The 449177-nt window shown below is 70.7% G+C and carries 428 protein-coding genes, 1 tRNA gene, 6 pseudogenes and 3 riboswitches (1 of these 438 only partly in view); of the genes and pseudogenes, 221 read left to right on the top strand and 214 right to left on the bottom strand.

Annotated elements, in window-relative coordinates; all coding sequences use genetic code 11:
* From CT688_RS16060 to CT688_RS16045, 4 genes are all read right to left on the bottom strand, one after another.
* Positions 1-119, bottom strand: partial view of a hypothetical protein gene (locus CT688_RS16060; protein ID WP_107757708.1) — the 5' end (the start) only. 376 nt of this gene lie to the left of the window's left edge; only the first 119 of its 495 coding nucleotides appear in the window; its start codon is at positions 117-119; its stop codon lies beyond the left edge, outside the window.
* Positions 116-982 (bottom strand): cytochrome c oxidase assembly protein, encoded by an 867-nt coding sequence (locus CT688_RS16055; protein ID WP_231750401.1) that lies wholly within the window; start codon positions 980-982, stop codon positions 116-118. Before CT688_RS16055 ends, CT688_RS16060 begins: the two co-directional genes overlap by 4 nt.
* A gap of 5 nt (positions 983-987) precedes the next feature.
* Positions 988-1494, bottom strand: coding sequence for a DUF2243 domain-containing protein (locus CT688_RS16050; RefSeq protein WP_107757707.1), 507 nt, complete (start codon positions 1492-1494; stop codon positions 988-990).
* Between the two features lie 96 nt (positions 1495-1590).
* On the bottom strand, positions 1591-3060 hold the full coding sequence (locus CT688_RS16045) for a sodium/glutamate symporter (RefSeq protein WP_107757706.1): 1470 nt from the start codon (positions 3058-3060) through the stop codon (positions 1591-1593).
* A 196-nt stretch (positions 3061-3256) separates the two neighbouring features.
* Between CT688_RS16045 and CT688_RS16040 the strand changes: the two genes are divergently transcribed.
* Both CT688_RS16040 and CT688_RS16035 read left to right on the top strand, forming a co-directional pair.
* A complete protein-coding gene (locus CT688_RS16040) occupies positions 3257-4021 on the top strand; it encodes a potassium channel family protein (RefSeq protein WP_194860482.1) in 765 nt (254 codons plus the stop codon).
* Between the two features lie 4 nt (positions 4022-4025).
* Complete coding sequence (locus CT688_RS16035; RefSeq protein WP_107757705.1) at positions 4026-5495, top strand: YdiU family protein; 1470 nt, start codon at positions 4026-4028, stop codon at positions 5493-5495.
* On the opposite strand, the gene CT688_RS16030 is transcribed toward CT688_RS16035, so the two are convergent.
* On the bottom strand, positions 5471-6376 hold the full coding sequence (locus CT688_RS16030) for a DMT family transporter (protein WP_197431441.1): 906 nt from the start codon (positions 6374-6376) through the stop codon (positions 5471-5473). The two genes, CT688_RS16035 and CT688_RS16030, sit on opposite strands and share 25 nt — an antisense overlap.
* An 85-nt stretch (positions 6377-6461) precedes the next feature.
* On the opposite strand from CT688_RS16030, the gene CT688_RS16025 reads away from it, so the two are divergent.
* Positions 6462-7025 carry a TetR/AcrR family transcriptional regulator gene (locus tag CT688_RS16025; protein ID WP_197431440.1) on the top strand — a complete coding sequence of 188 codons (564 nt, stop codon included), beginning with the start codon at positions 6462-6464 and terminating at the stop codon, positions 7023-7025.
* Positions 7026-7194: 169 nt separating this feature from the next.
* Positions 7195-8004, top strand: a complete 810-nt coding sequence (locus CT688_RS16020; protein ID WP_107757703.1) for a hypothetical protein — start codon at positions 7195-7197, stop codon at positions 8002-8004.
* Here the strand turns inward: CT688_RS16020 and CT688_RS16015 are convergent.
* On the bottom strand, positions 7974-8765 hold the full coding sequence (locus tag CT688_RS16015) for a tryptophan-rich sensory protein (protein ID WP_370446363.1): 792 nt from the start codon (positions 8763-8765) through the stop codon (positions 7974-7976). The two genes, CT688_RS16020 and CT688_RS16015, sit on opposite strands and share 31 nt — an antisense overlap.
* 186 nt (positions 8766-8951) lie before the next feature.
* Between CT688_RS16015 and CT688_RS16010 the strand changes: the two genes are divergently transcribed.
* From CT688_RS16010 to CT688_RS15990, 5 genes are all read left to right on the top strand, one after another.
* Positions 8952-9416: an SRPBCC domain-containing protein gene (locus tag CT688_RS16010; RefSeq protein WP_107758274.1), complete on the top strand. Its 465-nt coding sequence runs from the start codon at positions 8952-8954 to the stop codon at positions 9414-9416.
* A gap of 301 nt (positions 9417-9717) precedes the next feature.
* Positions 9718-10059 (top strand): transglycosylase family protein, encoded by a 342-nt coding sequence (locus CT688_RS16005; RefSeq protein ID WP_197431439.1) that lies wholly within the window; start codon positions 9718-9720, stop codon positions 10057-10059.
* Between the two features lie 64 nt (positions 10060-10123).
* Positions 10124-11470, top strand: coding sequence for an MFS transporter (locus CT688_RS16000; RefSeq protein WP_107757701.1), 1347 nt, complete (start codon positions 10124-10126; stop codon positions 11468-11470).
* Between the two features lie 92 nt (positions 11471-11562).
* Positions 11563-12081 carry a glutathione peroxidase gene (locus CT688_RS15995; protein ID WP_156607295.1) on the top strand — a complete coding sequence of 173 codons (519 nt, stop codon included), beginning with the start codon at positions 11563-11565 and terminating at the stop codon, positions 12079-12081.
* 42 nt (positions 12082-12123) lie between these two features.
* The gene (locus CT688_RS15990) at positions 12124-13311 is read left to right on the top strand and encodes an alpha/beta hydrolase family protein (RefSeq protein ID WP_107757699.1); all 1188 of its coding nucleotides are present in this window, start codon (positions 12124-12126) and stop codon (positions 13309-13311) included.
* Here CT688_RS15990 and CT688_RS15985 read toward each other — a convergent pair.
* Positions 13284-14561, bottom strand: coding sequence for a pyridoxal phosphate-dependent aminotransferase (locus CT688_RS15985; RefSeq protein ID WP_231750400.1), 1278 nt, complete (start codon positions 14559-14561; stop codon positions 13284-13286). The genes CT688_RS15990 and CT688_RS15985 overlap by 28 nt on opposite strands.
* A gap of 95 nt (positions 14562-14656) precedes the next feature.
* On the opposite strand from CT688_RS15985, the gene CT688_RS15980 reads away from it, so the two are divergent.
* Positions 14657-16111, top strand: a complete 1455-nt coding sequence (locus CT688_RS15980; protein WP_107757698.1) for a PLP-dependent aminotransferase family protein — start codon at positions 14657-14659, stop codon at positions 16109-16111.
* Positions 16112-16190: 79 nt separating this feature from the next.
* Entirely contained in the window at positions 16191-17651 is a 1461-nt protein-coding gene (locus tag CT688_RS15975; protein WP_107757697.1) for an FAD-dependent oxidoreductase, read from the top strand.
* A 159-nt stretch (positions 17652-17810) separates the two neighbouring features.
* Here the strand turns inward: CT688_RS15975 and CT688_RS15970 are convergent, their stop codons facing one another.
* On the bottom strand, positions 17811-18302 hold the full coding sequence (locus tag CT688_RS15970; protein ID WP_231750399.1) for a fasciclin domain-containing protein: 492 nt from the start codon (positions 18300-18302) through the stop codon (positions 17811-17813).
* Positions 18303-18582: 280 nt separating this feature from the next.
* Here CT688_RS15970 and CT688_RS15965 point away from each other — a divergent pair, with 280 nt between their 5' ends.
* Positions 18583-19839, top strand: coding sequence for a glutaminase (locus tag CT688_RS15965; protein WP_107757695.1), 1257 nt, complete (start codon positions 18583-18585; stop codon positions 19837-19839).
* Positions 19840-19857: 18 nt separating this feature from the next.
* Here CT688_RS15965 and CT688_RS15960 read toward each other — a convergent pair whose 3' ends face one another.
* From CT688_RS15960 to CT688_RS15935, 5 genes are all read right to left on the bottom strand, one after another.
* Entirely contained in the window at positions 19858-20787 is a 930-nt protein-coding gene (locus CT688_RS15960) for a patatin-like phospholipase family protein (protein ID WP_107757694.1), read from the bottom strand.
* Between the two features lie 57 nt (positions 20788-20844).
* The gene (locus CT688_RS15955; RefSeq protein WP_107757693.1) at positions 20845-21282 is read right to left on the bottom strand and encodes a nitroreductase family deazaflavin-dependent oxidoreductase; all 438 of its coding nucleotides are present in this window, start codon (positions 21280-21282) and stop codon (positions 20845-20847) included.
* Positions 21283-21339: 57 nt separating this feature from the next.
* Positions 21340-22491, bottom strand: a complete 1152-nt coding sequence (locus tag CT688_RS15950; RefSeq protein ID WP_107757692.1) for an alpha/beta hydrolase — start codon at positions 22489-22491, stop codon at positions 21340-21342.
* A gap of 3 nt (positions 22492-22494) precedes the next feature.
* Positions 22495-22713, bottom strand: coding sequence for a pyrimidine dimer DNA glycosylase/endonuclease V (locus CT688_RS18105; RefSeq protein WP_107757691.1), 219 nt, complete (start codon positions 22711-22713; stop codon positions 22495-22497).
* A gap of 187 nt (positions 22714-22900) precedes the next feature.
* On the bottom strand, positions 22901-24100 hold the full coding sequence (locus CT688_RS15935) for a glycosyltransferase (protein WP_107758271.1): 1200 nt from the start codon (positions 24098-24100) through the stop codon (positions 22901-22903).
* A gap of 61 nt (positions 24101-24161) precedes the next feature.
* Here CT688_RS15935 and CT688_RS15930 point away from each other — a divergent pair, with 61 nt between their 5' ends.
* The 6 genes from CT688_RS15930 (at position 24162) to CT688_RS15905 (ending at position 30572) form a co-directional block, all read left to right on the top strand.
* Complete coding sequence (locus tag CT688_RS15930; protein WP_107757690.1) at positions 24162-25028, top strand: WcbI family polysaccharide biosynthesis putative acetyltransferase; 867 nt, start codon at positions 24162-24164, stop codon at positions 25026-25028.
* A gap of 5 nt (positions 25029-25033) precedes the next feature.
* Positions 25034-26056, top strand: a complete 1023-nt coding sequence (locus CT688_RS15925; protein ID WP_107757689.1) for a hypothetical protein — start codon at positions 25034-25036, stop codon at positions 26054-26056.
* Positions 26053-27375: a glycosyltransferase family 2 protein gene (locus CT688_RS15920; RefSeq protein WP_197431438.1), complete on the top strand. Its 1323-nt coding sequence runs from the start codon at positions 26053-26055 to the stop codon at positions 27373-27375. The genes CT688_RS15925 and CT688_RS15920 overlap by 4 nt, the downstream gene beginning before the upstream one ends.
* 130 nt (positions 27376-27505) lie before the next feature.
* Positions 27506-28630 carry a glycosyltransferase gene (locus CT688_RS15915; protein ID WP_107757687.1) on the top strand — a complete coding sequence of 375 codons (1125 nt, stop codon included), beginning with the start codon at positions 27506-27508 and terminating at the stop codon, positions 28628-28630.
* The gene (locus CT688_RS15910; protein WP_107757686.1) at positions 28627-29688 is read left to right on the top strand and encodes a glycosyltransferase; all 1062 of its coding nucleotides are present in this window, start codon (positions 28627-28629) and stop codon (positions 29686-29688) included. The genes CT688_RS15915 and CT688_RS15910 overlap by 4 nt, the downstream gene beginning before the upstream one ends.
* Entirely contained in the window at positions 29685-30572 is an 888-nt protein-coding gene (locus CT688_RS15905; protein WP_197431437.1) for a glycosyltransferase family 2 protein, read from the top strand. The genes CT688_RS15910 and CT688_RS15905 overlap by 4 nt, the downstream gene beginning before the upstream one ends.
* Before the next feature lie 98 nt (positions 30573-30670).
* Here the strand turns inward: CT688_RS15905 and CT688_RS15900 are convergent, their stop codons facing one another.
* From CT688_RS15900 to CT688_RS15855, 10 genes are all read right to left on the bottom strand, one after another.
* Positions 30671-31462 carry an ABC transporter ATP-binding protein gene (locus CT688_RS15900; protein WP_107757685.1) on the bottom strand — a complete coding sequence of 264 codons (792 nt, stop codon included), beginning with the start codon at positions 31460-31462 and terminating at the stop codon, positions 30671-30673.
* 2 nt (positions 31463-31464) lie between these two features.
* A complete protein-coding gene (locus tag CT688_RS15895) occupies positions 31465-32496 on the bottom strand; it encodes an ABC transporter permease (protein WP_107757684.1) in 1032 nt (343 codons plus the stop codon).
* Entirely contained in the window at positions 32493-33476 is a 984-nt protein-coding gene (locus CT688_RS15890) for an ABC transporter substrate-binding protein (RefSeq protein WP_107757683.1), read from the bottom strand. The genes CT688_RS15895 and CT688_RS15890 overlap by 4 nt, the downstream gene beginning before the upstream one ends.
* A gap of 152 nt (positions 33477-33628) precedes the next feature.
* Positions 33629-34615 carry a linear amide C-N hydrolase gene (locus tag CT688_RS15885; protein ID WP_107757682.1) on the bottom strand — a complete coding sequence of 329 codons (987 nt, stop codon included), beginning with the start codon at positions 34613-34615 and terminating at the stop codon, positions 33629-33631.
* Between the two features lie 103 nt (positions 34616-34718).
* Positions 34719-36494: a GMC oxidoreductase gene (locus tag CT688_RS15880; protein ID WP_107757681.1), complete on the bottom strand. Its 1776-nt coding sequence runs from the start codon at positions 36492-36494 to the stop codon at positions 34719-34721.
* Complete coding sequence (locus CT688_RS15875; protein WP_107757680.1) at positions 36487-37377, bottom strand: hypothetical protein; 891 nt, start codon at positions 37375-37377, stop codon at positions 36487-36489. Before CT688_RS15875 ends, CT688_RS15880 begins: the two co-directional genes overlap by 8 nt.
* A gap of 78 nt (positions 37378-37455) precedes the next feature.
* Positions 37456-38001 (bottom strand): DUF421 domain-containing protein, encoded by a 546-nt coding sequence (locus CT688_RS15870; protein ID WP_107757679.1) that lies wholly within the window; start codon positions 37999-38001, stop codon positions 37456-37458.
* A gap of 61 nt (positions 38002-38062) precedes the next feature.
* Positions 38063-38962, bottom strand: a complete 900-nt coding sequence (locus CT688_RS15865; protein WP_107757678.1) for a sulfite exporter TauE/SafE family protein — start codon at positions 38960-38962, stop codon at positions 38063-38065.
* A 42-nt stretch (positions 38963-39004) separates the two neighbouring features.
* A complete protein-coding gene (locus tag CT688_RS15860) occupies positions 39005-39601 on the bottom strand; it encodes a rhodanese-like domain-containing protein (protein ID WP_107757677.1) in 597 nt (198 codons plus the stop codon).
* A gap of 106 nt (positions 39602-39707) precedes the next feature.
* The gene (locus CT688_RS15855; protein ID WP_107758269.1) at positions 39708-41102 is read right to left on the bottom strand and encodes an MBL fold metallo-hydrolase; all 1395 of its coding nucleotides are present in this window, start codon (positions 41100-41102) and stop codon (positions 39708-39710) included.
* A 196-nt stretch (positions 41103-41298) separates the two neighbouring features.
* On the opposite strand from CT688_RS15855, the gene CT688_RS15850 reads away from it, so the two are divergent.
* The gene (locus CT688_RS15850; RefSeq protein ID WP_107757676.1) at positions 41299-43803 is read left to right on the top strand and encodes an MMPL family transporter; all 2505 of its coding nucleotides are present in this window, start codon (positions 41299-41301) and stop codon (positions 43801-43803) included.
* Positions 43796-44428 carry a TetR/AcrR family transcriptional regulator gene (locus CT688_RS15845; protein ID WP_228549637.1) on the top strand — a complete coding sequence of 211 codons (633 nt, stop codon included), beginning with the start codon at positions 43796-43798 and terminating at the stop codon, positions 44426-44428. The genes CT688_RS15850 and CT688_RS15845 overlap by 8 nt, the downstream gene beginning before the upstream one ends.
* On the opposite strand, the gene CT688_RS15840 is transcribed toward CT688_RS15845, so the two are convergent.
* The 4 genes from CT688_RS15840 to CT688_RS15825 are packed head-to-tail and all read right to left on the bottom strand — an operon-like array spanning position 44425 to position 48012.
* Positions 44425-45276 (bottom strand): MBL fold metallo-hydrolase, encoded by an 852-nt coding sequence (locus tag CT688_RS15840; protein WP_107757674.1) that lies wholly within the window; start codon positions 45274-45276, stop codon positions 44425-44427. The genes CT688_RS15845 and CT688_RS15840 overlap by 4 nt on opposite strands.
* Complete coding sequence (locus CT688_RS15835) at positions 45276-46076, bottom strand: ABC transporter ATP-binding protein (protein WP_107757673.1); 801 nt, start codon at positions 46074-46076, stop codon at positions 45276-45278. Before CT688_RS15835 ends, CT688_RS15840 begins: the two co-directional genes overlap by 1 nt.
* Positions 46073-47101: an iron ABC transporter permease gene (locus CT688_RS15830; RefSeq protein ID WP_107757672.1), complete on the bottom strand. Its 1029-nt coding sequence runs from the start codon at positions 47099-47101 to the stop codon at positions 46073-46075. Before CT688_RS15830 ends, CT688_RS15835 begins: the two co-directional genes overlap by 4 nt.
* Positions 47098-48012, bottom strand: coding sequence for an ABC transporter substrate-binding protein (locus CT688_RS15825; protein ID WP_107757671.1), 915 nt, complete (start codon positions 48010-48012; stop codon positions 47098-47100). The genes CT688_RS15830 and CT688_RS15825 overlap by 4 nt, the downstream gene beginning before the upstream one ends.
* 113 nt (positions 48013-48125) lie before the next feature.
* Positions 48126-48186, bottom strand: a riboswitch (cobalamin riboswitch).
* A 191-nt stretch (positions 48187-48377) separates the two neighbouring features.
* Between CT688_RS15825 and CT688_RS15820 the strand changes: the two genes are divergently transcribed.
* Entirely contained in the window at positions 48378-48791 is a 414-nt protein-coding gene (locus CT688_RS15820; protein WP_107757670.1) for a carboxymuconolactone decarboxylase family protein, read from the top strand.
* Between the two features lie 67 nt (positions 48792-48858).
* Positions 48859-50493 carry a long-chain fatty acid--CoA ligase gene (locus tag CT688_RS15815; RefSeq protein WP_107757669.1) on the top strand — a complete coding sequence of 545 codons (1635 nt, stop codon included), beginning with the start codon at positions 48859-48861 and terminating at the stop codon, positions 50491-50493.
* Positions 50494-50660: 167 nt separating this feature from the next.
* On the opposite strand, the gene CT688_RS15810 is transcribed toward CT688_RS15815, so the two are convergent.
* From CT688_RS15810 to CT688_RS15800, 3 genes are all read right to left on the bottom strand, one after another.
* The gene (locus CT688_RS15810; protein WP_107757668.1) at positions 50661-52031 is read right to left on the bottom strand and encodes a cytochrome P450; all 1371 of its coding nucleotides are present in this window, start codon (positions 52029-52031) and stop codon (positions 50661-50663) included.
* Between the two features lie 127 nt (positions 52032-52158).
* Positions 52159-53793 carry an acyl-CoA dehydrogenase family protein gene (locus CT688_RS15805; RefSeq protein ID WP_107757667.1) on the bottom strand — a complete coding sequence of 545 codons (1635 nt, stop codon included), beginning with the start codon at positions 53791-53793 and terminating at the stop codon, positions 52159-52161.
* A gap of 29 nt (positions 53794-53822) precedes the next feature.
* On the bottom strand, positions 53823-54647 hold the full coding sequence (locus tag CT688_RS15800; RefSeq protein WP_107757666.1) for an acyl-CoA thioesterase II: 825 nt from the start codon (positions 54645-54647) through the stop codon (positions 53823-53825).
* A gap of 140 nt (positions 54648-54787) precedes the next feature.
* On the opposite strand from CT688_RS15800, the gene CT688_RS15795 reads away from it, so the two are divergent.
* A complete protein-coding gene (locus tag CT688_RS15795) occupies positions 54788-56170 on the top strand; it encodes an alpha/beta hydrolase domain-containing protein (RefSeq protein WP_231750398.1) in 1383 nt (460 codons plus the stop codon).
* Positions 56171-56384: 214 nt separating this feature from the next.
* On the opposite strand, the gene CT688_RS15790 is transcribed toward CT688_RS15795, so the two are convergent.
* From CT688_RS15790 to CT688_RS15755, 8 genes are all read right to left on the bottom strand, one after another.
* Positions 56385-57092: a lysoplasmalogenase gene (locus CT688_RS15790; protein WP_156607293.1), complete on the bottom strand. Its 708-nt coding sequence runs from the start codon at positions 57090-57092 to the stop codon at positions 56385-56387.
* A 20-nt stretch (positions 57093-57112) separates the two neighbouring features.
* On the bottom strand, positions 57113-58534 hold the full coding sequence (locus CT688_RS15785; protein ID WP_107757664.1) for an MFS transporter: 1422 nt from the start codon (positions 58532-58534) through the stop codon (positions 57113-57115).
* Positions 58531-59007 carry a MarR family winged helix-turn-helix transcriptional regulator gene (locus CT688_RS15780; RefSeq protein ID WP_231750397.1) on the bottom strand — a complete coding sequence of 159 codons (477 nt, stop codon included), beginning with the start codon at positions 59005-59007 and terminating at the stop codon, positions 58531-58533. The genes CT688_RS15785 and CT688_RS15780 overlap by 4 nt, the downstream gene beginning before the upstream one ends.
* Positions 59008-59084: 77 nt before the next feature.
* Entirely contained in the window at positions 59085-60377 is a 1293-nt protein-coding gene (locus tag CT688_RS15775; protein WP_107757662.1) for a lipase family protein, read from the bottom strand.
* Between the two features lie 203 nt (positions 60378-60580).
* On the bottom strand, positions 60581-61114 hold the full coding sequence (locus tag CT688_RS15770; protein WP_156607291.1) for a hypothetical protein: 534 nt from the start codon (positions 61112-61114) through the stop codon (positions 60581-60583).
* Between the two features lie 68 nt (positions 61115-61182).
* Positions 61183-61524, bottom strand: coding sequence for a hypothetical protein (locus tag CT688_RS15765; protein ID WP_156607290.1), 342 nt, complete (start codon positions 61522-61524; stop codon positions 61183-61185).
* Positions 61525-61568: 44 nt separating this feature from the next.
* Positions 61569-63356 carry a TIGR03767 family metallophosphoesterase gene (locus CT688_RS15760; RefSeq protein ID WP_107757659.1) on the bottom strand — a complete coding sequence of 596 codons (1788 nt, stop codon included), beginning with the start codon at positions 63354-63356 and terminating at the stop codon, positions 61569-61571.
* Between the two features lie 130 nt (positions 63357-63486).
* On the bottom strand, positions 63487-63762 hold the full coding sequence (locus CT688_RS15755) for a WhiB family transcriptional regulator (protein WP_107757658.1): 276 nt from the start codon (positions 63760-63762) through the stop codon (positions 63487-63489).
* A gap of 149 nt (positions 63763-63911) precedes the next feature.
* Between CT688_RS15755 and CT688_RS15750 the strand changes: the two genes are divergently transcribed.
* From CT688_RS15750 to CT688_RS15715, 8 genes are all read left to right on the top strand, one after another.
* Positions 63912-64529: a response regulator transcription factor gene (locus tag CT688_RS15750; protein ID WP_182612019.1), complete on the top strand. Its 618-nt coding sequence runs from the start codon at positions 63912-63914 to the stop codon at positions 64527-64529.
* An 81-nt stretch (positions 64530-64610) separates the two neighbouring features.
* The gene (locus CT688_RS15745; RefSeq protein WP_107757657.1) at positions 64611-64898 is read left to right on the top strand and encodes a metal-sensitive transcriptional regulator; all 288 of its coding nucleotides are present in this window, start codon (positions 64611-64613) and stop codon (positions 64896-64898) included.
* A 60-nt stretch (positions 64899-64958) separates the two neighbouring features.
* Entirely contained in the window at positions 64959-65174 is a 216-nt protein-coding gene (locus CT688_RS15740; protein WP_107757656.1) for a heavy-metal-associated domain-containing protein, read from the top strand.
* Positions 65175-65185: 11 nt separating this feature from the next.
* Positions 65186-67543 carry a cation-translocating P-type ATPase gene (locus tag CT688_RS15735; RefSeq protein ID WP_107757655.1) on the top strand — a complete coding sequence of 786 codons (2358 nt, stop codon included), beginning with the start codon at positions 65186-65188 and terminating at the stop codon, positions 67541-67543.
* A gap of 115 nt (positions 67544-67658) precedes the next feature.
* Positions 67659-68399, top strand: coding sequence for a superoxide dismutase family protein (locus tag CT688_RS15730; RefSeq protein ID WP_107757654.1), 741 nt, complete (start codon positions 67659-67661; stop codon positions 68397-68399).
* Positions 68400-68534: 135 nt separating this feature from the next.
* Entirely contained in the window at positions 68535-69611 is a 1077-nt protein-coding gene (locus tag CT688_RS15725) for a diacylglycerol kinase (RefSeq protein ID WP_107757653.1), read from the top strand.
* A gap of 51 nt (positions 69612-69662) precedes the next feature.
* The gene (locus tag CT688_RS15720) at positions 69663-70403 is read left to right on the top strand and encodes a glucose 1-dehydrogenase (protein ID WP_107757652.1); all 741 of its coding nucleotides are present in this window, start codon (positions 69663-69665) and stop codon (positions 70401-70403) included.
* A gap of 89 nt (positions 70404-70492) precedes the next feature.
* Positions 70493-71548 (top strand): hypothetical protein, encoded by a 1056-nt coding sequence (locus CT688_RS15715; protein WP_197431436.1) that lies wholly within the window; start codon positions 70493-70495, stop codon positions 71546-71548.
* Between the two features lie 18 nt (positions 71549-71566).
* Here the strand turns inward: CT688_RS15715 and CT688_RS15710 are convergent, their stop codons facing one another.
* Together CT688_RS15710 and CT688_RS15705 are read right to left on the bottom strand one after the other, a co-directional pair.
* Positions 71567-72139 (bottom strand): peroxidase-related enzyme, encoded by a 573-nt coding sequence (locus CT688_RS15710; RefSeq protein WP_107757651.1) that lies wholly within the window; start codon positions 72137-72139, stop codon positions 71567-71569.
* Positions 72140-72197: 58 nt separating this feature from the next.
* Positions 72198-72620: a PPOX class F420-dependent oxidoreductase gene (locus CT688_RS15705; protein WP_107758265.1), complete on the bottom strand. Its 423-nt coding sequence runs from the start codon at positions 72618-72620 to the stop codon at positions 72198-72200.
* A gap of 94 nt (positions 72621-72714) precedes the next feature.
* Between CT688_RS15705 and CT688_RS15700 the strand changes: the two are divergent.
* Positions 72715-73365: pseudogene (locus CT688_RS15700) on the top strand (TIGR02206 family membrane protein); the annotation flags it as partial.
* Here CT688_RS15700 and CT688_RS15695 read toward each other — a convergent pair.
* Positions 73359-75248 carry an amidohydrolase family protein gene (locus tag CT688_RS15695; protein WP_370446362.1) on the bottom strand — a complete coding sequence of 630 codons (1890 nt, stop codon included), beginning with the start codon at positions 75246-75248 and terminating at the stop codon, positions 73359-73361. The pseudogene CT688_RS15700 and the gene CT688_RS15695 sit on opposite strands and share 7 nt — an antisense overlap.
* A 128-nt stretch (positions 75249-75376) precedes the next feature.
* Between CT688_RS15695 and CT688_RS15690 the strand changes: the two genes are divergently transcribed.
* Positions 75377-76711: an MFS transporter gene (locus CT688_RS15690; RefSeq protein ID WP_107757649.1), complete on the top strand. Its 1335-nt coding sequence runs from the start codon at positions 75377-75379 to the stop codon at positions 76709-76711.
* Positions 76712-76729: 18 nt separating this feature from the next.
* Here CT688_RS15690 and CT688_RS15685 read toward each other — a convergent pair whose 3' ends face one another.
* A complete protein-coding gene (locus tag CT688_RS15685) occupies positions 76730-77317 on the bottom strand; it encodes a DUF1707 domain-containing protein (protein ID WP_107757648.1) in 588 nt (195 codons plus the stop codon).
* A gap of 175 nt (positions 77318-77492) precedes the next feature.
* Here CT688_RS15685 and CT688_RS15680 point away from each other — a divergent pair, with 175 nt between their 5' ends.
* Positions 77493-77939 carry a carboxymuconolactone decarboxylase family protein gene (locus tag CT688_RS15680; RefSeq protein WP_107757647.1) on the top strand — a complete coding sequence of 149 codons (447 nt, stop codon included), beginning with the start codon at positions 77493-77495 and terminating at the stop codon, positions 77937-77939.
* Positions 77936-78838, top strand: a complete 903-nt coding sequence (locus CT688_RS15675; RefSeq protein WP_107757646.1) for a sigma-70 family RNA polymerase sigma factor — start codon at positions 77936-77938, stop codon at positions 78836-78838. The genes CT688_RS15680 and CT688_RS15675 overlap by 4 nt, the downstream gene beginning before the upstream one ends.
* Positions 78839-78890: 52 nt before the next feature.
* Here the strand turns inward: CT688_RS15675 and CT688_RS15670 are convergent, their stop codons facing one another.
* The 3 genes from CT688_RS15670 to thiM all read right to left on the bottom strand — a co-directional run bounded on the left by CT688_RS15670 (position 78891) and on the right by thiM (position 80894).
* On the bottom strand, positions 78891-79241 hold the full coding sequence (locus CT688_RS15670) for a VOC family protein (RefSeq protein ID WP_107758264.1): 351 nt from the start codon (positions 79239-79241) through the stop codon (positions 78891-78893).
* Between the two features lie 109 nt (positions 79242-79350).
* Positions 79351-80043, bottom strand: coding sequence for a thiamine phosphate synthase (gene thiE, locus CT688_RS15665; protein ID WP_107757645.1), 693 nt, complete (start codon positions 80041-80043; stop codon positions 79351-79353).
* Positions 80040-80894, bottom strand: a complete 855-nt coding sequence (thiM, locus tag CT688_RS15660; protein WP_107757644.1) for a hydroxyethylthiazole kinase — start codon at positions 80892-80894, stop codon at positions 80040-80042. The genes thiE (CT688_RS15665) and thiM overlap by 4 nt, the downstream gene beginning before the upstream one ends.
* 70 nt (positions 80895-80964) lie before the next feature.
* Here thiM and CT688_RS15655 point away from each other — a divergent pair, with 70 nt between their 5' ends.
* The 3 genes from CT688_RS15655 (at position 80965) to CT688_RS15645 (ending at position 84139) form a co-directional block, all read left to right on the top strand.
* On the top strand, positions 80965-81966 hold the full coding sequence (locus CT688_RS15655) for an LLM class flavin-dependent oxidoreductase (RefSeq protein ID WP_107757643.1): 1002 nt from the start codon (positions 80965-80967) through the stop codon (positions 81964-81966).
* Between the two features lie 93 nt (positions 81967-82059).
* A complete protein-coding gene (locus CT688_RS15650) occupies positions 82060-83268 on the top strand; it encodes an acyl-CoA desaturase (protein ID WP_107757642.1) in 1209 nt (402 codons plus the stop codon).
* A 22-nt stretch (positions 83269-83290) separates the two neighbouring features.
* Positions 83291-84139 (top strand): thioesterase family protein, encoded by an 849-nt coding sequence (locus CT688_RS15645; RefSeq protein ID WP_107757641.1) that lies wholly within the window; start codon positions 83291-83293, stop codon positions 84137-84139.
* Between the two features lie 43 nt (positions 84140-84182).
* On the opposite strand, the gene CT688_RS15640 is transcribed toward CT688_RS15645, so the two are convergent.
* Complete coding sequence (locus CT688_RS15640; protein WP_107757640.1) at positions 84183-85742, bottom strand: DEAD/DEAH box helicase; 1560 nt, start codon at positions 85740-85742, stop codon at positions 84183-84185.
* A 232-nt stretch (positions 85743-85974) separates the two neighbouring features.
* Here CT688_RS15640 and CT688_RS15635 point away from each other — a divergent pair, with 232 nt between their 5' ends.
* Complete coding sequence (locus tag CT688_RS15635; RefSeq protein WP_107757639.1) at positions 85975-87588, top strand: adenylate/guanylate cyclase domain-containing protein; 1614 nt, start codon at positions 85975-85977, stop codon at positions 87586-87588.
* On the opposite strand, the gene CT688_RS15630 is transcribed toward CT688_RS15635, so the two are convergent.
* Positions 87575-88303, bottom strand: coding sequence for a DUF2993 domain-containing protein (locus tag CT688_RS15630; RefSeq protein WP_107757638.1), 729 nt, complete (start codon positions 88301-88303; stop codon positions 87575-87577). The genes CT688_RS15635 and CT688_RS15630 overlap by 14 nt on opposite strands.
* An 84-nt stretch (positions 88304-88387) precedes the next feature.
* On the opposite strand from CT688_RS15630, the gene CT688_RS15625 reads away from it, so the two are divergent.
* The 3 genes from CT688_RS15625 to CT688_RS15615 all read left to right on the top strand — a co-directional run bounded on the left by CT688_RS15625 (position 88388) and on the right by CT688_RS15615 (position 90473).
* Positions 88388-88948, top strand: coding sequence for a type 1 glutamine amidotransferase domain-containing protein (locus CT688_RS15625; RefSeq protein ID WP_107757637.1), 561 nt, complete (start codon positions 88388-88390; stop codon positions 88946-88948).
* A 44-nt stretch (positions 88949-88992) separates the two neighbouring features.
* Positions 88993-89982, top strand: coding sequence for a glycosyltransferase (locus CT688_RS15620; RefSeq protein ID WP_107757636.1), 990 nt, complete (start codon positions 88993-88995; stop codon positions 89980-89982).
* A gap of 212 nt (positions 89983-90194) precedes the next feature.
* Positions 90195-90473, top strand: coding sequence for a WhiB family transcriptional regulator (locus CT688_RS15615; RefSeq protein WP_107757635.1), 279 nt, complete (start codon positions 90195-90197; stop codon positions 90471-90473).
* Positions 90474-90560: 87 nt separating this feature from the next.
* Here CT688_RS15615 and CT688_RS15610 read toward each other — a convergent pair whose 3' ends face one another.
* Positions 90561-91031 carry a hypothetical protein gene (locus CT688_RS15610; RefSeq protein ID WP_231750395.1) on the bottom strand — a complete coding sequence of 157 codons (471 nt, stop codon included), beginning with the start codon at positions 91029-91031 and terminating at the stop codon, positions 90561-90563.
* Positions 91032-91033: 2 nt separating this feature from the next.
* On the bottom strand, positions 91034-92272 hold the full coding sequence (locus tag CT688_RS15605) for a fatty acid desaturase (RefSeq protein WP_107757634.1): 1239 nt from the start codon (positions 92270-92272) through the stop codon (positions 91034-91036).
* 95 nt (positions 92273-92367) lie between these two features.
* Between CT688_RS15605 and CT688_RS15600 the strand changes: the two genes are divergently transcribed.
* From CT688_RS15600 to CT688_RS15580, 5 genes are all read left to right on the top strand, one after another.
* A complete protein-coding gene (locus CT688_RS15600; protein ID WP_107757633.1) occupies positions 92368-93102 on the top strand; it encodes an amino acid ABC transporter ATP-binding protein in 735 nt (244 codons plus the stop codon).
* A gap of 89 nt (positions 93103-93191) precedes the next feature.
* Entirely contained in the window at positions 93192-94007 is an 816-nt protein-coding gene (locus tag CT688_RS15595) for a glutamate ABC transporter substrate-binding protein (RefSeq protein ID WP_107757632.1), read from the top strand.
* A 78-nt stretch (positions 94008-94085) separates the two neighbouring features.
* Positions 94086-94748 carry an amino acid ABC transporter permease gene (locus CT688_RS15590; protein WP_017837355.1) on the top strand — a complete coding sequence of 221 codons (663 nt, stop codon included), beginning with the start codon at positions 94086-94088 and terminating at the stop codon, positions 94746-94748.
* On the top strand, positions 94745-95575 hold the full coding sequence (locus CT688_RS15585; protein WP_107757631.1) for an amino acid ABC transporter permease: 831 nt from the start codon (positions 94745-94747) through the stop codon (positions 95573-95575). Before CT688_RS15590 ends, CT688_RS15585 begins: the two co-directional genes overlap by 4 nt.
* Positions 95576-95883: 308 nt before the next feature.
* Positions 95884-97197, top strand: coding sequence for an ISL3 family transposase (locus tag CT688_RS15580; RefSeq protein WP_107755580.1), 1314 nt, complete (start codon positions 95884-95886; stop codon positions 97195-97197).
* 119 nt (positions 97198-97316) lie between these two features.
* Here CT688_RS15580 and CT688_RS15575 read toward each other — a convergent pair whose 3' ends face one another.
* The 3 genes from CT688_RS15575 to CT688_RS15565 form a co-directional block, all read right to left on the bottom strand.
* Positions 97317-98093 (bottom strand): SDR family NAD(P)-dependent oxidoreductase, encoded by a 777-nt coding sequence (locus CT688_RS15575; RefSeq protein ID WP_107757630.1) that lies wholly within the window; start codon positions 98091-98093, stop codon positions 97317-97319.
* Positions 98094-98154: 61 nt separating this feature from the next.
* Complete coding sequence (locus CT688_RS15570; RefSeq protein ID WP_309234122.1) at positions 98155-98577, bottom strand: VOC family protein; 423 nt, start codon at positions 98575-98577, stop codon at positions 98155-98157.
* 135 nt (positions 98578-98712) lie between these two features.
* Entirely contained in the window at positions 98713-99294 is a 582-nt protein-coding gene (locus CT688_RS15565) for a maleylpyruvate isomerase N-terminal domain-containing protein (protein ID WP_107758262.1), read from the bottom strand.
* Positions 99295-99402: 108 nt separating this feature from the next.
* Here CT688_RS15565 and htpG point away from each other — a divergent pair, with 108 nt between their 5' ends.
* Positions 99403-101412 carry a molecular chaperone HtpG gene (gene htpG / locus CT688_RS15560; RefSeq protein ID WP_107757628.1) on the top strand — a complete coding sequence of 670 codons (2010 nt, stop codon included), beginning with the start codon at positions 99403-99405 and terminating at the stop codon, positions 101410-101412.
* Positions 101413-101419: 7 nt separating this feature from the next.
* On the opposite strand, the gene CT688_RS15555 is transcribed toward htpG, so the two are convergent.
* Both CT688_RS15555 and CT688_RS15550 read right to left on the bottom strand, forming a co-directional pair.
* Positions 101420-102004: a hypothetical protein gene (locus CT688_RS15555; RefSeq protein WP_231750394.1), complete on the bottom strand. Its 585-nt coding sequence runs from the start codon at positions 102002-102004 to the stop codon at positions 101420-101422.
* 77 nt (positions 102005-102081) lie between these two features.
* Positions 102082-102867: a phosphatase PAP2 family protein gene (locus CT688_RS15550; protein ID WP_107757626.1), complete on the bottom strand. Its 786-nt coding sequence runs from the start codon at positions 102865-102867 to the stop codon at positions 102082-102084.
* Between the two features lie 117 nt (positions 102868-102984).
* On the opposite strand from CT688_RS15550, the gene aspA reads away from it, so the two are divergent.
* Positions 102985-104445, top strand: a complete 1461-nt coding sequence (aspA, locus tag CT688_RS15545; RefSeq protein WP_107757625.1) for an aspartate ammonia-lyase — start codon at positions 102985-102987, stop codon at positions 104443-104445.
* Positions 104446-104509: 64 nt separating this feature from the next.
* Here the strand turns inward: aspA and CT688_RS15540 are convergent, their stop codons facing one another.
* Positions 104510-104695, bottom strand: coding sequence for a hypothetical protein (locus CT688_RS15540; RefSeq protein ID WP_107757624.1), 186 nt, complete (start codon positions 104693-104695; stop codon positions 104510-104512).
* Between the two features lie 145 nt (positions 104696-104840).
* Here CT688_RS15540 and CT688_RS15535 point away from each other — a divergent pair, with 145 nt between their 5' ends.
* On the top strand, positions 104841-105617 hold the full coding sequence (locus CT688_RS15535) for an acetoacetate decarboxylase family protein (RefSeq protein WP_107757623.1): 777 nt from the start codon (positions 104841-104843) through the stop codon (positions 105615-105617).
* A gap of 14 nt (positions 105618-105631) precedes the next feature.
* Here the strand turns inward: CT688_RS15535 and CT688_RS15530 are convergent, their stop codons facing one another.
* A complete protein-coding gene (locus CT688_RS15530; protein ID WP_107757622.1) occupies positions 105632-107296 on the bottom strand; it encodes a glycerol-3-phosphate dehydrogenase/oxidase in 1665 nt (554 codons plus the stop codon).
* Positions 107293-107958 carry a TetR/AcrR family transcriptional regulator gene (locus tag CT688_RS15525; RefSeq protein ID WP_231750393.1) on the bottom strand — a complete coding sequence of 222 codons (666 nt, stop codon included), beginning with the start codon at positions 107956-107958 and terminating at the stop codon, positions 107293-107295. Before CT688_RS15525 ends, CT688_RS15530 begins: the two co-directional genes overlap by 4 nt.
* 167 nt (positions 107959-108125) lie before the next feature.
* On the opposite strand from CT688_RS15525, the gene CT688_RS15520 reads away from it, so the two are divergent.
* The 4 genes from CT688_RS15520 to CT688_RS15505 all read left to right on the top strand — a co-directional run bounded on the left by CT688_RS15520 (position 108126) and on the right by CT688_RS15505 (position 113105).
* Positions 108126-109727 (top strand): FAD-binding oxidoreductase, encoded by a 1602-nt coding sequence (locus CT688_RS15520; RefSeq protein WP_107758260.1) that lies wholly within the window; start codon positions 108126-108128, stop codon positions 109725-109727.
* Positions 109724-110656 (top strand): diacylglycerol kinase, encoded by a 933-nt coding sequence (locus CT688_RS15515; protein WP_107757621.1) that lies wholly within the window; start codon positions 109724-109726, stop codon positions 110654-110656. The genes CT688_RS15520 and CT688_RS15515 overlap by 4 nt, the downstream gene beginning before the upstream one ends.
* 113 nt (positions 110657-110769) lie before the next feature.
* Complete coding sequence (locus CT688_RS15510) at positions 110770-111330, top strand: CAP domain-containing protein (RefSeq protein WP_231750392.1); 561 nt, start codon at positions 110770-110772, stop codon at positions 111328-111330.
* A 56-nt stretch (positions 111331-111386) separates the two neighbouring features.
* Positions 111387-113105 (top strand): BCCT family transporter, encoded by a 1719-nt coding sequence (locus CT688_RS15505; protein WP_107757619.1) that lies wholly within the window; start codon positions 111387-111389, stop codon positions 113103-113105.
* An 8-nt stretch (positions 113106-113113) separates the two neighbouring features.
* Here the strand turns inward: CT688_RS15505 and CT688_RS15500 are convergent, their stop codons facing one another.
* Entirely contained in the window at positions 113114-113926 is an 813-nt protein-coding gene (locus CT688_RS15500) for a pirin family protein (protein WP_107757618.1), read from the bottom strand.
* 168 nt (positions 113927-114094) lie between these two features.
* On the opposite strand from CT688_RS15500, the gene CT688_RS17965 reads away from it, so the two are divergent.
* Complete coding sequence (locus tag CT688_RS17965; RefSeq protein ID WP_017837372.1) at positions 114095-114220, top strand: hypothetical protein; 126 nt, start codon at positions 114095-114097, stop codon at positions 114218-114220.
* A 12-nt stretch (positions 114221-114232) separates the two neighbouring features.
* Here CT688_RS17965 and CT688_RS15495 read toward each other — a convergent pair whose 3' ends face one another.
* Positions 114233-114523 carry a hypothetical protein gene (locus CT688_RS15495; protein ID WP_107757617.1) on the bottom strand — a complete coding sequence of 97 codons (291 nt, stop codon included), beginning with the start codon at positions 114521-114523 and terminating at the stop codon, positions 114233-114235.
* A gap of 130 nt (positions 114524-114653) precedes the next feature.
* Here CT688_RS15495 and dapA point away from each other — a divergent pair, with 130 nt between their 5' ends.
* Entirely contained in the window at positions 114654-115541 is an 888-nt protein-coding gene (dapA, locus tag CT688_RS15490) for a 4-hydroxy-tetrahydrodipicolinate synthase (RefSeq protein WP_107757616.1), read from the top strand.
* A 17-nt stretch (positions 115542-115558) separates the two neighbouring features.
* On the opposite strand, the gene CT688_RS15485 is transcribed toward dapA, so the two are convergent.
* The gene (locus tag CT688_RS15485; protein WP_107757615.1) at positions 115559-116458 is read right to left on the bottom strand and encodes an oxidoreductase; all 900 of its coding nucleotides are present in this window, start codon (positions 116456-116458) and stop codon (positions 115559-115561) included.
* Between the two features lie 160 nt (positions 116459-116618).
* Between CT688_RS15485 and CT688_RS15480 the strand changes: the two genes are divergently transcribed.
* Positions 116619-117437 carry a DUF1906 domain-containing protein gene (locus CT688_RS15480; protein ID WP_107757614.1) on the top strand — a complete coding sequence of 273 codons (819 nt, stop codon included), beginning with the start codon at positions 116619-116621 and terminating at the stop codon, positions 117435-117437.
* Between the two features lie 99 nt (positions 117438-117536).
* Here the strand turns inward: CT688_RS15480 and CT688_RS15475 are convergent, their stop codons facing one another.
* Complete coding sequence (locus CT688_RS15475) at positions 117537-117860, bottom strand: putative quinol monooxygenase (protein WP_107757613.1); 324 nt, start codon at positions 117858-117860, stop codon at positions 117537-117539.
* 118 nt (positions 117861-117978) lie between these two features.
* Here CT688_RS15475 and CT688_RS15470 point away from each other — a divergent pair, with 118 nt between their 5' ends.
* Complete coding sequence (locus CT688_RS15470) at positions 117979-118821, top strand: serine O-acetyltransferase (protein WP_107757612.1); 843 nt, start codon at positions 117979-117981, stop codon at positions 118819-118821.
* Positions 118822-118868: 47 nt separating this feature from the next.
* A complete protein-coding gene (locus tag CT688_RS15465; protein ID WP_107757611.1) occupies positions 118869-119561 on the top strand; it encodes a response regulator transcription factor in 693 nt (230 codons plus the stop codon).
* Between the two features lie 23 nt (positions 119562-119584).
* Here the strand turns inward: CT688_RS15465 and CT688_RS15460 are convergent, their stop codons facing one another.
* The 5 genes from CT688_RS15460 to CT688_RS15440 all read right to left on the bottom strand — a co-directional run bounded on the left by CT688_RS15460 (position 119585) and on the right by CT688_RS15440 (position 125505).
* Positions 119585-120832 carry an ABC transporter permease gene (locus CT688_RS15460; RefSeq protein WP_107757610.1) on the bottom strand — a complete coding sequence of 416 codons (1248 nt, stop codon included), beginning with the start codon at positions 120830-120832 and terminating at the stop codon, positions 119585-119587.
* Complete coding sequence (locus CT688_RS15455; protein ID WP_107758259.1) at positions 120829-121710, bottom strand: ABC transporter ATP-binding protein; 882 nt, start codon at positions 121708-121710, stop codon at positions 120829-120831. Before CT688_RS15455 ends, CT688_RS15460 begins: the two co-directional genes overlap by 4 nt.
* A 158-nt stretch (positions 121711-121868) precedes the next feature.
* The gene (locus CT688_RS15450) at positions 121869-122558 is read right to left on the bottom strand and encodes a response regulator transcription factor (RefSeq protein ID WP_107757609.1); all 690 of its coding nucleotides are present in this window, start codon (positions 122556-122558) and stop codon (positions 121869-121871) included.
* Positions 122555-123988, bottom strand: coding sequence for a sensor histidine kinase (locus CT688_RS15445; protein ID WP_107757608.1), 1434 nt, complete (start codon positions 123986-123988; stop codon positions 122555-122557). The genes CT688_RS15450 and CT688_RS15445 overlap by 4 nt, the downstream gene beginning before the upstream one ends.
* A gap of 68 nt (positions 123989-124056) precedes the next feature.
* Entirely contained in the window at positions 124057-125505 is a 1449-nt protein-coding gene (locus CT688_RS15440; protein WP_231750391.1) for an ATP-binding protein, read from the bottom strand.
* A 63-nt stretch (positions 125506-125568) separates the two neighbouring features.
* Between CT688_RS15440 and CT688_RS17870 the strand changes: the two genes are divergently transcribed.
* The 3 genes from CT688_RS17870 to CT688_RS15430 all read left to right on the top strand — a co-directional run bounded on the left by CT688_RS17870 (position 125569) and on the right by CT688_RS15430 (position 126843).
* Positions 125569-125721 carry a hypothetical protein gene (locus CT688_RS17870; protein WP_231750390.1) on the top strand — a complete coding sequence of 51 codons (153 nt, stop codon included), beginning with the start codon at positions 125569-125571 and terminating at the stop codon, positions 125719-125721.
* Between the two features lies 1 nt (position 125722).
* Positions 125723-126211, top strand: a complete 489-nt coding sequence (locus CT688_RS15435) for a PaaI family thioesterase (protein ID WP_231750389.1) — start codon at positions 125723-125725, stop codon at positions 126209-126211.
* A gap of 65 nt (positions 126212-126276) precedes the next feature.
* Complete coding sequence (locus CT688_RS15430) at positions 126277-126843, top strand: NADPH-dependent FMN reductase (RefSeq protein WP_107757607.1); 567 nt, start codon at positions 126277-126279, stop codon at positions 126841-126843.
* 86 nt (positions 126844-126929) lie between these two features.
* Here the strand turns inward: CT688_RS15430 and tpx are convergent, their stop codons facing one another.
* Together tpx and CT688_RS15420 are read right to left on the bottom strand one after the other, a co-directional pair.
* Positions 126930-127427 carry a thiol peroxidase gene (gene tpx, locus CT688_RS15425; protein ID WP_107757606.1) on the bottom strand — a complete coding sequence of 166 codons (498 nt, stop codon included), beginning with the start codon at positions 127425-127427 and terminating at the stop codon, positions 126930-126932.
* Between the two features lie 9 nt (positions 127428-127436).
* A complete protein-coding gene (locus CT688_RS15420) occupies positions 127437-128111 on the bottom strand; it encodes a DNA-3-methyladenine glycosylase (protein WP_197431435.1) in 675 nt (224 codons plus the stop codon).
* Between the two features lie 122 nt (positions 128112-128233).
* On the opposite strand from CT688_RS15420, the gene CT688_RS15415 reads away from it, so the two are divergent.
* Positions 128234-128872: a YdcF family protein gene (locus tag CT688_RS15415; protein ID WP_095718801.1), complete on the top strand. Its 639-nt coding sequence runs from the start codon at positions 128234-128236 to the stop codon at positions 128870-128872.
* A gap of 81 nt (positions 128873-128953) precedes the next feature.
* Positions 128954-129967: a pirin family protein gene (locus CT688_RS15410; protein ID WP_107757604.1), complete on the top strand. Its 1014-nt coding sequence runs from the start codon at positions 128954-128956 to the stop codon at positions 129965-129967.
* A gap of 18 nt (positions 129968-129985) precedes the next feature.
* Here the strand turns inward: CT688_RS15410 and CT688_RS18100 are convergent, their stop codons facing one another.
* The 3 genes and pseudogenes from CT688_RS18100 to CT688_RS15400 form a co-directional block, all read right to left on the bottom strand.
* A complete protein-coding gene (locus CT688_RS18100; protein WP_255412679.1) occupies positions 129986-130537 on the bottom strand; it encodes an isochorismatase family cysteine hydrolase in 552 nt (183 codons plus the stop codon).
* Positions 130538-130585: 48 nt separating this feature from the next.
* Positions 130586-131404, bottom strand: a pseudogene (nadE, locus tag CT688_RS18095) (ammonia-dependent NAD(+) synthetase); the annotation flags it as partial.
* 52 nt (positions 131405-131456) lie between these two features.
* Positions 131457-132260 (bottom strand): alpha/beta fold hydrolase, encoded by an 804-nt coding sequence (locus CT688_RS15400; protein ID WP_107757602.1) that lies wholly within the window; start codon positions 132258-132260, stop codon positions 131457-131459.
* Between the two features lie 45 nt (positions 132261-132305).
* Between CT688_RS15400 and CT688_RS15395 the strand changes: the two genes are divergently transcribed.
* A complete protein-coding gene (locus CT688_RS15395; RefSeq protein ID WP_107757601.1) occupies positions 132306-133712 on the top strand; it encodes a condensation domain-containing protein in 1407 nt (468 codons plus the stop codon).
* A gap of 90 nt (positions 133713-133802) precedes the next feature.
* Here the strand turns inward: CT688_RS15395 and CT688_RS15390 are convergent, their stop codons facing one another.
* Both CT688_RS15390 and CT688_RS15385 read right to left on the bottom strand, forming a co-directional pair.
* Entirely contained in the window at positions 133803-134324 is a 522-nt protein-coding gene (locus CT688_RS15390; RefSeq protein WP_197431434.1) for a DUF2599 domain-containing protein, read from the bottom strand.
* A 288-nt stretch (positions 134325-134612) separates the two neighbouring features.
* Complete coding sequence (locus CT688_RS15385) at positions 134613-135236, bottom strand: DUF1697 domain-containing protein (protein ID WP_107757600.1); 624 nt, start codon at positions 135234-135236, stop codon at positions 134613-134615.
* Between the two features lie 48 nt (positions 135237-135284).
* Between CT688_RS15385 and CT688_RS15380 the strand changes: the two genes are divergently transcribed.
* On the top strand, positions 135285-135725 hold the full coding sequence (locus tag CT688_RS15380) for an SRPBCC family protein (protein ID WP_107757599.1): 441 nt from the start codon (positions 135285-135287) through the stop codon (positions 135723-135725).
* Positions 135726-135777: 52 nt separating this feature from the next.
* On the opposite strand, the gene CT688_RS15375 is transcribed toward CT688_RS15380, so the two are convergent.
* Together CT688_RS15375 and CT688_RS15370 are read right to left on the bottom strand one after the other, a co-directional pair.
* Complete coding sequence (locus CT688_RS15375) at positions 135778-136881, bottom strand: NAD-dependent epimerase/dehydratase family protein (RefSeq protein ID WP_231750388.1); 1104 nt, start codon at positions 136879-136881, stop codon at positions 135778-135780.
* 77 nt (positions 136882-136958) lie between these two features.
* Complete coding sequence (locus tag CT688_RS15370) at positions 136959-138047, bottom strand: YeiH family protein (RefSeq protein ID WP_107757597.1); 1089 nt, start codon at positions 138045-138047, stop codon at positions 136959-136961.
* A 101-nt stretch (positions 138048-138148) separates the two neighbouring features.
* Here CT688_RS15370 and CT688_RS15365 point away from each other — a divergent pair, with 101 nt between their 5' ends.
* Positions 138149-139087 (top strand): LysR family transcriptional regulator, encoded by a 939-nt coding sequence (locus CT688_RS15365; RefSeq protein WP_107757596.1) that lies wholly within the window; start codon positions 138149-138151, stop codon positions 139085-139087.
* On the opposite strand, the gene aroD is transcribed toward CT688_RS15365, so the two are convergent.
* The gene (gene aroD / locus CT688_RS15360; RefSeq protein WP_107757595.1) at positions 139059-139934 is read right to left on the bottom strand and encodes a type I 3-dehydroquinate dehydratase; all 876 of its coding nucleotides are present in this window, start codon (positions 139932-139934) and stop codon (positions 139059-139061) included. The genes CT688_RS15365 and aroD overlap by 29 nt on opposite strands.
* A gap of 49 nt (positions 139935-139983) precedes the next feature.
* Positions 139984-140454: a DUF4262 domain-containing protein gene (locus tag CT688_RS15355; protein WP_107757594.1), complete on the bottom strand. Its 471-nt coding sequence runs from the start codon at positions 140452-140454 to the stop codon at positions 139984-139986.
* Positions 140455-140611: 157 nt separating this feature from the next.
* Here CT688_RS15355 and CT688_RS15350 point away from each other — a divergent pair, with 157 nt between their 5' ends.
* Positions 140612-141784 carry a patatin-like phospholipase family protein gene (locus CT688_RS15350; RefSeq protein WP_107757593.1) on the top strand — a complete coding sequence of 391 codons (1173 nt, stop codon included), beginning with the start codon at positions 140612-140614 and terminating at the stop codon, positions 141782-141784.
* A gap of 45 nt (positions 141785-141829) precedes the next feature.
* Here CT688_RS15350 and CT688_RS15345 read toward each other — a convergent pair whose 3' ends face one another.
* Complete coding sequence (locus CT688_RS15345; protein WP_107757592.1) at positions 141830-142360, bottom strand: DUF732 domain-containing protein; 531 nt, start codon at positions 142358-142360, stop codon at positions 141830-141832.
* A 284-nt stretch (positions 142361-142644) separates the two neighbouring features.
* Here CT688_RS15345 and CT688_RS15340 point away from each other — a divergent pair, with 284 nt between their 5' ends.
* Complete coding sequence (locus CT688_RS15340) at positions 142645-144117, top strand: FAD-binding oxidoreductase (protein WP_107758256.1); 1473 nt, start codon at positions 142645-142647, stop codon at positions 144115-144117.
* An 11-nt stretch (positions 144118-144128) separates the two neighbouring features.
* On the top strand, positions 144129-145403 hold the full coding sequence (locus tag CT688_RS15335; protein ID WP_107757591.1) for a class I SAM-dependent methyltransferase: 1275 nt from the start codon (positions 144129-144131) through the stop codon (positions 145401-145403).
* Positions 145404-145409: 6 nt separating this feature from the next.
* Here the strand turns inward: CT688_RS15335 and CT688_RS15330 are convergent, their stop codons facing one another.
* From CT688_RS15330 to CT688_RS15320, 3 genes are all read right to left on the bottom strand, one after another.
* The gene (locus tag CT688_RS15330) at positions 145410-146270 is read right to left on the bottom strand and encodes an anti-sigma factor (protein ID WP_107757590.1); all 861 of its coding nucleotides are present in this window, start codon (positions 146268-146270) and stop codon (positions 145410-145412) included.
* The gene (gene sigK / locus CT688_RS15325) at positions 146267-146848 is read right to left on the bottom strand and encodes an ECF RNA polymerase sigma factor SigK (protein ID WP_107758255.1); all 582 of its coding nucleotides are present in this window, start codon (positions 146846-146848) and stop codon (positions 146267-146269) included. Before sigK ends, CT688_RS15330 begins: the two co-directional genes overlap by 4 nt.
* Positions 146849-146922: 74 nt before the next feature.
* Positions 146923-148521 (bottom strand): molybdopterin-dependent oxidoreductase, encoded by a 1599-nt coding sequence (locus CT688_RS15320; RefSeq protein WP_107757589.1) that lies wholly within the window; start codon positions 148519-148521, stop codon positions 146923-146925.
* A 165-nt stretch (positions 148522-148686) separates the two neighbouring features.
* On the opposite strand from CT688_RS15320, the gene CT688_RS15315 reads away from it, so the two are divergent.
* From CT688_RS15315 to CT688_RS15305, 3 genes are all read left to right on the top strand, one after another.
* Positions 148687-149349: a fasciclin domain-containing protein gene (locus tag CT688_RS15315; RefSeq protein WP_107758254.1), complete on the top strand. Its 663-nt coding sequence runs from the start codon at positions 148687-148689 to the stop codon at positions 149347-149349.
* 174 nt (positions 149350-149523) lie between these two features.
* Positions 149524-149901 carry a helix-turn-helix transcriptional regulator gene (locus tag CT688_RS15310; protein ID WP_107757588.1) on the top strand — a complete coding sequence of 126 codons (378 nt, stop codon included), beginning with the start codon at positions 149524-149526 and terminating at the stop codon, positions 149899-149901.
* A gap of 7 nt (positions 149902-149908) precedes the next feature.
* Positions 149909-150364, top strand: a complete 456-nt coding sequence (locus tag CT688_RS15305; RefSeq protein ID WP_107757587.1) for an SRPBCC domain-containing protein — start codon at positions 149909-149911, stop codon at positions 150362-150364.
* A gap of 52 nt (positions 150365-150416) precedes the next feature.
* Here CT688_RS15305 and CT688_RS15300 read toward each other — a convergent pair whose 3' ends face one another.
* From CT688_RS15300 to CT688_RS15290, 3 genes are read right to left on the bottom strand one after another with little or no spacing between them, the layout of a single operon-like run.
* Complete coding sequence (locus tag CT688_RS15300) at positions 150417-152243, bottom strand: acyl-CoA dehydrogenase (protein ID WP_107757586.1); 1827 nt, start codon at positions 152241-152243, stop codon at positions 150417-150419.
* Between the two features lie 30 nt (positions 152244-152273).
* Positions 152274-153158: an SDR family NAD(P)-dependent oxidoreductase gene (locus CT688_RS15295; RefSeq protein ID WP_107757585.1), complete on the bottom strand. Its 885-nt coding sequence runs from the start codon at positions 153156-153158 to the stop codon at positions 152274-152276.
* An 18-nt stretch (positions 153159-153176) separates the two neighbouring features.
* The gene (locus CT688_RS15290) at positions 153177-155135 is read right to left on the bottom strand and encodes a penicillin-binding transpeptidase domain-containing protein (protein ID WP_231750387.1); all 1959 of its coding nucleotides are present in this window, start codon (positions 155133-155135) and stop codon (positions 153177-153179) included.
* A gap of 103 nt (positions 155136-155238) precedes the next feature.
* On the opposite strand from CT688_RS15290, the gene CT688_RS15280 reads away from it, so the two are divergent.
* Positions 155239-155781 carry a DUF4112 domain-containing protein gene (locus CT688_RS15280; protein WP_231750386.1) on the top strand — a complete coding sequence of 181 codons (543 nt, stop codon included), beginning with the start codon at positions 155239-155241 and terminating at the stop codon, positions 155779-155781.
* Positions 155782-155823: 42 nt separating this feature from the next.
* Here the strand turns inward: CT688_RS15280 and CT688_RS15275 are convergent, their stop codons facing one another.
* The 4 genes from CT688_RS15275 to CT688_RS15260 form a co-directional block, all read right to left on the bottom strand.
* Complete coding sequence (locus tag CT688_RS15275; RefSeq protein WP_107757581.1) at positions 155824-156927, bottom strand: CNNM domain-containing protein; 1104 nt, start codon at positions 156925-156927, stop codon at positions 155824-155826.
* Positions 156924-158282, bottom strand: coding sequence for a hemolysin family protein (locus CT688_RS15270; RefSeq protein WP_107757580.1), 1359 nt, complete (start codon positions 158280-158282; stop codon positions 156924-156926). The genes CT688_RS15275 and CT688_RS15270 overlap by 4 nt, the downstream gene beginning before the upstream one ends.
* 182 nt (positions 158283-158464) lie before the next feature.
* Entirely contained in the window at positions 158465-159343 is an 879-nt protein-coding gene (locus CT688_RS15265) for a P1 family peptidase (RefSeq protein ID WP_107757579.1), read from the bottom strand.
* A gap of 39 nt (positions 159344-159382) precedes the next feature.
* Entirely contained in the window at positions 159383-160642 is a 1260-nt protein-coding gene (locus CT688_RS15260) for an Ig-like domain-containing protein (protein WP_107758253.1), read from the bottom strand.
* Positions 160643-160846: 204 nt separating this feature from the next.
* On the opposite strand from CT688_RS15260, the gene CT688_RS15255 reads away from it, so the two are divergent.
* The 3 genes from CT688_RS15255 (at position 160847) to CT688_RS15245 (ending at position 163063) form a co-directional block, all read left to right on the top strand.
* Positions 160847-161509: an NAD(P)H-binding protein gene (locus CT688_RS15255; RefSeq protein WP_156607288.1), complete on the top strand. Its 663-nt coding sequence runs from the start codon at positions 160847-160849 to the stop codon at positions 161507-161509.
* Between the two features lie 81 nt (positions 161510-161590).
* On the top strand, positions 161591-162049 hold the full coding sequence (locus CT688_RS15250) for a hypothetical protein (protein WP_107757577.1): 459 nt from the start codon (positions 161591-161593) through the stop codon (positions 162047-162049).
* Between the two features lie 48 nt (positions 162050-162097).
* Positions 162098-163063, top strand: coding sequence for an NADPH:quinone oxidoreductase family protein (locus CT688_RS15245; protein ID WP_107757576.1), 966 nt, complete (start codon positions 162098-162100; stop codon positions 163061-163063).
* Here CT688_RS15245 and CT688_RS15240 read toward each other — a convergent pair.
* Positions 163047-164237 (bottom strand): pyridoxal phosphate-dependent aminotransferase, encoded by a 1191-nt coding sequence (locus tag CT688_RS15240; RefSeq protein WP_107757575.1) that lies wholly within the window; start codon positions 164235-164237, stop codon positions 163047-163049. The two genes, CT688_RS15245 and CT688_RS15240, sit on opposite strands and share 17 nt — an antisense overlap.
* A gap of 46 nt (positions 164238-164283) precedes the next feature.
* Between CT688_RS15240 and CT688_RS15235 the strand changes: the two genes are divergently transcribed.
* Both CT688_RS15235 and CT688_RS15230 read left to right on the top strand, forming a co-directional pair.
* Entirely contained in the window at positions 164284-164745 is a 462-nt protein-coding gene (locus CT688_RS15235) for a Rieske (2Fe-2S) protein (protein WP_107758252.1), read from the top strand.
* A gap of 152 nt (positions 164746-164897) precedes the next feature.
* Positions 164898-165092: riboswitch (FMN riboswitch) on the top strand.
* Between the two features lie 95 nt (positions 165093-165187).
* A complete protein-coding gene (locus CT688_RS15230) occupies positions 165188-165907 on the top strand; it encodes a nicotinamide mononucleotide transporter family protein (protein ID WP_107757574.1) in 720 nt (239 codons plus the stop codon).
* Between the two features lie 5 nt (positions 165908-165912).
* On the opposite strand, the gene CT688_RS15225 is transcribed toward CT688_RS15230, so the two are convergent.
* The 3 genes from CT688_RS15225 to CT688_RS15215 all read right to left on the bottom strand — a co-directional run bounded on the left by CT688_RS15225 (position 165913) and on the right by CT688_RS15215 (position 168648).
* Positions 165913-167256: an MFS transporter gene (locus tag CT688_RS15225; RefSeq protein WP_107757573.1), complete on the bottom strand. Its 1344-nt coding sequence runs from the start codon at positions 167254-167256 to the stop codon at positions 165913-165915.
* 13 nt (positions 167257-167269) lie between these two features.
* Positions 167270-167881 (bottom strand): trans-aconitate 2-methyltransferase, encoded by a 612-nt coding sequence (locus CT688_RS15220; RefSeq protein ID WP_107757572.1) that lies wholly within the window; start codon positions 167879-167881, stop codon positions 167270-167272.
* Positions 167882-167976: 95 nt separating this feature from the next.
* The gene (locus CT688_RS15215) at positions 167977-168648 is read right to left on the bottom strand and encodes a PIG-L family deacetylase (RefSeq protein WP_107757571.1); all 672 of its coding nucleotides are present in this window, start codon (positions 168646-168648) and stop codon (positions 167977-167979) included.
* A 72-nt stretch (positions 168649-168720) separates the two neighbouring features.
* Between CT688_RS15215 and CT688_RS15210 the strand changes: the two genes are divergently transcribed.
* A complete protein-coding gene (locus CT688_RS15210) occupies positions 168721-169353 on the top strand; it encodes a class I SAM-dependent methyltransferase (protein WP_107757570.1) in 633 nt (210 codons plus the stop codon).
* A 66-nt stretch (positions 169354-169419) separates the two neighbouring features.
* On the opposite strand, the gene CT688_RS15205 is transcribed toward CT688_RS15210, so the two are convergent.
* Positions 169420-170418 carry a glucosyl-3-phosphoglycerate synthase gene (locus CT688_RS15205; RefSeq protein WP_107757569.1) on the bottom strand — a complete coding sequence of 333 codons (999 nt, stop codon included), beginning with the start codon at positions 170416-170418 and terminating at the stop codon, positions 169420-169422.
* 81 nt (positions 170419-170499) lie between these two features.
* On the opposite strand from CT688_RS15205, the gene CT688_RS15200 reads away from it, so the two are divergent.
* The 7 genes from CT688_RS15200 to CT688_RS15170 all read left to right on the top strand — a co-directional run bounded on the left by CT688_RS15200 (position 170500) and on the right by CT688_RS15170 (position 179091).
* The gene (locus CT688_RS15200) at positions 170500-171783 is read left to right on the top strand and encodes an acyl-CoA dehydrogenase family protein (protein ID WP_107757568.1); all 1284 of its coding nucleotides are present in this window, start codon (positions 170500-170502) and stop codon (positions 171781-171783) included.
* Positions 171780-173078 (top strand): phosphotransferase family protein, encoded by a 1299-nt coding sequence (locus CT688_RS15195; RefSeq protein ID WP_107757567.1) that lies wholly within the window; start codon positions 171780-171782, stop codon positions 173076-173078. Before CT688_RS15200 ends, CT688_RS15195 begins: the two co-directional genes overlap by 4 nt.
* A 16-nt stretch (positions 173079-173094) precedes the next feature.
* Positions 173095-173817: a histidine phosphatase family protein gene (locus CT688_RS15190; RefSeq protein WP_107757566.1), complete on the top strand. Its 723-nt coding sequence runs from the start codon at positions 173095-173097 to the stop codon at positions 173815-173817.
* A gap of 132 nt (positions 173818-173949) precedes the next feature.
* Complete coding sequence (locus CT688_RS15185) at positions 173950-174759, top strand: alpha/beta fold hydrolase (protein WP_107757565.1); 810 nt, start codon at positions 173950-173952, stop codon at positions 174757-174759.
* A gap of 14 nt (positions 174760-174773) precedes the next feature.
* Positions 174774-176999 (top strand): MMPL family transporter, encoded by a 2226-nt coding sequence (locus tag CT688_RS15180; protein WP_231750385.1) that lies wholly within the window; start codon positions 174774-174776, stop codon positions 176997-176999.
* Positions 176996-177694 (top strand): lipocalin family protein, encoded by a 699-nt coding sequence (locus tag CT688_RS15175; RefSeq protein ID WP_107757563.1) that lies wholly within the window; start codon positions 176996-176998, stop codon positions 177692-177694. The genes CT688_RS15180 and CT688_RS15175 overlap by 4 nt, the downstream gene beginning before the upstream one ends.
* Before the next feature lie 11 nt (positions 177695-177705).
* Complete coding sequence (locus CT688_RS15170) at positions 177706-179091, top strand: TIGR01777 family oxidoreductase (protein ID WP_107757562.1); 1386 nt, start codon at positions 177706-177708, stop codon at positions 179089-179091.
* Positions 179092-179133: 42 nt separating this feature from the next.
* Here CT688_RS15170 and CT688_RS15165 read toward each other — a convergent pair whose 3' ends face one another.
* From CT688_RS15165 to CT688_RS15155, 3 genes are read right to left on the bottom strand one after another with little or no spacing between them, the layout of a single operon-like run.
* Positions 179134-179778, bottom strand: a complete 645-nt coding sequence (locus CT688_RS15165) for a TetR/AcrR family transcriptional regulator (protein ID WP_107757561.1) — start codon at positions 179776-179778, stop codon at positions 179134-179136.
* Between the two features lie 55 nt (positions 179779-179833).
* Positions 179834-181138 carry an SPFH domain-containing protein gene (locus CT688_RS15160; protein WP_107757560.1) on the bottom strand — a complete coding sequence of 435 codons (1305 nt, stop codon included), beginning with the start codon at positions 181136-181138 and terminating at the stop codon, positions 179834-179836.
* Positions 181139-181189: 51 nt separating this feature from the next.
* Complete coding sequence (locus CT688_RS15155; RefSeq protein WP_107757559.1) at positions 181190-181624, bottom strand: NfeD family protein; 435 nt, start codon at positions 181622-181624, stop codon at positions 181190-181192.
* A 73-nt stretch (positions 181625-181697) separates the two neighbouring features.
* Here CT688_RS15155 and CT688_RS15150 point away from each other — a divergent pair, with 73 nt between their 5' ends.
* Entirely contained in the window at positions 181698-182588 is an 891-nt protein-coding gene (locus tag CT688_RS15150) for a cation diffusion facilitator family transporter (protein ID WP_107757558.1), read from the top strand.
* Positions 182589-182590: 2 nt separating this feature from the next.
* On the top strand, positions 182591-183037 hold the full coding sequence (locus CT688_RS15145) for an MmcQ/YjbR family DNA-binding protein (protein WP_107757557.1): 447 nt from the start codon (positions 182591-182593) through the stop codon (positions 183035-183037).
* A 5-nt stretch (positions 183038-183042) separates the two neighbouring features.
* Here the strand turns inward: CT688_RS15145 and CT688_RS15140 are convergent, their stop codons facing one another.
* Positions 183043-184113 (bottom strand): aromatic acid exporter family protein, encoded by a 1071-nt coding sequence (locus CT688_RS15140; protein ID WP_107757556.1) that lies wholly within the window; start codon positions 184111-184113, stop codon positions 183043-183045.
* A 134-nt stretch (positions 184114-184247) separates the two neighbouring features.
* On the opposite strand from CT688_RS15140, the gene CT688_RS15135 reads away from it, so the two are divergent.
* On the top strand, positions 184248-184715 hold the full coding sequence (locus CT688_RS15135; protein WP_107757555.1) for a hypothetical protein: 468 nt from the start codon (positions 184248-184250) through the stop codon (positions 184713-184715).
* 36 nt (positions 184716-184751) lie between these two features.
* Positions 184752-185081 carry a hypothetical protein gene (locus CT688_RS15130; RefSeq protein WP_231750384.1) on the top strand — a complete coding sequence of 110 codons (330 nt, stop codon included), beginning with the start codon at positions 184752-184754 and terminating at the stop codon, positions 185079-185081.
* A 57-nt stretch (positions 185082-185138) separates the two neighbouring features.
* Here the strand turns inward: CT688_RS15130 and CT688_RS15125 are convergent, their stop codons facing one another.
* From CT688_RS15125 to CT688_RS15105, 5 genes are all read right to left on the bottom strand, one after another.
* Positions 185139-186011 (bottom strand): alpha/beta fold hydrolase, encoded by an 873-nt coding sequence (locus tag CT688_RS15125; RefSeq protein WP_231750383.1) that lies wholly within the window; start codon positions 186009-186011, stop codon positions 185139-185141.
* A gap of 69 nt (positions 186012-186080) precedes the next feature.
* The gene (locus tag CT688_RS15120; RefSeq protein WP_107757553.1) at positions 186081-187058 is read right to left on the bottom strand and encodes a glycine betaine ABC transporter substrate-binding protein; all 978 of its coding nucleotides are present in this window, start codon (positions 187056-187058) and stop codon (positions 186081-186083) included.
* Positions 187055-187837 carry an ABC transporter permease gene (locus CT688_RS15115; RefSeq protein ID WP_107757552.1) on the bottom strand — a complete coding sequence of 261 codons (783 nt, stop codon included), beginning with the start codon at positions 187835-187837 and terminating at the stop codon, positions 187055-187057. Before CT688_RS15115 ends, CT688_RS15120 begins: the two co-directional genes overlap by 4 nt.
* Positions 187834-189045: an ABC transporter ATP-binding protein gene (locus CT688_RS15110; protein WP_107757551.1), complete on the bottom strand. Its 1212-nt coding sequence runs from the start codon at positions 189043-189045 to the stop codon at positions 187834-187836. The genes CT688_RS15115 and CT688_RS15110 overlap by 4 nt, the downstream gene beginning before the upstream one ends.
* The gene (locus CT688_RS15105) at positions 189042-189686 is read right to left on the bottom strand and encodes an ABC transporter permease (protein WP_107757550.1); all 645 of its coding nucleotides are present in this window, start codon (positions 189684-189686) and stop codon (positions 189042-189044) included. Before CT688_RS15105 ends, CT688_RS15110 begins: the two co-directional genes overlap by 4 nt.
* 130 nt (positions 189687-189816) lie before the next feature.
* On the opposite strand from CT688_RS15105, the gene CT688_RS15100 reads away from it, so the two are divergent.
* From CT688_RS15100 to CT688_RS15090, 3 genes are read left to right on the top strand one after another with little or no spacing between them, the layout of a single operon-like run.
* Positions 189817-190656 (top strand): inositol monophosphatase family protein, encoded by an 840-nt coding sequence (locus CT688_RS15100; RefSeq protein ID WP_107758250.1) that lies wholly within the window; start codon positions 189817-189819, stop codon positions 190654-190656.
* The gene (locus CT688_RS15095) at positions 190653-191399 is read left to right on the top strand and encodes an alpha-ketoglutarate-dependent dioxygenase AlkB (RefSeq protein ID WP_107757549.1); all 747 of its coding nucleotides are present in this window, start codon (positions 190653-190655) and stop codon (positions 191397-191399) included. The genes CT688_RS15100 and CT688_RS15095 overlap by 4 nt, the downstream gene beginning before the upstream one ends.
* Positions 191396-192121 carry an APA family fibronectin-binding glycoprotein gene (locus CT688_RS15090; protein WP_194305401.1) on the top strand — a complete coding sequence of 242 codons (726 nt, stop codon included), beginning with the start codon at positions 191396-191398 and terminating at the stop codon, positions 192119-192121. Before CT688_RS15095 ends, CT688_RS15090 begins: the two co-directional genes overlap by 4 nt.
* A 7-nt stretch (positions 192122-192128) precedes the next feature.
* Here the strand turns inward: CT688_RS15090 and CT688_RS15085 are convergent, their stop codons facing one another.
* Positions 192129-192845 (bottom strand): PIG-L deacetylase family protein, encoded by a 717-nt coding sequence (locus CT688_RS15085; RefSeq protein ID WP_107757548.1) that lies wholly within the window; start codon positions 192843-192845, stop codon positions 192129-192131.
* Positions 192846-192987: 142 nt separating this feature from the next.
* Between CT688_RS15085 and CT688_RS15080 the strand changes: the two genes are divergently transcribed.
* Together CT688_RS15080 and CT688_RS15075 are read left to right on the top strand one after the other, a co-directional pair.
* The gene (locus tag CT688_RS15080; protein ID WP_107757547.1) at positions 192988-194145 is read left to right on the top strand and encodes an acyl-CoA dehydrogenase family protein; all 1158 of its coding nucleotides are present in this window, start codon (positions 192988-192990) and stop codon (positions 194143-194145) included.
* Between the two features lie 67 nt (positions 194146-194212).
* Positions 194213-194623, top strand: coding sequence for an arsenate reductase ArsC (locus CT688_RS15075; protein WP_107757546.1), 411 nt, complete (start codon positions 194213-194215; stop codon positions 194621-194623).
* On the opposite strand, the gene CT688_RS15070 is transcribed toward CT688_RS15075, so the two are convergent.
* Positions 194620-194856: a thioredoxin family protein gene (locus CT688_RS15070; RefSeq protein WP_107757545.1), complete on the bottom strand. Its 237-nt coding sequence runs from the start codon at positions 194854-194856 to the stop codon at positions 194620-194622. The two genes, CT688_RS15075 and CT688_RS15070, sit on opposite strands and share 4 nt — an antisense overlap.
* 20 nt (positions 194857-194876) lie before the next feature.
* Positions 194877-195968, bottom strand: a complete 1092-nt coding sequence (locus tag CT688_RS15065; protein WP_107757544.1) for a permease — start codon at positions 195966-195968, stop codon at positions 194877-194879.
* Positions 195969-196043: 75 nt separating this feature from the next.
* Here CT688_RS15065 and CT688_RS15060 point away from each other — a divergent pair, with 75 nt between their 5' ends.
* Positions 196044-197087 (top strand): ArsO family NAD(P)H-dependent flavin-containing monooxygenase, encoded by a 1044-nt coding sequence (locus CT688_RS15060; protein WP_194860336.1) that lies wholly within the window; start codon positions 196044-196046, stop codon positions 197085-197087.
* Here the strand turns inward: CT688_RS15060 and CT688_RS15055 are convergent, their stop codons facing one another.
* Positions 197088-197441, bottom strand: coding sequence for a MerR family transcriptional regulator (locus CT688_RS15055; protein WP_107757542.1), 354 nt, complete (start codon positions 197439-197441; stop codon positions 197088-197090).
* Positions 197442-197541: 100 nt separating this feature from the next.
* Between CT688_RS15055 and CT688_RS15050 the strand changes: the two genes are divergently transcribed.
* Positions 197542-199056, top strand: a complete 1515-nt coding sequence (locus tag CT688_RS15050; RefSeq protein WP_107757541.1) for a SulP family inorganic anion transporter — start codon at positions 197542-197544, stop codon at positions 199054-199056.
* 71 nt (positions 199057-199127) lie between these two features.
* Positions 199128-199871 carry a low molecular weight phosphatase family protein gene (locus tag CT688_RS15045; RefSeq protein WP_370446316.1) on the top strand — a complete coding sequence of 248 codons (744 nt, stop codon included), beginning with the start codon at positions 199128-199130 and terminating at the stop codon, positions 199869-199871.
* 6 nt (positions 199872-199877) lie between these two features.
* On the opposite strand, the gene CT688_RS15040 is transcribed toward CT688_RS15045, so the two are convergent.
* Positions 199878-200252, bottom strand: a complete 375-nt coding sequence (locus CT688_RS15040) for a metalloregulator ArsR/SmtB family transcription factor (RefSeq protein WP_107758247.1) — start codon at positions 200250-200252, stop codon at positions 199878-199880.
* Positions 200253-200331: 79 nt separating this feature from the next.
* Between CT688_RS15040 and arsB the strand changes: the two genes are divergently transcribed.
* Together arsB and CT688_RS15030 are read left to right on the top strand one after the other, a co-directional pair.
* Positions 200332-201480: an ACR3 family arsenite efflux transporter gene (arsB, locus tag CT688_RS15035; RefSeq protein WP_107758246.1), complete on the top strand. Its 1149-nt coding sequence runs from the start codon at positions 200332-200334 to the stop codon at positions 201478-201480.
* Positions 201477-201923, top strand: a complete 447-nt coding sequence (locus CT688_RS15030; protein WP_107757540.1) for a low molecular weight phosphatase family protein — start codon at positions 201477-201479, stop codon at positions 201921-201923. Before arsB ends, CT688_RS15030 begins: the two co-directional genes overlap by 4 nt.
* 52 nt (positions 201924-201975) lie before the next feature.
* Here the strand turns inward: CT688_RS15030 and CT688_RS15025 are convergent, their stop codons facing one another.
* Entirely contained in the window at positions 201976-202401 is a 426-nt protein-coding gene (locus tag CT688_RS15025) for a pyridoxamine 5'-phosphate oxidase family protein (RefSeq protein WP_107757539.1), read from the bottom strand.
* A 178-nt stretch (positions 202402-202579) separates the two neighbouring features.
* Here CT688_RS15025 and ectA point away from each other — a divergent pair, with 178 nt between their 5' ends.
* From ectA to CT688_RS15010, 4 genes are all read left to right on the top strand, one after another.
* A complete protein-coding gene (gene ectA, locus CT688_RS17855) occupies positions 202580-203092 on the top strand; it encodes a diaminobutyrate acetyltransferase (protein ID WP_031264540.1) in 513 nt (170 codons plus the stop codon).
* 72 nt (positions 203093-203164) lie between these two features.
* Positions 203165-204460 (top strand): diaminobutyrate--2-oxoglutarate transaminase, encoded by a 1296-nt coding sequence (gene ectB, locus CT688_RS15020; protein WP_182613228.1) that lies wholly within the window; start codon positions 203165-203167, stop codon positions 204458-204460.
* 39 nt (positions 204461-204499) lie between these two features.
* Positions 204500-204922, top strand: a complete 423-nt coding sequence (locus tag CT688_RS15015; protein ID WP_017835758.1) for an ectoine synthase — start codon at positions 204500-204502, stop codon at positions 204920-204922.
* A 130-nt stretch (positions 204923-205052) separates the two neighbouring features.
* Positions 205053-205880, top strand: a complete 828-nt coding sequence (locus CT688_RS15010) for a PIG-L deacetylase family protein (RefSeq protein WP_107757538.1) — start codon at positions 205053-205055, stop codon at positions 205878-205880.
* Between the two features lie 16 nt (positions 205881-205896).
* Here CT688_RS15010 and CT688_RS15005 read toward each other — a convergent pair whose 3' ends face one another.
* Complete coding sequence (locus CT688_RS15005) at positions 205897-206919, bottom strand: DUF2332 domain-containing protein (protein WP_107757537.1); 1023 nt, start codon at positions 206917-206919, stop codon at positions 205897-205899.
* Between the two features lie 102 nt (positions 206920-207021).
* Between CT688_RS15005 and CT688_RS15000 the strand changes: the two genes are divergently transcribed.
* The 5 genes from CT688_RS15000 to CT688_RS14980 all read left to right on the top strand — a co-directional run bounded on the left by CT688_RS15000 (position 207022) and on the right by CT688_RS14980 (position 210967).
* On the top strand, positions 207022-208092 hold the full coding sequence (locus tag CT688_RS15000) for a glutathione S-transferase family protein (protein WP_107757536.1): 1071 nt from the start codon (positions 207022-207024) through the stop codon (positions 208090-208092).
* Positions 208093-208122: 30 nt separating this feature from the next.
* Complete coding sequence (locus tag CT688_RS14995; RefSeq protein ID WP_231750381.1) at positions 208123-208689, top strand: GtrA family protein; 567 nt, start codon at positions 208123-208125, stop codon at positions 208687-208689.
* Positions 208690-208699: 10 nt separating this feature from the next.
* On the top strand, positions 208700-209461 hold the full coding sequence (locus CT688_RS14990) for a trimeric intracellular cation channel family protein (RefSeq protein ID WP_107757534.1): 762 nt from the start codon (positions 208700-208702) through the stop codon (positions 209459-209461).
* An 11-nt stretch (positions 209462-209472) separates the two neighbouring features.
* Positions 209473-210168, top strand: coding sequence for a hypothetical protein (locus CT688_RS14985; protein ID WP_107758245.1), 696 nt, complete (start codon positions 209473-209475; stop codon positions 210166-210168).
* A gap of 127 nt (positions 210169-210295) precedes the next feature.
* Entirely contained in the window at positions 210296-210967 is a 672-nt protein-coding gene (locus tag CT688_RS14980) for a DNA-3-methyladenine glycosylase I (RefSeq protein ID WP_107757533.1), read from the top strand.
* Here the strand turns inward: CT688_RS14980 and CT688_RS14975 are convergent.
* Complete coding sequence (locus CT688_RS14975) at positions 210946-212253, bottom strand: glycoside hydrolase family 3 N-terminal domain-containing protein (RefSeq protein WP_231750380.1); 1308 nt, start codon at positions 212251-212253, stop codon at positions 210946-210948. The two genes, CT688_RS14980 and CT688_RS14975, sit on opposite strands and share 22 nt — an antisense overlap.
* An 89-nt stretch (positions 212254-212342) precedes the next feature.
* Here CT688_RS14975 and CT688_RS14970 point away from each other — a divergent pair, with 89 nt between their 5' ends.
* Positions 212343-213635, top strand: a complete 1293-nt coding sequence (locus tag CT688_RS14970; RefSeq protein WP_107757532.1) for an APC family permease — start codon at positions 212343-212345, stop codon at positions 213633-213635.
* Positions 213632-214780: a nitronate monooxygenase family protein gene (locus tag CT688_RS14965; RefSeq protein WP_107757531.1), complete on the top strand. Its 1149-nt coding sequence runs from the start codon at positions 213632-213634 to the stop codon at positions 214778-214780. The genes CT688_RS14970 and CT688_RS14965 overlap by 4 nt, the downstream gene beginning before the upstream one ends.
* Positions 214781-214814: 34 nt before the next feature.
* Here the strand turns inward: CT688_RS14965 and CT688_RS14960 are convergent, their stop codons facing one another.
* On the bottom strand, positions 214815-215279 hold the full coding sequence (locus CT688_RS14960) for an SRPBCC family protein (protein ID WP_107758243.1): 465 nt from the start codon (positions 215277-215279) through the stop codon (positions 214815-214817).
* A gap of 120 nt (positions 215280-215399) precedes the next feature.
* Positions 215400-215540 (bottom strand): hypothetical protein, encoded by a 141-nt coding sequence (locus CT688_RS17565; RefSeq protein ID WP_178088265.1) that lies wholly within the window; start codon positions 215538-215540, stop codon positions 215400-215402.
* A 296-nt stretch (positions 215541-215836) separates the two neighbouring features.
* Here CT688_RS17565 and argJ point away from each other — a divergent pair, with 296 nt between their 5' ends.
* Positions 215837-217054, top strand: coding sequence for a bifunctional glutamate N-acetyltransferase/amino-acid acetyltransferase ArgJ (gene argJ, locus CT688_RS14955; RefSeq protein ID WP_231750378.1), 1218 nt, complete (start codon positions 215837-215839; stop codon positions 217052-217054).
* Positions 217055-217121: 67 nt separating this feature from the next.
* Here argJ and CT688_RS14950 read toward each other — a convergent pair whose 3' ends face one another.
* From CT688_RS14950 to CT688_RS14940, 3 genes are read right to left on the bottom strand one after another with little or no spacing between them, the layout of a single operon-like run.
* Entirely contained in the window at positions 217122-218174 is a 1053-nt protein-coding gene (locus tag CT688_RS14950) for an alpha/beta hydrolase (RefSeq protein WP_231750377.1), read from the bottom strand.
* Between the two features lie 35 nt (positions 218175-218209).
* Positions 218210-220090: a long-chain-acyl-CoA synthetase gene (locus tag CT688_RS14945; protein ID WP_107757529.1), complete on the bottom strand. Its 1881-nt coding sequence runs from the start codon at positions 220088-220090 to the stop codon at positions 218210-218212.
* The gene (locus tag CT688_RS14940) at positions 220087-220773 is read right to left on the bottom strand and encodes a TetR/AcrR family transcriptional regulator (RefSeq protein WP_231750376.1); all 687 of its coding nucleotides are present in this window, start codon (positions 220771-220773) and stop codon (positions 220087-220089) included. The genes CT688_RS14945 and CT688_RS14940 overlap by 4 nt, the downstream gene beginning before the upstream one ends.
* A 155-nt stretch (positions 220774-220928) precedes the next feature.
* Here CT688_RS14940 and CT688_RS14935 point away from each other — a divergent pair, with 155 nt between their 5' ends.
* The gene (locus CT688_RS14935) at positions 220929-221117 is read left to right on the top strand and encodes a DUF2613 domain-containing protein (RefSeq protein ID WP_231750375.1); all 189 of its coding nucleotides are present in this window, start codon (positions 220929-220931) and stop codon (positions 221115-221117) included.
* Positions 221118-221138: 21 nt separating this feature from the next.
* Positions 221139-223403, top strand: a pseudogene (locus tag CT688_RS17850) (DUF3367 domain-containing protein); the annotation flags it as partial.
* Positions 223404-225538: 2135 nt separating this feature from the next.
* Here the strand turns inward: CT688_RS17850 and CT688_RS14925 are convergent.
* Positions 225539-226780, bottom strand: a complete 1242-nt coding sequence (locus tag CT688_RS14925) for an acyltransferase (protein ID WP_197431433.1) — start codon at positions 226778-226780, stop codon at positions 225539-225541.
* Between the two features lie 101 nt (positions 226781-226881).
* On the opposite strand from CT688_RS14925, the gene CT688_RS14920 reads away from it, so the two are divergent.
* Positions 226882-228270, top strand: coding sequence for a DUF3068 domain-containing protein (locus CT688_RS14920; protein WP_231750374.1), 1389 nt, complete (start codon positions 226882-226884; stop codon positions 228268-228270).
* A gap of 213 nt (positions 228271-228483) precedes the next feature.
* Here CT688_RS14920 and CT688_RS14915 read toward each other — a convergent pair whose 3' ends face one another.
* On the bottom strand, positions 228484-229722 hold the full coding sequence (locus tag CT688_RS14915) for an oligosaccharide flippase family protein (RefSeq protein ID WP_107757525.1): 1239 nt from the start codon (positions 229720-229722) through the stop codon (positions 228484-228486).
* Between the two features lie 63 nt (positions 229723-229785).
* Here CT688_RS14915 and CT688_RS14910 point away from each other — a divergent pair, with 63 nt between their 5' ends.
* Together CT688_RS14910 and CT688_RS17845 are read left to right on the top strand one after the other, a co-directional pair.
* Entirely contained in the window at positions 229786-231330 is a 1545-nt protein-coding gene (locus tag CT688_RS14910) for a hypothetical protein (RefSeq protein ID WP_234414836.1), read from the top strand.
* Positions 231258-231602 (top strand): hypothetical protein, encoded by a 345-nt coding sequence (locus CT688_RS17845; RefSeq protein WP_234414835.1) that lies wholly within the window; start codon positions 231258-231260, stop codon positions 231600-231602. Before CT688_RS14910 ends, CT688_RS17845 begins: the two co-directional genes overlap by 73 nt.
* On the opposite strand, the gene CT688_RS14905 is transcribed toward CT688_RS17845, so the two are convergent.
* On the bottom strand, positions 231547-232794 hold the full coding sequence (locus tag CT688_RS14905) for a glycosyltransferase family 4 protein (protein WP_107757524.1): 1248 nt from the start codon (positions 232792-232794) through the stop codon (positions 231547-231549). The genes CT688_RS17845 and CT688_RS14905 overlap by 56 nt on opposite strands.
* Before the next feature lie 56 nt (positions 232795-232850).
* Here CT688_RS14905 and CT688_RS14900 point away from each other — a divergent pair, with 56 nt between their 5' ends.
* Complete coding sequence (locus CT688_RS14900; RefSeq protein ID WP_231750373.1) at positions 232851-233657, top strand: class I SAM-dependent methyltransferase; 807 nt, start codon at positions 232851-232853, stop codon at positions 233655-233657.
* A 35-nt stretch (positions 233658-233692) separates the two neighbouring features.
* Positions 233693-235201: an aldehyde dehydrogenase gene (locus CT688_RS14895; protein ID WP_231750372.1), complete on the top strand. Its 1509-nt coding sequence runs from the start codon at positions 233693-233695 to the stop codon at positions 235199-235201.
* An 86-nt stretch (positions 235202-235287) separates the two neighbouring features.
* On the opposite strand, the gene CT688_RS14890 is transcribed toward CT688_RS14895, so the two are convergent.
* The 7 genes from CT688_RS14890 to CT688_RS14860 all read right to left on the bottom strand — a co-directional run bounded on the left by CT688_RS14890 (position 235288) and on the right by CT688_RS14860 (position 242722).
* Positions 235288-235950 carry a response regulator transcription factor gene (locus CT688_RS14890; protein WP_107757523.1) on the bottom strand — a complete coding sequence of 221 codons (663 nt, stop codon included), beginning with the start codon at positions 235948-235950 and terminating at the stop codon, positions 235288-235290.
* 60 nt (positions 235951-236010) lie between these two features.
* A complete protein-coding gene (locus tag CT688_RS14885) occupies positions 236011-237546 on the bottom strand; it encodes a HAMP domain-containing sensor histidine kinase (RefSeq protein ID WP_107757522.1) in 1536 nt (511 codons plus the stop codon).
* A complete protein-coding gene (locus CT688_RS14880) occupies positions 237543-238241 on the bottom strand; it encodes a hypothetical protein (RefSeq protein ID WP_107757521.1) in 699 nt (232 codons plus the stop codon). The genes CT688_RS14885 and CT688_RS14880 overlap by 4 nt, the downstream gene beginning before the upstream one ends.
* 119 nt (positions 238242-238360) lie before the next feature.
* A complete protein-coding gene (locus CT688_RS14875; protein ID WP_107757520.1) occupies positions 238361-240187 on the bottom strand; it encodes a phosphoenolpyruvate carboxykinase (GTP) in 1827 nt (608 codons plus the stop codon).
* A 113-nt stretch (positions 240188-240300) separates the two neighbouring features.
* A complete protein-coding gene (locus CT688_RS14870) occupies positions 240301-240714 on the bottom strand; it encodes a DUF6802 family protein (RefSeq protein ID WP_107757519.1) in 414 nt (137 codons plus the stop codon).
* The gene (locus CT688_RS14865; protein ID WP_107757518.1) at positions 240711-242075 is read right to left on the bottom strand and encodes a hypothetical protein; all 1365 of its coding nucleotides are present in this window, start codon (positions 242073-242075) and stop codon (positions 240711-240713) included. Before CT688_RS14865 ends, CT688_RS14870 begins: the two co-directional genes overlap by 4 nt.
* The gene (locus CT688_RS14860) at positions 242072-242722 is read right to left on the bottom strand and encodes a hypothetical protein (protein ID WP_107757517.1); all 651 of its coding nucleotides are present in this window, start codon (positions 242720-242722) and stop codon (positions 242072-242074) included. Before CT688_RS14860 ends, CT688_RS14865 begins: the two co-directional genes overlap by 4 nt.
* Before the next feature lie 145 nt (positions 242723-242867).
* On the opposite strand from CT688_RS14860, the gene trmB reads away from it, so the two are divergent.
* From trmB to CT688_RS14835, 5 genes are all read left to right on the top strand, one after another.
* The gene (trmB, locus tag CT688_RS14855) at positions 242868-243608 is read left to right on the top strand and encodes a tRNA (guanosine(46)-N7)-methyltransferase TrmB (RefSeq protein WP_107757516.1); all 741 of its coding nucleotides are present in this window, start codon (positions 242868-242870) and stop codon (positions 243606-243608) included.
* Between the two features lie 37 nt (positions 243609-243645).
* Entirely contained in the window at positions 243646-244320 is a 675-nt protein-coding gene (locus CT688_RS14850; RefSeq protein WP_107757515.1) for an NYN domain-containing protein, read from the top strand.
* Between the two features lie 12 nt (positions 244321-244332).
* Entirely contained in the window at positions 244333-246825 is a 2493-nt protein-coding gene (locus CT688_RS14845) for an MMPL family transporter (protein ID WP_107757514.1), read from the top strand.
* A 64-nt stretch (positions 246826-246889) separates the two neighbouring features.
* On the top strand, positions 246890-248260 hold the full coding sequence (locus CT688_RS14840) for a YbhN family protein (protein ID WP_095718130.1): 1371 nt from the start codon (positions 246890-246892) through the stop codon (positions 248258-248260).
* A 5-nt stretch (positions 248261-248265) separates the two neighbouring features.
* Positions 248266-248628: a DUF3054 domain-containing protein gene (locus tag CT688_RS14835; protein ID WP_231750371.1), complete on the top strand. Its 363-nt coding sequence runs from the start codon at positions 248266-248268 to the stop codon at positions 248626-248628.
* Here the strand turns inward: CT688_RS14835 and CT688_RS14830 are convergent.
* Entirely contained in the window at positions 248625-249665 is a 1041-nt protein-coding gene (locus CT688_RS14830) for a glycoside hydrolase family 25 protein (protein WP_231750370.1), read from the bottom strand. The two genes, CT688_RS14835 and CT688_RS14830, sit on opposite strands and share 4 nt — an antisense overlap.
* 206 nt (positions 249666-249871) lie before the next feature.
* Here CT688_RS14830 and CT688_RS14825 point away from each other — a divergent pair, with 206 nt between their 5' ends.
* Complete coding sequence (locus tag CT688_RS14825; RefSeq protein ID WP_017836166.1) at positions 249872-250144, top strand: hypothetical protein; 273 nt, start codon at positions 249872-249874, stop codon at positions 250142-250144.
* Positions 250145-250203: 59 nt separating this feature from the next.
* Here CT688_RS14825 and CT688_RS14820 read toward each other — a convergent pair whose 3' ends face one another.
* Positions 250204-250893, bottom strand: a complete 690-nt coding sequence (locus CT688_RS14820) for a pentapeptide repeat-containing protein (protein ID WP_231750369.1) — start codon at positions 250891-250893, stop codon at positions 250204-250206.
* 191 nt (positions 250894-251084) lie between these two features.
* On the opposite strand from CT688_RS14820, the gene CT688_RS14815 reads away from it, so the two are divergent.
* The 6 genes from CT688_RS14815 to CT688_RS14790 are packed head-to-tail and all read left to right on the top strand — an operon-like array spanning position 251085 to position 257304.
* On the top strand, positions 251085-251597 hold the full coding sequence (locus CT688_RS14815) for a DUF4395 domain-containing protein (RefSeq protein WP_095718127.1): 513 nt from the start codon (positions 251085-251087) through the stop codon (positions 251595-251597).
* A gap of 47 nt (positions 251598-251644) precedes the next feature.
* Positions 251645-252205, top strand: a complete 561-nt coding sequence (locus CT688_RS17560; protein WP_197431432.1) for a hypothetical protein — start codon at positions 251645-251647, stop codon at positions 252203-252205.
* Positions 252206-252241: 36 nt separating this feature from the next.
* Positions 252242-254260: a M13 family metallopeptidase gene (locus CT688_RS14805; protein WP_017836170.1), complete on the top strand. Its 2019-nt coding sequence runs from the start codon at positions 252242-252244 to the stop codon at positions 254258-254260.
* A 40-nt stretch (positions 254261-254300) separates the two neighbouring features.
* Positions 254301-255392: a diacylglycerol kinase gene (locus CT688_RS14800; protein ID WP_017836171.1), complete on the top strand. Its 1092-nt coding sequence runs from the start codon at positions 254301-254303 to the stop codon at positions 255390-255392.
* The gene (locus CT688_RS14795; RefSeq protein ID WP_031264666.1) at positions 255389-256360 is read left to right on the top strand and encodes a triacylglycerol lipase; all 972 of its coding nucleotides are present in this window, start codon (positions 255389-255391) and stop codon (positions 256358-256360) included. Before CT688_RS14800 ends, CT688_RS14795 begins: the two co-directional genes overlap by 4 nt.
* On the top strand, positions 256357-257304 hold the full coding sequence (locus tag CT688_RS14790; RefSeq protein WP_017836173.1) for a triacylglycerol lipase: 948 nt from the start codon (positions 256357-256359) through the stop codon (positions 257302-257304). Before CT688_RS14795 ends, CT688_RS14790 begins: the two co-directional genes overlap by 4 nt.
* 44 nt (positions 257305-257348) lie before the next feature.
* On the opposite strand, the gene CT688_RS14785 is transcribed toward CT688_RS14790, so the two are convergent.
* The 4 genes from CT688_RS14785 to CT688_RS14770 all read right to left on the bottom strand — a co-directional run bounded on the left by CT688_RS14785 (position 257349) and on the right by CT688_RS14770 (position 261477).
* Positions 257349-258272 (bottom strand): Ig-like domain-containing protein, encoded by a 924-nt coding sequence (locus CT688_RS14785; RefSeq protein WP_107757513.1) that lies wholly within the window; start codon positions 258270-258272, stop codon positions 257349-257351.
* A gap of 137 nt (positions 258273-258409) precedes the next feature.
* Positions 258410-259309, bottom strand: a complete 900-nt coding sequence (locus tag CT688_RS14780; protein ID WP_017836175.1) for an Ig-like domain-containing protein — start codon at positions 259307-259309, stop codon at positions 258410-258412.
* Between the two features lie 589 nt (positions 259310-259898).
* Positions 259899-260783 (bottom strand): hypothetical protein, encoded by an 885-nt coding sequence (locus tag CT688_RS14775; protein ID WP_107757512.1) that lies wholly within the window; start codon positions 260781-260783, stop codon positions 259899-259901.
* A gap of 70 nt (positions 260784-260853) precedes the next feature.
* Positions 260854-261477: a TetR family transcriptional regulator gene (locus CT688_RS14770; protein WP_107757511.1), complete on the bottom strand. Its 624-nt coding sequence runs from the start codon at positions 261475-261477 to the stop codon at positions 260854-260856.
* 110 nt (positions 261478-261587) lie between these two features.
* On the opposite strand from CT688_RS14770, the gene CT688_RS14765 reads away from it, so the two are divergent.
* Positions 261588-262139, top strand: coding sequence for a DUF2020 domain-containing protein (locus CT688_RS14765; RefSeq protein ID WP_107757510.1), 552 nt, complete (start codon positions 261588-261590; stop codon positions 262137-262139).
* Between the two features lies 1 nt (position 262140).
* Here CT688_RS14765 and CT688_RS17555 read toward each other — a convergent pair whose 3' ends face one another.
* From CT688_RS17555 to CT688_RS14735, 7 genes are all read right to left on the bottom strand, one after another.
* Positions 262141-262305: a hypothetical protein gene (locus CT688_RS17555; protein ID WP_017836179.1), complete on the bottom strand. Its 165-nt coding sequence runs from the start codon at positions 262303-262305 to the stop codon at positions 262141-262143.
* Positions 262305-263084 (bottom strand): class E sortase, encoded by a 780-nt coding sequence (locus CT688_RS14760; protein ID WP_197431531.1) that lies wholly within the window; start codon positions 263082-263084, stop codon positions 262305-262307. Before CT688_RS14760 ends, CT688_RS17555 begins: the two co-directional genes overlap by 1 nt.
* Positions 263085-263101: 17 nt before the next feature.
* Positions 263102-263704: a TetR/AcrR family transcriptional regulator gene (locus CT688_RS14755; RefSeq protein ID WP_107757509.1), complete on the bottom strand. Its 603-nt coding sequence runs from the start codon at positions 263702-263704 to the stop codon at positions 263102-263104.
* Positions 263705-263784: 80 nt separating this feature from the next.
* Positions 263785-264018 (bottom strand): hypothetical protein, encoded by a 234-nt coding sequence (locus CT688_RS14750; RefSeq protein ID WP_107757508.1) that lies wholly within the window; start codon positions 264016-264018, stop codon positions 263785-263787.
* 116 nt (positions 264019-264134) lie between these two features.
* Positions 264135-264413 carry a GlsB/YeaQ/YmgE family stress response membrane protein gene (locus tag CT688_RS14745; RefSeq protein ID WP_107757507.1) on the bottom strand — a complete coding sequence of 93 codons (279 nt, stop codon included), beginning with the start codon at positions 264411-264413 and terminating at the stop codon, positions 264135-264137.
* A gap of 162 nt (positions 264414-264575) precedes the next feature.
* Positions 264576-264863 carry a GNAT family N-acetyltransferase gene (locus tag CT688_RS14740; protein WP_107757506.1) on the bottom strand — a complete coding sequence of 96 codons (288 nt, stop codon included), beginning with the start codon at positions 264861-264863 and terminating at the stop codon, positions 264576-264578.
* Complete coding sequence (locus CT688_RS14735) at positions 264860-265756, bottom strand: universal stress protein (RefSeq protein WP_107757505.1); 897 nt, start codon at positions 265754-265756, stop codon at positions 264860-264862. The genes CT688_RS14740 and CT688_RS14735 overlap by 4 nt, the downstream gene beginning before the upstream one ends.
* A 271-nt stretch (positions 265757-266027) precedes the next feature.
* On the opposite strand from CT688_RS14735, the gene CT688_RS14730 reads away from it, so the two are divergent.
* Genes CT688_RS14730 through CT688_RS14720 form a run of 3 tightly spaced genes read left to right on the top strand, consistent with a single transcriptional unit; the run spans position 266028 to position 270403 of the window.
* Positions 266028-267038 (top strand): pseudouridine synthase, encoded by a 1011-nt coding sequence (locus CT688_RS14730; RefSeq protein WP_107757504.1) that lies wholly within the window; start codon positions 266028-266030, stop codon positions 267036-267038.
* Between the two features lie 27 nt (positions 267039-267065).
* Positions 267066-267833, top strand: a complete 768-nt coding sequence (locus tag CT688_RS14725) for an ABC transporter ATP-binding protein (RefSeq protein WP_107757503.1) — start codon at positions 267066-267068, stop codon at positions 267831-267833.
* The gene (locus tag CT688_RS14720; protein ID WP_231750368.1) at positions 267833-270403 is read left to right on the top strand and encodes an ABC transporter permease; all 2571 of its coding nucleotides are present in this window, start codon (positions 267833-267835) and stop codon (positions 270401-270403) included. The genes CT688_RS14725 and CT688_RS14720 overlap by 1 nt, the downstream gene beginning before the upstream one ends.
* Here CT688_RS14720 and CT688_RS14715 read toward each other — a convergent pair.
* The 11 genes from CT688_RS14715 to CT688_RS14665 all read right to left on the bottom strand — a co-directional run bounded on the left by CT688_RS14715 (position 270400) and on the right by CT688_RS14665 (position 280663).
* Positions 270400-271065, bottom strand: a complete 666-nt coding sequence (locus tag CT688_RS14715; protein WP_107757502.1) for an A24 family peptidase — start codon at positions 271063-271065, stop codon at positions 270400-270402. The two genes, CT688_RS14720 and CT688_RS14715, sit on opposite strands and share 4 nt — an antisense overlap.
* Positions 271065-271961, bottom strand: coding sequence for a type II secretion system F family protein (locus CT688_RS14710; protein ID WP_107757501.1), 897 nt, complete (start codon positions 271959-271961; stop codon positions 271065-271067). Before CT688_RS14710 ends, CT688_RS14715 begins: the two co-directional genes overlap by 1 nt.
* A 31-nt stretch (positions 271962-271992) precedes the next feature.
* Complete coding sequence (locus tag CT688_RS14705; protein WP_107757500.1) at positions 271993-272940, bottom strand: type II secretion system F family protein; 948 nt, start codon at positions 272938-272940, stop codon at positions 271993-271995.
* Entirely contained in the window at positions 272937-274424 is a 1488-nt protein-coding gene (locus CT688_RS14700) for a CpaF family protein (protein WP_107757499.1), read from the bottom strand. The genes CT688_RS14705 and CT688_RS14700 overlap by 4 nt, the downstream gene beginning before the upstream one ends.
* Entirely contained in the window at positions 274421-275767 is a 1347-nt protein-coding gene (locus CT688_RS14695; protein WP_107757498.1) for an AAA family ATPase, read from the bottom strand. The genes CT688_RS14700 and CT688_RS14695 overlap by 4 nt, the downstream gene beginning before the upstream one ends.
* Positions 275764-276492: a Flp pilus assembly protein CpaB gene (gene cpaB / locus CT688_RS14690; RefSeq protein WP_107757497.1), complete on the bottom strand. Its 729-nt coding sequence runs from the start codon at positions 276490-276492 to the stop codon at positions 275764-275766. The genes CT688_RS14695 and cpaB overlap by 4 nt, the downstream gene beginning before the upstream one ends.
* 15 nt (positions 276493-276507) lie before the next feature.
* Positions 276508-277449 carry a pilus assembly protein TadG-related protein gene (locus CT688_RS14685; protein ID WP_107757496.1) on the bottom strand — a complete coding sequence of 314 codons (942 nt, stop codon included), beginning with the start codon at positions 277447-277449 and terminating at the stop codon, positions 276508-276510.
* Complete coding sequence (locus CT688_RS14680; RefSeq protein WP_107757495.1) at positions 277437-277829, bottom strand: TadE/TadG family type IV pilus assembly protein; 393 nt, start codon at positions 277827-277829, stop codon at positions 277437-277439. The genes CT688_RS14685 and CT688_RS14680 overlap by 13 nt, the downstream gene beginning before the upstream one ends.
* 113 nt (positions 277830-277942) lie before the next feature.
* The gene (locus tag CT688_RS14675) at positions 277943-278158 is read right to left on the bottom strand and encodes a Flp family type IVb pilin (RefSeq protein ID WP_107757494.1); all 216 of its coding nucleotides are present in this window, start codon (positions 278156-278158) and stop codon (positions 277943-277945) included.
* Positions 278159-278658: 500 nt separating this feature from the next.
* Positions 278659-279255, bottom strand: coding sequence for a TetR/AcrR family transcriptional regulator (locus CT688_RS14670; RefSeq protein WP_107757493.1), 597 nt, complete (start codon positions 279253-279255; stop codon positions 278659-278661).
* A gap of 166 nt (positions 279256-279421) precedes the next feature.
* Positions 279422-280663: an acyl-CoA desaturase gene (locus CT688_RS14665; RefSeq protein ID WP_107757492.1), complete on the bottom strand. Its 1242-nt coding sequence runs from the start codon at positions 280661-280663 to the stop codon at positions 279422-279424.
* A 379-nt stretch (positions 280664-281042) separates the two neighbouring features.
* Here CT688_RS14665 and CT688_RS17960 point away from each other — a divergent pair, with 379 nt between their 5' ends.
* A complete protein-coding gene (locus CT688_RS17960) occupies positions 281043-281174 on the top strand; it encodes a hypothetical protein (RefSeq protein ID WP_255412657.1) in 132 nt (43 codons plus the stop codon).
* A gap of 97 nt (positions 281175-281271) precedes the next feature.
* On the opposite strand, the gene CT688_RS14660 is transcribed toward CT688_RS17960, so the two are convergent.
* Complete coding sequence (locus tag CT688_RS14660; protein WP_107757491.1) at positions 281272-282132, bottom strand: mycofactocin-coupled SDR family oxidoreductase; 861 nt, start codon at positions 282130-282132, stop codon at positions 281272-281274.
* 100 nt (positions 282133-282232) lie between these two features.
* Here CT688_RS14660 and CT688_RS14655 point away from each other — a divergent pair, with 100 nt between their 5' ends.
* Complete coding sequence (locus CT688_RS14655; protein ID WP_107758237.1) at positions 282233-283495, top strand: NYN domain-containing protein; 1263 nt, start codon at positions 282233-282235, stop codon at positions 283493-283495.
* A 135-nt stretch (positions 283496-283630) separates the two neighbouring features.
* Here CT688_RS14655 and CT688_RS14650 read toward each other — a convergent pair whose 3' ends face one another.
* From CT688_RS14650 to CT688_RS14635, 4 genes are all read right to left on the bottom strand, one after another.
* Positions 283631-285073, bottom strand: coding sequence for an HNH endonuclease signature motif containing protein (locus CT688_RS14650; protein WP_107757490.1), 1443 nt, complete (start codon positions 285071-285073; stop codon positions 283631-283633).
* A 195-nt stretch (positions 285074-285268) separates the two neighbouring features.
* On the bottom strand, positions 285269-285772 hold the full coding sequence (locus CT688_RS14645; protein WP_107757489.1) for an SRPBCC domain-containing protein: 504 nt from the start codon (positions 285770-285772) through the stop codon (positions 285269-285271).
* 135 nt (positions 285773-285907) lie between these two features.
* The gene (locus tag CT688_RS14640) at positions 285908-286861 is read right to left on the bottom strand and encodes a PspA/IM30 family protein (RefSeq protein ID WP_107757488.1); all 954 of its coding nucleotides are present in this window, start codon (positions 286859-286861) and stop codon (positions 285908-285910) included.
* Positions 286862-286922: 61 nt separating this feature from the next.
* On the bottom strand, positions 286923-288374 hold the full coding sequence (locus tag CT688_RS14635; RefSeq protein ID WP_107757487.1) for a hypothetical protein: 1452 nt from the start codon (positions 288372-288374) through the stop codon (positions 286923-286925).
* A gap of 432 nt (positions 288375-288806) precedes the next feature.
* On the opposite strand from CT688_RS14635, the gene CT688_RS14630 reads away from it, so the two are divergent.
* The 5 genes from CT688_RS14630 (at position 288807) to CT688_RS14610 (ending at position 293227) form a co-directional block, all read left to right on the top strand.
* Positions 288807-289976, top strand: coding sequence for a hypothetical protein (locus CT688_RS14630; RefSeq protein WP_095718098.1), 1170 nt, complete (start codon positions 288807-288809; stop codon positions 289974-289976).
* 117 nt (positions 289977-290093) lie between these two features.
* Positions 290094-290636: an NUDIX domain-containing protein gene (locus tag CT688_RS14625; protein WP_095718097.1), complete on the top strand. Its 543-nt coding sequence runs from the start codon at positions 290094-290096 to the stop codon at positions 290634-290636.
* Positions 290637-290645: 9 nt separating this feature from the next.
* On the top strand, positions 290646-291287 hold the full coding sequence (locus CT688_RS14620) for a hypothetical protein (RefSeq protein WP_231750366.1): 642 nt from the start codon (positions 290646-290648) through the stop codon (positions 291285-291287).
* Between the two features lie 73 nt (positions 291288-291360).
* Positions 291361-291963: a copper chaperone PCu(A)C gene (locus CT688_RS14615; RefSeq protein WP_095718095.1), complete on the top strand. Its 603-nt coding sequence runs from the start codon at positions 291361-291363 to the stop codon at positions 291961-291963.
* Positions 291956-293227 carry a Dyp-type peroxidase gene (locus tag CT688_RS14610; RefSeq protein WP_095718094.1) on the top strand — a complete coding sequence of 424 codons (1272 nt, stop codon included), beginning with the start codon at positions 291956-291958 and terminating at the stop codon, positions 293225-293227. Before CT688_RS14615 ends, CT688_RS14610 begins: the two co-directional genes overlap by 8 nt.
* A 148-nt stretch (positions 293228-293375) precedes the next feature.
* Here CT688_RS14610 and CT688_RS14605 read toward each other — a convergent pair whose 3' ends face one another.
* The 3 genes from CT688_RS14605 to CT688_RS14595 all read right to left on the bottom strand — a co-directional run bounded on the left by CT688_RS14605 (position 293376) and on the right by CT688_RS14595 (position 296733).
* Entirely contained in the window at positions 293376-294464 is a 1089-nt protein-coding gene (locus CT688_RS14605; protein ID WP_095718093.1) for an SGNH/GDSL hydrolase family protein, read from the bottom strand.
* Between the two features lie 98 nt (positions 294465-294562).
* Entirely contained in the window at positions 294563-295630 is a 1068-nt protein-coding gene (locus CT688_RS14600; RefSeq protein WP_095718092.1) for a beta-ketoacyl-ACP synthase III, read from the bottom strand.
* Between the two features lie 167 nt (positions 295631-295797).
* Positions 295798-296733: an SRPBCC domain-containing protein gene (locus tag CT688_RS14595; RefSeq protein WP_095718091.1), complete on the bottom strand. Its 936-nt coding sequence runs from the start codon at positions 296731-296733 to the stop codon at positions 295798-295800.
* 77 nt (positions 296734-296810) lie between these two features.
* Between CT688_RS14595 and CT688_RS14590 the strand changes: the two genes are divergently transcribed.
* Entirely contained in the window at positions 296811-298097 is a 1287-nt protein-coding gene (locus CT688_RS14590; RefSeq protein ID WP_095718090.1) for an MFS transporter, read from the top strand.
* Complete coding sequence (locus CT688_RS14585) at positions 298094-298912, top strand: fructosamine kinase family protein (protein ID WP_095718089.1); 819 nt, start codon at positions 298094-298096, stop codon at positions 298910-298912. The genes CT688_RS14590 and CT688_RS14585 overlap by 4 nt, the downstream gene beginning before the upstream one ends.
* Before the next feature lie 19 nt (positions 298913-298931).
* Here the strand turns inward: CT688_RS14585 and CT688_RS14580 are convergent, their stop codons facing one another.
* The 3 genes from CT688_RS14580 to CT688_RS14570 form a co-directional block, all read right to left on the bottom strand.
* Positions 298932-300128, bottom strand: coding sequence for a sorbosone dehydrogenase family protein (locus CT688_RS14580; protein WP_095718146.1), 1197 nt, complete (start codon positions 300126-300128; stop codon positions 298932-298934).
* A gap of 207 nt (positions 300129-300335) precedes the next feature.
* Complete coding sequence (locus tag CT688_RS14575) at positions 300336-301244, bottom strand: MaoC/PaaZ C-terminal domain-containing protein (RefSeq protein WP_095718145.1); 909 nt, start codon at positions 301242-301244, stop codon at positions 300336-300338.
* Positions 301245-301249: 5 nt separating this feature from the next.
* Positions 301250-302599, bottom strand: coding sequence for a 3-oxoacyl-ACP reductase (locus CT688_RS14570; RefSeq protein WP_095718144.1), 1350 nt, complete (start codon positions 302597-302599; stop codon positions 301250-301252).
* A gap of 122 nt (positions 302600-302721) precedes the next feature.
* Here CT688_RS14570 and CT688_RS14565 point away from each other — a divergent pair, with 122 nt between their 5' ends.
* Both CT688_RS14565 and CT688_RS14560 read left to right on the top strand, forming a co-directional pair.
* Positions 302722-304035 (top strand): acetyl-CoA C-acetyltransferase, encoded by a 1314-nt coding sequence (locus tag CT688_RS14565; RefSeq protein ID WP_107757486.1) that lies wholly within the window; start codon positions 302722-302724, stop codon positions 304033-304035.
* A 182-nt stretch (positions 304036-304217) separates the two neighbouring features.
* On the top strand, positions 304218-306155 hold the full coding sequence (locus tag CT688_RS14560) for a VanW family protein (protein WP_107757485.1): 1938 nt from the start codon (positions 304218-304220) through the stop codon (positions 306153-306155).
* Between the two features lie 121 nt (positions 306156-306276).
* Here the strand turns inward: CT688_RS14560 and CT688_RS14555 are convergent, their stop codons facing one another.
* Both CT688_RS14555 and ppsA read right to left on the bottom strand, forming a co-directional pair.
* On the bottom strand, positions 306277-308112 hold the full coding sequence (locus CT688_RS14555) for an acyl-CoA dehydrogenase (RefSeq protein ID WP_095718086.1): 1836 nt from the start codon (positions 308110-308112) through the stop codon (positions 306277-306279).
* A 152-nt stretch (positions 308113-308264) separates the two neighbouring features.
* Entirely contained in the window at positions 308265-310583 is a 2319-nt protein-coding gene (ppsA, locus tag CT688_RS14550; protein ID WP_107757484.1) for a phosphoenolpyruvate synthase, read from the bottom strand.
* Between the two features lie 105 nt (positions 310584-310688).
* Between ppsA and CT688_RS14545 the strand changes: the two genes are divergently transcribed.
* Positions 310689-311660, top strand: coding sequence for a methyl-accepting chemotaxis protein (locus CT688_RS14545; protein WP_231750365.1), 972 nt, complete (start codon positions 310689-310691; stop codon positions 311658-311660).
* Between the two features lie 102 nt (positions 311661-311762).
* On the opposite strand, the gene CT688_RS14540 is transcribed toward CT688_RS14545, so the two are convergent.
* Positions 311763-311833, bottom strand: a tRNA-Gly gene (locus tag CT688_RS14540).
* Between the two features lie 63 nt (positions 311834-311896).
* Positions 311897-312166, bottom strand: coding sequence for a hypothetical protein (locus CT688_RS14535; RefSeq protein ID WP_095718083.1), 270 nt, complete (start codon positions 312164-312166; stop codon positions 311897-311899).
* Between the two features lie 207 nt (positions 312167-312373).
* Here CT688_RS14535 and CT688_RS14530 point away from each other — a divergent pair, with 207 nt between their 5' ends.
* The 5 genes from CT688_RS14530 (at position 312374) to CT688_RS14510 (ending at position 317497) form a co-directional block, all read left to right on the top strand.
* A complete protein-coding gene (locus CT688_RS14530; protein ID WP_107757482.1) occupies positions 312374-313165 on the top strand; it encodes a hypothetical protein in 792 nt (263 codons plus the stop codon).
* Between the two features lie 154 nt (positions 313166-313319).
* Positions 313320-314117, top strand: coding sequence for a hypothetical protein (locus CT688_RS14525; protein WP_107757481.1), 798 nt, complete (start codon positions 313320-313322; stop codon positions 314115-314117).
* The gene (gene dcd / locus CT688_RS14520; RefSeq protein WP_095718080.1) at positions 314098-314661 is read left to right on the top strand and encodes a dCTP deaminase; all 564 of its coding nucleotides are present in this window, start codon (positions 314098-314100) and stop codon (positions 314659-314661) included. Before CT688_RS14525 ends, dcd begins: the two co-directional genes overlap by 20 nt.
* A gap of 130 nt (positions 314662-314791) precedes the next feature.
* Positions 314792-316126 carry a UDP-glucose/GDP-mannose dehydrogenase family protein gene (locus CT688_RS14515; RefSeq protein WP_107757480.1) on the top strand — a complete coding sequence of 445 codons (1335 nt, stop codon included), beginning with the start codon at positions 314792-314794 and terminating at the stop codon, positions 316124-316126.
* A gap of 63 nt (positions 316127-316189) precedes the next feature.
* Positions 316190-317497 carry a YibE/F family protein gene (locus CT688_RS14510; protein ID WP_107757479.1) on the top strand — a complete coding sequence of 436 codons (1308 nt, stop codon included), beginning with the start codon at positions 316190-316192 and terminating at the stop codon, positions 317495-317497.
* An 11-nt stretch (positions 317498-317508) separates the two neighbouring features.
* Here the strand turns inward: CT688_RS14510 and CT688_RS14505 are convergent, their stop codons facing one another.
* Both CT688_RS14505 and CT688_RS14500 read right to left on the bottom strand, forming a co-directional pair.
* The gene (locus CT688_RS14505; protein ID WP_107757478.1) at positions 317509-318762 is read right to left on the bottom strand and encodes a pyridoxal phosphate-dependent aminotransferase; all 1254 of its coding nucleotides are present in this window, start codon (positions 318760-318762) and stop codon (positions 317509-317511) included.
* Positions 318763-318849: 87 nt separating this feature from the next.
* Positions 318850-319947, bottom strand: coding sequence for a GAF domain-containing protein (locus CT688_RS14500; protein ID WP_107757477.1), 1098 nt, complete (start codon positions 319945-319947; stop codon positions 318850-318852).
* Positions 319948-320015: 68 nt separating this feature from the next.
* Here CT688_RS14500 and CT688_RS14495 point away from each other — a divergent pair, with 68 nt between their 5' ends.
* On the top strand, positions 320016-321833 hold the full coding sequence (locus tag CT688_RS14495) for an NAD(P)/FAD-dependent oxidoreductase (protein ID WP_107757476.1): 1818 nt from the start codon (positions 320016-320018) through the stop codon (positions 321831-321833).
* Positions 321834-321905: 72 nt separating this feature from the next.
* Here the strand turns inward: CT688_RS14495 and CT688_RS14490 are convergent, their stop codons facing one another.
* The 3 genes from CT688_RS14490 to CT688_RS14480 form a co-directional block, all read right to left on the bottom strand.
* Positions 321906-325100 (bottom strand): heterodisulfide reductase-related iron-sulfur binding cluster, encoded by a 3195-nt coding sequence (locus CT688_RS14490; RefSeq protein WP_231750363.1) that lies wholly within the window; start codon positions 325098-325100, stop codon positions 321906-321908.
* 173 nt (positions 325101-325273) lie between these two features.
* Positions 325274-326863 carry a S1 family peptidase gene (locus CT688_RS14485; RefSeq protein ID WP_107757475.1) on the bottom strand — a complete coding sequence of 530 codons (1590 nt, stop codon included), beginning with the start codon at positions 326861-326863 and terminating at the stop codon, positions 325274-325276.
* 114 nt (positions 326864-326977) lie between these two features.
* Positions 326978-328357, bottom strand: coding sequence for a S1 family peptidase (locus CT688_RS14480; protein ID WP_231750362.1), 1380 nt, complete (start codon positions 328355-328357; stop codon positions 326978-326980).
* A gap of 303 nt (positions 328358-328660) precedes the next feature.
* Between CT688_RS14480 and gdhA the strand changes: the two genes are divergently transcribed.
* The 9 genes from gdhA to CT688_RS14435 all read left to right on the top strand — a co-directional run bounded on the left by gdhA (position 328661) and on the right by CT688_RS14435 (position 339314).
* Positions 328661-330007: an NADP-specific glutamate dehydrogenase gene (gdhA, locus tag CT688_RS14475; protein WP_107757474.1), complete on the top strand. Its 1347-nt coding sequence runs from the start codon at positions 328661-328663 to the stop codon at positions 330005-330007.
* 286 nt (positions 330008-330293) lie between these two features.
* On the top strand, positions 330294-332147 hold the full coding sequence (gene dnaK / locus CT688_RS14470; protein WP_107757473.1) for a molecular chaperone DnaK: 1854 nt from the start codon (positions 330294-330296) through the stop codon (positions 332145-332147).
* Entirely contained in the window at positions 332144-332341 is a 198-nt protein-coding gene (locus CT688_RS14465) for a hypothetical protein (RefSeq protein WP_017838418.1), read from the top strand. Before dnaK ends, CT688_RS14465 begins: the two co-directional genes overlap by 4 nt.
* Positions 332338-332964 carry a nucleotide exchange factor GrpE gene (gene grpE / locus CT688_RS14460; protein WP_107757472.1) on the top strand — a complete coding sequence of 209 codons (627 nt, stop codon included), beginning with the start codon at positions 332338-332340 and terminating at the stop codon, positions 332962-332964. Before CT688_RS14465 ends, grpE begins: the two co-directional genes overlap by 4 nt.
* A gap of 105 nt (positions 332965-333069) precedes the next feature.
* A complete protein-coding gene (gene dnaJ, locus CT688_RS14455; RefSeq protein ID WP_107757471.1) occupies positions 333070-334263 on the top strand; it encodes a molecular chaperone DnaJ in 1194 nt (397 codons plus the stop codon).
* Entirely contained in the window at positions 334260-334682 is a 423-nt protein-coding gene (locus CT688_RS14450) for a heat shock protein transcriptional repressor HspR (RefSeq protein WP_107757470.1), read from the top strand. Before dnaJ ends, CT688_RS14450 begins: the two co-directional genes overlap by 4 nt.
* A gap of 63 nt (positions 334683-334745) precedes the next feature.
* Positions 334746-337373: an AMP-binding protein gene (locus CT688_RS14445; protein WP_107757469.1), complete on the top strand. Its 2628-nt coding sequence runs from the start codon at positions 334746-334748 to the stop codon at positions 337371-337373.
* Positions 337374-337434: 61 nt separating this feature from the next.
* Positions 337435-338307, top strand: a complete 873-nt coding sequence (locus CT688_RS14440) for a carbon-nitrogen hydrolase family protein (RefSeq protein ID WP_107757468.1) — start codon at positions 337435-337437, stop codon at positions 338305-338307.
* Entirely contained in the window at positions 338304-339314 is a 1011-nt protein-coding gene (locus CT688_RS14435; RefSeq protein WP_107757467.1) for a hypothetical protein, read from the top strand. Before CT688_RS14440 ends, CT688_RS14435 begins: the two co-directional genes overlap by 4 nt.
* Positions 339315-339349: 35 nt before the next feature.
* On the opposite strand, the gene CT688_RS14430 is transcribed toward CT688_RS14435, so the two are convergent.
* The 3 genes from CT688_RS14430 to CT688_RS14420 all read right to left on the bottom strand — a co-directional run bounded on the left by CT688_RS14430 (position 339350) and on the right by CT688_RS14420 (position 342937).
* Positions 339350-340675: an FAD-binding oxidoreductase gene (locus tag CT688_RS14430; protein ID WP_107758234.1), complete on the bottom strand. Its 1326-nt coding sequence runs from the start codon at positions 340673-340675 to the stop codon at positions 339350-339352.
* Positions 340676-340745: 70 nt separating this feature from the next.
* Positions 340746-342068, bottom strand: coding sequence for a YncE family protein (locus tag CT688_RS14425; RefSeq protein WP_107757466.1), 1323 nt, complete (start codon positions 342066-342068; stop codon positions 340746-340748).
* Between the two features lie 182 nt (positions 342069-342250).
* Positions 342251-342937 (bottom strand): hypothetical protein, encoded by a 687-nt coding sequence (locus tag CT688_RS14420; protein ID WP_107757465.1) that lies wholly within the window; start codon positions 342935-342937, stop codon positions 342251-342253.
* Between the two features lie 156 nt (positions 342938-343093).
* Between CT688_RS14420 and CT688_RS14415 the strand changes: the two genes are divergently transcribed.
* The 6 genes from CT688_RS14415 to CT688_RS14390 all read left to right on the top strand — a co-directional run bounded on the left by CT688_RS14415 (position 343094) and on the right by CT688_RS14390 (position 349601).
* Entirely contained in the window at positions 343094-344170 is a 1077-nt protein-coding gene (locus tag CT688_RS14415; protein ID WP_194305786.1) for a DUF368 domain-containing protein, read from the top strand.
* Between the two features lie 79 nt (positions 344171-344249).
* Positions 344250-345143 carry a M24 family metallopeptidase gene (locus CT688_RS14410; protein ID WP_107758232.1) on the top strand — a complete coding sequence of 298 codons (894 nt, stop codon included), beginning with the start codon at positions 344250-344252 and terminating at the stop codon, positions 345141-345143.
* Complete coding sequence (locus CT688_RS14405; protein WP_231750361.1) at positions 345140-346894, top strand: SDR family oxidoreductase; 1755 nt, start codon at positions 345140-345142, stop codon at positions 346892-346894. Before CT688_RS14410 ends, CT688_RS14405 begins: the two co-directional genes overlap by 4 nt.
* Before the next feature lie 40 nt (positions 346895-346934).
* Positions 346935-347828 (top strand): metal-dependent hydrolase, encoded by an 894-nt coding sequence (locus tag CT688_RS14400; protein WP_107757464.1) that lies wholly within the window; start codon positions 346935-346937, stop codon positions 347826-347828.
* 1 nt (position 347829) lies between these two features.
* The gene (locus CT688_RS14395) at positions 347830-348882 is read left to right on the top strand and encodes a PDR/VanB family oxidoreductase (protein ID WP_107757463.1); all 1053 of its coding nucleotides are present in this window, start codon (positions 347830-347832) and stop codon (positions 348880-348882) included.
* Positions 348883-348917: 35 nt separating this feature from the next.
* Positions 348918-349601 (top strand): TetR/AcrR family transcriptional regulator, encoded by a 684-nt coding sequence (locus CT688_RS14390; RefSeq protein WP_156607282.1) that lies wholly within the window; start codon positions 348918-348920, stop codon positions 349599-349601.
* Positions 349602-349623: 22 nt separating this feature from the next.
* Here the strand turns inward: CT688_RS14390 and CT688_RS14385 are convergent, their stop codons facing one another.
* The 3 genes from CT688_RS14385 to CT688_RS14375 all read right to left on the bottom strand — a co-directional run bounded on the left by CT688_RS14385 (position 349624) and on the right by CT688_RS14375 (position 351700).
* Entirely contained in the window at positions 349624-350211 is a 588-nt protein-coding gene (locus tag CT688_RS14385; RefSeq protein WP_107757461.1) for a dihydrofolate reductase family protein, read from the bottom strand.
* 73 nt (positions 350212-350284) lie between these two features.
* Positions 350285-351268 carry an SRPBCC family protein gene (locus tag CT688_RS14380; protein WP_107757460.1) on the bottom strand — a complete coding sequence of 328 codons (984 nt, stop codon included), beginning with the start codon at positions 351266-351268 and terminating at the stop codon, positions 350285-350287.
* An 84-nt stretch (positions 351269-351352) separates the two neighbouring features.
* Positions 351353-351700, bottom strand: a complete 348-nt coding sequence (locus tag CT688_RS14375) for a helix-turn-helix transcriptional regulator (RefSeq protein ID WP_107757459.1) — start codon at positions 351698-351700, stop codon at positions 351353-351355.
* Between the two features lie 91 nt (positions 351701-351791).
* Between CT688_RS14375 and CT688_RS14370 the strand changes: the two genes are divergently transcribed.
* The gene (locus CT688_RS14370; protein ID WP_231750360.1) at positions 351792-355241 is read left to right on the top strand and encodes a DEAD/DEAH box helicase; all 3450 of its coding nucleotides are present in this window, start codon (positions 351792-351794) and stop codon (positions 355239-355241) included.
* A 3-nt stretch (positions 355242-355244) separates the two neighbouring features.
* Here the strand turns inward: CT688_RS14370 and CT688_RS14365 are convergent, their stop codons facing one another.
* Positions 355245-356036, bottom strand: coding sequence for an ROK family protein (locus tag CT688_RS14365; protein ID WP_107757457.1), 792 nt, complete (start codon positions 356034-356036; stop codon positions 355245-355247).
* Between the two features lie 75 nt (positions 356037-356111).
* Positions 356112-356411: a hypothetical protein gene (locus CT688_RS14360; protein WP_107757456.1), complete on the bottom strand. Its 300-nt coding sequence runs from the start codon at positions 356409-356411 to the stop codon at positions 356112-356114.
* A gap of 127 nt (positions 356412-356538) precedes the next feature.
* On the opposite strand from CT688_RS14360, the pseudogene CT688_RS14355 reads away from it, so the two are divergent.
* Both CT688_RS14355 and clpB read left to right on the top strand, forming a co-directional pair.
* Positions 356539-357152 (top strand): annotated as a pseudogene (locus CT688_RS14355) (malonic semialdehyde reductase).
* A 216-nt stretch (positions 357153-357368) separates the two neighbouring features.
* Positions 357369-359921 carry an ATP-dependent chaperone ClpB gene (gene clpB, locus CT688_RS14350; protein ID WP_107757455.1) on the top strand — a complete coding sequence of 851 codons (2553 nt, stop codon included), beginning with the start codon at positions 357369-357371 and terminating at the stop codon, positions 359919-359921.
* A gap of 435 nt (positions 359922-360356) precedes the next feature.
* Here clpB and CT688_RS14345 read toward each other — a convergent pair whose 3' ends face one another.
* Positions 360357-361040, bottom strand: a complete 684-nt coding sequence (locus tag CT688_RS14345) for an NPCBM/NEW2 domain-containing protein (protein WP_107757454.1) — start codon at positions 361038-361040, stop codon at positions 360357-360359.
* Between the two features lie 427 nt (positions 361041-361467).
* Here CT688_RS14345 and CT688_RS14340 point away from each other — a divergent pair, with 427 nt between their 5' ends.
* Complete coding sequence (locus CT688_RS14340; RefSeq protein ID WP_107757453.1) at positions 361468-362352, top strand: sulfurtransferase; 885 nt, start codon at positions 361468-361470, stop codon at positions 362350-362352.
* 94 nt (positions 362353-362446) lie between these two features.
* Positions 362447-364372: a hypothetical protein gene (locus tag CT688_RS14335; protein ID WP_231750359.1), complete on the top strand. Its 1926-nt coding sequence runs from the start codon at positions 362447-362449 to the stop codon at positions 364370-364372.
* Positions 364373-364440: 68 nt separating this feature from the next.
* Here the strand turns inward: CT688_RS14335 and CT688_RS14330 are convergent, their stop codons facing one another.
* A complete protein-coding gene (locus CT688_RS14330) occupies positions 364441-365703 on the bottom strand; it encodes a hypothetical protein (protein WP_107757451.1) in 1263 nt (420 codons plus the stop codon).
* A 469-nt stretch (positions 365704-366172) separates the two neighbouring features.
* Between CT688_RS14330 and CT688_RS14325 the strand changes: the two genes are divergently transcribed.
* The 9 genes from CT688_RS14325 (at position 366173) to fbaA (ending at position 374042) form a co-directional block, all read left to right on the top strand.
* Positions 366173-366898 (top strand): hypothetical protein, encoded by a 726-nt coding sequence (locus CT688_RS14325; RefSeq protein WP_107757450.1) that lies wholly within the window; start codon positions 366173-366175, stop codon positions 366896-366898.
* An 89-nt stretch (positions 366899-366987) separates the two neighbouring features.
* On the top strand, positions 366988-367725 hold the full coding sequence (locus tag CT688_RS14320) for a hypothetical protein (protein WP_107757449.1): 738 nt from the start codon (positions 366988-366990) through the stop codon (positions 367723-367725).
* 31 nt (positions 367726-367756) lie between these two features.
* Positions 367757-368623, top strand: coding sequence for a hypothetical protein (locus tag CT688_RS14315; RefSeq protein ID WP_107757448.1), 867 nt, complete (start codon positions 367757-367759; stop codon positions 368621-368623).
* A gap of 156 nt (positions 368624-368779) precedes the next feature.
* On the top strand, positions 368780-369337 hold the full coding sequence (pyrE, locus tag CT688_RS14310; RefSeq protein ID WP_107757447.1) for an orotate phosphoribosyltransferase: 558 nt from the start codon (positions 368780-368782) through the stop codon (positions 369335-369337).
* Positions 369338-369389: 52 nt separating this feature from the next.
* The gene (locus CT688_RS14305; protein WP_231750358.1) at positions 369390-370169 is read left to right on the top strand and encodes a lysoplasmalogenase family protein; all 780 of its coding nucleotides are present in this window, start codon (positions 369390-369392) and stop codon (positions 370167-370169) included.
* Entirely contained in the window at positions 370166-370999 is an 834-nt protein-coding gene (locus CT688_RS14300) for an SDR family oxidoreductase (RefSeq protein ID WP_107757446.1), read from the top strand. Before CT688_RS14305 ends, CT688_RS14300 begins: the two co-directional genes overlap by 4 nt.
* A complete protein-coding gene (locus tag CT688_RS14295; RefSeq protein ID WP_107757445.1) occupies positions 370996-371700 on the top strand; it encodes an RNA methyltransferase in 705 nt (234 codons plus the stop codon). Before CT688_RS14300 ends, CT688_RS14295 begins: the two co-directional genes overlap by 4 nt.
* A gap of 55 nt (positions 371701-371755) precedes the next feature.
* Positions 371756-372865, top strand: coding sequence for a GTP-binding protein (locus CT688_RS14290; protein ID WP_107757444.1), 1110 nt, complete (start codon positions 371756-371758; stop codon positions 372863-372865).
* Positions 372866-372998: 133 nt separating this feature from the next.
* The gene (gene fbaA, locus CT688_RS14285) at positions 372999-374042 is read left to right on the top strand and encodes a class II fructose-bisphosphate aldolase (protein WP_107757443.1); all 1044 of its coding nucleotides are present in this window, start codon (positions 372999-373001) and stop codon (positions 374040-374042) included.
* Positions 374043-374192: 150 nt separating this feature from the next.
* On the opposite strand, the gene CT688_RS14280 is transcribed toward fbaA, so the two are convergent.
* Both CT688_RS14280 and CT688_RS14275 read right to left on the bottom strand, forming a co-directional pair.
* The gene (locus CT688_RS14280; protein WP_107757442.1) at positions 374193-374744 is read right to left on the bottom strand and encodes a hypothetical protein; all 552 of its coding nucleotides are present in this window, start codon (positions 374742-374744) and stop codon (positions 374193-374195) included.
* Positions 374745-374918: 174 nt separating this feature from the next.
* Positions 374919-376598 carry an alkaline phosphatase gene (locus tag CT688_RS14275; RefSeq protein ID WP_107757441.1) on the bottom strand — a complete coding sequence of 560 codons (1680 nt, stop codon included), beginning with the start codon at positions 376596-376598 and terminating at the stop codon, positions 374919-374921.
* 203 nt (positions 376599-376801) lie between these two features.
* Between CT688_RS14275 and CT688_RS14270 the strand changes: the two genes are divergently transcribed.
* Entirely contained in the window at positions 376802-377218 is a 417-nt protein-coding gene (locus CT688_RS14270) for a DUF3151 domain-containing protein (protein WP_031265088.1), read from the top strand.
* A complete protein-coding gene (locus tag CT688_RS14265) occupies positions 377175-378464 on the top strand; it encodes an FUSC family protein (RefSeq protein WP_107757440.1) in 1290 nt (429 codons plus the stop codon). Before CT688_RS14270 ends, CT688_RS14265 begins: the two co-directional genes overlap by 44 nt.
* On the opposite strand, the gene CT688_RS14260 is transcribed toward CT688_RS14265, so the two are convergent.
* Entirely contained in the window at positions 378409-379065 is a 657-nt protein-coding gene (locus CT688_RS14260; protein ID WP_107757439.1) for a hypothetical protein, read from the bottom strand. The genes CT688_RS14265 and CT688_RS14260 overlap by 56 nt on opposite strands.
* A gap of 58 nt (positions 379066-379123) precedes the next feature.
* Between CT688_RS14260 and CT688_RS14255 the strand changes: the two genes are divergently transcribed.
* From CT688_RS14255 to CT688_RS14235, 5 genes are all read left to right on the top strand, one after another.
* Positions 379124-380041, top strand: a complete 918-nt coding sequence (locus CT688_RS14255; protein WP_197431431.1) for a LamB/YcsF family protein — start codon at positions 379124-379126, stop codon at positions 380039-380041.
* A complete protein-coding gene (locus CT688_RS14250; protein WP_107757438.1) occupies positions 380038-380817 on the top strand; it encodes an allophanate hydrolase subunit 1 in 780 nt (259 codons plus the stop codon). Before CT688_RS14255 ends, CT688_RS14250 begins: the two co-directional genes overlap by 4 nt.
* The gene (locus tag CT688_RS14245) at positions 380814-381725 is read left to right on the top strand and encodes a biotin-dependent carboxyltransferase family protein (protein WP_107757437.1); all 912 of its coding nucleotides are present in this window, start codon (positions 380814-380816) and stop codon (positions 381723-381725) included. The genes CT688_RS14250 and CT688_RS14245 overlap by 4 nt, the downstream gene beginning before the upstream one ends.
* Before the next feature lie 122 nt (positions 381726-381847).
* Positions 381848-383134 (top strand): adenylosuccinate synthase, encoded by a 1287-nt coding sequence (locus CT688_RS14240; RefSeq protein WP_107757436.1) that lies wholly within the window; start codon positions 381848-381850, stop codon positions 383132-383134.
* Between the two features lie 240 nt (positions 383135-383374).
* Positions 383375-383959 carry a hypothetical protein gene (locus CT688_RS14235; protein WP_107757435.1) on the top strand — a complete coding sequence of 195 codons (585 nt, stop codon included), beginning with the start codon at positions 383375-383377 and terminating at the stop codon, positions 383957-383959.
* A gap of 74 nt (positions 383960-384033) precedes the next feature.
* Here CT688_RS14235 and CT688_RS14230 read toward each other — a convergent pair whose 3' ends face one another.
* The 3 genes from CT688_RS14230 to CT688_RS14215 form a co-directional block, all read right to left on the bottom strand.
* The gene (locus tag CT688_RS14230; RefSeq protein WP_107757434.1) at positions 384034-384312 is read right to left on the bottom strand and encodes a hypothetical protein; all 279 of its coding nucleotides are present in this window, start codon (positions 384310-384312) and stop codon (positions 384034-384036) included.
* A 592-nt stretch (positions 384313-384904) separates the two neighbouring features.
* Positions 384905-385264 (bottom strand): GntR family transcriptional regulator, encoded by a 360-nt coding sequence (locus CT688_RS14220; protein WP_107758228.1) that lies wholly within the window; start codon positions 385262-385264, stop codon positions 384905-384907.
* A 59-nt stretch (positions 385265-385323) separates the two neighbouring features.
* The gene (locus tag CT688_RS14215) at positions 385324-386421 is read right to left on the bottom strand and encodes a CaiB/BaiF CoA-transferase family protein (protein WP_107757433.1); all 1098 of its coding nucleotides are present in this window, start codon (positions 386419-386421) and stop codon (positions 385324-385326) included.
* Positions 386422-386532: 111 nt separating this feature from the next.
* Here CT688_RS14215 and purT point away from each other — a divergent pair, with 111 nt between their 5' ends.
* The 4 genes from purT to CT688_RS14195 all read left to right on the top strand — a co-directional run bounded on the left by purT (position 386533) and on the right by CT688_RS14195 (position 390352).
* On the top strand, positions 386533-387816 hold the full coding sequence (purT, locus tag CT688_RS14210; protein WP_107757432.1) for a formate-dependent phosphoribosylglycinamide formyltransferase: 1284 nt from the start codon (positions 386533-386535) through the stop codon (positions 387814-387816).
* Positions 387817-387857: 41 nt separating this feature from the next.
* Complete coding sequence (locus tag CT688_RS14205) at positions 387858-388424, top strand: DUF1648 domain-containing protein (RefSeq protein WP_107757431.1); 567 nt, start codon at positions 387858-387860, stop codon at positions 388422-388424.
* A gap of 124 nt (positions 388425-388548) precedes the next feature.
* On the top strand, positions 388549-388911 hold the full coding sequence (locus tag CT688_RS18020; protein WP_107757430.1) for a hypothetical protein: 363 nt from the start codon (positions 388549-388551) through the stop codon (positions 388909-388911).
* Entirely contained in the window at positions 388889-390352 is a 1464-nt protein-coding gene (locus CT688_RS14195; protein WP_231750357.1) for an alpha/beta hydrolase, read from the top strand. The genes CT688_RS18020 and CT688_RS14195 overlap by 23 nt, the downstream gene beginning before the upstream one ends.
* 13 nt (positions 390353-390365) lie before the next feature.
* Here the strand turns inward: CT688_RS14195 and CT688_RS14190 are convergent, their stop codons facing one another.
* On the bottom strand, positions 390366-391874 hold the full coding sequence (locus CT688_RS14190; protein ID WP_107757428.1) for an FAD-dependent oxidoreductase: 1509 nt from the start codon (positions 391872-391874) through the stop codon (positions 390366-390368).
* Positions 391875-391953: 79 nt separating this feature from the next.
* Between CT688_RS14190 and CT688_RS14185 the strand changes: the two genes are divergently transcribed.
* The 3 genes from CT688_RS14185 (at position 391954) to CT688_RS14175 (ending at position 394791) form a co-directional block, all read left to right on the top strand.
* A complete protein-coding gene (locus CT688_RS14185; protein WP_107757427.1) occupies positions 391954-392370 on the top strand; it encodes a rhodanese-like domain-containing protein in 417 nt (138 codons plus the stop codon).
* 67 nt (positions 392371-392437) lie between these two features.
* Positions 392438-393646 carry an O-succinylhomoserine sulfhydrylase gene (locus tag CT688_RS14180; protein WP_107757426.1) on the top strand — a complete coding sequence of 403 codons (1209 nt, stop codon included), beginning with the start codon at positions 392438-392440 and terminating at the stop codon, positions 393644-393646.
* Positions 393647-393651: 5 nt separating this feature from the next.
* Positions 393652-394791, top strand: coding sequence for a hypothetical protein (locus CT688_RS14175; protein ID WP_194305770.1), 1140 nt, complete (start codon positions 393652-393654; stop codon positions 394789-394791).
* An 18-nt stretch (positions 394792-394809) separates the two neighbouring features.
* On the opposite strand, the gene CT688_RS14170 is transcribed toward CT688_RS14175, so the two are convergent.
* The 6 genes from CT688_RS14170 to CT688_RS14145 form a co-directional block, all read right to left on the bottom strand.
* Positions 394810-395439 carry a hypothetical protein gene (locus CT688_RS14170; RefSeq protein WP_107757424.1) on the bottom strand — a complete coding sequence of 210 codons (630 nt, stop codon included), beginning with the start codon at positions 395437-395439 and terminating at the stop codon, positions 394810-394812.
* A 169-nt stretch (positions 395440-395608) separates the two neighbouring features.
* Positions 395609-397324 (bottom strand): hypothetical protein, encoded by a 1716-nt coding sequence (locus tag CT688_RS17390; RefSeq protein ID WP_159078017.1) that lies wholly within the window; start codon positions 397322-397324, stop codon positions 395609-395611.
* Entirely contained in the window at positions 397321-397824 is a 504-nt protein-coding gene (locus CT688_RS14160) for a signal peptidase I (protein WP_107758227.1), read from the bottom strand. The genes CT688_RS17390 and CT688_RS14160 overlap by 4 nt, the downstream gene beginning before the upstream one ends.
* Positions 397825-397871: 47 nt before the next feature.
* Positions 397872-398432, bottom strand: coding sequence for a hypothetical protein (locus CT688_RS14155; protein ID WP_107757422.1), 561 nt, complete (start codon positions 398430-398432; stop codon positions 397872-397874).
* A gap of 150 nt (positions 398433-398582) precedes the next feature.
* Positions 398583-399284 carry a SipW-dependent-type signal peptide-containing protein gene (locus CT688_RS14150; RefSeq protein WP_159078016.1) on the bottom strand — a complete coding sequence of 234 codons (702 nt, stop codon included), beginning with the start codon at positions 399282-399284 and terminating at the stop codon, positions 398583-398585.
* Positions 399285-399361: 77 nt separating this feature from the next.
* A complete protein-coding gene (locus CT688_RS14145; protein ID WP_159078015.1) occupies positions 399362-400024 on the bottom strand; it encodes a SipW-dependent-type signal peptide-containing protein in 663 nt (220 codons plus the stop codon).
* A 390-nt stretch (positions 400025-400414) separates the two neighbouring features.
* Here CT688_RS14145 and fgd point away from each other — a divergent pair, with 390 nt between their 5' ends.
* The 8 genes and pseudogenes from fgd to CT688_RS14100 all read left to right on the top strand — a co-directional run bounded on the left by fgd (position 400415) and on the right by CT688_RS14100 (position 410549).
* Positions 400415-401434 carry a glucose-6-phosphate dehydrogenase (coenzyme-F420) gene (gene fgd, locus CT688_RS14140; protein WP_107757419.1) on the top strand — a complete coding sequence of 340 codons (1020 nt, stop codon included), beginning with the start codon at positions 400415-400417 and terminating at the stop codon, positions 401432-401434.
* Positions 401431-402069: a suppressor of fused domain protein gene (locus CT688_RS14135; RefSeq protein ID WP_107757418.1), complete on the top strand. Its 639-nt coding sequence runs from the start codon at positions 401431-401433 to the stop codon at positions 402067-402069. The genes fgd and CT688_RS14135 overlap by 4 nt, the downstream gene beginning before the upstream one ends.
* A 3-nt stretch (positions 402070-402072) precedes the next feature.
* Complete coding sequence (locus CT688_RS14130; RefSeq protein WP_231750355.1) at positions 402073-402681, top strand: methylated-DNA--[protein]-cysteine S-methyltransferase; 609 nt, start codon at positions 402073-402075, stop codon at positions 402679-402681.
* A 127-nt stretch (positions 402682-402808) separates the two neighbouring features.
* Positions 402809-404161, top strand: a complete 1353-nt coding sequence (gene egtB / locus CT688_RS14125; RefSeq protein ID WP_107757416.1) for an ergothioneine biosynthesis protein EgtB — start codon at positions 402809-402811, stop codon at positions 404159-404161.
* The gene (gene egtD / locus CT688_RS14120; protein WP_107757415.1) at positions 404158-405168 is read left to right on the top strand and encodes an L-histidine N(alpha)-methyltransferase; all 1011 of its coding nucleotides are present in this window, start codon (positions 404158-404160) and stop codon (positions 405166-405168) included. Before egtB ends, egtD begins: the two co-directional genes overlap by 4 nt.
* 250 nt (positions 405169-405418) lie before the next feature.
* A complete protein-coding gene (pta, locus tag CT688_RS14110; protein WP_231750354.1) occupies positions 405419-407704 on the top strand; it encodes a phosphate acetyltransferase in 2286 nt (761 codons plus the stop codon).
* Positions 407701-408911 (top strand): annotated as a pseudogene (locus CT688_RS14105) (acetate kinase). Before pta ends, CT688_RS14105 begins: the two are co-directional and overlap by 4 nt.
* A 96-nt stretch (positions 408912-409007) precedes the next feature.
* A complete protein-coding gene (locus CT688_RS14100) occupies positions 409008-410549 on the top strand; it encodes a thrombospondin type 3 repeat-containing protein (protein WP_156607276.1) in 1542 nt (513 codons plus the stop codon).
* Between the two features lie 51 nt (positions 410550-410600).
* Here the strand turns inward: CT688_RS14100 and CT688_RS14095 are convergent, their stop codons facing one another.
* The 3 genes from CT688_RS14095 to CT688_RS14085 are packed head-to-tail and all read right to left on the bottom strand — an operon-like array spanning position 410601 to position 415653.
* Positions 410601-413087: a serine/threonine protein kinase gene (locus CT688_RS14095; protein WP_107757413.1), complete on the bottom strand. Its 2487-nt coding sequence runs from the start codon at positions 413085-413087 to the stop codon at positions 410601-410603.
* The gene (locus tag CT688_RS14090; protein WP_370446315.1) at positions 413084-414190 is read right to left on the bottom strand and encodes a glutamate ABC transporter substrate-binding protein; all 1107 of its coding nucleotides are present in this window, start codon (positions 414188-414190) and stop codon (positions 413084-413086) included. Before CT688_RS14090 ends, CT688_RS14095 begins: the two co-directional genes overlap by 4 nt.
* The gene (locus CT688_RS14085; RefSeq protein ID WP_107757411.1) at positions 414187-415653 is read right to left on the bottom strand and encodes a hypothetical protein; all 1467 of its coding nucleotides are present in this window, start codon (positions 415651-415653) and stop codon (positions 414187-414189) included. The genes CT688_RS14090 and CT688_RS14085 overlap by 4 nt, the downstream gene beginning before the upstream one ends.
* 173 nt (positions 415654-415826) lie before the next feature.
* Between CT688_RS14085 and CT688_RS14080 the strand changes: the two genes are divergently transcribed.
* Positions 415827-416909: an NUDIX domain-containing protein gene (locus tag CT688_RS14080; protein ID WP_231750353.1), complete on the top strand. Its 1083-nt coding sequence runs from the start codon at positions 415827-415829 to the stop codon at positions 416907-416909.
* A 92-nt stretch (positions 416910-417001) separates the two neighbouring features.
* The gene (locus tag CT688_RS14075) at positions 417002-418822 is read left to right on the top strand and encodes an alkaline phosphatase D family protein (RefSeq protein ID WP_107757410.1); all 1821 of its coding nucleotides are present in this window, start codon (positions 417002-417004) and stop codon (positions 418820-418822) included.
* Positions 418823-418907: 85 nt separating this feature from the next.
* Here the strand turns inward: CT688_RS14075 and thiE (CT688_RS14070) are convergent, their stop codons facing one another.
* The gene (thiE, locus tag CT688_RS14070) at positions 418908-419633 is read right to left on the bottom strand and encodes a thiamine phosphate synthase (protein WP_107757409.1); all 726 of its coding nucleotides are present in this window, start codon (positions 419631-419633) and stop codon (positions 418908-418910) included.
* A gap of 40 nt (positions 419634-419673) precedes the next feature.
* Here thiE (CT688_RS14070) and CT688_RS14065 point away from each other — a divergent pair, with 40 nt between their 5' ends.
* The 3 genes from CT688_RS14065 (at position 419674) to CT688_RS14055 (ending at position 422001) form a co-directional block, all read left to right on the top strand.
* Positions 419674-420879 (top strand): FAD-dependent oxidoreductase, encoded by a 1206-nt coding sequence (locus tag CT688_RS14065; protein WP_107758224.1) that lies wholly within the window; start codon positions 419674-419676, stop codon positions 420877-420879.
* A 77-nt stretch (positions 420880-420956) separates the two neighbouring features.
* Positions 420957-421157, top strand: coding sequence for a sulfur carrier protein ThiS (gene thiS, locus CT688_RS14060; RefSeq protein WP_107757408.1), 201 nt, complete (start codon positions 420957-420959; stop codon positions 421155-421157).
* A 73-nt stretch (positions 421158-421230) separates the two neighbouring features.
* Positions 421231-422001, top strand: coding sequence for a thiazole synthase (locus CT688_RS14055; RefSeq protein WP_107757407.1), 771 nt, complete (start codon positions 421231-421233; stop codon positions 421999-422001).
* A gap of 60 nt (positions 422002-422061) precedes the next feature.
* On the opposite strand, the gene CT688_RS14050 is transcribed toward CT688_RS14055, so the two are convergent.
* Complete coding sequence (locus tag CT688_RS14050; protein WP_107757406.1) at positions 422062-422712, bottom strand: DUF1707 domain-containing protein; 651 nt, start codon at positions 422710-422712, stop codon at positions 422062-422064.
* 86 nt (positions 422713-422798) lie between these two features.
* Here CT688_RS14050 and CT688_RS14045 point away from each other — a divergent pair, with 86 nt between their 5' ends.
* A complete protein-coding gene (locus CT688_RS14045; RefSeq protein ID WP_107758223.1) occupies positions 422799-423713 on the top strand; it encodes an ABC transporter ATP-binding protein in 915 nt (304 codons plus the stop codon).
* On the top strand, positions 423710-424474 hold the full coding sequence (locus tag CT688_RS14040; protein ID WP_107757405.1) for an ABC transporter permease: 765 nt from the start codon (positions 423710-423712) through the stop codon (positions 424472-424474). The genes CT688_RS14045 and CT688_RS14040 overlap by 4 nt, the downstream gene beginning before the upstream one ends.
* A 64-nt stretch (positions 424475-424538) precedes the next feature.
* Here the strand turns inward: CT688_RS14040 and thiC are convergent, their stop codons facing one another.
* On the bottom strand, positions 424539-426242 hold the full coding sequence (thiC, locus tag CT688_RS14035; RefSeq protein ID WP_107758222.1) for a phosphomethylpyrimidine synthase ThiC: 1704 nt from the start codon (positions 426240-426242) through the stop codon (positions 424539-424541).
* A riboswitch (TPP riboswitch) is annotated at positions 426236-426352 on the bottom strand. It overlaps the preceding gene by 7 nt.
* Positions 426353-426425: 73 nt before the next feature.
* Between thiC and CT688_RS14030 the strand changes: the two genes are divergently transcribed.
* Positions 426426-426722: a GNAT family N-acetyltransferase gene (locus CT688_RS14030; RefSeq protein WP_107757404.1), complete on the top strand. Its 297-nt coding sequence runs from the start codon at positions 426426-426428 to the stop codon at positions 426720-426722.
* A gap of 49 nt (positions 426723-426771) precedes the next feature.
* A complete protein-coding gene (locus CT688_RS14025) occupies positions 426772-427227 on the top strand; it encodes a CD225/dispanin family protein (RefSeq protein ID WP_107757403.1) in 456 nt (151 codons plus the stop codon).
* Positions 427228-427267: 40 nt separating this feature from the next.
* Here the strand turns inward: CT688_RS14025 and CT688_RS14020 are convergent, their stop codons facing one another.
* From CT688_RS14020 to CT688_RS14000, 5 genes are all read right to left on the bottom strand, one after another.
* Entirely contained in the window at positions 427268-427684 is a 417-nt protein-coding gene (locus tag CT688_RS14020) for a CoA-binding protein (RefSeq protein ID WP_107757402.1), read from the bottom strand.
* A 75-nt stretch (positions 427685-427759) separates the two neighbouring features.
* A complete protein-coding gene (ppk2, locus tag CT688_RS14015) occupies positions 427760-428653 on the bottom strand; it encodes a polyphosphate kinase 2 (protein ID WP_107757401.1) in 894 nt (297 codons plus the stop codon).
* 36 nt (positions 428654-428689) lie between these two features.
* A complete protein-coding gene (locus CT688_RS14010; RefSeq protein WP_107757400.1) occupies positions 428690-429490 on the bottom strand; it encodes an exodeoxyribonuclease III in 801 nt (266 codons plus the stop codon).
* Between the two features lie 13 nt (positions 429491-429503).
* On the bottom strand, positions 429504-430625 hold the full coding sequence (locus CT688_RS14005) for a GNAT family N-acetyltransferase (protein WP_107757399.1): 1122 nt from the start codon (positions 430623-430625) through the stop codon (positions 429504-429506).
* Positions 430618-431292 (bottom strand): peptide deformylase, encoded by a 675-nt coding sequence (locus tag CT688_RS14000; RefSeq protein ID WP_107757398.1) that lies wholly within the window; start codon positions 431290-431292, stop codon positions 430618-430620. Before CT688_RS14000 ends, CT688_RS14005 begins: the two co-directional genes overlap by 8 nt.
* A 98-nt stretch (positions 431293-431390) precedes the next feature.
* Between CT688_RS14000 and CT688_RS13995 the strand changes: the two genes are divergently transcribed.
* The 3 genes from CT688_RS13995 to CT688_RS17385 all read left to right on the top strand — a co-directional run bounded on the left by CT688_RS13995 (position 431391) and on the right by CT688_RS17385 (position 432820).
* The gene (locus CT688_RS13995) at positions 431391-431726 is read left to right on the top strand and encodes a DUF3263 domain-containing protein (protein ID WP_107757397.1); all 336 of its coding nucleotides are present in this window, start codon (positions 431391-431393) and stop codon (positions 431724-431726) included.
* 15 nt (positions 431727-431741) lie between these two features.
* Complete coding sequence (locus tag CT688_RS13990) at positions 431742-432416, top strand: LytR C-terminal domain-containing protein (protein WP_107757396.1); 675 nt, start codon at positions 431742-431744, stop codon at positions 432414-432416.
* Between the two features lie 89 nt (positions 432417-432505).
* Positions 432506-432820 (top strand): hypothetical protein, encoded by a 315-nt coding sequence (locus CT688_RS17385; RefSeq protein ID WP_156607274.1) that lies wholly within the window; start codon positions 432506-432508, stop codon positions 432818-432820.
* A gap of 91 nt (positions 432821-432911) precedes the next feature.
* Here CT688_RS17385 and CT688_RS13980 read toward each other — a convergent pair whose 3' ends face one another.
* The 9 genes and pseudogenes from CT688_RS13980 to CT688_RS13940 all read right to left on the bottom strand — a co-directional run bounded on the left by CT688_RS13980 (position 432912) and on the right by CT688_RS13940 (position 444139).
* The gene (locus CT688_RS13980; RefSeq protein ID WP_107757395.1) at positions 432912-433280 is read right to left on the bottom strand and encodes a monovalent cation/H(+) antiporter subunit G; all 369 of its coding nucleotides are present in this window, start codon (positions 433278-433280) and stop codon (positions 432912-432914) included.
* The gene (locus CT688_RS13975; RefSeq protein WP_107757394.1) at positions 433277-433570 is read right to left on the bottom strand and encodes a monovalent cation/H+ antiporter complex subunit F; all 294 of its coding nucleotides are present in this window, start codon (positions 433568-433570) and stop codon (positions 433277-433279) included. Before CT688_RS13975 ends, CT688_RS13980 begins: the two co-directional genes overlap by 4 nt.
* The gene (locus tag CT688_RS13970; protein ID WP_107757393.1) at positions 433567-434169 is read right to left on the bottom strand and encodes a Na+/H+ antiporter subunit E; all 603 of its coding nucleotides are present in this window, start codon (positions 434167-434169) and stop codon (positions 433567-433569) included. Before CT688_RS13970 ends, CT688_RS13975 begins: the two co-directional genes overlap by 4 nt.
* A gap of 1 nt (position 434170) precedes the next feature.
* Positions 434171-435796 carry a Na+/H+ antiporter subunit D gene (locus CT688_RS13965; RefSeq protein WP_107757392.1) on the bottom strand — a complete coding sequence of 542 codons (1626 nt, stop codon included), beginning with the start codon at positions 435794-435796 and terminating at the stop codon, positions 434171-434173.
* Positions 435793-436416 carry a Na(+)/H(+) antiporter subunit C gene (locus CT688_RS13960; protein ID WP_107757391.1) on the bottom strand — a complete coding sequence of 208 codons (624 nt, stop codon included), beginning with the start codon at positions 436414-436416 and terminating at the stop codon, positions 435793-435795. Before CT688_RS13960 ends, CT688_RS13965 begins: the two co-directional genes overlap by 4 nt.
* Positions 436413-439457, bottom strand: coding sequence for a Na+/H+ antiporter subunit A (locus CT688_RS13955; protein WP_107757390.1), 3045 nt, complete (start codon positions 439455-439457; stop codon positions 436413-436415). Before CT688_RS13955 ends, CT688_RS13960 begins: the two co-directional genes overlap by 4 nt.
* A 131-nt stretch (positions 439458-439588) precedes the next feature.
* Entirely contained in the window at positions 439589-440101 is a 513-nt protein-coding gene (locus CT688_RS13950) for a hypothetical protein (RefSeq protein WP_107758221.1), read from the bottom strand.
* 286 nt (positions 440102-440387) lie between these two features.
* Positions 440388-442654: pseudogene (locus CT688_RS13945) on the bottom strand (AAA family ATPase).
* 63 nt (positions 442655-442717) lie between these two features.
* Complete coding sequence (locus CT688_RS13940) at positions 442718-444139, bottom strand: M20/M25/M40 family metallo-hydrolase (protein ID WP_231750352.1); 1422 nt, start codon at positions 444137-444139, stop codon at positions 442718-442720.
* A 121-nt stretch (positions 444140-444260) separates the two neighbouring features.
* Here CT688_RS13940 and CT688_RS13935 point away from each other — a divergent pair, with 121 nt between their 5' ends.
* The gene (locus tag CT688_RS13935; protein WP_107757389.1) at positions 444261-444956 is read left to right on the top strand and encodes a hypothetical protein; all 696 of its coding nucleotides are present in this window, start codon (positions 444261-444263) and stop codon (positions 444954-444956) included.
* A 30-nt stretch (positions 444957-444986) separates the two neighbouring features.
* On the opposite strand, the gene CT688_RS13930 is transcribed toward CT688_RS13935, so the two are convergent.
* Both CT688_RS13930 and CT688_RS13925 read right to left on the bottom strand, forming a co-directional pair.
* Positions 444987-445742: a hypothetical protein gene (locus tag CT688_RS13930; protein ID WP_107757388.1), complete on the bottom strand. Its 756-nt coding sequence runs from the start codon at positions 445740-445742 to the stop codon at positions 444987-444989.
* Between the two features lie 5 nt (positions 445743-445747).
* Positions 445748-446224: an SRPBCC family protein gene (locus CT688_RS13925; protein WP_107757387.1), complete on the bottom strand. Its 477-nt coding sequence runs from the start codon at positions 446222-446224 to the stop codon at positions 445748-445750.
* Between the two features lie 284 nt (positions 446225-446508).
* Here CT688_RS13925 and groL point away from each other — a divergent pair, with 284 nt between their 5' ends.
* The 3 genes from groL to CT688_RS17545 all read left to right on the top strand — a co-directional run bounded on the left by groL (position 446509) and on the right by CT688_RS17545 (position 448836).
* The gene (groL, locus tag CT688_RS13920) at positions 446509-448131 is read left to right on the top strand and encodes a chaperonin GroEL (RefSeq protein ID WP_107757386.1); all 1623 of its coding nucleotides are present in this window, start codon (positions 446509-446511) and stop codon (positions 448129-448131) included.
* 336 nt (positions 448132-448467) lie between these two features.
* Entirely contained in the window at positions 448468-448611 is a 144-nt protein-coding gene (locus CT688_RS17550) for a hypothetical protein (RefSeq protein WP_017837824.1), read from the top strand.
* A gap of 66 nt (positions 448612-448677) precedes the next feature.
* Positions 448678-448836, top strand: coding sequence for a hypothetical protein (locus CT688_RS17545; protein WP_017837823.1), 159 nt, complete (start codon positions 448678-448680; stop codon positions 448834-448836).
* Positions 448837-449177 lie beyond the last annotated feature (341 nt).

Here is a 449177-nt window from a genome sequence, read left to right as displayed (position 1 = left end):
CGGCCGGTGAGCAGCTGCTCACCCTTCTCCCCGAGGGTCATCACGCCCGCCCCGACTACTCCGGCGAGGGCCCCGGCTCCGGCTGCTCGCGCGAGGTGTAGTGCACGGCTGTCGCTCATCGTGTCGTCTCCTCGGATTGTGGGGAACCGCCGGACCGTCCGGCGAGATGATCTGTGGAACGGGCGAGAGCGGGATTTCCGGGGAGGAACCGGTCCCGCAGTCGTGAGCCCGGGTACCAGCCGGTGAAGAGCAGGACGATGAGCGCGAGGTCGATGACCTCACCGCCGTAGAACATGAGCTGGGCCCCGACCCTGGCGTCCGCCGGGTCGATGCCGGCCGGGGGGTGCCCGTACAACCACCTGCCGAGAATCGAATGCGCGCCGATGAACAGGACCAGGACCACCGCGCGTGTCCGGAAGCTCGCGCGGTGCGGGTTCGGGTCCGGCCCGATCATCGCCACGGTGAACAGCAGGCCGGCGAGGAACACGTGCAGGTGGACGAGGACGTGGACCGCGTGTGACTCGTGCATGAGCGCGAAGAGGTCGGTGGTGTAGAGCACCCACAGGCCCCCCGCGTTGAGCACGGCCGCGACGACGGGATGGGTGAGCACCCGCGCCGGCGGGGACCGCAGCACGCGCGAGACGACCCGGGCGTGCCGGGTGGGCAGAGTCCTCAGCGCGAGGGTCACCGGGGCCGCGAGCACCAGAAGGAGCGGTGCCAGCATGCCCATGAGAAGGTGGACTCCCATGTGGGCGGTGAACCCCGAGTGTGCTGCGGAGGCGAGGGGGCCGACCCACGCCGCCCCCAGGCAGAGCAGCCCCGCGATCCACAACGCGGTCCGATATCGGGGCCACCGGCCTCGGCGACGGTGCCGACCGGCAGCCATCAGGTAGGCGGCCGCCGCCATCGCGATCAGGGGAACGCCGAGTACCTCGGGCATCGGCCAGGAGGAGGGTTCGGGATGCGCGTGGTCGTGGGTCACCGGACTCAGTCCCGGGAAGGGCGGGACGTCGGCGTCCGCTCCGGGGGAACCGCGGTCCGCCACAGGATCAACAGTCCTGCCAGGAGGAGAGCAACAGCCGAGGAGATCCACACCAGGTCGTAGACGAACAGGTCGACGCCGTAGCGGATCTGGTGGACCCGGAGGATCTTGTGGAAGACGATCCCGTCGAACAGCTGGAACGCGCCGACTCCGGTGAGGACCGCACCGGACCACCGCCCCCACGGGACGACCATCGTGTGCCTGACCTCCCCCAGCATGAACAGGCCCCACACGGTGATGAGCCAGGTGGCGCCGTGGAACAGCCCGTCCGCCAGGAGGGCGACGTTGGGGGTGGAGAGGTCGTAGAAGTGGTGCCACTGCAGGAGCAGGTGAAAGACGAACAGATCGATCACCGACCCGGCGATCCCGCAACCGAAGAGGAACCCGGACAGGACCAGACGCCGGCTCGCCCGGGGGTCCGCGGTGCGGATCTCAGTAGAAGGTGGCGACACCGTGCGTCCTCCTCGCGAGGGGTCGGGTGCCGCTGAGCCTAGGGCCGGCGGCGAGAGGTCACCACCGCTGCACGCGGGGGCCGACAGGCCGGGAACCTACTCCCGCGCGGGCTCGCGCCCCTCGGATTTCTCCCTCTCCCACTCCGCCCGGTCCCGCATCTCCCTGGGGCGGAAGTAGAACAAGCCGGAGAGCAGCGCCACGAGGAAGGCCGCGAGCATCACGAAGAACAGGGGCCAGACGCCGGTGAGAAAGATGATCGGGACCGCCATCGCGGTGACGAGGCCACCGCCGAAGAACGGTTCGAAGACCAGCTGCTTGTAACCGAACGCCTCGAACGCGGGGCTCTCCGCCTGCGGGTCGACCACCCGCATGAGGATGAGGCCCGTGGCGGTGACGCCCATCGACTGGCCGAAGTCGCCGATACCGCGCTCGAACCAGTAGCGACCGATGATCCGCGGCGCCAGCATCAGGAAGACGGCGACGTTGAAGACGATCCCCGCGACCGCCAGGATCACGAAGACACCGATGTTCTCTCCGATCGCCTGGAGGGACAGGGTGGCGATGGCGGCGACGATGAGGAAGTCGAGCGCCCACCCCTGGATTCGCAACATGATCTGGGCGTCGATCACGTGCGCGAACCCGGCCTTGGTGGCCACGAACTGCACGATCACGCCACCGAGGAGGGCGATGGGGAAGAGGGGGACGTAGGCGAAGATCTCCAGCGGCGTGTTGTCGTCGAGCATGATCGACGCGTAGGTCGCCTGCTCGATCCAGCGCAGGCCCTCCAGGATCACGAGGCCGACGAGGATCGCCACGGTGACGATCGCGATGTGGAGCGACAACGGCTCGACCGAGGACGGGCGGGACGTCATCTTGCCGGCGGAGTAGTACTCGTCCTCGCGGAAGAGCCCCTTCTGTTCCTCGATGGACATCTTGGCGCTCCCGGTGACGATCTCCGTCCGTCCGGTGCGCACCGCCCAGTTGATCAACCCGATCCCGATGACGATCCCGCCCACGATGCCCACGGTGGCAAGACCGACGGCGAGGTCGGCGCCCTCGCCGAAGCCCAGCTCGTCGAACACCGGTCGCATCCCGGCAGCGGTACCGTGGCCGCCCTCGAACCCGATCTCGATGAGCGCGCCGGTCATCGGCGCCGCCGCCAACGTCGGGACGAGGATCAGCGCCGCGAGCAGCAGACCCACGACGTACTGCCCGGAGGCGAGTGACACGCCGAGCGAGAGCTGGGGGCCGACGAGCTTCACGGCCCGCTTCGCGGTCGGGAGCTTCTGGCCGAGGAACATGGTGGCGAAGATGACGCTGATCAGAAGCCCCGGCAGCGAGGACCACACCTCGACCATCGGTTCGGTGAACAGTCCGTTCTCCCCCCAGGGGCCGCCGATCCGGCCCAGCACCTCGGGGCCCAGGAGGAGGAGCAGCGCTCCGGCGACGATCGAACTGGGGAGGAACAGTGACTGGACGATCCCCACCTTGACGCGGATGATCTTGCCGATCAGCAGCGCCAGTCCCAGGATGAGCAGGGCGAGTCCCACCGCGTTGGCCGTCATGGGGCTACCTCGGTTCCGGTCGGTGATGCATGGCGCGTACGCCGCCCCGTCTCTCTACATCTGGCGATGTACGGGGCGACTCGTCGGTTGTGAGGAATGTACGCCGTGTCATCCCTCAAATGAACCTGAACCGCTGATCGGTAACCATGCCGTCACGTTCGCCGCCTTCGTCCCCGGAGTCGGTCATCATCGAGAGGTGACGGAGAAACGGTGGGCGGAACTGACGGAATGGCCCTTGATCGGCGCAGCCCTGGCCTTCCTCGCCGCCTACGCGGTCTCGGTGCTGGTGAACCCGGAGGGCACAGGGGGCGTGGTCACCGAGATCGTGATGGTGGGGACCTGGGTGCTCTTCGCGGTGGACTTCGCGGTGCGACTGGCGTTGGCGAGACCGCGGGGTCGGTGGCTGTTCACGCACTGGTACGAACTGGTGGTGATCGCCCTGCCGATGCTCCGGCCGTTGCGCCTCCTCCGTCTGATGATGCTGCTGAGCATCATGCACCGCTCGGCGGGGACGGCTGTGCGCGGCCAGGTGATCGCGTACGCCGCGGGGTCGACGTCGGTCCTGTTGATCGTGTCCTCCCTGGCGATTCTGGATGCGGAGCGCGGTGCTCCCGGAGCGTCGATCGAGACCTACGGTCAGGCGTTGTGGTGGGCGGTGGTCACCGTCACGACGGTCGGGTACGGGGATATCGCGCCGGTGACCCCGACGGGCCGGATGATCGCGACGGGACTGATGCTCGCCGGGATCGCCCTGCTGGGCGTCGTCACGGCCACGCTCGCCTCGTGGATCGTGGACCGGGTCAGCGAGCAGGATGAGGTCAACCAGTCCGCGACTCAGGCTCAGGTCAGCCGGTTATCGGCGGACATCGCGGCACTGCGGGAGGACCTCGCGCGGCTCGGCGCCGTCACGGAGGGCGGGAGCGGACGGGCCGACCACCCCGCGACGGAGCCGTACCGTTGACGGTATGACTTCCCAGGAGCGGTCCGGCGTGCGGCTCGGCGACGATTTCGCCCGCGGCTTTCCCGATCTCGGCGTGCCGTGGACGGCGGCCGAGGCCCCGACCCCGCGACTACTCGCCCTCAACGACCCGCTGGCCGACGAGCTGGGGATCGATCCCGACTATCTCCGGTCGGAGGAGGGACTACGACTGCTGACCGGCACGCACGTCCCCGCCGGCGCCACCCCGGTCGCGCAGGCGTACGCGGGACACCAGTTCGGGGGCTACTCGCCGCGACTGGGCGACGGGCGGGCCCTGCTGATGGGCGAGCTGGCGGACGGGCGCGACCTGCACCTCAAGGGGTCCGGGCGCACGCCGTTCGCCCGGGGAGGGGACGGCCTGGCGGCCGTCGGGCCGATGCTCCGCGAGTACCTCGTCAGCGAAGCCATGCATGCGCTGGGTGTGCCCACCACGCGGGCGCTCGCGGTGGTCGGCACCGGGGTGGCCGTGCACCGTGATCAACCCCTTCCGGGCGCCGTGCTGGCTCGCGTCGCGGGCAGTCACCTGCGGGTGGGCACCTTCCAGTTCGCGCGCTCCACCGGAGACCTCGACCTGGTGCGCAGGCTGGCCGACCACGCCATCACGCGCCACCATCCGCAGGCGGCGGAGACCGAGAACCGGTATCTCGGTCTGTTCGAGTCGGTCCTCGACGCCCAGGCCTCCCTCGTGGCGCAGTGGATGCTCCTGGGGTTCATCCACGGGGTGATGAACACGGACAACACCACGATCTCCGGCGAGACCATCGACTACGGCCCCTGTGCGTTCATGGAGGCATTCGACCCGGCCACCGTGTTCAGCTCGATAGACACCCAGGGCCGCTACGCCTACGGAAACCAGCCGCCCATCATGCAGTGGAACCTGGCGCGGTTCGCCGAGACCCTGGTCCCGTTGGTCGACGACGACGAGAACGCGGCCGTCGAGACGCTGACGGCCTCTCTGGGCACGTTCCCCGCTCGCTATCAGGCGGCCTGGACCGCGGGGATGCGTCGCAAGCTGGGGCTTCCCGCTGCGCCGGGCCGATCCGAGTCGGAGGCGGTCGAATCGGATCCGGTCGAGCCGCTGCTGGAGGAACTCTCGCGGTTGCTCACCGCGACCCGGGTCGACTTCACGTCGTTCTTCCGCGCGCTCATCCCGGCCGCGGCGGGTGACACGTCGGCAGTGCGGGAGCTGGTGGGGGAGTTGGCGGACGGATGGCTTGCGAGCTGGCGCACGCTGGATCCCTCGGTCGAGGTGATGGCGGCCGCGAATCCCGTGTACATCCCGCGCAACCACCTGGTGGAGGAGGCCCTGGACGCGGCGACGGCGGGTGATCTCGGGCCGTTCTCCGAGCTCCTCGTCGTCGTCACCGATCCCTACACCGAGCGTCCCGGACTTCAGCGGTACGCCAGCCCGGCCCCGCCCGACGCCTCTCCTCACGTCACCTTCTGCGGCACCTGAGACAGGTGAGCGGGCTCGGCCCCGTCGCCCCGGCGCGGGAACGAACCGGAGTCCGCCGCGAGCAGGACCGCCACGACCCCCAGCCCCATCGCGATGAGTTGGGGTGCCCCGACCCGGTCGCCGAGCATCGCCCACGCCCAGATCGCCGAAACCGGAGGGGTGAGGTAGAGCAGCATGCTCGTGGGCGTGGCGCCGAGGCGGCGCAGGGAGAGGATGTACGCCCCATAGCCACCGAGCCCGGCCGGGACCACCAGCCATGCGAGCGACCCCACGAGCCGCGCGGTCGGGTCGACCGCGAGTCCGGTGGTGAGCACGGCGACGGTGACAAAGACGACCGCCGCAGCACACACCTGGACCGTGAGGGCGGTGACCAGGTTGACCCGGGGCGCCCAGCGACGCTCGAGCAGCGCCGAGCAGCTCAGACCCAGCAGGCTGATCACCGGTAGGACCATCGCCGGGCCCGGATCGCCGATCCCGCCGACGCAGAGTGCGACCGCGCCGAGACCGAGGGCGACCCCGCTCCACTGCCGCGGCGCCAGCCGGTCGCCCCAGAACACGGCACCGGCGGCCGCGACGAGCAGCGGCTGGGCCGAACACACCAGCGCAGCCGTCCCCGCGTCCACCCCGGCCGCGGACGCGGCGAACAGGCCCCCGAGGAACATCCCGTGCGCGGTGAGGCCCAGAACGCACTGCCGCCCGAGATCACGACGGCCGATCCGGCTGCCGAGCACCGTGACCACCGAGAGCAGGACGCCGGCGGTGATGACGTACCGCCACGCCAGCAGCCCCGCGGGTTCGGTGTCCGCCGTACCCCACGCGGCACCCACGAAACCGCAACTCCACAACACCACGAAGGCGCCGGCCACCAGAATCCTGTCCACGGCCCGAGCAAAGCATACCGATCGGTATACTGTCAGTGCACCCGTCGGGCACCGCCGGGGAGTGCACTGTCCCGAGGAGGACCGGGTGACCCCTGAGCCGTGGCCGATCATCCCCACGACCGAGGTGGGGGAGCGCATCCTCCTGGCGGCCGACGAGCTCTTCTACTCGCGGGGCATCACCGCAGTGGGCGTCGAACTCATCGCCGAGCAGGCGCGGACGACCAAACGCACGCTCTATCAGCGCTTCGGGTCCAAGGACGGCCTCGTCGACGCGTACCTGCGGCGACGCGGCAGCCGGTGGCAGCAGTATCTCGTCGATCATCTCGACGCGACGGAGTGGACCCTGCCCCGGTTCTTCCGGCGGGCCGAGGACTGGGCCGGGCCGAACCGGCGCGGATGCGCTTTCGTCAACGCGTGGGCCGAGGTCGGGGGAGCGGGGCGTTCTGCCGCCGCCGAGACGATCAGGGAGGAGAAGCGGTGGATGCGGAGGCTGCTCGCTGAGCTCGTCGGTGGTGACCCCGCCGTGGCGGCGGCCGTCCACCAGCTCTACGAGGGGGCGCAGGTCGCCGCGACGGTGTTCGGTGAGACCACGGCGTTCCGGGTGGCCGATGATGCGGCGCAGGTGATCGTGGCGGCCGCCAAGGGGTGAGACGGGACGGGTCGCGGGACGGCCGCGGCGGGGGTGGTGGTACCGCAACGCAGGAGTTATCAATGAATACTTATTGACACGACCGCATGCCTGTCCTACTTTCGGGGGACAGGCATATCCCGCGCCAGCCCCCTGGCCGAGGCCGCGGGCCGCCGGAGAGGTGGACACCATGCGGATCATCGTCGCGGACGGCGAGGGGTCGTACCGCTCCTCCTCGGGGGTGCTGGACGGCTTCGTCGACGACCTGTCCTCCCGCCTCGGCGCCCGCGCCGCGGTCCGGGTGCAGTGGCCGGAGCCGGAACGGACGCGCCTCCACCGCCCGCGGAGCTGGGACGCCGCCTCGGCGGCGGGAGTGGCGGATCTGGCCAGACTCGTGGGTCTCCACCCGTCCGACGGGATCGTCCTCCTGGGCTGCTGCTGCGGATGCCGCGTCATCCACGACTGGCTGGACGCACACCCCGATCAGCTGGACAGGGTGCTCGCCGTGGGCCTGCTCGGGGACCCGTTCCGGCCGCGTGACCGCTGGCTGCCGGGAACAGCGGACCCGGGTGGCCAGGGGGTGGCCGGCAGGCGCGCGGGTCCCCTTCCGGAGCGGACGGTCTGGGTCTCGGTCCCCGGGGACCCGTTGAGCGGCATCGAGAGGGACAGTCTCCTGAGGGCCGCGGTCCGTGACTCCCCGTTGACACCGGATCAGGTCTTCCGTGGACTGCTCGAGGACCTGCCGGACTCCCGCACGCAGCTGGCCCTGCGTCTGCACGTGCTCCAGCGGCCGGCGGAGTGGCCGATGGCGGTCGGGCGCCGTCTGGATCAGGCGCGCGCCGCGCTGGCGAGGTACGAGGACCGCGGCTACGCCGCGCAGTACTCCGAGCCGGGTCCCGAGGGCAGGTCGCCACTGGAGATCCTCGGCGACCGGCTGGTCGGCCAGCTGGGTGCCCCGCGGACCCCGCCTCAGGACCTGCCGGAGAGACTGGCGTCCTGACGGGTCGGCGCCGCACGGCGGACCCGGAGCCAGGTGAGCAAGGCCACCGCGATGACGACGGCTGAGGCCGCCGCCGCGGTCCAGACCAGCGCCCCGGACTCGAAATCGCCTTCGGTGCGTCCCACGGCCACCCACGCGAGGCCCCAGGAGGTGGCCAGGGCTGGGGCCACCCGGCCTCGGCTCAGTAGGGCGGTGGCGACGCCGATGCCCGCGGCGGCGACGATGCCGACGACCCCGAGCGGGATGTCGGTCACCGGGGCCACGCCCTCGGCGGCGAGCCACGCGAAGGTGTTGGCGAGCGTCGCCACCGACACCCAGCCCAGGTAGAGACCGAACGTGCCGTCGGTGACGACCAGCTCCACCGCGCCGCCGGTGCGGGGTGCGCCGAGGAGGTACATGATGCGGATCAGCACCGCGAGCAGCACGAGGATCACCACCACCGAGAGCCCGACCTGGTCGAGCTGGACGGTCCAGATCCAGGCGGCGTTGAGCAGGACCGACGCCAGTGCCCACGGGCGCAGCGCCCGCTGCCGGGCCGAACGGCGGGCGGTCGGGGACAGTTGCCAGAGGGCGTAGACGATCAGCCCCAGATAGATGACGCTCCAGATGTTGAACGCTGATCCCGCCGGGGCCACCGGTGTGGCGTCCGCGGACAGCGCACCGCCCGCGGCGTCGGCCACCGGGGTGCCACCGAGGGCGCCGCTCCCGACGAACGCGGCCACGATGGCCGCCGCCACCCCCAGGAGTGTGACCACGGGCATGGCCCATCCCGTCTCCCGGGTCACACGGGTCTCCGTCGGGGTGGCGTGGGTAGTGGACGCCTCGGTCCGGTGCGGTGTCGACTGGTCCATGTCCACGACGGTAGCGGCGGTTCACGGGGCCGGCGACCCGGCCGGCGACCCGCAGACCGGATGCACGACGCCGACCGGCCGGGCAGGGTGGAGGACATGACCACATCAACGAACATCACCGTCGAGCGCGTGATCGACCACTCGGCGGCCGAGATCTTCGAGGTCCTCACCAACCCGGAGAACCATGCCAGGCTGGACGGCTCGGGCTTCGTGCGCGGCGACTACAAGTCCGACCGGATCCAGCAGGTCGGAGACGTGTTCGCCATGGACATGGAGGGCGAGCACATGGGTGGTGAGTACCGCACGGAGAACCACGTGACGGGATACGGCAAGGACAAGATCCTGGCGTGGCAGACCGCGCCCGCCGGCACCGAGCCCCCCGGCTGGGAATGGGTCTGGGAGCTCGAGAACCGCGGGCCCGAGTCGACGCTGGTCCGCCTCACCTACGACTGGGGCAAGGTCACCGACAAGGAGATCCTCAAGAAGGTCTCCTTCCCCCTGGTGTCCGAGCAGGAGCTCGAGGACTCGCTGTCCAACCTCGCCGCGGTCGTGGCGGGCTGAGGGACGGGAGCCTCCCGGGTCGCCGACGCAAGGGTGAGCCATCTCACCGAGGAGTCCGGCTTCCGCGGTGCGATCGCGAGGCGTCCCGATGACCTGCGGTGACGCCGATGGGGCCCGCCCTCCTCTCGCCCGATCCCTTCCTGGATCCAGGATGTGGCGCCGCGTCGGGTTGCGTCGTCCCCGGACCCCGCTCGTAGGGTCGTCCGCCGTCCCCGTCGATCGGGGGCCTGGTCGCCGCCAGGGGGAGCCCGTCGGCGGGCAGGCACAGTGGCACGACCCGAGACCCAGGAGGTCACGAGACATGCAGAAGACGCTCGTCCGAACGCTGACCGGTGCGATGCTCGCTGGCGGTATCGCCGCGGGTGGGGCCTCGCTGGCCGCCCCCGCCGCCACCGCCGCGCCGGCGAGCGCCTGGGATCAGGTGGCCCAGTGTGAGTCCGGTGGCGACTGGCACATCGACACCGGCAACGGCTACTACGGTGGCCTGCAGTTCGCCGCCCAGACCTGGACCGGCTTCGGTGGCGCGGAGTACGCCCCGACCGCGGACCAGGCCACCCGAGAGCAGCAGATCGACATCGGCGAGCGCGTCCTCGCCGGACAGGGGCCGGGCGCCTGGCCCACCTGTGGTGGCCCGCTGGCCTGATCCACGGCGCCCGGTCCCGGGCATCGCGGGCGTCGCGGCCGGCGGCGATTAGGCTCTCCAGACCGTGACCGCCGCCGAGACCGTCTACTCCGCCCTCGTCACCCGCGAGCACTCCGGCGGGGGCGACCTCCCGGAGCGGGTGGCACGCGACATCCCCCGCAACGGCCTGCGGCTGGTGGCGGCCAACACCCTGCAGTCCTCGGGGGATCAGGCGGTCAACGCCTCCACGGTGCTGCCGTGGCTGTTCCACGTCCTCGGGGTACCCGCGGCGCTGGTCGGTCTGCTGGTGCCCATCAGGGAGTCGGGGTCGATGCTGCCCCAGGTGCTGCTCACCCCACTCGTCCTGCGGGTCACCCACCGCAAGTGGGTCTTCATCACCGGGGCCGGGGTGCAGGCCGCCGCGGTGGCGGTGATGGCCGGGGTCGCGGCACTCGGCCACGGCACGGCCGCCGGGGTGGGGATCCTGGCCGCGCTCGTGGTGTTCTCCCTCGGGAGGTGCCTGTGCTCGATCGCCTCCAAGGATGTCCAGGGCCGCACCATCCCCTCCGGGGAACGCGGGCAGATCATCGGTCTCGCGACGTCGGCGGCCGGGATCGTCGCCGTGACCCTCGGGTTGGCGATCCGGGCGCTCGGAGGTGACGACCTGAGCGCCGGCGCACTCGCCCTGCTCCTGGCCGGCGGAGCCGCGCTGTGGGTGCTGTCAGCCCTGGTCTACGCGCGCGTCACCGAGCCGGCGGGGGAGACGGACGCCGGGACCTCCGACGACCCGGTAGACGAGGGCCGCGGATCCTGGTTCGCCGAGGCTGCCCGCCTGTTCCGCGAGGACCGGACGTTCCGGCGGTTCGTCACCGTCCGAGGTCTGGTGCTGGTGTCCTCGCTGAGCCCGCCGTTCATCGTGTCCATGTCCGTGGCGGCGGGCACCGGGGCGCTCGCCGGACTCGGCGGCTTCATCCTGGCCTCCGGTGTCGCCTCGCTCATCGGGGGGCGGGTCTTCGGCCGGGTCGCCGACCGGTCCAGTCGGCGGCTCATGGCAGGGGCCGCCGCCGCCGCGTCGGCGGTGACGCTCGGTTTCGTGGCCGCCGTCTCGCTGTTCGGTGTGGACGGGTCGTCCGGCCCGGGGACCGCGTTCTTCGTGGGCGGCTACTTCCTGCTCACCCTCCTGCACTCCGGGGTGCGGGTGGGCCGCAAGACCTACGTGGTGGACGTGGCGGAGGGGGACCTGCGCACGACCTACGTCGCGGTCTCCAACTCGGCCATGGGCGTCATCCTGCTCGTGACGGGCGGCATCACCTCGGCTCTCGCGCTGGCGGGGATCGAATGGGCGCTGGTCTTTCTCGCGGTGCTCGGAGTGATCGGGGCGGTGTCCGGGTTGCGGATGCCCGAGGTGTCCGGAGCGTCCGCGACGAGGTGACGCCAGGTGCGGAGCGGGCGAGGTGACGCCAGGTGCGCGGTGGGCGAGGGTGTGGAAGCCTCGGGACGGACGGCGGGTGCCCCCCGCCTGTCATGACGACGACGAGGAGCTGCGCCGTGCCCGATGACAATGTCACTCTCACGGATTTTCGAGCGGGCCTGCTCGACGGGAGCGAGAAGGACCTGGCGGACTACGCCGGGCAGGTGGTCCTGGTGGTCAACACCGCCAGCAAGTGCGGATTCACCCCGCAGTACAAGGGGCTCCAGAAGTTGTACGAGGACTACCGCGACCAGGGTTTCGTGGTACTCGGATTCCCGTGTGACCAGTTCGCCCACCAGGAACCGGGCTCCGATGAGGAGATCGGCTCGTTCTGCGAACGCAACTTCGGCGTGGAGTTCCCGGTGTTCTCCAAGATCGAGGTCAACGGGTCGGGAGCCCACCCGCTCTACGACTGGCTCAAATCCGAGAAATCCGGGTTGCTCGGTGGGCGGATCAAGTGGAACTTCACCAAGTTCCTCGTGGGGCGCGACGGAAAGGTGATCGACAGGTTCGGTCCCACCCGCAAGCCGGAGGACCTGCGGGACGCGGTCGAGGAGGCGCTGCGGGGATAGCGCTAAGCTCCACAGATCACATCGCACAGCACTTGGAGCGTCATGCCTCTCGGATTCCACCGTGTGGTCGCCACCGCCGGGGCATTCGCCGTTGCCCTGACCCTCGGGTCGGCCACTCCCGTTCTCGCCCAGACCGCCAGCATCGACCCCTCGACGCTGGGTTCCGAGAGCCTGGGGACCATCCTCGAGGCGGCCGGTTCGGTTCCGCTCGGGTCGGCCACCCGGTTCATCGGCTCCGTCGGCTCCGCGGATTTCCCGCTGGACGGTGAGGGCTCCGCCACCCCGCTCCCCAACGCGCCCCGCCCGGTGGACGAGACCATCACCACGTCCGAGTTCGTCGAGGTCGAGCGCACGTCCGGCGAGTACGAGTACTGGCTGGTCACGTCCGCGGCGATGAAGCGCGAGGTCATCCTGGAGGTCGTGCCCTCGCGCATCACCGACGACGGCCCGGCGCCCGTGCTCTACATGCTCGACGGCGTCGACGCTCCCGAATACAACTCCGGCTGGAACCACCAGGCGCGGATTCACGACCGCGTGCGCGAGGACAACGTCCACGTGGTCATCCCGACCGGCGCGTACGCCTCGTACTACGCCGACTGGAACCGCGCCGACCCCGTGCTCGGCTACAACAGGTGGGAGACCTTCCTCACCCGGGAGCTTCCGGGGATCGTCGAGCAGGGGCTCGCGACGAAGGGGCTGGAGACCAACGGCAAGAGCGCCATCGGTGGTGCCTCCATGGGTGGTCAGGCGGCCATGCACCTCGCGGCCACCTATCCCGAGATCTACCGGGGCGTCATGTCGTTCAGCGGGTACTACTCGACCATGGACGCGCTCGGATACCAGTCCGTCCGCGGCACGATCGAGACCCGCGGCGGTGACGTCGAGAACATGTGGGGCCCGCGCCGCAGCGAGCAGTGGAAGCGGCATGACACCGTCTCCCATGCCGGGGATCTGAGGAACACGGCCGTGTACTTCTCCTCCGGGAGCAACGTCGCCGGCCCCGCCGACCTCGAGTACTACCGCGGTGGCGCGGACGCCCTGAGCATGATCGTCGGCCAGGTGCTCGAGATGGGCGTGCTGGAGGGGTCGAAGGCGTTGGAGAAGGCGCTGGACCGCGCCGGAGTCGGATACCGGGTCGACTACTCCGACACCGGCTTCCACAACTGGCCGAACTTCCTCAAGAACTTCGGCGCCGGGTGGGATCACATCAAGCCGGCTCTCGAGAGCTGACCTCCGACCCCGGGGCCTCGCGCTCTTGACGTGTGGGCACGCCGCTCGAGGTACCCGGTGATCCTGCCGATCGCGCTCTCCAGCACCGCGGCGTCGGGCAGGCACACGATCCGGAAGTGATCGGGCTCCGGCCAGTTGAAACCGGTGCCGTGGGTCACCAGCACGTGCTCGGAGCGCAGTAGGTCCAGCACCAGGTCCTCGTCGCTCCGGATGCCGAACCTCTCGGTGTCCAGCCGGGGGAAGCAGTAGAGCGCGCCGCGGGGGGCCACGCAGCTCACGCCCGGGATGGCGTCGAGGCGCTCGGTCGCCAGTGCGAGTTGGCGCTCGATCCGGCCGTCGGGGTCGATCACGTCGGCGCCCCACGGTGAGTCCTCCGCCAGCGCGACCGGGATCGCGTATTGACCCGGGACGTTGGGGCACACCCGCATGTTGGCCAGCAGGGTGAGTCCTTCGAGCAGGTCCTGTGCCCGCTCGAGAGGCCCTGTCGCGGCCACCCAGCCGGCCCGGTACCCGCATACCCGGTACGCCTTGGACAGCCCCCCGAAGGTCAGGCAGAGGACGTCGTCCCCGGCGGCGAGCGCCGCGTGGTGGTGTCGGGCTCCGCCGAACACCAGTTTCTCGTAGATCTCATCGCTGAGCAGGACGAGTCCGTGCCGGCGGGCGATGTCGGCCATGCCCCGGACGGTCTCCGCGCTGTAGACGGCCCCGGTCGGGTTGTTGGGGTTGATCAGCACGAGCGCCGTGGTCCGCGGGGTGACCTTCGACTCGATGTCTGCGAGCGACGGGTTCCAGCCGTCGGACTCGTCGGCCAGGTAGTGCACGGGGACGCCACCGGTGAGGTTCACCGCGCCGGTCCAGGTGGGGTAGTCCGGCGCCGGGAGCAGGATCTCGTCGCCCGGGTCGATCAACGCCTGCAGGACCAGCGTGATGAGTTCGCTCACCCCGTTGCCCAGGAACACGTCCTCGGCGCGCAACCCGGCCACCCCGCATCGCCGGTAGTGGTCGGCCACCGCCGCCCTGGCCTCCGGGATGCCGCGTGAGTCCGAGTAGGCCTGGCCGCTGCCGAGGTCGCGACTCACCGCCTCCACGATCTCGGGCCGCGCCTCGAGACCGAACGGGTACATGTTCCCCAGATTGAGCCGCAGTACGTCGTGGCCCTGGGATTCGAGTCGCTCGGCTTCGGTGAGCAGGGGGCCGCGCACGTCGTAGCGCACGTCGCGGAGGCGTCGGGACTGGCGGTAGATCTGCATGGGGTCATCCCACCGGATAAGTGGACAGGCAAGAAGGTCCACTTCTCGCACACCCGCGAGACCACTTTGCGGCCTCGCGCGCCTACGATGGGAGCATGGCCCGCACCGGAAGTCCCGGATCGGTGGTCCTGGGTGAGGTCTCGGGTGCCGCGGATCTGGTGGACGCGGTCATCGACCTGGTCTCCGACGGTTCCCTGGTCGACGGCGACAGGCTGCCCTCCACGCGCGCGCTCGCCGGGCAGACCGGGCTCTCCCGCGGCACCGTGGTCCGGGCGTTCGACGAGCTCTCGGCCGCCGGCTTCGTCGACTCCGTCCAGGGCTCGGGGACGCGGGTCGCCGACGGCGCGGGCGAGGCGGCGCGAGCCGGCGCGCGGACACGTGGAAGGGGCGACACCTCGTCGTCGTCGCACTCGTCGCACGCCCCGTCGTCACGATCCTCCCCGTCACTGTCGTCTCCCGTCCCCGAGGCCCGTCAGGGCAGATCGGCCCGCGATCTGCGTCCCGGGATCCCGGACGCCGCGCTGGTGGACGAGCGGGCCTGGCGCTCTGCCGTGCGGGCGGCGGCCGCGCGGGGGTTGGCGGGCCTCAACCCGTGGGAGGAGCCGAGCCCCACGCTGCGGTCCGCGCTGGCCGGCCACCTGCGCCGGCACCGCGGCATCGCGGCGGCGGACCCGGTGCTGTTCGACAGCTCCCGCTCGGCGATCGCCGCCCTGTGCTCGGCGTTCGTCGCGGCCCACGGCCCGGTGCCGTTCCACATGGAGGACCCCGGATACCGGGGCGCCCTGCTCATGGCCCGCGAACAGGGCCTCGAGGCGCGGTTCCACCCGGTCGAGCCCGGTGGTCTGGACGCGGCGCGGTTGGGTTCGGGCCGCGGGATCGTCTTCACGACCCCCGCCCACCACTTCCCGCTGGGGCACCGGATGAGTGTGAACCGGCGGGTGGCCCTGGTCGACTGGGCGCACCGCACGGGGTCGCTGGTGATCGAGGACGACTATGACGGCGAGTTCCGCTACGGTGTGGCCCCTCTGCCCGCGCTCGCCACGCTCCCCGCCGCGGCCGGACACGTGGCGTACGTGGGCACGTCGTCCAAGTCGGTGGCCCCCGACCTGCGGGTGGCGTGGTGCCTTCCGCCGCCTGCGTTGCGTCGCGAGGTGGACCGCTGGCTCGTCGTGCACAGGCGCGGCCCCTCGACGCTGTCCGCGGAGGCGCTGGGCGCGTTCATCGCCTCCGGAGCGATGGACCGCCACCTGGCGCGAGCGGCGCGGGTGTACGGCGATCGGCGCCACCACCTCGTCTCCGCCCTGGCGAGGCACTGCCCTGAGCTCCGCGTTACAGGAGTCGAGGCAGGGCTGCATCTGTGTGTGCTGCTGCCCGGCCATGACGACGACGAGGTCGTGCGCGAGCTCGAGCGGGCCGGCTGGCGTACGCGCGCGCTGAGCGGGCAGTCCGCGCGGAACCCGACCGCCGGCCTCGTGCTGAGCTACTCGCGACTGGTCGCGCGCGACGCGGAGGAGTTCGCCGCGACCCTGCGCACTGTGATCGGGCGGTGAACCCGAGCGGGTGCGAGCCACGGTGCGCGGCCTTACAGTTGCCGCGCGAGGTTCGTACCGAGCTCAGAGGAGACGCACGATGGGCACATCATTCTGGCGACGCACGACGATCGATCCCCCGGTGGCGGAGTTCCCCGAGGACGAGCATGTGGACATCGTGGTGGTGGGGGCGGGTTTCACCGGTCTGATCACCGCGCTGATCGCGGCCGCGCGGGGCAGTTCGGTGGTGGTGCTCGAGGCCCACACCGTGGGCGCGGGGGCCAGCGGTTCGACCACGGCCAAGGTCTCGGTTCTCCAGGGGACCCGACTGTCGACCATCCGTTCGCACCACGGTCTGGAGACCGCCCGCGCATACGCGGAGGCCAACCAGTACGGCCTGGACTGGTGGGCGGAGTTCTGCGGGTCCCACGGGGTGGACGTGCAGAGGTCGCGCGCGGTCACCTTCTCGCGCGGCGTCAAGGGGACGAACACCCTGCGCGCGGAGAAGCGCACGCTCGACGCACTGGGTCTGCCCGCGCGGTGGTACGACCGGATCGACGTCCCGTTCCCCGCCCGGTCCGCCGTGGAGGTGCCCGACCAGATGCAACTCGATCCCGTCGAGGCTCTCGGGGCACTGGTCCGCGCCGCGTCGGCGCTCGGGGTCCGGATCATCGAGCACTCCCGCGTCACGGGACTGGACGTTCGCGGACACGACGGAGACGCCCACGTCCGGGTGCGCAGCGACGGGGGCACGTGCACGGCGCGCGACGTCGTGTTGGCCACCGCGTCCCCCGCTCTGGACCGCGGGCCCACCGTGGCCTCGATGGAGGCGGAACGGTCCTACCTCTGTGCGTTCGAATACCCCGGCGGTCTGGAGGAGGGGATGTACGGGTCGGTCGAGAGCCCGGTCCGCTCGCTGCGGACGGTGCCCGTGGGAGACCGTGAGGTCCTGCTCGTCGGCGGCAACGGCCACCGCACCGGCACGGCTTCGGGGACCGAGTCGAAGATCGACTCGTTGCGCGAGTACGCCGCGAAGCACTTCCCCTCCGCGGTGTTCACGCACGGATGGTCCGCGCAGGACTTCCACCCGGTCACGCTGCTGCCCAAATCCGGCCCGATGCCGTGGGGCAAGGGACGTGTGCACTTCGCGGGCGGGTACAGCAAGTGGGGCCTGACCGGGGCGCCGGCGGCGGCCGGCATCATGGTGGACCGGCTCAGCGGGCGGGAGCCGCGGGTCTCCTTCGGTCGACCCTCGGTCACCGGTGTGCTGCGCACCTCGGTCTCGCTGTACGCCGATCTGCCGCTGCAGCTCGCGGCCACCGCCGTGCAGGCGGCCGTGCGTCCTCCCCGGCCGACCGTGCGGCCGATCGGGGAGGCGACCGCGGATGACGGCGAGACCTGCAGGGTCGGCCTCCTGTGCCCGCACATGGGCGCGGCGCTGAGTTGGAACGAGGCCGAGCGGTCGTGGGACTGCCCGTGGCACGGCTCGCGGTTCTCCGCGTGTGGCGAGTTGCTCGAGGGGCCGGCGACGCGGGATCTCACGCGCTACGACACGACCTGACCGGGGAGCCCAACTGGACGTCCGTCCGGATACTGGCGGGGGTGCGGTCGCGGTCCGTGGAAGAGGGAACGCCCCGCCCGACCCGTGACGGGCCGAGCGGGGCGTGACCGTGTTCCTCTGACCACTGGGCGTCCGCGTCGGAGAGCCCTGTGACGCGGGTCAGGCCGGGGGCATCATGACCCCGTCGATGGCGTGGATGACGCCGTTGGTGGCCGGGATGTCGGTCTGGACGACGGTGATGCGGTTGCCCGCGCCGTCCACGAGGGTGACGGTCTCGCCCTCCACCTCGACCGTGAACTCGGCGCCCTGCAGGGTCTGGACCATCTCGCCGTCCATCCCCATCACGTCCTCGGCCATGACGTCGCCCTCGATCACGTGGAACTGCAGGATCTGGGCCAGGTCACCGGTGGGATCGGCGAGGAGTTCCTCGAGCTGTCCTTCGGGAAGAGCCGCGAACGCCTCATCGGTGGGCGCGAACACCGTGAAGGGGCCCGGCCCCTCGAGGGTCTCCACCAGACCCGCGGCCTCGAGCGCCTGGGTGAGGGTGGTGAAGTCGCCCGCGGCCATCGCGGTCTCGACGATGTTGCCGGTCGCCGCCGGCTCCTCCGTCATCTCCTCCGTCGTCTCCTCGGTGGTCATCTCAGTGGTCATGGTGGTCTCGTCGGTGGCGGTGGCGTCGCCGTTCGTGTCGTCCGTGCCACACGCTCCCATGAACACTGCGAGCCCGATAGCTCCCGTTACTGCGATCGTCCGCTTCATGAGCAACCTTTCGTCGTTGGTCGGGGGTGAATCCAGTGTGGGGTGACGCGAACAACGGACGAAACCGGTGAGACACAATCGTTGTATTGCCGTTAACCTCCGCGTTGCCCGTCAGTGCGCCGGGATTGCCCGCCATGGCGCGCGGGCGCGGCCGGCGTGACACCCTGAGGCCGTGAAGACGCCGGTACCTGACTACCTACAAGAGATCCGCGACCTGTGTGCGACGGGCGCGGGCGGACACCTCGCCGACTACATTCCCGAACTCGCGGCCGTGGACCCGGATCGGTTCGCCGTGGCCGCCTGCACGATGGACGGCGTGGTCTACACCGCCGGTGACGCGGACGCCGAGTTCACCATCCAGTCGATGAGCAAGCCGTTCGCCTACGCGTTGGCGCTGCGTGACCGCGGGATCGAGGCGGTCCTGGAGAAGGTGGCCGTGGAGCCGTCCGGGGACGCGTTCAATCAGATCTCGCTGGAGAGGATCAGCGGCAGACCCCGGAACCCCATGATCAACATCGGCGCCATCACCACTCACACCCTGGTCGGTCCGGTCGGCGCTGACGAGGACGAGCGCGACGAGGCGCTGTCCGCGGGATTGTCCGCGTTCGCCGGCCGACGCCTGGAGGTCGACGCGGCCGTCATGACGTCCGAGCTGCGCACGGCGTTCCGGAACCGGGCGATGGCCAATCTGGTCCGGGCGGGAGGGATCATCGACGACGACCCCGACGCGGCGGTCCGCGGGTACACCCGCCAGTGCGCCTACCGGGTGACCGTCCGCGACCTGGCGGTGATGGCGGTGACCCTGGCGACCGGCGGGGTCAACCCCGTCACCCGTGAGCGCGTCATCTCGGCGCCGGTGGCCCGACAGGTGCTGGCGGTGATGACCACGTGCGGGATGTACGACGCGGCCGGGGACTGGATGTCCACCGTCGGGATCCCCGCGAAGAGCGGGGTGTCGGGCGGCATCCTCGGTGCCCTGCCCGGACAGGTGGGCCTGGGGGTGTTCTCGCCTCGGCTCGACGAACACGGCCACAGCGTCGAGGGGGTGAGGACCTTCGAGCGGCTCTCCCGCGATCTGGAGCTGCACCTCATGAACACCACGGTCACCGAGGTGGAGGCCGTCCGCTCGGTGCGGTTCGACGAGATCACCGGCAGACGCACCTTCCGCCTCCAGGGGCCCATGACCTTCGCGAGCGCCGAACAGGTGCTGCGTCGACTCGCGGAGATCCCGCCGGGCGACGGTGAGGTGACCTTGGACCTGAGCCGGGTCTCGTCGGTCAACGCGACCGCGCGGCGCATGCTCCTCGAATCCATGCGGCGGCTGTCGTCGGACGGGCACCTCGTGGGTCTCGCGGATCCCGGCCGCCGACTCCCGGACCCGGACCTCGGTGACGGGTCCCGGCCGGTCACGCGGCGGGCGACCCGCTGACACGGGCTCGGGTCGACGTCACGCGCCCACGCCGGCCTTGGACAATGCCGTGCGGACGGTGTCCGGCGCGGTCCTCATCGAGTACTCGAACGCCGCGACACGGCGGGTACTGCTCATGAAGTGGGCACCCAGCCCCGCGAGGTCCGCGGCAGTCGGGAGGATCGGGACGACCGTGGTGCCCCGGGCGCGGACGGCGGCGATCTCGGCGGCCAGTCCCTCGGACATCGGCTTTCGGATCAGTCGGTGTTCGATCCGGCCGCCCGGTCCGGGCACGCGGACGCCGGGCGCCGAGGCCATGGGCGCGATGACGTAGACCAGGTCCGCGTCCCCGGGCTCCAGCAGATCCACCGAGGCCGTCGAGCCCATCCCCCCGTCGACGAAGATGCGGTCGCCGATGGGGACCGGGGTCATCCACCCGGGAGTCGACCAGGACGCCCGCAGCGCCTCGCCGACGGTCGCGATCGGCGAACCCGGTGCGCCGAAGACGACCCGCTCACCGGCGCGGATGTCGTAGGCGACCATCCGGGCGGCGGGGTGGGGCAACCAGGAGCCCACCTCGAATCCCTCGGCCAATCGCTGCAGCCAGCCCAGGTCACCACGACCGCTGGGGGCGATCCCGGCGTAGGCGGCCAGACCGGAGTGCGTGCGCAGCAGTCCGGGATTGAGCAGGGGTGGCCGGGGCAGAGGCGGCCTGCCGGGCGGGGTGGACGCGATGTGCTCCCGGAGCCGGGGGTCCTGCGCACGTCCGCGCTGCATGTCGACCAGTTCGTCGATCCCGACACCGCCGCCGATCATGGTCACCAGCTCGGCACCCGCGGACGTGCCCAGCAGGACGTCGGCCTCACGGGGATCGAACCCGACCTGCTCGGCGAGGGCGTGCATGGCCGCGATCGCCCAGGCGCCCCCGATGGTCCCACCGCATCCGAGGACGAGGGCGGTTCGGCTCATTCGTGGCCTCCTGGGGTGGCAGGGCACCGGGATCGGTGGGTGCGGTGGTGAGGGACGTCAGTCCCGGGGGTCGAGCACGAAGACGGGGATCGTCCGCTCGGTCTTCTCCTGGTAGTCGCGGTAGTCGGGGTACACCGCGACCGCCCGATCCCACCAGAGTTCGCGTTCCGCACCGGTCACCTCTCGGGCCACGAAGTCACCGACCCGGTCCTTGTCCCGCACCTCAACGTGCGGGTGGGCCTTGATGTTCCAGTACCAGACCGGGTGGGTGGGTGCGCCGCCCAGAGAGGCGACCGCGGCGTAGGAACCCTCGTGTTCGACCCGCATCAGGGGGGTCTTGCGCAGCTTGCCCGACTTCTTGCCCACGGTGGTCACGATGACCACCGGCATTCCCGACAGCTCGGAGCCCGACGCACCGTTGCTCTTCTCGTACCGCTCGACGTGCTCCCGCACCCAGGTACTGGGGCTGGGTTCGTAATCGCCGGTCAACGGCATGGTTGCCTCTCTCGTCAGTGCGGTCCTGCTCGGTGGGTCGTCACCGAGGGGCGGCGTTCACGCAGGCGACGTTACGCCCGACGCGGCGAGAGGCTCGGTGAACCTCCGGATCGCCGCCACCACCGCGAGGTAGCGGGCGGACTGCACCGCGTCGAACCCGTGCTGCGCGCCGGGCAGCTCGGCGTAGACCACCGGGTTCGACGACCCGCCCCGCAGGTGACGCACCAGCCTGCGTGAGCCCCTGACCGGGGTGTACATGTCGTCAGTCCCGTGGATGATCGCGACCGGGGGCGCACCCTCCGCGGGGTGGCGGACCGGATCGGAGACGTCCTTGGTCTCCGCGCCCAGGCGGCCGTAGTAGCCGTAGAGCCCGATCGCGCCGGCCAGCGTCGTGTCGAGGTCCTCGAATCCGGGCTGGAACCTCGGGTCACCGGCGGTCAGCGCGGTCATCATGGCGATGTGCGCGCCGGCCGAGCTGCCCGCCACCACGATCGGGGCGCCCGCCGGGATGCCGTACAGCGGGCCCTCCGTGCGGACCCAGCGGATCAGGCTCTTGATGTCCACAAGGTGCTGTGGGAACCCCGCCTCCGGTGTGGGGGAGAGGTGATAAGTCGTGCTGATGGCGGCCCATCCGCGGAGCGCGTGGTCGAAGAGCATGGCCCGCGACTCACGGCTCGGACCGCCCGCGCGGAAGTGCCCGCCGTGGATGTGGATCAGCACGCCCCTGACGCGACCGCCGCCCTTTCCGGTGTACAGGTCGAATCGGGTGGCGCGGGCGTCGGGCCCGTAGGCGAGGCGGGTACGGGCCTCGACGCCGCGCGGTCGGCGGGGCCACGGTTGGAGGAGCACCTTCCGCCACGGCGTGCGGCGCCGGGCTGAGGACGTGGTGGGGTCGGCGTCCTCCCGCGCGGACTCGTCGAACGCCCGCTCCAGGGCGCGGCCCGCGGCGAGCTGCCTGGTCTGGACCACCGCCAGCCCGGCGCAGGTCAGGGCCGCCAACCCCGCGCCCGCGAGGTCGGTTCCGGTGACCGGGCGGCGGGCCAGACGCGCGGCCGTCACCGCCGCGACCCCCGCTCCCACATGGAGCGGCATTTCCAGCGCAGGCAGGCCCATCGCCCACCCCGCCGCCGCGGCGGGGAAGGGGGCGCGCACCGGGCGCAGCGCCAGGGCCGTGGACAGGGCGGGTGGGGCGAGCAGCAACGGCAGCACGGATCAGGCCTCCGGGTGGGATAAGCGCCGGCCGGCCGCGAGCGGACCCGGGACGAGATCGAACGCCGAGTGAGGCACCGTGCGGAAGCGTCCCGACGGTGGGTGACCGTGATAGCTCCCGGGGTGCCCGCCGAGTCCCTTCTGGGCCAGGAGCCCCTCACGCCATCCGGCGACCAGCGCGGCGCGGTCGGGCAGGTCGGGATGGATGCTCCACAGGCGCATCCGGCGAGTATAGGACCGTGGGCGGGGGACGGCGCGGCGGCGACCACGCGGTCGACCTCACGAGGCTGCGCGCGGTGGCCAAGCGGATCACGACGAACCAGGCGTTCGCCCAGGAGCTCTGGGCCCCCGGCCCGCTCCTGCCCGCCCACCGCTTTCGGCGAGTGGTCGCAGACGTGCGGAATCCGGATCAGTCTCCTGGGGAAACGTGATCGGAACCGACCCCGCGACGAGAGGCGACGGCCGCGAGGGCCGTGCGGTAGAGCTCGGCATGGGCCGCGGCGACCGCGCCGTCCTCGGCCGCGGCCGCGCGAACGGGGACCGGCGGGGCGTTCAGGGCACCGGCGAGCGCCCGGCGCAGTTCGTCGACGGTCGGTTCTGTGGGGTCGTAGGAGGCCGCCGGGTGACCCCACTGCTCGATCAGGTAGCCGACGTCCGGGATGACCGGTGGCAGGCCCAGATCCCGGCACAACTCCAGCCATCCGGAATGCGTCCCGTGGCGGTGGGGTAGGACGAGGGCGTCGAACCCGGACAGGGCCCGGCAGAGCTCGTCGTCGGTCAGGAGGTCGTGGGGGCGGACCTCGACGTCCGGGAGGTCGGCCAGTGTATCGAGAGCGTGCGCCGCCCCAGGGCGGGTGTGGCCGGGAGCGCGGGCGCCGGCGAGGGCGTCGGAGCGCACCATCACCACCAGGTCGGTCTCGGAGGGCAGTGCGTCCGCCAGACGCGGCAGCAGGCCCTCGGCGGCGACCCCGGCCCTCAGCGAGCCCAGCGCCACACCCACGGTCCGCCGGCCGGATGGCTGTGCGAAGGGCGGCTCGGCGGGGCGCTCGTCCTGCGCGGGCGGCCCAGCGTGTCCGGCGTTCCCGAGACGGCCCAGGCGGTGCGGCTCGGTGACCCCGACCGGCATGAGCCGGGGATGGGGGATGACCCGGGAGCCCACGCCCCACCTCCGCCGTATCTCATCCGCCGCACCCGCGGTCAGGGTGATGACCGCGTCCGCCCCCCGCACCAGGATCCCGGTGCGTTCGAGATGCATGGCCGGGTCGGGCTCGTGGGGATTGGTCAGGTCGTGCACGGTCACCACCAACGGCATCCCTCGTGTCCGGACCGCGACGACGAACTCCGCGACCTGTGCCGGGCTCCGGTGCTCGTAACCGAAGTGCACGTGGACGAGGTCGGTGCCGTCCAGCACCTCGGGACGATCAGCGGCCTCGAGCGCGGGGTGCGGCCACCACCGCGACGGCTCGGCCGGATCGAGCAGGGGATCGGCGAGCACCGCGACATCCCCCCGCTCGGTGACGGGGCCGAGGGCGTGACGCACGTAGTCGTGGCCGGCGGGGATCGACCGGATCCGGAGGGGGCCTGCGGACGAGGAGCGGCTGTGGGTCACTCCGCCACCGTGCCACGTCTGCCGGTTGCCGCGACCTGGGGCCCTGCCTACGCTCGTCGCGGTGAGCACCACCGCCCAGCCCTCCGTCATGGTGATCGGCAACTGTCAGGCCGATGTCTACCGCGACCTCCTCCGCAGCGTCGACGGGGTCGCGGTGCGGGACGTGCGACCGGTGTACGAGATGACGGCACGCGACGTCCCGGAGCTGCACGCGGACCTCGCGCGCACCGACGTGCTGATCATCCAGCCCGTCCGGGACGACTACCGGGACCTCCCCCTGGGCCATCGCCAACTCGCGGCGCGGCTGCCGACCGGGGCGACCGTCGTGCTGGTCCCGGTGCTGAGGTACGCCGGACTGCACCCCTATCAGGTGCTGATCCGCCCCCCTCACGACCGTTCACTCGTCCCGCCCATCGCCCCGTACCACGACCTGCGGGCGATCATCGCCGCCGCGACCGGTGACGAGGACGTACTCCGCGCCGCCCCCGACCCCGATCAGGCGCGCGCGGCGGCGCGGGAGTCGGTGGAGGCACTGCGCATCCGTGAACAGGCCCACGGCACGCTGATCGCCTCGGATCTGCTCGAGGGCACACCGCGATGGCACACCCTCAACCACCCGGACCGCCATACCCTGCGCGAGGTCTTCCGTCGCGTCCTCGACGCACTGCCCGCGGGGCTCGTCGACGACCCACCCGACATCGGCGACCGCGAGCCGCTCGGGGCCACGAGGGCGCCGGTGGATCCGGCGGTCGAACGCGCGCTCGGCCTGCCCGAGACCGGCCCGCGCGACTGGTTGGTCGACGGCATCAGCTTCTCCGGCGACCAGGTCACCCAGGCGCACCTGGCCTGGTACGCGACCACGCCGGGGGTGGTCGAGGAGGGCCTGCGCCGCCACGCCGACCGGATCGACCTCCTGGGGTTGAGGTGAGCGAGATGCCGACCCCGCCGCTGACGATCGCCCTCGGCCCCCCGACGCACGGGGTGACGCGGTTCGCCGCCGACTGCGCCCGCGCCGCCGGCACCCCGCTGCTCGAGGTGCCCGAGTCGGCCCGGTTGAGGGAGGCTCTGGCCGCTCATCCGGGTAGCGCCGTTCACCTGCACATCACCGACTCGTTGTTCGGGGCGACTCCGGACGAGGCGGCCGACACGGTCGAGGTCATGGCCCGGGACCGGCCGGTGGCCGTCACGCTCCACGACATCCCCCAGCCGGCCGAGGGAACGGAGCGGTGCCGACGCCGGATGGGGGCCTATCAGCGCATCGCGGCGGCAGCGGGGTTGGTGGTGGTGAGCTCCGAACACGAGCGTCGCCTCTGCGACGCGGCGGGGATCGTCGTCGACGCGGTGATCCCCCTGCCCGTTCCCGACCTCGGAGTCGCCAGCTCACCGATCGAACCGGACGCCGGCCCGCATCCCGAGGCGGTCCGGCGGGACGAGCGTTCGGTGGGGGTCTTCGGGTTCCTGCACCCCGGAAAGGCGGTGGACGTGGTGGCGCAGGCGGTCGCCGAGCTCGCCGCCGCCGGTGACCACTCGGTCGGGCTTCGACTGCTCGGGTCGCCCGCCGCCGGGCACGAGGACTACGTGCGCGCGGCGGTGGAGACCGTGCGGGCGGCGGGTGGCCACGCCGACGTGACCGGGCACATCGAGGACGGCGACCTCGCCCGCGTCCTCGGCGAGGTGACCGTGCCGGTCGCACTGTTCCGCAACGTCTCGGCCTCGGGGTCGATCAACACCTGGGCCGCCGCCGGACGCCGCCCCCTCGTCACCGCGTCGGACTACACGCGGGAGATGGAGACGAGGCGCCCCGGGTCGCTGCTGTTCACCGAGGGCACCGACCTGCCCGGTGACCTGAGACGACTGCTGGACGACCCCGCCCCGACCCGGATCGACCCGCCCGGCCCCGGGCTGGAGGAACTGGGCCGGGCATACCTCCGCGCGTGGGACGGCTGGGCGGCATGAGCGGGAACCGGACGGGTGTGGCCCCGGCGGCCGGGAGCCGGATGAGGGCGGACGTGGTGATCCCGTACTACCGGGGCCAGCGCATGCTCGACAGGATTCTGGCGGCACTGGACCGCCAGACCGGCCTGGCCCTGCCCCCGCGGGTGATCGTCGCCGACGACGGTTCGCCCACCCCACCTGCCGTCCCGCCCGGGGTGACCGTGGTGCGGCAGGACGATCGAGGCTTCCGGGCGTCCGCCGCACGCCACCTGGGCGCGTCGGCCGGCGACGGCGAGGTGATCGTGTTCCTCGACGGCGACACCGTCCCCGCTCCCGGGTACGTGGCCGCCCTTCTCGCCGCGCTCGATCAGAACCCGGACCTGCTGGTGGTGGGCCGGCGCAGGTACGGGCGGTTCGCGGGCACGGACGTGTCCGAACCCGCCGAGATTCTCCCCGACCCCGCCTGGCCTTCCGCGTTCTACCGCGAGACCGACGATCTGACCCGCGAGGACGGCGGCTGGCACGCGGGCCGGTGGCGCGGTGTGCTCTCGGCGGTGTGCGGACTGCACCGACGCCTGTATGACCTGTCCGGCGGGTTCGACCCCCGGATCGTCGGTTACGGCGGCGAAGACTGGGACCTGGCCTGGCGTTGCGAGCAGGCCGGTGGCCGCCTTCGCCACGTTCCCGGTGCCGTGGCCTGGCACGACGGCCCGGACTGGAGCGGGAGGGGGGAGGACGATCCCGGTCACGTCGCCCAGAAGAACGCCGAGACCGCCCGCCTGGCCCGCCTCATCGTCTCCCCGCTCACCCGTCCGTCCGGCGGCATCTTCGAGGTCCCACTCGTCGCCGTGCACGTTCACGCGGGGCAGCGGGGGAGCGGGGCCGACGCGGCGGCCTGCGCCTCTCTCGTCCGCTGGGGCGATGTCTCGGTGACCGTGGACCCGGCCACTTCCGATGCCGCCGAGATCGCCGAGCTCTTCGGCGCCGACCCCCGGGTCCGGCTCGCCTCGCGCCACCGGTGGTGGGAACCGGCGCCGCAGGGGGCGGGACCTCGTCGTCGTCCCGAGGTCCTGATCGACCTCCTCCGTCCCTGCGCACTCGGGGCGCTCGACCCGGGGCGGTTGCGCGCCCTGTGCCCGCCCGTGGGGATGCTCACGCTGGACGACGACGAGGGCCGCGTCCTCGCGCTGATCCGCACCTCGCGCGCTCTGGCGCGGGAGCACTTCTGGGGAGACCGCCCCGGTGACCCGGTCGCGATCCGGGCCACGGACCTGGGAGTCACGTGCTTCCCGGCGGACGACGCGGGGGTCCGTCTCGAGCGGATTCTGGGCGGCTGGTGACCCCGACGAGGCCCCTCCGGTGGCGGCAGGCCCCCCGGGGGGTCACCATCTGAGTTTCGGGGCAACCGACCGAGAATCGGGCACCCGAACCAGCCGGAGCGCCCGGCATGCCAGGAGCGAGAGGGGGCCCGTGGACGCACAGAGCGACGAGCCGATGACCATCGCGGTGATAGGACCCTCACGGTTCCCCATCCGCGAGCCGTACGCCGGTGGACTCGAGGTGGTGGTGGCCAAGGAGGTCGCGGCCCTGCGCTCGCGAGGGCACCATGTGACGCTGTTCGCCGCCGCCGGTAGCGAGGGTCACGACCCCCGGTTCGAGTTCACCGCGATGTCCGGTGTGGCCGGGTTCGGGGACAGCTTCTACCCCGAGGGTGGATACGAGGCGGACGCCGCCGAGTTCCACAGGCTGATGGATCACCTCGCCGATCCCCGCTTCGACGTGATCCTCAACCACAGCCTGAGCCACGTCCCCCTCATCCGGGCCGCGGACCTGGACGCCCGCATGATCACGACGCTGCACTGCCCGGCGCTCGCCCCGATGCAGGACGCCTTCGACCAGCTCGGGGGACTGACCGGGATGGTCCACGCCGTCAGTCGGTCGGTCCTCGGGTCGTGGCGGGTGCCGCAGGGCGCCGAAGTGATCCCCAACGGGGTCGAGACCCGGATCTGGAGGCCCCACCCCTCGTCCGCGACCGCGCACACGTCCCCGTCCGGGATCCCGCCGCGGGCGGTGTGGTGCGGTCGCATCGTCCCGGAGAAGGCCCCGCACCTGGCGGTCGACGCCGCTCTGCGGGCGGGCATGGAGCTCGACCTGGCCGGCCGGATCGGCGACGACCGGTACATGAGCGCGGTCCTGGCCCCGCGTCTTCGCCACGCGGGGGACGCGGTGCGGTTTCACGGGGCGCTCGGTCGCGAGTCACTGGTCCCCCTGGTCGCGAGGGCCTCGGTGGCCCTGGTGACCCCGTGCTGGGAGGAGCCGTTCGGGTTGACCGCCGTCGAGGCGCTCGCCTGCGGGACCCCCGTGGTCGCGCTCGCCCGCGGCGGGATCCGTGAGATCCTCCGCGGCCAACCCGGCGTCGTCCTGGTCGAGCCGGGCCGCGCCCCTGCCTCCGCCCTCGCGGCAGCCGTCCCCGTGGCCCTGACCTTCGACCGCGCGGCCACCGCCCGCGCTGCCGCCGCCGCGTTCTCCCACGAGCGGCGGATCGACCGGGTCGAGGCGCGGTTGAGGGCGCTCCCGGTCGGGGTGGCCGGATGATCGGGATGTACGCCCACCATCACGGCAGTGGCCACCTCCAGCGCGCGTTCGCGGTCGCCGCCGATGTGGACGACGAGGTCACCATCCTGACCTCGGCGAACGTCGAAGCCGCGACGAACCCGGATCCCTCTCGCATCCGGGTGCTCCCCCTGCCACTGGATCACGACGGGCCGGGTGCGGTGGCGGAGCCCGACCGGCCGGTCCTCGAGCCGACCGCCGGCGGCCGGTTGCACTGGGCCCCGCTGGGGCAGCCGGGCCTGAGACGACGGACGGCGATGCTGACCGGATGGATCGACACCCACCGGCCCACCGTGATGTGGACGGACATCTCCGTCGAGGTCACGCTCGCCACGCGGCTGACGGGCACCCCCGTCGTCTCCACCGTTCTCCCCGGACGGCGCGACGACGTCCCCCACACCCTCGCGCACGGGGTGTGCTCGGCCCTGGTCGCCGGGTGGCCTCGCTCAGCCGGTGCTCCCGTCCCCGCCGGGGCGACCGAACCGCTGATCCCGGTGGGCGGGGTGTCGCGGTTCGCCGGCCGCCACCCCGAACAGGCCGACGGAGGACACGGCCGCCCTCGGGTGCTGCACCTGCGGGGAAGCGGGGGATCCGGTCGCGACCGGAGGTGGGATGCGGTCCGCGACGAGCTCGATGGTGTGGAGTGGGTGGAGCTCGGGGGACCCGGTGGTCGCTGGGTGTCTGATCCGTGGGGCGAACTGTGCCGCGCCGACGTGGTCATCAGCGCGGCCGGTCAGAGTTCGGTGGCCGACCTCGCGGCCGCCGACGCCCACGTCGTCGCGGTCCCCGAGGAGCGGCCCTTCGGCGAGCAGGACGACACCGCGGGGAAGCTCGACGGGCTCGGCCACGGCGCCGTGGTCGGTCGTGACTCCACCGTCGCGCACCTCGTCCGCGCGGTGCGGCGGACCCTCGAACGCTCCCGGTCGACGCCCGGGGCGGGTTCCGGGCTGCGCGAGGCCTGGGAGATCGACGGCGCGGCAGGGCGGTTGGCCGCGGTGCTGGAGACGGTCGCGGCGGACTCGATGGTCGGTGCCCGATGACACGCCGCGATCCCACCCCGTCATCGGTCGCCGTGGTGACCGTGTGTACCCCCACGCGGGCCGATCACCTGTGGTCGCAGCGGCGCGCGCTCGACGAGCACCTGCCCGGTGCCCGTCACGTGGTGGTTCTTCCGGAGCGCCCCGGTGGCGACGACCTGGCCGCCGAGCTCCTCGCGGACGGCGCGGACCCACTGGAGGTCCCGGCGGGGCCGGACCTGCCGGTTGCCCGCTGCCGCAACGCGGGCGGGGACCGGGCCGTCGAGACCGGCGCCGAGCTGATCATCTTCCTGGACGTCGACTGCATGCCCGGCCCGGACCTGGGCTCCCGGTACGCGGACCTCCCGCCCGGCACAGTGGGGATGGGGCCGGTCACGTATCTGCCCGAGTCGCTGGGTGCTCCGGACCCCGCCGAGCTCGCGGGCCTCACCGACCCGCACCCGGCGCGACCGTTCCCCGAGCACGGCCTGCGGAGACTCGAGGCGAGCGAGTTCGGGATGTTCTGGTCACTGTCCTTCGCCCTGCACGCGGATCTCTGGACACGGCTCCGCCGGGAGTTCGGGGGGTTCGACGAGCACTACTCGGGGTACGGCGCGGAGGACACCGACTTCGGTCGCCGACTGCTGCACCGGAGGGTCCCGGTGGTGCTCGTGGCGGGCGCGCACGCCTATCACCGGTGGCATCCGGTGTCGTCCCCGCCGGTGGAACACCTCCAGGACCTGCTACGCAATGGAGCCCACTACGCCGAACGCTGGGGTGAGTGGCCGGCCCCGGGGTGGTTCGAGGAGTTCGAGCGGAGGGGACTGGTCCGGCGCGACGGTGACGGGTGGGTCGCGGTTCCCGCATACCGGAACTCCGAGGGTCGCCGCCCGGGGACCGGGGGCTGACCCCGACGAGACGAGCGTTCCGAACGCCTCGCCCGACAGGCGGGTGTGCGGAACGCTCGTGTCGACGGGGGACGGGCGGGCTGGGAGGGGGGCGGACCTCAGCCCAGGAACGCCTTGTCGGACAGTGTCGCGCCCTTGATCGTGGCGAACTCCTTGAGCAGATCCTGCACGGTGAGTGAGGCCTTCTCCCGTGCGTCCGCCTCGTAGACGATCTGGCCCTCGTGCATCATGATCAGGCGGTTGCCCAGCCGGATGGCCTGTTCCATGTTGTGCGTGACCATGAGGGTGGTGAGCCTGCCCTCCCGGACGATCCGCTCGGTGATGGTGGTGACCAGCTCGGCCCGCTGCGGGTCCAGTGCCGCGGTGTGCTCGTCGAGCAGCATGATCCGCGGCTGGGTGAACCCGGCCATGAGTAGCGACAGTGCCTGGCGCTGTCCGCCCGAGAGCAATCCGACCTTCGCGGTGAGTCGGTCCTCGAGGCCCAGCTCGAGCATGGCGAGCTGGTCGACGAACTGCCGCCGACGCTTCTTGTTCAGGCTCGGGCCGAGCCCTCGCCGCGTGCCGCGCAGGAACGCCAGGGACAGATTCTCCTCGATGGTGAGAGTGGGGGCGGTCCCGGCGAGTGGGTCCTGGAAGACGCGGCCCACATACTTCGCGCGCCTGTGATCGCGCAGGCGGGTGACGTTCCTGCCGTCGATGTCGATTCGTCCGTCGTCGGGGATCAACCGCCCGGACACGACGTTGAGCAGGGTCGACTTGCCGGCGCCGTTGGAGCCGATCACGGTGACGAAGTCGCCCTCGGCCATCGTGAGGCTGAGCCCGTTCAGCGCCCGGCGCTCGTTGACGGTGCCCGGGAAGAAGGTCTTGGACACGTCCGTGACTGTCAGCATGCTCAGCTCTCCTCGCCGCCGGTGCCGGTGCCGGTGCCGGTGGCCTGGTCTGGGCCCGGGGCCGCGGCGCCGGGAGCGGTCGCGGCGGTCCCGGCGGGGTCGGGCCCCGCCTCGACAGTGGTCCCGCCGCCCGCCATCGCCCGCTCGTTGGCGGCGGCCGCCGTGGTGGGCTTGCGGCCGAACCGACCGCCCACGGACTTCCACCTGGGTGCGAGGAGCGCGATCACCACGAGGATCGCCGTGACCGCCCTCATGTCGTTCGGGTTGAGCCCCACCTCGAGCGCCACGGCGATGATGAACTGGTAGAGGACCGCGCCCACGATCACGGCGTACACCGCGAGCCACAACCTGCGCTGGCCGAGGATCGCCTGCCCCAGGATGACCGAGGCCAGGCCGACCAGGATCATGCCGATGCCCATCGAGATGTCGGCGAAGCCCCGGTACTGCGCCAGCAGCGCGCCGCACATGCCCACGAGGCCGTTGGACAGCGCCAGGGTGAGGGTCTTGGTGAAGTCGGTCGACACGCCGAAAGACGAGATCATCGGGCCGTTGTCGCCCGTGGCTCGGATGGACAGGCCCAGATTGGTGGTGAGGAACCAGATCACGACGAGTCCGAGAAGTCCCACGGCCACCGCGAGGACAGCCACTCCGGCCCAGGTGCCGAGGATTCCGGCCTCACGGAGCGGGGTGAACGCGGTCTCCTGGCGCAGCAACGGGGCGTTGGCGCTGCCCATGATCCGCAGGTTGACCGACCACAGGGCGATCATGGTGAGGATGCCGGCCAGCAGCCCGTCGATCTTGCCCTTGGTGTGCAACAGGCCGGTGACGATGCCGGCCAGGAACCCGGTGGCGAATCCCGCGAGGGTCGCGATCACCGGGCTCCAGCCGGCGAGGAGTGCCGTCGCCGCGGTGGCGGCACCGGTGGTGAAGCTGCCGTCGACGGTGAGGTCGGGGAAGTTCAGCACGCGGAAGGTCAGGTAGACCCCCAGCGCCATGACCCCGTAGATCAGGCCTACCTCGACGGATCCGATCACTTCTTCTCAGCCTCGGCGAGGATGTCCTCCGGGATGGTCACGCCCTGGCGCTCGGCGGCGTCCTCGTTGACGACGTAGGTGAACTCGGCAGCGGTCTCGACCGGCATGGTGGCGGGGTCCTCGCCGTCGCGCAGGATGCGCAGCGCCATCTCGCCCGTCTGGCGGCCGAGCTCGGTGTAGTCGATGCCCAGGGTGGCGACGGCCCCGCCCTCGACGGTGCCCTCCTCCGCGGCGATCACGGGGATCTGCTTGGTCTCCGCCACCTGGACGAGTGCGGCGATACCGGAGACGACCATGTTGTCGGTCGGGACGTAGATCGCGTCGACGTCGCCGAGGGCCTCGACGGCCTGCTGGATCTCGTTGACCGAGGTCACGGTCTGGGTGACGATCTCCAGGTCGAGCGGTCCGGCGGCCTCCTCGGCCTGGTCCACCTGGACCTGGGAGTTGACCTCCCCGGAGGCGTAGACGATGCCGACGCGCTCGGCGTCGGGGACGATCTGCTTGAGCAGTTCGAGCTGCTCGTCGATCGGGGCCGCGTCCGAGGTGCCGGTGACGTTGGCGCCCGGCTCCTCCATGGAGTCGACGAGCTCGGCCGAGACCGGGTCGGTGACCGCGGTGAACAGCAGTGGGATGTTGATGATGTTCTGGGCCATGGCCTGGGCGGCCGGGGTCGCCACCGCCAGGGCGAGGTCCAGGTCGTCGGCGGCGAACTGCTGCGCGATGGTCAGGGCGGTGCCCTGCTCGCCGTTGGCGTTCTGCTCCTTGAACTCCACCTCGACGCCGGCGTCGGCGAAGGCCTCTTTGAAGCCCGCGGTGGCCGCGTCGAGCGCCGGGTGCTGGACGAGCTGGTTGATGCCGATCGTGTACGACTCCCCGCCGTCACCGGCCGTGCCGTCCTCGGTGCCGCCTGTGCAGCCTGCGAGGACGAGCGCCGAGGTGGCCACCAGTCCGGTGAAGAGCTTCGCGCGTGAGAATGCCATGTGCCATGCCTTGTCTACGGTCACGGGTGAGCGTGAGGGGCCGGATGCGTTAACAGTGCTGGCACATGAGGGTACCGGGTCGTGCCGCCCGCGTGACCCCGGACTCTCCTCGCGGGGTGCGGGGCCGGTCGCCCACGGGGACCGTCCCCTGCTCAGGACGCGCGGAGGAACTCCATCGGCGCCGCCACCTCGAAGTGCGCGCTGACCTCCCCGACCAGTCCGCCCTCGAGCCCGGTGTCGGCGACCAGATCGAGTTTGCGGACCGGTGCGCCCTCGGACAGGTCGAGTGCGTCCAACCGGGTCCAGACGATGTTGGGCCGACTGGTGTCCTCGAAGACGTACACGCCGTCGACGTGGTCGGTGATGGTCCGCCACAGAGTCGTGGAGGCGTTCGGATGGCCCGGTTCCGGCGTGCGGAACGGCTGCGACGCGTTGCGCATCACGCTCAGCAACTCCGCGACCGCCCCCGTCCGGTCGGTGGGCGCCGGGAGCCGGTCCAGGTAGTAGGCCGCGCGGGCGAAACGCTCGTCGGCGTCCGTGCCGCCGGGCAGGGGGCGGTCACCGCCGAAACCTTCGATCTCCCGCAGACGGTCGAGTTGCTCGGCGAACGGGGGCGAGTTGGTCATCACCGTGTAGGACCGGTCGTGCCAGATGTGGGGTTCGCCGTCGGTGTACTCGATGATCGCCGAGTCCCCGCTGCGGTCGTCGAGCGTCAGGTGAACGGTGACGGTCGCGCCGGTGACCGGATCCCCGGACGTCCGGATCTGGACCCGGGACCGCCGCATCCAGTCCACGGCGTCGGCGACGGTGGAGAAGTTGTCCAGCATGTACTGCACCCACGCCGAGGCGCTCAGCGCCGGACGCTCCGGGTCGCGGTCGCCGTAATCGGACTCCGCCAACCACAGCAGATGTCCCGCCAGGCCCGCCTCGTTGATCCCGTCGGTGCTCGCGAGGTCATAGGCCGCGGCCACCACGCTGCCGTACGTCGAGGTCCAGGTCAGACTGTCGTCCACGCCGTTGTCGCGGGTCATGCCCCGCGGGAACGCCCAGAGGTTGGTCCGCAGATCGACCTCGTAGTCCATGGTGCGGCCGGCCAGGACAAGGTTCTCGGAGGGGGACCAGAGGGTTCTCGTGCACATGGCTTGCCTTCCCGACGCGACGACCGGAGATGAAGGAAAACTATCACTCCGTGTCCGTGTGGAGAGGCGAACGGGGCCGGGGGGGCGACCGGAGAGTGCCCGTTCAGAGTCCCATCGCGTTCATGCGCGCGGAGATCCTGGGATCCGTGCTGACCACCGGTGCCTCGGCGCGCACCCACGGGTCCCCGCCGAAGTACAGCTGGAATATCTTCTCCGCCGTGCGGGTGGCGAGCGCCTGGGTGGTCAGGGTCGGGTTGGGTCCGCCGAGTGCGTTGGCGAGGGCCGAGTTGTCCGCGATGAACAATCGCTTGACCCACCGGGCCTCGGCGTTGGCGTCGAGCACCGAATTCTGGTCGGACTCACCCATCCGCATCGACGAGTGCACGTGGAGCAGCAGCGGCGCCCAGTCGAGCCGGTACACCTTCTTCGCCCCGGCGGCCCGCATGATCTCCACGGACTTGTGCACCATGAACTCCCGGTTCTCCTGCGTTCTGGGGGAGCGGTCGCGCAGGGTCACGTCCACCTTGGCGGGCGCGCCGTTCTCGTCGGCGGGGAAGAGGGACGGGGTGATCCGGTTCCTCGACTGCACGTGGTCGTCGGTGATCACGAGGAAGTTGAGCAGGGTGTCGATCCCGCCCATCATGAGGTCCTTGAGCTCGTTGCCCACAAGTCGGCCCGACGGCCCGTCCCACGGCCCGTACAGGCCCCGGCCGTTGTCGTAGACCCCGCGCACCCCTGAGTCCGAGAGGGAGAGCGTGAAGGCCTGGATCGCCGGGCCCAGCCCGACGTTCTCCATCCCTCCGCGACCCGGCCAGTCCATCCGCGCGGCCGAGTTGGCGCCCTTGGAGTTGCCCGTGTACTCGTCGAAGCTGCCCACCACCCAGTCGAAGTGGTGGTCGGTGTGGCCGCGACCGACCCAGTCGTTCGGGTTGGGTAGCCCGCTGTTGAACCACAGTCGCGGGCTCTCCGTCACCCCTCCGGCCAGGACCACGACCCGGGCGTCCTCGGAGAAGACCTCCCCGGTGGTGTTGTTGCGCCAGGTCACGCCCCGGGCGACGCTGTGCGGGCCCTCCTGCTCGTGGTGGATCCGCTGGACGAAGCTGTCCGCGATCAGCTCGAACGCCCGCCCCCCGGGGCGGACCGCGTCCGCCGCCAGGCCGAGCGGGACGTAGCTGTTGTCCGTGGAGCGCTTGGCGTACTGGTTCCTCGGCGCCCGCCTGGGCACGTAGCACCCCTGGAAGCAATGGCCGCAGAAGGTGCAGCCGGTCGCCTGCGGGTAGGTGAGGAGGTTGGCGTCGTCCGTCCGTCCCGAGTTGCCCCCGGGTTGGAGGATCGCGTTCTGCTGCGGTCGGAACGCCGGCCGGGTGATGTTCCGGGAGGTCTGGACCGGGAGACCGATGCCCTCGCATCCCCGGAAGGTCAGCTCCTCCTTCGTCCCCATCGCCGCGGTCTCCACCGGGAGGGTGTCCTCGACCCATTCCAGGTAGGGCACCAACTCCTCGTAGCTGAACGGGAAGAGGTGGGCGGTGTCGTACTCTCCGGCGTCGGCACCGGTGTACCCGCGGAACGCGCCGGGCATGGGGCGGGGGCTGTTGCCGTAGTAGTGCTGGGTGGTCCCACCGACACCGGACAGCTGCCAGATGAACAGGTTGTCCGTCCATTCCCGGAACCACGCGGGCTTGTCGCGGTCCTCGGGTCCGAACCGGAGGAAGCCGTTGTTCGGGTTGTTGGCGTCGTTCTCGGCGTGGGACCACTGGTTCTCGGGATCGGCGTGCCGGGGGCCGCCCTCCAGGATCAGGACGTCGAGGCCCCGCCCGGCCAGTTCGGCGGCCACGACCGGGCCACCGCCCCCCGCTCCGATGACGATGACGTCACGCATCCGCAGGCACCTCCGTGCGGTTCTGGTAGTACCCGACGAACTCGGGGTGGCCGTCGACCAGGCCCGTGGGCCGGAACCCGGTGAGCTCCCAGGGGACCGGGCGCGGCTCCACCGTCCTCGTCTGCCGATTGAAGGTGTTCTGCTCGGAGTACACACCGAACGCGGCGGCCTGGAGCATGATCCCGCCGGCGAACCGGAGGAAGCCCGAGGCGGAGCCGCGCAGGGGGGCGGGCAATGATCCGTCGACGATCGCGATGAGCTCAGGGACGGGACCCTCGATGCCCTCGAGGACGCGGCACTTGTCCCCGAGCGACAACCGGGAGAACGGCGATCCGAGGGGGCCGGTGATCGAACCGGGATTGACGAGCAGCGCGCCGGTGTTGAGGACCAGGGCGACGGGCAGGGACAGCGGGAGCACGCGATCGCTGTAGACGTATCCGAGCACCTCGTCGATGCGGCGACCGTCGGGCTCGCTCAGACCCAGGAAGGGCTCAGCCGGTATGCCCATGTCCGCCAGCGCGGTTCCCATACCCAGGGCGAGAGGTCGCGCGAGTTGGTCGCCCATCGCGAGATAGTTGTCGAACAGGTCCTTCATGAACTCACCACCGCCGACCTCGATCGGCCCGGGGTCCTCGCGTGGCGTGCCCTGCTGTCTCGACCATTCGTCGGGCCCGGGCATGACCATCACGCACAGTGCGCGCATGGTGTCCAGGGAGAACTCCTCGACCGCGTCGAGGACCGCGCTGCCGGTGGCCTGGGCGTTCGCCCGTCCCACGAGTCGCATCGAGTGGTTCAGGGCTCCCGGGAACGAGACGCCCGCGCCCACGAATGCGCCGAGGAGAGACGCTCGCGCCAGGAAGGCCCTCCGGTTGAACTGATCCATGGCTCCGCCTCCGTTTAACACCGTTGGGCCACGGTAACTATGTGATATTCCTCACGCCACCGGTCCCGGGCGGACCCCTCACCCCTCGTTGTCCCGGATGTCGGGTCGGCCGGTGAACGGCAGCAGGCTCGAGGCGTCGCCCAGATCGTCCCGGCCGATCACCCCCAGGCTGCCGTCCTGCTGGAGGATCACCGCTGCGACCTCCTCGAGCGATCCCTTCCCGGATTGCCGGGCCGCGGTGTGGACATCGTCCTCGAGGAGGCGGTGGCTCCGTAGGGCCCGGCCCTGCATCCGGCCCTGGTAGTAGAGGAGGACCGGCGGGCTGTCCAGCAGCGACCTGACCCGCGGTGACCGTGCACGGACCGCGGCGAACAGCCATTGGATACCGACGAGCAGCGCCACGACCAGCACCGTCTGGACGAGCGGCACCTCGGTCGCGGTGAGGGTCCGGCCGAACGCCGACCCGATGGTGACGGCGACGATGAAGTCGAGGGGGGTCATCTTGGCCATCGTGCGGGGCCCGGACACCCGGAGGATGAGGACCAGGGCGACGAATCCGCAGGCGACCATCACGACGGAGTGGACGATCGGGTCCCAGCCGTCCCAGAGCAGAGTGGAGTCCATGCCGCGCATCGTGCGCGTACGGCGCGGTCAGGGCAACCGGGCGGGCAACCGGCCGTCGAGTTCAGGCCGGTGTCGCGGCCGGCGTGGCAGCGGGACGACGGGACCGCAGCGGGCATCGGTCCCGCGCGGCGAGGAGGCAGGCCATCGCCGCCGTGGCCAGGACCACGACGGTGCCGAGGATGATCGGCGCGGCCGGGAAGGGCAGTTCCTGGGACAGGACCACCGCGCCCATGAGCAGGACGAAGTACCCGAAGCCCTTCCGAAGGGCCTTCTCCGGCACCACCGAGGTGAGCCGGATCCCGACGAACGACCCGGCCACCGCGGCGGCGGTGACCGCGACCACGAGAGGCCAGTCCAGGCTGACCGTGGTGAGGTAGCCGCCGAGGCCGGCGAAGGACTTCATCGCGATGACCAGCAGCGAGGTGCCCACCGCGGCGGTCATCGGCAGCCCGGCCAGCAGGACGAGGGCCGGGACGACGAGGAAGCCACCGCCCGCGCCGACCAGCCCGGTCGCGGCGCCCACGACGAGTCCGTCGAGGAGGATCCGCCAGAGCGGGTGGTGGTGCGACTGGGTCGACGGGGCCTGACCGTTGCGGTCCCTGCGGCCCCGGATCATCGCGCCGGCGGTGGCGATCATCATGATCGCGAAGGCGACCATGAGGACGGTGCCGGGGATGTAGCCGCCGGCCAGGCCGCCGAGGAACGCGCCCACCATGCCGGCCGCGCCGAAGATCAGGCCCGTCCGCCACCGGACGTTGCCCTTCCGGGCGTGGCCGATGAGGCTGACCAGCGAGGTGGCGCCCACGACGAACAGTGAGGTGGCGATGGCCTCCTTGGGGTCGAGTCCGCCGATGTAGGTGAGCAGTGGGACGACGAGGATGGAGCCGCCCCCGCCGAGCAGGCCCAGGGACAGGCCGACCAGGACGGCCAGCGCCACGACGATGATCAGGGTGATCTCCATGGCAGTGCCTTTCTCCGGCGGGGGCGCCGGGGTCGCGGTGGATCAGGGGCGGGTGGGTAGGGAGTCCAGGACGGACCCGAGACCGGGCTCGTCGGCCGAGCGGTTCCACGGCATCCGGGCCAGGGCCGCGGCCATGGCGCAGGAGTTGCTCGCGGCGGAGTACGTGAGCCCGGCGCCGATCGCTCCCGCCAAGTAGGCGAACTTCGGCGAGGCGAGCGTGGATGCGGTGACGCCGGCCAGGACGAGCGAGCCGGCGACCATCCGGACCTGTCTGTCCATCGCCCAGACGCCCTTTCCGCGGACGATCTCGCCACCGGCGGACTCGAACGCGGCGATCCCGCCGTCGAGGACGGTCACCGAGTCGGGGTCGACCCCCACGGCCTCGAGTCGTTCACCGGCCTGGCGGGCGCGGTTGCCCGACTGGCAGATCAACACGACCTGCCCGGGCAGGCGGGAGGCGAACTCCTCGCCGTGCTCCGCGAGCAGGGGCAGCGGCACGTTGTAGGAGCCGCGGACGTGGAGCGCGGAGAACTCGGCGCCGGTTCGCACGTCGATCACGGTGGGCGGGGTGTCGGAGTCCAACGCGTCGCGCAGGTCGGCGGGGGCGATGGTCGGGGCGTTGGTGAGGGTGGAGAGCATCGGGTGGTGTCAGCCCTTTCCTGTGTCGAGTGGGAGTGGCGGCGGGTCGCCGCGGAGCCGGGGGCCGGACGGGTGGTCCGGCCCCCGGGGTGTGGGGTGGGTCCGCTCAGGCGGGGACGAGGTTGCGTTCGGACCAGCCCGCGAAGCTGCCCTCGAGCTCGACCACGCGGTAGCCGGCGCGGCGGAGGGCGCTGGCCGCGACCGAGTTGCGCACGCCGCTCTGGCAGTACGTGACGATCGGCCCGTCGGTCGGCAGCCGGTCGAGGTTCCACAGGACCCGGCCGCCGCTGAGCTGCTCGGAGCCCGGGATGTGGCCGTCGGCGTGCTCGGTCTTGTTGCGGATGTCCAGGACCATCGCGGCGTCGTACGAGGCCAGCTCGTCGGGTCCGATCATCTCGGGGATCGTCATCGGCAGCCCCTCGAAGGTGGTCGTGTAACCGGTGACCGTGTCGATGCCGACGCGCAGCAGGTGATCCCGCATCGTCTCGGCCGTCTCGGGTCCCTCGGCGAGGACGACGATCGGCGTGTCCTCCTTCTCGGGGTCGTAGACCCAGGCGCCGAAGGAGGCGGCCTTGTCGACGCCGGGGACGTTGAGCGCCCCGGGGACGGTGCCGGCGTGGACCTCGTCCTGGCCGCGGGTGTCGACGACGACGACGTCGTTCGCCTCCAGCGCGTCGGCCAGCTCGGAGATGCCGTACTCGCGCAGGGGGGCCAATGGCCCGAGCACCGCCGGGCCCTCTTTGTTCTGCCGCTTCATCCGACCGAAGTACGCGTGCGCGTCCGGCTGGCCGTCGAGCAGCTCGGAGACGAAGCCCTCCTCGTCGTCGTCGCTGACGTACCCCGCCCACCAGGCGTAGCGACGCTCGTAACCGACGCTGGTCGACGGAAGTGCACCGAGGGCCTTGCCGCAGGCGCTGCCGGAGCCGTGGCCCGGGAAGACCTGGACGTGGTCGGGCAGGGAGACGAACGACTCCTTCAGGCTGCGGAAGATCTGCGTGGCGCCGGCGAAGCGCGTGTCGATCCCGCCCGCGGCCTCGTCGAGCAGATCCGGTCGACCGAGATCGCCGGCGAAGACGAAGTCGCCGGTCAGCATGTAGCCGGGGGTATCAGCGAAGGCGCCGTCGGTGACGAGGAAGGACAGGTGCTCCGGGGTGTGGCCCGGGGTGTGCACGGCCTCGACCGTGATGTTGCCCAGCGTGAGCCGGTCCCCGTGGTGCAGCCGCTCGGCCTCGAAACCGTACTGCCAGTCGTCGCCGCCCTCCCCCGAGACGTAGACGGTCGCGCCGGTCGCCTCGGCGAGCTCGCGGGTGCCGGAGAGGTAGTCGGCGTGGATGTGGGTCTCGGTCACCGCGGTGATGGTCATGCCGTGACGGTCGGCCAGGTCGAGGTACTCGCGGATGTCACGACGGGCGTCCACCACCATCGCCTCGTTCCTGGCCTGGCAGCCGATGAAGTACCCGGCCTGGGCGAGGTCCTCGTCGTAGATGCGCTCGAGAAGCATCGAGATCTCCTTGTCGATCGGGGTTCGGGTGGGTGTACCCCGACCATACATACCCCGGGGGGTATCGGCAAGGCGGCGCGACAGCCTTGCTGGGGTGTCCTGCGCCACACCTTCTTGCACGGGCTGTGCAATCGTGCAGCGCTCATGCAAAACTGCGAAGGATCGCTACCAGCACCTACGCACCAGGAGCCAGCGCATGGCGTCATTCCTCTACCGCATCGGGCGGACCGCCTACCTCTTCAGATGGCGGTTCATCGCCGCCTGGGTGCTGGTGATACTCGGCGTCGGCACCGCCGCGGCCACGATGTCCCAGCAGACCAGCACCACCTTCTCGATCCCGGGCCTCGAGTCGATCGAGACCCAGGAGGAGATGCAACAGAGGTTCGCCGGGGCGGGTGACCAGCTCGACGCGCCGACGGGGACCATCGTCATCCGCGCACCGGAGGGCAGCACCCTCGTCGATCCGGCGGTCACGGACGACGTCGACGACTTCCTCGGGCAGGTGCGGGAGCTGGGCTTCCTCGCCGACACCGATGCCATCGTCAACCCGGTGATCGCCGCCGAGGGGGTGGCGCAGCAGCTCACCGAGGCCCAGGCCGCCCAGGGGGTCCCGCAGGAACAGATCGACGCCGACATCGCGGCGGTGAGTCCGCTGAGCGCCGACCAGACCACCGGCACCGTCCAGATCCAGTTCGACGCGGACACGACCATGGACATCACCGCCGAGGACCGCGAGGCCTTCGCCGACGTGGTCGCGGCGCACGAGGGTGACCTGACCATCGCCTACTCCGGCAACGCTTTCCAACTCTCGGAGATCAGCGCCATCGGCGAGCTCATCGGCATCGCCGTGGCCGCGGTGATCCTGCTCATCACCTTCGGTTCGGTGATCGCCGCGGGGATGCCGCTGCTCACCGGGGTCATCGGCGTGGGGATCGGCATCGCGGGCATCTTCGCCGCCACGGCCTTCACGGACACGATCAACACCATGACGCCGACGCTGGCGTCCATGATCGGCCTCGCGGTGGGCATCGACTACGCGCTGTTCATCGTCTCCCGCTTCCGCACCGAGCTGGTCAAACACATCGGCGGCAACGATCTCGAGCCCGCGGAACTCGCCGCGAAGCTCAGGAGCATCGACGCGCCCACGCGCGCGCACCTGGCCGGGTTGGCGGTAGGTAAGGCAGGCTCCGCGGTGGTCTTCGCCGGGCTCACCGTCCTGGTCGCCCTCTCGGCCCTGTCCATCATCAACATCCCGTTCCTCACCGCGATGGCGCTGTCCGCAGCCGCGACAGTCGCCATCGCCGTCCTGGTCGCCATCACACTGCTGCCCGCCATTCTCGGCGCCGTCGGGATCCGGCTCTTCGCGGCCCGGGTCAAGGGCGTCAGGGCGCCCGACCCGGAGGACGAGAACCCGACGATGGGACTGACCTGGGTCCGCCGTATCCGCGCCCGTCCCGTCCTCTTCGCCACCGCCGGGATCCTGCTGCTCATCCTGCTGGCGCTGCCCGCCACGCAACTGCGGCTGGCCATGCCGTCGGACGGCACGATGGCCCCTGGTACCCCGAACCGCACGGCGTACGACATGACGGACGAGGCGTTCGGTCCCGGTCGCAACGCGCCCATGATCGCCCTCGTGGACACCCTCCAGGTGCCCGAGGAGGACCGTCCGGCGGCGTGGGCCACCGCGGCGGCGGACATCCAGGCACTCGACGGCGTCCAGAACGCCCAGATCATCGAGACCAACGAGGCGGGTGACGCGGCCCAGGTCCTCATCACACCGGAGTACGGGGCCACCGACGAGCGGGCCGCGGACGTCCTCGCCGAGATCCGGGCCGGAGCCGCCGACTTCGAGCAGCAGACCGGGGGGACCTACTCCGTCACCGGCGTCAGCCCGATCTACGAGGACATCTCCGAACGACTCACCGAGGTCCTCATCCCGTACATCGCCATCGTGCTGGCCCTCGCGTTCATCCTGCTCATGCTGGTGTTCCGGTCGATCTGGGTGCCGCTGATCGCGGCGCTGGGCTTCAGCCTGTCGGTCGCGGCGACCTTCGGCATCACCGTGGCCATCTGGCAGGAGGGCTGGCTGGGGATCATCTCCGACCCGCAGCCGGTCATCAGCTTCCTGCCGATCATGCTCATCGGCATCGTGTTCGGCCTGGCGATGGACTACCAGGTCTTCCTCGTCACCCGCATGCGCGAGGGGTGGGTGCACGGTAAGACCGCGCACAACGCGGTGTCCAACGGCTTCAAGCACGGGGCCCGCGTCGTCACCGCCGCCGCGCTGATCATGATCAGCGTCTTCGCCGCATTCATGACGATCGACGAGCAGTTCATCAAGGTGATGGGCTTCGCGCTGGCGATCGCCGTCCTGTTCGACGCCTTCGTGGTGCGCATGACGATCATCCCGGCGGTGATGTTCCTCCTCGGCGAACGGGCCTGGGGCCTGCCGCGGTGGCTGGACAGGATCCTGCCCGCGGTCGACGTGGAGGGATCGGCGCTCGAGGCCGAACAGGGCTCCGCCCGTGAGACCGCCGGGGAGCCGGGGAGCGGAGACGACGACCGTGCCGGCACCGAGGCCGCGGTGGCCGCCGGACGGCACTCCGCCGAGACCGTTGTCGATCAGAGTCCGGGGCCGGGCAGGCACGAGCTGCCCGGTGACGCAGCCGGCGGTGATGCCGGGACGCGGTCCGATGGCTGACCTGCGCGCGCGGAAGAAGGCCGACACCCTCACCCGCCTCTCGGTGGCCGCGGTCGAACTCCTGGTCGCCGAGGGGCTGGACGGGGCGACGGTGTCCGCGATCGCCGAGCGCGCCGGGGTCTCCACCCGCACGTTCCACAACTACTTCGCCCACCGCGAGGACGCGTTCCTGCACTTCCTGCGCGAGCAGGTCGCCGAGTGGGTCCGTCGGGTGGACGGGGCGCCGGCGGGGATGTCGCCGCTCGATGTCCTGCGGTCGATATTCCGGGAGTCCCACGGACGATCGCAGGACGACATCGTCGCGGCGGAGAACCTTCTCGTGGTCGGAGAGCAGGTCATGCTGCTGCTGCGCACCGGGGAGCGGAGCTGCGCCGCCAACGTGCTCGATCCGTTGTACGCGGCCGTGCAGCGCCGGGCCCCGCATCTGAGTCCTTTCCGCGTCCGCGTGATCGTCGACCTGGGCCTCGCGGCGGGCGCGTCGGTCCTCCGGCACCAGCCGCCCGGGGGCGAGCCGGGCGGTGGGGAAGACGAACGGGACACGGTGATGGACGAGGCCTTCGACCTGTTCGAGAAGGGGGCCGGTCACGAGTTCCGGACGACCCCGGGTCAGGCGGTGACCGACTAGCGCGATGTCCGACCCGGACGACATCCGGCCGCGGACCGGCGGGGCGGCCCGCAGCTGACCACCTCGCCGTCCACGCCCGGCCTGGCCCCGTGTTCGCGCAGCCGCGGGACCAGCCGGCCGAGCGGCGGGTTGTGGTGACCGAGGTGTACGGCCACGACCTCGGTATGGTCCGTGACGGCCTCGACGGACCGCAGCGACCGGACCATCTCGCCGAACCTCCCCAGCCCGAGGTGGGCGTCCGAGATCTCCTCGCGATCGCCCAGGGTCTCCTCGAGGAACACCGCGTCGTATCCCGCCCCCCGGACGGCCGCGAACCACCCGGCGGGCCACGGGCCGGTGTCGGTGGCCCACAACACGCGGGCGCCGTCGGGACCGGTCACGTCGTAGAGCACCGCGTCGCCGTCGTCGAAGACCCGGTGGCCGGCGGGCAGGACGCGCACGTCGTACCCGCCCGCGACGATTCGGTCCCCGGCCACCACCGGAACGAACCGCACCGGGTCCCCGGGGCCGACCCAGGGCCTGCACACCTCGAGTGCGCCGGAGGGGCCGATCACCTCGAGCTCGCCGGTCCCGGCCACCCAGGAGCGGGAGAGCAAGGCCTGGGGACCGAGGTGGTCCGAATGGGCGTGGGTGAGGAGCAGATGAGCCACCCCCGCGAGCGTCCGGCCGTGACGAGACGCGGCGCCCGGTACCTCGGGTCCGCAGTCGATCATCATCTCGTCGTCGATCAGCGCGGCGGTCTGCCCGCGCACGTCCTCGCGGCGCAGGGCGTCGAGGCAGGAGTCGCAGCGACAGAACGGGTTGGGCCACCCATCGGCCGCGCCCGTGCCCAGCAACACGATCTCCATCAGGCCCCCGGCTCGCGGAGCGGCAGGACGGCGCGGCCGTCGGGGCGGTCGAGGACCTCGACCCGGGCGTCGTACACCTCGGCCAGTCGCTCGACGGTGAGCACCTCCTCGCCGGTGCCGTCGGCGACCAGGCGGCCATGGTCCACCATGACCACGCGTTCGCCGTAGTGTGCGGCGGAGGTGAGGTCGTGCATGGCAGCCACCACGGTGAGTCCGCTCTCGCGGCGCATCGAGTCCACCAGGTCGAGGACCTGTTGTTGGTGCCCGATGTCGAGAGCGCTCGTCGGCTCGTCCAATAGCAACACGCGGGGCTCCTGGGCCAGGGCCCGCGCCAGGACCACCCGCTGCAGCTCGCCCCCGGACAGCGTGGTGGCGACGCGCGGGGCCAGGTCGTGCAGTGCCAGTCGGTCGATCACGCTCTCCACGATGCTGTGGTCGTGGGGCGTCTCGGTCCCGAAGCGGGGGACGTGGGGAGTGCGGCCCAGCCGGATCAGCTCTCGTGCGCTCACGCCCTCCGGGACCACCGGGCGCTGCGGCATCAGCGCCACCATCCGGGCGACCGGCCGGCGACCGGCTCGTCGCGTCGCCAGACCCATGACCCGCACCTCGCCCCGGGACGGGACGAGCCCCGCCAGGGCGTAGAGCAACGTGGTCTTGCCCGACCCGTTCGGCCCGACCAGGGAGACCCACGACCCGGTCGGCACGGCGAGGTCGATCCCGTGCAGAACCGGCACACCGTCCCGGGCCACGTGGAGGCCGCGGCAGGACAGCGCCGTCGTCGAATCCGGGATGGCGGTCATATGATCCCCCGGCTGCGGCGCAACACGAACAGGAAGAACGGCGCGCCGATCGCGGCGGTGACGACCCCGATCGGCAGCTCGCCCGGGCTCATCGCGGTGCGGGCGACGAGGTCGGCGAGGACCAGGAAGGCGGCCCCCACCAGCAGCGACAGCGGTAGGAGTAAGCGATGGCCGGGGCCGATCACCATGCGGACGGCGTGGGGGATCACGATGCCGACGAATCCGATGAGGCCGCTCACCGACACGACCGCCGCCGTGCCCAGCGTGGCGACGCTGATCAGCACCAGCCTCACCCGGGCCGGGGCGATGCCGAGGGTGGAGGCCTCGACGTCGCCCACGGACATCACGTCGAGAGTGCGCCGGTGAAGGGCGATCACCACGACCGAGACGACGACGTACGGCAGCACTGTCCGCACCTCGGCCCACCCGCTGGTCGTGAGCCGGCCGAGCATCCACGAGTACACCTGCCGCAGGGTCTCGTCGTTGCGCTGCATGAAGAAGGTCTGGACGGCGCTGGCGAACGCGGCGACAGCGACGCCGGCGAGGATGATCACGACCTCGGTCCGCCCGCCGCCGACACCGCGGCCCAGGGCGTAAGTGGCCATCACCGCGATCATGCCGCCGACGAACGCCGCCGGCGGCACCATCGCCGACCCCGCGGCGCCGCCGAGGACGATCGCCAGTGTGGCGCCCAGCCCGGCGCCGCTGGACACCCCCAGGAGGTAGGGGTCGGCGAGCGGGTTGCGGAACACGCCCTGATACGTGGCGCCGGCGATCGCCAGCATCGCGCCGACGATCCCCCCGAGCGCGACCCGGGGGATCCGGATCTCCCACAGGATCACCTGTTGGCGGGGCGTCAGCCCCGAGTCGACGTGCACGAACGGCAGCTGGCCGACCAGCTCGAGCAACACCCCGCGCGGGGTCAACCCGGCCGGCCCGACGAGCGTGCCCGCCAGCAGCGCCAGGAGTAGCACCAGTGTCGCTCCGCCCAGCACCAGGGCGTGGCGGGGCGACCCGCGGGTCACGAGGCGGGTTCCCTCTCGGGGACGGTCGCCACGATGCCGGCCACCTCGCGCATGAAGTCCACCACGCGCGGCCCCCACCGGCTGGCCAGGTCCTCGTCGACCACGAAGACCCGGCCCTGCCTGACCGCGCCGAGCTCGCTCCACCCGGGCCGCCCGGCCACGACCTCCGGCGTGATCCCGCAGCACTGGCCGTCGGCGAGCATCACCAGGTCCGGGTCCGACTCCAGGATCAGCTCCTCCGACAGCTGCGGATAGGCGTCGTCACCGGTCGCGATCGAGGTCAGCCCGAGCAGGGAGTACACCTCGCCGATGTAGGTGTCGTCGGTGACGGTGTAGTAGGTGTCGTCGAGCTCGTGGAAGTAGGTCAGTGGGGTCTCACGCTCCGGGACCGACGCCACGATCTCGTCGATCTCGCCCCGCATCCGGGAGACCAGCTCGGCGGCCTCGCCGACGGTCCCGGTGGCGGCGCCCACCTGCTCGATCTGGGAGAAGGTGTCGTCCAGGGTCCGGGCGGCGGGGAGGAGCAGGACCTCGACCCCGGACCGCTCGAGCCCGGACACGATGTCGCCGGTGTCATCCGTGGCCACGACGAGGTCCGGTTGGTACCCGAGGATCGCCTCGAGGTTCGGGGTGTATCCCGACAGGTCGGTGACCGGGGCGTCGGGCGGGAAGTCCGATCGCTCGTCCACCGCGACAACCCGGTCGCCGGCACCCACGGCGTACAGCATCTCGGTGGTGGTGGGGCTGAGCGAGACGATCGCGCCGGGCCCGCCGTCGCCGGGGTCCGTGGCGGCGGTGGTGCCGTCGTCATCGGCACCGGAACACGCCGAGGCGACCAGTGCCACGACGGTGAGGACGGCGGCGAACAGGGAGCGGGATCCGGGCAGGGCCCGCGCTCGGGACTCGGTCATGGCATCCTCCGGTGGTCGCCCGGACGAGTGCAGCTCGGCTGCGGCGCGGACGCCACGGCACGCAACCGCCCTTCGTGCGAGGTCAGTTCGTACGGTTCCGCGGTCCCGGCCGACCTGGCTCGCCCGCCCGGGGCGGGATCACAGTTGCGCGGACAGCGTCGGACTCACACCGACTTCCGCCGGGTACCACGGGTGTCCGGCAGGGAGCCGGACCCTCCGAGGGTATCCGACCACCGGGTCGACGGCAGGATGGGCCGTGACCGCGCCCGGACACGCCGGGCGTCACACAGCGGCGGTTACACAGCGGCGGCTACACGGCGGCGGCTACACGGCGGCGGCCACGCACCGACGGGAAGGATCACCAGATGACGACGACAGGTTCAGGCGAGGGGCCTACGGCCGAGGATCCGCGGGCCCGGGGATTCGCGATCCGACGTGAGGTGATGGGCGACGACTTCGTGGACCGCGCGATGGGCCGGGCCGAGGGCACCGCGTCCGAGGCCATCCAGCACGTGGTCACCGAGAACGTGTGGGGCAACATCTGGTCCCGCCCGGGGCTCGGACGGCGGGACCGGAGCCTGCTGAACATCGGCATGCTCGTGGCGTTGCGGGCGAACGCCGAGTTGGCCGGCCACGTGCGCGGAGGGCTGACGAACGGCCTCACCCGCGAGGAGATCACCGAGGCCGTCATCCACGCCTCGGGATACTGCGGTGCGCCGGCGGCCCTCTCGGCCATGAAGACGGTCCAGGAGGTCTTCGACGCGGTGGACGACAGGTAGGGTCGCGTCCAGAAGTGACCCCTGACACCCCCTGATACCCGACACCCCCTGAACAGGAGCCCCTCGCATGCGCAGCACCATGCAGCCGGAACAGCTGAACATCAGCACCATCCTGACGTTCGGCGCGACCGTCCACGCGGACGCGGTCATCACCACCTGGACCGATCAGGGCCCCCGCAAGATCACGTTCGGGGAGCTGGGCCGGCGCGCCGCGCAGCTGGCCAACGCCCTGCGGACGCTGGGGATCGACGCGGATCAGCGCGTCGCGACCTTCCAGTGGAACAACTCCGAGCACATGGAGGCGTACCTGGCCATCCCGTCGATGGGCGCGGTACTCCACCCCCTGAACATCCGGCTGTTCCCCGACCAGCTCGAGTTCGTGGCCAACCACGCCGAGGACAAGGTCGTGATCGTCGACCCCAGTCTGATCCCGCTCCTGCAGCCCCTGCTGCCGCGGTTCTCGACGGTCGAGCACGTGATCGTCACCGGTGGCGGCGCGGCGAACCTCGAGGCCCCGGAGGGCGTGCAGGTGCACGACTACGAGGAGCTGCTGGCCGCACAACCTGCCGAGTTCGAGTGGCCCGAGGTCGACGAGAACTCCGGCGCCGCGATGTGTTACACCTCGGGCACCACGGGTGATCCGAAGGGCGTCGTCTACTCGCACCGGTCCATCTACCTGCACTCGATGCAGGTCTGCATGTCGGACGGGATGGACATCTCGCTCGACGACAACGTGCTGGCGATCGTCCCCATGTTCCACGCGATGTCGTGGGGCCTGCCGTACGCGGCGTTCCTGGTGGGCGCGTCGCTGCTCATGCCCGAGCGCTTCCTCCAGCCGGAGCCGCTGGCCGCGATGATCGCCTCCGAGCGTCCGACGCTGGCCGCCGCCGTCCCCACGATCTGGCAGGCCGTCGACGCCTACTCGGTCGATCACCCCATCGACATGTCGAGCTTCCGCGCCGTCGTGGTGGGCGGCAGCTCCTGCCCGCCCGCGCTGATCCGCAAGTTCAAGGAGAACTACGGGATCGACATCATCCACGCGTGGGGCATGACGGAGACCTCGCCCCTCGGCACCCTGTCGCGGCCGAAGGCGGACCTGCCGGAGGAGACGCAGTTCGAACTGCGCACCACGCAGGGCCGGTTCATCGCGGGGGTCAAGGCGCGGATCGTCGACGACGCCGGTCAGGAAATGCCCTGGGACGGCGAGTCCGTCGGTGAACTCGAGGTGCGTGGACCGTGGATCACGGGCAGCTACTACAAGGTCGACAGCTCGGACTCCTTCGATGACGGCTGGCTCCGCACCGGCGACGTCGGCTACATCCGTCCCGAGGGGTTCCTGCAGCTGACGGACCGAGCCAAGGACATCATCAAGTCCGGCGGCGAGTGGATCTCCTCTGTCGAGGTGGAGAACTACCTCCTCGAGCACCCGGCCGTGGCCGAGGCGGCCGTGATCGGCATCCCCGACCCCAAGTGGGACGAGCGTCCGCTGGCCACCATCGTGGTCAAGGAGGGGGTGGCCGATCCTGACGTCGAGGATCTGCGCTCGCACCTCGAGAGCCGGATGGCCAAGTGGCAGGTGCCGGAGAAGTTTGCGTTCGTCGACGAGATCCCCAAGACCTCCGTCGGCAAGCTCGACAAGAAGCGCATCCGCGTCTCGCACTCCGACGGCGAGCTCACCGTGGTCAACGCGCTGGAGAAGTAGCCCACTCCCGCCGCGTGGTCACACCCGCTCACGTTCTCCCAGGAGACCGTCCCGGAATCTCGATGTTTGTGACCACTCGGCGGGTCGCGAGGGTGGGCGCGGTTCGCGGGTCGCGGCGAGTGCGGCGGGCGGGTCCCGCGCGGGGCGGTCGAATCGGCCAGGTCGGCTCAGCCGGCGCGGACCGGCGTGAGCGGCCGCAGGGATACCGGGAGCCCGTCCCCGGGGAACGGCAGCGAGTCGTTCTTCATGGGCGGGACGTAGTCCAGCGGCACGGACCACTCGAAGTGCCGCAGCAGCGCGCTGAGGACGAGCTTGGACTCGAGGTTGGCGAAGATCATGCCGAGGCACTTGTGGACCCCGCCGCCGAAGGGCTCCCAGGCGTAGCGGTGTGACTTGTCCTCGCGCCTGCCCTCGGTGAACCGCTCGGGGTCGAAGATCTCCGGGTCGGTCCAGTACTCGGGCATGTGGTGCGACAGGAGCGGCATCACCGAGACGAGCCGGCCCTCGGGGATCGCCACGCCGAGCACCTCGGTGTCCTTGACCGCCCGGCGCGCCAGTACCGGCACCGGCGGGTGCAGCCGCAGCGTCTCCTTCATCACCAGGTCCAGGTCGGTGAGGCCCTCCAGCTCGGCGAGGGTCGGCGAGGGGCCCAGTTCCAGACACTGTCTCCGACAGCGCTCCTGCCACTCCCGATCGCGCCCGAGTTCGTAGACCATCGAGGTCACGGTGCTGGTCGTGGTGTCGTGCGCGGCCATCAGCAGGAAGATCATCTGGTTGATGATGTCGTCGTCGTCGATCCCGCCGGAGGCGTCGGCCACCTGACACAGGGCCGAGAACAGGTCCTCGCCGGGGTCGGCACGGCGGGCGGGCAGGTGACGCCGGAGGAACTCCTCCAGCAGACGCCGGCCGCGGGTCGCGCGACCCCACTTGGTGAACGGCAGGGGAGCGGTCGAGCGGATGTAGCCGTTGGCGGCCTGCACGCAGTCCACGAACGCGATGTTGACCCGCTCGATCTCCCCGGGTCGGGCGTATTCGGCGCCGCCCATGAACACCTCGGTGGCCAGATCGAGCGTGTGCGACTTGAGGGCGGGATAGATCTCGAACGCCCGATCGGGGGTCCAGCTCGAGATCCCGCGCTCGACCAGCGGGGCCAGGGTACGGGCGTATCCCTCGAGCCGGGGGCGGGTGAACGCCTCCTGCATGAGGTGCCGGTAGTGGTGGTGCTCGGCGAAGTCCAGCAGCATCAGCCCGCGGTCGAAGAACGGGCCGACGAGGTATCCCCAGCCGGGGCCGTTGGCGAACGCCTTGTCGGCGTTCTGCAGGGCGATCTGGCACGCGTCGGGGCCGAGCAGCGCGGTCCAGGTGGAGCCGAGGAAGCTCAGTTCGGAGACCGGCCCGTGGTCGCGGTACCGGCGGGCCATCGTGGCCAGTGGATTCTCGACGTACTCGAGGGTCCCGCCCAGGATCGGCAGGTGGGAGCGGAGGGGGGCCGGGCCCGGCCGGTAGACCGGGTCACGTGGATCGCCGTCGATTGACATAGTGCACCTCTTTGTCGGGGTCCCTCCAGTCTGTGACCTCTCTCACGCGACTGTCAGCCGAATAGCGAAACTGGCGGTTTCGTTTCTCCCCGCCGTGGCGGTAACGCGGTGGTGGCAGATGCGGTACTCAGGCGCGGGCGACCAGTGCCGCCACGTCCACCCCGTCGGGAAGCGCGCCGTACTCGGCCGAGCGATCATCACCGAGCCTGGCCAGGCAGAACGCCTCGGCGACCGCTGCCGGGGCGTGGGCGAGCAGGACCGCGCCCTGCTGGCCCAGGGCCATGGCCTCGACGAGGCGCCGGGCGATCGCGGGGGCCGCGGCGGGATCGGAGGCCGCCCGCCCGATCAGCCCGCGAACACGCTCGACGTGCCGGTCGAACACCTCGTGGCGCCCGGTCTGGGCGGCCAGCTCGGCCTCGAAGGCGGCCACCGACTCGGGCTCGCGGGCCATCGCGCGCAGGACATCGAGCGCGATGACGTTGCCCGAGCCCTCCCACACCGCCAGCACCGGCTGCTCGCGGTAGCGGCGGGCCAGCGGGAACGCCTCGGTGTAGCCGTTGCCGCCCAGGCATTCCAGCGACTCGTAGGCGTGGTTGGGTCCGCGCTTGCACGTCCAGTACTTTGCGACCGCGGTGGCGAGCCGCCGGTACGCGGCGGACTCGTCGTCGTCATAGGCCGCTGCCAGGCGGGTCGCAGTCCAGGTGGCGGCCTCCGCTTCGAGCTGGAGGTCCGCCAGGACGGCGGCCATGGCCGGCTGGTCCACCAGGGTCGCGCCGAACGCGGCTCTGTGTCGGGCGTGCCATGCGGCCTCGGCCACGCCCTGACGCATGCCCGCGGTCGACCCCAGGACGCAGTCCAGTCGAGTGCGGCCGACCATCTCGATGATCGTGCGCACCCCGCGGCCGGGCTCGCCGACCATCCAGCCCAGGGTGCCGTCGAACTCCACCTCGGACGAGGCGTTGGACTTGTTGCCCAGCTTGTCCTTGAGGCGCTGGACCAGGAAGGGGTTGCGCTCGCCGCCGGGGAGGACGCGGGGGACGAGGAAGCAGCTCAGACCCTCCGGCGCCTGCGCCAGCACCAGGAAGGCGTCCGACTGCGGGGCCGAGCAGAACCACTTGTGGCCGCGCAGCACGTGCAGGCCGTCCCCGACCGGGGTGGCAGTGGTGGTGTTGGCCCGGACATCCGAACCGCCCTGCTTCTCGGTCATCGCCATACCGAACAGGACTCCCGACTTGGTCGCCGGATCGCGCAATTCGGGGTCGTAGACGGTGGACAGGAGCGCCGGTTCCCATTCCGCGGCCAACCCGGGGTTGAGCCGGAGGGACGGCATCACTGCGTGAGTCATGGACAGGGGGCAGCCGTGGCCGGCCTCGATCTGCGAGACCAGCATGAACCCCGCCGCCCGCTCGACGTTCGCGCCCGGGCCGGGGTCGGCCCACGCCGAGGTGTGGAGGCCTCGGGACACCGAGTAGTCCATGATCCGGTGGTACGAGGGGTGGAACTCGATCTCGTCCACCCGGTTGCCCCACCGGTCGTGGGCGTGGTGCACCGGCGGCAGGGTGTTGGCCAGCTCCGCGTCGTGCTGGTACTGCCCGGTTCCCACGTGTCGGCCGATCTCGTGGAATCGGTCGGTAACCGCGTCGGGCGCGAAGACTCCCACGGCCTCCCGGAGGGCGGGATTGAGCGCGAACTCGTCCACGTCCACGCGCGGCGGCGCCTGGTTGAGGACCTCGTGGGTGGTGTGGTTGCGAGTGGTCGACATGTGCTGGGTCCTCCTCCGGCCCGCGGTACTCAGGACTTGAAATACATGAGTTGGTTGCTCGTGGCGAGCAGCCTGCCATCCCGGCTCCACAGCCGCGCCGACTCGTCGTGGTAGTTGCCGTGGAACCGGTGGGCGTGGACGCTGCCCAAGATGAAGTCCGTGCCCTGGGCCGCGATCTCGTCCGGGGTGGCCAGATAGTGGATCGTCAGCGTGACCGTGCCCGCGGGGACGGGCCGGCCGAGTCGGAGGAACGACCTCGGGAAGAACGAGTCGCACATCGCGGTGAGCGCGACGTGGTCGAGGGGGCGGGACGGCGAATCCCGGATCCACATCGTGGTGGTCGACTCCGGGGTCGCGTCCCCGTTCTCGACCGACTGCCACGGCCCCGTGACGAACCGCATGTCGTAGTTGTCCACCCACCTGACCCCGCGGTCCGCCGCGGCCGGGGTCAGGTCCTCCGGCACCGGGACCATCGGCGCCGTGGCCTCGGTCTCCGACCAGGTCTCCCGGCGCAGTGCGGTGATCGCGGTGGCGGTGGTGACCACCTGGTCGCCCTGGCGCATCTCGAGCCACCAGTGCTGGTTGGACCGGTTCGTCCGGGTGGGCCTGGCCTCGATCTCGAACTCCCCCTCGGCGACCGGGCCCGCGTAGTTCACCGTCAGGGCGAGCGGGTCGCCGTGCCGCGCCGGGTGCTGCAGGACCGCCTGCAGCATGGTCGCCGCGGTCGTCCCACCGAACGGCCCGACCATGTTGGCCCATGCGTCGACGGTGCGGCCCCGGACCAGGTCGTCGTGGACGCGTCGGAGCGCGACGGCCCGGTCCAGCGCGTGTGAGGGGGAGTCCTGATCGGTCACGGCACTCTCCTGATCGGGCGGCGTGGGAGGTCACCACCGAGTGCTCCCACCGTACCGAGCGGGCTCAGGGTCCCGTACCGAGCGGGCTCAGGGTCGACGAACCGCGGACCGTGCGTGGCGACGGGAGGCACAATCGGTCCATGGAGCGATCCCCGCGAGCCACGTTCGCAGAGTTGACCGAGGGTAAGGCCTTCCCGCCGATGTCCGGGCGCGCGGCCCCGGATCTGGCGGCGGCCGGGTTCGGCGAGTCGGAGTGGGCGTGTCGCGGCGAGGCGGTCTCCTACGCGCCGGTCTCGACGCCGCGCGACGGGCGTTTCGAGCTGACAGAGGCTGATTCCGCACCGTTCGCGACCCGCGTCCTGGTGCGTCGACCGCGGCCGGACTCGTTCAGCGGCGTGGTGCTGGTCGAGTGGCTCAACGTCAGCGGTGGCCAGGATGCCGCGCCGGACTACACGTATCTGGCGGAGGAGATCCTGCGGGCGGGGCACGCCTGGGTCGGGGTCTCTGCGCAGTTCATCGCGGTCGAGGGCGGGGACGCGGCCGTGGGTCTCGGAGGGCGGACGGCGGGCCTGCGGACCCAGCGGCCCGAGCGCTACGCGGACCTGCACCATCCCGGCGACGCGTACGCCTACGACATCGTCACGCAGGTGGGGCGCCATGCCCGCGAGCCGGACGCGGACGGGCCGCTGGCGGGCCTGCGCGCGCGGTCGGTGATCGCGGTGGGCGAGTCACAGTCGGCGTTCGCGCTGACCTCGTACGTCAACGGGGTCCATCCGCGGGCCGGGGTGTTCGACGGATTCCTCCTCCACAGCCGTGGAGCCGGATATCTGCCCTTCGACGACCGTGGCCGCGGGAGTGACATCGTCGCCGCCCTCGGCCGCGGACCGGCAACGATCCGAGAGGACGTGGACGTTCCCGTGATGGTGGTCCAGGCAGAGGGGGACCTCATGGGTCGGATCGCGTCGCTGCCCGCCCGCCAGCCCGATTCCAGGTCCGTGATGTCCTGGGAGATCGCAGGACAGGCCCACGCGGACCTCTACCAACTGGGTGACTTCGCGCAGTTCGTCGATTGCCGCGGCCCGGTCAACAGCGGCCAGCAGGTCTTCGTCCTCCGCGCCGCCCTGAGGCATCTGGTGTCGTGGGTCGCCGGTGGTGCGCGCCCGCCGGCCGCGCCGCCGGTGGAGACCGACGACGGCGAGGTCGTCCCCGACGAGTTCGGCACCGGCCGGGGCGGCGTTCGGACCCCCGTCGTGGAGGCCCCGGTGGAACACCTCACCGGCGTGCCCCATCCCGAGGCGCAGCCGCTGTGCATGCTTCTGGGGCGGACCGTCGAGCTGCCCGACGAGGTTCTGCGGGAGCGGTGGCCCGGTGGCGGGCGCGCCGGTGGGACGCAGACGGGCCGCGAGCAGTATCTGGCGGCGTACCGCGCGGCCACGGACCGCCTCATCGAGGAGGGGTTCCTGCTCCCCGAGGACCGCGAGGAGGTCCTGGCCGACGCCCGCCCCGAACGCATCACCTGGTGAGGCGTCACCCCGGCGAATCCACCCCCTCAGCGGGCTCAGCGGGCTCAATGGCTCACCGTCGCACCGGCCCACCGGGCTGCCGCTGCATCCGCTCCCGCGCCTGCCCGCTCGCTCCCGCGCCTGCCCGCTCGCTCCCGACGTTGGACGCACGCGCGCACCACTGCGCGGGCCGGGGTGCATGGTCCCGAGCGCGAGCACGGGGACCTCGCGGGCGCTAGCGCGGATGCCGGCCGCGTGATGAGCGGACACGCGTGCCGCGGCGGGGTGCGCGGCCGAAGGCGCGGTCGGGAGAGCGCGTGAGCAGGATGACGATCACGAACAGGGCCTGGGCGCCGACATAGGTGGCCATCACCATGAGATCGCGGTTCGCCCAGTCCACGAGCTCGGGCCGGAACGCGCCCAGCGCGATCAGGCCGTCGGACACCACGAACAGTGCGGCGCCGAGCGCTCCGACCCACCCGTGGCTGGACGCGAGCCACGCCACGGTGAGCAGCAGCAGTCCGTAGACCACCACGGCCGGGGCGAGGAGGCCGGCCTCGGGAACGGTCACCATCAGCAGCGCGACGGCGACCACGATGAGCAGCAGCGTCCATGCGAACGGCGAGCGGCCCCGATCCACACGGGTGAACGCGACGATCCACAGCCCCTGCGCCACGGCGAACCCGCCGACCATCGCCAGGAACCGGGCGTCTGCGGGAAGGACTCTCGGCAACGAGTCCCCGACCCAGCTGGCGGCCAGCGCGCCCAGGGCCCAGGGCCAGGCGGGGCCGCGGTCGTCGGACGGGAGTCCGAGCAGCACCACCGCCAACGCGGGCATGAGCAGCACCTGGGACCAGGCGGCGGCCGCCCCGGCCCCGAGCGCCAGCGCGATCAGGTGGACGAGCGTCACCGCGGCGACAGGGCCCCAAGTCAATGCGCGCACACCCGTGACGCTATCTCCGGTCACCGCCGAGTGCGGTGGGATGGACCACCTCGCCGTCGCGACACGACCGCGTGCCACGTCAACGCCACCATCACCGCGCCGCAACACAGCACGCCCACGCCGAACGCCATGGTGATGCCCTCGTCGGTGGGGAAGGTCGAGTCCGACGGGTGCGCGGCGAGCGCGGCGGCGGACAGTGCGGCGCCCACTGCGCCGCCGACCGTGCGTAGGACCTGGTTGAAGCTCACGGCGCTACCGAGCTGGTCCACGGCGACACTCCGGGCGATCAACGCGGGCATGGCGGCGTACCCGGAACCGATCCCCGCGCCGAAGAGGAACATCCCGACGGCGAGCGTGAGGAAGTCCCCGTGCGCAGCCCACAGCAGCACAGAGGCCGCGGTCATCACAGTGGCTCCCACGGGGAGGAAGGCCGCGATGTCGACCCGACGGGAGAGCGCGCGGACCGCCCGGTTGGCCAGGAGGCTGCCCACGGACAGCGGTGCCATCAGGAAACCCGCCCACATGAGCGGGACGGCGAGACCGAAACCGGTTCCGCTCGGAGCCTGGGCCACCAGGCTCGCGATCGACAAGCCGATGTACAGAGCGGTGCCCAGCCCGATCGCGGTGGCGTTGGCCAGCAGGACCTCGGGACGGCGCACCACGCGCAGGTTGATGAGCGGGTGCCGCGTCCGCACACTGTGCACGGCCCACCCCGTGAGGGCGGCCACCGACACCGCGAGCGTCCCCGCGGCGCGCGGCGAGACCCATCCCCAGCTCTGGGCCTCGGAGATCCACAGCAGCAGGGTGGTCAGGCCGACGCCCAACAGGATCGCTCCGGGCAGGTCGAGCGGGGTCCGGGGCGCGAGTGGATCGGGTCCGGCGGGCACGAACCGCCACACCCCGGCTGCCGCGGTGGCGACGAACACGGCGGCGAAGGCGAACGCGGACCGGTGGCCGAAGCCCGCGGCGAGCAGGCCGGTGAGCGGGTATCCCAGTCCCATCCCCACGGAGACCGTGACCGACAGCGTCGAGATGGCCGGTTGGGATCGCGAGTAGCTCAGGTGCCGGCGGGCCAGCGCGATGGTGACCGGGACCGTCCCGTAGAGCAGGCCCTGCAGCGCTCGGCCCAGGAGGAACACGGTGAAGTTCGTGGCGACGGTGGCGATGACCGACCCCGTGAAGATCACCGCCAGCGACGCCAGGAGCAACCGCCGGGTGTGAGGGCCGTCCGCCAAGCGGCCCATGATCGGGGTGGCGACGGCGCCCACCAGCAGGTTGACGGTGAGCATCCATTGCGCGGCGCTGACGGTGATGTCGAACTCGCCTGCGACCGACGGGACGAGCAGCATGCCCAGGGAGCTGACGATCGAGCTGGTGAGCCCGGCGTAGACGAGGGCCTGCAAGAACCAGCGGGGCGCGGGTGCGCGGCCTGTCGTGGTCACCCGGGGCCCTCGGTGTCCAGCCTGACGAGCAGCGGAACTGCCGCCGCGAGGGTGGCGCGATCGGATTCGCTGAGCTCGTCTGTGACGGCGCGGATCAGCCATTCCTGCCCGGCCGAGCGCTCGGCGACCAGACGGGTGCGGCCGGACCCGGTGAGGCTTACCAGGACCCGACGTCCGTCGGAGGGGTCGGGATTCCGGGAGACCAGCCCCATCGCCTCGAGTTCGCGCACCGCACCCGCCACCGCCTGGTGGCTGATCCGTTCGTGTGCGGCGAGGTCGGTGGCGGTGAGGGCGCCGAGGCGGTCGAGTCGGGCGAGGATCCCGACCTTTCCCATCGACAGCGTCCGGTGCTCGGCGAACCGTCGCCACAGCGGCCGGAGGGCCTCACGCAGGTCTGTGGCCAGTGCGGTCGGGTCGGTGGGCGCGGGGCTGCCGGGGACTGGGCTGGCCGGGGCGTGGGGCTGGTCGGTCACCCGCGTGATTCTACAAGCCGCTTGCGCAACCTACTTGCGGGACCCGGATGAGGCGGCTGGGGCGTCGGCTCGACAGCTCAGTACGTCCCGCAGTTGACCGGCGGCGGCACGCCGTCGAGCCGGTCGGCCAGGTACTGCACCGTGTCGCCGAGGCCGGAGAGCATCGGTACCGCGTGGTTGAGGGCGAATCCCGTGGCCACCGGCGGGGCGTGGTCGATGACCATCTCGACCGCGGCCCCCTGCGCACACCAGTCCCGGCCGAGCTGCTGCGACTGGTGGCCGGGCACGATGTCGTCGTTCATCGGGGACAGGATCCGGACCGGAGTGCTGGGCGTCAGGCGACCGATGCGCTCGCGCTCCAGGTAGCTCATGATGGCCGGATCCTGCCTGGCGATCTCACCGGCCGACTGGCCGGACGTCGTGTAGCGGTTGGTGCGTTGCTGGAAGAACTGGATGGCGGTCTCGCCGATGCACTGGTGCGAGGTGGCGGCGAGCATCGCCCGGCCCTCGTCGTTGAGATAGGCGTCGAGCAGCCCGCCCATCTCCGGATAGGCGTCGACCAGGCCGTTGAGCGCATAGCCGATCACCCCGGCGATCGCCGACCCGTCGGACCACTCGAGCGTGGCCAGGAGGTCGGCCGGCGGGGAGCCGGCCGCGGTACCCACCAGGTTCACTTCGGGCGCGTACTGCGGGTGCAGTTCGGCCGCTGCCGCCACCGCGCCGCCGCCCTGCGAGTAGCCGGAGAACACGGTGCGCGGCGAGGGGCCGATGTCCGCGCCCGGGATCTGCGGGGCGGTCCGGGCGAGGTCCAGCACCGCGCGGGCCGAGGCCTCGCGGTTGACGTAGGAGTGCAGGCCGGGCGTGCCCAGTCCCTCGAAGTCGGTCATCGCGACCGCGTAACCGCGGGCCAGGAACGCGTAGGCCTGGATGATCTCGTAACCGAAACCGACACCGGGCGGGTCCGTGCGGACGTTGGCCAGATTCTGGAAGGTCTTCGACGGCGCGCAGTGGTCGGCCATCCCCTGGGTCCCCGGCGCGAGCACCGCGAGCGGCCGCGGTCCCGGGCCCGCCCATGGGGCGCGGGGCTGGAGGTAGGTCCCGGTCACCGCGATCTTCTGGTTTCTCGATCCGACGGAGGTGTACATGATCCGCTGGGCGTCGGTCGAGATGGGCCCGGCAGCGTCGGAGACGAACTCCGCCCCGGGAATCGGAGGGATGGCACCGGCGAGCGGGAACGCCTCGGTCTTGACGAGCGCACCCGGGCCGGCGGGCAACTGGGCCGGCGGCTGGTAGAACGCGGGAGCAGGATCGTTGGACGAGCCCTGGGCCGAGGCGACGGGTGCGGCCACGGCGCCACCCCCGATGGTCATCGCGAGAGCGCTGGCGAGTGCGGTAGCGCACATCGCGGTTCGACGAAGTAGCACGGTCCCCCCGGACTTGGTGTGGCATGTATCACTGATGAACGGAGTGTAAAGCGACACTGCCGGGAAGGGGGAGGGCACCCCGATCACGCCGCGATCCGGGATCGGTGCCGGCCATGTGGCCGCGTGTGGTGACGTCGCCCGAATCCGGCTCAGGCGCCCGCGGCCCGGCGATGCACCGTGGCCCACCAGGCGGCGAGAAGCGTCGCGCTCACACCGAAGACCACCCACGTCAGCGCTGCGGAAACAGGCCCGGTGACGAAGAAGCCGAGGATCAGAGCCACGATCCAGTTGACGAGGAGCACCAGCACGGTCACGAGGAGGGCGAGGGCGGCCCGGCCGGGGGAGTGCGCGAGAGTGTGACGCGCGGCCCCCCTCGGCGTCACGGCCAGCGTCGACAGTAGGGGCAGCGCCGCTGACGCGATGACGATCGGCAGGATCGGTGAGAGCACTCCGGCGAGGACTCCGAGCAGGACCGCCAGCGCGGAACCGGCCAGGAGCCGCACCGGAGGCGCAGAGAACCTCTCGTCGGGGCGGACCGCGGTAGCAGTCGCGCCGACGACCATCCAGAGTGCGACGATCATCGCCACCCCCGAGACCGTCACGCGGAGAGCGAATCCCCACCCGGCCTCGGGGGCCGGATCGCCGACTGTCAGCAACGCCTGGACGAGTGCGTTGGCGATCACGACCGGGACCGTCACAGGCGCACCCCGGACGCAGCCCCGCCATGTCCCGGTCATCGTGCGCCCACCGCTCATCTCGAACCCACCGTGCCGTTGCGGTCGAGTACGGCCTGCACGGGGCCGGAGTAGATGAGGCGCCCCCCGACCTCGAGCTCGAAGGTCGTGCCGTCCTCGGAGGTCAGCGTCGCCGTGATGGTCTCCTCGTCGACGGTCTCCCCCACGCATCGCAGGCTTGCTCCGTGGCCCTCGCACACCGGTGCGACGAGGATCTCGACCCCCTGCTCGAGCAGGACCTCGTTCGCCGCGTATCGAAGGTCCGCGATTTCTGCTCCCCCGACAGGCGCGAGCGCGTCGATCTGCGAACATCCCGCCACCGCGAGCACGACGATCGCTCCCCCCGTCGCAACTTTCATCCGGCGCGTCATCTCGCGTCCGCTCCCGTCCCCCGTGCCCCGCCTCATCGCTGCGCTCGCTGCTCGTGGGCGAGGAGGCGAGCGCGTTCACGCAGGTGCTGCTCTTCCAGTGAGTCATCCGTGATCGCGTCCAGGTCGAACGGGGCGGGCAGCAGGAGCTCGGTGTTGCGGTCAAGTGCCGAGCCGCGCCTCATCAGGGGGTTCTCGGCCCAGTCGTTCGCCGCCAGTTCCCTGCTCTGCGATGCGAGGTCCAGGTAGCCGCCCGAGGAGCCCGGGGTGACCGGCGACGCGTGATCGAGAACGGTCGTGAACAGCGACAGCGTCCCGTCCCGGTTGTCGACGATCTCCACGGTCTGCTGTTGCTGGGGGAAGTCGATACAGGATGCGGTCGTGATCTCCCAGAAGCCCCCGTCGCGTCCGCGGTGGGCGAGGATCTGGTTCTGGTGGGTGTGCCCGTTGAGCCAGCCGATCACCACCGGGTAGGCCAGCAGCAGGTCCACGAACTCGTCGGCGCCGTGGAGGGTGGCCGTCGAACCCGGTCGCCGCGCCCGGTTCTCCAGGGTCATGCTGTTGTGGTGGGTCAGGATGAGGACGAGCTTCTCCTGCGACTGCGCGCGATCCAGCTGGCCCCTGAGCCACTCGAACTGATCGCCCGGCACCGCACCGTCGGCGCCGGCGACGGCGTTGCAGGTGTCGAGGCCGAACACCCGTACGTGGGGCGTCAGGTCCGCGGTCCACCAGGTCTCCCCGGAGTCGAGATTGTGCTGGGTGAATCCGTGCCCGACGGGGCCGGGCGTCTCCGTGGTGTCGAAGTGCTCGGCCATGAATTCGCGTTGCTCGAACAGGTATCGGCGCGGATCCGCGGTGACCCCACGAAATCCCGGTCTGGTACCCGACCGGACCCCCAACGCGTCACCGAGCCGCTGCAGCGGGCTCGCGGTCGCGGCGTATCCACTCAGCGTCGACGACGCGGTGGCGGCCAGCGTGTGAGACTTCTGCGAGCCGACCGCGAGGGAACGGAGCTGGGGGGACAGACCGAAGGTGCCCAGCAGGAGCGTGTCGTGATTGCCGTACACCGCATACCACGGCACCGGCAGGCCGACCGACTCGACGGGGCGTGAGATGGCCTGGGACAACAGGTCGGGCAGCCGGGGAAACCCGTAGTCGCCGAACGCGCCGCCCGAGGGATCCTCCGGCCGGTACGCCCACTGGGCGTCCCGCCAGGCCTGCACGCCCTCGAACAGGGTCGGTGACCCGCTGTTCGGGGTCACCGGTACCCCGTCGAGGACGTCGATGTACCACCGCAGTTCGAGGTGGGAATGCATGTCCGCGCTGTCGCCGGTGACGATCGCCGCACCGAGCGGAGCCCCCGTCACGGGGCTGATCGAGTTGTCGGCGAACGACTTGACCATCGCCGCGGTCACATGCACGGTGAGCGGGTCCTGCGGGTGGAACGCCGATCCCCACGTGGCGTGATCCTGGACGATCATCGGCTCGATACGGCACGGGGACTGTGCGTCAATGACGTGCATGTCGGACAGGTGTCCGAGGTAGAGGAGCGAACGGCGTGCCCCGGCTCGTGCCGCAGACGGAGACGCACGCAGGATGTCCATCCGAGGCAGATGGGCCTCGCCCGGGCCCGCGGCCAGGGTGCGATAGGACCGGGTCTCGCCCTCTCTGCGGAGAATGGTTCCGGACAACGTCGACCGCGGCACCTCGGGAGGACTCTGGGCCACAGCGAGTCGACCGCCCAGCGCGATCGGTGCCAGGCCCCACGCCGCGGCCAGTGCGCCGACGCGGCTCAGGAACTGGCGACGTGACAAACCGGGCATCGACTCTCCTCCGGCCTCGAGTAGCAGAAGAGTAGCCCCGGAGGCGGCGGGAGGGAACGGGGTGCGCGATCATCGTCTGGAACCCGTTGTGCGCCAACGTGGCCTCAGGTCGTCGCGGCCCCGGCGCAGGTCAACCGGTGCGCAGTCGGCCCGCTTTCGTGTGTCGTTCCATCTCGGTCATGCCGCCCCAGACGCCGTAGAGCTCTCGCTCCTCGATGGCGTAGGCGCGACACCGGTCGAGTACCGGGCACGTCGAGCAGAGTTGCTTGGCGAGTTCCTCGTTCTTGCGCCTCGTGCCCTTGAGGTCGTGGTCGTCGTTGTAGAACAGGTCCTGGTGTCCCACGCAGTTCCCGCGGTCGGCCCAGGCCCATCGATCTTCTAGTGCAGTCCAGGCTGCCTCAGCCACATGATCAACCCACTTTCGGTTCGGCGGCGATCCGTGGATCGCTCGCGGAGGAACACTCCATCATCCGGTGTGTGAAAGTGGTCGGGCCACACCCTCAGGGGTGTGATAGCGGTATCGGGTGAGCCGGGGTTCGTTGCTATTGTCTGTTCATGCCGGTCAGGGTGACTGTGATCAACGATTATCTCGTCGTCGTCGCCGGGGTGAACGCGATCCTCTCGGAGTACTCCGACCGCGTCGAGGTCGTGGAGAAGAACGCGGTGTCCAAAGGGGCGACGGCGGTGGACGTGGCCCTGTACGACACCTTCGCAGCACCGGTGGGCAAACACGCCCGACTCGCCTCGCTGCGTGAGGACCCGTCGATCGGCGCGGTCGCGGTGTACTCCTTCGCCTCCGGCCGGGCCGCGGTCGACGACAGCCTGGCGTTGGGGGCGAACGGCTTCCTGTCCAAGGCCCTGCCCGCGGCGGACCTGGTGCGTGGGATCGAGGAGATCGCGGCGGGGAGCGTCGTGACGATGGTGGGGCCGGGACACACGGCCACAGGTGCCAACGACTGGCCCGCCAAGGATGCCGGCCTCTCGGCCCGTGAGGCCGAGATGGTGGGGCTGATCGTGCAGGGCCTGTCGAACCGGGAGATCGGCGACAGGTGCTATCTGTCCGCGAACACGGTCAAGACCTACATCCGTGCCGCGTACCGGAAGATGGGCGTCGGCACGCGCGCGCAGGCGGTCGCCTGGGGGATCGACCACGGCCTGCAGCCTGACCGGTAGCAGCCCGTCCGGTCGCCGGTGCCTGGTGCCGGGGTGTCCCAGGCCTTGCGGCAGGTACCCTAGGGGGGTACCGTATCCGCCATGGGCGAGCACGGGTACACCGCGAACAAGGACGATCACCTCAAGCGACTGCGCCGCATCGAGGGCCAGGCCCGCGGTCTGCAGAAGATGGTCGAGGAGGACAAGTACTGCATCGACATCCTCACGCAGGTCTCCGCGATGACCCGGGCCCTGCAGTCGCTCTCGCTCAACCTGCTCGAGGAGCACCTGGGCCACTGCGTGGCCGGGGCGATCGAGCACGGCGGACCGGAGGCACAGGCCAAGCTCGCCGAGGCCAACGCGGCCATCGCTCGCCTGGTCAAGTCCTGAGGCACGACACCCGGTCCGCTCCTGCACACCGCTGACCATCCACCACCAAGGGAGAACCTCATGTCCGACACCGCCACCTTCACCGTCTCCGGGATGACCTGCGGACACTGCGTCGCCTCCGTCAGGGAAGAGGTCTCGGAGATCCCCGGCGTGACCGCGGTCGATGTCGACCTGGAGTCGGGCCGCCTCGTCGTCGTCGCCCCCGAGCCCGTCGACCCCGCGCTCGTCCGTGCGGCCGTGGACGAGGCCGGGTACACACTCCACGACGCGGAATGAGCTGACCGGACATGACTGACACCGATGTCTCCAGCGGGCCTGCGACCGCATTCGTCGACCTCCAGATCGAGGGCATGACCTGCGCCTCGTGCGCCAGCCGGATCGAGCGCAAGCTCAACAAACTCGACGGGGTGACCGCCGAGGTCAACTACGCCACGGAGAAGGCGCGGGTCGAGTACGCCCCCGGCGTGGAATCGCAGCTCCTACTGGACACCGTCGAACAGGCGGGGTATTCGGCCCGGTGGCCACGACCCCGCACCTCGGCCGCCGTTCCGGGAACGACGCACGCCGACGGGGCGGTCACCGCCACAGCGCATGCGGGCAACGCCACCGACGACTCCGCGGCGCCTGACCGCGTCGAGAGTCTGCGCCACCGTGTGATCGTCTCCGCGGTGCTGTCCGTGCCCGTGATCGCCATGGCCATGATCCCCGCCCTGCAGTTCACAAACTGGCAGTGGCTCTCCCTGACGCTCGCCGCGCCCGTCGTGGTGTGGGGCGGATGGCCGTTCCATCGCGCCGCGGCGATCAACATCCGGCACGGCTCGTTCACCATGGACACCCTGGTGTCGATCGGCACGTCCGCCGCGTTGCTGTGGTCGCTGTACGCGCTGTTCTTCGGCCACGCCGGAATGCCGGGGATGACCCACGGATTCGAGTTCTCGCTGTCTCCCAGCGACGGCGCAGGGGACATCTATCTCGAGGCCGCCGCCGGGGTCACCACCTTCGTCCTGCTGGGCCGCTACATCGAGGCCAGGTCCAAGCGCACGGCGGGAGCGGCCCTCCGGTCGTTGCTCGAACTCGGCGCCAAGGACGTGGCGGTCGTGCGCGATGGCGTCGAGACCCGGATCCCCGTGGAACACCTGCAGGTGGACGACGAGTTCATCGTGCGCCCTGGTGAGAAGATCGCCACCGACGGCCGGATAGTCGACGGAGCCTCCGCCGTCGACACCGCCATGGTCACCGGGGAGTCAGTGCCGACCGAGGTCTCCACCGGCGACGCGGTGGTGGGCGGAACCGTCAACACCAGCGGACGTCTCATCGTCCGGGCCACTCGTGTGGGCTCGGACACCCAACTCGCCCGGATGGCACAGATGGTCACCGACGCCCAGTCCGGCAAGGCCGCCGCGCAACGCCTCGCCGACCGCATCTCCGGCGTCTTCGTCCCCGCCGTCCTGGTCCTGGCCGCCGCGACGTTCGCCTTCTGGCTGCTCACCGGGTCCGGCGCCTCCATGGCGTTCACGGCCGCGGTCGCGGTGCTCATCATCGCCTGCCCCTGTGCGCTCGGTCTGGCCACGCCCATGGCCCTGATGGTCGGGACCGGCCGCGGCGCGCAACTGGGCATCCTCATCAAGGGCCCCGAGGTCCTGGAGTCCACCCGCCGCGTCGATACGATCGTGCTCGACAAGACCGGCACCGTGACCACCGGAGCGCCCGCGCTGGTCTCGGTGACCGCTGCCGATGGGCAGGACGAGTCGCAGGTGCTGCGCTGCGCCGGCGCTGTGGAGGACGCCTCCGAACACCCCATCGCCCGGGCCATCGCCGCCGGCGCCCGCGAGCGGGTCGGCGACCTCCCGCCGGTGGCGGGGTTCCGCAACACGGAGGGACTGGGGGTGTCCGGGCTCATCGCGCTCGGTGCGGGTGGCCACCGTGAGGGCGACGACGAGGTCGTCGTGGTGGGCCGTCCCGCCCTGCTCGCCGAGCAGGACATGCCGTTGCCGGCCGAGCTCGGACGGGCGTTCGATGAGGCCTCCGGTCGCGGCCACACGGCGGTCGCCGTGGGCTGGGGCGGCCGTGCCCGCGGGGTGCTCGTGGTCGCCGACCAGATCAAGGACACCTCCGCGGAGGCCGTCGAGAAGTTCCGTGGCCTGGGGCTCACTCCCATCCTCTTGACCGGCGACAACGTCAGGGTGGCCGCGTCGGTGGCGCAGCAGGTGGGCATCGAGCCCGGCCCGGACACCGTCATCGCCGAAGTGCTGCCGGCCGACAAGGTGGAGGTGATCCGCCGGCTGCAGGGCGCCGGGCGCGTGGTGGCCATGGTCGGCGACGGCGTCAACGACGCGGCCGCCCTCGCCACCGCCGATCTGGGCCTGGCGATCGGGACGGGCACGGACGCGGCTATCGAGGCCTCCGACCTCACCCTGGTCCGCGGGGATCTGCTCGCGGCGGCCGATGCGATCCGGTTGTCCCGCAGCACCCTGCGGACGATCAAGGGAAATCTGTTCTGGGCGTTCGCCTACAACGTGGCCGCGCTGCCCCTGGCGGCGGCCGGGTTGCTCAACCCGATGATCGCGGGGGCGGCGATGGCGTTCTCCTCGGTGTTCGTGGTGGCCAACAGCCTGCGGCTCCGGCGATTCCGGGCCGCCGCCTGACGCGCGCGACACCGGTCGACCCCGGTTGCGCCTGGAATGAGCCTGGGTACGGTGACGGCCACGAAGGCGACCACAGCGTCGCCCACGAGAACCCCGACGACAAGGAGGCCCTTCCGTGACCACGGTGACCCCCGCATCTCAGACCGCCGTATCTCAGACCACGACCACTCAGACCCCGCCCTCCCTCCGGCGGGCACGCCGGGGCGGTGCGTTCGTCGCGCTGGCCGCCGCCGCCGTCCTGGCCGCCTCGTGCGGGACAGGGGAGGAGTCGCCTGCCGACGAGGGGGCCGCCAGCCCGCAGGACACCGCCGCCACCACCGCCGATGCGGGAGGCGCGGATGAGCAGCAGGGCGGCCAGGCCTTCGCGACCGCCGACCTCGTGGACCCCGAGGGCGGATCGCTCGGCACGGTGGAGTTCGTCGAGGTCGACGGCGGGACCCTGGTCACCGTCGAGGCCTCCGGGCTGGAGCCCGGCTTCCACGGCCTGCACATCCACACGACCGGACTGTGCGAGCCGGACAGTGCCAATCCCAACGACCCCGAGGAGCGAGGGGCGTTCCTCTCGGCCGGCGGGCACCTGGTCGGTCCGGACGACGAGGCCAGCCATCCCGACCACGCCGGCGATCTTCCCCCGCTGTACGTCGCGGGCGACGGGACCGCGCGCATCACCACCCTGACCGACCGGTTGGACCGCGAGCTACTGCTGGACGACGACGGCACGGCCGTGATGATCCACGAGGACCCGGACAACCTCGCGCACATCCCGGAGCGCTACGCCCCGGAGGGGCCCGACGAGGACACGCTCATGGCCGGTGACGGAGGCAGCCGGATCGCCTGCGGCGTCGTCGTCGGCTGACCCGGCCCCGACACGTGACCGGACAACTGTCCGGTCACGTGTCCGAATTGACCCCGATCAGGCGTCACGCTCTGGTAGCGTCCGCCGCGAGCAGGCGCGCTCCACCGCACGCCGCCTCACGTCGGGAGGGAACACATGGCCATCCGGGTCGCGCAGATCGCCACCGGGAACGCCGGGGCGATCGCCCTGCGCCAGCTGGTCGAGGACCCGCGCTTCGACCTGGTGGGCGTCTGGGTGCACTCCGCCGAGAAGGCGGGCCGGGACGCGGGGGAGCTCGCCGGTCTCGAGGAGGTCACGGGTGTCACCGCCACCACGGACCATGCCGACATCGTGGCCGCGGCGCCCGACTGCGTGGTCTACTGCGCGATGAGCGACACCCGGCCGGTGGAGGCCGCGCGCGACATCCGCGAGTACCTCGCCGCCGGGATCAACGTGGCGGGCACAGCGCCCACTCCGCTCATCAACCCCGCCGCGGGCGTCCCCGACAGCGCGCGCGCCAAGCTCGAGGCCGCGGCCCTGGAAGGCGGTGCCACCCTCTTCGTCACCGGCGTGGACCCGGGGTTCACCAACGACCTCCTCCCGCTCGCGATCACCGGCACCTGCCGTGAGGTGCGCCAGGTCCGTTGCACCGAGTTCTCCGACTACGCGACCTACGACTCCACCGAGTCGATGGTCGATGTGATGGGATTCGGCACCCCGCTCGACCAGACCCCGCTGCTGTTCCTGCCCGGGGTGTTGACGGCGGGGTGGGGTGCGTCGATCCACCTGCTCGCCGCCGGGTTGGGCGTGGAGGTGGACGAGATCACCGAACACGTCGAGCGCGAACCCGCCCCGGAGACCTACGAGGTCGCGGCCTGCACCATCGCCGAGGGCACCCAGGCGGGGTTCCGCTTCCAGATCACCGGCATGGTGGCGGGCGAGCCCGTCATCGTGGTCGAACACGTCACCCGGACCCGGGACGACCTGCGGCCGGACTGGCCGTACGCGGTCCAGGAGGGGCACTCGTACCGCGTCGAGGTGATCGGCGAGCCCTCGTACGTCCTCGACCTGGCCGCGCAGAGCGCGGACGGCGACCACAACTACTCGGCGATCCTCGCCGGGGTCGGCAGAGTGGTCAACGCCGTACCCGCCGTCGTGGCCGCGGCGCCGGGATTGGCCACGACGCTGGATCTGCCGCTCGCCGGCGCGCCGGGCATCGTCGGTACCCGCTGAGCCGACGACCGGCCTCAGCACCACAGTTGTTCACGAGGAGAGGGAGTCATCATGGGTCGGGTCGAGGGCAAGGTCGCCATCATCACGGGGGCCGCGCGGGGGATGGGTGAGGCCGACGCGCGCCGCCTCGTCGAGGAGGGCGCGAGGGTCGTGCTCACCGACGTGCTGGACGAGCAGGGCGAGGCCGTGGCGGCCGAGCTCGGGGCGAGTGCGCGCTACCGTCACCTCGACGTATCCGACCCGGACCAGTGGAAGGCCGTCGTCGAGGAGACCGTCGCCGACTGGAGCGGGGTCGATGTGCTGGTCAACAACGCCGGGATCGTCAACGGCGCCGAACTGCACAGGTTCAGGCACGACAAGTGGCAGCAGATCCTCGACGTCAATCTCTCGGGCACCTTCTACGGGTGCCAGGCGGTCACGGAGGTGATGATCGCCGCCGGGCGTGGTTCGATCATCAACGTCTCGTCGATCGAGGGGATGCGGGGCACCCCGTGGGCGCACGGGTACGTGGCGGCGAAGTGGGCCGTCCGGGGGCTGACCAAGTCGGTCGCGCTCGAACTCGCACCGCACGGCATCCGCTGTAACTCGCTACACCCCGGTCTCGTCCGCACGCCCATCGCGGAGGGCATCCCGGACGACATGATCCCCATCCCCCTGGGCCGACTGGGCACTGTCGACGACCTGGCCAACTTCGTGCTGTTCCTCGCCTCGGACGAGTCCTCCTACGCCACCGCCACCGAGTTCGTGGTGGACGGCGGAACGATCAACGGGATTCCGCACAAGCAGTTGTAGAGCCGCGCCGGCGGGGTGGCGAGATCGTCCCCCTCGGGACAGACCCTGAGACGTACGAGGGCGTTCTCAGGGTTCGTACTATCGGCGTCATGACCCAGGGATCCGTCTCGTCGACACCTCCTTCCGTCGACGGTGTATCCACCACCGTCTCCACGACTGCTGACCCCGGCCCGCGGTGGCGGGTCACGGCGGGGTGGATCGCCCACTGGCTCCTTCGACTCTGGCTGGCCCTCGTGCTCCTGGTCTACGGGTGGCCCAAGGTGTTCCTCATGCAGATGGGGGTCGCCGATTACGGGGACGCCCTGACCGCGTTCGGCGAGATGAGCCCGATGGGGTTCCTCTGGCGGTTCATGGCGTTCTCCCCGGTGGTCCAGGTTCTGGCCGGTCTGGCCGAGGTCACCGCCGCGGCGCTTCTGCTCTTCCGTCGCACGGCCTGGCTGGGTGGCCTCCTCGCCGCCGCGGCCATGGCCGTCGTCTTTCTGCTCAACATGACCTTCGACGTCCCGGTCAAGCAACTCTCCCTGGCGATGGCCGTGGCCGGGATGGTGGTCGCGGCTCCGTGGTTCGCCCACGTCGGGCGCATCCTCGCGGGCCGGCCCGTGCCCGCCGCGACGCTCCCCACCCCGATCCCCTGGCCCCGGGGTCAGCGCGTCACAAGGTGGACGGGGCCGATCCTCGCGGTGGTGGCCCTCTGTGTTCCGGGCGCGGTTCTCGGCGTCATGGCCGCGGGTGGCGGGACGCCGACCGCGTTCTCCCAGGTCGCCGGGGTCTATCGCGTGGTCGAGGACACGGCGCCGCCCGCCGAGCAGTTGGTCGACGATGTGCGCTGGCAGCAGGTGGCCTTCGGGCAGCACGGTGCGGAACGGGCGCGCTTCGGATTGCGCCTGGCCAACGGGGACTTCCACGACGGGCGCTACTCCGTGGACGGCGAGGTGATCACGATCGAGCTGTATCCGGTCCGCGAGGGGACATACGGTCTCGTGAGGGACCCCGAGCGCACTCTGACCCTCAGGTGGTCACCGGCGCCCGTTGGGATCGCGCTGAGCGGGGACGGGGTGGACGTCACTCTCGCCGAGGACCCCGAGTTCCGCTACCTGTTCGACCGGGGATTCCACTGGAGCCCGACCACGCCGGTCAACCGCTGACGATGACCCGTGCGGCCGTCAGGACCGTGGCGCGCGCCCCATCAGGTAGAACTCCGGGTTCGGCCGCATGTCGGTGGCGTTGGCCACCCGGTTGCTCAGCCCGAAAAGGCCGGTGATCGTCGCGATGTCCCACGCGTCCTCGTCGTCCAGTCCGTGTTCGTGGAGCGCGGCGTAGTCGGCGTCGACGAGCTCGTCGGATCGCAGGTTGACCTTGGTGGCGAAGTCGCAGATCGCGCGCTCGCGCGGGGTCAGGTCGGACTTGTGATGGCTCACGGCCAGTTGATCGGACAGGTACGGGTCCTTCTTGACGATACGCAGGATCGCCCCGTGCGCCACCACGCAGAACTGGCAGTTGTTCTGCGCGGAGATGGTCACGATGATCATCTCCTTGTCCGCCTTGGACATGTTTGAACCCTCGCGGTCCATCACGGCGTCGTGGTAGGCGAAGAACGCCCGCCACTCCGCAGGGCGTCGCCCGAACATCAGGAACACCTCGGGGATGAATCCGGCCTTCTCCTGTTCCGCGAGGATGCGTTCCCTCAGGTCCTCGGGTAGATCGGCGAGTTCGGCGAGGGGGTAACGGTCGGACATGTGCGGCTCCCGGGAGTGTGGCGTGCTCTGACGGTATTCCGAGTGGGGCCGTGCCGACTCAGGATCGTGCCGCGGCCCCCCATGTGTGTACCCGCTCGACCTCCACCCAGGCATCGACGCGGGCACGATCACGGACCGGGTACGGCTGGTCCGTGTAGTGCCGGGACAGGGCGTCGATCCCCGACAGGTCCGGGTCCTCGGTGATCTCGGTGACCCGGCCCTGGATGCTCACATGCGAGTACCAGTCGTCCACCTGCAGCACGGACAGTGCCACGCGCGGGTCGCGTCGCAGGTGCTGGAGGCGGACCCGTCCGGCGTCGAGGTTGAGATGGATACGGTCCCCGACCAGCCGGTACCACGTGGGCACCGCGACCGGTGACCCGTCTCTGCGCAGCGTCGCCATGACGCACGGATTCGGCAGGGCGAGCAGGCGGCGCAGGTCGTCGGTGAGCGGGGAGTCGGATGGGCGTGAGTCGGACACGGCGCGGACCCTTTCGTCGATCGCGGTTTCTCCGGTCCAGTGTGCCCGCGTCGCGACCGCCGGCACTCCGTGGCGATCCGGTTAGGGTGGGGACATGACCACCAAGGCGACCGTTCTGGCCGCCGAGGAGGATCTCGGCTCGATGCCTCTCTTCGGTGTGGCCCACTTCTCCGCTCTGGCCGTCACGGTGGTGATGACAGCCGTTCTGCTGGGCGTGGTGCGTCGGTACCGTGGCTCCCGAGCCGTGGACCGGGCGATCACCATCGCAGGGTGGCTCATGTTGCTCGTCGGAGCGGGCTGGATCCTCTGGGACCTGATGCCCGGCCGGTTCGACCCCGCCCAGGCCATCCCGGCCGATCTCTCGGACTGGGCCCGGATCATCATCCCGGTGGCGTTGATCACCCGCGCCGGGTGGGCGGTGGCGGTGGCGTACCTCTGGGGTCTGTCCCTGAACCTGATGGCGCTGGTGACCCCGGACCTGAACTACAGCTTCTCCCCACCGGTGGAGTACGGGATGTTCTGGTTCTCCCATGCCGCCGCCTTCATCGCCCCGGTGATCCTGGTGTGGGGGTTGGGGTTGCGGCCGACCTGGCGAGGATTCGGCTTCACCTTCGTGTTCACGGTCTTCTGGGCTGCCGTGGCCTCTGTGGTCAACCTGATCGCCGGGGCGAACTACGGGTATCTCCGCCATGCTCCGCCGGAGGGGTCGCCGCTGGATCTGATGGGCCCCTGGCCGGTCTACATCGGTGTCGCGGCAGCCGTGGTCGCGGTGGTGTGGGCGTTGTTCACCTGGCCGTGGACCGCCGAGCGGCTGACCCGGGGTACGAAACCGGTGGGGGCCGGGTTCATCCGCCGCCCCGCGGGCAGGAACCGGCCCGACGCGTAGTCCGAGCCGTAACCCGGCGCGAACTCACCGTCGTGCCAGACCACCCGGCCGCCGATGATCGTCGCGGTGACCGCTCGGTCGTTGCGGTTGACCATGCGGCGGATCCCGCCGAGTTCCGGCATCTCCGTCTCGTGGTAGCCCAGCGACTCGCCGTCGAGCCCGGCCGGGTCGATCACCACCACATCGGCGCGGCGACCGGGGGTGATCCGCCCGGCATCCAGCCGGTAGAAGTCGGCGAGTTCCCCGGTGAGCTTGAACACCGCCTTCTCGACAGACAGGAACGGGGCGCCGCGACGATCCGCGTCGTGTACACGCTCGAGCAGGCGCACGCCGAAGTTGTAGAAGGCCATGTTGCGCAGGTGCGCGCCGGCGTCGGAGAACCCGATGGTGACGCCGGGGGTGTTGACGAGCCGGTTGGCCACCTTGTCGCGGGCGTTGGCGATCGTGGTGGTCCACCGCAGGTCTGCGCCGTGTTCCACCACCAGGTCGAGGAAACAGTCCGCGGGGTGTAGTGACCGGTCGCGGGCGACGTCGCCGACGGTCCTTCCGACCAGAGACTCGTCGGGGCAGGCGACGATCAGGGCGTCGTCGAAGTCGCGGTGCCATACCCGCGGGCTGAACCGCTTCTCGAAGTCCCGCCGGAACCAACGCCGGTAGCCCTCCTTCGCGAGCAGGTCCGTGCGGGCCATCTCGTCCTTGAGGTGCAGTGCCTCGCGCCCGGAGCCGAACTCCTCGAAGACCACCAGATCGATCCCGTCGGCCCACACCTTGAATGTGGTCGGCAGGTGCTGCCACACGAACCTGCCGCGTCCCAGCGAGTTGGCCACCCACGCCAGGGGCCGGAAGATGTGGTTGACCCAGGGCTCGGCGAGGGTGTCCGCCGCGGCGAGCAGTGACACCCTGAGCGGCTTGCGCAGCAGGCCCGTGCTGGTGGCCACGTAGAAGGCCACGTCGACCTTAGTGTTGAGGTTCGGAACGCCCTGCAGGACGCGATCGCGTCGCCGGAGGATCCGGCTGATCTGTCTGAATTCCTTCCACGAGGCGTGCGTGGAGGGCAGGGTGCGCGAGCGGTAGCGGTCGCCGTCCATCTTGTCCCAGGGGTTGGTCATGGTGGAGACCCCCAGGAACCCCTCGTCGAGGGCCTCCTCCACCCGCCGCGCGATCTCGCGGCGCTCCCGCCGGCTCGGGGAGTGCTCCGGGTCGGTCGAGCGGCCCAGTCCCATCACGGAGGCGCGGACATCGGAATGGCCGAGGAAGCTCGCCACGTTGGGCCCCAGCGGCAGGGACTCGACCGCCCTCCGCCACGCCGCCGCATCGGACCACGACGTGGTGCGCTCGAGTGCGTCGAGGACGGCGTCCCGGGGGAGGGCCTCCACGCGGCTGAACAGGTCGGCCACATCGACGGTGTCCGAGTACACGCCGGACAGTGAGCAGTTGCCGACGAGCACGGTGGTCACCCCGTGGCGGACCGACTCGCCCAGGCCGGGGGACACCAGTAGTTCCACGTCGTAGTGGGTGTGGGTGTCGACGAATCCGGGCATGACCCATCGGCCGTCGGCCTCGATGACGCGGGTGCCCGCCGATACCGGGAGCGGGGAGGGACTCACCGCCGCGACGACGCCGGACCGAATCCCGACGTCGGCGCGGAGGCCCGGGGCGCCGGTGCCGTCGTAGACGGTCCCGCCGCGGATCACGATGTCGAAGTCGGCGCCGCCCGGGCTGGCGTGATCGGTGGTGTCCACGAGGCACTCCCAGTGTGTGATGCTCAACACAGTCTCCACCAGGCTACCCGGACGCTGGTCCAAGTCCAGGGTTCGTGGGGAACTTCCTGCGTCGCCCGGCCTCCGTCCGGCGAGTAGCGTTGTCGCGCATGACCACCCGCACGGAGCGCCTCGACGGCCTACCGTTCACCCGCAAGCACCGCAGGCTGTTGGTCGGATCCGGCGTCGGTTGGGCACTCGACGCCATGGACGTGGGCCTGATCTCCTTCGTCATGGCCGCCCTGGCCGTGCACTGGGCGCTGACCCCCACCGAGCTGTCCTGGATCGGGTCCATCGGGTTCGTCGGCATGGCGATCGGCGCCGCGCTCGGCGGACTGCTCGCAGACAGGATCGGGCGTCGCCAGGTCTTCGCCGCGACCCTGCTGGTCTACGGTCTGGCCACGGGTGCGGCGGCGCTGTCGACCGGTATCGCCATGCTCATCGCGTTGCGCTTCATCGTGGGCCTGGGCCTGGGCGCCGAGTTGCCCGTCGCCTCGACGCTGGTCAGCGAGTTCGCGCCGCGTCGTATCCGCGGCCGGGTGGTGGTGATCCTCGAAGGGTTCTGGGCCGTCGGCTGGCTCATGGCGGCGCTTATCGGATACTTCGTGGTGCCGATCGGCGACGACGGCTGGCGCTGGGCGCTGGCCATCGGGCTGGTCCCGGCGGCGTACGCGCTCGTCGTGCGCTTCGGACTGCCCGAGTCGGTGCGGTTCCTGGAATCGAGGGGTCGGGGCGCCGAGGCCGAGAGGATCGTCCGCGAGTACGAGGCCTCGGCCGGGGTCAAACCGCCCGCCGCGGCGAACGCCCCAGCAGGGGAGCCCGGCCGCGACGCATCCGCCAGCGGGGAGTCCGCGCGCGAGTCGATCTGGTCCCCGCGCCTGAGACGACGGACCGGCGCACTGTGGGTCGTGTGGTTCGGGATCAACTTCTCCTATTACGGCGCGTTCATCTGGCTGCCCAGCCTGCTGGTCTCCCAGGGTTTCGATCTGGTGAGGTCGTTCGGCTACACACTCATCATCACGCTCGCCCAGCTACCGGGGTACGCGGTGGCGGCGTGGCTCATCGAGGTGTGGGGTCGCCGGGTCACCCTCGCGGTGTTCCTGGTCGGGTCGGCGGTGGCGGCGGGGCTGTTCGGTCTCGCGGGGACGCCGGCCACCATCGTCGCCGCGGGGATGGCGTTGTCGTTCTTCAACCTCGGCGCGTGGGGCGCGCTGTACGCGATCGGCCCCGAGCTCTACCCCACCTCGACCCGTGGCGCCGGCACCGGCGCGGCGGCGGCGTTCGGTCGGATCGCCTCCATCGTCGCGCCGCTGCTCGTCCCGGTGATGCTGGGTGCCGGAGGCACGGTCGTGGTCTTCGGGGTGTTCGCGGCGGCCTTCGTCGTCGCCGCCCTGGCGGCGTTCACGCTCCCGGAGCGCAAGGGCGTCGCGCTCGAGCAGACCTGACCTGCGCGGTCAGTATGTCTAGTGCGTCTCGCGCCCGTCCCCCAACTCGCGGATCCGCTCGGTGGCCGCGCGCAGACGCTCCTTGCGGGCCTCGTCGTCGGACTCCTTGAGCTCCTCGTAGAGTTCCTCGTCCGAGTCGGAGAACTGCAGGATCGCGCGCGGAACCCCGAGGGTCAGGACCAGCGAGGGCCACACGATCCAGGCGTAATCCCAGCCCACGACGAACTGCAGCACGAGGAACGCCACGAGCGTCGCCCCGAGGACCAGGCCGTCGAGGGTCTCCACCGTCTTGCCGCGCTTGCGGAGATCCTGGAGCTCGCGATCCGGGTCCGAGACCGCCGGTGACGACGAGGTGCGCGCCAGCTCACCACCTCCCGCCGCCGCCGTCTGCACGATCATGCCGTCCACGCTGCTCAGAGGCATCCCTCCGGGCAGATCCCGGAATGATGACCGCAACTGACCCAGGGTGCGCGCGGCCGCGATGTCACCGGACCGGGAATGGAATTCCGGGTCGTCGAGACGACCGGCGGCATAATGGTCGCCCAGCGCGGTGAGCGCGTGCAGGCGCTCGGAGTCGGAGAGCAACAGATCATCGGGATCGGTCATGTGACCAGGCTAGGAGGGGGCCCCGGAGATCGCCATAGGTGATCACACCGATCCGCTGTCACATCCGGGAGTGCTGGTGCGTCGAAGGGGTATGAGCACTCACCGGAAAGACCACGGACCGCACACACAGGGACAGCGCACACAGCACCAGCGCACTCAGGTCAGCGCGGGCGCGATGGTGCCCATGCTGGCGCTCGAGGCCTACACCAGGGCCCGGGTCTCCCGCTCCGACAGCCACCTCGTCAGACTGCGGGTCTCGGCGGTGAACGAGTGCCGGTTCTGCACCGCGATGCATCGCCGCGACGCGCGTAAGGACGGCTGGGACGACGCCCGGATCCTCGCCGCCGAGGACTGGCCCGCCCACGCCGGTGAGCTGTCCGCGGGGGACCTCGTGGTCCTGCGATTCGCTGACGCGATCACCCACGTCCGTGGCGAGGACTCGGTCCCGGACCACCTCTGGGACGAGATGGTCCGACACCGGGGCGAGGCGGGCACTGGACAGCTGCTCATGGAGGTCGTCACCATCAACGCATGGAACCGGATCGCAGTGGCGACCAGGAAGGACCCGGGGTCGCTCAAGGGCGTCCGCCCGGAGGACATCGATCCCGTTCGTCCGAGGTGACCGCGGCCGGTGGGCTCGCCGGACTCGACCGGACCGCGGTGGACCGGGTCCGGGGGCGACTGCTCGGGGTGGGATACCGCATCACGGGGACGTGGGCCGACGCAGAGGACGCCGCCGATGAGGCCCTGGCCCGCCTGGTCGGCCTCGACCCGGGTTCTCACCCCGACAACCCCGAGGCGTGGCTCACCACCGTCACCACCCGGTTGTGTCTGGACCGGCTACGGCGACGACGGCGGGAGGACTACGTGGGGGCGTGGCTGCCCGAGCCCGTCGACACCGCCCTGCTTCCGGCGGAGTTGGCCGAACAGCGGGAGGATCTGCGGATCGCCGTCCTCCTCGCCTACGAGCAGCTGGCACCCGATGAGCGGGCGGCCTTCGTCCTGCGCGAGGCCTATGCCCTGCCCTACGCCGAGATCGCCGAGACGTTGGACGCGGCCGTGCCCACGGTGCGCCAGTGGGTGAGCCGGGCACGCCGCCGGTTGGACACCGACCTGCGGCCGCCGGAACGTGCGCCGGAGCCGGTGATCACGCGCCTGGTTGAGGCCGTCCTGGCCGGTGACCTCGAGCAGACGATCGAGGTGCTCACCGCGGACGTCCGGGTGGTCTCGGACAGCGACGGGAAGGTCAACGCCGCCCGCAGGGACATCGTGGGGGCCCGCAAGTGTGCGTACTTCCTCATCAAGGCCGCGGAGTTGTCCGGCGGCATGATCGCGCCGGTCGAGGTCAACGGGGAGTTCGCGTTGGCGGTGGTGTCCCGCGGGGTCGTCCGGGTGGCCCAGCTGGGCGTGGTCGACGACCGCGTCACGCGGGTCTTTTTCCACTCCAACCCGGCCAAACTCACACGATTGGCCTTGCCGGAGGGGTTCGAACCGACTCCGCGAGCCGGCTCGGTTCCCTGAGCTGACTCAATGGAGGCGGCGCTCGGCTGTGCGCGGCGGCGTGCGGCGGTGGCTACTCCGGCACCCACATGGCCATCTCGTTCCCGCCCGGCTCGCGGAAGTGGAACCGTCGGCCACCGGGGAAGGAGAACGGGTCGAGGGTCACCACGCCGCCCGCGGCCTCGACCCGGCCGCGGGCCTCGGCCAGGTCGGACACCCGGATCACCATCAGGGGTGCCTGCGACTGCTCGTCGTCGTCACCCTGGATCCCCACCTCGATCCCGCCGCCGGTGAGGTCGGTGTACGACGTCCCGTACACGGTGGGCGTCCAGCCACACACCCTGGCCAGGAAGTCGGCTGTCGCGGGCATCGACGAACTGGGGAACTCGACCATCGTGATCTGGTCCGGGGTGCTGTCCTGCATGCTGCCGACGGTACGGGCACCATGGGCGCGGTGGCGCGGTTTCGATCCCGTGACCCGGTTCGTGCTACCCCGGTCCTCCTCCCCGTGACGGACTGCGCGGGCGGCGGGATCACCCGCGAACCCGGGCCCCATCCCAGCGTGAGAGCAGGTCCATCGCGACTGCGCGCGGATCCGGCGCGCGCATCACCGCCGACACCACGCTCACACCGTCCAGGGCGGTGCCCGCGAGCAGGCCGACGTTCGCCGGGGTGATCCCGCCGATGCCCACCGCCGCCACACCCCGCCGACGGGCCGCCCGGGCGAGCCGGTCGGCCCCTGCCGCGCCGAGAGCGGCAGCGGTGTCGGTCTTGGTCGCCGTGGACCACACCGGGCTCACCCCGATCACGTCCGGCCCGGGCCCCGGCCCGCCCAGCGCGACGTGGAGTTGCTCGTCCGACTCGATCGACAGCCCGAGCATCAGATGCTCCGGGAGGTCGGCGCGCGCCCGCTCGAACGGGACATCCCGCTGCCCCACGTGCAGATGGAGCCCCAGCTCGCGCGCCACCCCCAGACGGTCGTTGACGAACACGGGGACCTCGCGACCGACCCGGGCCCCGGCCCGACGGGCGGCATCGGCCACCGCGGACGCGCGGGTGGCGAACTCGTCGTCGTCACATTCCTTGTCCCGGATCTGGACGACCCCCACCCCGCCCAGGACGGCCTGGTGGACGATGCCGGGGACCGCGTCCCGGCCACCGCCGAGGTGGGGGTCGGTGACCAGATACAACCGCCAGTCGACGGTGCCGTGGGCCCGGCGGGTCACGGCGTGGCGTCGAGGAGCGTGACCGAGCCCGCGATCTCCTCGGCCGTGAGCGTGTACAGCGCGTCGAGCCACGCCACCGCGAACAGTCCCGGGCCCGCGGCGACCCGCCCCGCAGCCGCTCCGGCCGCTCCGACGTGGGCGTGGGCGGCCACCACGGCGTCGTGGTCGGGCAGGCCGGCGGCGCGGGCCGCACCCAGGTAGGCGGCCGTGAGCGCCCCGAGAGCGCACCCGGTGCCGATCACCTTCTGGAGCAGCGGATGCCCCGAGGTGATCCAGGTGGCGATGGTCAGCCCGCCGGAGTTGGTGACGACGACGTCCTGCGCACCCGTCACCGCGACGACGCCGCCGGCGCGCTCGGCGAGCATCAGGGCCGACGGCAACGCCGCCGCGACGTCATGGGTCGAGTCCACGCCGCGGCCACCCGCCCCGGCCCCGGCCAGCGCCACGATCTCCGAGGCGTTCGCGCGGATCGCCGCGGGACCGTGGTCGAGCCAGTCGGTGGCGAGCCCGGTGCGGAGTGTCAGCCCGCCGACCGCCACCGGATCGAGCACCCACGGCGTGCCGTGTTCCCTGGCCGAGGCGATCGCCGCGTGCATGCCCTCCACCTGTTCGGCCGTCGGGTTTCCCACGTTGATCAGCACCCCGGTGGCGACGGCCGCGAAGTCGGCGGCCTCCTCGGGGTGGTCGACCATCGCCGGCGCCGCACCGGCGGCGAGCAGGACGTCGGCCGTGACCTGACGGACCACCGAGTTGGTCAGGCAGTGCACCAACGGTTCGGTCCGGCGCATCGCCGAGACCAGGTGTGCGATGTCGACGGAGCTGGAGCTTGGACCGGAGCCGGGATCGGACATCCCCCCAGTGTGCCGCCCCCGTCCGGGCGCGGCACGGAATAGGCCCCGCGGGACGGGGGTTGGACCCGTCATGACCCCCTCCCCGCTGCCCCTGTCCGTGATCGACTTCGCCTCGGTCCGCCCGGGGCAGTCCGTCGGCGACGCGCTGCGGGACTCGGTCGCCCTGGCCCGCAAGGCGGAGGAACTCGGGTACGAGCGGGTCTGGTACTCCGAGCACCACAACATGGGGTCCATCGCCTCCTCGGCCCCGGCGGTGCTCATGGCGCACATCGCCTCGCAGACCCGGCGGATCCGGCTGGGGTCCGGCGGGGTGATGCTGCCCAACCACTCGCCGCTCGTGATCGCCGAGCAGTTCGGCACACTCGCCGAGCTGCACCCGGGCCGTATCGACCTGGGACTGGGCCGGGCCCCGGGCACCGACCCGCAGACGTTCCGCGCCCTACGTCGTGACCCGTCGGCCGCCGAGCGCTTCCCCGACGACGTCCGTGAACTCCAGGCCTTCCTGGGGGACTCGCCCTCGGACCTCGCCCGTACCCGCGGGATCACGGCGACGCCCGGACGCGGGACCAGGATCCCGCTCTACATCCTCGGGTCCTCCCTGTTCGGCGCGCAGCTGGCCGCCGCGTACGGACTGCCCTACGCGTTCGCCTCGCACTTCGCGCCCGATGCGCTCGAGCAGGCCTCGGCGGTGTACCGCGACCGCTTCGAGCCCAGCGATCAGCTGGCCGAGCCGTACATGATCGCCGCGGTCAACGTGGTGGCCGACGACGACACGGAGCGAGCGGCAGGTGAACTGCACTGGTATCGCCGTCAGCGCGTCAAGCTCATGGCCGGACGCGGACGCCACTTCTCAGACGAGGAGCTGGACATGGTGATGGAGTCGGCGGCCGGTCGCCAGATCCTGCACATGATCTCCTACACCGCGGTGGGTGACGGGCCGGAGGTCCGCGACTACCTGGCGGACTTCGCCGAACGCGCGGGCGCGGACGAGTTGATGATCGCCCCGGTGGGCTCGAGCCGTGAGCGGGTGCACGGATCGCTGGAGGTCCTGCGCCGGTCGTGGGCTGCCTGAGAGGACGGTCGCCGCGTGCCCTTGGTCACGTATCCGACCCTCATTGCTACTCGCCGGTAGCCGCGAATCGGAGAGCGCGCCTAGAGTTGATCCATGGCCATTTCTGATGTAGGCGAGTACGCGCACCTGACTACCGAGCAGATCGACGAGCTCGGACGGGAGCTCGACGCGATCAGGGCCGATGTGTTGGCATCCCGCGGGGACCGGGATTACCGGTACATCCACAGCGTGATCCGGCTGCAACGGGGAATCGAACTCGGGGCCCGGGCCGTGTTGTACCTCGGCGCGCGGAACCGGACCGCCTGGGTTCTGGGTACGGGGGCTCTGGCAGTGGCCAAGATCCTCGAGAACATGGAGATCGGGCACAACGTCCTGCACGGGCAGTGGGACTGGATGAACGACCCGGAGATCCACTCCACCACGTGGGAATGGGACCTGGTCGGCAGCTCGGCGGACTGGAAGCACACGCACAACTATCTGCATCACAAGTTCACCAACATCGTCGGGATGGACGACGACGTGGGGTTCGGGGTCCTGCGGGTCACACGTGACATTCCGTGGGAGCCCAGGTTCTCCGCGAACTTGCTCGTCAACACCGCGCTCATGGCGGGATTCGAGTGGGGGATCGGACTGCAGGGGGTTCGTGTCCAGGACGCGCTCCCGGGCTCCGATGCCAGCCCGGCCGACCAGCGCACCGCCCGTGCGTTCCTGCGCAAGGCGGGAAAGCAGGTGCTCAAGGACTACATCCTGTTCCCCGTTCTGGCCGGGCCGGCCGGACGGCAGGCGCTGACCGCGAGCTTCGCCGCGAACATCATCCGGAACATCTGGACCAACGCGGTGATCTTCTGCGGGCACTTCCCGGACGGGGCCGAGAAGTTCACGGCCAAGGACGTGAAGCACGAGTCGCAGGCCGAGTGGTACCTGCGCCAGATGCTCGGCAGTGCCAACCTCGACGGCGGCCCGGTCATGAGCCTCATGTCGGGCAACCTGTCGTTCCAGATCGAGCACCACATGTTCCCCGACCTGCCGTCCAACCGGTACGCGGAGATCTCGCTCCGGGTCCGGGAGTTGTGCGACCGGTACGACCTGCCCTACGTGAGCGGACCGCTGTGGAAGCAGTACCTGCAGTCCTGGCGCACCATCGCGAGGCTCTCACTGCCCGACAGGTTCCTCCACCGGACCGCCGACGACGCGGCGGAGACCCGCAGCGAGAAGATGTTCGACCGGATGCCGAAGATGCCGGGTCTGACGTCCGCACTGGCTGCGCTCCGGCAGAAGGGGCGCGCCCAACTGGTCCACTGACCCCTTTGGCAGACTGTCCGGCATGTCGCTGAAGAGCATGTTGGAGGCCGCCTCGGCCGGTGGGACCGTGGAGATCGCGGACGGGTGGACACAGGGCCGGGCGATCTACGGGGGACTGACCGGAGCCCTGCTGCTCGCGGCGGCCAAAGGCCGCGTGAGGGATGCGTCGCCGTCAGGGGTGGGGGCCGGGTCGGGAGATGGCGTGGCCGCCGGTTCTTTACACCCGTTGAGATCATTCACCGTCTCGTTCGTCGGCCCTGCTACGACGGGCGGCGTCGAGGTCGACGCGGAGATCCTCCGGGTCGGGAAGAACGTGACGCAGGCCCGGGCCACCCTGCGACAGGAGGGCGCGATCGTCGCCACGGCACTGGCGGCGTTCGGGCGGCACCGCGAGTCCACCATCGCCGTCGCGCCGCGACATCCCGTGCCGGAGTTGCCGGAACCCGGCACGATCGAACCGTTTCCGTACATCGAGAAGGTGACCCCCGAGTTCTACCGGTTCCTCGCGTTGAGGCAGGTGGGTGGCGCCCTGCCCTTCAGCGGAGCCGAGACCGGCGATCTGTCGGGCTGGGCGCAGTTGCGCGAGGCCCCGGAGGAGTTCCACGAGGAGCACCTGTTGGTGCTCGCGGACGCCTGGCCGCCGGCGACCATCCAGATGCTCTCCGGGTTCGCGCCCGCCAGCAGTCTGACCTGGACGCTGGAGCTCGTCTCGGAAGTCGGCCCCGACACGATCCCGCCGGAGGCGGTCTTCGCGTACGAGGCCACCACCGATGCCTCCCGCGACGGGTACGCCCACACGCACGCCATGCTGTGGGGACCCGATGGGGCACTGACGGCGATCAGCCGCCAGACCATCACCGTGTTCGGGTGACGGCCGGCGGCTGATCGATCGGGCGACTCGAGGGGGAGCGGACTCAGCCGGCGGGGCGGCTGGCCCTCCGGCGCTCGCCGCCCCGCGGCTGCCCCGCACTCTGGGCGATCGTGTGGGTGGCGGCCGAACGCTGGCCTCCGGAACCCTGCGCCGATCCCTGACGCCCCGAACCCTGACGCGCCGAACCGTGGCCACCGGAAGAACCCTGGGTTCCGGCGCTCTGGGGGCGACGGGGGCGGCGACGGGGCCCCTCCGACCCGGACGACGCCTGCCCGTGGCCACCGCGTCCGCCGCCGTCCCGCTCCCGGCCCTGGCGGCTCTGGCCCTGCCCGCTCTGGGCGCGGCCCTGACGCTGTCGGTTGTGGCTCTGGCGGCCCTGGCCCTGACTCGGGCGGCCCGCGGGCGCGTCGTCCCCGGGCACGTGGGCGGGGGGCTCGGGGGCCTCGGCCAGTGCGGTAGCGGCGTTCGCACCCACGGGGAGCACGATCTCACCCGCGGTCACCCCGGCCGACCGCAGGAGCGAGCGCACCTCGCGGACCTGGTCGGAGGTGGCCACGGTGACGACGGTGCCGACGGCACCTGCACGCGCGGTCCGACCCGAGCGGTGCACGTACGCCTTGTGCTCGGCGGGCGGATCGGCATGGACGACCAGTCCCACGTCGTCGACGTGGATACCGCGGGCCGCGATGTCGGTGGCCACGAGCACGCTCGCCCGGCCCGAGGAGAACGCGTCGAGGTTGCGCACCCGCGCGTTCTGCGACAGGTTGCCGTGCAGGTCGACGCTGGTCACGCCGCGGCCGGAGAGTTGCTTGGCCAGTCGCTTGGCGCCGTGCTTGGTGCGGGTGAACATGACGGTGCGCTCGTTCACCCCGGCCAGATCCGCCAGTGCGCGGACGCGGTCGTCCGGGTCCACGTGGACGACGTGGTGGGCGGTCGCGCCGGGGGTGGCGGAGCCGTCGTCGACCTCGTGGACGACCGGGTTGTCGAGGAACTTGCGGACGAGCTTGTCCACACCCTGGTCCAGGGTCGCGGAGAAGAGAAGCCGCTGCGCACCCGCGGGCGTGGCCGCCAGGATCCGGGTCACTCCCGGGAGGAAGCCCAGGTCGGCCATGTGGTCGGCCTCGTCGAGGACACTCACCTCGACCGAATCCATGCGGCAGTGCCTCTGCCCCATGAGGTCCTCGAGCCGACCCGGGCAGGCCACCACGATGTCGACCCCCTGGTCGAGCGCGCTGACCTGGCGCCCCTGCGATACGCCGCCGAAGATCACGGTGGTCTTGAGGCCCATCGCCTTGGCCAGTGGCGCGAGCGTCTCGTCGATCTGGCGAGCGAGCTCGCGGGTGGGGGCGAGGATCAGCCCACGCGGGGCGTTGCGCTTCCGGCGACCGCCGGCGGTCGCGGACGCGGCGAGGCGGGTGACCAGGGGGAGGCAGAACGCATAGGTCTTGCCGGAGCCGGTGCGGCCCCGGCCCAGGACGTCGCGTCCGGCCATCGCGTCGGGCAACGTGGCCGACTGGATGGGGGTGGGGGTGACGATGTCGACGCCCGCGAGGACGTCGAGCAGGGAGGAAGGAACGCCGAGATCGGCGAAGGAACGTGACAAGGGAGGAATCTCCGTAGGTAGATGGGGCGTCTTGCCCGGCGCGCTCCTGGGCTACCCCGTCGCAGGTGAGCGACGTGCCCGGTGCGCGACCACGGGAGGTCGACATCCGACGCGGCCCGAGGCAAGAGTGGTGCGGGCCGACCGCTCCACCCTACGCTCCACGGGGCGCCCCGCGACAGTTCCCCGGGCCTGATGTGACGAGGTCGTCTATTCCGGGCCCGCAGATGGCACGATGTGGACCGTGCGACTCGACCTGTCCCTGCTGCGACGCCCGGAACTGGGCTCGGTGCTGCTCGGGCGGGAGACGGAGTCCGCGCGGATGCGGACCCTACGGGTCCGGATCCTGTTGGTTCTGACCCTGCTGGCGTCCAACCTCGTGGGGGTGGCCGTCGCGGCGGTGTTGATCCTCTTCGTCCTGCCGGGCCCCACCCTGTTGTCCCGGGAGTTCCTGGTTCCCAACGTCATCGTGGTACCCGGGTACGTGTCCCTGGCGACCGTGGTCGGGACGGTCTGGGTCCGCGGGGTGGTCTACCGCCGGGTCCGGTGGTTCCTCGACGGCCGCGAGCCCACGGATCGGGAGCGCGTGCGGGCGCTCCGCCTGCCCACCCGTATGACCCTCATCCAGGCCTTCCTCTGGTTGCTCGGCGCAGCCGTGGTGACGCCGGCGTTCGGGGTGATCGACCCGGCGACCATCCCGACCGTCGGGTTCACCATCGTCTTCTCCGGACTCGTGGTCTGTGGTGTGGCGTTTCTCTTCGCCGACTTCGGTCTCCGTCCGGTGGCCGCGGTCGCGCTCGCCAGCGGTCCGGCCCCCCGCGCACGGTTCCTCGGTGCGATGACCCGCCTCCGGGTGTCCTGGGCGGTCGGTAGTGGGGTGCCGATCTCCGGACTCATCATCGTGGCGATCTACACGTTGGCGGGCCGCGCCCTGACACTGGAACGCCTCGCCGTCATCGCGATCGTTCTCGGGGCCACGTCGTTGCTCGCCGGATTCCTGCTCGTCTCCCTCGCCACCGGATCGGTGCTCGGTCCGCTTCGGAGCGTCCGCTGGGCGATGGAGGACGTCGCGGACGGGAAGCTCGACCGGAGGGTGGTGGTCTACGACGGAACGGAACTCGGTGAGCTCCAGCGTGGGTTCAACCGCATGGCCGCCGGGCTTCAGGAACGCGAACGGCTCCGGGACCTGTTCGGTCGCCACGTGGGTCGTGACGTCGCGGAGGCCGCCGAGGAACGCGATCCCGAACTGGGCGGGAGCGCCTCCGAAGTCGGCGTCGTCTTTGTCGACATCATCGGTTCCACCGAGATGGCGGTGCGGTCGGAGGCGACGGAGGTCGTCGACGTGCTCAACAGGTTCTTCCGGGTGGTCGTTGAGACGGTAGAGGAGTACAACGGCGTCGTCGACAGCTTCCTCGGCGACGCCGCACTCGTCGTGTTCGGCGCGCCCCGGTCGATGGACGACCCGGCGTCCGCCGCACTGGCCTGCGCCCGTGTGCTCGGCGAGCGGCTGCCCGACCGGGTACCGGGATGCCAGGCCGGGATCGGTGCCTCCTACGGGGGCGTGGTCGCCGGGTACGTCGGCGCCGACGACCGTTTCGAGTACACGGTCATCGGAGACGCGGTCAACGAGGCGTCGCGGCTGTGCGAACTGGCGAAGACGCAGTCCGGACTCGTCCTGGCCTCCGGTGCCGCGGTCGATTCGGCCGGGGCCGCCGAGGCCGAGCGGTGGAATCGGGTGGGATCGGAGGTGGTCCGGGGTCGGACGGAACCCACGGAACTGTGCGTCCCGGCGGTCTCCGGGACCCGGCGTCGTCCGGCGGACCACGGCGGTGCCGCTACCTCAGCGTGACGTCCGTGCCGACGAGGGCGACCTCGAGTCCGTCGGGCACCACTCGCGCCCCGTGGATCGACACCCCCTCGGGGAGTGAGGCGACCGTCGTGTCGACGGTGCCGGTGATCCCGGAGAACACCCCGTCCGGCAGGGGCAGGCCGAGCACCCCGGTCTCCTCCGGGGTCAGGGTGAGCCGTCCGCCCGAGACCCCGGGCGCCACGCCGATCTCGGCTATCCCACCGATGTCCGCGCGCAGCAGACCGGCCTGCGCGTCGGGGCGCACCGACCTGACCTCCGTCAGCCCCGCGACCGGGGAGTCGCCGGCGGGATTGCCCTCGGCCGCCGCCGCCGTGAGCTGGTCGCCGCTGAGCGTGGCGGTCCCGTCCGCCGACGCGGCGACGATGCTGCCGTCGGCCATGCTGACCGAATGCCCGGTCACGTCGATCCGGGGCGCGTCTCGGTCACCTGGAGAGGTCATCCGGACCGTGTCGACGGCCCGGCTGGTGGCAAGGTCCCAGAGGATCGGCGTGGGGCCGAAACCCACCGACACCGGGGCGCCGAGCCGAGCCGAGGCCTCGCGTTCCGCCCGGTCCGACAGGTACCAGCGGGCTCCGAACTCCGCCGCCACGGCCACCCCGAGGATCAGGAGCAGCAGGACGAGCAGGAAGCACCCGCATCCACCACGTCCGCGGTCACCTCGTCCTCGTCGGTCGATAGGGCCTCGTCGTCGCATTCACCACATCGTGCCGCACGGCCGAGCCGGGGGCCACCGGCGGTCCGGTTGCGGTCCCGGGGGGTGCGGCCCCACGATCGGAGAATGACCGAGACACAGGATGTGAACACTGACACCAGGACCGTCGTCTTCCTCGTGGCCGGCGAGGGGATCGAGCGGGTGGAGCTGACCGAACCATGGGGTGCCGTGACCGAGGCCGGCCACACGGCGCTCCTGGTGAGCACTTCCGACGGAGAGGTCGAACTCGTCGACCACCTCAGCCCGGCCGGCACCCAGGCCGTCGACCGCACGACCGCCGACGTCACCGCCGCCGATGCCGACGTGCTGGTCCTACCCGGCGGCGTCGCCAATCCCGACGCCCTCCGTCGCGACCAGCACGCCGTGACCCTCGTCCGCGAGATGGTCGAAGCGGGCAAGCCGGTTCTCGCCATCTGCCACGCACCCTGGGTGCTGATCGAGGCGGACGTCGTCCGGGGCCGCCGGGTGACCTCCTACCCCAGTCTGCGCACGGATCTGGTCAACGCCGGCGCCGAGTGGGTCGACGAGGAGCTGGTCAGTTCGGACGGCGTGTTCACGAGCCGCAACCCCGACGATCTCCCCGCTTTCTGCGACGCCCTCCTCGGGGCGATCCGCGGAGCGGACTAGGGCGACGGGGCCGGCCGGGACACGCGTCGAGTGGGGGTGAGCGGATGATCGGCATCTACGTCCACAACGAGGGGCGTGGTCACCTCCACCGCGTGCTCCCCGTGATGGGCGCACTACGGGAGCGCGGTCTCGACGTGACGATGCTGATCGCGGGGCGGTTCGACGACTCGCTCCTCCCGCCGGGGACGCGGGTCGTCCATCTCTCCGCCGAACCCGGCGACCTCCAGGCCCCGGAGGAGATCCCCCTGGAGGCGCGTCGCGAGGCCGTCGCGTGGATCGATCGCGCGCGGCCTCGCGCCTTCTGGGTCGATTCCTCGCCGGCCATGTCACTCGCGGCGCACATGACCGGCATCCCGATGGTCAGCACCCTCCCGCCCGGGGTGCGGGAGGACGAACCCCACCTGCTCAGTTTCCGGGCTGCCGAGCGCCTGATCGGGGCGTGGCCTCCGGGCGTGCACCAGGCCACTCTGCGGAGGATCGACAGCCCCGTGGAGGAGATCGGTGGGGTGTCCCGGTTCGAGCGACGGGACCCCGAACCACGTGATCACCTGAACCGGCCACGGGTGGTCCACCTGAACGGCTCCGGCACCGGAGGCGACCACCGGTTCTGGCGGGCCGTGAGAATGACCGCACGCGATCTCGGGGTCGCCGACTGGCTGGAGATCGGCGGACCGGACGGATCGTGGCTCGAGGACCCGTGGCCGGAGCTGTGCTCGGCGGACGTGGTGGTGACCGGGGCGGGGCAGGCATCGGTGGCGGACGCGGCCTGCGCCGATGTCCCGCTCGTCGTGGTCCCGGGCCGCCGACCGTACGGTGAGCAGGACGCGACGGCCGAGGCCCTCCACGGGATCCCCGGGGCCGCCGTGATGAGGTACGGCGACGGCCCGACGGCTGTCGCCCACGCCGTCACCGCCCAGGTCGATCGCTCCCGGGACGGCGCGTCGACGGGGATCAGATCGTGGTGGGGTGTCGACGGGGCGGCCGCCCGCGCCGCCGAGGTCATCAGGGCCGCCACGAGAGGGCTCGTGGGGTGACAGATCCTGGGCTCAGTTTTATTGCCTAACTTTAACCTCAGGAAGAATCGACTGATCGTCCCAGCATCACAGGCATTTCGAGGCGGTTAGGAAAGCCTTGGTTGGGCTTCGTGCGTTTGACGTGTTTCTGTCAACTGAGAATATGAGGTCATCGCATTCTGAACCTTCAGGGCTCATGGCAGGGCACTTCAGTCTCGCGAGGAGGAGACGCCATGCCCAGATACAGGAACCTGCAACCAACCGCAGAATTCTGGTCGTGGCGCGACTCCGCCGCGTGTATCGATCTGGAAGACCTGTTCTACAGCGCGGACGACGAATCCAAGGGGCAGCGCCGACGTAAGGAGGACAAGGCGAAGGCGGTATGTCAGGGATGCCCCGTGTTCGACGCGTGTCGTCAATTCGCCATGGATTCGAAGGAACTGTACGGCGTCTGGGGTGGGACGACCGAGTCCGAACGTCACGCCCTGGCCGGTCGGCACCGCACCGGCTGACGGCACTCGGTCACTGACAGTCCTCGATCCCCGTCCAGTTCTCGACCGCTGTCAAGCCCCGACCCCGTAGGCGGCGCGACGATGCGCCTACGGGGTCGGCTCGTGGCCGTCGCGCCCGGCTGACCGGTTCCGTTCCTTCATCTCGGCCTCGTGCACGTGCTGCCGGCCACCGGTCACCTCGTCGACCACCGCCCGGCTGACCCGGCGGGCCGTCGTCCAGAAGCCGTCGTCGAACTCCTCGACCATCTGGAACGTCCATCGTCCGTGGAGGACGTTCACCCCCACCATCTCAGACCGGATCGTCTCGGCGAGCTGGGTTCTGCCCACTGCTTCCAACTGGTCCGCGGCTTTCTGGTAGAGCAGGTCCGCCCGCCCGATCAGCTGGTGCATGTCGTACAGGCGCCCGCGGGCCCGCTCGATGTATTCGAGTGCCTCGCTCGCCGTGCCGGCGGCTTCCACCTCGGCGTCGGTCGCACCCGCCGGACGCCGGTGGGTCTCGTCGACGCTCGGCGTCCGGCGGGTGCTGCCGGCGCCCTCGCTCACCTGGTCGTCCGCCACCGTCAGGCCGTGCGGGTCAGACGCCGGAGCTGTTCCGGGTCGGTGTGGTGCTTCAGTGCGGTGACCAAGCCCGACCGAGCCCCTTGGGGGTCGGTGTAGGTACGCGGTTCACCCGCGAACATGCGCTCGGACCTGGTCTCCGGGGCATCGTCCGGGCCGGCCTTGAGGAACCGGTTCGGAAGCGAGAGCTTGGCGATCGTGCGCCATGACTGCCAGTACTGCTTGTACAGCGGGCCGGTGGTGTAGGGCAGGTCCCAGCGCCGACACACGTCCTGGACCTTCACCGAAAGCTCCTTGTACCGGTTGGACGGAATGGTCGGGAAGAGATGGTGCTCGATCTGGAACGACAGGTTGCCCGACATGAAGTGGGTGAGATCGCTCCCCGTGAAGTTCGCCGACCCGAGCATCTGTCGCAGATACCACTGGGCCTGCGTCTCCTCCTCGAGATCCTCGAGGGTGAACTTGTCGGCGCCGTCCGGGAAGTGCCCGCAGAAGATCACCGCGTTCGACCACAGGTTGCGGATGACGTTCGCGGTGGCGTTGGCCGCCATCGTCGATTTCCAGTTGGGCCCGGAGAGCAACGGGAACCATACGTAGTCCTTACCCACCTGGCGGCGGGCCTTGCGGAGGAACTGGCCGATGCGCCGCTTCTGCTCGGGCCACCCCGAGGAGTTGATCGTGCCGGGCGCGATCTCCAGGTGCTGCACCCCGACGCCCCACTGGAAAGTGAACGCGAGAATCGTGTTCCACACGATGTTGAGCGAGTACCCCGGATGCCAGGGCTGGTCGCGGGTCACGCGAACCACGCCATACCCCACGTCGTCGTCCATCCCCACGATGTTGGTGTACTTGTGGTGGTGGTAGTTGTGGGTGGCCTTCCAGTGCTCCGAGGTCCCCACGATGTCCCACTCCCACGTGGTGGAGTGAATCTCCGGGTCGTTCATCCAGTCCCACTGCCCGTGCATCACATTGTGGCCGAGCTCCATGTTCTCGATGATCTTGCCGGCGGCCAGCATGCCGGTGCCGAGCAGCCACGCGGGTCGATACCCGGAGAAGAGGAGCACCACACGGGCACCGGCCACGAGGCCGCGCTGGAGACGGATGGTGTCGTTCACGTACCGGCGGTCGGACTCGCCGAGCGAATCCACGACCTCCTGCCGGATCGCGTCGAGCTCTCGGCCGATTTCCTCGACGTCCTCGGCGGAGAGATGGGCGTATTCCTGCACGTCTGATATCGCCATACGCTGACGGTACGGAGGGGGGGCGGAGTTGTCGACCGCAATCCCGGATCGGCGAGTCGATACTCGATAAACCCTCAGGCGCTTATGATCTCCGCATGGCACTCGTCGAGATCTCTGGCGTCAACAAGCACTTCGGTGACTTCCAGGCGCTCAAGGACATCACCATGTCCATCGAACAGGGCGAGGTCATCGTCGTCATCGGGCCCTCGGGTTCCGGAAAGTCGACCCTCTGCCGCGCGATCAACAGGCTCGAGACCTTCGAATCGGGCTCCATCACGATCGACGGCAAGGAACTGCCCCAGGAGGGCAAGGCGCTCGCCAGGCTCCGCGCGGACGTCGGCATGGTGTTCCAGTCGTTCAACCTGTTCGCCCACAAGACGATCCTCGAGAACGTCACCCTCGGACCCATCAAGGTGCGCAAGCAGACCAAGGCCGCCGCCGAGAAGCGGGCGATGGAACTGCTCGACCGCGTCGGTGTGGGCCACCAGGCGGCCAAGTATCCGGCGCAGTTGTCCGGCGGTCAGCAGCAACGCGTGGCGATCGCCCGGTCCCTGGCGATGGACCCCAAGGTGATGCTCTTCGACGAGCCGACCTCCGCCCTGGATCCGGAGATGATCAACGAGGTCCTCGACGTGATGACGGGCCTGGCCAAGTCCGGCATGACGATGGTCGTGGTCACCCACGAGATGGGATTCGCCCGGAAGGCGGCCGACCGCGTCATCTTCATGGCCGACGGCGAGCTGGTCGAACAGGCGACCCCTGAAGAGTTCTTCACCAACCCGCAGAGCGGTCGCGCGAAGGACTTCCTGTCCAAGATCCTGACCAACTGAGTCGGTCTGCAGCGGCGTTCTCACCCCCGCCCGCCCGATCCGACACCGATTCCCACTATCCCTACCCACCCATTTCACGAGGAGAACCCATGAACTTCCGACGGATCGGATCGGCCGCCGCGGCGGTCACCCTGGCCCTCGGCCTCGCCGCGTGCGGGAACGACGACGGCGGCGAGAACCAGCTCCGGATCGGCATCAAATTCGATCAGCCGGGCCTCGGTCTCAAGGAGGGCAACGACTACACCGGGCTCGACGTCGACGTGGCCACGTACATCGCCGAGAAGCTCGGCACCCCCGCCGAGGACATCGAGTGGGTCCAGGCGCCGAGCGCGCAGCGCGAGACCCTCCTCGAGACCGGCCAGGTGGACATGATCGTCGCCACCTACTCGATCACCGACTCCAGGAAGGAGAAGGTCGACTTCGCCGGGCCGTACTTCATCGCCGGCCAGGATCTGCTGGTCCGCGCGGATGACGACAGCATCACGGGCCCGGCCTCCCTCGAGGGCAAGCGCCTGTGCTCGGTCTCCGGGTCCACCTCGGCCCAGAACGTCCAGGAAGAGGTCCCGGGGGTCAACCTCCAGGAGTTCGGCACCTACTCCGAATGTGTCTCGGCACTGGTGTCCAACGCGGTCGACGCCCTGACCACGGACGACACGATCCTCGCGGGGTACGCCGCGCAGGACCAGTACCAGGGCCAGCTCAAGGTCGTCGGCGCCCCGTTCTCCGAGGAGCTCTACGGGATCGGCATCCGGAAGGGCGACACCGAGAAGTGCGAGCAGATCAACGAGGCCATCCGCGAGATGATCGCCGACGGCAGCTGGGAGGCCGCCGTCGAGGAGAACCTCGGCCCGGCCGGGTTCGTCCCGGGCGAGGGGAACCCGCCCAACCCGGACGCCTGCGCCTGATCTGACCACCCGGGTCCTCCGCGTCACAGTGGACAGTGGCGCGGAGGACCTCACACTCCTCATGAGGGAAGGTCGACCATGGGCGACATATTCGCCAACTACGACGTCTTCGGGGCGGTGTGGGTCACCATCCAGCTCTCGCTGCTCGGGACGGCGGGCGCGCTGGTGCTGGGGACGATCGTCGCGATCCTGCGGGTCTCCCCGGTGGCCGTCCTCCGGGGGCTCGGCACCTCCTACGTCAACATCTTCCGCAACCTGCCGTTGACCCTGCTGATGGTCTTCAGCATCCTCGGCCTGTCCTTCATCCTCCAGCTGTCCGTCTCGGACAACTTCGCCCGCAACGCCTTCTGGTGGGCCGCGATCATGCTCGCGGTCTACCACGCGGCGTACGTCTGCGAGGCGCTGCGCTCCGGCGTCAACACGGTCCCGGTGGGGCAGGCCGAGGCGGCCCGGTCGATCGGGCTGGGGTTCGGGCAGTCGCTGCGCGAGGTGATCCTCCCGCAGGCCTTCCGGGGCTCCATCGCCCCCCTCGGCTCGGTCATCATCGCGCTCATCAAGAACTCGACGGTCGCCGCGGTCATCGGCGTAGGTGACTCCGCCGGGCTGCTGCAGGTGATCACCGAGAACGAGGGTGCCAGCCTGCCGACGTTCTTCTTCTTCGCCATGGTGTTCGTGGTGCTCACCCTCCCGATCGGGCTCTGGACCACCTCCCTCTCACGGAAGCTGGCGGTGAAGCGATGAGTACCCAGGCCGTTCTGTTCGACGCCCCGGGACCCAAGGCCCGACTCCGCCACAAGATCTTCACGGTGGTCGGTGCCCTGATCGCCGTCGGGATCGCCTATGTGGTCTACGTCCAGTTCGAGGCCGCCGGCCAGCTGCAGGCGTTCATGTGGGAGCCCTTCGTCACCGACCCGCAGGTGTGGACCTCCTACCTGATCCCCGGTCTCAAGGGCACGTTCACGGCGGCAGCCATTTCCGTCGTGCTCGCGGTGATCTTCGGTTTGCTCTTCGGTATGGGTCGACTCTCGCCGTTCGCGCCGCTGCGGTGGTTCTGCGGCGTGATCGTGGAGTTCTTCCGCTCGGTCCCGGTGTTGCTGATGATGGTGTTCGCCTATTTCGGATACTTCGCGACCTCGAACCTCGTGCCCAACCAGCACGCGCCGCTGGCCGCGGTGGTCACCGCCCTGACCCTCTACAACGGCGCGGTCATCGCGGAACTCGTCCGCTCCGGAGTCCACGGACTGCCCAAGGGCCAGACCGAGGCCGGGCTCGCCGTGGGCCTCACGCCGGGGCAGGTGCTCCGCTCGATCCAGCTCCCGCAGGCTCTCACGGCCATGCTCCCGGCGCTCGTCGGCCAACTCGTCGTCGTCCTCAAGGATTCCGCCCTCGGCTACGGCATCACCTACCTGGAGTTGCTCAACTGGTCCAAGACCCTCGGGTCCGCCTACGCCAACACCGTTCCCGCGTACATCGTGGCGGGCATCCTCTTCGTGGTCATCAACTACTCGCTCACCAAGTTCGCCGTCTACCTCGAAGGTCGGCTGAAGAAGCGCCGCGCCAAGACCTGACCGCCGCCGGGCGGGCATCTGCTCCCGCGCCTGTACGCCTGCGGGGCAGACGCCCGTCTGGATGAACACCGGCCTGCGCGGTTGCGCACGCGAGAGTTCAGGGACACGGGCGGCTGCGGTCGGCGGATGCGAACAGTGAGGGACGGGCGCGGCGTGGCCGTACGACGGGCCCTGGATACGGGCTCTTCCGGATCCGGAGTGCGTAGCGGGGATGCTGCGGTGATGCGGTGAGGCACAAGATGTAGGGGTCCTGGGGCGTGTGAAGATGCAAGTTCCTACACCAGCACTTCGCATCCCCAGGACCCGCTTTGAACGCTACCGCCAGCCTGCTCGCCGACACCATCTGCCGCACCGTCGAGCTCGGGGTGACCATCACCGACGCCGCTGTGGCTGACGAGCTCACGCACCTGTTCTGCGCCCCGGTCACACTCGACCCGATCTGCGCCGAGTGCGGGATGGCGGGCCGTTTGCGGGACCACGTCCAGCGGAAGGTCACGGATCTACCGATCGTCGGGCATCCCACCAGACTGCACGTGCGGGTACCGCGCTTCACCTGCGACAACACCGAGTGCGCTACGAGGATCTTCCAGCAGCGGATGCCGGCGTTGGCCGAGCCGCGGGCCAAGACCACCCGCCGCTGCAGCCGCTGGATCCTGCAGCGTCTGGCGATCGACCGCACCAGCGTGTCCGCCGTGGCCAAGGCCCTCGGGCTGGGGTGGGACCTGGTCAATGACCTGGCGGTCTCGGAGGTTCGCACGATGGTCTACGAGCAGCCCGGACACTTCGACGGAGTCCGCGTTCTCGGTGTCGATGAGCACAAATGGAAGCACGTGCGCGGCGACGGCAGCAGTGCGTTCGTCACCGTCCTGGTCGACCTGACCCCGGTCGTGGACGGCACCGGCCCGTCTCGCCTGTTGGACATGGTCCCGGGCCGTTCGGCGAAGGTCCTCACCGAGTGGCTGGACGCCCGTGACCAGGTGTTTCGAGACCGGGTCAAGGTTGTCACGATGGACGGGTTCGCCGGCTACCACACCGCCGCCGCCAGCGCGGTGCCCGCTGCCCGGACGGTGATGGACCCGTTCCACGTCGTGCACCTGGCCGCCGACAAGCTCACCGTGTGCCGCCAACGCATCCAGCAGGCCACCACCGGGCACCGGGGCCGCACGGGCGACCCGCTGTACGGCATCCGCCGCACCCTGCGAACCCGCGCTGAACTGCTGACCGACAAGCAGAAGATGCGCCTGTTCCAAGCGTTCACCGCCCATGACGCGCACGCGGCGGTGGAGGTCACCTACGGCGTCTACCAGCGACTCATCACTGCTTACGAAGCCTCGGGCAAGCGGGAGGGCAAGATCGCTATGTACAAGCTCCTCAAGTCGATCCGGGCCGGTGTACCCGCCGAACTCCCCGAGCTCGCGCAGCTCGGCCGTTCGCTGTGGAAGCGGCATCGGGAGATCCTGGCCTACTTCGACGTGGGCGCTTCCAACGGCCCCGTCGAAGCCATCAACGGACGCCTCGAGCACCTCCGCGGAATCGCCCTGGGCTTCCGGAACCTCAAGCACTACATCTTGCGGTCACTGATCCACTCCGGACAGCTTCAGGACCGGATCAATGCACTCTAAAACCGGAAGGGCCTGGATACGCGAGGGGCCCCGCCGGAAATCGATTCCGGCGGGGCCGTCGTGTACCCGAGGCGACCTGGTGTCAGCTCACGTCGGTGTCAGCTCACGTCGGTGTCAGCTCACTTCGGTGGCATCCGGACGCCACCGTCGACGCGCACGGTCTGCGCGTTCATGTAGGGGTTCGTGAGCAGCTCCATGACCATCGACGCCAGTTCGTCGCCCGAGCCGAGACGCTTGGGGAACAGCACGCTCTCACCGAGCTTGGCCTTGAACGCCTCGGAGTCGGGGCCCTCGCCGTAGATCGGCGTGTCGATGAGGCCGGGGGCGACGGTGTTGAGGCGGATGCCGGCGGCCGACAGATCACGAGCGACGGGGAGGGTCAGCCCCACGATTCCGCCCTTGGAGGCGGAATACGCGGCCTGGCCGATCTGGCCGTCGAAGGCGGCGACGGAGGCCATGTTGACGATCGCGCCCTTCTGGCCGTCCTCGTCGGCCTCGCCGCGGGACATCGCCGTGGCGGCCAGTCGCAGCATGTCGAAGGAGCCGATGAGGTTGATGTCGATGACCTTGCGGAACGAGTCGAGGTCGAAGGCCGAGGCGAACTCTCCGTCGCGGCCGATCGTGCGCTGCGCCCACCCGATGCCGGCCGAGTTGACCAGGTACCGCAGCGGGCCCAGTTCGAGAGCGGCCTCGACGGCCTTGACGTTGTCCTCGGTCTTGGTCACGTCGACAGCCACGAACGTGCCGCCGACGTCGTTCGCCAGCGCCTCGCCCTTCTCGGCGTTGAGGTCGGCGACGACCACCTTGGCCCCCTGCGCGGCGAGCTGACGGACGACGGCGGCGCCGATTCCCGATGCGCCACCGGTGACGATTGCACTTGCTCCGGAGATATCCATGTCAGAACCGTAACAAGCCGACGTGACCGACATCGCGGTCACGGGTCGTTCGGTCGGTGATTCAGCCGGCCGAGCCCTCGACCACCACGTCCCAGCGGATGCCGAACCGATCGTGGACCTGCCCGTAGAGGTCCCCCCACGGGGCGACCTCGAACGGCATCGCCATCTCGCCCCCGCTGCTGGTGACCTTGTCCAGGAACGCTCGGGCCTCGCCCTCGGTGTCGAAACCCAGGAGGAACGAGTAGACGTCGTTCCGCGGCTGCGGGAGGTTCTCTCCCATGGAGTCTCCGCCGGTCAGGCTGATACCGGGGGCCTCGAGGGTCGCGTGCGCCACCGACCCGTGCGGCGGGTCGAACGGGAAGTCCTCCGTCGACGGGAACTGGTCGTAGGTCATCACGTCGAGCTTCCCGCCGAAGAGCCCCTGGTAGTACGGGAACGCCTCGGACGCGTTACCCGGGAAGGAGATGTAGGGGATACAGGTCATGGCCATGATCGGAGCCTCTCGTCACGGGCGACCGCGTGCCGGTGCGACCCGGTATCCGCAACGCTAGACCCGGTGGCGGCGCCGGTCACGTGAAATCTCGTCGCCGTCGCCGTCGCCCTCGCCGTCGCCGCGAGGTCAGGCCGACGCGGGGTCGCGGCCGGCCAGCGCGAGGAGCCGGGCACGCGAGTCCGCCCCGAGCGACACGGGTCTCGCCTCGGCCAGCACGTCGAACGACCGCATCAACTCCACCACGCTCCGGGCGTGGCCGAGGGTCCAGGCGGCCAGCTCCTCCGCCTCCTCGGAACCCCAGGTCCGGGGCTCGAGGTCGTGCGCGTGGATCAGCAACTCGAACACCCGCAGTGCGAGCAGGTCGCGAACCGGGATCTCTGCCAGCCGGTGCGGGACGGTCGCCTCCGCGTCCCGGGCCCGCGCGAGTTCCTTCCTGAGGCCGGCGGACGTGCGGTGCAGCGCGGGGACCGGCGTCTCGCCGGCGTGGTCGGCGGTGCGGGTCCACGCGATCTCCGATTCCGGCAGTCGCGGGAAGTAGGCGGCGTAGCGCAACCCGCCGCCCAGGACGTGGTTGGCGCAGTCGCGGCGGCTCCATCCCGGGCACGCGTCGCAGTCGCCGTCGAGACCCGCCGCGAGCGCGCGGCCGAACAGGGTGGTGGCCCGGTCGAGGACCGACAGGTCCTCCGGGCTCAACGGGGTCGGGGTCACGGTCACCTCATCTGCAGGAATGTCTGGGCCTCACACTAGGTTGACTGGGACGGCGTGACCAGATCGCGCCAGCCCTTGAGCCGTGACGAGAAAGGACCGATACCCGCCATGAGCGCGCAGACCTCCGGTGCAGCAGAGACCCGGGAGTTCCAGGCCGAGACCCGGCAACTGCTGGATCTGATGATCCACTCGATCTACTCCAACCCGGACACCTTCCTCCGAGAGGTCATCTCCAACTCCTCGGACGCGTTGGACAAGGTGAGGCTGGCCGCGATTCAGGACTCCTCGTTGGGCGTCGACACCTCGGACCTGCACATCGAGTTGATCCCCGATGAGCAGGCCCGCACCCTGACGATCCGCGACAACGGCATCGGGATGTCCCGCGACGAGGTGGTGGATCTCATCGGCACGCTCGCGAAATCGGGTACCGGCCAGATGCGGGAGGCCCTCGCGGCGGCGCGCGCGGCGCAGGAGTCGGGCGAGGCCAGCGAGCAGGTGACCGCCGATCTCATCGGCCAGTTCGGTATCGGGTTCTACTCCACCTTCATGGTCGCCGATGAGGTCACGTTGGTCACCCGCAAGGCCGGCGAGACCACCGGCACGCGCTGGACCTCGGGAGGCGAGGGGACGTACACGATCGAGGAGGCCCCCGACGCCCCCCAGGGCACCTCGGTGGTCCTCCGGCTCAAGCCGACCGGCGGGGACGCGGCGCTGCCCGACTATGCCGCGGAGTCCACGCTGCGCCGGGTCGTGCGCACCTACTCGGACTTCATCGCCTGGCCGATCCGCATGGAGGTGCAGCGCCCCGCACCGGAACCGACGGGGGACGACGACGAGGGGAACGACCCCGCCGCGGAGAGCACGATCACCGAGACCGTGACGCTCAACTCCCAGAAGGCGCTGTGGACGCGGCCCCGCTCCGAGGTGACCGACGAGGAGTACGCGGAGTTCTACCGTCACGTCTCCCACGCCTGGGACGAGCCGCTGGAGACCATCACCCTCAAGGCGGAGGGGACGTTCGAGTACCAGGCTCTGCTCTTCCTGCCCACCCAGGTCCCGTTCGACCTGTTCTCGCCGGACGCCAAGCGCGGGGTTCAGCTCTACGTCCGCAGAGTCTTCATCATGGACGACTGCGAGGAGCTGGTGCCTCCCTTCCTGCGCTTCGTCAAGGGAATCGTCGACGCCCAGGACCTCTCTCTCAACGTCTCGCGCGAGATCCTCCAACAGGACCGCCAGGTCCGTGCGATCCGCAAGCGACTGGTCAAGCGGGTGCTGCAGACCATCGAGCAGCTCAGGACCGAGCGTCCCGAGGAGTTCCGTTCGTTCTGGAAGAACTTCGGCGCGGTCCTGAAAGAAGGCTTGATCTCCGATGTCGACGCCCGCGAGCAACTACTCGCCGTGAGCACGTTCGCGTCCACTCGTCCGCGACCGGACGAGTCCGACGGGGGCACCGGGGGCGAGGACGAGGCGGGCACCACGATCGCCGAGTACATCTCCCGGATGGTCGATGGGCAGGAGGAGATCTACTACCTCACCGGCACGTCCCGCGCGGCGGTGGAGAACTCCCCGCACCTGGAGGCGTTCCGGGCGCGGGGTGTGGAGGTGTTGGTGCTCACCGACCCGGTCGACGAGGTGTGGGTCGACGCGGTCGGCGAGGTCGAGGGCAGGCGGCTGCGCTCGGTGGCCAAGGGCGACGTGGACCTGTCCGGTATCGGAGCCGAGGGTGAGGATACGAAGGACGAGGCGGATACCGCGGATTTCGCCGGGTTGCTCGACTGGCTGGGCGAGGAGCTGGCCGACGAGGTCAAGCAGGTGCGACTGTCGCATCGTCTGACCGAGTCCGCCGCGTGCATGGTCGGCGACGAGTTCGACATGACCCCGCAACTCGAGGCCATGTACCGGGCCTCGGGCATGGAGCTGCCCGCGAGCAAGAGGATTCTGGAGCTCAACCCGTCTCACCCCCTGGTCGAGCGGTTGCGGTCGCAACATTCCGAGGACCCGTCGGCCCCGGGACTCGCCCAGACGGCGCGCCTGCTCTCGGGTGCGGCCGTCCTGGCCGAGGGCGGGACGCTGTCGGACCCCGCCGCGTTCGCCAAGCTGCTGGTCGACCGGATCTGACGAGAGGTCAGTCGATCGGCGCCCCGCGGGTACCCGGGTCCGATCCCGCGGGGCGCCGGCCGCCACCCCAATAGCCGCACGTCGCACCGATCACGCCGCCCAGCGCGGTCTCCACCGGCGTGTGGTGATCGATCCGGACCCGGGCCCAGGCCACGGGAGGTAGCAGAACGAGCAGCCGCCAGTAGCGGGGCGAGAGTTCCCGGGCGAGCACCGCGACGACGCCGGCCAGGACAGCGGTGTGGAAGGAGACCTTGACCCGGGTGGTGGCGGCGCCCGCGACGCCCAGAGCCAGGAGGGCGGCCCGGGTCATGCGCCTCAACTCGGCGGGCGCCTCGCGGCGTCGTTGGGCCACCATCAGGGTCGCCACCGACCCGGCGATGCCGGCGATCACGAGCGGGCGCTCCTCCCGCCGGGTGACGTGGTGATCGGACAGGGCCTGTCGTCGGACCCTCCACGCGATGGCCGTCTGGGGCGCCAGGCCCAGTCCCGTCGCGGTCGCGAGGCCCCAGCCAGGAGATCCCACGCGGTGCCCGAGGTGGAGCGACCCGACCGTGAGCACCACCCAGGGGGCGAAGGCCTCGGTCAGGATCACGGCCGGGGTCGCCCTCCGAGCACCCCGCGCCCGCGTGCCGTCACCCCGCCGGAGGGGGAGTGTCGGGTGGGGCTCCATCACGCCTCCGCGCGCGAGAGCAGCCGCGGGGAGTAGTCGAGGCGGTCGGCGAGCCACATGATCGTGGCCACCTCGCCCACCCAGGCCAGGCTGACGCACCAGCCGGCCAGGACATCGCTCGGGAAATGGACCCCGAGATACATGCGCGTCACCCCGACCGCGGGGACGTACGCCGCGGATCCCGCGATCACCGGGTATCGCCATCCGGTGGGCCAGGCGAGAACGCAGGCGCACCCGGCGAGGGCCGCGCTCGCCATCGCGTGCCCGCTGGGGAACGAGTAACTCTTCTCCTGCACGATGTGGGTGAAGAAGGTGGGGCGGTCGCGCCGGTACAGGAGCTTGAGGACCGAGTTGATGATGGTGGACCCGACCAGGGACACCGTGAGCAGCGCGGCCGGGCGACGACTGCCGCGGACGTACGCCAGGTAACCGGCGGCGGTGAGGGCGAAGACGGGGACCGCGGTGACCCCGCCGAGTTCGGTGACGGCCCTGACGATCCGGGTGGTGCGCGGTGTGTGCCGTCGGCGCAGCCACAGCATGACGGGCCGGTCGAAGGGAAGTTTGGCGCCGGACCTGATCCTCTCGGCCAGTTCCACGAACCCGATGACGGGCATGGCGAAGCCCGCGAACGCCACTCCGAAGACCGCCCAGGTGCCTCGCGGCAGGGGTTCCTGACCCCTGTCGACGATGCTGCCCAGGAGCCCGTCGGAGGGGGCCAGAGGGCGCAGGAGGTCCTTCGCCGCGGTCAGGGTCCGGGTGCGACGGGAGGTCGTCGTGCGGGACATGACCACACCCTAGGCACAGTGGCGCGGCGACGGGGGATCCCCGCGAACCGCGACACCGCGCGCGGGCCGGGGGCCGTGGCTACTGTGGATCGTGGCGACCCGACCAGCGGAGGACGAATGACCCAGACCCGTGTGGAACGAGACCTCCTCGGCGAGAAGGAGGTTCCGGCTGACGCCTATTACGGGATCCACACCGTGAGGGCGGTCGAGAACTTCCCGATCGACTCCACGACCATCAGCGACATCCCGGACTTCATCCGCGGGATGGTCATGGTCAAGAAGGCCGCGGCGCTGGCCAACGTGGAGATGGGTGTCCTGGACCCGGACGTCGCCGAGGCCATCGTCGGTGCCTGCGACGAGATCCTCGTCGACGGCCGCTGCATGGACCAGTTCCCCTCGTGCGTGTACCAGGGTGGGGCCGGGACGTCGGTGAACATGAACACCAACGAGGTGGTGGCCAATCTCGCGTTGGAGCGGATCGGTCATCCCAGGGGCGCCTACGACGTGATCAGCCCGAACGACGACGTCAACCGTTCGCAGTCCACCAACGACGCGTACCCGACCGGGTTCCGGATCGCCCTGTGGCACTCCCTCGAGCGGCTCGAGCCGGCCATCGTCGCATTGCGCGAGGCCTTCTACGACAAGTCGGAGGAGTTCCGCGAGGTCCTCAAGATGGGTCGCACGCAGTTGCAGGACGCGGTCCCCATGTCCCTGGGTCAGGAGTTCGGCGGGTTCGCGGTGACGCTCGACGAGGAGCTCCACGTCCTCGGCGCCGCGGCCCGGATGCTGCTCGACGTGAACCTGGGCGCCACGGCCATCGGCACCGGGGTCAACACGCCGCCCGACTACCGGCGAGCGGTCATCGAGCACCTGCGGCTCGTGACCGGTCTGCCGGTGACCGGTGCCATGAACCTCATCGAGGCGACCAGTGACACCGGCGATTACGTCAACGTCCACGCGGCCCTCAAGCGGACCGCGTCGAAGGTGTCCAAGATCTGCAACGACCTGCGCCTGCTGTCCTCCGGTCCGCGGGCGGGTCTCAACGAGATCAACCTCCCGGAGCTCCAGGCGGGGTCCTCGATCATGCCGGCCAAGGTGAACCCGGTGATCCCGGAGGTGGTCAACCAGGTCTGCTTCAAGGTGATCGGCAACGATGTGACGGTGACGATGGCGGCCGAAGCGGGCCAGCTGCAGCTCAACGTGATGGAGCCGGTGATCGCGCAGGCGATGTTCGAGTCGATCTCGTTGCTCACGTCCGCGATGGAGACGCTCACGGAGAAGTGTGTCCGCGGCATCACCGCCAACGTGGAGGTGGCGCGCCGCAACGTCATGGACTCGATCGGGATCGTCACCTATCTCAACCCGGTCATCGGGCACCACAACGGTGACCTGGTGGGACGGGAGTGTGCGCGATCCGGTCGCGGCGTCCGCGAAGTCGTGCTTGAGATGGGTCTGCTCTCGGCGGAGGAGGTCGACGACATCCTCTCGCCGTCGAACCTGCTGCGGCCCCGCTACAAGGGCAGGTCCAGCGGTCACCTGGCGGCCGTACCCTCAGAGGACCTGTCGGACCCCACCTGAGACACCGGTCGCCCCGGTCACCTCTGAGGGTGGCCGGGGGTTCTGGGGTGCCGGTCTGACCGGGTCAGACTCCGTTCTCGACCTGACCGATCTGTCCGATACTGCTCACGGCGAGCCGGCCGAGCGAGCTCTCGAAGCCGAACGACTGCTCGAGGGCCGCGGTGGAACCGGAGATGAATCCGTTGATCGCGGCGGACGACCCGACCGTGAAGTCGAACTGGGCGAAGAAGTCGGCGAGTGCCTTCAACATGGTGTGCCTCCTGGGAGAGTGACGCGGTGTGTTCCGCGTGGGACGGGCCGCGTGCCCGTCTCTACGTGGTCTATCCGCCCTGCCCGGCGTGGTGTTAGCGATCGAATGCAGTGAAACCTGTTACCGCACCCGCTAACGTCGGAGTATGAGTTCTCCCACCACCCGTGTCGTCGCGGGTCGCCAGATCACGTTCCCGGTCCCCGTCGTCTCCGCCTCGATATCGGGTGCCGCCTTCCTGTCGCGGGCCGCCGTCGCCAGGCGTCTGATCGCCTCCGGGCCCCAGTCCGCCGTCCTGGACTCCGCGAGGGCCGAGCCGGTCTCGCTACCGGGTGGTCGGACTCCGGTCACGGTGATCCACGTCCGCTATCACGATGTCCCGGGCAACGTCCTGGGTGGGTACCACGAGGTGGGGTTGGCGTTCCAGGTCAAGGTCCCGGGGGTCGGGGTGCGTCAGCACATCCACGAGCTTCCTGTCGACCAGGATTTCACCCTCGCGGCCGGCAACGAGCTCTGGGGTTTTCCCAAGTGGAAGGGCGACATGGTCGGCACGGCCGGCGGAGCGCTCGACGACGCCCGCCTGGGGGCCGTCGGGTCCTCCGGGACAGGGGGGATCGACCTCATGTTCGACACCCGCCTGGGAGTGCCGGTGCCCGGTCGTCACTCCCTCGGGATGAACTGCATCCAGGTCCTCGACGGCAGGCCTGTCCTGGTCAGCGCGGGTGCGAAAGTCGCAGGCGGCCGGTTCCGTCCCCTGGGGGGTGCGCGCGTGTCGATCGCCGCCGGGGCGGAGGACGGGGATCGACACATCGGCCGGATCGCCGGGGCGATCCGCGAGCTGGGGCTCGATCGGGCTCGGGCGCTCGGCACGTTCTCCTTCGAGCGGTTCGAGGCCGAGTTCCAGGCACCCCGCACGCTGTCCTGACGCCGGCCCGCCGATCACCGCGCGGCGTCGAGCGCCTCCCGCGCGACGGGTTCGGCGTCCGCGCGGTCGGCGGGCACGAGCCCGACCCGGCTGCGACGGTCGAGGATGTCGTCGACGGTCAACGCGCCCTCGTGCGTGACGGCAAAGGAGAACTCGGCGCGGGTGACGTCGAGTCCGTCCGCCACACGCTCCAACGGCCGGTCCAGCAGGCTCTCGGCCACCACGGTGGCGGACTCCTGCCCGAAGCGCGCCACCAGCGACGCCGGTAGGCGGCCCCGGACCGCAGACGTGGGTCGCCCGACCGAGGGGGCCGCGGGGAGCGCACTCGCCGGGGGGCTCGGTCGCGCGTGATCGCGGTGGCCGGGGGCCCCGACCAACGGCAGATCGGCGGTGCGGCACGGCGCCGCGGCGATCCCGGTCTTCCGTACGACCAGGTCGATTGCCTGCTCGGCCATGAGTCGGTACTCGGTGAGTTTGCCGCCGGTGATGGAGATGAGACCGTTGTCCGCGGTGATCAGCGCGTGGTCGCGTGAGAGGTCCGCAGTGTGGCCGTCACCCGAGTCGACCAGCGGGCGCAGCCCCGCGAACGTCCCCACCACGTCGTCCCGGGTCAGTCCGGTCTCGAGGGCCCGGTTGATCACGTCGAGAAGGAAATCGATCTCGTGCCGGTCGGGCGTCGGCACGTCGGGGATCGGTCCGGGGGCGTCCACATCGGTCAGCCCCACGTGGAGACGATCGAACTCGGCGGGGATGGCGAAGCAGAAGCGGTTGGTCTCGCCCGGCACGGGCACGGTGAGGGCGCCCGCCGGGTCGCCCAACGCGGACGATCTGATCACGAGGTGGGTGCCGCGCGAAGGTCGGACGCGTACGCCCGGTGTGGTCTCACCGGCCCAGACGCCGGTGGCACTCACGACGGCCCGCGCGGAGAGGGTGAACTCGTCGCCGTCCCCGTTCTCCCCTCGGCTCCCGCCGAGCTCGTCGCGGACGGTGACCTGCGACCCGCTCGCCTCCAGGGCGCGCACCCGGGTGAGCACCCGGGCTCCGAGTCCGGCCGCGGTCCGCGCCACCGCGGTGACCAGTCGGGCGTCGTCGACCAGTTGGCAGTCCCAGTTGAGGTGTCCGAACACCAGTCCGTGACGCCTCACCCCGGGGACGTACCGCGCGACCGACCCCGCGCTCAGGACGCGCGCGCCGGGCAGCCTGTCGGCCGGGGTGCCGGCGAGGCGGGACAGCAGCGTTCCCGCGGCGAACCCCAACCCCGGGAGTACCGCGCCCAGCGGCGGGGTGCCCCGGTACACGGGGACGACCTGGGCCAGGGGGCGCACGAGGTGGGGGGCCGTGCGCTCGAGCAGGATCCCGCGCTCGACGGCCGAGCGGCGGGCGATTCCGACGTTGCCGGTGGCGAGGTAACGCAGCCCGCCGTGGGCGAGCTTGGAGGACCACCGGCTGGTGCCGAACGCCAGATCGTGCGCTTCGACGAGGACGGTCTCGAGCCCGCGGGAGGCGGCGTCGAGCGCGATCCCGACGCCGGTGATGCCCCCGCCGATCACCACCAGATCCACGGGGGTGTCGCGCCCGCGCAGTTCAGCGAGCTCGCGCGCTCGCCGCGCGGCGGACAGGGCGGTGGTGTGCGGGGACTCGGCGCGAGCCGAGCCGCCCGGGGCGGTGTGAGCGGTCACAGGCCGAGGTACCCCCTGATGAGCAGGTGCAGTTCGGTGCGCCAGCCGTCCGGGTCGAGCGGGGGATCGGCGAGCGGGGCCGACAGGACCAGGCCCTGGACGGCGAGGAAGAGCATGGCGGCGGTACGGTCCGCGTCGCGTCCGGCGAGGCGGGGATCGTCTGTGATCACCTGCGAGAGCAGGGTTCGGAGCACGTGGACGAGATGGCGTTGTGAGGTGCCGAGCCTGTGGAAGACGTACTCGGAGAGCATTGCGGACTCGTGCCTGCGGAACGCGTCCAGCAGCGGGTTGGTCCGCACCTCGTCCGCGAAGGTGCACAGCAGCCGGACGAGTTCGTCCGCGTCCTGCGGAGCGGAACCGGGCAGCGAGGGGTCGACGCGCTCGACGACCTCGGTGAGCTCGCGGGTGAGCAGGTCGGCGAAGAGCGCGGTGGCGTCCGGCCAGTGGCGGTAGAGGGTGGTCCGCCCGACGCCGGAGCGGCGGGCCACCTCGACCATCGTCGTGCGCGTGGCGCCGATCTCGAGGATCGAGGTGCGGGCGGCCGTGAGCGCGCGGTCGCGGGTGCCGGTGGTGCGGCCGGTCGCCGCTGCCGGGGTGAGGGTCGGTGCCGGGGTGAGGAACGGTGCCGCAGCGGACGACGGCACCGGGGCGGTCGAGGTCACCGGGACTCCTGACTGGCGCGTGGCGCCCTGCGCGCGATACCTCGCGCTCTCGGTGCCCGTCGTCGTCGAGATCGCCCACAACGGAATCGCCGAAAACGGAACAGATTGAGGTTTACTGTTCCAGTATGGGCGACATGAACTCCGCTGACAACCTCCCGCTACCTCCGATGGCACTGTCCCGATGGGGCACCGAGGCGGAGGCCAGGGACCTGGGCGAGGGCATCCGTGGGCTCCTGCGCGACGTGCTCGGGGTGACCGCCGAGAGCGGCTTGCACTTCGACCCCGGCGCGGTGACGGCCTCCCCGTCCCGCCTCACCGGACCCGACCTGGTGGCTCTCGCCGCGATCGTGGGGGAGGGCAACCTCTCGACCGACGACGCGCAGCGACTGCCGCGGGCGAGGGGGAAGTCGACACCGGACCTGCTCTCCTGGCGCCTGAGGCCGCACGTGGACTGCCCCGACGCGGTGGTCGCGCCCCGCGACGACGACGAGGTGTCGGCCCTGCTGGACTGGTGCGGCCGCGAGGGGGTCGCGATGGTCCCCTTCGGCGGCGGGACCTCCGTGGTGGGGGGGCTGAACCCGGACGCCGGCGGCCACCGGGCGGTGATCTCGGTGGACCTCGTGCACTTCGACTCCCTGGAGTCGATCGACCCCGAGTCGGGCGAGGCGGTCCTCGGGGCGGGCCTGTCGGGCCCCCGGGCGGAGGAGTTGTTGGCCGACCACGGATTCTCGCTGGGGCACTTCCCGCAGTCCTTCCCCTACGCGACCCTCGGCGGGTACGCCATGACCCGGTCGTCCGGGCAGGCCTCGGCCGGCTACGGGCGTTTCGACGAGATGGTCCGCGGGGTGACCGTGGTGACGCCGGTCGGCGTGATCGAGGCGGGCCGGGCCCCCGCCTCGGCCGCCGGGCCGGACCTCCGGCAGTGGCTGCTGGGATCCGAGGGCGCGTTCGGTGTGTGCACCAGGGTGCGGTTGCGGATCCACCCGGTGCCGGAGACGGTCCGACACGAGGCGTTCCGCTTCCCGGACTTCGCCACCGGCGCGGCGGCACTGCGTGCTGTCGAGCAACAGGGCACGGGGCCGACCGTCATCCGGTTGTCCGACGAATCGGAGACGGCCGTGAACCTGGCCACCGCCACCGAGGCGATCGGCCAGGGGGCGGACGCCGGAGGAGGTCAGGCCGCAGGATGCCTGTGTCTGACGCTCTTCGAGGGCACGGCCGACCACACCGGGTCCCGCCACGCCGAGACACGGGCGCTGCTGCTCGCCCACGGGGCCGTGTCGCTGGGCGCCGGCCCCGCCGAGGCGTGGGAGCACGGCCGCTTCGGTGCGCCCGTGCTGAGAGACTCGTTGATCGACAACGGCGCGCTGGTCGAGACGCTGGAGACCGCCACCGACTGGTCGAACCTGTCCGCGCTACGGGAGGCCGTCGCCCGGGCCCTGAGCGACTCGCTCGAGTCCAGCGGCACCCCCGCGTTGGTCATGTGCCATATCAGTCACGTCTACCCCACGGGGGCCTCGCTCTACTTCACGGTGGTGGCGGGCCAGCGTGGCGAGGACCCCATAACCCAGTGGACGGACGCCAAGCGGGCGGCGTCCGAGGCCATCATGCGTGCGGGCGGGACGATCACCCACCATCACGCCGTCGGCGTGGACCACAAGCCCTACCTCGCGGCCGAGATCGGCGAGGTGGGGGTGCGGATGCTGCGAGCGGTCAAGGACGCCGTCGATCCGCGGGGCGTGTGCAACCCGGGGACACTGGTCCCGTGAGCGCGACGCCGTCCGACCGCCGGATCCGGACGGTCGCGATGCTGATCAACCCGGCCGCCGGTGGGGGGCGCGGCGAGCGGATCGCGGAGAGGGCGGCAGCGAGGCTGCGCTCGCACGGGCTCGAGGTCGAGTCCCTGAGGGGAGCACACGCGCAGGAGTCCCTCGACCTCTCCCGGCAGGCTGTCGCCGACGGGGTGGACGCCCTCGTCGTGTGCGGAGGGGACGGGATGGTCTCGCTGGCCGTGCAGGCACAGGCGTTCTCGGGTGTCCCGATCGGCATCATCCCGGCGGGCACCGGAAACGACCTCGCCCGTGAGTACGGCATCCCGCTGACCAGTCCCGAGGCCGCCGCCGATGTCGTCGCCGCCGGTCGCGTGGAGCAGGTGGACCTGGGCCGGGCCACTCCGGACGGCGGCGCGCCCCGCCTCTTCGCGTCCGTACTGTGCGCGGGGCTCGACTCGGCGGTCAACCGTCGCGTCAACGAGATGTCGATCCTCCGGGGGCCGCTTCGCTACGTCCTGGCCTCGGTCATCGAGTTCCCGACCTACCGGCCCCGCCCGTTCCGCATGACCTTCGACGCCGGTGAGCCGGGGGAGGAGACCATCGAGGCGGAGGTCCTTCTCAGCGCCTTCGCCATCACCCGGACCTACGGAGGAGACATGAGGATCGCCCCCGACGCGGATCGATCCGACGGCCTGTTCGATGTGTGTTACGTCGGCAGGATCTCCAAGCCCCGGCTGGCGTGGCACTTCCGCAGGATCTACTCCGGCACCCACGTGGGCCTCCGTGGGGTCACCACGAGGCGGTGCAGGTCGGTCCGCATCGACGCTCCGGAGGTGGAGGCGTTCGCCGACGGTGACGCCGTGGCGCCACTTCCGGTGACCGTCGAGGTCCTGCCGGGCGCCGGTCTGTTCCTGGTCCCACGTTAACTTCAGTACCACCAGTAACACTGATATTCGCAGGTCACGGCCGTAACGCGGGGGCGCTACCTCATCCGTCAATCGACTCGCTTCAGGCGCGCCGGAACGGCATGATCACCTCCATGCGCTCCAGGCTCACCGCGTCACTCGCGACAATCGCCGTCACCTCCGCCACTCTGATCAGTGGTGGGGCCGCCACGGCCTCCGCCCAGGCCCTACCGCCGTTCATCCCGCAGCACGTGGTGGACGGGCTGATCTCCCAGGCCCGTGCCGCGGTGCCGGCCGAGGTGTGGGCGGCGGTCGGCTCGACGGAGATGATGTATCGACCCGTCTCCGGGGGGTTGCGCGAGGGCATCGTCCGCGAGATCGACTCGTACCGGGTGTCGAAGGGTCTCCGCGTCCTCGCCCCCAACGCCGATCTGGACCGCGAGGCTCAGGCCTGGGCCGACAGGCTGGCCGCCCAGGACGCCGTCTACCACAACCAGGCCCTGCTGAGCCGGGGCTTCGGGGAGAACATCGTCGCCGCGGGGACGCACTGCGGGGCCGTATGTCTGGTCGACCTGTGGAAGAACTCACCCGGCCACAACGACAACCTGATCGACCCGGGGTACCGTTCGGCGGGAATGGGGATCGCCTACTCGGCCGGCGGCAAAGTGTTCGTGGTGCACAACTTCGCCTACTGAGTCCGGGCCCGGGCAGCGGGACCGCCGCCAAGCACACCGAACAGACGAGGGAGACCATGTCCGAACGGATAACGCGCGCACTGAGACTCAGGACGGACCCGGGGATCTTCCTCACGACTGTGGCGGTCATCGTCGCTTTCGTGGTGGTCACGTTCGTGGCGGGGGACTGGGTGGGAGAGGTGTTCGGCGCCGCCTCGGGATGGATCATGACCAACCTCGGGTGGTTCTACATCGCCGGGGTCTCGATCTTCCTGCTCTTCCTGCTGTGGATCGCGCTGAGTCGGTTCGGCCACGTCCGGCTCGGTGCCGACGACGAGGAGCCCGAGCACTCCACAGCGGCCTGGTTCGGCATGCTGTTCGCCGCCGGGATCGGCACCATCCTCATGTTCTGGGGCGTGGCCGAACCGATCTCGCACTTCGCCACCCCGCCCCGCGGCGGGGTCGATCCGGGGAGCAGGGAGGCGGCCCAGGAGGCCATGGCCTTCACGCTCTACCACTTCGGGCTGCACACCTGGACGATCTTCGCGCTGCCCGCTCTGGCCTTCGCCTACTTCATCTACAAGCGCAAGATGCCCCCGCGCGTCAGCTCCATCTTCGCGCCCATCCTCGGCAACCGCGTCTACGGACCGATCGGCAAAGCCATCGACGTGGTGGCGCTGGTCGGCACGGTGTTCGGTGTGGCGACCTCCGTCGGGCTCGGCACCCTCCAGATCAACGCCGGACTCAACGAGCTCTTCGGGATCACCGTGTCGCCGCTGGTGCAGGTGCTCGTCATCGGTGTCGTCACCACGGTCGCGTGCATCTCTGTCGCCGCCGGGTTGGACAAGGGGATCAAGCGGCTGTCCACCGTCAACATCGCCATGGCCGTCGCGTTGCTGGCCTTCATCGTGATCGCCGGACCCACCCTGTTCCTGCTCAAGGGGACGGTGGAGACCTTCGGTGTGTACGCCTCGACCCTGCCTGAACTGGCGTTCTGGAACAACGTGTTCCCGGCCGACGGTGACCTGGCGACGTGGCAGAACACCTGGACCGTCTTCTACTGGGCGTGGACCATCACGTGGTCGCCGTTCGTCGGCATCTTCATCGCCCGGATCAGCCGTGGCCGGACCATCCGCGAGTTCGTCTTCGGGGTGCTCGTCCTCCCGGTGGCCTTCTCCATCGTGTGGTTCGGCGTGTTCGGCATGGCCTCGTTCGACATCGAGCTGAACGGGCCCGGTGGACTGGTGGAGGCGGTGGTCGACGACGGTGACATCCCGGGTGCGCTGTTCGCGTTCCTGTCGAACTACCCGCTGGCGACCCTCGTCTCCGGGATCGCCGTGCTGATCGTCGTCATCTTCTTCACCACGTCGGTCGACTCCGCCGCGATGGTCGTGGACATGATGGCCTCGGGGGAGGACGACACCGTCTCGCCGTCGCCGACGCACCAGCGTGTGATCTGGGGCGTCCTCATGGGCGCCGTGGCCGCGACGCTGCTCGCCGGAACCGGAACGGGTGGACTCACCGCCCTCCAGGAGGTCATCACCGTCATCGGTCTGCCCTTCTTCGTCATGGGCTTCGTGATGATGTACAGCCTGGTCAAGGGGATCTCCGCCGATCTGGGCGAACGTACGCCCACTGTGACGAGGCAGTGGGACCGCGCATACTCGCCCGAGGAGTTCGAGAAGAACGAGACCACACCCTCGCCCGAACCGATCGGCCCGCTCCACCGGATCCCGAACGGTGAGGAGGACGACGGCGCGCCGAACCCACTCGAGCAGCCCACCGACCCCGACTGAGATCGTCGTCAGTGTCCTCTCACGTCGAGCATCGTCATCCCCGCGTGCATCTCCCACACGAGGATCTCGGCACCGTCTGTGCAGTCCGTGCCGGCGGTGACCCGTCGGCCGCCCGTGGCGGTGAGCCGCGCGGCGTCGCCGGTCGACAGCTCTCCGCAGTCCTCCAGCTCGACCGAGCCGACGGGCACGTAGAGGTGGAGGTAGGGCGCGTCGGGGAGCTGTACCGACCTGCCCGGATGGAGGCGCGCCGCATGGAGGGCGGAGCTGTCGTTGCGGATGCGGATGGCGGCCCGGTCGGCGTGGGCACGGAGGCCTCCGGCGACGACGGCTAGACGGTTCTCCAGTTCGCCGTGTTCGATCTCGCACTGCTCGTAGCCCGGGTCTCCGCCCGTGGAGTCGGGGACGACCCACATCTGGACCAGGTGGACCGGCTCGGTGGGCGGTTCGGAGTGCTGGATCGAACCGTCGCGCCAGCCGTCATTGCGCTCGGAGTGCAGGATTCCCGACCCCGCGCTCATCCGCTGGGCGAGCCCGGGGTAGATGATCCCGCTATGGCCCTCGGAGTCCTGGTGGACCAGAGAACCGGACAGGACCCAGGTGATGATCTCCATGTCGCGGTGGCCGTGGGTGTCGAACCCGCTGCCCGGCGCGATCCGGTCGTCGTTGTTGACCAGGAGTCGCCCGAAGTGGGTGTTCATCGGGTCCTGGTGTCGGGCGAAGGAGAAGGAGTGGCGCGAGTCCAGCCACCCCCCGCCGGTGTGGGAACGCGTGGACGATCGATGGATTCTGACCTCTGGACCGGACACGGCACCCCCACCCATAGCTGATACAACAGCAATAGTATCGTCGTCCCCACCCTGGCCGGGGCGGGCCGGGCGACCAGAACGGCCGTCCAACTTTTTTCGCTGATGTGACTACGGTCCCCCGCGACCGGGCGTAGGCTGACAGCCGTCAGTGACGGCAGTCACATCTTTCGCTGGGAGGTTTCGATGCTGCAGAACGCTCTGGTCGCCACGCTGCGCGTGGGGGTCGCCACGACCAACGAGGTGGCACACCTCGTCGTCGACAACACGCTGGGCCGTTTCCTCGACACCAACCCGGACAAGGTGCGCTGACCCTCCCGGGGTCTACATCCCGTCGGCGGTGCCCTCACTTCCGCCCAGGGCGTGGTCAGGTTGTTCCGGGGTCTGGTAGATCCGCTTCTGCTCCTCCAGGCCGCGCGAACCCGTCGTCGCGGTCCCGTCCCCGGGGCCGACACTCTGCCCGTCACTGTGGCCACCGCTGCCCGGCGCATCCGGGTCGATTCCGGAGGCGTCCTGCGCGGTCGCCGGATCCGGCGCGCTGCCGTCGCCCACCCGTGTGCCGTCGATCGTGTTGCCCAGGTCCTCCGGGGTCTCGGGGGATTTCTCCGAACTCATGCGGTCCTCCTGTGGTGGTGTGTGCGGGGTGGTGTCGACCCTAACCGCGAGGCCCTCGACGTGCCTCCGGTCGTCACCGCGGGGGCCGCACCGGGGTGACGATCATCCGGCAACGCCTATCCTGGTGCCCATGTCGGACAATCCCTTCGGTCGGGTCATCACCGCGATGGTGACCCCTATGCACGACGACGGCTCGATCGACTTCGACGGTCTCCAGCGACTCGCTGTCCATCTGGCCGACCACGGCCACGACGGACTGCTGGTCAACGGCACGACCGGCGAGTCCGCCACCACGACCGACGAGGAGGACTACGACGCGGTCGCCGCCGTCGTCGACGCGGTGGGAGACCGCGTGGCGGTGATGGCCGGGTGCGGCACCAACGACACGGAGCACTCGATCCGCGCGGCCACCGAGATGGTGAAACGGGGCGCCGACACCCTCCTGGTGGTCACGCCGTACTACAACAAACCCACGCAGCACGGGATCGTCGAGCACTTCCGCATGATCGCCGACGCCGCCGGCCGCCCCGTGATGGCCTACGACATCCCGGGGCGGACCGGTACCGCGCTGGCCACGGACACGATCCGGCGGTTGGCGGAGATCCCGGGTCTGCGTGCGGTCAAGGACGCCAAGGGCGATCTGTTCGAGGCCAGCCGGCTCATGGCCGAGACCGAGCTGCTGTGGTTCTCCGGCGACGACGTGCTCAACCTCGCGTTCCTCGCGCTGGGGGCCACCGGGGTCGTCTCGGTGGTCGGGCATGTGGCCGGTGACGACTACCGGGCCATGGTCGACGCCGTCGACGCCGGCGACCTGCCCCGGGCCCGCGAGATCCACACCCGTCTGATCCCGGCCGTCGACGCGATCATGCACACCTCGCAGGGAGCGATCCAGATCAAGGCCGCCCTCAAGATGCAGGGCCTGATCGGATCCGATCGACTCCGCATGCCTCTGCTCCAGGGCCCGCCGGAGCACCTCGACCGGCTCCGCGAGGGACTGGCCGCGTCCGGGCTCGCCTGAGTCCACCGCGGAACGGGCTACCGGAAGGCCGCCATCTCCGAGCACCGCTCCCAGAGCGCTGCGGCGACGCGCCTGTCGTGGGACGTGCGACTCGATCGGACGATGGCGGGATGCCCCCTCAGCCCACCGAGGCGGTCGGGGCCCACGAACGTCGCGCCCGGCAGGTCCGGCACGGTGGCGGCGTAGAGCACGGACAGCGCGCCCATCTCCGGGGTCAGGCCGGCCCACGAGATCGAGTTGCCCAACTCGAAGAACCGGTCGGCGGCGGGGCGGCCGCTCTGCCGGAGGAGTTCGGTGGCGGTGTACCCGGGGTGCGCGGCCATTGACCGGACCGTACTGCCCTCGCGGCCGAGCCGCCGCTGCCACTCGTAGGCGAGCATGATGCAGGCCAGCTTCGAGTTGGCATAGGCCGCCATGGGTCGGTACCCGCGCAGGTCCATGCTCAGATCGTCGGGATCGACATGCCCCCGCAGGTGCGCGAGTGACCCGAGCCAGACCACGCGATCGGTGAGCTGCGGCAGCAGCCCCTGGGTGAGCGCATGGTGACCGAGTGCGTTGACGCCGAACTGCATTTCGTGGCCCTGGGCGGTCCGTGAGTGCGGGAGGTTCATGACGCCGGCATTGTTGATCAGGACGTCCACCCGGTCCGCGGTCCCGGCGACGAACTCGTCCACCGAGTCGAGGTCGGCGAGGTCCAACCGACGGACCTGCGCCCTGTCCCGGCCCCCGGCCGGCAGCGAGGCCCGGGCGGCCTCGGCCTTCCCGAGGTCCCGGCACGCCATGACCACCCTCGCGCCACGCGCGACGAGGGCTCGCGTGGCGGCCAGGCCGATCCCCGCGTTGGCCCCGGTCACGATGGCCGTGCGTCCTGTCTGATCGGGGATGTCGGAGGCGGACCATCGGGGCGTACGGCTCATGGGTGACAGTCAACCAGTCGCGCCTGCGTCGTGGTCCGGCACCCGTGTGGTAACGCGGGGGGAGACGCCGCGATGATCGTGTGACAGACTCGCCTGAGGCGGGTGGGATCCCACGCGTCACACCCGCCCTTCGTCTTAGACCGACATCCCGGAGTTCCCCATGACGTTCGACCGCCGTACCTTCCTCCGTCGCGCCGGCCTCGGCGCGGCCGGAGCCGGTGCCCTCGCCGCGGGCCTCACCCCTGCGGCCGGTGCCCAGTCATCCATTCCCGAACCGCTCGGCGCGCTCCCCGGTGCGGGCGCAGGGGTCCCGATCGGCACCCTGCTGGACTACGCGTCGGGCCCGCCGTCGGCCGCGTCCGTCCGGGCGGCCGGTCACATGGGCGCGGTGCGGTACTGCTCGAACCGCCGTCCCGGGGCCGAGTGGATGACCGGCAAGCCGCTCCTGCGTCGTGAGGTCGACGACTTCCGGGCGCACGGACTCAACATGGTCTCCTGTTACCAGTTCGGCAGGGACACCACGGCCGACTGGAAGGAGGGCGCCGCGGGCGGCGACCGCCACGCCCCGATCGGACTCGGTATCCACCGGTCGGCGGGCGGACCCAGCGGTGTGCCCATGTACGTGGCCATCGACGACAACCCCACCCGGTGGCAGTTCGACAACCAGATCGCCCCGTACCTCGAGCGCTGGCGCGTCCACCTGCACGGTGCGGGGATGAAACTCGGCGTGTACGCCAACGCCCCGACCATCGACTGGTGCCGCCAGCGTGGACTGGGCCAGTACTTCTGGCAGCACGACTGGGGCTCCGGGGGGCGCCTCAACCCCAGCGCCACGATTCATCAGCTCCCGATCCGCCAGCAGGTGACGGTCGGGGGTGTGGTCTCGGACCTCAACCGCGTCTACGCGATCGACTACGGCCAGTGGTGGCCGACGGACCCGGCCGCCCTCCTCGGCGCCGCACTGGGCAGCGTGGGCTGAGTCCACTCGCACCACGGCCCACTCGCACCACGGCCCGCTCTCACCACGGCCCGGTCGCAGCGCACGCCCGGCCGGGCGGCGGGTCGCCACCCGGTCCGGCTAGTCGACGGTGATCTCGCCCATCGTCCCCCACTGCTCGCCCTCGGCCGTCGTGTTGATGATCCGCGGGGTGCGCTGGAGATACCGCGCTGCGGAGCCGGTGAACTCCGTGAAGTGGGACGACCCGACGTGTTCGGCGGGAGCGTCCCCGTCCCGGAACGCCTCGCAGAGCAGGAAGGTGGTCGGGGCGTCGGGCGAGCGGTACCAGTCGAACCACAGGTTGCCGGGTTCGGCCCTGGTGGCCTCGGTGAAGTCACGGGTGATCTCGAGCCACGAGTCGGCGTACTCGGGCTTGACGTCGAATACCACGTTGATGAGCATCATGACCCCATCCTGCCCGAGACGGCGGGACCGGTGCGACCGGCGTCGGGTGCCGTGCGTGCCGTACCGGATCGGCGAGGTGACTCGACCAGCAGAGCGGAACGGGCCTACCCTGTACCGGGTGACCATCGAGCTGAGCATCGAGAACCCCTGCGTCCCGCAGACGGAAGCCGACGCCTCCGTCCGTGCCGTGTGGGATCGGTTGTCCGTGGACGCCACGCAGAGCCGCGACGAGCCCCTCATCGCGGGGCTCGTCCTGGATCTGGTCGACGGGTGCGACGATCTGGGGGAATCCCTCGCTCGGCTCGCGGCCTCGCGGATCGCGACCCCCGAGATCGGCCGGCACGTCCTGGAGAAGGAGATCCGGGCGGTCCTGGTCGACCATCCGCACGTGCTGGAGGCGGTCGCCGCGGATCTCGTGGTGAGCTTCGAGCGCAACCCGGCCTATCCCAACTACCTGGTGCCCTACCTGTTCGCCAAGGGTTTCCTCGGGCTGCAGATCCACCGTGTCGCGCACGAGATGTGGAGGTCGGGACGGGTGATGGCGGCCTCGTTCCTCCAGAGTCGGGTCTCCGAGGTCTTCGCCATGGACATCCATCCGGCGGCGCGCGTGGGCTCCGGGATCCTGGTGGACCACGCCACCGGCATCGTCGTGGGCGAGACCTGCGTGATCGGTGACGGCGTCTCGATCCTCCAGGGGGTCACGCTCGGGGGGACCGGCAACGAGGACGGAGACCGCCACCCCAAGATCGGCTCGGGAGTGCTGCTGTCGGCCGGGTCCATCGTGTTGGGCAACGTGCACGTGGGCGACTGCTCGCGGGTGGCCGCCGGATCGGTGGTGCTGGACCGGGTGCCGCCGCACACGACCGTCGCCGGGGTGCCGGCCAAGGTGGTCCGGCGTCATGCGGATTCGTTGGTCCCCGCCGACCAGATGGACCACGACATCGACCCGGCCGCCGAGTAGGCGTCGCGGTCCACTCGGGCGAACGGGATTCGGGCGGAGGGCACTGCATGCGGGTACTCGTGGTCGACGACGAACCGGCGCTCCTCGAGAGCGTCCGGCGTGGGCTCGCCGCCGGGGGATGGGCGGTCGAGACGGCCCCGGACGGGGAGACCGGCCTCGAGATGGCCTCCGAGGGCGACTTCGACGTGGTGGTCCTCGACATCATGATGCCGCGGCGCAGTGGCTACGAGGTGGTGCGCGAGATGCGTCGCCGCGAGATCTGGACCCCCGTGCTCATGCTCACCGCCAAGGACGGGGAGTACGACGAGGCGGACGCGTTCGACCTGGGCGCCGACGACTACCTGGTCAAACCGTTCTCGTTCGTCGTCCTGGAGGCCAGGCTCAGGGCGCTGGTCAGGCGAGGGGCCCCCGAGCGGCCCGTCTCGTTCGTCGCAGGTGACCTCGAGGTCGATCCCGCCGCACGGGAGGTGCGTCGGGGCCCCGAGCGGATACCGGTGACGGCGCGGGAGTACGCGGTGCTGGAGTACCTCATCCGGAACCGGAACCAGGTCGTGTCCAAGCCCCAGATCCTGCGGGCGGTGTGGGATGCCGCGTACGACGGCGACGACAACATCGTGGAGGTCTACGTGGGGTATCTCCGCCGGAAGATCGACACCCCCTTCGGCGCCCGATCGATCGAGACCGTGCGCGGGCAGGGTTATCGACTGGTGGACAGCGCGGTGGCGGGGGCCGAGGGCTGACCGCCCCCGGCCCCCGGCCCTGATTACTCGGTCAGCGCCAGCGCCTGGCGGTAGGTCAACTTGCCGCCGGTCTGCATGATCGACCGCCGGTAGACCCGTTCCGCGACCACCATCACGGCCCCGGCGGCGATCAGGGTGATCACCGCGGCGATGACCGGCTCCCACCAGTGGGCCGTCCCCTCGACCAGACGGATCGGCATCGTCACGGTCGACATGATCGGCACGTACGAGCCGATCACCTGCCACGTGCCCTGGAGGAACAGTCCCGCGAAGGACGCGATCATGATGAGGGTGAGCAGGGGGGATGAGGTGGACTGGACGTCCTCCGCCCGGGTGGCCAGCGCCCCGGCGACGGCGAACAGGCAGGCCAGTGCCACGAAGCCGATCACGAACAGCACCAGGTACCAGCCCGCGGCGCCGGCTACGGAGGGCAGGAGTGCCGAGTAGTCGGTGAACGTCAGACCGATCAGTCCGATGGCCACGAAGATCGCCATCTGCCCCAGTGCGAGCGCCGTGGCGCCGACGACCTTGCCGACGAGCAGTTGGCGCAACGGGATGGCGGCGGCGAGGATCTCGACGATCCTCGACTGCTTCTCCTCCACGACACTGTTGGCGATGGCGTAACCGAAGAGGATCGCGGCCATGTAGAAGAGGAAGACGAAGACGAACCCGGCGACGAGCTGGACGCCCTCGTTCGCCGCCCCGTCCGGGTCGAGCAGTCGTTCCTCGACGACGGACCCGGCGGTCAGCTCGGAGACGGTGGCGCCCACGGCCGCCGCGTTGCGCTCGAGCGCGTCGGCGGCGACCACGGAACCCACCGCGGCGGCGATGCCGGGGTCGACCCCGTCCGACCCGACGAGGGTCCACGCCCCGGGCCTGCCGAGGAGCGCGGCGTCCGCGACTCCGTCCCGCACCGCCTGTTCGGCGGCGGCGGGGTCGGCGACCTCGGTGACGGACAGCTCGATCGGGGGAACACCCGCCTGCGCGCCGGGTCCGGTCCCCTCCTCGGCGCCCTCCCTGTCCGGGGTGGCCGCAGCAGCTGCGGCGTGCACGATGGCCGAGGCGTCGTTCGAGGCGACGGCGACGGTCTTCTCGTCATCGCGCCCGCCGAGGAGGAACGACAGCCCGAAGGCGACGACGAAGATCGCGATGGTGGTCAGGGTGGAGATGATGAAGTTTCGATCGCGGAGTTTGACCATGATCTCGCGACCGGCGACGATGCGCCAGGCGGACTCGGTCGCCGGCGACCGGGTGGGGGTCGTGGTGGTCATGACGTCACCTCGCGGTAGATCTCGGAGAGGGTGGGAACGACTTCGGCGAGCTCGCGGACGCTGCCCCGCGCCATCGCCTCGCGCAGGACGAGGTCGGTCACCTCGGGGCGGTCGAGGTCCAGTAGTGCGGTGGGACCGTCGACGTCGACGACGTGGACGCCCGGCAGACCCCGGACCCACCCGACGTCCGTACCGGCGACCAGCCGGTGCAGGACGCGGCCACGTCGGCGGAGGTCGTCCACCGTCCCGTTGGCGACGACCCGCCCGCCCGCCAGGACGACGAGGTGGTCGCAGAGGCGTTCCACCAGGTCGAGTTGATGCGAGGAGAACAACACGGGCACACCCTGACTCGTGTACTCGCGCAGCAGGTCGACCATGGAGTCGACGGCGACCGGGTCCAGGCCCGAGAAGGGTTCGTCGAGGACCAGCAGTTCCGGCCCGCCGATGACCGCGGCGACGACCTGGACGCGCTGCTGGTTGCCCAGGGACAGCGACTCGAGCTTGTCCCCGGTACGGTCGCCGAGCCCGAAGCGGTCGAGCAACTCCGTCGCCGACCGACGTGCGCCCTCCGGGCTGCGCCCCTGGAGTCTGCCGAGGTAGACGAGTTGGTCGAGGATGGGCTGCTTCGGGTACAACCCACGCTCCTCCGGCATGTACCCGAAGGTGCGACGATCCGCGACCGTCACCTCCCGGCCCTTCCACATGACCGTGCCCGCGGTCGGCTGCAGAACGCCCATGATCATCCGCATGGTGGTGGTCTTCCCGGCGCCGTTGCCGCCGACGAAACCGGTCATCGCCCCCCGCGGGACCTCGAATCCGACGTCGTCCACGGCGAGGGTCTCCCCGAATCGTCGGGTGAGCCCGTCGAGTTCCAGCATGGTGTCCTCCCTGGTGTCCTGTACCGCGTCCACGCTATGGCTCCAGGGCGGTCCGGCGGATCAGCCGGGAGGATGACATCTCCGGGGAGAGCCGGGAAGGTCTCCCCCTCAGGGGGGAGACGCAGGGCGCGGGCGGACGGCCGTCCGTTCGTCGCGGCTCACTCGCCGGGGTGGACGAGGCCGGCCTCGTAGGCCAGGACGACCGCCTGGACGCGGTCTCGGAGGTGGAGCTTGGACAGGCACGCGGACACGTGGGTCTTGACCGTGGCCTCGCCCACGACCAGCGTGCGCGCGATCTCCGCGTTGGACAACCCCCGGGCGACAAGACGCAGGACCTCGGTCTCCCGGGCGGTGAGCTCGTCCAGTGCCACCGGCCGGGACCCCGCGGGCGCGGGTGACCCGTCGCCGGCGTCCGGTGCCGTGGGAGCGGTGAGCCGTTCGATGACGCGGCGGGTGACCTCGGGCGCGAGCAGCGCGTGGCCGTGCCCCACGGCGCGGACCCCGTCGACCAGGTCCTGCGGGTCGGAGTTCTTGAGCAGGAAGCCACCGGCCCCGGCGCGCAATGCGTCGAACAGGTAGTCGTACCGGTCGAAGGTCGTGAGGATCAGCACCCTGGCCAGGGCCTCACCGGTGATGAGTCGGGTCGCCTCGATGCCGTCGGTGCCCGGCATCTGTACGTCCATCAACACCACGTCGGGCCGCAGTCGCCGACACATCTCCACCGCCTGCGCACCGTCCGCGGCGTCGCCGATCACCTCGAGGTCGGGTTCCACGCCGAGCATCATCGAGAATCCGGACCGCATGAGCGGCTGATCGTCCACCACGAGGACCCGCAGGACGGTGTTCATGTCCGGTCGGCCTCCACGTCGGGGCGGTACGGCAGGCGCACCCGTACCCGGTAGCCGCCGGTCACCCGCGGCCCGATCTCGCACTCCCCGCCGTGTGACCGCACCCGTTCGCGCATACCCAGCAGGCCCAGACCACTCCCGGAGGTGCCGATCCGGGGGCGCCCGGCGTCAAGGATCTCCACCTCCGCGTACGGGGTCCCGCCCGGTCCCTCACCGGTGCGCAGGACGACGCTCGCGCGGTCGGCCGTGGAGTGCCGCCGGACGTTGGCCAGCGCCTCCTGCGCGGTCCGGTACAGGGACAGGCCGACGACCGGCGGGACCTCCTCGACCGGGTGTCCGGTGCCCGTGACCACCGAGACGCTGGTGGTGAAGTCGGCCGATTCGTGAGAGGCCGCGAGGCGGCCGAGGTCGGCGATCCCGCGCCCCGCGGATCGGGAGTGGTCCGGGCAGGCGGATGGATCGTCGGGGGAGGCGGCGCCGGAGGCCCCGGGGGTCCGCCCCGCCGCGCCGGGGGGCCGGGCGGCATCGGTCGTCCGGTCGGCCGACCGGAGTGCGCCGAGCAGGGACCGCATCTCCCCGACCGCCGAGCGGGACGACTCCTCCACGGTCCTCAGAGCGCCCGCGGCCGCGTCGGGGTCGTGGCCCATGACCCGTCGCGCGGCACCGGCCTGGACACCGATCGCCGCCACGTGGTGCGCGATCACGTCGTGCAGCTCCCGGGCGATGCGCAGGCGCTCCTCGACGACGGCGCGGTCGCGCAGGGCCTCGGCCTGCTCCTCGATGGTCTCGGCCTGGTCGGCCAGGGCGTGGCGGCGGCGGGCACCTCGCCAGGAGGCGATTCCGAGGGCGGCCGCGCCGCCGAAGTAGACGATGTTGATGAGCGCGGTGTAGACGAGATAGGCGGGCACCGGAGGGACGAGGCCCGACGAGCGGTCGGCGTCGTCGAGCGAGTCGAGGATCTGCTGCATCCCCGACCCCAGCGCGAGGTACCAGGTCATCCACACCACCAGAGCGGCGGCGATCGCCACCGCGACCCCCACCAGCGCCCTCCGGTCGCGGGCCCACGCCACCGCGGAGTAGACGGCGATGAAGTACAGCACCTGCTGGGAGACCTGCCCCATCACCAGGGGCATCACGCTGCCGATGATCAACAGGTGCGCGGTCGCCCCCAGGCCGGTGAGGAGGGGCAGGCGGCGCCGGAGGGCGAGCAGGGCCGCCGCGCTCGCCATGGCCGTGTACTGGGCCCAGAGCGGGGCGCTCTCCCCGCCCAACACGCCCATGCTCCGGAGGATCTCCAGACCCAGCGCCGAGCAGGCGAACATCGCCAGGGCGAGGGCCGCGTCGGCCCGGAGGTAGTTCTCCGGCAACGGTCGGGTCCACGCGTCCTCGGCGTCGAAGAGGTCGGAGAGGCGATTCCGGCGGGCCCACACGACAGACGAGCCTATCCGCTCGCGTCCTGGCCGGAGGTGCCGACCGCGGTGGCGTCCACCCGGAGCGCTCACGGCAGGTCGGGCGGCTCTCCGAGGGTCTCGACGGGCAGATCCACGACGAAACGCGCTCCGCCCGCGGGGGAGTCCTCGACCCGCACCGCGCCTCCGTGAGACCGGGTGATCTCGGCGACGATCGCCAGACCCAGACCGGATCCCCCCGTGCCCCGGGCGCGGTCGGCGTCCAGTCGGGCGAAGCGGTCGAACACCGTGGCCCGCTGGTCGGGCGGCACCCCTTCGCCGTCGTCGTCGACGGTGATCACGGCGCGGGGTCCCGCGGGGTCCGTGCGATCCACGGTGAGCCCGATCGTCACGGCCTCACGCGCGTGCCGTCGGGCGTTCTCGACCAGGTTGCGCACGACCCGCAGCAGGGCGTCGGGGTCGCCGACCAGACGGGCGGGTTCCACCGTTCCGGTGACCTCGAGTCCACCCAGACCGCGGAGCCGGGCCACCTCGGAGAGGACGATGTCGTCGAGGTCCACGTCCTCGCGTCGCAACGGCACACCACGCTCGTCGTTCTTCGCCAGCAGGAGCAGGTCCTCGACCATCGACCGCATCCGCTGGACCTCGGGCAGCAGGAGGTCGTCCACGGTCTCCACGTCGACCGGGGTGCCCGAGGTCGACGACAGTTCCAGCAGGGTCGACAGGGTGGACAGCGGGCTGCGTAGTTCGTGGGAGGCGTCGCCGACAAAGGCCACCTGCGCGGTCCGTGCGGCGTCCAGCCGCGCGAGCATCGCGTTCATCGTGCGGGCCAGGCGGGCGATCTCGTCCTCCGCCTCGGGCACCGGGACCCGCTCGCCACGCCCGGAGGCGGAGATCTCCGCGACCCGGGACCGGATCGACTCCACCGGCCGCAACACGCGCCCCATCGCGTAGTACACGAACACCGCTGTGGCGAGCCCTGCCACGGGAACGAAGGACAGGAAGAGTATCGCGCCCGCGGCGAGAACGGTGTCGTACCGGTCGGTGTCCGTACCCACCTCCACCGCGAACGTCACGCCACCGAGATCCACACCGACCGACGTCACCCGCAGGTCCGCTCCGCCGGGTGACTCGAGTTGGTGCCTGGCGATCTCGCCGGCCGCCGGGGCGGGGACGGGCGGCACGTCCTCGAGGCCGCGGGTGACCTGGGCGGCGAGCAGGCGGTCCCCGGGCCCGACGATCCTCACCAGATCGACGCCGGACAGTGGCTCGGCCACCAGATCGAGGGCTGCCCGGGGTCCGCGCTCGGAGAGAACCCCCGCCACGTCGACGGCCCGGGCCCGGTCCACGGTGTCGATCGCGTTGTGGGCGGCGGTGCGCAGCAACAGCCACGCGCCTCCGGCCGCGGCGGCGAGAACGAGGATGACGATGGCCGTGGCGATCACCGTGGTGGCCGTGCGGATGGGCCAGCGACGAGGCGTCGTGAGGACCTCGCCGGTCAGGGGGATCGTCCGTGGCGTGGCGGCTCGGGGGGACACCGCTCCATTGTGCGGCCATCCGAGACCCCGGGGCACGAGTGGAACACGTGTTAGCGTCCCCGGATGAGGGAGTCGACGCACGACGGCCCGGAACCCAGATTGGGGCTGACCTTCAGCGTGGACGGTGACGGCGCCGTGAGCTGGCACCAGCCGGTCGCCGACCAGTTCGTGGACCCCTTCGGGCGCTTCGCGACCCTGCCTCACCACTCGGGGTGATGTGGTCGACGACGACGGCGGGGTGATCGCCGCGGGTCTGGTGAAGTCGATGGAGATCTCGGGGGTCGTCGACCCGGACGGCTACGATTCCGAGCCACCGTGGCCCTCGGCGCTCGCGCCGGGAACACTGGCCGAGGTGTTGTGCCTGTCGTTGGACCACGGGCACGACGGGCAGGGCGGCACCCGGGCGGTGGAGGCCGTGATCGCGCCCGAGCCGGCGCTCGCCAACCCGCTGGGCAACCTGCACGGTGGGGTTTTCGCCGCCGCCGCGGAGATCGCCGGTGCCGCGGTGTTCCCACACGAGCGCGAGGTCAGCTCGTCCTCGCTCGACGTCAGATACGTGCGGCAGATCCCCCTCGTCGGCCCGGTGACGGTGCGCGCCGAAGCCCTGCACGACGGCCGCAGCTGGGGGATAGCGCACGCGGTCACACGGGATGACCGGGGCCGGGTGTGTGCGGTGGCGTCGATCACTGTGTACGGCTCACGGTAGATTGGTGTCGTGTCACTCAAGTACGGTCAGGGTGTCCACCAGAACGACCGACGAAGGAGAAGACAGTGAAGATCGGCATCATCCTGGGCAGCATCCGCGACGATCGGGCCGGTGCGGCGGTGGCCGACTGGGTCACGGCGGAGGCCGCGACGCGGGAAGACGCGACCTACGACCTGGTCGACCTCAAATCCTTCGACGTCCCCCTGCTCACCTCGGCCACCGTGCCGGGTGCCGCCGACAAGCAGTACGACGACGAGCGGGTCACCCGGTGGAGCGAGGCGATCGATTCCTACGACGCCTTCGTCTTCGTGACCCCCGAGTACAACCACGGAGTGCCCGGCGGCCTGAAGAACGCCTACGACGTGCTCGGTGAGGAATGGGCGGACAAGCCGGTCGCCTTCGTCTCCTACGGCGCCGAGGGCGGAGTACGCGCCGTGGAGCAGTGGCGCCAGATCATCGCGAACTTCCGGATGTTCGGAGTCCGCCAGCAGGTCTCGCTGAGCTTGTTCACCGAGTTCGGAGACGAGGGTCTCCAGCCGAACGAGCGGCGCGCGGGGGAGCTGGCCACTCTCTTCGACCAGCTCGAGGACGCCACCCGCCGGTTCGCCCCGGTTCCCGCGGGAAGCGCCTGATCGCAGGGGTGCCCGGCTCGCGCCGGGTGAACGACCGCCGGCCCGCCTGTCTGGGAGAGGCGGGCCGGCGGTCGTGTCGAGGCGGGTCAGCCGAGCGCGGCCAGGGCGGAGTCGTAATCGGGCTCGGTGGTGATCTCGTCGACCAGCTGGGTGTAGACCACCGAGCCATCGGCGTCGAGCACCACGACCGACCGTGCGCACAGGCCGGCCAGGGGGCCGTCCGTCATCTTGACGCCGTACTCCGAGGCGAAATCGCTGCGGAAGGTGGACGCGGCGGACGCGTTCTCGATCCCCTCGTCGGCGGAGAACCGCTTGAGCGCGAACGGGAGGTCGGCCGAGACGTTGATGACCGCCGTGTTGTCCAGGCCCGTGGCCTTCTCGTTGAAGGTCCGGACCGACTGGGCGCAGACGCCCGTGTCGACGCTCGGGAAGATGTTGAGCACGACGCGCGTGCCCGCCAGTGACTCCGAGGTCACGGGAGCGAGGTCGGTGCCGACCAGGTCGAAGGCCGGAGCGGTGGTGCCGACGGCGGGGAGCTCGCCGGACGTGGTGACGGGGTTTCCCTTGAATGCGGTGGTTGCCATGCGTCCGTTCTACCCGACCGGGGGCGGGGGTGGCGCGGGCACCGCCTGACCGGTCTGGTCGACCGCCCGCCACAGATACCAGGACGCGACCGAACGGTACGGGGCCCAGGCCTCGGCGCGGCCGAGCATCTGGGTGGCGGTGGCCGGTCCGTCGAGCCCCGTGACCCGTTCGAATCCCCGGCGGATGCCGACATCGGCCACCGGGAACACGTCAGGTCTGTCCAGCAGGAAGATCAGCAGCATCTCCACGGTCCACCGGCCCACCCCGCGGACCGTGGTCAGGGAGTCGACCACCTCGTCGTCGTCGAACCCCCGCAGTTCCGTCAGAGTGGGGATCCGTCCGGTCCCCACCGCGTCGGCCAGGTCGCGGAGCGCGGCGATCTTGGGGCGGGAGACCCCGCACGCGCGGATCTCGTCATCGGAGAGGGTGTTCAGGAGAACGGGTTCGAGGTGCCGGGGCCCGGCCGCCCGCTCCCGGAGACGGCCGGCGATCGTCGCGGCGGCCTTCACCGACAGTTGCTGGGAGAGGATCGAGGAGGCCAGTCGGTCGAACAGCGCGTGCGGACCGGAATCGGGGGCGGGCGTGAGGGTGCACGGACCGACGGACTCGATGTGACGACCGAGCTCGGGGTCCGCCCGGCAGAGGTACCGAACGGCGGCCGATCTGTCGTATCCTTCGAGCATGCCGAGCACGTTACCCGGCGGTTTTTCCACCATCGTGCCTCACAGGTAACAGCGGTACCGTGTCCGACGATAACTATCGGGTCACGAATTCTTCATATCGTTATCGGGGGAGGAACGCCATCGTGCGCAGGACACACACCCGTCTCGTCGCGGCCGCGTCCGCGGCGGCACTGACACTCACACTGGGCGCCGGAGTGGGGACCGCGTCCGCAGGCTCCGCGGAGATGCCGTCGGGCACGGCACTGTACAACGGGCTGACCATGGTGGGGTGCCAGCACGTCGACCCGTCGATGCTCCAGATGTGCGGCGGCCTGGACGTGCTCACGAGTGACGATCCGGCGGTGCTCACGATCAATCCGTTCACCACGGACATCGTGATCCTGGGCGCCGGACTGTACCCCGACGGGGGCATCCGGCCGGTGCTCGAGGAGCGCCTGCGGACCGGTTTCCGGCTGGCCCGGCAGTACCCGACCGCCCGCGTCATCGTGACCGGGGGTGTCCCGCAGAACGGTCGCACGGAGGCCCGCGCGATGGGCGACTGGCTCCGCGGTGCGGGCATCGCGCCGTGGCGGATCACCGAGGAGGGCAACTCCAACTCGACGGTCCAGAACGCGCAGTTCACGGACCGGATCTTCCGCGAGCGCGGGACCACCGGTGCGGTCGTGGTCTCCACCGGCGACCACGTCCAGCGCGCCGTGCTCAACTTCCGGCAGGCGGTCGCCGGGCGGATCCCGGTGACCGGGGTCGTCGCCCGGGGCTGAGGCGCGGGCGGGAACAATTCAGCGCCCGCCGAAGTTGTATGACGCGACAGCAAATATCGTCCCGTCACACAGGAGAAGCCAGTGTCCGCCATCCGCCAGGTAGTCCCGCTCGGAGCGCAGTGGCCGGGCGTCGACCCGTTCCTGTTCGCCGTCCACCACCGCGACGAGTTCCCCCCGGCCGACGGCAGGACCATGCGTCCCGCGGCTTCGCTCGAGGGGCGGTCCATCGGGGGAGATTTCTCCGGGAAGGACGGGTGGTCGATGTACCACGGCTCCGAGGTCCCCGGTTTCCCCCAGCACCCGCACCGTGGATTCGAGACCGTGACGGTGGTCCTCGACGGCGTGGTGGACCACGCCGATTCGTTGGGCGCCGCCGCGCGATTCGGGCACGGCGACACCCAGTGGCTCACCGCGGGTGCCGGCATCTCGCACTCCGAGATGTTCCCCCTGCTGGATCCCGACGCTCCCAACACGATGGAGCTGTTCCAGATCTGGCTCAACCTGGCCCCCGAGGACAAGTCCGCGGAGCCGTACTTCGACATGTTCTGGTCGGAGGACACCCCCGTCGTCGTCCGTGGCGAGGAGGGATCCGCCGCCCGGTTCCGGGTGATCGCCGGCGAGATCGACGGGGTCCGGGCGCTCGACCCGCCACCGCACTCCTGGGCCGCGCGGCCGGACAGTCACCTCGCCATCTGGATCGTCACCCTCGACCCCGGTGTCAGTACCGAACTCCCGGCGTTCGACCCGTCCGCCACCCGGGTCCTCTACAACTACGGCGGCGACCTGACCGTCGACGCTCAGCGACTCGGTTATGACGCGGCAGTGCTCGCCCCTGAGGCCGTCACGGTGACCGCGGGTCCGGACGGTGCGGCGTTCCTCGTGCTGCAGGCCCGGCCTATCGGCGCGCCCGTCGTTCAACAGGGGCCGTTCGTCGGCACCACCCGCCAGGACATCGTCACCGCCATGGAGGAGTACCGCGCCGGCGTCTTCGGGGCCTGGCACCTGGATCGGAACGATCCCGTGCACGCGCACGAGGAGACCCGCTTCGCGAGGTACCCGGACGGCACCGAGAGGCGGCCGGTCGGCTCCCGGTGAGCCGGCCGGCCGCTCGGCTCACCCGGGCCAGTGGCCGGTGCGAAGCAGCTCCAGGCTCTGCGAACGATCGAGCAGTGGTTGGCGCATCTGGTCCTTCAGGAATTCCAGTAGCGCCTCCGAGAGCGGGGAGTTGTCGGAGGAGATGGCTCCGCGAGCCACCGCCACGTGGAGGTTCTCGGCGAAGCCGTCGATGGCGGTCTGCGCCACGCAGCTGTGCGTCGACACCCCGCACACGAGCAGGTGGCCCGCGCCGAGTCGATCCAGTTGGGCCCTCAGATCGGTCCGGAAGAACGCGCTGTCCCTGGTCTTGACCACTTCCACGTGGTCCCCGGTGACGAGATCGTCGAGGAACCGCGCCTGATCGGTGCCGGGGAAGGCGAACCCCTGGTCGTCCTCGTGCATGTTGAGGGTCCAGGTGGAGCGGTCCTCTGCGTGCTCCGTCCGGACCAGGACCACCGGTCGTCCGGCGTCGTGCGCGGTGCGGATGAGCTCGTTCACCGCCCCGACCAACTCGTCCCGCACCTCGGCCAGTTCGGGGAACTCGAAGTACGAGTTCTGCATGTCGATCACCACGAGCGCCGTCTGACCGTGGGCCCGATCGCCGGCTCTTTCGTCCTGCCGCCACCAGGTGTCGGCGACCTCGACCGGGGTCGTGCGCTTGTGGCGGTTGGAGTGCCAGGTCGCCTCTATCGTCTCGGCGGCCCCCTCGGGGACTTCGCGCCCCTCGAGGTAGTCGTCGATGTGGTCGTAGGCGATTCCCAGTTCCTCCTCGTCGGTCTGGCCCTCGGCCTCGTCGAGGAGGTCGGCGGTGGGCACCTTGTCCCACAGTTGCCGCGGCGCCTCCAGATGACGGAGCAGCGCCCGGACCTGGCGTTTGTTCAGGCCCGACAGGGGCAGGAGGTCGGCGGCGCCGTCGCCGAACTTGGTGAAGAACCCGGTGACGTTCTCGGCCGCGTGATCGGCACCGATCACCAGCAGGCCGCGGTCCCCTGCCACGGCGTACTGCGCGACCATCCGGTGGCGGGCCTTGGTGTTCCCCTTGGTGAAGTCCGTCAACTCCGTCCCGGTCGCCTGCCCGATCTCACCGTTGAGCCCGTCCACGCCCGGGGCGACGTTCACCGTGAGGGTCTCGTCGGCGCCCACGAACTCCACGGCCATCGCCGCGTCGTGCTCATCGTGCTGCACGCGGTAGGGAAGGCGCAGGCCCACGAAGACCGCCTCGCCGCCGTCTGCGCGGATCCTCTCCACCGCCAGCTGTGCCAGGCGTCCGGCCAACGAGGAGTCCACGCCGCCCGAGATCCCGAGCACGAAGCCCTTCGCCCCGCTCGCGCTGAGGTAGTCGACCAGGAACCGCACCCGGCGTTCCACCTCGTCGGCGGGGTCGATCCGAGGACGGACGCCGAGGGCGTCGATGATCTGTCGTTGTGTCGCGTGCATGGGCCCAGTGTGCTGTCGATGCCCGCGGACCTGCCACCGGACGGTCGGGCGGTCAGTTCCCGGCCCGGTGCACGAAGTCGCCCACCACCCGGGGCCACCGCGCCACCTCGGACGGGGTCTGCGCAACCTCCAGGCGGGCGTCGGGGAGCAGGGCCTGGAGTTCCTCGGCCACGGCGAGCGGATGCGAGGGGTCGTCCGGCCAGGCCAGGAGGAGCACCGGCACGTCGACCCCCGAGACCTCTGCGCGCGGTGGGAGATCGCTCAGGGCCGCGCCCCGGAATGCCGCGGGCAGATGCTCGTCCGCCACGTCCGGGACGGTGAACGGGCGTCCGGGGTCGATCGCCGGTGACGTGGGCGGCTGTCGCGTCTTCTCGGCCCACCGCGCCCCTCCCCAGCGTTCGACCTGGCGGGCCGCCAGGTCGTAGAGGGCCGCCTGCTCGCGTCGCCACTCCCACGCGGTCGGCGGGATCCCGAGGGTGAGAGAGGCGAACCGGTCCGGCTCCGCAACGGCCGCGGTGATCAGGGTCGCCGCGCCCATCGACTGCCCCACCCCGTGCACCCGTCGGCCCGGGAAGAACTCGTCGAGCATCGTCAGGAGGTCGCGAGCCAAAGCCGGCCAGGTGTAGTCCGTGGGGTCCACGGACCCCGGTGACCCGCCGTGGCCCCGGGCGTCGTACCGCAGGACCCGCAGACCGTCCCGGCCCGCCGTGAGGTCCAACCCGAACACCTCGTCGCGTCGTCGGCTCGAGGACAGGCCGTGAAGTTGAACGACCGGGTGCCCGTCGCCTCTGAGGTCGTGGGCGAGGGCCGTCCCGCTATGGCCGGCCCGGGCAGGTGGCCGTCTCGTCGTCGTCACAATCCGCGCCTTTCCCCGTAACACGCCGCTCCTACCGTGCGGACCATGAGGCTCACCACCGTAACGCGGATGTCGCTCCCGTCCGGCGTCGTGCACCGGTTTGCGACACATGTCACCCCAGTTCAGGGCGAGGCCACGCCGCCGTCGTTCGACCAGGCGCGCCATGCTTCTCTGGGCCGTCGCTCCGGGTCGTGGATGGCGGTCGCGTTCGCCCTGCCGTTCCCCGCCGACCGCGAGATGGTGGCGCGGGCGTGGCTCGCGGTGGTTTCCCGGCACGGGACCCTGCAGACGGTTCTCGACGGTGATGCCGGGGGCGGCGAGGAGTTGCGGCTCCAGCCAGTCGCTGTGCGGCCCACCGGCTGGAGAGTGGAGGAGCCGGGGGACGGTGAGGACCCCCGAGCGGTGCTGCGCAGGGTCTTCGACCAGGTCTGTTGCCCGTTCGCGACGCCGTCGCACGCGCTGTGTCTCGTGGAACCCGAGGACCCGGACGAGCGCCCGGTGGTGGTGATCGGGCTGGACCACTCGCACGTGGACGCGTGGTCGCTGCTCGTGCTGCTGCGGGATTTCTGCTCCTGCCTGGACGATCTCGCGTGTGGCCTCGAGCCGGGGACCTGTCTGCCCCCGGCGGCCGCGTTCGCCGAGCACACCCGGGAGTTGGCGCAGCGTCCGCCCGCCCCGCCTCGTGTGCACGACAGGTGGGCGCAGATCCTCGCCGGGGGTGACATGCCGGTGTTCCCACTCGATCTGGGTGACATCTCGACCCCGCGGCCGGAGGTGGTGGAGGTGCGCGACGTGCTGGACCCGGACGGGGTGGCGGCCCTCGACGCCGCGGCGACGGCGGACGGCGTGCGGATGGTCGCGCTGGCGATGGCGGAGATGACGACGGTGCTCCGCCGTCATGGCGGGGTCGGCCTGCGCGCGGTGCTGCCCGTCCATTCGCGCCACCACGAGAAGTGGCACGACTCCGTGGGCTGGTTCATCACCAACTCGGTCGTCGAGTGCTCGGATCCCGACCCGAAGGCCTGCGCGGCAGCGGTGCGCGATGCCGTCGAGCTGGGGTCCCACGCCCTGGGGCCGGTGCTCGAGCCGTACGGCGGGATGCCACACACGCCCGGGATGTTCGCGATCTCCTGGCTGGATCACCGTCGCCTCCCGATCGACGTGGACCTGAGCCTGGCACCGCAGCATGTGTCCGCGGCCATCCGGACGGACGGGGTGATGGTGTGGTTCGTGGTCAACGGTTCCGGTCTCCACGTCCGGTGCCGTTATCCGGACACCGCCCGCGCCCGTGTCACGGTGGGGGGATGGCTGGACGAGCTGTGCGCGGGGCTGGTCCGGCGGTCCGTCGACGGCCAGGGGCCCCGGGCCCGGAGAGGCGTGGCCGGGCCGCGCGATCCGGACGCGGGAGAGCGCCCCACGACCGCACCGCACCGGGCCGCCGTCCCGGCCTGATCCGGGTCCCCCGCGGCTCGCTGGCGGGTGAGTCCTGAGCCGGTGGGTCGGACCGGTGGGGCCAGGACCCCGAACCCGGGGACCGCCCCCTTACACTTCCGGCCCCCCGGGGTTGCAGCCCTCGGCGAGCATCTGTTCGGCCGCCACCACCGGCCGCCAGGGCTCCAGATTCCAGGTCGGTTTGTCCGGCTCGAGGATCCGCGCCCACGTCCAGTGGCAGTCGAACTGCTCCCGCATCCCCGGGGTTCCCCCGTCCGGGGCGAGCGTCACGACCTCCTGCCAGGCCGCGTCCGCATCGAGGGGTCCCCACGCCTGTCGCCCGGCCGGGGTGGGGGCGACCTTCAGGGTGACGCCGAAGTCCGAGTCCGCCCACGTGGCCGAGGCGATGAGTGGGGCCGCAGCGGGCGGGGCCCCGGGAGGCGGGGAGGCGGGGGTCGGGGGCGCGCTCGGGCGCTGCTCGGCGGACGGCGGCGCCGGCCGCGACGACGAGCTGGCCTCCTCCAGGGCAGGCCCCGCTGTCCGCCCCGGCCCGGACCCGGAGCAGCCGGTCGTGGCCGCGACCACGAGCAGGGCCGCGGCGGCCAGAAGTGGGCGTGCGGGGCGGGAAGGCATCGTTTGCAGTCTGCCAGTTGGTGGATCGTCGGCCCGGTGACGAGACTCGCGGGACGCATGGGGTTGCGCGACGGGTGTCTCTGCCGCGATCCTTGGTGCTGGGGAGCCCCGGTGACCGCGGAGAGTCCGTACGCCGCCCCCGTGCGAGGAGTGTTACCGATGCCCATGTTCGACTTCAGCGAGATGCAGGCTTTCTGGGACGGGATCTTCCCGGCGGTCTTCGGGCCGCTCGCGGCCTTCGTCGACACGATCGGTGCGTCCGTCGAGGGGCCCTGACTCACCCCTGACTCACCCCGCAGCGAGGATCCGGGCCAGGGTCTTGAGGTTCCTGGTGGTGAGGTGACCCTTGTTCTCCCGGCCGTCGAGCACCGCGGACGCGTCCGAGGTCAGCGTCGAGCCGCGGGGGACCCGCCAGTACACGCAGCCCGCGCCCTCGGCCACCGCCTCCGTGCTGCTGGTGGTCATCCTGGCCCCGGCATGCGCGTCGGTGCCGGCGGCCACCTCTCCGACCTCACGGATGGCCGCGTGCATCGCGACCGCCACCCGGGTCGTCACCTCCGGGTCATCCGAGAACACCACGTAGTCGTGGTGTTCGGGCAGCGTGTCGAAGGGGTACGAGGACGCCATCGTCGCCACGTCGTCGAGCGGGAGGACCTGCAGCACGGACCGGTAGCCGAACCTCTCCGCGTAGGCGGCCTCGAGTGCCGCGCGCAGCTCGGGTACCGGTCGCTCATCGGTGACGATCACGTTTCCGGTCGCCAGCACCGTCCGGACCGACGTCCCGCCCGCGGCCTCGGTGCACTCGATCAGGTCGCTCATGGCGATGCGGCCGCCCTTGCCGACGTTGATCCCACGCAGTAACACCACCCTGCGGTGCCCCGGGTCGTCCGTCTGTGCAGATCGAGAACTCATCCCCCGATCTTCCTCCCGGGCCGGCCCCGCGCGGGTAGCTTTCCGGCCATGGCAGTCTCAGTGCAGTCAGTGGTCACGATCGAGGCCGGCGTCCCCGAGATCATGGAGGTCCTCGCCGATGTCGACTCCCTCGTGGAGTGGTCGAGCGCTCACCGCGCGGTCGAGGTCAGGGAGGCCGACGACGAGGGGTGGCCCATCGTCGTGTGGGAGCGGGTGTCCCAGTACGGCGTCACCGACGAGATGGTGGTGCGCTACGAGTGGTACGACGGCGAGGTGAGCTGGTCGCTGGTCGAGAGCGGTTCCCAGAAGGTCCAGAACGCCCGGTACGAGCTCACGGACAACGGGGACGGCACCACCAAGGTCGTCTTTGATCTCGAGGTTGATCTCAAGATCAAGCTCCCGGGGCCGGTGGTCAAGAAGGCCCAGAAGCACATCGCCGACGTGGCCACCACGGGGCTGCGGAACGAGGTTCTCCGGCGACACGGTTGATCGCCCCTCTCCCACGCCTCGCGCCCGCCCCGCTCGCTCGGGCGAGCGGGGCTCAGGGGAACCGGCGGGAGGAGATCAGCCCGTCGGCCAGGCTCCGGCGCACCAGATCGGGCACGGATCTGCGTCGAAGGGGTGCGCTCCCGGTGTGGGCCAGGCGCGCGATCCCGTCGAGCAGGTCGGCCATGGCCTCTCGCGGTGCCCACGACGGAGCCCAGCCGAGTTCGTCACGTGCGCGGACGCAGTCCAGGAGGGGCACGCTGAACGCCAGGTCGAGCCATCCGCGGTCCACCGGTTGCAACCGGGCCCGCCACGTCAGCCCGACGATCGCCCCGAGCAGTGCCAGGGGGACGTGAACCGGCCGGGCCCCGAGCACCTCGGCGAGATCCTCCCTGGTGAACGGTGGATCGGCCGCGAGGTTGAACGGGCCGGTGGCGCCCTGGCCGATCACTCGGACGAGAGCGTCGGCGACATCGTCCGCATGAGCGAGCGGCAGGCACAGGGCCCGGTCGAGCGGCAGCAGCGGCAGCCGCGGCACGAGATGTGCGGGCACGTAGGCGGGGAGTCCGTATCGGGTCAGCCCGCTCGCGGCTGCTCGCTGGACGATGAAGCCCGGCCGCATCCGGGCGACGGGCACCGCCTCGCCGCCGTGGCGACTCTCGTGCTCGTCGATGAGCCTCTCCGCCATGGCCTTGTGTCGGCTGTAGGCCGAACCCGACACCCCCGTCGTCGCCCAGGTCTCGTCGACGTGCTCACCGTGGCGGCCCGGCGCGTAGGTCCCCACGGAGGAGATGTGAACCAGGTGCCCCACCCCGGCCGACTGCGCGGCCTCGAGGACCGCGGCCGTTCCACCGACCCCGACCCTCTCGAGGTAGCGGACGTCGCGGGTGGGCTGGAAACCCCAGGCCAGGTTGACCACCGTGTCCGCGCCGCTGACGTGGCGACCGAGTTCGCGGGCCGCCCCCGGGCCGGAGACGTCCACCGCGCGCCAGTCGACGCCCCGGTACTCGCCGACGGGATCCGGCGGGCGGCGCACCAGCCCGACTAGCTCCTCACCGGAGCGCGTCTCGCGGAGGCGACGGAGCAGCGCGGTGCCGACATTCCCGCTCGCGCCGATGATGACGATCCGCATTCCGGCCTCCTCGCGTGGGAGCTGCAAGGACGTCGACGCTACCTGCCACGTCGTGGTCGTCAACCGCTGGCAGTCGGGGCCTCACCCGACCCCCGGCGGGGTGATCAGACCGTCGGGGAGATGAGCAGGACGCCGGCCAGCGCGAGTCCCGCGACCCACGTCGTCGAGGCGGCGGCCAGGATGACCGGCCGCGCGCCGACCCTGCGCATCGCGGCGAGCCGCACCCCGGTCCCGAGCGCGAACATGGCGCACGTGAGCAGTACGGTCTGCGCCGCGGAGGCGACGTCGAGGGCCGTGGTAGGGACCAGCCCGGACGAGCGCAGGCAGACCAGGATCACGAACGCGACGATGAACCCGGGGACCAGCGGAGGCCGCGTGCCCCTGCCGTCGGCGCCGGTCGTCCGACGCCGGTGGAGGCTGATGATGGTGACGACGGGGGCCAGCAGAAGGACGCGGGCGAGCTTCACGACGGTGGCCACCGCCAGAGCGGAGCCGCCGATCGCGCCGCCGGCCGCGATCACCTGGGCGACCTCGTGGATCGATCCACCGGCCCACATGCCCGCTGCGGTGTCCGACAATCCCAGCCCCGTCGACAGGACCGGGACCGCGACGATCATCAGGGTGCCGAAGACGACGACGAGGGTGACGGCCGTGAGGACCTCCTCCTCGTCGGCGTCGGAGACGCTGTCCACGGCGGCCACCGCGGCCGCGCCGCAGATCGAGAATCCGCAGGCGATGAGCAGGCGCTGGGTCCAGCCGAGGCCGAGCGCGCCGCCCAGCGCCAGGGTGCCGACGATTCCGAGGACCACGATGACGACGACGAGCACGATGACCTGCCACCCCAGGGCGGTGATGTCGCCCAGCACGAGGTGGAGGCCGAGCAGGGCGATCCCGATCCGCAACAGTGTCCGGGACGAGAAGGCCAGGCCCGCCGCGGCACGGGTCGGAACCCGCACGATGTTGCCGAGTGCAGCGCCCAGCACGATCGCCACGAGCATCGGGTTGAGGGTGGGGAGCAGGTGGCTGACCGCCAGTGCCACGGCCGTGCCCGAGAGCGTCAGCGCCGTACCCGGCACCGCCGCACGCGCCGTACCCGGCACCGCCGCACGCGCCGAGCGGGGCGGCGCCGTCTCCGCAGACGACCCCGCCGGGGGTGTGTGGCGGCGCGGCCGGGTGGCCAGGGGGGTGTCCATGGCTCCAGGGTGGTTGCCCGGCACCTCGCGCGGAAGCCGGCAGTACGGCATCGATGTATATCAGAAACACATGACCGGAACGGTTGCCATATGCTCATCGCATGACCAAAAGGTGGCCCGACCTGCTCGTGCTCGAGCTTCTGGTCGGCGTCGACGAGAAGGGCAGTCTGAGCGCGGCGGCCAGAAAGGTCGGGATGGCACAGCCCAACGCGAGCAGGGCGGTCAAGGAACTCGAGCGTCAGTTCGGGATGCCGTTGCTGCGGCGGCATCCGCGGGGTGCCACGCTGACCCCTCACGGGACGGTGCTGGCCCACTGGGCGCGACGGGTCCTCGGCGAGACGAGCAGGTTGCTGGAGGTGGCGCAGAGCCTGCAGTCCGAACGGTCCGCCACCCTGACCGTGGGCGCGAGCATGACCGTGGCAGAACACCTGATGCCCCGCTGGCTGGGGGCACTGAGCGGTGCGCGACCGGAGGTGAACATCCACCTGCAGGTCCACAACTCGGTGAGGGTCGCCGAGCTGGTGCTGGACGGCGCCTGTGATGTCGGGTTCATCGAATCCCCGACGGTGCCCCCCGGCCTGCACTCCGGCACCGTCGCCCGCGATCGGCTGGTCGTGGTGGTCCCGCCGTCACATCCGTGGGCACGGCGCCGGACCCCGGTGACCATCGCCGAGCTCGCGGCCACCCGGTTGGTGGTGCGGGAGCCGGGCTCCGGAACGCGGACGACCCTGGACCGGGCCCTGCAGGAGTACGAGCGCCCCGCGCCCCTACTCGAACTCGCCAGCGCCGCCGCCATTCGCACCAGCGTCCTGGACGGTGTCGGGCCGGCGGGGATGAGCACGCTCGCCGTGGCGGACCAGGTGGCCTCCGGCGCCCTGAAGGTCATCGAGATCGACGGCCTGGATCTGCATCGTGAGTTGCGTGCGGTGTGGCGGCCGCCGCGCCAGCTGTCCGGTCCGGCGGGTGACCTGGTGAACCTCGCGCGGCGCAGTCACCGGGGTGGGGGCGGGATCACTCCCGAGGTGCGGACCCGCCGCTGAGCAGCTCCAGAACGCGGCGGACCCCCACGGCGGGGAGTTGTCCGGGTGCGGAGGCCGCGCCCACCGTGGCGAAGGTGGCCGACGAGCCGAACGGTCCGCCACCGAGTCGGGTGACCGCCCCGAGGCCACCCATCGACATGGTGATCAGCGGGATGCGGGCGGCACGGTGGCGTTCCTCGGTCGCGGACAGCAGCGCCACGACGTCGGCGGCGGACCGTGGCGTCACGGCGATCTTGGCCACGTCCGCCCCCGCGTCCTCCATGGCGGCGAGCCGCGACACGATCTCCTCGGCCGGCGGGGTCGCCGCGAAGTCGTGGGTGGACGCGACCACCGCGACCCGGTGGTGGTGGGCCGCGGCGATGGAGTCCGCCGCGAGCGGGTGCAGGTACTCCACGTCCACGGCGGCCGCGGCACCGGTGGAGGACAGTGCCTCGACCATCGCGACGTAGGTCGTCGGGGAGATCTCCGCGCCCCCGCCCTCGCCACGGGTGCGGAATGTGGCCAGGATCGGCACCCCCGGCAGCAGCGTCGAGAGTCGCTCGAGGGCCTCCACCGCCGGGGCCGGGTCACCTCCGGCCCCGGCGGTGAAGGGCTCGAAGAGGTCGACCCGCCACTCGACGACATCCACCAACCGACCTGGTGACCGGCCCGCCCACGAGTCCGTGTCCGAGTCCGTGTCCGTCGAGGCTCCGTTCCGGGGTGTCCCCGCCTCGGCCGCGCTCCGGTACCCGTCGTCGGCGGCGACCAGCGCATCGACCTGCGCCTCGAGCTCCGCGAGATCCCGTCCGGTGAGCGGAACGATGATCGACGGCGAACGTGAGTCCAGGTGGAGCCGATGGCGGGGCATGGATAGACCCTACGACGACCCCGCCGTGCCGGAGGCCTCGGCAGTGACCTCAGCAGCACCCCTCGCACGGGCAGCGCCGACGGGCGGGTACAAGTTCCAGGGCGCTGAGGCCGCCGGAGCCGGCGGTGCGGTAGTAGCGGCCCGCCCACCGCAGCGTCCTAGAGGGGCGCCGAACCGGCGTGAGTTCCCACGTCGGCCCGTCGGGGCCCTCACACAGGAGGTGGCCGGCGTCGAGGACCCCGCCGTCCAGGACGGACCCGCCCCACCGGGTGAGCAGCGCGGCCGTCTCACGGGCGCCCAGGCCGCGGACAAGGAGCTCGGGGTGTCCGCGACCGGTGAGCCCGACCGTGTATCCGAATCGCTGGTCCGGTGGGAGGGGTGCGGAGTGACAGTCCACGCAGGTGCAGCCCTGGCCCACGTGGACCACGTGGATGCCGTACCGGTCGATGTTGGCGGCGACGACGGCCATGTCGGGGTCGATGGAGGCCACGGGGCGGAACGGGATGACGGTGTGGGACACGGGAACTCCTGGTTGTCTGGTGTGCGATCGTCCGTATCGAACAGGTGCTCGATACGAGTGCGACGATAGATCGCCCCTACGACACGGACGCCGAGGTGCCGTGATGATGCGCGCGGCCTCGGTGCACACTTGAGTGAGGACGAGGGAGGGGAACCGCATGAGGGTCGCGTTGGCACTGGGTTCCGGCGGGGCGCGCGGATATGCGCACATCGGGGCCATCCGCGAGCTCCAGTCGCGCGGACACGAGGTGGTCGGAGTGTCCGGGGCCTCGATGGGCGCGGTGGTGGGGTCGTTGCTCGCGGCCGGCGAGCTGGACCGTTTCGAGGAATGGGTGAGAGGTCTGGCACAGCGGGACGTCCTGCGGCTGCTGGATGTGTCCTTCGCCGGCGGGGGGGCGATCCGCGCCAACAAGATCATGGGCGTGATCGGCGAGATGCTCGACGACGTGCGGATCGAGGATCTCGCGATCCCCTACACCGCCGTGGCCACCGACCTGCGGGCGAGGCGGGAGGTCTGGTTCACCCGGGGCCCGGTGGACATCGCCGTGCGTGCGTCGTTCGCCATCCCGAGCATCGTCACGCCGGCGATCGTGGGCGGGCGACTGATGATCGACGGCGGCGTGACCAACCCGGTCCCGCTCGAGCCGCTCGCCTCGGTGGACAGCGATCTGGTTCTGGCGGTCTCACTGACCGGTCGCCGGGAGGGGATCCGTGGTTCCACCTTCCAAGAGAGCTCGGACCCCGAGGAACCGTCGGCCGTGGCGGATCCGAAGATCTCCAAGAAGGGGGGCACGGTGACGGCGACCACCGCCAGGCTCTCCGGTCGCATCCGGACGGCGGCGGCGGACGTGCGGGACGCCGACCTGGTCAGGCTGGTCGCGGCCCGCTTCGGTCAGGACTCGACAGGTCAGGACCCCACGGGCCAGGACCCGATCGGGGAGGAGGCGACCGGGATGGATTCGACGGGGCCGGGGGCCGAGCCCCGGCCACGTGCCTCCGAGAGGTCGACTCCTGGTGCGTCGGCGACACCGTCCCCCGAGGTCGAGGAGGCTGTGGAAGAGGGAGAACGCGAGGTCCGGGCCGAGGCCCAGAGCGACGAGCGCGGCCTGGAGTCCCTCCCGGGCACACTCCGGATCTTCGACGTGGTCTCCCAGTCGATCGAGGCCATGCAGAGCATTCTCACCGGCTACCGGATGGCGGGCAACCGTCCCGATGTCCTCGTGGAGGTGCCGTCCGACGCGTGCTCGGCGTTCGACTTCCACCGGGCGGAGGAGATGATCGAACTCGGCCGCCGGCTCACCGCGGAGGCGCTGGACCGGGAGGGGGTGTGAGAGCCCACCGTGCGACCCGGTGCGCCCCGATCCGGCTGAGCTCCCCTAACCCCCCTGGCCGACCTGCGGCAGGTGCTGCGGGCAGAACGCCCTGACCGCGGCGGCCACGACCACCGGCGCCTCGGTCACCGGTGCGTCGGGGTGGGCGTCGTTGTACTGCCGGACCACGTCGACATAGCCCATGTCGCCGTCGAGTGACGCGCAGGCGTCGCGCCCCCGGGTGAGGTAGTCCGGTTCGTCGTCGGCGACCACGCCGACCGTCCGGATCTCGCCGAGGAACTGCTCCTCCGGGGACCTCCCGTCGTCGCCCGCGTCCGGGGCCGGCTGCTCGCCGGTCGTCGCCCCGTCGCGGTCGGTGGCGTCGCCGACCGCGGAGGTGGCCTCGGCGGCCACGGACCCCACCGCGCTGGTCGCCTCGCCGACCGCCTCCTCCGCGGTCCCCTCCTCCCCGCACCCCCCGAGCGCCAGGACGAGCACCGCGAACCCCGACGCGGCGACGATCCCGCGTCGTCGGACGGGACGGATGTCGCGGGCGCCCCGGGCGGACCGCTCGGCTCGGTGTGCACGTGCGCTCATGACGGGCCCTCCTCGATGTGGGATGTGGGATGCGCCGAGTGGGGCCGACTGCGTGCCCGGGCGCGGGGGTCCTCCATGCGGGAAGAGTACGTACGCGGTCTGCCAGCTCGAGAGGGTTCGGCGGAGACGATGCGACCGGTGTCACAATCGAGACGAGATCGAGACCCGCCCGTCAGTGGCGCCCGGCCCCGTGAGGCGGGTGGGGAGCACACTGGCCGGGACACCGGGGTGGACCGCTGCCGGATCAAGTCCGGTCGTCGCGGACCGCCACTATGGTGGGGCGCATGGGCACTCACGGTCATCTGTCCGGATCGCTGGTCGTCGGGTCCCGGCACCATGACGAGGGTGTCCGCCGACTCCTCGCCAGCTTCGAGGCGGTCCCCCGGGGGGAGCCCGTCCGGCTGGCCAAGACGACGTCCAACCTGTTCAGGCCGCGCGCCTCGTCGTCGTCGCCCGGTCTCGACACCACCGGGCTGACGCGCGTGGTCTCCGTGGACCCGGACGCCCGCACCGCCGACGTGCAGGGCATGTGCACCTATGAGGATCTGGTGGACGCCACCCTGCCGTACGGGTTGATGCCGTACGTGGTGCCGCAGCTCAAGACCATCACCCTCGGTGGCGCCGTGACCGGGCTGGGCATCGAGTCCAGTTCCTTCAGGTTGGGGTTGCCCCACGAGTCGGTGCTGGAGATGGACGTCCTCACCGGGACGGGCGAGATCGTCACCGCCCGCCCCGACGGGACGGTGCGCGAGCAGGCGCTCTTCCGCGGGTTCCCCAACTCGTACGGCTCGCTCGGGTACGCCGTGCGGCTGCGCATCGCGCTCGAACCCGTGGCCCGCTACGTCGAGCTGCGACATCTCCGTTTCGGCTCCCTCGCCGCGCTGGCCGACGGGCTCGGGCGGATCAGCGAGTCCGGGTCGTACGACGACGAGGACGTCGATTTCCTGGACGGGGTCGTCTTCTCCGCCGACGAGTCCTACCTGACCCTGGGGCGGCGGACCGACGAGCCCGGTCCCGTCTCGGACTACACGGGAGTGCGGGACAAGCAGGCGATCTACTACCGGTCGATCCGGCACGGCGGACCGCCCGGATCGATGGCCCGCGACCGGTTGACCATCCGCGACTACCTGTGGCGGTGGGACACCGACTGGTTCTGGTGTTCGCGGGCGTTCGGCGTGCAGAATCCCCGGATCCGCGCCCTGTGGCCGCAGCACCTCCTCCGGTCGTCCGCGTACTGGAAGATCATCGGGCTGGACCACAGGTACGACCTGGGCAACCGGATCGGGGCGCTCAAGGGCGAGGGCCCGCGCGAGCGTGTGGTGCAGGACATCGAGGTGACCATCGACCGCACGGCCGAGTTCCTCGGGTGGTTCCTGAATGAGGTGCCCATCGAACCACTGTGGGTGTGTCCGTTGCGGCTGCGGGAGCGCACCCCGGCACCGACACCGGACGGGGGGCCGGGCTCCGACCGGCCGTGGCCTCTGTACCCGTTGTCGCCCGACACAACCTATGTCAACATCGGCTTCTGGTCCTCGGCGCCGGTAGAGCCGGGGTCGGTGGAGGGGGCGTGGAACCGGCGCATCGAGGAGGAGGTCTCCCGCCTCGGTGGACACAAGTCGCTCTACTCTGAGGTCTTCTACTCCCGGGAGGAGTTCGACCAGCTGTACGGCGGTGAGCACGCCGCCCGGCTGAAGGCGGAGTTCGACCCGAACGGTCGGTTCTCGACCCTCTACGACAAGGCGGTGGGTGCACGGTGACGACGGACAGGATGACGATCGGTGAGATCGTCGACGCATTCGCGACGGGCGAGCCACCCCTGCGTATCGAGGCCTACGACGGCTCGGTGTTCGGCCCGCCCGACAGTGAGCTGGTACTACGCCTGAAGAGTCCGAAGGCGCTGCAGTACTTCGTGACCGCGCCGGGGGATCTCGGGTTGGCCCGCGCCTACCTCATGGGTGAGCTCGAGGTCGACGGGGTACATCCCGGTGCGCCGCACGACGCGTTCGGCGCGCTCGAGGTCTTCCGCAAGGCCATGACCCGGAGGCCGGACGTGCGGACGATGGCCCGGATCGCCCGGTCGATCGGACGCGAGAACCTCACGATGCTGCCGATTCCCGAGCAGGAGGTGCCGGCGGCGTGGCGCCGGGTCGCGCACGGCATGCGGAGACACTCCAAGAAGCGGGACTCGGAGGTCGTGAGCTACCACTACGACGTGTCCAACCGGTTCTACGAGTGGATCCTCGGGCCCACCATGACCTATACCTGCGCGTGTTACACCGACGCACAGATGTCCCTGGAGAAGGCGCAGGAGAACAAGTACCGCCTCGTTTTCGACAAGCTCGGTCTCAAAGCCGGCGACAGGCTGCTGGACGTGGGGTGCGGGTGGGGCGGGATGGTGCGCTACGCGGCCTCCCGGGGGGTCCGCGCGATCGGCGTGACGCTCTCGCGGGAGCAGGTCGAGTGGGGCCAGGCCGCGATCCGAGCCCAGGGGCTGGAGGATCTGGCCGAGGTCCGGCTGATGGACTACCGCGACGTGCCCGAGCGCGACTTCGACGCCGTGAGTTCCATCGGCATCACAGAGCACATCGGGCGCAGGAACTACCACGGATACTTCACCCGACTCCACGGGTACCTGAAGCCGGGAGGGCGTCTGCTGAACCATTGCATCACCCGTCCGGACAACTCGCGGTCCGTCAAGGCGGGCGCGTTCATCGACCGGTACATCTTCCCGGACGGCGAACTGGCCGGTGCCGGGACCGTCCACCTCGAGGCGGAGAACGCGGGGTTCGAGGTGGTGCACGAGGAGAACCTCCGGCAGCACTACGCGTTCACCCTGCGCGACTGGTGCGCGAACCTGGTCGAACACTGGGACGAGGCGGTCGAGGAGGTCGGTGAACCCATGGCCAAACTGTGGGGTCTCTACATGGGCGCCTGCCAGTACGGCTTCGAACACAACAAGATCCAGCTCCACCAGATCCTGGCCGTCCGACTCGGTGACTCCATGACCTGGGACGTTCCCCTGCGGCAATGGTGGCAGGCGTGAACCGGATCAGGCCAGGTCGAGAGCCAGCAGGACGTCGCCGGTCGGCGCCGGGGATCCGCCCGCCGGCTCCTCGGTGATCCCGATCTGGGCGGAGCCGCGGATACCGCTCAGTTCGGCGGAGGGTGACGGGCCCACCTCGCCGGATTCCATCGTCCCCGCCGGGATCGGGTCGTGATCCGGGCCCATCAGCCAGAGCTGATAGGCGCGGCCCTCGGCCGGCTCCGGGATCCCGGTCATGGAGATGACCGCCATGTCAGCCGACCTGGACGCCAACACCGTGGCGCTACCGGTGCCGCCCACCTGACCGCGGGAGATCTCGAGGTCGGGTGCGGTGAGCAGGGACGCGACCTCGTCCGGCATCGTGGCGGCGGGCGGAGCGGCGACCGGCAGGTCGTTCTCCGGCGCCGCCCCGCCCGTCAGGCGCCCGACGGTGACGCCCGCGGCCACGAGGACCACGGCCGCCGCGGCGGAGGCGACGACGGTCCACACGCCGGGGCGCCGGCGCTCACGCACATGGCTCAGATCGACCACGGCCGCACCGCCGGTGTCCCGGGTGCCGTCGGGTTCCGGTGTCCCCGCGTCGGTTACGGGCGCGGACTCCGCCGCGACCAGATCGAGAATCCTGGCCCGGAGCCCCGGCGGCGGCGGGACGTCGAGGTCGGCATCGGCCACCAGATCGGCTGCGACCTCCCGGGTGGACCGGATGTGGGCGAGCATCGACCTGCGCTGATCCGGTGCGGCGTTGACGAGGGTCTGCTCGACGGCCTCCGTCTCCTGATCGTCCAACGCATCCAGGGCGTAGAGGTCGAGATCCTCGGGATGAACCGTGCCCGGGGACTCCGGATGATCGTGGTGTCGGACGGTCATGACAGCTCACCCCCCAGGCAGCTCTTGAGACGGCGCAGGCCGTCCCGGATTCGTGATTTGATCGTGGGCAGTGCGGCCCCCAGCTGGTCGGCGACCTCTCGGTAGGTCAGTCCCGTGAAGTACGCCATCTCGATCGACTCGCGCTGGTTCTCGGTGAGCTCCCCCAGACAACGACGGACGTCGGCGGCATCTTCCTCCCGGGTGATCTCCTCGGTCACCTGGTCGGCGACGTCCCCGGAGTGGGTGATCCCCGCGGCGGCGTCCGCCTCGTCGCGCCGCGCCGCGGAGCTCTCCGACCGCACCCGGTCCACCGCGCGCCGGTGTGCGATGGTCAGCACCCAGGAATGGACCGACCCGAGCTTCGGACTGTACCCCGAGGCCTGCTTCCAGACCTGCAGGAACACCTCCTGCACCGTCTCCTCGGCGTACCCGGGGTCGCGGAGGACCCGCAGGGCGAGACCGTGGACCCGGGGCGCCATGAGGTCATAGAAGCGGGCGAAGGCCTCGAGGTCGCCGGCCGCGGAGAGTTCCAACAGGCGCCCCGGATCGGCCAGCGACAGGGCGGTGGGGTCGGACACGGAGGACAGTCTAATCCGAGGGGTGGGGAACTCAGGGAACGGGCGCGCGGTGGGGCGGCGCGTGTCGAGGACGGTCATGTCCCCGACACCCGGAACGTGCGGTTGTGCCAGCCCGTGGCCCCGGTGGGTATCGGAGGCTGCCGCGTCTCGGTCTGGACCTCACCGGTCGAATCGGTCGCCCGGACGGACAGCGTGTGCAGGCCGGGTTCGGCGTCCCACGTCCACGACCACATGCGCCAGGTATCGATCGAGTACTCCTCCGCGAGCGCTGCCTCGTTCCACGGCCCGTCGTCGACCCGCACCTCCACTCGGTCGATGCCGCGGTGTTGGGCCCACGCCGTCCCGGCGACCACGACGGGGCCGGGATCCAGCTGGGCCAGCGGGGCGGGCCGGTCGATACGGCTCGCGGTGAGGATCGGCCCCCTCTCGCCCCACCCCCGGTCGGTCCAGTAGGCGCTCGCCCGGTCGAACCGGGTGACCTCCCAGTCCACCACCCATTTGGTGGCGGAGACGTAGCCGTACAGGCCGGGGACGACCTGCCGGACGGGATACCCGTGCTCGAGAGGGAGCGGCTCGCCGTTCATCCCGACGGCCAGCAACGCGTCCCGCCCGTCCGTCAGTGCCTCGAGCGGGGTGCCCGCCGTCCAGCCGTCGACCGAGGTCGAGAGCAGCATGTCGGCCTCGGGCAGGGGCCCGGCTTCCGCGAGCAGTTCGTCGATCGGGAAGCCGGTCCAGGTCGCCGTTCCGGCGAGGTCGCCGCCGACCTCGTTGGACACGCAGGTCAGGGTGACGATCCGGTCCCGGAACTCCCTGCTCGTCAGGGACTGCCAGTCCAGCTCGATCTCCCTGTCCACCATCCCGTGGATCCGCAACCGCCAGTCCGCGGTGGTCAGGGCGGGTACCCGCAGCGCGGTGTCGATGCGGTAGAACTCCTCGTTGGACGTGAGGAACGGGGTGACACCGGGGGCGTCGGGAACCACTCCGTCCGGCACCGGCGGGGCGGCGTTGCGACCGAGTACCCGCGGCAGCCGCAGGCCCGCGCGCTCGGCGAGGGCGTCGGCGGCCCGGCGGGTGACGGCCACGCCGGTCGCGCCCGCTGCGGCGATCACGGCCACGGCCGATCCGGCCAGGACGAGGAAGCGGCGCCGATCAGGACCCGGACGGGAAGCGGGGGCCTCGTCGGTCGACGAGACGAGGTCACCCGAGCCGGTCCCCGACCCGTCCCCCGAACCGCCACCTGTCCCGTCCCCGGACGCGGGGAACAGTGCGCCGACCATCAGTCGCAGGGCGACAACGGCGAGGACGGTGCCGGCGAGCGTCGGCAGCACCCACGCGAGCCCGGCCGAAGGGCGGGTCGCCGCAGCGAGAACTCCCGTGAGTCCGAGCGCGATGATGAGGACGGACCCGATCGGCCGCCGCGGTCGCTCCGTGAGACCGATGACCACACCCATCACCGCCAGGATTCCGGCGAGGCCGATGAGCAGCGCCGGTTTGTCCGCGGTACCGAGTGCGTCGATGGTCGCCTCGCGGACGGCCGAGGGTGCGCGGTCGACGACGGAGTCGGCCACCGCCAGGAAGGGAGACGAACCGGGGGCGACCAGTCCCGCCATGGCGTGACCGACCGCGAGAGCGATTCCGGTCGCGAGGACGCCCGCGGCGATCTGGGCTGTCACGCGGGTTCGGGGCTGGGTGATATCCACGTCAGGAGTTCGGAGCACAGGCCTCGGCGGACGGTGGGGAAGAGAGATTTCGGGGGTCACCCATCCGGCCGGAGAACTGTGCCGAAGAACCTGTGACCCAGCACGCAAGGCTCTGTTGAAAGGACCAACACCATGAGCATGACGATCTCCCGCCGTATGGCTTCGATCGCCGCGGCGGCTGCCGTGAGCGGCCTCGTTCTGGCCGGCTGCGCGAACGACGAGGGCACCACCGAGGCCGAGGGCACCACGACCGCCCCCATGACCTCCGAGATGACCACCGAGGAGACCACCGCCATGGCGGAGCCGGCCGGCATGCTGGTCGGGCCCGGGTGTGCGGACTACGCCGAGGCGAACCCGGACGGCCCGGGCTCGGTCGACGGCATGGCCATGGAGCCGGTCGCCACCGCCGCCTCCAACAATCCGCTCCTCACCACCCTCACGGCCGCCGTGTCGGGCGGGGTGAACCCGGAGGTCGACCTGGTCGACACCCTCAACAACGGTGAGTACACCGTGTTCGCGCCGGTCGACGACGCCTTCGCGCAGGTCGACGACGCGACGATGGAGGCTCTGCAGACCGATCCCGAGCTGCTCACCACGATCCTGACCTACCACGTGGTCGAGGGTCAGATCTCGCCCGAGGACATCGAGGGCATGCAGACCACTCTCGCCGGCGAGGACGTCGACGTCACCGGCTCCGGCGACGAGATCATGGTCAACGAGGCCAACGTGATCTGCGGCGGCGTCCAGACGGCCAACGCCACGGTCTACCTCATCGATCAGGTCCTCGTCCCCGAGGAGTGAGCGCGTTGAGTTCCGGTGATCCCTGACCGCCGGGCGGTGTCACACCACCACAGCACAACCACAGCCCGGGTCGACGCGACAGCGTCGGCCCGGGCTGTGCGCTGTCGCGGGGGGGTTGACACGGGTCGCTCAACGGGGATAATTAAGGTATCGCCTAATTAAGGAAAGCACGAAGTGAAACAGGCTGGTGATTCGCTGTCCCGGGTGTTCCAGGCGCTCGCCGATCCCACGCGGCGTGGGATCCTCGAGCGGCTCAGCGCCGGGCCGGCGACTGTGGGCGAGTTGTCGGACCCCTTCGACATCAGTGCACCCGCCATCTCGCAACACCTGCGGGTGTTGGAGAGCTCCGGTCTCATCGAGCGCAGCACGCGCGCCCAGTGGCGGGTGTGCACGCTCCGGCCGGAACCACTGGACGCCGCCACGGAGTGGGTCGAGCGCACCCGCGGGCTGTGGCAGCAGAAGTTCGACCGACTCGACGGCGTGCTGGCCGACATCCAGCGCGGGCACGTCGACCCCGAGCATCGAGGACGAAGGTCTCGATCGAAGGAGTGAGGGCACCATGTCCGTTCCCGAATTCACCATCACACGTACGTTCGACGCCCCGCGCGAGACCGTCTGGCGGGCGTGGACCGACCCCGCCGTCGCCGCCCGCTGGTGGCATCCCCACGAGGTCACCACTCCCGCGGACAGCGTCGCGATCGATCTGCGCGTGGGAGGTCGCTACACCTACCTGATGATCGACCCGACCGGCCGCGAATGGCCGGCCGCGGGCGAGTACCTCGAGATCCGCGAGCCCGACCGGCTCCGGTTCACCTGGGGCAGTCCCGGTGATGACGGGGACGAGGTCCCCGTCATCACCGTCGACCTCGCCGAGGTGGGCGACGGTCACACCCTCATGACGTTCCACGTGGCTGGACTGCCGGACGACCGCGGCTCCGAGCACAGTGCTCACGACGGCTGGACCGAGGCGTTCGAGGAGCTGGACGGAGTCCTGGCGGCGTCCGCAACGCACTGACCCGGACACTCGGGCGACAGTCAGGCCCGCGGCCCAGAGTCAGCCCCTCAGCTCAGAACCAGTCGTCCCGCATGTCCAGGGTTGTGCGGTCGCCGGAGGCCAGCAGGTCGAACTTGGCGTCCACGACGGGCAGTTCCCGCCGGAGGAAGTACGCGGCGGCCTGCCGCTTCCCTGCGGCGAGACCGTCGGTGTCGTCGTCGATACGGCCCCCCAGGGCGAGCACCTGCTCCAACCAGATCCAGGCGATCACGATGTGCCCTGTGGCCTCGAGATACTCCGTGGCGTCGGCCAGGAACGCCTCCGGGTCGGTCGCCCCGACCCCCGCGAGTGCGGTGGTCACCTCGATCAGTCGTGTCACCCGGGGTCGGAGCAGTGCGGCGAACTCCTCGACCGCGCCGCCTGCCGCATCCGCGCGGTCGCAGGTGGCGGCGATGCGCTCGCTGAGCGCGGCGAGACCGGCGCCACCTCCGGCGAGGACCTTGCGCCCGAGCAGGTCCTGGGCCTGGATCCCGTGCGTGCCCTCGTGGATCGGGTTGAGCCGGTTGTCGCGGTAGTGCTGTTCCACGTCGTAGTCGATGGTGTAGCCGGCACCACCCAGCACCTGCACCGCCAACTCGTTGGCCTTGAGGCACCACTGCGACGGCCACGACTTGGCGATCGGGGTCAGCACGTCCAGGAGGGTCGAGGCGGCCACGGCCTCCTCCGGCGAGCCGGTCCTCTCCTCGTCGACGAGTCGCGCGCAGAACAACCCCAGCGCGAGCGCTCCCTCCACGTACGATTTCTGGGCCAGCAACATCCGCCGCACGTCGGCGTGACCGGTCAGCATGACCTGCGGCGAGGACGGATCGGAACCGGGTGCCCGGCCCTGCGGACGGGTGCGCGCGTAGTCGAGCGACTTGAGGTAGCCGGTGTATCCGAGTGCCGTGGCGCCAAGGCCGACGCCGAGCCGGGCCTCGTTCATCATGGTGAACATCTTCTTGAGGCCGGTGTTCTCCTCGCCCACGAGGTACCCGACAGCGCCCGGCCGGCCGCCGGGGGTGTGCATGCCCTGGCCGAGGGTGGGCATGGTGTTGACCGTGCCGCGGAAGCCCATCTTGTGGTTGAGGCCGGTGATCACGATGTCGTTGCGCTCCCCGATCGACCCGTCCTCGTCGACCAGGAACTTCGGCACGACGAACAGGCTGATGCCGCGGGTACCGGCCGGCGAACCGGGCACCTTGGCCAGCACCAGGTGCACGATGTTCTCGGACATCTGGTGCTCGCCGCCGGAGATCCACATCTTCTGCCCGAACAGCCGGTAGGTCCCGTCGTCCTGCGGCTCGGCGCGGGTGGTGATGTCGGCGAGGTTGGAGCCGGCCTGTGGCTCGGACAGGCACATGGTCCCGGTGAAGCGACCCTCGACCATGGGCCGGACGTACCGCTCGATCTGCTCCTCGGAACCGTGTTCGATCAACAGGTTGGCGTTGCCGGTGGTGAGCAGTGGGTACGCGGCGGTGGAGACGTTGGCGGCGTAGAACCACGCCATGCACGCCAGGTACGCGGTGTACGGCAACTGCATGCCCCCGACCCGGGAGTCCATCGCGGCGCCCACCAGGTCCGCGTCGGCGAAGCGGCGCAGGGCCTCGGCGATCTCCGGGATCAGTTCGACCTCTTCGCCCACGAGTCTGGGCTCGTTGAGGTCGGCCGTGCGGTTGTGGGGAGCGAAGTACTTCTCGGCGAGTTCGGCCGACAGGTCGACCACGGAGTCGATGGTCTCGCGCGAGTGGTCCGAGTACCGCTCGCGCCCACACAGCTCGGACACCCGGAGCCAGTCATGGAGCAGGAAGTCCATGTCGGCCCGGGACATCACGGTCGAGGGAAGGGTATTCGAGGGAGCCATAGCCGCAGGCTACCCGGCCGGCCGCGGCCGTCAGCTCCCGCCGGTGGCCCGGGCGAACCTCTGGCCCATGCCGAGCATGGTCCTGGCGTACGCGGCGGGCATGAACCGTTTGCCGCGGTAGGCCTTCCGGGCGTCCGGGTCGGGCAGGATCAGGAACCGCTTCGCGTCCAGTCCGGTCATCACCTCGGCGGCGATCTCGTCCGCACCGCGCTCGGAGCGGTCGATGAGCTTGCTCGCGAACGCGCTCGCGGCGGGGTCGGAGGAGTTCAGGCTCGAGGCCAGGTTGGTGCGGAAGAACGACGGGCACAGCAACGAGACGTCGACCCCGAACGGCTCCAGTTCCCACCGCAGGGTCTCGGAGATCGCGACCACGGCCGCCTTGACCGCTGTGTAGGAGGCCATGGTCGGCGGGTGTACGAGGCCGGCGAGGGACGCCGTGTTGACGAGGTGCCCCCGGCCCTGGGCCTTGAGCATCGGGACGAAAGTGCGGCACCCGCGCGCGACACCCAGCAGGTTGATGTCCGTGATGAGCCGCCAGTCCTCCTCGGTGAGGTACTCGATGCGGCCGCCCTGCGCGATCCCGGCGTTGTTGACCAGCACGTCCAGCCCGCCCCAGGTCTTCTCGACCTCGGCGCGCGCCGCCTGCCATTCCTCCTCGGAGCGCACGTCCAGACGCAGATAGCGGGCGTCGGCGGGCAGCGAGTCCGGCCGGTCGTCGGTGGCCGCGAGGTCCGCGATCATCACGCGGTCACCGCGCTCGAGGAACGCCGTGGCCAGGGCCAGGCCGAGACCCGACGCCCCGCCGGTGACCAGGACCCGGCGATTGGTGTCCGCGGGGGAGGGGGAGGAGACGAACGGTATCCGGTCGAGGCCGGGGACGGGGAGACCGGACACGGGGAGGTGGGGAAGACGCATGAGGCGAAACCTACCGGGTCAGCCCCGTGCCAGCGGTGCGGGCTGTCCCGCGGCACCGAGGAACTGCGCGGCCATCGACACGGCCGGGCCCGAGGAGTCGGCGCCCTCGATGAGGACCGCGAGCGCGATGTCCCCGGTGGAGCCGACGAACCACCCGTGGGCGGGGCCGGTGCCGACCTCGGCCGTCCCGGTCTTGCCCCCGAGTCCGGGGATCGAGTTCGCAGCCGTCGCGGTGCCCGATCGCACGGTCTGTTCCATGTACCGGCGCAGGGTGTCCACCACACCCGGGTCCAGGGGTTCCGGAGTGTCGTTGGCGGTGGCGGGCATCCCGTCGACCACGTGCGGCAGGATCATCCGCCCGCCGCCCGCCAGCGAGGCCGTCATGACCGCCATCCCGAACGGGCTGGCCAGCACCTCGCCCTGCCCGATCGCCGCCTCCACACGGGCCGGACCCTGCTCGGTGACGGGCACGGACCCGGTGTAGGTGTCCATACCGAGACCGGGGGCGAAGAACCCGACTCCCAGCCCGAGCTTCGCGGCCGTGTCCTTCATGGCCTCCGGCGAGAGCCGGTCGCTGATGACGGCCTGGCTGGTGTTGCACGAGCGGGCGAACGCGGTCTCCAGCGGGACCGGGCCGAGTTCGAAGTCGTCGTCGTTGGGGATCGTGCGCCCGGACACGGTCACCGAGGCCGGGCAGGGCACGACCTCGTCCGGGCCGACGACGCCGGCCTCGAGCGCCGCGGCCGTGGTGACGATCTTGAACGTCGACCCCGGCGGGAAGCGGCCCTGCATGGACACCGGCCCCTGCCGGTCGGCGACGGAGTTCTGTGCCACGGCCAGGATTCCGCCGGTCGAGGGCTGGATCGCCACGATCGACGCTCCCAGGGCGGAGGAGTCCACCGCCTGCTGGGCCGCCCGTTGCATCGAGATCTGCAGCGTGGAGACGAGGTCGTCGACCTGGCCCACCGGGGCGCTGCCGAGCTCGATCGGTTCCGCGTCGGGATTGACGATCTCCGCGGTCCAGCCACCTTCCGCGGCGATCGCGTCCATCCACGCGGTCGGCAGATTGTTGATCGCAGGAGAGGTCAGGCTGCGGTCGGTGCGGATGAGGTCCCCGCGTTCGGGGAGCGTCACCCCCGGGACGGCGGCGAGCTGCTCGCGGATCGGGTCGATGTCGGACGGGCGGAGCGCGACGATCTGGTACGGCTGGTCGCCGGCCTCGGCCATGCCGTCGCGGATCGTCTGCCCGGTGATCGTCGGCACCACGGGGCTGACCAACGCCGCGACCGCGTCCGCGGACTCCACCGCCCCCGGCGCCAGGGTCACCGCGGTCACCGGAGTCCACTGCAGCAGCGGTTCGCCCGTGCGGTCGAGAACCGAGGTGTCGTAGTCCAGGATCTCGGAGAAGGCCAGGGTGCCCCCCGGCTCGAGGCGGGTGTCGAGGATCGTCGGCGACCACTCGACCCTCCAGTCCTCGCCGACCCTGGTGGTCCGCGCCTCGCCGGTGGTCGTGACGATGCGGGGGGCGGCTTCCGCGCCGGGGGTCCCGCCGGCCGGGTCGGAGCCCGCCTCGTCGTCGTCGGCCTCGTCGTCGGCCTCGTCGTCGGCCTGGTCGTTCCCGGAGGTTCCCATGTCCCAGGTGATCTCGACCGGCACGGGATCGCGGTCCGGGCGTCGGTCCCCGTCCGGGGTCCTCGCCGAGAGGGTGGGGGTGAACCCCATCGCCAGCACGTTGGCCTCGAGGGTCTCCTGCGCCGCGGCCGGATCGGTGGTGAGCGCGGCCGCCCCCCCGAGGTCGCCGCTGCTCAGCGCGGAGAGGAACTGCTGGAGCTCATCCGATCCGGTGTCCCCGGTCAGTGCCGCACACCCGGTGCCGGTCAGCGCGGCGGCCAGAGCCGCAGCGGCGATCCCGATGGCGGGTCGGGGCAGGCGGCGGGCGCTGCTGGTGAGGGGGCGGCGCAGTGGCATCGGCGTCATCACCCCACACAATCAGAAACCCGTCCCCAGCGCACCGGGCACGCCGGACACCGGCCCCGGGTCGCGGTGGCGGGTCGTCCCCGCCCCCGTAGGCTCGTCGGCCATGACCAGCCGTCGACCCCACCCGGACAGTCGCCCGGCGGCCGACCCCGCGGCGGCCCCGCCTCCGGATGCCGTCGCGCTGAGGACCGGGTCGTCCCCCGTGACCTCCGGCCTCGCGCGCGTCATGGACGATCTGGTGCGCATCCCGGGCACACGGTATCGGGTGGGGCTGGACCCGGTGATCGGCCTGGTACCCGTCGTCGGGGACGCGCTGGGGACCGTTGTCGCGGCAGCGGTGTTGGCGGAGGCGATACGCAACCGGGTCCCCGTCCACATCCTGTTCCGCATGGGCTGGAACTACCTCGTCGACGCCGTGCTCGGCGTGATCCCCTTCGTGGGTGACGTGGCGGACGCCGCCCACAAGGCCACGTCCAAGAACCTGCGACTGGTCGACCGGACCATCGCCGAGGGCAGACGCGTGGACACCGACGCCCGCGGGTACCTGCTCCGGGCGGTAGGCGCGGTGGGGCTGATGCTGTTGGTGCTGCTCGGCATGGCGGGTCTTGCGCTGTGGGGCCTGCTCAGGCTGATCGGCCTGTTCTGACCCGCCCCGAGACCGGCCCCGTCCCGCGTCCGGGCCCGCGAGCTAGACGGAGGTGACCGGCAGGAGACGCCGCACCACGTCGTCCAGCGTGAGGACCCCTCTGACCTCGGAGACGTGGGTGCCCGGGTGGCCACCGGACTGTTCGACGACGACGAGGTGGGCCCGCGCCTCGCGCATCCGGCGGAACGCCTCGGCCACCGACAGGTCGTGCTCGAGCGACAGGCTCGGCCGCATGAGCTCCCGTGCGGTGGCCCCCGACTGGATGTTGATCGCGTCACGCGCGTGCACCACACCCACCGCGGTCTCCCCGTCCAGCACCAGCAGCCGGAGATGACCGGTGCGGCGCGCGGTCTCGCGGATGTCCTCCGGGGAGGCGTCCACGTCGACCGAGGACATCTCATCCGGCGCGGCGGGCGCGTTGACCCCGCGATCGCCCAGCAGGTCCCCCACGGTGAGTTCCTGCAGCTCCAGGGCGCTGAGCAGCTGCCGGTGGTGGGTGTCGTCGAGCGTGCCGGCCTCACCGGAGTGGCGGACGAGCTCGCGGAGGGAGTCGGCGTCCTGGCCGGAGGCCACCTCGTCGCGGGTCTCCACCCCGATCCGGTGCAGGATCCGGTTGGCGAGGGTGTTGAGCGCCACCAGCAGCGGGCGGGTGATCCAGAGGAAGCCCCGCATCGGTATCGCCAACAGCGTGGCCGAGTACTCGGGGTGCGTGATGGACCACGACTTGGGGGCCATCTCGCCCACCACCAGGTGGAGGAAGGTCACGATGAGCAGCGCCAGGACGAAGGCGATGACGTCGGCCGTCCAGTAGGGCAACCCCCAGCTCGCGAACACCGGCGTGAACCAGTGGTGGACCGCGGGTTTGGTGATGGAGCCCAGTGCCAGCGCGCACAGCGTGATCCCGAGCTGGGACCCCGCGAGCAGCAGCGTGAGCTCGGAGGCGTTGCGCAGGGCCGCCCGGGCGGCGGCGCTCGAGGCCGCCGCGTCCTCGAGGCGATGGCGTCGCGCGGAGATCAGGGAGAATTCGACGGCCACGAAGAACGCGGACGCGGAGATGAGGACGATCGTGGCGAGCACCACGACGATCGGGTTGCTGGTGAGGCCCGTTCCGGCCTCGGCGGCGAGCAGGGTGGTGGTGGGGTTCATCGCGCGGCCTCCTCGACCACGACATGCAGCTCAGCGGGAACGCGGCGTTCGATCCTGCGCACCTCGGTCCGCAGGACCCTGTCGGCGGAGATCTCCTCCAGCACGTCTGTGTCGGGGAGAGGGATGTCGACGCGGTCACCCACCTCGGGCAGGTCTCCGGTCGTCTCGATCACGAGTCCACCGAGGGTCTCGGCGTCCACCTCGGGCAGGGTGATCTCGAGCAGGCGTTCCACCTCGTCGAGATGGGTGTCACCGGCCAGGAGCCAGCCCAGTCCCTCGCTGACCGGGGTCCCGGCCGCCTGCTGGGGATCGTGCTCGTCCGCGATCTCGCCGACGATCTCCTCGGCCATGTCCTCCATGGTCACGACACCGGCGAAACCACCGTATTCGTCCACCACCACCGCCATCTCGGACTTGTGGGAACCCAGGCGGGTGGCGACCTCCGGAAGGGGCAGCGAGGTCGGCACGATGATCGGTGCCCGCATGAGGGTCGACACCGCCGTGAGGTCCGCCCGGTCGTCGTCACACACCGAGAGCAGGTCGTGGAGGTCCACGATGCCGATCACGTCGTCGGAGTCGTCGCCGACCACCGGGTAGCGGGTGTGTCCGGTGGCCATCTTGTACAGGACCTCGGTGACCGTGTCCTCCGCCCGCACCACGTCGGTGCGGCTGCGCGGGATCATGGCGTGCTCGGCGGGTTGGCCGGGGAAGTCGAGCATCCTGTCCAGCAGTCGACTCAGTTCCTCGGACAGCTCGCCGGTCTCCTCGGACTCGGCGACGATGTGCTCCAGGTCGCGAGCGGTGGCGGAGTGTTCCTTATCGTGGACCGGCTCGATGCCGACGGCCCTGAGCAGGGCCTCGGACGCCTTGTCGAACAGGCCGATGAGCCAGCCGAACAGGGCGAGGTAGATCGTGGTGGACCGGGCCAGCCAGCGTGCGACCGGCTCCGGTCGGGCGATGGCCAGGTTCTTGGGCACCAACTCGCCGAAGATCATCTGCACGACCGTCGAGAAGAGCAGCGCCAGGACCGTCCCGACCACCACTCCGATCCCCTGGGGCACGGAGGCCAGGCCGAGGAGCTCGCCGATCGAGCGACCGATGAGCGGTTCGGCGACGTACCCGACGACCAGGGTGGTGACGGTGATCCCGAGCTGGGCGCCCGAGAGCATGAAGGACGTCCGCCTGGTCACGCCGAGGACACGCGACGCGGCCGGGTCGCCCTTCTCCGCCGCGGCCCCCATCCGGGAGCGGTCGACGGCCATGAACGCGAATTCCTGGGCCACGAAGTAGCCCGTGAGTGCGGTGATGGCCAAGACCACCACCACGCCGATGAGAAGTGAGAGCGCGATGCTCATCCGGTGTTCCCCCTTCCGAGAAGGGGGCTGATAGATCGGGCCGGTGTGTCGGCTCGGCTCACTGGAGGTGCTCCTGCGCTTTCGTCGGTGACCCCGCGGGCCGATGCCCGGGTTGACAAGTCATTGTCCCGCCCAACACCGGAATTGTCGACTCTGTTCCGTGAACCGTCCAGGCGGGTGGATCAGGATCCGGCGGACCGTATCGCCCGGGAGACGGCGTCGAGCGCCATGAGGCGGACGGTGTCGACGTCGGCGGGCACCTCCCCGGTCGCCACTGCGACGAAGCCGTCTCCGTCGTATCGGGTGTGCGGCGGAGTCAGGGACCGGGAGAGGCCGTCATGGGCGCCCTGGGCGACGACGAAGCAGGCGGTCTTGTCCAGCCTCGCGTTGGTGATCACCACTCCGATGGTGGTGTGCACGCGATCGGAGGCGTAGTCGAACGGCGGCACGAGGTTCGCCACGCTGGCGAGGTCCACCTCGGTCCCCCCCGGATCGACGTCACCGTAGGCGTTCACCGCACACAATGCCCCGACGACCAGGTCGCCCACGGTGCTCTCCGCGTAGCGGATACCGCCCGGACGGATGTTCTCGACCCCGCGCCACTGCGACGTGAACGCCCCGGTGCCCGCGCCCACCTGCCCCACCTCGACCAGCGGGCCGGTGGCCGCGGCGGCGGCGGTGTACCCGTCGGCGGCCGACGGGCGGACCTTCGGATCGCCGACCCCGAGGTCGAACAGCGCCAGGGCCGGGACGATCGGGACGCGCCCGCCGGGCGTGGGAACGCCCCTCCCGGCCTCCTCGCAGAACCGCATCACCCCCTCGGCGGCCGCGAGACCGAACGCGGAGCCTCCGGTGAGGACGACGGCGTCGACGGAGGTCACCGCCTTGTCCGGCGAGAGTGCGTCGAGGTCGCGGGTCGCCGGCGCGCCACCCCGCACCTCGCGCGATGCCACCGACCCCTCGGGGAGCAGCACCACGGTGCACCCCGTCAACGCGGAAGGATCCGTCCAGTGGCCGATCGCGACTCCGGGCAGTCTCATCTGGGGTGAGCGGGGCTCCATCGCGCAAAAGTAGCGTGTCGACCCCGGCAAAAGGAACCCTCAGTCCGCGGAACCCTTCTGCCAGGTGCTCCACGGGACCGCCCAGTCCCCGTTCTGGTGGACCTGCTGTTCCGGGCCACCGGTGTTCCGGACCTCGACGATGTCTCCGGCCACCGCCTGGTCGAAGTACCAGGCGGCGTCATCGGGGGACAGGTTGAGGCATCCGTGCGAGACGTTGGTGTTGCCCTGCGCCCACATCGACGAGGCGAGAGCGTGGAAGTAGATGCCCTCGTTGGTCAGGCGCACCCCGTGGTCGACCGTCACCCGGTACCCGACGTCGAGCGGTAGACCGTAGGTCGAGGAGTCCATGAGCACCGTGCTGGCCTTGTCGAGGACGGTGTAGACACCCCGCTGGGTCCAGAAGTGCATGCTCACGCCGTTATAGGTCGCCCAGCCGCCCTTGCCCATCGACGTGGGCATCGTCTTGACCAGTTGCTGGTTGTGGAACACCGAGACCGTCTTGGTGTCGTCGTCCGCGATGGCCACCCGGCGGTCACCGATGGTGAAGTCGACCTCCGCGCCCTCTCCACCCCACTGGCCGCCGCCGAGGTTCCTGCCCTCGGTGTCCAGATCCACGCTCACCCGGGTGCCGGTCTCGTAGTAGTCCCGGGGCCGCCAGTGCGCGGTGGCGTCGTCGAGCCAGAACCAGTTGCCCTCGACCGCCGGTTCCGTCGTGACCGTCATGTACTTCTCGACGGTCTCCCTGTCCGCGACCGGCTGATCGAATCTCGCCGCCACGATGATGCCGACGCCGTACTCGCGATCCGACTCCAGGGCGCCACCGCCCGGGGTGACCAGGCTGGGGGTGACGATGGCCTGTGGGGTGGCCATGGTGAAGGTGCGCGAGTCGGTCCGCGGGCCGCCCGTCGCTCCGCGGTAGGTGATATCCAGCGTGTAGGTGCGCCCGTATCCGAGGGTGACAGCGGGTTCCCACGACGTCGCGTCCTGCGACAGCTCGCCCTCGATCTCCTTGCCCGCGTCGTTGGTCAGCACCACCTCGCTGAGCGAACCGTTCTCCACCCGGGCGCGGACGCCGTCCACCACGGCCACGTCCGTCGCGCCGTCCGCCGGGGTGACCTGCAGGGTCGCCGGAACCGGCGCCTCCGAGGTCTCGGTCGGGGTGGTCTCGCCCGCGGACCCCGTGGGCACGGGGATGGTGCATCCGGTCGCGACGAGCAGGAGGGCCAGGAGCCCGGCGAGGAGGACGAAGGGCGCCTGAGACGCCGAGGGCGTGAGCGACCCGGACCGGGACAAGGACATGCGTGACTCCGAGGGCATTGCTGGGGATTCACCGGTGAGTACCGGCTTATGAGCACATGATGCACGCAGGGTCCGACAGGACGCGAACCCACACGGGCGCCCACGGCGTGTCGTTGTGGAGTTGTGACCGGATCGGGCCGGACGGTGACCGGGAAGTGATCTGCGACTCACACGACGGCGGGGTGGAGGAGTACAACGGAGGCCATGAGTATCGAACGCCCTGTGACCATCATCGGCGGACACGGCAAGGTGGCGCTCCGCGCGGCCCGGATCCTGGCGGGGGCGGGCGCCGAGGTGTACTCGGTGATCCGGAATCCGGACCAGGCCGACGACATCCGGGAGGTGGGCGCGACCCCTGTCGTCGCGGATGTCGAGACGCTCGACGTCGAGGGATTGCGGGAGGTGCTCCGCGGCAGCGGTTCGGTGGTGTGGGCCGCCGGAGCGGGTGGCGGAGACGCCGATCGCACCTACGCCGTCGACCGCGACGCCGCGATCCGATCCATGGACGCCTCCGTGCAGGAGGGGGTCGAGCGCTACGTCATGATCTCCTACGACGGGGCCGGACCCGAGCACGGCGTGCCCGAGGGCGATTCGTTCTACCCCTACGCGCAGGCCAAGGCCGACGCCGATGCCCACCTGCGGGATTCGGAACTGCAGTGGACCATCCTCGGCCCGGGGAAGCTCACGGATGACGCCGGCGGGGAGTCGATCGGCGTGGGTGCCGAGAAGCGCGAGGACAGGGCCACCAGCCGGGACGTCGTGGCCGCCGTCACCGCGGCCGTCCTGCGCAGGCCGGACACCATCGGTCGCACCATCGAGTTCTCCGACGGCCCCACCCCCATAGGCGAGGCCCTCACCAGGGAGTGAGTAGCGGGGGGCCTCGCGGCGTGGCCGGTCCGAGCGGTGGGCAGGGGCCGCACCGGTTGGGGGCGCGGTTATCCTCGTCGGGTGCGGATCCTGGTGGGCGGCTCGTGGATCACCGTGACCTGCGCTCTCATCACCGCGCTGTGGAGCGTCCCGCAGTTCGTCGCGACCGGGACCGTCACGCTCAGCTCGCACCCCTTGTTCGTGGTCATGTTCCTGTTCCCCTCGCAGATCGGGGTTCCGGTCTGTCTTCTCGTGGCCTTGAACTCGGTGTTGCTGCTGTCCCGTGGCCGTCTGGTCACCACCCCGCGTCGACTCCTCGCCGGTGGCCAGATGCTCACGGTGACGCTGCTGGGCGTCTGCGCGCTGCTGCTGGTCCTGCCCACCACGTTCGGGCGGGAGTTCATCCTGATGGCGCTGGCCTTCCAGGTGGGCCAGGTGGTGGTGGCCGTGGGGCTCGCCCTGCATCTCCATCGACGCCGGGGACTGCGTCGGCACCCCGAGACGGACGAGCCGAACCCGCCGGTGCACCTCGAGACGTGATCCGGTGCGTCGGTTCCGGCGCGACGGGTGTGCTGACACTATGGGGCCATGCGTGCCATTCACATCTCATCCCATGACGGACCCGCCGCCCTGGAGGTCGTGGATCTCCCCGAGCCGGAGCCGGGAGCGGTCCTCATCGACGTCCACGCCTCGGGGGTGACCTTCCCCGAGGTCCTCCAGACCCGCGGGAAATACCAGATCTCGCCGCCGCTGCCGTTCGTGCCCGGATCGGAGGTGGCGGGTGTGGTCCGTTCCGCCCCCGAGGGGTCGGGATTCGCCGCCGGCGACCGCGTGTGCGCCTTCCCCGGCCTCGGAGGGTTCGCCGAGGTGGTCTCCACCGACCCCGCCCAGGTGTTCCGGCTCCCCGATTCGATGACCTTCGCCCAGGGCGCGTCCATTCCGATGAACGTCCTCACCGTGCACTTCGCCCTGGCGCACCGCGGCCGACTCGAGCCCGGGGAGACGGTTCTCGTGCACGGCGCGGGTGGCGGTATCGGCATCGCGGCCACCCAGTTCGCCGTGGCATCCGGTGCCCGCGTGATCGCGGTCGCTTCCTCCGAGGAGAAGCGGGAGCTGGCGCTCAGGGCCGGAGCGTCCGACGCCATCGCCCCCGAGGGTTTCAAGGACGCCGTGAAGGAGCTCACCGGCGGCAAGGGCGTGGACATCGTGGTGGACCCCGTGGGAGGCGACCGGTTCACCGATTCCATCCGGTCCCTCGGGCAGGAGGGGCGGATCCTCGTGATCGGCTTCACCGGTGGCGAGATCCCCACGGTCAAGGTCAACCGCCTGCTGCTCGGCAACAAGAGCGCCGTGGGGGTGGGATGGGGCGAGTACTGGATGAGCAACCCCGGATACCTGCAGAAACAGTGGGCCGAGGTGGAGCCTCTGTTGGCCGCGGGGAAGCTCGACCCGCTCGTGGGCGTCGAGCTCCCGCTGGACAAGGCGTCCGAGGCTCTGGAACTCATGGACGGCCGCGGCGCGGTGGGCAAGATCGTCCTCACCACCGGGCGCTGAGAGTCCCGCGGTCCCAGGGCGCGAGCGCCCGCAGCCTGCGCCCGGCCTCCGACAGCACCTCGGGTCGTTTGCAGAACGCGAACCGCACCAGATGCGACCACTCGGCGGAGTAGGTATCGGTGAACGGCGCGAACGGAACCGCCGCCACGCCGACCTTCTCGGGCAGTTCCAGGCACCACGACGCGGCGTCGGTGACGCCGAGCGGCCGGGGGTCCGCGGTGAGGAAATAGGTCCCCTGGGTGACGGCGAGATCCACTCCGATCCCGGTGAGTATCCCCACGAGCTGGTCCCGCCTGTCCTGCATCTGCGCCCGCAGCGCCCGGATCCACTCGTCCTCGTGGCTCAGGGCGTGCGCGACGGCGAGTTGCAACGGGGTACCGGCGGTGTAGCTCATGTACTGTTTGGCGGCCCGGACACCCGCGACCAACCCGGCCGGGCCGGTCACCCACCCGATCTTCCAGCCCGTGCAGTTAAGCATCTTGCCGGCGCTCGAGATCCGCAGGGTGCGCTCGGCCATGCCCGGCAGGGTGGCGATGGAGACGTGCTCGGTGTCGTCGTACGTCAGGTGTTCGTAGACCTCGTCCGAGATCGCGATCGCGTCGAACTCGCGGCACAGGGCCGCGATCTGCTCGAGATCCTCCCGGGGCAGCACCGCACCGGTGGGGTTGTGCGGAGAGTTGACCAGCACCGCCCGGGTCCGCGGGGAGAACGCCGCCCGCAGGGAGTCCACGTCGAGGCGGAAACGGTCGTCCGAGCGGACCATCCGCGCGGGGCGCCGGGTGGCCCCGGCCATCGCGACGGTGGCGGCGTAGGAGTCGTAGGACGGTTCGATCACCACCACCTCGTCGTGGGGTTCCACCAGGCCGAGCACCGCACCGGCGATCGCCTCGGTCGCGCCGACCGTCACCAGTACCTCGGTGTCCGGATCGTGGACCAGCCCCGTGTGCCCGGTCTCGTGCGTGACGATCGCGTGCCGGAGCTCGGGTACCCCCGTCCCGGGTGGGTACTGGTTGTGTCCCTCCCGCATGGCGCGCACCGCGGCCTCGATCATCGACGGGGGGCCGTCGGTGTCCGGGAAGCCCTGTCCCAGGTTGACGGCCCCGAACCGCACAGCGAGCTGGGTGACCTCGGAGAAGATCGTGGTGGCGTGGGGCAGGAGGCGTCGGACGGTCATGGAACGCAGCCTAGGTCGGTCGTGGCCGCCCGATACGATGGGCCACATGACCGAGCACCCCGCCGCAGCATCCGTCACCGTCGGACCGTGCACGCAGCGCCGTACCGTCCTGGCCGCTCTCCCCGGGATTATCCTGCTGCCGGGGATCGCCTCGGCCTGCGGGATGACGCAACCCGCGGAGCCTGCCTCGACCGTGCAGCAGACGACCGAGGTGCAGGCCAGCACCATGCCCGCGTCGGACGTGCCCGTCGGGACCGCCAAGCAGGTCAAGTCGGGGGACTCCACGGTGATCGTCGCGCAGCCCACCGAGGGGGAGTTCGTCGCGTACTCCGCCCGCTGCACCCACCAGGGTGGGACCGTTCAGGTGGTCCGCGACCTGCACCTGCGCTGCCCACTCCACGGCGCGGAGTACGACGCCACCGACGGCCGCAACACCCTCGCTCCGGCACCGCGACCCCTCGACGTGGTCCCGGTGACCGAGGCGAACGGCCAACTGACGATCGGCTGAGCCACGCCCCCGCCCGGGGTGGCACCGGTGACCGCGCCCACCTCACGTCGGCAAGAGAGTCCCGCCCCCATCGGCCGGGTGAGGACGCGCCGAACGCCCTTCTCGACGCCGGCCGGAGTTGCAGCGTCGCAGCGGGGAGGAGTACAACGGGAACACGTTCTCAGGGCGGGGTGAGATTCCCCACCGGCGGTGATGTCACCGGCCCCATGGTCGGCGGCGAGCCCGCGAGCGCCCCGCACACGCGGTGCGGCCAGGCGACATGCCCGGCCGGACCGCGTTCGCGGGGGTCAGCAGACCCGGTGTGATCCCGGGGCCGACGGTCATAGTCCGGATGGAAGAGAACAGCGTGTCCCCCGAGGGACCGCGGCTCGGCCGTGGAACCGTGGGCGATGCGGCATACGCCCTGGGCCGTGGAGTGCCGAGCCCGTGAAAGGGGCACACGATGAGCCTTCTCGTCTCATTCCTCGACGCGCAGGTGTTGATCGGCGGAGTACCGATCCTGTGGCGCGAGATCATCGGCAACGTCTTCGGGTTGGCCGCCGCGATCGGCGGGATGCGCCGAGTGGTATGGGCCTGGCCGGTGGGGATCGTCGGCAATCTCACGCTTCTCACGGTCTTCCTCGGAGGTGTCTTCCACACCCCGCAGGACGTCGATCTCTACGGTCAGGCCGGCCGCCAGGTCATGTTCCTCGCCGTGGGGATCTACGGCTGGTGGCGCTGGTCGCGGGACCGGCGGGCCAGCGCGGCTCTGCCGGGGCAGGCGGGAGTCGAGGCGGTCGCGGTCCATCCGCACTGGGCCACGGGCCGGCAACGGGCGGGACTCGTCGTCGGGATGATCTCCGGCACCCTGGTCTTCGGGTGGGTCTTCTCCGAGCTCGGATCGTGGGGCCCGTGGGCGGACGCGTGGATCTTCACCGGGTCGATCCTGGCCACCTACGGCATGGCCCGGGGCTGGACGGAGTTCTGGCTGCTGTGGATCGGCGTCGACATCGTGGGTGTCCCATTGCTCCTCAAGGCCGGGTACTACCCGTCAGCGGCCTTGTACCTGGTGTACGGGGCGTTCGTCGTCTGGGGGTTCGTGGTGTGGTGGCGCGTCGACCTGGCCGCCCGGGTGCGGGAGTCCTCTGAGGGGCATCGGTCGGATCAGGTGGCCGTCGCCTGACGCGGTCAGCGGACCTTCGATGAGGGCCGCGCGGTTCCCGTCTCAGGTGCCCCGCGTGACGCACGCCTCGGCCGCACCGAGGCCACGACGATCAACGACAGCGCCGCGAGTGCGAAGCCGAGGCCGCGGAAGTCGATCCACGCGAACACCAGGCCCGAGAGCAGGCCGCCCGCCGCACCGGACAGCGCCACCGCCACGTCGGCCTGCCCCTGGACGGTGGCGCGGACCGAGAGCGGCACGGACGTGGTGAGGACCGTGGTCCCGGCGACCAGTCCGAGGCTCCATCCGAGCCCGAGGAGGATCAAGGCCGTGGTGACCAGCACGGTCGACTGCGGCGGGGAGACCGCGGCGAGGACGCCAGAGGTCAGCAGCACCAGGCCTGCCGAGACGGCCACGAGGCGCGTGCCGAACCTGTCCACCAGGTAACCGGACAGCGGGGCGGGCAGGAACATCGCCGCCACGTGAAGGGAGATCACCAGCCCCACCACGGTCACCGCGTGGTCATGCGCGCGCATGTGGACCGGTGTCATGGTCATGAGCCCGACCATGACGAACTGCGTCAGGGCCATCACCGCCACCCCGGTGAGCACGTCCCCGGTCCAGATGCGGGAGGGTGCGGCCGGCTCGGGGGAGGAGACGACCGCGGGGGCCGGTGACGGGAACGACGACGAGGCTGTCGCCGAGTCCGGCCCCACCGTCGCCCGCCGCCGCGCCTCGAGCAGCGGATCGGGACGCAGCAGCAGTGAGATGACCAGTGCCGCTCCACCGTAGGCCGCGGCGGCGAGGAGGAACGGTCCGGACAAGGGGAGCAGGCCCAGCGACTCGGCGACCGCTCCCGTCGGCCCCACGAGGTTGGGCCCCGCGACGGCCCCCGCGGTGGTGCCCAGGAGCACGTATGACAGTGCCCGTCCGCGGTGCTCGGGGGTGGCCAGGTCCGCGCCGGCGTAGCGCGCCTGGAGGTTGGTGGCGGTGCCCGAGCCGTAGACGACGAACGACAGGAACAGCAGCGGGAGGGAGTCGATGGCCGTCGCGACCACGATGCCGATCGCTCCGATGGCGCCGAACGCGAAGCCCGTCGCCAGCCCGGGGCGCCTGCCCCGCGCCTGGGACAGTCTGCCCACGGCGATCGCCGCGAGGGCCGACCCGCCGGTGAACAGCGCCGATGGCAGGCCGGACAGGCCGGGCCCGCCGAGCAGGTCCTCGGCGAGGAGCGCTCCGACGGTCACCCCGGCGGCCAGTCCCGCGCCGGAGAGCAGCTGCGCCAGGACCAGGATCGTCACGACCCGCCGCTGCACTCGGTCGTCACCCGGGCCGGTGGCCGAACCCGGATCCCGGCGTGTCCGGTTCATCTGTCGACCCGGGTCATCTGTCGACCCAGGATCGTGCGTGCAGGAGCACGTCGATCGCGGTCGCCTTCCCGGCCGGCCGCAGGTCGTGACGCAGCGAGACCACCTCGAGTCCCTGGGATCCCAGTGCCAGATCGGCGATCCCGGGGAGCACGGTCGGGTCCTGCGGACCGCCGACGCCGCGACGCAGGTTCTCCGCGGCGTGCCCGAGATAGACGAGGTGGCCACCGGGTCGCAGCCACCCGCCGGCGTTGCGCAGGACCCGGACCAGGCTGTCCATGTCCAGGTGGAGGAACCCGATGACGACGAGGTCCACCGACTCCTCCGGCTCCCAGGTGGTGGCGTCACCGACCACCCAGTCGACGCTGCCGGTACGGCCGTCATCGGAGTCCTTGGCTCGGGCCTGATCGATCGCGACCTCGGAGAAGTCGACGGCTGAGACCCGCCATCCGTGCGCGGCCAGCCACCGCGCGTGCCGTCCGTCGCCGCACGCCAGGTCCACCGCGGTGTCCACGGGCAGGCCGGCGTCCTCGGCACCGGTCACCTCCGCGACGATGCGTGCCGCGGGGGTGGTGCCCCACACGTCGGGCTGGGCGAGGTATCGGGCGTTCCATTCGGAGGCGTCCACGTGCGGCGGTCCTTTCGGTGCTGCGTCTGCTCGGTTCTACTTCTACTGGGTCGGGGGCGTACCCGGGTGATCCCGCCGCGGAGGGGTGGCACGGCTCACGGGCGTCGGAGCCACCGCAGGTGTTCCGTGTTGCCCTGCAACTCCAGTCTCCTCCACAGGACACTGCCCGGCACGGCCTGACTCGGGTGACAGTCCACCGCGGCCTGTTGCGCCGTGCGGTCGACGGTCAGCGCCAGGTCGATCTCCCCGCTGCGCCGACCGAGGAATCCGGCGTACCCCTCGGAGGCGAGGCTGGCGCAGATCTCGTCAGGGAGGGCCCACGCCAGTACGGGAAGTGCGTGCCGATCGCCCGCCCGGACGGCGGCCGCGGTTGCCGCCACGTGGTCCGGGTGTCCGCTGATGCCGGTGGAGTCGAAGACGACGAGACCGTCGGGCCGGGTCTGCTCCAGTGCGCGCTCGACGTCGCCGTCGAGGACGGTCGGCTGGAGAGCCGCCACACCGCCGTCGGGGTGGCCCAGCAGGGTGACCCGTCGGACCCCGAGCGCATCGGCAGCAGCCCGCAGTTCGCTCTCGCGAATCAGTGACAGGTCTCCTTCGACACCGTGGAGGGTCGACGCCTCGCCCCTGGTCAGGCAGAGGACGTCCACGAGCGAGCCTGCCCCGGCGAAGGTCGAGAGCACCGCGCCGAGGCCGAAGGATTCGTCGTCGGGGTGCGCGACCACGGCCAGGACCGCCCGCCACCCCGGCAGTATGCTCGTGTTCTCCATGGTCCGAGCCCCCTCATCGTCGACGGCGAATTGCCGTTCCGGGTCGTTGGATACCCGGTACCGTATCTTCTCATGAAGGCCTCCCACGATCGGACCGATGTCTCGCTCTTCGCCCGCGCATGGGTGATCGCCAGCCCCGTTCTCGAGCGCGTCGGGCTCGCCAGATCCCGGCGGCGCCTGGTCTCCGGTCTGTCGGGAACGGTGGTGGAGGTGGGGGCAGGCAGCGGGGTCACCTTCGAGCACTATCCCCCGCAGGTCACGAGGGTGGTGGCGATCGAGCCGGACCCGCATCTCCGTGCCCACGCGCGGCGCTACGCGGCGCGTGCGTCTGTGCCGGTCGAGGTGGTGGAGTCGGTGGCGGAGGCGCTCCCGCTCGCGGACGGAGAGGCCGATGCGGTGGTCTTCGGTCTCGTCCTGTGCACGGTCCCCGACGTCCCGGCCGCCCTCGCCGAGGCGGATCGGGTACTCGCCCCCGGGGGAGAACTACGTCTGTTCGAACACGTCAGGGCAGAGGGCCGACTGGGACGCGTGGCCGACCGGATCGCGCCGGTGTGGAGTCGGCTCGGCGGGGGGTGTCGACCGAACCGGGACACCGGTCGGGCGCTGACCGAGGCCGGGTTCGACGTCACCGGGCTCAGGACCCGGACGTTCCCGCCGGTACTCCCGCTGACGCCGATCCTCAGCGGTTCGGCGCGGCGTCGCTAGCGGCACGACCGGCTACCGCACACTCCCCGGTCGGGTCGGGTCGGGGCTGGAGGGCGCGGGGAGCGCTCACCGGGTCAATTCTTCGCGGACCTCGCTCATCGGGGGCCGTTCACCGGGGGAGACGTCGACGGTCTCGGCGTGGAACCCGCCTCCGACGGGATCGCGCCTGTGCAGGGTGAGCGTGTCACCGGGGGCGTGGGTGTCCGGTGCCCGACCGTGGCGCCGCAGGCGGCTGAGTACCGCGAGGTGTTGGTGCATCGCCATCACCGCCAGCGCCGAATCGGGGGAGTGTCGGTGGGTGCGTCGACCGAGGTCCACCTGGGCGAGCGCATCGAGGCCGAACGCCTCGAACAGGTCCACCAGGATCCCGATGTCCACTCCGTATGCGCCGGCGAACGGGATGGATTCGAGGGCGTGACGGGTCCCGGCGTACTCGCCGGCCAGCGGCTGCACGAACCCGGCGAGTGCGGGCCAGTGGGTGGCCAACAGAGGTCGGGCGACGAGCTCGGTCACCCGTCCCCCGCCCGCCGGCAGGACGGTGCGGCCGTCGTCGAGAGGACGCTCGTAGGCGCCCTTGCTGAACACCACCCCGGGGTCGGTGAGCAGCGGGCCCAGCAGTCCGATCGCGAACGCCGGGTCGAAGTCGCGCAGGTCGGAATCGAGGAACACGACGAACTCCCCGTCGGTGGCTGCGAGGGATTTCCACAGCGCCTCGCCTTTTCCCGGGACGTCTCCCAGTGCGGGCAGCACATCTCCCTGCGCCACCACTCTCGCGCCGGCGGCACGGGCCACGTGCGCTGTGCGATCCGCGCTGTGGGAGTCGATCACCACCACCTCGTCGATGAGTGGCACCCGCTCCACCAGCTCGGCCTGAAGCGCGGCGACGATCACGCCGACCGTGGACTCCTCGTTCCGGGCCGGGAGCACGACGGACACCCGGCGGCCGGCCTTGGCCGCGACGAGGTCCTCGGCGCGGAAGTCACCCGCCCGGTAGGTGCGTCGCGCCGACCAGTCGCGGATCGGGTCGACCCGGTCCGCGAGGGGGGTTCGCGCGTTCTCGCTCACCTCCGCGATCCTGCCAGAGGTATCCGCCGAGCCGCCGCCGTGGGACGGCCCCGTTCACCCGGGTGTGCCACGATGCACAGCATGGACTTCTCACCCTCACCCCGCGCGGCCGAGCTCACCGCGGCGGTCCGCGAGTTCATCGACACGCACATCGCTCCGCTCGAGCCGGGGATCCACGCCGACATCGCCCGCCGCCGTCTGGCCGGCGAGGACCCCTGGGCGGTCGATCCGCGGATCACCGATCTGCAGGCCAGGGCGCGCGAGCAGGGACTGTGGAACCTCTTCCTGCCCGCCGGACACGAGGGTCCCTACGCGAAGCGGTACGGGACCCACGGCGGAACCGGCCTGACCAACACCGACTACGCGCCCGTCGCGGAGGAGATGGGGCGCTCGTTCGTCGCGCCCCTGGTGTTCAACTGCAACGCCCCGGACACCGGCAACATGGAGGTCTTGCTCAAGTATGGGTCGCAGGAGCAGAAGGACCGATGGCTGGACCCGCTCCTGGACGGGAGGATCCGCAGCGCCTTCCTCATGACGGAGCCGGAGGTGGCCTCCTCCGACGCCTCCAACATGGCGGCCACCGCGCGGGTCGAGGGCGACGAGGTGGTGCTGGACGGCCGCAAGTGGTGGTCCACCGGGGTCGGCCACCCGGACTGCAAGGTGGGCATCTTCATGGGTGTGTCGGACCCGGACGCCCACCGGTACCTCCGGCACTCGATGGTGCTGGTGCCCATGGACGCCCCCGGGGTGCGCGTCGAGCGCATGCTCACCGCACAGGGTGTCTACGACGAACCGCTCGGCCACGGTGAGGTGTCCCTCGAGGGCGTGCGTCTGCCGGTGGAGAACATCATCGCCGGACCCGGGCGGGCCGCCGAGATCGCGCAGGGTCGGCTCGGCCCCGGCCGCGTCCACCACTGCATGAGGCTCATCGGGCTGTCGGAGATGGCGCTCGACCTGGCCTGCCGTCGCGCCTCGGGCCGGGTGGCCTTCGGCAAACCCGTCGTCAACCTGGGCGGGAACCGGGAGCGGCTCGCCGAGGCCCGGATCGCCATCGACCAGGCCCGCCTGCTGGTGCAGCACGCGGCCTGGAAGCTCGACACCGAGGGGCAGGCGGCCGTGGAGGTCAGCGCCATCAAGGCCGCCGTGCCGAAGATGGCCCAGAAGGTGATCGACATGTCGTTGCAGCTGCACGGCGGTGGCGGGATGAGCGACGACTTCCCACTCGCCGGCGCCTACGCCACCGCGCGCTCGCTCAGACTGGCCGACGGTCCCGACGAGGTCCACCTGGGCGTGGTCGCCCGGTCGATGCTCGCGCCGTACCGCGACGCCGCCGGAGCCACTACCGATGCAGAGTCGGGCCGATGAGCCGACCGCACGGGGCCTCACCCCTGAGCCGCCGGATCCCGGGCGCGGGCGCGGTGCGCAGGGAGGACGCGTTCGACGTGGAGGCGGTGGCGGCCTGGCTGCGTGCCGTCACCCCGGAGGACCCCACGGTGCTGGCGGGGATGGATCTGGGTGACGACGACGAGCCGGTCGTGCCCGAGGTCAGCCAGTTCTCCGGAGGCGCGTCGAACCTCACCTACGTGTTGCGGTATCCCGGCGGGGACCTGGTGCTGCGCCGCCCTCCGCCCGGCACCAAGGCCCGCGGTGCCCACGACATGAAGCGCGAGTACCGCGTCCAGTCGGCGCTCCGCCCGGTGTACCCGCTGGTGCCCAGGATGGTGGGGTTCTGCGACGACCAGTCGGTGATCGGGTCCGACTTCTACGTGATGGAGCGACTCGAGGGCACGATCCTGCGCAAGGACCTCCCCCGGGAACTCCGCGCGGACAGGGCCACCATCCGGCGTCTGTCCGAACGGGCGGTCGACGCCCTGGTGGACCTGCACGCCGTCGACGTCCGGGCCGCCGGCCTGGACGACCTCGACCGTGGCGAGGGCTACGTGCGCAGGCAGGTCGAGGGGTGGTCGGCCCGCTACCGCCGCGCGCGGACCCCCGACGTGCCCGACTTCGCGCCGGTGATGACGTGGCTGGACGCCAACCAGCCGGACGACGTGGGCCACTGCCTGGTCCACAACGACTTCCGCTTCGACAACCTGGTCCTGGACCCCGGCGACATCACCTCCGTCATCGGCGTCCTGGACTGGGAGATGGCCACCGTCGGTGACCCGCTCATGGACCTGGGTGGCGCTCTGGCCTACTGGGTCGAGGACGGGGACGGCCCGGTGTTCAAGGCGTTCCGGCGCCAGCCCACGCACGCGCCCGGGATGCTCACCCGGTGGGAGGTCGTCGAGCGCTACGCCGAGCGGTCGGGCCTGGAGATCAGCAGGGACGACTGGCGGTTCTACGAGGTCTTCGGACTGTTCCGCCTCGCGGTGATCGCCCAGCAGATCAACCACCGCTTCTTCCACGGCCAGACGACGAACCCGGCGTTCCGCGCGTTCCGGCCCGCGGTGGGGTTCCTCGAGCAGCGCTGCCTGCGCATCATCCGCACCGGCGAGGGGCGGCTGACGCCCACCCGGCTCGGCCCGCGCGACGTGATCCCGGAGGTGCTCGCCGTACCCAGAGTCGTGGTGCCGCTGCTCGCGGGCGGGGTGCACGACGCGCGCCAGAAGATCGTCGGGCTCCTCGGTGGCCTACCGCGGACGGGGAAGCGCACGTGACGGGGGTCGATCGCTGATGGGGGCCATCCACCTGGTCCGCCACGGTCAGGCCTCGTTCGGGAGCGGCGACTACGACCGGCTCTCCGAGACCGGCCACCTCCAGGCCGAGCTCACCGGCTGGGACATGGCGGCCCGCAGGCTGCGGCCCGACGTGGTGATCCACGGCGGGATGAGGCGTCAGCGCGAGACCGCGCAGGGCCTGGTCAAAGGCCTGCGAGAGGGCCTGCGGGAGGGGGCCGGGTGGGACTGCCCGGTCGAGTGCGACGAGCGCTGGGCCGAGTACGACGCCGACGAGGTGCTCACCGCGGCCCGGGTGGCCGGGGTCAGTGCCGGTCACGGGACCCTCGATTCGGCCGGTGCCTCGGACGAGGCCAAGCAGGCGTTCCAACGTCAGCTCGACGCCGCGCTCGGGCACTGGGCTGGGCTCGAGGCCTTCGACACCTACCGGGCGGCCGCGGAGTCGGCGATCGCGGACGCGGCGGCCCGATCCGGATCGGGCCGCACGACGGTGGTGGTGAGCTCGGCCGGGACGATCTCGCTGGCGGTCGCGGGCCTGTTGGCCGACCCGGAGGGCGTGGTGGGGTTGTGGACCCGACTCCAACGGGTGACCGTCAACACCGGAGTGGCCCGGGTCGTCGTGGGTCGCGGCGGGATGACCTGCATCGCCGTCAACGAGCACCAGCACCTGGAGCGGGCTGCGGGAGGGGAGGACCCTCGGGGTCTGATCACCCTGAGGTGACCGGGCATCCGACCGCCCACGGGTGACCCGCCGGCCGATCAACGCGAGGTGACGAAAAGGTGGCGCCGGCCGCCGTAACGTACGTCTGTGGCGGCCGGACACGGTGGCCGTCCGACTATCAGGAGAGCCACGATGCCCACTTTCCAGCGCGGTCACACGACCATCGCCTACACCGACACCGGCGTCCCCGCCGGACGGGAGGACGCACCCGTGGTGTTCTTCGCCCATGGTCTGCTCTTCTCGGGGTGGATGTTCCAGCACCAGATCGCCCACCTGCGGGACAGGTACCGGTGCGTGGCCGTCGACTTCCGTGGGCAGGGCGACTCGCCCCGCGCGCTCGGCGGATACGACATGGACACGCTGACCGTGGACGTCTCCGAGCTCCTCCGACACCTGCAGATCCCCGTGGTCAACTTCGTCGGCCTGTCCATGGGCGGCTTCGTGGGGATGCGGCTCGCTGCCCGCAACCCAGAGATCGTGCACTCGCTCACGCTCCTCGACTCCGCGGCCACGGCGGAGGAGCCGGCCAACCGCAGCAAGTACAAGACACTGTCCAAGGTGTACCGCCTCGCCGGCATCAGGCCCTTGCGGTCACGGGTGGCCCCGATCATGCTCGCCGACCGCAACCTCTCGGCCCCCTGGGTCGACGAGTGGATGGCGATCCTCGAGCGAACTGACCGCGCCGGCCTCGTCCGGGCCATCAACTCGGTGGCGGACCGCGACCCGTGCGAGGACGAGGCCATCCGGATCATCGCCCCGACGCTGGTCGTGGTGGGCGCGGAGGACGCCGCCACGCCGCCCGAGAAGTCGCGCCGGATAGCCGATCTCATCGCCGACACGAGGTTCCACGAGATCCCCGGTGCGGGGCATTCGCCGACCATGGAACGGCCGGACGAGGTCAACGCCATCCTCGAGGCGTTCCTCTCCGAATACAACGCGTGAGGGCGAGGGAGACGATGAGGACTCGGAGTACGGCGGGCGAGACGCACGCGACCTCCGGAGGCTGGGTGCGGGTGCTGACGGGGAAGCTCACGGCGTGGATGATCCTCGCGGCCGTCCTGCTCGTCTCCGGCGCCGTGTTCGCCCTGGCCTCGTCCGAGGGGGCGTCGGAGGCTCCCCAGACGCTGCCGGACACCTCCGAGGCCGCCCTCGTGTCCCAGATCCAGCAGGAGTTCCCCGACGCCGGATCAGTGCCGGCCGTGCTGGTGGTCACCAGGCAGGACGGCGACGTGCTCGGCCCGGAGGGGATCGCGGCCGCGGTGGGAGCGGGCGAGCGGATGGCGGAGGTCGTCGGCGCCGCGCCCCAGGGACCGATCCCGTCCGAGGACGGGGCCGCCGCTCTGGTCCTGGTGCCGGTCGATGTCGAGTCGATCTCCAACGAGCAGGGCAGTGAGCTGGTCCGCGACATGCGCGCCGCCGTCGCCGATGGCCTGGATCCCGGCCTGGAGGCCCAGCTCACCGGCGGGCCCGCCTTCGCGGCCGACACGGCCGCCGCCTTCGAGGGCGCGGACTTCCGGTTGCTGGCCGCGACCGCGACGGTCGTCGCGGTGCTCCTCATCATCACCTACCGCTCACCGGTCCTGTGGCTCGTCCCCCTCGTCGTGATCGCGGTCGCCGACCGGGTCGCCTCCCTGTTGGTCTCGACCGTCGGCGACGCCCTCGGTGTGACCGTCGACGGGTCCACCTCCGGCATCGTCTCCGTCCTGGTGTTCGGGGCAGGGACCAACTACGCGTTGCTGTTGGTCTCCAGATACCGCGAGGAGCTGCGGAAGACCGAGAACCGTCGCCAGGCGCTGGGCGACGCGTACCGCGGGGCGGTGCCCGCGATCGTCGCCAGCAACATCACCGTGGTCCTGGCCCTGCTCACGCTGTTGCTCGCCACCCTGCCGAACTATCGGTCGCTCGGCATCTCGGCGGCCGTCGGTCTGCTCGTCGCCCTGGCGTACGCCCTCGTGGCGCTCCCGGCCGCGCTGGCCGTGTGCGGGCGCGGCCTGTTCTGGCCCTTCGTCCCCCGGCCGGGGCGCCACACCGGGCGCGCGAACGCGGACTCGGGCGCGCGCCGGCGTCTGACCGTCCCGACGACCCCCGAGGGCTTCCGCGAGGACGTGCCGTCCGGCGTCTGGGGCCGCATCGCCTCCGGAGTGGTCACCCGCCCGGTCCGGGTCCTCATCTCGTGTGTGTTGATCCTGGTCATCCTCGCGTTCGGGCTGCTGGGAACCCGGATCGGCCTCAGCCAGACCGAGCAGTTCCGCACGCCCTCCGAGGCGGTGGCCGGCCTCGAGACGGCCGCCGAGCACTTCCCGGCCGGCGTCACCGATCCTGTCACCGTGCTCACGCGGACCGGCACCGAGACGGACGTCCTCGAGACCGTGCAGGGGGTCGAGGGGGTCGTGTCCGCAGTGCCGGCCGGGGAATCGGATACCGGGTGGAGCCGCATCACCGTGACCCTGGACGCGGCCCCCGCGACCGACCGGTCCGAGGACAGCGTCGTGGCGTTGCGCTCCGCGGTCGACGAGGTGACGGGATCCGAGGCGATCGTCGGCGGTCCGGTGGCCGAGGCCGTCGACACCTCCGACGGCAACCTGCGCGACCTCGCACTGATCGCGCCGCTCATCCTCCTGGTGGTGTTCGCCGTCCTGGTGCTGGCGTTGCGGGCGCTGATCGCCCCGTTGCTCCTGTTGGGTGCGACGGTGCTCTCGTCGCTCGCGGCCCTCGGTCTCGGGACCTTCGTCACCACCCAGATCCTCGGCTTCCCGGGGCTGGACGTGTCGGTCCCGCTGTACAGCTTCCTGTTCCTGGTGGCCCTCGGGGTGGACTACTCGGTCTTCCTCGTCATCCGGGCCCGGGAGGAGGCAGCCACGCACTCCACCCGCGAGGCCATGGTCCGGGCCGTGGCCCTCACCGGTGGCGTGATCACCTCCGCCGGAATCGTCCTGGCCTCGGTCTTCGTGGTCTTGGGCGTGCTGCCGCTCATCGTTCTCACCCAGGTGGGTGTGATCGTGGCCCTCGGCGTCCTGCTGGACACCTTCCTCGTGAGGACCCTGGTGGTGCCGGCACTGTTCACCCTCGTCGGGGAGCGGGTCTGGTGGCCGGGCGACCCGCACGCCTCCGCGTCCCCCGGCGCGGCTCCGGACGACCCCGCCCCAGCCAGCACAGCCGACACGAAGGAGACCCACCCATGACCCCGTCGCGCAGTCCCCGGTCCCGTCTGATCGCCACCGCACTGGCCGTGGTCCCGCTGATGGCCGCCGGGGTGGTGGGCGTCCCCGCGGCCGGGGCCCAGGACCTGACCGACGGAGGCCGCCTCGGCGGGGGGTCCTCGCAGCTCAGGGTCCCCGACGGTATCGCGGTGGGGTCGATCGGAGGTCCCGAGCTGCAGCAGGTCGGATACGTCGACCCCGACAGGTTCGTGGGAACCTGGTACCAGGTCGCCGCGATCCCGCAGCCGTACACGCTGCAGTGCACCAACGACACGACCGCCGAGTACGCACGAATCTCCCCCGACACGATCTCGGTGCGCAACTCCTGCGGATCGGCCCTCAGCTCGGATTCGGTGATCGAGGGCGAGGCGACGATCCGTGACACCGCCACCAACGCCTCCCTACGGGTGAATTTCCCGCAGGTGCCGTTCCAGGACGAGAACGGCCCGGTCAACTACCGGATCACCTACCTGGCGGACGACTACTCGCTGGCGATCGTCGGCGACCCGAGCCGGTCCTCCGGGTTCGTGCTGAGCCGCGGACCCGCGCTCGACGAGGCGCAGTGGTCCACCGTCCGTGACGTCGTCGACGCGCGTGGATGGTGGTCGTGTGCGTTTCTGACCGTTCCCATGGCCGGCGGGCGGGGCGACGTCACCCCGCTGTGCCTGCTGCCCTGAGAGCCGGCCTCATGAGTATCGATCTCCGTTGCACCATCCGGGCCGGCGCGGACGAGGCGTGGGACTACCTGGCCTCGCCGGGCGCCTTCCTCCGGCTCTCGCCACCGTTCATGTCGCTGCGCCCGGTGCGCCAGGCCGATTCCCTGCGGGACGGTGAGGCCGTGCTCGAGCCGAGGTCCGCGCTCCCCGGGCCCCTGGGGATCCGATTCGGACCGCGCTGGGTCGCCCGGCACGACCCCGGCGGGTACGTCGAGGGCGAGCGGTTCGTGGACCGCTGCGTCTCCCAGCCCTACGCGGGGCTGACGGGGTGGGTCCACGAGCACACCGTCACCGCCGGCCCGGAGGGTACCGCCGTGCTGGGTGACCGCGTCCGCGCCCGCGTGCCGGGTCCCCTCCTCTCCCCGGTCTTCGCCTACCGCTACCGCCAGATGGCCCTCGACCTCGACCGGGTCCGGCACTTCGCCGACCCGGGAGGACGGCGCACCCTGACCGTGGCGGTCACCGGTGCCTCGGGCCTGGTCGGCACCGCGCTGTGCGCCCTTCTCGGCGTCGCCGGCCACCACGTGATCCGACTCGTCCGGGGCGCGGCGAGCGGCGCCGACGAACGCCGGTGGGACACCGGTGACCCGGATCCGACGCTCCTCGACGGCGTGGACGTGCTGGTCCACCTGGCCGGCGCCTCCATCGCGGGCCGGTTCACCGACCGCCACCTGGCCGCGGTCCGCGACAGCCGGATCGGGCCCACCCGCAGACTCGCCGAGCTCGTCGCCGCGCGGGACGGTGCCACGGCGATGGTGTGCTCCTCCGCCATCGGCTACTACGGCGCCGACTGCGGTGATCGGACCCTCACCGAGGAGACCGGCCCGGGTTCCGGGCCCCTGGCCGAGATCGTGGCCGAATGGGAGGCGGCCTGCGAGCCCGCCCGCCGATCCCGCGCCCGCGTGGTGACCATGCGCACCGGCCTCGTCCTGTCCGGAGCGGGTGGTCTGTTGCCTCCCCTGGCCGCCATCACCCGGACGGGCCTCGGTGGCCGATTGGGTTCTGGGCGGCAGTGGATGTCCTGGATCGCGCTCGACGACCTCACCGACATCTACCTCCGTGCCGTCGTCGACCCCACACTGGTCGGGACCCTCAACGCAGTGGCGCCGCAGCCGGTCACCAATTCGCAGTTCACCCGTGTCCTGGGGTCGGTGCTCCGCCGTCCCACCGTGGTCCCGGTCCCCGGGTTCGCGCCCGGTCTGCTGCTGGGCAGTCGTGGCTCGGACGAGCTCGCGCTGGCGGACCAGAAGGTCGACCCGGTGGTGCTGCGCGATCTCGCACATCCGTTCCGCTATCCCGCCCTCGGGGCCGCGCTGGCCCATGAACTGGGCGGGGAGAAGGTGCCCACCTCACTCTGAGGCGGACCGACCCTCCGAGGCGACCCGGCGTTCCGAGACCGCTCAGCGCTGCAGGATCATCGGGACCAGGGCCCGCCGCGCCAGCTCCCGGATCTCCTCCTCGGTCTCGAGGACCGGCGGTCCGTCCGGCATCACGGCGATGGAGTGGAGGAAGCGGCCCACGACGCTCCCGACCTCGCGGGACAGGGTGTCGAACTCGTCCGCGTCCATCGGGCGGGTGTGCACATCGGCGTTCCAGGTGCTCCGGATGAAATCGGCGACGATCTCGGTGATGGCACCGAGGACCGAGTCGGACTGTCCGGCGAGCATCGCCATGGCCTCGAGCTTGTCCACCTCGACGATGCGCTGCAGGATCTCGCTTCTCCGGATGTCGAAGACGGTGCCGACGAGAAGGTCCTCGACGTGTCTGACGGGGTCCCACTCGAGGGACTCGAACGGGGTGAACCGCGCGATGACCGACATCATCAGGCGCTGTGCCTCGTGGGCGTACAGGGCACGGAGGATCTGTTCGCGGGGACCGAGCCGGCGATACAGGGTCACCCTCGTCACCCCGGCCGCTCGGGCGATGTCGTCGGTGCTCGCGCCCTTGATGCCGCGCTCGGCGATGACCGAGGCCGCCGCCTCGATCAGACGGATGTCCTCCTCATCGGGTGGCTGGGCGCCACCGCGTCCACTGTTACGTGCCACACAGGCATGTTACTTCCAGTGGTCGTGGCGGCGCCCGGAACCCGGCCGGATCCGTTCAGGGACGGTCTCGGCCGCTCTCGTCGAGCGGGTATCCGCCTTGGTGCAGGTCGGTGTCGAGCCCCGCGGCGGGGTCGATACCGGTGGGTTGACCCGGCTGCGCCCCCTGCGGCCCGGAGAGGGCGGGCGTGTCGTCGGGGGCGGCCCCGCCCTCGGACTCCGGCACCATGTCGAACACGCCCGGCTTGGGCTTGGCCTTGCGCGGCTCCTCGTCCATGACCGAGGTCGTCCCCTTGGCGGCGGCCTCCGCGGCGGCCACGGAGCGGGCGATCTCCGGGTCGGTGGACGTGTCGAACCACTCGTCGGGCGCGGACGGCAGATCCGCATCCGTGTCGACGTCCGCGGGCTCGTAGCGGAAGACCCCGTCGTCGTCCTTCTTGGCCACGGCCTTGGCGAAGTTCTCGAGCGAATCGCCGAACTGCGACGGGATCATCCACATCGTCGCGGCATCGCCCTTGGCCATCTCCGGCAGATTCTGCACGTACTGGTAGGCGAGCATCTCCGGGGTGGGCTTCGAGGCCTTGACCGCCGCGTTGACGCGGGCGATGGCCGCGGCCTGACCCTCGGCCACGAGGTACCGGGCGGCCCGCTCACCCTGGGCCCGCAGCATGCGCGACTGGCGGTCGGCCTCGGCGGACAGGATCGCGGCCTGCTTGTTGCCCTCGGCGTCGAGGATGGCGGCCTGCTTGGCGCCCTGCGCGGTGGTGATCGCGGCTTCGCGCTGACCTTCGGCGGTGAGGATGGTCGCGCGCTTCTCGCGGTCCGCACGCATCTGCTTCTCCATCGAGTCCTGGATGGAGGGCGGCGGATCGATCGACCGCAGCTCGACCCGGGCCACCCGCAGGCCCCATCGTCCGGTCTCCGAGTCCAGCACCCCGCGTAGTTGCTTGTTGATCATGTCGCGGCTGGTCAGGGTCTGCTCGAGGGTGAGGCCACCCACGACGTTGCGCAGGGTGGTGGTGGCGAGCTGCTCCACGGCGATGATGTAGTTGTTGATCTCGTAGACCGCCGACTTCGGGTCGGTGACCTGGAAGTAGACGACCGTGTCGATGCTCAGCGTGAGGTTGTCCTCGGTGATCATCGACTGGGGCGGGAAGGTCACGACGCGCTCGCGGAGGTCCACCTTGGCGCGCACGCGGTCGATGAACGGGATGATCAGCGTCAGCTGGCCGCTCGCGGTCCGTTGATATCGCCCGAGCCGCTCGATGACCGCGGCCTCCGCCTGCGGTATGAGCTTCACGGAACTCACCACCACCGAGGCGATCAGGATGACGATGACGGCGAGGAAGATCAAGCCTTCCATGGTTTCCTCCAATTGTGTCGTGCTGTCGGCTGTGTGTCTGACCCGCGTGCTCTAGAGTCCACGCACGACTATCGCGGTGGCCCCGTCGATCTCATGTACGAGGACCTTGTCCCCGGCGTCGAACGTCTCGCCCTCGATGAGCGGGCGTGCCGTCCACGTGTCACCGGCGATCTCGACCAGACCGCCGGACGGCCCGATCGACTCGATCACGGTGCCGTCGCGTCCGGTCAGGGCAGCGGTGTTGGTGTCGTGCTCGGGGAGCGCGGCCAGCATGCGGCGGCGGACGAGGGGTCGCACACCCGCGACGAGGATGATCGAGACGAGGGCGAAGGCCAGGGCCTGTCCCCATATCGGGGCGCCGAGTGCGGCGGCCGCCGCCCCGCCGAGTGCGCCCCCGGCGAGCATGATGAGGAAGAGTTCGCCCCCCGCCGCCTCACCGGCGGCGAGCAACACCGCTACTGCGAGCCAGACAAGTCCTCCATGCATGCCTACGACCCTACCGACATCCGCCGGTCGGCAGGGGGGACGTCGTCTCGCGGTCGGACTACGCTGAGTCGACGTGTCGACTCTGAAGAAGTTCGCGTGGTTGTCGGTGGCCACGTCGATCGTCACCATCGCGCTGAAGATGGCGGCCTGGTGGGTGACCGGGTCGGTCGGCCTGCTCTCGGACGCGGCCGAGTCGGTGGTCAACCTGGTGGCCTCGGTGGTGGCGTTGATCGCCATCACGGTCGCGGAGCGCCCGGCCGACGACGACCATCAGTACGGCCACTCCAAGGCCGAGTACTTCTCCGCCGGGGTCGAGGGCGCGATGATTTTCGTCGCCTCGACGTTCATCCTCTACACGGGCGTCGAGCGCCTGATCAACCCGGTGCCGATCGAGTCACTCGGGTTGGGTCTCGCGATCTCGGTCGTGGCCGCGGTGGTCAACGGCGTCGTCGGCGCCCTGTTGATCCGGGCGGGGACACGGCATCGGTCACCCACCCTGAAGGCTGACGGAAAACACCTGATGACAGACGTCGTGACCTCGGTCGGTGTGGTGATCGGCGTGGCACTGGTGTGGATCACCGGGTGGGAGTTCCTCGATCCGATCGTCGCGCTCGCGGTGGGGCTCAACATCCTGTTCATCGGGTACAAGCTGGTCCACGAATCCGGCATGGGGCTGATGGACGCGACACTGCCCGACGAGGACAACCGGGCGATCCAGGAGGTGCTGGACAGGCATCGGCAGCCCGGCCGGGTCGACTTCCACGAGCTGCGGACACGCGAATCCGGCAGGTGGAGGTTCGTCGAGTTCCACGCGCTCGTCCCCGGTGACTGGAGTGTGGATCAGGGCCACGACCTCGTCGAGACGGTCGAGCAGGAGATCCACGCCGCGCTTCCGCATTCCCACATCACCACCCACCTCGAACCGATCGAGGACGAGAGGGCCTACAACGACGTGAGGTTGTAGCCGTGGGCCACCCCGTCATGTTCGACGACTCCGATCCACTGCTCGCCCGGGTTCGTCGCATCTGCCTGGCCCTTCCGGATGCTGCGGAGAAGATCTCGCACGGTCGACCGAACTGGTACACGACCAGGGTCTTCGCCACCTACGGCGGCGCCGTGAAGGGCGAGCATTCGGGGTCTCGACTCGATCGCGCCCTGCTGTTCCTCCCCGATCCCGACGACCTGCCGGCCCTCGACCTGGACGAGCGCTTCGTGGTGCCCGCCTACGTGGGGGTCCGGGGATGGCGGGCGTTGCCACTGGACCGGCCCGGGGCGGGGGCGGGGCATCCCGGCACTGTGGACTGGGACGAGGTCGCCGAGTTGGTCGAATCCTCGTATCGGCAACTCGCCGGCGCCAGGAGGGTCGCCAGACTGGATGATCTGCGGCGCCAGGCCGACCGGGACGATCACTAGGCGGGTTACCGCACGGTCCGCTCCGAGGCGACGTCGTCGATGAGCAGCGCGATGTGGAGCATGCTGGTGAGCAGCGAACCGTAGACCGGCCAGGAGTCCCGGGGCAGTCGGCCGTCCTCCGCCATGGAGTGCGTCAACCCGATCAGCCTGTCGTGGATGGAGTCCATCTCGGCGTCGGGATCGGCGATCGCCCGGCCGGCGTCCCGCGCGATCGAGGCCCACTCGCTGCGGAAACGCTCGTCCCATGGCCCCTCGGTGTAGGTGGCCTCGTGGAGGGTCCGGATCAGGTGCCTCATGTGCGAGACGGCCTCGTCGACGCGGCTCAGCACCTCCGCGTAGTCGACGCTCTCGCCGACCTGCCGTGCGCCACCGAGGCGTCGCCGGATCAGACGGGGGTTCGAGCGTCGGCTCTCCCGGGCGAAGTTCACCGTCCCCCACGCCGTCTCGACCTCCTCGGACACCGACTCGATCTCGCGACGCCACGCGTCGGCGTTGTCGGTCTCCCATGAGGTGGAGAACTCATCGGCCATGTCGATGAGGATGTCGCCGAGCCGGCGGTCGATGCTGTCCACGTGGCTGGACGCCTGCTGGTCGCGCACCGGGGGGATGATCAGCAGATTGACCAGTACCCCGATCCCCACCCCGACGGCGACCTCGAGGATGCGGTCGAGCAGGAGGGGCTGCTGATCGGAGAATCCGCTGGAGAGCACGAACACCGCCGTGGTGGCGATCGCCACCCCCTCGTCCCTGATCCAGGTGATCCGGGCTCCGGCCAGCCCCACGAACATCGCCAGCGCGAAGGTCCACACACTGACGCCCAGGTAATAGCCGATGAGGAAGGACATCCCGACACCGATCGCGGACGCCACAGTCGTCTGTACTCCGCGGGACAATGACCGGTGGACCGTGGCGTGCACGGTGAGCAGCGCGGTCCAGGGCGCCAGGAACGGCAGGGGTGAGTTCAGCACGTGCGCCGACAGCCACCACGCGGCGGTGGCGGCGATCACACTCTTGACGATCTGCAGGAGATCGGTCGTGACGTCGGGCCGGCCCGCGAGTTCTCGGAGTCGTCGCATACCGAGCATTCTCGTGGCTCTCCGGGAGGGACGACACCGCACCCCCGGAGGTCACCGCGCGGCAGCGCGCTCTGCCCTAGGGTCGGAGCTGTCATGAAGGACGGCGGTGCCGTCCGGCGCCCTCGGAAGGACCCATGGACCCCCTCGATTCCCACCTCCTGTCGGCGGCGACGGTCGAACTCGGCCCGGACACGCGGCTCACGCTGCTCGCCGCCGGGCTGATCTTCCTGCTGGCCCTGGGGCTGGGGGTGTGGAAATACCGGCAGATGGCGACGAGCGCCGACCACCTCGCGCACCCGTACGTCGACATCGCGCACCGGGCGGCCCTGCTGTACTCCTTCGCGACGCTGCTCATCGCCGTGTTCGTGGAGCTGAGTAGTTGGCCGACCTGGGTCAACCTCGCCGCGGCCGGGGTCCTGGTGTTCTTCTTCGTCGTGGCGATCGCCAGCTACATCGTGCACGGTGCCCTGAAGGACACGACCAACCAGTTCGACGGTGCCTCGCCTGCGACGCACGTCGGCATGGTGGCACTCATCGTGGGTGAGATGGGCGGGTTCGCGGTACTGCTGGCCGGCTTCGTCGACGGCCAGTTCCTGAGCTGAGACGGGGGTGCGGACGCGCGCGGTTAGACTCGTCCCATGCCGACGCGCCCCCGTTCCGAGCCCGGCCGGCAGAGGAAGGACTCGACGAGGATGCCGAGGAGGAGACCGTCCGGGAGCATGGACCTGGGTACCCGGGCACTGGTGCTGGGGGCGGGTTCCCTCGCGCTGTCCTGGGTTCCCCTGCTCAACATCATCGCGTTCCTCGCCGCGTTGATGGCGGTGGCGTTCGGGCTGCTCGCGCGATGGCCCACGGGGTGGCTCACCAACGAGGAACCCGACCCTCGGCGGGGGTTGGCCGGCGTCGTCCTCGGCGGGATCGCGATAGTGGTCTTCGTCATCACCGCGGTGCGGTACTCGGCGCTCTAGTCCCGCCGACCGGACAGGCGCCCGGACCGTGGCGTCGGCGCCGCTCCCGGACCGCACTCAGTGCCTGTTGGACACCACCCAGCCGAGCGCCGTGCGCATCCGACGCGCGAACCTCCCGGGGTGCGTCGCGCAGGCCGCGTGACCGGCGCTGATCGGGAACACCGCGCTGTGCGGCAGGAGATCGGCCATCTCGTCCTGGATCCACCGGGGGAAGGCGATGTCGCGCATGGTCTTGATGATCGCGACCGGGAGGTCAAGTTCGTGGAGCCACGACGTGGAGTTGAACCGGGCCACTTCCGCGATCACAGTCCGGTGGGTGGCGAGGGGCACGGAGGCCAGTTCGCGTATCGCCCAGGTGTAGGCGCCGGGCACCTCGTCGTCGATCTGTCTGGCCACCTCGACGGGTACGGCGTTGAGGGCGGGCGCCCCGCGCGTCAACGAGCCGAGCGTGATCCTCTCCAGGGCGTTGCGCTGGGCGCCCGTCCCGGTCGCGGCCAGCACCAGACCCCCGAGCCGGGACGGGTCCCGCCGGGCCGTGAGTTGGGCGACGATCCCGCCCATCGAGTACCCGCCGATGACCGGCCGGTCCAGCTCCAGGTGGTCGGCCACCCGGAGTACGTCCTCGCTCAGGGAGTCGAAGTCGAACCGGCCACCGTCGCCCATGCCGTGGCGCCGCTGATCGTAGGTGATGAGCCGGTACTCCCCCTTCAGGCGTTGAAAGGTCTGGTACCAGTTGAGCATTCCGGTGGCCGCCATCCCGTGCAGCAGTACCACCGGGGTCAGGTGATCCTCACCCGTGTCGTAGAGCCTGGTGGTGACGTCGTCGGTGAGGGTGACGATCCTCCCGGCCGGGAGCCGGCCCACGTCCGGCGCCATCCGCGGAAGCCGCGCCGCCGACCTGGGGAGCGACGACAGCAGATTCCTGGTCATGGGTCTCCTCCTCGGGTGCCTCCCCCGATTGTTCGCCACCTCGCCGCCGGATGCACGGACCGGCGACGGTCACTCCACGGAGACGAGTCCCTGTTCCACCAGGAAATCCCTCGCGACCAGTGCCGGATCATCGCCGTCGACGTCGACCCGCATGTTGAGGTCGACCATCACGTCGTTGTCGAGGACCTCGATGAGCGGCGCGAGAACCTGCTCGATCTCCGGGTGCGCGTCCAGGAACTCGCCCCGGACCACCGTCGCGAGGTTGTAGACGGGGAAGAAGCGACGGTCGTCCTCCAGGACCACCAGGTCGAGTCCCTTGATCCGGCCGTCGGTGGTGTAGACCTCCCCGAACCGGCATTCCCGGCCGGTGGCGGTGGCCTGGTAGATGATCCCGGGCTGCATGATCGGCACGGGGACCGTGGCGGCGTCGAAGCCGTAGGCCTCGGCCAGGCCCGGCCAGCCGTCACGCCTCACGGAGAATTCGGTCTCCATGCAGGTCACGGCCGACTCCGGATCGGTCTGGACGAGCCGGGCGTAGTCGGAGAACGTGCGGACGCCCGTCTCCTGCGCGGTGTCCCGGTTCAGGGCGAACGAATAGGTGTTGTCGACGGTGGTCGGGGGTAGCCACCGGATGTCGTGGGCCTCGAGGTCGGCGTCCCGGACCGCGACCCACTGCGCTTCGGGGTCGCGGACCGGTTCGGAGTTGCCGAGGTAGCTCATCCACGCGGTGCCCGTGTACTCCATCCCGATGTCGACCTGGCCGGTGACCAGGGCCTGCCGGAAACTGTTGGACCCGGCCAGCGAGGACATGTCGGAGACCTCCATCCCGGCGGCCGCCAGGAGGAACTCCACCAGATAGCTGCTGATCACGCCCTCGGTGAAGTCCTTGCCGCCGACCGTCACGCGAACCCCTTCGAGCGCGGGGACGGTCCCGTCCGGCCCGGGGCCCACGGGCAGCGGTACGGACCCGCCGTCGCTCAGCCCACACCCGGTCGCCACGAGCACGGTGGCCAGGCACGAGGCGAGGAGTCGCTTCACGGTGGTCATCGCAGCCCCCTCGGGTTGAACAGGACCTCGCCCACCCCGCCGAGCCAGTCGACCAGCAGGGCCAGGCACACCGCCAGGACGGAACCCACCACGAGGGTGGTGGTGTCCTGGAGGCGGTAACCGGTGTCGATGAAGATCCCCAGTCCGCCCGCGTCCACCAGGAAGCTCAGCGTGGCGGTGCCGACCGCCAGTACCAGCGTGGTCCGGAGCCCGGCCAGGATGAACGGCACCGCCAGCGGCAGCTCGACGGTGCGCAGGACCCGTCGTGAGGTCATGCCCTGCCCGCGCGCCGCGTCGATCAGCGCCGGATCCACGTTCCGGATGCCCACGATCGTGTTGCGCAGCACCGGGAGCAGTGAGTAGACGGCCACGGGAAGGACACCGATCCAGAAGCCGGTGCGGTTGGTGGCGAGGAAGAGCAGCACGATCAGGCCGATCGCCGGCGCCGCCTGGCCGATGTTGGCGATCCCGATGGCGACGGGCGCGAGGAAACCCATCCGGCGGCGGGTGAGCAGGATCCCCAACGGCACCCCCACCGCGACGACGATCGCGGCCACGGTGAAGGTGATCTGGACGTGCTCCAGGGTGCGTTGGGTGATGGACGAGGCGTTCAGCGAGGCCCGCTGGGTCTCGTCGAGCTCGGTCCCGAAGGCCCACCACAGCACGCCCACCGCGGCCAGGGTGATGACGATCGGCTGCACCACCAACCGTGCCGAATCCGCGCGGGACCCCGCCCGGGACCCCGCGCGGGAGGCGGAGTCGGTCGTCGCGGCGCTCACGAGCGCTCCACGGTGTCCGTGGGGCCTGTGGGCGCCGGGGAGCCAGGGTCGTTGTGGTGGTGGTGGATGCGCCGGAGCTCCGCCACCAGGTCGTCGATCCCGATCGTCCCCCGGTACGCGCCTGACCGGTCCACCACCACGGTGGTCGCGCTGGCGGTCGAGAGCAGTCCGTCGAGCGCTTCCTGGAGCGTCGAGTCGACCGTGACGGTTCCCGTCACCGGCTGACCACCCGAACGCAGGTCCGGCATCCCGGCCACCAGGTCACCCCGGACCCAGCGCAGGGGGCGCCCGTCGTCGGCGAGCACCACCGCCCACTCGTCGTCGGTCCCGCGGACGCGGGCGGCGAAGTCCGAGGGAGCCTCCGACTCCCTCGCCGTCGTCGCCCCCGCCAGGTCCACGTCCCCCACCCGCCGGAGGGTGAGGGTCTTGAGCGCGGCGTCGTCGCCGATGAACCCGGCGACGGTCTCGTCCGCCGGATTGGCGAGGATCGCCTCGGGGGAGTCGAACTGGAGGACCGAGGAACCGGGACCGAGCACGGCGATCCGATCGCCCAGCCGGACGGCCTCGTTGAAGTCGTGGGTGACAAAGACGATGGTCTTGTGCAGATCCTCCTGCAGGCGGATGAGTTCGTCCTGGAGCGAGGCGCGGGTGATGGGGTCCACGGCGCCGAACGGTTCGTCCATGAGCAGCACCGGGGGGTCGGCGGCCAGCGCGCGTGCCACCCCGACGCGCTGTTGCTGGCCGCCGGAGAGCTGTGCGGGATAGCGGTCGCGGTAATCGGCGGGGTCCAGGCCCACCAGTTCCAGCATCTGGTCCACGCGGTCGGAGATGCGCGATCTCCTCCACCTGAGCAACCGGGGCACGGTCCCCACGTTCTGGGCGACCGTCATGTGCGGGAACAGGCCGGACGCCTGGATCGCGTAGCCGATGTGGCGTCGGAGGGTGTCGGCGTCGAGGGTCCGGTTGTCCCGGCCGTCGATCGTGATGGTGCCCGAGGACGGCTCGATGAGGCGGTTGATCATCCGCATCGTGGTGGTCTTGCCGCAGCCGGACGGCCCCACGAACACGGTGGTGCGCCCGGCGGGGAGCTCGAGCGAGACGTGGTCGACGGCGGGCCGTTCCTGGCCGGGGTAGATCTTGGTGACGTCGTCCAGGGCGATGGGCACGCCGGACACTGCGCCGGACTCGTGTGCGGCGGGTGTGGTCACTGGTTCCCCCTGATGGTCAGGCGCCCGAGTAGGACGAGGAGCGCGTCGAGGACGAGCGCGAGGACGACGATGAGGACGGTCGCGGTGAGCGCCATCGGCAGGGCGGTGGGCGTCCCCACCCGGGAGAGCCCGGCGAAGATCAGGTTGCCCAACCCGGGTCCCTTGGCGTACGCGGCGATGGCGAGGATGCCCATGGACATCTGGGTGGACACACGGATCCCGGCGAGGATCGACGGCCACGCCAGCGGGATCTCCACCCGGCCCAGGACTCCCATCCGGCTCATCCCCACCCCGCGCGCCGCATCGACCGTCGCGGCGGGGACGGCGTCGAGCCCGACGATGGTGTTGCGCAGGATCGGCAGCACCGCGTAGATGACCAGCGCCGTCATGGTGGGCAGGACACCCAGGCCCAGGATGGGGATGAGCAGTCCCAGCAGAGCGAACGAGGGCACGGTCAGGGCGGTGGCGGCCAGGCCGGTGGCCACCGCGGACCCGGCCCTGCTGCGGTACACCGCCACACCGACCGCGACCGACAGCAGTGTGGCGAGCAGGACCGCCTGCACGGTCGCGCTGACGTGCTGCCACGAATCCGTGGCGAGTTGGAGCCGGCGGGTGGAGATGAAGTCCACGAGGTCGTTCAACGTCTCTCGGCTCCGTCCGTGCGGTTCGGTCTGCTCACGTTATCCGGACGGGTGGCGGTGGAGGGGTGGGAACGAGGATCTCGCGTCGCGAACGGGTGTGCGACCGGTGGCCGTGATGCACCATGGGGCCATGACTGCCAGGCCCGACCGACCACTGGACCCCGACCTGATCGAGCATCTCGACGAGCTGCTCGCCGCCACCGGCAGGATCGCCCGCCGACACTTCCACGGTGAGCTCCAGGATCTGGTCGCCGAGGACAAGGGCGGCGACCGGGGGTACGACCCGGTGACCGAGGCCGACCGGGACATCGAGGCGTTGCTGCGTGCCGGGATCTCGTCGATGGCGCCGGGGGACCGGGTGGTGGGCGAGGAGAACGGCGAGTCCGGCCCCTCCGACGCCTCGCGCACCTGGTACCTCGACCCGATAGACGGCACCAAGGCCTTCATGACGGGCATGGCCGGGTGGGGCACGCTGGTCGGAGTGGTGGAGAACGGCCGCGCGGTGGCGGGGTGGATGGACCAGCCGGTGTTGGGGGAGACCTTCTCCGCGGTCCACGGCCGGGCGACCGTGCGTCGCCGGTCGGACGGTCCGGAGGCCTTCGACCTCCACGCCTCCGGGTGCGACGAGCTGTCCGAGGCGATCATGTACACCACGCACCCGTCGATGTTCGGAGACCAGGGCGGGTTGCGACGGCGCTACGACGACCTCGCCTCGCGAGTCCGCCTGCAACGCTTCGGCGGGGACTGCTACGCCTACTGCATGCTGGCCGCGGGCCGGGTGGACCTCGTGGTCGAGTCGGATCTGAATCCCTACGACATCGTGGCGCTCATCCCGATCGTCGAGGCGGCGGGCGGTGTGATCACCGGCCCGGACGGGCGGCAGCCACTGGGCGGCGGGACCGTCGTGGCGGCCGCGACACCGGCCCTGGCCGAGCAGGCGTGGGGAGTGCTCGGCGCGGATCCGCGGTGACCGACCCTCTCTTCGGGATCCACCGTCCGCGGGTGATCCTCGCCCCCGGCGCCGTCCATGTCCCGGACTGGATGGACCGCGCGCAGCAGGAGTTCCTGCTCCGGGCGTGCGTGGACTGGGCCGCCGCGCGACCGCCGCGGTCGATCGTGCTGCCCGGCGGGGGCAGGATGTCGGTGCGGACGCTCAGCCTGGGGCGGCACTGGACGCCGTACCGGTACGACGACGACGAGGTGGTCCCGCCGCTACCGGACTGGCTGGTCCGGGCGGCGCGGGCCGGGCTCGAGGCGGCGACCGCCGTCGACCCCGTGCTGGCCGGGTCGGCGTTCACCCCCGACGCCGCGCTGGTGAACCTCTACGGTCGTGGCGCCACCATGGGTCTGCACCAGGACCGCGACGAGGCCAGCTCGGCTCCGGTGGTCTCGCTGAGCCTCGGTGACGCCTGCACCTTCCGGTTCGGCACCCCGGAACACCGCGGCAGACCGTACGTCGACGTGCGGCTGGAGTCAGGGGATCTCGTGGTGTTCGGCGGCCCGTCGAGGATGGCGTTCCACGGGGTGCCCAGGGTCTTCGACGGGACCGCGCCGACCTGGTGCCGGGACGTGCTCGGGGTCGGGCCCGGGCGGGTCAACATCACGCTGCGGGAGACCCGCCCGCCCACACCGCGGGAGTCCCGCCCGCACACACCGCGGGAGTCCCGCCCGGCCGCGCCGCGCGAGCGGCGCCCGCCTACGCTGGGCGGATGAACTCAGGGAACCCCCGCTCCACCGGCCGGAACCGGTCACTTCTCCTCGTGGTGCTGGTCGCCGTCCTGGCGGTGGCCGCCGCGGTCGTGACCGTGCTCGTCTCGTCTGCGACGTATGCACCGGGGGTCCGCACCCTGTCCCCGACGACCCAGGTGGCCGCGGGCTCGGACCACGTCGACCCCTATACCGGGCTCGTCATCCGTGTCCCCGAGGGCTGGCAGGCCGAGTCGGGCGAGCAGCTGGTCTTCGGCACCACCGCGCTGACCCCCGACAGGGAGGCGGGGGACGGGGAGACCGACCGCTCGGACGGGATCGTGCTCACGGGCGCGCTCACGGAGGACCTGTTCGACCCGCGCGATCCGGACAACCGGCGGGCGGCGATCACCCTGGCCGGTGGGATCGGACAGTTCTTCCTACCGGTCCCGGGGCAGCCGGTCGAGGAGCGGGCGGAGGAGATCGCCACCGGTGTCGGCGACGGCTGGTCCGTGTCGTTCCGAGTGCTCCCCGTCGCCGACCAGGAATTCATCGGCCCCGAGGGCGCGCTCGTGTACACCGCGGTCGTCGGGGAGGGCGCGCAGCGCTACTGGCTCACGTACATCGGTCTGCCGGGTGACGGCACCCTGCACTCACCCCGCGCCGAGTGGGCGGACGAGATCGTCGATCGACTGCGGCCCACCGAGGCGGCCGACACCCCACTAGCGCGACCGGGTGAGCACGCCTGACCCCGGCTCAGGGCCGCATCCGCCGGAAGCCGACCACCGGGTTCCCGTCGGACAGTCCGTCCCGCGGTGCGCACACCTGCTCCACCTGCGCGCGGGCCTGATCCCGCACGGGGGTGGCCGGGTCGAGCACCGAGAGGTACTCGGAATGCTCGGCGAGCGCGTCCACGGCGAGTTCGACGAACCCGCTCACGTCGACGTAGTGCGTCATCTCCGGCGAGGACTCGAACCACATCTGCGGCCGCCCCTCCGCTGCATCGACCCCCACCGCCGCGACCAGGTCGTCGTACGCGGCCCCCACCGCCGCGCCGAACTCCATGTGATCACTCTGGTTGGGCTTCCCCGGAGCGAACTCGTCCCCGGAGAACAGGGAGACCACGACGTCGGGGCGGTGCCGGCGGATGGAGTCGGCGACGGCGTCGCGGAGCTCCGCGTCATTGACGATCCGGCTGTCGGGGAAGCCCAGGAACTCCACCCGGTCGACACCGACGATCGCCGAGGAGCGCCGCTGCTCCTCCTCGCGGACCGGGCCCGCGACCTCGGGCGGCATCCCCTCGATGCCGGCCTCACCGCTGGAGGCCAGCACGTAGACGACGCTCCGGCCCTCGGCCGTCCAGCGGGCCACCGCCGCGGACATCCCGTACTCGGGGTCGTCGGGGTGCGCCACCAGGACCAGACAGCGGGTCCAGTCGGTGGGGAACGGCTCGGGTGCCGGGGAAGGGGTCATGCCCCGAGTATGGCCCCGCGCGCCCCGGCGCGCGAGAAGTCGCGTCGGGACGCCGTCGTATGCTCGACCCGCACCCCGTCGGCGTCGTATCCCGCCGTGACCCCTGCCGTATCGCCCGTCGCATCACTCCGGAGGCCCAGCCGTGTCCGCACTCTTCCCCGACTACCGCCCGTCCTGGGAGACCGATGATCACCGGCTGTTGCGCGAGCACGCCCGCGCCTTCTTCGCCAAGGAGATGACGCCCCACCAGGAGAAGTGGGCCGCGCAGAAGCACGTGGACCGCGAGACCTGGCTCCGCACGGGTGACGCGGGGCTCATCTGTCTCGACGTGCCGGAGGAGTTCGGCGGCCAGGGCGGAGACCCGGGCATGGAGTACCTCGTGACCGAGGAGCTCGTCTACTCCGGCGACACCGCCTTCGGGATGGGCGTGGGCTCCACCATCACCCCGCACTACATCGCCAACTACGCCACCGACGAGCAGAAGCGGCAGTGGCTGCCGAAGATCTGCTCGGGCGAGTGGATCTCCGCGATCGCCATGACCGAGCCCGGCGCCGGCTCCGATCTGCAGGGCGTGCGCACCACCGCCAAGTGGGACGGCGACTCGTACGTCATCAACGGCTCCAAGACCTTCATCTCCAACGGCGGCTCCGCCGACTTCGTGGTGGTGGTGGCCAAGACCGACCTCGACGCCGGCCACAAGGGCATGGCCCTGTTCGCCGTGGAGGCCTCGACGCCGGGCTTCGAGCGCGGACGAGTGCTGGAGAAGATGGGCCGCCACGGCGCCGACACCGCCGAGCTGTTCTTCAACGACATGCGCGTGCCCGCCGCCAACCTGCTCGGGGGCGAGGAGGGGCAGGGCTTCTACCAGCTCATGAACCAGCTCCCGCGCGAGCGCCTGGCCATCGCCGTGGACGCGCTCGCCATGGCCGAGGCCGCAGTCGTGGAGACCCTCGAGTACACCCGCGATCGACAGGCCTTCGGCAAGACGATCCTGGATTTCCAGAACACACGGTTCGAACTGGCGGCGTGCAAGACCTCCGTCATGGCCTCCCGCACCTTCATCGACCACTGCATCACCCGTGAGATCGACGGCGAGCTGGACGCCGTGACCGCCTCGATGGCCAAACTCCAGGCCACCGACATGCTCGACGATGTGGTGGACCGCTGCCTCCAGCTGTTCGGGGGTTACGGCTACATGATGGAGTACCCCATCGCGCAGAAGTTCGCGGCCGCCCGGGTCATGCGGATCTACGGCGGCACCAACGAGATCATGAAGGAGGTCATCGGCCGGGCGTTGTGACCCACCGGGTGAGGGCGCCGAGAGGCTACTATCGACAGTCGTCGATACATTCTGCCGGGGAGTCACCGTGACCGATCGTCCGTCCGTCCTCTTCGTCTGCGTCCACAACGCGGGCCGCTCACAGATGGCCGCGGCCTACACCGAGCACCTGTCCGGAGGCGCGGTGGAGGTCCGCTCGGCCGGGTCGGCGCCAGCGGACTCGATCAACCCGGCCGTCGCCGAGGCGATGGCGGAGGACGGCATCGACATCTCGGCGGCCACGCCGAAGGTGCTCACCACCGGGGCGGTCCGGTCGAGCGACGTGTGCATCACCATGGGGTGCGGTGACGTCTGCCCGGTATTCCCGGGCAAGCGCTACCTCGAGTGGGTCCTCGACGACCCCGCCGGGCAGGGTGTCGACGCGGTCAGGCCCATCCGCGACGAGATCAGGCGCCGGGTGACCGGACTCCTCGCCGAGCTCGGCGTGCGCCCGGTCTAGCGTCCGCGCAGGATCTCGGTGAGCTGACGGACGGTGGGCACCTTCCCTCCCAGGACGAGGTCGTCGTCGACCACCAGCCCGGGTGTCTTCATGAGGCCGTAGCCGGCGATCTCGCCGACGTCGGTGACCTCGACGATCTCCGCGTCCTCACCCAGCGCTGCCAGGGCCTCCCTCGTGCGGGTGACGAGGGTGTGGCAGTTGCGGCATCCGGGCCCGAGCACCTTGACGATCATGGTTCCTCCTGCATCCGGGGTCAGGCGATCACGTTGAACAGTAGGCCGATGGCGAGGATGCCGGCCGCCACGACGGCGAAGAACAGTGCGAGCAGTGGTGGCCGCATGACCCGCCTGAGCATGATCGCCTGGGGGATCGACAGCGCGATCGAGCTCATGATGAACGCCATGACGGTGCCCAGGCTCATGCCCTTGGCCCACAGTGCCTCGGCGATCGGCACGACCCCGGCTCCGTTGACGTAGAGCGGGATCCCCGCGAGGGTGGCCACGAGCACCGCCAGTGGGTTGTCCGGGCCAGCCCAGCGGAGGAAGAAGTCCTCGGGGACCCAGCCGTGGATCACCGCGCCGACGCCGACGCCCACCACCACCCAGATCCACACGCTACGGAGGATGTCGCGGGATTCGCCGAGAGCGGCGTCCACCCGTTCGCGCAGCGAGGGCACGTGGCCGTCCGCGCGGAGTACGGCGACGCGGGTGGTGAAGACGACGTCGTCGACCCACCTGTCGAGCCGGAACCGGGACAGGGCCCATCCCGCGACGAAGGCGATGGCGGCGCCGGCGCCGACGTAGGCGGCGGCGATGTGCCACCCGAACATCTCGCCGATCATGATGGCCGCGATCTCGCTGATGAGCGGGGAGGCGATGAGGAAGGTGAGGGTGACCGAGAGCGGGATCCCCGCGGCCACGAAGCCGATGAACAGTGGGATCGAGCTGCAGGAGCAGAAGGGGGTCACCACGCCGAGCACGATGGCCAGCGTGAGGCCGACGAACAGCCCCCGGCCCTCGAGCCAGTCCCGCGCGCGGTCGAGGTCGAGGCTCGCCCGGAGCATGCCCACCAGGAACATCAGCCCGAGGAGCAGGAGGACGATCTTGACGGTGTCGTAGAGGAAGAAGTGCACGGCACCGATCGCGCGGTCGGCGAGGTCGAGTCCGAGCCAGCCGACGGCCGCGTCCCAGAACCACTCGTTGGCCACCCACAGGGCCACCCAGGACACCGCGGCCAGCGCGAGCGCCGACACGAGCCGACGCTGCTCACGGGCACCGGTGTCGGTGTCCGGGGTGTCGTTCTCCGGGCCGGACGGGCCGGTCGCGGAGGCGGGCAACGAGGTCATACCTCCACTGTAGGATTGGTATCGATGAGGGTCGATAGGAACTGTTCAGGGGGTGATGAGAGGGGGTCGGGCGGGGTGAGGGACGTCGTGGTGATCGGAGGCGGCCAGGCCGGCCTGGCCGCCGGTTTCCATCTCACCCGCGCCGGCGCGAACTTCGAGATCCTCGACGCGTCCGACGGACCGGGGGGTGCGTGGCCGCACACCTGGCCCTCGCTGCGACTGTTCTCGCCCGCCGACTACTCGTCCCTCCCGGGTCGCAGGATGCACCGGACGGACGACGGGAACCCCGACGCGGCCCACGTGGTGGAGTATCTGCGCGGGTACGAGGAGTACTACGGGCTACCCGTCCGGCGCGGGGTCCGGATCGTGGCCGTGGAGCGGGACGATCCGGACGGGTTCGTCGTCCGTGCCGCCGACGGCCGCCGGTGGCGTGCTCGCGCGGTGATCAGTGCCACCGGGACGTGGTCGAGGCCGTTCGTGCCGACCTGTCCGGGCGTCGGGGGTTTCCGGGGCCACCAGATCCACAGTGCCGGCTACCGGGGTCCGGAGCCGTTCGACGGTCGGCGCGTCGTGGTGGTGGGTGGTGCGAACTCGGGCGCGCAGATCGCCGCCGACCTCGCCGGACATCTGCAGCAGAGCGACGGCGAACTGATCTGGTGCACCGCCGGGCCCCCGCGCTATCTGCCCGACCACGTCGACGGACGGGAGTTGTTCCGGGTCGCCACCGCCTCGGTCCGGTCCGGGAGCGGCCGCGGTGTCGCGGAGTTGGGCGACATCGTCGTCGTCCCCCCGGTGCGCGCCGCCCGCGACGCGGGCCTGCTCGTGGCCACCCCGATGTTCGACCGGTTCCACCCCGGCGGGGTGGAGTGGGACGACGGCCGACGTGAGGCGGTCGACGCGGTGATCTGGTGCACCGGATTCCGCCCGGCTCTCGGGCACCTCCGCGGCCTGGGACTGTCGCGGGCCGGCGGCCGGGTGGTGACTGACGGGCCCGCGGTCCCGGACGTGCCCGGACTGTTCCTGCTCGGCTACGGCGACTGGTGTGGCGCGGCATCGGCGACCCTCATCGGGGTCGGTCAGTGGGCGAAGGCGGCGGTGGCCGCAGCTCTCGGCCGGTGATCAGGCCCTGAGGCGCGAGACGATCTCGACGAACTCCTCCGCGTACCCCAGGTGGGTCCGAAGGCGCTCCAGGCGCTCGGTGGCCTCCGCCTCGATCTCGGCGATCAGCGCCGCCGATCCCGCCGGGTCGTCGGCTCGGCGGTCCAGGGCCCGGCAGAAGTCGCGCATCCGATCCAGACTGAACCCCAGGGGCTTCATCCGGCGGATGAGCAGGAGTCGCTCGACGTCCTCCGGCGTGTACAGGCGGAACCCTCCCGGGGAGTGCGCGGAGGGGCTGACCAGGCCGAGTTCGTCGTAGTGCCGCAGGCTCCGGATCGACAGCGCGGTGCGCTCGGCGACCTCACCGATCTTCATGGTCTGCTCGCCGTGACTTGGCCCGCCCACAACTCTCCCGTTACGGTAGCTTTCTACTCTCACGCCGTGTGAGAGTCATGTCCCCGACTGTAGGTGATCCGTGAGCACCGAGTTCCCGACCGGCGTGCTGCCCTCGTTCCGCGCCGCGTTCTCCTCCCCCGCCCGGCTGCGCACCGAGGTGCTCGCCGGCCTCGTGGTGGCCCTCGCGCTCATCCCGGAGGCGATCTCGTTCTCCATCCTCGCGGGCGTCGACCCCCGGGTCGGTCTGTTCGCGTCCTTCACCATGGCGGTCACGATCGCCTTCACCGGAGGGCGCCCGGCGATGATCTCGGCGGCCACGGGAGCGATCGCGCTCGTCGTGGCGCCGGTCGTGCTCGAGCACGGACTGGACTACCTCATCGCCACGGTCCTCCTGGCCGGGGTGCTGCAGGTGCTGCTGAGCGTGTTCGGGGTTGCGAGGCTGATGCGGTTCATCCCACGATCGGTGATGGTCGGATTCGTCAACGCGCTCGCGATCCTCATCTTCTCCGCCCAGATCCCGCACCTGGTGGGCGTGCCGTGGCTGGTGTACCCGCTAATGGCGGTGGGGCTGCTCGTCCTCGTGTTCTTTCCGAGGCTCACGACGGTCATCCCCGCGCCCCTGATCGCGATCGTGGCCCTGACGATCGTGGTGGTCTGGGTGGGGTGGACCGTCCCGAATGTGCACGACCAGGGCGAGTTGCCCGGGTCGCTGCCGACCCTCCTGCTGCCGGACGTGCCGCTCACCCTGGAGACGCTGCAGATCATCGCCCCCTACGCGCTCGCCATGGCGCTCGTGGGGCTCATGGAGTCGCTGATGACGGCCAAGTTGGTCGACGACATCACGGAAACGCACTCCGACAAGACGCGTGAGGGCTGGGGTCAGGGCGTCGCCAACCTCGTCACCGGTTTCTTCGGCGGGATGGGCGGCTGCGCGATGATCGGGCAGACGATGATCAACGTCAAGGCCTCGGGCGCACGGACGCGGCTGTCCACCCTGCTCGCCGGCGTGTTCCTGCTGGTCCTCGTCGTCGTCCTGGGCGACGTCGTCGGACTGATCCCGATGGCCGCCCTGGTCGCGGTGATGATCATGGTCTCGGTGGGGACCATGGACTGGCACTCGATCCATCCCCGGACCCTGCGGCTGATGCCGCTGTCGGAGACGCTCGTCATGGTCGTCACCGTGGCGGCGACGGTGTGGACCCACAACCTCGCGATCGGCGTGATCCTGGGGGTGGTCACGGCGATGATCATGTTCGCGCGCCGGGTCGCGCACATGACGACCATCGAGAAGGTCGCCGAGCTCGACGCGGACCACGACGGGGCGGTCGACACCCGCACCTACCGGGTCACGGGCGAGCTGTTCTGGGCGTCCAGCAACGACCTCGTGTACCGGTTCGACTACTCCGGCGACCCCGAGCACGTGGTACTCGATCTCACCGACGCCGACATCTGGGACGCCTCGACCGTCGCCACGCTCGACGCCGTGCAGCAGAAGTACGCGGCCAAGGGCAAGACCCTCACGGTGATCGGACTCGACGGTGCCAGCAAGGAGCGGCTCGACAAGCTCTCGGGCAGGCTCGGCGCCGGGCACTGAGTGCGGGCCGGTCCCGAGCGAATCCCTCCGGCCCTGCTTCCGGAAGTATCGATGGCCGTCTATATTGATGGATGTCGATACGAGGCTTGGAGGCCGACATGTCCCGATCCGTGCACGACGCTCCGCTGCCCGAGCTGCTCATGCCCCAGACGCAACTCCAGCGCGATGCCCGAGAGCTGGCCCGACACTACGAGGGCGTGTTCAGTCCGCAGACCGTCGAGCGCGTGGTCTTCGAGTCGTACGCCTCGCTCCGCCGCACCGCGCGGGTCACGGCGCACCTGCCCTCCATCGCCCGGCGATTCGCCACCGACCGGCTCAAGGCGCTCGCCCAGGCTGACGGAGCAGTGGCCAAGGACGTCCCTGAGGTGCTCTTCATCTGCGTACAGAACTCGGGTCGTTCGCAGATGGCGGCCGCGCTCATGGCGCACCGCTCCGAGGGGCGTGTGCACGTGCGGTCCGCCGGATCGCTGCCCGGCTCCGGGATCGACGAGAACTGCGCGGCCGTGATGGCGGAGATGGGCCTCGACCTGGGCAAGGAGTACCCCAAGCCCCTCACCGACGACGTGGTGGCGGCCGCCGACGTGGTGATCTCCATGGGGTGCGGGGACGCGTGCGCCGTCTATCCGGGCAAGCGATACCTGGACTGGGACGTCTCGGATCCCGCCGGGCAGGATCTCGATCGGGTGCGGTCCATCCGGGACGACATCGACTCCCGGGTCCGCCGGGCCCTGCCGGAGATCGTCGCCACGACGCGCTCGCCCGCCTCGGGACTCACGGGATCACATGGCGCGGACAAAGTGGTGGGAGCATCCTGAGCTGATCTAGGTGTCAGGGGCACGGAGCCCCCGGACGTCCACGATGTCGCGGATCTGAGCGAACGCCTCCGGCACGATGCTGTAGTGCGCCATGCGGCCCCGCTGCTCCCTGGTGACCAGGCCCGCCTCGACCAGCTTCTTCATGTGGTGGCTCACCGTGGGTTGCGTGATGCCCAGCGGCTCGGTCAGCGTGCAGACGCACACGTCGGTGCACTCCGCCGCCGCGATGTGGGAGAGCAGTCGCAAGCGCATGGGATCGGCGAGCGCCTTGAACCGGGCCGCCGCGGCCTCCGCCTCGGCCTGGCCGAGGGGGCCGTTCGCGCCGGCGATACAGCACGAGGCATCCGCGACGGCGACGGTGCCGAGCTCCTGCGAGGTCATGACCGAAGGGTACCCGGCCGGTGTGCCGCCGCGGTAGGACACATTGACCACCGTCGATGAATCCCATAGGGTCGACGGCATGAGCACCCAGGTCTCGGCCCCGGCCGATCCCGGCGAGCACGTCGCCGCCAGACTGTCCTTCCTCGACCGCTACCTCGCGGTGTGGATACTCCTGGCCATGGCGGCGGGGCTCCTGCTCGGTCGGACCGTCCCCGGTATCGCCGGGGTGCTCGAGAGCGTCAAGGTGGCGGATGTCTCCCTGCCCATCGCGCTCGGACTGCTCATCATGATGTACCCCGTCCTGGCGAAGGTCCGTTACGACGAGACCCACCGGGTCACAGGGGACCGCAGGCTCCTCGTCCTCTCGCTCGCGCTCAACTGGCTGGTCGGACCCGCGCTGATGTTCACCCTGGCCTGGCTCATGCTGCCCGACCTGCCCGAGTACCGGACGGGGCTCATCATCGTCGGCCTGGCCCGGTGTATCGCCATGGTCTTCATCTGGAACGACCTCGCCTGCGGGGACCGGGAGGCCGCCGCCGTCCTCGTGGCGCTCAACTCGGTGTTCCAGGTCATCGCGTTCGCCGGCCTCGGCTGGTTCTACCTCCAGGTCCTCCCCGGATGGCTCGGGCTGGAGACCACGACCGCACAGTTCTCGGTGTGGGCGATCGCGCTGAGCGTACTGGTCTTCCTCGGCATACCCCTCGTCGCGGGGTTCCTCACCAGGTACTACGGCGAGAAGGTCAGGGGTCGCGAGTGGTACGAGGAGACGTTCCTGCCGAAGATCGGCCCGTGGGCGCTCTACGGGCTGCTGTTCACCATCGTCGTGCTCTTCGCGTTCCAGGGCGACGCGATCATGGCCAACCCGCTCGACGTGGCTCGGATCGCCCTGCCGCTGCTCGCGTACTTCGTGCTCATGTTCGGCGGCAGCCTGCTCGCGGCGCGGGCGTCGGGCCTGAACTACGCCAAGTCCACCGCGGTCGCGTTCACCGCCGCGGGCAACAACTTCGAACTGGCGATCGCCGTGAGCATCGGGACCTGGGGCGTGACCTCCGGCCAGGCACTCGCGGGCGTGGTCGGGCCGCTGATCGAGGTCCCGGTCCTGATCGGGCTCGTCTACGTGAGTCTCTGGGCCGGTAAGCGCCTGTTCAAGGACGATCCCACCGTGCCCACCGCGCTGCGTCAGGCGCCGTCCGGCACCGTCCGCAGCTCAGGGGAGGGCCCCCGGTGAGCGATCGGCAGACTCCTCGGCCCACCGTCCTGTTCGTCTGCAAGTCCAACCGCGGTAAGTCCCAGATGGCCGAGGCGCTGCTGCGCCGGGTCGCAGGGGACGCCGTCGAGATCCACTCGGCCGGGACGCGGCCCGCCCTGGGCGAGCCCCCCAACGCCGAGTCGGTCGCCTCCCTCGCCGAGATCGGCGCCGACATGTCGGGGGCGGTCGCCGAGCCGGTGGACGACGACGTCCTGCGCCGAGCCGACCGCGTGGTCGTGCTCGGCACTGCCGCCCGCCTCGATCCGGTCGACGGGATGCGCGCGGCCATCGAGGTCTGGGACACCGACGAGCCCGCCGAGCGGGGAATCGACGGGCCGGAACGGATGGCGCTGATCCGCGACGACATCGACGCCCGGGTCAGGCGCCTGTGGGCGGAACTGGACGACCCGGCCGCCGACTGATCCGACCGGCTGATCCGGCCAGTGGGGTCCGGGGCCCGACCGGGGCCCGCGTCTAACCGGCGTACCGCTCCGGCTCGTCGCCGAAGAGGAAACCGCGGCCCGAGACGTGCTCGGGTGTGATCTCCACGAAGTTGTACTTGAGCGTGGGGATCCACGGCTTGAGGTCGAGTTCCTCGGCGCGGTTGATCTCCTCGAAGCCGTCCAGCCGCCGGGCCTGCCCCCGGACGACCACCGACCACGCCTCCCGGTCCTCGATGTGGTCCACCTGGAACAGCACGTCGGGGTGGATGGTGAGGCCGGCGAGCTTGCTGCCCTCGGCGGTGCGGAAGAAGAGGGTGCCCTCCGTCGACAGCGCGTAGTTGACGGGATAGATGTCGGCCCGCCCGCCCGTGACGGTGACCAGACGGCCGAGCGACTCTGTCGCCAGGAGTTCGAGCGACCGGCCCTCGTCGAATTCTGTGATCGGGTTGTCGTCCATGACGATATCCTCCCAGGTGCGTGGCCGGGACGGAAGAGTGCCGACCTCTCGGAGGGCCCACACCGGGTGACCGACATCACTGCGGGCTGACCACCTGCGGACTCGCCCGTCAATCAGGTAACGATCCGGCGAACCACGATGCAGCAACCGGTCGCCGTCACTACGGTGGGTCATACCTATGAACCCAGGAGAACGAGAAGCACCCCGTAACCCTGATTCGTCCGACGCGATGTTCCGTCCGCCCACTGCGGCTGATGGGAATCGCATGTGGGAGATCGCCCGCGACAGCGGAGTACTCGACCTGAACTCCTCCTATGCCTACGTGCTGTGGGGAGCGGAGTTCTCCGAGAGTTCGGTGGTGGTCGAGGTGGAAGGCCGCGTGGTCGGCTTCGTCACCGGCTTCCTGCGACCCTCGGAGCCGGACACGATCTTCGTCTGGCAGGTGGGCGTGGACGCGGACCAGCGAGGCAAGGGTCTGGCCGCGCGGCTGCTCCACAGCCTGATGGACCGGTTGGCCGAGCGAGGTGTCGTGCGGTTGCGCACCACTATCAGCCCGGACAACGAGGCGTCCCAGCGCACGTTCGGCGCGGTCGCGCGTGACCGGGGCATGACGCTGTCCAGCGAGGACTACCTGAGCTCCGAGCTGCTCGGGGAGGGTCACGAGCGAGAAGACCTCTACACGATTTCCTAGCCGTCGGCGCACGGGCCGTCCGGCCCGCCACCGCTGCCCGCCCTTTCTCTTCATTGGAGTGATCAGAAGACCATGACCGAGTCCACGCACGACACGAGCTCCAACACGGACATCTTCTCGGACCGCGAGTCCGAGGTGCGCAGCTACTCCCGCAACTGGCCGGTGGTGTTCGACACCGCCAAGGGCACGACGCTCACCACGGTGGAGGGCGAGGAGTACCTCGACTTCTTCGGTGGTGCCGGCGCGCTGAACTACGGCCACAACGACGACGACATGAAGGCCGCTCTCCTGGAGTACATCCAGCGCGACGGCGTCACGCATTCGCTCGACAAGTACACGGTCGCCAAGCGCGCCTTCCTCGAGACCTTCTCCTCGACGATCCTCGAGCCGCGGGGACTCGACTACAAGGTCATGTTCCCCGGGCCGACCGGGACCAACGCCGTCGAATCGGCGCTCAAGCTGGCCCGTAAGGTCACCGGGCGTGAGGCCATCATCAACTTCACCAACTCGTTCCACGGCATGACCCTCGGGTCGCTGTCCGTCACGGGTAACTCCATGAAGCGCGCCGGTGCCGGGATCCCGCTGGTCCACGCCACGCCGATGCCGTACGACAACTACTTCGGCGGCGTGACCGAGGACTTCCAATGGATGGAGCGCGTCCTGGTCGACTCCGGCTCGGGCATGAACCGCCCGGCGGCCGTGATCGTCGAGTGTGTGCAGGGTGAGGGCGGCATCAACGCCGCGCGCGCCGAGTGGTTGCAGGCGCTCAACGAGCTCTGTGTCCGCCACGACATCCTGCTCATCGTGGACGACGTCCAGATGGGGTGCGGACGGACCGGTGAGTTCTTCTCGTTCGAGTTCGCGGGGATCAAGCCGGACATCGTCACCCTGTCGAAGTCCATCGGCGGGTACGGGCTCCCGCTCGCACTGACCCTCTTCCGTCGCGACCTCGACGAGTGGACCCCCGGCGAGCACAACGGGACCTTCCGCGGCAACAACATGGCGTTCGTCACCGCAGACGTCGCGCTGCGCAAGTACTGGTCGGACGATCATCTGCAGAACCGCACGCTCGAGAACGGCCGGATCCTGCGCGAACGCTTCTCCCCGCTGGTCTACAAGTACGAGGGCAAGCTCGAGCTGCGTGGACGCGGTATGGCCTTCGGCATCGCCTTCCTCCAGGACGCGGATCTCGCCGGCCAGGTCATGGCCCGGTGCTTCGACAATCACCTGCTCGTCGAGACCGCCGGCCCGAGCGACGAGGTGGTCAAGTTTCTCGCGCCGCTCACCCTGACCGATGAGGAGCGCGACCGCGGCATCGAGATCTGTTACGAGGCCGTCGACCACGTCCTGGCGCAGCAGTACGTCTGAGCGCATCCAGACCATCCCCCTTCCCCGAGGAGGCACCTCATGATCGTTCGCACGACCGCAGGCATCACCGACACCGAGCGCCACATCAAGGGCAACAACGGCAACTGGGAGTCCAAGCGCATCGTCCTGGCCGACGACCGGGTGGGATTCTCGTTCCACGAGACCACCATCGCCGCCGGCACGACCAACGACTTCCACTACGCCAACCACATCGAGGCCGTCTGGCTGACCCGGGGTAAGGGCACGCTGCGGGACCTCACCAACGGCGAGGAGTACCCCCTCGAGGCGGGGTCGATGTACCTCCTGGACGGTCACGAGAAGCACCAGGTGATCGTGGAGGAGGAGATGCAGATGCTCTGCGTCTTCAACCCGCCGGTCGTCGGCGACGAGAACCACGACGAGAACGGCATCTACCCGCTGCTTCGCCTCCAGGACGACGGAACGGTCGTCCGGGAGAAGTAGGGCGCCACCGCCGGGTCCGCGTGTCCTCTTCGGCGTGCGCGCCCGGATCGCACGAGACGAGAGGGGATGCGCGTCGGGTTCGGTCCATTCCGGGCGCACACCCGGCCGGCGGGCAGGGCAGAATGTCCGGGTGTCGACCATCGTCTTCCTCCACGCCCACCCCGACGACGAGACGTCCCAGACCGCCGGGATGATGGCCGTCGCCGCGCGCGGTGGCCATCGCGTCGTCACGGTCTTCGCCACGGACGGCGACCACGGTCAGCGACCTGATCACCTCGGAGACGACGGGGACCTGGTGGAGCACCGGCGCGGGGAGGCCCGGGCCGCCGCGGACGTCCTGGGCGTCGCCCGGATCGACTGGCTGGGGTACCGCGACTCGGGCATGACCGGATGGGCGCAGAACGACGACCCGTTGTCCCTGCACAGCGCCGACACCGACCACGCCGCCGGCCGTCTCGCCCGGATCCTCGACAGGGAGGACGCCGACGTCCTCGTGGGGTACGACCACCACGGGAACTACGGGCACCCCGATCACCTGGCCGTCCACCGGATCGCCCGCCGCGCGGTGGGGGTGGCGGCCCGTCGACCGCGATTGCTGGAGGCCACCACCAATCAGGACGCGCAACTCGAGATGCTCGACAGTCCCGAGGCCGCGGAGTTCCTCGAGACACTCGCGGCCGGCGGAATGGACGTGGCCGAGCTGCGACGGATGATCCTCACCGGTGATGACGGACTGCCGGTCGGGGTCCCGCAGTCGGAGATCGCGTGGGCGATCGACCTGCCCGCGGACGTACTGGAGCTCAAGCGGCGCGCGATGCAGTGCCACGCCAGTCAGACCAGCGACATCGGCATGATGCTGGCCCTGCCGAAGGAGGTCTACGCGGCGGCGTTCGGGACCGAGTACCTCATCGAGCCGGGGCTCGACCGGCCGATGCGCAGACAGTGGCCGTTCGACTGACCGGGGTGCGTCGAACTCAGGGCACGTCGAGTGCGCGGACCCAGTCGCCGTGGCCGTGCGCCGTGGCCAGTGGACGACCGTTGACGGCGACGACGAAGATGCCCTTGTGACGTCGGATCGACTCCGGGACCTGCTCGGCGACGTCGGGCAGTAGTGTCACCCCCTCCACGGAGATCCAGATGCAGTCGAGCGCCGAGACCCGGCGGACGAACTCCGCGCGGGCCGGAGGTTCGAGGTATCCGAGTACCGCGGTGTGGAACACCACCGGCGTGGATCCCGCGGGGCAGGCGGCCACGGAGTCCTCCAGCCTCTCGACCAGGTCGCCGGCGATGATGTGCGCCGGGTCCGCGGCGGCGATGTCGAGTGCGGACTCCAGACGTGGCGCCCGCTCGGCGTGCTGTCCGGGCCAGATCAGGCTCCGCAGCCAGGCCCTCGAGTCGGCGTCGGAGGGGTCGATCGGGGACAGGTCCACCCCGCCGCGGTGGACCACGTCGGGCAGTGACCGTGGGCGGAGGACGCCGTCGCGCAGGGCGCAGTCGAGGACCGGGGCGCCGGAGACCGGGGAGCCGGTGCCGGACCCCGGTGGTCGCAGTTCGTGGGTGGGACCGCCGTCCAGCGAGAACCGGTAGGCGTACCGGTCCGGATACAGGCACAGGCCGGCGGAGGCGCCCATCTCCACCAGGGAGAGCGGGCCGGGGATGAGGGAGAGGAACGGCAGGAGCACCGCGCACCGCTTGGCCTCGTTGGTCTGTGTCGAGTGTGTGAGTGCGATCTGTTCGATCTCGTGCCAATGGTTGTGGACGAACTCCCGGAACACCGCGTAGTCCTCGGTCTCGGGCGCGCCCGCGTGCCGCGCGGAGGCGAAGACCAACGCGGGCTGTCTCTTGATCCGGGGAAGGCTCCCGATGAGTTCGCACGTGGCCGGATCCTCGGCCACTCCCCGTGCCCACGCCAGGTAGACGGGCGTGCGGCCGCGGACCTCGAATTCGGCGAACTCGGCGTAGCGGGTGGGCACGTCGTCGACGTGAGCGGAGTCCATGTGGTCAGCGTGGCACACCGGCTCCGGTGGCGCGTGGTTCCGACACCAGGTACGTTGGTGATGCATCAATCACTTGCCGCGACGACGACCGCAGGAGATCCCATGGCAGACGACACCGAGTTCATCGCAGCCAAGAACGCCTCGGAGGACGGTGAGTTCGTCCGCGACGCCACCTACATCAACGACCGGGTGGTGGCGGATCTCCCGGCGGGATCGGACCCGGTGGGCGACAAGGTCGGCGAGATGCGGTGGCCCGTCGAGGCGGGGCGGTACCGCCTCATGGCGGCCCGCGCGTGCCCGTGGGCCAGCCGCTCGATCATCGTCCGGCGTCTGATGGGCCTGGAGGACGCCATCTCCATGGGGTTGGCCGGCCCGACCCACGACGTCAATTCCTGGGTCTTCGACCTCGACCCGGACGGCAAGGACCCGGTCACGGGCATCCACCGCCTCCAGGAGGCGTACTTCAACCGGATCCCCGACTACCCGCGCGGCATCACGGTGCCGGCGCTGGTCGACCTCCCCACCACGTCGGTCGTGACCAACGCCTATCAGAAGCTCAACTTCGATCTGCTCACGGAGTGGTCCGCCTTCCACCGCGCCGGTGCGCCGGACCTCTACCCCGAGGAGCACCGCGACGAGATCGACGAGTTGGACTCGTGGATCTATCCCACCGTCAACAACGGCGTCTACCGCTGCGGGTTCGCGGCCGAGCAGAGGGCCTACGAGGAGGCCTACGACGAGCTCTGGGCCTCACTGGACCGTCTCGAGGAGCGGTTGACGACCCGCCGCTATCTCGCGGGGGACACGATCACGGTCGCGGACATCCGACTGTTCACCACCCTCGTGCGGTTCGACGCCGTCTACCACGGTCACTTCAAGGCCAACCGCAACAAGATCACGGAGATGCCGGCCCTGTGGGGCTACCTCCGCGACCTGTTCCAGACGCCCGGGTTCGGCGACACCTGCGACTTCCCACAGATCAAGGAGCACTACTACAACGTCCACCGGGACGTGAACCCCACCGGCATCGTGCCCAAGGGGCCCGACCTGTCCGGCCTGCTCACCCCGCACCACCGCGATGAGTTGGGTGGCCGCCCGTTCGGTGACGGCACCGCCCCCGGGCCGATCGAGGATCCGTCCGAGCGCGTCCCGGAGGGCCACGGAGCGGACTAGATTCCTCCCGTGGGCCTAGACTGGCTCGCTGTGAACCCGGCCCCGTCCGAACTAGGTCGTTATCGACGAAACGCCCGTCAGTTCCTCATGTTCGGGATCGTGGGCGGATCCGGGATGGTCGTCAACATGATCGTCACGGTCCTGATGAACAGGGCCAACGGCGGCACCCAGAACGCGCAGGACATCCTGTTCCCGTTCGCGGGGACGGACTACAACTTCCGCTTCACCACCCTGGTGTGGATCGTCGCGTTCCTCGTGGCCAACCTCTACAACTTCCTGCTCAACCGGCACTGGACGTTCGGTAAGGGGCACAAGGCCCCGGTCATGCAGGAGTTCTGGCCGTTCCTGTTGGTCGGTTCGGTCGCTGCCGCCGCGGGGATCTTCATCAAGCTGGCCTTCACCAACCCCACCTCGCCGCTCTACCTTCCGGAGCCGTGGTTCCACGAGGACGCGGGCATCCACTCCCGGGAGTACTGGGGTCAGCTGCTGACGATCCTCATCACGATGCCGATCAACTTCGTCGTCAACAAGCTGTGGACGTTCCGTTCCGTGCGGCGGCGCCACCACGCCCGCTCCACCGCGGACGCGGTGGTCTAGGGGACCGGTCGTGGAGTCCTCGACCCTGCTGCTGTGGTTCGACCTCGTGGGGGTGTTCTTCTTCGCCCTGTCCGGCAGTCTGCTGGCCGCGCGCAAGAACATCGACATCACCGGTGGCCTGGTCCTGGGCCTGCTGGCCGGGCTCGGCGGGGGCATCATGCGTGACGTCATGCTGGGGGTCACGCCGCTGGCCCTGGCCCAGCCGGTCCTGCTGGTGCCGCCGTTCGTCGCCTCCGCGGTGGTGTACCTGCTGGGCGCGCACCTGCACCGCGTCCGGACGTTGATCATCGTCTTCGACGCCGCCGGGCTGGGGCTGTTCTGCACGTTCGGTACCGCCCGGGCGCTCGACCACGGGATGCCCGTCGCCTCCGCGCTGCTACTCGGGGTGGTCACCGCGGTCGGCGGGGGCCTGCTCCGCGATGTCGTGGCCAACGAGATCCCGGCCGTGTTCAACGGCTCCGACCTGTACGTCATCCCCGCCGCCACCGGTGCCGCGCTGACCGCGCTGGCCGTGTCCACCGACACGTGGGGCCCGGTCGCGGCGGCGGCGTTGTCCGCGTTCACCTTCACGTTCCGGATGGTCGCGTGGCGTCTGCAGTGGCGTGTCCCGGCCCCCATGCGCGGATGGAGCATGCGGGGGATCGACACCCGCCTGCGGCGCGACCGGCCGGTGTTCGGCCGTCCCGGCCGGATGAAGGGCGACGACGACGAGCCCCGCCGGGACGAGGACGTCGACGACTACCGGGATGGCCCACCGGGTCTCCGCCGGTAGTGTGTGCCGTCGTGCAGTATTACCTCAGCCTGCTGGGATTCGCGGCAGTCGACTCCGTCAACCTCCTGGCCTTCGCCGTGATCGCCGGACTGTGGCTCACGGCCGCCGGGCGGGGGGGAGGCTTCACCCCGCGTGCCGCCCGGTTCACCGGCGGGGCGTTCTGCGGCATCGTCCTGCTCTCACTGGTGTCGGTGTGGGTGATCGGCAACAACCAGGAGTTCGTGCGCAGCCTGTTCTACAACCTCTGGGCGATGGTGGTCATGGGGGTGGTCGGTGTGGTGATCACCGTGTTGGGACTGCGCAGGCCGGCGGAGGCCAAAGAGGACAGCGTCGAGGCCCCGCTCGCCCAGACCGTATTGCAGCGCTTCGGCATCATGGCCACCGGCATCTCGCTGGGCGTCATCCAGTCGGCCACGTCGGCGCCGTTCGCTGCGGGCATGGTCCTCATCTCCTTCGCCGAGACCCCCTGGTGGTCCAAGCTCCTCCAGATCCTGTTCTTCGCGGTCATCGCGATCCTGCCGAGCACGGCGCTGATCGTCACGTTGTCGCGCGTCGACTCGTCCGGAGTCGCCGCGGCGACCCGCCGGATCGACCGATTCCTCGCCCGCGGTCGCGTGGCCGGTCGGATGCTCACGCTCGTCGTGGGGGTGGCGCTCATGCTCCTGGCGACGGTGCGCATCGTGCAGCTCAGCGGGGTGCTGGCGTAACCGCATCACGGCGTCGCCGGATCGTTCCATGGCCTGATCGTTCCGCGGCCGGGGTCTTGTCGGAGCCGCTTCCTAGGGTGACGATGACCACCGTGGAGGGTGGTCCACGACTCCGTAGGGGGAGAGCATGACGATAGATCAGGTGTATCGGGCAGACGGCGCGGTCCGGTGCGAGGACGGACTGATGCGACCTCCGTGGGCGGCGCGGGACCCGTTGCTGCGGGAATACTACGACACCGAATGGGGGATGCCGGTCCACGACGAGGCCGGTCTCTTCGAGCGACTCGTCCTGGAGGGGTTCCAGTCGGGCCTGAGTTGGCTGACGATCCTGCGCAAGCGTCCGGCGTTCCGGGAGGCGTTCGCCGGGTTCTCGCCGGACGCGGTCGCGGAGTTCGGCGACGCCGACGTCGCCCGGCTCATGGCGGACGAGAGGATCGTGCGCAACCGTCGCAAGATCGACGCGGCCGTGGGCAATGCGCGCGCCGTGATCTCCCTCCGGGCCGAGGGCGGTCTGGGCGAGTTGATCTGGTCGTACCGGCCGGAGACCACCCCGGAACCCAGGACGATGAGCGAGGTCCCCAGCCGATCACCGGAATCGGAGGCGCTGGCCCGGGAGCTCAAGCGGCGGGGGTTCAGCTTCGTGGGTCCGGTGACGGTGTTCGCGTTGATGGAGGCCATCGGCGTCGTCGACACCCATCTCGTGAGCTCGCATCGTCGGGGGACCTCCGGCATCTGGTCGAGCGGAGGACTGCCCGGGATCACACCAGGGGGCCGGGTTCAGCCCGGCGGTCCGGGCTGAGGGGGCGACTCGGGTAGTCCGGGCAGGTCGGCGCGGGGCGGGAGCCCGGGTGTGGTGCCGGCGAGGGCTCCCGCCTCCGTCAGCTGGCCGGTCGCCGGCCGGCTCAGGCACCCCGGGATGCCGCGGAGGGTCGCCATCCGGGCGAGCGAGAGGTCCAGGTCTTCCTTCCGCAGGGCGCCCTCGGCGAGCGCGCGCTCGACGGCGTCGAGTGCCTCGGGGATCCCGGCGGTGGTGATCCACAGCGGTGAATCGGCCCCGGCGATGAGCGATTCGGTGACCGCCCGGGGGAGCGGGAAGTCGTTCGTCACGGCGCGCATCCCGGACAGGTCGTCGGTGAAGATCGGGCCGTCGAAGGCGGGGGCGCCGTACCCGCGCCCCTCACGCAGCAGTCGGTACGCGGCCGGGGAGAGCGACGCCGGCCGGTCGACACCGGTGAGGCCCGGCACCTGCTGGTGCCCCAGCATCATCGCCGCGCCGGGGGTCTCGGCGAGTTCGGAGAAGGGCCGGAGATCGTGCGGCACGAGTTGATCCAGCGGGGGCACGGTCACCGCTTCGTGGTGGCTGTCCCCGGACGATCGGCCGTGCCCGGGGAAGTGCTTGAACACCGGCGTCACCCCGGCGTCGAGGAGCCCCGCGGAGAACGCGCGGGCGTAGCTGACCACCCGGGCCGGGTCGGGTGAGAACGACCGGTCGCCGATCACCGCCCAGTCCGGCTGGTCGGACACGTCGACAGACGGCGCGAAGTCGACGGTCACCCCCATCTCACGGAGGAACTCACCGCGCGCCCGCGCCGCGGACCGGACCTCCTCGGGGCTCATGGTGGCGGCCATGACGCGGGCGGACGGCATCGGCCCGGCATAGGGGGCGATGCGGGACACGCGACCGCCCTCCTCGTCGATCGACACGAGCAGCGGTAGCGCCGAGTCCTCCTGAAGTCGCGCGAGACCGTCGCCGGAGACGACTTCACCCACGACATCCCCGCCGAGGAAGATCCCCCCGATGTTGTGCTCGTCGACCGCCCGCCGGGCGTCGGCCATCGAGCTCACGCCCACGGTGAACAACTGCGCGATCCGCTCCCGCTGGCTCAGGGAGTCCAGGGGCGACTCGCAGGGCGGCGCGGCGGCCCGGGAATGCTCGGACGGTCGGGCCGTCGCGTGGTGCTCCCGGGATCCGGCTCCCGGTGTGCCCTCAGTGCCTGCCGTGCCGCAGCCGGCCAGCGCCAGTCCGGCGAGGAGTCCGCCGACCGGGACGACGACCGCGACACGGAGCCGACGGAGAGTACGCACCAGTCGAATGTAACCGCTGTACCGCCACCGACCGCGGGGGCACGAGGTCAATTCACCCGGCGGCCAACAATGGGTGCGACCATGCCCGCATGGCAGCATCACTCGACCGTCGACTGGGTATGAGCGATGCCGTGGTGGTGGGCCTCGGCGCGATGATCGGCGCGGGGGTCTTCGTTGCCTTCGCCCCCGCGGCGGCCCGGGCGGGGTCGCTGGTGTGGGCGGCGCTCGCGGTCGCGGCGGTGGTGGCGGCGTGCAACGCGGTGTCCTCTGCGCGGTTGGCCGCCCGGTTCCCGTCCGCCGGCGGCACCTACGTCTACGGGCGCGAGGTCCTCGGGCCGTTGCCGGGGTTCCTGGCGGGCTGGGGGTTCGTGGTGGGTAAGACCGCCTCCTGCGCGGCGATGGCGCTCACCGCAGGCCTCTACGTGTGGCCGGAGCACGCTCACGTGGTGGCGGCCGCCTCGGTGCTCGCGCTGACGCTGCTGTCGGTCTTCGGGGTTCAGCGCAGCGCCGGTGCGTCCAGGGTGCTCGTCGCGATGGTGGTGGCGGTCCTCGCGGTGTTCGTGGTGGCGGCCTGGACCATCGGCCCGGGGGCGGCCGGCGCGGTACTTCCGGTGTCCCCGGTGCCGTCCGTGGACGACGAGCCGTGGCCCGCGCGGCTGCTCGGGATCCTCGGCGGGGCCGGGTTCTGCTTCTTCGCCTTTGCCGGGTACGCACGCATCGCCACCCTCGGCGAGGAGGTACGCGAACCCGAGAGGACCATCCCCAGGGCGGTGGTGATCGCGATCTCCGTGGTCATCGTCGTCTACGCGGTGGTCCTGGCCACGACGGTCCACGTCCTCGGGGTGGGGGGCGTGGCGGCGGGTCCGGCGCCGGTCCTGGACGCGGCGCAGCGGATCGGCGACGGCGAGATCGCCCCGATCGTGCGGGTGGCCGCAGGAATCGCGGCGCTGGGCGCGCTGCTGGGGGGCGTCCTCGGGGTCTCGCGGACGACGATGGCCATGGCCCGCGACCGGCACCTGCCCTCGCGGTTGGCCGCGGTCCACCCGGCCACGCGGACGCCGTACGTGGCCGAGATCTGCGTGGGCGCGGTCGTGGCCGGCATCGTCCTGGTGGCGGACGTGCGCCAGGCGATCGGGTTCTCGTCGTTCGCGGTACTGGTCTACTACCTCATCGCCAACGCGGCGGCCCTGCGGCTCCCCCGGGAGCACCGTCGTCTGCCGGCCTGGGTTCCGGTCGTCGGTGCGATCGGCTGCGCGGTGGTGGCCGGGAGCCTGCCCTGGCACTCGGTGGTGGCCGGACTCGCCGTCTTCGCGCTCGGCGGGGTGGTCTACGCGGTCACCCGCCGTCGCGCGGTCCCGCCGGGCGTACCGTCACAGCCATGAGCGAGCGCCCGCCCCGGTTCCGCGACCGACCTGACCGCCCAGACCGACCTGACCGCCCAGACCGGCGTGGCCGCCTGCTGCCCGCCCACCTCCGCAGGCCCGTCATAGGGGCGCCCATGGCCGGGGGTCCCACGACCCCGGAGCTGATCGCCGCGGTCGGCGAGGCGGGTGGCCTGGGAATGCTCGGCTCGGGTTACCTCGACGCCGCCGGTACGCGCGCGGAGATCGCCCGCGTGCGGGCGGTCACCGACGCGCCGTTCGGCGTCAACGTCTTTCTGGTGGACCGGGACGACTCCGACGCGGCCCTCGCCGCCGCCGGCGGACCGCGGGTCGTCGAGAACTACGCGACCGCGATCGGACCCGTCGCCGAGGACCTCGGGATCGCGCTCGCCCCGAGCCCGGACTTCACCGACTTCGACCAGGACGCGACCCTCGCCGCGTTGGTCGCCGACCCGGTCGACGTGGTCTCGTTCACCTTCGGGATCCCCGGTCGCGACGTGGTGGAGGCGCTGCAGGAGGTGGGCACCGCGGTCGTCGTCACCGTGGCGGGCGTGCAGGACGCCCGCCGGGCGGTGGAGGCGGGCGCCGACTGGCTCTCGGTGCAGTCCGCGGAGGCGGGCGGTCACCGCTCGACCACGACCATCGGCGAACGGCCGGATTCCATCTCGACAGTGGACCTCGTGCGGTCCGTCCGGTCGGAACTGCCGGACGTCCCCTTCGTCGCCGCGGGTGGGATCAGCACCCCGCAGGACGTCGCGGCAGCCCTCGGAGCGGGCGCCGACGGTGTCCAACTGGGGACGGTCCTGCTGCGCACCCGGGAGGCGGGCACGAACGCCCTGTACCGCGCCGCGTTAGGCGATCCCCGGTTCACGGAGTCGAGGCCGACGCGCAGCTACACCGGGCGCTACGCACGTGCTCTGGTCAACGGGTTCGTGGCCGAGTTCGACGCGGTCGCTCCGCCGGCCTACCCTCTCCTTCACGTCCTCACCGGGCCGGTGCGCAAGGCCGCCACCGACACCGGTGACGTCGAGGTCCCGCCACTGTGGGCCGGCTCGGGCTGGCGTGCGGCCGGGTCCTACGCCGATCGGCCGGCCGCCGAGGTGGTCGCCGAACTCTGGGATCGGGGCACGACTCTCACGGGATGAACGCCTGAGGACCGGGCCGAACCCCCGGGGCGGCTCAGTCGGTGCGACGCTCCGCCTCGGCGGCGATGTCCGCCAGATCCTGCTCCATGGCCTTGCGGGTCGCTCGTTCGGCGAGCCCGCCCATCAGAGCCATCACGACCCGGGAGATCGCCGGGGCGTGCGCGGTGTGGGAACCGAACCGCATCCGCAGGGTCGACCCGGCGCCGTCCGGGTCCGGGGTCACGGTGAACACCGTCTTGTACTCGGTGCCTCCGTTCTCGGAGACGATCGCGGTGGAGTGCGGAGGCTCGGCGGTGAGGACCATCATCTCCTCGGTGGACTTCACGCCGAACATCCTGCGGGTCTCCCGCCATCGCAGCCCGGGCTGATAGGGCCCCGGCGTGAGGATCTCGACCGCCAGGACCCCGCTGAGGGTGCGGTGCGCGGAGGGGATGTCGGTGAGCACGGCCCAGACCTCGTCGGGGCCGGCGGCGACGTGACGGGAGAGATCGAGCTGCATGGAATCGAGGTTACCGCCTGAGATGCGGAAACCGGCCCCGCTCGAGGCGGGGCCGGTCACACGCGGTGCCCGGGCCAGGCCGAACCCGGCCCGGGCTGATGCGCCGTCAGGCGCGTCGACTCAGGAGCCGAAGTTCTCGACGAAGCCGCCGAAGAAGCCGAGGACCTGGGCGATGAGGTCGGAGCCGAAGTCGGCGGCAGCCGAACCGGTGTTGACGGCGGCGGAACCGGTGGCGATGCCATTGATGAAGTCGGAGATCATGGTTGAGATCCTTTCGTCGTACCGACGGTGGGCTCTCCACCGCCGTGGTCTGCGTCGTTCGGACGCTCAGTGGGTACATCCGGACGACTGCGGCCGACGTTACCCAGAGAAGACTCCGAACCCCACCTGACAAGGGCTTTTGCCACGCGGTGGACGGTAAGGCCGCGTTCATACCAACAGGAAGTGAGTGACTGAAAGTGCTCAGGTGAGAGCTGTCTCACATTTAGTCCCGGGTCGGCGCACAGGGCGTCAACCGGCGGTCCGTGCGCGGGGTCGACGGGCCTAGACTCGGGGGCGTGAACTCCATCCGCACCGCGACCGCTTCCTCCGGACCGATCCCTCTGCCCGCGGGCTTCCGCGCACACGCGGGGGCCGCGGGGCTCCGCGAGGAGGGGGACGACGTCTTCGTCGTCGTCAACGACGGCCCGTCCCCGGCCTCGTCCGCGGTGTTCACCCGGTCCCGATTCGCCGGCCCCTCGGTGGTCCTCAGTCGGGAGAACGCCGCGGGCGGCCGGGCGCGCGGCGTGGTGGTGGTGGCCAAGAACGCCAACGTCGCCACGGGCGAGCAGGGGATGGCCGATGCGCGCGAGGTGCTCGAGCACGCGGCCGCGGCCGTGGGTACGGCGCCGGGGGAGATGCTCATCGCCTCGACCGGGGTGATCGGCCGGCGCTACCCCATGCCGATCCTGCGTGCCCATCTCGACTCGTTGGCCGAGGCCGGGTTCGACGCCGACGCTCTCGCTCTGGCCAGCGCGATGATGACGACCGACACCCACCCGAAGACGGCGACAACGGACATGACGACGACGACGGGCGGCACCGCCCGGGTCGTGGGCATCGCCAAGGGGGTCGGGATGGTCGAGCCGGACATGGCCACGATGATCGCCGTGGTCTTCACCGACGCCGCCGTGGAGCCCGGTGCGCTCGACGCCGCGTTCCGGAGCGCGGTGGACGCCACGTTCAACTGCCTGTCCGTCGACACCGACACCTCGACCTCCGACACCGCGATCGCGCTCGCCAGTGGTGTGGCCGGTCCGGTCGACGACGTGGAGCTCCGGAGAGCCCTGGAAGCCGTCTGCCTGGACCTCACCCTCCAGCTCGCCCGGGACGGCGAGGGCGCCACCAAGCTCCTCACCGTGGAGGTCACCGGCGCCCGGGACCGCGCCCAGGCGAAACGCGTGGCCAAGACGATCCTCAACTCGCCCCTGGTGAAGACCGCCGTCCACGGGGCGGACCCCAACTGGGGCCGCGTCGCCATGGCGATCGGAAAGTGCCAGGACGACACCGACATCGACCCGGAGCGGGTGCGCATCGTCTTCGGCGACCTCGAGACCTATCCCGCATTCCCCGGTGACGCAGAACTCGAGCGGCTCACCGAGATCATGCGGGCCGACGAGGTCACCATCTCGGTCGACCTGGGTGTCGAGGGCGGCGCCGCCGACGGTGACTGCACGGTCTACGGCTGCGACCTCTCCCGCGAGTACATCTCGATCAACGCCGACTACACCACCTGAGCCGGGCACCGGGTGGGCGCCGGGCCATCCGGACGAAATACCCGGGCTTCAGGCCGCGGGCCGTCCGTCACCCGGTGGTCCGGGGCTGCCGGCGCGCCATCTCGAGGATCGTGTCGCGGGTGTCGTGCCAGACCCGACCGGTGATGTCGCCCCACGGGTCGTGGCCACCGGGGACCAGGGACACGCGGGCGGGGTCGCCCGCCCGGCGGGCCTGGCGAACGTAGGTCTCGGACTGCTCGGGGGACACGACCTCGTCGTCACGACCGTGGACGCACACCACCGGGACCCCGGTGGGCAGGTGGGACACGGGCGAGGCGTCCCGGTAGCGCTGAAGACGGGTGCCGGAGGGGCCGCCGAGGAGCCCGGCGACGTACCTGTCCCCGGCCTGTTCCGCGCGCAGCAGATCCGCCACCCCGGCCAGGGACACACACCCCGAGACCGGGACGACGGGACGGGATCCGGGCAGCGAGGACGGTAGTCGTGCCCGCCCGGCGACCCACAGCGCCAGGTGCCCGCCGGCGGAGTGCCCGGCGACCACCACCCGGCGCAGGTCCAGCCGGCCGCCCACGAGTGCGGACACCTCCGCCACGTGATCCACGGCCTTGCACACGTCCGCGACCGTGGTGGGCCATCCGCCGCCCGAGCCGACCCGGCGATACTCGATGTTCCACACCGCCACGTCGAAGGAGGCCAGATCCCGAGCCTGGTTCTCCATGTACGCCAGGCCCATCGAGTCCCTCCACCCGCCGCCGTGGATCAACACCACCACCGGCAGTGCGGGGTTGGCCGACTCGGGCAGGTAGAGATCGCCGAAGGTCTGCCCGTCGGAGTCACCGGGCTCGCCGTAGAAGTAGCGGCGCGGTTCAAGGACACCGACCGCACCCTCGGGCGGGACGTAGGGGCGGGCGGCCACGGAGTCGACGCCGGGGCCGGACGTGGGCTCGGCGGCGTCGCCGGCCCCGAGGGCCGAGGTCAGCGCCCATCCCGCCGCGCCGCCCGCCCCCACCGAGAGGCCGATCAACAGGGCGCGCCGCGACAGGTCGGTCCGGCCGCCACGCGCGCGGCGGCGGACATGACGGTGGTCGGGCACGCGGCGGTCGGGCATGCGGGGAGACGGCATGCGGCGGCGGGACCTCCTTCGGGGTGCCCCCGGCTTCAGGCCTTGCCGGCGACGACGTCGTTCTCCGCCCCATCGTAGAAGGGGATGTATCCCTTGTCGGACGACAGGACGTAGAGCGGGTCGTCGAACTGGGAGGTGTCGAACGCCTGCTCGCGCAGCTCGGTCTTGCGGCTCTTGTAGGTGGACGTCACCTCGAGCTCCTTGGAGAGCCGGATGAACAGCGGAACCGCGTACGACGGCAACGACCTGCGCAGGTGCTCCGCGAGCGCGGCGCCGTCGAAGTCGGACTTGTCGTGCAGCCGCACGGCGGCCATGCCCGCCTTGCCGTCGGCGCCCGGCACCGGCACGCCGTAGACCACGGCCTGGTCGACCTCGTGGCGAGCGCTGACGGCCGCCTCCACCTCGGTGGTCGCCACGTTCTCGCCCTTCCACCGGAAGGTGTCGCCGAGGCGGTCGACGAACGAGGCGTGCTTGAGGCCCTGGTCCATCATGAGGTCGCCGGAGACGAACCAGGCGTCACCGTCGCTGAAGGCGTCGCGGATGATCTTCTTCTCCGTGGCCTCCTTGTCGGTGTAGCCGTCGAAGGGCTGGGTGTCGGAGATGCCGCTGATCAACAGCCCGGTGCCGCCCTTGCCCACCTTGGTCAGCCGGCCGTCCGCGCCACGGCGGGGCTCTCCGGTGTCCGGGTCGTAGTCCACGATCGCGAAGTCCATCGGGCAGTAGCCGGTGGTCTTGGCGACGTTGAAGGCGTTGACGAACGCGATGTTGCACTCGCTGGCGGCGTAGAACTCACAGATCCGGTCCACGCCGAAGCGCTGTTGGAACTCCTCCCAGATCTCGGGGCGCAATCCGTTGCCCGTCATCACCCGGATGGAGTGGTCGCGGTCGCCGGGGCCGGGTTCCTGGTTGAGCAGGTAGCGGCAGATCTCGCCGATGTAGATGGCCGCGGTGGCGCGGGCGGCGCGGGCCTGATCCCAGAACTTCGACGCGGAGAAGTGCTCCTCGACGGCCAGGCACGCGCCGGCGGCGAGCACGCAACCGAGGGCCACCGTGAGCGCGTTGTTGTGGTACATCGGCAGCGGGCACAGCAGGACGTCGTCCTTCTTGAGCCGGACGCCGGAGAGGCCGAAGCCGGCCAGGGCCCGGTTCCAGCGGTAGTGGGACATGGTCGAGGCCTTGGGCAGACCCGTGGTGCCGGAGGTGAACACGTAGTACGCGGTCTCGTCGCCGAGCGTCTCGTCGGCCTCCGGCGGGTTGGTGGTGCCGGCGTCCGAACCCAATGCCTCGATCTCGTCCTCGAGCCAGGTCAGATCGGAGAGTTCGTCCGGGCGGTGGCCGGCGCTGAAGCCCCGGAAGGGGAGGTCGGACTCGGAGCCCACGGCGATCAACTCGCCGAGCCACTTCTCCCGGGGGATGGACGCGGCGGCCTCGGCGCACTCCGCGCCCATCAGGACGACCTTCGAGTCGATGATCTTCTGCGAGTGTTCCAGGACCTCACCACGCTGGTGGTGGTTGAGCAGGCCCACCGAGGCGCCCACCTTGACGGCACCGAGGATGGCGAACATGACCTCGGGCCGGTTGACCATGCAGATCCCCACGGTGTCGCCGCGCCGGACCCCGCGGGCCTTGAGCACCTCGGCGACGCGGTTGGCGCGTCGGTTCGTCTCCCCGTAGGAGAGCTCGGAGCCGAGGAACCGCATGAAGGGGGCGTCCGGCTGTGAGGCCGCCAGTTCCTGGAACCTGCGGCCGATGGAGAGCTTGTCGGTCCCCCGGGAGGTGCGGACGATCCGGAGACCACGCAGAACGGTCGGCAGATCCGAGATGAGGGAGGGTAATCCGCCCGCCAGGTCCAACGGGGTGAGGGTCTTGGCCCCCTGCGATGCGCTGCGGGTGGTGGCAGTGGACGTGGTGGTCACGGCTTCTCCTCTTTAGGGGTGGTGGGTGACGCGGTGGTGGGTGACGCGGTTGTGGGTGACTCGGTTGTGGGTGACTCGACGGCGAGTGATCTGGCGGGATCCCCGGCGAGGCCCCGCCACGCGAGTTCGACGACCACTCCCGCGGCCACCGATTTGGGTGTGGACCGGTGCGCGACGCGGTCGGCGACCGCCTCGCCGGCCCCGACCAGCGCCGTGGCGACCACTTCGAGCACCTCGCGACTGCGCCCGTCCACCGAGTTCTGTGCCAGCAGGTCGGTGGTGAGATCCACCAGGACGGAACGGGTCTTCTCGACCTCCTCGCTGAACGCGGGTTCGGCGACGGCCTGGCGGTACACGACGTTCCACGAATCCGTGTGGTCGTCCACGTAGTCGAGGAACGCCTCCACGACGTTCTCCAGACTGTGGCGTGCTCCGGTGCCGCTGGTCGCCGCGGAGGTGAGGTGCTCGATGAGCCGCCCGGACTCGCGGGTGACGCACGCGGAGAACAGTTCCTCCTTGGAGCCGTAGTAGAGGTACAGCATCGGTTTGGAGATCTTGGCGTCCTTGGCGATGGTGTCCATCGACGCCGACCGGTAGCCGAGATCGGAGAACACGCGAATGGCCGAGTCCAGCATCTGCTGTTCGCGGATCGCGCGTGGGATCCGTTTCGTCCCCGTCGTCACGAGACTCCTTCCGGCGGGACGTGGTGTCGTGTCCCACACCAACTTACCGGCCAGTAAGTAGTTGTGGGCGACACTCCACACGATCCGTGGTGTGCCGGGTGATACCCTTTCGGCATCGGCATGCCTCGCGGCACCCGCCAGTGCACACCATTCTCGTGACCCGCAGGGAGAACTCGATGAGCTTCGGTACCGGAGCGCTCGCCAGCGCAGTCGGCGGAATCGTCCTCGGCGGCATCGTCGCCTTCGGCGCCAGCTCCGCGATGGCCGAGAACTCCATCCCGGAGGTCCCCCAGCCGCCTGCGGACCAGGCCCTCCTGGGCCAGGTCGAGTACGGCGCCCGCTAGTCCCTCCCCGCGCCGGCCGAGGTGACCCGCGGGATCCGTCTCGGTGCAGGCGCGCGCGACGCGGTCGTCGCCTTCTTCGCGTTTCTCCTCCTTGCCTGCCTGCAGGCCCCGGGTCTGGTCGTCCCCGACACCAAGTACGACCTCGTCGTGGACCCGGGTCGCTTCCTCGCGCAGGCCACCCACCTGTGGACCGGGCTGTCGTTCGGCGGTCAGGTCCAGAACCAGGCGTACGGGTACCTCTTCCCCCAGGGGCCGTTCTTCGTGCTGTTCGACCTGGTCGGGATGCCCGCCTGGCTGACCCAACGCCTGTGGTGGGCTGTCCTGTTGACGATCGCCTACGTCGGTGTGGTCCGGGTGGCGGCCGCCCTGCGGATCGGTACGCGCCGGACCCGGGTGATGGCCGGGATCCTCTACGCCCTCGCCCCGCGGATGCTCGGCGACCTCGGGTCGATCTCCTCCGAGATCTGGCCCGTCGCACTGGCCCCGTGGGTGCTGCTCCCGGTGGTGCGGGTCCTGCAGGGACGCCTGTCCCCGCGACGGGGCGGGGCCGGTGCCGCGCTGGCCCTGGCGATGATGGGGGCGGTCAACGCGGCCGCGACCGCCATCGCCTGCCTCCCCGCGATCCTCTGGTGGCTGATGTTCCGACCCGGACGGACATGGGCCCGGCTCGCGGCGTGGTGGCTGCCCCTGTCCGTCGCGGCGTGCGTGTGGTGGGCGGTCCCGCTGGTGCTCCTGGGCCGGGTCTCCCCCCCGTTCCTGGACTACATCGAGTCGGCTGAGGTCACCACGCGGTGGTCGTCGGCGACCGAGGTGCTGCGCGGGGCCGCGACCTGGGTCCCGTTCGTGTCCACGGACCGGGTGGCCGGCGCAGCTCTCACCAGCGAACCCGTGTTCGTCCTGGCCACCGGGGTGATGGCGGCCGTCGGTGTGGTGGGTCTGGTCCACCGGGGGATGCCGGCCAGGGGCCGGCTCCTGACCATCGCCGCGGTCGGACTGGTGGCGATGGCGGCGCCGTGGGTCGGGCCTGCCGGCGGTGGACTCGCCGAGACCCTCCGCGCATTCCTCGACGGCGCCGGCGCGCCACTGCGCAACCTCCACAAGTTCGACCCCCTGCTCCGCCTGCCGTTGGTGCTCGGCACCGCCCACCTGCTGTCGGTCCTCCTCTCCGGCCCGCGCGAGGGGCCCGGCAGCACGCGAGATGAGGAGCCGGCCGCCGGCGGCTGGGCCGCGCTGGCGCACCCCGAGCGGAACCGCCCGGTCGCCCTCGCCATGGTCCTGGTGCTCGCGGGTTCCGTCACGGTGGCTCCGGCGTTACTCGGACGGCTCGCGCCGGCGGGCGCCCATGCCGCGGTCCCCGATCACTGGGCCGAGGCCGCCGGGTGGCTCTCGGAGAACGCGCCGGTGGCCCGGCCGGGGGCCACCGACGTCGACGGTGGCGATCACGAGATGGACCCCGCCGCGACGACACGGGCCCTGGTGGTACCGGGCTCGTCCTTCGGCCGACAGGTCTGGGGCGTCACCCGCGACGAACCACTGCAACCGCTGGCCACCACGCCGTGGGCGGTCCGGGACTCGGTGCCGCTGCAGCCGGCGCCGGCGATCCGCGCGCTCGACGCCGTCCAGCGCCGCCTCGCGGACGGCGACCCCGCCCCGGGGATGGCGGCCACGCTCGCCTCCCTCGGCATCGGCTACCTGGTGGTGCGCAACGACCTCGCCGCCGACTCCGGTGCGCCCCGGCCGATCCTGGTGCACCAGGCGATCGACGGATCCCCGGGGCTGGTCAAGGTCGCGGAGTTCGGGGAACCGGTCGGGGGAGCGGACGTCGGTGACGAGGCGGCTGAGGTCGCCACGGACGACGACGGCGAGGTGGCCGTGGTCCCCGACTCGGGGCTGCGCCCGGCCTATCCCGCGATCGAGATCTACCGGGTCGACTCCCGGCTGGGCTCGGATGCCGCGTCGCCGGGCCCACCACGGTCGGCCACCGCCCCGTACACCGTGGAGGTGCGCGACCTACCGGTGGTGGCCGGCGGGCCGGAGTCCCTGTCGCGGCTCGACGACCTGCTGGCCGCGCGGGACACGATCGGGTCCCCGGCCCGGGTGACGAGACTGCTGGAGGTCGATGCCCGGGAGTCGGGGGTGGACCCCGCCTCCGATCCCTTCCCGAGGCCGCGACCGGTCGCGGCGACCGCGCCCGTCCTCACGGACTCTCCGGCGGACCGCGAGACCGACTTCGGGCGCCTGGACCACCACTCGTCGGCGGTCCGGGCCGAGGGCGATCCACGTCGTAGTCGGGGCGCGGTCCCCGACTACGCTGCCACGGTCTCCGACACCGAGCCGGCACCGGCGCAGGCCCGCTGGTGGGACGCGCGGGTGCGGGTCTCCTCCTCGGCGTCCGACTCCGCCCAGGTCGGCCCGGTGCGGCCCTCCCGGTCGGTGGCGGCCGCGGTCGACGGAGACCCGGACACCGCCTGGCGGTCCGGGGGTTACGGCACGGCCTTCGGCCAGTGGATCGAGATCGCGCTGCCCGAACCCGTCGACCGGGGCCTGCTCCGGATCACCGTGCCGGTCCCCGAGGCCGGACCCGAGGTCAGCAGCCTGCAGATCCGGACGGACTCGGGTACCACCACCGCGTTCCCGGCAGGTGGTGGCGAGCTCGTCGTGGGACTCCCCCCGGGCCCCACGGAGACCGTGAGGGTCACGGCGACGGGCTTCGCCGACGGGGGCCGGGGAACCTACTTCGAGGTGTCGGACATCGGTCTGAGCTCGGCTGGCGAGGAGATCCCTCTACTGCGGGTGGTGGCGTTACCGGACCGACCCGCCGATTCCGCGGCGCCCTCCGGATGGCTGCTGCGGCAAGAACTGGGGGGCCGGTCCGACTGCGTCCACGGCGGCGCCCCGATCGAGGGGTTGGCCGGCGCGGAGGAGGAGACCGGCGCGGTGCGATGTGCCCCGGAACTCGCCATCGAGCCCGAGGAGCCGGCCCGCTTCGCCCGCCTTCTCGACGTTCCGTCCGAGACCTCGGTACGCCCGCAGCTCCTCGTACGACCGAGGGCCGGGGCGGCACTGGACGACGTGCTGCGTGGCGACCCCACCACCCGCGCGCGTCAGGTCCGGGCGGCGGGGGAGTCACTGGTGACCGATCCCGCCGGTGGGCCCTCCGCGGCCGTCGACGGGGACCGGTCGACCAGCTGGTACGCCCCCGACGTCCCCTCGCCGACGGTGGAGCTGGGGTTGCCCGGCCGCCACCTGGTCGGCTCACTCAGGATGTGGGCGCCGCGTTCGGACGCACCGGCGGCTCCCAGGGTCATCACGGTGGACACCGGGCTCCAGACCACGCGCGTCGACCTCGACGACCTCACGGCCGGGGAGGACGGCTCCGTCGTCGTCCCGCTCCCCGCGGACCACACCGATACGGTCACGGTCCGGATCGACGCCGCGGAGGACGTACGGGCCCCGGATGGGACGCAGGTCCCGGCCGGGATCGCCGAGGTGTGGATCCAGGACGCGACCGGTGCCCGGATCGGCGCCCTCCCTGCGGCGGGTGGCGACCCGATCTCCCTGGCCTGTCAGGACGGGCCCCGGTTGGTCATCGGCGACCGGTCGGTGCCCACCCGCCTGTCGACCACGCGGCGCGAGCTGCTCGAGGGCCGGGCGATCGCCGTCGAACCGTGCGATGACGACCCCGTCGAGATCCCCGCCGGGCCGGTGGAGGTCTCGGTGGATCCCGGGGAGGCGTTCTCGGTGGACACGGTGGGCCTCGTCGTCGTCGATCCGGAGGCCGCGCAGGGCGTGCCCGTCCTGGGCGGGGAGCTGCAACCGACCCGGGCGGTCGCGACGTCCCGGTGGGAGGCCTCCCGACGCGAGCTACAGGTGCCCGCCGCCCCGCGGGAGCGCGTCCTGGTGGTGCCGGAGTCGGTGACCCCCGCGTGGCGCGCCCGGCTGGTCTCCGACGACGGCACCGAGTTGCCCGACCCCCGCCCGGTGACGGTGGACGGGTGGAAGCAGGGCTGGGTCCTGCCCGCCTCCGGAAGCGGGTCCACCCTCGTGCTCACGGTCCCGCTCGACGGTCCGTACCGTGCGGCGCTGTCGACCGGGCCGTTCGTACTGGCGCTCGTGGTGGTCCTCTTCCTTCTCCGCGGTCGCGACCGAGCCGGGGCGCCCGCGCAGGTGCGCCGCGGCGGCGGGGTCGTCACCTCGGTCGCGACGGCGGCCGTGTCCTACGCGCTGGCCGGCCCGGTCGGGCTGGGGCTGGCGGCGGTGGTGCTCGGCGGCGCGCTGGTGGCCAGCCGTCACCTGGGCGCACGGCGCGCGCGGGACCTGCTGGTGGTGGGCTCGGGGGTGGGGATCGTCGCCGGGGCCGCGGTGTTGTCCCGAGCACCCTGGCCGGACCCACTGGGGTACGCCGGTGACGGTTGGCCCCCTCAGGTCGCGACCGTGGCGGGGCTCGTCTGCGCCGGGATGGCCGCGGCCTGGCCATCGGCCTCCGGCGTCCCGCGGGGGGTGCGCCGCGGGGCCGACCAGCGCCCTGACGGCACCTCCACGAGCGCGTAGCTCGCCGCCGCGAGAACGACGGAGACCACCACGGTGATCAGCCAGATCTCGAGCATGTGCCCGGAGAACATGGGCACGAACGCGATCTGGAACGCGAAGTGCAGGACCAGGACGTGCCACAGGAACACCCCGTAGGACCACCGGCCCAGCATGCCCATCACGGCGGAGTCCAGCACCATGAACCGCTGCCCCGGCGGGGCCAGCGACACCGGGGCCAACAGGCAGAACGCCACCACGGCCCCCAGTGCGGTCCGGGCCGCGAACTCGGGGCCGGACGGGTGCACGAAGCCCTCGGTGAACCACTGCGGGACGGTGCTGGCGCCGAGCGCCAGCGCGACGACGGCCCACCACCCCCACCGCGCGTGGCGGTGTCGGGCCAGCGCCGCCAGCCGACCGGGCGGGGCGGCGGCGAGCTCGGCGAGGATCATCCCCGCCGCGAACCAGGAGGCGAACGCCGGGGGCAGGATCTGGTCGTTGACCCGTTCGGGTAGCCCCAGCTCGTACCAGGGGACCAGAGCCCACGCCAGGCTCAGTACCCCCACGGCGGCGATCGTCGGGATCCGCCACCGCGCCGCGCGGCCCCGGAGCCCGGCCAGCGCCCACCACAGCAGCGGCAGAACGAGGTAGAACGACATCTCCACGGACAGCGACCACGCGTGGGTCAGGCCCTCGACCAGCGAGTCGGGGACGTATACCTGCGTCAGGGTCAGGTTGGCGATCCAGGTCGAGGCCGAGGTGCGAGCGTTCTGGGGGATGAGGAGGAACACCGCGGCCACCACGACGAGATAGGCGGGCATGATGCGGACGAGGCGGGAGCGCAGGTAGGACCCCGGTGACCGGGCGGTGCCGGGTCCGCCCTGTCGGGCGTGCAGGGCGTGGGCCCGCCACAGCAGGAAGCCGGAGAGCGCGAAGAACACGGCCACGGACAGGTCGAACCGGCCCCAGAGTCGGTTGATCGCCGATCCCGTGGAGGACCCGGTCTGGAACGCGACGTGAGTGGTGAGGACGGCGATCGCGGCGACCGCGCGGAAGCCCTCCAACGCCGGCACGAAGCCGGTGGCGGACGGGAGAGTTCCGACTTGTCGGTCGGGGGTGGCGAATGCGTTCTTCATCACTGTTAATCTTCTCCTGATGATGGTCCGGTCCGGCGACCGACCCGGGAAGCTACCCGGGGGTAACCGGTGGATCCAGGGCGACTCCAGGAGGACAACCGATGGCACGACAGAGCAGTTCCGCGGGACGGAGGTCGTCAGTGCCCGCACTGGTCCTCGTCGGGCTCGGAGCGTTCCTCATCACTATCGCACTGGCGCTGGTCTTCTTCGTGGTGCCGACGCAGAAGAAGACCCCGCTGGACATCAACACCACCACTGTCACCAACACCACGCAGGGTGCGGTCCTGGTCGGCGCGGCGCTGGCCGGTAACACACCGACCGAGCTCAACGCCGACCGCCCCGAGTGCCGCGCCGGGGGCGCGAACGGCGACGACGAGGACGCGGCCGGCGGTTCGCCCGATGAGGGTGCGACCGACGAGGAGCAGGTCGTCGAGACCCCGGACGGCCCGGCGGCTGACGACGCCGATGTCCAGTTCCCGGTCACCTGCTTCATCGACAACGACATCCCGCTCTACTCGCAGCGCCGCGTCCAGGCGGTGGAGCCGTCGGACTCCGAGGTCATCACGTTCCAGGCCGCGCAGTCGCTGCTCCGCGAGGACAAGACCGGTTCGGACGGGGTCGAGGGCCTGGTCAACGCGTCGATCGACCGGGTCACCGTGGACCGGGTGACCGCCGAGCCGACCGACGAGGCCGTGAGCACCCTGCAGCTGGTCGCCACCGGTGCCGGCGACGAGACCGCACCGGCCGGGTTCGTCCGCCGGGGACTGCAGTACAAGTTCCCGTTCGACACCGAGCAGCGGGACTACGACTACTTCGACGCCAGCACCTTCACCACCAACCCGATCTCCTTCGTCGGTGAGACCACCGTGGGCGGCATCGACGCGTACGAGTTCCGTCAGGAGCTCGGGCCGATCGACATGTGGTCCTCGATCCGGGATCATTTCGCGTCGATCAGCGACGGGTACGACCCCGCCGTGGAGGCCGTCCTGGCCAGCTACCGGCGCGAGGGCATGACCGCGGGACAGTGGGGTCTGGCGGGTGACCCGGAGCGCGAGGTCGACATGCGGCGCTTCTACACCAACACCCGCACGGTGTACGTGAACCCCGAGACCGGTCAGATCATCAACGGCAGCGAGAACATCTACCAGTTCTTCGCCGAGGACCAGGACGAGGCGGAGGCCTTCGTCAACGACGCGGCGGGCATGGAGGAGGAGCGGGCCGAGCCCACCCGGACGGCCGTCCGGTTCGAGTCCGGGTGGAACGAGGAGACCCAGGAGCGGACCCTGTCCGCCGCCCAGGAGACGGCGGACACCCTCAACACGTTCGGTCGCATCCTGCCGGCGGTGCTCGGAGTGCTGGGCGTCCTGGCCGTCCTCGGCGGGATCCTGCTGGGCCTCCGCGGAGGCGCGGGGGGTCCGACCGGCAGAGGCACGCGCGCCACCCGTGGCGCCCGCGGCGACGGGGGAGCAGGGCCGGCGCCGCGCGCGTGACCTCCCGCTGACCCCGGTCCCCGCCGACCCGGACCGACGAGAAGAGCGTTCCGCTCACATCGCCCGAGAGGCGGGTGTGCGGAACGCTCTTCTCGTCGGCTGGCCTGGTGGTCTGTCCGCCGCCGCGAGGCCGTGCCGGGGAAACGCTGCGCGGAGAGACCCGGCACGACGTCGGGGGCTGAGTGCGCTCGGACGCTCGGCCATCCCGGACGCTCAGGCGGGACGGACCCGCAGGGCCCGCCAGCCGGCGGCGAGGGTGGTGAGGACGACGACGACGAGGGTCGCCCCGAGAACCGAGGACAACTCCCGGGGCACCGCCCACACGGCCGCTGCGGCGAGCAGCAGGCCGACCCACGCGATCCCCGCCTCCACGGTCCGGTTGGTGGCGATGGTCGACAGGAGGAACGCCTGCAGGACGCTCAGGGTGACGCCGAGGCTCGCGAAAGCCCACAGGACCCCGGTGACCGGCCGGTAGCCCTCGCCCACCACGGTCGGCACGAGTGGCGCCGCCACCGCGGCGGCGAGCACCACCACCGCACCGATCCCGAGCAGTACGCCCACGGCCGAGCGGACCGCACCGCGGTGACCGGCGGGGTCGGCCATCCTCGGGTAGAGCACGGTGCCGACCGCCTGGGGTAGCCAGAACGCGGCCTTGGCGGCCACCGCGCCGAGCGCGTAGCGGCCGGCGTCCTCGGGCGAGAGCAGAGCCCGCGCCAGAAGAAGGTCGACCGAGGTCAACGCCATCATCACCAGCTGGACCTGGCCGGCGGCCAACACGGCCGTCACACCGGGGGACGACACGACGGCGCCGCCGGCCCGGTTGCGTGAACCCCTCGTCGTGGTCGACCTGCCCACCCCGGCGGCCACCAGACGGGCCACGAGCCAGGCACCCGCCACGCCGACCGCGCCCGCCGCGAGCGCCGCCCCGACCCCGCCGCCCGCGGCCAGCACGGCGACCGCCGGGATGACCTTTCCGGCTCCCGCCAGGGCGAGGACCGCCGCGAGGGCGCGGAACCGCTCGGCGCCCTGCAGCAGACCCTGCTCGGCGGCGAGCAGGCACAACACCGGCCCGGGGGACAACGCGGCCGCGGTGGCGAGTACCGGGGTGTCGAGCAGGTGTGCCACCGGGACCACGGTGAGCGCCGCGATGAGGGCCACGAGCAGCGCGACCCGCGCGCCCAGGGAGCGCAGTGCCTCGTGCGGGACCCCTCTGACGAGCTCCCGCGCCACGACGGCCTGGAGCGCCAGCGACGGCACCGCGACCAGCAGCTGGGCGGAGAGCAGGGCGGCGAACGCGCCGTACCCCTCGGGCCCGAGCCAGCGGGACGCCGGCAGGTGCAGCAGGTACGCGGCGATGTTGGCCACCAGGGACCCGAGCGTCACCGCCCCGGCACCGGTCAGGAAACGCCTGGTCGCGGAACCGGGTGACGCCGCGCGTGCCTGAGGGTCCACACCGGTGATCGTAGGGTGTCGCCCGCGACCCCGGCGCGTCGGACGGCATGGTGGAATGTGCCCATGTCAGCCACCGGGTCCGGTCCGCCACCCGGGCCCGCGGGTCCGGGTCGGGGGCCGCGGGTGGACGTCGCGGTGGATGCCGCGGTCGGGGTGGTGATCACGGTGCTGCTGTTGGCCGGCCTGGCCCGCCCGGGGTTCCCGTTGCTCCGGGACTGGGTGGCCACCCCCACGCCGCCGCTGTCGGACGCCGCTCTGGGCCTCGGCGAGTCGGCGGCGCGGGCGGTGCCCCAGGACGTGGCGGTGACCTGGGCGACCCGCGCTCTGGAGGGCATCGGACTGCCGGTGTGGCCGCTGACGGGGCTGCTCGCGGCGGCGTTCTGCGTGTGGATCGCGGTCGCCGCGGGCGCTCTGGTCCGGCAGGTGGCCCGCGGGACGACCAGCGCGGGCCTCGACACCCCGGGGTGGGCGGGCCACCTGGTGAGGCTGCCGGCCGTCGTGGTGGCGGTCTGGAATCCGCTGGTCGTGGAGCGTCTGCTCCAGGGCCACTGGTCGCTGCTGGCCGGGGTGGCCGCGGTCGTGACGTTGCCGGTGCTGGTGGCCGGTCCGAGGCCCCGCGTCGCGGCGGCGTGCGCGGCGGTGGCCGTGGCGGGGCTCACCCCGACGGGCTGGGTGCTGGCGGTGGTGGCCGCAGCGGTGTCGCTGGCCTGCGGCGCGCGCCGACGGGCGGGGTCGGCCGCCGTGCTCGCGGTGGCGGCCGCGGTGACCGCGCTGCCCTGGGTGCTGGCCACTGCGCTCGGGAGCGGCGGGGTGGGTGGCGTGAGCGAGGGCGGAGGGGGCCCCGGGGTCGCCGCGTTCGCGGCCCGCGCCGAGACCGGGATCGGCACCCTTGGCTCGGTGGTGGCGCTGGGCGGGATCTGGAACTCGGCGGCCGTCCCGCCCTCCCGCGGGAGCTGGTGGGCGGCCGTCGCACTGGTGCTCCTCCTGGCCGTCTGGACCGTGGCGGCGCCCGGTCTGTGGCGTGCTCGTCGTGACCCGGTGGTCCGCGCCACGGTCCCCCTCGCACTGGTCACCTGGCTGCTCGTGGCCCTCTCGGCGACAGGCCCGGGGATCGCCGCGCTCACCGCGCTCCTCGACGCGATCCCGGCGGCGGGCCTGCTGCGTGACACCCAGAAGTTCGTGGCGCTCGCCCTGCCGGCCACCGTGCTCGCCTGGGGCCTGGCCGCCCGGGCGCTCGCCCCCCGGCTGCGGCCCGTCGGGGCGGCGGTGGTGCTCACGGCAGTCGCCGTCGCCGCCGTACCCGACGCCCCGCGCGTGCTGTGGGACTCGCTCCGTCCGGTCACGTATGGAGAGGGGTGGGCCCGGGTGGCGGATATCGTCGACGGCCGGCCCGGGGACATGCTGGTCCTGCCGGCCGGGTCGTTCCGCTCCACCCCGATCTGGGCCGGTGGGGCCGCTGTGCTCGACCCCGCCCCCGGATGCTCGACACCCGGGTCCTGGTCCCCGGTGATCTGGTGGTGGGCGGTGCCGGCACGGTGGCGGGGGAGGGGGACCGCGCTCGCGAGGCCACCGAGGCGCTGCTACGCGGAGACGAGCCCCGCGCGCTGACCGGACTGGGGGTGCGGTGGGTGCTCGACGAGCGCACCTCCACCGGCCCCCGGGGGGAGTCCGCCCGGACCGTGTCGGCGGCGACGACGAGGTTCGCCGATCCCGAACTCGTCCTCTACGAGCTGGGTGGGACGGACGGCCGGGAGCTCTCGGCGCCGCCGTCCGCGTCCGAGGCCTCCCGGGCCGTGGTCCTCGCGGCGCACGTGCTGTGGCTGGTCACCGCTCTGGCGGCATTGGTCCTCGTCGCGGTGGGCCGCCGATCACCCCGGTGACCCGTCGCCCTTCGGTGACGGCGGTGAGGACCTCCGCCATCGCCGCCGCGGTCGCGGGCCACGAGAGCGCGGCGGCCTTGCGTCGCGCGGCCTCGCCCATCCGGTCACGGAGTCCGGAATCGTCGAGCAGACGCCCGGTGGCCGTCGTCATGGCCGCGACGTCGTCCACGAGCAGGCCGGTCGCGCCGTCGTCGATCGAGTCCCGCAGCCCGGCCGCGTGGTGGTATCCGATGGTGGGGACGCCGTGCTGCGCGGCCTCGGAGACGGCCAGGCCCCACCCCTCTTTCCTCGAGGGCATGAGGTGGACAGACGCGGCGGCGAGGATCCGGTGCTTGGTGGCCTCGTCCACGTGACCGTGGAACACGACCGCACCCGCGGTGTGGCGGGGCCCGGGACCGTCCGGGGCATAGTCCAGACCCCGTTCGGACGCGTACTCGCGGAGGCGGTCGGCCCACCACCCACTTCCGATGACGTCCAGTACCAGCCGGGGGTGGCTCTCGCGGAGCGCCGCCACGACGTCCAGGGCGTCTTCGACGTGCTTGTGCGGCACCAGTCGGGACAACACCGCCAGGCGCGGGCCGTCGGCGCGGGTCCCGGGTGCGCCCGGCCGCACGCCGTCGGGCAGCGGGTCCAGACCGTTGCGGACCACCGCGATCCGCTCCGGGGACACTCCCAGCTCGACGAGCTCCTCCGCCGACGGCAGCGACACGGTGACGTACTGGCTGTCCGAGTGCACGCGCGGCGAGAGGCGCGATTCGATCCACCAGCCGATCCTCGAGACAAGCCACCCGGCGACGGGCCATTGTTCGCGGTGGATGTGGTGGACCAGCACCACCACGGGCGCGGAGGTGGCGAAGCGGGAGAAGAACGGGACGCCGTTCTGGGTGTCGACCACGACGTCGGGTCGTCGCACCCGGCCGAGCGGGCCCACCCCGAACCGACCGAGGAGGATCGCCCCGAGTGCCCGCGGGTAGACGGTGAAGCGGCCACCGCCGCGGCTGATCGTGACACCCGCCCCGGCGGGGCCTCGTCTCACGTCCGAACGGGACGCTCCGCGGGGACGGGAGGTCCGGTAGACGACGGTGTGCCCTGCGGCCGCCAGACCGTCCGCGACGTGCTCCAGGTAGCGCTCACTGCCGCCGCCCTGCGGATGGGTGCTGTCGCGCCAGCACAACAGCAGGATTCGAGCCACGGCGCACACTGTACGCAGCGCGGATCGGGCGCGGGTCCGCCGGTATCGTCTCCGCTGTGACCCCACCTGCAGATCATCGGTCCGGCGCGCTCCGTTCGGTGGCCCGCCGGGCGAGTCTCGGACGCTCGCTCGGCCTCCTTCGGTCGTTCCCGCTCGAGCAGTCCGACCCGGATGCCTTCTATTCCGGCCTGGCGCGCGACACGGTCGACCTTGTGGCGGACCTGTGGGCGGAAGCCGGGGACCTGCTGCCGGCCGGGCCGGGGTCGAGGCTGCCGGGCCTCACGGTGCTCGACGTGGGGGGCGGGCCCGGGTACTTCTCGGATGCCTACGCCGCCGAGGGGGCGCGCTACGTCTCCGTCGAACCCGATGTGGGGGAGATGTCGGCAGCCGGACTGGACCAGGCGGGGTCGGTCCGGGGGAGCGGGATGTCGCTGCCCATCCGGTCGGGATCGGTGGACGTGTGCATCTCCTCCAACGTGGCCGAGCACGTGCCCGAGCCCTGGACGATGGCCGAGGAGATGCTCAGGGTGACGAGGCCCGGTGGCCTCGTCGTGGTCTCCTACACCCTCTGGTACGGCCCGTTCGGTGGCCACGAGATGGGGTTGACGCACTATCTGGGTGGGGAGCGCGCGCGGCGGCTGTACGAACGTCGCCACGGCCGACCTCCGAAGAACGTGTACGGCGAATCCCTGTTCCGAGTGGGGTGCGCGGAGGGTCTCGAGTGGGCGCGTGGGACGGGATCGGGCGACCTGCTCGCCGCCTTCCCGAGGTATCACCCGCGGTGGGCGTGGTGGCTGGTGCGGGTGCCGGTGGTGCGTGAGGTCGTGGTGTCGAATCTCGTGTTGGTGCTGCGGGCGCGCTAGCCGCCGCGCGAAGTCGGACACTCGTCTACTATGAAGTGGAACGCGTTCTCGTTTTCTACCTCGCGGAGGTCCCCGTGGTCGTCGTCCATGACAAACTCTTCTCCGGCACCCGCTGGACCGATCCCATCACCACGGGTGTTCTCGAGGTGACGTCACCGGCCACGAACGCCGTCGTCGGGAGGGTGGCCGAGACCACCACCGAGGACGTCGACGAAATGGTCAGCCAGGCCCGCGACTCCTTCGAATCGGGCGTGTGGCGGCGCACCCCGCCCGCGGAGCGTGGCGCGCTGATCGGGCGGGTCGCCGACATGCTCGAGGAGCGCCAGGCAGAGGTCTGCCGCATCCTCTCCGACGAGATGGGCACCCCCACGGGCACGGCTGCGATGATCCAGGTGACGCCCACCCTCGCGGTGCTGCGCTACTACGCGAAGCTGGCCACCGATTTCCCGTGGTCCGAGGTTCGGCAGGGTGACTTCGGCGCCTCCGTGGTGACCCGCCAGCCCGTCGGGGTGGTCGCCGCCGTCACCGCGTGGAACGTTCCGCTCTACCTCAACTCGGCCAAGCTCGGCCCGGCCCTGCTCTCGGGCAGCTCGGTGATCCTCAAGCCGTCGTCCGCGACCCCGCTCTCCGCCCTGTGGCTGGCGGACCTGTTCCGCGAGGCCGGGCTGCCCGAGGGGGTGCTGTCGGTCGTCACCGGCCCGAGTTCCGTGGGCGACCACCTGGTCTCCCACCCGGAGGTCGACAAGATCTCGTTCACCGGATCCACCGATGTCGGAAAGCACATCGCGGGCATCGCCGCCCGGAACCTCACCCGGTGTTCGCTCGAGCTCGGCGGCAAGAGCGCGGCGATCATCCTCGATGACGCGGACATCGCCGCCCACGCCGGCACCATGGTGTTCTCCGCGCTGATGAACTCCGGGCAGGCGTGTGTGTCCCAGAACCGTATCCTCGCCCCCCGGTCGCGCTACGCCGAGGTGGTCGACGCGCTGGTCGAGAACGTCAAGGCCATGCCGGTCGGTGACCCGTCCGACGAGGGCACCGCCTTCGGGCCGCTGGCCAATCACAAGCAGAAGGACAGCGTCGAGGGGTACATCCGCAAGGGTGTCGAGGAGGGCGCGACCATCGCCTACGGCGGCGGGAAGGTCGAGGGACTGCCCGCCGGCGTCGCCGAGGGTGCCTTCGTCCAGCCGACCGTGTTCACCGACGTCGACAACTCCATGACCATCGCGCAGGAGGAGATCTTCGGGCCCGTGCTCCAGGTCATCGCGTACGACACCGTCGACGAGGCCGTGCAGATCGCCAACGACTCCGAGTTCGGCCTCGCCGGCGCCGTCTACTCGGCCGACCCGGACGCCGCGCTCGCCGTGGCGCAGCGGGTGCGCACCGGCACCATGGGCATCAACTGGTACGCCTTCGACCCGAGCGCCCCGTTCGGCGGATTCAAGAATTCCGGACTCGGACGCGAGAACGGGCCCGAGGGGCTGGACGCCTACTGCGAGCTGCAGAGCGTGCTCATGCCGTTCGGGTGGGAGCCCCCCAGGTGAGTCGCTGACCGCGCACCTGACCGGCGGGCCGGGACCTCACCGGGTTTCCCGGCCCGCCACCAGAGCCGACGCGATCCCGCGCGAACTCACTCCACGCGGTAGCCGACGCCCCGCACGGTGTGGACCTTGTTCTCCCCGATCTTGCGCCGCAACGACCGGATGTAGACGTTGACGATGTTCGACCCGGGGTCGAAGTCCATACCCCACACGCTCTCGAGCAACTGCTCACGGCTGATGGTCTCGCCCTTGTTGCGCAGCAGCATCTCCAGCAGCGAGTACTCACGGTTGGTCAGTTCCTGGATGCGACCGTCGACCTCGACCCGGCGCGTGCGGATGTCCAGTCTCATCCCGGCGTGCTCGAGGATCCCCGGGTCCTCTGACGCCTCGTGCTCGCGCAGACGGAGCCGGATGCGGGCGAGCAGCTCCGGCACCCGGAACGGCTTGACCATGTAGTCGTTCGCACCGGAGTCCAGGCCCTCGACGGTGTTCGCGACGGTGTCACGGGCCGTGAGGATGATGACGGGTGCGGCGAAGCCGCGGTCGCGCGCCTCCCGGAGCAGCGCCAGGCCGTCGACGTCCGGCAGCCCGATGTCGAGCAGCATGAGGTCGATGTCGGAGATGGTCGACAGGATGGATCGCGCGCTCTCTCCGTCCACAGCCTCGAGTGCGGTGTACTCGGCGCCGCCGAGTGCCTTGACCAGTACCGAGCGGATGAGATCGTCATCCTCCACGACGAGAACGTTCGTCATGCAACCCTCCTTCTCCGACAATGGAGTATCCCACGGGGAACGCGTGTTTCGAGCGTCACATCAGTCCGTGTCGTCCCCTGAGTCGTTGCTCGCGGGGATACAGGGGATGACGATGCAGAAGGCCGCTCCCCCGCCCTTGGCGTTGAAGGCGAACGCACGGCCACCGTGTGCCCGGGCGATCGTCGCGACGATGGCCAGTCCCAGACCGGTACCGCCGCGCCCGTCGCGGAGCTGCCCGCGGGCGGTGTGGAAGCGCTCGAAGATGCTCTCCTCCTCGCCGGGCGGGACACCGGGCCCCGTGTCCCGCACCCACCACAGCAGGCGTCGGCGGTAGTTCTCGCGTTCCGGCGGTTCGGGCAACGGACCCGCCGCCATGTCGGCGGGGACCGTCGGGTCCCCGGCGGCGATGGCGCGACAGCCGATCTCGATGACGTCGCCCGGGCCCGTGAACCGGACGGCGTTGGAGCAGAACTGGATGAGAGCCTGGGTGATCCGATGCTGGTCCAGTAGGGCGATGTCCTCCGCGTACGGGAGCACCGTCCACTCCCGGTCCGCGATCACGTCGATCTTGGCCTCGACGTCCAACACCAGTTCCGCCACGTCCGTGGGGGCGGTCCGGAGAAAGTCCGGCCGATCGGACCGCGCGAGGGTGAGAAGGTCCTCGACGATCCGGGTCATCCGCGACAACTCGTCCTGCATGATCCGGGTCGTCTCCGCCCGGGCATCGGGGTCCTCGGGCATGAGGTCGAGGTTGCCCTGCACCACGGTGAGGGGGGTGCGCAGCTCGTGCCCGGCGTCATCGAGGAACTCCCTCTGCGTCCGGTAGGCCTCCTCCACGCGCTCGAGCATCGCGTTGACCGTGTCGGCCAGCGAGACGATCTCGTCGGGCCCGTCGACCGGGACCCGACGGGAGAGGTCCGCGGCCGAGATCGTCTCCGCGGCCTCGCGGATCCGACGGACCGGGACGATCATCCGGCCGGCCAGGAGCCAGGCCACGAGCGCGCTGAGGACGATGCCGCCGGCGCCGGTGCTCAGTAGCAGGTCGGCGACGCGGTCGGTCTCCTCCCGGGTGGGGGCGTCGCTGATCGCGACCACGATGTTGGCCGGGCCTGCGGGGCCGTCGACCTCGGCCTTCCGCCAGCGCACGGTGCCGTCGATGACCCCCGAACCCTCGTCTGACACCAGGCCGATCCGCTGGATCTGGGACCTCATGGACGGGGGGAAGAGGGTATCTTCCTCCACACTGAACCTCGAGAGAGTGAACTGCGTGCCCGACGTGGTGGCGGTCCCCACGAGGAGGAGCTCGGGCGACGGGTACTGCTGGGCCAGATAGGCACGGATGAGTTGCTCGGTCGTGGGGTCCTCCGTCTCGAACGACGGCAGCACCCCGGCATCGATGAAGGTCGTGAAGTCGGCGGCCTCCCGATTGAGTCGCAGGTCCGTCGTCCGCTCGGCCGTGAGGTAGAGCACCTGCAGGGTGAACAGGACCATCGCGGTGAACACGGCCGCCGAGGTGAGCGTGATGCCGAGTGTGATGCGCAGGCGTGCCGAGTACCACCACCGGACCGAGCGGGACCTACCGAGCCGCGGGGTCACCCCGGTGTGGGCTGGCCGTCGGTCCGCGAGGAGTCGCGGGGTGAACCCTCGCCGCGCGGGGTGGCGGCGGCGTGGGCCGGAGGCCCGGTGGTCCCCGCGTGGTCGGGGCGACCGGTGCCCGCGGCGTGTGGCGGTGGTGTGCGGTCCGTCGCGGGGCCGCCGGTCGGGGGTCGGACCGCCACCGGCGCCACTGCGACGTCGGCCCGGAGGAGGGCCGGACCACCGACCGCCGTGGGTCGGGGAGCCGCCGCCGACGGCACGGAGGTGGCGCCGCCGTCCGGTGCGCGGGCGGGGAGTCGGGCGGTGGAGGCCGGGCTGCTTGACGCCGGGGTGACGGCGGACGGACCCGAGCGACGAGCGGTGAGGGGATCGCCCGGCCCCCCGGTCGCATCCGAGAACGGTGCGAGTGTGGGCAGGGTGCTCGCCGAGGCGGGTAGAAGCGCGAGGAACCCCGGGATCGTCCCGGCGAGCATGACCGAGGGCATACCGGAACGCACCGTCAGATGTGGCCGGGACCCCTCGATGAGCGTGCCACCCCGCTCGACCAGGGGGTCCGATCGCGGTTCGGCGAGTTGGTCGGCGACCTCATCGACGGAGGGTGCGGCGGTGTCCGCGGGGCCGAGGATCACGGCTGCCGCCGCGACGCCCACTCCTCCGGCGAGAACGGCGATGAGACCGGCAGCGGCGAACCTCATGCCACTCCTCCACTCATGCGCCCAGTGTAATGATGACGCGACCACTGTCCCACCGATTGTGGATCTTGGAAAGAGGGTCGGCCACACGGACCGCGGGACCTCGGTAGGCCCCGGAGGTCTCAGCCCAGGCGCTCCTTGAGAGCGGCGAACTGCTCGTGAACCTCGGACGGGACCTTGGGCCCGCAGAAGTCCAACCACTCGGTGATGAGCGGGAGTTCGCGGCGCCACTCCTCGGGGTCGATCGCCAGCGCCTCCTCCACGTCCCTGAGGGGGGTGTCGAGGCCGGTGAGGTCGATGTCCTCGGCGCGGGCGGTGAACCCCGCCACGGTCTCATCCGCGTCGACGCGGCCCTCGATGCGGTCCACGACCCACTTCAGGACGCGGCTGTTCTCGCCGAAACCGGGCCAGAGGAAGCGGCCGTCCGCGCCCTTGCGGAACCAGTTGACCAGGAAGACCTTGGGCATCTTGTCGCCACCGCGCTCGCCCATGTCCACCCAGTGCTGGAAGTAGTCACCGACGTTGTATCCGATGAAGGGCAGCATCGCCATCGGGTCCCGGCGGACCGCACCGACCTTGCCCTCCGCGGCCGCGGTCTGGCCGGAGGAGAGGGTGGCCCCGATGTAGACGCCGTGGTTCCACGAGTGGGCCTCGCTCACCAGCGGCACGGTGTCCGCCCGGCGCCCGCCGAACAGGATGGCCGAGATCGGCACGCCCTGCGGGGAGTTGAACTCCTCGGCGGTGACCGGGCACTGGTTGATCGGTACGCAGTAGCGGGAGTTGGGGTGGGCGGCGTTGCCCGCCCCGCCGTCACCCACCGGGGTCCAGTCGTTGCCGAGCCAGTCGATCAGGTGGTCCGGGGTCCCCTCCAGGTCCTCCCACCACACGTCACCGTCGTCCGTGAGGGCGACGTTGGTGTAGATCGAGTTCCCCGCCTCCAGCGTCTTCATCGCGTTGGGGTTCGACGAGTAGTTGGTACCGGGGGCGACTCCGAAGAAGCCGTACTCGGGGTTCACCGCGTAGAGCCGGCCGTCGGCCCCGAACCGCATCCAGGCGATGTCGTCGCTCACGACCTCGGCGCGCCACCCCTCGATGGTCGGCTGGAGCATGGCGAGGTTGGTCTTGCCGCACGCGGACGGGAACGCCGCGGCGATGAAGTAGACCTTGTCCTCGGGGGAGATGAGCTTGAGGATGAGCATGTGCTCGGCCATCCAGCCCTCGTCGCGGGCCATGGCGGAGGCGATCCGCAGCGCGAAACACTTCTTGCCCAGCAGTGCGTTTCCGCCGTACCCGGATCCGAACGACCAGATCTCACGGGTCTCCGGGAAGTGGGTGATGTACTTCTCCTCGTTACACGGCCACGGGACGTCGTCCTGGCCGGGCTCGAGGGGCGCACCGACGGTGTGCAGGCCCTTGACGTACTCGCCGTCGGACCCGATCTTCTCCAGGGCGGCGGTGCCCATGCGGGTCATGATCTTCATGGACACCACGACGTAGGCCGAATCGGTGAGTTCGATGCCGAGCTTGGGATCCTCGGCGTCGAGGGGGCCCATGCAGTAGGGCACCACATACATCGTGCGGCCACGCATGCTGCCGCTGAACAACTCGGTCATGTGGCCGCGCATCTCGGCCGGGTCCCGCCAGTTGTTGGTGGGACCGGCGCCCTCCTCGGTCTCCGAACAGATGAACGTCCGCGACTCGACGCGCGCGACGTCCTTGGGGTCGGACTGGGCGAGGAACGAGTTCGGCTTCTTCGACTCGTCGAGTCGGACGAACGTGCCGTGCTCCACCAGTTCGGTCGTGAGGCGGTGCCACTCCTCGTCCGAGCCGTCCGCGAAGACGACCCGGTCCGGCTGGGTCAGTTCGGCGACCTCGGCGATCCACGCGAGCATCTCCGCGTGATCGGTTGGCGCCTGACCCTCGAGGCCGGGAATGGTGGTGGTGGTCATCACAGCTCCTCGTGCACGGTGCATGGTATCGGTCACAGACTATCGTCAACCCGATCACACCGCCGCCGTCCGGGCCTCGTTCGCGGCCCCGACGTGAGCAAAGCCTCAACTTTTCAGATGTGACCGTGGTCTATCCGTTCCCATCTGGCCGGGACAGGGGCTGACTCGGGGGACCCCGCCGGGGCCTCGTTGGTGAATCCGCCGAACGGCACCCCTTCGGCGGGATTGGCCAGTCGCCAGGAGTCGTAGCTTCCGTCGAACCGGACCGTCGAGACGTGGTCGACCGTGCCGTCGCCGTCGACGTCCGTGTAGACGGTGAGCCCCCGGCCGTCGCCCCGGGTGACGGCCTCCATGAAGCCGTCACCGTCCAGATCCGCCTCGGGTGAGCCGAGATCGAGGACGCCGTCACCCACAGGGACGTGGAGGCCGAGGGACGAGGCCTCGGCGAGCGGGGCCCCGTCGAGGCCACAGACGTCGGGACGGGCGCTGAAATCGGACGGGTCGGGTCCGTGGAAGGAGTCGGTCATGGCGAGGGGCTCCCTGGGGTGGCGAGGGCGGGCGGGGGAGTGCCGGCGGGCTCCGCAACAGTAACCGGGGAGACGGTGCTCGGCGTGGTTCCGGGGGCCTTCCCGGCGAGTCGTGACCGGCGGATACGGCGTTCGAGGTCGGCGACCCGCGGGCCCGGGTCGTGAGCGAAGCCGTCGGTGATGGTGGCCTCCGCGGCCAGGATCCTGGCGCCGAGGGACTGCTCCACCTCCGCGCGCAGGGCGGCGAGTCGTTCGGTCACGACGGCGGCCGTGTGTGTCCGGAGCGACTGGGTCCGGCGGACCGTGACCGTCGTCCAGCCGAGCGCCACGCCGCAGATCAGTGCCAACGGGATCACCATGACCGACAGTCCGGGGACCTCGGCGAGTGGTGACAGGAGCATGCGACCCACGCCGGTCCCGCCGGCGGCACCCATGAGCATCACGAGCGACTCCTCCGCGGCATTCCGGGGCGGACGCCCCGGCGTGATGCCGCCCGTCGGTGCGGGTATCCGCGGCGTCGTCGGCGCGGAGGCGCCGAGGTGTCGGGCCACGAGGGCGTCCGCGCGACGGTCCGCGCGGACGATGGTCCCCGCGATCACGCGATCCGCGTCGGAGGCCAGTGCCCGGACGACCCCGTCGACTCGTGATCTGGGCGCGGCCGCGAGTTCCTCCCGCGCCCGCGAGCCGAGGTCGCGCATGGACCGGTGCAGGTCCTGCACGACCTCCATGCGCAGTGCCTGGACATCCTGCCGCAGCGCCTGCGACCGTGAGGTGATCGCCTCGGTGCGGCGCGCGAGGAGCCAGTCGACGGTGTCGGGAACCGGATTCGGTGCGGTCGCCCGATCGGCTCCGCCGCCGAGGCCGCCCCGACCCGCGCGCACCCCCGCCGTGCCCGCGGCGGCGGTGACGGGCCCCGGGGCAGGGGCGTGGAGCACCACCCGGAGCAGGTCGGCCGCGGCGGAGGGATCGGAGTCCACCACCCGCGCAGTCGCCGTCACGCCCGCCTCGGCCAGCCGTCGGGTGGTGACGTCGAGGGTCTCCGCCAGGGCGTCGGGGTGGCATGAGCCGACTCCCCCGGCGAGGGCCACCGCCAGTGGGACGCGGGAGGCGACGCCACGGGCGACCTCGAGGTCGTCGGGACGGATCGGGCAGACGGCGTCGACGACGAGGACCGCCGCGTCCGGCCGGTCGTCGGGTCCGGCGTCGACGAGGACACGGATACCACGGGAGCCGTCGGCACCGGACTGCCGCGCGACCGCCCCGAGGGCCTCCGCGACCGCCGGCGCGGCGGAGTCCCGCGCGCCGAGCACGGCCACGGTCAGGGCGCCCCCTCCGCGCGGGTCCGCCTGGGTCCCGCTCACGTCCTGCCCTTCGGGCCGAGTGCGCACAACGCCGCCTCGGCGAGGTCGCCGACGCGGTCGTCGACCGCGAGAGTCTCCAGGTCCGACTCGAGGCGGGCGTGGCGGACGGCGGCGAGGCTCTCCAGGGCCCGGTCGAGGAAGGCCACGACGGCGTCGAGAGACGTATCGGACGGCCGCCGGGCGTCCACCGCGGGGAGCTCACGGGCCCACCGGGGCGGGGCGGCGCCGTCGACGCCGGTGGCCACGACCAGCTGGAGGTGCGCGCGAGGTCGCCGCATCCAGGCCTCCTCGTGGCGGCAGGGCGCCGTGCGCAGGCAGATGACCTCGGCGTCGGGTGCAGGGCCCACCGGCCGTCCGGGTGCGGCGAGCACGTCCAGGTCCTCGACCGTGGGCCGCCACCCCCGTCGCGCCCGCAGTGCCGCGGCGAGGGTGCGTCGACCCGACCCGAGTCCGCCGCGTACGCGGATGTCCACCGGCGCGTCGACGCGATCGAGGGCCCGTTCGAGCTCGCGGAGGCCGTCTCCGGCCGCGGGGTCGACACCGTGCTCCCGCGCGGCACCGACGATCCGTCGGACCCGCGAGACGGGGTCGGCGCCAGGGGGCCGCACCCTGGTGTGGGTGGCGGCGTCCTCGGTCACGATCGGCACGGGGTCATGGTGTCCCGGCCGGGCTCCCGGGGCAAGACCTTCCCTGCCCCGGCGGCGACGGGAGGCGAGGACCCGCCATCCCCGGGGACGACCCGCACGGCCACCGGATTCGGACCCGGGCCCCCGACTACGCGATGATGACCGGGTGAACCAGAGCGAAAGCCCCCGATCGGCGGACGGATCGACCCCTGATCACGACCCGCGTCTGTTCCCCCGGGTCACGGCCTACCGGTTCCGTCGCGGCACACTGCGTCCGGGCCAGCAACGCAACTGGGAGGAGCACTGGCCCACCTACGGCCGCAACGTCGCGGACGAGGTGATCGACCCGGAGGTCATGTTCGGTCGCGTCGCACCGCTGATCGTCGAGATCGGGTCCGGGACGGGGACGTCCACCGCGGCGATGGCGGCAGAGGAGCCGGACCTGGACGTGATCGCCGTCGAGGTCTACCAACCCGGCCTGGCCCAGCTCCTGGGGATGATCCTGCGAGAGGGCCTCGAGAACGTCCGGATGATCCGCGGCGACGGGGTGGATGTGCTCACCAACATGATCGCGCCGGCGAGCCTGACCGGGGTGCGTGTGTTCTTCCCGGATCCGTGGCCCAAGGCGCGCCACCACAAGCGCCGGCTCCTGCAGTCGGGGACGTTCGCCCTGATCTCCTCGCGCCTCCGTCCCGGCGGCGTACTCCACGTGGCTACCGACCACGCCGACTACGCCGACTGGATCGCCGAGACCGGCGACGCCGAACCGTCACTCGAGCGGCTCGACGCCACGACCGGGGACGGGCACGTACCGTTCAGTCTGAAACGACCCGTGACGAAGTTCGAGGGCAAGGGTCTTCAGGAGGAGCGAGTGATCAACGAGTTCCTCTGGCGTCGCAGAGACTGACACACCCGAATCTCCGAGAAGGCCGAGGCTGTAGACGATGACCCCACCTGACGGACCGGACGACCACGAGATCACCGACGTGGTGCCGCCCGACGACCCGGGCCTGGTGCTGCTCGTCTGGGACGCGCCCAACGTGGACATGGGCCTCGGGTCCATCCTCGGCGGACGCCCCACGGCCCTCTACCGGCCACGCTTCGACGCGCTCGGGCGGTGGCTGCTCGGGTACGCGGCCGAGTTGTCGGTGAGCTCGGGCGACACCCTCGAGGCCGAGGCGACCGTCTTCACCAACATCGTCCCGGGTACCTCGGACAATGTCCGCCCCTGGGTCGAGGCCCTGCGCAACGTCGGCTTCGCCGTCTTTGCCAAGCCCAAGACCAGCGAGGACTCGGATGTCGACGACGACATGCTCGAGCACATCGACCGGCGCGCCGAGTCCGGTCGGCTCGCGGGCGTGGTGGTGGCCTCCGCCGACGGCCAGGCGTTCCGCGAACCGTTGGAGGATCTCGCCGACGAGATCCCCGTCACCGTCATCGGTTTCCGGGAGCACGCCACCTGGGCCGTCCAGCACGACACGATTCGATTCCTCGACCTGGAGGACATCCCGGGTGTGTTCCGGGAGCCCCTGCCCCGGGTCAGCCTCGAGAACCTGCCGGACGAGGGGGCCTGGTTGCAGCCGCTCCGGCCACTCACCGCCCTGCTCACCTCGCGTTAGGAGCGCGCCGCCGTGTTCAACTCACTCGGGCGTGTCGTCGCCCGCCGCCGCATCCTCGTCACGGTCGTCATGGTCGTGGTCATGGCCGCGCTCAGCGTGGCGGGCAGCATGTTCGGAAACGCCTTCGGCCAGGGCGGCTTCGAGGACCCGGAGAGCGGGTGGGCGACGGCCGAGCGGCTCGAGCAGGAGGCGTACGGCCGTGACGCGCTCGGCGACGTCGTCGTCAGCTACCACGCCCCCGAGGGCACCACGGTCGACGATCCGGCGTTCCAGGAGCCCATCCGCGCCTCGCTCGACTCGATCCGCACGGAGTTCCCGGACGAGGTCACCGGCGTGACCAGCTTCGTGTTCAACCAGTCCCCCGCCCTGGTCAACCGGGACGAGGGCATCGCCGTGGCCTCCATCCAGATCGCCGGCGAGGAGGAGGAGATCCTCCAGAACTTCCGGGTGATCGAGGACCGGATCGACGTCGACGGGATCCAGACCGACGTCGCGGGGGTGCAGGCCGTCGCCGGTGCGTTGCAGGACGGCATGGACGCGGACCTCGTGCGCGCGGAGCTGATCGCGCTCCCGCTGGTGTTCCTGCTGCTCATCGTGGTCTTCGGCGGGGTCGTCGCCGCCTTCCTGCCCGTTGCGGTGGGGGTGCTGACGATCGTGGGCTCGCTCGGTGCTCTGCACCTGCTCTCGCTGGTCACACCGGTGAACTCCTTCGCCCAGAACGTGGTGACCCTGATCGGTCTGGGCCTGGCCATCGACTACGGGTTGTTCGTGGTGAGCCGGTTCAGGGAGGAGATGGCCGAGGGGTATCCGCCGGACGCGGCGGTGCGACGCGCGGTGGCCACCGCCGGTCGGACGGTGGTGTTCTCCGCGGTCATGGTGGGCGTGACCCTGTCCGGCCTGCTCATCTTCCCGCAGGACTTCCTCAAGTCGGTGGCCTATGGCGCGATCGCCGCGGTGATCCTCGCCGCCGCACTGTCGGTGACCCTGCTGCCGGCCGTTCTGATGATGCTCGGTCACCGCGTCGACATGCTCGGCATCACACGCCTGCAGCGCCACCGCTCACGGGAAGAGGTCGAGAACGGCCTGTTCGGTCGCATCGCGGACTTCTCCATGAAGCGCCCGGTGGCCGTGGCGGTCCCGGTCGTGGTGGTCCTGGTCGCACTGATCATCCCGTTCTCCGGGGTCAAGTTCGGCGGCATCAACGAGACCTACCTCCCGCCGGACAACCCGACCCGCGTGGCACAGGAACAGTACGACCAGAATTTCCCCGGAACCCGCACGGACCCGGTCAAACTCGTCGTGATCGGGTCGGACGGCACCACCCTGTCGCAGATCCGCTCCGCGGCGAACGAGGCACCGGGCCTGACCGGGCCGTTCCAGTTCGCCAGGTCCGGCCAGCAGGACGCGCAGGGCCGCGACGTGGTGGTCCTGCAGACCGGCGTCGTCGACCGCAACGCGGCCACCGACACCGTCGAGTACCTGCAGGCGTTCCCGATCCCCGCCGGGACCGAGGTCTACGTGGGCGGTAACCCGGCCATGGAGCGCGATTCGGTGGAGGCACTGGTCGACGGGCTGCCGTGGTTCGTGCTCTACGTCCTCGTCGCCACCACCATCCTCATGTTCCTGGCGTTCGGCTCGCTGGTGCTGCCGATCAAGGCCGCGATCATGAACCTGCTGGGGCTGGGGGCCACGCTCGGGATCCTCACGTGGATCTTCGTCGACGGCCACCTCGCCGACCTGCTCGGCTTCACCCCGGGGCCGCTGACCTCGCCCGTGGTCGTGCTTCTCATGGCGATCATCTACGGCCTGTCCACGGACTACGAGGTGTTCCTGGTGTCTCGGATGGTGGAGGCGCGTTCGCGCGGGGCCCGCACCGCGGAGGCCATCCGCAACGGGGTGGCCCACACCGGTCGGATCATCACCTCGGCGGCGCTCATCCTCATCGTGGTGACCGGCGCGTTCGCGTTCTCGGACATCGTGATGATGAAGTACATCGCCTTCGGCATGATCGCCGCGCTCATCATCGACGCCACCGTCATCCGTATGCTGCTCGTGCCGTCGGTGATGCAGATGCTCGGCACCGACAACTGGTGGGCGCCGAAGTGGATGAAGCGCGTCCAGGAGCGCGTCGGCCTGGGCGAGGCCGAGATCGACGACGAGCCCGAGCTCCTGGTCGCAGGCCCGGGACGGGTCGGGTCGGCGGGCGCCGGTGCGCCGGTCACCGCCCCGGACGGGCCCGTGGACGGACGGTCGACCTCCGCGACCTCCGACGCGGTGGAGGCGCAGGGCTCGGCGACCGCGGTGGGGGTCCTCGAGCCCGAGCCCGCACCGCAGCCCGAGCCCGCACCGCAGCCCGAGCCCGCACCCCGATCCGAGCCCGCACCCCGATCCGAACCCCGTCGCCGGGACGACGGCGGCGCGGGGGAGAAGATCCCCGCGGCAGAGCTGATCGCCCGGCTCCGGCGGGAACGGGAGCGGGAGAGGGAACGCGATCACGACGCGTGAGGCCCGGCCCGGCCCCCGGAGTGTGAACCTGGGTCCCGGCCGTCCCGCGGGTTATGGTGGCGTGATGAAGGGGACGCGGGGCACCACGCTTCGCCGTGGTGTCCGGATGGTCCTGGCCAACCCCTGGTTCAAGGCGATCGCCACTCTCACAGTCCTGGGTTTCGTCCTCTACTGGCTCCGCGGACAGATGCCGTTCTTCGCCGAGGGGTTCTCGGCGGTGGTCAATCCGCACTGGGGATGGGTCGCGGTCGCGTTGGTGTTCTCGTACCTCTCCATGTCCAGCTACGGCTCCGTGCAGAAGGTGCTCCTCCAGTCGGCCGGGGTCAGGGTGGGGTACTGGGGGAGCGTCGGCCTGGTCTTCTCCGCCAACGCGTTCTCGACGTGCATTCCCGGCGGTCAGGTCTTCGGGACCACCTTGACCTACCGCAAGACCCGGCAGTGGGGTGCGACCCGCGTCGTGGCGTCGTGGCAGCTGGTGATCTCCGGGGTGCTGTCGGCGGTGGGGATCGTGCTGCTCGCGCTGGCGGGCTTCTTCCTGGTGGGCCGCGTGTCCAACCCGTTCCTGCTCATGCTGTCGGCCGTCGGTCTCGTGGCGATCGTGGTGGTGGTGCAGTGGGCCGCGCGGAACCCGGACAGGATCGAGGAGGCCCTGCTGACCCTCCTGGCCTGGGTCAACGCGCGGCGACGCAAGTCCGCCGATCACGGCGCCGCCGGTGTGCGCAAGATCGTGGAGCAGGCCGAGGCGGTCGAGATGACCAAGACCCAGTTCTCCAAGGCCTTCGCGTTCTCGCTGCTCAACTGGGTGGCCGATGTCGGCTGCCTGTGGGCGGCCGCCCACGCGGTCGGCGCGCAGCCCAGCATCGGAGGTCTGTGCATCGCTTATGTGACCGGCAAGATCGTGGCCTCCGCGCCGATCACTCCGGGCGGGCTCGGGACGGTCGAGTTCGCGCTCATCACCGCACTTACCGCGGGCGGACTCGGTGCGCATCAGGCATTCGCGGCGGTGTTCCTCTACCGCATCGTCAGCTTTGTCCTGGTGGCGCTGGCCGGGTGGGTGGTCTTCTTCCTCTTCTACCGTGGAGCAGTGGAGGTCGACCCCGATGTCGCCCACGAGGACGGCTCTCCCCCTCCGGAGCGCCCGTCGTCGTCGACTACTGGCCACCCTGACCGGTCCGCGGTCGTCGCCGCCCCGCCGGCCGGAATCGCCGCGATGTGGCCGCTGCACGGCACGCCGTGGCGCCCGACCGTCCACGGCCATTCCGGTCCGATCCCCCTCCTGCGGGTCCGCGATGACGGGACGCGGACGGGCGAGCCCGGCGAGCCGGGCGAGGGTGACGGGAGCGGCCGCGGGGCCCGCGATGAGACCCATGTCGAGGCCGACGAGGACTCCTGTGCGGTGAGTGGCCCGACGCGACGAGACGAGAAGGAGTCGTGACGACGGTGGCGCTTCCGTTGGTATTCCTGTTAGACGCGGTGTCGGTGGTCGTGTTCGCGACCTTCGGGCGCGGTGCCCATTCCGAGGGCCTCGGTATCGGCCAGGTATGGGGTACGGCGTGGCCTTTCCTGGTGGGCCTGCTGGTGGGGTGGATCGCGGTGCTGATCGCACGCCGCGACCCCGCGAGGGTCCGAGCCGGTGTCGTGGTGTGGGCCTGCACGCTCGTCGGCGGGATGGTGATCCGCGGTCTGGGTGACGGGCGGGTGCCGCACTGGAGTTTCATGGTGGTGGCCGCGCTCGCCACCGGGGTGTTTCTCGTGGGCTGGCGGGCGCTGCGGGCGGCGGTGTCCCGGCGCCGGGCGGTCTAGCGGAACTCTGGCGGGATCTGGTCGAGCATGTGGGCCGGGACGGTGACGGTCTCGGGCAGCCTGACGCCGTCGGGCGCGGGGAGACCTTCGGGGACCACGATGGTGACCGGTTCCGCGCGTCCCCCGGCGACAGGGGCGGGAGCGGGATCGAGGACCGGTGCGGGATCCGGAACGCGCGCGATCTCCGGTGCCGGTTCGGGCGCCGGCGCCGGAGCTGGCGCGGCCTCGGGTGCGGGCGCCGGCGCCTCGCCCGGCGTGACAGGCCCCATCCACGCCCCGAGATCCTCGCGTGTCCCGGCGAAGATGTTGAGGTCCACGGGACCGGTGAAGCCCGGCACCTCGCCTGTCTCCGAGTTCTGCCAGAACAGCCACTCGTTCCACCCGCCGATCACGGGGAGCGTCGGCTCCGGGACCCCGTACTCGGCCAGCCACAGCGGGTACTCGGAGAACTGGGTGGTGTTGGCCATCCGGTCGATCCAGAAGAACCGGTACGTGTAGACGATCGGCGTCCGACCGGTGAGGTGCTGCAGTTCCGTGAGGAAGACCCGCGTCCACTCGATCAGCTCCTGCGGGTTCTTGCCCTCGTCGGTCTCGATGTCGAGCACCGGCGGCAACTGTTCGCCGCCCACCGACTGCACCCGGGTGGCGAAGGCGCGCGCCTGGATCGCGGGATCCATCGCGGGCCGCGCCTTGTGGTAGCTGCCCACGGCCATCCCCGCGGCGCGGGCGGCTTCCACGTCGGCCTCGTAGTAGCGGTTCGCGGGGCCGGTGCCCTCGGTGGCCTTGACGAAGGCGAACGACTGGCCTGATGCGGCGGCCGCGTGCCAGTCGACGTGTGCGCCGTGCGGATGCTGCCAACTCGAGGAGTCGACGCCGCGGGCCAGGCTGTCGAACGCGGGGGAGAGGGGGACGACGGCGTCGGCGCGGGGGGAGATGACGACGGCGAGAAGGCCGAGGGCCAGAGCGACCGCGGAGGCCAGGGCCACGATGAGGCGGGGGAGGAGGGCATGGCGCGACGGCTGACCGGCTGGTGTCATGGGGGAAGTATCAAGTAGTAACAACAATCACACAAGCAACTCGCGCAACTTTCCTCACAATTCGTCGGTGTGCGACAACCGGGCGGTGGTGGTGTGGGTCACGGATCCGTCACAACCGGTAACACGCTGTCCCACTGGTGCGATCACCTCTCCCGCCGCCCCTATGGTGGAAGAAATCCCTCCGTTCCCAGTCGGGAGTTCCCCTCGTGACCGATGCAGTAGATTTCTCGACCCCCCGCTACAGGCATGACCTCGTCGCCGAAGTCGACGGGCCGGCCGACGACGCGGTTCTCGAGGTGACCGTCACGGAGACGGTGGTGCTCGACGAGAACGGCGCAGGCCGCGGGACGCCCGAACTCGTGCTGAGGACCGGGGTCGACGGGGTCACCCTGACGGATCGCGACCAGGTGCTCCGCCTCCAGGCGATGATCAACCGGGCCGTCAACCAGTGGCGCGACGCGGCCACCCACCTACCCTGAGCGTTCGTCCCATCCCGTTCACTCGGCCCGTCTGCTCGGCCCCGTCTGCTCGCCCTAAGTCATTCAACCCTGATGCCCGCCTCGGCGATCAGCGCCAGGCCGACCCCCAGGACCTGTTCCGGCGAGATGAGCGATCCCCGGAGGGCGGACGCTCCCCTCAGGTCCTCCAGGTCGGCCCCGCGGAGGTCCGCCGCCGCGAACGACGCCTTGTCGAGGGTCGCCCCGCGCAGGTCCGCGCCGTCGGTCGACAGGTCCGCCACCCGCGCCTCCATGAGGTCGGCCTGCCTGCAGCGGGTCGAGGACAGCCGCACCCGGTGCAACCGGGCCATGCGCAGGTTGATCATGTCGGCGTGACAGTCGTCGAAGGACACGTCGGTGAGTCTGCTGTCGGACAGGACTACGCCGGTGAGGCGGCAGCCCACAAATCTGACCCGCGTCAACGTGGCCCCGTCGGCGACCATGCCGGACAGGTCGCACCCGCGCAGCTCGACATCGGTGAGTCGCAGTGAGTCGGCCCTGGCACTGCTCAGCCGGATGTCCTGGAGGATCGACTCACGGATCTCCGCACCGCCCATCTGGACCGCGCCCTCGGCGGGCGCAGGGGCGTCCTCGGCGCTGGCCCACACGCCATCCCACAGACCGTCCGGTTCGAGATCGGACCTCGGGGTCTGCAGTTGGTCCCGACGCGGCAAGGACGGTGCGGCGGGCGGTCGGGGCGAACCGGAACGGCGGCGGAGCGGTGGGGGCACGGGCGCCAGCCTAGGTGTGGGGCACGGGCGCCAGCCTAGGAGCGGGGTGCGGGTGCCCCGGGGTCGGCTGGTCCCGTGACGACCGGACTGGGACTTCGGCCGGTTCAGGCGTACCCTCGGAGGCATTGACAGACAGATCTGTCTACCTAAGTGCCGGTACGGAACCTACGGAGAGGTCGAGGAGGTCGGGCATGAGCCTGCGAGAGGTGTTCGCGTTTCCAGAGGTAGTCAATGACTACGCCGCCCGGTGCACCGCCGGTCTGGTGGTGGCGCTCGCGGTGGGGACGATGCTGGCACCGCCGCCCGCGCAGACCTGGCTCGCCGCGGCGCTGGTCGTCGGCTTCGCCCTCCGGGTGGCCGGAGGCCCGCGGTACTCACCGTTCGGGAGGCTCTCGGTGCACGTGCTCGCCCCGAGGGTCAGCTCCGAGCCCAAGCTGGTCGCTGGTGCGCCCAAGCGGTTCGCCCAGACGATCGGCCTGGTCATGTCCTCGGTCGCGCTCGGACTGTTCCTGGGCGGGCTCACGACGGCGGGGGTCGTGGTGCTGGGTGTGTTGGTGGCCGCAGCTCTCGCCGAGGCCTCTCTGGGGTTCTGCCTCGGGTGCTGGATGTACGGGCAACTGCAGCGCGTCGGGGTCGTGTCAGAGGACGCCTGCGTCGACTGCGCCGACATCTGGGCTCGTCCAGGGATGACCGCGCGCAACTGATACCGGCTCGCAACCGGCATGTCGCTGCGCCGCGTTACTGTGGGGGCATGACTACCCCGTCGGAGAATCACGAGCCCTACGGCCGCGACCGCGACGACTTCGGGTCGACGTATGGCACGGAGCCCTATGGGTCGACCGACTTCGGCGGTCAGGGGTACACGTCCCCCCGGTACGGCCAGCAGCCGTTCGCCGACCAGCCGTTCCACGATCAGCCCTACGGCGCCCAGCAATTCGGGGCTCAGCAATTCGGGGCTCAACCTTACGGAATGCCGAGTTACGGGGACCAGCCCTACGGGGCCCAGCACTTCGGTGTCCAGCCCTACGGGGCCCCTGGTGCCGGCGCTGTGCACCCGTACGCGACGAACTACGGTGCGTCGCGCAAGGAGCCGGCGCTCTCGCTGGTGCTGTCCTTCTTCCTGCCGGGGCTCGGCACGATCATCAACGGCCAGGCGGGCAAGGGGATCGGCATCATGGCCGGGTACTTCCTCGGGATCCTGCTGTCCGTGGTCCTGATCGGGATCCCGATCATGCTCGGGTTCTGGGTCTGGGGGATGGTCGACGCCTACTCGGGGGCCAAGCAGCACAACCTCGAGAACGGCTTCTACTGAGGGACTGCTCGTCGCCCCTTTCAGTAACCTGGTCGCATGACAGCGACCGAGATCCCCACCGCCGACGCCCCGCGCCCCTCGGGCCTGGACCTCCAGTACATCGATCCCGACGTGCGGTCGCAGGATGACCTGTACCAGCACGTCAACGGTACCTGGCTGCGGGACCATGTGATCCCCGCCGATCGGCCTATCGACGGCGCGTTTCTCGCCTTGCGCGACCTGTCGGAGGAGCGGGTGCGCGACATCATCACCGACGCCCCGGTCGACTCGAAGATCGGGGCGTTCTATGCCTCGTTCATGGACACCGACGCGGTCGAGGCCGCCGGGGTGGCCGCCCTCGCACCCGACCTGGCCGAGATCGACGGCGCCGCCGACTCCGACGCGCTCGCTCGTGCCATGGCCCGCTTGGAGAAGGTGGGCGTCGGTGGCCTGATCGGCGCGTACGTCAACAACGACGCCAAGAACTCCAGCGAGTACATCCTCTACCTGGTGCAGTACGGTATCGGGCTGCCGGACGAGTCGTACTACCGCGAGGACCAGTACGCGAAGCTGCGCGACCAGTACACCGACCACATCGCGCGGATGTTCGAGCTCGCCGGGCTTGTCGAGAGCGCGGAAGGCGAGGGCGCGGCCCGCCGCACCGCGGAGCAGATCGTCGACCTGGAGACCCGCATCGCCGCCGCCCACTGGGACGTCGTGGCCCGCCGGGATGCGGACAAGACCTACAACCCCGTCACGTGGGAGGAACTGCCGGAGCTGGCACCGGGTTTCCCGTGGCACGACTGGGCCCGCGAGGTCGGCGGCACGGAGGAGACCTTCGGGCGGCTCGTCGCGATGCAGCCCGACTACCTCACCGCCGTGGCCGAGCTGTGGGACACCGAGCCGTTGGAGACCTGGAAGCAGTGGCTGCGCTGGCGGACCGTCTCCTCCCGCGCGCCCTACCTGGCCGCCGAGCTGGTGGACGAGAACTTCCGCTTCTACGGCACCGTGATGTCCGGCACCGAGGAGAACAAGGCCCGCTGGAAGCGCGGCGTCGGCGCGGTCGAGGCGGCCCTCGGCGAGGAGGTCGGCAAGGAGTACGTGGCGCGGCACTTCCCGCCCGGCCACAAGGCCCGGATGGTCGAGCTGGTCGAGAACCTCACCGCGGCTTACCGCTATTCCATCGGCCGGTTGCCGTGGATGACCCCGGCCACGCGCGAGCGCGCGCTGGCCAAGCTCGAGGCGTTCGTGCCCAAGATCGGCTACCCCGACACATGGCGCGATTACTCGGCGCTGGAGGTGCGCTCCGACGACCTGCTCGGCAACGTGCGCCGCTCCGCCGAGTTCGAGCACAACTACGAACTGGATAAGCTCGGCGGCCCCGTCGACCGCGGCGAGTGGCACATGACGCCGCAGACGGTCAACGCCTACTACAACCCGGTGATGAACGAGATCGTCTTCCCGGCCGCGATCCTGCAGCCGCCGTTCTTCGACGCCGACGCCGACGACGCCGCGAACTATGGGGCGATCGGCGCCGTGATCGGGCACGAGATCGGCCACGGGTTCGACGACCAGGGGTCCAAGTACGACGGCGAGGGGAACCTCGTGGACTGGTGGACCGACGAGGACCGCAGCGCGTTCGGAACACGGGTGGAGGCGCTGATCGCTCAGTACCAGGGCCTCACCCCCGACGGTCTGGATCCGGCCAAGGACCACGTCAACGGCGCCTTCACGGTGGGGGAGAACATCGGCGACCTGGGCGGACTGACGATCGCGATCCTCGCCTACCGCCTGGCGAACGGGCAGGACGGCGAGCCCGCAGTGGGAACCGGGGTGGGGCCGGAGATCGACGGTCTCACCGGACTGCAGCGGCTGATCGCCTCGTGGGCGATCGTGTGGCGCACGAAGACCCGCGCCGAGGAGGCCGCCCGTCGTCTGGCTGTGGATCCGCACTCGCCGCCGGAGTTCCGCTGCAACCAGGTGGTCAAGAACCTCGACGACTTCCACGAGGCGTTCGGTGTGACCGAGGCCGACGGCATGTGGCTCGCCCCGGAGGAGCGCGTCAGCATCTGGTGAGCCCGGCCCGGCGCGGGCTCGATACGGTTATCGTCCGATCATGTCGAAGCGGGATGTGCCGATCAGGGTCGTGGAGTGGTCGACGGGCTACCTGGGCAGGATGGCGGTCGAGGCGATCGACGCCCGGCCTGAACTGGAGCTCGTCGGCGTCTTTGTCTCCGACCCCGCCAAGGTGGGCCTCGACGCCGGCCGGCTCGCCGGTCTGGACCGCGATCTGGGAGTGGACGCGACCGACGACCGGGCGGAGCTGATCGCGCTCGCACCCGACGCCGTGGTCTACACCGCGGAGACCGAGTCCCGGTTCATGGAGGCGATCGAGGACTTCACCGCGTTCCTGCGGGCGGGTGTCAACGTGGTGGCCTCCGGGCCCGTGCTGCTGCAGTACCCGCACGGCATCCTGCCGGCGGAGATGATCTCCGCCCTGGACGAGGCCGGGCGGGGCGGCGGTGCGACCCTGCACGTCAACGGGATCGACCCGGGATTCGCCAACGACGTACTGCCGATGGTCATGACGAGCCTGTCCCGGCGGATCGACCTGATCCGGGTTGGCGAGATCGCCGATTACTCGGTGTACCACCAGGGCGAGACCATGCGGCGGCTGTTCGGATTCGGACAGACCATGGAGTCGCTCCCCCCTCTCCTCAGGCCGGGCATGCTCGCCGCCGGCTGGGGGTCGGTGGTCCGGCAGCTCGCCGCCGCGGTCGGGGTGGCCCTCGACGAACCCCTGGTCGAACGCCACGAGCGACTGCCCGCCGAGCGCGACCTGTCCCTGCTGGCGTGCGAGGTCCCCGCCGGCACGCAGGCGGCACTACGGTTCGAGGTCGCGGGTCAGGTCGACGGTGAGGACCGCATCGTCCTGGAGCACGTCACCCGCACGGCCGCGGACCAGGCGCCGGATTGGCCGAGGCCCGATCACGGTGACGGGTGCTACCGCATCGAGATCCATGGTCAGCCGTCCATGCGGGTGGAGTTCACCCACCACGCCGAACACGGCGACCACAACGAATCCGGAATGCTCGTCACCGCGATGCGGCTGGTCAACGCCGTCGAGGCCGTGGTCGAAGCCGAGCCCGGGCTTGTATACGCAAAGGACCTGCCGATGATCACAGGGCGTGGCTTAATGAGAAGATGAACATAATCGGTGCCGCCCGCGCTGCAGTGGCCGCCGTGGCCGCGGCCGCCCTCGTCGTGACGGGCACGGGCGCCGCCCACGCCACGGATCCGACCTCGCGGGCCCCGATCCCGGTGCCCTACAGCTTCCTGAACGGCGCCGGCATGGCGCTCACCCAACCCGGGGCGGAACTCCCCGGGGCGAACGACTGGACCTGCCGGCCCTCGGCCGCCAAGCCACGTCCGGTGGTGCTGGTGCACGGCACCTCGGGTGGCGCCGTGACCAACTGGCCCACGTACGGTCCGCTGTTGCACAACGAGGGTTACTGCGTGTTCACGCTGACCTACGGCGCCCTGCCTGATGTCCCGTGGCCGGTGAGTGTGCTGGGCGGGCTCTCGGACATCACGGCGGTCTCGGTGCCGCAGGTCGGGGAGTTCGTCGATCGGGTCCTGGCCGCCACCGGCGCCCAGCAGGTCGACCTCGTGGGCCACTCGCAGGGCACCCTGGTCTCCGGCCTCGTGGCCAAGGTCGGCCGCCCCGGCAAGGTGCACACCGTGGCCTCGATCGCCCCGCTGTGGGAGGGCTCCGGAGGGGGCATGCGCAGGTCGTTGGACGGCGTCCCGGGAGTGTCGGAGCAGCTGGGGCAGATCCCCGCCCTGTCCCAGATGTCCCCCGGCTCCGAGGTGCTACAGCTGTTGTGGGGCGGGGGCTCGCCCTACGCCCCCGGGGTGCGCTACCTGAACGTCGTCACCCGGTACGACCAGTTGGTCACGCCCTACACCTCCGGGCTGGTGCCCGGGCCGATGACGACCAACGTGGTGATCCAGGACGGGTGCGAGCAGGACCACGCCGAACACCTGGCGATCGCCTCAGACCCGCGGGCGGCGGACTTCGTGCTCAACGCGCTCGATCCCGCCAATCCCCGGGCGCCCCGGTGTGAGGCCATCGCCCCCTACCTGGGTCCGATCCCGGCCCCACCGGGCTCGTGAGCGCGCGCCGGGCGGTCACAGGGGTCGCGGGCCTGGTCGCGGCTGCTGCCCTCGTCGTCGTCGCTTCCGGGCCAGCCACGGCGTCTCCCGCCACCGAGCAGGTCCCGTGGCGCTGGTGGGACGGCGCGGCACACCAGCTCACCAATGGCCTGGCGGACCCGCCCGGGATCAACCGTGACGACTGCCGGCCGAGCGCCCGCCATCCGGTTCCGGTGATCCTCGTCCACGGCACCGGGCTCAACGGCGGCAACTCGTGGGCCACGTATGGTGCGGCACTGGCCGCGGAGGGCTACTGCGTATGGGCACCGACGGTCGGGGCCCCGCCAGGCCTCGGCTCGACGGGAGGATTCGACTCGCTGACCGGTGCCTCGGCGCCGCAGCTCGCCGCCGAGATCGACCGGGTCCGCGCCCTGACCGGGGCCCACGAGGTCGACCTGGTGGGGCACTCCCAGGGAGCGATCATCGCCTCCTACGTCACCGCCACCACGCGGGCCCACGCGGTGCGCACCGTCGTCACGCTGGGGGTCGACCCCGCCCGGTCGGGCGAGGGTCCGCCGGAGTTCGTCACCGAGTTCCTCGAGGTGATCTCTCCCGGCACCGCGCGGCGGGACGCCGAGGCCACCCTCGCGTGGCTCGGGGACGAGGGCGTGCCGTTCGCGCGCGGGGTCCGGTACGTCGCGGTGGTCTCGGACTACGACGAACTCACCGGCCCCGTTACCGCGCCCGTGGTCCCGGACTTCGTGGATCTGCGGGTCGTCAGGCTCCAGGACGGCTGTGAGGCCGACCGCTCGGGGCATCTGACCGTGCTGGCCTCGCCCCGGGCGGTGGACTTGGTCACGGACGCCCTGGGTGGCACGGCAGCCGAGGCCGGAGGCGCGCGGCCGCCGCGGTGCGTGCCGGCGGATCAGCTTCTGGGCGTGCTCGCGCCCGTGCCGCCGCGGTAGTCCCCGCCGCTCAGTAGGTCCAGTCGCTCAGTAGTTCCGGTCGCTCAGTAGTTCCAGTCGCCCTGGCCGTCGAAGGCGCCGAACTGCCGACCGGGTCCGTTCTTGACGATGAACGGGTCGCCGTTGCGCGAGTTCTCGTAGTACCAGCGCGCGTCCTCGGGGCTGACGTTGATGCAGCCGTGGGAGACGTTGCGGACGCCCTGGTCGGCGACGGACCACGGGGCGGAGTGGATGTAGATGCCGTCGTAGCTCAGGCGGACGGCGTCGTTGATGATCGAGTCGTACCCGCCGTCCTCGATCCGCAGCCCGAAGGCCTCGGAGTTCATCCGCACGTTCCGGCCGCGCTGACCCGTGTAGTAGACGCCGTTGTAGGTCTCCCAGCCGCGCATCCCCGCCGACGCCCGCATGGTGCGCACGTGCTGGCCGTTCCGTGTCACGGTGATGTGCTTGGTGCGGTCGTCGTACTCCGCGATCAGTGCGTCACCCGTGCGGAAGGCCTGCTGCCGCTTGCCGCCGGCCCAGACGGTGACCGAGGTGTTGACCGGCCAGAAGGAGTGCGGGCGCCATCGCACCTCGGAGTTGTTGACCCAGTAGAACTTCCCCGCAACCGGGGGCTCGGTGCGGATCCCGAGCGTGGCCTCTGCGCGGGCCCGGTCCGCGATGGGCCGGTCGAAGAAGAACATGACCGGCTGGGCCACGCCGACGATCTCGTTCTGCGTGGGGAAGACGTTGACGTCGCCGTACTCGGGCGCGGGTCGGTCGGGACCGATCACCGGATAGGTGAGGACCGGCATCGCCCCGACCCCCGGGATGAGCGGGGTGGGCAACGGCGCGTTCTCCAGCTGGGGGATGCCGGGCGGGCTCGGGGGCATCACCGACTGCGCGTTGGCCGCCGGGGCGAGCCCCAGGACGAGCGCAGCCGCGGCGAGGATCGAGGCGAGGACCGTGATCCGGGGTGAACGGGTCATTGCTACTCCTGGGGACGACGGAGACGAGGGGTACCTCTCAGCCTAGGCGGAGGACTCTCTTAGGGTGTCGTGCGCCATATCGATTGTGTTTCACCCCGACCCGCGGGGGTGGGCCTGGGGCCGGTCCCGTGGCCGCCTCAGTAGTTCCAGTCGCCCTGGCCGTCGAACTCGCCGAACTGCCGGCCCGGTCCGCCCACCACGATGAACGGGTCGCCGTTGCGGGTGTTGTCGTAGTACCAGGCCGCGTCCTCGGGACTGAGGTTGATGCAGCCGTGGGAGACGTTGCGGACCCCCTGGTCGGCGATCGACCACGGCGCGGAGTGGACGAAGATGCCGTCGTAGCTCAACCGCACCCCGTTCTCGACGGTGGTGTCGTAGCCGCCCGCTGTCCTGGACAGTCCCCAGGTGGAGGAGTCCATCCGGACCTCGCGCGCACGCCAGCCGTTGTAATAGATGCCGTTGTGGGTGGGGTAGGAGTCCCGCCCGGCGGAGGCCCTCATCGTGCGGACGATCTGGCCGTTGCGGGTGACGGTGACCAGGTGGGTGGCGTCGTCGTAGGTCGAGACGACCGCGTCGCCGGTGCGGAAGGTGTTCTCCTGCCCGCCGGCCCACACGGTGACCGCCGTGCCGGCGGGCCAGAACTCGTGGGGCCGCCATCGCAACTCGGAGTCGCCGACCCAGTAGAACCTCCCCTGGACGGACGGTGCCGTTCGGATCCCGACGGAGGCCTCCGCCCGGGCGCGGTCGGCGACGGGCCGGTCGAACCGGATCATGACGGGTTGCGCCACCCCCACGGTCTCGTCGCGGGTGGGGTACACCGACGCCACCGGTTCCACCGCGGGGCGCGGCGGTGCCGGCACGGGGATCGTGAGGACCGGTTGCGCGGCCACCCCGGGTACCTGGGGAAGGGGCGCCGATTCCAGGCCGGGAAAGGCGACGGACTGCGCTGACGCGGCGGGGGCCAGTCCGGCGGTGAGGCCGGTGGCGAGGCCGGTCGTCACCAGGAGGGACGCGAGGAAGCGGGTTCGGCGGGTCATCGTTCTCCTTCGGGCCGCGGTCAGCCGGGCACTGGTGACGTTTCGGGCAGTGACGGGGGTGAGCCACAGGTGCGGTGAGTGAATCCGCAGGACTCAGCTTAGCCACAATTGTCACACAGGAAACATACGTAACAGAACCCCGTGGGCGCGGTGAGTGCGGCAGTGGATGTGTGGGCGCCGGACTGGGGCGCTCCTGCGGACCGGATCGGAGGGGGCCCGATCGGAGAGGGTTGGTTGCATCGTTCGTTGGTAACGGTATTCACAAAAGTGCAGGTGAGCCAACCGGCTCCCCGTACTGACCATAAGTCAACAGAAGAACTGCTGTTCATGGGCTTGCCAGCGGAACGAGTGCAACATAGAGTTCAACCAGTCACCGGCCGGGGGGTGCGGTGGCGAGGTGAAGAACGGATGAGGGGCTGTTACTTCACGATGAGGGGCCGGTTTCATTACCGGGGCACCTGGGGGGGTGTCGGCCCGCCGCCTTTCGGGGCGCGCGTGGAAACCGGAAGGCGCGATGCGCAGTCCGTTGAAAGGGAACGGCGTCGGATGCTGAGGGGCTCCGGCGCCGTTTCTGATTTCCAGTGGAACGTCAGTCGAGGATGTGCTCGGCGACCCTGTGCAGACCCGCGAGCGCTCGCGCCTCGGCGTCGGGGGACCGGGGCGTCTCCGGGCTGATCAGCGTGATGTGCCACAGATCGTTGTCCGCGATGAGGATCGTGTGGACCTCGACACCGCCGCCGGTCGGGGCCGCCGCGCAGTCGATGTACGCGGTGCTGAGCTCGGGGAGCACCGGCGCGGGAGCCTCGGGGGCGCCCGGCGGCGCATCCGCGATCGAGGCCGACTCATCGCCGCGGACCTCCGAGCAGGCGTATCGCACCCCCAGCAGCGCGGGCTGTCCACGGAGTGCGGCCTGGGGGCCACCCCGCGGCTTGACGACCCCGGCGGCAAAAGTATCGGGAATCTCGTTCCGGTCCGCGGCGGCGGTCCGGGGGGAGGTGGGCGAGGTCGTGGGCATGGGCTTGACCTCGGTGGACGTGGTGGCGGTGTCGGCTGTGTCGTCGTCGGCGGTGTCGGACCCGTCGGCGTCCTCTGCTTCTTCGGTGGTCGCCTCCGACTGCTGCATCTCGTACAGCTCCAGCGATCCCGGGCCGCCGTAGGTGCAGATCAGGCCCAGATCACCGGAGCCGATGGGCTCGATCTCGGGCATGTCGGCACCGGTGAACTCGATCAGCTCATCGGTCGGCAGATCGAGGAGCTCGCAGGCGTTCAACCGGTCGTCGGGGGCGGGGCGTCCGTCGACCATCGCGGCGGCGACGTCGGGCTGTGGCGCGGGCGAGATCCGGGGTGGGCCGGTCTCGCCGTTACCCGCGACGCCGGGCGCGGAGCACCCCGCGACCGCCAGCACCGCCGCGGACGTCGCCACGCCGAGGGCGACTCGTCCCCCCGGTGCGGTGCGGGGTCGCTGCGATCGCATGGGCCGATCCTACGATGCCACGGCTCGTCACCGGCTCCCGGCCGGTCCGCGGGCGCCTGTCCGTGCGGGTTCAGGTCTCGCCGGGCACGATCTCGGTCGCGCGGATGACCGCGTCGAACGACTCTCGGATCCGATCCTCCAGGAGGGTCGGAGACTCATCGGTGCGCCACTGTTCGACAGCCACCCGGACGATCGCGATCGAGGCCGCCGCGACGGTGGCGGCCTCGACGGAGCCGGGCTCGCGGCCTTCTCTGCGGGCCACCAGCGCGGCCAGTTCCTTCTCGGTCCGCGAGAGGATCGCGTACACCTCGGTGCGGATTCCCGGCTCCTGCCGCCACATGTCGTGGAACCGGTTGAACAGAGGGGTCTCCCGCCGGGCCATGGAGACCTGCAGCCACAGCAGGCGGGTGAGTGCGGTCAGCGTGGACACGGACCGGTCGGTGAGGAACAGGCGCACGGCATCCCGGTCCGGCGGGAAGGCATCCGGAATGCACGCGGCGGCCTTGGACGGGAAGTAGTTGAAGAACGTGCGGCGGGACACGTTGGCGGCCTTGGCGATCTGGTCCACGGTCACCGCGTCGAGTCCTCGTTCGAGGGCGAGGTCCAATGCGACGGACGAGATGGTCTCGCGCAGTGCGCGGCGGCGGCTCCCGACGCGATCGGCGCCCTGTCCGTTCGTGGATGGGCCGGGCATGTGGCGCCTCCCCGTCGGTCGTCGGTGCGTGTGGGTCGTCGGTGCGGGTGGGTGGTCTCCGCTCGGTGGTGATGACCCTACCCAGGTGTTTGGGTCCTATCCTGGGCATCATGCGTATCGCCACCACGACTTTCCTCGCCCCCATGGCCGTCGTCCTGCTCGGTGTGTCGGCGGGGTGCGGCGGTGGCGACGGCGATCCGGCACCGGAGATGGGGACCATCCGGACCGCGCCGCCGGAGACCAGCGAGCCGGAGATCCCCCAGGTCGAGCCCGTGACTCGTGAGCAGTGCCCGTACCTGTCCGTCGACGAGGCGTCGAGGCTCAACGGCGAGCTGGCCACCGACGTGCGGATCGATGACCGTGTCGACCCCGCCGCCTGCTTCTTCTACGGCGCGGACGGGGCGGTCCAGCTCACGACGACCGTGTATTCGGTCGCGTCCGAGGAGCGGGCCACCGAGCTGGTGGACGACTCGGCCCCCGTCGGTGAGTCCGAGCGCTCGGACGTCGAGGGAGGATGGACCGGCGGACGCACCGGTGGTCCGGGAGGCGCCCTGGTGGTCCTGGCCCGAGGCACTCAGGTCCTGGCGGTGCAGTCCACGCAGGAGCAGTCGGTCAAGGTGCAGCGGGTGGCCGAACTCGTCGCGCCCCGCATAGCCGACTGACTCAGTCTGCAGGGTCGACGGCGACGTGCGAGTACGGCATGAGTGACTCGACCGCGGGGAACACCACTTCCATGAGTAGCAGCACCACCGCCGCGAGAAGCGCGACGAGCAGCACGATCCGGACCGGCGTCGGTCCGGGCAGGCTGCGGTAGAGCCGGGCGTACATCACCGGCCCCCCAACTCGACGGGGGCCTCGCCGGCCACCCGCGGCTCACTGCGTTCGAGCACGGCGTGCACGACGAGCCGCTCCGCGGCCGAGAACTGCGGATGGCACGTGGTGAGCGTCGTCAGCGGCAGCAGCTCGGGGGAGGGTGGCTCGGCGCGTCCGGGCACCGCGTCGATCACCCACACGTCCTCCGGTCGGACGACCGACATCCCGGACAACCCCTCGTATCTCCCTGACGTCGCGCGATCGGCGAGGTCCATCGGCAGGCATTCGGCCGCCTGCTCGCGGGCCGCGACCGGATCGGGGGCGTCGACGGGCAGCACGCGGTAGATCAGCCACCGGTCCGCGGTGGCGTACACCAGGGCGTCGCACGAGCGCAGGGCGTCGAGATCGTTGAACGGCGAGCCGCGGCCCACCCGGTGACCGGCGACGGCGAAGTTGCCCGGTTCCCCCGGGCCCTGTGTCCCGGTGTAGTGCCCGGGCCCGGCCTCCAGAGCCGCGTCGCTGGTCCCGGAGACCACGGCGAACCGGTAGTCCGCGCCGAACGCCGGAATGTACAGGCGCGCGAAGGCGGTCCCGTCCGCGAGGCCGGACAGTGCGGGGTCCCCGTCCCCGGAGACCCCGCCGCGCATCCGTGGGTTGTCCGTCGTGTCCCACCGCCGGTCCAGGTCGGCGTCGGCGGCGGACTGGGCACGCGCCGCGTCCAGGTCTGTCCACCACACCTGGTAGACCACGAACAGTGCCAGCACGACGCCGAGCGTCAGCAGCACCTCTCCCATCACCCCCGCGGCGCGCCTCACGACGGTTCCGTGACCATCCCCAGGATGAGCTCGGCCATGCTGCGGGCCGTCATCGCCGAGGTCTCCACCTCGCCGAGCATCGCCGCCGTGACGGAGCCGTCATGGAGGATCGCCAACCGGTCGGCCAGGTCGGCGATGTTGTCGGGGTCTTCGAGCCCCATGCCGGCGAGCTCGGAGCGGAGGGTGGACGCGATCCACGCCCGCTGGTCGGTCACCGCCTCCCGGATGGCCCGCTCACCGTCGGTGCAGGGGCTGGGGAACTCGATGGCGGCGGCGAGGTGGCACGACCCGGGGGTCGCGGGCTCCACGCGCTCGCGGACGAGGTCGAACAGGGCGAGGATGCGCCCCCGCGAGTCGGGCGCGGCGTCCGCCCGACGCTGCCACAGGGCGCGGTCCCGCTCGGCCATGGCTCTGAGGTACGCCACGACCAGCTCGTCCTTGGAGCCGTAGGTGTTGTAGAGGCTGGCCTTGGCGACCTTGGCCTCTCTGAGGATGCGGTCGATGCCGACCGCCCGGATCCCGTCGGTGGAGAACAGACGAGTCGACGTGGCCAGGAGCCGCTCCCGCGGTCCGGGCTTGGTCGACCGTGCGCTCGTCACAGGTGACAGACTATCGGCTGGCACCGCGGTGTCGGCGGGACCGGTGCCGAGTCAGGCGACACCGGCCCCGATGGCCCGGTTCACGCCGGGGGCTGTCCCCCGGCGGGAGGGCGGTCGCCCGTCACCGTGTCGTCGGCCTGCACGTCGGCCGGGTCGTGGGCCGGGCTGCTGTCCGGCCCGTCGGCCCCGGTGTGCTGCTGTCTCTTGTTGGCGCCGCCGGCCTTGTCGTTGAGGTAGTCCCCGGTCTTCGCGACCGCCGAGTTGAGCGTGGCGGGGTTCCTGCCGATGTTCTTGATCTTGTCGATCAGACCCATGTCCGGTCCTTTCGTCGGGTACTCGCGGCGGGGAGACGAACGGCCCGGCCCTGTCGTGTGGGGCCGGGCCGTTCGGACTCGTCCGGAGTTCGTGCGTCTCCTGTGTCAGTGCATCGTCAGACGCGGGTGCGTCCGCGGCCCCTGACCAGGGATACGAGCCAGATGACCAGGCAGGCGCCCACGATCGCGGCGACGAAGCCCCAGATCGAGAAGGCCTCCGGCATCCCGCCGCCCTCGCTGACGAGAGAGACGAGGAGGCCGACGACGAACGCGCCGACCACACCTGCGAGGACGTTGGCGACCAGGCCCATCTGGGCGTTCTTGCCCATGATCATGGAGGCGATCCAGCCTGCGAGGCCACCGACGATGATCCAGGAGATGATGCTCCACAGCATGGTGGTGTGTCCTTTCCCGAGAGTCGTACTCGGCCCAGGTGTGGGCCGCCCTGTCAGGAGAACATGTCTGGACCCCGAACGCCTCCGGTGGGACCGTCTGTGGGGTTAATCGTCGCTTATTCGTTACTCACACGCGCCTCAGGTGTCATGTGAGCAGGATCCTCAGGCCAGATCCGCCGCTTCTGGGTGCTTCTGGAGGTATCGCTCGACGAACGCGCAGGCGGGCCGAACGCGCAGTCCCTCGTCGCGGGTGGTCTCCAGTGCCTCCCCGATCATCCGGCCGGCCAGGCCGCGCCCACCGAATTCGGGATCGACCACCGTGTGCGGAAACGTTCTGACGCCGTCCGCGTCGCTGTAGTCGGCGAAGCCCGCGACCACGCCGTCGACCACGATCTCGAAGCGGCCGGCGGCGGGGTCGCGCCTCACCCGGACGTCCTCGCCGGCGCTCACGAGTGCGACTCCGGACGGACGACCATCACAGGGCAGGGCGACGCCTGCAGCAGCGCCCGGCTGGTCGAGCCGAGGACCATGCCGGTGAACCCGCCCCGACCGTGGGATCCGACGACGACGAGCTGGGCGTCCTCGGCCTGCTCCACGAGTGCCCGGACCGCGCGATCGCGGGTGACGACCCGCTCGATCCGCACATCGGGGTAGCGGTCCGAGAACCCGGCGAGCCGCTCGGACAGGGTCTCCAACTGCTGTTCCTCGAGTTGCCGCCAGTCGTCGTCGGTCAGCGCGATCCCGGCGGCCGCCGCCTGGACCTGCGGATCCATCCAGGTGTGCACCGCGACCAGCGTGGCGCCACGCGCGGAGGCCTCGGCGAAGGCCCACGAGGTGGCCTTGGCGCTGACCTCGGACCCGTCGACGCCCACCACGACGGGTCCGGTCCGGTCGAGGTCGTCGGTGTCCTCCCGGGTCACCACGACCGGGCAGAACGCGTGGCTGGCCACCGATGCCGAGACCGAGCCGAGGACCATCCCCTTGATCCCACCGAGGCCGCGCGAGCCCAGGACGACCATCTTGGCCTTGTGGGAGTAGTCGATGAGGACCTGTGAGGGGTTGCCCTCGACGATCGCGTGCGAGACCTCGATCTCCGGGGCGACCTTGAGGGCGGTGGCCCTGGCCTGCTCGACGATCGGCAGGCACTCCTTCTCCAGCTCGTCGTAGACGGGTTGGGGCGGGACCATGCCCTCGGCGAACATGGCGGCCGGCATCGTGTAGCTGGTGACCAGCACGAGCGGGGCCCGCCGGGTCGCGGCGGTGTTGGCCGCGTACGCGACGGCGCCTGTCGAGGCGGCCGAACCGTCGATGCCGACGACCACGGAATTCTCGAGTGAAGCCATACCCCGAGGATACCGCCGTGCCCGGATCCCCGATGCGTTCTCGGGGCGGGTGGGCCTAGATCCCGTCGGGGAAGGGGGCGTTAGCGGGGTAGGCCATGTTGAAGCTGCCCTGGAACGCCGGGAGGAAGGCGCGGCCGGGGCCGAAGAGGAAGAAGTCGACAACGGCGTCGATCATGGATACTCCTGGTGTGAACGGGGCAGCTGGCGTCCAAGTGGCGCGTGAGGTGCCTGTGGCGAGAGGTGAGTGTAACCCAGCAACTAGACTCCGCACATGACGAATTCCGGACGTCCGCGGAGGCCGCTGCCGTTGCGTGACGGCGTGGACCCGGTCCGGATCAGGCTCGCCGACCCCGGTCGGGGGCCCCGCAGCATCCCCGAGGAACTGCGCCGGAGGTTCCCCGACCGTCTCGACGAGCTCGAGGCGGCCCTCGCCGGCGGGCAGGTGGTGACCGCCGACGGTGAGGCCGTCACCGAGACCACCCGACGGCGCCGCGGGATGGACGTGTGGACCTACCGGACACCCGAGCCGGAGGTCGAGGTGCCCTTCGGGATCGAGGTCCTGCACACCGACGACCGCCTCGTCGTCGTCGACAAACCGCACTTCCTCGCCACCACCCCCCGCGCGGGGCACGTCACCCAGACGGCGCTGGTGCGGCTCCGCCGCGACCTCGGGGTGGAGGACCTGGCGCCGGCGCATCGCCTCGACAGGCTCACCGCCGGGGTCCTGGTGTTCACCGTCGACCCCGCGTTCCGGGCCGCCTATCAGGACCTCTTCGCCGCCCGGCGGGTCGCCAAGACCTATCTGGCCGTGGCCCCGGCCCCGGACGGGACGCCGGGCGTCCGGGAACGCTCGAGCCGGATCGTCAAGACACGCGGGGTGCTGCAGGCCGCCGAGGTGGACGGTCCGCCGGACGCCCACACCCGGATCACCCTGCTCGACGTCCGTGAGCCCGGGCGGGGGGAGCCGGGCACACCGCTCGGCCTGTACCGCCTCGAGCCCACCACCGGACGCACGCACCAACTGCGGGTGCACATGAACGCACTCGGGACACCGATCCTCGGCGACGACCTGTACCCGCGGGTGCGGACCATCACCCCCGGTGATTTCTCCCGGCCCCTGCAGTTGCTCGCGGAGTCGCTCGAGTTCACCGATCCCGTCTCCGGGGCCGCTCGCCGATTCCGGACCCGGAGATCGCTCGACGGGTGGCCGTCGGGGAGGTCCCCGGCGCAAGATCGGGGCCATCCCCCATCGGCACCCGCTCCGAACTCCTGCATGCTTTAGGTCGACCACCACGATCCAGGGGAGCACATGACCACGCAGGCCGAGACCCATCACCGGGCGGAAGGGGCGGACCTCGCCGCCGTCGCCACCGACCTCGTCATGACCTACGGCGAGGGCGAGACCGAGGTCCGCGCGCTCGACCACGTCAGCGCCTCGTTCGAGCGCGGACGGTTCACCGCGATCATGGGGCCGTCCGGGTCGGGCAAGTCCACGCTGATGCACTGCATGGCCGGGCTGGACCGGCCGACCTCGGGGTCGGTCCGGGTCGGCGAGACCGAGATCGTGGGCCTGGCGGACAAGGAACTGACCGCGCTGCGCCGCGACCGGATCGGATTCGTGTTCCAGTCCTTCAACCTGGTCCCCACCCTGACCGCCGAGGAGAACATCACACTCCCCCAGGACATCGCGGGCCACTCGATCGACCGGGAGTGGTTCGACGAGGTCATCGGGAGGCTGGGGATCGCCGACCGGCTGTCACACCGCCCCTCGGAGCTGTCCGGTGGGCAGCAACAGCGCGTCGCCTGCGCCCGGGCCCTGGTGGGACGACCGGACATCCTGTTCGGTGACGAGCCCACCGGAAACCTCGACTCCACCTCGTCGGCGGAGGTGCTGTCGATCCTGCGCAGCGCGGCGGACGATTTCCAACAGACCGTCGTGATCGTCACCCATGACCCGCGCGCCGCGACCTACGCCGACCGCGTCCTGTTGCTCGCCGACGGCAAGGTCGTGCGTGAGCTCTCCCACCCCACCTCCGATGAGATCCTGGCGGCCATGGGCGCGCTCGAGGAGGGGTGATGACCGCCCGTCACGCCGCGGGCCGCGCGCCCAGCCATGCCCGGCCCATGCTCCGGGTGTCCCTGCGCAACATCGCCGCCCACAAGCTGCGGCTGGTCCTGTCCGTCCTCGCCGTGGTGCTGGGTACCGCGTTCGTCACCGGTTCGCTCGTGTTCACCTCGACTCTCAAGAACACGTTCGACGCGCTGCTCGACCAGGGGACGCAGGACCTGTCCGCGATGATCGAACCCGAGGACCCCCGGGGTGGCGGGGTGCCGTTCGAGGTCGCCGAGCGCGCCCTCGAGTTACCGGGTGTCGAGGCCGTCACCCCGGGCGTCACCGGCACCGTGGTGCTGTTCAACGCCGACGGCACGCCCTATCAGTCGGGCGGCGCCCCGTCGGAGGGACTGGAGTGGGTCGAGCCCGATCAGGCCGTCGGCAGCAACAGCTGGATCTCGGACGGGCGGGCCCCGGAGGCGGACGGTGAGGTCGTGCTCCCCGAGTTGGTGCTGGAGAACGCGGGACTCGCGATCGGCGATTCCGCTCGGGTGTACACCACGTCCCAGGGGATGATCGACGTCACGATCGTGGGCGCCCACTCCTCGGAGACCGACGTCGGCGGTTACGTCGGGGTCGGGTTCACCTCCGCCCAGGCCCGCGCCCTGTTCACCGATGGTGAGAACGCGACCGACGTGGCCGTCCGGGCGGTCCCCGGCGTGAGCCAGGAGGAGATCCGCGACACGCTCGCCGCCGAGTTCCCCGAGTACGAGGTGAGCACCGGCGAGGAGGTCAAGGAGCGGCTCTCCGCGCAGCTGGCGACCATCCTGGACTTCGTCAACTACTTCTTCGTGGCCTTCGGACTGATCGCGCTGCTCGTGGGCACGTTCATCATCTACAACACCTTCTCCATGCTGGTGGCCCAACGGCTGCGCGAACTGGCCCTGCTGCGGGCGATCGGCGCCACGCGCGGTCAGCTCACCCGGTCCGTGCTGGCCGAGGCCGCGCTGACCGGCCTGGTCGGGTCCGCGATCGGCGTGCTCGCCGGGTTCGGGCTGGCGAGGGTCATCTTCGCCGTGCTCGACGCCTTCGACCTGGGCATCCCCTCGGGCAGCCTCGCGCTCGCCCCGATGTCCGTCGTCACCCCGTTGGTGCTGGGTTTCGTCGTCACCGTGTTCTCCGCGTGGGCGCCCGCCCGCCGCGCCGGACGGGTCGCACCGGTCCAGGGCATGCGGGTGGGGGCCGCCTCCTCCGAGGCCGGGGGCGGCTGGAGGACCTCCATCGGGCTGCTGGCCGTGGTCAGCGGCATCATGCTGGCGTTCATCGGCACCTGGCAGGACACCACGAGGACCGGTGCGATCACCGTGGGCGTCGGCGCCGCGGCCCTGATCATCGGCAGCTTCCTGGTGATGCCCGCCCTGGCCAGGCCCATCGCCGGCGGGATCGGGCGGATCATCGGCGCGCCCTTCGGCGCGGTCGGCAAGCTGGCGGCCACCAACGCCGGCCGCAACACCCGCCGCACCGCCGCCACGGCGTTCGCCCTCACGTTGGGGCTCACCCTGGTGGCGGCGTTCGGCACCCTCGGCGCCACCACCAAGCAGAGCGTGAGCGGCCTCATCGACCAGGGGATCACCGCGGACGTCATCGTCCAGGGGGTGGCCTCACAGGGCCCGCCCATCCCGCTGGACGGCCGGATCCAGGACCGGATCGCGGGGGTCGACGGCGTCGGGGACGTGGCGTGGCTGGCGTTCGGCTTCGGCCAGCTCGGCGGGGAGCCCCAGGCGCTCGCGGCCGCCGGTGGCCCGGTCGGGGAGTTGCTCGAGGCCACCGTGCTCGACGGTTCGCTCGAGCCCGAGGCCGACTCGCTCGTGGTCTCCCGGGAGGTCTCGCGGGACAACGGGTGGACGATGGGCACCCGGGTGCCGCTGGTGGGCCCGGACGGTACCGAGTCCACCCTCCGGGTGACCGGCGTGTACGACGACGCCCAGATCCTCGGCCCCTTCTACACCGGTATGGACGTGTACGAACGGTTGGTGCCGGAGAACCTCCGCTCGACGGCCATCGTGCTGGCCAAGGCCGCCCAGGGGACCCCGCCGGACGAGGTCCTGGCCGCCGTCACCGAGGAGCTCGCCGACATCCCGATCGCCACCGTGCAGAGCAAGCAACAGTACATCGACGTCCAGTCGGGCGGGATCGACCAACTGCTCACGATCATCTACGCCCTGCTGGGCCTGGCCCTGGTGATCGCGGTGCTGGGGATCGTCAACACCCTCGCGCTGTCGGTGATCGAGCGGCGCACGGAGATCGGCATGCTGCGGGCCGTGGGCATGCAGCGGTCCCAGATCCGTCGGACGATCAACCTCGAATCCACACAGATCGCGGTGTTCGGCGCCCTGATCGGCGCCGCCGTCGGTGTCTATCTGGGGTGGGCGTTCGTCTCCGTGCTCGCGGACAGCGGGCTCAGCGAGACCACCATCCCGTGGGGGAACATCGGACTCGTTCTGGTGGCCTCCGCGGTCGTGGGCGTCCTGGCCTCGCTGTGGCCCGCGCATCGCGCTGCCAAGACCGATCCGTTGGAGGCGATCTCGGACTAGCCTGCGACCGACAGCCAGGCGGTCACCGCCGCACCGGCGATCATCGCGGGACCGAACGCGATGCCGGTGTGGCGGTTCGCTCTACGGATGGCGAGCAACACCAGCGCCACCACCGCGTTGATCGCGAACGCCGCCAGCGTCCCGACGAGCACGTAGTACCAGCCCAGCCATCCGAGAAACAGGCCGAGGACGCCGGCGAGCTTGACGTCGCCCAACCCGAGTCCCGAGGGGTTGATGAACGCCAGGGTGAAGTAGAGGGCGAGCAGGGCGAGCGCCGCCGCGGCGGCGCGACCCAGTGCGCCCCAGTCGCCGGTGACCATCGCGGCCGCGCCCAGTGCCGCCAGTAGGACCGGGTACAAGGGGACGACGATGACGTCGGGCAGCCGGTGCACGGCCAGGTCGATCGGCACGAGGACCGCGCACGCCACGGCCAGGGCCGCGAACGCCACCAGCTCGGGAAGGGTCTCGACGGATCCGGTGCCGGCCAGCCCGGCGGCCCCCGCGCCGCCCGCCGCGGCCAGACCCACGTGGAGACCGGAGCGCAGCCAGCGGGAGTCGGAGTCGGCGACCGAGCGGATCCACCCGGTCAGCGCGCCGGCCAGTGCCGCGCATACCGCCGCGGTGATGATCGCGGTCATGGTCGCGGCGGTGCTCGGGAGCACTAGGAGAATGCCTCCATCATGTTCATCGCGGTGGGGCCCAGGAGCACGATGAACAGTACCGGCAGGATGCAGAGGATGAGCGGGAAGATCACCTTGACGGGGATCTGCATGGCCTTCTCCTCCGCGCGTTGGCGGCGCTTCATCCGCATTTCCGCGGCCTGGGTCCGCAGGACGTCGGCGATCGAGATCCCGTAGGCGTCGGCCTGGATGATGGCGCGGACGAAGCGTCGCAGGTCGGCGACGTCGCTGCGGGTGGCCAGTGACTCGTAGGCCTGCCTGCGGGTCTGGCCGACCTGGATCTCCTGCAGAGTCCGGACCAGTTCCTCGGCGAGGGGGCCCGTCCCGTTCTTGCCGGCTCGGGACATGGCGGAGTCGAAACCGAGCCCGGCTTCCACCGCGATGGTCATCTGGTCGAGGGTATCGGCCAACTCGAGCTGGATGGCCTGGCTCCGTTCCTGTCCCCGGCTGTGCAGGAGCAGTTCGGGGAGGAAGTAGCAGACCACGGTGGTCGCGAGGCCGAGCAGGAGTGGAAGCGGGCCTTCCGCGCTGCGGATGAACAGCACGCTCAGGGTGCCGACCCCCAGCCCCAGGGCGAGCTTCACCACCAGCAGCCGGTCCAGCGTCCACCCGGGCGGGTGGCCCGCGCGGGAGAGCAGTCTCTCCAGCATCCGTATGGACCCGGCCGGGGTCAGGCGTCGCGCCAATACGATCAGCGCTCCGGGAGTCGCCTCGTCGTCCTGGGCGGGACTCCCGTCAGACGATGCAGTGTCCAGACCGAGTGTGAGGTTGGCGACAGTGCGGGCGCGATCTCCCCCGAGTCCGGTGACGACGGTCCAGACCACCAGCGCCACGGCCAGGCTGAGGGCGAGGACGGCGAACAGGGCCGAGGAGGACACAGCGCGCTCCTTTCTGGTTCCGGGGGCGGGTCTAGAACTTGATGTTGACGGTCTTTCGCAGCCACAATCCGCCGGCGACCAGCAGGATCAGGGCGACGACGATCAGCGCGTAGCCGAGCAGGCTCTGGGTGAACGGGACCATGTACGCGGGGTTGGTCATGAAGAGGAACCCCGCGATCCCGATCGGCAGAGCCATGAGGATGTAGGCCGAGAGTTTCCCCTCCGCCGCCAGCGCCTGGACCTGACGGCGGATCTGGTTGCGTTCGCGGATGGTGTGGCCCACGCCGTCGAGCACCTCGGCGAGGTTGCCGCCGACCTCACGGTTGATGGCGATGGCCTGGGTCACCCAGACGAAGTCCTGGCTGCCCATCCGCTGGGCGGTCTCCTCGAGCGCCGGGGCGAGCTCGCGGCCCACCCGCGTCTCGTTGATGATCCGGGCGAACTCCTCGGAGGTCGGTGCCTCGGCCTCGCGGGATACCGAGGCCAGTGCCTGCAGGAGGCTGTGCCCGGCCCGGAGGCTGCTGGCCATCAGTTGGAGCGAATCGTCCAGCTGATCGGCGAAGGCGGCCCGGCGACGACCGGCTTTGACCGACAGTCCCACCCTGGCGGCCACGGGGGTGAGGATGCCCAGCACGATGCCGAGCAGTGGCCCCGAGACGACGACACCCAACGCGGTGGCGGCGAGAGCGGCCACGATCACCAGAAAGACGAAGTCCTGGAGGCGCATCTTCACCCCGGCCTCGGCCAGAGCCCCGGCACCCGGCGTCCCCCGGCGGCGGAGCATCGTGTCGATCGCCGTCGTCAGCGCTGTCGAGGCCCGCGTCACGGGACCCGGGAGGTCGACGTCCGTGGGGCGGCGCCGATCCCGTGGGAGACGCGTGCGGGTGAGGAACCGCACCAGGACGTATCCTGCGACCAGAAGGGCGATCGAGAGGGCCCCCACCCCGATGGTCACCGGGGAGAGGCCGCCCGAGGTCACCGCGTACCCCCTGACTGTCCCGACGCGGTGGCGGAGCCGAACACCCGCGGCGAGAGGGCGATGCCCAGCTCGTTGAACCGGTCGGTGAACCGCGGCCGCACACCCGTGGGAATCGGCTTGCCGAGGAACTTCCCCTTCGCGTCGAGTCCCGCGGCGTAGTCGAAGAGAAAGGCGTCCTGCAGGGTGACGGTCTGCCCCTCCATCCCCTGGACCTCGGTGACCGCGGTGACGCGTCGGGTGCCGTCCCGTAGGCGCGTGAGCTGGATGATCACGTCCACGGCCGAGGCGATCTGCTCGCGGATGGCGCGCAGCGGGAGGTCCATCCCGGCCATGAGCACCAGGGTCTCCAGGCGGGCGATCGCGTCCCGGGGGGAGTTGGCGTGCACCGTCGACAGCGACCCGTCGTGGCCGGTGTTCATCGCCTGCAGCATGTCCAGGGTCTCACCGCCGCGGACCTCGCCCACCACGATGCGGTCGGGCCGCATACGCAGGGAGTTGCGTACGAGGTCGCGGATACTGATCTCGCCCTTGCCCTCGATGTTCGCGGGCCGGGCCTCCAGCCTCACCACGTGGTCCTGTTGCATCTGCAGCTCCACCGCGTCCTCGATGGTGACGATGCGCTCGCCCTCGGGGATGAATGAGGACAGGACGTTGAGCAGGGTGGTCTTACCGCTACCCGTGCCTCCGGAGACGATGATGTTCAGCCGCGCCTGCACGCACGCCTGCAGGAGTTCGGCCATCTCCGGGGTGAGCGTCCCGAAGCGGATCAGGTCGGGGACCTTGAAGGGGTCGCGGGAGAACTTCCGGATGGTCAGCGAGGAGCCGTTGACCGCGAGGGGCGGGACGACGGCGTTGACGCGGGAGCCGTCGGCCAGCCGCGCGTCGACGAGCGGGGAGGACTCGTCGATGCGCCGGCCGATCCGGGAGACGATGCGCTCGATCACCCGGCGGAGGTCTTCCTCGGAGGTGAATCTCGCGGCGCTCCGGGAGAGCTTGCCGCCCTGCTCGATGTAGATCATGTCCGGACCGTTGACCATGATCTCGGTGACGGTGGGGTCCGCGAGTAGTCGTTCGAGTGGACCGTGGCCCAGAACGTCGTCCTGGATGTCGGCGATGAGCCGTTTGCGCTGCTCACTGGTCAGCGGGACGGTCTCCTCCTCGACCACCTGGTTCAGCTCACTGCGGACCAGGGCGTGGAGTTGCTCCTCGGTGAGCGAGGGGTTGTTGAGCCGCGCGCCCATCCGCTCGAACAGGGCCGCCGAGGCGCGTTCCTTGAGTTTGGACAGGGCGTCCCCTCCAGCGGGGGAGGGCGACGGGTCGTCCGACGTCGGGGCCACGACGGGACCGGGCGCCACCGGGGCCGCGGTGGCTTCCGGACTCGTGGCGGGCGGGCCAGCGACCGGAGTCACGGGAGCGACGGGGGACACCACGGTGACGGCGGCGTCGGGGGACTTGGCGGCCCGGAGCCGTTCGGACAGACTCATCGCTTCTCTCCCCTGACTTCTCCCTTGTTCAGACGATGTCGGCCCTCGGATCGGGTGGGCTGCGGCACCTGCTGCCCCGGTGCTTCCGGCGACCCTGGAGTCCCCGCGGTCGCGGTGGTGGGCGTGGGTCGGAATCGTCCCAGCAGCTTCCCGACCGCCGATGTCGACCTGGGTGCGCGTGCGGAGGAGGGGGTGAACCGACCCACCAGTTGTCGCAGGTGGGTGGTCACGGGGTCGCGCTTGTCGCTCTGCAACAGCGGGATGCCCTGGTTGACCGACGCGACGGCACCCTTGGACCGGGGGATCATCATGTCCACGGAGGCGCCGATGGTCGCCTCGACATCTGTCTTGGTGAGGCCGTTCTGGGTGTCGGCGAAGTTGAGGACCACGTGGCGGCCGGAGAAGACCATCCCGAGTTCACGCAGGATGTCGATCTCTTTCCGGAGCCCGCGTACCCCCGGCACGTCCATGCTCGTCACCAGGACCAGGTCGTGGGTGTTGTCGAGGACCGTGAGGGTGGGTTCGGTGAGTCCCGGTGCGGTGTCGACCACCACGTAGCGGAACTCCGAGGCCAGGGTCTGCAGGAGCCGGCTGATGTCCTCCATCCCGACCGAGTCCGCCTCGGCGGGTGAACCCGGCCCGCACACCACGTACAGGCCGGTCTCGTGTTGTGTGAGGAAGGTCTTGAGGACCATCGTGTCCTGGGCGGCCGGCCCGTGCACCACGTCCACCAGCGTGTATTCCGGCGCGAGGTTGAGGGCGCTGCCCACGTCGCCGAACTGGACGTCGAGGTCGACCAGGACAGTGGAATGCGGGTCGGAGCGCGCCAGCCCGACGGCCAGGTTGGTGGCGACGGTGGTCTTGCCGACGCCACCTTTGGGCGAGGCCACACTGATGACCCGACCGGGCGGGGTCTGGGATCCGTTGACCCCGCTTCCGGGTCCGACACCGTTCCCGGCTTGGCGGGTTACGGCGCTTCGGCGGGCGCGTTCGAGGACCCATCCGAGCTCGCCCGGATCGGCATCGGGGTGCACGATGTCGCAGACGCCGGCCCGCATGGCCGCGAAACCGACTTCTTCGGGCCGGTCACTGACCAGCACCACCGAGATACCTGTGTCGTCAGTGCGGAGTCCGGAGGCCACCTCGAGTGCAGTGGTCTGGTCGTGGGGGCCGGCATCGAGGACGACCACCGACAGTGGCTGCGCGCCTTGCGTCATGGCGAGCACCCGCGCGGGGTCGGACGGGAGCGGACCGAGGGGGAGGTCCACGAGATGATCCCCCACCACGGACCGGATACGGTCGCGGAGATCGGCGGACTCGGTCAGCACTGCGAGGCGGCTCATTGGTACACGTTCCCTGGAGTCACGATGCGAGTCCCTTCCTGAGGCACTTCGGGTCCTTCGACGGACAGCCAGATCGTCCCGTGCTCGGCACCGAACACGATGGTCTCCGCGTCGCGCGCGTTGACCGCGAGGGTGACGATCATCCCGCCGTCGGGCATCGCCGCGGCGGCGGGGTCCGCATCCGACTCGGCATCGGACGGTGGGGCGATCCCGCCCTGCACCCGCAGTACGAGGATCTTGTGGAGGACGAGGTGGGTCTCGCTCTGGGGATTGCCCTTGGAGATGAACACCCCGACGGTCGCTCCCGGGGTCAGGGTCCCGCCCAGGACTCTCGGCGCGGCGAGGGGGATCGAGACCTGGTGGAGGTCCGGCGGGGCCGGGATCTCGCCGGGTCTCAGGATCGAGGCCGGGTCGGCGAAGCGGCCGGCGAGGATCTGCTCGCCCGGCTGCAGAGTGGTCACGGCCACCAGTCCGTCGAGTTCCGCGAGGTCTGTCACGGCTCCGGGGCCCACCGCCGCCGCGGGGATGTCCTCGGGGGCGATGAGCTCACCCAGGGCCTCGGCCGGGGTGCCCTCGGCGATCGGACCGGTGGCCACGAGCACCGCGACCGGTTCCATGTCTGCCATCGCTCGTTGATCGGCGTTGTTGACATAGCTGATCAACACCACGGCGCCGAGCACCGCGAGGAGGACTGCGGCGACGATGGCCACGGTGCGACGGTTCACAGGGGACTCACTTACCTATCGGGGGAGCAGGGCCACCACGGAGGCGCCCATGTCGGGGGCGGTCGGCCCGTAGTCGAAGTCGTCGGACAGATCCACGAAGCGGGTGAAGTACCCCTCGATGCAGCGTTCGTTGCCACGGCAGCTGGAGTTCCATTCGCGACCGGAGAAGCGGTAGCCGGTAATCCGGAAGGCGGCGTATCCGTACACGCGGTACCAGGCGTTGCTGCCGGAATCCCCGGACTCATCGAAGACCGGGATGAGCACGGTCGCGTTGCGCAGCGCGATGAGGTCGGCGTCGGTACAGGCGTTGGGGACCGAGTTGCCGGGGTCGCTCCAGAGGACCTCGTTGATCCGGTTGGCCACACTGCACCTTCCGGAGTTCGCCGCCAGCCACCCGAATCCGCCCGGCACGTGATTGCCGGAGGGGCCCGTGCAGCCGTTGGCGCCGGCGGTTTTGGAGGCGTAGATGGTGCGTCGCACGGTTCCGGACGGCATCCCGCCGCCGGTCTGCGCCCGGAAGTCACAGAGGGAGAAGGTCAGGGGGAGTACCGCCCTGCCGCCGGTGGGGGCGCCCCACCCCGTCGTGGCCGTCGCCGCGATCGCCGTCTCGTTGATGCCGAGGACGGGGGCGAACCAGTGCTCGCGGATCCCCGAGCCCGTCACGGACACCCGCCCCGAGGACGGTGTGGGGACCGGTACCACGCCGGCGGTCGCCTCCGCGTCGATGGTGTTGGCGGTGAGGAACTGCTGCGCAGTGTCGCGCGGGGTGCGGCAGTTGCCACGCGCACAGTCCTGGGCGATCGCCAGGGCTGCGGCGTCGGCGCCCGTCTGGAGCTGCTGCCGTTCGGAGTGGACGGAGGCGATGTCGATGGAGATGGCGGCGAAGCCGATCAGGGGGATCATCAGGAGCGCGACCATCACGCTGACCGCCCCGCGGTCGTCCTTCAGCCGTTGCATCGCATGGTCCCTCGGCCGGTCAGGGTGAAGTCGTCGATCGGGAGGAACCCGGAGAGCAGTTCGAGCGGGTACGTGATGGTGACCGTGGCCGTGCCGGGTGGCGTGGTCGCGGTGGCCGCGCAGCTGGTGGGGGTGACGCTGATCGTCGCCCGGGTGAGATCCAGCGTGCTGGCGGAGTTCCGAGTGGCGGTCCGCGCCGCGGTGACGCTGTTCTCCAGGGCCATGACCCGCACCCCGTCACGCGCGGCGTTGGAGAGCGTGGTCTGGATGTTGTAGGCGCGGCCGAACTCGATGATTCCCAGGACGAGAGCGAGGAGGACCGGCACGACCAGAGCGAACTCCAGGGCCGCGGCTCCGCGGTCGGAGGAAGCTCTGGTCATGACGGTCCTCGTGAGGGGTGAGGGGAGAGGGGAGAGGGGGGTGACTTGAGACGGCTCCGGCGCAGCGCCCGGGACAAGGGCGCCGCGCCGGCGAGACCGTCTGAGTCCGCTTCTTACTCGGGAACGGTTCCGCCGAGGTCGCCGACGACGCCGCGGAAGAGGCCGTCGAGCGTATCCCCAAGCGCGACCACCGCCACGATGATCACGACCGCGATCAGCCCGACCATCAGGCCGTACTCAACGGCCGTAGCGCCGCGGTCCTTGCGGTCCTCGAAGCGATCGCTCACGAGGGCGTAGAGCGTGAAGTAGTAAGCAGCAACCTGGCTCATGATGAACCGTCCTTTGGTGCGGGGGTCGGTTGACCCGAGGGGAGGGGGGCGTCCGATTCGGTGCGAATCAGTGACGAGAATCACTATGGCACATCGACTGAGATTGTCAAAACAAACTGATTAATCCGTTGCCTCAGTTCCCCCCGCCGCCATGTGCGATCGCAGTCCGATACGGCTTTGGTTGGACGACCCAGAGGCGCTCGGCCCCGGTCGGGCAACCGGTCGATACAACTGAACAGCGCAAACATGCACCGGCACAGCAATTCTCGACGCGGTTGCACAGGGCCGGTGGAGGGGTGGCAGAGGCACGAATTCCGCAGTCTCGACAGTTGACTGACGTGTCATGGCGCTTCTGGGCGGGAACTCTAGACTGTGAGAACCTTAAGTTGCAACGTAGGCATACCTAAGTCGGGGCGCGTGACGACCCGGGCTGGCGTCACCGGGCACGCCGCATCTGGGCGTGCGTGTGCCAGAGGAGAGTGCCGCGAGCGCGGCGGAGGTCAGCGAAGCAGGCCGAAGAGGCGTCCGCCGCGGTGCTCGTGGCGCGAGAGCGCGGACCCCAGGAGGTCGGCGTCATGCTCGTGGTCGATCTCTGCGCCGGCGAGCCGCCCCACCGTGCGTTCCCACAGCAGGCCCTCGTACACCGCGAGCAGATCCAGGGACGCGGCGGCGGGGTCGCGCAGTCCGGCCGCGTCGAGGGCGCCGGTGAGGTCGCTCGGGTCGAGCAGGGCGGCCACGAGATCGGTGGTGTCGTCCTTGCCGGTGAGCTCCATGATGAGCGCGGAGCGGGCTGCCAGTTCTCCGCGGTAGTCGGCGAGGAGTCCCTCGATCATCCGCGTGAGCGTCGACAGGACGTCGTCGGCGTCGGAGGAGGCGAGCTCCTGGATCCCGGAGACCTCGACGAATCCACGCAGGAGCGAGGTGAGTCGATCCACCGTGAGGGAGAGGAGTTGCGCACGGGTGCGGCAGTAGTAGGAGGTGGAGCCCGAGGGCAGTCCGGCCTCGGAGTCGACGGCGCGGTGGGTCAGCGCCCGGACGCCGTCCCTGGCCACCACCTCGATCGCCGAATCGGCGATCAGCATGCGCCGGTCCTCCATGGTGGCTCCCGTCGTCGTGGTTCTCGGTCACTCGGCTCGACCGCTGTAGCGCGGGCGGGCCGACTAGAGGGTCAGCCTATCGCCGGGATCCCGATCCTGGATCGAAATAACTGCACGCCCCGCCACCGGTTTCGGTGACGGGGCGCCTGAGGAGTGGTCGGGCAGGTCAGGCTGCGGACGCGAGCTTCCGAGCGCGCCGCTTGGACGCATACCTGAGCGCCGTCTGCAGGCCGGCCCGCTGGCCCTCCTTCTGTGCGGGGAGCGGCTTGGGCAGGTCGGCGAACATGCGCTCGGAGTGCGTCTCCGGAGCGTCGTCCGCCGTGCGTCGCAGCATGTGATCGGGCAGCGACATCTTGGCGATGGTCCGCCACGCCTTGAAGTACTGCACCGGCAGCGGCCCCGCCACGTACGGCAGGTCGTACTTGCGGCACACCTCGCGGACGCGGACCGACGCCTCGGCCAGTCGATTGGACGACATGTCGGGGTAGATGTGGTGCTCGATCTGGTACGACAGGTTGCCCGAGAGGAAGTCGATCACCGGCCCGCCGGTGATGTTGGCGGAACCGAGCATCTGCCGCAGGTACCACTCCGCCCGCGTCTCGTTCTCCACGTCCTTCTTGGTGAACTTCTCGGCGCCGTCGGGGAAGTGTCCGCAGAAGATCACCGCGTTGGTCCACACGTTGCGGATCCCGTTGGCGGCGAGGTTGGCCGTCAACGTGGACTTCCACCCCCTGCGCGAGAGCGCCGGGTAGAACAGGTAGTCCTTCGCGAGCTGGCGCCCCGCCTTCCGTGCGAACAGCCGGAGCTTGTTCATCGTCTCGGCGCGGTCGTCACGTCCCTTGGCGACCCTGCCCAGCTCGAGGTGCTGGATCCCGACGCCCCATTGGAACAGCAGTGCCAGGGCCGCGTTGTAGACGAGGTTGCCGTAGAAGTACGGGTGCCAGCGCTGGTCACGCGTCACGCGGAGCACCCCGTACCCGACGTCGTCGTCCAGTCCGACGATGTTGGTGTACTTGTGATGGATGTAGTTGTGGGTCTGCTTCCAGTGCTCTGACGTGCCCACGATGTCCCACTCCCACGTGGTGGAGTGGACCTCGGGGTCGTTCATCCAGTCCCACTGCCCGTGCATGATGTTGTGCCCGAGCTCCATGTTCTCGATGATCTTCGACAGCCCGAGGGCGCCGGCGCCGATGGCCCACGCGGTGCGGTTGCGCGAGCCGACCATCAGCAGCGCGCGAGACCCCACCTCGAGGGCGCGCTGGAAGCGGATGGTGTTTCGGATGTAGGCGGCGTCGCGCTCGCCGAGGGAACCGATGATGTCCTGACGGATCTGCTCGAGTTCCTCGCCGAGGGCCTCGATGTCCGCCTCGGTGAGATGTGCGAATTCCGGGATATCCGTGATAGCCATGAACCTACGGTACCGTAGGTTACGGTCGCGTAGGTAGGGCTACGTCGTGGATCACACCGTTCACCGGGCCTCGCGCTGCGGCGGGACCGCGGCCGGGCGGTGGAAGAGCAGTGGCAGGGCAGTGGCGCGGTCGCGTGATCGTGGCCGTTGGGTGGTGTCCCCAGGCAAAGCTATGACGCTCTGGCCAGCGGTGGAGCGCAACGATGCGACATCATTTGTCACGGTTGTGTAACGTCGGGTGCGTTCGCGACGACATACGGATTGTCACGCGCCACGGCCGGCTCGAGGTGGTTACTCGAACCCGGGCGGCGGCACGCGAGACCACCAGACCGCCAGCTACGCCGGTACGCTTCGAGTACGACACACAAGGGGACACATCATGAGCAGCGCCAACGACATCTTCCTGCAGGCCATCCAGCCCGTCGTCGATATCTTCTGGACCCTGGTGTGGACCGCCACCGGTTCGACCGTCAGCGTTCCCCGCCCGGTGTCGCCCACCCCGTCTGCCTGATCGATCGCCGCCGGGTACGCATCCCGGCCCAGCGCGACGACGGACCGCAACGGCCCGCCTCTCACCCGGGAGGCGGGCCGTTGCGTGTTCCGGGTGGTCAGAGCCCAAATTTCTCGCTGCCGCCGAGGTCGATGGGAATGGAGGCGCCGGTGATGCCCGCTCCCGCGGCGCTGCAGAGGTAGACGGCCATCGACGAGATCGCCGACGCCTCCACCCATGGTTCGGGCAGCTGGTTCATCCCGCTGAAGGTCTCGGCGGCGTCCTCGAGCGTGGTGCCCTCGCCCCCGGTCATCATGGCGATCATCGACGGGTTCTCGATCATGGGGGTGCGGACGTTTCCGGGGTGAAGGGAGTTGCATCGCACTCCCGAGAAGCCGAGCTCACCCGCCAGTGACTTGGCCAGCCCACGGACCGCCCACTTGGAGGTGGTGTAGCTGGAGGTGAACGGCGCGCCCCGGAGGCCGACCATGGAACTGACGATCACCACGCACCCGCCCCGGCCGGTGGCCAGGATGTGCGGGATCGCGGCCGTCGTGGTGACCCAGGTGCCCTTGAGGTTGATGTCCAGAGTCGTGTCCCACTCCTCCTCCGAGCGTTCCCAGGAGGCGGCGGGCTCGGGGGAGACGCCGGCGTTGGCCACCACGAAGTCGAGTCCGCCCAGCTCGGCCACCCCCGCCTCCACGGCACCACGCATCCCTTCGAGGTCGCGGACGTCGACCTCCGCGGTCACGCACCTCCGGCCCAGCGCCCGGACCGCCTCGGCGGTCTCCCGCAGGTCCTCCGGGTCGGCCATCGGATAGGGCACCGTCTCGATATCGCGGCACAGGTCGACGGCTATCACGTCGCATCCGGCGGCCGCGAAGGCCGTGCAATGAGCGCGACCCTGGCCGCGGGCGGCACCTGTGACCAGCACGACCTTTCCGGTCAGCTCGGGCGGGGCGGGAGTGGGGCTCGACATGGTGGGAGTCCTCCTGTGATCGGTGGCGGCCCCTGCGGGGTCTTCCGCCCTGCGGCATGCTGGAAGTCCGACGTTTACATAGTGATAGGTAGTGATCATCATGCTCGAACGGACTCTGGTCCTCGTGGATACCTCGTATCTCTTGGCTAGCTTCTACAACTCGTGGGAGGAGGGTGCACGCGGCCAGTTGGAGATATCCCTGGCCACGGTCGTGCACCGTTTAGATCAGGTGGCCCACAGCCTCGTCGACCAGCCGGTGCAGCGGCAGAACTGGTACGACGGGATTCCGGATTCCGGCCCGCACCGCTACCAGCGCACGCTCCGGGTGATCGAGGGTGTGCAGCTGCGTGCGGGGCAACTGATCGAGTGGGGCGAACGGCGTACCCAGAAGGCAGTCGACACACTTCTAGTCGCGGACATGATCCAGGCGGCCTACAAGGGCCAGTGTTCAGACATGGTGCTGGTCACCGGTGACGCCGACATGATCCCCGGGGTCCGGGTCGCCGTGGACGCCGGAGTGCGGATGCATCTGGTGGGCTTCGGGTGGGATTCCATCTCCTCGGCGTTGCGTCACGCCTGCGACACCACACTGGTGCTGGATCCGCGCACGGATTTTCACGACGCCATGCAGATCAGGGTTCTGGAGGGGCCGATCCCGCCCAAGGTCCGGTCCTCGTCCGAGCGTCCCACCGCGCCGGGTGATGACGGCAGCGAGCCGGAGGGCGAGGAGTCGGTGGGAATGGTCGAGGTGGATCTTCGCCCCGACCGCGCGTCCGCCACCTCGGTGGCCGATGAGGCACGTCTGACGATCGCCGACGAAGAACGGGCCGCCGATGCCGAGGAACAGGCGGCCGACGCACAGGACTGCGCGGCGATCGCCGAGCGTGGGGTGAGGTCGGGCCCCGGGTCGGCGCCGGTGGAGACGGAAACCGTAGCGGATCCCGGGGAGGACCAGTCCCCATCGCCGTCGCCCGGCCGGCCTCAGGTGGAGGCCTCGACGCCGGGCGCTCAGCCCAACGGATCCTCGCGCCCGAGTCCGTCGATGATGGCGCCCCACCGCCGCCCGCTGCGGTCCAAGTTCGTCCCGCTGTCGGAGGAGGTGTGGACCTCGTCCGGTGAGCAGACGCCGTTCGACGTGGGCCAGCAGTATGCGACCTGGTGGTATGAACAGGCCGCGACCGAGGAGCAGCGCGATCAGGCCCACCTGCTCTCCGGGGGAGTGCTCCCGCCGGCGGTGGACCGCCCGCTGCTGCAGTTCGCGTGTCAGATGCTCAACGAGTTCACCCTGACCGAGGCGCAGCGCGTTCGTCTGCGCGACGGATTCCACGAGGGGATCCGCGCGGTCCTGCTCAAGCATCGCTGACCCGGGCGGGTCGAGGACGTCGGTGCCGAGGCGTCAGAAGGGCGGGGGATCGCGGTCGTCGACGTCGCACCCGTCCCCCCGCGGCGCCGCGACGTTCTCGCGGCGCCGCGCGGCTATGCGGCACGCGCGTCGGTACTAGTGTGTGCTGAGAGGCCGGGGCCGGAGCCAGGGTCGCTCCGGGGACCCGGGGCCGGGCAGCGCTTCGTCCCCGTTGCGGGTCAGGTCCCGCCACTTCGCCAGGGGGCCCTCGGGGAGAGTCGTGATGGTGTGACCACTCTCGGTGACGATGGTCAGCGTTCCGTCGCGCAGGAGCTGGTAGTACCAGGTGTGGAAGGTCTTGAACCTGTGGTGGCCCCGACAGAGACACATGAGATTGGCCTCGACGGTCTGTCCGCCACCACCCGGGTCGGAGTGGTCGAAGGGAACGACATGATCCACATCGCAGTCCTCGGCGGGGACCGAACATCCGGGGTGGCGGCAGGTCCCGTCGCGTAGACGGATCCGGCGGGCCAGCTCGGCGCTGATCCGGTAGCGGCGCGCACCGTCGATCGAGTCCGCGGACCCGGCTTCGGGATCGGGAACAGAGATGCGGGCCCCCACGCTGCGGGCCAGCAGAGCGATCAGCGCGTCTATCGACGCGGGCCCGCCCCGCGGGACGTACACCTCCGGCTCCTCGCCCGGACCGCGAGGGGCCAGGATGGTGATGAGCGGTCTGATCTGCGGTGCGGAACCCCGTGCGGAGCGACCGGCGTCACCGCTGGCATCTCCGTCGCCGGTGCCGAGGATCGCGTCGACGAGGGCGTCCGCGAGGTGCTGCTGGCGGGAGCGGGCATGCGGATCGTACGCCGGCCCGGTGCCGTTGCGGACGGCGTCGATCCGGGCCTGCTTCTCGCGGTCGAGCCGCTCCCCGGCAGTGTGCTGGAGCGCGTCGTGGACCGCCGTGGCCTCGGTCGACGTGAGGTGCGCGCGCAGCTCTGACATCCCGTCCGCCCCGCGACGGACGCTGACTCCACGCTCGTGCCGCGCAGCGGCGCATCGTCTGGCAACACCCTCCGGGTCGAAGGCCGCGATGATGCTGTCGGTCTTGGCCAGGATCGCGTTGCGGCCGGGCCGCTCGCCGGATTCGATGGAATCGAGCAGCGAGTCCACGACCAGGCGGTGCACGGCGTCCAGCACGGAGGGGTCGACCGTCCGCATCTGTCTGACGAGCATCCCCGCCGTTCGCTCGTCCAGGAGGCCGGACATCATGGCTTCGACGATCCCGGGGAACCGCATGACGAGATCCCGGGCCAGCGTGAGCATCGACGCAGCGCGGCGATGGTGGACCCCGTAGGTGGCGACCAATTCCGCGCAGGCGACGTCGAAGGGGTCCAGCACGGCGTGGTCGCGCGGACGGGAGGGGCCATCGGGGTCGTAGTAACCGGCCTCGACATCGCGGGCGAACTGCTCTTCCTCGCACAACGCGAGGAGATCGTGACAGGCCTGCAGGCGGGCTGCGGCAGCGCGGTTCTCGGCGCGGAGAGCGTCGAGGGCGGCCAGCCCGGCCGCTGCTATCCCCGAACCGTGTTCTGTCGGCATCCGCCCCCTCCTTCCCGGCAGCCCGGCAATCGCTCGTGTGTTCGATAGAGCAAGACTAGCAACGGGGTATGACACGGCATCCTCACCAGGACTGATTCCGATGACGCGTCCGGTGCGGGCGGGGACGGCGGTGTCAGCGATGGCGACGGGGGTGGGGAATGAAGGGAGGGAGCGGAGCGAGTCGGTGCAGGCCGCTCAGCCACCCACCAGGTCCCGGTAGTACTCCGCGAGGCCGGGGTAGTAGTCCGGTTCGAAGCGCAGGGCATCCGGATCCCGCCCCGCCTCCGCCTCGACCAGGCGATCCAGGTAGTACTCCCACCCGGGACCGATGGACGCGGCGGACTCGGCGTCCGCGATGTCCTGTTCCAGGGAGATGACGGCCTCGCCGCCCTCGTCGTCGTCGCCCTCGATCCTCATGGTGAGCAGCCACCCACCTGAGCCGGTCCGCACCACGAGGAGTCCGGGGGCGTCACAGGTGACCACCTCCATGTCATCCACGGGATCGCCGTCCTCGGCGGTCATGGTGAGCTGGACGGTGCCGGATGCCGGGTCGCCCGACCACGGGCCGATCCACCGGGCAGTGCGGGTCGGGTCGGTGACAGCGGCCCACGCCTGCTCACGGGATCGGGGCAGGCGGCGGGAGAACACGACGGCTCCCGAGTCGGAGAGGCGGCCGGTGGGCGTGGGTGTGGTGGGCATGGCGTCTCCTGGTGATCAGGCCGACGCCGGGGACGGGCTCACCCCGACGTCGGCCGCCAGAATATCGCGAACCCCCGGTTGGGAACAGTAACGATCACGCCGCAGTCGTCGTTGCCGACGGCGAGCGTGAACGGGTCAGTCCCTCGTGTCGCGGGGCAGGGTCGGGCCGGCGAGATCGGCGGGCCCCGGCTCCGGGGTCCCCGAGTCGTCGACGGGGGCAGACGGTGAACCCGCCTGTTCGGTGGGAGTCGCGGCTTCCGTCGCGCCGGATGTGCCCGTGTCCTCGTCGGTTCCGGCGCCCTCGGGCAGCTGACGGTCCGAATCGGCACCCGGGCCGGCTCCCTCGACGGCGGTGCCGCCGCCGGTCAGGCCCATGGACGCACGGATCTGCTCGAGCTTGCTCTTCCCCTCCGACTCGCGGGTGAACGCGGCGGCGTCGAGCTGAGCGGTGGACGGCGCACCCGTGGCCTCCGCGAGTTCCTGCTTGCCCAGTGCCGTGGTGTAGCGGCCCTCGATCTTGGCCCGGATCTCGTCGAAGGTGGGCGAGTTGCCGCCGCCGACGCCCTCGAGGGAGGACACGGAGTCGACGGTCCGGTGCTGCATCTCGGCCTGCGTGGCCTGGAGGAGCAGCTGGTCTTCCTGGGCGAGCGTCTCCCGCAGTCTCTGGTCGGACTCCTTGACCGCCTGCTTGGCCTGCTCTGCGGCCTGGACCGCCTGCCCGTGCAGCTGCTTGGTGTTCTCGAGATCCTGTTCGAGGGTGACCATCTTCGAGGCCAACTGCTCGGCCTGCGCCTCGAACTGGCCGGCGCGGGCCGTATCCCCCTCCGCCCGGGCCGACTCGGCCACCTGGAGGGTCTGACGGATCTGGCCCTGCACCTCGTCGAGTTGGCGGGACTTGGTGCCCATCGCGATCTCGAGCTGCTTGGCGTTCCCGATCACCGAGGCCGCCTGGTCGGTCACCGCCTTGTGCTGCTGGCGGGCGTTGTCCATGGCCTGGCGGACGAGGATCTTGGGGTCCGCGTTGTCGTCGACCTTCTTGTCGAGCGAGGCCTTGAGGTAGTTCCAGCTCTTGGAGAACGGGTTCGGCATGTCGGGGTCCTAACTGTCGGCACCGTGGGCGCGGGCCGGAAGGCCGACCCGTGGCGTGTTCCTACCTCTTGACGGTACCGAGCAGCGCGGCCACCGGCAGCGCTGTGCGGGGCAGGTAGGGCTGACGCCACAGGCCTCCCGAGGCGGCCCCGTGCGACTCGTGTTCCCACTGCACCCCGACGTCCGGCCGACCGACGTTGAGGTCGTGGACGAGCAGTGCCGCGAGCAGGGCGGACGAGGTCGCCGGTTCAAAGATCTCGATGCCGAACGCGTGCGCCCCCTTGTACGTCGCCGCGAGGATCTTGTTCTTGGTGACCGAGCGGGTGTCGGTGGCGGGGGCCACGTTGATCGAGACGGTGTGCCCGTCCGCGAAGGCGGTGGTGGCGCGCCACCGCTGCACCCGTTTGGCCAGCGTGTAGTTGGGGCCCTGCTGCGGCACCAGGGCGTCGTGCACCGCGGGCCCGCCGCCCTTCTCGTAGTTCCGGTGGAAGACCTTCTGGCCGGTCAGGGCGCCGACGATCCTCTTGATGTCCGTGGCCTTACGGGCCCTCAGGGCCGCGTCCGAGGCCTTCCGGACGTCGGCGGGCACCACGAAGGTGTCCATCGGGGTGGCGAGGTAGGCCAGGGCGTCGGCGGTCCCGTCCCGCAGCAGGTCGACGACCAGGGCGTCGGCCGCGGAGGAGAGCTGCACGTGGGTCCCGCCGTCCGCGTAGAAGTAGCTGCCCACCGTGAGCGGGGCCGGTGCGGCCGCCCGGGCCCACGCGGCGAGTTCCGGCAGCTGGGTGAGCAGGTCGATGCCCGGCCGACCGTCCTCGCCGGTGGGGAAGTGGATCCGTCCCGCGAACTCCGCAGCCGTGTCGCGGAATCGGCCCCACGCCGGGCTGGAGGGGAGGTCGACGCCCAGGACGTCGGCGCCCCACCTCAGCAGCCGGGCAGCGGGCCCCATCTCGGACCCCAGGCCGAGCACGAGCATCGCGCGGCCCGGCAGCGAGAGCCATTCGGGGTTGTCCTGCACCAACCTGAGAGCGTCCGCGCAGCTCGGCTCGATCACCCCGGCGTCCACCCACCTGTCCAGGCGGGCTCGGAGCATCGTGCCGGTCAGTTCCTCGCCGCGGTAGGGGATGGACAACTCCGTGGCGGGGGCCGCCGTGCCCTGAACCGTCTCGGTCCCCGGAGTGGATCGGGACGCGACGACGGCGAGGTAGTCCTTCATCGGAGTCTCGACGGCCTCGCCGGCGACCTCGTGAACGCCCACCATCCTGGACTGGAGAGAGTCGAGGGCGGCGCGGGCGACCCCGTCCCAGGCGGCCGCATCGGCGACGCCCACACTGACCAGTTCCGTGAAGGGCTGGATGTACCCCTTCCGCCAGTCCTTGATCTTCAGGACCCGCTCACTCGCGGCCGGGTCCACGGTGGCGAGCGCGTCGGCGACAACCTGTTTGGCCAGCCGTCCGGACGAGCGGTTTCCGGATGAGTCGGCGGGGAACTGAACGCCGCTGCTGTTGGGTGTCATAACGCTCCTGGATCGGGGACGGATTTATGCGAGGTCAACCTCACATTTAGCCACGTCTGAGCCCGCGGGGCGACGAGTTGGCGGCGAGTCAGGCAAACGAAGGTGAAAAGTGATCAACGTCACTAATTAGGCGGCGCGGCGGACTTCTATAAGCTGTCGCTCACTTATTAAGGTTCACATAAGTCGAGGTAGTAGGGGGCTAGGGGGTCTTTAGCAGCACTCATTGCGTGAATCCCGCCGACTTCGCACCCATGCATGGCTGGGTTTTAGCTGTGCCCGAACGAGACTTCTTGTAACAAGTCCAGAAAATTGCTCGATAGGGTGATGACACGATCCGACGGTGAGCGGCCCCTGGGCCGCGCGCTGGACCGGGCGACGAGGGGGAGAACCCGGGTCGCTGGATTGTCACCAACGAACAGGAAGGCAGTTCCTATGAAGAACTCCAAGCGGATGATCGCCGTCATCGCGGCCTCCGGACTCGCGCTCGGCACCATGCCGGGTGTCGCCAACGCGCAGAGCGCCGGCCTCAACCTCGACCTCGGTCTCGGTGCGGCTCTTGAAGGCTCGGCCGAGCTCGGCCTCGACCTCGGTGCCGCGCTCGGTTCCGCGGGCGCGGACGGCTCCCTGGACACCGGTTCGCTCGAGGGTGTGAGCGGTTCCCTCGACGCCGGTTCGGCCTCGGACTCGCTGGACACCGAGTCGCTCGACCCGGCTTCGCTCGAGGCCGGCTCGGCCTCGGACTCGCTGGACACCGAGTCACTTGACCCGGCTTCGCTCGAGGCCGGCTCGGCCTCGGACTCGCTGGACACCGAGTCACTCGACGGTGGCTCGCTCACCGGCATCCTCGACGCGATCACCGGCTCGGCCGAGGGCTCGCTCGACACCGAGTCGCTCGACCCGGGTTCGCTGGACGCCGCGTCCGCTGAGGGCTCGCTCGACACCGAGTCGCTCGACCCGGCTTCGCTCGAGGCCGGTTCGGCCTCGGACTCGCTGGACACCGAGTCGCTTGACCCGGCTTCGCTCGAGGCCGGTTCGGCCTCGGACTCGCTGGACACCGAGTCGCTTGATCCGGCTTCGCTCGAGGCCGGTTCGGTCTCCGACTCGCTTGAGGCCGGTTCGCTCGAGGCTGGTTCGCTTTCGGACTCGCTTGAGGCCGGTTCGCTTGAGGCTGGTTCGCTTTCGGACTCGCTCGAGGCCGGTTCGCTTGAGGCTGGTTCGGTCTCCGACTCGCTCGACGCGGGCTCGCTCGACGCGGGCTCGCTCGAGGGCATCCTCGCCGCCATCACGGCCGGCTCTTCGGAGCTCGGTTCCTCGGACCTCGGCTCCACGTTCGAGGGTTCCGAGACGATCGTCGAGGGCTCGGTCGACGGAGGCTCGCTCGAGGGCGGCTCGGTCGACGCCGGCACCCTCCTCGCGCTGGGCTCGCTCGCTGCTGCCGGCATCGGCATCGGCCTGGCTGTGTCCGGTGGCGTCACCCTGCCGCCGCTCCCGCGCGTCAACGTCGGGCTCGTCTGCAACCTCCCGCCGGAGGCCATCGAGTTCCTCAAGGACAACGGCTCCATGGAGCGCCAGGAGTGCGAGCCCGTCGAGGAGCAGAACTGAGGTTCTGACCCCTCGACGCTGACCGAGTCAGCGTCCGGGTAGTACACCACCGATCCCCGCCGACCACACGGTCGGCGGGGATCGCTGCATTCTCCGGACCTGGATACCCTCAGAGCCATGTCCGTCCCCGACTTCGTCCTGGAACTACGCCGCCACGTGGGCACCGCGCCCCTCTGGCTGGCCGGCGCCACCGCCGTCATCCGTGACCCCGACGACGCGCGCGTCCTGCTCGTGCGACGGGCCGACAACGGCTGGTGGACCCCGGTGACCGGCATCGTCGACCCGGGCGAGCACCCCGCCGAGACCGCCGTCCGCGAGGCACGGGAAGAGGCCGACGTCCGCATCCGCGTGGATCGCGTCGCGTCCCTCGGCGTCTCCAGGATGGTCACCTACGCCAACGGCGACCGCGCACAGTACATCGACCACACCTTCGCCTGCACCTACCTCGACGGTGACCCCCGCCCGGCCGACGGCGAGAACACCGACGTCCGCTGGTTCGCGGTGGATGACCTGCCCGAGATGCGTCCCCACATGCTCGCCCGGCTCGAGGCGGGACTCGCGGACGAGGAACGCGCGCGAATCGAGCTCGCCACCGAGTCCAGCCCGGCCACCGAGTCCAGCCCGGCCACCGAGTCCAGCCGGGCCACGGGGTCCCATTAGAATCGGATCGTGCCCGCCGACCGAGTGCGAACCGAGGTCCCACCCGTGGTGACCGCGGCTGTCGGCATGGTGGTGGCGTTGGTCAGCGCGGTGTTCGGCATCGCGGCTCACGGTCTGGCCGCCGGTACGGGCGCGGTGGCGCCGAGCCCCGGGCAGATCCTGCTGATCGCCGCAGCGAGCGCGGGGGTGGGGGCGGCCACCGCTGCCGTCGCCCGGCAGCGGTCCCCGATCCCGGTCACCGCGGCCGGTCTGATCGCGGGGCAAGGGGTCGTGCACCTCCTCCTGGCCTCCGGGCACACCCACTCGGGCAGCCCGGGCGCCTCACACGCGGCTCTCGGCCACCACATGACCGACCCCACCCTCGTCCGCGCCGCGATGGACGGGGCGGGAACCGGTCTCTCCCTCGGTCCGGCGGCGCTGCTGACCCCGGGGATGCTCGGCGCCCACGTCGCCGCCATCGCCGTGACTCTCGCCCTCGTGGCGATCCTGTCCGGGACCCTGGCCTGGGTTGCGGCCCGGGTGACGCCGCTCCGGGTGGCCGCGCACCTCGTCGTCGTCGCCCCGCTCGTCTGCTCCTACGACGCCGACACCCCGCTCCACCGGTTCCTCCTGACCGGCGGTGGCACCCGGGCACCGCCCGTGGCTGTGTGACCCCATCATCCGCACCGGTGCGCGTTCTCGCCGCCGGGCGGCCTCACACACCACCTCAAGGACTGGACCACCCATGCGTACTCGCACCTACACCCGTGCCGCCTTCGCCGCGGCCACCGCACTGACCCTCGCCCTGACCACGGCGGCCTGCGCCTCCGACGACCCCGCCCAGACCTCTGTCGCCGCCGACCAGACGTCCGGCGCCGAGGCCGCGGGCGTCGTGACACTGGACGACGGCTGGGTCAAGGCCACGGACACCGACATGTCCGGTGTCTTCGGCACCCTCCGCAACCCCGGCGACGTCGACCTCCACCTGACCGGGGTCTCCAGCGGGCTCGGTGGTCGCACCGAACTGCACGAGACCGTCCCCGGCGGAAGCGGGATGATGATGCAGGAGAAGGAGGACGGCTTCGTCATCCCGGCCGGCGGCGAGCTGATCCTCGAGCCCGGCGGTGACCACATCATGCTGATGGACCTGGACCAGCCCATCACCACCGGCCAGCAGATCGCACTGACCCTGCAGTTCGCCGGCGGCGCCCGGGAGGGGGGCACCGAGCAGGAGGTCACCGTCTCCGCGCGCGATTTCCGCGGCGGCGAGGAAGAGTACGTCGGGGGCGACCACGGCGGCATGGACCACGGGGGCATGGACCACGGGGGCATGAACCACGATGGCTGACCGGGCCCCCCGCCCCCTGTCGCGGCGGTCGGTCCTCACCCGCGGCGCGGGAGCCGTGGTGGGTGGTGGTCTGCTCGGTGGCGCCGCCGGGTACGCGGGGCGGGGCATCCTCGACGACGACGGGGCCGCACCCGACTGGAGGACCGTCGCGGACTCACGGGTCGTGGGCGCCGCCACCGAGCCCTTCCACGGACCCCACCAGGCCGGCATCACCACACCTCCGCAAGCCCACGGGGCGTTTATCGGGTTCGACCTCGCGACGGGGGCCACCCGCGGCGAGATCCAGGGTGTCCTGCGGGCCTGGTCGCAGGACGCCGCCCGGCTCACCTCAGGCCGCGGCGGTCTGGCCGATCTCCAGCCCGAACTGGCCCGGGACCCGGCGAGGCTGACGGTCACGATCGGGCTGGGGCCCGGGTTGTTCGACGCGGTGAGGATGCCCGAGCGGCGTCCGGCGTGGTTGCGGCAGCTGCCGGCGTTCCCGCAGATCGATCAGCTCGAGGACAGGTGGTCGGGAGGGGATCTGCTACTCCAGATCTGCGCCGACGACCCGCTGGTCGTCTCCCACGCGGCCCGGACCCTCGCCTCCGGCGTGCGCGGCGTGGCCGAGCAGAAATGGGCCCAGCGAGGGTTCCGCAAGGCCGTGGGCACCGACCCGACCGGTCGCACACAGCGGAACCTGTTCGGGCAGATCGACGGCACCGAGAACCCGAGGCCCGACGACGTGGACTACGACCAGGTCGTGTTCTCCGACGGAAGGTCCGCGGACGGGCAGGTCCAGCGGTGGATGCGGGGCGGCTCCTCGCTCGTCCTGCGCCGCATCCGCATGACCATGGACACCTGGGAGGAGATCGACCGCACCTCCCGTGAGCTGAGCGTGGGCCGACGGATCGACACCGGTGCGCCGCTCACCGGGACCCACGAGCACGACCCCGCCGACTTCGACGCCGTCGACGACGTGGGCCTGCCGGTCATCCCGCCCGAGTCGCACATGGCCCGGGCCCGGCAGCGCCACCGAGGGGAGGCCATGCTCCGGCGGCCGTACAACTTCGACGACCCGCCGGAGCCGGGGAAGATCAGCAACAGCGGTCTGATCTTCACCGCGTACCAGGCCGACCCGGTGCGCACCTACATTCCCGTCCAGCAGCGGCTCGCCGAGCAGGACGCGCTCAACACGTGGACCGTCCCGATCGGGTCCGCGGTCTTCGCCCTCCCGCCCGGCGCACCGGAGGGCGGGTACGTCGGTCAGGGGCTGTTCGAGGGATGAGGTGACACGCAGCCGCCCCCGGCGATGAACCCTCGCGCGAGCATCAGCTCACGCAGGAGTTCATCGCGGGGGGCGGCGGCGTCGACCGCGTCGTTGACAACTAAGCAACTTCTACTCCGCGTCCTGCTCTCACCAGCCGGCGTCGTCGCTACCCCGAGAGCGCGGACACCACGCGACCGGCCACGTGTGCGTGCCCGGCGGACGTGGGATGGACGGGCACGGACGCGGTCTGCAGGCCGGTGAAGTCGACCCAGCGGGTGTCCGGGGACGTGCACATCGAGTGACCGGGCTCGTCGGGGATCACGACAGTCGCGCCGTTCCGCAGGGCCGCGTCGCGAACCACCCGGTTGATGCCCTGCTGAAACCCGCGGACCTTGTCCCGTTCGGCGTCGGAGATCTCGATGAACGGGGCGCAGTCGGGGGAGGAGAGCAGGGTCTGGTCGTCCGGGACCGCGGAGAGGTACCCCACGGTTACCACGCGGGCGGCGGGTGAGCGCCGGGCGATCTCGGCGTACACCGAGTCCATCCGCGTGTCGAGCTCCTCGAGGGCGCGGGTGGCCTGGCGGTCGATCACATCGGAGCACCCGGCGGTGGCGTCGAATCCCTCGGCGAGCCCCGAGGTGATCGAGTCCACCACGGGCAGGAGTTCGGGGGCGGTGTTGGGTCGGAGGGCACAGGCCACGATCACCGCGGCGAACCCCACGTCGTTGCCGCCGATGGTCAGGGTGACCAGGTCGGTCTGCGCGTCCAGGGCGTCGAGCTGGGGCGGCGCCCCGTGACGCGCCGGCTCCCAGAGGTCGTCCGCGGTGGCCCCGCCGCAGCTGGCGTTGATGAACGTCCCCACACCGAGCTCGCGGGCCACGACCGCGGGGTAGGCGTCGTCGGTGCGCACGCACGCCACGGGGCCGGCGCCCCAGGACCCCGGCGCAACCCTGCCGACCGCGGCATACGAGTCACCCAGCGCCACGTAGCGCGCCGGACCCCCGCCGGTCCCGGCATAGACGGACGGGCCGAGGCCGGCGCCGCTGAGCTGACCCGCGACGTTGTGGCCCAGCGTCTGGGCTGATCCGCCGGCCTGCTCGATCGTGGAGCCGGTGGGCGGCGGCGCGACGGGAATCGCCGGCGTCGACGCGGCCACGGCAGGGGAGACGAGAGACGCCAGGAGGGCGGAGGCGCAGGCCACCACGGCGCCGGCGAACGCCGGCCCCGCGCTGCGACGGAGGCGTGAGGTGTGCATGGGATCACTCTCTCATGAACACCTGTCCATGAGAGGGGAACACAGCCCCGGTTCCGCCGGGCCGGGGCCGTGGAGCGTCAGTCGACGGGCGTGTGGCGTCAGTCGACGGGCGGCTTGGCGGGCAGCCGCACGACCTGCCCCGCGTAGGACAGTCCCGCCCCGAAGCCGATGCACAACGCGATCTGACCCGGCTCGGCCTCTCCGTCGCGGAGCATGGCCTCCATGGCCAACGGGATGGAGGCGGCCGAGGTGTTACCGGTCTGCTCGATGTCGTTGGCGATCGCCACCGAGTCCGGCAGCCCGAGGTGCTTGGCCATGGCCGAGTTGATGCGGCCGTTGGCCTGGTGGGGGATGAACGCCTGGATCTGCTCGGCCGTCACCCCCGCCGCCTCCAACGTCTGTGCACACACCTTGGACACCTGGACCGCGGCCCAGCGGAAGACCTTGGACCCGTCCATGACCAGGTAGGGCTGGAGCACGGCCTCCTCGCGCGCGGCGGCGGCGGAGGCGTCGACCTCGTCGACGTACTGCTTGAAATCCTTGGTCTGGCGGATGGCGCTGCCCTGCGCTCCGTCGGACCCCCAGATCACCGGGCTGACGTCGTTGACCTCCGAGGGGCCCACCACCACTGCGCCGGCGCCGTCACCGAAGATGAAAGCCGTGTTGCGGTCGGAGAAGTCGATGCCGTCGGTCATCTTCTCCACGCCCACCACCACGACGTACCGGGCGCCGCCGCCCCGGATCATGGTGGTGGCCACGGCGAGGCCGTAGCCGAACCCGGCGCAGCCGGCGGTGAGGTCGAACGCGGCGATCCCGTTCCGCCCGAGGTCGGTGGCCACCTGCGGGGCCGCGTGCGGGACCTGGGTCCAGTTGGTGGAGGTGCACACGATCACCGCGTCGATGAGCTCGGGATCGATTCCGGACGAGGCCAGGGCCTTCCTCGCGGCCTCGCTGGACATGGAGACGATGCTCTCATCCGGTCCCGCGACACGACGGTTGAGGATTCCCGACCGCTCGTAGATCCACTCCGAGCTCGAGTCGATCGTCTCGCAGATCTCCTCGTTGCTCACCACGCGACGTGGACGGTAGGCGCCGATGCCCAGGAGAGTGGTGCCGGACGCGCCCTCGCTGGTCGCGATGGTCACGGTGTCGTTGGAATCCGCCATTGCAGCTGGTGCTCCTCGTCGGTGTGCGGTTCATGCGGTGTGCGGTCCGGGCCGCGTTCAGTACGTGCCGGTCGCACGGCTGGTGCTTCCGCTACAGTACTGCCGTCTCGGTGGACATCGTCGCACCGGACGTCGATGTTTCGTCGCCGACCGCCCGCCGCCGGGGGTCAGTCCGAGACCAGGCCCTCGAGCCACCCACGCCAGCGGTCGGCGTCCCAGGTGGGCTCGACCCCGTCGACCGCGGCGGCGCCCAGCGGGTCGCCGGAGCCGCCCGGGGCCTCCACGTACTCGTACACGCGGACGGCGACGGCGGCGCTGCTCGTCGCGTCCTCGGGCGTGTCCCCGGCGGGGAACCCGTAGAGCTCGATCACACCGTCGACCGGTGCGGACAGGATGACCACCGCGGAGGCCTCGGACTCCGCCGCGACGATGCCCCCGACCTCGCCGGACCGGGCGACCTCGCCGGACCGGGCACCCGTACCGGCCGCGGGCGCGACCAGCCGGCCGAGCACCCGGGACCACACCTCGGGAACCGACGACGCGACCGGGTCGGTGGCCGCGTGGACGGTCACCACGCCGTCGCCCGGTCGGTGGGTGAGCCGGTGCGCGAGGACGGTGAGGGACTGGGCCCACCCGCTCACGCTGCCGTCGATCGACTCCTCCGCGAGCTGCCCACCCGAGGCGAACCCGGACCGCAGTGTCAGGACGGTCCCGCCCTCGCCGTCGTCGGCGATCTCGCACGAGGTCGTCCACGGGGGAACCGGGATCCCCTCGCCCATCCAGTGATGTTCCTCGAAGGCGAACTCCCCCGGCACACCACCGGCGGGGGGCGAGAAGACCGTGATCTCACCGACCGTCGCGGTGAGCATCGCCTCGGCGGCGGCCTCCGGACCGGTCGTGGGGTCGGGGGCGCCGGGATCGGCGAACTGCACGATGCGCCCGCCGACCTGCGGCTCCAGCGCGCAGGGCACGAACCAGGACGAGATCCCCTCGCCGGTGGAGACCGCGTCCCACACCACCTGCGGCGGCACCGGAAGCGGCACCCGGCACACCACGTGACGGCTCTCGTCCGTGGCCTCGATCCCTGCCGTCACCCCGTACATGTCGCGCTCCCGCCGCCCGTCCGACCGTTACCGCCGTCAACGCTACCGGCGTGGGTGCACGACGTAGTCTGACGGTCGTGATCGCGACGGGAGGGCCGCTGGGCCCGCGCGGAGGCGGGACCGGACTGCGCGGGCCGGTGGCCGCCACGGTCCTGCTCTTCGTCGCCAACGGCGCGATCTTCGGGGCCATCGTCCCCCGCCTGCCGGATCTCAAGTCCGCGCTGGACCTGGGGCCGGCCGGTTTCGGTCTGGCGATGGCGTGCTTCCCGGCGGGCGCCCTGGTGGGGGGACTGCTCGCCCCCGCGCTGATGCGTCGGCGTTCGGACGGGGCGGTGGCGGTGGCCGCGATGGTGCTGACCTCGCTCGCCGCCGCGCTGCTCGCGCTCTCCCCGGTCGTGGGGGCGTTCGCGGGTCTGTTGTTGGTGTTCGGGGTGTGCGATGCCGTCACCGACGTGGCCATGAACGCCCACGGCATCCGCGTGCAGCTGCGGCACGGTCGCTCCCTGATCAACCGCTTTCACGCCGTCTGGTCGCTCGGGGCGGTCCTCGGTGCCACCGGGGGGTCGTTCGCCGCCGGCATCGGGGCGTCGGTCGTGGTGCAGATGAGCGCGGCAGGTGTCGCCTGTGCGCTCGCCGCGCTGGCCGCGCACCCCCTGCGACTGCGCGCCGCGGGGTCGTCCGGCGAGCGCCGGGCCCCGCAGCGCAGGGTCTCGCGGGACCCGGTCCCGCAGCGCCAGAGTCCACAGCGCCGGCTCCCGGGCGGCCGGACGCTGCTCCTGCTGGTGGCGTTCGGCCTCCTCGCCTCGTCCGCGGCGGTCGTCGAGGATTTCGCTCAGACGTGGTCGGCCCTCTACCTCCGGGAGGTCGCGGTGGCCGGTGCCGGGGTGGCCGGGTTCGGGTTCATCGCCGTGCAGGGCGCGCAGCTGATCGGGCGGCTCGCCGGGGACCGTCTGGTCGACGGCATCGGCGCCGCGCACGTCGGCCGCACGGGCGGGATGTGTGTGGTGGCGGGCGCGGGCGCGGCGCTGGTCGGCTCGTTCGTCCTCGACGGTCCCGCCCTGCTGACGGTGGTGCTCGCCGGCTTCGCGCTGGCGGGCTGGGGCATCGCCACCGTCATCCCGGGCGCGATGGTGGGGGCCGACTCGGTCCCGGGTCTGTCCCCGGGGACGGGGCTGGCCGTGCTCAACTGGGTCATGCGCCTCGGATTCCTCACGGCACCGCCGCTCGTCGGTCTGATCGCCGAGCACGCCGGGATGCGCTGGACCGTCGCGCCGGTACTCGTCGGAGGGGTGGTGATCGTCCTGTTGGCCGGGCGGCTACTCGGACGCGAGCGGGCCTCGCGGGCCCGGGAGGTGCGCGCATGAGCGCGACACGAGGGGCCGGGGCGTTCGTCAAGAGGGGGTCGCGCCACGGACCCGACTTCTACCGCCACGAGGCCGCCGGCCTGGCCTGGCTCGCCGCGGCGCCCGGCGGGCCCCGGGTGGTGGAGGTCCTGGGGGTCGACGACGACGAGATCGCCCTCGAGCCCGTTCCCGCCGGTCGAGCCACCGCGGAGGCGGCTCGTCGGTTCGGGCGGACACTCGCGGTGATGCACGACGCCGGCGCCGCCGCCTGGGGCGCACCCGCCGACGACTGGGCGGGCCGGTGTTTCATCGGCGACCGCCCCCAGGAGTGCCGCCCCACCCGGTCGTGGGGCGAGTTCTACTCCGAGCAGCGTGTGCGACCGTTCGTCGCGATCGCGGTCGACATGGGGGTGCTGGGCGGAGCCGACCTCGCGGTGGTCGAGCGCGCCTGCGACCGGATCGCGGCCGGGGAGCTGGACCACCCCGGCGACGACCCCGCCCGCATCCACGGCGACCTGTGGACGGGGAACGTGCTGTGGGCGCCCGCTCCCGCGGCGTCCGGGGTCGGCGCGGTCGAGTCCGTGGAGGCCGTGCTCATCGACCCGGCCGCCCACGGCGGGCACCGCGAGACCGACCTGGCCATGCTCGCGCTGTTCGGGGCCCCGTACCTGAACGAGATCCTCGGCGGCTACCAGGAGCGGCACCCGCTGAGGCCGGGGTGGCGCCAGCGGGTGCCGCTGCATCAGCTGCACCCGCTGGCCACTCACTCGGCCGGCCACGGCGCCGGCTACGCGGTCGCGCTGGCCGACGCCGCCCGGCGGGTCCTGGAGCTCTAGCGCCCCGGCCCGGTGGGGATCATGCCGGGCTCACGCGGAAGACCAGGTCCCGGTTGTCCGCGTTGGAGGTGGTGACCAGCAGCGAGCCGCCGGGCTCCGGCGTCAGCGAGCGGAGGCGACCGAAGTCGCCCTCCAGCAGGACCGCGGCGTCGCGGACCGACCGTCCGTCCTCGGACAGGCGCAGCAGGACCAGCTTCTGGGTCTTGAGGTTCGCCATGGCCAGCGCGCCTTCCCACTCGCCCCACGCGGAGCCCCGCAGGAACTCGATGTCCGCGCTCGCCAGGGTCGGACTGCCCGAGGACCAGACCGCCCCGACAGCGTCCGGGTGACGGGTGGTGTCCGTCATCGGGACGTTCTGGTTGTACTGGCCGTTCACGTTGGGATCCCAGCCGTAGTTGGCGCCGGGCGCGAGGAGGTTCACCTCGTCGTCGACGTCCGGGCCGTGCTCGGCGGAGTAGACGCGGCCGGTGCCGGGCTGGACGGCCAGGCCCTGGACGTTGCGGTGGCCGAGGGTGAGGATCGGGGAGGTGCCGGTGGCCGGGGTGCCGTCCGGGTTGACGTGCAGGATCTTGCCGGCGAACGAGGCGGGGTCCTGGGGGCCGGTCGCGTTGAACGTGTCGCCGGTGCCGATGTAGATCGACCCGTCGGCGGCGACCTGCAGACGGCACCCGCTGTGGATGCCCTGGGCTCCCAGTGGGATGCCGGTCACGACGTCGCGGACCCTGGTCAGCGCCGACCAGTTGTCGGCGGCCCGGAAGGTGGTGACGCGGTTGTCGCGCGTCCCGCCCGCGTTCTGGGAGTAGCACACGTGGATCTCGCGGTTCTGCGCGAATCCGGCGTCCACGGCCATGCCCATCAGGCCGCTCTCGGACTGCCGGACCAGGCCGGGCAGGTCGATCGCGACGTCGCGACGCTGACCGCCCGCGGGCTGGGCCACCACGCGGCCGCCGCGCTCCCCGGTGAGGATGGTTCCGTCCGGGGTGCGGACCACGTCCCACGGGACGTTGAGCCGGTCCATCACCGTCGTGGCACGGACCGCCGGGCCCGCGACCACCTCGACGCCCTCGCCGGCACCGACGCCGACCGCAGGGGGGAACAGGACGCCCGGGGGGACCGATCCCGTGTCGACCGAGCCGCCGCCGAGGGAGCCGAACTGGGCCACGGCCGTGGCGGGCAGGGTGAGGGTGAGGGCTGCCGCGGCGATGACGCCGGCCACGGATCGGGACCTCGGTCGGAGCCGGGGGCTCGGTCGGGATCGGTCGGCGGACGTGGGTGGAGAGAAGGGCACGGTGGTCTCCCTGCGGTCGAGAATCGGTGTGACCCAGAACATATGCCCATTCGCGGTCGAGCGGAACCGGACCGACGACGAACCCCGGTCACCCGCCCGTGTTCGGGGCGGATGACCGGGGTCGAGGTCGTGGGGTCAGAGCTCCTCGATGGTGGCCGTCGCGTGGACGGTTCCGAGCTTGCGCGGGTTGCGCACCCGCAGCGACCAGGCCGGATCGTCGGCACCGGCACCGCGCCGGGCGTAGATGCCCAGCTTCGCCGGCAGGATCACGGGCTTGCCGAACTCGACCGAGTAACGCGCCCGCTCGGGGATCGCCCCTTCGACCACACCGAGCAGGGTCGCCGCCGTCCACATCCCGTGCGCGATGACATTCGGGAACCCGAACGCCTTGGCGCCCACCTTGGAGACGTGGATGGGATTGCGGTCCCCGGACACCGACGCGTACTCGGCGATCAGCGACTCGGAGACCGACCTGACCACCGTGGGATCACCGATCTCCGCCGCCGTGGGCGGCTCGGGCTTCGGCGGCCGCGGCGCGTCTTTGGGCGGCGTGAGGGACGTCCTGCGCTTGGAGAGCAGCCCGGACCTCTGCACCCAGGCCGGCTCATCGTGGTCGCCGGTGCGGATCTCGGTCACGATGTCGAGCAGCAGGCCGGCGGGGTGTTCGCGCAGGTTCTCGGCCCGCGCGCGGATCGACAGCTCGTCGCCCACCCGCAGCGGACGGTGGGACTCGATCTCGTTGGTCAGGTGCACCGAGCCCATTGCCGGGACCGGGTAGGCCGGGTCCAGCATGAGCTGCATGCTCAGGGGGAAGGCCAGCGTGAAGGGGTAGGTCAGCGGCAGTGCGTCGCCGAACCGCAGGTCGCAGACCCGGGTGTAGGCGGCGAGGTTGGCCGTGTCCACGCGGACACCCTCCACCTCGACGCCCTTCTCCGGCATCGACTTGCCGTCGCGCTTGCCGCCCACGACGGGGGCCGAGCCGACGGCGGCCTTGCCGTACTGGGCGAGCAGGTTGGGGATGGCGGGCAGGCGGGTGTACTCCACCGCGATCACGCGCCCAGGAGGGACTGGCCACACACGCGGATCACGTTGTCGGTGACCGCGGAGGAGGCGGGGCTGGCGAAGTAGGCGATGGTCTCGGCCACGTCGACCGGCAGGCCGCCCTGCTGCATGGAGTTCATCCGGCGGCCGGCCTCGCGGGTGGCGAAGGGGATGGCGGCGGTCATCTGGGTCTCGATGAACCCGGGGGCCACGGCGTTCACCGTGATCTTCTTGGACGCCAGCTCGGCGGAGGCGCCGTTGACGAATCCGATCACACCGGCCTTCGAGGCGGCGTAGTTGGTCTGGCCGCGGTTTCCGGCGATGCCGGCCATGGAGGAGACGCCGACCACGCGCCCGCCCTCGGTGAGCACGCCCTTCTCCGCGAGCTCGGCGGTGATCCGCTCCGGGGCGATGAGGTTGACGGCCATGACCGCGTCCCAGCGGGCGGCGTCCATGCCGGCCAGGGTCTTGTCCCGGGTGATGCCGGCGTTGTGGACGAGGATGTCGATGACGCCCTCGTGGCGCTCCTGGACGTGCTTGGCCAGGACCTCGGCGGCGTCGGCGGCGGTCACGTCGAGCGGCAGCGAGGTGCCCCCCACCTTGTTGGCGGTGGCGGAGAGCGACTCACCGGCCGCCGGGACGTCGCAGCAGATCACGTGGGCGCCGTCGCGGGAGAGTACGGAGGCGATCTCCGCGCCGATGCCCCGGGCCGCACCGGTGACCACGGCGACCTTGCCCTCGAGGGGGCGGTCCCAGGAGGCGGGGGCGGTCGCCGCGCCGGCACCCACGCGGAACACCTGAGCGTCCACGTAGGCGGACTTGCCCGAGAGGATGAAGCGCAGAGTGGACTCGAGGCCCGACGCGCCGGTGTCGGCGTCGGCGGAGACGTAGACGAGCTGGACCGTGGTGCCGCGCTTCATCTCCTTGCCGAGCGAGCGGGTGAAGCCCTCGAGCGCGCGCTGGGCGATGCGCTCCTCCACCGAGCCCGTCTCCTCCGGAGGGGTCCCCAGAACGACGACGCGGCCGGAGGCGGCGACGCGGCGGACGACAGGGTTGAAGAAGTCGAACAGGGCCTTGAGGTCCTCGGCGCGGCGGACGCCGGTCGCGTCGAAGACCAGGCCCGCGAACTTGCCCTCGGCGTCCGCTCCGGCGAGCTCGTAGTCCGATTCGAGGATTGCGCGGACCGGTTCGACGAGGCGGCCCTCGCCCCCGACGAGGACCGGGCCGTGGAGGGCCGGCTGCCCGGCCTCGTAACGGCGGAGCTGCTCGGGCTGCGGGAGGCCGACCTTGCCGGCGATGAACGACCCGGGGGCCGAGGTCACGAACTGCGAGTAGAGGTCGAGGTTGCCCTGTGCCATGGCGATCATCTCCTGGAGAGGTGCGGTCGTACGGGTCGACAAGTAACTTACCGCTGAGTAACAATACTCGTCGGGCCGCGCTACGGGCCACCGGATACCGAGATAAAACGGGAGTGACACACGTGACCACCAGCCCCCGCAAGGTCGCCATCGTCGGCGGCAACCGAATCCCCTTCGCCCGATCGAACGGCAAGTACGCGGACGCCTCGAACCAGGACATGCTCACCGCGGCGATCGACGGCCTCGCGAGCCGCTACAACCTCCAGGGCAAGCGTGTCGGGATGGTCGCCGCGGGGGCCGTCCTCAAGCACGCCCGTGACTTCAACCTCACCCGTGAGTCGGTCATCGGTTCGGTGCTCGACTCGTCCAGCCCGGCCTACGACGTGCAGCAGGCGTGCGGCACCGGCCTGGCCTCGGCCATCCAGGTGGCCGACGCGATCGCCGTCGGGCGCATCGACGCCGGAATCGCGGGCGGCACCGACACCACCTCCGACGCCCCGCTGGCCGTCAACGACGACCTGCGCAAGATCCTCATCAAGGTCGCCTCGGCCAAGAGCACGATGGACCGGGTCAAGCTCCTCGGCGACATCCGTCCGCAGTCGCTGGTCCCCGAGCAGCCGCAGAACGCCGAGCCCCGCACCGGACTGTCGATGGGCGAGCACGCGGCCATCACCGCGCGGGAGCTCGGGGTGTCCCGCGAGGACCAGGACGCACTCGCCGCGGCGAGCCACCGCAACCTCGCCGCCTCCTACGACTCCGGCTTCCAGGACGATCTGGTCACCCCGTTCCTCGGCGTGCCGCGTGACGACAACATGCGTCCCGACTCGTCCGAGGAGAAGCTCGCGAAGCTCAAGCCGGTGTTCGGCAAGCGTGACGCCGAGGCCCACGGCACCGAGGCCACCATGACGGCCGGCAACTCCACGCCGCTCACCGACGGCGCCTCGGCGGTCCTGCTGGCGAGCGAGGCCTGGGCGGAGGAGAACAAGCTCCCGGTCCGTGCCTACCTGGTGGACTCCGAGACCGCGGCGGTCGACTTCATCCACGGTCACGACGGCCGCACCCCGGACGGTCTGCTCATGGCCCCGACCTACGCCGTGCCGCGTCTGCTCGCGCGTAACGACCTGACCCTGCAGGACTTCGACTACTACGAGATCCACGAGGCCTTCGCCTCGCAGGTCCTGGCCACGCTCGCGGCCTGGGAGTCCGAGGAGTACTGCACCGAGCGCCTGGGGCTGGACTCGGCGCTCGGGTCGATCGATCGCAGCAAGCTCAACGTCCACGGCTCGTCGCTGGCGGCCGGGCACCCGTTCGCGGCGACCGGAGCCCGCATCCTGGCCGCCACCGCCAAGCTGCTGGAGGAGAAGGGCTCGGGCCGCGCGCTCATCTCCGTCTGCGCCGCCGGCGGTCAGGGCGTCACGGCGATCGTCGAACGCTGACCCCGCAGCCGACCCGGTCGGCACCCGGCTGGTTTTCCTGAGTGCAGCCCCCGCGTACGGCGCGGGGGCTGCACTCATCGGTGCCGGTCCGTCATAGTGGACGCCACAGTGGTTCGGGTGGGACATCCCCGGTCGGCGCCCCGCCGGGTCGAGAGTCCCCGCTCGTGAGGAGGCGAGAACCAGTGGACGAATCCACCACCACCGGTGACGCCGGCCCCGCCCGGCCCGTCGTACTCGAGGGCGAGGGCCCGCATCCCGCGGCCGCCGACCGGCGTCGCTACCGCGTGCGGTCGAGGTGGATCCACACCGGAGTCGGCGTCTTCATGGGCCTGGCGGTGCTCTACGGATTCGACCTCGTCCACAGCATCGGCCGGGTTCCGCGCGGGGCGGAGGTGGCCGGGATCCAGGTGGGCGGGATGCGGACGGAGGACGCCGAGCAGCTCCTCATCCGTGAGTTGGGTCCACGGGTCGACGAGGAGGTCGATCTCCGGGCCGGCGTCGTGTCGACCACCCTCGATCCGCGGTCGGTCGGGTTGTCCGTGGACTGGCAGGGCACCCTGGACCGGGCGGGAGAGCAACCCCTCAACCCCCTCACGCGCCTCATCAGCCTGGTGTGGTCCACCGAGGTGGGCATCGCCAGCGTGATCCCCGACGCACGACTGACCGACTTCCTGGAGAAGCTCTCCCTGCAGGCGGACTTCGAACCGCGGGAGGGCGCCATCTGGTTCGACCGCGACGAGGTCCGCTCCGCCATCCCGTTGGACGGTCAGCGGCTGCGGATCGAGAGCTCGCGCGATGCCGTGCTCGCCCACTGGCTCGACGACGACGGGGTCGACCTCGTCGTCGACTACACCCCCACCGAGACGCAGGCGGACGAGGTGCGTGCGCTCATCCGCGACGTGGCCGAGCCCGCCGCCGGGCGCGACCTGACGTTGTTGGCCTCGCGGATGCGCGAGGACGGAACGGAGCCGCCCGTCACCACCATCACGACACGGTTGCCGGCCCCGCCGCCGCCCCCGGGGAGGGACCGGGCGGTCCCCGCCGAGCGGGAGCTCGAGATGGTCGACGCCGACGACCCGCACGCCGTGCCCGTCCTGTTCCCGCGGGACCGGATCGGCGAGTACCTCACGTTCGTGCGCAACGGGGCCGTGCTGGAGCCCCGGTTCGACGCGGATGCGGCAAAGGGGATCCTGGAGCCGCTGATGGAGGAGACCGAGCAGGAGGGGAGGGACGCCTCGTTCTCCTTCAGCGGATCGACCGCCTCGGTCGTCCCCGCAGTCCCGGGGCGCACCGTCTCGTGGGGTCCGCTCCTCAGGGCGCTCCCGGGGCAGCTCACCGATGTGCAGGGGCCGCGCGTGCTGCCGGTGGCCTACGTGGGTCGGGACCCGGAGGTCACCACCGAGGAGGCCGAGAGGGCCGGGATCCGCGAGCCCGTCGGTGAGTTCACCGTCGCGGTGGGCGCCAGTGGACGGGCGCAGTCGATGATCGCCTCGCTCGCCGGGCAGTTCATCCCCGCCGGCGAGACCTTCTCCATGTCCGATGTCACCGGGGTCGTCTCGGGAGACGTGTCCGCCGACGCCGTGGCCACCGCGCTCTTCAACGCCGCGTTCGAGTCCGGGGCGCAGGGGCTGGTCCGGACCGGCCGAGGTGTCGACGGGGCGCAGTTCCCCGCCGGTCGCGACGCCACCGCGTCCGAGGACGTGGGATTCCGCAACGCTCAGGGCACGGGCCTGGTGATCGACGCCTCGGGTAGCGGCAGCGCGGTCACCGTCCGGCTGTGGGGGACCCGCGAGTACACGGTTCGCATCTCGACCGCGCCGCGGGCCGACCTCCGCCGCGCCGAGACCCGTGTCCTCACCAGCCCCGGGTGCACCCCGGACCCGGGCGCCGACGGGTACACGGCCCGGGTCACCCGAGTGGTCCAGCGGGGCGAGGAGACGGTCAGCACCGACACCGTGTCCTCGACGTATGCGCCCCGCGTCCGCGTCGAGTGTCGGGTCGAGAGCCCGTCACCCACCGCCGAGCCGCCCGGCCCGGTCGCGCCGCCGCCGGTGCCGGACGACGCGATACGGATCCCGGGTCTGCCGGAGTTCCGGATCCCGGTCCTGCCCGGCAACTGACCGCCCGCCCCTGCGCGAGGTGCGCGCCCGAAATGCACGGATCCCCGGGGGGTGTGCGTCGTGTCGGGACCCAACAAGACGCACACCCCCCGGGGATCGCGGGGAGCGGCTCAGCGGTTCATCAGAACGCGGCCTCGTCCAGCTCCATGAGCTCGCCGCCGAGGCCGGCGACGATCCCGCGCGTGGCGGTGAGGAGCGGCAGCTCGTTGTTCGCGAACCACTTGGCGGCGGCGATCTTGCCGTTGTAGAAGGCGGTGTCGGCGTCCGACGCGCCCTCCAGCGCGGCGAGCGCGACCTCGGCGCCGACGAGCAGACGCCAGCCCATCATGAGGTCACCGAACGCCATGAGCAGGCGGACGGAGGCCAGACCGATGGTGTAGAGGTGCTTGGGATCCTCCTGCGAGGCGAGAAGGTGGTCGAAGCAGGTGCCGACCATCGCCTCGACGTCGGCGAGAGCGGTCGCCAGCACCTCGCGCTCGCTGGCCAACTCGGCGGGCCCCTCGGTCTCGATGTACTTCTTGATCTGCGCCGACACGTGCCCGATGGCGGTGCCGCGGTCGCGGGCGATCTTGCGGAAGAAGAAGTCCTGCGCCTGGATCGCGGTGGTGCCCTCGTACAGGGAGTCGATCTTGGCGTCGCGGATGTACTGCTCGATCGGGTAATCCTGGAGGAAGCCCGACCCGCCGAAGGTCTGCAGTGACTCGGTGAGCAGCTCGTATGCCCGCTCGGACCCGACACCCTTGACGATCGGCAGCAGCAGGTCGTTGACGCGGTGGGCGAGCTCACCGTCGGCGCCCGAGACGCGCTGGGCGATCTCGACGTCCTGATGGGCGGCGGTGTACATGTACACCGCGCGCAGGCCCTCGGCGAACGCCTTCTGACGGATGAGTGCACGGCGCACGTCTGGGTGGTGCGTGATGGTCACGCGGGGTGCGTTCTTGTCGGCCATCTCGGCCATGTCGCCACCCTGCACGCGCTCCTTGGCGAACTCCAGGGCGTTGAGGTAACCGGTCGACAGGGTGGAGATGGCCTTGGTGCCCACCATCATCCGCGCGTGCTCGATCACGTCGAACATCTGGCGGATGCCAAGGTTGAGCTCCCCGTCGCCGACGATCCAACCCTTGGCGGGCACGCCGTGGCCACCGAAGGTGAGCTCACACGTGGTGGAGACCTTGATGCCCATCTTGTGCTCGACGCCGGTGACGAACACGCCGTTGCGCTCGCCCAGTTCACCGGACTCGAAGTCGAAGTGGAACTTGGGGACGAAGAACAGCGACAGTCCCTTGGTGCCCGGTCCGGCGCCCTCGGGGCGGGCCAGGACGAGGTGGAAGATGTTCTCGAAGAGATCGTCGGAGTCCGCGGAGGTGATGAACCGCTTGACGCCCTCGATGTGCCAGCTCCCGTCGTCCTGCTTGACGGCCTTGGTGCGACCGGCGCCCACGTCGGATCCGGCGTCGGGCTCGGTGAGCACCATGGTCGCGCCCCAGCCGCGCTCGACGCAGGTGGCGGCCCACTGCTTCTGCTCCTCGGTGCCGTTCTCGTAGAGCACGGCCGCGAAGGACGGTCCGGCGCCGTACATGAACGCGGGGGGGTTGGCGCCGAGCATCATCTCGCCGGCGGCCCACACCAACGCGCGGGGAGCGGGCATGCCACCGAGGTCCTCCGGCAGGCCCATCGACCAGTAACCCGCCTCGTACCAGGCGCGGAAGGACTTCTTGAAATCCTCCGGCAGGGAGACCGAGTGGGTCTCGGGGTCGAAGACCGGCGGGTTGCGGTCGGCCGACGAGAAGGACTCGGCGACCGGGCCCTCGGTGAGGGTGGCGACCTCGGAGAGGATTCCCCGGGCGGTGTCGGTGTCCATGTCGCCGAACTCGCCGGCGTCGAGTGCCTCGTTCATGCGCAGGACCTCGAACATGTTGAACTCGAGATCGCGGACGTTGCTCTTGTAGTGACCCATTACGGTCTTCTCCGATCGGAGTGCGGTGTCGTGGCAATGGAGGTGGCCGCGCGGGTCGGCACCGATGCCATGTGCTCACCGGAACCTACCCGTCGGTAACAAGACAGATGTTAGTGCGTTGTCAGCGATCCGTCCAAGGTGAGGAAAGGCTCTTATTTCGCAGGTGAGCGGCGTGTCGCCGATCGGGCCGCATCGAGCAGGATCGACTTCTCGGCGCGTGCCACGGTCCGCCGGGTGATCTCGGCGTAGTCGGGTGTCACCGACACCGACGTCACCCCCCGGCGCACGAGATGCTCGGCCATCGCGGGGTCGGTCGACGCCGCCTGGCCGCACAGGGAGACGGTGAGCCCCGATTCGTGGCAGCGGTCGATGATCTGGTCGATGGACGCCAGTACCGCCGGGTCCATGGAGTCGAACAACTCCGCGCACACCTCGGAGTCGCGGTCCACGCCCAGGGTCAGCTGGGTGAGATCGTTGGACCCGATCGAGACGCCGTCGATGCCCATCGCCGCGTACTCCGGGATCCAGTGGACGACCGACGGGACCTCGGCCATGATCCACCGCTTGAGTCCCGGGTCGCGCCCGAGTGGGTGGCCGTCGACGATGTCCAGGCAGGCGCGGAGCTCCCACGCCGTGCGGACGAACGGGATCATCAGGTGCAGGTTGCGGTGCTTCTCGCGCACCCGGGCGAGCGCATCCAGCTCGAGTCGGAACAGGTCCGGCTCCCTGGTGTACCGGAAGCACCCGCGGTAGCCGATCATCGGGTTGCGCTCCTCGGCCTCGACCTCACCGCCGAGCAGGCCTCGGAACTCGTTCGAGCGAAGGTCGGTCGCGCGGTAGATCACGGGCCGGGGGTCGAAGGCCGCGGCGATCGTGGCGATCCCGGACGCCATGCGGTCCACGTAGTCGGCTGTCCTCCCCTCGGTGATGAGCGTGCGCGGGTGGACGCCCTCCAGTGCGCTGGTGATGAGGAACTCCGCGCGCAGCAGACCGACGCCGTCCACGTCCATCGCGGCCACGCGGGCGGCGGCGTCGGGGGTCGCGAGGTTGACGTACACCGCGGTCGCGGTGACCTCGCGCGTCCGTGCCTCGGGTGTCCGACCGACGTCGGCGGGAGCCTGTTCGGCGGCGGCCGGACGGACGGTGCCCGGGTAGACGACGCCGGCCGTGCCGTCGACGGTGATGGTCTGCCCGTCGTGGATGTCCGTGGTCGCCGACCTGGTGCCGACGATGACGGGACGGCCCAGCTCGCGACCGACTATCGCGGCGTGGCAGGTGACCCCGCCCTCGTCGGTGACGATCGCGGCCGCCCGTTTGAGGATCGGCAACCAGTCCGGGTCGGTCATCGTCGCGACCAGGATCTCGCCGGGTGCGAGGTCGGCGCCGTCCGCGAGTTCATGCAGGACCCGGGCCCGCCCCGTGGCCGTGCCCGGTCCGGCGCCCAGTCCCTCGACGAGCGGCTCCACGTCTCCCCCGGACCGGCCGTCACCCGACGCACCCCGATCACCGTCCGGCGCCCGGTCCACGAGGGTGGTGATAGGGCGGGTCTGGACGAGATACAGCTCGCCGTCCTCGAATGCGAACTCGGTGTCCTGTGGCGTGCCGTAGTGCGCTTCCGACGCCATGGCCTGACGGGCGACGGCTCGCACCTGTTCGTCGTCGAGGACGCGGGTGGTCTGCATCTCCTCGGGAACGGGCACGAGTCCGTCGTCTGTGCGGCCGGCGATGATCCGCGTGAGCTTGCGGCCCACGTGGGCGGAGAGGACGCCCAGGTCGGACTTGTCGACGACGTAGGTGTCGGGCTCGACCTTGCCGCCCACGACGACCTCCCCGAGGCCGAAGGCCGCTTCGATCACCACCCGGTCGGTCCGGGAGGTGCGGGGGTCCGCGGTGAAGGCCACCCCTGAGGTGTCGGAGCGGACCATCCGCTGGACGACCACCGCGATGGACGGCTCCTCGTCGTAACCCGACACCGCCCGGTAGGTCATCGCTCGCGGCGACCACAGCGAGCACCAGCACTTGCGGACTGCATCGAGCAGGGCGTCTTCGCCGACGACGTCGGTGTAGGACTCGTGGATGCCGGCGAACGACGTGTCGCCCGCGTCCTCGGCGGGGGCGGAGCTGCGGACCGCGACCGGGACGTCGTGTCCCAGCGCGCGGTAGTGCTCCAGGACCGACTCGCGCAGAGGAACCGGCATGTCCACGTCCGCTACGGTCCGCGTCAGTTCCGCGGACCTCGCCATGAGCTCGGCCTCGGTGAGTCCTTCCTCCGGAACCCGATCGGCGTGCAGACGTGCGCGGACGCCTCCGGCGTCCATCGCCTCCAGATACGCCGACTGGCCGATCGCGAAACCGGGTGGCACCGCGAGTCCTGCTCCGGTCATCTCCCCGAGATTGGCCGACTTGCCTCCGTACTCGGGTGAGTCATCGAGTCGTAGATCATCGAAGGTCACGACCTGTCGTGCGCTCATCTCGTACTCCTTCCGGGGAGCGCCATGGGGTCCATCCACCCGCTGCTTTCTCCATGGTGCGCTGATCCGGAGGCCCCGCGTGGGATGTTCGGGCAGAATCGATCCATGGCTGAACTGCAGGTCCGGGTGCCCTCCGCGTCATCCCTCGTCAACAGCGCGTTCCGAGTGGTGGAGTGGGAGCTTTCGGTGGCGCGTGAGCTACTCCTCCTGCCGGCGCGGGTGATGGCCCTCCTGGAGGACGTGGAGTCCGTCGTCCGGCGGGTCCAGCGTCTTCTGGACGAGGTCGAGCGGACCGTGTCCTCCATCGACCGGATCGTGCTGACGGCCGCGGAGACCGTCGACGGGGTGCGGACCACCGTCTCGCGGGCTGACGCGGTGATCGACGACGTCGAGCGCACGGTCTCCTCCGCCGACTCCACGGTCGCGCGGGTGGGGTCGACGGTGGAGTCGGCGGACGGGATCGTGGCGCGGGTGGGGTCGACGGTGGAGTCGGCGGACGGGATCGTGGCGCGAGTGGGGTCGACTGTGGATTCCGCGGACGGCGTGGTGGGACGGGTCAGTGCGACGGTGGACGTCGCCGACGACCTGGTGATCGAGGCCGGTGGACTCATCGGACGAGTGGAGCCACTCCTGGATTTCGCCGACTCGGCCCTGGCGCCCGTCAAGCCGGTGGTCGAGGCCCTGCTGGTCGATGCCGAGCTCTCTCCGGAGACAGCCGGGAAGGTGGCGACCCGCCTCACCGAGGTCCTGGTGTGGGCGGACAAGACCATCGCGCTCCTGGAACCGATCGCCGACGAGATACTCGAATCGGTCGAGCCGGAGGAGATCAGGGCCGTCGTCAAGTTCATCGACCACCTGCCCGCGCTGGGCGACAGTCTCGAGAACGACGTGATTCCCGTGATCGCTTCGCTAGACACCGTGGCACCGGAGGTCCACCAGATCCTCGAGGTCGCGCAGCACTGTCTCGAGGCGGTCAAGGGCATTCCCGGGTTCCAGCTCCTGCGGCGCCGCGGGGGCGAGAACGGTAACGGAAAGGGCGGGTCGTCCGTGCCGAGCACGACCACGCCAGGCGCCTGATCGCGACCATTGCGGCGGGGTGTCGCGAGGGAGCAGGGTCACGAAGGAATGGGCTCGCCAGATGACTCGAGGCCCTCCCGTGGGGGAGGGCCTCGACAACTGAGCCGATGACGGGAATCGAACCCGCGCTGTCTGCTTGGGAAGCAGAAGTTCTACCATTGAACTACATCGGCAGTGCACTTCACGCGGCGTCGCCGCTCGAAGGCCGGTTCAGATTAGCACGAAGGCTCCGGGCGTCAGCGGTTCCGGGGGTCTTTGCGGGCGGCCTTTCGCTTGGCTCCGGTGGTCATGGGTCGCCGGGTCTGTGCGAGCGAGGCGCGGGGCACGAACCCGAAACCGACCCCGCCGACAACGGCAACGGCGAGCGCGCCGAAGACCCACGGGGTGAGTGAACCGCCGCCGGTCAGTCCCATCGCCACGATGAGGGCGGCGATGCCCACGCACACCCAGGACCAGATGGTCCATCGCCAGATGTACTTGGAGGGCTCTTCCCTGAAATCGTCCATACCCCCGATTGCACCACGTGCGCGGGGCGCGGCGCATATCCGCGCGGTCCGGGGGTCTGCGCCGGGACCGGTGGTGTGGCCGTTCTCACGACGATTCGCTGCGCCCACGGGTATGGAACCGGTGGCCGTTCACGCTGGAATAGGGTGAGAACCCGTTTCAGTGGCCGGTCATCGGTCGACGGACGACTCTTCCCGGGGAGGACGAGCATGGAGGACGTGACGGAGCGGCCCATCGCCCGACGAGTGCGCACCGTCCTGGCGCGCGGGGCCGCGGGCACGGTCGGTTCAGGGCTGCTGACCCGGCCACTACGGTCCGCGCGGGTCCGCGACGACGGTGTGATCGTGCTCGTCGTCGACGTCGGCGGCATGTCCCGCGACGGGGGTGAGTCGGGCGGTGTGGCGTCCACGGGTGGATCAGCGTCCGCCGAGATCGTCGACACGGTGTGCACCGGCCGATGTCGTCGGGTCGGAGCAGGACCATCCTTCGCGGTGGACGGCCGTACCGGGTCCACCCGATGCGATGACGAGTGCGCCGTGGTTCGAGGCGTGGTGACCATCGCCGGGATCGTCACGGCGTCCTCGCCGACGCGGCGGCGCAGGCTGGTCGCCGCCGAGGGCGGGTCGGGGCACGGCGGCGAGACCGGTGCCTTGCGACTGAGTGAGGTGCGGCCGCTCGACATCTCCTACATGTGTGCCGACGGGGCGTACGTGATCGCGCGCGGTGAGCTCGCGGCGGCAGCAGTGGACCCGATCGGTGTCGACGAGCAGGCGTGGTTGCGCCGTCTCGGATCCGACTCCGCACTCGCGGCGCGGCTCGCGCTGCGCGGTGGCCACCAGATCGCGGGTACCGACCCGTGGATCGTCGGCGTCGACAGCGCCGGCCTGGATCTCTCGGTCGGGGCCGCGACCGGGTCCAGAGTGGTCGAACGACTGCCGTTCTCGCAGGTCTGCCGCGATTCCGGAGACCTTCTGGCCGAGATCGCCGCCCTCGGGGGATAAGGCCGCAAAACACCACCTCGACCCAAACCCTTGCCAAAGAGGTAAGCCTTACCTAAGTTGGTCGCTGCGGGTAGTCACGTCCCCGCCCCCGGACCGTTCCGGCGCTCCTCCCAGAGGCGCCGGAACGGTGCGGGAACGACCACGAGGAGTTGGCATGCGATCACTGGTGGGGCCTGTGCCCGAGCCCGCGGAACGAGTGAGCTCGGCGCTACGCCGGTGCCCCCGGGCGACACTGGAACTTCTCTCCACCCCGAGCAGTCCCTCCGCCGCATCCGCCGCGTCCGCACCAGAGGTGACCCTGGTGCACCAGGTGCCCGGGACCGCCGACCTCTGGGTGGCGCTCCCGATGGCGCACGCGAGCGTGATCGGTGTCGGGGGAGCGACGGCCCGACTCGAAGTCCTGGACGAGATCATCGGAGGCGCGGCCGAGGGGCGGTGTCGACGCATCGTCGTCGTCGAGGGTCGTGTGGAACTGCCGGGCCTGCGCGCCCAGCGCCGCACCGCGGGCGAGATCGCCCGCGACCTCCCCGACACCGTCCTGCTGGACGTGGGCACCGGTGTCGCGCTGGTGCGGCTCCGGGCCGAGCGGATCGTGCTGACCGACGATGACGGCGTGACCGACATCGACCCCGAGGATCTGGCGACCTCCGGGCCCGACCCCTTCTCCGACCTCGAGGGACACTGGCTCGCCCACCTCAACGACCCGCGCTGCCAGGTCGTGCCGCGTATGGCGCTGCGCGTGTGCCGATGCCTCCCGGCCGAGCGCCCGCTGCTGGTCGGCATCGACCGGGCGGGGGTGGATATCGAGATCGTCGGTCGCGACGGGCGCATCCACCGCGAGCAACTGCCCTTCGCCGAGGCGTGCGTGGGGGTCACGGAGTTGGGCACCCAGCTCCGACTGCTCGCCGGGGGGTCGCGATACCCTCTAGACCGTGCTGCTCTCCGACCGTGACCTCCGCTCCGAGCTCGCCGACGGGCGGCTCACGATCGACCCCTTGGACTCCTCGCTGATCCAGCCGTCGAGCATCGACGTCCGTCTGGACAGTCTGTTCCGCGTGTTCAACAACTCGCGCTACACCCACATCGATCCGGCACAGCAGCAGGACGACCTCACGGAACTCGTCGAACCCGCCCAGGGGGACCCGTTCGTGCTGCACCCGGGAGAGTTCGTCCTCGGGGCGACTCTCGAGCGTCTGGGCCTGCCCGACGACCTCGCTGGTCGACTCGAGGGCAAGTCCTCGCTCGGCCGACTGGGTCTGCTCACGCACTCCACCGCCGGGTTCATCGACCCGGGGTTCGAGGGGCACATCACCCTCGAGCTGTCCAACGTGGCCAACCTGCCCATCACGCTGTGGCCGGGGATGAAGATCGGCCAGCTGTGCCTGTTCCGGCTGTCCAGCCCCGCCGAGGTCCCCTACGGCACCGCGGCGACGGGCTCGAAGTACCAGGGGCAGCGCGGGCCGACGGCCTCCAAGGCGTACCTCAACTTCCGCTGACCGGCCCTGCCTCCGGACCGGGCCCGTCCGAGAAGCGGGCCGCCCCCGCACCCGCACCCGCAGCAGGACGCTCGTCCCGCGTTCACCCCGGCGTTTCCGGGATGTCGTCCGAAGGCAGTAGAAGTAAGCCATGCGTATGACGGTGTTCGGGACCGGGTATCTGGGTGCGACTCATGCCGCGTGTATGGCGGAGTTGGGCCATGAGGTGCTGGGTGTGGATGTGGACGAGGCGAAGATCGATCGGCTGCGTCGCGGGGAGGTGCCGTTCTACGAGCCGGGGTTGCCGGAGATCCTGAAGCGACAGGTCGAGGCGGGTCGGGTGCGGTTCACCACGGATTATGCGGAGGCGGCGGAGTTCGCGGATCTGCATTTCATCGGGGTGGGGACCCCACAGCGCAAGGGGGAGTTCGCGGCGGACACCTCGCATGTTCAGGAGGTGGTGGCCCGCTTGGCGCCGTTGCTGACCGCGGACGCGGTGATGGTGGGCAAGTCGACGGTGCCGGTGGGTACGGCGGCGAGGTTGCAGGACATCGCCGACGAGCGGGTGCGGGCCGGGGTGCGGGCGGAGGTGGTGTGGAACCCGGAGTTCCTGCGGGAGGGCTTCGCGGTGGCCGACACGCTCACGCCGGATCGGATCGTGATCGGGGTGAGGGAGCCCGGTGGTCCGGTCGAGGAGGTGGTGCGGGGGGCGTACGTGCCGATCCTGGAGTCCGATCCGTGCCCGGTGATCGTGACGGACCTGGCCACGGCGGAGTTGGTCAAGGTCAGCGCGAACGCGTTTCTGGCCACCAAGATCAGCTTCATCAACGCGGTGTCGGAGGTGTGTGAGGCGGCGGGCGCTGATGTGACGGTGTTGGCGGATGCGATCGGGATGGATCCGCGGATCGGTCGGCGGTTCCTGGGCGCCGGGCTGGGGTTCGGTGGGGGGTGTCTGCCCAAGGACATCCGGGCGTTCATGGCACGCGCGGGGGAGTTGGGTGCCGATCAGGCGATGTCGTTCCTGCGGGAGGTGGACTCGATCAACATGCGTCGCCGGGAGCGGATGGTGGATCTGGCGACCGAGGCGTGTGGGGGGATGTTGATCGGTAAGACGGTCGCGGTGCTGGGGGCGGCGTTCAAGCCGGACTCCGACGATGTGCGGGACTCCCCGGCGTTGAACGTGGCGGGGATGCTCTCGCTCAAGGGGGCGCAGGCGGTGGTGTACGACCCGCAGGCGCTGGACAACGCGCGGGCGCTGTTCCCGACGTTGACGTACGCGGGGTCGGCGCTCGAGGCGTGTGAGGGCGCGGATGTGGTGCTGGTGGCCACCGAGTGGCCGGAGTTCCTCGAGTTGGACCCGGCGGCCGTGACCCGGGTGGCGCGGGGGCGGATCATGCTGGACGGGCGCAACTGCATGCCCGCCGAGGCCTGGCGCGCGGCCGGCTGGACCTACCGCGCCCTCGGCCGCGGGGTGGCCGTTTCCTGACCGGTCGCGCCGGCGATCGTGCTGCCCCTGCCGGCGGGCGCGGTCCGGGTTAGGGTTACCGGCGTGAGCGACCGGTCGGCGACCCCTCCCAGCCCTAGCCCCAGACACAGGCACAGGCACCGGGTCGAGCGCGCCCCTCGCGGGACCCGCCTCGTGCCGTCCGGCAGCGCCGGGCGGATCACGGTGGTCGCCCTGACCCTGGGCGCGATCGCGACCCTCATCGGGGTGGCGCTCCTCTGGCCCACCTTCACCGACCCCGAGCTGGACCCGTACTTCGCCCAGGCGTCCGGGGCCTCGGTGATGACCGAGCGCGGCGAGGTCGTGTCCACCGAGATGGCGCCCTGCGGCTCCCCGGACAACGGGCGGGTCCTGCCCGGGCCGCCGCTCGACCCCCGGTTCCCCGGCCCCGAGTGCCCGCGCTCGATCGTGCGGCTCGACACCGGCCCGGACGCCGGCCGGGAGGTGCTGCTGGAGATACCGCCCGGGCCCGGATCCCCGGATCTCGGCGCCGGTGACCAGATCCAGCTGGGCCGCTCACCCCAGGGAGCCACCGACATCTACGCGTTCGAGGACTTCACGCGGACCGTGCCCATGGCCCTGTGGCTCCTCGTGGGCGCCGCGGTGATGGTCGCCGTCGGGCGATGGAAGGGGCTGCGGGCCCTCATCGGGATCGTGGTGGCCCTCCTCGTCGTCGTAGGGTTCGTCCTGCCCTCGATCCTGGACGGCAACCCGGCCATCCTGGTGGCCGTCATCGGCGGCTCCGCCGTCCTCTACCTGGTGATCTACGTGGTGCACGGGATCAACCTCAAGACCCACGCCGCCCTCCTCGGAACGCTGTCCGCGATGCTGGCGGCGGCGTTACTGAGCTGGGTGGTCATCGAGACCACCAGGATCACCGGGCTCAGTGGCGACTCCACGACCCAGGTCCAGGTGTTCGTGCAACACGTCTCGCTCACCGGGCTCCTGCTCGCCGGCTTCATCATCGGCGCGCTCGGCGTGCTCAACGACGTCACCGTGAGCCAGTCCGCGACCGTGTTCGAGATGCGCCACCTCGACCCCCACGCCGGCCCCGTCGAGGTGTTCCGGTCCGCGATGGGCGTCGGACGCGACCACGTGGCCTCGATGGTCTACACCCTGGTGCTGGCGTACACCGGGTCGGCGCTCCCCCTGCTGCTGCTGTTCTCGCTGGGAACCCGCTCGCCGCTGTCGATCCTCACGTCCGATGTCGTGGCGGTGGAGCTGATGCGGTCGCTCGTCGGCGCGATCGCGCTGGCGCTGTGCGTCCCGCTCACCACAGCGGCCGCGGTGTGGCTCTCCCGGGACGTGACCTCGGAGGAACTGGACCGGGCGACCGTCGGCACGCGTGCGTGAGAGTCCCGGGTCTACTGACGGTATGAGGCCAGGAAGTTGCCGATCCGCTCGATCGCCACGGCGAGGTCCCGGCCGGCCGGCAACGTGACCACCCGGAAGTGGTCCGGATTCGGCCAGTTGAACCCCGTGCCCTGGGTGACGAGGATGCGCTCGCGCTCGAGAAGGTCCAGGGCGAACAGGCGGTCGTCGTAGATCTCGTGGACCTCCGGGTCGAGCCTGGGGAACACGTAGAGGGCTCCCATCGGCTTGACGCAGCTCACCCCCGGGATCGAGTTGAGCTTTTCCCACGCGATGCCGCGCTGCTCGTGGAGCCGTCCCCCGGGCTCGATCAGTTCGTCGATCGACTGGTACCCGCCGAGAGCCACCTGGATCGCGTGCTGCGCCGGCACGTTGGGGCACAGTCTCGTCGAGGCCAGCAATTCCAGTCCCTCGAGGAACCCGGCCGCGTGCGCCTTCGGTCCGGTGATCGCCATCCAGCCCGCCCGGTAACCCGCCACGCGGTAGGTCTTGGACAGTCCGTTGAAGGTCAGGACCAGCAGATCGTGCGCGAGCGAGGCGATCGAGGTGTGCTGGGCCTCGTCGTAGATGATCCGGTCGTAGATCTCGTCGGCCAGGATGAGCAGACTGTGCTCGCGCGCCAGGTCCACGATCCCCTGCAGGACCTCGCGGGAGTAGACCGCCCCGGTGGGGTTGTTGGGGTTGATCACCACGATGGCCTTGGTCCTGGGCGTGATCTTCGAGGCGATGTCCTCGAGTGACGGATTCCAGTCGTCGTCCTCGTCCGTGAGGTAGTGGACGGGCCTGCCGCCCGCGAGCGAGGTCATGGCGGTCCAGAGCGGATAGTCCGGCGCCGGGATGAGGACCTCGTCGCCGTCGTCGAGCAGGGCCTGCATCGTCATCGTGATGAGCTCGGAGACTCCGTTGCCCAGGTAGATGTCCTCCACATCCAGGTGGGGGAAATCGGGCACCAACTCGTAGCGCGTGAAGATCGCCCGGCGGGCCGACAGGATGCCCTTGGACTCCGAGTAGCCCTGCGCATGGGGGAGAGCCGCGATCATGTCGCGCATGATCACGTCCGGTGCCTCGAACCCGAAGGGCGCGGGGTTGCCGATGTTCAGCTTGAGGATCCGGTGGCCCTCCGCCTCGAGCTGGTTCGCCCGCGCGAGCACGGGGCCACGGATCTCGTAGAGGACGTCCTTGAGTTTGGACGACTGGTCGAGCGTGCGCGGCTGGCGGAGCGTGCGTCCCGTGGTCTCAGGCGTCATGTCTGCAGATTGTGCCACCCCGGACCGGCGGTGCTCCGGTCGCGCCGACCCCGTGGGCGTCAGACCGGTGGCATCGGACCCGTGGCGTCAGATCCCGTACCGCAGATCGATGATGGCCGGGATGTCCGAATGGGGCAGGAGATCGTCGGGATGCTGCACCGAGAGGTAGTCCACGCATCGCCTCTCGTGCGGGGCCAGGGCGTACGGCTGGGAGTCGATCGACAGGCCGGTGAGCTGACGGAGCCTGCGCACCTCCCCCCGGACCGTGGCCGTGGCGTCGCCGTCACCGTAGAGCGCCTCGGACAGGGACCGCGCCGACCAGGCCTCCCGGGACGCCAACAACGCGAGCAACTCCGCCCGTCGCGGGGTGAGGTCGATGCTCGACCCGTCGGCACGGATCACCGACGGCCGCCACCCGAGCAGACGGATCTCGGTCACCGGGGCCCCGTCTCGACCGGCCCGCCCGTCGGGGCCGGGCCGCGGCACCGGATCCGCCGGGCGGTCGGCCGCGCTCCGGGTTCCCGGGGCCGGCCCGCCCGCCCCGCTCGCGAGCAGAGCCTCGGCGAGCCGCACACCGCACCGGACCAGCGCCGCCGTCTCAGAACTCGAGAAGCGCACCGGGTGGGAGACGTCCAGCACGCCGAGGATCCTGCCGCCGGCGTCGCGGACGGGACTGGCCGTGCACGTCCACCCGTGGTGGGCCCGGACATAGTGTTCGCCCGCGGTGGCGTGGGTCAACGTCCCGGTCTCCAGCGCGAGGGAGATGCCGTTCGTGCCGATTCCCCGCTCCGACCAGTCCGCGCCCTCGGCGAACGCGATCGTGTCCGCGCGACGGAGCACCTCGGGACTGCCCGATCTCCAGAGCAGGCACCCCCGGGCATCCGTGAGCACCACCAGGTGGCGGCCCGCGGCCGACGTGTCGGACACCGAGGCCACCACGTCGGCGGCGATGTGCCGCAGCGGCGTGCGCCCACGCGCGTCCGCCACCTGCTCACGGCTGAGGACGCGCGCGGGCAACTCCTGATCCGGCGATATCCCGGCCGCACCGCTACGCCTCCACGCCCGCAGCACCCGCGTGTCGAGATCCGAGGTCGCGCCACCGGCGAGCGCGATCCCGTGGGCCCGGATCGAGCGCTCGGCGAAGGCCCGGGGGTCGGAGAACCTGAGGGCCGGGTGCAACGACATTGCCACCCCCTGGGGACAAAAGTGTGATCTACGTCATCGCCGAAGCTACACGACACGAAGGAGCGGACATGACCCAGACGACAGCCGTCCCCACCGAGCGAGGTGGGCCGGACGAGACGATCACCTCCTGGCTCGCGGAGTTCGACGACGCCCTCCGGGCGGGGGACTCCGACCGGGCCGCGCAGCTGTTCGAGCCCGACGGGTACTGGCGTGACTTCGTGGCCTTCACGTGGAACCTCAAGACACTCGAGGGACGCGAGCAGATCCGCCGGATGCTCGACTCCCAGCTCGTCGCGGTCTCGCCCTCCGACTGGTCGCTCGACGAACCCGCGAGCGCGTCGGACGGTGTGGTCGAGGCGTGGGTGAGCTTCGAGACCGTGGCCGGCCGCGGGTGGGCCCACCTCCGACTGCGTGACGGCAGGGCCTGGACCCTCCTGACCACGATGCAGGAGCTCAGAGGCCACGAGGAGAAGAGGCGTCGGACCCGGGAGCAGGGCGTCGAACACGTCATCCGGAGGGGGCGCAAGACCTGGCTCGAGCGGAAGCGGGAACGTCAGGAGACGCTCGGCTACACCGGGCAGCCGTACACGGTGATCATCGGTGGCGGGCAGGGCGGGATCGGACTCGCGGCCCGACTCAAGCGCCTGGGCGTGCCGACCCTGGTGATCGAGAAGAACGAGCGGGCCGGCGACTCGTGGCGCAAGCGCTACAAGTCGCTCCACCTCCACGATCCGGTCTGGTACGACCATCTCCCGTACATCCCCTTCCCCGACGACTGGCCCGTGTTCCCCTCGAAGGACAAGGTCGGGGACTGGCTGGAGCACTACACCGCGATCATGGAGCTCGACTACTGGTCCGGCACGCAGTGTCTCAACGCGGACTTCGACGACCAGTCCGGCACCTGGCGTGTCGAGGTGGACCGGCGCGGTGAGAGGGTCGAACTCCGACCCACCCAGCTGGTGTTCGCCCTCGGGGTCTCCGGTTACCCCAACATCCCTCACGTCGAGGGCGCCGAGTCGTTCGCGGGGGAGCAGTGGCACTCCTCCGAGTTCACGGGTGAGGGGGACGTGGAGGGTAAGCGGGCCGTGGTGATCGGCTCGAACAACTCCGCGCACGACATCTGCGCCGCGCTGTGGGACCACGGCGCGGAGGTCACCATGGTGCAGCGCTCCTCCACCCACATCGCGAGAAGTGACTCGCTCATGTCGCTCGCGCTCGGACCCCTGTACTCCGAGGAGGCCCTCGAGGCCGGCGTGACGACCGAGAAGGCCGACATGCTCTTCGCCTCCTGGCCCTACCGGCTGCTCCCCGGGGTGCAGATCCCCGTCTACGAGCAGATGGCGGAGAAGGACGCCGAGTTCTACGGCAGGCTCCGGGACGCCGGGTTCGAGCTGGACTTCGGGGAGGACGGCTCCGGCCTGTTTCTCAAGTACCTCCGTCGCGGCTCGGGATACTACATCGACGTCGGTGCCAGTCAGCTGGTGATCGACGGCGAGGTCGCGTTGGCGCGCGGTCAGGTGACGCGGATCCACCCCGACGGGGTGGAGCTGGACGACGGGACGATCCTGCCCGCCGACCTCATCGTCTACGCCACCGGCTACGGCTCGATGAACCAGTGGCTGACCGATCTGGTGTCCCAGGACGTCGCCGACCGGGTGGGCAAGGTCTGGGGATACGGCTCCGACACCACCCGGGACCCCGGGCCCTGGGAGGGGGAGCTGCGCAACATGTGGAAGCCGACGAACGTCGACCAGCTCTGGATCCACGGCGGCAACCTGCACCAGTCACGCCACTACTCCAAGTACCTGGCCCTGCAGCTCAAGGCGAGGATGGAAGGAGTGCCCACCCCGGTGTACGAGGTCCAGCGCGTTCATCACCCCTGCTGACGGCGGAGCCGGGAAAGCACTGCGGCCCGTGATCGAGTCTCGATCACGGGCCGCAGTGCGTGTGACGGGAGGTCAGCCGAGGGACAGGCCGTAACCGCCCGGCTTCGTCGACCGGGGGATCGAGTTGGCCTTCCCGGGCGCCGCCGGTGCCTTCGCCTTGGTGGCCGTGTCGTCGGATGCCGGGGTGTCGGTCTTCGGCTCCTCGGTCGCCGTGTCCGGCGCCGTCGTGGGCTCGGCGGGTGACGTCTCCGCCGGCGCGGCCGGGGCGGACGCCTTGGGCGCGCCGGGGGCCTTGGGTGCGCCGGGCGCCTTGCCGCCGCCCTTCAGACCCAGACCGACGGTGGGCTTGGCCGGCGCGGCGGGTTCGGCGTCAGCACCGGCAGGGTGCGCCGATGAGGGATCGGGCGCCTCGGTCTCGGCGGGTGCCGGCGCCGCCTTCGGTGCCCCGGGTGCCTTCGGTGCGCCGGGAGCCTTGGGTGCTCCGGGTGCCTTGGGTGCGCCGGGGGCCTTGGCGCCGCCGCCGAGGGTGAGGCCGCCGGACTTCGGAGCCCCGGTGGTGGCCGGCGCGGAACCCGTGGCGGCCCCCCTGGTCTCCTCGGTGCGCTCGGCGTCCTTGACCGCGGACTGCGCCTCGGTCGCGGACTCGCCGCCCGCCTTGGCCCCGCCCGGTGACTTGGCCCCGCCGGGAGCCTTGGCCCCGCCGGGAGCCTTGGGCCCGCCGGGCGCCTTTCCGCCACCACCGAGCGAGAGCCCGCCCGACTTGGGTGCGCCCGTCGAATCGGCGGCCGACGGACCGGACCCGGCGGCACTGACGGTGCCCTCGGAGCCGGCCGCGGCCACCTCGGCGCCCTCGCCCTCGTCGATGACCGGGTTGTCCGGGGCCGAGGCGGGCTCGGCGACAGCGGTCTTGGACTCGGCCGGCGCGGCGTCCCGGGCCGCCTTCTCGTCGGCCTCCTTCTCGGCCGCGGTCTTCTCGCGCTTCGGCTGCTCCAGCCACGCGGCTTCGCGAGGCTCCGGCAGGCCACCGTCGCGCGTGACGGACTCCAGCAGCAGCTGGGCCACGTCCACGACCTCGACCTGGCCCTCCTGCTCGGTGCCGTCGGTCTGAGCGGTCGCGCCATCCGAGAGCATGACGCGGCAGAACGGGCAGCCGGTCGCGATCTTGGTGGCCTTGGTCGACAACGCCTCGTCCACGCGGTCGATGTTGATGCGCTTGCCGACCGTCTCCTCCATCCACATGCGCGCGCCACCGGCGCCACAGCACATGGAGCGCTGACCGTGGCGGGGCATCTCCGTGAGTGTCACACCGGAACCGTCCATGAGCTCTCGCGGAGCCTCGTAGACCTTGTTGTGACGGCCGAGGTAGCACGGGTCGTGGTAGGTGACGCCACCGTCGATCGGTGCGACCGGCACGAGCCGCTTCTCGCGCACGAGGCGGTTGAGCAACTGCGTGTGGTGGACGACCTGGTAATCGCCGCCGAAGTCGCCGTACTCGTTCTTGAGAGCGTTGAGACAGTGGGCACACGTGACGACGACCTTGCGCTGGCCGGTGGGCACACCGTCGAAGGCGTTGTTCATGGTCTCGATGTTCTGCTCGGCGAGCATCTGGAACAGGAACTCGTTGCCCGCGCGGCGGGCGGAGTCACCGGTACAGGTCTCGCCCTGGCCCAGGACGGCGAACTTCACGCCGGCCGTGTGCAGAAGCGTGGCGACGGCCTGGGTGGTCTTCTTGGCGCGGTCCTCGAACGCTCCGGCACAGCCGACCCAGAACAGGTACTCGGTGTCCGAGAAGTCCTCGATGTCGGAGCCGATGACCGGGATGTCGAAGTCGAGGGACTTCATCCACTCGTCGCGGCCCGAGTTGTTCTGCCCCCAGGGGTTGCCCTTGTTCTCCAGGTTCTTGAACAGGCCGGCGAGTTCCGTGGGGAACTCCGATTCGATGAGCACCTGGTAGCGGCGCATGTCGATGAAGTGGTCCACGTGCTCGATGTCCACCGGGCACTGCTCGACGCAGGCGCCACAGGTGGTGCAGGACCACAGGGCCTCCGGGTCGATGATGCCGGCGGCCGTCGGGTCGTCGGACACGTCGGCGGTGGTGTGGCCGACCAGCGGGCGCTGGGCCTCCAGGCGGGCGGCCTCGGGGATCCTGGCGAGCTTCTTCTCGTCCGGGTTGCCCTCGGCGTCGACGAGTCCCGTCTCCTCACCCATCGTGGTCTTGCCACCGGCGAGCAGATACGGGGCCTTGGCGTGGGCGTGGTCGCGCAGCGCCATGATCATCAGCTTGGGGCTGAGCGGCTTGCCGGTGTTCCAGGCGGGGCACTGCTCCTGGCAGCGTCCGCACTCGGTGCAGGTGGAGAAGTCCAGCCAGCCCTTCCACGAGAAGTCTTCGATCGCGCCCGCGCCCAGGACCGGCTCGAAGTCCTCGTCCGCCTCGGTGCGCTCCTCGATCTTCTCCATGGTCAGCGCCTCGCCGTCCATGGTCATGGGCTTGAGCGCGCCGAGCGCGGTGCGGCCGTCGGCCTCGCGCTTGAAGTAGATGTTGAAGAAGGCCGAGAAGCGGTGCCACGCCACACCCCAGGTGATGTTGCGGCCCACGACGTACAGCCAGATCATTCCGGTGAGCAGCTTGATCAGCGCGAAGATCGACACCATGAGCTCGTTGGCCGGCAGGACCGTGGAGATGGGGCCGGACACCCAGTCGTGCGCCCAGTTGAAGTCCTGGCCGTCCTCGCGGTAGAGCGCGAGCTTGCCGGCCTTGACGAAGAGCATTCCCAGGCCCTCGAGCAGGACGACGGTCTCGACGAAGTACGCGGCCCGGCGGTCGGAACCGTTGAACCGGTTGAGGCTGCGACGCTGATTGACCTGGCGGATGATGATCAGCACCGTGATGCCGATGACCGTGCCCAGACCCAGGAACTCGTCCAGCACGTGGTACCAGGACTGCTGCGACAGCCAGGGCCATCCGCCGCGGGGGTTGAACGTCTGGATGTAGGCCTCGAACCAGACGATCGAGCCGAGCATGAAGCCGATCATGACGAACCAGTGGAAGAAGCCGACCGACCGCTTCCTGGCCATCCTGGTGTGGGCGCCGACCTCGATGATCGTGTTCTTCATCCGTGCGAACACGGGCCCCACGCGGTTGAAGCCGTCCTTCTGCCCCAGCATGATGCTCCGCACCATCCGCGACAGGCCGCCGATGAACGAGGCCCAGGCAAATAGGCTGAGCAGGACACCGATCGTCCCGAGAGTGATGGTCACGCCTGACATGGTTCGCGGCCTTTCGTCGCACTTCTCGACGCACGAGCACCTGACGACCCCTGGGGTGCCCGCCGACGGTCTTGTCGTTAAAGGTAAGCCACGCGGGCCCCGTTCACCGAGTTGAGGTCGCCCTAAGTGGAGCGCACTCGATTCGGGGAACGGGGCCCGCGAGGCTGGTGGCGTCAGTTGGTTCGCAGTGTCAGACCGGGATGGGCGGCCATGACGTCGGCGATCGGGACCGCCGACAGGCGCGGGACGTACCCGTTCTCCCTGGCCACCGCGTCAGCATTGGCGCAGGTCCCGGTCTCGGCGACGTTGGACGCGCTGGAGATCCCCAGTGCCTTGTCTCCTGAGAACACGACGCCGCCGCTGTCGCCTGGGAGGGCGCAGAGGTCGACCGTGAACGCGTTGGCGATGGTGCGGGACCCGGCCACGTCGATCGTCGCGCCGACCTCGGACACGGTGCCACAGGAGAAGCCGGTCCGGAACCCGGTCTTGCAGGCCTTCTGCCCGACGACGGGTGCGGCGGTACCGGTGATCGCCTGGGTGGTGTCGGGACCGGCGCCGACCAGGTTCGTGCGGAAGCGGTCGGCGAACGCGGGGTCGACGGCCACGAGCGCGGTGTCGATCCCGTCGCGTTGGGTCCGCGTCATGGTGCCGAACTCCTGGCCGTCGGCGAGTGCGGCGCGCGTGCCGTCGGCACCGGCGCAGTGCGCGGCGGTGATGACGACGGGCGAGCCGTCGAGCTCACCGTTGAACCCGGTCGAGCACTCGAGGATCCCGCCCGGAACGGCGACGGAGTAGGCGGTGCCCCCGGCTATGGGCCCGGTGGGAGCGGGACCGTCGGCGCGCGTCTGGTTCTGGGGGACCGGGGTGACGGGGTCGGACATCGTCTGGCTCATCCCGTCGATGATCGAGCCGGTGCCCGGCGTCAGTCCGGCGAGCAGCTCGACGACGGTGCGCATCGGGCCCTCGGGGATCACACCGGTCTGGTTGAGCAGTGCGAGACTGGCGAGGGATCCCGGGTCGCCACCGGCGAGCGTCGGGCCCGGTGTGCCCGCGCGGGTGGTGGCGGGTTCGAGCCCGGCCGTGTTCGGAGCGCCCTCGGACTGGGTCCCACCGTCCTCGCTGCCGACCGGTGCGGTGTCCCACGCGGGGTCGGGCGCCTCGGTCATGTCGACCTCGGCGAGGTCCTTCAGTCGCGCGGTGAGGTTGCCCAGCTGGGCGGCCTCCCCGCCGCGGGTGGACACGACCACGGCGTTGCGGGTGGGGTCGACCCGCACCCCGGTGACCAGTGCCCGGAGGTCTTCGGGGAGGTCGGTGACGATCTTGCTCACCTGCCGCTCGCGGGCCGAGAGCTCCTCGGTGGTCAGCGCGACGTCCTGCACGGTGAAGCCGGCGTCGGTGGCCTCGGCGCGCAGCAGATCGCCCGCTTCGCCGGCGACCACGCCCACCAGGCCGGTGCCCTCCTCGTCCAACCACACGCCGCCGAACGAGTCGCGGAACGCCTTCTCCCACCGAGGCCGGGATTCGGCGAGGCGCTCGCCGATTCCGGCCTGGTCCAGGAACTGCTCGGGGGTCAGCCCCAGGTCCCGGCGCAGAGCCTCGACCAGCGAGGTCAGCTGGGGCCCCAGGGCGGAGTCGAGGGTGGGTAACACCTGCGTCTGCGCCGGTGTGGTGGGCGCTGGGGAGGGGGCGGCGCCGGCGGGGGCCGCTGTGACGACCAGGGCCGCGGCGGCGGTGAGGGCGGCGAGTCTCGTGGTGGTGCGCATGGTGGCCTTCCGTGATGCACGGTGGACGACTTCAGGTCGCCCAGTTGAGGCCAAGATTACGAAGATGTGATTACTGAGTCCAGTGCGACACGTGTGATTAGTGGGATTGATGTGTCAGGCGGCGCCCACCTGGAGTCCCGGGAAGCGGGACGAGATCGCCCCGACGGTCACCCCGACCATCGTCGGGACCGTTCCGCGGAGCGCGAGGTCGGCGCGGGCGGTCTCGCAGTTCGGGTAGGGCTGGTCGTTTCTGTCGAAGGCGTTGGACAGGCTGGTCACGGCGACCGCACGGGTCGCGGAGAACACCACTCCTCCGCTGTCGCCCGCGATCGCGCACAGGTTGATCGTGACGTTCCTGACCCCACCCGGTGTCGCCGAGTCGACGCCGGACACCTGCCCGCACGTATGACCCGTCCGCTGGCCGTACTTGCACAGGGTCTGCCCCCTGACCGGGGACTGCGTGCCGGACAGGGCCAGGGGCAGCGCGTTCTCGTCGAGGACGTGGGAGTTACGGAACCGTGGGTAGTCCTCGGGGTCGACGGTGATCAGCGCGGCGTCCATACCCTCGTCTGCCTCGGCAGAGGTGAAGACTCCGAGCCTCGGCGACCTGCTGTCCTCGGAGACCGTGCCGGGCCGGAACGTCGACTGGCCCGTCGCCTGGTCGGTGAAGGAACTGCAGTGGGCCACGGTGATGTTGACGACCCGTCCGTCACGTATCCCGTTGAATCCCAGGGAACACCAGTTGGCGACGGTGCGGGAGGGGGACAGGACGTACATGCGGGTCCCGCCCACCATGGAGTCCGGCCCCAGGGCGCCCGGGTCAGGGCTCGGGGGGTTCGGGGCGTCCAGGACGGCCGCACCCGACCCGAGCGACCCCTGGGCGGGTCGCAGGCCTGCGGCGCGCACGCCCGCCCCGAGGTCGGCGGGGGGCGCGGGAGCGGCACCCGAGTCCTCCACCACCACGGTGACGTCGCCCGTTGAGGGGTCCACGTCGATGGCACTCACGCCGTCCCGCTGGCCCGGGGGGAGGGAGTCCGCCCACGCCTGCGCCCGCTCCGCCGTCTCGTCCAGTTGCCGGGCCGGGGCGGGAGCGGTGGACACCGAGAAACCACGGGACCGCGCGTCCGCGATCAACAGCTCCGAGCGCTCGGAGTCCCGGACCACCGCCACCTGACCGGTCGCTCCGACGATCTGGACGCCCGCGAAGGCCTCGGGGAACCGGGCGGAGTAGTCGTCCGAGGCGACGGCCAGGCGGTCGGCCAGGACGGACTGGGAACGGAATGCCGCCGGGGTGGTGCCGACCTCCGCGAGGGCGTCCTCGAGGGTCTCGTGACCGATCGCGCTCTGGGCGCGGGACTCGTCCACTGCCGGGGCCCCGTCGCGTGGCTGTACCGGGTCGAGTGGCTGGGCATGGGCGGCGACTGGAGTCGCGATCACGAGCACGGCGAGTATGGCGCCCAGCGTCGATCGACGGCAGCGGGGGTGGTGTCGCATGGAGGTCACTGTTCTTCTGGAGGCGGGGCAGGGGCCGGCCGGGCCGGTGAACGTCGATCGTAGGACCGCAGTGGCCTCGGCGGGCAGTTTCGGCCCGGGCAGTGCAGCGCGCGTTCCCGGCGTGACCTGACTCGGAGGCGAGTCCGGCCAGGGGCTAGGCTGCGGCTCGGCGGCGACGCCGTTCCGGCCGTGGCAGGGGCCTTGCGGGGGTTCGGTATCGGGTGAGTGCCCGCGGCGGGTGGCCCACGCCGACCGTCCCTCAGGCCGCATCCCCTACACCGCAGCCCCTACACCGGAGGTCCCATGTCCGACGCCGACGCCGCACTACACGATGCGCTCGAGTCCGTGGTAGCCCGAAATCCCGGGCAGAAGCTCTTCCGGCAGGCCGTGCACGAGGTGCTCGAGTCTCTCGCCCCCGTGGTCAGGCAGCATCCGGAGTACGTCGAGGGCGGGATCCTCGCGCGGATCGTCGAGCCTGAACGCGTGGTGTCCTTCCGGGTGCCGTGGGTGGACGACTCGGGAACGATCCGGGTTCAGCGTGGTTTCCGGGTCCAGTTCAGCTCGGACCTGGGTCCGTACAAAGGTGGCCTGCGGTTCCACCGGTCCGTTGACGAGGACACCCTGAAGTTCCTCGGCTTCGAGCAGGTCTTCAAGAACGCGCTCACCGGCCTGGACCTGGGCGGCGGCAAGGGCGGCTCGGACTTCGACCCCCACGGCCGGAGTGACGGCGAGGTCATGCGCTTCTGTCAGTCGTTCATGGCCGAGCTTGCCCATCACATCGGGGCGGATCTCGACGTCCCCGCCGGGGACATCGGCGTGGGCGCCCGCGAGATCGGCTACCTGTACGGCCAGTACCGCAAGGTCACCGGCCGGAACGAGGCGGGAGTGATCACCGGCAAGTCGGTCGCCTACGGAGGGTCGTGGGCCAGGACCGAGGCCACCGGGTACGGGCTCGTCTACTACGTCCGTGAGATGCTCCGCGAGTCCGACTTCGGCCTCGACGGGGCGCGGGTGGTCGTGTCCGGTTCCGGCAACGTCGCCCTGTACGCGGCAAGGAAGGCGACACAGCTGGGAGCCACGGTCGTGGCCTGTTCGGACAGCTCCGGTTACGTGGTCGACGAGAAGGGCCTCGACCTGGACCTGCTCGCCGACGTCAAGGACGTGCGGCGGGAGAGGCTCTCGGTCTACGCGCGGGAGCGGGGCGATTGCGAGTTCGTCGAGGGGCGCCCGGTGTGGGAGGTGACGTGCGACATCGCACTTCCCTGCGCGACCCAGAACGAACTCGACGGCGACTCCGCGCGGACCCTGGCCGCGAACGGGTGCCGGCTCGTGGCCGAGGGCGCCAACATGCCCTGCACCGAAGAGGCCGTCGAGGTGATACACGACACGGGTATCCTGTTCGGCCCCGCCAAGGCCGCGAACGCCGGCGGTGTCGCCACCAGTGGACTCGAGATGCGGCAGAACGCGGGCCGACTGCAGTGGGACTTCGAGCGCGTCGATTCGGAACTCGACCGCATCATGACCAGCATCCACGCCACCACGGCCGCCACCGCCGAGGAGTACGGGATGCCCGGCGACCTGGCGGCCGGGGCGAACATCGCCGCCTTCCGCCGCGTCGCGGACGCGATGCTCGCGCAGGGCGTCATCTAGCCCCATGCGCGCTGGCGTCCGGGTGGGCGAACCACGGGGATGAGTTGCTTGAGTCGGGGCGGCGCAGTTTTTGACGTGATCTGAATCACAACGGGAATCGATCGGCCGGGGCGGTAGTTGTACGGAGCGTCAAACCTCAGTGAGTCCGACTCAACTTGGGTTGACGGCATCCACTCCGAGAGGCAGTGTGGTGTCACTGATCCGAGCCTTGAGCCGGGTCTGCTTAACAACGGAGTTTCGGACCACCCCCGTCCGCGGTCGAGTACGCGGAGAGAAGGAGAACATCATGGGACGTGCAGTCGGTATCGACCTCGGCACCACCAATTCCTGCGTCGCCGTCCTCGAGGGCGGCGAGGCCAACGTGATCGCCAACGCCGAGGGGTCGCGCACGACCCCGTCGGTCGTGGCGTTCGCCAAGAACGGCGAGGTCCTCGTGGGCCAGCCCGCCAAGAACCAGGCGGTCACGAACGTCGACCGCACCATCCGCTCGGTCAAGCGCCACATCGGCACGGACTGGAAGTCGGCCTCGATCGACGACAAGAACTACACCCCGCAGGAGATCAGCGCGCGCACGCTGCAGAAGCTCAAGCGCGACGCGGAGTCCTACCTCGGTGAGGACGTGACGGACGCGGTCATCACCGTGCCCGCGTACTTCAACGACGCCCAGCGTCAGGCCACCAAGGACGCCGGCCAGATCGCCGGCCTCAACGTTCTGCGCATCGTCAACGAGCCCACCGCGGCCGCTCTGGCCTACGGACTGGACAAGGGCGACAAGGAGCAGACCATCCTGGTCTTCGACCTCGGTGGCGGCACCTTCGACGTCTCCCTGCTCGACATCGGCGACGGCGTCGTCGAGGTCCGCGCGACCTCCGGCGACAACCACCTCGGCGGCGACGACTGGGACCAGCGGATCGTCGACTGGCTGGTCGACAAGTTCAAGGCGCAGAACGGCATCGACCTCACCAAGGACAAGATGGCGCTCCAGCGCCTGCGTGAGGCCGCCGAGAAGGCGAAGATCGAGCTGTCCAGCGGACAGTCCACCTCGATCAACCTGCCCTACATCACGGTCGACGCGGACAAGAACCCTCTCTTCCTCGACGAGACGCTGACGCGCTCGGAGTTCCAGAAGATCACCCAGGACCTGCTCGACCGCTGCCGTCAGCCGTTCCAGGCCGTCATCAAGGACGCCGGGATCTCGATCTCGTCGATCGACCACGTGGTTCTGGTCGGCGGTTCGACCCGTATGCCGGCGGTGACCGACCTGGTCAAGGAACTCACCGGGGGCAAGGAGCCCAACAAGGGCGTCAACCCGGACGAGGTCGTGGCCGTCGGTGCCGCGCTGCAGGCCGGCGTCCTCCGCGGCGAGGTCAAGGACGTGCTCCTGCTCGACGTGACCCCGCTGTCGCTGGGCATCGAGACCAAGGGCGGCGTGATGACCAAGCTCATCGAGCGCAACACCACCATCCCCACCAAGCGGTCCGAGACCTTCACCACGGCGGACGACAACCAGCCGTCGGTGCAGATCCAGGTGTTCCAGGGTGAGCGCGAGATGGCCGCGCAGAACAAGCTGCTCGGCTCGTTCGAGCTCGCCGGAATCGCCCCCGCGCCGCGCGGGGTGCCGCAGATCGAGGTCACCTTCGACATCGACGCCAACGGCATCGTCCACGTGACCGCCAAGGACAAGGGAACCGGCAAGGAGAACACGATCATCATCCAGGAGGGCTCGGGCCTGTCCAAGGAGGAGATCGACCAGATGATCAAGGACGCCGAGGCCCACGCGGAGGAGGACCACAAGCGCCGCGAGGAGGCGGATGCCCGCAACCAGGCCGAGTCCACGATCTACCAGACGGAGAAGTTCGTCTCGGAGAACGAGGACAAGGTCCCTGCGGACAAGAAGGAGTCCCTCCAGGCCGCGATCGCCGAGGCCAAGTCCGCCCTCGAGGGTTCGGACGTCGACGCAATCAAGGCCGCCGTGGAAAAGGTCAACACCGAGGCCCAGGCCGTCGGCCAGGCCATCTACGAGGCCGCCGCGGCCGAGGGTGCCGAGGCCGCAGACCCCGGCTCCGCGGGCTCCGCCGACGACGACGTCGTCGACGCCGAGGTCGTGGACGAGGACGAGCCGAAGGAGGGCGACAAGTGACGGAGGTGACCGGAGTGCCCGATCCCGGCGACCCGGAGGCCACCGACGAGGAGGCCGTGGACGAGAAGTACGTCCAGGACGCCCCCGTCGCCCCCGAGGCCGAGATCGTGGCAGAAGGCGCGGCCGACGTCGCTCCCGACGAAGTCGAGGCCGCGGCAGAAGACGACGAGACAGTCAGGGGTGAGTTCCAGTGACCACGCCACACGCTGACGGTCCGGAGACGGACAAGGCCGCCTGGGCCGGTGGTGACGCCGAGGACGTGGCCGCCGCCCGGGCTGTGGACGAGGAGTCCGGCGCCGCGGCCCCGGAGGCCGTGGAAGGGGAGATCGTCGAGGACGATCCCGCCCCGTCCGCCGATGGTGGCGCCGACGAGGGCGCCGGTGATCCGTCGTCACAGGATGCTTCGGCCGCTCTGCAGGCCCAGCTCGATGAGCGGACGGCGGACCTGCAGCGCGTGTCGGCGGAGTTCGCCAACTACCGCCGCCGCGTCGAGCGGGACCGCCAGGCCATCATCGACACCGCCAAGGGGTCGGTCCTCGCCGAGCTCCTGACGATCGTCGACGACCTGGAGCGGGCACGCGCGCACGGGGATCTGGAGGAGGGGCCGCTCAAGGCCTTCGCCGACAGGGTCCACGCCTTGCTGGCCTCCCAGGGGGTCGAGTCCTTCGGCGAGGAAGGCGATGCGTTCGACCCGGCCGTGCACGAGGCCGTGCAGGACGAGTCGGAGGGTTCCGAGCCCGTGCTGGGCACGATCCTGCGCAAGGGCTACCGCCACGGTGAGCGGACCCTGCGATCGGCGATGGTCACCGTCCGCTGACCTGTTCCGACCCACCGCCGGTGTGCGGTCACCCGCACACCGGCGGTCGAGGTGGAGAATGAGTACTCGAGATCTGTCAGACCCGATCAAGGAAGGAGGCGTCTGGTGAGTCAGCGCGAATGGGTCGAGAAGGACTACTACGCCGAGCTGGGCGTCTCCAAGAACGCCACGGCGGACGAGATCCGCAAGGCATACCGCAAGCTCGCGAGCGACAACCACCCGGACAAGAACCCGGGGAACGCGGCCGCCGAGGAGAAGTTCAAGCGGGTCGGCGAGGCCAACAGCGTCATCGGCGACCCCGCCAAACGTAAGGAGTACGACGAGTTCCGGGCGCAGGTCTCCTCCGGAGGGTTCGGTGGCTTCGCGCCCCCGGGGGGCGGCAGGTTCACCACGACCAGCGGCGACTTCGACATCGGCGACCTCTTCGGAGGTGCGGCCGGGGCCGGCGGCGCCGGGGGATCCGGTGGTTTCTCCGACCTCTTCGGTGGCCTGTTCACCCAGAGCCGTGGCGGCGGCGCCCCCGGCGCGGGTCGGGGCCGGGCGCAGCGACCGCAGGGCGGGCAGGACGTCGAGACCTCTCTCACCCTGTCGTTCCGCGAGGCCGCACTGGGCGAGACCGTGCAGATCAGGCTCTCGTCCGCCTCTCCCTGCCTGACCTGTCACGGCAGCGGTGCCCGCCCTGGCACCAGCCCCAAGGTGTGCAGCACCTGTCACGGGGCAGGGGTCACCCAGCGCTCCCAGGGCGCGTTCAGTTTCGCAGAACCCTGCACGGACTGCGGCGGCACCGGATCCAAGATCGACGACCCGTGCCCGGACTGTTCGGGCAGCGGCGTCACCGACCGCGCCCGCACGATCAACGTCAAGGTGCCCGCCGGGGTCCAGGACGGTCAACGCATCCGGCTCTCGGGTCAGGGGGAGGCCGGGTTCCGCGGGGCCCCGTCGGGCGACCTGTACGTCACGGTCACCGTGTCGAAGGACGCCGTGTTCGACCGTGACGGCGCGGACCTGCTGGTAGAGCTCCCGGTCTCCTATCCCGAGCTCGTCCGCGGCGCCCAGGTGTCGGTGCCCACGCTCACCGGACGGGTGACGGTCAAGATCCCGGCCGGGTCCAGGGACGGGCAGATCCTGCGGGTCCGCGGTCGCGGAATCGCACGCAAGACCGGGACCGGTGACCTCAAGGTCACGCTCCGGGTGGCGACGCCCCCCGCCGGGATGGCCGAGGCCGAGCTCGCAGCCTATGACGAGGCGTTGCGGGCGGCGGGCTTCGATCCACGGTCTGGCTGGGCCGGGTCGGCATGAGCCCCCGGCGGGACGTGGGGGACCTGGCCCCGGACGACAGCGTCCTGGTGATCTCCGTGGCCGCCGAGCTGTCGGGCCTGCACGCCCAGACCCTGCGCACCTACGACCGACTGGGGATCGTCACGCCCGAACGCACCAGCGGTGGCGGCCGGCGTTACTCCCTGCGCGACGTGGCGATGCTGCGCGAGGTGCAGCGACTGAGCCAGGACGAGGGCGTGAACCTCGCCGGCATCAAACGCATCATCCAGCTCACCAACCAGGTCGACGCCCTCCAGTCCCGGGTCCGCGAGTTGACCGACGAACTCGCGGAGCTCCGTTCCGGTTCGGGCCGGGGACGCGTCGGCGGTGAACTGGTCCACGTGCCGCGCTCGACCTCGGTCGTGGTCTGGCGACCCCGCCACCAGCGCGGGGACCACTGACGTCCGATCCAGTGGATGATGAACGAATTGTCCTAGGATAGGCTTACCTCTTACAGTGGTCCGGTGACGATCGAGCAGGTGGGCCACACCCGACGGGTGGGCGGGCTGGCGGGGCCTCTCGCCGCCCGTGGCCGTGCGGTGGCCGTGATCAGCGACGACACCACCCTCACCTACACCGATCTCGCCCTCCGGGTCGCCGCCCGCGCAGCCGAGTATCCGTCGCTCGACTCCGGACGACGGATGGTCGGCCTGATCGGGGGCAACACCACCGACTTCCTCATCGACTATCTCGCCGCGCACGAGGCGGGCCACGTCGTCCTGCTCCTGCCGCCGGAGAGCGCGGCCACGCGGGCTCTCGTCGAGTCGTGGACCCCGGACGTCCTCGCGGGCGCGGGTCAGTCGATCCCGGCATCCGCGCACCACACCCCGCCGCGGCACGATCTGCACCCGGACCTGGCGCTGCTGCTCAGCACCTCGGGGTCCACCGGGTCGCCCAAACTCGTCCGGCAGTCGCGCCGGGCCGTGCTGTCGAATGCCGCGGCGATCACCGAGTACCTCCGCATCGTGCCCGCCGACCGCGCCATCACCACCCTCCCCCCGCACTACTGCTACGGGCTGTCGGTGATCCACAGCCACCTGCTCGCGGGCGCCTCGGTGGTGCTCAACGAGGACTCCGTGGCGAGCCCCGAGTTCTGGGAACGCGCGGGCGCCCACGGCGTGACGACCTTCGCCGCCGTCCCCCACACCGTGGAGTTGCTCGAGCGGGTGGGTCTGGACCGGCTGGACCACCTCACCCGCCTGCGCTACCTCACCCAGGCCGGCGGTCGACTGGCCCCCGAGAAGGTGCGCACCCTCGCCGAGCGGCTCGAGGCCAGGGGCGCCGAGCTCGTGGTGATGTACGGCCAGACCGAGGCCACCGCACGCATGGGCTACCTCCCCCCGCAACTCGCCCGCAGCCGCGCCGGGGCGATCGGCGTCGCGATCCCCGGCGGCGCCTTCCGCGTGGACCGGCCGAAGGGCAGCGATCCGGACGCCCCGGGCGAGCTGGTCTACAGCGGCCCCAACGTGATGATGGGCTATGCCCGCGAGTCGGCCGACCTGGCCCGCGGCCCCGAGTTGACGGAGCTACGGACCGGGGACCTCGCGCGGATCGCCGCGGACGGCCTGGTGGAGATCGTGGGCCGCATGGGGCGCGAGGCCAAGATCTTCGGCCACCGGATCGACCTCGGGCGGGTCGAGGCCGCTCTGGCCGACCGCGGCCTGGACGCCTGGTGTGTCGGCGAGCCCGACCGACTGGTGGTGGTGACGAAGCAGGACACGCCCGCGCAGCACGCGGTCTCGGGCGCGGCGGCTTCCTCTGGGCTGCCCGCCTCGGCGGTCGAGGTCCTGCTGGTGGACGAGCCGCCGCGGACCCCGGCGGGGAAGATCGACCAACCGGCACTTCGCGAGCTCGTGGCCGAGAGGGGGCGCACCTGCCCCGCGGACGCGCACGGGACCCCCGGTGAACTCATCGCGCACGCCCTCGGGCTGGACGCCGGTGAGATCGACCCCGCCGCGACCTTCGTCGACCTCGGCGGGGACTCGCTGACCTACGTCGTGCTGTCCACGCGACTCGAGGACCTGGTGCCGGGTCTGCCCCGTGACTGGCACCTGCGTCCGGTTGGAGAGCTCGACGAGCTGGCCCGCGTCTCCGTTCCCGCGGCTGCCCGGTGGTGGGCGCCGTGGCGCGCGTGGGCGCGGGTCGACACCTCGATCGTCCTGCGTGCGCTGTTCATCCTGGCGATCGTCGGGTCCCACACGCGGGCCATCGCGATCATCGGCGGCGCCCACGTCCTGGTGGCGCTGGCGGGGTACTCGCTGGCCAGGTTCCGCCTCCACGCCACCGACGCCCGCGACCGCGCGCTCGGAGTGCTGCGCACCGCCGGCCGTATCGCCGTTCCCGCAGTGCTCTGGCTCCTGATCGTCACCCCGTTGACCAGCCGGTATCACTGGTACTCGCCGTTGTTGGCCACCAATCTGTTCGGGCCCCGCTCGTGGTGGGAGGACCGCTGGTGGAACCCGTGGCAGATGTGGTTCATCGAGGCGGTGGTCTACGCGCTCCTGCTCGTGGCGGCTCTCATGGCCGTCCCCGCGGTGAGCAACCTCGACCGCCGCTGGCCGCTCGCCCTGCCGGCCGCGGTCGTCGCCGCCGGGCTCACCGTGCGGTTCGGGCTGATCGACCTCGGTGGGGGTCCGCAGGTCTGGTACTCGGCACCGGCAGTGCTGTGGCTCTTCGGCCTGGGCTGGGCGATCGCCCGCTGCGCCGCCCCCGGCCGCGCGGTCTCTCCCTCCCGCGCGCTGTTGTACCGCGTCACGTGCTCGGCCGTCGCCCTGCTCTGCGTGCCGGGATGGTTCGGTGACCCGGGGCGCGAGGTCGTCATCGTGCTCGGACTGCTCGCGCTGATCTGGATCCCGTCCGTCCGGCTGCCACGTCCGGTCGTCCGGGTGCTCACCCCGCTCGCCGCGGCCTCGCTGTTCATCTATCTCACCCACTTCCTGGTCTACCCCCCGATCCGCGACGCCGGCCACGTGTGGCTGTCCTTCGCGGCGTCGGTGGTCGTGGGGCTGCTCGTCTGGGCGCTCTGGGAGCGGGGTGCCCGGGCGGTCCGCAGGTCCGCACCACAGGCCGCCCGAGCGCTGCGGCGCGGGTAGCGTCGGGGGCGAGCACCCGGCCGCCAGCCCGCCCGACCCCGAGAGCCCCAGGAGAACCGCCGTGCGCATCGCCGCAGCCCAGATCCTGTCCGGACGCGACCCCGCGGTCAACCTCCGCATGGTCCGCGATTCCGCGGCGGAGGCCGCCGCCCGGGGGGCCCGGATCGTGGTGCTGCCCGAGGCGACGATGCGGGCCTTCGGGGCGGGCCGTCTCGACGAGGTCGCGGAGCCCCTCGACGGCCCCTGGGCGAGCGAGGTCGCCGCGATCGCCCGCGAGTACGGGGTCGTCGTCGTCGTCGGGATGTTCACGCCCGGCCAGGGCGGCCGGGTCCGTAACACCCTCCTGGTGACCGGACCGGCCGGGGGCGAGAACGTGGGCGGCCCCGACCGCGACCTCCACCTGGGTTACGACAAGATCCACCTGTTCGACGCGTTCGGGTTCGCCGAGTCCGACACCGTCGAACCCGGTGACAGGACCCGCGTGGTGACCGTCGACGGGGTGGGGATCGGCCTGAGTGTCTGCTACGACATCCGCTTCCCCGGCCAGTACCGGGCACTCGCCGCAAAGGGGGCGCGCGTCACGATCTGCGCCGCGTCCTGGGGGCCGGGGCCCGGGAAGGTGGACCAGTGGCGGCTGCTGGCCCGCGCCCGCGCGCTCGACGCCACCACGTTCCTGGTCGCCGTCGGTCAGGCCGACCCCGAGGCGGAGGGAGTGGAAGTCACGAGCGGTGCCCCGACTGGCGTCGGACACTCCGTGCTCGTGGGACCGGACGGGACAGTGCGCGAGGAGGCGGGCCCCGGAGCGGAACTGGCGCTGTTCGAGATCGACGACGACGAGGTGGCCGTCATCCGGGAGAAGATCCCCGTCCTCGCGAACGGCAGGATCACCGAGGAGTCGTCCCCCGGGGAGTCGGCCGCGGAGGTCGTGCGGTGACCGGGCCACGCGACGGCGGTGAGGATGGCGGCGGCGAGGTCGACCCGCCCACCGAGCCGAATGCGCCCACGGACCCGCCCACCGAACCGAATGCGCCCACGGAACCGCCCACCGAGAGTCTCCCGCCGGTCGAGGGCGAGGGTACGGGGACCGCGTGGTCACAGTATCCCGCCGGGCCCGCCGCGGCGGCGCCCACCGGCGCCTACCCGACCAGCGCTTTCCCGACCGGTGACCTGCCGTCGCAGTCCCACGTGCCCCCGCCCGGGGACGTGCCACCCCCGGGCGACGGTGGCGACGGCGACGGCGGCGACTGGAGGAACGGCGGCGGTCAGACCCCGTGGATCATTCTGGCGATCCTGCTCGCGGTGGCACTGGTCGCGGGGTTGATCGTGTGGCTGGTCACCGCTGGGGGCGGCGACCGCGAGCCCGTGGCCACACCCACGACCACCACCGAGACCACGACCTCGACGCCCCGCACCACCCCGCGTCCGACCACACCCACCACGACAGGCCCGCCCGGGGTCGCCGAGCGTTGTTCGCCGGAGTTCGTGGCCGGGGAGCTGGGAGACGGCACGACCGTACGTGAGTGCGACGGGCGGTTCCTGCTGGTCAGTGGCCGGGACGGCGAACTCGAGCTGCTGTCCTGGCGCGAGGACTCGTGGGTCTTCCTGGCGGAGCCGTCGTCCGACGTGTGCCGCGAGCAGTTGGAGCAACTGGGCGTCCCGGACCGGTTCCGCCGCGTGTTCCAGCCCTGCGCGGCGCCCACGACCAGCCCGACCACACCGGCCACCACGACCAGCCCGACGAGCCCGGCGCCGACAACCCCCGCGACGCAAGGCGCGCCCGCGACGCAAGGCACCCCCGCAACGCAAGACACCGTCCCGGCGCAGGGCGCGGCGCCGCCTGCGGTCCCGGGTGCCGGCGGGTTCGGCGAGGGCACGGCCGCGGGCGACGACGTCGCGGCCGGAGCCGCCGATGCGGGCGCAGACGACGCCGCAGAAGCCTGAGCCACGGCCGGGCCCGCGTGGGCGCGGCCGTCGGGTCAGGGCCGGTCGAAGCTGATGTTCTCCCGCGGGGTGCCGACCGCGACCATCCCGCGGACGGTGGCGCGGAGCATCTCGGGTGACCCGGCCATGAGCACCTGCCGGTCCGCCCACGACCCCCAGCCGGTCACCACGTCCACCAGTGTCCCGGTCTGCCGGCGGTGCAGGGTGCGGGGCAGTTCCTGCCGCGCGCCGGCCCACCACGGGTCGGTGTCCTGCTCGGAGACCGGCTGGATGGTGAGCCAGGGTGCGGTGGCGGCCAGGTCAACGAGGGTGGGCAGGTCGTAGAGGTCGCCCGGGTGACGCGCGCCGTAGAACAGGTGCACCCGTGGGTTGGCACCGTGACGCATCATGTCCATCAGCAGGCAGCGCAGCGGGGCGATCCCGGTGCCACCGGCGATCATCAGCACGTCGCGGACGGGTTCGGTGCGGTCCACCTCGAGCAGCCCGAGCGGCCGCGCGAGGACCCACCGGTCGCCCACCCCGACGCCGCGGACCAGGGACCCGCTGAGGGTGCCGCCGGGGACGTCGCGGACGTGGAACTCGATCTGGCCCGCCGGATTCGCCGGGATCGCCGGACTGAACCGGCGCCACACGCCCGCGGTGTACGGGGTCAGGACGCTGAGGTACTGGCCGGGGTGGTACTCCACCATCACATCGGTGATCAATCGGACCACCACGACGTCGCGGGTCGGCCGGAGAACCTCCACCACGGTCGCGCCGACCCTCGCCGGTCCGTGCCCGGCCGCCGCCCCCTCCCGGAGCGCGGTCGTCAGCACCCGGTACACCGTGCCCAACGTGGTGGCCAACCGGTCGTCCCAGCCGGGGCCGGCCAGGTGGCGGAGAGTGCTGGTGAGGGCGTCGCCGAAGCGCTCGTGGTGGCGGGCGGACAGTTCGAGTTTGCGGTGGTCCGCGCCGAGGTGGCGGGCGAACTCCACCACCTGGGCTACCTCGGCCTCGTTCCCCCGGGCGTTCTCGACGGTCTCGAGCGCCCACGTCATGGCGCGCACGAATTCGCCGAGTACCCCGGAGGCGTCACGCGGGAACATTTCGCGGAAACCCGGGTCGGCCTCCCGCAGGGCGCGGGCGAACAGGCCGGTGAACCTCGGATCGAGGAGGAGGTCCCGGAGCGCCAGGAGCGGGGGGGTGGCCGGGGAGACCGGGACGGGATCGGGAAGCGGGGTCTCCACCGGGTCGGCGGGCCGACCGAGGAACGGCGACAGGTCGATATCCGACACGAGGCGCTCGACGTCCGTGGGTCGGGAGAAGTCGTCCGTGGCTCGGGAGTGGGCGTCGTCGGCGTCCTCCCCTGGGATTCTGACCACCCCCACGCCTCCTCCCTGCCGTCGGTGTCCGCCGGTGCCCCAGGATAGCGGCCGGCGCCGGTCCCGGCGGTCAGGAGAACACGGGCAGGGGGTTTCCCGGCTCGGGGAGCGGGACCGGGTTGCCGTTCCATTCCCGCGGCGCCACGCCGATCCTCATGCGCTGGGGGTGGTACCCGACGGGGATCTGGGCCACCTCCTCTCCGGTCTCGAAGGACAGCACGCTGACCGTGTTGCTCTTGGCCCAGGACACGAAGCAGTGGTCCCCGGTGAGGTCGGTGGTGACCCAGTAGGACTTGAGCCCGGTCGAGACCAGCGGCCCGTGCTGCAGGGTCTCCCGGTCGACCACGGTGGCGTAGTCGCTCATGGTGCCCGCGACGCAGATCTTGGTGCCCTGGGGGTTCATCGAGATTCCGTGGTGGCCGGAGTCCAGCAGGTGGGCCTCCCGGGGTACGTCGCCGGCGGGTGTGATGGGCAGGTCCACGATGCGGGTGATCTTGTCGGCGTCGATGTCGTACTCGATGAAGCCGTGGAAGAACGAGACCTGGAAGTACATGAACCGGTAGTCCGGGGAGAAGGTCATCGGTCGCACCCCGATGCTGAGCTCGGGTCGGCCGGCCTCGGCGAGCCGGGCGCGCAGGTCGACGCGCCTGATGATCTGCAGCGTCTCGGCGTCGACGAACTGCAGCACCCGCTCGCCCTTGGTGACGTCCGCCCACGGCTGGTCGAGCGGGGTCCACACGTTGCCGATCGACTCGTTGACGATCTGGGTGCCGCCCTTGATGTAGGCGTTCTCGTGCGCGTTGTCCCCCGAGGGGAAGGTGCCGATCTCCCGGCCGGTGGCGGTGTCGAGGACGTGGACGACCTTGGCCGTCGAGGCGCTGACGGCGACCTGCGACCCGTCCGGGCTCACCGCCATGTGGTCGGAACGGAACCCCTGGACGGGGAACCGCCAGGCGATCTCGCCCGTGACGATGTCGATCGAGACCACGTCGGCGAAGCTGGGCCGGGACACGATGAGGTTCCGGCCGTCCTTGGTCGAGTACATGTCGTCCACGTACTGGTCGTGGCCCTCGCCGACCATCTGGCGGATGCCGTAGTACAGGGCGAGGCGGGCGGGGTCGCGGTGGATCTCCACCAGGCGCTCGTTGCGGTCCGGGATGATGTTGATCCGCGCGATCCGATGGTAGTCGCCGTCCGGCTGCACGGCGTCCGCGGTGCCCTCCCAGTTGTTGCCCACCCACAGCACATTGCGTAGGCCCTCGGCCGGGTTCACGTAGGGGGACTCGGCGGTCGCGGCGGAGACTGACGGCGCGGACACGACGCCGGCGAGAGCGGTGGCCGCCGCGAGCGCGAGGGCGCCGGCGGCACGGGCGAGGACGGACGGGCGGTTCACGGCGGCTCCCGAGGGCAACGTCTTCTGGACAAGTGTCCGGTTGGCATTGGGGAGTGTACGGAGCGAGGTTCGCGCGGTCAACGGTTCACCTGGTCATCAGGCCACCAGGTCACCAGGTCAACCGGTCGGCGGGGTGACGGGCGATGGGGTCCCGCCGAGCCGGCGCGGCGGACCCGGGTGCCTCACCGCCCGAGCGTGATGTCCACGCCCGCGCGCAATTCGTCCTCGGTGTAGGTGAGCTGACCGCGTCCGGGGATCTCGATCAGGTAGAAGGGCGCACCCGAAGGGACCTCGCCGAAGTCGAAGGTGAAGGTGCAGGAGGAGAGGTCGCCCCCCTCGTAGGCGAGCATGGTGCTGCCGAGCGGCGTCGAGACCCCCTGGGACAGCGTGATCCGCGTGCCCTCGCCGATGTCCGAGAGCGTGAGGGGCAGGTCGCAGCCCGATCCGTCGCCGGAGACCGGTTCGCCGGGGGAGGACATCACGGTGAACCGCCCCTCGACGTCGAACAGCCCGCCCGGCGCGCGCTCGGGGGCCTGCCAGGCCTGCGGCGGCAACGGTCCCCGGGGAGAATCGGCGGGCCCCGTGCCGGAGTCGGAGCCGGGGCCGGTGAGTGCCGCGCCGAGGATGACGACGACGACGAGCGCCAACCCCCCGACGATCACGGCGGCCGCGGTCCTGCCGCTCGACCGCTCGCCGCCCGGCCCGCCCCCCGGTCCGGACGGCGGGTGTGAGCCGGACTGCTCATGTCGTTCGTGGGGGTGCGGGGCCTGCTCGGCGGGATCCGGGCCCGGGACGGGGGAGGGTAGGGGCCGCGGTGGATCGCCGTAGCGGTAGGTGCCGTCGGACAGCGGCGGGTAGTGCATCGGCATGACGCGCTCCCCTCCTCGCCGTGGACCCTCGCACCAGTGCGCTTCCTCGGTCCGGCCGAGTCTAGACGGCCGGGAGGTGACGGGTTGGTCACCCTGATCGCGCATGGACGGGGTGGTGACTGGGCTTCGGGGCGGGTCGTCGGGGAAACTGGAGAGATGTCAGTCGAGTCACCACGGCCCGCGTCCACCCCTGAACCCGGAGGCACGCCCCCCGGCCCCGCAGCGGAGTCGGTCCACCACGACCCTGTCGCCGACGCGGATCTGGACCCGCGGTCGCCCCTGCCCGCCCGGCCCGGACCGCTCGGGGTGGTCGGTAACGGAATCCGGGGCGGGTTGATCGGCATGGCCGAGCTTGTCCCCGGCGTCTCGGGCGGCACCGTCGCCCTGGTGACCGGCGTGTACCCGCGGTTGTTGGACTCCGGCGCGCACGTGGTGGACGGGATGAGGTCGGCGGTCCTCGGTCCGGACCGTCGGGAGCGGACGGCGGCGGCCTTCCGCCACGTGGACTGGTGGCTGTTACTGCCGCTCGCCGTCGGCATGCTCGCGATGGTCTTCACCCTGGCCGGAGTCCTCAAGGGCTTCGTCGAGGGCAGCCCGGAGCTCGCCCGCGGCCTGTTCCTCGGCATGGTCGCGGCGAGTATCGCGGTGCCGCTGGGGATGGCGCGGGCCACCCCGGGTGGACGGAGCTGGGCGCTGGGACTGATCTTCGCGGGCGGTGCGGCACTGGCGTTCGTGCTGTCCGGGCTGCCGAGCGGGGCGATCAGCGACCCCTCCTACCTGCTGGTGTTCGTGGCCGCGGCGGTGGCGATCTGCGCGCTGGTCCTGCCCGGGGTCTCGGGTTCGTACCTGCTGCTGGCGATGGGCCTGTACGCCCCGACACTCGGCGCGGTGGACGACCGGAACGTCGCCTACCTCGGGGTGTTCGCGCTCGGCGCGCTGGTCGGCATCTCTCTGTTCGTCAAGATCCTCGACCGGCTGCTGGAGGACTTCCGCAAGCCCACACTCATCGCCATGGCCGGCTTGATGCTCGGGTCCCTGCGAGCCCTGTGGCCGTGGCAGACCGAGGAGGCCGACGTCCTGGCTCCGGGCTCCGACTGGCCGGTGGTCCTGGCCGCGGTGGCCGCCGGCGTCGTGGTGGTGGTGATCGTCCTGGTCGTCGAGCGGGTGGTCGCCGACAAGGCCGCGACGACCGACCCGGACCCGCGGGTCACGGCCCTCGAGGATCGTGAATAGGAAGCTCCCCGACAGGCCGGCTCGAGCTGTCCGCGGGACAGCCCTTGCTTAATGAGACATGGTGTCTATGATGGACGCCATGTCTCATAGTGATGTGACGGATGCCACGTTCCTGCAGCGCTACCGGACCGTGCAGCGACTGTCCTACGACTGCGCCGAGAGCGTTGCCGCGACCCTCGACGAGGGGGTCACCGAACGAGAGGTGGCCGCGCGGCTGCACGAGTGGCTCACCGACCGGGGAGTACGCGAGTGGTTCCACACCCCGTTCGCGTGGTTCGGCGACCGGACCGCCTTCCGCGGCTTCGCAACGCCCGTTCACTTCTTCCCGACCCGTCGCCGACTGGGCGAGGGGATGCCCTACATCCTGGACGTCGCACCGGTCCTGGACCGCGCCGTGGGGGACATCGGCTACGCCCGCGTCCTCGGCGAGAACGCGATCCACGACGAGTTGATGACCGATCTGGCCGCCCACCGGGACCTCATCCCGCGACTCATCACCGAGGGCGCGACACTGCGTGAGGTCTACCTCGAGGTCGACGAGCTCATCCGTCGGCAGGGATATGACAACCGGCACCGCGTCTACCCCGGTCGAGTCATCGCCCATCAGGTCGGCGACATCGAGTCCCGCATCCCCCGCTTCATCGCGTTCGGTTTCGGCAGTCGCGCCGTGCGGACGCTCGTCGGCGACCTCATGGTCGAGCGTGCGCACAACCGGTCACCGCTGTGGGCGTCCGGGAAGATCTCCGACCACCGCCCGGAACCCGGGCTGTGGGCGGTCGAACCGCACATCGGCTTCCGCGACGTCGGGGTCAAGTTCGAGGAGGCGTTGCTGGTACGGCCGGACGGGTCGGCCGTGTGGCTCGACGACGAGACCCCCCACGTGCGCCGGTGGAGGCGGCAGGGTCTGGCCTGCGGGTCGGGGGAGGCTCCGGGGACGCCCGAGACCACGACGACCTCGGAGGCCGCGGCGTGAGCGGCGCCGATAGGCAGGTCGCAGACACACAGCTGACCACCGTGTCGACCACCGACGGCCTCTCTCTTGCGGTCTCGATCACCGGCCCGGCCGACGCCCCGACCCTCGTCTGCATCCACGGCTATCCCGACAACCGCAGCGTCTGGGACGGCCTCGCCCACGAACTCGCCGACCGCTACCGGGTCGTCAGTTACGACGTCCGCGGTGCCGGGGACTCCGAGGCGCCCTCCTCGCGGGCCGGCTACTCCACCGACCAGCTCGCCGCCGACCTGGACTCCGTCATCGACGCAGTGTCTCCGGACAGGCCGGTGCACCTGCTCGGGCACGACTGGGGATCGATCCAGACGTGGCACGCCGTCACCGGGGACGGCGCGGCCTCGCGTGCGGCGAGCTTCACGTCGATCTCGGGTCCGTGCCTCGACCTGGTCGCCCTGTGGATTACCGGCGAGGGGCGCGAGCGCACCGCCCCGATGCTCACCCAGTCCCTGTCCTCCACCTACATCGGATGGTTCCACCTCCCGTGGTTGCCCGAGGCCCTGTGGCGCAGCAGCGTGGGGGCCGGGCTCGGGCGCCGGATCGTCGCGATCGGACGCGGAGCCGCCGAGGTGTCCCCGGACGATGTCGCGCGCCCGGAGCGCGATCTGGTCAACGGGCTCGAGATGTACCGCGCCAACATGCGCCGCCACCTCTTACGCCCCCGGCGGCGTCACACCTCGGTCCCGGTGCAGGTCCTGACCCCGACCCGGGACGTGTTCGTCACGCCCGCCCTGCAGGAATGCGCGCGGCTCGGTGCGGAGGACGTCCACGTGCGTCCCGTCGTCGGCGGGCACTGGGTGGTGAGCGACCGGCCCGCGGTGGTCGCCGCACTGGTCGACGAGCACATACGGTCCGTCAGCGGATCCGGGGGGACGGAGAACGCGCGGGCCGTCGACGGGCGGCTCGCAGAGCTCGTCGTCATCACGGGCGCGGGCAGCGGCATCGGCCGCGCCACGGCCGTCGAGTACGGATCGCGCGGGGCCACCGTGGTCATCGCCGACCGCGACCTCGACGGCGCGGAGCGCACGGCCCGCCAGGTCGGACTCGTCGGAGGCACGGGTGTGCCGTACCTGCTCGACGTGACCGACTCCGACGCGTGGCAGGAGTTCGCCGACCATCTGAAGGAGCGCCACGGCGTCCCGGACGTCGTGATCAACAACGCGGGAATCGGGATGGGTGGTGGTTTCCTCGAGACCACCCTCCGGGACTGGCAGGCGGTCATCGACGTCAACCTGTGGGGTGTCATCCACGGCTGCCGGGTCTTCGGCGAGATGATGCGCGACCACGGGACCGGCGGCCAGCTCGTCAACGTGTCCTCGGCGGCGGCGTTCCTCCCCTCGCGCATCCTGCCCGCCTACGGCACCACCAAGGCCGCCGTGCTGGCCCTGAGCGAGTCCCTTCGTGCCGACCTGGCCCGCCACGGGATCGGCGTCACCGTGGTGTGTCCCGGCTTCGTCAACACCGGCATCAGCCGCTCCACCCGCTACGTCGGCATGGACGAGGACTCCCAGGAGAGGACCCGGCGCGCCGCGTCCGGGCAGTACGCCCGGCGCAACTACAGCCCGGAGAAGGTCGCCCGTGCGATCGTGCGCGCCGCCGACGATAACCGCGCCGTCGTCGCGGTGACCGCCGAGTCCCGGATCGGGATGCGGCTCCACGGACTGGCACCCGGGTTGCTGCGCGTTCTCGCGCGCGCCGACCTCACCCCGGGCTGAACCCCACCCTCCCCACCGCACGAAACCGGAAAGGAACCCCATGGCCACCACCACCGGAACGCAGGGCGGGCGCCCGCAGCACGACGAGGAGCAGCTCGTTCTGGTCGCCCGAGAGGTCGAGTTCGACTGGTCGGATCTGCCGTGGCACTGGATCCCCGGTGACCCGGTCATCACGCACACGTTCAACGTCATGCACCTGTTGCTGCCCGCCGGTGAGGACTGGTTCGTACGGGTTCTCCAGGAGGCCTTGCCCATGATCAGGGACGACCGGGTCCGGGAGGACGTCCTGGGGTTCATCGGCCAGGAGGCCATGCACTCGCAGGCCCACGGCGGCGTGCTCGGCCACTTCGCGGCCGCCGGTGTCGACGTCGCCGCCTACACGCGGCAGGTCGACTGGGCGTTCCGGACCCTGCTCGGAGGCCGTGACCTCCGCGGGCGTCGCGCCGAGAACTGGTTGGTCGAGCGGATCGCGCTCATCGCCGCGATCGAGCACTACACGGCCGTCCTCGGTGACTGGGTCCTCGACTCCCCGGCGCTCGACCGGGCGGGGGCCGACCCCACGATGCTCGACCTGCTCCGGTGGCACGGCGCCGAGGAGGTGGAGCACCGCGCGGTGTGCTTTGATCTGCTCACCCACCTGGACAGCTCATACATCCGTAGAGTACGCGCCTATCTCCTCGTCACCCCCGCCTTGTTCTGGCTGTGGGTCCGGGGCGTCCGGTTCCTCATGGCCGTCGACCCCGAGGTCGACCGCAGGGCCCGGTGGCGGGACTGGGCGGCGGCGGCCCGACGCGGCCTGCTGCCCCACCCCGCCCTGCTGCTCCGCGAGATCGTGCCCTACCTGCGTCGGGGATACCATCCGAACCAACAGGGATCGGTGGAACCCGCGATCCGCTACCTTGCCACCTCGCCGGCCGCGCGGGCAGGGCACTGACATGGCGGCCATCCCGAGGGAACTGAAGGCGGACGGTCAGGGGATCCTCGGGTACCGGCTGCTCGGCGCGATCGCGTCGGTGGCGTTCCTGCCCGGGCGGTCCGAGGGGTGGTCGACCGACCGGGTCCGGCCGGTCGACCGGGTGCGCCCGATGCGGGTCGTTGACACGCCGGGCCTCGCCGACGACGTGGTCGGGCTGGTTCTCGAACCGGCGGACGGGACGCCCACCCCGTCCTGGTCACCGGGGGCACACCTGGACCTGACCCTCCCGTCCGGACTGCGCCGACAGTATTCGCTGTGCGGCGCCGACCCGACCCGTCTCATGGTGGCGGTCCGGCGCGTCGGTGCCGCCTCATCGGAGATCCATGAGCGGGTGCGCGAGGGGGACGTCCTGCGCGTCCAGGGTCCGCGGACGGCGTTCCCGTTCTGCGGCGAGCCGCGGGTGCTGCTCGTCGCCGGTGGAATAGGGATCACGCCGATCGTGACCATGGCGCGCGAGTGCGCGACCCGTGGGCTGGACTGGCACCTGGTCTATGCCGGACGGACCCGCGCGTCGATGCCGTTCCTCGACGAGCTGGTCGCCCTCGCGGGGAGCCGGCTCACGCTCCTCGTCGACGAGGAGCGTGAGCGGTACCCGTCGGTCAAAGAGGTTCTCGGGTGGGCGGACGCGGACACCGCCGTCTACTGCTGCGGTCCCACCCCGCTCCTCGACCTGGTACGGACGGCACGGGGCCCGGTCCGTGCGCCACTGCACTACGAGCGTTTCGCGCCACCACCGGTGATCTCCGGGCGGGAGTTCGACGTGACCCTGGCGCGCGCGGGACTCACGCTTCAGGTCCCGGCCGACCGGAGCGCGCTCGACGTCGTCCTGGACGCCGTTCCCGACACCCCGTACTCCTGCCGCCAGGGGTTCTGCGGCACCTGCCGCGTGCAGGTGTGCGACGGCACCGTCGAGCGACGCGGGCGCGCGGGCGGGCCCGGCCGGCCGGGGGCGCGGGAGATGCTGCTGTGCACGGACCGCGCGGAGGGCGTCGGCCTCACCGTGGACCTCTAGTGGTCGGCCGACCCCGCCCCACTAGGGTGGTGCCCGTGAGTGGGCAGAGGGACGACACCGGGACCGCCACGTCCGGCCGGGGAGCCGACGGGCCCTCCGGGCAGCGTCGACGGCTCCCGCCCCGTGATCGGATGCGCCAGATCACCTCAGCGGCGTCCGCCCTGTTCGCCGCGACGATCTCCGAGAAGGTCACCGTCGCGGACATCGTCAACCGGGCGGGTGTGTCCCGGGCGCTGTTCTACCGCCACTACTCGTCGGTGGACGAGGTCTTCCAGTCCGTTGTGGACCTCGTCGCCCAGGATTTCGTCGACCGCCTCCGGCTCGAGACCACCGACGATCAGGACGCCGAACTCGGCCGGGTTCTCCACGACTTCCTCTACACATGTCAGGAGGTGAGGCTGCCCGCTCGTGCGCTGCTGCGGAACTCACGTCTCCCGGGCACGGACGATTCCGTGGTCTCGATGGTCTTCCTGCGGGCTGAGCAGGAGATCTACCGCCGCGTCGGAATCGGCGAACCGACCCGCCTGGCCAGGTTGACCGTCCGCTCCTGGTTGACGTGCATCGAGGTGCAGACGCTCGCCTGGCTCGACGGGGGAGATCAGGACGAGACGATCGACGAACTCGCCTCACGGCTGACGGCCACCCTCAGGGCCCTCATCCGCGTCACCCTGCCGACCGAGGACGAGGGCATGCTGGCACTCGCCCGGATACTCGGCTGACCGGCTCCTCCCTCCGCGGTCGTCAGTCGCCCGCCTTCCGGACGACGTCGAAGACCATCTTCTGGACGCCGTTGCCGTAGGCCTCGTGCTCGGTGAGGGCCAGCGGAATGGCGTCGACGTCGGCCGTGCCGAAGAGGCGCTTTCCCGCGCCCAGCAGGAGCGGGAAGACCAGAAGGTGGTAGCGGTCGACCAGGCCCGCCTCGGACAGGGCGTGGCCGAGGGTCGCGCTGCCGTGGACGATGATCGGGCCGCCGTCGCTCTCTTTGAGCCCGGCCACCTCCTCGACCGAGCGCAGGATGGACGTCGGTCCCCAGTCGTCCACGAGGTCCGCGTCGGTGAGGGTGGACGACACCACGTACTTGGGCAGCTCGTTGTACCGGGCGAAATCCTCCGTCATGCTCGGCCAGACCGGCGAGAACGCCTGGTAGCTGCGGCGCCCGAGCAGGAGCGCGGTGGCCTCGTCCTGTTCGCGTCCCTTGATCTCGTACGCGGCCTCGTCGAAGGGGATGTCCCGGAAGGTCCATCCGGCGTTGCGATAACCCTCTTCCCCGCCGGGCGCCTCCATGACCCCGTCGAGGGACATGAAGGCGGTGATGATGAGCGTGCGCATGGCGGTCCTTTCGCTGTGGAGTGGTGACGTCCTGTGGGGGGTGGCGTGCTGTTCGGCGGTCTCCGGCTGCGGCTCAACCGGGAGCCAGGACCTCCGTCTCGAGCCGTCGGTAGCCGGCCTCCATGCCCTCGACCATTCCGGTGCCGAGGATGATGTCGCGGAGCTCGGCGCTGTCGTAGGTGATGACGAGCGTCATCAGCGTCCCGTCCGCGACGGCCGTGAGCGTCTGCTCGTTGTGCGTGGGCGGGCCCTCGACCCCCTCCATCGTCTCGGTGAAGACCTCCCGGTGCGGCGGATCGGACGCGAGCAACTCGCCGGTCAGGGCGAAGGCCTCTCCCTCGACGCCGGCGGCGGGGGCCCACTCGAAGCGGGTGATCTCGCCGGGTGCAGAGGCGACCCGGCAGCTGACCAGTGCCCAGCCGTCGGGTCCGTGGAACCACCGGCTCAGTAGCTCAGGGTCATGGTGCGCGTCCCAGATCTGCCGGGGTGTCCCGCGCAGTACACGGCTGATCCGGACCTGCGTGTCCCCGAGGAGTTGTGCGCCGGCCGCTCGGTCGGCGGCGAAGGAGCGCAGGTCGGTCAGGACGTCGTCGATCTGGGCCATCGCGGACCGGGTGCCCTCCTCCATGCCCATGCCGAGGAGTTGCTCGAGCTGGTCGAGGCCGGCGAAGTACGTTGTGGTGGTCAGACGAGCGCCGCTGTCGGTCTCCTCGAAGGAGAACACCGCCCGCATCGTCGGCATCTCCGGATCGGGCACGCCGTCCGCGCTGGTGAAGCCGTCCAGGACCTCGAACGAGACCCCCTCGACCACCGAGAGGAATTCCCAGTAGCCGCCGCTGCGGGTGCCGTCGGGTCCGGTCATGTGGTACTCGGACCTGCCGCCGGGGCAGAAGTCGTGACGGGTGAAGGTGGCCGGCCACTGGGGCGGACCCCAGAACCTCTCGAGCTGGCGTGGATCCGCATACGCGTCCCAGAGTCGGCGGACCGTCACGGGGAAGTCGGCGACGATGGTCATCGTCAACTCCTCGAGGTCCTTGTCGACGGATGTGACTGGCATGGTCGGCCTCTTTCCTCGTGGTGGGTCTCTCGGGGTGCGGTCTGGGTGTGGTGGTCAGGGTGAGGGTCGGGTTCGGATTCGGGGTCAGTCCTCGGCGAGTAAGGCGTCGAGCCTGTCGATGCGCCCCCGCCAGAGGCGTTCGAAGCCGTCCAGCAGGCTCTGGGCACGGCGAATCGCCTCGGGATTGCCCCGGATGCGGCGCTCCCGGCCGTGGCGGTCGTCGGTCACGAGCCCGGCCTCCTCGAGGACGTTGACGTGCTTGCGGACCGCCGCGAACGACATGTCGTAGTGATGGGCGAGATCGGAGATGGAGTACTCGTCGGTGAGCGTGCGACGGACGATGTCCCGGCGCGTGGCGTCTGCCAGCGCCCGGAACAACCGATCCACGTCGTCGTCACTGAGATCCACCTCGTGCGTGTGATATGAAACCATTTGGTTTCACATTAGGCCTGCGTCGTCAGTACGTCAACGGTGCGGCCGAACTCGCGCGCCCGGTGTCGTGGGTCGGCCCTACCCTTGGGGCGTGCGGTCGAGCGTGAGGGTCCCGGAGTCCGAGGTCGAGCGGTTCGTGGGGTCCGCGGCGCTGGCTCGGTCGCGGCCGTACGTCAATGCGGACGCCATCGGCGACGTGGGATACACCCCTGGTTCGCGGACCCTGTCGGCCTCGGTCGCGGGAAGTGGGGGCCGCCGGTACCGGACCGAGGTCGCCTTCGGGACTCCCGATCAGGACGGCTGGTCCCGTCCGAAGCTCAGCACCTGCACCTGCCCCGTGGCGATGCGGTGCAAGCACGCCGCGGCGCTCATGCTGTTCGCCGCGGCGGACGATCCCGGATCCGACTGCCCCGGATCCGACTACCCCGAATCCGACTACCCCGTGCCCGATTCCCCACTGACCGACTGGCGGAGGCGGATCGAGGAGACGCTGCACCAGATGGTGACGCAGTCCCCGCCGCGCGAGTCGGAGGTCTACGGCCTGCAGCTGTCGGTGGTGGCGGACGAGACCGTGGACGACGGCTGGACGGGCGGGCTGAGGCCCGGGCTGGGCAACCGGCTCCGCGCCCGCATCGTCGTGCCGGGCCGTGGCGGCCGGTGGAAGTCGGCGGGCGTCGAGTGGGACCGGCTGCGCTACGGGTGGACAGCGGATATGAGCGCCGCGCAGACCAGCTGGTTCCGCGCCGTGGACGCCTTGGCTCGTAGTCGTCGTCAGGCCCGGGTCTGGTTGGACCTGTGCGATGCCGAGGTACCCGCGCTGTGGCCGCTCATCGCCACCGCTGCCGAGGCGGAGGTGGAGATCGTCCCCGGCGACGGACTGCACGACGTCCGGCCCGGGCCACGCCGGCGCGTGGGGCTCACGGCCTGGTCGCCCGACGGCCGGGAGGTGGTGGTCACCGCCGCGGCGGAGATGCTGCCCGCCGACGGCGACCCGATGATGACCGACGACGACGTGATGACGGCGGACGGCGATCAGACGACGCCCGACGGTGAGGCGATCGACCGACCCCTGCCCGGCGCGCTCGTGGGTGACCGCGGTGACCTCGTCGCGGTGGTCCGCAACAGGGTGCTGGAGCTGTGCCCCGTCGGGCGGCTCGACCACGGGGTGGCTCGCGATCTGCGCCGATGGCGCGAGCTGGCCATCCCGGATCGGTCCGTGGCCGAGTTCTGCGGCGACTTCCTCCCCGGTCTGGCCGACGCGTTCCCCGTCGTCGACAGGGCCGGTCGCCTGGAGTTGCCCGAACTCGACCGCGTCGAGTTCGACCTGGTGATCCGCCGCTACGCCGGACCCGGTTCCGCGGACGGGCCGGATCTCCTCGCGGAGTGGTCCAGGCTCGAGGTGTTGCGGATGGGCGACGGCACGGAGACGACACGACGTCGGCCGCTGACTCCCGTGGACCCGGGGGACGCGGGGCTGACCCTGGCGGACCGCGAGTCGCTGGATCTCGCGGGGAGAGCCGAGGATGCCGGGTGGGGATGGATCGTCGCTCCCGGACGCGTGCGGATCGCCGGGCACGACGCGGCGGTGCTACTGGCGGACGGGGTGGCCGCGCTACGCGCCCTCGATGGCGTGCGGGTGAGCGTGCACGAGGGGGTCCCGGAGATCCGTCGTGCCGCCGAGGGGCCGCGGATCCGGGTGGCTGCCGAGGAGGACCGGTCCGGGATCGACTGGCTGGGACTGTCGGTGAGCGTGACCGTCGAGGGGCGGCCGGTGCCGTTCGCCACGGTGTTCCGGGCGGTGGTGAGCGGGCAACCGGAGTTCGTCACCGACGATGGCGTTCTGGTCCCGGTGGACCTGGAGCGCTTCGGGGAACTGCGCACCCTGCTCGATGAGGCGCTCGCGGCGTCCGCCGCCCGCGCCCGCGGGCCCGACGGGGTCGACGGGGCGGGTGACATCCGGATCGGGCTCGGCCAGGCCGGGCTCTGGTCGGACCTGGCCGAGCTGGCCGACGACCTCGCGCCGCCCACCGGCCGGGCGCAGGCGCTGCTCGAGCTCGCCTCGGACAGTCCCCAGCCGGTTCCGGTGCCCGCCGCGCTGAAGGCCGAGCTCAGGCCGTATCAACAACAGGGACTGGACTGGCTGGCCATGCTGTGGCGGCACCGAATCGGCGGGATCCTGGCCGACGACATGGGGCTCGGCAAGACGGTCCAGGCGCTCGCGCTGATCGCTCACGCGCACGAGGCTCATGAGGACCGCCCCGCCTCCGGCGCCGGGACGGTCGCCGAGGCGGTCTCCGACTCCCCGGGGCCGTTCCTCGTGGTGGCGCCCTCGTCCGTGGTGCCCAACTGGGAGGCCGAGGCCCGCAGGTTCGTGCCCTCACTGCGCGTGGCCCGCCGCTCCGCCACCGAGACCACGTCGCCCACCACCGTGGCCGAGGACGCGGCCGCGCATGACATCGTCGTGACCTCCGCGACGGTGCTGCGGCTCAATGCCGAGGCCTACGCGGGGATCGGGTGGGCCGGAGTGATCCTGGACGAGGCCCAGCAGGCCAAGAACCCCTCGTCCAAGCTGTTCGCCGCGCTCGCGGGGTTGCGCGCGGACTTCCTGCTCGCCGTCACCGGCACCCCCATGGAGAACAACCTCACCGAGCTGTGGGCGATCGCGGCCCTGTCCTGCCGCGGAGTCCTGCCCGACGCCGCGGATTTCCGCGCGCTGTTCAGGACCCCCATCGAGAAGGACGGGGACGCGGAGGCACTGCGTCGCCTGCGCCGCCGACTCCGGCCGTTCCTCCTGCGGCGCCGCAAGGAGCTGGTGGCCGGAGAGTTGCCACCCCGGACCGACGCGGTGCTGGAGGTCGAGCTCACGGTTGCGCACCGGAGGGTCTACGAACGCGAACTCGCCCGGCAGCGGGCCTCGCTGCTGGCGCTGCTCGACGATTTCGACTCCAACCGCATCAGCATCCTCGCCGGGCTGACCGTCCTGCGACGGCTGTGCCTGGACCCCTCGCTGGTGGACCCGGGACACTCCTCCATCCCTTCCGCCAAGACCGACGAGCTGGTCGCCTCGCTGCGTGAAGTCGTGGCCGAGGGGCACCGGGCGCTGGTGTTCAGCCAGTTCACCAGCTACCTCGACACAGTGGTCGACAGACTGCACGCCGAAGGGATCACCGTCGCTCACCTCGACGGCAGCACCACCGACCGGGCCGGTGCCGTCGGCGAGTTCACCGAGGGCGGCGCGCAGGTGTTCTGCCTGAGCCTCAAGGCCGGGGGAGTGGGACTGAACCTCGTGGGCGCCGACTACGTCTTCCTGCTGGACCCCTGGTGGAATCCGGCCACCGAGGCGCAGGCCGTGGACCGGGCGCACCGCATCGGTCAGACCCGGCCCGTGCTGGTGTACCGGATGGTCGCCCGCGACACCATCGAGGAACGGGTCATCGAGCTCCAGCGCCGAAAGGCCGAGCTCTTCGCCTCCGTGCTGGACAGCGGGGAGCACTTCTCCGCCGCGCTCACCGCCGAGGACCTGCGGGGGTTGATCGAGTAGGGGTCACCGCACCGCCGGCATCGCCAACCCCGCGGCCACCGCGGCCCCGAACAGCGCGGTGTCCCGCGAGGGGGAGAAGACGACCCGCGGCGCCGGAATCGTGTGCGGCAGCGTGTGCAGCTGCTCGGCGACCGGCCCGTGCAGAGCCTCGCCCAGGCCCACAACGATCCCGCCGGTGAGCAGGACCGTGCGGGGCCGGAACAGCTGGACGGCGTCGACGACGAAGGATCCCACTCGATGGGCGTAGATCTCGGCGGCGCCGTCGCCGTGTTCCCGCTCGAGGTCGTAGAGTCCGTGCCCGCCCAGGCCCCACCACGCCTCGGTGGTGCCGCCGTCCACTACCAGGCGCCAGTGACCGAGGTCCCACCCGGTGTGGCCGCACGGATGGATGAGCGCACCGTGGCGGTTGAGCGCGCCGAAGGACAGGGTGGTCCCCAGCGAGATGGCGATGCCGCCGAACTCGACGTCGGGCAGTTGCGTCAGGGCCAGGGCATGGGCATCGCCGTGGCCGATCACGGACACCGGGGCGTCCAGGAGGTCGACCAACTGGGAGCGCATCGGTCCCTCAGCCCAGGCGGCGGCCCGGGAGGCCTCGATGACCCCGCGGTCGGCGTCGACGTGTCCGCTCACCGAGACGCCGACGCCGCTGGGGGAGGGATCGACGGCGCGGATGACGCCGGCCAGGTCCTCTGCGGTGGCCACCTCGGCCCCGTGCACCCCGACCACACGGCCGTCGATGACGGCACCGATGCGCGTCCCGCTGCCGCCGATGTCGACGACCACGCCGTTCCTCATCAGATCGCCTCCTGTTCCACTCCGACCATTGTCACCAATAGTTCGTAGCGGGCGGGCGAATGGGTGTGCTGGGGACTAACCCGTGTCAATGTTGCGGATCGGGTCGCTCGCCTGGCCCACGGTGCTGCAGTACAGCTTGGCGGACTCCTGGTTCAGCGTCACCTCCATGCCGGCGGGATCAGACTGTCCTTTCTCGTCGAGGAAGGTGGTGATCACCTCGCGCTGGTCCTCGGGCGGCATCTCCATGTAATCGGCGCAGGTGGTGTCACCGCCCTGGTTGGGGTCCAGTGCGGCGCAGCCGGAGACGAGGGCCAGGGACAGCGCGGCGGCGGTCGCGGTGGCGGTCAGTATCGCGGGGCGGTGGCGGGTGGGCATGGCGGACCTCCGGAGCGTGACGACGACGATGAGGTGAGCGGATGATGAGGTGAGCGTAGGCCCGCAGGGTGACGGACGTCACCGTTCGGCCGGGATTCGGATGGGCCCTCCCCGAGTTCTAGTAGATATGACAACATCTTTTGAGGCTCAGGCCTCCCTACAGCTGGACTCCGCTGCTCAGGACCTGCTCTTCCGCCAGGCCCGTTCCGCTAACGCGTTCACCGACGAGCCCGTGACCGACGAGCAACTCCGCGCGATCTACGACCTGGTCAAGTGGGCGCCGACGTCGATGAACAACCAGCCGCTGAGGATCGTCGTGCTGCGCTCCGAGGAGGCCAAGGCCCGCCTGCTCCCGCACCTCGCCGAGGGGAACCGGGCAAAGACCGCCTCCGCCCCCGCCGTCGCGCTACTCGCCGCTGACGTGGACTTCCACGACGAGTTGCCCCGGCTCTTCCCCCACTTCCCCGGGGCCCGTGACCTGTTCTCCGACGAGGCCGCGCGGGCCGGCGCGGCCGAGCTCAACGCGAGCCTGCAGGTGGGGTACACCATCCTGGGCATCCGCGCTGCGGGTCTCGCCGCCGGGCCGATGACCGGGTTCGACGCCCGGCGATCGCCCGGGAGTTCTTCCCCGACGGCCGCCATCGTGTCCTGGTGGCCATCAACATCGGCACACCGGCCGAGAACGCCTGGTTCGACCGACTGCCCCGGCTCGACTACGACGAGGTCGTCACCACCCTTTGAGGGGGATCGTCAGAGGCTTCCCACCAGGCGGAGCGCGAACTGGTCGCCATGGCCCAGCGCGGGCGAAGGCTGCGGTGGTGTCGGCATTCGTCCCCGATCTCTTAACTTGAGCGGAATAGGCTCAAGGCTCGCGAGGTTCTACGTACTGTCCGGTCCTGCTGTGGGCCGGTATTGATCCGAGTACGCTCAAGAACACGTCGAAGAAAGGACCGGTCGATGAGCCAGTTCAACCCCACGACCAAGACCCAGGCGGCTCTGTCGGCCGCCGTCCAATCCGCCTCGGCGGCAGGGAACCCGGATGTCCGTCCGGGACACCTCCTCGTGGCACTGCTCGAGCAGCAGGACGGGATCGCCACGCCCCTGCTGCAGGCCTGTGGCGTGGACCCGAAGCTGGCTCTGAGCCAGGCCAAGGCCCTCACCGCGAGTTACCCCAGCGCGTCCGGTTCGGGGCTGGCCGCCCCCAACTTCAACCGCGACGCCCTCGCCGTCATCAGTTTCTCCCAGACCCTCGCCACCGAGATGGGCGACGACTACGTCTCGACCGAGCACGTCCTGGTCGGCATCGCGGCGGGCCACACCGGCGGTGACGCGGCCAAGCTCCTCAACGAGCTCGGCGCCACCGAGGACGCGCTGAAGAAGGCATTCGCCGCGGTGCGTGGCAACACCCGCGTGACCACCGAGAACCCCGAGGACCAGTACCAGGCGCTGGAGAAGTACTCCACGGATCTCACGGCCCGGGCACGGGACGGCAAGATCGACCCGGTCATCGGACGCGACTCGGAGATCCGGCGCGTGGTCCAGGTCCTGAGCCGCCGCACCAAGAACAACCCGGTTCTCATCGGCGAGCCCGGCGTGGGCAAGACCGCCATCGTCGAGGGCCTGGCCCGGCGGATCGTCGACGGCGACGTGCCCGAGTCGCTCAGGGGCAAGACCCTGCTCTCGCTGGACCTGGGCTCGATGGTCGCGGGTGCCAAGTACCGCGGCGAGTTCGAGGAGCGGCTCAAGGCCGTGCTCGACGAGATCACCGCCTCGGAGGGCCAGATCATCACCTTCATCGACGAGATCCACACCATCGTCGGCGCGGGCGCGTCAGGTGAGGGGTCGATGGACGCCGGCAACATGATCAAGCCGATGCTCGCCCGCGGCGAGCTCCGGCTGGTCGGTGCCACCACTCTCGACGAGTACCGCAAGTACATCGAGAAGGACGCCGCCCTGGAGCGTCGCTTCCAGCAGGTCTACGTGGGGGAGCCGAGTGTCGAGGACACCGTCGGCATCCTGCGCGGGCTCAAGGAGCGCTACGAGGTGCACCACGGCGTGCGCATCACCGACTCCGCGCTGGTCTCCGCGGCCACGCTCTCGGACCGCTACATCACCCAGAGGTTCCTCCCGGACAAGGCGATCGACCTGGTCGACGAGGCCGCGAGTCGGCTCAAGATGGAGATCGACTCCCGACCGGAGGAGATCGACGCCGCCGAGCGGATCGTGCGTCGGCTCGAGATCGAGGAGGTGGCGCTGCAGAAGGAGACCGATGCCGCGTCCAAGGACCGTCTGGTCGCCCTCCAGTCCGAACTCGCCGATTCCAAGGAGAAGCTCGCCGAACTGACCGCCCGCTGGCAGAACGAGAAGACCGCCATCCAGGGCGTGCAGAAGGTCAAGGAGGAGCTCGACGCCCTGCGCACGGAGTCGGAGAAGGCCGAGCGCGACGGCGACTACGCGCGCGTCGCCGAGATCCGTTACGGCCGGCTTCCCGAGCTGGAGAAGCAACTCGCCGAGGCGGAGGAGAGCGAGGCCGCCTCGAACGCCATGCTCAAGGAGGAGGTCGGGCCCGAGGACGTGGCCGAGGTGGTCTCCGCCTGGACCGGCATCCCCGTGGGCAAGATGCTCCAGGGTGAGACCGAGAAGCTCCTGCGCATGGAGGACGAGATCGCGCGCCGGGTCGTCGGCCAGGGCGACGCGGTCCGGGCCGTGTCCGATGCCGTTCGCCGGGCTCGCGCCGGGGTCGCCGACCCCAACCGGCCCACCGGGTCGTTCCTCTTCCTCGGCCCCACGGGCGTGGGTAAGACGGAGCTGGCCAAGGCGCTCGCGGAGTTCTTGTTCGACGACGAGCGGGCCATGGTCCGGATCGACATGAGCGAGTACTCCGAGAAGCACAGCGTCTCGCGTCTGGTGGGTGCCCCTCCGGGGTACGTCGGCTACGAGGCGGGTGGGCAGCTCACCGAGGCGGTGCGCCGGCGTCCGTACACGATCGTGCTGCTCGACGAGGTCGAGAAGGCGCACCCGGACGTGTTCGACATCCTCCTGCAGGTGCTCGACGACGGTCGTCTCACCGACGGCCAGGGCCGGACCGTGGACTTCCGCAACACCATCCTCGTGCTCACGTCAAACCTGGGCGCGGGTGGCTCGCGCGAGCAGATGATGGACGCGGTCAAACGCGCGTTCAAGCCGGAGTTCATCAACCGGTTGGACGACGTCGTGGTCTTCGACGCGCTCAGCGAGGAGCAACTCGAGTCGATCGTCGACATCCAGATCGACGAACTCGCGCGGCGCCTCAAGGGACGTCGACTGACCCTCGAGGTCGACGACGCGGCCAAGGGCTGGCTGGCCCGGCGGGGCTACGATCCCGCCTACGGCGCCCGCCCGCTGCGCCGGCTGGTGCAGCAGTCGATCGGCGACAAGCTCGCCCGGGCGCTGCTCGCCGGCGACATCCGCGACGGCGACACCGTGCGGGTCTCCCTCGCCGAGGACGGGGAGTCGCTCACGCTGAGCTGATGATGTCCGGATAGGGGCCCGGCCACCTTTCGAGGTGGCCGGGCCCGTGGTGTGGATCCACAATCACTGAGCCGTTCGACCACCACGAGGTAGCAGTCGGGCCCGTTCAATTTTCCCGTGGTGGCTCTGGGCTCGCTGCATCAGCGCTCCGGCACGACTCCGGTGCGATGTCAGCTGAGCCCTTCGCGCGGGCAACCCACTGGTCCCCCGAAGAGTGTTCTACGCGATGGTGAGGACCACGAGGAGCATCGCCGGAATGACGATCCAGCCGAGGTCCATCGGCATTCCGAAGACGTCGATCGTAGGGAGAAGGCTCCTCATTGCCTCACTCATCGCCACGTCGGGAGGTACGCAATTCTGTCCGGGGCCCGCTTGATCGCAACCGATCACCGTGATCCCTAGCCTTTCATAATTGGAGGTGGTCGTGTCAGCCGGTCAGCGCGTGACGCGAGCGTCGCCCCAGGCTGCATTGGCGTTGTTGCCGTTTGCTGCGGTCTTTGTCACCTCGAGTTTCAGGCGGAGGCCACCGGAAACGTTGATGTTGATGTCCTGAGCTTGTCCGAGCCTCATCGCCCACGATCCACGTTGCTGGTCGTCGACGAATACTCTGAACTGATATCTCGCATCGGGGTGAGAAGTATCAGAAAGGCCGATAGTAGCTCGGAAATTGCTCCAGTTCTTGCCCAGGTCGTACTGATAGTTTGTCGACGTAGTCATGAATTGGCTGGTGTACACCGACTGGGCATATGTCCTGCCGTTGATGTTGACTGACCCTTTGGTGGGTTCTGCTCCGCCTCGAACTGTCTGCATAGCGCGCAGATAGGTAGTCTGCGTCCCGGGAATCGGGGGATTCCCCGGTCCCTGGTTCTGGGATCCGCTCACGGTGTTGCCGAGTGAGTCGCTGTTGATGCCGCCCGTCTCGTTCAGCTGAGAAGACGCTGCTGCAGCGGCTGCGATGACGACGGCTGCGGCCGCCGCACCTGCTTGAATCTCCTCGATGCTCGGGAGGGGCGGCAGCGGCGGAAGTTGTGCCGACGATGTTCCGGGCGCAATTCCGACGATGGTCGCGGATGCGGCGATGACCGCGATGAATTTCGTAAAGGATGAGGAAGGTCGCATGCCTGTAGTGTTGTACACCGTCCAGGCGCCCACAATAAACTCTGGCGATCTTCATCCGAACATACGACACGTCGCACATTTCGAGCAATTGCAGGATTAGAAGGACGGAATCGCCCCGGAACCGTTCTCGCCCTTCGATCGAGATATCAATGGCCCCCCCTGTGGAGTTGGCCAGTCGTCGTCGAGTAAGAGTCTTTGCTCGGCTCGCGGGCCTGTCCTGCCAGTCAAATCCACTAATTCGGGTCAGAACTACCCTCCTACGCAGCGCAAACGATTAGGCGTTGGAGACGACGCGGCGAGTCGGTGGGCCATCAGGCCGTTGGGAGCTCCATGCGTAGCTTCCGGTCCTGCCGCGACGCGCCCGGTGTGAGGGATCAGCCCCCGAGGAGGGGATCCGCCCCGGTGTCGACGCGTCTACCATGGAACCGTGACCAGAGCCACCGCACCCGCATCCGACACCCAGGTCAGTCCCCTCCTCGTCACGGCGCGCGAGTTGATCAGCGACGTGGCGAGCCTTCCCACCCCTGTGATCCTCGACGTGCGCTGGCGGCTCGGCGATGCCCGCGGCCGGGAGCACTACTACTCCGGCCACATCCCCGGCGCGCAGTACGTCGATCTACCCACCGAGCTCGCGGGCCAGCGCAACGTCCGCGAGGGCCGCCACCCGCTGCCCTCGCCCGATGATCTCGAGGACGCCCTGCGTCGTGCCGGGGTGGACAACGACAGCCGCGTGGTGATCTACGACGACTCCGGTAACACCTCCGCGGCGCGCGCCTGGTGGCTGATGCGCTGGGCCGGCAAGGAGGACGTCTACCTCCTCGACGGCGGTCTCAAGGCGTGGATCGCCGAGGGCGAGGACCTGGCGGTGGGGCCGGGCAACCCGGTCGAGCGCGGCGACTTCACCTTCAGGCTCGATCACATGCGCACGGCCGACATCGACGAGACGGAGGCCAGCCCCGAGGAGGGCGTCCTGATCGATGTCCGCGCTGCCGAGCGCTATGCCGGCCACACCGAGCCGATGGATTCGCGGGCCGGCCACATCCCGGGCGCCGTCAATCTGCCCACGTCGTCGTTCCTCGACGAGAGCGGGCGGTTCCTTCCCGCCGAGCGCATCCGTCAGATGTTCGCCGACGTGGGGGTGACCAGCGGAAAGAACACCGTGGTCTACTGCGGTTCCGGCATCCACGCCTGCCATGCGCTCGCGGCGATGGAGGTGGCCGGGATCGAGGCGGGGAGGCTGTTCCCGGGGTCGTGGTCGCAGTGGTCGGCGGATCGTCGGCGGCCGATCGCCCTGGGGGAGGACCCCCGCTAGCCCGCGCCCGCGCCGGCTCCCGGGGGCATCCAGGTCACGCAGCGCCGCGGTGCCTGGCGGGTAACCCCACCAGCGCTGACTACCCTCTGTGGACATGGTCGTGTTCTGGTTCCTCCTGGCCCTCGTGCTGCTCGCCGCGGCGCTCCTCCTCCTGCGTCTGGACGCAAGGCAACGCCGCGGCGCCGCGGCGGGTGAGGTCTCGACGACGTCGCCGGTGAGTGACGCCGGGTCGGCGGAGGACGCGAGCAGCCCTTCCGACGACGACGAGGCCCCGCCCGTCACCCCGCCGTCGGGTGATCGAGACGACTCGGCCGAGCAGTGTCCGGACGGCTCCGGTGCCCCGCGACTCGCCCCGTTCCAGCGGGCGGTCGGCCCGGCCGACGCGCCGCCCGACGATTCCGCCGGGCCGCTCACCGACACTGACTCCTCGCCGCGGCTGCTGGACCGGGTCCGGAGCCTGCTCCCGGCGCGCGGGCGGGCCATGCGCCAGCCCGAGCGACCGGCGGCGCCCGCCGTCGATCCGCTCGCCGACTCGCCGGTGGTGAGGTGGTTGGAGGACCGGGAGTTCGAGCCGACCCCCACCCCGGCGCCCGAGTTCCGGCACGGGGATTTCGCAGGTGGTCTCAGCGCCCTCGGGACGGTGTCCCACGGCATGTTCCGCGGGCGGCGGGCGATCATGGGCGTCACCGGGGGCCGGACGGTCCTCGCACTGCGCCGCGACACGGTCTCGGACGTGGTGTTGGACCTCAGCCGCCCCGACGTCGACGCCGAACCCGGCTTCCACGATGCCGGGCAGGTGGCGTTGCTCGAGGCGCGGACCTCCGACTACGGCAGGCTCACCCTGATCGACCGGGATCGTCTGACCACTGCCGTCAGCGACGTCCCCGCCGAGGTACGCCGGATCTGGGCCGAAGGGGAGTGGGTTGCGGCGACGGTCGACGGCGTCGACGACCCGTCCGGTTGGGATGACGTCGTCATGGCTCTGCACGCGGCGGCCGACGTCGTGGCCCCGCTTCCCCCCATCGGTGGACGGGCCCGTGCCCTGCCCCTCGAGATCGATCCCGGTTCGCCCGGCTCCGCCGACGGCCCGGAGGCGGACCCCACGGTGGGTATGGACGGCGAGGTCGGGACCGCCACCCACGGGGAGATCACACCCGTTGCCTCGCAGACAGAATCATCTGCTGACGTGTCGGATCCGGCCGACGCAGGCGGCGTTCCGCAACTCGGTCCGGTGGAGGTGGCCGCGCAGACCACCGACCCCGACGCACGGGACGAGGCGCCCGAGCCCTTCCAGGCCGAGCCCCGACGGGCCGGACACCTGAGGTTGGTCCCCGAGCGCAAGGGTGCGCGCGACCTCGCCGACGTGCCCGTGGTGGCCGACCGCGGAGACGCGTTCCCGGACGACGCCGCCGCCGACTCCGACGACGAGGCCGCCGACAACGCCGCCGCCGACAAATCCGCCGACGCGGCGTTCGTGGCGCCCGCCGTGGCGGAGGAACCGGATCCCTTCGCCGAGATCATGGAACCCTCCGGGCCGGTCCCGGCTCGCGGCGACGTGGCCGCGGATCACCTGCCCGAGCGCCCGCCGCTGTCACGCCCGACCCGCGGTGTCGGCCAGGCCTATCCCGAGGACGCTTCGGTCCCTCCACTCGCCGCGGGCGTGACCACGGGAGGGTCGGGGATCAAGCCGCTCGGGTCTCAGGACGACGAGGACGAGATCCGTACCGAGGTCGAGCGTTTCGACGCGGCCCGCATCGACGGCGGGTCGGACCTCGACTCGGGAACGGGGGGTCGCCACGCCCAGCCCGCTGACGATCAGACCCCGGTCTGGCTGCGGCCCGAGGTGACGCCTGTGCCGTCCCGGGCCGGCAGCGGCAAGCACCGGCGCGCGGACCCGGAGGACGAACAGGCCGCGTCCGGCGGAAGCGACGCGACGGGTACCGGCCGGGAGCGCCCGGGTGTGGACCCGGACGTCGAACAGACCGCTCGCCTCCGGTTGCCCCCGGATATCCGGGACTGACCTACCGCGACGAGAGGACCCGTCCGCGCATCAGGCGCGGACGGGTCCTCTCGATTGTGCGGGGTGTGTCAGCTCGCGGAGCTCAGCAGGCCCGTGACGGTCGGGCTCGACAGCGGCGCGACGTCATATCCGACCGATCCGGACAGGCCCGCGGTGAGGGAGCCGCCGATGGCCGAGTCGATCGGGTTGATGACGGAGCCGGGGTCCAGCGAGCCGGTGCCGCCTCCGCCCGCTCCGGGGTTGGTGCCGGCGACGATGACGGGAGACGAGGTCGCGGTGGTTCCGACCCAGGTGTCGCCCAGTGTGTCCTGGTTGTTCAACACGGCCGTGTAGCGGTACACCTGCGTGTCGGCCGTACGGGGGATGTCGTCCGCGAAGGCGACGGTGGTGCCTGACCCCGGCATCTCGACCTGCCCGACCTCGACGCCGTCACGGAGGATCGTGACCATCGTGCCGGCGGGGAAGTTGTTCGAGGGCCGCTGGAAGGAGGTCACCACGTTGACCGCGAGCGAATCCTCGTCGAGCGCGCCGGGCTGGGCCTGGACGTTCAGGTTGGTGTTCCACTGGAAGGGGACCCACGGGGCGTTGGTGATCGTGGTGGTGGTGAGGGCGGCCGCATTGGCACTGGCGGCACACTCCACCTGGGCGCCGGTGGTGCCGGTGCCACCCGCCGTGGTTCCGCGGGTGTACTGGAACTGGGTCGACGCCGCATCGGTGGCGGCGGCGGCTCCGGCCCCGGGCAGCCCGAAGACGATCTGCTGGCTGGGGGTGTTCGGTGCGCGCATGCTGAAGGTGACCTCGGGCAGCTGGAACGACAGGTTGTTGTTCTTCTGCAGGCCGGTGTTGATGGACGTGCCGGTGTTCGTCCCGTAGCGGGCGGATTGTCCACCCCAGATCCGAACGGTGTTGGACCCCGCCTGGGTCGCCTTGGTCGTCGGGCTGACCTCGGCCAGCGAGGGGCTGCCGGCGGTGATCCCGGTGGCGCCGCTCGTCAGCGTCTGGGTGCGGTAGTCGGCGTTGCTCGGCGCCTGGATGTCGTAGGTGATCCGGCCGACCCGCACCGTGTTGGGCTGCATCGGCCCCGGCTGGATCGAGACCTCGAAGAACTCGCCCGGAGAGACGAACGTGGGGTAGGTGACCTCGACCGTGTTGGTCCAGGTGTTCACGCCCCCGATGTTCAGAGCGTTGTCGGGAGTGCAGGTGTAGGTGACCTCGACCGTCCCGGTGGTGGTGGGTGAGTTCTGGGCCGTGGCCGCCGGGGCGAGGGCGATGGCGGTGGCCAGCGGCAGGGTGGCTCCGGCCACCAGCGCCGTAGCGCGTGTCAACATCATGGGGAGTCCTTTATCTCTGTGGTCATCAGCGCCGTGCGACGGGTGGCGCTGAGGGCCGTTCGGCGGCCCGGTATGGGCGTTCGGGTTGTCTGTTCGTCTGCTGAGCGAACGTCGTGACAGGGGAAGTGTGACATAAACCACTAGGGAGTACCAACGGTATACGACGTCTTAGTTGGACGAGGTGCTTATTCGCCGAAACGCTGGCCCGGTCGCTGACCGTCGTCAAAACCGCAGGCAAAGGACACGCGTACCGAAATGTGTCCAATTTGTTAAGGACGGGTCAGTAGTGCAACTAGGGAAAATTGGGGCGAAGTGTTATCGGATCTAAATAATAAGGCGGCTGTGACAATGCTGTGCGCCATGTCACACTTGCCGGGACTACCTATCTGAGACGAAGGCCGGTCGTCGCCCCCGATGGCCCGGGATCCGACTTCATCCAGATCTAAGCCAATGTTAAGGAGAACGATCCATGGCACGTACGTGGCACCCTTCAGCCAGAATCGCGGCGCTCGGACTAGCCGCGGCGTTCGTCGCCGCCGCGGCGCCGGCCGCCACTGCCCAGATCCCGGGTAACAACCCCCGCACCACGGTGTATCCGGTCGACAACACGCAGATCCAACTCGCCGTCTACCCCCTCGACCAGGCGGCCGGGACCGTCCGGGTCGTGATGCAGAACAACACCGGGACCAACCTCAACTGCACCGGTATCGATGGCGGGCCGGCGGCGACGGTCACCACCGCCGAGGTCGTGGCCCGGTCGATCGACTACTTCACGCAGTACCCGCTCTCCGAGCTCGCTGATCTCACCCTCAATCTCCCGTCCGCCGCGGGTGGCGCGCAGAACATCGGCCTCGGATCGGCCCAGGTCCAGGCCGGAAGTGCTGCGGAGTTCTTCAATCCGGAGTGGGACGCCCTCAACCAGAACGAGGCCGCCCTCGAGCAGGCGCGTCTCGCCGGCCACTACGGCGTCTTCGGGACGAACATCACCATCCCCGCCACCTCGGCGTTCGAGCAGAACGTCCGTCTCGATCATCCTGTCGAGGGTCAGCGCGCGGACTTCCAGACCGGCGTGTTCATGACCTGCACCATCGCCGGCCAGCGCTACGCCTTCCACGCGTACGAGGGGGGCGTGAAGCCCAACTACGCGACCAATACCTCGACGGGCAGCCTCGGCAGCGCCGGCCTCGGCAGCTGACAGTCACCCCCGCGGTCAGACCGCGACCAGAGCAATCCGATAGGACCCCGGTCTCTCCACGATGGCCGGTACGACAGGAGCAGTGAAGAATGATCTCAACCACCACCACAGCAGTGCGCGGGGCTGTCGCTGCGGCTGCCGCACTGGCTCTCGTGGCCGGCGCGGCCCCCGCGCTCGCCCAGGTGCCCGGCGGCAACCCCGGCGGCTACGTCATCAAGGTCGACGACACCTCCCTCGTCGTCACGGTCAACGACAAGGGGGAGGCGCCCACGACGATCACCGGATCGATCCAGAACACCACCGATGCGAACTTCCGCTGTGAGGTCCCCCAGTTCAACATCGGAGGTCAGAACACGGCGCTCGGTTACGGCCAGGTGACCACCGCCGCGGCGGCCGAGGAGGTCCGGGAGTACTACCGGACCCGGGTGTTCACCGGCCCCACCGACACCAACGCCAACGGCGACCTGGTGTCCTTCGGGTCGGCCCTCGACGTCTTCCCTGCGGGCAGCGCCATCGGCTCGGCGGAGGCCGGACCACGACAGGCGCACAACGAGGCACGGGTCGCCGGACGCACGGGTGACCCCCGGGTGAACAACGCGCTCCAGTTCACCGTCCCGGCCGGTGGCACCGTGGACTACACGGCCCCGCTCGGTGTCCCGGCCACCGGCGACCGTGGCGAATGGAGGGCCGCCGCGGTGTTCATGTGCCGCAACATGGTGACCAACGACTGGTTCCTCTACATCGGTCTCGAGGACATCGAGGACCCGAACCCGGCGCCCGACCCCAGCACGACGGGAAGCCTCGGTGCCGGCTCCGTCGGCTCGTAACCCCCTTCAGACCGAATTCTCAAGGAGACTCATGTCCACCTCACGCGCCCTCAAGGGCTTCACAGCGGCGTCCGCGAGCGCCCTCATGGTGCTCGGTATGGCCGGGACCGCGGCCGCGCAGAACGCCGTGACCGTCGTCCCCGGTGACAACGGTGACGGCCGCACCGTCGTCGTCAACAACCCGGGGATGACCGTCGACATCGTCAACGTCGACCGGGCCGCGGGCACCGTTCAGGTCTCGATGACCAACAACCTCGGCTTCACGGTCTTCTGTGAGGCGCCCAACCCGGACACCGCCGCGGGCGCCCGGCCCGGCGGTACCGTCTCGACGGCGCCCGTCGTCGAGATGTCGGCCGAGTACTACTCGCGGTACCAGAACGTCCGGGCGGAGACGGTCAGCATCACCGCGTCCGGCTCGACCATCACCATGCCCCTGTGGCCGCTCACCCAGTTCTTCCCGCAGGGCAGCCTGGGCGACATGGCGACCGAAGCGGTCCAGCTCCGCTCGCGCATCACCGAGCAGAACACCCGGGCGAAGGTCGAGGGACTGTTCGGCACCACCGGGTCTTTCCAGATGACCAACGGTCAGACGGTCAACCGGACCATCACGCTCGGGCCGCCGGCCACCCAGCCCCGCGGCGAGGATCTGATCGGCTTCTTCACCATGTGCGCCCAGGGGACCAACTCCGCGGCCGCGCAGGGCAACGGTCAGCTGTACGCCTGGTCCACGTTCGAGGACGGATGGCCGCCGCCGGTCGTCGTCCCCGAGAACACCGGCAGCCTCGGGAGCGGGTCCCTCGGGTCGCTGGGGAGCAGTGGCACCGATCCCGTCGATCCGGAGCCGCCGGTCGATGAGGTTCCGCCGGGGGACGACGACGGGGACACCCTGGAGCCCTGACCGTCGTGGGCTCGAGCAGGACGACGAGCTGACGGAGGGACGGGCCGGCCGCATCACGCGGCCGGCCCGTCCCTCTTCGCGTCGTGATCTCGTGGCCCGCGTCTAGAGTCGACTCCGAGACCGATCACCGTCCCGCCCGCCGATCAGAGGAGCCCGATGCCCACCCCCGCCACCGTCGATCCGGCGGCCAGAACCCGACTGGCCGAGTTGGTCGCCGAGCTCGCGGTCGTGCACGGCCGCGTCACCCTCTCCTCCGGCCGGGAGGCCGATTACTATGTGGACCTGCGCCGCGCGACGCTGCATCACGAGGCGTCGCCGCTGATCGGACGTCTGTTGCGCGAGCAGACGGCGGACTGGGACTTCGACGCCGTGGGCGGGCTGACCCTCGGGGCGGACCCCGTCGCGACCGCCATCATGCACGCGCCGGGCCGGCCGATCGACGCGTTCGTCGTGCGCAAGGAAGCGAAGAAGCACGGGATGCAGCGCCGGATCGAGGGTCCGGACATCGTGGGGAAGCGGGTCCTGGTGGTCGAGGACACCACGACCACCGGCAACTCCCCGCTCACCGCGGTGACCGCGTTGCGGGAGGCGGGCGCCGAGGTGGTGGGCGTGGCGACCGTCGTCGACCGGGCCACCGGTGCGGACGACGTGATCCGGGCAGAGGGCGTGGACTACCGCGCCCTGCTCGGCCTGACCGACCTGGGGCTGGAGTGACATGGCAAACGGATGGATGGGGGCACGGAACAGCACAACCGAGAGGACGACCATGACCTTCCCCTCCGTCGTGACGCGGGCACTGAACGAGCGGGTGCTGTCGCTCATGGACACCTCCCGCCCGGAGGGTCCCGCGTTCCTCGCCGCCGCGGCGGGTACGGAGCTCGCCAAGGCGACCGGGTTCGGCCCACTGGAGAAGCTCTGCAAGCCGCTCATCGTCCCGGCGGCGCTGGCAATCGCGCTGCGGGACGGAGCTCGGGGTGAGGGAGCTGGGCGACCGGGAGTCGGCGGTCTCGGGCCGCTCGCGACCATGCTGCTGTCGGTCACCGGTGCGGCGTACACCACCGGCGACGTGATCCTCATGCTCGGGGGCGGACATGCGAGCCGGTCGAAGGCGCGCCTGGTCTCGGGCGCGGCGGCGTTCGGGGTGGGCCATCTCGCGCTCGGCGGGCTGATGCTCCGGTCCGGGCTGAGATTCAAGCCGCTCCAGTCCGCGGTCCACGGGGTGGTGGCCGGTGCCGCCGGCGCGATTCTCCTGTCCGAGGATCGGGCCAACGCTCCGCTCGCCGCGTACGGAGGACTGCTGGCGGCCCTGTCGGCGCTGGCGACCTCTGTGGATCGCCGATCCGGGCCGGCGGCCTCGGTGCTGGCCGTGGCGGGCCCGGTCTTCCTCCTCAGCGACGGCCTGATCCTCGTCCGACGCAAGGCCGAGGGCGGGACCGCGCTCGCGCGGGCCCTCGACGTCGGTGTGATCGACACCTACGCCACCGCCGCGTTGCTCCTACTCACGGGGACCGCGGCCGCGGCACGCACGGCCGGGCGACCGGCGTGAGTGCCACTGGCGCGGGTGCACCGGCCGGATCCACGGTCCGCACGGTTCTCGTCACCGGCGCCGGCCGCGGGATCGGCGAGGCCACCGCACGCAGGTTCGCCGACGCCGGGTACCTGGTGGGCGCCTTCGATCTGCAGCCGTGTGCCTGGGCGGCGGGGGATGACCGCGTGATCACCGGAGCGCTGGACGTCACCGACCCCGCCGCCTGGGAGGCCGCACTGGAACAGGTGACGGCCCGCTCCGGTGGCGCGCTGAACGTCCTGGTCAACAATGCCGGCCTGTTGTACGGGATGCCGTTCGTGGACGCGAGCTACGAGCAGGACTCCGCGCTCGTCGATGTCAACGTCAAGGGCGTGATGTACGGCTGCCGGGCGGCGCACCCGTACCTGGAGAAGGCCTCGTCCGCGGTCGTGGTCAACCTCTGCTCGGCCTCGGCGATCTACGGCCAGGCCGAGATGGCCGTGTACTCGGCCACCAAGTTCGCCGTCCGGGGGATCACCGAGGCGCTGGACCTGGAGTGGGGTCCCACGGGCATCCGCGTGTGTTCGGTGTGGCCGCTCTACGTGGGCACGGGGATGCTCGAGGGCGTGAACACCGCAGGCATGCGGAACATGGGCGTCCGACTGACCGAGGGCGACGTGGCCGGCGAGGTTCTGCGCCTCGCCGAGCAGACGCGGCGCCCGACGTCCGGTCTGCTCGGGCGGATCCGGGGCGTCGTGGGTCGCGAGGTGCACCGGCCTGTGGGCACCCAGGCCACCGCGATGTACCTGGCGTCTCAGGTCGGGCCGGGGCGGATCATCCGACTGGCCAATCGGCGCCTGACCTCGTGACCGGGCCCACCCCCGACCCGGAGGCCGCGACCGCGGACCCCGCAGCAGCGGATCCCTCCGCCGGGCCCACCGAATGGGGTGAGGGCCTCGTCGGGGTGGGCCCGTGGGAGCTCGAGCGCCCCGGGGAGCCCCGGCCGTCCGGCGACCGCTGGGACCCGGAACTGCTCGACTCGGGCGACCGCCGCAACGTGGTCGACCGCTACCGCTACTGGCGGCGCGAGGCCATCGTGGCCGACCTCGACACCCGGCGGCACCCGTTCCACGTGGCCATCGAGAACTTCGGCCACGATGCCAACATCGGCACCGTGGTCCGCACGGCCAACGCCTTCCTCGCGGCCGAGGTGCACATCGTGGGTCGACGCCGCTGGAACCGCCGCGGGGCGATGGTGACCGATCGTTACCAGCACCTGCGGCACCACGAGGACGTGTCCGCGCTGATGGCGTGGGCCGAGGCCGAGGGACTGCCCGTGGTCGCCGTCGATAATCTCCCCGGTGCCGAGCCGCTCGAGACCGCCCGCCTGCCGCGCGAGTGTGTACTGCTGTTCGGGCAGGAGGGGCCCGGTGTCAGTGCGGACGCGCGCCTGCGGGCGGCCCGGACGGTGTCGATCGCCCAGTTCGGTTCGACCCGATCGATCAACGCCGGCGTGGCCGCCGGGATCGCGATGCACGCGTGGATCCGCGAGCACGCCGCCCCCCTCTGACGTCCACGACGGTCCCGGCGCCGCAGCCTTAATGGAAATGGTTATCATTAGGACCATGGCTGATTCCCGCATCCCCGTCACCGTCCTGTCCGGCTTCCTCGGGGCCGGCAAGACGACCCTTCTCAACCATCTCCTGTCCAACCGGGACGGTCGCCGCATCGCCGTCATCGTCAACGACATGTCCGAGATCAACATCGACGCCGCCCTGGTGGCCGGTGAGGGGCATGTCGAGCGCGGCGAGGAGAAGCTGGTGGAGCTCACCAACGGCTGCATCTGCTGCACGCTCCGCGAAGACCTCGTGGAATCCGTGGCCCGTCTGGCCCGCGACGGGTCGTTCGACGCCATCGTCGTGGAGTCGACGGGTATCTCCGAGCCCATGCCGGTCGCCGCGACCTTCGAGTGGGAGTTCACCGGCGGGTTCCGCCTCGACGATCTGGCCAGGTTGGACACCATGGTCACGGTCGTCGACGCCTCGACGTTCCTCGGTGCGATCGCCCGCGGGGACCGACTGGACCAGCACGACATGGCCGCGGGCGAGGGCGACGAGCGGACGATCGCCGACCTCCTGGTGGACCAGGTCGAGTTCGCGGACCTCGTGCTGGTGTCCAAGACGGATCTGGCCTCGGAGCAGGTGGCGGGCGCGACCGAGCAGATGATCCGGGCCCTCAACCCCCGCGCCCGCGTGCGCCGACTCGACCGCGGCAGGATCGATGTCGCCGACGTGGTGGACACCGGTTTGTTCGACCCCGCGGTCGCCGCGCAGGCGGAGGGGTACGCGGAGGAACTCGCCACCCCGCACACCCCGGAGACGGAGGAGTACGGCATCTCGTCGACGGTATTCCGGTCCGGGCGGCCGTTCGACCCGGCTCGGCTCGAGGCGGCCCTCAGGTCCACCCGCGGTCTGGTGAGGTCCAAAGGCTACTGCTGGTTGTCGTCGCATCCGCACCATGCGGTGGTGTGGTCCCAGGCCGGGCCCAACTACGATCTCCAGATCGCCCAGGAGTGGGCGCGCGTACCAGACGTCCGCCCGGGGCAGGAGATCGTGCTCATCGGGGTGAAGCTCGACCACGCCGCGGTGCGATCCGCGCTCCGTGGCGCCCTGCTCACCGATGACGAGTTGGCGGCGATGCCCTCGGCGGTTCCGGGACTCGGATTGGCCCGCTGACCGCCGGTGTCCGCCGGGCGCCGTGACACCGTCGCGAGCCCACCGTGCCCCCGCCGGTCCACCGCGACCCGCCCCCTGGCGCTACCTCGTAGGATGGGATGAGTCACAGCGCCGAAAAACTGGAGGATCGTCAATGCCTATCGCCACCCCGGAGCAGTACAAGGACATGCTCGACCGGGCCCGTAACGAGGGCTTCGCCTACCCCGCGATCAACTGCACGTCGTCCGAGACCATCAACGCGGCCATCAAGGGTTTCGCCGACGCCGGCTCCGACGGCATCATCCAGTTCTCCACCGGCGGTTCCGAGTTCGGCTCCGGGCTGAACGTCAAGGACATGGTCACCGGTGCCGTCGCGCTCGCCGAGTTCGCACACGTCATCGCGGCGAAGTACGACATCCTGGTCGCGCTGCACACCGACCACTGCCCCGAGGACAAGCTGGACGGCTTCGTGCGTCCGCTCATCGAGATCTCCCAGGAACGCGTCGACCGCGGCGAGAACCCGCTGTTCCAGTCGCACATGTGGGACGGCTCGGCCACCCCGCTCGACCGTAACCTCGAGATCGCCAAGGAGCTGCTCGAGAAGACGGCCAACGCCAAGCAGATCCTCGAGATCGAGATCGGCGTCGTCGGCGGCGAGGAGGACGGGGTCGAGAACGAGATCAACGAGAAGCTCTACACCTCCCGCGAGGACTTCGAGGCCACCATCGACGCGCTCGGCGCGGGCAACACCGGACAGCGTTACCTGCTGGCGGCGACCTTCGGCAACGTCCACGGCGTGTACAAGCCCGGAAATGTCAAGCTCAAGCCCGAGGTGCTGAAGATGGGCCAGGACGTCGCGGTCGAGAAGCTCGGGCTGAACCAGGGCGACCTTCCGTTCGACTTCGTCTTCCACGGTGGTTCGGGCTCGGCCAAGTCCGAGATCGAGGAGGCGCTGTCCTACGGCGTCATCAAGATGAACGTCGACACCGACACCCAGTACGCGTTCACCCGTCCGATCGCCGCGCACATGTTCGGCAACTACGACGGCGTCCTCAAGGTCGACGGTGAGGTCGGCAACAAGAAGGTCTACGACCCGCGCTCGTACCTCAAGAAGGCGGAGCAGGCGATGTCCGAGCGCGTCGTCGAGGCGTGCAACGACCTCAAGTCGGCCGGCAAGTCGAAGGGCGCCTCTGCCTGAACCGCCTCTGACTGAACCGCCTCCACCGGACCGGAGGCCCCGGCCTGACCCGACTCGAGGCGCCCCGACGGGTCGGTGCCTTCAGCGGCGTCCCTCCGTCAGCGGAGGGACGCCGCTGTCGTGTGCCGGGACCACCCGGGCGGAGACGCCTCAGCCGGGCTGATCTCCCTGCGGCACCGCGCCCATTCCCACACCGGGTTCGCACACCTTCCAGACGCCGTCCTCGTCGAGCATCCGCACCTGCTCCGGGGCGGACTCATCGGACTCCGACTCCACGGTGGCGGTGGCCACGTCGCCGTCGATCTCCACCCCGGTGACGACGAGGTCCTGCGGGAACGACCCCGCGATGGACTCGCGCAGCATCGCGTCGAGGTCGGTACCGGTCTGCTCGCCGGAGGCGGTGATGTTGTCGACGAGGTCCTGGGGAACCCGGTTCTCGGCGCACAGGTGGCTGTTGAACTCCGAGAACGATTCCGACCCGGTCATGTCGCGCAGGGTCTGCTCGACCGCGCGTTCCGCCCGGGCGGAGGAGGACATCGGCCCGGCCGCGACGAGCCACACGAGCGCACCGACGACCACGGCGACGACGACGGCCGCGGCGGCCAGCGCCACCCGGAGCCCGCCGCGCGGGCGGCCGCCGCCGGTGCGGGGATCCCCGGGATCGGGCTCGCCGTCGGGTGGCTGCTGGTTCGTCGTCGTCATCCATCACTCCCGGTACCGTCTCGGGCCCCCGGACGGGGCGCATCGACCCGCCACCGTAGCCGACGACGGTGTGAATCGGGAGTGAGCGCCACCTCGGGCGGCGCCGCGCGGCTCACGCACGGTGCGGTGGGTCACGGTAGGGGGACGGTCCGGGGTGCGCTGGCGTGGGCTGGGTCAGGGCAGCGGGCCGGCCGGCTCCAGCTGGTCGGTCCCGTGCCGCACCCGCCAGCTGGCGAGGGGGTAGGCGCCGCTGGCCGGGTCCTCGCGCGCGACCAGCGCCCAGTAGTCGGCGTGGGCGAAGTCGGTGGTGAACTCGACCACCGTGAAACCGTGGCGGTCCAGATCCACCCACCGCACATGGCGGTTGACCTGCGTGAGGGCCCCCTGCGCGGTCTGGGACAGCGGGTTGCCCTCCGGCAGGTTGACCATGTCGTCGATGTTGTTGCTGGTGATCGACGGGGTCACGAACTCGATCGCACCGACGCCCGCGCCCGGGTAGTCCGCGGGCTCGAACGGCACCTCGTTGGCCCAGGAAGTGTGGATGTCACCGGTGAGGAAGACGGTGTTGCGGGTGCCGGCGGCGCGGATGACCTCCATCAGTCTGCGGCGCTCACCCGCGTAGCCGTCCCACTGGTCGGGGTTGTAGGTGATGCCCTCGCGCGGGACGCCCAGCAACTCGGTGAGCGCGGCGGTGGTCCGCGGATCGAGAGGGGGCAGGAGCACGGGCGTGATCATCACCGAGTTGCCGATGACGTTCCAGCGGGCGGTCGATGACCTGAGCCCACGGGCCAGCCAGTCGAACTGCTCGGTGCCGGTGATCGTGCCCGTGACGTCGATCGCGTGGCCGTCGAAGCGGTCCGGCCCCTCCGTGCGGTACGAGCGCAGGTCCAGCATGCTGATCTCGGCGAGCGAGCCCCAGCGCAACCGCCGGTAGAGGTGGCCACCGTCGCGGAGGGACTCGGGCCGCACCGGCATCCACTCGAAGTAGGCCTGGGAGCTGGCGGCCTTGCGGTCGGCGAACGGCCCCTGGTGTGGGTGGTGGTTCTCGGCCCCGTCGGACCAGTTGTCGTTCGCGAGCTCGTGGTCGTCCCAGGTGCAGATCCACGGGACGTGCGCGTGCAGGGACTGGAGGTCCGGGTCGGTGTGGTACTGGGCCAGGCGGATCCGGTAGTCGGCCAGGGTCACGGTGTCGTGCGGGGGATCATGGGGCCGCACCGCCCCGAACTTGCCCGTGTACTCATCGCGGCCGTACTCGTAGATGTAGTCGCCCAGTTCGACGATCGCGTCGAGGTCCCCGCGCGCCTCGAGATGGCGGTACCCGGAGAAGTACCCCGCCTCCCAGTTGGAGCAGGAGACCACCCCGATGCGCCAGCGGCCGGTGGAGGGCAGCGCCCCGTCCGCCGGGGCGGTGCGGGTGCGACCGGTGGGCGAGGTCTGACCGAGCGCACGGAAGCGGTAGTGGTACCAGCGGTCGGGGGCCAGGCCGGTGCAGTCGAACTTGACGGTGTGGTCGCGGCCGGCGTCGGTGACGAGCGAACCGGTCCGGACGACCTGGGAGAAACCGGGGTCGTTGGCGATCTCCCAACTGACGGTGACGGGCACTCCGCGGCCCGAACCCGCGAACGCGTCGGGCGCGGGGGTCACCCTTGTCCACAGGATGACGCGATCGGGCATGGGGTCGCCGGACGCGACCCCGTGCTGGAACACCGCCACGTCGGCGCCCGCGACCGCGGACCGGCCCGCCAGCGCACTCGTGCCCACCGCGGCCCCGGCCAGGGCCCCGGCCTTGAGGACGGTCCGACGGGCGAGACCGGTGGTGGTGGGCGTAGTCCCGGTGCGGGCGGCAGGATCCATGCGTCCAGTTCACCCCACCCGCGGTCGGTAGGTGAGAAAACCCACTGATTTGTCACGGAGAGTTCACCGCCGCATCCACTCGGGCCCTCCCCAGCCCTCGCGAGCGCACCCGGGCCGGCCTTCGCGGCCCTCGAGGTGATGCCGGGGGGTCGGCCGCTGGCCGGGTGGCGCTCGGGTGTCGTGGGATCGTGGACAATGGGGGCATGACCCAGTTCGGAGATCTCCTCGGCCCCCCGCCCACCCGTCTCACCGGCGACCCCGAGGCGGAGGACGCCATCGCCGCTGGTGACGATCCCCGCGCCGTGGCGGCGTCTCATCCCACCGCGTCGATCGCCTGGGCGGAACTCGCCGAGCGCGCGCTCGACGCCGGTGACGTGATCGGCGCCTATGCATTCGCCCGCACCGGCTACCACCGCGGGCTCGACCAGCTGCGACGTCATGGCTGGAAGGGATTCGGGCCGGTGCCCTTCGATCACGAACCCAACCGTGGCTTCCTGCGGTGCGTGGCCGCCCTGGCCCGCGCCGCGCAGTCGATCGGCGAGGAGGAGGAGTACATCCGGTGTCTGGACCTGGTCAATGAGTCGGACCCGCACGCCGCCGCGCCTCTCGGCCTGGCGTGACCGACTGGACGCCCGCACGCAGGGCGTCTACGGCGCGCTCCCGGCCCCACTGAGGGCGCGGACCCGGAGACTCGCGTACGCCTTCCTGCCGATCGTGCAGTGCGGCCTCGCCGCGGGGATCGCCTGGTTCCTCGCCCACGACGTGCTGGGCCACCCGGCGCCGTTCTTCGCGCCCATCGCCGCCGCCCTGGCTCTGGGTACGGGCATGGGTCGCCGGATCCGCCGGGGCGTCGAGCTGGTGATCGGTGTGGTGGTGGGGGTGGGTCTGGGCGACCTCCTGATCGCCCAGATCGGCTCCGGTCCGTGGCAGATCACCGCGGTGGTGATCCTGGCCATGTCCGCGGCGGTGTTCCTCGACCGCGGGGCGCTCGTCGGGACGCAGGCCGCGTCGTCGGCGATCCTCGTGGCCACGCTCCTGCCTCCGGGGAGCGCGGGTGGGTACGAGCGGATGGTCGACGCGGCCGTCGGCGGCGTCGTCGCGCTGGTGGCCATGGCGCTGATGCCCGTTCACCCTCTGCGCCGGGCCCGCCGCGAGGCGGCCTCGCTCCTGGGCGTGGCCTCGTCGGTGCTGGCCGAGGTCGCCCAGGGTCTGGACCACCGGGATTCGGAACTCATCCGCTCCGCCCTGCAGGAGGCCCGCGACACCCAGCCGGCGGTCGACGAGATCGCCGAGCAGCTCGCCGGCGCTCGCGAACTGGTGCGGATCTCGCCGTTCTACCGGCGGCGCCGGCCGGAGGAGATCGTGCTGACGGGCGTGCTCAACCCGCTCGACAACGGGATCCGCAACATCCGTGTCCTGGCCCGGCGGGCCATCGTGGCGGTCGACGACCAGGTCGACGTCCCGCCGGCGCTGAGCTCGCTGATCGGGGCGCTGGGAGAGGCGCTGGAGTTGCTCACGCGCCGCGTGGCCGCCGACCCGACCGCTCCCACCGACGCCCAGGTCCACCGGGCCCTGCGCGGGGTGGCGGCACGGGCCAAGCGGGAGCTGGTGCCGGGGTCCGGCCTCACCGAGACCGTGATGCTGGCGCAGATCCGCTCGATCCTCGTGGACATGATGCAGGTCGCGGGGCTGAGCAAGATCTCCGCGCTGGCCACGCTGCCCCCCACCGTCCGCACGCCCGCCGTGGAGCCGGAACTGCTGGAGGAGTGGCCGGAGAACCCGGACCGGCCCCCGAACGTCGTTCCCCCGCTCAGGGCGACACGAGCCTCCATGGCTCGATATGACGATAGAAAGAGGTCCTCTTGACCGCCCGCCGGCCGGTCACGCCGTCCCGTGTGATCACCCCCGCCTCCGTGCCCAGCTGCACCGCGCGGGCGGCGAGCCACGAGCGCCGCAGCACCCTGCGCGGTCGCGCCGCGGTGGCGCGGACTCCGGGCAGCTCCGGTGTCGGTCGGACGGTGAGGGTGTCGATCTCCCCGGAGAAGATCCGCTCGTCGTCGGCGTAGGCCTCGCCCACCAGGTGGGCGCCGCCCGGCCCGGTCACGGTGGCCTCGCCCACCAGGACGGTTCCGGTCTCGTCCCGGATCAGTGGCACCTCGCGGGCCTCGCCCCGGACGCCGAGCTTGGCCGCGGCCGAACCGGTGGGCAGGTCGTAGGCGCGGGTCGCCGGGGTGGGGTCCTCCGCGACGTACGCGACCTCGACGTCCAGGTTCTCCGACCGCATCAGGCGCGTGAGCAGGGCGGCCAGGCCGGCGTCGGTGCCGCACACCACCACGCGGCGACGAGGTCCGACCTCGTAGAGCGCTCGGTTGACGTCGTCTTTGGTGGGCATCTCGCTGCATTCGACTCGCGGGTGCTCGCCGAGGACGGTCGGGACCGGCGCCGAGCCGCAGCGGAGGACGATCATGCCTCCATCATGGACTCACCGGCGCTCGCGGTCGAACCCGGGCCACGATGACGGCAGGATGGACAACGTGCACCGTATCGACCTCAACTGCGACCTCGGGGAGGCCCGCCGGGGGACGCTGAGGTGGTCATGGTCGCTGGGCGCGCGATCCGGACCCGATCCCGGCGACGCGGCCCTGCTGGACGTGGTGACCTCCGCCAACGTCGCGTGTGGCTTCCACGCGGGCAACCGCCCCACGATGTCCGCGACCGCCGCGGCCGCGGCGGAACGGGGGGTGGCGTTGGGCGCGCACCCCTCCTATCGGGACGCGGCGAACTTCGGGCGGACCGAGATGGAGATCACGCGCGGCGAACTCGCCGACCACGTGTACTTCCAACTCGTGGAGCTGGACATGGCGGCGCGGAGGCGGGGGACGCGGGTCCGGTACGTCAAACCGCACGGCGCCCTGTACAACCGGATCGCCCACGATTCCGATCAGGCCGCCGGCGTGGTGGACGCCGTCCTGCGATATGCGGACCTCGCCGACGAGGATCCCCTGCCCATCCTCGGCCTGCCGGGTTCGGTGGTGCTCTCGCACGCCGCGTCGGTGGGGATCGCCGCCGTCTCGGAGGCCTTCGCGGACCGCGGGTACCGCGCTGACGGGACGCTGGTGCCGCGCGGTCGGCCCGGGGCGGTGATCACCGACGCGGACGAGGTCGCCGCCCGCGTCGTGGACATCGCGAGAGAACGGGAGATCAGCGCCGACGACGGTTCGCGGATCGTGGTGTCCGCGCAGTCGGTGTGCGTGCACGGCGACACCCCCGGCGCACTCGGGTTGGCCCGCCGGGTCCGCCGGGCGCTCGAGGCGGCCGGGGTGGAGGTGGCGCCGTTCACCGGGTCGGTGTCCGCACCGCCCCTGCCGTCAGTGCCACCCCCGCCGCGCGGGTCGCCGCAGGAGGACGGCGACCGGGCCGGCGCGAGGGACGGGCCCCGATGACGACGACGAGGATCCGCCCCTGCGGCGAAGCGGCGCTGATGCTCGACTGTGCTGACCTGTCCGCGGCGGTGGAGCTGGCGCGGCGCGTGGAGCAGCGGTGCCCGGAGGCGGTGGACGTGGTCGCCGGGGCCCGGACGGTTCTGGTGACCGCCCGGGATGCCACGGCCCTCCCCGCGTTGCGCGGCAGGCTCGAGGAGTTGCTGGCGCGGGACACGCGTGCGGCGCCGGCCGAGCGCCCCCCAGGCGGTACTCACGACTCCGGACATCACGACGGCGGGCGGGTCCGCGACGTGGTCCTCGACGTCCGCTACGACGGCCCCGACCTGAGCGAGGTCGCCGATCTCGCCGAACTCTCGACGGACGCTCTGATCCGCCGACACCAAGCGATCACCTGGCGCGCCGCGTTCGGTGGATTCGCGCCCGGGTTCTTCTATCTCGTGGACGAGCGGGACCTGACCGGGGATGGGACCGTATCGCGGGGCGACCGCGCCGCCACCGGAGCGAACGGTGGGCGGGCCCCCGCGGGTGGGCGGCCGCCCGAGCGCCTGCCCGTGGTCCCGCGGCTGGGCGCCCCGCGGCCACGGGTCCCGGCGGGATCGGTGGGGCTGGCCGACCGCTTCTGCGCCGTCTATCCCGGCGCCTCCCCCGGAGGCTGGCGACTGATCGGCACCACCGACGCCCCGCTCTGGGACCCGGACCGCCCGGAGCCGGCGCTGCTGGCCCCCGGCGACCGCGTCCGGTTCAGGTCGGTTCACCCGCAGGGCGGCTCCCGATGAGCCTGATGGTCCTCCGCGCCGGCCCGGCCGCACTGGTGCAGGACCTCGGCAGACCCGGCCGCGCCGCGCTCGGGGTCACAAGCTCGGGCGCCGCCGACCGCGCCGCCGCCGCGCTCGCCCTGCGCTGCGTCGGGACCGACCCCGGGGCGGCGGTGCTCGAGGTGTTGCTGGGCGGGTTGGTGCTCATGACGGACGCGCCGGCGGTGGTCGCGGTGACGGGTGCGCGGGGCCTCGTCGTCGTCACCACCTCTGCCGGGTCCCGACGAACCGCCGCCGCCGGCGAGGTGTTGAGGTTGGACGCCGGTTCGACGCTCGAGATCGGCCGGCCGGACGTCGGAGTCCGCACCTACGTCGGGGTGCGCGGCGGGATCGAGGTGCCGCCGGTGTTGGGCAGCAGGTCGCGCGACACCCTCTCCGGGCTCGGGCCTCCGCCACTGGAGGCCGGGGACGTGCTGGCCGTGGGCGACGCCGTCGTGGGCCCCTGGGCGGACGACTGGCACGCGTCGGGCGGGGATCCGCGGCTGGGGGCGGGGTCGGAAAGTCGGGGGAGACGCCCCCGACGCCTCGTGCTGGACGTGATCCCCGGCCCGCGCGACGACCTCTTCCCGCCCGCCGCGTGGCGGGTTCTGGCGGAGACCGGGCACGTCAGCGCGCACGCGGACCGGGTCGGGGTGCGCATCGACCCCGCCGGACCCGTCCCCCGGTCGAGCACCGGGGAGATCCCCAGCGAGGGGATGGTCCGCGGCGCCGTGCAGATCCCGGCGGACGGGGCGCCCGTCGTGTTCGGGCCCGATCACCCCGTCACGGGCGGGTACCCGGTGATCGGGGTGCTGACCTCGCGGTCCTCGGACGCCCTGTCCCAGCTCCTGCCGGGAGCGCCGGTGAGCTTCCGGAGGGTGTCGGACTGACCGACTAGGGTAGCCGAGGCGGGACCAGGTACCTTGGTCCGTTGGTGTGCGCGGAGTCACCGCCTGCGGGCCGGTTTTCGTCCCTCACCGAATGACGACACTTTTCGAGGTGAAAGCGAACCATGCCAGCGATCGTCCTGATCGGCGCCCAATGGGGCGACGAGGGCAAGGGTAAGGCCACCGACATCCTCGGTGGCCGCGTCGAGTACGTGGTCAAGCCCAACGGCGGCAACAACGCCGGGCACACCGTGGTGGTGGGTGGCGAGAAGTACGAGCTCAAGCTCCTGCCCGCCGGCATCCTCTCGCCCACGGCCGTGCCGGTGATCGGCAACGGTGTGGTGGTCAACCTCGAGGCGCTGTTCGAGGAGATCGACGGCCTCGAGGCCCGCGGCGCCGACACCTCGCGGCTGCGCATCTCCGCCGACGCCCACCTGGTGGCCCCGTATCACCAGGCGCTGGACAAGGTGACCGAGCGGTTCCTGGGCAAGAAGGCCATCGGGACCACCGGTCGAGGCATCGGCCCCACCTACGCGGACAAGGTCTCGCGGGTGGGGATCCGCGTGCAGGACGTCTTCGACGAATCCATCCTGCGGCAGAAGATCGAGGGCGCGCTGCACCTCAAGAACCAGATCTTCGTCAAGATCTACAACCGCCGGGCGGTCGAGGTCGAGGAGATGGTCGAGTACTTCCTCGGCTACGCCGACCGGCTCCGTCCCATGGTCAGCGACACCGCCCTCATGCTCAACCAGGCCCTGGAGCGCGGCGAATCCGTTCTCATGGAGGGCGGCCAGGCCACCATGCTGGACGTCGACCACGGCACCTATCCGTTCGTCACCTCGTCCAACCCCACCGCCGGCGGCGCCTGCGTGGGGTCGGGCGTCGGCCCCACCAAGATCACGCACTCGCTGGGCATCGTCAAGGCGTACACCACGCGCGTGGGAGCAGGCCCGTTCCCCACCGAGCTCTTTGACAAGTGGGGTGAGTACCTGCAGGTCACCGGTGGTGAGGTGGGCGTCAACACCGGTCGCACCCGACGTTGCGGGTGGTACGACGCCGTGATCGCCCGCTATGCCGCGCGCGTCAACGGCTTCACCGATTACTTCCTCACCAAGCTGGACGTGCTCACCGGCATCGGCGAGATCCCGATCTGCGTGGCCTACGACGTCGACGGCGTGCGGCACGACGAGATGCCCATGTCGCAGACCGATTTCCATCACGCCACGCCGATCTACGAGACCATGCCCGGCTGGGAGGACGACATCCGCGGTGCGCGCGAGTTCGGTGATCTGCCGCCGGAGGCCCGCGACTACGTGCTGCGGCTCGAGGAGCTGGCCGGCTGCCACATGTCGTATATCGGAGTGGGGCCGGGCCGCGACGAGAACGTGGTGCGGCGCGACATCCTGGGCTGAGTCGATCGACCACCACGTCGAGAAGAGCGTCCCGAACGCATTGGCCGAGAGGCGGGTGCGCGGGACGCTCTTCTCGTTGCTCGCGTGGGGCGGGTGAGCCCGTTGTGTACGTTGTGAATCGGTTTCATGTGAACGGATGACACATGTCGTGTGTTCGTCCGATAGTGCTTTCTGAGCCGTTGAGGTGAAGTCGGAGTCAGGCGACCGGCCGGTCGCTTCCTCTCCAGATCGGAGCACCATATGCGCACTCTCACCAGGTTCGGCGTCGCCGCCGCAGCCACAGCCATCGCCTCTGCCACCGTCCTCGCCGGGGCCGGAGTGGCCGGGGCCCAAGGCGCCGATCCCGTACTCGACAGCCCGAGCAGCGTGAGCGTCAGTGGCAAGGGCGCGAACACCGAGATCTCCTACACCAACAGGTCCGGCCAGGATCTGTTCTGTATCGCGTACGGCGGGCCGGGCAGTCTGCTGTCGGAGATGTACGCCGTCTTGCGGACACAGGATCCGGATGCGTCACCGCCCCCGGCACTGGAGGCGAAGGTGACCGAGGCGCTGGTGAACGGGCAGCTCGGCCTCTTCACGGGCGGTGTCGAAGACGGGGAGACCGCCACGTTGTCGCCTGGCTTCTACGATACGAACGCCACGCTCACCGACGGGTCCTTCACTCCGTCCGCTCTCGCGATCTGCTCTGCGGGCGACGAGTACATCGAGATGGAGATCTCTGCTGGGGCCGGTGTCCCGGCCGGTCTCGGTTCGTTGGATTCCGCTCTGGCCGGCCTCGGAAGCTCTGGTTCCGTGGCCCGGACGACGGGTTCGCTCGGGAGCTGAGCGAACCGTCCATACCCAGCACCGCCCCCGGCCACCTCGTGGAGCCGGGGGCGGTGCTGCGTGATGTCGTCAGTTCACGACGGCAGGCCCGGGAAGGGTGGGAGTTCGAATGCGCCACCCGCCACCCCCGCGCCGATGGCCAGAACCGCCGAGACACCAAGCCCCGCGATGATGAGCAGCCCGGCTCCGATGATCGGGTTGTCCAACGAGCCGCCGTCTGCGGAACCCGACGCCTGCGCGACGTAGGCGACGTGGCCTTCCGGCGCAGGTCCGGCGTGAGCGGGGGCGACGGCGACGGTGGTGGCAGCGGCCAGGGCGAGAGCGGTGGCAGCGGTGGCGGTTCTCGTGATCATGCCCCCACTATCGCGGCGCGGCCGTTCGGCATTACCTATGGGCCTGCCGGACTGGTCCGGGGAATGCCCCACACCCTCGCGAGCCGGAAATGCAGCGCGTTCCTGGAGGTGTCGGCCGAGTGGGCCCATCTCAGAACTCGCCGACGATTCCCGGATTGAGACCAGTTTTCGCCGAATGCGCTCGGTCGCGATTCGGAGGACTGGTGTCGCGGCTCGACCCGGCAAACCGCAAGTGGAAGGTCGGATTGCAGTATGACGGCCACGAACACCTGGCCAGAGCCCGTCGAGACGCGGACTCCGTGGCGATGCTGCGCCTGGCGTCCCTCGGATGGGAGGTGAGGCGAGTGACGCAAGGGCTGCTGAACACTCCGCGGACGCTCACCCGATTCGTCCACGGGGCATTCGAGAAGCAAGGGTGGGAGCAACCCGGTCGACCGGGTCGCCCCCAGTGAACTCCGATGCCAGCCACTGCACGCCGATCGCATTCGCTGGAACCCATCGCCTTCTGTGAAACGGGGTCACGGTCTGCGAGAGGTCTACTCGGCCGATGCGTCCAGGATCGCGAAGAATCGGGCCGAATCGCCCCGGGCGGTCAGCGCAGGTGCCGGAAGGCGTTGCGGACCGCGTCCGCGGCGTCCTCGACGTCGAATCCCGCCCCCGCGGCCCGCTCTGCGAACTCCTCCGCGGCCCGGGTCAGCACCGCCCCGGGCAGGTCAGCGGCGGAGACGAACGTTCCCGAGCGGCCGCGACCCTCCAACACGCCCGACTCCTCTAGTTCGCGATAGACCTTCGCGGCCGTCGCGGTGGAGACCCCGACCTCCTCCGCGAGTGTGCGCACGGCGGGCATCCGCGTGCCCGCCGTGAGTAAGCCGCGCCGGACTCCCTCGACGATCTGCCCTTTGAGCTGGCGGAACGGCGGCTCCGCTGAGGCCGGGTCCACGGCCAGGGTCATGCCGGCCACCCGGGAGCCACTGCCCGGAGAGTGAGACGTGGCCCCCGGCTCGCCCATGCTCAGGCCCAGACCTGATCGATCGCGGTCACCTCACGCGGCGGCGCCGCCGGGACGGCGGGCGCAGGGGTACGCGAGAACCGCGGCGCGGGCGCGGGCCCCATGTCCCCGCCGACCTCGACGAAGGTCTCCCTCGCCGTCATGTGGGGATGGGACAGCGCCTCCGTGTAGGTCAGCACCGGGGTCGTGCAGGCGTCGGTGCCGTAGAAGAGCTCGGCCCACTCGTCGCGGGGCTTCTCGGCGAACGTGGCGGCGATGATCTCCCGCAACTCGTCCCAACGATCCATGTCGAACTGGCCGGGCATGCCGTCGCCGTCGATGCCGAGCAGCCGGGCGAACTCCGCATAGAACTGCGGCTCCAGACAGCCCACTGCCATGAACTTGCCGTCGGAGCAGGTGTAGACATCGTAGAACGGGAACCCGGTGTCGAGCATGTTCGTCCCGGCGACGTCCGACCACTGGTCCCGTGCGCGCATGGCCCACTGGAACTGGCCCAGTACGGAGGCGCCGTCGGTCATCGCGGCGTCGATGACCTGGCCGCTGCCCGAGGTGGCGCGTTCGATGATGGCGGCGAGGATGCCCTGGACGAGGAACATCGACCCACCGCCGAAGTCGCCGACCAGGTTGAGCGGAGGCACCGGGCGCTCGCCCTTGCGGGCGGTGGCGTTGAGGTGACCGGTGAGCGAGATGTAGTTGAGGTCGTGACCGGCCGTGTGGGCGAGCGGGCCGTGCTGACCCCACCCGGTCATCCGTGCGTAGACGAGCCGCGGGTTGAGCTCGAGGCACTCGTCGGGGCCGAGTCCCATACGTTCGGTCACCCCGGGCCGGAAGCCCTCGACCAGCACGTCGGCCTTGGCGATCAGACCGCGGACCTGCGCCAACCCGTCGTCGCTCTTGAGGTTCGCCTCCACCACGGTCCGGCCGCGCCGGGTGATGTGCGCCCAGCCGCCGACCTGGGTGGCGAGTTCGCCGGGACGCATGACGGTCACGACGTCGGCGCCCAGATCGGCGAGCATCATGCAGGCGTGGGGGCCGGGGCCGATGCCGTTGAGTTCGACGACGCGGATGCCGGCCAGGGGGCCGGGGGAGGCAGTGGTCACAGGTGTGCCCTTTCGTGTGGCGTTGCACACACGGTATCGCCTGCCGATCCGCGTGAGCCGGGGAGCATGCGAAAGGACCCGCGTCGGCGGGCCTCTACTAGCGTGGGCGCCATGACCGCAGCGCACGATCCCCTCGCCCCGCCAGTCGTCGACCGCCTCGGCACGCCGGGGAGTCCCGGCGCGACGCGCGTGATGCTCCTGGGCTCGGGCGAGCTGGGCAAAGAGGTCACCATTGCGCTGCAGCGCCTGGGTGTCGAGGTGATCGCGGTCGACCGGTACTCCGGCGCCCCCGCCCACCAGGTCGCCCACCGCAGCCACACGATCGACATGACCGACTCAGGCGAGGTGCGGCGGGTGGTGGAGCTCGAGGAGCCGCACGTGATCCTACCGGAGATCGAGGCCATCGCCACCGCCGCGTTGGCGCAGATCGAACAGGACGGGCTGGCGCGAGTCGTCCCCACGGCCCGCGCAGTGCAGCTGACCATGGACCGCGAGGGGATCCGGCGCCTGGCCGCCGAGGAGCTGGGCCTGCCCACGAGTCGCTACGCGTTCGCCTCGTCGCTGGAGGAGTTGCAGGAGGCATGCGACCGGATCGGGTTCCCGTGCCTGGTCAAGCCCACGATGTCGTCGTCGGGAAAGGGGCAGTCCTCCCTCCACGCCCCCGAGGACGTGGAGGCCGCCTGGGCTTATGCGCAGTCGGGTGCGCGGGTGACGGGGGCGCGGGTGATCGTGGAGTCGTTCGTGGACTTCGAGTACGAGATCACCCTGCTCACCGTCCGCAGCGTGGACCCGGCCACCGGAGCGATCCGAACGGATTTCTGCGAGCCGATCGGTCACCGTCAGGAGCGCGGGGACTACGTCGAGTCGTGGCAGCCCCAGGCCATGACCCAGGACGCCTACGATTCGGCGCGCTCGGTCGCGGCGCGCGTGACCGGCGCACTCGGTGGGGTCGGGGTGTTCGGGGTGGAACTGTTCGTGCAGGGCGTCGACGTCTACTTCTCCGAGGTCAGCCCGCGGCCGCACGACACCGGCCTGGTGACGCTGCGCAGCCAGGTGCTCAGCGAGTTCGACATGCACGCCCGCGCCGTCCTGGGTCTGCCCGTGGTCACCACGATGTCCAGCCCGGGAGCGTCTGCGGTGATCTACGGCGGCGCCGGCATCGCGCACGATCCTGAGGGTGACCCCGAGGGCGGCTCGAGCGGTGTGGTCGAGGGCGTGGGGTTCGAGGGCGTGGCCCGTGCGCTCGCGGTCCCGGAATCGGATCTGCGACTGTTCGGCAAGCCCTCGGCCAGCGAGTTCCGCCGTATGGGAGTGGCCGTGGCGACCGCCGAGGACGTGGAGACCGCGAGGGAACGGGCCCGCGAGGCCGCCTCCCGCGTGACGGTGGTGAAGTAGGACGTGCGGGGGCGCAGCCGTCGGTTCGGCAGGCTGGTGAGATGACGACGACGAACTCGGTCGCCGACGAGGCCCGCGGGCTGCCCAGGGAGCCGTCCGGTCCGTGGATCCGTGCACTCGTCGTGTCCACCCTGCTGATCTGGCTGGCGGTGCTCGCCTGGCAGGTGATGGTGCTCCCCGAGCGGGTCCCGATCCATTTCGGTTCCGGGGGGCGGGCTGACGGGTGGTCCGGCAAGGCCGGGGCGTTGGCGTTCTCAGGGGTGCTGCCGCTCACCGTGTTGGCGTTGGTCCCGCTCACGTCGTTGCTCGTCCTGCGGGCACCGGAACTCATCAACGGGCCAAACAAGCAGTGGTGGACGTCGACCGCCTCGAGGTTGCGCAGATTCGAGCGACTGGTCCGTGAGGACCTGTGGCTGATCGTGGTGGTCACACTCGCGCTCCTGGTGGCGATGCAGGTGGGGATCGTGATCGCCTCCGAGTCGCCGGACCAGCGGATGCCGGGGGGTCTGCTCCTCGGCGGTACGGGGCTGTTCGGCGCGGGCATGGTCGCGGTACTGCTCCGGATGTACGTCGGTGATCGGTACGCCGAGGACCCCGACCTGGACTGAGCCTGTGGATGGTCGTCGGATCTATCCACCGCCCCCTCTGAGGGGCCTGACCCGGCCCGACCCTCCCCCCTAGCGTCACTACTCGAGCGGCCCGTACCCACGGGCTCGAGAGGGGGCGGGACCGATGGCGGGATCAGAAGCGGAGGTGGGGCCGGTCGCGGCGGCCCTGGTGGCGTTCGAACGGGTCGCGGTGGCGGCTGAGGCGACCCGGGTCCGCGCAGCCGGGGAGCACGCGGCCGCCGGGGCGGACTCGCTGGCCGCCGTGCTGGGGCAGGCGGGCGAGGCGGCCGGCTGCTCGGGGGCCGGGCCGCCCGGTGGCCTGCTCAGCGGGGCGGCGCTGGCGGAGTGTGCGGCGTTGCTGCTGCGCCGGGCGCGGGACGAGGCCCAGGAGACCGGCCGGATCGCTGAGAACATGGAGAGGGCGGCGGATCTCCTGGTCGGAGCCGATGAGGAGGTGGCCCGAGGTGTCTCCGGCGCAGCGGGTTGAGGCGCTGGTCATCGCTCTGGACCACGCCGAGTCCACCGCCGCGTCGGTGGGGCGGGAGACCGCGGAGACGGCCGCGGACCTGGACTCCGTGGCCCGCAGGCTCGGAGGGGGCTCCGGCGCTGCCAGGGCTTTCGGTTCCGCAGGGGGTCCCGCTTCCGCAGCGGGCGCGCGTGAGGGACCCGGTGGTTCGGCTGGTTGGTCCGGTCACGCTGGAGCGCGTGCGCGTGCTCGCGTCGGAGATGCGGCCGCCGAGGCCAGGATGCTCTCCGGGGCCTGTCTCTACCTGGCGGACGTGCTGCGGGTGGAGGGTTCGAGGCTGGCGAGGGCGCTGATCGCGTGGGCGGACGACGAGCAGGTGCGCCCGGGTGGGGGAGACGACACGGAGGTCATCGACGCCGACCTGGCCCTGTCGGTCCGGTTGCGCGACGCGGCCGACTCGCTCGCCGGATACACGGATGCCGCGACGGTGGCCTGCCTCGATCTGTCCGGGACGACCGACGATGATCCTCGCGTCGTGGCCGGGTTGTGGCACTCTCTCGGGCCGGCGGAGAGGGAACGACTCGCGCGGGACCACCCGGATCTGGGTTCGGTGGCCGGGTTGTCCTCCGCGACCCGGGACGCGATCAACCGGACGCGGCTCCGCAGGCTCACGGAGGCGGGGGCGACTCCCGGGCTCGTCGCGCTGGGCGACCACCTCGCCGAGGACCCAGGCCGGCACCTGCTCGCGCTCCATCGGGACGGTCGGGCGGTGGTGGCGAGCGGGGACCCCGACGGTGCGGACACCGTGGTGACGCTCATCCCCGGCACGGGCTCGTCGATCCAGTCGATTGATCGCACGGCCGAGCGCGCGAGAGCGATGTGTGACGAGGGCGCGGTCCCGAACACCGGGTCGTGTGTCTCTGTGTCGTGGCAGGGATACGACGCCCCGGAGAAGGTCAGCGAAGCGGGGTTGTCGGCAGCGCCCGCGCGTGCGCATGCCCATGACCTGAGGACCTTCGCCGCCGGCCTGGATGCCGTCGAGAGGATGGACGGCGTGGACTCCCCGCACGCGGCGGTGGGCTACAGCTACGGATCCGCGGTCCTGGGCGCGGCCGCGGCGGATCCGAGCGGTCTGGCCGCGGACCGGATGATCCACGTGGGCAGCCCCGGCGCAACCGTCGACTCGGTCGCTCAGCAGTGGCTCGACGAGGGTGGGACCGCGCGCCGAGCCGAGGACCGCGACGTGGTGGGTGTGGCCTCGCGGTGGGATCCGGTGCCGTGGTGGTCGACCACCGGGGTGCTGGGCGAGCGGCCGGGGACGGAGGACTTCGGCGGGCTCGGGGTCGACGTCACCGAACCCGGGTCCGGGCCGGGGTCGAGCCGGGGTGTGCACTCGGCCTACTTCGACCGCGGGACGGTGTCGCTTGCCGAACTCGGGAGGCTCGTCGCGGATCGGGACTGACCCCCCGGATCGGCTATACCCCGGGGACCTCGGAGGAACCGGCGGCACCGGCCGAGCCGGCCGAGCCGGCCGAATGGTCGGCACCGGCCGAGCCGGCGGGGTGCTGGGCCGCGGCGAGCATCTCCACCCGGCCCCCGAGTTTGGTGCGCTCGCGGCCACCCTCCCGGCCGAGGGCGCGCTCGCGGGAGTCGATCGCCGCCCACCCCTCGTCGTCGATCACCGACACACCTCGCTCGGCGAGCAGGTCGCGGACGGCCTGCGGGTCGGTCTCGGTGGGCTCGGCCAGGGCGCCGGCCTCGATGTCGTCGGTGAGGGTGTCCACCGTGTCCACCGCGCAGTGACGGTTGGTGCCGATCACTCCGGTGGGCCCGCGCTTGACCCACCCGGCGACGAACAGGCCCGGCACGGGCTCCCCGCCCGGGCCGGTGAGAACCCGGCCACCGTCGTTGGGGATGGTGGCGGTCGCGTCGTCGAAGGGCACACCCCGCAGAGCGTCGGAGCGATAGCCCACCGCGCGGTACACCGCATCGACCTCGAGTTCCTCGTAGTCGCCGGTGCCGCGCACCCGGATCCCGTCCGGCTCGGTGCGCTCCAGTCGCAGGCCCGTGACGCGGCCGTCGCGGCCGAGGACCTCGACGGGACTGCGGTGGAAGCGGAACCGCACCACGCGCCCGCCGGCGGCGAGAGCGGCCTGCTCCGCCGCGTCGGGGGACTCGTGTCCCGCCTCCGCCTGCGCGGCCGCCCACTTGGCCAGCTGATCGCAGACCTGGCCGGCCCGGCGATCGTGTTCCAGGTGCTCGCGGGCATCGTCGTCGTACTCCAGGTCGGCCGGATCCACGACGATCGTCACACCCTCCACCTTGTCCATCTCCCGCAGCTCCAACGGGGTGAACTTGGCGTAGGCCGGGCCGCGCCGACCGGTCACGGTGACGACCCGGGTGGCGCTGGTGCCGAAGCCCTCGCGGACGTGGGCGGGAATGTCGGTGGCCTCGAGCTGCTCGGGGGTGCGCACCAACATCCGCGCGATGTCGAGCGCGACGTTGCCCACACCCACCACCGCGGCGCGCTCGGCGGTCAGGGCCCACGTGCGGTCCGCGTCGGGGTGGCCGTCGTACCAGGTGACGAACTGCGCGGCGCCGTAGGAGCCCTCGAGGTGCTCCCCGGGGATGCCGAGTTCGCGGTCGGCCAGGGCGCCGGTGGCCAGGATGACCGCGTGGTAGAGCCGGGGCACGTCGTCCACCGTCAGGTCCCGGCCGAACTCCACGTTGCCGAGGAATCGGATCCGCGGATCGGTGACGATCGCCTCCAGCGTGCGGGCGATGCCCTTGATCCGGGGGTGGTCCGGTGCGACACCGTGGCGCAGCAGACCGTACGGTACGGGCAGTTTGTCCAGGCAGTCCACGACGATGTCCCTGCCGTGCTGGTCGGCCCACGCCAGCAGGGCCTCGCAGGAGTAGACGCCCGCCGGTCCGGATCCGACGACGGCCACTCTGATGGGGGCGGCGGAGGGGGTCGGTGCCATGGCCCGATCATGGCACGGGGGCGCGTCCGGCGGACCTCGACCGGGCGGACTGGTGGCGGGGGGAGCATAATCAGGGCCCATGAGCGATTACGCCGGGGACCTCGCGCCGCACCAGGCGTGGGATCTGCTCGCCACCGACCCCTCCGCCGTCCTGGTGGACGTGCGCACGAGCGCCGAGTGGCAGTGGGTCGGGGGCGCGGACCTGTCCGAGCTGGGCAGGCGCGTGGTGGGAATCGAGTGGATGACCTCGGCGGGGGAGCCCAATCACCGCTTCCTGGAACAGCTCGCGCAGGCGGGGGTGGACTCCGACACGCCGGTGTTGTTCCTGTGCCGCAGCGGGCACCGGTCGGCCGCCGCGGCGAGCGCCGCCACCGCCGCCGGACTGGGTCCCGCCTACAACGTCGCCGAGGGGTTCGAGGGAGATCCGGACGAGCAGGGCCACCGCGGTTCGGTGAACGGGTGGAAGGTCGCGGGCCTGCCCTGGCGACAGTCCTGATCCGCCTGACCGGCCGCGAGTACCGACCCGCCACCCGCAACACCGACAACACACAGGAAAGCAGCGGATGAGAAACAACGAGCTCCCCGACGGACTCCACCCCGACACGCTGGGCGTGCGGGCCGGGCAGATGCGCACCGGTTTCGAGGAGACCACCGAGCCGATGTTCCTCAACTCCGGCTACGTCTACGAGTCCGCCGAGGCGGCCGAGGCGTCGTTCAACGGCGACATCCAGCGGTTCGTCTACTCCCGCTACGGCAACCCCACCGTGGCGATGTTTCAGGAGCGGCTACGACAGATCGAGGGCGCCGAGGCGTGCTTCGCCACCAGCTCCGGCATGTCGGCGGTGTTCGTCTCGCTGGCCGCGCTGCTCGGCAACGGTTCGCGGCTCGTGGCCTCGCGAGCGTTGTTCGGCTCCTGCTACGTCATCTGCGCGGAGATCCTGCCCCGGTGGGGCGTGGAGACGGTGTTCGTTGACGGCGCCGACCTGGACCAGTGGCGCGAGGCACTCAGCCAGCCGACCGACGCCGTGTTCTTCGAGACCCCCTCCAACCCCATGCAGGAACTGGTGGACGTGCGGGCGGTGTGCGACCTGGCGCACGAGGCCGGCGCGCAGGTGGTGGTGGACAACGTCTTCGCCACCGTCCTGCACCAGAAGCCACTCGAGCTGGGCGCGGACATCGTGGTCTACTCCGCCACCAAGCACATCGACGGTCAGGGCCGGGTCCTGGGCGGTGCCGTGTTGGGCCCGGAGGAGTACATCGCCGGACCCGTGCAGAACCTGATGCGTCACGCAGGGTTCGGTATGAGCGCCTTCAACGCCTGGGTGTTGCTCAAGGGCCTGGAGACCATGGGCCTGCGGGTCGAGCGGATGTCCGCCAACGCGCTCGAGGTGGCGCGGTTCCTCGAGTCACACGACGCGGTGGACTGGGTCCGGTACTCGATGCTGCCCTCGCACCCCCAGTACGACCTGGCGAGGCAGCAGATGTCGGGCGGGGGGTCGGTGGTGACGTTCGGCCTGAAGTTCGACGACGACGAGGCGGACCGGGGCAAGGGACGGTGCTTCTCGCTGCTCAACGCGCTGAGGATCATCGATATCTCCAACAATCTGGGCGACGCCAAGACCCTGGTCACCCATCCCGCGACCACCACCCACGCGTCGATGGAGCCCGAGGCGCGCGCCGCCGTGGGCATCGCGGACAACGTCGTCCGCCTCTCGGTGGGCCTGGAATTCGCCGGAGACCTCATCGACGACTTGCGTAGGGGTCTAAACTAAGTTTCATGCGGTCACATGGCGGCGCGTCCCGGACGAGGGTGGCGGTGCTGCCCGCCGCGCACCCCGCCGTGCGGCGCATCACCGGGCTGGGGTGCTCGGAGCAGATCGAGATCGTGCCGATGCGGCCGGGCGTGGTGAACGGTGAATCGCACCCCGGTACGTACGCGAGGGACCCCGCTCCACCCCCCGATCAGGACCTGGACCACGTGGACGTGGCCCACGTCCACTTCGGCTACGACTACCTCAATCCGGAGAGCGCCCGGGACGTGATCGAACGCCTGTCACGGGCCGGTGTGCCGATGGTGTTGACCGTGCACGACATCGTCTACCCCTCCCACGAGGACGCGCAGCCACACCGCAGTCACACCGGCATGCTCGTCGGGGCCGCGACCCAGGTGCTGACGCTCACCGAGGTCGCGGCGCGGGAACTGTGGGTGCGGTGGGGCGTGGACGCCATGGTGGTGCCGCATCCCAGGCTGCTCGACGAGGCGGAGATCTCCGCTGCCATCCGCGCGTCCCGCCATCTCCGGGCTCCCGGGGACATCGTGGTGGGGGTGTTGTTGGAACGGATGGGCGAGAACATCGAGGGCCCGGAGCTCCTGGACCTGCTGGCGCCGGTGGCGGCCGGCCGACGCGGTGCGCACCTGCGGATCGTCGTGGAGTCCCAGGCCTGGCGCGACGCGTGCGGCGAGGACCGCGAGAGCGGCGGGCACCACCTGGTCGCCGAGCTCGCGGCGGAGGGCGGGTGGGAGTCGGTGCGGCTGACCCGGTACGAGGCCCGGGACCTCGGGCCGTTGCTCGCCGAGTTCGCCGCCCTGGACGTGTGCGTGCTGCCGTACCGCTTCGCCACCCACTCCACCTGGTTGGAGATGTGCCGGGACCTGGGGGTGGCGCCGGTGCTCCCGGCCGTGGGGTTCCTGCGCGAGCAGTGGTTCGACCGCTGCGATCCGGACGAGCACTCGGGTGAGGTGTACGACCCCCGGGATCCCGGCAGTCTGACGTGGGCGGTGCACACCGCGATCGACGAACCCCGGTCGGCGCCGCCGCGCGTCGTGGGCGCCGATCCCAGGACGGTGATGGCCACGCATGAGCGGGTGTACCGGGCCGCGGCCCGTCGACGTGAGGCGGCCAGGGACGTCTCGTGAGGTCTGATGTCGCGAGCGTCAGGTTCCGGCGTCTGCGCGGGTGATCTCGATGGGCCAGGCGAGCATGAGTACCGAGTCGGGGGCCGGGGACGCCGAGTCCATGCTCAGCTCGAGGCACACGGTGACGGGCGGTCCCGCGGTGGTGCGGGTGGCGGCGGGAAGCACGATCGGTTGGCCGGCGGTGGCGGCGTCCACGGGTTTGGGCTGGCCCGCGTCGCCGACCAGGATGCTGGGGGCGCCACTGGCGAACGTGGGCGCGGCGCAGGCGCCTCCACTCGTGGTGACGGCCCGGATCCTGACCTCGGCGGCAGTCGTGGGGTCTCCCTCCACCAGCGCGCCCCTGTCGATCACCACGTGGGCATCCGCGCGGGAGTCGACGCTCGTCCGGAGGGTCAGGGGCTGGTACGCGGACCGGGTGCGCAGCGCCGCGGTGTCCACCCGGACGGGGAAGTGCCCCCCGTAGCTGGAGATGGGCGCGGTCCAGGTGGTGCCGAAGTCGGTGGAGGCCTGCACGGACCAGGATGAACTGCGCAGGGCCTGCTCGCGGGCGTCCTCCCCGCGGTCCTGGAGGACGAGCGTCGCGCCCAGTGCACAGGCGGAGGCGGAACCGAGGGCGACCAGCGCGGTGGCCGCGTGTCGAATCCGCATAGCTCCTCCGAAAGCCATCACCCGGCGGTCGGACCGGGAGAGGGGCTCCGGTGCGGGTCGACCCGCGATGACCGCCGATTCATCCAGGTTATGGCCGTCAGTAGCCGAATCGTTACATCTACGTCCGGTGCGTGGCGAATCTCACCGACTGCCACGGTCGAGGGGCGCGTCAACGGACGTACACCACCGTGCCGGTCTCCCGGTTGACGGCGGCCCATCGCCACCCGTCGGAGTCCGGATCACTCGACGCGAGGGTCCTCCACACGCCGCTCGGGCGGGTGCCCTCGTTGATCCAGGTGTCCAGCGCGGGGAGGGCGGTGGGGGCGTCGGAGGGGACTGTGGCGCCCTTGACGACGACGTCGAGTTCCGTTCCGTCGGCCTCGACTGTTCCCACGGTCTGCGTCTGGGCGGTCGCGGACAGGGTTCCGGGCTCGGTGGGGATGGCGGTCGCGTGGGAGGTGCTCGTCGTGGTGTTCGACGTCGTCGCTGGCGGGGTGGCGGTGGCGGTCGGTGTGGCGGAGGTCGTTCCGGCGGTCGTGTTCGTGTTCTCGCCGGACGGGTCCGGCGGTGCCGCGGTGGAGGTGTCGGTGCCTGTGGCGCGGTCGATGGGCGACGTCACCGTGGTCCCGGTCGGAAGAGTGGTGGTCTCGGACTCGGCCTGAAGAGCCATTCGAGAGGACACGCCGACGGTGGCGTCGGCCGGAGATGTGCCGGTGGAATCGTGGGTTACTGTCTGAAGTCGTCCATTGGCGTTCGGAACGACGGTCTGCCACTTCTCTGGCCACCCGAGCTGGTGCGGGTCCCCCCGCCAGGTTCCGGCGCGCATGGGCATAGGGGAGGTGCCGTTGCTGAAGCCGCATTCGGATCGAGTGATCGGGAGATTGATCTGGTCGATGAACGTGGCGTTGTCGCTGCTGCCGCCACCGGCGCTGTAGACCTGAATGACCATGTCCATTTCGGCTAGTGCGTAGTAATCGGTCAGGAAAGTGTTCTTGCGGATATTGGCCAGGAGAACGAAAGAGGCGTCTGGGGCTGTGCCCCAGAAGTTGTTATTGACGTTGTAGCGCGCCCATTGGTTGGTTGTGCCGTCGTACCGCACTGCCGAGTCGTCACTGTTGGGGATGAACGACTTGATGCTCTGTTCGCGGTTGTAGGAATAGTTGAGACTCCCGGTGTGGTTTGCGAGCTCCAGAACGCTGTTGTTCTCAGTGATGGTGGCAGAGGACGTGCCGTCGGGAAAACACTGAGCGATGGAGCCGAACCCGCTCACATTTACCCGCGCGGTCTTGGTGCCTGCTCCGGAGGCAGCGATCGAGTACGTGTATCCGACGGTGTTCTGATGAGCGACGAGCCGGGGGGCAGGGTTGGACCCTGCAGAACACGTGGTTGTGGTGGCGGTCATACTCGCTGGCGTCGGAAATGACATGCAGTGTGAAGCATGGGCGGGTTGAGTTTCTCCCTGGAATGGCCCTGAAGGAAACCTTCCCATCCAGAGATCGTCGCCCGTGTTCCTCGAAGGGACGATTTCGGAAGAGGTCGGACTGCCGAAGCTGCTGCGGTTGTCATCGGCACCAGTGGCGAGAGGGGATCCGGTGGGATAGGACAACGTGAAGTTGCGGGTGACGGGCTGTTGAGGGCTGCTCATTCCGATCGAGTTCGGGAGGCCCGCATCCCGATCCCCACGCATCTTCCATCCTGGATCGGTGACCCGGGTGAAGCCCTCCATCCAGCGGGCCTGTGCGGACGCCTGGCCGATCTCACGATCGGTCCAGGAGGCCTCGGTGAACTGGGCGGTCATCGTGGCGCCCACCGTCAGACCGAGCACCCCGAGGACAACCGTCGAGGCCATCGCCAGTCGGGTCGTCAGGGGTCGTCGGCTGCTCACGAGACATTCCGTTTCCTGGGCCAGAAAGCCCATGTCACCAGCAGGGCCATGGCAAGCGTCGTCCCCGCCATGACAGTGGGGTTCTGGGCCTTGGCCACGAAGTAGCCCAGGCCGGGTGTCGACCACAGCACCTTGCGGACGGAACTGACTTCGTAGGCCTGCGGATCTTCGGTGTCGTTGGCGTCACCCTTCATTCGGATCACGTACATACCCGTGGCCGCGGGTTCTACGGCCGTCACCCGGTGGGTGACCGGAAGCTGGCCGGGACGGTCGATAGTGGTCACATCCCCGACGCGGACGTCTGCAGCGGGCTTCTCCTGGACGACGGCGAGCGAACCCGTCGGGATGGTCGGGCTCATCGAACCGGTCTTGAACATGATCAGCGAGATGTTGAAGGCGAACGCGCAGATCACAGCAATGATGCAGAGGATGCCAGCGAATGACAACACCGAGAGGAGGGCGTCAGAGAGGCGGGAGACCGCCGACCCCCGGGGCCTCATGTGGTGGGTCGCCTGATCCGGCTGCTGTGGGTGAGTCGTACCGAGTGTCATATGGCCGCCGATGTCGCGTTGAAGGTCCAGCGGACGGTTGCGACCGCACCATTGGTGAGACCGCTCGGGGGTGTGCTGGGAAGACTGAATTCGTAGCAGAGGTATGTCGGCGTGCCAGTGGCCGGCAGCGTGAACTGTCCCGCTGAATTCGGTGCGGAGAGCATGGTTCCGAAGTTGCCGGCCAGGTCTCCGGCTGAGCCCACGACGAAGGTGGCCCCAGAGGCGAAGGAACTCAGGGCGCAGGTCGTAGAGGCTGTCCGCACGATGCGCATCCGGAACAGGCCTGCTTGGGTACTGGGCGCGACCTGAACGCCAGCAGACATGGTGACGGTCCCGCCGACGGTCGATCCCGGCGCGACGCGGAGGCCGAATCGGGAATAGGACCGGGTCGAGCCCGGGATCACGTCACCGACCGCCGGCTGAAAAGTCGCCGCGGTGCTCTCGGTGAAGTGGTCGGTCCAACCCGAGTTCGCATCGGCGGTGACATTGCCCTGGACGTTCCAGTTGGTGGAGGTGAAAACGCCTCGGGAGAACTCGCGGTCGACGAAGCTCGCCATCGTCCCACCGGCTGGAGTGATTGCTAACGCTGCGCCTGCAGCCGCCGCCGTCGCGAGGGCGGCGAGTCCGATGCGGGTGCGTGCTAGTGGGGCAGACATCGGTCTCACCTCCTTCTTTCATGACGTCTGGGATCGTGGCGGCTGGGACTGCTATGGGGTCGATTCCGCCGAGAATTCCCAGGTCGTGGTAACCGGGGTCGTGAACGTCCACGAAGGATCGTTGGGGGCCACATTCGCCGGTTGTGGCTGCATGGTCACGGCAAAGCACACCGAGACCGGGGTCGTGGAGGGGGCTCCGGCGTTGCTGAGGGTGAAAGACGGAGGAGTCGCCGGCGCGGTGTAGTTCATGGGCACTCCCGCCCCGTCCGGTGACGGCACCAGTGGGGTTCCACCGGTGAAGGTCCCAGCCGCGCAGGTCGCGGGCGCGATTCCGGTTCGCGCTTTCCAGCTGAGCTTGGGCATCAGGTTGGTGGTGTCACCCGTACTGGCGGTTGATCTGATGTGCACTGTTGCGCCGTAGCTCGCCCGGGTGGGGTCTATCCGGAGCGAGAAGGGCGCGTACACGGTGGAACCGGGCGAGAGGCTGTTGAAACCGGTGGAGAACTGTAGCTGCGCGGCGCCCGCGGCCGTGTAGTGGTCAGTCCACGTGCCGTTGGCCGGGGGGGTGGAAGTGCTCTCGTTGCCTTGGATGTTGAACTGCCCCGAGGTGAAGACGCCGCGTGCGAACTCGGAATCCGTCCATGCCGCGAGCGTGCCCGCAGCGCCGAGACCGAGCACGAGGCCGCCTGCGAGCAGCGCGCGAACGCGGCGACGGCGATCGGTTGTCGAGGCGGGAGAGGGGGAATCGGACACCCGTCGTCCTTTCACTACATGGGAGAGCGGAGGGCGTGGCGGGACTCACCGCAACGCCCCCCGCGATCAGAGACGGATCAGGTGGCCGGGACAGACTCGCCGGTGAACTGCCAGACGACTGGGCCGGTCGTGAGCGCCTGCATCTCGTCGGCGCCGTTGGCCTCGGTATCCGGGAGGGTCACCGCGAAGCACAGGTGCCGCGGGTCCGCCTGCTCGGCTCCTACCGTGAAGGCAGCGGACTCCCCGACGCCGAGAGCCGACTGTGCATGCCACGGAGTGCCGGCGCCGAAGACCGTCGCGTCGCAGACACCCCCGGCAGCGATCGTCCGGACCTCGTACCGGAGGGCGTTGAACAGGGTCTGATCCCCCGTGCTGGTCGCACCGGCCAGGGTCACGTCAGCAGAGGTCGACGTCGTCAGCGCCGTGGCGATGGAGATCGGCGCGTAGACGGTGTCGCCGGGAGCCATGTTCATCGGGGCGATCACGAACGACAAGGCGCCACCGTTCGCCTCGTCGTAATTCTCATAGCCCGCAGCGGCGTCGCCGTAGACGTTGCCCTGGAGCTCGAAGGAGCCGGTACCGAACTCGCCGAAGGAGAACACATCATCGGACCACGCGGCCAGGGTCGCGGCGGCACCGAGGCCGAGGACCACGCCGCCGGCGAGAATCGCCTTGCGCTTGCGGCTGCGCTCCTGCTGTCTGAGCTGGGCGTCAGGGGGGAGGGGGTGGTTGGCGTTCACGTGACGCGCCTTTCCGTGGGGGCCGCCAGTCGGGCCCGAATCTGATGTGGTGTGTCGGCCCCGTACGCATTCGAACGCTGATCGACGTCGGGCCTCGATGGCCCCGTAAGAGGATTGCACATATTTCTTCACAATCCAATTGGATTGGCAAATTCTTATCGGCGCTGTCAGGTGTACCGGCTTGCCCACAGGTGAGCCTGAGTAGGCTCCCAACTGGTGAACCTCGCAAGCGACCTCAGCTTTTTATCAGCATTTTTCGTGGACGCCGGGGCGAGGCCCTCTCGGCGTCACGCCCGGAACTCCGGGGCGCTACCGCTGGCATACTCGGCTGTAGTGCCCCGACCACAGCGTCGGTGACCTCACGCTCACACAACCTCTGAGGAGTCGTCGATGCCCCCCACCTCCGCCCTGAAGCTCGGGTACAAGGCCTCGGCCGAGCAGTTCGGCCCGCGCGACCTGGTCGAGTACGCGGTCCTGGCGGAGCAGTCAGGGATGGACTCGGCGACGGTCTCGGACCATTTCCAGCCGTGGCGTCACGACGGCGGGCACGCCCCGTTCTCGCTCGCGTGGATGACGGCCGTGGGGGAGCGCACCGAACGCCTGCAACTGGGCACCTCCGTGCTCACGCCCACATTCCGCTACAACCCGGCGGTGCTCGCGCAGGCCTTCGCCACCATGGCGTGCCTCTACCCGGGCCGCGTGTTCCTGGGCGTGGGCACCGGTGAGGCGCTCAACGAGATCGCCACGGGCCATCAGGGCGAGTGGCCCGAGTTCAAGGAGCGGTTCGCCCGCCTGCGCGAATCGGTCCGCCTCATGCGCGAGCTGTGGACCGGCGAGACCACGTCGTTCGAGGGTGAGTACTACACCACCAAGGACGCGTTCCTCTACGACGTTCCCGCCGAGGGCGTCCCGGTCTACATCGCCGCCGGCGGCCCGGTGGTGGCGAAGTACGCCGGACGCGTCGGCGACGGCTTCATCTGCACTTCCGGCAAGGGCATGGAGCTGTATACCGACAAGCTGCTGCCGGCCGTGGAGGAGGGCGCGGGGATCAATGATCGCGACTCCTCCCGGATCGACAGGATGATCGAGATCAAGATCAGCTACGACCCCGACCCGGCCGCGGCGCTGGAGAACTGCCGTTTCTGGGCGCCGCTGTCGTTGACCCCCGAGCAGAAGCACTCGGTGGACTCACCGCGGGAGATGGAACGCCTGGCCGACGAGCTGCCGATCGAGCAGGTGGCCAAGCGGTGGATCGTGGCCTCGGACCCAGACGACGCCGTGGCGCAGGTCGAGCAGTACGTCGACGCGGGCCTGAACCACCTGGTGTTCCACGCGCCCGGCCATGATCAGACGCGCTTCCTCGACCTGTTCAAGACCGATCTCGAGCCGCGGTTGCGTGAGCTGGCGTGATCGGCGAAAGCACAGCGCCGGTCCCTGACAAGGCGAATCTCTCCGGGCTTGAGGGCCTCTTCGGCGAGGCAGAGTCGGTTCGCGTCCTGCACTACCCGCACGAGACGGAGGCCGACGAGGAGGGCCAGACCACTCAGTGGCACTGCGACGTCGTCGTCGTCGACAACGTCCCCGCGCCCGGGTTCACCACCTACGCCACCGTCGGTGCCCGCGAGTTGCCCACCAACGTCACCACGCCCGAGGGGCGACAGATCCGCAGTGAGTTCGTCACCGTGGGTCGCACCGGCCACCGGGCCATGGCCGACGTCCTGGACGCGTGCGCGCTGGCCGTGGCCTCAGGATCCATCCACGTGGCACCGGGTGCGGTGATCCCGAACGCGGTGGGGATCGTCGATTCCGGTCGGCGCTGCGAGCACCTGGTCCTGGCGCCGCCGTTCCTGTGGCCCCGACTGCAGGTGGTCGACGAGACCGGCGGGCCGGACGGAACCGGGCCGCTGCTCACGCGACTACAGGCGGTGCCCATCACCACCGCCGAGATGTCGGCGGTCGCCCGCGACGGCGCCGACTCCTTGTTCGAGCGCCTCGACACCGCCGGTGCCGACGTCACCGACCCGGACCGGCCGAGCGTGGTCTGAGGCGTGACCACCACGCGCGGGACCACAGGGAGGGCCGTGCGGGTGCTCGACACGCCCGCCGGATGGGTGGTGATTGAGGCCACCGCGACCGGCGTGTCGCGCCTGGACCAGGTGGGGACGGACCTGGCCGGTGCGGACCGGGACCTCGCCCCACGGTTCCCCGTGGAACCATCCGGTGACGAGGTGAGCGGCGCCGACCCCGGCGCGGCGGCCGACCACCTCGATCGGCTGGCGAGCCAACTCGAGGCCTACTTCGCCGGTCGCCTGCGTGAGTTCGACGCCCCCGTGGACTGGGCGGCCGCGGGCGTGCACGATGAGTTCTCCCGAGAGGCCTACCGCGAGATCCAGCACATCCCGTACGGCGAGACCTCGACCTATGGGCAGGTCAGCGTGGATGCGGGCCGACCGCGCAACGCCCGCCGGGTGGGGCGGTTGTGCACCCTCGTGCCCGTGCCGTTCGTCATTCCCGTGCACCGGGTCCTCCGCGCCGACGGTGGAATGGGCAGCTGTCCCGAGTACCGCCTGCGGCTCCTCGAGCACGAGCGGCGCAACCTCACCGCGGAGGTCCCGGTGCCTTTTCCCGGCAGCGGCGTGCGGAACGGTGGCTTCTGAGCGGCGGGTCATCCGGAGAACGGTGGACACCCGGCGACCGGGTCATCCGGAGAACGGTGGGCACCGAACCACCACGTGGATAGTCTGGCGGCAGTCTGACCGCCGACCATGAACCGGGGGAGAGCCCATGACTGTTGGAGATGTCACAACCCAAGGGCCGCAGTCGGTTCCGACGCTCAGCGCCGGGGGCACGGTCGAGAGGTTCCTGCGCGTCCGCCAGCTCACCGACCTCTTGGCCTCCCGCCTGAGCGCCGAGGATCAGATTCCGCAATCGATGACGGCGGCCAGTCCCGCGGCGTGGCACCGAGCGCACACGACGTGGTTCTTCGAGGAGTTCGTACTGGGGCGTCTGCCGGGGTACACCTCGCCCGAGCCGGTCTTCCGGTTCCTCTTCAACTCGTATTACGAGGCCGTGGGACCGCGGCAACCCCGGCCCCAGCGGGGTCTCATCACCCGCCCGTCGGTGGCGGAGATCGGCGACTTCCGTTCGCGCGTCGACGAGGCGGTGGTGGCCGCGCTCGAGGCGGGTCGGGTAGATGATCGCGGGCGTGAGCTCCTCGAGCTGGGCTGCCACCACGAGCAGCAGCACCAGGAGCTGATGCTCATGGACGCCAAGCACCTGTTCTCCCACAATCCGACCGACCCCGTCTACGTGCACAGGTCCGCGGACCCGGTCGCAGCGGCGCCGGGGGAGACGGACTGGCTCGACGTCGTCGAGGGGGTCGCCAGGGTCGGCGCCGCGGACCCGGCCGACCGCTCCGGGTCCCCCCACGACGATCTGCCCTCCGGCGGCTTCTCCTACGACAACGAACGCCCACGTCACCGGGTGTGGATACCGGGCGGCCAGGTGGCCGGTCGTCAGGTCACGGTGGCGGACTGGAAGCAGTTCATGGCCGATGGCGGGTACTCCCGCCCCGAGTTGTGGCTCTCCGACGGGTGGGCCGCCGTGCAGACCGAGGGCTGGGACGCGCCCGGGTACTGGCGTCGCGAGGACGGCATCGGGGCCCCCGCCGCCACGGACGGTAACGCCTCCGCCGACGGTGACTGGACGACCTTCACCCTCTCGGGCCGCCGGCCGGTGGTCGACGCCGAGCCCGTCTGCCACGTGTCCTTCTATGAGGCCGACGCGTTCGCCCGGTGGGCCGGTGCCCGGCTGCCCACCGAGTTCGAGTGGGAGGTCGCGTCCGCCGGCTGGCGGATCGGGGACGAGCTCGATCCCGACCGGTGCCACCCGCGGCCCGCCACGGACCGGTCGATCGGCGGGGTGTGGGAGTGGACCTCCAGTGCCTACCTGCCCTACCCCGGGTTCGTCACCGAGGAGGGTGCGGCGGGCGAGTACAACGGCAAGTTCATGTCCGACCAGCATGTACTGCGCGGCGGCAGTGCCCTGACCCCGGCGGGTCACACGCGGCCCACCTACCGCAACTTCTTCCCTGCCTCGTCGCGGTGGGCGGCCACCGGACTGAGGCTCGCGCGATGACCGGCACCGAGAATCCGCGTGGGACCACGACCACGACCACGACCACGACCACGACGAGGACGACGTCTGCAGACCCCGACACCGCCGCTCTCGAGTCCGACCTTCGCGACGGGTTCTTCGCCGACCCGCCGACCGTTCCGCCACGCTGGTTCTACGACGAGAAGGGCAGTGTGATCTTCGATCAGATCACCAGGGTCGTGGAGTACTACCCCACGCGGGCCGAGGCCGAGATCCTCACGGCCCGGGCACGCGAGATCGTGGCCGCGGCCTCGACGGTGGTCGAGCTGGGGGCCGGGACCTGCGAGAAGACCCGGGTACTCCTCGACGTGCTGACACAGGCCCGCGCGGATGCGCGGTTCGTGCCCGTGGACATCAGTTCCGAGATGCTCGTCGAGAGCTCGCGCGCGCTGGGGCAGGAGTATCCGGGCCTGCGGATCGACCCGGTCATCGGTGACATCACCGCCCTCGAGGGGCCTCTGCCGGGTGAACCGGGAGGACGGTTGGTGCTGTTCCTCGGCGGTACCGTCGGCAACTTCAGCGAGAAGCAGCGGGCCGGGTTCTTCCGGATGCTTCGTGCGCTCATGGCGCCGGGGGACCGGCTGGCGCTGGGATTCGACCTGGTCAAGAACCCGGACCGGCTGGTGGCGGCCTATGACGACGCCGCCGGCGTCACCGCCGAGTTCAACCTCAACATGCTCGACGTGATCGCCCGGACCGTCGACTGCACCGGTCTCGACCGCAGGGACTTCCGGCACGAGGCCGTGTGGAACGAGACCGAGAGCCGTATCGAGATGTGGTTGCGCGCCGTGCGTGAGGTGCGGATCGATTTTCCGACGCTCGAACGCGGCCGGACCCTGGCCGCGGGTGACGGGATCCGCACCGAGATCGCCCGGAAGTTCGAGCCCCGAGCACTCGTGGACGAACTCGCGGGACACGGTTTCGGCGATGACGCGGTCTGGACCGATACGGCCGGGGACTTCGGGTTGGCCGTCGTCGTCGTCGAGTAGCGGGCGGTCGTCCGTCGTCCCCGGGAGCGGTCGCGAGGCGGGCCGACGACGGTCGGAAACGGTACGTTGGACTGTCCCGTGCACCACGCCTTCGTCGGTGACGGTCCGTCGGCATGGACCACCCGAGCCGACCCCGCCGCTCCTGGTCGCCGTACCCGGGTGCCGCCCGGGGTCGACAGGCTCACCGATGTCTGGGGCCGCACGGGGTGTACGACGTGTGCCGGGCCGCTCGCGCTGTCACAATGCCCTCGTGCCCGATTCCGCCGCGCCCGATTCCCCCGTAGCCGAGACGCTCCCGCCCGAGCCCGCCGCTCCCACGATCCCGTCCCCGGTGGCCCAGGTCCCCCTGTCCTCCTCCGCGGTCTACGTCGCGGCGCCCGAGGGCGACACCGGGAAGTCGACCGTGGCTCTCGGGCTGCTGCGGATCCTCGCCGGGACCGTCCAGAGGGTGGGGGTCTTCCGTCCGGTCACCGTCGCGCCACGTGTCGCCGGCGCCGGGACCGGACCAGGCGCGGAGTCCGTGACGGGAACAGACCCCACGCGCGACCGCATCGTGGAGATGCTGCTCCAGCACACCACCGTCGATCTCGACTACGAGGACTGCATCGGGGTGACCAATGCCCGGGTCCACGAGGACCGCGAATCGGCGCTCGCCGAGATCGTGGACAGATACCACGTGGTGGCCGGGCAGTGCGATGTGGTGGTGATCCTCGGGACCGATTACACGGGCGTGCCCAGCCCCACCGAGTTCGACTTCAACGCCACCCTCGCGGTGAACCTCGGCGCGCCCGTTCTGCTGGTGCTCCGCGGTGCCGATCGGACTCCGGGGGAGATCGGTACCAACGCCCGACTGACCCTGGAGGAACTCCGACAGGAGCACGCCCACCCGGTGGGCGTCGTCGTCAACCGGTGCGACCCCGAGGACCTGGAGGACATTCAAGCCGAGCTCGCTCCCCTGGACCTGCCCGCCTGGACGTTGCCCAGCCAGGCCCTCCTCACCGCGCCCACGATGGGTGAACTGGTCGAGGCCGTTGACGGCACGCTCTACTCCGGTGACCCGGCGCTGCTGGACCGGGAGGTCATGAACCTCATGGTGGGCGGGATGACCGGCGAGCGCATCCTGGAGCGGCTGGTGGACGGCATGGTCGTGATCGTGCCCGCCGACCGGACCGACGCCGTGCTCGCGGTCCTCACCGCGCACGCAGCGGAGGGGTTCCCGTCGTTGGCCGGGATGATCTGGAACGGCGGTCTCATGCCGAACGCGGCGATGGACCGACTGGTCAGGGGAATGCGCTCGACGTTGCCGATCGTCTGTACCTCCCACGGCACCTACGACACCGCTCGCCTGGCGGCGGACACCCGGGGGCGCGTCTACTCCGGGTCCGGGCGGAAGGTCGAGACGGCGCTGAGCCTGATGGAGACCCACATCGACACCGAGGAGCTGCTGGCCCGTCTACGCGTGGACACCCCCAGTGTGATGACGCCGCAGATGTTCGAGCACCAGCTCCTCGAGCGTGCCCGCGCGGACAAGCGTCACATCGTGCTCCCCGAAGGCGACGACGACCGCATCCTCCACGCCGCTGGCCGGCTGCTGCGTCGAGATGTCGCCGACCTGACCATCCTGGGCGATCCCGAGACCGTGCGCCGACGCGCGGACGAACTGGGCATCGACCTGGCCGGGGCACAGATCCTCGACCCGCGCACGAGTGAGCACGCCGAGCCGTTCGCCCGGATGTACGCGACGCTGCGCGAGCACAAGGGCATGACCCTGGACGTCGCGCGGGACAGGATGCTCGACATCTCCTACTTCGCCACGATGATGGTGTACACCGGCCTCGCCGACGGAATGGTCTCCGGCGCCGCGCACACGACCGCGCACACCATTCGGCCCGCCCTGGAGATCATCCGGACGAAGCCGGGAGTGAAGACGGTGTCCAGCGTGTTCCTCATGTGCCTGTCCGACCACGTGCTGGCCTTCGGCGACTGCGCTGTGGTCCCCGCCCCGACCGCCGAACAGCTCGCCGACATCGCGCTGTCCTCCGCCGAGACGGCCTCCCGGTTCGGAGTGGAACCACGGGTCGCGCTGCTCTCGTACTCCACCGGTGACTCAGGCAGCGGAGCAGACGTGGACAAGGTGCGCGAGGCCACCGAGATCGTCTGCGCGCGCATCGCCGCCGCGGGCGAGGGGGACCCGCTGGCGGACCTCATGGTGGACGGGCCGCTGCAGTTCGACGCCGCCGTCGACCCCACCGTGGCCCGCAAGAAGATGCCGGACTCGCCGATCGCCGGCCGCGCCACCGTGCTGATCTTCCCCGACCTGAACACGGGCAACAACACCTACAAGGCAGTGCAGCGTACCGCCGGCGCCGTGGCGATCGGCCCGGTCCTGCAGGGGCTCCGCAAGCCCATCAACGACCTCTCGCGTGGCGCGCTGGTCGAGGACATCGTCAACACCGTCGCCATCACCGCCGTCCAGGCGCAGGGCACGGCCGACCAGGCGCAGGCCGCGGCCGCAGACCCGGGAGAGGAGTCGTGACCCGCGTCCTCGTCATCAACTCGGGGTCGTCCTCCCTCAAGCTCCAGATCATCGACACCGCCGTCGAGGTGGAGTTGGCGTGGGCGCTGGTCGAACGAATCGGGGAGCCCGTCGGCACCCTGGCCGTGCGCCGCGGCGACCTGTCCGGCTCGCCGGGCGGGGAGCGCACCGTCGAGGCCGCGTTCCCCGACCACACCGCAGCGCTGAGTCGGGTCCTTGAGGAGGCGGGGCGGCTCGGCGCTCACCCCGCCGACCTGGGAGTCGAGGCGATCGGCCACCGGGTGGTCCACGGGGGCCGGATTTCCACGACCCGGTCGAGGTCACCCCCGAGGTGGAGGCGGGCATCGAGAAGCTCGAGCTGCTGGCGCCCCTCCACAACCCCGCTAACCTGCGAGGGATCCGCGTGGCCCGGGAACTACTGCCGGGCCTGCCGCACGTGGCGGTGTTCGACACGGGGTTCTTCCATACGCTGCCCGCCGCCGCGCACACCTATGCGATCGATCACGCGCTGGCGAAGGACTGGGACCTGCGCCGCTACGGTTTCCACGGCACCAGCCACGAATTCGTCTCGCGCCGCGCGGCAGAGGTACTGGGGCGCCCGTATGACGAGGTGAACCAGATCGTGCTGCATCTCGGCAACGGGGCCTCGGCCTCGGCGATCGCCGGCGGCCGGGCGGTCGACACCTCGATGGGGCTCACACCGCTCGAGGGTCTGGTCATGGGCACGCGTCCCGGTGACCTCGACCCCGGACTGATCATCCACCTCATCCGTGACCGCGGTATGTCGCCGGAGGACGTCTCCACCCTTCTCAACCGTAAGTCGGGTCTGGAGGGGTTGGCGCGGGTGAGCGACTTCCGCGAGCTGCTCGCGCGGGTCGACGATGGTGACCGCGACGCCGTTCTGGCCTACGAGGTGGTCGTCCATCGCCTCCGCCGCTACATCGGCGGATACTGGGCGGTTCTCGGCGACGTCGACGCCATCACCTTCACCGCCGGCGTGGGTGAGAACGTCGCCCGCCTGCGTGCGGACGTGTTGTCCACGCTCGTCGGGTGGGGAGTGGAACTCGACCCGCAGGCCAACGAGGACGGGGCGGGCGAGCGGATCATCTCGCGCGCCGGTGGCCGGGTCGCGGTCCTGGTGATCCCGACCGATGAGGAGTTGGCGATCGCCCGGGCGTGCGACACGGTCCTGGGGTTGGGAAGGTAGGCGGGCGGTGCGGACACCCTTTACATAAGAACAACTTTAGTATTACAGTGAGGGCTCTCCTCCCGGGCGTCAGACCGGGCCTGACGAAGCTGGTCGATGACGAAACCCTCAGGATCCGAGCCTGCCGGATGCGCTGCCGAGAGTGCCACTGAGCCTGCCCGTGAGATGCGGCGCGGCCGGCCACGAGGTCGTCGCAGGAACGGGCTGATCCCTGTCGCCCTCGCGGCCGCGGTCACCCTGGTGCTCGGCGGGGCATCCGTCGCCCGGGCCGTCTCCGCCTCGCCCCTGGACGCCCACACCGACCTCGAGTTCTCACTCGACGGCGTCACGTGGTCGGACGCGCCGGACCTCGTCCTGAGGTCGTGGGGGTGCGACCTCGCCGGCGGGCCCGCGCACACCGATCCCCGGGGTGCGATCGGGGGCACCCCCGAGGTGGACCCGTGTTCGATGTCGCCGGGCCAGTCGATCGACAGGACCTATCACGTGCGCAACGCCACCACGACGGGGCGGACCGGGCGATACGCGGTGGGGATCGGCGACTACCTGGTCTCCGGCGGGGCCGAGTTCGACGTGAGCAGCACCCTCACGGGCGCCGTTGAGGTCGACTCCCGGACCGTGACCCTCTACGGCCCCGACACCCCCCGTGCCGGGGATTCCCCGGCCCGCGGGACCACGGTGGCGGCTCTCGACCTCGCTCCCGGGCAGACGGCGACGGTGGTCGACGAGGTGTCCGTGCCCCTCGACGTGGAGAACCACACGCAGCGACAGAGCGTGAGTCCGATGATCTGGGTGTCCTTCTCCGACATCGGGGTGGTGGACACCGACGGAGACGGGTTGCCGGATCTCGCCGAGGACCAGCTCGGCCTCGACCCCACCGACCCGGTCAACCGACTGCCCGACGGCAGGACCGGCCGGAGCTTCGGGCCTGAGGTGTTCCTGCCTTCGGCGTCCGAGGGGATCGTGCTCGACGTGGATACCTCGTCCCTGCCGCCGGGCCTGCGGCTCGAGGACGGGGTCCTGAAGGGCACACCCACGAGGGCGGGGACCTACGACATCGGGTTCGCCGTGACACTGCCCGACGGGGCCACCTACCACTCCATTCGACGAGTGGTGATCCGTCCCGGGGCCGGCGGCGGCTCCGTGGACCTGCCCGACCTCATCTGGCCGGTGGTGATCGTCGGGGTCATCGGACTCATCCTGGGGCCGTTGCTCGGGTCCCTGGGCGGATCCCTGGGTGGGTCCCTGGGTGGGGGGATCGGGGACTCCCTCGGCGGATGGCCCGGCGGGTCGGCCGGCGTGCCCCCGGACGGATCCTCCGACGGCTCGGCCGCTTCCGGGTCCTCGCCAGGCACCGTCGCCCCCGTCAGCCCCGCGCCCGGCACACCCGCGCCACCGCCGCGCCCCCCGTCGTCGACCGCCGGCCCCGGTGGCACCGGGCAGGTCCCCGTGAACTCGCTGACCCCACGCGACGGCGCGCCGTCCTCGGAATGGGCTCGCGCCAACTCCCAGGTGCGCGGCTCGCTGGCGGAGACGGGCGTGGGAGCGACGGACCTGCTGCTGTGGGCCCTGACCGCCGCCGCGGCCGGAGTGACCCTGATCCTGCTGGCCGGCCGGCGGCGTCGCGACGCCGAGTGCTGAGACCGCGAGCGGTGAGGAGCAGAGAGCCGGGATGCCGACACCCGGGCGGCGTCAGAACAGGGTTCGAGGCCGGATGCTGTTGGCCTGGTCCACCAACCGGAAGCGCTGCTGCCGGGTCTCGGTGGACCGCGCCAGGGTCCGCAACACCGTCTCCGCGCCCGTTCTCAGACCGAACTCGGTGAACGGCACCCCCCGCATCAGTGGCGACGGCGAGGGCTCGTTTCCGGGAAGCTGGATCCAACTCAGTGCCGTGGTCAGCACGGTGAGGCGGATCTGGACGGCCCGGTGCTCACCGGCGGACAGGTTCGCGACGCGACGAGCGGCCTCGCGCAGGTGGGATTCCTCGGTCTCCCGCAGTGGCCGCCCCTGGCACAGCAGCAGGATCGCCGTGAGATTGGCCAGGGCCGAGTATCGGGAGTTGGGCGGGACCCGGTCCAGTTCCTCGATCGCCGCCGCGACCTCCCCGCGCCTCTGCAACTGTCGGGCCAACCCGAATGCGGAACTGACCACCGACCGGTCCACGGACCACACCGTGCGGTAGAAGTGCTCGCTCGACCGCGCCCATCGGGCCCTGTCCCCCTCCGGGCAGACGTCGAGGATGAGCTCGGCGGTCGCCGCGAGCGCCAGCTTGGGCCCGTTCTCCCCCGGCATGGCCGACAACACCTGCTGGAACTTCGGATAGGCGCCCACGGGATCCCCTTTGAGCAGGGCGATCACCCCGACGTACCAGACCAGGCGCCACTCCGAGCGGAGTCGGTCGGAGTTCTCCTCCAGCAAGGCCTCGGCCGACGCGAGGTCTCCGCTCTCGAGGTAGGCGCGGGCGAGCGACATGATCACCCCCACGCTGTCGTGGGCCTCGGACTCGGTATCTGAGTACAGCTCACGGAGCGTGTCGATCCGCTGCTCCACGGAGGTGTAGGAGGTGGCGGCCAGGATGCGCCCGGCGGGATCGGAGGACTCCATCAGCGGCACGGGCAGGGCGTCGACGAGTTCGGCACCGGTCAGTGTGGTGTCGCGGGCGTGGCCGTCGACGAGGAAATCGGTCGGCTCGACCGTGAACAACGTGCCGAACGTGGACCGCTGCGGCGAGAACACCGAGGAGAACGCCGGATGCGGGATCCCGGTACGCAGAGCGAGGACTTCGCGCAACACGCCCATCAGCTGGCCGGCCATCCCGTTGGCGCTGCGGAACCGCATGGTCGGGTCCTCGTTGGTCGAGCGCAACAGGAAACGGTAGAGCGAGTCGTACCGGCTGAACACCGGCTCCTCGACGGGGGAGGGGATCCCGTCGGCGTAACGGCCGTCGACCACCGGCAGTCGGACGATCAACGACGCCAGGGTGCGCCCCACGGTGTAGAGGTCGGAGGCGATGGTGGGGCCGGTCTCGGGGATCTCCGGCGCCTGGAAGCCCGGTGTGCCGTAGATGTGCCCGTAGTCGCCGACGCCCGAGACCGCGCCCATGTCGATGAGCTTGACGTGGTCCTCGGTGAGCATGATGTTCTCGGGCTTGAGGTCGTTGTAGACCAGCCCCACGGAGTGCAGGTAGGACAGCGCTGTGAGGGCCTCGAGGACGTACGCGATCGCCTTCTCCACCGGCAGGACGCGACCCGGCGCCGACCTGCGCACGTCCCGCAGGCTGGGCCCACCGACGTACTCCATCACGATGTAGCCGCCGTGGGTGGGCGAGGTGGCCCAGTCGTCGTGGATGAAGTTGTAGATCCTCACGATCGACGGGTGGGAGAGTTCGGCCAGGATCTCCCGCTCGGCCACCGCCACCTCCTGCGCCTCGGCCTGGTCGGCGTGGAGCAGGCCCTTGAGCACCACCCACCGGTCGGACACGTTGTGGTCCACGGCGAGGTAGATCCAACCCATCCCACCGTGGGCGAGCGCGCCGCGGACCTCGTACTGGTCGGCCACCACGTCGCCGGGTCGGAGTTCGGGCCGCGGGAGTCGTCCATCCGAGGCCTCGCACTCGGCCTCGATGTCCTCCGGCGAGAGCATGGCCGAGTGGGGATCCACCGGGATGATGTACGGCAGGTCCACCAGCCCCTCCGACGCCGGGCTCGGTCGGTCCTCGGGCTTACTGGGTTGACGCATCCGGAACGGTGCCGAGCCGGCGCGGTCGCCCGTGGCCCCGTCCCCGGTCCGGGCGGAGGGTCGCTCCACGGGGACCGACCGGGTGCGCGACTCGGGGTCGCCGGTGGCGTCCGCGGTGGCGACGGGTCCGGTGACGGCGCCCGCCTCGTCCGCGTCGGTGTCCGGGGTGCCGCCGGAGTTCTCGAGGTATCCCGTCATCGAGACGGCGCCCGTGGCCGGTACGGCGCCGGTCGCCGCCATCGCCCCGGTGGCGGGCATCGCGCCCGTGACCGCCATGGCCGACGTGGCCTCGGTCGCCTCCGTGTGTGCCCGGCCTGTCGGCGTCGCCCTGGTGTCCGGGGTCGACCCGGTGTCCTGCGTCGGCTCGGGCCGGAACGTGGCCTGGGTTCCGACGGTCGGCTCGTCGAGGGGGGCTCCGTCATCCGCGCCGCGGTAGCTCATCGCGGTTCCTCCGGCACGTAGGTCGGCGCGGGCATCCCGGGGCTCGGGCCCAGTCCGGAGAGCCAGGTGGAGTACATCCGGTTCCACGTTCCATCGGTTCGGATCCGCTCGAGCGTCGAGTTGACCTGCCGGACCAGACCGTCCGTGTCGTTCCCGGGAGTCGACCTGGCGATTCCCACCCCGTACGGCTCCGCGTTGAGCTGCGGGCCGACGATCTCCAGGTAGGGATCCTGGGCGGTGATGCCCACCAGGATGGCGTCGTCGGTGGTGATGGCGTCCACCTGGTTCTGTTGGATGGCCACGAGGCAGTCGGCCCACGTGTTGACCGACAGCACCGTGAGCCGGTCGAGCTCGTCCCACAGGCGTGAGGCCGACGTGGTTCCCGCCGCCACGCACACCCGCCGACCCTCGAGGTGTTCGATCTCGGTGATCCCGGAGCCCCGCACGGCCAACACCCGCTGGTAGGCGCGGTAGTACGGCACGGAGAAGGTGATCACCTCCCGGCGCGCACAGGTGATGGACATCGACCGGATCACCACGTCGACCTGGTTGTTCTCCAACGCCTCGATGCGGTTGGCCGAGGTCAGGGACCGGAACTCCACCTGGCCGGGATCCCCGAAGATGTCCCGGGCGATCTCCCGGGCCAGGTCCACGTCGAAACCGGTGAGCTGACCGGTGGCCGGGTCACGGAAAGAGAACAGGTTGGACCCCTGGTCCAGGCCCACGATCAACCGCCCCCGATCCCGGATGCGGGGGACGCGCTCCTCGGGTGTGGCGTCATCGGGGCGCAGACTCGGGAGCGGGTCGCAGGATTCGTCCGCCGAGACCTGGGGTAGCCCCGTCGGACTCTCTGTCGTCACGACCGCTCCGGCCGGTAGCGGCATCACGGCGGAGACCTCGGGGATGCCGACGTAGTCGGATCCGGTCACCACCGAGGCCGTCTCCCGGCCCGACCCGCCGTCGTCACCGCGCGCCTCGTCGTCGTCGTTGACTCCACACGCACCGGAGACCGCCAGGGCGGCCACCAGGACACCCCCGGTCACCACGCGGGCGGCCCGACGCCCGGCGCTCCCCCCGGACCGCCACGTCCCCCGCGCGCTCACAGGTACTCCCTGATCCGGGGGGCGATCCCCACGATGACGGCGAAGGCGGCGAGCGCGGACAACGCCATGATCAGGTCCGGCCCGGTGGCGGAGGTGCGCCGTGCGTTGTCGATACGGGTGCGCAGCGTGTCGCGGGCCTCCTCGATCGCGTCCTGCATCGACTCGTCGAACTCGTCGAAGGCGGCCCCCGAATCGCCCTCGCCCTGCCCCGAGGAGATGAGGATCGCCCCCTGGTAGTCACCTTGCTGGTACAGCGAATCCGCGCGGTTCTGCGCGGCCATCCACTCGTCCAGGGCCTCGATCGCGTTGGTGACGGCGCCGTCCCCGTCCAGGCTGGTGCGGCTGCGGGACTCCTCGTCGGGGTCGAGGTAGACGGTCAACGTGTCGCGGACGCCGCCCAGGATGGCGGCCCGCTCGGCCGCGGACCCCTCGGGATCGGTGCGCCGCACCAGGTTCAACGTCTCCTGCGCGCGCACCTTCTGGGCGTTGATCCGCTGCCGGGTGAGCTCGTTCATCGGGGCCGCGCCCTCGGACAGTCCGCGCGCGTTGTTGTTGGCCGCCAGGAACCCGGCGATCATCGTGAGCAGGAAGGTCGCCACCATGAGCAGTGAGGCCAGCGCCAACGCGGGATTGACCCGTCGCCCGGTGATCTTCCACAACCACTGCTGCAGCAGCACCAGTACCGCGATCGCCGCCCCCAACAGGATGAACGATCCCCAGGGCGGCGAGGACCACTCACGGTCGGACTCCCCGACGGAGGTGGACTGGCGGTCGTACAGGTCGGCGGCCGCGGGGAGGATCGTGTCCTGCATGAGGGTGGACGCCGACGCGAGGTACGCCGAGCCGACCGGGTTGGCGACCCGGTTGTTGGTCCGGGCCGTCTCCACGAGTCCGGTGTAGGTGGTCAACTGGGCGTTGATGTGCGCCAGTTGGTCGATCGACTCCTCGTCCGAGCGGTCGAGGCCCTGCGAGGCGGCGACGATCGACGCCGACGAGGCGGCGATGGCCTGCAGGTAGCGATCCCTGAGCTCGGCGGGTTCGATGCCCCCGGTGATGAAGGCGGTGTTGGCCGCCGAATCAGCGATGGTCAGGGAGCTGTACAGGGTCTGGGAGGCGTTGGCGACGGGCTCGACCTCGGCCAGCAGGGTCTCGTGGTGGCTCTGGCGTTGGGTGATGGTCTGCGACGCCACGGTCCCGCCGAACAGCACCGCCACGATCGCGACCACCGCGAAGACCGACATCCGACCCGGTGTGGTGAGGGCGTCGTTCCAGAACCGTGCGGCCCGGCGACGCACCGGACGGCGGCGGCTGAGCGCGATGTCCTCTGAGCCGGGGCCCGTGGACGTGCCCCCGCCGGAACCCCCGCCCGCACCCGGGGCGGACCCGGACCGCGCGCCCGGAGCAGAACCGGACCGCGAGCCGGGACCCGCGTCGCGCTTCTGCGTGAGGGTCGGAAGGCCCATCTGGTCAGTCACCTCCCGGTTCTCTCACCGCCTGTGCCGGGGATCCGGTGGGCGTGTGTCCCAGGTTAGTGAAGTGGCGCAGCGACGTCGGGCAGACTGGACGAGGAGTACGCGGTTCCGCCCGATCCGGGGCGGATCCGGTCCGGTGAGGCGTCCGGCGGAGTGGAGGACCAGTGGCCACGAGTGAGGGTGACGGGAACGGCTGGGTCGTGTCCGCGGCCGGTGACCGACGGTGGGGGCGCTTCGGCGCCGCGGGCCTGCTCCTGCGCGCAGCCGATCCGACCGATCCGGACACCCCGCTCGTGCTGCTGCAACACCGCGCGGTGTGGACGGCCTCCGGCGACACCTGGGCGTTGCCCGGCGGAGCGCGTGACTCCTCGGAGGACGCGTCGCAGGCGGCCCTGCGGGAGACGCAGGAGGAGGCCGAGATCAGGCCCGCCGACGTGGTGGTCCGAGCCGTGCGGGTGACGTCGCGGATGCCCGGTACGGTGTGGCACCGGCCCGGACTGGACATGCGCCACGTGTCCGAGATGATGCGTCGCCTGCGGCCCGACCAGAAGCACTCGGACGACCCGGCGGTCCGCGCCCGGACGATCCCGCCACTGGTGCAGGAGTCGACTGACGCGGTGGAGTGGACCTACACGACCGTGGTCGCCGACGCCCCGCGCGCGCTGGAGACGGTGCCGAACAACGAGAGTCTGGAACTGCGGTGGGTGCCCGAGACCCGTGTCGCCGAGCTGCCGCTGATGCCCGCGTTCGCCCAGGCCTGGGCGAACGGGCTCCGCTCCCGGCCGGTGGAACTCGTGGTGGACGTGGCCAACGTCCTGGGCTCCAGGCCGGACGGGTGGTGGAGGGACCGGGCCGGCGCCACCGCGCGTCTGCTCGCAGAACTGAGTACGACCATGCCGCGGACGGTCGAGCTGCCCGACGGGTTCGGGTGGGTGGCCCGCGCACACGCCGTGATCGAGGGGGCCGCCAGACGGGCCGAGCACTCCGGTCCGTTCGTCGTCCACCGGGCGTCCGGCTCAGGCGACGACGCGATCGTCGACCTGGCCACTGATCTCGCCACGGATCCCGCCCCAGGCCGTCATGCAGATCTCGATACAGGGGCCGCTGCCGCGCCCGCCGGCGGGGGGACGGGTGGGGCTGAGCCGGGCGGGTCCCGCCGGGTGGTCGTGGTGACGGCCGACCGGGGGCTGCGGGCCAGACTGCCGCAGGGCGTCGTCGCCGTCGGCCCCCGCGTCCTGCTCGACTAGGGTCTGCGCCCGGGGCCCTGGTCGACCAGGGTCTGCACCCCTTCCGCTACCGTCCCACCCGGCACGCCGCGGGCCGGGTGCACACTGGTGCAATGAACCAGCCCCCCACGCCGCCCGAGATCCTGGTCGGACCCATGCTGCGGTACGTCGACAGCACGGACGCGACGGTGTGGCTCGAGGTGTCCGCGCCGTGCACGGTGACGATCCGGGCCGGGGACAGCGAGGCCTCCGAGCGATCGTGGGGAGTCCACGGCCACCACTTCGCGGTGCTGCACCTGCGTGATCTCGAGCCGGGGGCCCGGACGCCGTACCAGGTGGCGCTCGACGGCGCGGCCGCCTGGCCCGTGGAACCGGAGCGCCCCAGCGTCATCCGCACCCCGAGGGCCGATGACACCGTCCGCCTGGCCTTCGGGTCCTGTCGACGTGGTGAGAGCCAGACCCCGGTGGCGTTGCGCCGGATCGGGGCCGACGCGCTGGTCGCGCTGGCGCACCAAATGGCCCGCACGCCGCACGCCGACTGGCCCGATGCCATGCTGCTGCTCGGCGACCAGGTGTACGCCGACATCCCCAGCCGCGAGATCACCGAGCGGCTGGCCGCCCGTCGCAGTGCCGGCCAGGGGCCGCGGTCGGTGCGCGACTCCGCCGGGGACGGCGGTGACCGGGACGTGTCCGGGGAGATCTGTGACTTCGAGGAGTACTCCTGGCTGTACCACGAGTCGTGGCGGGATCCGGATGTCCGCTGGCTGCTCTCGACCGTGCCCAGCTGCATGATCCTCGACGACCACGATCTTCGCGACGACTGGAACTCCTCGTACGCGTGGCGCCGGGAGATGACGGCCCAGCCGTGGTGGCCTGAGCGCGTGAAGGGGGCTTTCGCCAGCTACTTCGTCTACCAGCACCTGGGCAATCTCGCGCCGTGGGAGCTGGAGGCCGACGCGGTGTACCAGGCGGTGCGGGCTGCGGGATCCGATGCCGAACGCGAGGGGATCCTCGACGATTTCGCCCTGTCCGCCGACGCCGACCGCGACACCGCGCGGTGGAGCTTCCGCCGCGACTTCGGGCGGGTGCGGGTGGTGATGCTCGACGTGCGCGCCTCTCGTCGGTTGGACCCCGGTGACCGACGAGTGATGGATCCCCGGGAGTGGGAGTGGGCGCGGGAGGCGTGCCTGGCGGCCGAGGTCGACCACCTGGTGATCGCGTCGTCCCTGCCCGCCTTCATGCTGCCGGCACTGCACCATCTCGAGGGGTGGAACGAGGCGGTGAGCCGCGACCGGCCGGACAAGCCGCTGTCCGCCCGGATCGGTGAGTGGGTGCGCCTGACAGTCGACCTCGAACACTGGGCGGCGTTCCGGCACAGTTTCGACGACCTGATCGGGTTGCTCACCGAGGTCGCGGCCGGGGATCACGGCCGGCCGCCCGCGTCGATCCTCATGCTGGGCGGGGATGTCCACTGCTCGTACCTCGAGGAGGTCCAGCTCACCGCGCCCCGGGTGCGCGACTCGCCCACCAGGGTCCACCAACTGGTCATGTCGCCGTTCCGCAATCCTCTACAGAAGTCGATCCGGATGGTCAACCGGATCTCGGTCCGGAATCCCGCGCCCGCACTGACCCGCCGGCTCGCCGATGCTGTGGGGGTGCGCGATCCACAGGTCAGGTGGGACGTCACCGACGGCGTCTGGTTCCACAACGGGGTCATGACCCTGGTGCTGCGCGGTCGCCGCGCCACCGTCAAGGTGGAGCATGCACACGTGGAATGGCCCGCACGCGGACTGGGGAGGGTGCTCACGCTCGTGCCCGGCCTGGCGCCGGACTCCTGGGGCCGGAGAGGGCGACGACGACGAGGTGGGGACGACCTCGAGGCCAAACCCCGTCAGGTTCTGCGCAGAACACTCACCAAGGAACTCACGGACTGAGGTGGGACGCCGGCCGGGTGACAGTGTGCTCGTCGGCTGACCGGGGTTCCCCCGGGGGCTGCCGGGGCTACCTCGACGCGTCGTGTCAGCGCAGTTCGGCGCGGAGCGCGCGCGCCGCCGCAGTGGGGTCGGCCGCCTCGGTGATCGCGCGGACCACCACCACCCGTCGCGCTCCCGCTGCCAGTACCTCGGTCAGGTTCCGGCGGTCGATCCCGCCGATGGCGAACCAGGGCGTGCCGCGGGGGCGGGCTCCTCGCGCGGCCGCGTGCCTCACCAGGTCCAGGCCCGGGGCATGGCGGCCGGGTTTGGTCGGGGTGGGCCACACAGGACCGGTGCAGAAGTAGTCCACGAGTGGGTTGCCGGCCGCCGCGTCGACCTCTCCCGGGGCGTGGCACGACAGGCCGATCACCACGTCCTCTCCGGCCACGCGGCGCGCCCACTCCACGGGCAGGTCGTCCTGCCCCAGGTGCAGCACGTCCGCCCCCGACGCCGCCGCCACGTCGGCCCGGTCGTTGACCGCCAGCAGCGCCTCGTGCGAGTCGCACGCCTCGCGCATCACCGCCAGGGCCCGCAGTTCGTGCGCGGCCTCCAGCGGCCCGCCGTCGCGCTCGCCGGGAGAGTTCTTGTCCCGGAGCTGCACGATGTCCACACCTCCGGCCAGCGCTGCGGCGACGTCCCTACGCAGCGCTGGAAAGTCGCCGGACCACCCCTGCGCGCGCGCCTGCTCGTCGAGGTGTCGTCGCGCGTCGATGCAGAGGTAGAGCCGGGCATCTGCGAGGCGGGAGCGGAGTCGATCGGCGCGGGCGGTCATGTGCGTAACCGTAGGCGATGGCCCCACTAGGGTGAACGACGTGACTCCCGATACCGGACCTCCCGTCCCGAGCATCGGCACCCGTCGCCTCGTCGTGATCGGCGGTTCGGTGATCGGGCTGGCCTGCGCGTGGTCGGCCGCCAGGACCAGGCTGGTCGCGGAGGTGGTGATCCACGAGCCTGACGACTCCGGCCCCGACGGGGTGCCCTCCTCTGCCGCGGCGTGGGTGGCCGGCGGCATGCTCGCCCCGTTCAGCGAGGCCTGGCCGGGGGAGGAGGCGGTGTTCGCCCTCGGAGTGGACTCGCTCCGTCGCTGGCCGGAGATGCTCAGCGCCCTGGAACCCCACGTCCCGCCCGGCCCTCCCCTCCGGACCGCCACCCGCACCCACATGCTGGCCGTGGACGAGGCCGACGCCCGGGACCTCGACATGGCCATGGACTGGGCCGCCCGTCAGCCGGACCCCGCTCCTGACGGCCCCGCCCCGCGTCCGGGTTCCGCCTCGTATCCGGGCCGCGGTATCACCGATGCCGACCTGCGCCGGGTCACCCGGCGGGAGCTGCGGGAGGCGGAACCGTCCCTGGCCCGCGTCGCCCGCGCCGCCTATCGGATGGACTCCGAGGGGGCCGTCGACAACCGCGTCCTGCTGGCCGCCCTGGCCCGCGCCTGCCGCGCCGAGGGCGTGAGGTGGGTGCGCAGCGCGGTGACCTCGATCGACGACGTCGACGCGGACCGCATCGTCCTGGCCGCGGGTTCCGGGTCCGCCGACCTGGCGGGACTGCCGGTGCGCCCGGTCAAGGGTGAAGTGCTCCGGCTGCGCACCCGGCCCGGCTGTGAGGACCCGCCCCGAGGGGTGGTGCGGGCGTTCGTCCGCGGGCGGCCGCTCTACCTGGTCCCACGCGACGGCGGCCTGGTCGTGGGCGCCACTCAGTACGAACACGGCGACGACCGGCAGGTCACCGTCGCCGGGGTCCGCGACCTGCTCGCCGACGCCGAGACGATCTTCCCCGGCATCGGCGAGTACGAGTTGGCCGAGGCGACCGCCGGGCTCCGGCCGATGTCGCCGGACAACCTGCCGTTCCTCGGCGCCGACCCCGCGGACCCGCGCCTCATCCACGCCACCGGGCACGGCCGCAACGGCATCGCGCTCACCCCGGTGACCGCCGCGACGGTCTCTGCGCTCGTGCGGGGCGAGTCGGTTCCCCGGGCTGCGCACGCCGCCGTGCCGGGCCGGTTCGCTCGCGGATGAGGTCTCCGGCAACGACCACTACGCTGGGGTCACACGTCACCACCCCGGGACGTCACGACCGTGCCGCAGGAGGCCCCATGATCGTCACCGTGAACGGCGAGGACCGCACACTCGCCGACGGCGCGACCGTCCGCGCGCTCGTCACCGAACTCGACCTCCCCGACGAGGGGGTGGCCGTGGCGGTCGACGGCGTGGTGGTCCCCAGCTCGGGCTGGGACCGGGTCGCACTGGGCGCGGGCGCGGAGGTGGACGTCCTCACGGCGGTCCAGGGTGGCTGAGGGCGGCCGCGCGGCCCCCGGGACCGGTTCTGCCGAAGAGTCTGTGGCGTCCGGGGCCAGGACCCCGGCCGCCGTGTTGGACTCGCCGCTGGTCATCGCCGGTGAGGAGCTGGGGTCCCGCCTCATCATGGGCACCGGCGGGGCCGGCAACCAGGAGGTCCTGAGGGAGTCCCTGATCGCCTCCGGGACGGCCCTGACCACCGTGTCCATCCGCAAGGTCGACCTGCGACTGGGGTCCGACGGGCTCGGGCTGCTCGGACTGCTGCGCGAACTCGGCATCCGGCCACTGCCCAACACCGCCGGCTGCCGGGGTGCCGCCGAGGCGGTCAAGACCGCGCGGCTCGCCCGCGAGGCGCTCGGAACCGACTGGGTCAAGCTCGAGGTGATCGCCGACGAGCGAACCCTCCTGCCCGACGCCCTGGAACTGGTGGAGGCCGCGGAGGACCTGGTCGACGACGGGTTCGTCGTCCTGCCCTACACCACGGACGACCCGGTGTTGGCGCGTCGTCTCGAGGACGTGGGATGTGCGGCCGTCATGCCGTTGGGCGCCCCCATCGGCACCGGCCTGGGGATCTGCAACCCGCACAACCTGGAGATGATCGTCGAACGCGCCGGAGTGCCGGTGATCTGCGACGCCGGGCTCGGCACCGCCTCGGACGCGGCACTGGCGATGGAACTGGGCTGCGACGGTGTCCTCCTGGCCACCGCCGTGACCCGCGCCGAGGACCCGCCGCTCATGGCGGCCGCGATGCGGGAGGCCGTCCGCGCAGGCCACGCCGCCCGCGCCGCCGGACGCATCCCCAAGAGGTTCTGGGCGCAGGCGTCGAGTCCGCCGGTGGACTGACGCCGAGTGACCGACGGGTCGCCGGCGGCTCCGTGCTCCGTCGTCGGGGCACGGGCACGATCAGCGGGTCCGGGGAACCCTGCGCACCTCCACGCCGCCCATGAGCGCGAGCCCCGTGACCCGCACGACCGGGGCGCCCGGAGAGGCCTGCCGCACCGGGCGGGGGTCGGGCTTCCACCTGCCGGCCTCCTCGCCGAATCCGCCCATCAGACCGAGGCCCTCGACCACGACGTGGATGTCGTCCGGCACGTAGATCTCGACCCCGCCCATGATCGCGAACGCGCGGATCGTGGTCTCGTGCGCCTGCAGAGAGGCCTGGCGTAGGTCCAGTTCGACCCCGCCCATCACGGCGAACGCCGTGTGCTCGGCGGGAACCGTCCACGCGCCCTTGCGTTCGCATCCGCCCATGAACGCCAGTGACGACGACGGACCGGTTCCACCGGTGACCCTCCTCGCGGGCGCCTCATCGTGATGGACCCCGGGCCGGGACCCGCCGTCGCCGCGGGCGGGGGAGAGGTCGCGGGTGAGCTCGGCCAGGTCGGACTGGAACAGTGCCCCGTACGCCTTGGTGGTGCGCTCGTCGAACTCCGCCAGGGTCAACCGCCCCTCCGAGTAGGACTGCTGGAGGAATCTCGCCGTCGCCTCCCGCTCGTGGTCCGAGGCGCGGATCGACGGGAGTTCAGGGCCGTGATCGTCTCGCGCGTCGTCCATGCTTCGAGAGTAAGCCCTGACACACCTGGGCGGGAACCGAGTGGGAGGAACCCGCGATGCGGACCACGGCAGGCACACTGGAGCACATGATCGAGGTACGCAATCTCACCAAACGCTTCGGCGCCGCTACGGCGGTCGAGGACCTCAGCTTCGTGGTGCGGCCTGGCGTCGTCACCGGATTCCTCGGCCCGAACGGTGCCGGGAAGTCCACCACGATGAGGATGATCGTCGGTCTGGACACCCCCACGTCGGGTGAGGCGCTGATCAACGGCCAGCCGTACCGGAGGCTCGCGGATCCCATCCGCACCGTCGGGTGCCTGCTCGACGCGTCGTGGACCCACGCCAACCGGTCCGCGCGATCGCACCTGAGGATGATCGCCGCCGCGGGCGGACTGCCCGACAGTCGCGTCGACGAGGTGCTGTCACTGGTCGGCCTGACCGAGGTGGCCGGCCGCAAGGTGGGTGGCTACTCCCTGGGCATGCGGCAACGGCTCGGTCTGGCCACCGCCATGCTCGGCGATCCCGAGGTGTTGCTGTTCGACGAACCGGTCAACGGACTCGACCCCGAGGGAATCCTCTGGATCCGCCGTTTCATGCACGCCCGGGCCGCCGAGGGCCGGACGGTGCTCGTCTCTAGCCATCTGTTGTCGGAGATGGCTCAGACGGCCCAGGATCTCGTCGTCATCGGCCGGGGGGTCCTCCGCGCCCAGACGTCCGTCGAGGAGTTCCTCTCCGCCGCGCGGTCATCGGTCCTGCTCCGGACGCCGCACGTCGAGGAGTTCACGGCCGCGGCCCGGGAGGAGGGGATCAACGCCACCTTCGACCCCGCGGAGGGGGTGTTCCTCATCGAGGGGCTGCCGGCACCCCGGGTCGGTGACCTCGCCGCGAGCCTGGGGATCACCGTCCACGAACTGCACGAGAAGCGGGCGTCGCTCGAGGAGGCCTTCATGGCGCTCACCGACCAGGACGTCGAGTACCACGGTCAGGAGACCACCCGATGAACCTGTTGAAGTCCGAGTGGATCAAGGCCACCACCACCAAGAGCGCCTACTGGCTCTACGGGCTGGGAGTCGTGCTCGCCGTCGGCCTCGCCGCGATCATCGGCCAGTTCGAGCAGACCTCGTCCGGGGAGCCGGTGGCCGGGGCGCCCGGCGGCGGAAGCGACCCGCTGTTCGCGATACTGGGGGTCAGCGCGTTCACGGTGATCCTGGCGTGGATCGCCGCGATCGTCGCCGTGACCGGCGAGTACCGGTTCCACACGAACAAGGCCACGTTCCTGGCCACGCCGTCGCGGTGGCCTGCCATAGTGGCCAAGACGGTGCTGTTCACGGTGCTGTCCATGGTCGTGACCGCGGTCGCTGTGGTGATCGCGATGCTGGTGGCGGGCGCACTGTCCGGACTGGACTCGTGGACCCCGTTCTCCGGCGACGGCCTGAGATACCTCGTGCGGTTCCCCGTCTACGCCGCACTGGGCACCCTCGCCGTGATGGGCCTGGCGCACATCATGCGCAACGCCGCCGGCACCATCTCGTTGTTCCTGGTGTGGACGCTGGCCCTCGAGGGCATGGTCTCGCTGATCCCCCGGGTGGGGCAGGACATCGCCGCCTGGATGCCGTTCGCCAACGGCGACTACTGGACCCAGGGCGAGTCCGTCCGCGGGTTCATCACGTGGGGCGAATGGCCGGCCTTCGCCTGGTACGCCGGGGTCTGCGTGGCGTTGTGGGCGCTGGGCCTCGTCATCACCCTGCGCCGCGACGCCTGAGGGGACGTGCCGCGTGAGACGTGTGACGCCGCCGCGTCACACGTCTCACGGGCGGGTCGGCCCGTCAGCCTCCACTGATCGGCAGATACACCCGGGAGCCGTGTTCGGCGAACTCCGCCGACTTCTCGGCCATCCCCGCCTCGATCGCCTCGACCGAGTCCAGTCCGTGCTCGGCGGCGTAGTCCCGGATGTCCTGCGATATCCGCATGGAGCAGAATCTGGGACCGCACATCGAGCAGAAGTGGGCCGTCTTGGCCGGTTCGGCGGGCAGCGTCGCATCGTGGTAGGCCAGCGCGGTGTCGGGGTCGAGGGCCAGGGCGAACTGGTCCCGCCAGCGGAACTCGAACCGCGCGGTGCTCAGCGCGTCGTCCCTCGCCTGCGCGCCCGGATGGCCCTTGGCCAGGTCCGCCGCGTGCGCGGCGATCTTGTAGGTGATCACGCCGGTCTTGACGTCGTCGCGATCGGGCAGGCCCAGGTGCTCCTTGGGGGTGACGTAGCAGAGCATCGCCGTGCCCGCCTCGGCGATCCGCGCGGCCCCGATGGCGGAGGTGATGTGGTCGTAGCCCGGAGCGATGTCCGTGGCCAGCGGCCCCAGTGTGTAGAAGGGCGCCTCCTCGCACCACTCCTCCTCCAGGCGCACGTTCTCCACGATCATGTGCATCGGCACGTGTCCCGGGCCCTCGATCATCACCTGGACGCCGTGGCGCTTGGCGATCCGGGTGAGTTCACCCAGCGTTCGGAGCTCGGCGAACTGCGCCTCGTCGTTGGCGTCGGCGATCGACCCGGGCCTCAGGCCGTCCCCGAGGGAGAACGTCACGTCGTACGTCGCGAGGATCTCGCACAGCTCACTGAAGTGGGTGTAGAGGAAGGACTCGCGGTGGTGTGCCAGGCACCACGCGGCCATGATCGATCCCCCGCGCGACACGATCCCGGTGACGCGCGTGGCGGCGAGCGGGACGTACCGCAGGAGCACCCCGGCGTGGACGGTCATGTAGTCCACTCCCTGTTCGCACTGCTCGATGACGGTGTCCCGATAGAGCTCCCAGGTCAGCGCCGTCGGGTCGCCGCCCACTTTCTCCAGTGCCTGGTAGATCGGCACGGTGCCCACGGGGACGGGCGAGTTGCGCAGGATCCACTCGCGGGTCTCGTGGATGTCCCGCCCGGTGGACAGGTCCATGATGGTGTCCGCGCCCCACCGGGATGCCCACACCATCTTCTCGACCTCCTCCGCGATCGAACTGGTGACCGCGGAGTTGCCGATGTTGGCGTTGATCTTGGTGACAAAGCGCTTGCCGATGATCATCGGTTCGCTCTCCGGGTGGCGGTGATTGGCCGGGATGACGGCGCGGCCGGCGGCCACCTCGGATCGCACGAGCTCCACGTCGATTCCCTCGCGCGCGGCGATGAAGCGCATCTCCGGGGTGATGTGACCCGCGCGGGCCCAGGCCAGCTGGGTTCGTACCGGCGTGGAGTCCTCCGACGAGGCGGGCACGGCCTCCGGGTGCGTCCACTCGTCGCGGGTGGGTGGTAGGCCGGAGCCGAGGTCGTGGCACTGCCCGGCGTCGGCGTACCCGGTGTACGGGCCGGAGGTGTCGTAGACGTCGAACGACGTGCCGTTGGTCAGGGCGATCCGGCGGACGGGCACGCGCAGCGTGCCGCCCTCCGCCGGGATCTCGAGGTACGACTTGCTGCTGGAGTGGATCGGGCCGCAGGTCACGGACTCGATCGAGGTGGACTCTGCGCTGGGGGTGGACGTGTGTGTGCCCATGATGCTCACTGCTCCCTACGCCGGCATGACCCGGACAGGTTCTACGGTCGACGGCCCGGCCGGCCGTCCTCTCAGCCCGCGCTCCGAAGCGGACTCCCGTGGGGACGAGTATGAAATTGTGCCGGGCGAGCGTACCCCGGCGAGTAGCATCGGGTGTGGAACACACCCTGCCGAAGGAGTCCCATGTCCCGAGTGGAGTCACTGGTGCTGGTCCACAACACCGATAGAGACCGGTTCGAACTGTGGGACGGCGAGACCTTCATGGGTCTGGTGGGGTACGAGAAGGACGGCGACGTCTACATCCTTCTCCACACCGTCATCGAGGAGCATTTCGGACAGCAGGGCATCGCTCGACTGCTGGTCAGTCTGGTCCTCACCCGGATGCGTCTGGACGGGCACAAGATCCGCCCGGTGTGCAGCTACGTCCGCCGGTTCCTCGTCCGCTTCCCCGAGTACCAGCTCCTCGTGGCCCCCCGCTGACCCGGGAAGGGTGTTTCAGGGAGCCCACGTTCGGGGATACGATTCGGGCATGACGAATCCGAGCTACCCCGGTTCCTCCTCCGACTCCCCGTACGGGGCCGGCCAGACCCCCGGGCAGGAGTCCGGTTACTGGCAGGACCAGAGCTACGGCCAGGGCCCGACATACGGGCAGGGCGCGTCGTCGTATGGCCAGCACCCGGGTTACGGGGCCCAGACCCCCGGGGGGTTCACCGGGTCCCCCGGAGCCGCACGGCCGGGCCCCCCGTCGAACATCGGTTGGGCGGTGGCCTCGATCCTGTTCTTCTGGCCGCTCGCATTCGTCGCGATGACCCGGGCCTCGGACGTCTACCCGCTGTGGGCGGCCGGTCACCACGCGGAGGCCGAAGCGGCGAGCGCGTCAGCCAAGAAGCTCGGCCTCATCTCGCTCGGCCTCTTCGCCCTGCTCATCGTGCTCTACTTCGCCTTCATCTTCGCCATGATCGGGCTGAGCGCCAGCGGGTTCTGACCTGCGGGCGGGCCGTTCCCGCCACGGCGGGTGCTCTCGCTCAGGCGAGGCCCAGAAGCGGCGCCTCGATGGCCGGGCAGGCGTCCATCACCACGTCCAGCCCCGCATCGGCAGCGCGCTGGGCCGCGGCCTCGTCTATCACACCCAGCTGGAGCCAGACCGCCTTCGCGCCCCGGGCGATCGCCTGGTCCACGACGTCGCCCGCGAGCGCCGAGTTGACAAAGACGTCGACCACATCGATCTCGCCGGGTACCGACGCGAGATCCGGGTATCCCTGCTGACCGTGGACCGTCTCAGCCCTGGGATGAACCGGCACTATCTCGTGACCCAGGTTGCGGACATAGGCGGCGATCCTGTGCGCGGTCCGTCCGGTGTTCGCCGACAGGCCCACGACCGCCCAGCGCCCGCGGTCCGAGAGCAGACGTCTGACAACGGCCGGATCATTGGTGTGACTCATACCCGGTGCAATGCGCGCCGGCGCCCGGACATTCCCGACGGGTCGTGTGCGCGGGTGCGTCCTTCGCGGGCTCAGTCAGTCCCCGACGGCGTCCCTGGCGCGGCGGACGATCTTCGGGTCAGGGTCGAACACCACCTGGGGGTCCTTCTCCGGATAGTCGAACTGGTGGAGGAAGTAGCGCATGGCGTTGATGCGCGCCCGCTTCTTGTCGTTGGACTTGATGGTGATCCAGGGGGCCCAGTCGGTGTCGGTGCGCCGGAACATCTCCTCCTTGGCGGCGGTGTACAGGTCCCACTTGTCGAGTGATTCCAGGTCCATCGGGGAGAGCTTCCACCGACGGACCGGGTCGAGCTGCCGGATCGCGAACCGGGTCTTCTGCTCCTCCTTGGTGACGGAGAACCAGAACTTCGTCAGGCCGATGCCCGAGTCCACCAACATCTTCTCGAACATGGGCGCCTGCTCCATGAACGTGGAGTACTGGGCGTCCGTGCAGAACCCCATCACCCGCTCGACACCGGCCCGGTTGTACCAGGAGCGATCGAACATGACCAGCTCGCCGCGGGTGGGCAGGTGGCTGATGTAGCGCTGGAAGTACCACTGGTACAGCTCGGTCTCGGTGGGTTTGATCAGCGCGACCACCCGGGCCTGCCGGACGTTGATGTACTCGGTGAACCGCTTGATGGTCCCGCCCTTGCCGGCGGCGTCCCGGCCCTCGAACACGATCACGTGCCGGTGGCCCGACTCGGCCTGCCAGTTCTGGAACTTGAGCAGCTCGATCTGCAGGAGGTACTTCTCCACCTCGTACTGGTTGCGGTCCAACCGATGGTCGTACGGGTAGTTCTCCCGCCAGGTGTCCACGGCCCTGCCGTCGATGTCGATGAGGTCGGGGTCCTCACCGTGGTCGTCGCGCACGGTGAAGCCCTCGGCGCGCAGGCGGTCGATGTAGTGACGGAGTTGGAACGTGGACATCGGTGCGGGCTCCTCGTGGTGGGCCGGGTCGCGGTGCTAGTCGAGGTCTACGACGACCGGGGCGTGGTCGGACGCGCCCTTGCCCTTGCGTTCCTCGCGGTCGATGAACGCGCCGGTCACCCGCGATGCGAGTTCCGGCGAGTGCAGCTGGAAGTCGATGCGCATGCCCTGCTTCTTGGGGAAGCGCAACTGGGTGTAGTCCCAATAGGTGTAGACGCCGGGGCCCGGGGTGAACTCGCGGGTGACCTCGCGAAAGCCCGCCCCGTCGAAGGCCGCGAAGGCCTGGCGTTCGGGCTCGGAGACGTGGGTCTTGCCGGTGAAGACCTCCATGTCCCACACGTCCTCGTCGTGCGGTGCCACGTTCCAGTCGCCCACCAACGCCACCTGCGCGGCCGGGTCGGCAGCGAGTTCGGCGGAGGCGTGGTCGCGGAGCCGGGCCAGCCACTCGAGCTTGTAGGTGTAGTGAGGGTCCGCCAGTTCACGGCCGTTGGGGACGTAGAGACTGTAGACGCGGACGCCGTCGCACACCGCGGAGATGGCGCGCGCCTCCGGATCCTGGGTGACCTCGGGGTCCTTGTGGAAACCGGGCATGTCGTCGAAGCCCAACCGGACGTCGTCGAGCCCCACCCGCGAGGCCACGGCCACGCCGTTCCACTGGCTCAGGCCGTGGTGGGCGACCTGGTATCCCAGCTCCTCGAACGCCTCGTGCGGGAACTGGTCGTCCTTGCACTTGGTCTCCTGCATGGCCAGCACGTCGACGTCCGAGCGTTCCAGCCAGGCCGTGACGCGGTCCCGTCGAGCTCTGATCGAGTTGACATTCCAGGTGGCCAGGCGCATGGCGAGCAGTCTATTACCCGGCGTCGGATCGCGTGGACCGCGGAGTGGAACCCTCGACGACGACGAGGTGACGCATCGAATGGTGCGGGGCCAGTCCGAGCTTGGCCCACAGCCCGCGGCCGGCCGCGTTGTCGGCGAAGACGTGGAGGTGGCACTCCTCGGCGCCCAGCGACCGGCCCCACCCGACGAGCGCGCCGGTGACGACCTCGGCCAGCCCGCGTCGGCGGTGGGCGTCGGCGGTCTGCACGCACGAGACCGCGACGCGCGGTGTCCCGTCGGGCCCGGTGGTGACGGCGCCCCGCGCGATGGCGGCCAGGTCGCCGTCGTCCTCGACGCGGGCGAACACCACGTGCCCGCCCGGGCCCGGCAGCCCCTGGTCTGTCCCGCCCGACCCGGGCCCAGCCAGCCCCGCGGTCGCCAGCATCGCGGGCCGGACGCGGTCGGGGTCCAGACCGGCGGTGGCGTGGTACAGCGCGAGCCAGTCGTCGTCGGGGGAGTCGGCCAACACCACCGGGGGCCGGGCGTCGGCGGGGACGGTGGCGTCCACGCGCTCCAGCAGTTCGCGGCTGTCGACCGTGCACAGGACGAGTTCCCTGTCCGCGCGCACTCGTGCGGGATCCACCGGCCGACCGTCGAGCAGCATCCGGTCGGCGTCCACGAGCCGGTCCACGGCCACCAGGCGCAGTGGCAGGCCGCGGGCCGCGTACCAGTCGCGGACCCCGTCCAGCTCCGAGCAGCTGGCCCACGGCAACACCGGGACCGCCGAATTCCCGCGGTAGGACCAGTCGTCACCGGCACGGCAGAACCAGCCGTCGACGAGCTCGAAGTCCGTGCCCGGCCACGCCAACGCACCCGCCCACTCGTGCGCCCGGACGTCGCGTGCCCGGACCGGCCGGGGCGGTAGCACCTTGAGCACCGCGATGTCGGAATCGGGGATCCGCACCTCCTCGCCCGACTCGCGACGCACCACGAGTTCGGGATCCAGCGCGACCACGTGTCCGATGACGTCGGTGTAGAGGTGCGAACCCTGCCCGGCCTCCAGATGGCGACGGACCACCACGCGCATCCCCACCTCCACGCGTCGGCCGGCGTTCCACCGGGACCGGTCCGCCAGACCCCAGTCCTGCTCAGCCACGGGGGTCGGTGGCCTCGTCGTCGTCCCACTCGTCACCGTCGTCCTCGTCGGCGAACGGGTCGGGATCGGTGGTTGGGTCCCAGCTCAACCCGGGCACGCCCCAGCCTGCGTCGCGGATGTGGCGTTTGGCGGCCTTGCGGTGACGGCCGATCAGATGGTCGGTGTAGAGGTACCCGTCCAGGTGACCGACCTCGTGCTGCAGGCACCGCGCGAACAGGCCATAGCCCTCCACGGAGACCGGCTCGCCGTTCTCGTCGGTTCCGGTGACCCGGGCCCACCAGGCGCGCCCGCGCGGGAAGTTCACACCGGGGACGGAGAGGCATCCTTCGAGATCCTCCTCCGGGTCCGGCATGGTCTCCGGGATCTCGGAGGTCTCCAGCACCGGGTTGACGATGCAGCCGCGGCGGTTGAGCCAGCCGCCGCGGGCCTCGACGTCCTCGCGGGAGACGCCCTCGCCGTCCTCGGTGTCCAGATCGGGGCAGTCGTAGACGAACACCCGCTTGCGCACCCCCACCTGGTTGGCGGCCAGACCCACTCCGTTGGCGGCGTCCATCGTGTCGTAGAGGTCGCGGACGAGGTCGCGGATCTCCTCCGGGGACTCCGTGACGGGCTCGGTGGGGGTGTGGAGGGCGGGATCGCCGAGGATGACGATGGGCAGGACGGCCATGGCAGGAGATCCTAGTGCGCACCTGGCAGGGTGTCGGATCCGTGTGGTTCACTACGGGGGAATCACAACGGTGTGATCCGGGCACAGGAGGCGAGCGAATGGGTCGATCAGCAACCGCGGCACGCCGACCGCGGGTCGAGGGCGGTTCGCCGCCCGCGGACGAGCTGCACGCCGCCGACCCCGTGCTGTCCGACAGGGACCGGGCCATGCTCGAGTTCGAGCGTCAGTGGTGGAAGTTCGCCGGCTCCAAGGAGGAGGCGATCCGGCAGAAGTTCGACATGTCCGGGACCCGCTACTTCCAGATCCTCAACGGCCTCATCGACCGCCCCGAGGCGCTGGCCGCTGACCCGCTGCTCGTCAAGCGGCTTCGTCGCATGCGCAGCAGCCGTCAGAAGGCACGCGCGGCGCGCAACCTGGGAATGCGGCTCGACTGACCTACACTCACCGGCGTGAGCTCCCAGCCCGAAACCTCGCAGTACGACCCCTACGGTCCGGGCGCGCCCGCCGGCGGCGCCGGGGCCGGCCCCGACCAGGATGAGCCGACCGGACCTCCGTACCGGGCCATCGCGATGGTCCTCCTGGCCGCGGTGGTCCTGGCGATAGGCATCGGGCTCGTCCAGCTGTTCGGGGGCGACGACGAGACCCCGACCGCCACCGACCAGGACAGTGCCCAGGTCGAGCAGGCCGAACCGCCCGCCGCGCCCGCCCAGCCCGGGGACGCTCCCGCCGACCCGCAGGTCGATCCCGACGGCCAGGCGGTGGCCGGCCAACCCGGCCAACCCGGTCAGGCCGCCGAGCAGCCCCCGGCCGGCCAGCCCGGCGTTCCGGCCGTGACCGCGGTACCCGTGCAGGTGTTCAACAACAGCACCGTCACGGGGCTCGCCGGGAGGACCGGAGAGGCGCTTCGCGAGTCCGGTTTCGCCGTCGGCGAGGTGGCCAACCTGCCCTCCAACCGGCCGGTGGTGTCCGAGTCGACCGTGTACTTCGGAACCGGCGCCGGTGAGCGGCAGGCCGCCGAGGCCGTCGCGGCCCAGCTGGGCATCCCCGCCCTGCCCCGCCCTGCCGATCTCGAGGTGGGTGCCCCCGGGGTGATCGTGATCGTCACCCAGGACCTCGACCGCTGACTGCTGAGGATATGATGAGTTCACGCACTCCGCCCGTCGGGACGCGTGCTCACAGCGACCTGCAGCTTTTCGAGATCGAAGGAGCCCTCATGGCCCCGCGTCAGACCGCCCGCCGCCTCATGGTCGCGGTTCCCGCATTCGCACTCGCGTTCGCCGTGACCGCGTGTTCCCCGCCCAACGAGCAGCCCGCGGATCCCGACGCCCCCTACACCCTGCCCACCTACACGGGGGAGGCCGACGCGGAGGCGGAGGACGCCGACGTGGTCGAGGGCGCGGAAGTCGAGGGCGCGGAGGTCGAGGTCGTCGAGATCGAGGAGGACGTCCTCGTGGAGGTCCCCGTCGGGGAGCAGCCCACCCAGGGCCAGACCGGGACCGCGGTGTCGCCTGCTCAGCCCGCCCCGTGATCGACCGGTAGCCCGGTACCACCGAACGAGCCCCGCCCCCGTGAAGGGAGCGGGGCTCGAGTCGTCCCGGCGCCCGGACCCGATCGGCGGGTCAGGATGTGTTCTTCCGGTTGGCCTCGCTGGCCTGGAACTTCTCCAGCACCGGGGCTTCGTGGGTGATCGTTCCGTCCTCGACGCTCTCGTGATACGCCAGGTTGCCCACTCGGTTGGCGATCACCGGTGCGGTGCACACGGCCACGATGCCGGCCAGCAGCAGCATTCCCAGGTCGATGTGGGGGAAGATCCGGATGCTCGCCCCCAGCAAGACGAGCACCAGTCCCAGGACCTGCGGTTTGGCTGCAGGGTGCATCCGGCTCAGGGTGTCGCGGAAGCGCACCAGACCGATGGCGCTGGCGAGGGTCAGCAACGCCCCGGCGAGGACGAAGAGTGCCGAGACGATCTCCCTGGGGTCGTCGGTCATGTGAGGGTCTCCTTGTGAACTCCGGCGGAGTCGCTGACGCGGAACCGGGCCACGGACACCGATCCGAGGAAGGCGACCAGTGCGAGTGCTACGAGGGCGGCCGCCGCCGTGGTGTCCTTGCTCCACGCGATGTACACCCCGACGCCGCACTGGGCGATCGCGGCGAGCATGTCCAGCGAGATCAGTCGGTCGAGGGTGCCCGGGCCACCGATCAGACGGATCATGGTGGTGAACAGTGCGAGCGTGAGGGCGACCACGGCCGCGCTCCACAACAGCAGTGTCAGGCTCATCGGTGCTCCTCGCTGTCGGTCCCGTACTCCTCCGAGGGGGCGTAGTAGTGCTGCGGGCTCGGTTTCCAGTCCTCGGGCCGTTCGAACGCCCGAGAGTACAGCTGTTCGACGTGGGCGGTCTGGCGCCGGAACCGCTCGACCGCCTCGGGGCTGCCGGCGTCCAGGACGTGGACGTACACGTACCGGGCCACCGGATCGACGCGCACGACGACGCCTCCGGGCATGAGGTTCAGGGTGTTGACGGCCAGGGCGAGCGTGAAGTCCGACCTGAGCCGCATGGGTGCCCGCAGCACGGCGGAACGGGGCGGTGCCTGGGGGCGCACGGACAGCCACGCCACGGCGAGCGACGAACGGACGAGGTAGTAGGCCACCACGATCACCAGCCACACCGTCGACAGAGGTCTGACCAGGCCCTCCACGGGCACACGGGGGAGTGGGAGCAGGACCATCACCACGAGTGCCACGAGGACCCCGGCGACGATGGTCCCGACCTCGACCGGGCCCCACAGCATGACCCACGCGACCGTCAGCCAGAGCATCATGAACAGGCGGGAACCGACCACCCGGGGGTCGAGACGGGCCGCGATCCTGCGGGGCATGTCAGCGCACCCCCGTCACGGAACCGACGTAGCGGTCGGGCGTCGCGTCGAGGGGGATGGTGTCCAGGTAGTCATGCCGCTCCATCAGGCTCTCGGCGGCCCGGTCGGTCACCCCGAGCAACGGGCCGGCGAAGACTGTCATCAACAAGGAGACCACGATCAGGGCCATGGTGGGTGCGACCATGCTCAGCGGCATCCGGCCCACCTCCTCGCGCTCGTCGAACTCCACGTACTCGTCGGAGGGCAGCAGTGCCAGCGGCTTGGCCAGGGCCACCGCACCCTCCGGGGCGTCGGCCCGGGGACGCCAGAACGCCTTGGACCACACGCGCACCATCACGTAGAGCGAGAGCAGGCTGGTGACCATCGCCCCGGCGACGAGGACCCACATGAGCGGACCTCCGACCTCGGCGCCGGCCTGGACCACCGCGAGCTTGCCGATGAACCCTGAGAAGGGCGGGATGCCCCCGAGGTTGAGGGCGGGGATGAGGAACATCACCGCGAGGACGGGGCTGGCCACCGCGAGCGAGCCGAGGCGGCGCAGGGAGGACGACCCGGCCTGCCGCTCGATCAGTCCGACCACCAGGAACAGTGTGGTCTGGACGATGATGTGGTGTCCGACGTAGTAGATCGCCGCACTCAGCCCGTACCCGGTCGACAGGGCGATGCCGAAGATCATGTAGCCGATGTGGCTGACGAGGGTGAACGACAGTATTCGTTTGATGTCTGACTGTGCGATGGCGCCGAGGATGCCGATCACCATCGTGAGCAGACCCGCCACCAGGAGGACGCCGTCCATGGACCCACCGGGGAACACGAGGGTGTGGAAGCGGATGATCGCGTAGACACCCACCTTGGTCAGCAGTCCGGCGAACACCGCGGTGACGGGGGCGGGCGCGGTGGGGTAGGAGTCGGGCAGCCAGGTGGACAGGGGGAAGACGGCGGCCTTGATGCCGAACGCGACCAGGAAGACGGCGAAGATCGTGTTCCGCAACCCCTCCGGGACCTCGGTCATCCGCACGGAGAGCTGCGCGAGGTTGAGTGTGCCCGCGGCCGAGTAGGTCAGTGCGATGCCGAGCAGGAAGACCATCGAGGACACCATCGACACGACGGTGTAGGAGACCCCGGCGCGGACGCGCTCCTGACTGGCGCCGAGCGTGAGCAGGACGTAGGACGCGGCCAGCAGCATCTCGAACCCGACGAACAGGTTGAACAGGTCGCCGGCGATGAACGCGGCGTTCAGTCCCGCCGCGAGCGCCAGGTAGGTGGGGAGGAAGATGGAGGTGGGCTGGTCGCCGTCGCCGTCGCGGACACCCTGGCCCACGGCGTAGATGATCACCGTGAGCAGGACGATCGCCGACACACACAGCATGAGCGCGCTGAGCCGGTCGGCCACCAGGGTGATGCCCACGGGCGCGTCCCATCCGCCCACCTGCACGGTGTGGACGCCGTGTTGGTCGGTGAGCACCAGCAGGACGCCGGCGATGACCAGCACGACTGTGAGGGTGACGACCGTGATGATGTTCTGCACGCGGGGTCGGCGGGAGACCACCAGACACAGGGCCGCGGCGAGCAGGGGTATGAGGACGACCGAGGGGATGAGGTAGCCGAAGAGGTCGGGGGAGATCACCGGCCGCCCTCCCTTCCGTCGTCTCCGTGGTCTCGGTCGTCCCCGTCGCTCCGGCGCGTCGTCCTCCGGGGGCGTCGGGCGGGCACGTCGCGCCCGCGGGCCCCACCTCGCGCCTCCGCTTCGGCCTCCGCTTCGGCCTCCGCCTCGGCGTCCGTCAGGTCGTCGTCGTCGTAGTCGACGTGGTCCCCGAGTTCGGTGGGTTGACCTGTGCTGTGGTCGTCGGACAGGTCCCGGTCGGGCGCGGACCAGGCGTCGGTGGGTGAGCGCTTGGCGATCTTGGTGTCCTCGGCGTCGTCGGCGACCTCATCAGCGGTGGTGAACTGGTAGGAGCGGTAGGCCAACGCGAGGATGAAGGCTCCGACGCCGGCCGTGATGACGATCGCGGTGAGGATCATCCCGTGGGACAGGGGGTCGGAGTCGGCGGCGTCGGGGCTCCGGCCGCGGCCCATGATGGGCGGACTGCCGGGCGGGCCTCCCGCGGCCAGCAGGAGCAGGTTGATGCCGTTGGAGAAGATCATGATCCCCAACAGGATCTTGATGATCGCCCGTTCCAGCAGCAGGTAGACCCCGGCGGCACAGAGCAATCCGGCGAGCAGGAGCAGCCCGAAATCGGCGGTCATGACGTGCCTCCGGTGGGGGAGCCCTGGTTCTCCGCGGCCTCGCGGCGGGCGGCGCGGTGGGCCGCGAGGTCGGACCGCGCTCCGTCGGAGTCCACACCGGGGACATTGCGCAGGGCGGCGGTGGACGGCGAGGCGGTGGCGTCCACGTAGATGGCGCGCAGCTCCTCGAGATCCTCGGCGTCCAGATCGAGTCGGGCGCCGAGGCTGCGGAGGATGTCCAGGACCAGCCCCACGACGATGAGGTAGACGCCGGCGTCGAAGAGCAGGGCCGTGACGAGCTTGACCTCACCGAACACCGGGAGCGTGGCCTCGAACGTGGCGCTCGACAGGGCGGGGGCGCCGAAGAACATGGACGCCGTGGCCGTGCCCGCCGCGAGGAGCAGGCCGAGCCCGAGGATCCGTCCCGCGTCCACGGGGACGGCCTCGCCGAGTTCGTAGCGTCCGCCGGCGAGGTAGCGCAACACCAGCGCCAGGCCCGCGACCAGGCCACCCGCGAACCCGCCGCCGGGGTTGTTGTGGCCGGCGAAGAAGAAGAACAGGCTGAGGACCATCATCGTGGGGAACACGAGCCGGGTGGTGACCTCGAGGACCAACGAGCGGGCGCGCGGGTCGCGGACGGTGGCGCCGACGAGCCACCGGCCGGGGCTCGCGCCGGGAGCCTCGATCACGATCCGGGCCGCCTCGACGCCGCGTCGACCGGAGCGGGTCTTGTCGACGTCGGCCAGGCGCGGACCGGAACCGTAGCGACGGTTGCGGAACACGAGACTGGCCACGCCGGTGGCCGCGACCAGGAGAACTGTGATCTCGCCGAGGGTGTCCCACGCGCGGATGTCCACCAGGGTGACGTTGACGGCGTTGGCGCCGTTGCCGATCCGGTAGGCGATGTCGGGGAAGTCGAGCGAGACGGCGGGGTGCTGGCGCGCGTTGATGGCGTAGGCACCGGTGATCACCACGAGCAGACCGACGCCGATCCCGAGCCAGGCCCGGAGTCGGCGGTAACCGTGTGAGAGCGGGACCTCGGCGGGCATCGTGCGCAGCACCAGCACGAACGCGACCATCAGGAGCGTCTCGACCAGGGCCTGGGTGAGCGCGAGGTCCGGGGCGCCGTGGAAGGCGAAGATCACGGCGAGTCCGTACCCGGTGACGGACATGCAGATCACCGCGGCGAGGCGGTTGCGCAGCACCGCCGCGGCTACCGCGGCGAGCGCCATGGGGATCATGACGATGAGCACCACGGGGTTCGAGGACAACTCCATGCGCAGGCCCTCGCGCGTCCCGGCGAGGAGCGAGACGAACGGGAACAGCACGAGGGTCACGAGGATGATGCCCAGGGTGAGGGGGAGTGAGCCGCGCTGGATGCTCGCCGTCAGGCGCAGGGAGAGCGTGTCGAAGAACCTCAGGACGGCGTCGTAGATCCGGTCGGCGTTGCCGAGCGCCGGAGATTCGAACTGCATCCTCTCCACGGTCCGCTGCGCCACGTAGAGCAGGGTGCCCAGCACGTAGACGACCAGGGTGAGCGCGAGCGGGATGCCGACCCCGTGCCACAGCCCGAGATGGTAGCCCTCGGGGCCGCGCCACGGGCTCCCGGGCGGGAACGCCACGTCGACGTAGCGGGCGATGAGCTCCTCGACCGGGGCGTTCCACAGGCCCAGCACCAGACCGGAGACCGCGAGGACGGCGGGCACCGAGAGGAACAGTGGTCCCGCCGGTCGGGATCCCGCGACGGCGGGGCTGACGCCGCCGGGGAAGGAGCGCTTGGATCGGAACGCGCCCATGACCAGCCGAGCGGTGTAGGAGAAGGTGAGCACGGACCCCGCCACGAGCCCCGCCGTGACGACCAACGACGGCATCCCGTGCAGTCGCTCCTCGGACAGGACGGTGGCGAACGCGGCCTCCTTGCCTATGAAGCCGAGGAAGGGGGGCAGACCGGCCATCGAGGCGGCGGCGAGGGTGAAGACGAGAGCGAGTGCGGGACGGCGATGTCCCAGCCCCGACAGGTCGCGGATCTCCCGGGTGCCGGTGGTCTTGTCGATCACGCCGACGGACATGAACAGGGCCGATTTGAACAACGAGTGGGCGAGCAGCATCGTCAGCCCGGCGAGCATCGTGTCGCGCGACCCGATACCCACCAGGACGAGGAGGAATCCGAGCTGACTGACGGTGCCGAAGGCGAGCACGAGCTTGAGGTCGGTCTCGCGCAGGGCCCGCCACCCGGCCATGAGGAGCGAGACCAGACCCAACACGATGAGCGGCAGCTGCCAGGTGGACGAGCCCGACAGGCCGGGGGTCAGGGCGGCGACGAGGAAGACGCCGGCCTTGACCATGGCCGCCGAGTGCAGGTAGGCGCTCACCGGCGTCGGGGCCGACATGGCGCCCGGGAGCCAGAAGTGCAGGGGCGCGATCGCGGACTTGCTGCCGGCTCCGACGATCACCAGCACCAGTGCCCAGTGGATGAGCGGACCGGACGGCGGCGAGGAGACCACGTCGCTGATCAGGTAGGACCCGGCGGACTGGCCGAGGATGATCATCCCGACGAGCATGGCCAGACCGCCGAGGGTGGTGACGAGCAGCGCCTGGGTGGCCGCGCGACGAGCGGTGGCCCGCGCGGCGTAGTGGCCGACCAGGAGGAAGCTCAGGACGGAGGTGATCTCCCAGAAGATGTAGAGGAGGATCATGTTGTCGGCCACGACGAGGCCGAACATGACTCCGGCGAAGGCCACGAGCTCTGCGGCGAACAGGTGCAGGCGCGGTTCGTCGTCCTGGAAGTACCAGGTGCAGTACACCAGGACCAGGGCGCCCACGCCGAGGGCGATGAGGGCCAGGAGCGCCGACAGGGCGTCCATCCGCAGGTCCAGCGCGAGGTGGATCTCGGGCGCCCACCGGACGGACTCGGTGGGGACGCGGTCCAGGTTGGCGGCGACCCACACCGCGCTCGCGGCGGGCACCATGGCGAGGACGAGGAACGCCCGGCGACCGAACCTCAGCACCAGGGGGATCGCGATCAGGGTGGCCACGGCGTGGGCCGAGAGGATCGCGATCACCGGCGGCTCCTCTCGAGATGTGGACCGGGACACGACACGCGGACGCTCCCGCCTGATGGGGCGGGTGCCGGAGGTCGACCAGGGTCTGGGTTCTCCGGGAAGTTTACAGAAGGCCTCCGTCCCGGCCCTTCTCAGCGAAGGTGGAGGAGGGTCGCCGCACTCAGGAGTGCGGCGATGGAGGCCTCGGAGGGGGACCGTCCGAAACCCATGGCCCAGGTCGCTCGGCGGCCGCAGGTGGCCCGCAGGATCGTGCACCAGGACTCGGAACCGTCGAACGCGTCACCCTCGTACTGGTGGAAGCGCTCGATCTCCACGCGGGCTCCGATCCGGCCCAGCATCTCGGACATGGCGGTGAGGTCCCCACAGGACTCGGTGGTGAGGCGGTGGGCGGTGAACTCCCCCGGGGCGGAGGGGTCCCGGGTGGCCAGGATCGCCTCATATGCGGTGATCCCGCGGCCCAGGGGGCGACGCGAGAAGTCCGCCAGGTGGAAGTGGTCGGTCGACGGCGCGTAGGTGTCGAGCAACTCCCGCCAGTCCAGGGTCCCCGCCTCGTCGGCGAAGCCGCGCGGCAGGCGGCGCCCGAACCGCTCGGCGAAGGGGCAGGCGCCCGGAGCGGTGGTGCGAGGGGGGGTCGCCCTGCTCACGCGCTCGGTGGGCCGGGTGGGAAGACCGGTCGGATGGTGTGGTGGGTGTGGTGCGGTGGTGCGCATGGTGTTCTCGTCTCGGACGTCGGTTCGGGGACCGACGGAGATCGAGCAACCACGCAACGGGGGTGCCGGTCTTCAGGCCCCGTTACGTCCGGTTACTACGAGAATCTTCCGCATGGCGGGAGAGTCTAGACGGCGGGGCGGACGGCGACAAGCCCGCCCGTGTGGCCCGGGCGTGAACCCGTGTGGCCCGGGCGCGAACCCCGACCGCCCGACACCGGTCCTAGGACTCTCGCCGCTCGGCGTACAGGCGCAGGCTCTCGACCTGATCGGGTTCGAGGGAGGGCGGGACCACCCGCCGTGCGCGGGCCACGTCATCCGCGGTGACCTCCGCCGCGTCGATGTCGCGTCGCATGGCGGTGAGGGCCGACTCCCGCAGGAGTGCCGCGCAGTCCGCCGCGGAATACCCGTCCAGATCCGCGGCGAGCGCGGCCAGGTCCACGTCGTCGGCAAGCGGCACGCTGCGACCGGAGGCGCGGAGGATGTCGGCGCGCGCCTCGGCGTCCGGCGGGGGGACGAAGACGAGCCGTTCGAGCCTGCCCGGCCGCAGCAGCGCCGGGTCGATGAGTTCGGGACGGTTGGTCGCGCCGAGGATCACCACGTCGCCCAGCGGCTCGGCCCCGTCGAGCTCGGTGAGCAGCGCGGCCACCACGCGATCGCCGACACCTGAGTCCCCGGTCTGGCCCCGGCGGGGAGCCAGGGCGTCGATCTCGTCGAGGAAGACCAGCGACGGAGCCGAGTCCCGAGCCTTGCGGAACAGGTCGCGCACCGCCTTCTCCGACGAGCCGACCCACTTGTCCATGAGCTCGGCGCCCTTGACCATGTGCACCGTGAGGCGGCCACTCGCCGCGAGCGCCCGGACGACGAAGGTCTTCCCGCACCCGGGGGGCCCGTAGAGCAGGACCCCCGCGGGGGTTGGACTCCCAGGCGCTCGAACGAGTCGCGGTGCTGGAGGGGCCACAGGACCGTCTCGGTGAGGGCCTGGCGCACCTCCTCCATGTCGCCGACGTCGTCCAGCGTGATCGATCCCAGGCTCAGCTCCTCGGTCCCCGAGCGGGAGAGCGGCCGGATCACGGAGATCGCGCCGAGCAGGTCCTCCTGCTCGAGGCGGGCCGTGACCACGTCGGCGTCCGGAGCGCTCTCGCCGTCCCGGTCGCTGGCCCGGTCTCCCGCCCGTTCCGTGGCCCGGCCCGCGGCGCGGAGAGCCGCCTCGCGGGCCAGCGCCCTCAGGTCGCCCGCCACGTACCCGGGCGTCCGGTCCGCCACCGCGGGCAGGTCGAGCTCGCCGGTGGGCACGTCCCGCAGGAGTACCCCCAGCAGCGCCGCGCGGTCGGCGGCGCCGGGCAGGGGCAGGTCCAGCACGCGATCGCAGATGTCGGGTTCCCGCAGCCGGGCGTCGGCGTCCTCGGGACGTACACAGGTGGCCACCAGCACCGATCCCGGGTGTGCGACCACGGAGCGCAGCCGGTCCAGCACCAGGGTGGACACCGGCTCGGTCTGCGCCGGCAGAAGTGCCTCCACGTCGGTGACGAGCAGGATCCCGCCGTTCTCCCTGGCGCGCTCGGCGGCGGCCCGGACGGCCTCGAGCCGCCCCGCCGCGTCCAGGGATCCCACTGACGGGCCGTCGAGCACCTCGAGCCGCCGGTCCCCGGCGACCGACCGCACCAGCGTGGCCTTGCCGACGCCGGGCGGTCCCGCGATCAACACCCCGAGGTGCGGTGAGGTTCCCAGTGTGCGCAACAGGTCCGCCCGGTCCAGGGCGAGGGTGAGCCACTGCTCCAGCACCTCCGCCTGGTCGGCGAACCCCACCAGGTCCCGTCGGTCGACGGCGGTGATCGCCGGGTCGGGGGCGGGCGCGCCCACGCTCTCCGCCGAGCGTGGTGAGACACCGCGGGGGCTCGTCGTCGTCGGACCGCGACCGGGGTCCGAGGCTCCCGCGGCGACCACCGCGGTGGTGGGCTGCACGGAGACGACACCGTCCGGCACCGTCGCGGTGACGGTGAGCAGCGCGGTGCTCCACTGCACACCCATGGTGTTGCGCAGAGTGCGGGAGGTGTCGCCGGTGGGGAAGTCGGGACCGAGGTCACGGGGCAGCAGGGTCACCGAGTCACCCACTCGCAGTACCTTGCCCAGCAGTGCGGACCGCAGGACCCGCTCGGCCACGCCCCGGCCCGCGGGCGGCAGGCCCTGGACCTCGACGGACTGGGCGCCGGTGACCCGGGCGGCCCGGACGGTCACCCGCGCGTCCTCGCCCAGGCCGCAGTTGGCGGCGACCACCTCGTCCACCACCAGGATCCCGCTGGGGGCACCGGTCGCGGCGGCGGCGACCACGGCCGCCGTCGTGCGCGCGCCCACGATCTCGAGGGCGTCCCACTCCCGCATCCCCAGCGCCAGGATCACCTCCGGGTGCGCCCGGACGATGCCCCGGCGGGAATCGGCTGCGGACGCCGAGAGGCGGAGGGTCAGGTCCAGATCCGGGCGGGGGTTCACGCGTGCGAGCGTATCGCCGATCCCGCCACGGCCGCGCCACGCACCACCCCGCGGTCCCCGGGGTCAGCGGAAGCGCTGCAGGAACGCGGCCTCGGCCAGCGCGATGCGTTCGATCTCCCCCGGGTCCACGCTCTCGTCGGGGGAGTGGATCGCGGCGGCCGGGTCCTCCACGCCGAACAGCGCGATCCCGGCCCGCGGATGGGCGTCACGGAGAGCCGTGCACAGCGGTATCGACCCGCCCGAGCCGACCTCCGCCACCTCCGTCGTGCCGTACGCCTGCGCCAGACACTCCGAGAGCAGGTCGTGCACGGGATCCGACCCGTCGGCGGGGACGGAACTGAACGGGAAACCCACGGTCTCCCTCTCCACCGACACACGCGCGTTCCAGGGGCGCCTCCGCTCGATGTGCGCTGCGAGGAGCTCCTGCGCCTCGAGCGGGTCGGTGCCGGGGGGGACGCGGAGGTTGACCAGGGCCCGGGCGTGTGGCTGGACCGCGGCGATCGCGCCCTCGACCGGCGGGCAGTCGATCCCCAACACGGTGACCGCCGGGCGCGACCACACCAGGTCGGCCAGCGGGGCTGCGGTCGACGGCCGGACCCCGTCGAGGATCCCGGCGTCCGCGCGGAAGGCGTCCTCGTCATACGGCCGCCCGGGCCACCGCCCGGAGAAGTCGAGACCGTCGACGGTCGTGGCGCCGGTCCCCGGGTCGCGGAGCGAGGCCAGGATCGACACGAGCGCGCCCAGCGCGTCGGGCGCCGCGCCCCCGAACTGGCCCGAGTGGACCCCGGCCTCGAGCGTGTCCACGACGACGACGACGTTCGCGATCCCCCGAAGACTCGTCGTGAGCGTGGGCTCGCCCACCGAGACGTTCCCCGAGTCCGCGATGAGGATCGCGTCGGCCGCCACGAGGTCGGGTCGCGTGGCCACCAGATCGTCCAGGCCCCCTCCGCCGGTCTCCTCGGAGCCTTCGACGACGATCCTGATCCCGAGGCCGTCCAGCGGGTCCAGCGGGTCCGGGCCCTCCAGGGCGGCGAGTGCTCGGAGGGCGGTGAGGTGGGCGACCAGGTTGCCCTTGCAGTCGGCGGCCCCACGGCCGTACCAGCGGCCGTCGCGCTCGGTGAGCTCCCACGGCGGGGTGGTCCATTCGTCGGGATCGCCGGCGGGTTGTACGTCGTAGTGGCTGTAGAGGAGCACGGTGGGGCGGCCCGGGGCGGCGGGGCGGTGGGCGAACACCGCCCGCGAGCCGTCCGAGGTCCCGACGACCTCCACCGCGTCCGGACCGAGGCCGGGCACCGGCAGCTCGCCGAGCAGCCTGCGGACCAGTTCGCAGGCCCGCGCACACGCCTCCGGTTCGGAGCCGTGAACCGACGGCAGTGCCACCAGCTCGGCGAGGTCGGTGCGGGCGCGACCGAGCTGCGTGACGACCGCGTCGGCGAGTGGGGTCAGGGACGGGTGTGGGGCCCGGAACGGAGTGGAGGCGGACATGGGGGCCAGCCTAGTTCCGCCGTCCGACCCCGCTCCCGCCGGAGGCCGCACCGCCCGAAGATGAACAACTCGCGACCAACATGAACGGAAGATGAATCAGGAATGAAGTACAGTATCCGTCGTGACCTACGTGATCGTCGTCACCCCAGCTGACCCGGCCTGTCGCGACGCGGCCCACCTCGATGATCTCCCCGCCCACGTCCGGGCTGATCTCCTCGAGCTCCGCGACCAGGTCAGTACTCGCTTCCCCGAGGCGGACGCGGTGGGTGAGACCGGTGCACTCACCCGGCGGCCGCACATCGACGGCGTCGGCGTGGTGATCCATCCCGGGGTGATCACCCGGCCCCTGGTGGTCAACGCGGTGATGCGGTACGCGGCCCCCCACCAACTGCTGGTGACCACTCCGGAACTCGGGCTGGTGGCCGATCCGCGCGTGCGGATCGACATCGACGTCCACCGCCGGCCCACCACCGCCGGCGCCGGCATCACCGACCACGCCGTGCGCGGTCGGCCGCACGGGACCCTGCCGTGGGTGACGCACGAACTGTTGGAGCAGCTGGTGCGCGCGCTGGAGGTGGAGGGGGACCGGCTCGAGCTGGACGTCGACGAGGACCGGTGGTTCCGATACGAGCGCGCCGGGGACGCCCTGCGCATCCAGGTGGCCGACGGGCCCGGGGTCCCGCTCGTCGGCCGGACCCTCGAACTCGGAGAGGTCGAGGCCGCGGCCTCGACCGGGTGGGCCTGGGCGCGGGGTGACCGCAGTTGGCTCGGTGAGGTGCCGGGCGCCCCGATGGCCGAGGAGGTCACGGCGGCCTGAGCCGTCCGAGTAACGCCGGGTCGGCCTGGTTCAGACCGAGTTGTCGTAGCGCAGGGACGCCACCACGGCATCGATCGTCGCCTCCGGCTGGACCCCCGGCTCGTCCTCGTCGGACATCAGGACGAACACGATCGAGGCGGGGGATCCGTCCGTCCCTCTGGTCGACACCGCGATCGTGTCGAACCGGATGGTCGGCGGGGTGCAGGAGTCGCGGGGTGGCCGGACCGCGCCTCGGAGCGAGACGTACCAGGCGGGAACCCCCGAGACGCCGATGCTGCGGGCCTCGGGCACGGGGACGTCCGCACCGTTCCTGGTGAAGCGACGGTCGATCGAGTCCGCCATGGCCCGCGAGGCGGACTCGGCCTGCTCGCGCGCGTCGCCCGGGAGCATCGTGCTGATGCCGGACAGGGTGCGGAACGACAGCCCTGACGCGGCGCAATAGCCGCGGTCGGCGATCGCGTTGGCGGTGGTGACGTACCCCGAGCCCCAGTCCGACCCCGGGTCCTGCGGGACGTCCGTGTCGCCCGGCGCGGGTGCGCCGAACGGGTCGCCCACCTCCCAGTCGGGTGGGACCGAGTAGACCAGCCCGGTCGGACTGCGCACGTCCTGCCATCCGCCGGGCGGCGGGCCCGCGGCCAGGGTGGGGCCGGGCTCCTCGCGGTCGGGGGTGTCGGGGTCCGGGCCGTCAGTCCAGATCGCGCACCCGGTGAGCGTCGCCGTGAGGCAGCCCGCGAGGACCGTCGAGATCCCGGCCCGGACCCCTGCGGCGACGCCCACCCCGGACATGCGGGTCAGCCCTGCTCGACGAGGGCCTTGATCCGCTTCAGGGAGGTTGACACGCCCCTGTCCATCTCCTTGGTGAACGAGGGCTGACCGCCGAAGAGCTTCTCGGTGAGGAACGTCGAGATGAACGTCAGTCCGCTCGGGACCTCGCGACGCTCGGTGAGCCGGGTTCGGCCTCCCGGGAGGGAGGCGAGCTCGAAGACCCAGACGGTGGTGTTCTCGGTGATGCGGTTGGCGAACCGGCGGCCGGGTTCGAACTCCACGACCCGGCTGGTGGTGGGCCAGAAGAGCGGACCACGCCTGTTGATGTTGAGTGCTCGCGTACCGGCGGTCGTGCGACCACCGAGTGCGACGACCTTGTACGCCTGGGTGCTCCACTGCGGTGCGTTGCGGACCTCGGAGACGACCTCCCAGACCCGGGCGGGTGGGGCGTCGATCTCGATCGAGTTCTCGATGGTGCCGACGGGCGCGGACTCGGGGGACATGGGTGGCCTTCCGACGGGGATGGGGCGGGATCGCGTCTCGATGGTAGGGGACCGGGCTCCGGCGCGCGTGTCGTTCGCCCGTCGCGAACAGTGCCCCGGGCCCTTTGCACTCGTCGGGGGCGAGTGCTAGAAAAGCGCTTGGCACTCGGCTACCCTGAGTGCCAGCAACACCTGAACTGAGGTCGCAAGGTGAGGCGCGGATCTGACACGGTCCGCACCGTCCGTCGCGGGCGCCGACGCCGACCACATACGTGTCACCCCACACCCGGAGGATGATTCACCCAATGGCAAAGATGATCGCGTTCGATGAAGAGGCCCGCCGCGGCTTGGAGAGCGGTCTCAACCAGCTCGCCGACGCCGTGAAGGTCACGCTCGGCCCCAAGGGGCGCAACGTCGTGCTGGAGAAGAAGTGGGGCGCCCCCACGATCACCAACGACGGCGTCTCCATCGCCAAGGAGATCGAGCTCGAGGACCCGTACGAGAAGATCGGTGCGGAGCTCGTCAAGGAGGTCGCCAAGAAGACCGACGACGTCGCGGGCGACGGCACCACCACCGCCACCGTCCTGGCCCAGGCACTCGTGCGCGAGGGCCTGCGCAACGTGGCCGCCGGTGCCAACCCCATGGGCATCAAGCGCGGGATCGAGAAGGCCGTCGAGGCCGTCACCGCGCACCTGATCGACTCCGCCAAGGAGATCGAGACCAAGGAGCAGATCGCCGCGACCGCCGGCATCTCCGCCGCCGACCCGGCGATCGGCGAGCTCATCGCGCAGGCGATGGACAAGGTCGGCAAGGAGGGCGTGATCACGGTCGAGGAGTCCCAGACCTTCGGCCTGGATCTCGAGCTCACCGAGGGTATGCGCTTCGACAAGGGCTACATCTCGCAGTACTTCATGACGGATCCCGAGCGCCAGGAGGCGGTCATGGAGGATCCGTACGTCCTGCTGGTCTCGGGCAAGGTCTCCACCGTCAAGGACCTCCTCCCGCTGCTGGAGAAGGTCATCGGCGAGGGCAAGTCCCTGCTCATCATCGCCGAGGACGTCGAGGGTGAGGCGCTGTCCACCCTCGTCGTCAACAAGATCCGCGGAACCTTCAAGTCCGTCGCCGTGAAGGCTCCGGGCTTCGGCGACCGGCGCAAGGCCATGCTGCAGGACATCGCGATCCTCACCGGCGGGCAGGTCATCTCCGAGGAGGTCGGCCTGTCGCTCGAGACCGCTGACATCTCGATGCTCGGCAAGGCGCGCAAGGTCGTCGTGACCAAGGACGAGACCACCATCGTCGAGGGCTCGGGAGACCAGGCCCAGATCGAGGGACGGGTCAACCAGATCCGCGCCGAGATCGAGAACTCCGACTCGGATTACGATCGGGAGAAGCTCCAGGAGCGTCTCGCGAAGCTCGCCGGCGGCGTCGCCGTGATCAAGGCGGGCGCCGCCACCGAGGTCGAGCTCAAGGAGCGCAAGCACCGCATCGAGGACGCGGTCCGCAACGCCAAGGCCGCGGTCGAGGAGGGCATCGTCGCCGGCGGCGGCGTCGCCCTGGTCAAGTCCGAGGTCGCCGTCGACGGCCTGTCCCTCGAGGGCGAGGAGGCCACCGGCGCGAAGATCGTCAAGTTCGCGCTGAGCGCCCCGCTCAAGCAGATCGCCTTCAACGCCGGCCTCGAGCCCGGCGTCGTGGCGGAGAAGGTCCGCAGCCTCCCGGGTGCCCAGGGCCTCAACGCGGCCACCGGCGAGTACCAGGACCTGCTGGAGGCCGGCATCAACGACCCGGTCAAGGTGACCCGCTCCGCGCTGCAGAACGCCGCCTCCATCGCGGCGCTCTTCCTCACCACGGAGGCCGTCGTGGCCGACAAGCCCGAGCCCGCCGCGCCCGCGATGCCGGGTGGCGACGAGATGGGTGGCATGGGCTTCTAGTCCAGCCCGACCACGCAGTGGGGCCGTGGCCCGCACCGGGAGGCACTCCGGTGCGGGCCACGGCCTTGTCGCGTGCTGGGGACCGTGTGTGCCGACCGCTCCCGGGCCGGGTCGGGGCCGGTTCGGGCCCGGTTCGGGGCGGTCCTCGGGGGCTGCTCGTCCCGCGCTCCTCGTGACGGCGTGTAACACGGACGTCATCTATCGGGCTTCGCGTAAAGAGCCTGTGATCTGCGGTTAAGGTGCGGTTTCGTCCATTGTGATGGACATGTGTCTCTTTTTAGAGTCGCTGTCAGGCGCCTCAGAGGGCGCCGTGAGCGCACGAGAACGGAGAACACCATGCCCGACTTCGGTCAGCTGTCAGACCTCTTCGGAGGGATCACCGACATCCTCGGAGCCGTCGTCACATTCACCGGGTCGCTGGGAGGCGAGGGGGGCATGAACGACTTCTTCGATGCACTGTCGAGCATCAGCGCCGACTGATCCCGCCGGCCGATCCCAGAGTCACCTTCTCCAGAGACACACACCCAGCAGACCCAGGAGTGCACCATGTTCTTCCCCGAGTTCGGATCCCTCATCGGCGTCAGTGACGCCCTCGGCTTTGTCAACGACTTCCTCGGCGCGTTCGGAGACCTCTTCTCCGGCCTGGCCTACTTCACCGGAGGAGACTTCGAGGAGGCCCTCGCCGGCGGCTTCATGATGTGGTGACCTGAGCCTGCCGGGGGCGGCCATGCCCCCGGCACGAGGAGCGGCCCGCGCGATCTCCCTCGCGCGGGCCGCATTCGTGTCGGAGGAGGCCCGGAAAGTGGAGATGTCCCGGGGGTGAACAGCCCGTGCGCTCATGCCCTGGTGAGGAGAAGCTCACTCAACAGCGTATGCGCATTCATTTGAATGGTTTGCGCAGTTGAGAACGGATGTTAGGATTTCCTCGCATCCGTGATCTGGACCACTAAGGGTGGCCTCAGTTCGCCTCGTCGTCACCTCGGCGGGGGGGAGACGGACGTCACAATTGACATCAGAGTCGCTCAGATTACTCTGACTCTGGCCCC

The organism is Dietzia sp. JS16-p6b, from assembly GCF_003052165.1.
Taxonomy (GTDB): Bacteria; Actinomycetota; Actinomycetes; order Mycobacteriales; family Mycobacteriaceae; genus Dietzia.
Note: the sequence above shows the minus strand (reverse complement) of the source record. Positions and strands in the feature narration are given on the sequence as shown.

What these genes read in the sequence shown, in the direction of transcription:
- CT688_RS14050 (WP_107757406.1), bottom strand. Translation starts at nt 422,712, where the DNA reads ATGGACGACGCGCGAGACGATCACGGCCCTGAACTCCCGTCGATCCGC.
- pyrE (WP_107757447.1), top strand. Translation starts at nt 368,780, where the DNA reads ATGCCCACCCCCGCCACCGTCGATCCGGCGGCCAGAACCCGACTGGCC.
- CT688_RS15395 (WP_107757601.1), top strand. Translation starts at nt 132,306, where the DNA reads ATGAGGCTCACCACCGTAACGCGGATGTCGCTCCCGTCCGGCGTCGTG.
- CT688_RS15955 (WP_107757693.1), bottom strand. Translation starts at nt 21,282, where the DNA reads ATGCCGTTGACCGGCGATTACGAACCCAGCCCCAGTACCTGGGTGCGG.
- CT688_RS15270 (WP_107757580.1), bottom strand. Translation starts at nt 158,282, where the DNA reads ATGAGCATCGCGCTCTCACTTCTCATCGGCGTGGTGGTGGTCTTGGCC.
- CT688_RS14345 (WP_107757454.1), bottom strand. Translation starts at nt 361,040, where the DNA reads ATGCGACCTTCCTCATCCTTTACGAAATTCATCGCGGTCATCGCCGCA.
- CT688_RS15185 (WP_107757565.1), top strand. Translation starts at nt 173,950, where the DNA reads ATGCCCACTTTCCAGCGCGGTCACACGACCATCGCCTACACCGACACC.
- CT688_RS15125 (WP_231750383.1), bottom strand. Translation starts at nt 186,011, where the DNA reads ATGACCAGGAATCTGCTGTCGTCGCTCCCCAGGTCGGCGGCGCGGCTT.
- CT688_RS14275 (WP_107757441.1), bottom strand. Translation starts at nt 376,598, where the DNA reads ATGGATCCTGCCGCCCGCACCGGGACTACGCCCACCACCACCGGTCTC.
- CT688_RS15155 (WP_107757559.1), bottom strand. Translation starts at nt 181,624, where the DNA reads ATGCATGGAGGACTTGTCTGGCTCGCAGTAGCGGTGTTGCTCGCCGCC.
- CT688_RS15230 (WP_107757574.1), top strand. Translation starts at nt 165,188, where the DNA reads ATGAGCCTTCTCGTCTCATTCCTCGACGCGCAGGTGTTGATCGGCGGA.
- CT688_RS14375 (WP_107757459.1), bottom strand. Translation starts at nt 351,700, where the DNA reads ATGGTTTCATATCACACGCACGAGGTGGATCTCAGTGACGACGACGTG.
- CT688_RS14030 (WP_107757404.1), top strand. Translation starts at nt 426,426, where the DNA reads ATGTCCCGAGTGGAGTCACTGGTGCTGGTCCACAACACCGATAGAGAC.
- CT688_RS15615 (WP_107757635.1), top strand. Translation starts at nt 90,195, where the DNA reads ATGCCCAGATACAGGAACCTGCAACCAACCGCAGAATTCTGGTCGTGG.
- CT688_RS14530 (WP_107757482.1), top strand. Translation starts at nt 312,374, where the DNA reads ATGGAGGACGTGACGGAGCGGCCCATCGCCCGACGAGTGCGCACCGTC.
- CT688_RS17385 (WP_156607274.1), top strand. Translation starts at nt 432,506, where the DNA reads ATGGCCCCGCGTCAGACCGCCCGCCGCCTCATGGTCGCGGTTCCCGCA.
- CT688_RS15570 (WP_309234122.1), bottom strand. Translation starts at nt 98,577, where the DNA reads ATGACCTGTATCCCCTACATCTCCTTCCCGGGTAACGCGTCCGAGGCG.
- CT688_RS15885 (WP_107757682.1), bottom strand. Translation starts at nt 34,615, where the DNA reads ATGTGCACGAGAACCCTCTGGTCCCCCTCCGAGAACCTTGTCCTGGCC.
- CT688_RS14025 (WP_107757403.1), top strand. Translation starts at nt 426,772, where the DNA reads ATGACGAATCCGAGCTACCCCGGTTCCTCCTCCGACTCCCCGTACGGG.
- CT688_RS18020 (WP_107757430.1), top strand. Translation starts at nt 388,549, where the DNA reads ATGGCGGGATCAGAAGCGGAGGTGGGGCCGGTCGCGGCGGCCCTGGTG.
- CT688_RS14680 (WP_107757495.1), bottom strand. Translation starts at nt 277,829, where the DNA reads ATGACCAGAGCTTCCTCCGACCGCGGAGCCGCGGCCCTGGAGTTCGCT.
- ectA (WP_031264540.1), top strand. Translation starts at nt 202,580, where the DNA reads ATGAACCCAGGAGAACGAGAAGCACCCCGTAACCCTGATTCGTCCGAC.
- CT688_RS15260 (WP_107758253.1), bottom strand. Translation starts at nt 160,642, where the DNA reads ATGTCCTTGTCCCGGTCCGGGTCGCTCACGCCCTCGGCGTCTCAGGCG.
- CT688_RS14040 (WP_107757405.1), top strand. Translation starts at nt 423,710, where the DNA reads ATGAACCTGTTGAAGTCCGAGTGGATCAAGGCCACCACCACCAAGAGC.
- CT688_RS14650 (WP_107757490.1), bottom strand. Translation starts at nt 285,073, where the DNA reads ATGCCGACAGAACACGGTTCGGGGATAGCAGCGGCCGGGCTGGCCGCC.
- CT688_RS14745 (WP_107757507.1), bottom strand. Translation starts at nt 264,413, where the DNA reads ATGCTGTGGAGCATCATCTCCTGGATCATCGTCGGTGGCCTCGCAGGC.
- CT688_RS15015 (WP_017835758.1), top strand. Translation starts at nt 204,500, where the DNA reads ATGATCGTTCGCACGACCGCAGGCATCACCGACACCGAGCGCCACATC.
- CT688_RS17870 (WP_231750390.1), top strand. Translation starts at nt 125,569, where the DNA reads ATGAGGGAGTCGACGCACGACGGCCCGGAACCCAGATTGGGGCTGACC.
- CT688_RS15835 (WP_107757673.1), bottom strand. Translation starts at nt 46,076, where the DNA reads ATGACCGCCATCCCGGATTCGACGACGGCGCTGTCCTGCCGCGGCCTC.
- CT688_RS15805 (WP_107757667.1), bottom strand. Translation starts at nt 53,793, where the DNA reads ATGTCGACCACTCGCAACCACACCACCCACGAGGTCCTCAACCAGGCG.
- CT688_RS15865 (WP_107757678.1), bottom strand. Translation starts at nt 38,962, where the DNA reads ATGGAGATCACCCTGATCATCGTCGTGGCGCTGGCCGTCCTGGTCGGC.
- CT688_RS15330 (WP_107757590.1), bottom strand. Translation starts at nt 146,270, where the DNA reads ATGACCGTCCGACACCACGATCATCCGGAGTCCCCGGGCACGGTTCAT.
- CT688_RS14525 (WP_107757481.1), top strand. Translation starts at nt 313,320, where the DNA reads ATGCGATCACTGGTGGGGCCTGTGCCCGAGCCCGCGGAACGAGTGAGC.
- CT688_RS13930 (WP_107757388.1), bottom strand. Translation starts at nt 445,742, where the DNA reads ATGTCCGGGGTGGGCGTCGCCGCAGGGGTCCGGGCCGGGATCTCGACG.
- CT688_RS14870 (WP_107757519.1), bottom strand. Translation starts at nt 240,714, where the DNA reads ATGACCGACTCCTTCCACGGACCCGACCCGTCCGATTTCAGCGCCCGT.
- CT688_RS15925 (WP_107757689.1), top strand. Translation starts at nt 25,034, where the DNA reads ATGCCGACCCCGCCGCTGACGATCGCCCTCGGCCCCCCGACGCACGGG.
- CT688_RS15365 (WP_107757596.1), top strand. Translation starts at nt 138,149, where the DNA reads ATGACCAAAAGGTGGCCCGACCTGCTCGTGCTCGAGCTTCTGGTCGGC.
- CT688_RS15265 (WP_107757579.1), bottom strand. Translation starts at nt 159,343, where the DNA reads ATGGAGCCCCGCTCACCCCAGATGAGACTGCCCGGAGTCGCGATCGGC.
- CT688_RS15745 (WP_107757657.1), top strand. Translation starts at nt 64,611, where the DNA reads ATGGGCGAGCACGGGTACACCGCGAACAAGGACGATCACCTCAAGCGA.
- CT688_RS14240 (WP_107757436.1), top strand. Translation starts at nt 381,848, where the DNA reads ATGCCAGCGATCGTCCTGATCGGCGCCCAATGGGGCGACGAGGGCAAG.
- CT688_RS15855 (WP_107758269.1), bottom strand. Translation starts at nt 41,102, where the DNA reads ATGCTTCTCGAGCGCATCTACGACGAGGACCTCGCCCAGGCCGGGTAC.
- CT688_RS15225 (WP_107757573.1), bottom strand. Translation starts at nt 167,256, where the DNA reads ATGAACCGGACACGCCGGGATCCGGGTTCGGCCACCGGCCCGGGTGAC.
- CT688_RS14655 (WP_107758237.1), top strand. Translation starts at nt 282,233, where the DNA reads ATGCTCGAACGGACTCTGGTCCTCGTGGATACCTCGTATCTCTTGGCT.
- CT688_RS15590 (WP_017837355.1), top strand. Translation starts at nt 94,086, where the DNA reads ATGGGCGACATATTCGCCAACTACGACGTCTTCGGGGCGGTGTGGGTC.
- CT688_RS14555 (WP_095718086.1), bottom strand. Translation starts at nt 308,112, where the DNA reads ATGGGTCACTACAAGAGCAACGTCCGCGATCTCGAGTTCAACATGTTC.
- CT688_RS15820 (WP_107757670.1), top strand. Translation starts at nt 48,378, where the DNA reads ATGACGACGACAGGTTCAGGCGAGGGGCCTACGGCCGAGGATCCGCGG.
- CT688_RS14600 (WP_095718092.1), bottom strand. Translation starts at nt 295,630, where the DNA reads ATGGCGGATTCCAACGACACCGTGACCATCGCGACCAGCGAGGGCGCG.
- CT688_RS14545 (WP_231750365.1), top strand. Translation starts at nt 310,689, where the DNA reads ATGGCTGAACTGCAGGTCCGGGTGCCCTCCGCGTCATCCCTCGTCAAC.
- CT688_RS15710 (WP_107757651.1), bottom strand. Translation starts at nt 72,139, where the DNA reads ATGTCCGACCGTTACCCCCTCGCCGAACTCGCCGATCTACCCGAGGAC.
- CT688_RS15765 (WP_156607290.1), bottom strand. Translation starts at nt 61,524, where the DNA reads ATGAAAGTTGCGACGGGGGGAGCGATCGTCGTGCTCGCGGTGGCGGGA.
- CT688_RS14170 (WP_107757424.1), bottom strand. Translation starts at nt 395,439, where the DNA reads ATGCGGATTCGACACGCGGCCACCGCGCTGGTCGCCCTCGGTTCCGCC.
- tpx (WP_107757606.1), bottom strand. Translation starts at nt 127,427, where the DNA reads ATGGCAACCACCGCATTCAAGGGAAACCCCGTCACCACGTCCGGCGAG.
- CT688_RS14155 (WP_107757422.1), bottom strand. Translation starts at nt 398,432, where the DNA reads ATGGCGAGCTTCGTCGACCGCGAGTTCTCCCGAGGCGTTTTCACCTCC.
- CT688_RS15240 (WP_107757575.1), bottom strand. Translation starts at nt 164,237, where the DNA reads ATGACCGTCCGACGCCTCCTGCCCCACGCCACCACGATCTTCTCCGAG.
- CT688_RS14380 (WP_107757460.1), bottom strand. Translation starts at nt 351,268, where the DNA reads ATGCCAGTCACATCCGTCGACAAGGACCTCGAGGAGTTGACGATGACC.
- aspA (WP_107757625.1), top strand. Translation starts at nt 102,985, where the DNA reads ATGACCCAGACCCGTGTGGAACGAGACCTCCTCGGCGAGAAGGAGGTT.
- CT688_RS15135 (WP_107757555.1), top strand. Translation starts at nt 184,248, where the DNA reads ATGGACCCCCTCGATTCCCACCTCCTGTCGGCGGCGACGGTCGAACTC.
- CT688_RS14535 (WP_095718083.1), bottom strand. Translation starts at nt 312,166, where the DNA reads ATGGACGATTTCAGGGAAGAGCCCTCCAAGTACATCTGGCGATGGACC.
- CT688_RS14645 (WP_107757489.1), bottom strand. Translation starts at nt 285,772, where the DNA reads ATGCCCACCACACCCACGCCCACCGGCCGCCTCTCCGACTCGGGAGCC.
- CT688_RS14630 (WP_095718098.1), top strand. Translation starts at nt 288,807, where the DNA reads ATGAAGAACTCCAAGCGGATGATCGCCGTCATCGCGGCCTCCGGACTC.
- CT688_RS15280 (WP_231750386.1), top strand. Translation starts at nt 155,239, where the DNA reads ATGACCAGCCGTCGACCCCACCCGGACAGTCGCCCGGCGGCCGACCCC.
- CT688_RS15500 (WP_107757618.1), bottom strand. Translation starts at nt 113,926, where the DNA reads ATGGGTGGGGGTGCCGTGTCCGGTCCAGAGGTCAGAATCCATCGATCG.
- CT688_RS15795 (WP_231750398.1), top strand. Translation starts at nt 54,788, where the DNA reads ATGGAGCGATCCCCGCGAGCCACGTTCGCAGAGTTGACCGAGGGTAAG.
- CT688_RS15815 (WP_107757669.1), top strand. Translation starts at nt 48,859, where the DNA reads ATGCGCAGCACCATGCAGCCGGAACAGCTGAACATCAGCACCATCCTG.
- CT688_RS15210 (WP_107757570.1), top strand. Translation starts at nt 168,721, where the DNA reads ATGAAGGCCTCCCACGATCGGACCGATGTCTCGCTCTTCGCCCGCGCA.
- CT688_RS15100 (WP_107758250.1), top strand. Translation starts at nt 189,817, where the DNA reads ATGACTGCCAGGCCCGACCGACCACTGGACCCCGACCTGATCGAGCAT.
- CT688_RS14840 (WP_095718130.1), top strand. Translation starts at nt 246,890, where the DNA reads ATGAAGGGGACGCGGGGCACCACGCTTCGCCGTGGTGTCCGGATGGTC.
- CT688_RS14045 (WP_107758223.1), top strand. Translation starts at nt 422,799, where the DNA reads ATGATCGAGGTACGCAATCTCACCAAACGCTTCGGCGCCGCTACGGCG.
- CT688_RS14075 (WP_107757410.1), top strand. Translation starts at nt 417,002, where the DNA reads ATGAACCAGCCCCCCACGCCGCCCGAGATCCTGGTCGGACCCATGCTG.
- CT688_RS15070 (WP_107757545.1), bottom strand. Translation starts at nt 194,856, where the DNA reads ATGATCGTCAAGGTGCTCGGGCCCGGATGCCGCAACTGCCACACCCTC.
- CT688_RS15520 (WP_107758260.1), top strand. Translation starts at nt 108,126, where the DNA reads ATGGCACTGTCCCGATGGGGCACCGAGGCGGAGGCCAGGGACCTGGGC.
- CT688_RS14725 (WP_107757503.1), top strand. Translation starts at nt 267,066, where the DNA reads ATGACCACGCAGGCCGAGACCCATCACCGGGCGGAAGGGGCGGACCTC.
- CT688_RS14800 (WP_017836171.1), top strand. Translation starts at nt 254,301, where the DNA reads ATGTCGAAGCGGGATGTGCCGATCAGGGTCGTGGAGTGGTCGACGGGC.
- CT688_RS15825 (WP_107757671.1), bottom strand. Translation starts at nt 48,012, where the DNA reads ATGACCGAGTCCCGAGCGCGGGCCCTGCCCGGATCCCGCTCCCTGTTC.
- CT688_RS15870 (WP_107757679.1), bottom strand. Translation starts at nt 38,001, where the DNA reads ATGGACTCCACTCTGCTCTGGGACGGCTGGGACCCGATCGTCCACTCC.
- CT688_RS15850 (WP_107757676.1), top strand. Translation starts at nt 41,299, where the DNA reads ATGGCGTCATTCCTCTACCGCATCGGGCGGACCGCCTACCTCTTCAGA.
- CT688_RS13960 (WP_107757391.1), bottom strand. Translation starts at nt 436,416, where the DNA reads ATGACCGCCGATTTCGGGCTGCTCCTGCTCGCCGGATTGCTCTGTGCC.
- CT688_RS14660 (WP_107757491.1), bottom strand. Translation starts at nt 282,132, where the DNA reads ATGTCGAGCCCCACTCCCGCCCCGCCCGAGCTGACCGGAAAGGTCGTG.
- purT (WP_107757432.1), top strand. Translation starts at nt 386,533, where the DNA reads ATGACCGCAGCGCACGATCCCCTCGCCCCGCCAGTCGTCGACCGCCTC.
- CT688_RS15385 (WP_107757600.1), bottom strand. Translation starts at nt 135,236, where the DNA reads ATGAGTTCTCGATCTGCACAGACGGACGACCCGGGGCACCGCAGGGTG.
- CT688_RS15735 (WP_107757655.1), top strand. Translation starts at nt 65,186, where the DNA reads ATGACTGACACCGATGTCTCCAGCGGGCCTGCGACCGCATTCGTCGAC.
- CT688_RS14760 (WP_197431531.1), bottom strand. Translation starts at nt 263,084, where the DNA reads ATGGGAGAGGTGCTGCTGACGCTCGGCGTCGTGCTGGCACTGTTCGTG.
- CT688_RS14815 (WP_095718127.1), top strand. Translation starts at nt 251,085, where the DNA reads ATGAGCCTGCGAGAGGTGTTCGCGTTTCCAGAGGTAGTCAATGACTAC.
- CT688_RS15085 (WP_107757548.1), bottom strand. Translation starts at nt 192,845, where the DNA reads ATGACCCCTTCCCCGGCACCCGAGCCGTTCCCCACCGACTGGACCCGC.
- CT688_RS15970 (WP_231750399.1), bottom strand. Translation starts at nt 18,302, where the DNA reads ATGACCACTGAGATGACCACCGAGGAGACGACGGAGGAGATGACGGAG.
- CT688_RS14570 (WP_095718144.1), bottom strand. Translation starts at nt 302,599, where the DNA reads ATGGCACAGGGCAACCTCGACCTCTACTCGCAGTTCGTGACCTCGGCC.
- CT688_RS14770 (WP_107757511.1), bottom strand. Translation starts at nt 261,477, where the DNA reads ATGCCCGGCCCATCCACGAACGGACAGGGCGCCGATCGCGTCGGGAGC.
- CT688_RS14020 (WP_107757402.1), bottom strand. Translation starts at nt 427,684, where the DNA reads ATGAGTCACACCAATGATCCGGCCGTTGTCAGACGTCTGCTCTCGGAC.
- CT688_RS15880 (WP_107757681.1), bottom strand. Translation starts at nt 36,494, where the DNA reads ATGCGTGACGTCATCGTCATCGGAGCGGGGGGCGGTGGCCCGGTCGTG.
- CT688_RS15550 (WP_107757626.1), bottom strand. Translation starts at nt 102,867, where the DNA reads ATGTCCCGCACGACGACCTCCCGTCGCACCCGGACCCTGACCGCGGCG.
- CT688_RS15275 (WP_107757581.1), bottom strand. Translation starts at nt 156,927, where the DNA reads ATGAACCCCACCACCACCCTGCTCGCCGCCGAGGCCGGAACGGGCCTC.
- CT688_RS14670 (WP_107757493.1), bottom strand. Translation starts at nt 279,255, where the DNA reads ATGGAGGACCGGCGCATGCTGATCGCCGATTCGGCGATCGAGGTGGTG.
- CT688_RS15245 (WP_107757576.1), top strand. Translation starts at nt 162,098, where the DNA reads ATGCGTGCCATTCACATCTCATCCCATGACGGACCCGCCGCCCTGGAG.
- CT688_RS14795 (WP_031264666.1), top strand. Translation starts at nt 255,389, where the DNA reads ATGAACATAATCGGTGCCGCCCGCGCTGCAGTGGCCGCCGTGGCCGCG.
- CT688_RS15420 (WP_197431435.1), bottom strand. Translation starts at nt 128,111, where the DNA reads ATGCTCGAAGGATACGACAGATCGGCCGCCGTTCGGTACCTCTGCCGG.
- CT688_RS14730 (WP_107757504.1), top strand. Translation starts at nt 266,028, where the DNA reads ATGACGAATTCCGGACGTCCGCGGAGGCCGCTGCCGTTGCGTGACGGC.
- CT688_RS17960 (WP_255412657.1), top strand. Translation starts at nt 281,043, where the DNA reads ATGAGCAGCGCCAACGACATCTTCCTGCAGGCCATCCAGCCCGTCGTC.
- CT688_RS14880 (WP_107757521.1), bottom strand. Translation starts at nt 238,241, where the DNA reads ATGAGGTTCGCCGCTGCCGGTCTCATCGCCGTTCTCGCCGGAGGAGTG.
- CT688_RS15485 (WP_107757615.1), bottom strand. Translation starts at nt 116,458, where the DNA reads ATGAGCCGTACGCCCCGATGGTCCGCCTCCGACATCCCCGATCAGACA.
- CT688_RS14950 (WP_231750377.1), bottom strand. Translation starts at nt 218,174, where the DNA reads ATGCCGTCTCCCCGCATGCCCGACCGCCGCGTGCCCGACCACCGTCAT.
- thiC (WP_107758222.1), bottom strand. Translation starts at nt 426,242, where the DNA reads ATGGGCACACACACGTCCACCCCCAGCGCAGAGTCCACCTCGATCGAG.
- CT688_RS15130 (WP_231750384.1), top strand. Translation starts at nt 184,752, where the DNA reads ATGCCGACGCGCCCCCGTTCCGAGCCCGGCCGGCAGAGGAAGGACTCG.
- CT688_RS15980 (WP_107757698.1), top strand. Translation starts at nt 14,657, where the DNA reads ATGGCCCGCACCGGAAGTCCCGGATCGGTGGTCCTGGGTGAGGTCTCG.
- CT688_RS15655 (WP_107757643.1), top strand. Translation starts at nt 80,965, where the DNA reads ATGACCCCCTCCCCGCTGCCCCTGTCCGTGATCGACTTCGCCTCGGTC.
- CT688_RS17965 (WP_017837372.1), top strand. Translation starts at nt 114,095, where the DNA reads ATGCTGCAGAACGCTCTGGTCGCCACGCTGCGCGTGGGGGTCGCCACG.
- CT688_RS14000 (WP_107757398.1), bottom strand. Translation starts at nt 431,292, where the DNA reads ATGGCCGTCCTGCCCATCGTCATCCTCGGCGATCCCGCCCTCCACACC.
- CT688_RS14260 (WP_107757439.1), bottom strand. Translation starts at nt 379,065, where the DNA reads ATGATCGTCCTCCGCTGCGGCTCGGCGCCGGTCCCGACCGTCCTCGGC.
- CT688_RS14270 (WP_031265088.1), top strand. Translation starts at nt 376,802, where the DNA reads ATGACCCAGTTCGGAGATCTCCTCGGCCCCCCGCCCACCCGTCTCACC.
- CT688_RS14220 (WP_107758228.1), bottom strand. Translation starts at nt 385,264, where the DNA reads ATGACCCTGGCCGTGGACCCGGCCTCAGCGGAGCCGCCGTTCCGCCAG.
- CT688_RS14775 (WP_107757512.1), bottom strand. Translation starts at nt 260,783, where the DNA reads ATGCGATCGCAGCGACCCCGCACCGCACCGGGGGGACGAGTCGCCCTC.
- CT688_RS15920 (WP_197431438.1), top strand. Translation starts at nt 26,053, where the DNA reads ATGAGCGGGAACCGGACGGGTGTGGCCCCGGCGGCCGGGAGCCGGATG.
- CT688_RS15090 (WP_194305401.1), top strand. Translation starts at nt 191,396, where the DNA reads ATGAACTCAGGGAACCCCCGCTCCACCGGCCGGAACCGGTCACTTCTC.
- dnaK (WP_107757473.1), top strand. Translation starts at nt 330,294, where the DNA reads ATGGGACGTGCAGTCGGTATCGACCTCGGCACCACCAATTCCTGCGTC.
- CT688_RS14720 (WP_231750368.1), top strand. Translation starts at nt 267,833, where the DNA reads ATGACCGCCCGTCACGCCGCGGGCCGCGCGCCCAGCCATGCCCGGCCC.
- CT688_RS15625 (WP_107757637.1), top strand. Translation starts at nt 88,388, where the DNA reads ATGACCGAGACACAGGATGTGAACACTGACACCAGGACCGTCGTCTTC.
- CT688_RS14100 (WP_156607276.1), top strand. Translation starts at nt 409,008, where the DNA reads ATGACGAAACCCTCAGGATCCGAGCCTGCCGGATGCGCTGCCGAGAGT.
- CT688_RS15810 (WP_107757668.1), bottom strand. Translation starts at nt 52,031, where the DNA reads ATGTCAATCGACGGCGATCCACGTGACCCGGTCTACCGGCCGGGCCCG.
- CT688_RS15750 (WP_182612019.1), top strand. Translation starts at nt 63,912, where the DNA reads ATGCCGGTCAGGGTGACTGTGATCAACGATTATCTCGTCGTCGTCGCC.
- CT688_RS15465 (WP_107757611.1), top strand. Translation starts at nt 118,869, where the DNA reads ATGCGGGTACTCGTGGTCGACGACGAACCGGCGCTCCTCGAGAGCGTC.
- CT688_RS15390 (WP_197431434.1), bottom strand. Translation starts at nt 134,324, where the DNA reads ATGCCTTCCCGCCCCGCACGCCCACTTCTGGCCGCCGCGGCCCTGCTC.
- CT688_RS16015 (WP_370446363.1), bottom strand. Translation starts at nt 8,765, where the DNA reads ATGCCCGTGGTCACACTCCTGGGGGTGGCGGCGGCCATCGTGGCCGCG.
- CT688_RS14235 (WP_107757435.1), top strand. Translation starts at nt 383,375, where the DNA reads ATGCGCACTCTCACCAGGTTCGGCGTCGCCGCCGCAGCCACAGCCATC.
- CT688_RS15975 (WP_107757697.1), top strand. Translation starts at nt 16,191, where the DNA reads ATGGGCACATCATTCTGGCGACGCACGACGATCGATCCCCCGGTGGCG.
- CT688_RS15025 (WP_107757539.1), bottom strand. Translation starts at nt 202,401, where the DNA reads ATGGACGACAACCCGATCACAGAATTCGACGAGGGCCGGTCGCTCGAA.
- CT688_RS14160 (WP_107758227.1), bottom strand. Translation starts at nt 397,824, where the DNA reads ATGAGGCCCCGGGGGTCGGCGGTCTCCCGCCTCTCTGACGCCCTCCTC.
- CT688_RS13925 (WP_107757387.1), bottom strand. Translation starts at nt 446,224, where the DNA reads ATGTCCCCCGAGTCCGCGCCCGTCGGCACCATCGAGAACTCGATCGAG.
- CT688_RS14335 (WP_231750359.1), top strand. Translation starts at nt 362,447, where the DNA reads ATGGTCGTGTTCTGGTTCCTCCTGGCCCTCGTGCTGCTCGCCGCGGCG.
- CT688_RS14395 (WP_107757463.1), top strand. Translation starts at nt 347,830, where the DNA reads ATGGCGGCCATCCCGAGGGAACTGAAGGCGGACGGTCAGGGGATCCTC.
- CT688_RS15910 (WP_107757686.1), top strand. Translation starts at nt 28,627, where the DNA reads ATGATCGGGATGTACGCCCACCATCACGGCAGTGGCCACCTCCAGCGC.
- CT688_RS15495 (WP_107757617.1), bottom strand. Translation starts at nt 114,523, where the DNA reads ATGAGTTCGGAGAAATCCCCCGAGACCCCGGAGGACCTGGGCAACACG.
- CT688_RS14665 (WP_107757492.1), bottom strand. Translation starts at nt 280,663, where the DNA reads ATGGCTATCACGGATATCCCGGAATTCGCACATCTCACCGAGGCGGAC.
- CT688_RS15650 (WP_107757642.1), top strand. Translation starts at nt 82,060, where the DNA reads ATGGCCATTTCTGATGTAGGCGAGTACGCGCACCTGACTACCGAGCAG.
- CT688_RS13970 (WP_107757393.1), bottom strand. Translation starts at nt 434,169, where the DNA reads ATGCCCCGCAGGATCGCGGCCCGTCTCGACCCCCGGGTGGTCGGTTCC.
- CT688_RS15720 (WP_107757652.1), top strand. Translation starts at nt 69,663, where the DNA reads ATGGGTCGGGTCGAGGGCAAGGTCGCCATCATCACGGGGGCCGCGCGG.
- CT688_RS14495 (WP_107757476.1), top strand. Translation starts at nt 320,016, where the DNA reads ATGACCCAGACGACAGCCGTCCCCACCGAGCGAGGTGGGCCGGACGAG.
- CT688_RS15585 (WP_107757631.1), top strand. Translation starts at nt 94,745, where the DNA reads ATGAGTACCCAGGCCGTTCTGTTCGACGCCCCGGGACCCAAGGCCCGA.
- CT688_RS15860 (WP_107757677.1), bottom strand. Translation starts at nt 39,601, where the DNA reads ATGCTCTCCACCCTCACCAACGCCCCGACCATCGCCCCCGCCGACCTG.
- CT688_RS14700 (WP_107757499.1), bottom strand. Translation starts at nt 274,424, where the DNA reads ATGAGTCTGTCCGAACGGCTCCGGGCCGCCAAGTCCCCCGACGCCGCC.
- htpG (WP_107757628.1), top strand. Translation starts at nt 99,403, where the DNA reads ATGAGCGCGCAGACCTCCGGTGCAGCAGAGACCCGGGAGTTCCAGGCC.
- CT688_RS15175 (WP_107757563.1), top strand. Translation starts at nt 176,996, where the DNA reads ATGACCCCGTCGCGCAGTCCCCGGTCCCGTCTGATCGCCACCGCACTG.
- CT688_RS14360 (WP_107757456.1), bottom strand. Translation starts at nt 356,411, where the DNA reads ATGCCCACCCGCCACCGCCCCGCGATACTGACCGCCACCGCGACCGCC.
- CT688_RS13940 (WP_231750352.1), bottom strand. Translation starts at nt 444,139, where the DNA reads ATGTCCGCCTCCACTCCGTTCCGGGCCCCACACCCGTCCCTGACCCCA.
- CT688_RS15960 (WP_107757694.1), bottom strand. Translation starts at nt 20,787, where the DNA reads ATGAGCCGAACCGCCCTCGTCCTCGGATGCGGTGGGACCATCGGGGGC.
- CT688_RS14415 (WP_194305786.1), top strand. Translation starts at nt 343,094, where the DNA reads ATGTCAGTCGAGTCACCACGGCCCGCGTCCACCCCTGAACCCGGAGGC.
- CT688_RS15200 (WP_107757568.1), top strand. Translation starts at nt 170,500, where the DNA reads ATGGACTTCTCACCCTCACCCCGCGCGGCCGAGCTCACCGCGGCGGTC.
- CT688_RS14190 (WP_107757428.1), bottom strand. Translation starts at nt 391,874, where the DNA reads ATGGCACCGACCCCCTCCGCCGCCCCCATCAGAGTGGCCGTCGTCGGA.
- CT688_RS13995 (WP_107757397.1), top strand. Translation starts at nt 431,391, where the DNA reads ATGGGTCGATCAGCAACCGCGGCACGCCGACCGCGGGTCGAGGGCGGT.
- gdhA (WP_107757474.1), top strand. Translation starts at nt 328,661, where the DNA reads ATGTCCGACGCCGACGCCGCACTACACGATGCGCTCGAGTCCGTGGTA.
- fgd (WP_107757419.1), top strand. Translation starts at nt 400,415, where the DNA reads ATGCCCCCCACCTCCGCCCTGAAGCTCGGGTACAAGGCCTCGGCCGAG.
- CT688_RS14280 (WP_107757442.1), bottom strand. Translation starts at nt 374,744, where the DNA reads ATGACGACGACGAACCAGCAGCCACCCGACGGCGAGCCCGATCCCGGG.
- groL (WP_107757386.1), top strand. Translation starts at nt 446,509, where the DNA reads ATGGCAAAGATGATCGCGTTCGATGAAGAGGCCCGCCGCGGCTTGGAG.
- thiM (WP_107757644.1), bottom strand. Translation starts at nt 80,894, where the DNA reads ATGTCCGATCCCGGCTCCGGTCCAAGCTCCAGCTCCGTCGACATCGCA.
- CT688_RS14175 (WP_194305770.1), top strand. Translation starts at nt 393,652, where the DNA reads ATGCGGTCACATGGCGGCGCGTCCCGGACGAGGGTGGCGGTGCTGCCC.
- CT688_RS14595 (WP_095718091.1), bottom strand. Translation starts at nt 296,733, where the DNA reads ATGTACGGGGTGACGGCAGGGATCGAGGCCACGGACGAGAGCCGTCAC.
- CT688_RS14785 (WP_107757513.1), bottom strand. Translation starts at nt 258,272, where the DNA reads ATGACCCGTTCACCCCGGATCACGGTCCTCGCCTCGATCCTCGCCGCG.
- CT688_RS18105 (WP_107757691.1), bottom strand. Translation starts at nt 22,713, where the DNA reads ATGCGCCTGTGGAGCATCCATCCCGACCTGCCCGACCGCGCCGCGCTG.
- CT688_RS15045 (WP_370446316.1), top strand. Translation starts at nt 199,128, where the DNA reads ATGTCGATACGAGGCTTGGAGGCCGACATGTCCCGATCCGTGCACGAC.
- CT688_RS15180 (WP_231750385.1), top strand. Translation starts at nt 174,774, where the DNA reads ATGAGGACTCGGAGTACGGCGGGCGAGACGCACGCGACCTCCGGAGGC.
- CT688_RS15690 (WP_107757649.1), top strand. Translation starts at nt 75,377, where the DNA reads ATGACCACCCGCACGGAGCGCCTCGACGGCCTACCGTTCACCCGCAAG.
- CT688_RS14980 (WP_107757533.1), top strand. Translation starts at nt 210,296, where the DNA reads ATGACGATAGATCAGGTGTATCGGGCAGACGGCGCGGTCCGGTGCGAG.
- CT688_RS14305 (WP_231750358.1), top strand. Translation starts at nt 369,390, where the DNA reads ATGACCTTCCCCTCCGTCGTGACGCGGGCACTGAACGAGCGGGTGCTG.
- CT688_RS14615 (WP_095718095.1), top strand. Translation starts at nt 291,361, where the DNA reads ATGCGTACTCGCACCTACACCCGTGCCGCCTTCGCCGCGGCCACCGCA.
- CT688_RS14095 (WP_107757413.1), bottom strand. Translation starts at nt 413,087, where the DNA reads ATGAGCTACCGCGGCGCGGATGACGGAGCCCCCCTCGACGAGCCGACC.
- CT688_RS15900 (WP_107757685.1), bottom strand. Translation starts at nt 31,462, where the DNA reads ATGCTGACAGTCACGGACGTGTCCAAGACCTTCTTCCCGGGCACCGTC.
- CT688_RS15635 (WP_107757639.1), top strand. Translation starts at nt 85,975, where the DNA reads ATGTGGACCGTGCGACTCGACCTGTCCCTGCTGCGACGCCCGGAACTG.
- CT688_RS15170 (WP_107757562.1), top strand. Translation starts at nt 177,706, where the DNA reads ATGAGTATCGATCTCCGTTGCACCATCCGGGCCGGCGCGGACGAGGCG.
- CT688_RS15595 (WP_107757632.1), top strand. Translation starts at nt 93,192, where the DNA reads ATGAACTTCCGACGGATCGGATCGGCCGCCGCGGCGGTCACCCTGGCC.
- CT688_RS16020 (WP_107757703.1), top strand. Translation starts at nt 7,195, where the DNA reads ATGCGGATCATCGTCGCGGACGGCGAGGGGTCGTACCGCTCCTCCTCG.
- CT688_RS14205 (WP_107757431.1), top strand. Translation starts at nt 387,858, where the DNA reads ATGACGACGACGAACTCGGTCGCCGACGAGGCCCGCGGGCTGCCCAGG.
- CT688_RS15380 (WP_107757599.1), top strand. Translation starts at nt 135,285, where the DNA reads ATGGCAGTCTCAGTGCAGTCAGTGGTCACGATCGAGGCCGGCGTCCCC.
- CT688_RS15315 (WP_107758254.1), top strand. Translation starts at nt 148,687, where the DNA reads ATGACGATCTCCCGCCGTATGGCTTCGATCGCCGCGGCGGCTGCCGTG.
- CT688_RS15535 (WP_107757623.1), top strand. Translation starts at nt 104,841, where the DNA reads ATGAGTTCTCCCACCACCCGTGTCGTCGCGGGTCGCCAGATCACGTTC.
- thiE (WP_107757409.1), bottom strand. Translation starts at nt 419,633, where the DNA reads ATGACCGCCCGCGCCGATCGACTCCGCTCCCGCCTCGCAGATGCCCGG.
- egtB (WP_107757416.1), top strand. Translation starts at nt 402,809, where the DNA reads ATGACTGTTGGAGATGTCACAACCCAAGGGCCGCAGTCGGTTCCGACG.
- CT688_RS16045 (WP_107757706.1), bottom strand. Translation starts at nt 3,060, where the DNA reads ATGACGGCCAACGCGGTGGGACTCGCCCTGCTCATCCTGGGACTGGCG.
- CT688_RS15740 (WP_107757656.1), top strand. Translation starts at nt 64,959, where the DNA reads ATGTCCGACACCGCCACCTTCACCGTCTCCGGGATGACCTGCGGACAC.
- CT688_RS15370 (WP_107757597.1), bottom strand. Translation starts at nt 138,047, where the DNA reads ATGGACACCCCCCTGGCCACCCGGCCGCGCCGCCACACACCCCCGGCG.
- CT688_RS15600 (WP_107757633.1), top strand. Translation starts at nt 92,368, where the DNA reads ATGGCACTCGTCGAGATCTCTGGCGTCAACAAGCACTTCGGTGACTTC.
- CT688_RS15455 (WP_107758259.1), bottom strand. Translation starts at nt 121,710, where the DNA reads ATGCTGGAACTCGACGGGCTCACCCGACGATTCGGGGAGACCCTCGCC.
- CT688_RS15620 (WP_107757636.1), top strand. Translation starts at nt 88,993, where the DNA reads ATGATCGGCATCTACGTCCACAACGAGGGGCGTGGTCACCTCCACCGC.
- CT688_RS14970 (WP_107757532.1), top strand. Translation starts at nt 212,343, where the DNA reads ATGGCAGCATCACTCGACCGTCGACTGGGTATGAGCGATGCCGTGGTG.
- CT688_RS14500 (WP_107757477.1), bottom strand. Translation starts at nt 319,947, where the DNA reads ATGTCGTTGCACCCGGCCCTCAGGTTCTCCGACCCCCGGGCCTTCGCC.
- CT688_RS13975 (WP_107757394.1), bottom strand. Translation starts at nt 433,570, where the DNA reads ATGAGCCTGACACTGCTGTTGTGGAGCGCGGCCGTGGTCGCCCTCACG.
- CT688_RS14605 (WP_095718093.1), bottom strand. Translation starts at nt 294,464, where the DNA reads ATGCACACCTCACGCCTCCGTCGCAGCGCGGGGCCGGCGTTCGCCGGC.
- CT688_RS14010 (WP_107757400.1), bottom strand. Translation starts at nt 429,490, where the DNA reads ATGCGCCTGGCCACCTGGAATGTCAACTCGATCAGAGCTCGACGGGAC.
- CT688_RS14290 (WP_107757444.1), top strand. Translation starts at nt 371,756, where the DNA reads ATGGCTGATTCCCGCATCCCCGTCACCGTCCTGTCCGGCTTCCTCGGG.
- CT688_RS15055 (WP_107757542.1), bottom strand. Translation starts at nt 197,441, where the DNA reads ATGAAGATCGGTGAGGTCGCCGAGCGCACCGCGCTGTCGATCCGGAGC.
- CT688_RS15140 (WP_107757556.1), bottom strand. Translation starts at nt 184,113, where the DNA reads ATGCGACGACTCCGAGAACTCGCGGGCCGGCCCGACGTCACGACCGAT.
- CT688_RS14410 (WP_107758232.1), top strand. Translation starts at nt 344,250, where the DNA reads ATGTCTCATAGTGATGTGACGGATGCCACGTTCCTGCAGCGCTACCGG.
- CT688_RS15905 (WP_197431437.1), top strand. Translation starts at nt 29,685, where the DNA reads ATGACACGCCGCGATCCCACCCCGTCATCGGTCGCCGTGGTGACCGTG.
- CT688_RS14920 (WP_231750374.1), top strand. Translation starts at nt 226,882, where the DNA reads ATGGCACGACAGAGCAGTTCCGCGGGACGGAGGTCGTCAGTGCCCGCA.
- CT688_RS14765 (WP_107757510.1), top strand. Translation starts at nt 261,588, where the DNA reads ATGCGTATCGCCACCACGACTTTCCTCGCCCCCATGGCCGTCGTCCTG.
- CT688_RS14640 (WP_107757488.1), bottom strand. Translation starts at nt 286,861, where the DNA reads ATGCCGAACCCGTTCTCCAAGAGCTGGAACTACCTCAAGGCCTCGCTC.
- CT688_RS15305 (WP_107757587.1), top strand. Translation starts at nt 149,909, where the DNA reads ATGTCCGTTCCCGAATTCACCATCACACGTACGTTCGACGCCCCGCGC.
- CT688_RS13980 (WP_107757395.1), bottom strand. Translation starts at nt 433,280, where the DNA reads ATGACCGACGACCCCAGGGAGATCGTCTCGGCACTCTTCGTCCTCGCC.
- CT688_RS15255 (WP_156607288.1), top strand. Translation starts at nt 160,847, where the DNA reads ATGAGTATCGAACGCCCTGTGACCATCATCGGCGGACACGGCAAGGTG.
- CT688_RS14585 (WP_095718089.1), top strand. Translation starts at nt 298,094, where the DNA reads ATGAGCGCGACACGAGGGGCCGGGGCGTTCGTCAAGAGGGGGTCGCGC.
- CT688_RS14830 (WP_231750370.1), bottom strand. Translation starts at nt 249,665, where the DNA reads ATGACACCAGCCGGTCAGCCGTCGCGCCATGCCCTCCTCCCCCGCCTC.
- CT688_RS16010 (WP_107758274.1), top strand. Translation starts at nt 8,952, where the DNA reads ATGACCACATCAACGAACATCACCGTCGAGCGCGTGATCGACCACTCG.
- CT688_RS17545 (WP_017837823.1), top strand. Translation starts at nt 448,678, where the DNA reads ATGTTCTTCCCCGAGTTCGGATCCCTCATCGGCGTCAGTGACGCCCTC.
- CT688_RS14420 (WP_107757465.1), bottom strand. Translation starts at nt 342,937, where the DNA reads ATGCCGATGCACTACCCGCCGCTGTCCGACGGCACCTACCGCTACGGC.
- CT688_RS14635 (WP_107757487.1), bottom strand. Translation starts at nt 288,374, where the DNA reads ATGACACCCAACAGCAGCGGCGTTCAGTTCCCCGCCGACTCATCCGGA.
- CT688_RS14505 (WP_107757478.1), bottom strand. Translation starts at nt 318,762, where the DNA reads ATGACGCCTGAGACCACGGGACGCACGCTCCGCCAGCCGCGCACGCTC.
- CT688_RS15990 (WP_107757699.1), top strand. Translation starts at nt 12,124, where the DNA reads ATGCCTCTCGGATTCCACCGTGTGGTCGCCACCGCCGGGGCATTCGCC.
- thiS (WP_107757408.1), top strand. Translation starts at nt 420,957, where the DNA reads ATGATCGTCACCGTGAACGGCGAGGACCGCACACTCGCCGACGGCGCG.
- CT688_RS16005 (WP_197431439.1), top strand. Translation starts at nt 9,718, where the DNA reads ATGCAGAAGACGCTCGTCCGAACGCTGACCGGTGCGATGCTCGCTGGC.
- CT688_RS14610 (WP_095718094.1), top strand. Translation starts at nt 291,956, where the DNA reads ATGGCTGACCGGGCCCCCCGCCCCCTGTCGCGGCGGTCGGTCCTCACC.
- CT688_RS16035 (WP_107757705.1), top strand. Translation starts at nt 4,026, where the DNA reads ATGACTTCCCAGGAGCGGTCCGGCGTGCGGCTCGGCGACGATTTCGCC.
- CT688_RS14450 (WP_107757470.1), top strand. Translation starts at nt 334,260, where the DNA reads ATGAGCCCCCGGCGGGACGTGGGGGACCTGGCCCCGGACGACAGCGTC.
- CT688_RS14515 (WP_107757480.1), top strand. Translation starts at nt 314,792, where the DNA reads ATGCGTATGACGGTGTTCGGGACCGGGTATCTGGGTGCGACTCATGCC.
- CT688_RS15480 (WP_107757614.1), top strand. Translation starts at nt 116,619, where the DNA reads ATGACGTTCGACCGCCGTACCTTCCTCCGTCGCGCCGGCCTCGGCGCG.
- CT688_RS17565 (WP_178088265.1), bottom strand. Translation starts at nt 215,540, where the DNA reads ATGATCTCCGACTTCATCAATGGCATCGCCACCGGTTCCGCCGCCGTC.
- CT688_RS15725 (WP_107757653.1), top strand. Translation starts at nt 68,535, where the DNA reads ATGGCCATCCGGGTCGCGCAGATCGCCACCGGGAACGCCGGGGCGATC.
- CT688_RS15040 (WP_107758247.1), bottom strand. Translation starts at nt 200,252, where the DNA reads ATGACCTCGCAGGAGCTCGGCACCGTCGCCGTCGCGGATGCCTCGTGC.
- CT688_RS15160 (WP_107757560.1), bottom strand. Translation starts at nt 181,138, where the DNA reads ATGGAAGGCTTGATCTTCCTCGCCGTCATCGTCATCCTGATCGCCTCG.
- CT688_RS14735 (WP_107757505.1), bottom strand. Translation starts at nt 265,756, where the DNA reads ATGGCTTCACTCGAGAATTCCGTGGTCGTCGGCATCGACGGTTCGGCC.
- CT688_RS14265 (WP_107757440.1), top strand. Translation starts at nt 377,175, where the DNA reads ATGAGTCGGACCCGCACGCCGCCGCGCCTCTCGGCCTGGCGTGACCGA.
- CT688_RS15995 (WP_156607295.1), top strand. Translation starts at nt 11,563, where the DNA reads ATGACGACGACGAGGAGCTGCGCCGTGCCCGATGACAATGTCACTCTC.
- aroD (WP_107757595.1), bottom strand. Translation starts at nt 139,934, where the DNA reads ATGCCCCGCCATCGGCTCCACCTGGACTCACGTTCGCCGTCGATCATC.
- CT688_RS15505 (WP_107757619.1), top strand. Translation starts at nt 111,387, where the DNA reads ATGTCCGAACGGATAACGCGCGCACTGAGACTCAGGACGGACCCGGGG.
- CT688_RS15540 (WP_107757624.1), bottom strand. Translation starts at nt 104,695, where the DNA reads ATGTTGAAGGCACTCGCCGACTTCTTCGCCCAGTTCGACTTCACGGTC.
- CT688_RS14250 (WP_107757438.1), top strand. Translation starts at nt 380,038, where the DNA reads ATGACGACGACGAGGATCCGCCCCTGCGGCGAAGCGGCGCTGATGCTC.
- CT688_RS15845 (WP_228549637.1), top strand. Translation starts at nt 43,796, where the DNA reads ATGGCTGACCTGCGCGCGCGGAAGAAGGCCGACACCCTCACCCGCCTC.
- CT688_RS15475 (WP_107757613.1), bottom strand. Translation starts at nt 117,860, where the DNA reads ATGATGCTCATCAACGTGGTATTCGACGTCAAGCCCGAGTACGCCGAC.
- CT688_RS14325 (WP_107757450.1), top strand. Translation starts at nt 366,173, where the DNA reads ATGGCACGTACGTGGCACCCTTCAGCCAGAATCGCGGCGCTCGGACTA.
- CT688_RS14695 (WP_107757498.1), bottom strand. Translation starts at nt 275,767, where the DNA reads ATGAGCCGCCTCGCAGTGCTGACCGAGTCCGCCGATCTCCGCGACCGT.
- CT688_RS15840 (WP_107757674.1), bottom strand. Translation starts at nt 45,276, where the DNA reads ATGGAGATCGTGTTGCTGGGCACGGGCGCGGCCGATGGGTGGCCCAAC.
- CT688_RS15290 (WP_231750387.1), bottom strand. Translation starts at nt 155,135, where the DNA reads ATGACGCCGATGCCACTGCGCCGCCCCCTCACCAGCAGCGCCCGCCGC.
- ectB (WP_182613228.1), top strand. Translation starts at nt 203,165, where the DNA reads ATGACCGAGTCCACGCACGACACGAGCTCCAACACGGACATCTTCTCG.
- CT688_RS14480 (WP_231750362.1), bottom strand. Translation starts at nt 328,357, where the DNA reads ATGCGACACCACCCCCGCTGCCGTCGATCGACGCTGGGCGCCATACTC.
- CT688_RS15680 (WP_107757647.1), top strand. Translation starts at nt 77,493, where the DNA reads ATGGTGCCCATGCTGGCGCTCGAGGCCTACACCAGGGCCCGGGTCTCC.
- CT688_RS15670 (WP_107758264.1), bottom strand. Translation starts at nt 79,241, where the DNA reads ATGCAGGACAGCACCCCGGACCAGATCACGATGGTCGAGTTCCCCAGT.
- CT688_RS14085 (WP_107757411.1), bottom strand. Translation starts at nt 415,653, where the DNA reads ATGGGCCTTCCGACCCTCACGCAGAAGCGCGACGCGGGTCCCGGCTCG.
- CT688_RS14185 (WP_107757427.1), top strand. Translation starts at nt 391,954, where the DNA reads ATGAGCGATTACGCCGGGGACCTCGCGCCGCACCAGGCGTGGGATCTG.
- CT688_RS15575 (WP_107757630.1), bottom strand. Translation starts at nt 98,093, where the DNA reads ATGGATATCTCCGGAGCAAGTGCAATCGTCACCGGTGGCGCATCGGGA.
- CT688_RS14230 (WP_107757434.1), bottom strand. Translation starts at nt 384,312, where the DNA reads ATGATCACGAGAACCGCCACCGCTGCCACCGCTCTCGCCCTGGCCGCT.
- CT688_RS14330 (WP_107757451.1), bottom strand. Translation starts at nt 365,703, where the DNA reads ATGATGTTGACACGCGCTACGGCGCTGGTGGCCGGAGCCACCCTGCCG.
- CT688_RS15875 (WP_107757680.1), bottom strand. Translation starts at nt 37,377, where the DNA reads ATGGATCAGTTCAACCGGAGGGCCTTCCTGGCGCGAGCGTCTCTCCTC.
- CT688_RS15000 (WP_107757536.1), top strand. Translation starts at nt 207,022, where the DNA reads ATGGCAGACGACACCGAGTTCATCGCAGCCAAGAACGCCTCGGAGGAC.
- CT688_RS15460 (WP_107757610.1), bottom strand. Translation starts at nt 120,832, where the DNA reads ATGACCACCACGACCCCCACCCGGTCGCCGGCGACCGAGTCCGCCTGG.
- CT688_RS14960 (WP_107758243.1), bottom strand. Translation starts at nt 215,279, where the DNA reads ATGCAGCTCGATCTCTCCCGTCACGTCGCCGCCGGCCCCGACGAGGTC.
- CT688_RS15985 (WP_231750400.1), bottom strand. Translation starts at nt 14,561, where the DNA reads ATGCAGATCTACCGCCAGTCCCGACGCCTCCGCGACGTGCGCTACGAC.
- CT688_RS14400 (WP_107757464.1), top strand. Translation starts at nt 346,935, where the DNA reads ATGGCCACCACCACCGGAACGCAGGGCGGGCGCCCGCAGCACGACGAG.
- CT688_RS15605 (WP_107757634.1), bottom strand. Translation starts at nt 92,272, where the DNA reads ATGGCGATATCAGACGTGCAGGAATACGCCCATCTCTCCGCCGAGGAC.
- CT688_RS14625 (WP_095718097.1), top strand. Translation starts at nt 290,094, where the DNA reads ATGTCCGTCCCCGACTTCGTCCTGGAACTACGCCGCCACGTGGGCACC.
- CT688_RS15215 (WP_107757571.1), bottom strand. Translation starts at nt 168,648, where the DNA reads ATGGAGAACACGAGCATACTGCCGGGGTGGCGGGCGGTCCTGGCCGTG.
- CT688_RS14485 (WP_107757475.1), bottom strand. Translation starts at nt 326,863, where the DNA reads ATGCGCACCACCACGAGACTCGCCGCCCTCACCGCCGCCGCGGCCCTG.
- CT688_RS14675 (WP_107757494.1), bottom strand. Translation starts at nt 278,158, where the DNA reads ATGAGCCAGGTTGCTGCTTACTACTTCACGCTCTACGCCCTCGTGAGC.
- CT688_RS14850 (WP_107757515.1), top strand. Translation starts at nt 243,646, where the DNA reads ATGACCCCACCTGACGGACCGGACGACCACGAGATCACCGACGTGGTG.
- CT688_RS14245 (WP_107757437.1), top strand. Translation starts at nt 380,814, where the DNA reads ATGAGCCTGATGGTCCTCCGCGCCGGCCCGGCCGCACTGGTGCAGGAC.
- CT688_RS15890 (WP_107757683.1), bottom strand. Translation starts at nt 33,476, where the DNA reads ATGGCATTCTCACGCGCGAAGCTCTTCACCGGACTGGTGGCCACCTCG.
- CT688_RS15510 (WP_231750392.1), top strand. Translation starts at nt 110,770, where the DNA reads ATGCGCTCCAGGCTCACCGCGTCACTCGCGACAATCGCCGTCACCTCC.
- CT688_RS14685 (WP_107757496.1), bottom strand. Translation starts at nt 277,449, where the DNA reads ATGCAACGGCTGAAGGACGACCGCGGGGCGGTCAGCGTGATGGTCGCG.
- CT688_RS14965 (WP_107757531.1), top strand. Translation starts at nt 213,632, where the DNA reads ATGAGCGAGCGCCCGCCCCGGTTCCGCGACCGACCTGACCGCCCAGAC.
- CT688_RS15340 (WP_107758256.1), top strand. Translation starts at nt 142,645, where the DNA reads ATGGGCACTCACGGTCATCTGTCCGGATCGCTGGTCGTCGGGTCCCGG.
- dapA (WP_107757616.1), top strand. Translation starts at nt 114,654, where the DNA reads ATGTCGGACAATCCCTTCGGTCGGGTCATCACCGCGATGGTGACCCCT.
- CT688_RS15065 (WP_107757544.1), bottom strand. Translation starts at nt 195,968, where the DNA reads ATGACCTCGTTGCCCGCCTCCGCGACCGGCCCGTCCGGCCCGGAGAAC.
- CT688_RS17560 (WP_197431432.1), top strand. Translation starts at nt 251,645, where the DNA reads ATGACTACCCCGTCGGAGAATCACGAGCCCTACGGCCGCGACCGCGAC.
- CT688_RS14255 (WP_197431431.1), top strand. Translation starts at nt 379,124, where the DNA reads ATGGACAACGTGCACCGTATCGACCTCAACTGCGACCTCGGGGAGGCC.
- CT688_RS15190 (WP_107757566.1), top strand. Translation starts at nt 173,095, where the DNA reads ATGGGGGCCATCCACCTGGTCCGCCACGGTCAGGCCTCGTTCGGGAGC.
- CT688_RS14315 (WP_107757448.1), top strand. Translation starts at nt 367,757, where the DNA reads ATGTCCACCTCACGCGCCCTCAAGGGCTTCACAGCGGCGTCCGCGAGC.
- CT688_RS15235 (WP_107758252.1), top strand. Translation starts at nt 164,284, where the DNA reads ATGACCGAGCACCCCGCCGCAGCATCCGTCACCGTCGGACCGTGCACG.
- CT688_RS15685 (WP_107757648.1), bottom strand. Translation starts at nt 77,317, where the DNA reads ATGACCGATCCCGATGATCTGTTGCTCTCCGACTCCGAGCGCCTGCAC.
- CT688_RS15345 (WP_107757592.1), bottom strand. Translation starts at nt 142,360, where the DNA reads ATGAGCGCACGTGCACACCGAGCCGAGCGGTCCGCCCGGGGCGCCCGC.
- CT688_RS15300 (WP_107757586.1), bottom strand. Translation starts at nt 152,243, where the DNA reads ATGGCTCCCTCGAATACCCTTCCCTCGACCGTGATGTCCCGGGCCGAC.
- clpB (WP_107757455.1), top strand. Translation starts at nt 357,369, where the DNA reads ATGAGCCAGTTCAACCCCACGACCAAGACCCAGGCGGCTCTGTCGGCC.
- CT688_RS14365 (WP_107757457.1), bottom strand. Translation starts at nt 356,036, where the DNA reads ATGAGGAACGGCGTGGTCGTCGACATCGGCGGCAGCGGGACGCGCATC.
- CT688_RS14180 (WP_107757426.1), top strand. Translation starts at nt 392,438, where the DNA reads ATGAGAAACAACGAGCTCCCCGACGGACTCCACCCCGACACGCTGGGC.
- CT688_RS15335 (WP_107757591.1), top strand. Translation starts at nt 144,129, where the DNA reads ATGACGATCGGTGAGATCGTCGACGCATTCGCGACGGGCGAGCCACCC.
- egtD (WP_107757415.1), top strand. Translation starts at nt 404,158, where the DNA reads ATGACCGGCACCGAGAATCCGCGTGGGACCACGACCACGACCACGACC.
- CT688_RS15295 (WP_107757585.1), bottom strand. Translation starts at nt 153,158, where the DNA reads ATGCGTCTTCCCCACCTCCCCGTGTCCGGTCTCCCCGTCCCCGGCCTC.
- CT688_RS15760 (WP_107757659.1), bottom strand. Translation starts at nt 63,356, where the DNA reads ATGCCCGGTTTGTCACGTCGCCAGTTCCTGAGCCGCGTCGGCGCACTG.
- CT688_RS15350 (WP_107757593.1), top strand. Translation starts at nt 140,612, where the DNA reads ATGAGGGTCGCGTTGGCACTGGGTTCCGGCGGGGCGCGCGGATATGCG.
- CT688_RS15645 (WP_107757641.1), top strand. Translation starts at nt 83,291, where the DNA reads ATGTCGCTGAAGAGCATGTTGGAGGCCGCCTCGGCCGGTGGGACCGTG.
- CT688_RS15775 (WP_107757662.1), bottom strand. Translation starts at nt 60,377, where the DNA reads ATGACCATCGGGGGTGGCGCCGTGGCCGCACCCGTCGCCTCGGCCCAG.
- ppk2 (WP_107757401.1), bottom strand. Translation starts at nt 428,653, where the DNA reads ATGTCCACGTTCCAACTCCGTCACTACATCGACCGCCTGCGCGCCGAG.
- CT688_RS17555 (WP_017836179.1), bottom strand. Translation starts at nt 262,305, where the DNA reads ATGTACGCCCGGCTCTACCGCAGCCTGCCCGGACCGACGCCGGTCCGG.
- CT688_RS14875 (WP_107757520.1), bottom strand. Translation starts at nt 240,187, where the DNA reads ATGACCACCACCACCATTCCCGGCCTCGAGGGTCAGGCGCCAACCGAT.
- CT688_RS14805 (WP_017836170.1), top strand. Translation starts at nt 252,242, where the DNA reads ATGACAGCGACCGAGATCCCCACCGCCGACGCCCCGCGCCCCTCGGGC.
- ppsA (WP_107757484.1), bottom strand. Translation starts at nt 310,583, where the DNA reads ATGAGCGCACGACAGGTCGTGACCTTCGATGATCTACGACTCGATGAC.
- CT688_RS15195 (WP_107757567.1), top strand. Translation starts at nt 171,780, where the DNA reads ATGAGCCGACCGCACGGGGCCTCACCCCTGAGCCGCCGGATCCCGGGC.
- CT688_RS14320 (WP_107757449.1), top strand. Translation starts at nt 366,988, where the DNA reads ATGATCTCAACCACCACCACAGCAGTGCGCGGGGCTGTCGCTGCGGCT.
- CT688_RS15120 (WP_107757553.1), bottom strand. Translation starts at nt 187,058, where the DNA reads ATGACCACCGTGAAGCGACTCCTCGCCTCGTGCCTGGCCACCGTGCTC.
- CT688_RS14925 (WP_197431433.1), bottom strand. Translation starts at nt 226,780, where the DNA reads ATGAAGAACGCATTCGCCACCCCCGACCGACAAGTCGGAACTCTCCCG.
- CT688_RS17550 (WP_017837824.1), top strand. Translation starts at nt 448,468, where the DNA reads ATGCCCGACTTCGGTCAGCTGTCAGACCTCTTCGGAGGGATCACCGAC.
- CT688_RS15715 (WP_197431436.1), top strand. Translation starts at nt 70,493, where the DNA reads ATGACCCAGGGATCCGTCTCGTCGACACCTCCTTCCGTCGACGGTGTA.
- CT688_RS14890 (WP_107757523.1), bottom strand. Translation starts at nt 235,950, where the DNA reads ATGACGAACGTTCTCGTCGTGGAGGATGACGATCTCATCCGCTCGGTA.
- CT688_RS14910 (WP_234414836.1), top strand. Translation starts at nt 229,786, where the DNA reads ATGTCAGCCACCGGGTCCGGTCCGCCACCCGGGCCCGCGGGTCCGGGT.
- CT688_RS14750 (WP_107757508.1), bottom strand. Translation starts at nt 264,018, where the DNA reads ATGGGTCTGATCGACAAGATCAAGAACATCGGCAGGAACCCCGCCACG.
- CT688_RS15005 (WP_107757537.1), bottom strand. Translation starts at nt 206,919, where the DNA reads ATGGACTCCGCTCACGTCGACGACGTGCCCACCCGCTACGCCGAGTTC.
- arsB (WP_107758246.1), top strand. Translation starts at nt 200,332, where the DNA reads ATGAGCACCCAGGTCTCGGCCCCGGCCGATCCCGGCGAGCACGTCGCC.
- CT688_RS15630 (WP_107757638.1), bottom strand. Translation starts at nt 88,303, where the DNA reads ATGCGACGACGAGGCCCTATCGACCGACGAGGACGAGGTGACCGCGGA.
- CT688_RS15450 (WP_107757609.1), bottom strand. Translation starts at nt 122,558, where the DNA reads ATGAACACCGTCCTGCGGGTCCTCGTGGTGGACGATCAGCCGCTCATG.
- CT688_RS14780 (WP_017836175.1), bottom strand. Translation starts at nt 259,309, where the DNA reads ATGACCCGCCGAACCCGCTTCCTCGCGTCCCTCCTGGTGACGACCGGC.
- CT688_RS14385 (WP_107757461.1), bottom strand. Translation starts at nt 350,211, where the DNA reads ATGCGCACGCTCATCATCACCGCCTTCATGTCCCTCGACGGGGTCATG.
- fbaA (WP_107757443.1), top strand. Translation starts at nt 372,999, where the DNA reads ATGCCTATCGCCACCCCGGAGCAGTACAAGGACATGCTCGACCGGGCC.
- CT688_RS14490 (WP_231750363.1), bottom strand. Translation starts at nt 325,100, where the DNA reads ATGTCAGGCGTGACCATCACTCTCGGGACGATCGGTGTCCTGCTCAGC.